General features: G+C 38.7%; 426 protein-coding genes, 21 tRNA genes, 3 rRNA genes, 8 pseudogenes and 4 riboswitches (1 of these 462 cut by a window edge). Of the genes and pseudogenes, 55 read left to right on the plus strand and 403 right to left on the minus strand.

Translation table 11 applies throughout. From position 1 onward, the window contains the following. The 3 genes from BIV20_RS10785 to BIV20_RS10795 all read left to right on the plus strand — a co-directional run. On the plus strand, positions 1–710 hold the 3' portion of the coding sequence (locus BIV20_RS10785; protein WP_075720741.1) for an AraC family transcriptional regulator. It extends 175 nt beyond the left edge of the window; only the last 710 of its 885 coding nucleotides appear in the window; its start codon lies beyond the left edge, outside the window; the stop codon is at positions 708–710. A 166-nt stretch (positions 711–876) separates the two neighbouring features. Continuing rightward, positions 877–1,104, plus strand: coding sequence for an alpha/beta-type small acid-soluble spore protein (locus BIV20_RS10790; protein ID WP_075720742.1), 228 nt, complete (start codon positions 877–879; stop codon positions 1,102–1,104). Positions 1,105–1,281: 177 nt separating this feature from the next. Further along, positions 1,282–1,731, plus strand: coding sequence for a CYTH domain-containing protein (locus tag BIV20_RS10795; protein WP_075720743.1), 450 nt, complete (start codon positions 1,282–1,284; stop codon positions 1,729–1,731). Between the two features lie 66 nt (positions 1,732–1,797). Here the strand turns inward: BIV20_RS10795 and BIV20_RS10800 are convergent, their stop codons facing one another. The 16 genes from BIV20_RS10800 to BIV20_RS10875 all read right to left on the minus strand — a co-directional run bounded on the left by BIV20_RS10800 (position 1,798) and on the right by BIV20_RS10875 (position 15,665). Beyond that, positions 1,798–3,138: a glycine--tRNA ligase gene (locus tag BIV20_RS10800; RefSeq protein ID WP_442971700.1), complete on the minus strand. Its 1,341-nt coding sequence runs from the start codon at positions 3,136–3,138 to the stop codon at positions 1,798–1,800. Between the two features lie 227 nt (positions 3,139–3,365). After that, complete coding sequence (locus BIV20_RS10805; RefSeq protein ID WP_143524536.1) at positions 3,366–3,704, minus strand: hypothetical protein; 339 nt, start codon at positions 3,702–3,704, stop codon at positions 3,366–3,368. Between the two features lie 188 nt (positions 3,705–3,892). After that, entirely contained in the window at positions 3,893–5,266 is a 1,374-nt protein-coding gene (locus BIV20_RS10810) for an IS1380 family transposase (protein WP_242939811.1), read from the minus strand. A 234-nt stretch (positions 5,267–5,500) separates the two neighbouring features. Then, positions 5,501–6,289 (minus strand): Uma2 family endonuclease, encoded by a 789-nt coding sequence (locus tag BIV20_RS10815; protein WP_075720745.1) that lies wholly within the window; start codon positions 6,287–6,289, stop codon positions 5,501–5,503. Positions 6,290–6,407: 118 nt separating this feature from the next. Next, entirely contained in the window at positions 6,408–6,854 is a 447-nt protein-coding gene (locus BIV20_RS10820) for a GNAT family N-acetyltransferase (protein ID WP_075720746.1), read from the minus strand. A gap of 18 nt (positions 6,855–6,872) precedes the next feature. Continuing rightward, the gene (locus BIV20_RS10825; protein ID WP_075720747.1) at positions 6,873–7,076 is read right to left on the minus strand and encodes a PTS ascorbate transporter subunit IIC; all 204 of its coding nucleotides are present in this window, start codon (positions 7,074–7,076) and stop codon (positions 6,873–6,875) included. A gap of 8 nt (positions 7,077–7,084) precedes the next feature. Further along, complete coding sequence (locus BIV20_RS10830; protein ID WP_075720748.1) at positions 7,085–8,080, minus strand: SPFH domain-containing protein; 996 nt, start codon at positions 8,078–8,080, stop codon at positions 7,085–7,087. A gap of 90 nt (positions 8,081–8,170) precedes the next feature. Continuing rightward, on the minus strand, positions 8,171–8,806 hold the full coding sequence (locus BIV20_RS10835) for a class I SAM-dependent methyltransferase (RefSeq protein WP_075720749.1): 636 nt from the start codon (positions 8,804–8,806) through the stop codon (positions 8,171–8,173). Then, positions 8,788–9,963 carry a CD3324 family protein gene (locus BIV20_RS10840; protein ID WP_075720750.1) on the minus strand — a complete coding sequence of 392 codons (1,176 nt, stop codon included), beginning with the start codon at positions 9,961–9,963 and terminating at the stop codon, positions 8,788–8,790. Before BIV20_RS10840 ends, BIV20_RS10835 begins: the two co-directional genes overlap by 19 nt. Before the next feature lie 158 nt (positions 9,964–10,121). Continuing rightward, the gene (locus tag BIV20_RS10845) at positions 10,122–10,835 is read right to left on the minus strand and encodes a DUF5131 family protein (RefSeq protein ID WP_075720751.1); all 714 of its coding nucleotides are present in this window, start codon (positions 10,833–10,835) and stop codon (positions 10,122–10,124) included. A gap of 22 nt (positions 10,836–10,857) precedes the next feature. Next, positions 10,858–11,706: an AraC family transcriptional regulator gene (locus BIV20_RS10850; protein WP_075720752.1), complete on the minus strand. Its 849-nt coding sequence runs from the start codon at positions 11,704–11,706 to the stop codon at positions 10,858–10,860. Between the two features lie 87 nt (positions 11,707–11,793). Then, on the minus strand, positions 11,794–12,420 hold the full coding sequence (locus tag BIV20_RS10855) for an HD domain-containing protein (protein WP_075720753.1): 627 nt from the start codon (positions 12,418–12,420) through the stop codon (positions 11,794–11,796). A gap of 50 nt (positions 12,421–12,470) precedes the next feature. Next, positions 12,471–12,917: an 8-oxo-dGTP diphosphatase gene (locus BIV20_RS10860; RefSeq protein ID WP_075720754.1), complete on the minus strand. Its 447-nt coding sequence runs from the start codon at positions 12,915–12,917 to the stop codon at positions 12,471–12,473. A 47-nt stretch (positions 12,918–12,964) separates the two neighbouring features. Then, entirely contained in the window at positions 12,965–13,327 is a 363-nt protein-coding gene (locus BIV20_RS10865) for a hypothetical protein (protein WP_075720755.1), read from the minus strand. A 33-nt stretch (positions 13,328–13,360) separates the two neighbouring features. Further along, positions 13,361–14,629, minus strand: a complete 1,269-nt coding sequence (locus BIV20_RS10870) for a NosD domain-containing protein (RefSeq protein WP_075720756.1) — start codon at positions 14,627–14,629, stop codon at positions 13,361–13,363. A 10-nt stretch (positions 14,630–14,639) separates the two neighbouring features. Beyond that, entirely contained in the window at positions 14,640–15,665 is a 1,026-nt protein-coding gene (locus BIV20_RS10875; RefSeq protein WP_075720757.1) for a YdcF family protein, read from the minus strand. A 195-nt stretch (positions 15,666–15,860) separates the two neighbouring features. Here BIV20_RS10875 and BIV20_RS10880 point away from each other — a divergent pair, with 195 nt between their 5' ends. Beyond that, complete coding sequence (locus tag BIV20_RS10880; protein WP_083655193.1) at positions 15,861–16,325, plus strand: MarR family winged helix-turn-helix transcriptional regulator; 465 nt, start codon at positions 15,861–15,863, stop codon at positions 16,323–16,325. 4 nt (positions 16,326–16,329) lie between these two features. Then, positions 16,330–17,292 carry an alpha/beta fold hydrolase gene (locus BIV20_RS10885; RefSeq protein WP_075720759.1) on the plus strand — a complete coding sequence of 321 codons (963 nt, stop codon included), beginning with the start codon at positions 16,330–16,332 and terminating at the stop codon, positions 17,290–17,292. Between the two features lie 42 nt (positions 17,293–17,334). On the opposite strand, the gene BIV20_RS10890 is transcribed toward BIV20_RS10885, so the two are convergent. The 27 genes and pseudogenes from BIV20_RS10890 to BIV20_RS11020 all read right to left on the minus strand — a co-directional run bounded on the left by BIV20_RS10890 (position 17,335) and on the right by BIV20_RS11020 (position 43,060). Further along, positions 17,335–17,976: a GNAT family N-acetyltransferase gene (locus BIV20_RS10890; RefSeq protein WP_075720760.1), complete on the minus strand. Its 642-nt coding sequence runs from the start codon at positions 17,974–17,976 to the stop codon at positions 17,335–17,337. Then, on the minus strand, positions 17,951–18,334 hold the full coding sequence (locus tag BIV20_RS10895; RefSeq protein ID WP_075720761.1) for a GNAT family N-acetyltransferase: 384 nt from the start codon (positions 18,332–18,334) through the stop codon (positions 17,951–17,953). Before BIV20_RS10895 ends, BIV20_RS10890 begins: the two co-directional genes overlap by 26 nt. A 73-nt stretch (positions 18,335–18,407) precedes the next feature. Next, positions 18,408–18,869 carry a GNAT family N-acetyltransferase gene (locus BIV20_RS10900; protein ID WP_242939823.1) on the minus strand — a complete coding sequence of 154 codons (462 nt, stop codon included), beginning with the start codon at positions 18,867–18,869 and terminating at the stop codon, positions 18,408–18,410. A gap of 40 nt (positions 18,870–18,909) precedes the next feature. After that, positions 18,910–19,659 carry a nucleoside phosphorylase gene (locus BIV20_RS10905; protein WP_075720763.1) on the minus strand — a complete coding sequence of 250 codons (750 nt, stop codon included), beginning with the start codon at positions 19,657–19,659 and terminating at the stop codon, positions 18,910–18,912. Positions 19,660–19,689: 30 nt separating this feature from the next. Next, positions 19,690–20,130 carry an aminoglycoside 6'-N-acetyltransferase gene (gene aac(6') / locus BIV20_RS10910; protein ID WP_075720764.1) on the minus strand — a complete coding sequence of 147 codons (441 nt, stop codon included), beginning with the start codon at positions 20,128–20,130 and terminating at the stop codon, positions 19,690–19,692. Positions 20,131–20,242: 112 nt separating this feature from the next. Then, on the minus strand, positions 20,243–20,827 hold the full coding sequence (locus BIV20_RS10915; protein ID WP_075720765.1) for a GNAT family N-acetyltransferase: 585 nt from the start codon (positions 20,825–20,827) through the stop codon (positions 20,243–20,245). A 31-nt stretch (positions 20,828–20,858) separates the two neighbouring features. After that, complete coding sequence (locus tag BIV20_RS10920) at positions 20,859–21,341, minus strand: GNAT family N-acetyltransferase (protein WP_075720766.1); 483 nt, start codon at positions 21,339–21,341, stop codon at positions 20,859–20,861. A gap of 25 nt (positions 21,342–21,366) precedes the next feature. Beyond that, positions 21,367–21,714, minus strand: a complete 348-nt coding sequence (locus BIV20_RS10925; protein ID WP_075720767.1) for an inorganic pyrophosphatase — start codon at positions 21,712–21,714, stop codon at positions 21,367–21,369. A gap of 14 nt (positions 21,715–21,728) precedes the next feature. Continuing rightward, positions 21,729–22,481 carry a class I SAM-dependent methyltransferase gene (locus BIV20_RS10930; protein ID WP_075720768.1) on the minus strand — a complete coding sequence of 251 codons (753 nt, stop codon included), beginning with the start codon at positions 22,479–22,481 and terminating at the stop codon, positions 21,729–21,731. A gap of 212 nt (positions 22,482–22,693) precedes the next feature. Next, positions 22,694–23,314 carry a DUF3267 domain-containing protein gene (locus BIV20_RS10935; RefSeq protein ID WP_075720769.1) on the minus strand — a complete coding sequence of 207 codons (621 nt, stop codon included), beginning with the start codon at positions 23,312–23,314 and terminating at the stop codon, positions 22,694–22,696. A gap of 132 nt (positions 23,315–23,446) precedes the next feature. Further along, on the minus strand, positions 23,447–23,914 hold the full coding sequence (locus tag BIV20_RS10940; RefSeq protein WP_143524538.1) for a GNAT family N-acetyltransferase: 468 nt from the start codon (positions 23,912–23,914) through the stop codon (positions 23,447–23,449). Positions 23,915–24,362: 448 nt separating this feature from the next. Beyond that, positions 24,363–27,572, minus strand: a complete 3,210-nt coding sequence (carB, locus tag BIV20_RS10945) for a carbamoyl-phosphate synthase large subunit (protein WP_075720770.1) — start codon at positions 27,570–27,572, stop codon at positions 24,363–24,365. Continuing rightward, entirely contained in the window at positions 27,572–28,642 is a 1,071-nt protein-coding gene (locus BIV20_RS10950; RefSeq protein ID WP_075720771.1) for a carbamoyl phosphate synthase small subunit, read from the minus strand. The genes carB and BIV20_RS10950 overlap by 1 nt, the downstream gene beginning before the upstream one ends. A gap of 214 nt (positions 28,643–28,856) precedes the next feature. Continuing rightward, positions 28,857–29,306, minus strand: a complete 450-nt coding sequence (locus tag BIV20_RS10955) for a hypothetical protein (protein ID WP_075720772.1) — start codon at positions 29,304–29,306, stop codon at positions 28,857–28,859. 59 nt (positions 29,307–29,365) lie between these two features. Continuing rightward, complete coding sequence (locus BIV20_RS10960) at positions 29,366–30,550, minus strand: hypothetical protein (protein WP_075720773.1); 1,185 nt, start codon at positions 30,548–30,550, stop codon at positions 29,366–29,368. Between the two features lie 144 nt (positions 30,551–30,694). Beyond that, a pseudogene (locus BIV20_RS10965) lies at positions 30,695–31,231 on the minus strand (flavoprotein); the annotation flags it as partial. 16 nt (positions 31,232–31,247) lie between these two features. Then, positions 31,248–31,634: an aspartate 1-decarboxylase gene (panD, locus tag BIV20_RS10970; protein ID WP_075720774.1), complete on the minus strand. Its 387-nt coding sequence runs from the start codon at positions 31,632–31,634 to the stop codon at positions 31,248–31,250. Between the two features lie 13 nt (positions 31,635–31,647). Then, positions 31,648–32,487 carry a pantoate--beta-alanine ligase gene (gene panC, locus BIV20_RS10975; RefSeq protein WP_075720775.1) on the minus strand — a complete coding sequence of 280 codons (840 nt, stop codon included), beginning with the start codon at positions 32,485–32,487 and terminating at the stop codon, positions 31,648–31,650. Between the two features lie 10 nt (positions 32,488–32,497). Next, the gene (gene panB, locus BIV20_RS10980; RefSeq protein WP_075720776.1) at positions 32,498–33,325 is read right to left on the minus strand and encodes a 3-methyl-2-oxobutanoate hydroxymethyltransferase; all 828 of its coding nucleotides are present in this window, start codon (positions 33,323–33,325) and stop codon (positions 32,498–32,500) included. Between the two features lie 15 nt (positions 33,326–33,340). Beyond that, the gene (locus BIV20_RS10985) at positions 33,341–34,213 is read right to left on the minus strand and encodes a Rossmann-like and DUF2520 domain-containing protein (protein WP_083655195.1); all 873 of its coding nucleotides are present in this window, start codon (positions 34,211–34,213) and stop codon (positions 33,341–33,343) included. Positions 34,214–34,556: 343 nt separating this feature from the next. Further along, positions 34,557–35,243, minus strand: a complete 687-nt coding sequence (locus BIV20_RS10990) for a P-II family nitrogen regulator (protein ID WP_075720777.1) — start codon at positions 35,241–35,243, stop codon at positions 34,557–34,559. A gap of 17 nt (positions 35,244–35,260) precedes the next feature. Then, a complete protein-coding gene (locus BIV20_RS10995) occupies positions 35,261–36,757 on the minus strand; it encodes a DUF1538 domain-containing protein (protein ID WP_075720778.1) in 1,497 nt (498 codons plus the stop codon). 183 nt (positions 36,758–36,940) lie between these two features. Beyond that, complete coding sequence (serS, locus tag BIV20_RS11000; RefSeq protein WP_075720779.1) at positions 36,941–38,230, minus strand: serine--tRNA ligase; 1,290 nt, start codon at positions 38,228–38,230, stop codon at positions 36,941–36,943. 320 nt (positions 38,231–38,550) lie between these two features. Next, positions 38,551–39,645, minus strand: coding sequence for a DUF6709 family protein (locus BIV20_RS11005; protein WP_075720780.1), 1,095 nt, complete (start codon positions 39,643–39,645; stop codon positions 38,551–38,553). A gap of 14 nt (positions 39,646–39,659) precedes the next feature. Then, on the minus strand, positions 39,660–40,301 hold the full coding sequence (locus BIV20_RS11010; protein ID WP_075720781.1) for a DUF5104 domain-containing protein: 642 nt from the start codon (positions 40,299–40,301) through the stop codon (positions 39,660–39,662). A gap of 19 nt (positions 40,302–40,320) precedes the next feature. Further along, entirely contained in the window at positions 40,321–40,890 is a 570-nt protein-coding gene (locus tag BIV20_RS11015) for a DUF5104 domain-containing protein (protein ID WP_075720782.1), read from the minus strand. Continuing rightward, positions 40,856–43,060, minus strand: coding sequence for an RHS repeat-associated core domain-containing protein (locus BIV20_RS11020; RefSeq protein ID WP_075720783.1), 2,205 nt, complete (start codon positions 43,058–43,060; stop codon positions 40,856–40,858). The genes BIV20_RS11015 and BIV20_RS11020 overlap by 35 nt, the downstream gene beginning before the upstream one ends. A 205-nt stretch (positions 43,061–43,265) precedes the next feature. Between BIV20_RS11020 and BIV20_RS11025 the strand changes: the two genes are divergently transcribed. Beyond that, positions 43,266–44,756 carry a hypothetical protein gene (locus BIV20_RS11025; RefSeq protein ID WP_075718328.1) on the plus strand — a complete coding sequence of 497 codons (1,491 nt, stop codon included), beginning with the start codon at positions 43,266–43,268 and terminating at the stop codon, positions 44,754–44,756. Positions 44,757–44,999: 243 nt separating this feature from the next. On the opposite strand, the gene BIV20_RS11030 is transcribed toward BIV20_RS11025, so the two are convergent. From BIV20_RS11030 to BIV20_RS11110, 17 genes are all read right to left on the minus strand, one after another. Continuing rightward, the gene (locus BIV20_RS11030; RefSeq protein ID WP_075719895.1) at positions 45,000–46,322 is read right to left on the minus strand and encodes a transposase family protein; all 1,323 of its coding nucleotides are present in this window, start codon (positions 46,320–46,322) and stop codon (positions 45,000–45,002) included. A gap of 204 nt (positions 46,323–46,526) precedes the next feature. After that, positions 46,527–49,736 carry a DUF6531 domain-containing protein gene (locus tag BIV20_RS11035; protein ID WP_075720785.1) on the minus strand — a complete coding sequence of 1,070 codons (3,210 nt, stop codon included), beginning with the start codon at positions 49,734–49,736 and terminating at the stop codon, positions 46,527–46,529. Between the two features lie 25 nt (positions 49,737–49,761). Continuing rightward, entirely contained in the window at positions 49,762–50,100 is a 339-nt protein-coding gene (locus tag BIV20_RS11040; protein ID WP_075720786.1) for a hypothetical protein, read from the minus strand. 13 nt (positions 50,101–50,113) lie between these two features. After that, positions 50,114–50,407, minus strand: a complete 294-nt coding sequence (locus BIV20_RS11045; protein WP_075720787.1) for a hypothetical protein — start codon at positions 50,405–50,407, stop codon at positions 50,114–50,116. Positions 50,408–50,485: 78 nt separating this feature from the next. After that, the gene (locus tag BIV20_RS11050; RefSeq protein ID WP_075720788.1) at positions 50,486–51,286 is read right to left on the minus strand and encodes an ABC transporter permease subunit; all 801 of its coding nucleotides are present in this window, start codon (positions 51,284–51,286) and stop codon (positions 50,486–50,488) included. Further along, on the minus strand, positions 51,283–52,179 hold the full coding sequence (locus tag BIV20_RS11055) for an ABC transporter ATP-binding protein (RefSeq protein ID WP_075720789.1): 897 nt from the start codon (positions 52,177–52,179) through the stop codon (positions 51,283–51,285). The genes BIV20_RS11050 and BIV20_RS11055 overlap by 4 nt, the downstream gene beginning before the upstream one ends. Further along, positions 52,176–52,628 carry a hypothetical protein gene (locus BIV20_RS11060; protein WP_075720790.1) on the minus strand — a complete coding sequence of 151 codons (453 nt, stop codon included), beginning with the start codon at positions 52,626–52,628 and terminating at the stop codon, positions 52,176–52,178. Before BIV20_RS11060 ends, BIV20_RS11055 begins: the two co-directional genes overlap by 4 nt. Next, complete coding sequence (locus BIV20_RS11065) at positions 52,621–53,070, minus strand: LytTR family DNA-binding domain-containing protein (protein WP_075720791.1); 450 nt, start codon at positions 53,068–53,070, stop codon at positions 52,621–52,623. The genes BIV20_RS11060 and BIV20_RS11065 overlap by 8 nt, the downstream gene beginning before the upstream one ends. A gap of 149 nt (positions 53,071–53,219) precedes the next feature. After that, entirely contained in the window at positions 53,220–54,473 is a 1,254-nt protein-coding gene (locus BIV20_RS11070) for an ABC transporter permease (RefSeq protein WP_075720792.1), read from the minus strand. A 15-nt stretch (positions 54,474–54,488) separates the two neighbouring features. Then, positions 54,489–56,084 (minus strand): efflux RND transporter periplasmic adaptor subunit, encoded by a 1,596-nt coding sequence (locus BIV20_RS11075; RefSeq protein ID WP_075720793.1) that lies wholly within the window; start codon positions 56,082–56,084, stop codon positions 54,489–54,491. Further along, positions 56,077–56,769, minus strand: coding sequence for an ABC transporter ATP-binding protein (locus BIV20_RS11080; protein WP_075720794.1), 693 nt, complete (start codon positions 56,767–56,769; stop codon positions 56,077–56,079). The genes BIV20_RS11075 and BIV20_RS11080 overlap by 8 nt, the downstream gene beginning before the upstream one ends. A 5-nt stretch (positions 56,770–56,774) precedes the next feature. After that, entirely contained in the window at positions 56,775–58,133 is a 1,359-nt protein-coding gene (locus BIV20_RS11085; RefSeq protein WP_075720795.1) for an efflux RND transporter periplasmic adaptor subunit, read from the minus strand. A 129-nt stretch (positions 58,134–58,262) separates the two neighbouring features. Then, positions 58,263–59,501: a serine hydroxymethyltransferase gene (gene glyA, locus BIV20_RS11090; protein WP_075720796.1), complete on the minus strand. Its 1,239-nt coding sequence runs from the start codon at positions 59,499–59,501 to the stop codon at positions 58,263–58,265. Between the two features lie 81 nt (positions 59,502–59,582). After that, complete coding sequence (locus BIV20_RS11095; protein ID WP_075720797.1) at positions 59,583–59,855, minus strand: DUF1294 domain-containing protein; 273 nt, start codon at positions 59,853–59,855, stop codon at positions 59,583–59,585. A 4-nt stretch (positions 59,856–59,859) separates the two neighbouring features. Then, positions 59,860–60,708 (minus strand): DUF368 domain-containing protein, encoded by an 849-nt coding sequence (locus tag BIV20_RS11100; protein ID WP_075720798.1) that lies wholly within the window; start codon positions 60,706–60,708, stop codon positions 59,860–59,862. Between the two features lie 27 nt (positions 60,709–60,735). Next, complete coding sequence (gene hisC / locus BIV20_RS11105) at positions 60,736–61,791, minus strand: histidinol-phosphate transaminase (protein WP_075720799.1); 1,056 nt, start codon at positions 61,789–61,791, stop codon at positions 60,736–60,738. 60 nt (positions 61,792–61,851) lie between these two features. Beyond that, positions 61,852–62,499 carry an HAD family hydrolase gene (locus BIV20_RS11110; RefSeq protein ID WP_075720800.1) on the minus strand — a complete coding sequence of 216 codons (648 nt, stop codon included), beginning with the start codon at positions 62,497–62,499 and terminating at the stop codon, positions 61,852–61,854. A 182-nt stretch (positions 62,500–62,681) separates the two neighbouring features. Between BIV20_RS11110 and BIV20_RS11115 the strand changes: the two genes are divergently transcribed. Next, positions 62,682–63,176 carry a hypothetical protein gene (locus tag BIV20_RS11115; protein WP_075720801.1) on the plus strand — a complete coding sequence of 165 codons (495 nt, stop codon included), beginning with the start codon at positions 62,682–62,684 and terminating at the stop codon, positions 63,174–63,176. Positions 63,177–63,232: 56 nt separating this feature from the next. Here the strand turns inward: BIV20_RS11115 and BIV20_RS11120 are convergent, their stop codons facing one another. The 6 genes from BIV20_RS11120 to BIV20_RS11145 all read right to left on the minus strand — a co-directional run bounded on the left by BIV20_RS11120 (position 63,233) and on the right by BIV20_RS11145 (position 72,738). Beyond that, the gene (locus tag BIV20_RS11120; RefSeq protein WP_075720802.1) at positions 63,233–66,253 is read right to left on the minus strand and encodes a glycoside hydrolase family 2 TIM barrel-domain containing protein; all 3,021 of its coding nucleotides are present in this window, start codon (positions 66,251–66,253) and stop codon (positions 63,233–63,235) included. A 97-nt stretch (positions 66,254–66,350) separates the two neighbouring features. Next, positions 66,351–67,133 carry a carbohydrate ABC transporter permease gene (locus BIV20_RS11125; RefSeq protein WP_075720803.1) on the minus strand — a complete coding sequence of 261 codons (783 nt, stop codon included), beginning with the start codon at positions 67,131–67,133 and terminating at the stop codon, positions 66,351–66,353. Positions 67,134–67,155: 22 nt separating this feature from the next. Further along, positions 67,156–68,028, minus strand: coding sequence for a carbohydrate ABC transporter permease (locus BIV20_RS11130; protein WP_075721062.1), 873 nt, complete (start codon positions 68,026–68,028; stop codon positions 67,156–67,158). 99 nt (positions 68,029–68,127) lie between these two features. Next, entirely contained in the window at positions 68,128–69,456 is a 1,329-nt protein-coding gene (locus BIV20_RS11135) for an ABC transporter substrate-binding protein (RefSeq protein WP_075720804.1), read from the minus strand. Positions 69,457–69,854: 398 nt separating this feature from the next. Beyond that, on the minus strand, positions 69,855–70,868 hold the full coding sequence (locus BIV20_RS11140) for a LacI family DNA-binding transcriptional regulator (protein WP_075720805.1): 1,014 nt from the start codon (positions 70,866–70,868) through the stop codon (positions 69,855–69,857). A gap of 25 nt (positions 70,869–70,893) precedes the next feature. Beyond that, a complete protein-coding gene (locus BIV20_RS11145) occupies positions 70,894–72,738 on the minus strand; it encodes a L,D-transpeptidase family protein (RefSeq protein ID WP_075720806.1) in 1,845 nt (614 codons plus the stop codon). 205 nt (positions 72,739–72,943) lie between these two features. Here BIV20_RS11145 and BIV20_RS11150 point away from each other — a divergent pair, with 205 nt between their 5' ends. Together BIV20_RS11150 and BIV20_RS11155 are read left to right on the plus strand one after the other, a co-directional pair. Continuing rightward, entirely contained in the window at positions 72,944–74,266 is a 1,323-nt protein-coding gene (locus tag BIV20_RS11150) for a transposase family protein (protein ID WP_075719895.1), read from the plus strand. A 242-nt stretch (positions 74,267–74,508) separates the two neighbouring features. After that, a tRNA-Pro gene (locus tag BIV20_RS11155) sits at positions 74,509–74,583 on the plus strand. A gap of 23 nt (positions 74,584–74,606) precedes the next feature. Here the strand turns inward: BIV20_RS11155 and BIV20_RS11160 are convergent. The 3 genes from BIV20_RS11160 to BIV20_RS11170 all read right to left on the minus strand — a co-directional run bounded on the left by BIV20_RS11160 (position 74,607) and on the right by BIV20_RS11170 (position 77,348). Further along, positions 74,607–75,053, minus strand: a complete 447-nt coding sequence (locus BIV20_RS11160; RefSeq protein ID WP_075720807.1) for a hypothetical protein — start codon at positions 75,051–75,053, stop codon at positions 74,607–74,609. Then, positions 75,050–76,573: a Y-family DNA polymerase gene (locus tag BIV20_RS11165; protein ID WP_075720808.1), complete on the minus strand. Its 1,524-nt coding sequence runs from the start codon at positions 76,571–76,573 to the stop codon at positions 75,050–75,052. Before BIV20_RS11165 ends, BIV20_RS11160 begins: the two co-directional genes overlap by 4 nt. A 100-nt stretch (positions 76,574–76,673) precedes the next feature. Beyond that, positions 76,674–77,348: a phosphatase PAP2 family protein gene (locus BIV20_RS11170; protein ID WP_075720809.1), complete on the minus strand. Its 675-nt coding sequence runs from the start codon at positions 77,346–77,348 to the stop codon at positions 76,674–76,676. Between the two features lie 242 nt (positions 77,349–77,590). Between BIV20_RS11170 and BIV20_RS11175 the strand changes: the two genes are divergently transcribed. Next, entirely contained in the window at positions 77,591–78,781 is a 1,191-nt protein-coding gene (locus BIV20_RS11175; RefSeq protein WP_075720810.1) for an iron-containing alcohol dehydrogenase, read from the plus strand. A 67-nt stretch (positions 78,782–78,848) separates the two neighbouring features. Here BIV20_RS11175 and BIV20_RS11180 read toward each other — a convergent pair whose 3' ends face one another. The 23 genes from BIV20_RS11180 to BIV20_RS11290 form a co-directional block, all read right to left on the minus strand. After that, positions 78,849–79,904: an iron-containing alcohol dehydrogenase family protein gene (locus BIV20_RS11180; protein ID WP_075720811.1), complete on the minus strand. Its 1,056-nt coding sequence runs from the start codon at positions 79,902–79,904 to the stop codon at positions 78,849–78,851. A gap of 29 nt (positions 79,905–79,933) precedes the next feature. Continuing rightward, entirely contained in the window at positions 79,934–80,632 is a 699-nt protein-coding gene (locus BIV20_RS11185) for a 5'-methylthioadenosine/adenosylhomocysteine nucleosidase (protein WP_075720812.1), read from the minus strand. 29 nt (positions 80,633–80,661) lie between these two features. Further along, positions 80,662–81,141, minus strand: coding sequence for an S-ribosylhomocysteine lyase (locus tag BIV20_RS11190; RefSeq protein ID WP_075720813.1), 480 nt, complete (start codon positions 81,139–81,141; stop codon positions 80,662–80,664). Positions 81,142–81,152: 11 nt separating this feature from the next. Next, positions 81,153–81,794 (minus strand): HAD family hydrolase, encoded by a 642-nt coding sequence (locus BIV20_RS11195; protein ID WP_075720814.1) that lies wholly within the window; start codon positions 81,792–81,794, stop codon positions 81,153–81,155. 82 nt (positions 81,795–81,876) lie between these two features. Continuing rightward, positions 81,877–82,854: an L-lactate dehydrogenase gene (locus tag BIV20_RS11200; protein WP_075720815.1), complete on the minus strand. Its 978-nt coding sequence runs from the start codon at positions 82,852–82,854 to the stop codon at positions 81,877–81,879. 350 nt (positions 82,855–83,204) lie between these two features. Then, a complete protein-coding gene (locus BIV20_RS11205; RefSeq protein ID WP_075720816.1) occupies positions 83,205–85,694 on the minus strand; it encodes a helix-turn-helix transcriptional regulator in 2,490 nt (829 codons plus the stop codon). Positions 85,695–85,753: 59 nt separating this feature from the next. After that, the gene (locus tag BIV20_RS11210) at positions 85,754–86,185 is read right to left on the minus strand and encodes a M67 family metallopeptidase (protein WP_075720817.1); all 432 of its coding nucleotides are present in this window, start codon (positions 86,183–86,185) and stop codon (positions 85,754–85,756) included. A 20-nt stretch (positions 86,186–86,205) separates the two neighbouring features. After that, complete coding sequence (gene thiF, locus BIV20_RS11215; RefSeq protein ID WP_075720818.1) at positions 86,206–87,012, minus strand: thiazole biosynthesis adenylyltransferase ThiF; 807 nt, start codon at positions 87,010–87,012, stop codon at positions 86,206–86,208. Continuing rightward, positions 87,012–87,221 (minus strand): sulfur carrier protein ThiS, encoded by a 210-nt coding sequence (gene thiS, locus BIV20_RS11220; protein ID WP_075720819.1) that lies wholly within the window; start codon positions 87,219–87,221, stop codon positions 87,012–87,014. The genes thiF (BIV20_RS11215) and thiS (BIV20_RS11220) overlap by 1 nt, the downstream gene beginning before the upstream one ends. A gap of 38 nt (positions 87,222–87,259) precedes the next feature. Then, entirely contained in the window at positions 87,260–87,577 is a 318-nt protein-coding gene (locus BIV20_RS11225) for a thioredoxin family protein (RefSeq protein ID WP_075720820.1), read from the minus strand. Between the two features lie 10 nt (positions 87,578–87,587). Then, positions 87,588–87,833 (minus strand): sulfurtransferase TusA family protein, encoded by a 246-nt coding sequence (locus tag BIV20_RS11230; RefSeq protein ID WP_075720821.1) that lies wholly within the window; start codon positions 87,831–87,833, stop codon positions 87,588–87,590. After that, the gene (locus BIV20_RS11235; RefSeq protein WP_075720822.1) at positions 87,826–88,686 is read right to left on the minus strand and encodes a 4Fe-4S binding protein; all 861 of its coding nucleotides are present in this window, start codon (positions 88,684–88,686) and stop codon (positions 87,826–87,828) included. Before BIV20_RS11235 ends, BIV20_RS11230 begins: the two co-directional genes overlap by 8 nt. Before the next feature lie 25 nt (positions 88,687–88,711). Further along, positions 88,712–89,956, minus strand: a complete 1,245-nt coding sequence (locus BIV20_RS11240; protein ID WP_075720823.1) for an O-acetylhomoserine aminocarboxypropyltransferase/cysteine synthase family protein — start codon at positions 89,954–89,956, stop codon at positions 88,712–88,714. A 15-nt stretch (positions 89,957–89,971) separates the two neighbouring features. Continuing rightward, positions 89,972–91,669, minus strand: a complete 1,698-nt coding sequence (locus tag BIV20_RS11245) for a sulfate adenylyltransferase subunit 1 (protein ID WP_075720824.1) — start codon at positions 91,667–91,669, stop codon at positions 89,972–89,974. Between the two features lies 1 nt (position 91,670). After that, positions 91,671–92,570, minus strand: coding sequence for a sulfate adenylyltransferase subunit CysD (gene cysD, locus BIV20_RS11250; RefSeq protein WP_075720825.1), 900 nt, complete (start codon positions 92,568–92,570; stop codon positions 91,671–91,673). A gap of 15 nt (positions 92,571–92,585) precedes the next feature. Next, positions 92,586–92,900, minus strand: a complete 315-nt coding sequence (locus BIV20_RS11255; RefSeq protein ID WP_075720826.1) for a 4Fe-4S dicluster domain-containing protein — start codon at positions 92,898–92,900, stop codon at positions 92,586–92,588. After that, a complete protein-coding gene (locus BIV20_RS11260; protein ID WP_075720827.1) occupies positions 92,881–94,578 on the minus strand; it encodes an adenylyl-sulfate reductase subunit alpha in 1,698 nt (565 codons plus the stop codon). The genes BIV20_RS11255 and BIV20_RS11260 overlap by 20 nt, the downstream gene beginning before the upstream one ends. 27 nt (positions 94,579–94,605) lie before the next feature. Next, positions 94,606–95,667, minus strand: a complete 1,062-nt coding sequence (locus BIV20_RS11265; RefSeq protein ID WP_075720828.1) for an ABC transporter ATP-binding protein — start codon at positions 95,665–95,667, stop codon at positions 94,606–94,608. A gap of 11 nt (positions 95,668–95,678) precedes the next feature. After that, entirely contained in the window at positions 95,679–96,533 is an 855-nt protein-coding gene (locus BIV20_RS11270) for a sulfate ABC transporter permease (protein WP_075720829.1), read from the minus strand. 10 nt (positions 96,534–96,543) lie between these two features. Next, entirely contained in the window at positions 96,544–97,392 is an 849-nt protein-coding gene (cysT, locus tag BIV20_RS11275) for a sulfate ABC transporter permease subunit CysT (RefSeq protein ID WP_075720830.1), read from the minus strand. A gap of 21 nt (positions 97,393–97,413) precedes the next feature. Beyond that, positions 97,414–98,436 carry a sulfate ABC transporter substrate-binding protein gene (locus tag BIV20_RS11280; RefSeq protein WP_075720831.1) on the minus strand — a complete coding sequence of 341 codons (1,023 nt, stop codon included), beginning with the start codon at positions 98,434–98,436 and terminating at the stop codon, positions 97,414–97,416. Between the two features lie 17 nt (positions 98,437–98,453). Next, positions 98,454–99,383, minus strand: a complete 930-nt coding sequence (gene cysK / locus BIV20_RS11285; RefSeq protein ID WP_075720832.1) for a cysteine synthase A — start codon at positions 99,381–99,383, stop codon at positions 98,454–98,456. A 26-nt stretch (positions 99,384–99,409) separates the two neighbouring features. After that, positions 99,410–99,814: an RrF2 family transcriptional regulator gene (locus BIV20_RS11290; protein WP_075720833.1), complete on the minus strand. Its 405-nt coding sequence runs from the start codon at positions 99,812–99,814 to the stop codon at positions 99,410–99,412. Between the two features lie 176 nt (positions 99,815–99,990). Here BIV20_RS11290 and BIV20_RS11295 point away from each other — a divergent pair, with 176 nt between their 5' ends. After that, positions 99,991–100,863 carry a DMT family transporter gene (locus tag BIV20_RS11295; protein ID WP_075720834.1) on the plus strand — a complete coding sequence of 291 codons (873 nt, stop codon included), beginning with the start codon at positions 99,991–99,993 and terminating at the stop codon, positions 100,861–100,863. 12 nt (positions 100,864–100,875) lie between these two features. On the opposite strand, the gene BIV20_RS11300 is transcribed toward BIV20_RS11295, so the two are convergent. The 9 genes from BIV20_RS11300 to BIV20_RS11340 all read right to left on the minus strand — a co-directional run bounded on the left by BIV20_RS11300 (position 100,876) and on the right by BIV20_RS11340 (position 111,102). Then, positions 100,876–102,198, minus strand: coding sequence for an MATE family efflux transporter (locus BIV20_RS11300; protein ID WP_075720835.1), 1,323 nt, complete (start codon positions 102,196–102,198; stop codon positions 100,876–100,878). Positions 102,199–102,349: 151 nt separating this feature from the next. Beyond that, positions 102,350–103,435, minus strand: a complete 1,086-nt coding sequence (locus BIV20_RS11305; protein WP_075720836.1) for an ABC transporter ATP-binding protein — start codon at positions 103,433–103,435, stop codon at positions 102,350–102,352. A 17-nt stretch (positions 103,436–103,452) separates the two neighbouring features. After that, positions 103,453–104,181 (minus strand): HAD family hydrolase, encoded by a 729-nt coding sequence (locus BIV20_RS11310; protein ID WP_075720837.1) that lies wholly within the window; start codon positions 104,179–104,181, stop codon positions 103,453–103,455. Position 104,182: 1 nt separating this feature from the next. After that, entirely contained in the window at positions 104,183–105,682 is a 1,500-nt protein-coding gene (locus tag BIV20_RS11315; RefSeq protein WP_075720838.1) for a CehA/McbA family metallohydrolase, read from the minus strand. A 14-nt stretch (positions 105,683–105,696) separates the two neighbouring features. Further along, positions 105,697–107,001 (minus strand): ABC transporter substrate-binding protein, encoded by a 1,305-nt coding sequence (locus tag BIV20_RS11320; RefSeq protein ID WP_075720839.1) that lies wholly within the window; start codon positions 106,999–107,001, stop codon positions 105,697–105,699. Positions 107,002–107,052: 51 nt separating this feature from the next. Beyond that, positions 107,053–107,889 (minus strand): carbohydrate ABC transporter permease, encoded by an 837-nt coding sequence (locus tag BIV20_RS11325; protein WP_143524539.1) that lies wholly within the window; start codon positions 107,887–107,889, stop codon positions 107,053–107,055. An 18-nt stretch (positions 107,890–107,907) separates the two neighbouring features. Next, positions 107,908–108,789: a carbohydrate ABC transporter permease gene (locus tag BIV20_RS11330; protein ID WP_143524540.1), complete on the minus strand. Its 882-nt coding sequence runs from the start codon at positions 108,787–108,789 to the stop codon at positions 107,908–107,910. Continuing rightward, the gene (locus BIV20_RS11335) at positions 108,755–110,071 is read right to left on the minus strand and encodes an MATE family efflux transporter (protein WP_075720840.1); all 1,317 of its coding nucleotides are present in this window, start codon (positions 110,069–110,071) and stop codon (positions 108,755–108,757) included. The genes BIV20_RS11330 and BIV20_RS11335 overlap by 35 nt, the downstream gene beginning before the upstream one ends. Before the next feature lie 155 nt (positions 110,072–110,226). Further along, positions 110,227–111,102: a MurR/RpiR family transcriptional regulator gene (locus tag BIV20_RS11340; protein WP_075720841.1), complete on the minus strand. Its 876-nt coding sequence runs from the start codon at positions 111,100–111,102 to the stop codon at positions 110,227–110,229. Positions 111,103–111,304: 202 nt separating this feature from the next. Here BIV20_RS11340 and BIV20_RS11345 point away from each other — a divergent pair, with 202 nt between their 5' ends. Further along, positions 111,305–111,469 carry a hypothetical protein gene (locus BIV20_RS11345; RefSeq protein ID WP_192848880.1) on the plus strand — a complete coding sequence of 55 codons (165 nt, stop codon included), beginning with the start codon at positions 111,305–111,307 and terminating at the stop codon, positions 111,467–111,469. Positions 111,470–111,831: 362 nt separating this feature from the next. Here the strand turns inward: BIV20_RS11345 and BIV20_RS11350 are convergent, their stop codons facing one another. Further along, positions 111,832–112,923 carry a hypothetical protein gene (locus BIV20_RS11350; protein WP_075720842.1) on the minus strand — a complete coding sequence of 364 codons (1,092 nt, stop codon included), beginning with the start codon at positions 112,921–112,923 and terminating at the stop codon, positions 111,832–111,834. Positions 112,924–113,021: 98 nt separating this feature from the next. Further along, positions 113,022–113,570, minus strand: coding sequence for a hypothetical protein (locus BIV20_RS11355; protein ID WP_075720843.1), 549 nt, complete (start codon positions 113,568–113,570; stop codon positions 113,022–113,024). Positions 113,571–113,644: 74 nt separating this feature from the next. Between BIV20_RS11355 and BIV20_RS11360 the strand changes: the two genes are divergently transcribed. Then, on the plus strand, positions 113,645–114,031 hold the full coding sequence (locus tag BIV20_RS11360) for a hypothetical protein (protein WP_242939825.1): 387 nt from the start codon (positions 113,645–113,647) through the stop codon (positions 114,029–114,031). 133 nt (positions 114,032–114,164) lie between these two features. Here BIV20_RS11360 and BIV20_RS11365 read toward each other — a convergent pair whose 3' ends face one another. Continuing rightward, complete coding sequence (locus BIV20_RS11365) at positions 114,165–114,722, minus strand: hypothetical protein (protein ID WP_075720844.1); 558 nt, start codon at positions 114,720–114,722, stop codon at positions 114,165–114,167. A gap of 22 nt (positions 114,723–114,744) precedes the next feature. Then, positions 114,745–115,650 (minus strand): DUF6731 family protein, encoded by a 906-nt coding sequence (locus BIV20_RS11370; protein WP_075720845.1) that lies wholly within the window; start codon positions 115,648–115,650, stop codon positions 114,745–114,747. Positions 115,651–116,008: 358 nt separating this feature from the next. Here BIV20_RS11370 and BIV20_RS11375 point away from each other — a divergent pair, with 358 nt between their 5' ends. Next, the gene (locus tag BIV20_RS11375) at positions 116,009–117,088 is read left to right on the plus strand and encodes a hypothetical protein (protein WP_075720846.1); all 1,080 of its coding nucleotides are present in this window, start codon (positions 116,009–116,011) and stop codon (positions 117,086–117,088) included. Positions 117,089–117,712: 624 nt separating this feature from the next. Here the strand turns inward: BIV20_RS11375 and BIV20_RS11380 are convergent. Next, positions 117,713–117,785 (minus strand) — tRNA-Gly (locus BIV20_RS11380). A gap of 116 nt (positions 117,786–117,901) precedes the next feature. Here BIV20_RS11380 and BIV20_RS11385 point away from each other — a divergent pair. Next, complete coding sequence (locus tag BIV20_RS11385) at positions 117,902–118,348, plus strand: FMN-binding protein (protein WP_075720847.1); 447 nt, start codon at positions 117,902–117,904, stop codon at positions 118,346–118,348. Between the two features lie 80 nt (positions 118,349–118,428). Here BIV20_RS11385 and BIV20_RS11390 read toward each other — a convergent pair whose 3' ends face one another. The 4 genes from BIV20_RS11390 to BIV20_RS11405 all read right to left on the minus strand — a co-directional run bounded on the left by BIV20_RS11390 (position 118,429) and on the right by BIV20_RS11405 (position 123,000). Continuing rightward, positions 118,429–119,268, minus strand: a complete 840-nt coding sequence (locus tag BIV20_RS11390) for a DegV family protein (RefSeq protein WP_075720848.1) — start codon at positions 119,266–119,268, stop codon at positions 118,429–118,431. Between the two features lie 151 nt (positions 119,269–119,419). Beyond that, positions 119,420–120,565 carry a transglutaminase domain-containing protein gene (locus BIV20_RS11395; protein ID WP_075720849.1) on the minus strand — a complete coding sequence of 382 codons (1,146 nt, stop codon included), beginning with the start codon at positions 120,563–120,565 and terminating at the stop codon, positions 119,420–119,422. A gap of 22 nt (positions 120,566–120,587) precedes the next feature. Then, entirely contained in the window at positions 120,588–121,883 is a 1,296-nt protein-coding gene (locus BIV20_RS11400; RefSeq protein WP_075720850.1) for a M18 family aminopeptidase, read from the minus strand. Between the two features lie 817 nt (positions 121,884–122,700). Then, a complete protein-coding gene (locus BIV20_RS11405; protein WP_075720851.1) occupies positions 122,701–123,000 on the minus strand; it encodes a hypothetical protein in 300 nt (99 codons plus the stop codon). Between the two features lie 287 nt (positions 123,001–123,287). On the opposite strand from BIV20_RS11405, the gene BIV20_RS11410 reads away from it, so the two are divergent. Together BIV20_RS11410 and BIV20_RS11415 are read left to right on the plus strand one after the other, a co-directional pair. Beyond that, positions 123,288–123,794 (plus strand): DUF5721 family protein, encoded by a 507-nt coding sequence (locus BIV20_RS11410; RefSeq protein WP_075720852.1) that lies wholly within the window; start codon positions 123,288–123,290, stop codon positions 123,792–123,794. Between the two features lie 115 nt (positions 123,795–123,909). Beyond that, complete coding sequence (locus tag BIV20_RS11415; protein ID WP_075720853.1) at positions 123,910–124,110, plus strand: cold-shock protein; 201 nt, start codon at positions 123,910–123,912, stop codon at positions 124,108–124,110. Between the two features lie 136 nt (positions 124,111–124,246). On the opposite strand, the gene BIV20_RS11420 is transcribed toward BIV20_RS11415, so the two are convergent. From BIV20_RS11420 to BIV20_RS11510, 19 genes are all read right to left on the minus strand, one after another. Beyond that, entirely contained in the window at positions 124,247–124,699 is a 453-nt protein-coding gene (locus BIV20_RS11420; RefSeq protein WP_075720854.1) for a signal peptidase II, read from the minus strand. Between the two features lie 35 nt (positions 124,700–124,734). Then, entirely contained in the window at positions 124,735–126,420 is a 1,686-nt protein-coding gene (locus BIV20_RS11425; protein ID WP_075720855.1) for a S8 family peptidase, read from the minus strand. Positions 126,421–126,475: 55 nt separating this feature from the next. After that, complete coding sequence (gene clpX / locus BIV20_RS11430; RefSeq protein WP_075720856.1) at positions 126,476–127,951, minus strand: ATP-dependent Clp protease ATP-binding subunit ClpX; 1,476 nt, start codon at positions 127,949–127,951, stop codon at positions 126,476–126,478. A 124-nt stretch (positions 127,952–128,075) separates the two neighbouring features. Continuing rightward, positions 128,076–129,029 carry a hypothetical protein gene (locus BIV20_RS11435; protein WP_075720857.1) on the minus strand — a complete coding sequence of 318 codons (954 nt, stop codon included), beginning with the start codon at positions 129,027–129,029 and terminating at the stop codon, positions 128,076–128,078. Next, positions 129,019–130,434: a HAMP domain-containing sensor histidine kinase gene (locus BIV20_RS11440; protein WP_075720858.1), complete on the minus strand. Its 1,416-nt coding sequence runs from the start codon at positions 130,432–130,434 to the stop codon at positions 129,019–129,021. Before BIV20_RS11440 ends, BIV20_RS11435 begins: the two co-directional genes overlap by 11 nt. A 3-nt stretch (positions 130,435–130,437) precedes the next feature. Beyond that, complete coding sequence (locus BIV20_RS11445) at positions 130,438–131,100, minus strand: response regulator transcription factor (protein WP_075720859.1); 663 nt, start codon at positions 131,098–131,100, stop codon at positions 130,438–130,440. Positions 131,101–131,193: 93 nt separating this feature from the next. Next, a complete protein-coding gene (locus tag BIV20_RS11450; RefSeq protein ID WP_075720860.1) occupies positions 131,194–131,667 on the minus strand; it encodes a VanZ family protein in 474 nt (157 codons plus the stop codon). A 16-nt stretch (positions 131,668–131,683) separates the two neighbouring features. Further along, the gene (locus BIV20_RS11455) at positions 131,684–132,181 is read right to left on the minus strand and encodes a hypothetical protein (RefSeq protein ID WP_075720861.1); all 498 of its coding nucleotides are present in this window, start codon (positions 132,179–132,181) and stop codon (positions 131,684–131,686) included. Continuing rightward, a complete protein-coding gene (locus BIV20_RS11460; protein ID WP_075720862.1) occupies positions 132,181–132,828 on the minus strand; it encodes an ATP-binding cassette domain-containing protein in 648 nt (215 codons plus the stop codon). The genes BIV20_RS11455 and BIV20_RS11460 overlap by 1 nt, the downstream gene beginning before the upstream one ends. Before the next feature lie 11 nt (positions 132,829–132,839). Continuing rightward, entirely contained in the window at positions 132,840–133,217 is a 378-nt protein-coding gene (locus BIV20_RS11465) for a GntR family transcriptional regulator (protein WP_075720863.1), read from the minus strand. Beyond that, positions 133,214–133,975, minus strand: a complete 762-nt coding sequence (locus tag BIV20_RS11470) for a hypothetical protein (protein WP_075720864.1) — start codon at positions 133,973–133,975, stop codon at positions 133,214–133,216. Before BIV20_RS11470 ends, BIV20_RS11465 begins: the two co-directional genes overlap by 4 nt. Further along, positions 133,972–134,820, minus strand: a complete 849-nt coding sequence (locus BIV20_RS11475) for an ABC transporter ATP-binding protein (protein WP_075720865.1) — start codon at positions 134,818–134,820, stop codon at positions 133,972–133,974. The genes BIV20_RS11470 and BIV20_RS11475 overlap by 4 nt, the downstream gene beginning before the upstream one ends. A 109-nt stretch (positions 134,821–134,929) precedes the next feature. Then, a complete protein-coding gene (gatB, locus tag BIV20_RS11480) occupies positions 134,930–136,360 on the minus strand; it encodes an Asp-tRNA(Asn)/Glu-tRNA(Gln) amidotransferase subunit GatB (protein WP_075720866.1) in 1,431 nt (476 codons plus the stop codon). A 15-nt stretch (positions 136,361–136,375) separates the two neighbouring features. Then, positions 136,376–137,839, minus strand: a complete 1,464-nt coding sequence (gene gatA, locus BIV20_RS11485; RefSeq protein ID WP_075720867.1) for an Asp-tRNA(Asn)/Glu-tRNA(Gln) amidotransferase subunit GatA — start codon at positions 137,837–137,839, stop codon at positions 136,376–136,378. Positions 137,840–137,855: 16 nt separating this feature from the next. Next, positions 137,856–138,152 (minus strand): Asp-tRNA(Asn)/Glu-tRNA(Gln) amidotransferase subunit GatC, encoded by a 297-nt coding sequence (gene gatC / locus BIV20_RS11490; RefSeq protein ID WP_075720868.1) that lies wholly within the window; start codon positions 138,150–138,152, stop codon positions 137,856–137,858. 29 nt (positions 138,153–138,181) lie between these two features. Beyond that, a complete protein-coding gene (gene aspS / locus BIV20_RS11495) occupies positions 138,182–139,927 on the minus strand; it encodes an aspartate--tRNA ligase (protein WP_075720869.1) in 1,746 nt (581 codons plus the stop codon). Between the two features lie 357 nt (positions 139,928–140,284). After that, complete coding sequence (gene clpP / locus BIV20_RS11500; protein ID WP_075720870.1) at positions 140,285–140,875, minus strand: ATP-dependent Clp endopeptidase proteolytic subunit ClpP; 591 nt, start codon at positions 140,873–140,875, stop codon at positions 140,285–140,287. Continuing rightward, entirely contained in the window at positions 140,872–141,288 is a 417-nt protein-coding gene (locus BIV20_RS11505; protein ID WP_075720871.1) for a helix-turn-helix domain-containing protein, read from the minus strand. Before BIV20_RS11505 ends, clpP begins: the two co-directional genes overlap by 4 nt. Positions 141,289–141,450: 162 nt before the next feature. Continuing rightward, positions 141,451–142,338, minus strand: coding sequence for an Rpn family recombination-promoting nuclease/putative transposase (locus tag BIV20_RS11510; protein ID WP_075720872.1), 888 nt, complete (start codon positions 142,336–142,338; stop codon positions 141,451–141,453). Between the two features lie 212 nt (positions 142,339–142,550). Here BIV20_RS11510 and BIV20_RS11515 point away from each other — a divergent pair, with 212 nt between their 5' ends. After that, positions 142,551–144,041 (plus strand): hypothetical protein, encoded by a 1,491-nt coding sequence (locus tag BIV20_RS11515; RefSeq protein ID WP_075718328.1) that lies wholly within the window; start codon positions 142,551–142,553, stop codon positions 144,039–144,041. Positions 144,042–144,411: 370 nt separating this feature from the next. On the opposite strand, the gene BIV20_RS11520 is transcribed toward BIV20_RS11515, so the two are convergent. Both BIV20_RS11520 and BIV20_RS11525 read right to left on the minus strand, forming a co-directional pair. Then, on the minus strand, positions 144,412–145,170 hold the full coding sequence (locus BIV20_RS11520; protein WP_075721063.1) for an ABC transporter permease: 759 nt from the start codon (positions 145,168–145,170) through the stop codon (positions 144,412–144,414). 16 nt (positions 145,171–145,186) lie between these two features. Continuing rightward, entirely contained in the window at positions 145,187–146,248 is a 1,062-nt protein-coding gene (locus BIV20_RS11525) for a sulfate/molybdate ABC transporter ATP-binding protein (protein WP_075720873.1), read from the minus strand. Positions 146,249–146,419: 171 nt separating this feature from the next. On the opposite strand from BIV20_RS11525, the pseudogene BIV20_RS11530 reads away from it, so the two are divergent. After that, positions 146,420–147,815 (plus strand): annotated as a pseudogene (locus BIV20_RS11530) (transposase). Between the two features lie 219 nt (positions 147,816–148,034). On the opposite strand, the gene BIV20_RS11535 reads toward BIV20_RS11530, so the two are convergent. From BIV20_RS11535 to BIV20_RS11560, 6 genes are all read right to left on the minus strand, one after another. Then, positions 148,035–149,339 carry a DUF1254 domain-containing protein gene (locus BIV20_RS11535; RefSeq protein WP_075720874.1) on the minus strand — a complete coding sequence of 435 codons (1,305 nt, stop codon included), beginning with the start codon at positions 149,337–149,339 and terminating at the stop codon, positions 148,035–148,037. 34 nt (positions 149,340–149,373) lie between these two features. Then, complete coding sequence (locus tag BIV20_RS11540; RefSeq protein WP_075720875.1) at positions 149,374–150,405, minus strand: ABC transporter substrate-binding protein; 1,032 nt, start codon at positions 150,403–150,405, stop codon at positions 149,374–149,376. A 370-nt stretch (positions 150,406–150,775) separates the two neighbouring features. Further along, positions 150,776–151,852: a LacI family DNA-binding transcriptional regulator gene (locus BIV20_RS11545; RefSeq protein WP_075721064.1), complete on the minus strand. Its 1,077-nt coding sequence runs from the start codon at positions 151,850–151,852 to the stop codon at positions 150,776–150,778. 82 nt (positions 151,853–151,934) lie between these two features. Next, a complete protein-coding gene (locus BIV20_RS11550; RefSeq protein WP_075720876.1) occupies positions 151,935–152,636 on the minus strand; it encodes a DUF6709 family protein in 702 nt (233 codons plus the stop codon). A 78-nt stretch (positions 152,637–152,714) separates the two neighbouring features. Beyond that, positions 152,715–152,843 carry a hypothetical protein gene (locus tag BIV20_RS11555; protein WP_278335673.1) on the minus strand — a complete coding sequence of 43 codons (129 nt, stop codon included), beginning with the start codon at positions 152,841–152,843 and terminating at the stop codon, positions 152,715–152,717. An 11-nt stretch (positions 152,844–152,854) separates the two neighbouring features. Then, positions 152,855–153,088: a hypothetical protein gene (locus BIV20_RS11560; protein ID WP_075720877.1), complete on the minus strand. Its 234-nt coding sequence runs from the start codon at positions 153,086–153,088 to the stop codon at positions 152,855–152,857. A gap of 146 nt (positions 153,089–153,234) precedes the next feature. Here BIV20_RS11560 and BIV20_RS11565 point away from each other — a divergent pair, with 146 nt between their 5' ends. Next, on the plus strand, positions 153,235–153,738 hold the full coding sequence (locus BIV20_RS11565; protein ID WP_075720878.1) for a gamma carbonic anhydrase family protein: 504 nt from the start codon (positions 153,235–153,237) through the stop codon (positions 153,736–153,738). A gap of 58 nt (positions 153,739–153,796) precedes the next feature. Here the strand turns inward: BIV20_RS11565 and BIV20_RS11570 are convergent, their stop codons facing one another. From BIV20_RS11570 to dinB, 13 genes are all read right to left on the minus strand, one after another. After that, positions 153,797–154,831 (minus strand): TIGR00341 family protein, encoded by a 1,035-nt coding sequence (locus BIV20_RS11570; protein WP_143524542.1) that lies wholly within the window; start codon positions 154,829–154,831, stop codon positions 153,797–153,799. Between the two features lie 92 nt (positions 154,832–154,923). Then, positions 154,924–155,340, minus strand: a complete 417-nt coding sequence (locus BIV20_RS11575) for a low molecular weight protein-tyrosine-phosphatase (protein WP_242939827.1) — start codon at positions 155,338–155,340, stop codon at positions 154,924–154,926. 286 nt (positions 155,341–155,626) lie between these two features. Continuing rightward, positions 155,627–156,826: a site-specific integrase gene (locus tag BIV20_RS11580; protein WP_075720881.1), complete on the minus strand. Its 1,200-nt coding sequence runs from the start codon at positions 156,824–156,826 to the stop codon at positions 155,627–155,629. Between the two features lie 81 nt (positions 156,827–156,907). Continuing rightward, positions 156,908–157,135 (minus strand): excisionase, encoded by a 228-nt coding sequence (locus BIV20_RS11585; RefSeq protein ID WP_242939828.1) that lies wholly within the window; start codon positions 157,133–157,135, stop codon positions 156,908–156,910. Further along, positions 157,128–157,493, minus strand: a complete 366-nt coding sequence (locus tag BIV20_RS11590) for a type II toxin-antitoxin system PemK/MazF family toxin (RefSeq protein WP_075720883.1) — start codon at positions 157,491–157,493, stop codon at positions 157,128–157,130. The genes BIV20_RS11585 and BIV20_RS11590 overlap by 8 nt, the downstream gene beginning before the upstream one ends. After that, the gene (locus BIV20_RS11595) at positions 157,490–157,909 is read right to left on the minus strand and encodes a recombinase family protein (RefSeq protein WP_075720884.1); all 420 of its coding nucleotides are present in this window, start codon (positions 157,907–157,909) and stop codon (positions 157,490–157,492) included. Before BIV20_RS11595 ends, BIV20_RS11590 begins: the two co-directional genes overlap by 4 nt. A gap of 1 nt (position 157,910) precedes the next feature. Further along, positions 157,911–158,261 carry a helix-turn-helix transcriptional regulator gene (locus tag BIV20_RS11600; protein ID WP_075720885.1) on the minus strand — a complete coding sequence of 117 codons (351 nt, stop codon included), beginning with the start codon at positions 158,259–158,261 and terminating at the stop codon, positions 157,911–157,913. 143 nt (positions 158,262–158,404) lie between these two features. After that, positions 158,405–158,773, minus strand: coding sequence for a recombinase family protein (locus BIV20_RS11605; RefSeq protein ID WP_075720886.1), 369 nt, complete (start codon positions 158,771–158,773; stop codon positions 158,405–158,407). 154 nt (positions 158,774–158,927) lie between these two features. Then, on the minus strand, positions 158,928–159,275 hold the full coding sequence (locus tag BIV20_RS11610) for a helix-turn-helix domain-containing protein (protein ID WP_075720887.1): 348 nt from the start codon (positions 159,273–159,275) through the stop codon (positions 158,928–158,930). A gap of 170 nt (positions 159,276–159,445) precedes the next feature. Next, the gene (locus BIV20_RS11615) at positions 159,446–159,649 is read right to left on the minus strand and encodes a hypothetical protein (RefSeq protein ID WP_242939829.1); all 204 of its coding nucleotides are present in this window, start codon (positions 159,647–159,649) and stop codon (positions 159,446–159,448) included. A 176-nt stretch (positions 159,650–159,825) separates the two neighbouring features. Beyond that, complete coding sequence (locus BIV20_RS11620) at positions 159,826–160,113, minus strand: hypothetical protein (protein WP_075720889.1); 288 nt, start codon at positions 160,111–160,113, stop codon at positions 159,826–159,828. Continuing rightward, on the minus strand, positions 160,086–160,328 hold the full coding sequence (locus BIV20_RS11625; protein ID WP_075720890.1) for a LexA family protein: 243 nt from the start codon (positions 160,326–160,328) through the stop codon (positions 160,086–160,088). Before BIV20_RS11625 ends, BIV20_RS11620 begins: the two co-directional genes overlap by 28 nt. 15 nt (positions 160,329–160,343) lie before the next feature. Further along, on the minus strand, positions 160,344–161,591 hold the full coding sequence (dinB, locus tag BIV20_RS11630) for a DNA polymerase IV (protein ID WP_075720891.1): 1,248 nt from the start codon (positions 161,589–161,591) through the stop codon (positions 160,344–160,346). A 235-nt stretch (positions 161,592–161,826) separates the two neighbouring features. Between dinB and BIV20_RS11635 the strand changes: the two genes are divergently transcribed. After that, a complete protein-coding gene (locus BIV20_RS11635) occupies positions 161,827–162,561 on the plus strand; it encodes a helix-turn-helix domain-containing protein (protein WP_075720892.1) in 735 nt (244 codons plus the stop codon). An 84-nt stretch (positions 162,562–162,645) separates the two neighbouring features. Then, a complete protein-coding gene (locus BIV20_RS11640) occupies positions 162,646–162,846 on the plus strand; it encodes a helix-turn-helix transcriptional regulator (protein ID WP_004611564.1) in 201 nt (66 codons plus the stop codon). 187 nt (positions 162,847–163,033) lie between these two features. Here the strand turns inward: BIV20_RS11640 and BIV20_RS11645 are convergent, their stop codons facing one another. The 70 genes and pseudogenes from BIV20_RS11645 to BIV20_RS11990 form a co-directional block, all read right to left on the minus strand. Then, positions 163,034–164,050 (minus strand): ADP-ribosylglycohydrolase family protein, encoded by a 1,017-nt coding sequence (locus tag BIV20_RS11645; protein ID WP_075720893.1) that lies wholly within the window; start codon positions 164,048–164,050, stop codon positions 163,034–163,036. A gap of 81 nt (positions 164,051–164,131) precedes the next feature. Beyond that, on the minus strand, positions 164,132–164,914 hold the full coding sequence (locus tag BIV20_RS11650) for a metallophosphoesterase (RefSeq protein WP_075720894.1): 783 nt from the start codon (positions 164,912–164,914) through the stop codon (positions 164,132–164,134). A gap of 27 nt (positions 164,915–164,941) precedes the next feature. After that, entirely contained in the window at positions 164,942–165,136 is a 195-nt protein-coding gene (locus tag BIV20_RS11655) for a hypothetical protein (RefSeq protein WP_075720895.1), read from the minus strand. Between the two features lie 28 nt (positions 165,137–165,164). Continuing rightward, complete coding sequence (locus BIV20_RS16690; protein WP_075721066.1) at positions 165,165–165,692, minus strand: O-acetyl-ADP-ribose deacetylase; 528 nt, start codon at positions 165,690–165,692, stop codon at positions 165,165–165,167. 1,266 nt (positions 165,693–166,958) lie between these two features. After that, complete coding sequence (locus BIV20_RS11665) at positions 166,959–167,195, minus strand: hypothetical protein (RefSeq protein WP_075720896.1); 237 nt, start codon at positions 167,193–167,195, stop codon at positions 166,959–166,961. 17 nt (positions 167,196–167,212) lie between these two features. Further along, positions 167,213–170,746 carry an AAA domain-containing protein gene (locus BIV20_RS11670; RefSeq protein WP_075720897.1) on the minus strand — a complete coding sequence of 1,178 codons (3,534 nt, stop codon included), beginning with the start codon at positions 170,744–170,746 and terminating at the stop codon, positions 167,213–167,215. Positions 170,747–170,765: 19 nt separating this feature from the next. Further along, the gene (locus BIV20_RS11675; RefSeq protein ID WP_075720898.1) at positions 170,766–171,773 is read right to left on the minus strand and encodes a transglutaminase domain-containing protein; all 1,008 of its coding nucleotides are present in this window, start codon (positions 171,771–171,773) and stop codon (positions 170,766–170,768) included. Between the two features lie 14 nt (positions 171,774–171,787). After that, positions 171,788–172,618, minus strand: a complete 831-nt coding sequence (locus BIV20_RS11680; protein WP_075720899.1) for a PP2C family serine/threonine-protein phosphatase — start codon at positions 172,616–172,618, stop codon at positions 171,788–171,790. Between the two features lie 14 nt (positions 172,619–172,632). Further along, positions 172,633–173,385 carry a vWA domain-containing protein gene (locus BIV20_RS11685; RefSeq protein WP_075720900.1) on the minus strand — a complete coding sequence of 251 codons (753 nt, stop codon included), beginning with the start codon at positions 173,383–173,385 and terminating at the stop codon, positions 172,633–172,635. 15 nt (positions 173,386–173,400) lie between these two features. Next, on the minus strand, positions 173,401–174,699 hold the full coding sequence (locus BIV20_RS11690; protein ID WP_075720901.1) for a protein kinase domain-containing protein: 1,299 nt from the start codon (positions 174,697–174,699) through the stop codon (positions 173,401–173,403). Then, positions 174,699–175,205, minus strand: a complete 507-nt coding sequence (locus BIV20_RS11695) for a hypothetical protein (protein WP_075720902.1) — start codon at positions 175,203–175,205, stop codon at positions 174,699–174,701. Before BIV20_RS11695 ends, BIV20_RS11690 begins: the two co-directional genes overlap by 1 nt. 65 nt (positions 175,206–175,270) lie before the next feature. Beyond that, a complete protein-coding gene (locus BIV20_RS11700) occupies positions 175,271–176,338 on the minus strand; it encodes a leucine-rich repeat domain-containing protein (RefSeq protein WP_075720903.1) in 1,068 nt (355 codons plus the stop codon). A gap of 30 nt (positions 176,339–176,368) precedes the next feature. After that, positions 176,369–176,668, minus strand: coding sequence for a hypothetical protein (locus BIV20_RS11705; protein ID WP_075720904.1), 300 nt, complete (start codon positions 176,666–176,668; stop codon positions 176,369–176,371). Between the two features lie 2 nt (positions 176,669–176,670). Further along, positions 176,671–178,752 carry a protease Lon-related BREX system protein BrxL gene (brxL, locus tag BIV20_RS11710; RefSeq protein WP_075720905.1) on the minus strand — a complete coding sequence of 694 codons (2,082 nt, stop codon included), beginning with the start codon at positions 178,750–178,752 and terminating at the stop codon, positions 176,671–176,673. Positions 178,753–178,772: 20 nt separating this feature from the next. Further along, positions 178,773–178,913 carry a hypothetical protein gene (locus BIV20_RS11715; protein WP_158024929.1) on the minus strand — a complete coding sequence of 47 codons (141 nt, stop codon included), beginning with the start codon at positions 178,911–178,913 and terminating at the stop codon, positions 178,773–178,775. Between the two features lie 16 nt (positions 178,914–178,929). Further along, on the minus strand, positions 178,930–179,451 hold the full coding sequence (locus BIV20_RS11720; protein ID WP_075720906.1) for a hypothetical protein: 522 nt from the start codon (positions 179,449–179,451) through the stop codon (positions 178,930–178,932). A 13-nt stretch (positions 179,452–179,464) separates the two neighbouring features. Beyond that, positions 179,465–182,008 (minus strand): BREX-1 system phosphatase PglZ type A, encoded by a 2,544-nt coding sequence (gene pglZ / locus BIV20_RS11725; RefSeq protein WP_075720907.1) that lies wholly within the window; start codon positions 182,006–182,008, stop codon positions 179,465–179,467. A gap of 184 nt (positions 182,009–182,192) precedes the next feature. Further along, positions 182,193–183,668: an RNA-binding domain-containing protein gene (locus BIV20_RS11730; protein WP_075720908.1), complete on the minus strand. Its 1,476-nt coding sequence runs from the start codon at positions 183,666–183,668 to the stop codon at positions 182,193–182,195. 65 nt (positions 183,669–183,733) lie between these two features. After that, entirely contained in the window at positions 183,734–185,134 is a 1,401-nt protein-coding gene (locus tag BIV20_RS11735; RefSeq protein ID WP_242939830.1) for a hypothetical protein, read from the minus strand. A gap of 45 nt (positions 185,135–185,179) precedes the next feature. Beyond that, on the minus strand, positions 185,180–188,830 hold the full coding sequence (pglX, locus tag BIV20_RS11740; protein WP_075720909.1) for a BREX-1 system adenine-specific DNA-methyltransferase PglX: 3,651 nt from the start codon (positions 188,828–188,830) through the stop codon (positions 185,180–185,182). 25 nt (positions 188,831–188,855) lie between these two features. Further along, positions 188,856–192,446, minus strand: a complete 3,591-nt coding sequence (gene brxC / locus BIV20_RS11745) for a BREX system P-loop protein BrxC (RefSeq protein ID WP_075720910.1) — start codon at positions 192,444–192,446, stop codon at positions 188,856–188,858. 13 nt (positions 192,447–192,459) lie between these two features. Beyond that, positions 192,460–193,047 (minus strand): DUF1788 domain-containing protein, encoded by a 588-nt coding sequence (locus BIV20_RS11750; RefSeq protein ID WP_075720911.1) that lies wholly within the window; start codon positions 193,045–193,047, stop codon positions 192,460–192,462. Between the two features lie 2 nt (positions 193,048–193,049). Then, positions 193,050–193,649 carry a DUF1819 family protein gene (locus BIV20_RS11755; RefSeq protein ID WP_075720912.1) on the minus strand — a complete coding sequence of 200 codons (600 nt, stop codon included), beginning with the start codon at positions 193,647–193,649 and terminating at the stop codon, positions 193,050–193,052. Positions 193,650–193,669: 20 nt separating this feature from the next. Further along, positions 193,670–193,879, minus strand: coding sequence for a helix-turn-helix domain-containing protein (locus BIV20_RS11760; RefSeq protein WP_022262498.1), 210 nt, complete (start codon positions 193,877–193,879; stop codon positions 193,670–193,672). 288 nt (positions 193,880–194,167) lie between these two features. After that, entirely contained in the window at positions 194,168–194,989 is an 822-nt protein-coding gene (locus BIV20_RS11765) for a zinc ribbon domain-containing protein (RefSeq protein WP_075720913.1), read from the minus strand. A gap of 17 nt (positions 194,990–195,006) precedes the next feature. Beyond that, positions 195,007–195,189 (minus strand): type II toxin-antitoxin system HicA family toxin, encoded by a 183-nt coding sequence (locus BIV20_RS11770; protein WP_015521614.1) that lies wholly within the window; start codon positions 195,187–195,189, stop codon positions 195,007–195,009. 9 nt (positions 195,190–195,198) lie between these two features. Beyond that, positions 195,199–195,858, minus strand: coding sequence for a vWA domain-containing protein (locus tag BIV20_RS11775; protein ID WP_075720914.1), 660 nt, complete (start codon positions 195,856–195,858; stop codon positions 195,199–195,201). Between the two features lie 96 nt (positions 195,859–195,954). After that, positions 195,955–196,155, minus strand: coding sequence for a hypothetical protein (locus tag BIV20_RS11780; protein ID WP_075720915.1), 201 nt, complete (start codon positions 196,153–196,155; stop codon positions 195,955–195,957). 9 nt (positions 196,156–196,164) lie between these two features. Continuing rightward, positions 196,165–196,797, minus strand: coding sequence for a helix-turn-helix domain-containing protein (locus tag BIV20_RS11785; RefSeq protein WP_075720916.1), 633 nt, complete (start codon positions 196,795–196,797; stop codon positions 196,165–196,167). 15 nt (positions 196,798–196,812) lie between these two features. After that, positions 196,813–197,973 (minus strand): hypothetical protein, encoded by a 1,161-nt coding sequence (locus BIV20_RS11790; RefSeq protein WP_075720917.1) that lies wholly within the window; start codon positions 197,971–197,973, stop codon positions 196,813–196,815. Between the two features lie 2 nt (positions 197,974–197,975). Next, complete coding sequence (locus BIV20_RS11795; RefSeq protein WP_242939831.1) at positions 197,976–198,446, minus strand: hypothetical protein; 471 nt, start codon at positions 198,444–198,446, stop codon at positions 197,976–197,978. Positions 198,447–198,461: 15 nt separating this feature from the next. After that, positions 198,462–198,635, minus strand: coding sequence for a hypothetical protein (locus BIV20_RS11800; protein ID WP_158024930.1), 174 nt, complete (start codon positions 198,633–198,635; stop codon positions 198,462–198,464). A gap of 11 nt (positions 198,636–198,646) precedes the next feature. Beyond that, on the minus strand, positions 198,647–198,907 hold the full coding sequence (locus tag BIV20_RS11805; RefSeq protein ID WP_075720918.1) for a uroporphyrin-III methyltransferase: 261 nt from the start codon (positions 198,905–198,907) through the stop codon (positions 198,647–198,649). 12 nt (positions 198,908–198,919) lie between these two features. After that, positions 198,920–199,234, minus strand: coding sequence for a hypothetical protein (locus tag BIV20_RS11810; protein WP_242939832.1), 315 nt, complete (start codon positions 199,232–199,234; stop codon positions 198,920–198,922). A 210-nt stretch (positions 199,235–199,444) separates the two neighbouring features. Further along, complete coding sequence (locus tag BIV20_RS11815; RefSeq protein ID WP_083655200.1) at positions 199,445–200,359, minus strand: DUF6674 family protein; 915 nt, start codon at positions 200,357–200,359, stop codon at positions 199,445–199,447. 60 nt (positions 200,360–200,419) lie between these two features. After that, entirely contained in the window at positions 200,420–201,109 is a 690-nt protein-coding gene (locus tag BIV20_RS11820; protein ID WP_075720919.1) for a SpoVG family protein, read from the minus strand. 3 nt (positions 201,110–201,112) lie between these two features. Further along, a complete protein-coding gene (locus BIV20_RS11825) occupies positions 201,113–201,511 on the minus strand; it encodes a hypothetical protein (protein WP_075720920.1) in 399 nt (132 codons plus the stop codon). After that, positions 201,504–202,121: a class D sortase gene (locus tag BIV20_RS11830; protein ID WP_075720921.1), complete on the minus strand. Its 618-nt coding sequence runs from the start codon at positions 202,119–202,121 to the stop codon at positions 201,504–201,506. The genes BIV20_RS11825 and BIV20_RS11830 overlap by 8 nt, the downstream gene beginning before the upstream one ends. A 13-nt stretch (positions 202,122–202,134) precedes the next feature. Then, on the minus strand, positions 202,135–209,838 hold the full coding sequence (locus BIV20_RS11835) for a helicase-related protein (protein ID WP_075720922.1): 7,704 nt from the start codon (positions 209,836–209,838) through the stop codon (positions 202,135–202,137). 14 nt (positions 209,839–209,852) lie between these two features. After that, a complete protein-coding gene (locus BIV20_RS11840) occupies positions 209,853–210,221 on the minus strand; it encodes a hypothetical protein (RefSeq protein ID WP_005340528.1) in 369 nt (122 codons plus the stop codon). Next, positions 210,218–210,436, minus strand: a complete 219-nt coding sequence (locus BIV20_RS11845; protein WP_075720923.1) for a DpnD/PcfM family protein — start codon at positions 210,434–210,436, stop codon at positions 210,218–210,220. Before BIV20_RS11845 ends, BIV20_RS11840 begins: the two co-directional genes overlap by 4 nt. Before the next feature lie 27 nt (positions 210,437–210,463). Beyond that, positions 210,464–211,360 (minus strand): hypothetical protein, encoded by an 897-nt coding sequence (locus BIV20_RS11850; RefSeq protein ID WP_075720924.1) that lies wholly within the window; start codon positions 211,358–211,360, stop codon positions 210,464–210,466. 50 nt (positions 211,361–211,410) lie between these two features. Further along, positions 211,411–213,330 carry a C40 family peptidase gene (locus BIV20_RS11855; protein ID WP_075721071.1) on the minus strand — a complete coding sequence of 640 codons (1,920 nt, stop codon included), beginning with the start codon at positions 213,328–213,330 and terminating at the stop codon, positions 211,411–211,413. Between the two features lie 153 nt (positions 213,331–213,483). Continuing rightward, positions 213,484–213,978, minus strand: coding sequence for a lincosamide nucleotidyltransferase Lnu(C) (lnu(C), locus tag BIV20_RS11860; protein ID WP_075720925.1), 495 nt, complete (start codon positions 213,976–213,978; stop codon positions 213,484–213,486). A gap of 340 nt (positions 213,979–214,318) precedes the next feature. After that, positions 214,319–215,260 (minus strand): annotated as a pseudogene (locus BIV20_RS11865) (VirB4-like conjugal transfer ATPase, CD1110 family); the annotation flags it as partial. Between the two features lie 95 nt (positions 215,261–215,355). Further along, the gene (ltrA, locus tag BIV20_RS11870) at positions 215,356–217,179 is read right to left on the minus strand and encodes a group II intron reverse transcriptase/maturase (RefSeq protein ID WP_075678574.1); all 1,824 of its coding nucleotides are present in this window, start codon (positions 217,177–217,179) and stop codon (positions 215,356–215,358) included. A gap of 746 nt (positions 217,180–217,925) precedes the next feature. Continuing rightward, positions 217,926–219,356 (minus strand): annotated as a pseudogene (locus BIV20_RS11875) (VirB4-like conjugal transfer ATPase, CD1110 family); the annotation flags it as partial. A gap of 92 nt (positions 219,357–219,448) precedes the next feature. After that, positions 219,449–219,961 carry a PrgI family protein gene (locus BIV20_RS11880; protein WP_075720926.1) on the minus strand — a complete coding sequence of 171 codons (513 nt, stop codon included), beginning with the start codon at positions 219,959–219,961 and terminating at the stop codon, positions 219,449–219,451. 12 nt (positions 219,962–219,973) lie between these two features. Continuing rightward, on the minus strand, positions 219,974–220,384 hold the full coding sequence (locus tag BIV20_RS11885) for a DUF4313 domain-containing protein (protein WP_075720927.1): 411 nt from the start codon (positions 220,382–220,384) through the stop codon (positions 219,974–219,976). Between the two features lie 12 nt (positions 220,385–220,396). After that, positions 220,397–221,239: a hypothetical protein gene (locus tag BIV20_RS11890; protein WP_004611540.1), complete on the minus strand. Its 843-nt coding sequence runs from the start codon at positions 221,237–221,239 to the stop codon at positions 220,397–220,399. Positions 221,240–221,294: 55 nt separating this feature from the next. Further along, positions 221,295–221,672 carry an electron transporter RnfA gene (locus tag BIV20_RS11895; RefSeq protein ID WP_075720928.1) on the minus strand — a complete coding sequence of 126 codons (378 nt, stop codon included), beginning with the start codon at positions 221,670–221,672 and terminating at the stop codon, positions 221,295–221,297. Positions 221,673–221,875: 203 nt separating this feature from the next. Continuing rightward, positions 221,876–222,850 (minus strand): hypothetical protein, encoded by a 975-nt coding sequence (locus tag BIV20_RS11900; RefSeq protein WP_075720929.1) that lies wholly within the window; start codon positions 222,848–222,850, stop codon positions 221,876–221,878. 122 nt (positions 222,851–222,972) lie between these two features. Beyond that, a complete protein-coding gene (locus BIV20_RS11905) occupies positions 222,973–225,168 on the minus strand; it encodes a VirD4-like conjugal transfer protein, CD1115 family (RefSeq protein WP_075720930.1) in 2,196 nt (731 codons plus the stop codon). 6 nt (positions 225,169–225,174) lie between these two features. Next, positions 225,175–226,293, minus strand: coding sequence for a PcfB family protein (locus BIV20_RS11910; RefSeq protein WP_075720931.1), 1,119 nt, complete (start codon positions 226,291–226,293; stop codon positions 225,175–225,177). Then, a complete protein-coding gene (locus BIV20_RS11915; RefSeq protein ID WP_015521662.1) occupies positions 226,293–226,697 on the minus strand; it encodes a hypothetical protein in 405 nt (134 codons plus the stop codon). Before BIV20_RS11915 ends, BIV20_RS11910 begins: the two co-directional genes overlap by 1 nt. Positions 226,698–226,706: 9 nt before the next feature. After that, the gene (locus BIV20_RS11920) at positions 226,707–227,906 is read right to left on the minus strand and encodes a hypothetical protein (protein ID WP_075720932.1); all 1,200 of its coding nucleotides are present in this window, start codon (positions 227,904–227,906) and stop codon (positions 226,707–226,709) included. Between the two features lie 29 nt (positions 227,907–227,935). Further along, positions 227,936–229,378: a relaxase/mobilization nuclease domain-containing protein gene (locus tag BIV20_RS11925; RefSeq protein WP_330554300.1), complete on the minus strand. Its 1,443-nt coding sequence runs from the start codon at positions 229,376–229,378 to the stop codon at positions 227,936–227,938. Next, positions 229,365–229,697, minus strand: a complete 333-nt coding sequence (locus BIV20_RS11930) for a plasmid mobilization protein (protein WP_006858891.1) — start codon at positions 229,695–229,697, stop codon at positions 229,365–229,367. Before BIV20_RS11930 ends, BIV20_RS11925 begins: the two co-directional genes overlap by 14 nt. A gap of 4 nt (positions 229,698–229,701) precedes the next feature. Next, positions 229,702–230,223 (minus strand): multidrug transporter, encoded by a 522-nt coding sequence (locus BIV20_RS11935; RefSeq protein ID WP_075720933.1) that lies wholly within the window; start codon positions 230,221–230,223, stop codon positions 229,702–229,704. Positions 230,224–230,616: 393 nt separating this feature from the next. Further along, the gene (locus BIV20_RS11940) at positions 230,617–231,594 is read right to left on the minus strand and encodes a DUF3991 and TOPRIM domain-containing protein (RefSeq protein ID WP_021894483.1); all 978 of its coding nucleotides are present in this window, start codon (positions 231,592–231,594) and stop codon (positions 230,617–230,619) included. 4 nt (positions 231,595–231,598) lie between these two features. Next, complete coding sequence (locus BIV20_RS11945; protein WP_004611525.1) at positions 231,599–232,138, minus strand: JAB domain-containing protein; 540 nt, start codon at positions 232,136–232,138, stop codon at positions 231,599–231,601. A 109-nt stretch (positions 232,139–232,247) separates the two neighbouring features. Beyond that, complete coding sequence (locus BIV20_RS11950) at positions 232,248–233,243, minus strand: DUF5688 family protein (RefSeq protein ID WP_075720935.1); 996 nt, start codon at positions 233,241–233,243, stop codon at positions 232,248–232,250. 14 nt (positions 233,244–233,257) lie between these two features. Next, positions 233,258–233,605 carry a helix-turn-helix domain-containing protein gene (locus BIV20_RS11955; protein ID WP_021894481.1) on the minus strand — a complete coding sequence of 116 codons (348 nt, stop codon included), beginning with the start codon at positions 233,603–233,605 and terminating at the stop codon, positions 233,258–233,260. A gap of 69 nt (positions 233,606–233,674) precedes the next feature. Then, positions 233,675–239,053, minus strand: a complete 5,379-nt coding sequence (locus tag BIV20_RS11960) for a SpaA isopeptide-forming pilin-related protein (protein WP_192848881.1) — start codon at positions 239,051–239,053, stop codon at positions 233,675–233,677. Positions 239,054–239,144: 91 nt separating this feature from the next. Further along, positions 239,145–239,987, minus strand: coding sequence for a hypothetical protein (locus BIV20_RS11965; protein ID WP_075721073.1), 843 nt, complete (start codon positions 239,985–239,987; stop codon positions 239,145–239,147). A gap of 181 nt (positions 239,988–240,168) precedes the next feature. Continuing rightward, complete coding sequence (locus BIV20_RS11970; protein WP_015516967.1) at positions 240,169–240,342, minus strand: hypothetical protein; 174 nt, start codon at positions 240,340–240,342, stop codon at positions 240,169–240,171. A gap of 5 nt (positions 240,343–240,347) precedes the next feature. After that, on the minus strand, positions 240,348–240,794 hold the full coding sequence (locus BIV20_RS11975) for a hypothetical protein (protein ID WP_199412716.1): 447 nt from the start codon (positions 240,792–240,794) through the stop codon (positions 240,348–240,350). Positions 240,795–240,805: 11 nt separating this feature from the next. Beyond that, positions 240,806–241,726, minus strand: a complete 921-nt coding sequence (locus BIV20_RS11980; RefSeq protein ID WP_044912152.1) for a ParM/StbA family protein — start codon at positions 241,724–241,726, stop codon at positions 240,806–240,808. After that, complete coding sequence (locus tag BIV20_RS11985) at positions 241,719–241,913, minus strand: hypothetical protein (RefSeq protein WP_075721074.1); 195 nt, start codon at positions 241,911–241,913, stop codon at positions 241,719–241,721. Before BIV20_RS11985 ends, BIV20_RS11980 begins: the two co-directional genes overlap by 8 nt. A gap of 11 nt (positions 241,914–241,924) precedes the next feature. Beyond that, a complete protein-coding gene (locus tag BIV20_RS11990) occupies positions 241,925–242,209 on the minus strand; it encodes a hypothetical protein (protein WP_075720938.1) in 285 nt (94 codons plus the stop codon). Between the two features lie 571 nt (positions 242,210–242,780). On the opposite strand from BIV20_RS11990, the gene BIV20_RS11995 reads away from it, so the two are divergent. From BIV20_RS11995 to BIV20_RS12005, 3 genes are all read left to right on the plus strand, one after another. Beyond that, entirely contained in the window at positions 242,781–243,284 is a 504-nt protein-coding gene (locus BIV20_RS11995) for a helix-turn-helix domain-containing protein (RefSeq protein WP_075720939.1), read from the plus strand. 481 nt (positions 243,285–243,765) lie between these two features. Continuing rightward, positions 243,766–244,059 carry a transposase gene (locus BIV20_RS12000; protein ID WP_075720726.1) on the plus strand — a complete coding sequence of 98 codons (294 nt, stop codon included), beginning with the start codon at positions 243,766–243,768 and terminating at the stop codon, positions 244,057–244,059. 8 nt (positions 244,060–244,067) lie between these two features. Continuing rightward, positions 244,068–244,961 carry an IS3 family transposase gene (locus BIV20_RS12005; RefSeq protein WP_192848870.1) on the plus strand — a complete coding sequence of 298 codons (894 nt, stop codon included), beginning with the start codon at positions 244,068–244,070 and terminating at the stop codon, positions 244,959–244,961. An 18-nt stretch (positions 244,962–244,979) separates the two neighbouring features. On the opposite strand, the gene BIV20_RS12010 is transcribed toward BIV20_RS12005, so the two are convergent. The 5 genes and pseudogenes from BIV20_RS12010 to BIV20_RS12030 form a co-directional block, all read right to left on the minus strand. Then, positions 244,980–245,291, minus strand: a complete 312-nt coding sequence (locus BIV20_RS12010) for a hypothetical protein (RefSeq protein WP_075720941.1) — start codon at positions 245,289–245,291, stop codon at positions 244,980–244,982. Beyond that, the gene (locus BIV20_RS12015) at positions 245,272–245,556 is read right to left on the minus strand and encodes a helix-turn-helix domain-containing protein (RefSeq protein ID WP_075720942.1); all 285 of its coding nucleotides are present in this window, start codon (positions 245,554–245,556) and stop codon (positions 245,272–245,274) included. Before BIV20_RS12015 ends, BIV20_RS12010 begins: the two co-directional genes overlap by 20 nt. A 45-nt stretch (positions 245,557–245,601) precedes the next feature. Continuing rightward, positions 245,602–245,925 carry a hypothetical protein gene (locus BIV20_RS12020; protein ID WP_075720943.1) on the minus strand — a complete coding sequence of 108 codons (324 nt, stop codon included), beginning with the start codon at positions 245,923–245,925 and terminating at the stop codon, positions 245,602–245,604. A 117-nt stretch (positions 245,926–246,042) separates the two neighbouring features. Then, positions 246,043–246,675: pseudogene (locus tag BIV20_RS12025) on the minus strand (site-specific integrase); the annotation flags it as partial. After that, complete coding sequence (locus BIV20_RS12030) at positions 246,579–246,791, minus strand: 5'/3'-nucleotidase SurE (RefSeq protein WP_192848885.1); 213 nt, start codon at positions 246,789–246,791, stop codon at positions 246,579–246,581. The pseudogene BIV20_RS12025 and the gene BIV20_RS12030, both read right to left, overlap by 97 nt. Before the next feature lie 199 nt (positions 246,792–246,990). On the opposite strand from BIV20_RS12030, the gene BIV20_RS12035 reads away from it, so the two are divergent. Continuing rightward, complete coding sequence (locus BIV20_RS12035; protein WP_075720945.1) at positions 246,991–247,869, plus strand: AraC family transcriptional regulator; 879 nt, start codon at positions 246,991–246,993, stop codon at positions 247,867–247,869. A 27-nt stretch (positions 247,870–247,896) separates the two neighbouring features. On the opposite strand, the gene BIV20_RS12040 is transcribed toward BIV20_RS12035, so the two are convergent. After that, complete coding sequence (locus BIV20_RS12040; protein ID WP_075720946.1) at positions 247,897–249,594, minus strand: methyl-accepting chemotaxis protein; 1,698 nt, start codon at positions 249,592–249,594, stop codon at positions 247,897–247,899. A gap of 188 nt (positions 249,595–249,782) precedes the next feature. On the opposite strand from BIV20_RS12040, the gene BIV20_RS12045 reads away from it, so the two are divergent. Further along, a complete protein-coding gene (locus BIV20_RS12045; RefSeq protein WP_083655201.1) occupies positions 249,783–250,526 on the plus strand; it encodes a Bax inhibitor-1/YccA family protein in 744 nt (247 codons plus the stop codon). Positions 250,527–250,590: 64 nt separating this feature from the next. On the opposite strand, the gene BIV20_RS12050 is transcribed toward BIV20_RS12045, so the two are convergent. Together BIV20_RS12050 and BIV20_RS12055 are read right to left on the minus strand one after the other, a co-directional pair. Then, positions 250,591–251,823, minus strand: coding sequence for a hypothetical protein (locus tag BIV20_RS12050; RefSeq protein ID WP_075720947.1), 1,233 nt, complete (start codon positions 251,821–251,823; stop codon positions 250,591–250,593). 13 nt (positions 251,824–251,836) lie between these two features. Further along, entirely contained in the window at positions 251,837–253,390 is a 1,554-nt protein-coding gene (locus BIV20_RS12055; protein WP_075720948.1) for an ABC-F family ATP-binding cassette domain-containing protein, read from the minus strand. 276 nt (positions 253,391–253,666) lie between these two features. On the opposite strand from BIV20_RS12055, the gene asnA reads away from it, so the two are divergent. Further along, positions 253,667–254,677 carry an aspartate--ammonia ligase gene (gene asnA, locus BIV20_RS12060; RefSeq protein WP_075720949.1) on the plus strand — a complete coding sequence of 337 codons (1,011 nt, stop codon included), beginning with the start codon at positions 253,667–253,669 and terminating at the stop codon, positions 254,675–254,677. A 79-nt stretch (positions 254,678–254,756) separates the two neighbouring features. On the opposite strand, the gene BIV20_RS12065 is transcribed toward asnA, so the two are convergent. The 4 genes from BIV20_RS12065 to BIV20_RS12080 form a co-directional block, all read right to left on the minus strand. Further along, positions 254,757–255,548: an ABC transporter permease gene (locus tag BIV20_RS12065; RefSeq protein WP_075720950.1), complete on the minus strand. Its 792-nt coding sequence runs from the start codon at positions 255,546–255,548 to the stop codon at positions 254,757–254,759. A gap of 193 nt (positions 255,549–255,741) precedes the next feature. Beyond that, positions 255,742–257,349, minus strand: coding sequence for a transposase (locus BIV20_RS12070; RefSeq protein WP_075720716.1), 1,608 nt, complete (start codon positions 257,347–257,349; stop codon positions 255,742–255,744). 90 nt (positions 257,350–257,439) lie between these two features. Beyond that, a complete protein-coding gene (locus BIV20_RS12075) occupies positions 257,440–258,975 on the minus strand; it encodes an FtsX-like permease family protein (RefSeq protein ID WP_075720951.1) in 1,536 nt (511 codons plus the stop codon). Between the two features lie 11 nt (positions 258,976–258,986). After that, positions 258,987–259,748, minus strand: a complete 762-nt coding sequence (locus BIV20_RS12080; protein ID WP_075720952.1) for an ABC transporter ATP-binding protein — start codon at positions 259,746–259,748, stop codon at positions 258,987–258,989. 152 nt (positions 259,749–259,900) lie between these two features. Between BIV20_RS12080 and BIV20_RS12085 the strand changes: the two genes are divergently transcribed. After that, positions 259,901–260,449, plus strand: a complete 549-nt coding sequence (locus BIV20_RS12085) for a Uma2 family endonuclease (RefSeq protein WP_075720953.1) — start codon at positions 259,901–259,903, stop codon at positions 260,447–260,449. On the opposite strand, the gene BIV20_RS12090 is transcribed toward BIV20_RS12085, so the two are convergent. The 6 genes from BIV20_RS12090 to BIV20_RS12115 form a co-directional block, all read right to left on the minus strand. After that, positions 260,435–261,616: a HAMP domain-containing sensor histidine kinase gene (locus BIV20_RS12090; RefSeq protein WP_075720954.1), complete on the minus strand. Its 1,182-nt coding sequence runs from the start codon at positions 261,614–261,616 to the stop codon at positions 260,435–260,437. The genes BIV20_RS12085 and BIV20_RS12090 overlap by 15 nt on opposite strands. Next, positions 261,613–262,314: a response regulator transcription factor gene (locus BIV20_RS12095; RefSeq protein ID WP_075720955.1), complete on the minus strand. Its 702-nt coding sequence runs from the start codon at positions 262,312–262,314 to the stop codon at positions 261,613–261,615. The genes BIV20_RS12090 and BIV20_RS12095 overlap by 4 nt, the downstream gene beginning before the upstream one ends. 12 nt (positions 262,315–262,326) lie before the next feature. Further along, positions 262,327–263,088, minus strand: a complete 762-nt coding sequence (gene dapB, locus BIV20_RS12100; protein ID WP_075720956.1) for a 4-hydroxy-tetrahydrodipicolinate reductase — start codon at positions 263,086–263,088, stop codon at positions 262,327–262,329. Positions 263,089–263,171: 83 nt separating this feature from the next. Further along, the gene (gene dapA / locus BIV20_RS12105; protein ID WP_075720957.1) at positions 263,172–264,053 is read right to left on the minus strand and encodes a 4-hydroxy-tetrahydrodipicolinate synthase; all 882 of its coding nucleotides are present in this window, start codon (positions 264,051–264,053) and stop codon (positions 263,172–263,174) included. A gap of 102 nt (positions 264,054–264,155) precedes the next feature. Beyond that, positions 264,156–264,337, minus strand: a riboswitch (Lysine riboswitch). 54 nt (positions 264,338–264,391) lie between these two features. Further along, positions 264,392–264,877 carry a cob(I)yrinic acid a,c-diamide adenosyltransferase gene (locus tag BIV20_RS12110; protein WP_075721076.1) on the minus strand — a complete coding sequence of 162 codons (486 nt, stop codon included), beginning with the start codon at positions 264,875–264,877 and terminating at the stop codon, positions 264,392–264,394. A 132-nt stretch (positions 264,878–265,009) separates the two neighbouring features. Next, complete coding sequence (locus BIV20_RS12115) at positions 265,010–265,636, minus strand: single-stranded DNA-binding protein (RefSeq protein ID WP_075720959.1); 627 nt, start codon at positions 265,634–265,636, stop codon at positions 265,010–265,012. Positions 265,637–265,818: 182 nt separating this feature from the next. Here BIV20_RS12115 and BIV20_RS12120 point away from each other — a divergent pair, with 182 nt between their 5' ends. Further along, positions 265,819–266,340, plus strand: coding sequence for a peptidylprolyl isomerase (locus tag BIV20_RS12120; protein ID WP_075720960.1), 522 nt, complete (start codon positions 265,819–265,821; stop codon positions 266,338–266,340). On the opposite strand, the gene BIV20_RS12125 is transcribed toward BIV20_RS12120, so the two are convergent. After that, positions 266,337–267,167, minus strand: coding sequence for a MinD/ParA family ATP-binding protein (locus BIV20_RS12125; protein WP_075720961.1), 831 nt, complete (start codon positions 267,165–267,167; stop codon positions 266,337–266,339). The two genes, BIV20_RS12120 and BIV20_RS12125, sit on opposite strands and share 4 nt — an antisense overlap. Before the next feature lie 211 nt (positions 267,168–267,378). Beyond that, positions 267,379–268,137, minus strand: coding sequence for an N-acetylmuramoyl-L-alanine amidase (locus BIV20_RS12130; RefSeq protein ID WP_075720962.1), 759 nt, complete (start codon positions 268,135–268,137; stop codon positions 267,379–267,381). A 757-nt stretch (positions 268,138–268,894) separates the two neighbouring features. Between BIV20_RS12130 and BIV20_RS12135 the strand changes: the two genes are divergently transcribed. Next, positions 268,895–269,863, plus strand: a complete 969-nt coding sequence (locus BIV20_RS12135) for a beta-ketoacyl-ACP synthase III (protein WP_075720963.1) — start codon at positions 268,895–268,897, stop codon at positions 269,861–269,863. Positions 269,864–269,924: 61 nt separating this feature from the next. After that, on the plus strand, positions 269,925–270,797 hold the full coding sequence (locus tag BIV20_RS12140) for a DegV family protein (protein ID WP_075720964.1): 873 nt from the start codon (positions 269,925–269,927) through the stop codon (positions 270,795–270,797). A 55-nt stretch (positions 270,798–270,852) separates the two neighbouring features. Here the strand turns inward: BIV20_RS12140 and BIV20_RS12145 are convergent, their stop codons facing one another. The 6 genes from BIV20_RS12145 to abc-f all read right to left on the minus strand — a co-directional run bounded on the left by BIV20_RS12145 (position 270,853) and on the right by abc-f (position 279,187). After that, positions 270,853–272,772, minus strand: a complete 1,920-nt coding sequence (locus tag BIV20_RS12145) for a hypothetical protein (protein WP_075720965.1) — start codon at positions 272,770–272,772, stop codon at positions 270,853–270,855. Further along, positions 272,747–273,646, minus strand: coding sequence for an ABC transporter ATP-binding protein (locus BIV20_RS12150; RefSeq protein WP_075720966.1), 900 nt, complete (start codon positions 273,644–273,646; stop codon positions 272,747–272,749). The genes BIV20_RS12145 and BIV20_RS12150 overlap by 26 nt, the downstream gene beginning before the upstream one ends. A 17-nt stretch (positions 273,647–273,663) precedes the next feature. Then, positions 273,664–273,825 carry a hypothetical protein gene (locus tag BIV20_RS12155; protein WP_158024931.1) on the minus strand — a complete coding sequence of 54 codons (162 nt, stop codon included), beginning with the start codon at positions 273,823–273,825 and terminating at the stop codon, positions 273,664–273,666. A gap of 5 nt (positions 273,826–273,830) precedes the next feature. Next, positions 273,831–276,194 (minus strand): ribonucleoside triphosphate reductase, encoded by a 2,364-nt coding sequence (locus tag BIV20_RS12160; protein WP_075720967.1) that lies wholly within the window; start codon positions 276,192–276,194, stop codon positions 273,831–273,833. A gap of 145 nt (positions 276,195–276,339) precedes the next feature. Beyond that, positions 276,340–277,632, minus strand: a complete 1,293-nt coding sequence (gene hflX / locus BIV20_RS12165; RefSeq protein ID WP_075720968.1) for a GTPase HflX — start codon at positions 277,630–277,632, stop codon at positions 276,340–276,342. Between the two features lie 25 nt (positions 277,633–277,657). Further along, positions 277,658–279,187 carry a ribosomal protection-like ABC-F family protein gene (gene abc-f / locus BIV20_RS12170; RefSeq protein WP_075720969.1) on the minus strand — a complete coding sequence of 510 codons (1,530 nt, stop codon included), beginning with the start codon at positions 279,185–279,187 and terminating at the stop codon, positions 277,658–277,660. 521 nt (positions 279,188–279,708) lie between these two features. Here abc-f and BIV20_RS12175 point away from each other — a divergent pair. Next, positions 279,709–280,464, plus strand: coding sequence for a DUF134 domain-containing protein (locus tag BIV20_RS12175; protein WP_075720970.1), 756 nt, complete (start codon positions 279,709–279,711; stop codon positions 280,462–280,464). A gap of 49 nt (positions 280,465–280,513) precedes the next feature. Here the strand turns inward: BIV20_RS12175 and BIV20_RS12180 are convergent, their stop codons facing one another. From BIV20_RS12180 to BIV20_RS12215, 8 genes are read right to left on the minus strand one after another with little or no spacing between them, the layout of a single operon-like run. Beyond that, positions 280,514–281,161: an Hpt domain-containing protein gene (locus tag BIV20_RS12180; protein ID WP_075720971.1), complete on the minus strand. Its 648-nt coding sequence runs from the start codon at positions 281,159–281,161 to the stop codon at positions 280,514–280,516. A 1-nt stretch (position 281,162) separates the two neighbouring features. After that, complete coding sequence (locus BIV20_RS12185; RefSeq protein ID WP_075720972.1) at positions 281,163–282,473, minus strand: methyl-accepting chemotaxis protein; 1,311 nt, start codon at positions 282,471–282,473, stop codon at positions 281,163–281,165. Positions 282,474–282,478: 5 nt separating this feature from the next. After that, a complete protein-coding gene (locus BIV20_RS12190) occupies positions 282,479–282,976 on the minus strand; it encodes a chemotaxis protein CheW (protein WP_075720973.1) in 498 nt (165 codons plus the stop codon). 20 nt (positions 282,977–282,996) lie between these two features. Beyond that, on the minus strand, positions 282,997–285,144 hold the full coding sequence (locus BIV20_RS12195; RefSeq protein ID WP_075720974.1) for a chemotaxis protein CheA: 2,148 nt from the start codon (positions 285,142–285,144) through the stop codon (positions 282,997–282,999). 13 nt (positions 285,145–285,157) lie between these two features. Beyond that, positions 285,158–285,550, minus strand: a complete 393-nt coding sequence (locus BIV20_RS12200; RefSeq protein WP_075720975.1) for a response regulator — start codon at positions 285,548–285,550, stop codon at positions 285,158–285,160. Positions 285,551–285,560: 10 nt separating this feature from the next. After that, a complete protein-coding gene (locus tag BIV20_RS12205; protein WP_075720976.1) occupies positions 285,561–286,592 on the minus strand; it encodes a protein-glutamate methylesterase/protein-glutamine glutaminase in 1,032 nt (343 codons plus the stop codon). A 32-nt stretch (positions 286,593–286,624) separates the two neighbouring features. Next, positions 286,625–287,698, minus strand: a complete 1,074-nt coding sequence (locus tag BIV20_RS12210; RefSeq protein WP_242939836.1) for a response regulator — start codon at positions 287,696–287,698, stop codon at positions 286,625–286,627. An 18-nt stretch (positions 287,699–287,716) separates the two neighbouring features. Then, the gene (locus tag BIV20_RS12215) at positions 287,717–289,150 is read right to left on the minus strand and encodes an ATP-binding protein (RefSeq protein ID WP_242939837.1); all 1,434 of its coding nucleotides are present in this window, start codon (positions 289,148–289,150) and stop codon (positions 287,717–287,719) included. Between the two features lie 262 nt (positions 289,151–289,412). Here BIV20_RS12215 and BIV20_RS12220 point away from each other — a divergent pair, with 262 nt between their 5' ends. Next, positions 289,413–291,347 carry a [Fe-Fe] hydrogenase large subunit C-terminal domain-containing protein gene (locus BIV20_RS12220; protein WP_075720979.1) on the plus strand — a complete coding sequence of 645 codons (1,935 nt, stop codon included), beginning with the start codon at positions 289,413–289,415 and terminating at the stop codon, positions 291,345–291,347. 50 nt (positions 291,348–291,397) lie between these two features. On the opposite strand, the gene galT is transcribed toward BIV20_RS12220, so the two are convergent. Both galT and BIV20_RS12230 read right to left on the minus strand, forming a co-directional pair. After that, on the minus strand, positions 291,398–292,900 hold the full coding sequence (gene galT, locus BIV20_RS12225) for a UDP-glucose--hexose-1-phosphate uridylyltransferase (RefSeq protein ID WP_075720980.1): 1,503 nt from the start codon (positions 292,898–292,900) through the stop codon (positions 291,398–291,400). Between the two features lie 18 nt (positions 292,901–292,918). Next, a complete protein-coding gene (locus BIV20_RS12230; protein ID WP_075720981.1) occupies positions 292,919–294,199 on the minus strand; it encodes a galactokinase in 1,281 nt (426 codons plus the stop codon). A gap of 207 nt (positions 294,200–294,406) precedes the next feature. Between BIV20_RS12230 and BIV20_RS12235 the strand changes: the two genes are divergently transcribed. Further along, positions 294,407–295,408, plus strand: coding sequence for a LacI family DNA-binding transcriptional regulator (locus tag BIV20_RS12235; RefSeq protein ID WP_075720982.1), 1,002 nt, complete (start codon positions 294,407–294,409; stop codon positions 295,406–295,408). 35 nt (positions 295,409–295,443) lie between these two features. Here the strand turns inward: BIV20_RS12235 and BIV20_RS12240 are convergent, their stop codons facing one another. The 6 genes from BIV20_RS12240 to BIV20_RS12265 all read right to left on the minus strand — a co-directional run bounded on the left by BIV20_RS12240 (position 295,444) and on the right by BIV20_RS12265 (position 305,261). Next, positions 295,444–296,793 carry an MATE family efflux transporter gene (locus BIV20_RS12240; RefSeq protein ID WP_075720983.1) on the minus strand — a complete coding sequence of 450 codons (1,350 nt, stop codon included), beginning with the start codon at positions 296,791–296,793 and terminating at the stop codon, positions 295,444–295,446. 19 nt (positions 296,794–296,812) lie between these two features. Continuing rightward, complete coding sequence (locus BIV20_RS12245; RefSeq protein ID WP_083655206.1) at positions 296,813–297,796, minus strand: tetratricopeptide repeat protein; 984 nt, start codon at positions 297,794–297,796, stop codon at positions 296,813–296,815. Further along, positions 297,793–298,704: a DMT family transporter gene (locus tag BIV20_RS12250; RefSeq protein ID WP_075720984.1), complete on the minus strand. Its 912-nt coding sequence runs from the start codon at positions 298,702–298,704 to the stop codon at positions 297,793–297,795. The genes BIV20_RS12245 and BIV20_RS12250 overlap by 4 nt, the downstream gene beginning before the upstream one ends. A 20-nt stretch (positions 298,705–298,724) precedes the next feature. Next, positions 298,725–301,187: a glycogen/starch/alpha-glucan phosphorylase gene (locus tag BIV20_RS12255; RefSeq protein WP_075720985.1), complete on the minus strand. Its 2,463-nt coding sequence runs from the start codon at positions 301,185–301,187 to the stop codon at positions 298,725–298,727. A 94-nt stretch (positions 301,188–301,281) separates the two neighbouring features. Then, positions 301,282–304,449: an isoleucine--tRNA ligase gene (ileS, locus tag BIV20_RS12260; protein ID WP_075720986.1), complete on the minus strand. Its 3,168-nt coding sequence runs from the start codon at positions 304,447–304,449 to the stop codon at positions 301,282–301,284. A 392-nt stretch (positions 304,450–304,841) separates the two neighbouring features. Continuing rightward, a complete protein-coding gene (locus tag BIV20_RS12265; protein ID WP_075720987.1) occupies positions 304,842–305,261 on the minus strand; it encodes a DUF4190 domain-containing protein in 420 nt (139 codons plus the stop codon). A 545-nt stretch (positions 305,262–305,806) separates the two neighbouring features. On the opposite strand from BIV20_RS12265, the gene typA reads away from it, so the two are divergent. Continuing rightward, positions 305,807–307,636 carry a translational GTPase TypA gene (gene typA / locus BIV20_RS12270; RefSeq protein WP_075721078.1) on the plus strand — a complete coding sequence of 610 codons (1,830 nt, stop codon included), beginning with the start codon at positions 305,807–305,809 and terminating at the stop codon, positions 307,634–307,636. A 59-nt stretch (positions 307,637–307,695) separates the two neighbouring features. Here the strand turns inward: typA and BIV20_RS12275 are convergent, their stop codons facing one another. From BIV20_RS12275 to BIV20_RS12285, 3 genes are read right to left on the minus strand one after another with little or no spacing between them, the layout of a single operon-like run. Beyond that, positions 307,696–308,847, minus strand: a complete 1,152-nt coding sequence (locus tag BIV20_RS12275; RefSeq protein ID WP_075720988.1) for an ABC transporter permease — start codon at positions 308,845–308,847, stop codon at positions 307,696–307,698. Then, the gene (locus tag BIV20_RS12280; RefSeq protein ID WP_075720989.1) at positions 308,834–309,967 is read right to left on the minus strand and encodes an ABC transporter permease; all 1,134 of its coding nucleotides are present in this window, start codon (positions 309,965–309,967) and stop codon (positions 308,834–308,836) included. The genes BIV20_RS12275 and BIV20_RS12280 overlap by 14 nt, the downstream gene beginning before the upstream one ends. Before the next feature lie 11 nt (positions 309,968–309,978). Then, entirely contained in the window at positions 309,979–310,926 is a 948-nt protein-coding gene (locus BIV20_RS12285) for an ABC transporter ATP-binding protein (protein WP_075720990.1), read from the minus strand. Positions 310,927–311,099: 173 nt separating this feature from the next. Here BIV20_RS12285 and BIV20_RS12290 point away from each other — a divergent pair, with 173 nt between their 5' ends. From BIV20_RS12290 to BIV20_RS12305, 4 genes are all read left to right on the plus strand, one after another. Continuing rightward, a complete protein-coding gene (locus tag BIV20_RS12290) occupies positions 311,100–312,200 on the plus strand; it encodes a sensor histidine kinase (protein WP_075720991.1) in 1,101 nt (366 codons plus the stop codon). Between the two features lie 18 nt (positions 312,201–312,218). Further along, a complete protein-coding gene (locus BIV20_RS12295) occupies positions 312,219–312,842 on the plus strand; it encodes a response regulator transcription factor (RefSeq protein ID WP_075720992.1) in 624 nt (207 codons plus the stop codon). 34 nt (positions 312,843–312,876) lie between these two features. After that, positions 312,877–314,910 carry a TaqI-like C-terminal specificity domain-containing protein gene (locus tag BIV20_RS12300; protein WP_075720993.1) on the plus strand — a complete coding sequence of 678 codons (2,034 nt, stop codon included), beginning with the start codon at positions 312,877–312,879 and terminating at the stop codon, positions 314,908–314,910. 121 nt (positions 314,911–315,031) lie between these two features. Continuing rightward, on the plus strand, positions 315,032–316,342 hold the full coding sequence (locus BIV20_RS12305; RefSeq protein WP_075720994.1) for an MFS transporter: 1,311 nt from the start codon (positions 315,032–315,034) through the stop codon (positions 316,340–316,342). 47 nt (positions 316,343–316,389) lie between these two features. On the opposite strand, the gene BIV20_RS12310 is transcribed toward BIV20_RS12305, so the two are convergent. The 32 genes from BIV20_RS12310 to BIV20_RS12465 form a co-directional block, all read right to left on the minus strand. Beyond that, on the minus strand, positions 316,390–317,427 hold the full coding sequence (locus tag BIV20_RS12310) for a lysylphosphatidylglycerol synthase transmembrane domain-containing protein (RefSeq protein WP_075720995.1): 1,038 nt from the start codon (positions 317,425–317,427) through the stop codon (positions 316,390–316,392). Position 317,428: 1 nt separating this feature from the next. Then, the gene (locus BIV20_RS12315) at positions 317,429–317,968 is read right to left on the minus strand and encodes a hypothetical protein (RefSeq protein WP_075720996.1); all 540 of its coding nucleotides are present in this window, start codon (positions 317,966–317,968) and stop codon (positions 317,429–317,431) included. Positions 317,969–317,994: 26 nt separating this feature from the next. Beyond that, positions 317,995–319,017 (minus strand): glycosyltransferase family 2 protein, encoded by a 1,023-nt coding sequence (locus tag BIV20_RS12320; protein ID WP_075720997.1) that lies wholly within the window; start codon positions 319,015–319,017, stop codon positions 317,995–317,997. A gap of 225 nt (positions 319,018–319,242) precedes the next feature. Next, positions 319,243–319,836, minus strand: a complete 594-nt coding sequence (locus tag BIV20_RS12325; RefSeq protein WP_242939838.1) for a thiamine phosphate synthase — start codon at positions 319,834–319,836, stop codon at positions 319,243–319,245. After that, the gene (thiH, locus tag BIV20_RS12330) at positions 319,823–320,992 is read right to left on the minus strand and encodes a 2-iminoacetate synthase ThiH (RefSeq protein ID WP_075720999.1); all 1,170 of its coding nucleotides are present in this window, start codon (positions 320,990–320,992) and stop codon (positions 319,823–319,825) included. Before thiH ends, BIV20_RS12325 begins: the two co-directional genes overlap by 14 nt. A 21-nt stretch (positions 320,993–321,013) precedes the next feature. Beyond that, positions 321,014–321,784, minus strand: a complete 771-nt coding sequence (locus tag BIV20_RS12335) for a thiazole synthase (protein ID WP_075721000.1) — start codon at positions 321,782–321,784, stop codon at positions 321,014–321,016. An 11-nt stretch (positions 321,785–321,795) separates the two neighbouring features. Beyond that, positions 321,796–322,434, minus strand: a complete 639-nt coding sequence (gene thiF / locus BIV20_RS12340) for a sulfur carrier protein ThiS adenylyltransferase ThiF (RefSeq protein ID WP_075721001.1) — start codon at positions 322,432–322,434, stop codon at positions 321,796–321,798. Next, entirely contained in the window at positions 322,434–322,628 is a 195-nt protein-coding gene (thiS, locus tag BIV20_RS12345) for a sulfur carrier protein ThiS (RefSeq protein WP_075721002.1), read from the minus strand. Before thiS (BIV20_RS12345) ends, thiF (BIV20_RS12340) begins: the two co-directional genes overlap by 1 nt. A gap of 177 nt (positions 322,629–322,805) precedes the next feature. Then, positions 322,806–324,218 (minus strand): methyl-accepting chemotaxis protein, encoded by a 1,413-nt coding sequence (locus BIV20_RS12350; RefSeq protein ID WP_075721079.1) that lies wholly within the window; start codon positions 324,216–324,218, stop codon positions 322,806–322,808. Between the two features lie 173 nt (positions 324,219–324,391). Beyond that, complete coding sequence (locus tag BIV20_RS12355; RefSeq protein ID WP_075721003.1) at positions 324,392–325,408, minus strand: glycosyltransferase family 2 protein; 1,017 nt, start codon at positions 325,406–325,408, stop codon at positions 324,392–324,394. A 346-nt stretch (positions 325,409–325,754) separates the two neighbouring features. Continuing rightward, positions 325,755–326,837: an A/G-specific adenine glycosylase gene (mutY, locus tag BIV20_RS12360; RefSeq protein ID WP_075721004.1), complete on the minus strand. Its 1,083-nt coding sequence runs from the start codon at positions 326,835–326,837 to the stop codon at positions 325,755–325,757. Between the two features lie 128 nt (positions 326,838–326,965). After that, a complete protein-coding gene (locus BIV20_RS12365) occupies positions 326,966–327,952 on the minus strand; it encodes an aldolase catalytic domain-containing protein (RefSeq protein WP_075721005.1) in 987 nt (328 codons plus the stop codon). Positions 327,953–328,103: 151 nt separating this feature from the next. Next, entirely contained in the window at positions 328,104–330,656 is a 2,553-nt protein-coding gene (locus BIV20_RS12370) for a starch-binding protein (protein WP_143524545.1), read from the minus strand. Between the two features lie 231 nt (positions 330,657–330,887). Beyond that, positions 330,888–332,159, minus strand: coding sequence for a phosphoribosylamine--glycine ligase (gene purD / locus BIV20_RS12375; protein ID WP_075721007.1), 1,272 nt, complete (start codon positions 332,157–332,159; stop codon positions 330,888–330,890). Positions 332,160–332,168: 9 nt separating this feature from the next. Next, positions 332,169–332,795 (minus strand): phosphoribosylglycinamide formyltransferase, encoded by a 627-nt coding sequence (purN, locus tag BIV20_RS12380; RefSeq protein ID WP_075721008.1) that lies wholly within the window; start codon positions 332,793–332,795, stop codon positions 332,169–332,171. Beyond that, the gene (gene purM / locus BIV20_RS12385) at positions 332,789–333,814 is read right to left on the minus strand and encodes a phosphoribosylformylglycinamidine cyclo-ligase (protein WP_075721009.1); all 1,026 of its coding nucleotides are present in this window, start codon (positions 333,812–333,814) and stop codon (positions 332,789–332,791) included. The genes purN and purM overlap by 7 nt, the downstream gene beginning before the upstream one ends. Before the next feature lie 235 nt (positions 333,815–334,049). After that, positions 334,050–334,556: a 5-(carboxyamino)imidazole ribonucleotide mutase gene (purE, locus tag BIV20_RS12390; protein ID WP_075721010.1), complete on the minus strand. Its 507-nt coding sequence runs from the start codon at positions 334,554–334,556 to the stop codon at positions 334,050–334,052. A 19-nt stretch (positions 334,557–334,575) separates the two neighbouring features. After that, positions 334,576–336,087: a methyl-accepting chemotaxis protein gene (locus BIV20_RS12395; RefSeq protein WP_075721011.1), complete on the minus strand. Its 1,512-nt coding sequence runs from the start codon at positions 336,085–336,087 to the stop codon at positions 334,576–334,578. 100 nt (positions 336,088–336,187) lie between these two features. After that, on the minus strand, positions 336,188–338,263 hold the full coding sequence (locus BIV20_RS12400; protein WP_075721012.1) for an aminopeptidase: 2,076 nt from the start codon (positions 338,261–338,263) through the stop codon (positions 336,188–336,190). A 17-nt stretch (positions 338,264–338,280) separates the two neighbouring features. Further along, on the minus strand, positions 338,281–338,607 hold the full coding sequence (locus BIV20_RS12405; protein ID WP_075721013.1) for a DUF6142 family protein: 327 nt from the start codon (positions 338,605–338,607) through the stop codon (positions 338,281–338,283). After that, a complete protein-coding gene (locus tag BIV20_RS12410) occupies positions 338,579–339,016 on the minus strand; it encodes a VanZ family protein (RefSeq protein ID WP_075721014.1) in 438 nt (145 codons plus the stop codon). The genes BIV20_RS12405 and BIV20_RS12410 overlap by 29 nt, the downstream gene beginning before the upstream one ends. A 56-nt stretch (positions 339,017–339,072) precedes the next feature. Further along, positions 339,073–339,225 carry a hypothetical protein gene (locus BIV20_RS12415; protein WP_192848882.1) on the minus strand — a complete coding sequence of 51 codons (153 nt, stop codon included), beginning with the start codon at positions 339,223–339,225 and terminating at the stop codon, positions 339,073–339,075. A gap of 10 nt (positions 339,226–339,235) precedes the next feature. After that, the gene (pyrE, locus tag BIV20_RS12420; RefSeq protein WP_075721015.1) at positions 339,236–339,913 is read right to left on the minus strand and encodes an orotate phosphoribosyltransferase; all 678 of its coding nucleotides are present in this window, start codon (positions 339,911–339,913) and stop codon (positions 339,236–339,238) included. 19 nt (positions 339,914–339,932) lie between these two features. Further along, entirely contained in the window at positions 339,933–340,835 is a 903-nt protein-coding gene (locus tag BIV20_RS12425) for a dihydroorotate dehydrogenase (RefSeq protein ID WP_075721016.1), read from the minus strand. After that, positions 340,835–341,602, minus strand: coding sequence for a dihydroorotate dehydrogenase electron transfer subunit (locus BIV20_RS12430; protein ID WP_075721017.1), 768 nt, complete (start codon positions 341,600–341,602; stop codon positions 340,835–340,837). The genes BIV20_RS12425 and BIV20_RS12430 overlap by 1 nt, the downstream gene beginning before the upstream one ends. A gap of 9 nt (positions 341,603–341,611) precedes the next feature. Then, positions 341,612–342,547 (minus strand): orotidine-5'-phosphate decarboxylase, encoded by a 936-nt coding sequence (gene pyrF / locus BIV20_RS12435; RefSeq protein ID WP_075721018.1) that lies wholly within the window; start codon positions 342,545–342,547, stop codon positions 341,612–341,614. Positions 342,548–342,571: 24 nt separating this feature from the next. Further along, positions 342,572–343,849, minus strand: coding sequence for a dihydroorotase (locus BIV20_RS12440; RefSeq protein ID WP_075721019.1), 1,278 nt, complete (start codon positions 343,847–343,849; stop codon positions 342,572–342,574). Between the two features lie 97 nt (positions 343,850–343,946). Then, positions 343,947–344,495 carry a DUF1653 domain-containing protein gene (locus BIV20_RS12445; protein ID WP_075721020.1) on the minus strand — a complete coding sequence of 183 codons (549 nt, stop codon included), beginning with the start codon at positions 344,493–344,495 and terminating at the stop codon, positions 343,947–343,949. 24 nt (positions 344,496–344,519) lie between these two features. Further along, positions 344,520–345,050: a hypothetical protein gene (locus tag BIV20_RS12450; RefSeq protein ID WP_075721021.1), complete on the minus strand. Its 531-nt coding sequence runs from the start codon at positions 345,048–345,050 to the stop codon at positions 344,520–344,522. Between the two features lie 24 nt (positions 345,051–345,074). After that, entirely contained in the window at positions 345,075–345,602 is a 528-nt protein-coding gene (locus tag BIV20_RS12455) for a phosphatase PAP2 family protein (RefSeq protein ID WP_075721022.1), read from the minus strand. A 35-nt stretch (positions 345,603–345,637) separates the two neighbouring features. After that, positions 345,638–346,285 carry a potassium channel family protein gene (locus BIV20_RS12460; protein ID WP_075721023.1) on the minus strand — a complete coding sequence of 216 codons (648 nt, stop codon included), beginning with the start codon at positions 346,283–346,285 and terminating at the stop codon, positions 345,638–345,640. A gap of 20 nt (positions 346,286–346,305) precedes the next feature. Then, entirely contained in the window at positions 346,306–347,637 is a 1,332-nt protein-coding gene (locus tag BIV20_RS12465) for a TrkH family potassium uptake protein (protein ID WP_192848883.1), read from the minus strand. Between the two features lie 100 nt (positions 347,638–347,737). Between BIV20_RS12465 and BIV20_RS16700 the strand changes: the two genes are divergently transcribed. Next, positions 347,738–347,875 carry a YmaF family protein gene (locus BIV20_RS16700; protein ID WP_143524550.1) on the plus strand — a complete coding sequence of 46 codons (138 nt, stop codon included), beginning with the start codon at positions 347,738–347,740 and terminating at the stop codon, positions 347,873–347,875. A 99-nt stretch (positions 347,876–347,974) separates the two neighbouring features. On the opposite strand, the gene BIV20_RS12470 is transcribed toward BIV20_RS16700, so the two are convergent. The 15 genes from BIV20_RS12470 to BIV20_RS12540 all read right to left on the minus strand — a co-directional run bounded on the left by BIV20_RS12470 (position 347,975) and on the right by BIV20_RS12540 (position 361,534). Then, entirely contained in the window at positions 347,975–349,966 is a 1,992-nt protein-coding gene (locus BIV20_RS12470) for an ABC transporter permease (protein ID WP_075721024.1), read from the minus strand. Beyond that, on the minus strand, positions 349,966–350,646 hold the full coding sequence (locus BIV20_RS12475; protein ID WP_075721025.1) for an ABC transporter ATP-binding protein: 681 nt from the start codon (positions 350,644–350,646) through the stop codon (positions 349,966–349,968). Before BIV20_RS12475 ends, BIV20_RS12470 begins: the two co-directional genes overlap by 1 nt. 88 nt (positions 350,647–350,734) lie before the next feature. Next, complete coding sequence (locus BIV20_RS12480; protein WP_075721026.1) at positions 350,735–351,559, minus strand: sensor histidine kinase; 825 nt, start codon at positions 351,557–351,559, stop codon at positions 350,735–350,737. Further along, positions 351,549–352,205, minus strand: coding sequence for a response regulator transcription factor (locus BIV20_RS12485; RefSeq protein WP_278335675.1), 657 nt, complete (start codon positions 352,203–352,205; stop codon positions 351,549–351,551). The genes BIV20_RS12480 and BIV20_RS12485 overlap by 11 nt, the downstream gene beginning before the upstream one ends. Before the next feature lie 174 nt (positions 352,206–352,379). Next, on the minus strand, positions 352,380–352,679 hold the full coding sequence (locus BIV20_RS12490) for a hypothetical protein (RefSeq protein ID WP_075721027.1): 300 nt from the start codon (positions 352,677–352,679) through the stop codon (positions 352,380–352,382). A 492-nt stretch (positions 352,680–353,171) separates the two neighbouring features. Then, positions 353,172–353,483, minus strand: a complete 312-nt coding sequence (locus BIV20_RS12495; RefSeq protein ID WP_075721028.1) for a type II toxin-antitoxin system RelE/ParE family toxin — start codon at positions 353,481–353,483, stop codon at positions 353,172–353,174. Next, entirely contained in the window at positions 353,476–353,640 is a 165-nt protein-coding gene (locus BIV20_RS12500) for a hypothetical protein (protein WP_192848884.1), read from the minus strand. The genes BIV20_RS12495 and BIV20_RS12500 overlap by 8 nt, the downstream gene beginning before the upstream one ends. A 267-nt stretch (positions 353,641–353,907) precedes the next feature. Then, the gene (locus BIV20_RS16705) at positions 353,908–354,042 is read right to left on the minus strand and encodes a hypothetical protein (RefSeq protein WP_242939840.1); all 135 of its coding nucleotides are present in this window, start codon (positions 354,040–354,042) and stop codon (positions 353,908–353,910) included. 170 nt (positions 354,043–354,212) lie between these two features. Further along, positions 354,213–354,551 carry a nucleotidyltransferase domain-containing protein gene (locus BIV20_RS12510; protein WP_075721029.1) on the minus strand — a complete coding sequence of 113 codons (339 nt, stop codon included), beginning with the start codon at positions 354,549–354,551 and terminating at the stop codon, positions 354,213–354,215. A 370-nt stretch (positions 354,552–354,921) separates the two neighbouring features. Beyond that, positions 354,922–355,002, minus strand: a tRNA-Leu gene (locus BIV20_RS12515). A 140-nt stretch (positions 355,003–355,142) separates the two neighbouring features. Continuing rightward, complete coding sequence (locus tag BIV20_RS12520) at positions 355,143–356,192, minus strand: ABC transporter permease (RefSeq protein WP_075721030.1); 1,050 nt, start codon at positions 356,190–356,192, stop codon at positions 355,143–355,145. Beyond that, the gene (locus BIV20_RS12525) at positions 356,189–357,541 is read right to left on the minus strand and encodes a hypothetical protein (protein WP_075721031.1); all 1,353 of its coding nucleotides are present in this window, start codon (positions 357,539–357,541) and stop codon (positions 356,189–356,191) included. Before BIV20_RS12525 ends, BIV20_RS12520 begins: the two co-directional genes overlap by 4 nt. Before the next feature lie 16 nt (positions 357,542–357,557). Beyond that, entirely contained in the window at positions 357,558–358,433 is an 876-nt protein-coding gene (locus BIV20_RS12530) for a carbohydrate ABC transporter permease (protein ID WP_242939841.1), read from the minus strand. A gap of 4 nt (positions 358,434–358,437) precedes the next feature. Continuing rightward, on the minus strand, positions 358,438–359,355 hold the full coding sequence (locus BIV20_RS12535; protein ID WP_242939842.1) for a carbohydrate ABC transporter permease: 918 nt from the start codon (positions 359,353–359,355) through the stop codon (positions 358,438–358,440). Continuing rightward, positions 359,282–361,534 (minus strand): ABC transporter substrate-binding protein, encoded by a 2,253-nt coding sequence (locus tag BIV20_RS12540; protein WP_075721033.1) that lies wholly within the window; start codon positions 361,532–361,534, stop codon positions 359,282–359,284. The genes BIV20_RS12535 and BIV20_RS12540 overlap by 74 nt, the downstream gene beginning before the upstream one ends. A 149-nt stretch (positions 361,535–361,683) precedes the next feature. On the opposite strand from BIV20_RS12540, the gene BIV20_RS12545 reads away from it, so the two are divergent. Both BIV20_RS12545 and BIV20_RS12550 read left to right on the plus strand, forming a co-directional pair. After that, positions 361,684–362,358, plus strand: coding sequence for a response regulator transcription factor (locus BIV20_RS12545; RefSeq protein WP_075721034.1), 675 nt, complete (start codon positions 361,684–361,686; stop codon positions 362,356–362,358). 9 nt (positions 362,359–362,367) lie between these two features. Continuing rightward, a complete protein-coding gene (locus BIV20_RS12550; protein WP_075721035.1) occupies positions 362,368–363,657 on the plus strand; it encodes a sensor histidine kinase in 1,290 nt (429 codons plus the stop codon). A gap of 13 nt (positions 363,658–363,670) precedes the next feature. On the opposite strand, the gene BIV20_RS12555 is transcribed toward BIV20_RS12550, so the two are convergent. The 24 genes and pseudogenes from BIV20_RS12555 to BIV20_RS12670 form a co-directional block, all read right to left on the minus strand. Next, a complete protein-coding gene (locus BIV20_RS12555) occupies positions 363,671–364,966 on the minus strand; it encodes an alpha-amylase family glycosyl hydrolase (RefSeq protein ID WP_075721036.1) in 1,296 nt (431 codons plus the stop codon). Positions 364,967–364,989: 23 nt separating this feature from the next. Beyond that, complete coding sequence (locus tag BIV20_RS12560; protein WP_242939843.1) at positions 364,990–367,371, minus strand: HAD-IC family P-type ATPase; 2,382 nt, start codon at positions 367,369–367,371, stop codon at positions 364,990–364,992. A 48-nt stretch (positions 367,372–367,419) separates the two neighbouring features. Next, positions 367,420–368,871, minus strand: a complete 1,452-nt coding sequence (locus tag BIV20_RS12565) for an RNA polymerase sigma factor (protein WP_075721037.1) — start codon at positions 368,869–368,871, stop codon at positions 367,420–367,422. Position 368,872: 1 nt separating this feature from the next. After that, positions 368,873–369,007 carry a hypothetical protein gene (locus BIV20_RS12570; protein ID WP_278335676.1) on the minus strand — a complete coding sequence of 45 codons (135 nt, stop codon included), beginning with the start codon at positions 369,005–369,007 and terminating at the stop codon, positions 368,873–368,875. A 639-nt stretch (positions 369,008–369,646) separates the two neighbouring features. Beyond that, a complete protein-coding gene (locus BIV20_RS12575) occupies positions 369,647–370,219 on the minus strand; it encodes a class I SAM-dependent methyltransferase (RefSeq protein ID WP_075721038.1) in 573 nt (190 codons plus the stop codon). Positions 370,220–370,388: 169 nt separating this feature from the next. Next, positions 370,389–370,461, minus strand: a tRNA-Lys gene (locus tag BIV20_RS12580). A gap of 8 nt (positions 370,462–370,469) precedes the next feature. Next, positions 370,470–370,541 (minus strand) — tRNA-Gln (locus BIV20_RS12585). A gap of 49 nt (positions 370,542–370,590) precedes the next feature. Next, positions 370,591–370,664 (minus strand) — tRNA-His (locus BIV20_RS12590). Positions 370,665–370,750: 86 nt separating this feature from the next. Then, positions 370,751–370,824: transfer RNA gene (locus tag BIV20_RS12595), tRNA-Arg, on the minus strand. Between the two features lie 23 nt (positions 370,825–370,847). Continuing rightward, a tRNA-Gly gene (locus tag BIV20_RS12600) sits at positions 370,848–370,918 on the minus strand. A gap of 7 nt (positions 370,919–370,925) precedes the next feature. Further along, positions 370,926–371,000, minus strand: a tRNA-Pro gene (locus tag BIV20_RS12605). Between the two features lie 97 nt (positions 371,001–371,097). Beyond that, positions 371,098–371,580 (minus strand): metallophosphoesterase family protein, encoded by a 483-nt coding sequence (locus BIV20_RS12610; protein WP_075721039.1) that lies wholly within the window; start codon positions 371,578–371,580, stop codon positions 371,098–371,100. A gap of 9 nt (positions 371,581–371,589) precedes the next feature. Then, positions 371,590–372,189, minus strand: coding sequence for an XTP/dITP diphosphatase (locus BIV20_RS12615; RefSeq protein ID WP_075721040.1), 600 nt, complete (start codon positions 372,187–372,189; stop codon positions 371,590–371,592). A gap of 29 nt (positions 372,190–372,218) precedes the next feature. Beyond that, positions 372,219–373,241 (minus strand): N-acetylmuramoyl-L-alanine amidase, encoded by a 1,023-nt coding sequence (locus tag BIV20_RS12620; protein ID WP_075721041.1) that lies wholly within the window; start codon positions 373,239–373,241, stop codon positions 372,219–372,221. A 31-nt stretch (positions 373,242–373,272) separates the two neighbouring features. Continuing rightward, positions 373,273–374,979, minus strand: coding sequence for a lectin like domain-containing protein (locus BIV20_RS12625; protein WP_075721042.1), 1,707 nt, complete (start codon positions 374,977–374,979; stop codon positions 373,273–373,275). Positions 374,980–374,990: 11 nt separating this feature from the next. Continuing rightward, the gene (locus BIV20_RS12630; protein ID WP_075721043.1) at positions 374,991–376,148 is read right to left on the minus strand and encodes a THUMP domain-containing class I SAM-dependent RNA methyltransferase; all 1,158 of its coding nucleotides are present in this window, start codon (positions 376,146–376,148) and stop codon (positions 374,991–374,993) included. Between the two features lie 64 nt (positions 376,149–376,212). Further along, a complete protein-coding gene (locus BIV20_RS12635) occupies positions 376,213–376,518 on the minus strand; it encodes a rhodanese-like domain-containing protein (protein ID WP_075721044.1) in 306 nt (101 codons plus the stop codon). Between the two features lie 131 nt (positions 376,519–376,649). Further along, a complete protein-coding gene (locus BIV20_RS12640) occupies positions 376,650–376,823 on the minus strand; it encodes a hypothetical protein (protein WP_158024932.1) in 174 nt (57 codons plus the stop codon). Between the two features lie 334 nt (positions 376,824–377,157). Then, on the minus strand, positions 377,158–379,437 hold the full coding sequence (locus BIV20_RS12645; RefSeq protein ID WP_075721045.1) for a cyclic nucleotide-binding domain-containing protein: 2,280 nt from the start codon (positions 379,435–379,437) through the stop codon (positions 377,158–377,160). Positions 379,438–379,457: 20 nt separating this feature from the next. Beyond that, a complete protein-coding gene (locus tag BIV20_RS12650; RefSeq protein ID WP_075721046.1) occupies positions 379,458–379,940 on the minus strand; it encodes a DUF1700 domain-containing protein in 483 nt (160 codons plus the stop codon). Between the two features lie 180 nt (positions 379,941–380,120). Continuing rightward, positions 380,121–382,007, minus strand: coding sequence for a hypothetical protein (locus BIV20_RS12655; RefSeq protein ID WP_075721047.1), 1,887 nt, complete (start codon positions 382,005–382,007; stop codon positions 380,121–380,123). An 18-nt stretch (positions 382,008–382,025) separates the two neighbouring features. Continuing rightward, positions 382,026–383,150: pseudogene (locus tag BIV20_RS12660) on the minus strand (leucine-rich repeat protein); the annotation flags it as partial. Positions 383,151–383,162: 12 nt separating this feature from the next. Then, positions 383,163–384,035 (minus strand): leucine-rich repeat domain-containing protein, encoded by an 873-nt coding sequence (locus BIV20_RS12665; RefSeq protein ID WP_330554303.1) that lies wholly within the window; start codon positions 384,033–384,035, stop codon positions 383,163–383,165. Between the two features lie 239 nt (positions 384,036–384,274). Continuing rightward, a tRNA-Arg gene (locus tag BIV20_RS12670) sits at positions 384,275–384,348 on the minus strand. A gap of 178 nt (positions 384,349–384,526) precedes the next feature. Continuing rightward, a riboswitch (ZMP/ZTP riboswitch) is annotated at positions 384,527–384,608 on the plus strand. Between the two features lie 71 nt (positions 384,609–384,679). On the opposite strand from BIV20_RS12670, the gene pflB reads away from it, so the two are divergent. Together pflB and pflA are read left to right on the plus strand one after the other, a co-directional pair. Continuing rightward, positions 384,680–386,932, plus strand: coding sequence for a formate C-acetyltransferase (gene pflB / locus BIV20_RS12675; protein ID WP_075721049.1), 2,253 nt, complete (start codon positions 384,680–384,682; stop codon positions 386,930–386,932). Positions 386,933–386,934: 2 nt separating this feature from the next. Beyond that, positions 386,935–387,690, plus strand: a complete 756-nt coding sequence (pflA, locus tag BIV20_RS12680; RefSeq protein ID WP_075721050.1) for a pyruvate formate-lyase-activating protein — start codon at positions 386,935–386,937, stop codon at positions 387,688–387,690. A 55-nt stretch (positions 387,691–387,745) separates the two neighbouring features. On the opposite strand, the gene BIV20_RS12685 is transcribed toward pflA, so the two are convergent. Continuing rightward, positions 387,746–387,868 carry a hypothetical protein gene (locus BIV20_RS12685; protein ID WP_278335677.1) on the minus strand — a complete coding sequence of 41 codons (123 nt, stop codon included), beginning with the start codon at positions 387,866–387,868 and terminating at the stop codon, positions 387,746–387,748. An 810-nt stretch (positions 387,869–388,678) separates the two neighbouring features. On the opposite strand from BIV20_RS12685, the gene BIV20_RS12690 reads away from it, so the two are divergent. From BIV20_RS12690 to BIV20_RS16710, 7 genes and pseudogenes are all read left to right on the plus strand, one after another. Continuing rightward, positions 388,679–389,752 (plus strand): hypothetical protein, encoded by a 1,074-nt coding sequence (locus tag BIV20_RS12690; protein ID WP_330554304.1) that lies wholly within the window; start codon positions 388,679–388,681, stop codon positions 389,750–389,752. A 537-nt stretch (positions 389,753–390,289) separates the two neighbouring features. Then, on the plus strand, positions 390,290–390,763 hold the full coding sequence (locus BIV20_RS12695; protein ID WP_075721084.1) for a hypothetical protein: 474 nt from the start codon (positions 390,290–390,292) through the stop codon (positions 390,761–390,763). A gap of 91 nt (positions 390,764–390,854) precedes the next feature. Next, the gene (locus BIV20_RS12700) at positions 390,855–391,103 is read left to right on the plus strand and encodes a hypothetical protein (protein WP_075721085.1); all 249 of its coding nucleotides are present in this window, start codon (positions 390,855–390,857) and stop codon (positions 391,101–391,103) included. Positions 391,104–391,135: 32 nt separating this feature from the next. Further along, positions 391,136–391,747 (plus strand): hypothetical protein, encoded by a 612-nt coding sequence (locus BIV20_RS12705; protein ID WP_075721086.1) that lies wholly within the window; start codon positions 391,136–391,138, stop codon positions 391,745–391,747. Further along, positions 391,744–392,484 carry a hypothetical protein gene (locus tag BIV20_RS12710; RefSeq protein ID WP_075721087.1) on the plus strand — a complete coding sequence of 247 codons (741 nt, stop codon included), beginning with the start codon at positions 391,744–391,746 and terminating at the stop codon, positions 392,482–392,484. Before BIV20_RS12705 ends, BIV20_RS12710 begins: the two co-directional genes overlap by 4 nt. Before the next feature lie 185 nt (positions 392,485–392,669). Then, positions 392,670–393,797 carry a hypothetical protein gene (locus BIV20_RS12715; RefSeq protein WP_330554305.1) on the plus strand — a complete coding sequence of 376 codons (1,128 nt, stop codon included), beginning with the start codon at positions 392,670–392,672 and terminating at the stop codon, positions 393,795–393,797. Positions 393,798–394,414: 617 nt separating this feature from the next. After that, positions 394,415–395,062: pseudogene (locus BIV20_RS16710) on the plus strand (tyrosine-type recombinase/integrase); the annotation flags it as partial. A gap of 152 nt (positions 395,063–395,214) precedes the next feature. Here BIV20_RS16710 and BIV20_RS12720 read toward each other — a convergent pair. The 29 genes from BIV20_RS12720 to BIV20_RS12860 all read right to left on the minus strand — a co-directional run bounded on the left by BIV20_RS12720 (position 395,215) and on the right by BIV20_RS12860 (position 414,565). Continuing rightward, positions 395,215–395,298: transfer RNA gene (locus BIV20_RS12720), tRNA-Leu, on the minus strand. Positions 395,299–395,303: 5 nt separating this feature from the next. Continuing rightward, positions 395,304–395,376: transfer RNA gene (locus tag BIV20_RS12725), tRNA-Val, on the minus strand. A gap of 26 nt (positions 395,377–395,402) precedes the next feature. Then, positions 395,403–395,476: transfer RNA gene (locus BIV20_RS12730), tRNA-Asp, on the minus strand. Positions 395,477–395,498: 22 nt separating this feature from the next. After that, positions 395,499–395,572, minus strand: a tRNA-Ile gene (locus BIV20_RS12735). A 20-nt stretch (positions 395,573–395,592) separates the two neighbouring features. Then, positions 395,593–395,665 (minus strand) — tRNA-Thr (locus tag BIV20_RS12740). 20 nt (positions 395,666–395,685) lie between these two features. Next, positions 395,686–395,757: transfer RNA gene (locus BIV20_RS12745), tRNA-Glu, on the minus strand. 119 nt (positions 395,758–395,876) lie between these two features. Beyond that, a tRNA-Asn gene (locus tag BIV20_RS12750) sits at positions 395,877–395,949 on the minus strand. Positions 395,950–395,998: 49 nt separating this feature from the next. Beyond that, positions 395,999–398,888, minus strand: a 23S ribosomal RNA gene (locus tag BIV20_RS12755). Positions 398,889–399,071: 183 nt separating this feature from the next. Further along, positions 399,072–399,144, minus strand: a tRNA-Ala gene (locus BIV20_RS12760). A 56-nt stretch (positions 399,145–399,200) separates the two neighbouring features. Next, positions 399,201–399,274: transfer RNA gene (locus BIV20_RS12765), tRNA-Ile, on the minus strand. A gap of 7 nt (positions 399,275–399,281) precedes the next feature. Next, positions 399,282–399,399, minus strand: a 5S ribosomal RNA gene (gene rrf / locus BIV20_RS12770). Positions 399,400–399,586: 187 nt separating this feature from the next. Further along, positions 399,587–401,119 (minus strand): 16S ribosomal RNA (locus tag BIV20_RS12775). The 16S, 23S and 5S rRNA genes sit together here with 11 tRNA genes alongside, the layout of an rRNA operon. Positions 401,120–401,496: 377 nt before the next feature. Then, a tRNA-Ser gene (locus tag BIV20_RS12780) sits at positions 401,497–401,586 on the minus strand. 60 nt (positions 401,587–401,646) lie between these two features. Next, positions 401,647–401,732, minus strand: a tRNA-Ser gene (locus tag BIV20_RS12785). A gap of 125 nt (positions 401,733–401,857) precedes the next feature. Then, entirely contained in the window at positions 401,858–402,583 is a 726-nt protein-coding gene (ispD, locus tag BIV20_RS12790) for a 2-C-methyl-D-erythritol 4-phosphate cytidylyltransferase (protein ID WP_330554306.1), read from the minus strand. A gap of 9 nt (positions 402,584–402,592) precedes the next feature. Then, the gene (gene tsaD, locus BIV20_RS12795) at positions 402,593–403,624 is read right to left on the minus strand and encodes a tRNA (adenosine(37)-N6)-threonylcarbamoyltransferase complex transferase subunit TsaD (RefSeq protein WP_075721275.1); all 1,032 of its coding nucleotides are present in this window, start codon (positions 403,622–403,624) and stop codon (positions 402,593–402,595) included. 20 nt (positions 403,625–403,644) lie between these two features. Beyond that, positions 403,645–404,190, minus strand: a complete 546-nt coding sequence (locus BIV20_RS12800) for a DUF6715 family protein (protein ID WP_075721274.1) — start codon at positions 404,188–404,190, stop codon at positions 403,645–403,647. Positions 404,191–404,218: 28 nt separating this feature from the next. Continuing rightward, positions 404,219–405,124: a ribonuclease Z gene (locus BIV20_RS12805; protein ID WP_075721291.1), complete on the minus strand. Its 906-nt coding sequence runs from the start codon at positions 405,122–405,124 to the stop codon at positions 404,219–404,221. Positions 405,125–405,135: 11 nt separating this feature from the next. Next, positions 405,136–405,363, minus strand: a complete 228-nt coding sequence (locus BIV20_RS12810; protein WP_075721273.1) for a hypothetical protein — start codon at positions 405,361–405,363, stop codon at positions 405,136–405,138. Positions 405,364–405,407: 44 nt separating this feature from the next. Then, positions 405,408–405,869: a ribosomal protein S18-alanine N-acetyltransferase gene (gene rimI / locus BIV20_RS12815; protein ID WP_075721272.1), complete on the minus strand. Its 462-nt coding sequence runs from the start codon at positions 405,867–405,869 to the stop codon at positions 405,408–405,410. After that, positions 405,856–406,566, minus strand: a complete 711-nt coding sequence (tsaB, locus tag BIV20_RS12820) for a tRNA (adenosine(37)-N6)-threonylcarbamoyltransferase complex dimerization subunit type 1 TsaB (RefSeq protein WP_075721271.1) — start codon at positions 406,564–406,566, stop codon at positions 405,856–405,858. The genes rimI and tsaB overlap by 14 nt, the downstream gene beginning before the upstream one ends. Positions 406,567–406,568: 2 nt before the next feature. Further along, entirely contained in the window at positions 406,569–406,994 is a 426-nt protein-coding gene (tsaE, locus tag BIV20_RS12825; protein ID WP_075721270.1) for a tRNA (adenosine(37)-N6)-threonylcarbamoyltransferase complex ATPase subunit type 1 TsaE, read from the minus strand. A gap of 15 nt (positions 406,995–407,009) precedes the next feature. After that, positions 407,010–407,507 (minus strand): YcxB family protein, encoded by a 498-nt coding sequence (locus BIV20_RS12830; RefSeq protein WP_075721269.1) that lies wholly within the window; start codon positions 407,505–407,507, stop codon positions 407,010–407,012. A 97-nt stretch (positions 407,508–407,604) separates the two neighbouring features. Then, a complete protein-coding gene (ribH, locus tag BIV20_RS12835; protein ID WP_075721268.1) occupies positions 407,605–408,066 on the minus strand; it encodes a 6,7-dimethyl-8-ribityllumazine synthase in 462 nt (153 codons plus the stop codon). 38 nt (positions 408,067–408,104) lie between these two features. Further along, a complete protein-coding gene (locus BIV20_RS12840) occupies positions 408,105–409,307 on the minus strand; it encodes a bifunctional 3,4-dihydroxy-2-butanone-4-phosphate synthase/GTP cyclohydrolase II (RefSeq protein ID WP_075721267.1) in 1,203 nt (400 codons plus the stop codon). 11 nt (positions 409,308–409,318) lie between these two features. Next, positions 409,319–409,966: a riboflavin synthase gene (gene ribE / locus BIV20_RS12845; RefSeq protein WP_075721266.1), complete on the minus strand. Its 648-nt coding sequence runs from the start codon at positions 409,964–409,966 to the stop codon at positions 409,319–409,321. Then, positions 409,948–411,063, minus strand: coding sequence for a bifunctional diaminohydroxyphosphoribosylaminopyrimidine deaminase/5-amino-6-(5-phosphoribosylamino)uracil reductase RibD (gene ribD, locus BIV20_RS12850; RefSeq protein ID WP_278335682.1), 1,116 nt, complete (start codon positions 411,061–411,063; stop codon positions 409,948–409,950). Before ribD ends, ribE begins: the two co-directional genes overlap by 19 nt. 114 nt (positions 411,064–411,177) lie before the next feature. Further along, a riboswitch (FMN riboswitch) is annotated at positions 411,178–411,302 on the minus strand. Positions 411,303–411,334: 32 nt separating this feature from the next. Further along, positions 411,335–411,949, minus strand: coding sequence for an ECF transporter S component (locus tag BIV20_RS12855; protein ID WP_075721265.1), 615 nt, complete (start codon positions 411,947–411,949; stop codon positions 411,335–411,337). A gap of 137 nt (positions 411,950–412,086) precedes the next feature. Next, positions 412,087–412,229: riboswitch (FMN riboswitch) on the minus strand. 53 nt (positions 412,230–412,282) lie between these two features. Then, a complete protein-coding gene (locus tag BIV20_RS12860; protein ID WP_083655236.1) occupies positions 412,283–414,565 on the minus strand; it encodes a Tex family protein in 2,283 nt (760 codons plus the stop codon). 148 nt (positions 414,566–414,713) lie between these two features. On the opposite strand from BIV20_RS12860, the gene BIV20_RS12865 reads away from it, so the two are divergent. Further along, positions 414,714–415,154 carry a DUF2752 domain-containing protein gene (locus BIV20_RS12865; protein ID WP_075721264.1) on the plus strand — a complete coding sequence of 147 codons (441 nt, stop codon included), beginning with the start codon at positions 414,714–414,716 and terminating at the stop codon, positions 415,152–415,154. A gap of 70 nt (positions 415,155–415,224) precedes the next feature. Here the strand turns inward: BIV20_RS12865 and BIV20_RS12870 are convergent, their stop codons facing one another. The 24 genes and pseudogenes from BIV20_RS12870 to BIV20_RS12985 all read right to left on the minus strand — a co-directional run bounded on the left by BIV20_RS12870 (position 415,225) and on the right by BIV20_RS12985 (position 442,341). After that, the gene (locus tag BIV20_RS12870; protein ID WP_075721263.1) at positions 415,225–416,430 is read right to left on the minus strand and encodes an aspartate kinase; all 1,206 of its coding nucleotides are present in this window, start codon (positions 416,428–416,430) and stop codon (positions 415,225–415,227) included. Between the two features lie 22 nt (positions 416,431–416,452). Next, positions 416,453–417,655: a cofactor-independent phosphoglycerate mutase gene (locus BIV20_RS12875; protein WP_192848888.1), complete on the minus strand. Its 1,203-nt coding sequence runs from the start codon at positions 417,653–417,655 to the stop codon at positions 416,453–416,455. A 10-nt stretch (positions 417,656–417,665) separates the two neighbouring features. Then, positions 417,666–418,868, minus strand: coding sequence for a homoserine dehydrogenase (locus BIV20_RS12880; RefSeq protein WP_075721261.1), 1,203 nt, complete (start codon positions 418,866–418,868; stop codon positions 417,666–417,668). A 4-nt stretch (positions 418,869–418,872) separates the two neighbouring features. Next, positions 418,873–419,316 carry an ACT domain-containing protein gene (locus BIV20_RS12885; RefSeq protein WP_075721260.1) on the minus strand — a complete coding sequence of 148 codons (444 nt, stop codon included), beginning with the start codon at positions 419,314–419,316 and terminating at the stop codon, positions 418,873–418,875. A 101-nt stretch (positions 419,317–419,417) separates the two neighbouring features. Next, positions 419,418–420,185 carry a TPM domain-containing protein gene (locus BIV20_RS12890; RefSeq protein WP_075721259.1) on the minus strand — a complete coding sequence of 256 codons (768 nt, stop codon included), beginning with the start codon at positions 420,183–420,185 and terminating at the stop codon, positions 419,418–419,420. Further along, the gene (locus BIV20_RS12895) at positions 420,182–421,249 is read right to left on the minus strand and encodes an ATP-binding protein (protein WP_075721258.1); all 1,068 of its coding nucleotides are present in this window, start codon (positions 421,247–421,249) and stop codon (positions 420,182–420,184) included. Before BIV20_RS12895 ends, BIV20_RS12890 begins: the two co-directional genes overlap by 4 nt. A 23-nt stretch (positions 421,250–421,272) precedes the next feature. Then, a complete protein-coding gene (locus tag BIV20_RS12900; RefSeq protein WP_075721257.1) occupies positions 421,273–422,583 on the minus strand; it encodes an SPFH domain-containing protein in 1,311 nt (436 codons plus the stop codon). 33 nt (positions 422,584–422,616) lie between these two features. Next, positions 422,617–423,393, minus strand: coding sequence for a zinc ribbon domain-containing protein (locus tag BIV20_RS12905; RefSeq protein WP_075721256.1), 777 nt, complete (start codon positions 423,391–423,393; stop codon positions 422,617–422,619). A gap of 1 nt (position 423,394) precedes the next feature. Continuing rightward, a protein-coding gene (prfB, locus tag BIV20_RS12910; protein ID WP_143524552.1) for a peptide chain release factor 2 occupies positions 423,395–424,523 on the minus strand; the annotation gives its coding sequence in 2 pieces (ribosomal slippage) (positions 423,395–424,447 and positions 424,449–424,523; 1,128 coding nt in all). A gap of 79 nt (positions 424,524–424,602) precedes the next feature. Further along, positions 424,603–425,304 (minus strand): DNA alkylation repair protein, encoded by a 702-nt coding sequence (locus BIV20_RS12915; protein WP_075721254.1) that lies wholly within the window; start codon positions 425,302–425,304, stop codon positions 424,603–424,605. A gap of 68 nt (positions 425,305–425,372) precedes the next feature. Continuing rightward, positions 425,373–426,443, minus strand: coding sequence for an N-acetylmuramoyl-L-alanine amidase (locus tag BIV20_RS12920; RefSeq protein WP_075721253.1), 1,071 nt, complete (start codon positions 426,441–426,443; stop codon positions 425,373–425,375). 12 nt (positions 426,444–426,455) lie between these two features. Then, entirely contained in the window at positions 426,456–427,847 is a 1,392-nt protein-coding gene (locus BIV20_RS12925; protein ID WP_083655234.1) for a DUF6056 family protein, read from the minus strand. A 41-nt stretch (positions 427,848–427,888) separates the two neighbouring features. After that, a pseudogene (gene pyk / locus BIV20_RS12930) lies at positions 427,889–429,316 on the minus strand (pyruvate kinase); the annotation flags it as partial. Between the two features lie 362 nt (positions 429,317–429,678). Next, complete coding sequence (gene arcC, locus BIV20_RS12935) at positions 429,679–430,602, minus strand: carbamate kinase (protein ID WP_075721251.1); 924 nt, start codon at positions 430,600–430,602, stop codon at positions 429,679–429,681. Between the two features lie 690 nt (positions 430,603–431,292). Further along, positions 431,293–432,696, minus strand: a complete 1,404-nt coding sequence (locus tag BIV20_RS12940) for a S1C family serine protease (RefSeq protein ID WP_075721250.1) — start codon at positions 432,694–432,696, stop codon at positions 431,293–431,295. Positions 432,697–433,367: 671 nt separating this feature from the next. Then, entirely contained in the window at positions 433,368–433,802 is a 435-nt protein-coding gene (locus BIV20_RS12945) for a GtrA family protein (RefSeq protein ID WP_075721289.1), read from the minus strand. A gap of 102 nt (positions 433,803–433,904) precedes the next feature. Next, on the minus strand, positions 433,905–435,731 hold the full coding sequence (gene glmS, locus BIV20_RS12950) for a glutamine--fructose-6-phosphate transaminase (isomerizing) (RefSeq protein ID WP_075721247.1): 1,827 nt from the start codon (positions 435,729–435,731) through the stop codon (positions 433,905–433,907). A 38-nt stretch (positions 435,732–435,769) separates the two neighbouring features. Next, positions 435,770–436,933, minus strand: a complete 1,164-nt coding sequence (locus tag BIV20_RS12955) for an LCP family protein (protein ID WP_242939851.1) — start codon at positions 436,931–436,933, stop codon at positions 435,770–435,772. 135 nt (positions 436,934–437,068) lie between these two features. Then, entirely contained in the window at positions 437,069–437,797 is a 729-nt protein-coding gene (locus BIV20_RS12960) for a glycosyltransferase family 2 protein (RefSeq protein WP_242939850.1), read from the minus strand. Continuing rightward, positions 437,791–438,555, minus strand: coding sequence for a glycosyltransferase family 2 protein (locus BIV20_RS12965; RefSeq protein ID WP_075721246.1), 765 nt, complete (start codon positions 438,553–438,555; stop codon positions 437,791–437,793). The genes BIV20_RS12960 and BIV20_RS12965 overlap by 7 nt, the downstream gene beginning before the upstream one ends. Continuing rightward, on the minus strand, positions 438,552–439,970 hold the full coding sequence (locus BIV20_RS12970) for a sugar transferase (RefSeq protein WP_075721245.1): 1,419 nt from the start codon (positions 439,968–439,970) through the stop codon (positions 438,552–438,554). The genes BIV20_RS12965 and BIV20_RS12970 overlap by 4 nt, the downstream gene beginning before the upstream one ends. A gap of 67 nt (positions 439,971–440,037) precedes the next feature. Next, complete coding sequence (locus BIV20_RS12975) at positions 440,038–440,991, minus strand: glycosyltransferase family 2 protein (RefSeq protein ID WP_075721244.1); 954 nt, start codon at positions 440,989–440,991, stop codon at positions 440,038–440,040. A 2-nt stretch (positions 440,992–440,993) separates the two neighbouring features. After that, positions 440,994–442,127, minus strand: a complete 1,134-nt coding sequence (gene rffA, locus BIV20_RS12980; RefSeq protein WP_075721243.1) for a dTDP-4-amino-4,6-dideoxygalactose transaminase — start codon at positions 442,125–442,127, stop codon at positions 440,994–440,996. 16 nt (positions 442,128–442,143) lie between these two features. Continuing rightward, complete coding sequence (locus BIV20_RS12985; RefSeq protein ID WP_330554310.1) at positions 442,144–442,341, minus strand: hypothetical protein; 198 nt, start codon at positions 442,339–442,341, stop codon at positions 442,144–442,146. A gap of 257 nt (positions 442,342–442,598) precedes the next feature. On the opposite strand from BIV20_RS12985, the gene BIV20_RS12990 reads away from it, so the two are divergent. Further along, entirely contained in the window at positions 442,599–442,757 is a 159-nt protein-coding gene (locus BIV20_RS12990) for a hypothetical protein (RefSeq protein ID WP_158024942.1), read from the plus strand. Between the two features lie 2 nt (positions 442,758–442,759). Here the strand turns inward: BIV20_RS12990 and BIV20_RS12995 are convergent, their stop codons facing one another. The 11 genes from BIV20_RS12995 to BIV20_RS13045 all read right to left on the minus strand — a co-directional run bounded on the left by BIV20_RS12995 (position 442,760) and on the right by BIV20_RS13045 (position 457,684). After that, entirely contained in the window at positions 442,760–444,646 is a 1,887-nt protein-coding gene (locus BIV20_RS12995) for a helix-turn-helix domain-containing protein (RefSeq protein ID WP_075721241.1), read from the minus strand. Between the two features lie 120 nt (positions 444,647–444,766). Further along, complete coding sequence (locus BIV20_RS13000; protein WP_075721240.1) at positions 444,767–445,801, minus strand: LCP family glycopolymer transferase; 1,035 nt, start codon at positions 445,799–445,801, stop codon at positions 444,767–444,769. Positions 445,802–445,913: 112 nt separating this feature from the next. Continuing rightward, positions 445,914–447,014, minus strand: coding sequence for an LCP family protein (locus BIV20_RS13005; protein WP_075721239.1), 1,101 nt, complete (start codon positions 447,012–447,014; stop codon positions 445,914–445,916). After that, positions 447,001–447,783: a class B sortase gene (gene srtB, locus BIV20_RS13010; RefSeq protein ID WP_075721238.1), complete on the minus strand. Its 783-nt coding sequence runs from the start codon at positions 447,781–447,783 to the stop codon at positions 447,001–447,003. Before srtB ends, BIV20_RS13005 begins: the two co-directional genes overlap by 14 nt. Positions 447,784–447,871: 88 nt before the next feature. Beyond that, a complete protein-coding gene (locus tag BIV20_RS13015; RefSeq protein ID WP_075721237.1) occupies positions 447,872–448,618 on the minus strand; it encodes an LPXTG cell wall anchor domain-containing protein in 747 nt (248 codons plus the stop codon). A 172-nt stretch (positions 448,619–448,790) separates the two neighbouring features. After that, a complete protein-coding gene (locus BIV20_RS13020; protein WP_075721236.1) occupies positions 448,791–449,114 on the minus strand; it encodes an EamA family transporter in 324 nt (107 codons plus the stop codon). Further along, a complete protein-coding gene (locus BIV20_RS13025) occupies positions 449,111–449,452 on the minus strand; it encodes an EamA family transporter (RefSeq protein WP_075721235.1) in 342 nt (113 codons plus the stop codon). Before BIV20_RS13025 ends, BIV20_RS13020 begins: the two co-directional genes overlap by 4 nt. Positions 449,453–449,465: 13 nt before the next feature. Continuing rightward, entirely contained in the window at positions 449,466–451,325 is a 1,860-nt protein-coding gene (locus BIV20_RS13030; protein ID WP_075721234.1) for a glycosyltransferase family 2 protein, read from the minus strand. Between the two features lie 264 nt (positions 451,326–451,589). Beyond that, the gene (locus tag BIV20_RS13035; protein ID WP_075721233.1) at positions 451,590–453,425 is read right to left on the minus strand and encodes a helix-turn-helix domain-containing protein; all 1,836 of its coding nucleotides are present in this window, start codon (positions 453,423–453,425) and stop codon (positions 451,590–451,592) included. A gap of 38 nt (positions 453,426–453,463) precedes the next feature. Beyond that, complete coding sequence (locus BIV20_RS13040) at positions 453,464–455,164, minus strand: AAA family ATPase (protein WP_075721232.1); 1,701 nt, start codon at positions 455,162–455,164, stop codon at positions 453,464–453,466. A gap of 72 nt (positions 455,165–455,236) precedes the next feature. Continuing rightward, positions 455,237–457,684: a glycosyltransferase family 2 protein gene (locus BIV20_RS13045; RefSeq protein WP_075721231.1), complete on the minus strand. Its 2,448-nt coding sequence runs from the start codon at positions 457,682–457,684 to the stop codon at positions 455,237–455,239. A gap of 223 nt (positions 457,685–457,907) precedes the next feature. Between BIV20_RS13045 and BIV20_RS13050 the strand changes: the two genes are divergently transcribed. Further along, on the plus strand, positions 457,908–458,828 hold the full coding sequence (locus tag BIV20_RS13050; RefSeq protein ID WP_075721230.1) for a tyrosine-type recombinase/integrase: 921 nt from the start codon (positions 457,908–457,910) through the stop codon (positions 458,826–458,828). Positions 458,829–459,194: 366 nt separating this feature from the next. Here the strand turns inward: BIV20_RS13050 and BIV20_RS13055 are convergent, their stop codons facing one another. After that, on the minus strand, positions 459,195–459,854 hold the full coding sequence (locus tag BIV20_RS13055; RefSeq protein ID WP_075721229.1) for an HNH endonuclease: 660 nt from the start codon (positions 459,852–459,854) through the stop codon (positions 459,195–459,197). After that, the gene (locus BIV20_RS13060) at positions 459,841–461,190 is read right to left on the minus strand and encodes an AAA family ATPase (RefSeq protein ID WP_075721228.1); all 1,350 of its coding nucleotides are present in this window, start codon (positions 461,188–461,190) and stop codon (positions 459,841–459,843) included. The genes BIV20_RS13055 and BIV20_RS13060 overlap by 14 nt, the downstream gene beginning before the upstream one ends. Positions 461,191–461,373 lie beyond the last annotated feature (183 nt).

Here is a 461,373-nt window from a genome sequence, read left to right on the forward strand (position 1 = left end):
AGATTGATTTGATTGATTATGAGGTGAATGAAGGCGATATTTTATTTATTCCACCGTTGCTCCTTCACTCCATTTCCCTTAACACTAGTGAAGAAATTTTTTCTGAAACATATGTATTTCATATAAATTTTCTAGGTGGAAATTCCACAGATATTTGCTCCACTCGCTATCTGACTCCACTAATAAATCAGGAATTTTCCATGCCCTGCCTGATAACACCAGAGCATCCCGTTTATGCTTCTTTACGAAGAATATTCGGACAGATTAATTCTTTGTATAGTGAAACAGTTCCCGGATATGAACTTGCCTTAAAATCCCTGTTGTTACAGGTCATTTTTCTGCTGCTACAGTATAGTGAAAGAAACTCTTCTTCTGATACCGGAACTTCCTCTGATAAGTTAAAACAGGTCCTTGACTACATTGAGCTTCATTATGCCGAAACGCTTACTGTTTCAGACTTAGCAAAGCTGTGTTACTTCAGCGACTATCATTTTATGCGCTTTTTTAAAAAGCATATGAACATGACATGTGTAGAATACATCAATAATCTACGTCTGGAAAAGTCTGTGGAACTGTTCGAGCAGGGAAATTCCTCTATTTTGGATGTTTCTTTGTCCGTTGGATTTCACAACCTTTCTTACTTTCATAAGGTTTTTAAGCGCAAATATCATATGACACCCAAAGCCTTCTTAAAACAGTTGGAACAATAAATTTTAAAATAGTTACCGAAAATTGCCATTATATTTTTCTTTTCTTTGCAAATAATAACACCATGATAAGCGACAACGTTTTGAAAAGGACATCATTCCTCAGAATGAGCCGATTCAGAATGATGTCCTTATCAAAAATAAAAGATAAAATTTGGAGGTGAATCACATGAGTGGATCTAATAACTCTGGTTCTAACACAAGTAAAATGGCAGTACCTCAGGCAAAGGAAGCTATGAATCGTTTTAAACAGGAAGTTGCATCTGAAATCGGTGTACCTTTAAAGGAAGGTTACAATGGTGACTTAACTTCTGCACAGGCTGGTTCTATCGGTGGTGAAATGGTCAAAAAAATGATCATGAAACAGGAACAGCAGATGTCTGGCGGACAGCAGTAGGCATAACCGCAGCAGGCATAGCCATAGAATATATGGTGCATAAAAACAGCAGACTCCTTTATGGGGCTGCTGTTTTTCTTTACTTTTCTTTCTTTTTTTTCTATAATAATTCCAGAATATCATCCGCATACATACGGCTAGCTGATACAACTTTTTTCAATCCTCAGGAGGTCATTTATGGAAATTGAACGTAAATTTTTAATTGATACTTTACCGGAAACTCTCTCCCAGTATCCTTTTCGTCAGTTGGAACAGGGGTATTTATGTACCGAACCGGTTGTACGAATCCGAAGAGAAGATGACGATTACTATCTCACCTATAAGTCAAAAGGTCTGATGGTTCGAGAAGAATATAACCTTCCATTAACAAAAGATGCTTATGAGCATCTCTTACCGAAGGTTGATGGCATCGTAATTTCCAAGAAACGTTATCTGATACCGCTTACAGAAAAACTAACCATTGAATTGGATGTTTTTGAGGGAGAACTGGCACCACTGCTTCTTGCAGAAGTGGAATTTGAAACGGAAGAGGAAGCCAATGCTTTCGTTCCTCCTGAATGGTTCGGAGAAGATGTTACTTATTCCAGTAAATATCATAACAGCACCCTGAGCCGGAAGAACCTTTAGTTCTTCCGCTCAGGGTACTGTTTTCATTTTCTTAACTATCTTGAAACCCAAGCACCACAACTTAATTTACTTTAATTTCGTCAAAAGATAAGGAACAACCCCTTCCATCGGTATCACTTCCTGTTCCATACTATCTCTATCACGAATGGTAATTGTTCCATTCTCTAATGTGTTATCATCAATGGTAACTGCAAATGGTATTCCAATTGCATCTCCACGACGATATCGTTTTCCAATGCTTCCTGTTTCATCATAATTCACCATCATATACGGCATCAATTGATGATATACCTGCTTTGCCATTTCAGAATGCTTCTTTTTAATCAACGGCAAAACATTTACTTTTATTGGTGCTAATTTAGGCGCAATATTTAAAACAATTCTTTTATCTGACTCTCCTACCATCTCTTCGTGCAGATTTTCAAATAGCAATGCTAATATAATCCGGTCTAATCCATATGTGGATTCAATTACATATGGCACGAATTTTTCTCCTGTCTCTTCCTCTAAATAATCCATTGATTTTTTTGAAAATTCCTGATGTCTTGTCAAATCAAAATCAGTACGGTTATGGGTTCCATTGATTTCCCCCCATCCCAAAGGAAAAGCATACTCAATATCGCATGCCTCTTTGGCATAATGTGCTAATTTCTCATGGTCATGAAATCTCAATTTTTCCTTAGGTAATCCTAGGTATTGAAAAAATTCCATTCCATATTCCTTAAAATATTCATAAGTTTCACTATCTGTTCCCTTCTTGCAAAATGTCTGGTATTCCATTTGTTCAAATTCAATGGTTCGAAAGGTGAAATTTCCCGGTGTTATTTCGTTACGAAAAGCCTTTCCAATCTGACCGATGCTAAAAGGAAGCTTCGCTCGCATAGTTCTTTGTACGTTAAGAAAATTTACATATTCACCCTGGGCATTTTCCGGTCTTAGATAAATCATAGCCCCACTTTCTTCTGTGACACCCCTTTTCGTACCAAACATCAAGTTGAACTGACGTATTTCTGTAAAGTTGGACTTTCCACACACCGGACAGATTACCTTATGTTCTTTGATATATGCATTCATTTCTTCTTGTGTCATCGCATCAGCATTGGCTTCTGGCGCAAAATCATCAATTAAATTATCTGCTCTGTGCCTTGTTTTACACTCCTTACAATCCACCAACGGGTCGGAAAATCCTGAAACGTGTCCACTTGCTTCCCACACTTTTGAATTCATTAAAATATCTGCATCCACTTCATTGCTTCGCTCTCTCTTTTGTATAAAATAATACCGCCATGCGTCCCTATCTCCCATACTTCCATAGTAGATATCCTGTGCACCTTCTATAGAATCGCACACACCTATGATTCCTTCCATGAATCCTAATGTAAAATCCCGCTTGGAGAATTTTTTTATAAAAGAAACGCACCCTTTTTCAACATTATATTACTAAGAATACGTTACCATCAATATATTTTATTTTGTAATATTCGTGTACCCAACTCGGCAAAATTTCGCTATCGTCTATTAATTAGCATCATGGATTTCTTGATTGCTTCACAACAGCCATGATGGTTAATTAATAGACGGGCATGGGGTTAAGTTTTTGGGAGTCCCAAAGTATAACCTCTAATTAAATACATTTAATATTTAAACACGTCATTCAATGCTCCATCTAAGTTATGCTCAGATAAAAAGAAAAATATCATATCACAAAACAATTTTAAATCACTTTCCTTTACCACATAACTTAAAGTTTTAAAATTTCCCTTTTCACCTTCAACCTCATACTTTATCTTTCTATCTTGAATTTCTTCTTCAAATCCCCACATCCCCATTGGCATAATAACATTATGTCCCTTATAATCAACATAGACTCTGCATTTGTCTTCAAAATATTCAATTTTTAAAGTGCATACATTACTTGTCCAAATATCAAAAGTTTCTTTTTTTTGTACTTGCCACATTCTATTTTCCTCCATGATAAATATCACCTGAATCCGTGAAACTTAGTTGTTTTTTTACAGGAACTGCCCAGAATCAATGTTATTCATTGCTTTACACCGAATTTTAGTACACAATTCCTGTTTGTTGCGAGATTTATATCTATTTGCAGCTTATAAGGTGCAAAAATGACGCACCTTAACAAGCCTTTTTCTGTTTTGTATTCTTAGGCCAGAGCAAAACGCTTATAAACATCCATAAATGCATGACGCCATACATTACTGCAACCAATTGCCAAGACAATCCGTCGTCCATGAGTTGTTACATGTCCGGCGATTTGAATCAGATTCCCTATCACGGTTCTGATACGTCTTCTTTTAACAGGGTGTTTTGTTTTAGGAGCTCGCCTGCTTTTTAACGACTCCTGACCTATTAATCGCAAAATATTATACGCAAGCACAGTTAATTCAAGGACCAGCTCATTTGTATCAAATTTGCCGGATGGAAGTCTTTCAACATCCATATCCGTCTTGATTTCACTGTGAAACTGTTCGCATTCGCCGTGAGCATGATAGCCATTTATGATATCATCATCGCTCCAGCCGAGATTGGTCCATATCGTATTGCACTCGATATCCGGAACCAGAAGGAACTGTCCGTTTTTATCGGTTGTTCGTTCAATCACCTCATATACAATGCGCATGGTAATGGTTTTTGATTCTCCTTCGGAATCTGTATACGCTACATCTTTCCACGAAGAACCTATGTAAACAGTTTTTCCATCACGAGGATTACGGATGTCCTTACAGCATTCCTTTACTTTGGCAATCCAATCTTCTTTGGATTCACCTCTTCGAAGATTTCTTTTTACAATAAACCAGGAACCGTCTTCGATTAGAATGCCTAAGTTTTCAGCAGCATCATTCCCTGCGTCCATACGAACCAACAGTTGCTTGTCTGTCAGTTGATGTCCAAGCCGAAGTGTCTGCTTTAAAAATGCGGGTGTATTGCACTGGCAATGCTGACTTCCTTCCCGTAGCTCCGTATTTGCAAGAAAGCCTTCTGTGCCAATGTATGCCATCATTGGTGCATAACCATCAAATCCTTTGTATGTGTGTGCAACTCCTTCCTTATGTGTTTTTGAATTATCCATAGGAGTGACGTCAAGATCCAAAGGAACTAACCCGGATTCTAATGCGGAAGGCTGAACATGGAAGGTATGAAACATGGCAACATTTGCATTTAGGATTTCTTCCCTCAATGAAGACCCTATATCATCCATACGCTGACGTAAGGTCTCAGCAGATGGAATCGCCCTTGTGATACCAAGAGCAAGCTTGTAATACTCAGGATCATCAGACATCTCATTGATAGCATCATAAGAAGTCTTGCCCTGACAAAGAAGTCCGATATAAGAAAGAAGAATATCTCCGTTTTTGATTTGGCTCTGGGAACGTTTGCCATCAACCTTCATGTTATTGCACTTTTTAATGAAGCTGCTTTTGCCAAGCATCTGTCCCACAAGAGATAATCCGCTGGGAGTAATTAGTCTTTCATTGGAAAATTCGATTACGAGTTTTTTCATAAATATCCACCTCATATATTGATACTTATATTTTACTATATGAGGTGCTAAAAACACAGAGGAAATATGAGAAAGTCATATGTTTTTATCTTCACCCATTGGGTGAAAACAAAAACTAGAAATGAAACCGTGTTACACCCAGTATTTATCGGGTATACGCCCGAAATAAGGTTATCAAGTTTCACGGATTAAGGTATATGACAAATCTGCCCTAATTCTCCGTTCATTGCTTTCTCCTCCCATTACTTTTTAAGAATGACTTTCATCCAGCACCTCATTCTCAATCCACTTCGCAATATTTGAAAACTCAATTTCAAGCTCCCCATTATAAATTCCTATAGGCACAGAATGATCCAATCCGTAAATCACAGGACACACTTCGCTTTCAAAAAAATATACCAGAAGTTTTCTCTGATAAGGGTCTAAAATCCAATATTCTCTTACTCCGGCTTCCATATACTTTGACAACTTCTTTGTGTAATCTTTTCGTTTCGTGGATGGAGAAATCACCTCTAACACAAAATCCGGTGCGCCATATACGCCCCATCTCTTCACTTTATCGTCATGACACAAAATTGCCACATCCGGTTGAACCATAGTCTTCTCGTCACAATCCAGTTGAATGTCTACCGGCGCAATAAGGGGCAAGCAACCTCCACCGTTATCCATAATAAAATTGGCAATTTGCCGATGTATCTCTCCTCCAATCCGCTGATGTAAAAAGTTCGGAGACGCCATATCATAAAAATATCCGTCAATCAGCTCCACTCGCTGTTCTTCCGGTAATGCACGGTAGTCATCAACAGTATAACTACCCTGTGTATGCTGCTTATTTACCCGATAGCCACTCTCTTCACACACCATGGATATATCTGCAAACAAACGCTCCAATGCCTGCAAGGTATCATAACGCGGACTTGTTGTTTCCCCCGAAAAAATCTTCTGAACCGTTCCTAACGGCACACCCGATAATTCCGCTATCTGCGCATATGTATAACCCTTTTCCTGTTTTTTCTTCTTCATTTCCTGGACTGTCATATAAAAACCTCCTGCATATTAGGCTCTCATAAGCTATCTATAACTTGCTACTTTGAGTATATGCAGGAGGTTTCCATTTGTCAACCGAATTTTATTATATTTTTAACCGTTTTAATTTTTAAATCTCTTTTGTCATTTGTACATAAGATAATTCCTGATACCCGCACTTCTTATATACACCAATTGCCCGCGCATTATCTTTCTCTACTTCAAGTCTTAACCGAACTGCGTTTTCTCCATACTGTTCTTCCAGGTAGGAAAAGAACTGTGTACCAATACCACTTCCGCGATATTCCGGCTTGATATAAAGGTCTTCTATCCAAATACAAATTCCACCGTATTCCGTAGAATAACTCTTTGCAATCATTGAATAGCCTGCAATCTTGTTCTCCTTCTCAAACACAAAACCTTCCACAAAAGGAACATCTCTTACGCAATCTCTAATGTCTCGTCTTAATACTTCTTCGGAAGCCTTGTGCAAAATTGCAGGCGAATCATAAAATACCTTCATCATAGCCAGCACTTCTTCCGTGTCTCTATTTTCCATCGGTCTTATTGTAAACATTTTTTATCATACCTTCCTTTAATGAATATCTAATTTAGGTGGTACATCAATTTCGTCTGATACATATTTTCCATTCTTTTTGCGCTGTCTGACACATTCGGTCAGAAGATATTCTATCTGACCATTTACAGAACGAAAATCATCTTCTGCCCAGGCTGCAATTGCGTCATAAAGCTTTGGTGAAAGCCGAAGTGGTACCTGTTTTTTTGTATTATCTGCCATATATTATACTAATAAAGGCTTCCTGAATTTACAACCGGCTGCGCATCATGATTTCCACAAAGTACAACCAGAAGATTAGATACCATTGCAGCCTTTCTTTCTTCATCTAATGTTACAACCTGATTTTCGTTCAAACGCTCTAATGCCATTTCCACCATACCAACAGCTCCATCAACAATCATTTTTCTTGCATCAATGATAGCAGATGCCTGCTGACGCTGAAGCATAACTGCTGCAATCTCAGGTGCATATGCAAGGTATGTGATACGAGCCTCCACCACTTCAATGCCTGCCTCATTTACTCTTGCCTGAATTTCATCACGAATCCTTGCGGCTACTGTTTCACTGGAACCGCGAAGGCTGCCCTCGTCTGCAACACCATCTCCTGTAGTATCTACATTTGGTGCGACGTCATATGGATAAAGACGTACAATATTTCTCAAAGCACTATCACACTGAAGGGACAAAAATTCTTTGTAATTGTCTACATTAAATACTGCTTTTGCTGTATCTGTAATACGCCATGTAACTGCGATACCGATTTCTACCGGATTTCCAAGACAATCATTGATTTTCTGCCGATTATTATTTAAAGTCATAATCTTCAATGAGATTTTCTTTGTAGGTACTTCTGTGGTTGTAGCATTTTTACCGGAACCATCATGCACATCACCACTCTGATTTAAAACGGTCTTCGCTGCCGGATTTACTGCTGTACAAAACGGATTTACAAAATAAAAACCCGGCTCTTTTAATGTGCCGATATATTTTCCAAACAAAGTAAGCACTAATGCTTCTTGAGGTCTTAACACCTTAAGTCCAGGCCAAAGCAACCATGTAGTACTAAGAAAAATAATACTAACAATTAAAAGTACCGGATTTCCACCGTCCTCAACCATAAGACCACCCACAACTGTTCCGGCAATTGCTGCCGCATAGATAAGAAGTGAAAGCAACAGAATCAACATACCATTTTTCTTTCTTTTTAAAATTTTTTCTTCCATAGTGAAATACCTTCTTTCTTTTTGATATCACTATGATATCACAACAATTTCACTTATGCAACTACAATTTAAAAAAGTGTCCCATATTGGTTATTGAAACCAATATGGGACACTTTTTCTATATTTTCTCTGCAATTTTTTTGATATATTTCTTTTAAACTGATCATTTCTTTTATATTTGCGTTTCTCTGCCATAAATATGTAATATCCCTCACTATTTATGTATTTTACTCCGCCAAAGACAGATTGTATTTTATTTTTATACCAATCAAACCTTTTTGTAACCATCACAAGCCATCCACCTGTCTGCAGATGCTTATAACTTCCTTCGATAAATTCTTTCGCAACAGAAAAATTCGTATGATATGGGGGATTGGAAATAATAAGCGTGAAGTCAGATTCATATATTTTCTCAAAACCATTGCTATGGATTATTTTAATTTCATTCTGATTATTCTGATTTGCATTTTCTCTAGCCATTTCCAATGCATCCATATTAACATCTGCCATTACAACATTTTTAGCTCCAATCTTTTTCGCTGCCCAAATTCCAACAACTCCATATCCACATCCCAAATCCAAAACCTTATTGTTTTGCATCATTTCTATATGTTCTATCATTTGAATTGTTCCCTTATCCACTTGCTTATACGAAAACAGCGAATCTAAGGTGTGAAATATGTATTCCACACCTTCATATTCCCATTTTATGGTATGCTTTTCCATATCTTTTCTTCCTGCTTCCATACAAACTCGAATATTTTATAAGCATCTTCCGCACAACGTACATCCTTCTGGTCTTCAAAATAGGAAACAAACAGTAATTCAATACATTCCATTACATAAGGAACTGCTTTCTTCTCCTCTTCGGACAACTGCAGTTTCTTTTCATATCCCGTAAAAACATCCCTTACCAGTTCAAACCATATATCCGCTGTTATCTCTAATTTTTCTTTCTCTGACAGCATTCCAAGCAAAAAGTAACAAATATCGAAAATACGTATATTTCTCTGACTCAAATCAAAGTCTATGTAACCGGAAAATTTTCCTTTTTCAAATAGAAAATTGCCGAAATGTACATCTCTGTGAATGAGCTGTACCGGTAACTTATGGTATATGGCTGTTAATTCTGATAGGATTTTCTCATAATTTTCTTTACTTATATACTTCCAGTTATTTTTTTGGAAATTTTCTTTGACCCAGCCATTCATTTCATCCAATAGACTGTTATTCCAAAATACTTCCCCGTCTTCGCACTTTTTAAAAGCAATATGAAGATCGGCAATGATTTCTCCCATCAACAAGGCAATATTCTTGTCATTACCAATCTGTACTATATTACTACCCGGAAGCTTTTTCGAAAGAAAATAAAAAGCATCCTCCTCGGATACATATTGTTTCTTCTCATTGGTAGGTACAATTTGCCCCACAGGAATATTCATTGCATCTAATGTCTGCAATATTTTTATGTTTCTCTCCATCATATCCAAATCTGAATATACCTTCAGCACATAATGTTCCCCTACCTGCCAAGTCGTATCGTATATTTGTTTTACTTCGTCGTCCTGCAATCCCCATTCAGTAAGTATCTTGTGAATTTTTTCTCTCATCATTCTATAACCCTTCCGTTGTTTAATAATGATTCTTCTAATACTGGATTCCGACAGATGATATATCTCCGCAAGCCGCTTATTCCCAAGACCTTCTAAATACCTTGTATAAATATGTGCATCACGCTTTTCCAATTCCATTTTATAGTCAGTGAGCGACTCTGATTGGAATTTCTCTTTTATAGGTATGTAAATATATTCTCCCTGCACATATTCCTGTATCATTTCAATTAATTCTTCTGGCAATACATGGTTGGCATTTCGATATTTCATACTATCAGCTCCTAAAAACATCATTTTAAACATTGTACCATGGATAACAGGACTTTTCTTGTTTATCCTTCTTTCTGTAAAACATATAGACATAATACAAGATTGCAGAATTTGTTCCATTCTGCAATCTCATGATAATTCTGCCCCTTCCTACTAGGTTATATCGTATAATTGATATTGGCCTTCCTTGCCTGAGCCATTAGTTGCTTTGTAGGTATTGTGTATTGTTTCCCTTCTTTCATAAAATAGGTTCCACACTGCCGAAATTCAAAATTCACTTGCTTTTTCATACACTGATTCCTTATATCTAATACCCAGTCATAATCCAGCGGACGTGCATTTCGATCTGATTCTCCACCTACCACAACTAATTCAACACCATCAAGATATTTTTCAATGTTGATGGCCTCAATGAGGGGCTGACAAATAATATTCTTATGCTTTATTGGTAATTTTGAAAAAATATTCAAACGAAAATCTGCTCTATCCTGATTTTCAATGGTGCATCCTACCGTCACATTTTCATAACCGTCACCCCAATCATCAGGAATACAATCCATAAACCGTTCAATACGTTTTGTCAGAAACAGAAAATGCAAATCAGAACGTTCTTTCATTACCTGCCAACATTCCTCTCTCCATAAATCTGCATCCTCTAATAAAAAATCTGTAGAAAAACAAACATATACCGTTTGCCCAGATTTCATCTTGTAATTTCCACTTTTATCCTTTGCCAATGGTGCATAGAAATTCGTAGCTTTTACAATGATATTCGTATTAACGCCTCTTTTCGAATCCCCCTTGTGGATATAACAGTATTTACAACCTTCACTACATTTATGGCAACCACGCCACGGATTCCACATACTCATACTGTACTCTTCCCATTCTTTCCTATTTTTTTACAACAGGAATCCATACTTCAAACACCGCATTCTCCGGATCTGGATTCAGGTATACCTCAATATCCGGTGCATTACCATATTCATATCCGGATGTTGGCAACCATTCCTTTACGATTCTTACCTCTAATTCCTGAACGGAAGTACCTGTTCCTTCTCCAGTAAAAATTGCCCATGTTGCTGCCGGAATTTCATATTCTTCAAACTGTTCCGGCGTATCTAATGTACTTGCAACTGCAATATAATATCTCCATTCCTCTAAATCATTACAAGCACTTACTCCAAGCACTCCTTTTACTTCGCTATTCATCATGGTTGTAAGTGTTGGAATAGTTCCATCCGTACTTGCTTTTTCCCACATCTTTGGAACAATTTCAAAGTTCTTTTCAAGTTCTTTTTCCAATGGCATGGATACACCAATAATCTTAAACGCTTCTTTCTTAACAATTCGATAATCCATTTCTCTCTCTCCTTTGATTGTAATGTGGAAATGAATTGGTGGATAGGCTTTCAGCACAACTCCTTCTTCACTGATTTTTGAAGGTGCTACGCCGTGAACATTCTTAAATGCACGATTAAAAGCGGTTGGCGATTCATATCCATATTTTAACGCAACATCAATGACTTTGTTTTCTCCGCTTAATAATTCTGTAGCAGCTAATGACATTCTCCTTCTGCGAATATACTCAGACAGAGGCACCTCCGCCATGTATGCAAACATTCTCTGAAAATGATAAGAGGAACATCCTGCAATACTCGCAACTTTTTCCATATCAATTTCATTTTCAATCTGTTCTTCTATGTAGTTAATTGCACTATTTAATCTACAAATCCAATCCATAAATTCATCTCCTATACATCAAGTATATGGCATATCCAACCAATACACCTCTCATTTTCTGTTCAAAAAAAGAGAGATAAAATTATCTTACACATTAACAGGCGGTTTCCACGGTGGTGGCGATAAAAGTGTTGTTTTCTCTATATCCGGTAAAACATCATAGATAGAACATCCCATTTTTGCCTCAAAATATTCTTTGATTTCAAATGTCTTATTCCATCCCTCTATATATTTTTCCAAAATTCCGTATCTGCGTGTTACATCTACAAATCTTTTCTCAATTATAACAAATCCATAATCGGTTGCTAACGAATCACACAACTGAATAAGCAAATCATAATCATCTGTCTGACAATTTAATATGTATTTTTTTATTTCAATCTCTTCTTTTGTTATGGGTTCGTAATCAAATTCCTCTTGCATCAACACATACGAATGTGTCATACATATTTTTGCAACCTCATCCCAACCTTTTTCCATACAAAAAGAATATCCTTCATACACATGTTTCGGTATATTGACGATACCTGCACGCCTACCTATGTCATGTAATATTCCGACTATATATGCTTTATCCTCATCTAAATCCGGAATCTTTTCTGCTATATTTCGTGCAGCTATTCCAACATTTAAAGAGTGTTTTTCCCATGGTCCGGGATTTAATTCTCCTGCAATTTTCAATTCCTTTTCCGCTTCTATTATTGACGGTAACATCATTGCTCTCCTCTGTTAACTTATATTTTATTCTACATCTTGGGAGTTATCTATTTCTTTACAATCTTCCAATCCTCTCCCTCAATAACATATTGAAATTCATTTAATGTATCATCAAGCATTACATCAATTAAATCATTAAAGTCATTTACCAAATTCACTTTTGTTAATTCTTCTTTGCTTATCCAATACATTTTACCCTCTTTAGAGTGTCTGAGTTCCCCTTCAAATTGACTTGTTTCAAAAAGAAAAACTAAATATCTACCGTTATCAATCGGAAATTGCTTAACTCCACACAGTTTAGGATTGATAATTGTTAATCCTGTTTCCTCTTTCATTTCCCTTATAACAGCATCAACAATGGATTCTCCTTTTTCAATATGTCCTCCTGGAAGAGTAAATCCTTTCCAATCATTATTTACTCTATCCTGCAACAAATATTGTCCATCTTTATGAACCAAACACAAAACTGTAAGTTCAACATTTTCTGTTCGCATTTATTTACCTCCATTCCCCTTATATTACAGAGCTACAAGTTCTAATTTTACTGCCTATTGGCAGTATTAATTAATAATAATCCAAGTATCCAACACATAAATGACAAAACATATGCTATAAACTCAACTGCCCCTGCCACATATGTGCCAACTGACTGTGGCATAAGCGCGATACCAATAAATACTCCAATGACGCCTATCACCTTGAGGCTTCTTTTACTGAATTTTTCAAGCAACCATTTAACCACTTGCTCATCCGCAAGAAACTTAAGGAAAATCATTACATGGACAATAAGAAATACTAATATTATCCAATCTTTCTTAGTTACACAAGAAAAAAATGCTACTAAAATTGCTGCAATAAATAAAGAAATAATTCCGATTATAATTTTCGCTTTGCTTTCTTTCATATCTATTCACCCTCCAAAAATTCTTTCTATTCATTATTCCGACTTTTTCTCTATATTATCATGAAAATTGTTTTCCATTTCCTCTTCGGGCAACTCCGTACTATACTCAATTATTGTGTCACCTCCGATAATCGTATTGTGGTCAATCTCGTTATTTCTGCTACGCTGCACCGCAATCTGAACCGGATTATCAATCAATGTATTTTGATAAAAATGACACTCTACAGTAAAACCACGCTCCGAATCATACCCTCCGAAAGCCAATCCCGCAAATCCTGTGCACTCAGTAATTTTATTTTCATACACCTTTATACCTGTAACCTGAAATAACGGGTTATCCCTCGGATTATGCTCTGTTGCAACTTCAATGCCGATATCACAGTTTGAAATTTCATTATCATATATCGCGATATTTTGACCACCATCCACATAAATCCCAGCTGCACAAAGGCTATACTCACCCTCCTCTAAATATGCATTATTTCCAGATGCAGAAATGTTAAAAACCGTATTTCCATAACATTTTCCATTCCGAACAAAATCAACATCATAGATGTTACCATCATAGGAATCATCATGTAATGCTGTTCCCTCAAATCCTATCATATCAATCCCAATATTGTTATTGTGATGAACAACATTTTGCCTAATCTCAAATCCATCAATATTTCCATTTATGACCACTGACTCACTGTCACCACACCGGCAATCATATACTTCACATTCTTCTATCACAAGCCCCATTACCGGAACTCGGTCATTCGTAGCATAAACAGCGATACCATGTACTCCTTTCACATCATGAACCCGGCAATTACGAATCGTAATACCACTCAACACTGTACTCTCAGCATCTGTATTGCTTTCGTAATAAATACCATGTGTTCCTCCGGAAATTTCTAACCCATCAAGACAAATATTCGAAACATTCTCCATATCAATTCCAATAGAATTCTCCGCAACGCTTCCATCGGGCACTCGAATAACAGGATGTGTTCCATCTGCGGCTCTAATAATAGTCCTCTTTTCTTCTTTTCCTGAAGAATCTTCTAAAATTGTAAAGGGCTCATATTCTCCTTCTCCAATAATGATTTCCGAACCTGCCACTGAATTATTTACAGCTTCCTGAATCGTCGAGAACGGATACTCTAAACTCCCATCTGCCCTATCGCAGTCTGCTGATGCTGAAACATATATAACATCTACATTGCATTCCGCGGTTACACCATTTTCTGAATCATGTCTACAACCACTTAATAAAGCAATACTTACTATTGTTATTACCAACCATCCGCGTTTCATTCTTTCCCCCTTACAAATTAACTCCTATAAATAATATCATTAAAACTGCCATAAAGGCAATTAGCGAAATATGTTTCTTCCTTGTCAAACTCAAATAACCGATAAATTCTCGGATAAGGGCATTTAATGTGAAATACCACTTAGTTTTTGAGCCAAATCCTACACATTTTATGCCTTGTTTTCTTGCCAAAATTAATGCTCTGAAAACATGATAAGATGTTGTAACAATAGCAATTCTAGACCTTTCCCCACTCATAAGTTCCCTTGAAAATTTAAGGTTTTCTTCTGTTGATACAGATTTTCGTTCAATTATTATTCTTTCTGCATCCACACCCTTGTCAATCGCATATGCTGCCATTGCTTCGCCTTCCGGAATATCTTCTCCACGCCCCTGACCACCTGACATGATTAACATTGCATTAGAATTGTAATTCAATAATTCTATACCTCTTTCGATTCTACCTGCAAGTAATGGTGTTATCTTTGTACCCTTTATTCCGGAACCAAGCACAACGATATAATCCAATTTCCTACTTTTTTTCAAATGAATAAGATTAAGAATAGCAGAAAGTGAATACATTGCCATTAAAGATAATATGTATACCACTGAAAAACTAATAAGCACATAAATAGCAACACCTACGATATTCTTACTTAAATTACCAAGCATCGGCCATACACACAAATAGGCGAATAACAAAATCGAAAACAATATAGATAACAAATTGGCTGGTTTTAATCCTTCATGCTTTATAACCTTTAATCCCTCTATAAAAAACATAATTAGCAATATTGCTGGAAAGAGTAGAACACAAACAAACACTATTCCCAATAAAATCCATAATATTCCAACCAGAAATTCATTCTTCCCTAATGCCTGTGAATATTCTAGAAAAATAAGTAAAAGTACAACTCCTAGGTTTAACATCATTATAAAGAATGAAAAACCAGTCCATAATGTTCTGGAATCATATATCATAATCCCACAAAATATACAAAATAATATTAAAAAAGTAATAAATGTAAATTGTAACATAAAATCCTCCTAAATCTCACAGCACATTATAACACAAAATTTTGCATAATAAACATATAAATTCTTCAGCACAACCATGAGCGCTTCTTTTACAATTATAATTATGTGATTATAAAAAATAATTTAGTCTTGACATTTCTCCTCCGTTTAGTTACTATACTGTATAGTTACTAAACAGAGGAGAAATGGATAGAAATGAATGATTTTAAAAAAATTTCCAGATTAACCGAAAAAGTGCTACATAAGTACTACCAATTGGAAAAACAACCACGTGAATATAGCCCTGGCGTTGTTCTAAAACAAGCCGAAATTCATACAATTTCACTTATTGGTGATTATCCGGATATTAATGTATCGACTCTTGCCAAAATGCGCGGAATAACAAGAGGTGGCGCCTCGCAGATGGTTTATAAGCTTGAAGAAAAAGGGTTGATTCGTAAACGTATTTCGCCTACTACAGACAATGAAGTATGCTTATCTCTTACAGATATTGGACAAAAAGCCTATCAAGCACATATACAATATCACAAAGAAACCAATTCCGATTTTTTCAAAGAACTAGAAAATATGCCTGAAGAATACGCCACTTATTTGATAAAATTGCTTGAACACTTTGATAAATCCATCGATGAACGCTTACAAGCTAAAACAAAGGAGTAACATAATGAAAAACAAAAATAACAGACCAATATATTTTGAAGAATACAAAAAAATCAATGGCATTGAACAATATCTGTTTCATGCAGGCACATCCTACGAAAATCCTGTAATTCTTTTTCTTCATGCTTTCGCAAGTGCCGAGTCATTAATGACAAATATTTTCCAAAAAAACTGGGAAGAAATTTTCACAGTAGTACATTTAGATCAACGAGGTGCCGGCAAAACCTTTACGAAAAATCCAACAGCAGCACCAACAATGGAATTACAATTAGAAGATATTCATGAAACCATTTTGTACTTAAAGGAACGATATCAAAAGGAAAAAATAATTTTAGTAGGTCATTCATGGGGCTCTGTATTGGGAAGTATCTATGCAAAACGTCATCCTGAAAATGTTGCATATTATGTTGGAACTGGCCAGGTAATTAGTGTTTTAAAAGGAGAAAGAGCAGGATACGAAAAAGCGATGGAAATCGCAATGCAAAGAAAAGATATGAAATCCCAAAAGAAACTTGAAAGTATTGCGCGCTATCCCTATGGTGAACCAGAAGATTTCATAAAAGAATGCACCTTACTTCGCACTGTCCAGCAAAAGTATCATCTCGCCCCAAGCAAACTATCATATATCCCCCTGCTAAAAGCCATGGTGACCAGTCCAATTTTTCAATTTTCAGATATCCATGCATTTTTAGGTGCTGAAAAAATAAACAGTAGCCTGAACGATGAAATGATGAACTTTGATTTAGACGAAGAATCCTATGAGTATAAAGTACCCATTTACTATATACTTGGTGCAGATGACTGGCAGGTTCCCTATACCTTGTCAAAGGACTATTTCCAAAAAATCGAAGCACCTCGTAAAAAATTGTATATGCTGAAAGGAGCAGGTCATTTTACAATGGATGACAAACCCAAAGAATTTTTTGAAGCATTGGCAGATATTAATGCAAATGAGGAAAAATGCTGATAAACAAGGAGGAGAGTATGTTTCTTTCGAAACATACTCTCTCTACTTGATAGAAGAATGACTATAAATATAAAACTCTTCCTGACTTACTCTGTATTCTTTTTCTTTTGGCTCAAATGTTTGATCAAATTTTTCTGCTTCTTTTTCATCAGTCTCGTAAACCGGGCTTTCATAATAAGTCCATTTTCTTCCATCCAGAACTCCTGTTTTAAGTTCTTTCACAAGCATTGCCGTAGGGTAATAATCATTTTCAATGCATACATTATATTTCTTACAACTTTTGAATCCGGAAGATACATAATTCCCCGGATGTCCGAAAATAACAATGCAGTCATATCCTAATTCCATTGCTTTCTTAAAAGAATGATTTAATAATAATTTCCCAATGCCTTTTCTTTGATATTCCGGCAAAATACTGAAAGGTCCAAATGTCAAAACTATCTTTTCGCACCCGTTTTCATCTACTAACTTTGCTTTTGTATAAACAATATTTCCAACAATTTTTCCTTCTGTCTCTGCCACAAAATCAAGTTCCGGTATGAAATCATTATGTTCACGCATGACATGGACCAGATAATGCTCATTGCACCCTGGAACATGCAGATTCCAAAATGCTTCTCTTGTTAAATTTTCAACAATCCGATAATCATTTCTGGACTCATTTCTTACATTTATTTTCTCCATTCTCGTTCTCCCATACAAATCTGTTTCCTTTTTCTGTTTTTTCATAAACTTTGAACCCTAAGCTTTCAAAACACTTTCTTGAAGCAATATTGAATTCATAGATTTCATTTACAAATAACTTATCATATCCCAATAATTTTCCACGTTCCATCAAGGTACATATCACTTTTTTCCCAATACCTTTTCCACGATATGACTTATCGCCGATTACAATCGGCATGTCCTCTTTCCAGAACGTAACATCTCCTATAGGAACATAGGTATCCTGGTTCTTAACTTCTATAAAATACAGTTCGCCCTTTTTATTAAGATATTCATACATACACTTTAATGTCTCCTGACTGTATAGTTTTTTCATCCACCTGTAGAAATTCAGGTTGTTCCACTCCTTCTATTGCCATTATGCATACCTCCGAATTGAATCGAATAATTTATTTATTTTCCAAATCCTTTGCCATACACAATGATTCCGGTATATCCACATATGGACCATAATTGGGAATCACCTGAAATCCAATCTTTTTATATACGGCACAAGCTTCCGATAATATTTTTCCCGTCTCAAGAATTATTCTTTTATATCCTAATTCCGCAGCCCATTCTACTAACAAGGAAACGAGCTTTGTTCCTACGCCGTGTCCCTGATATTCCGAATGTACAAACACTCTTTTTAATTCTATATCTTCCTCATCATATTTTCTTATAGCACCACCACCAATTGGCTTATTATCTTCATAAACGACAATCGCTTCTTGTATTTCATCTAACTGATTATACTTATTGTATTTATCCCTTTGTATTTCGTTTCCAACACGTCTATCCAAATCCATATCAAGAAGTATACAATTTTCTATAAAGTCCTTATTTTTTCCATTTGTTCTTTTAAATTCCATTAAAATTTTCTCCATAAACTTCTGTTTTTTCTAATAATATTTATAAGCGCAAAGCTACTTCTAAAGCAATATATAATTTTTCAAAATCATGGTTTGCATCACGAAGACCTTCTACTTCATATCCACTGGATTCTAAGACATCTCCCGCTTCAAGAAAATCATACAGTTCTAAATCATAAAAATCACATGCAGCCTGTACCCCTGCCAATTCCATTTCAACAGCAATACAACCTTCGTTTTTTCTCTTGGAAACCAGTCCCCTTGTTTCTCTGACCATTGACTCTGTCGTCCATACTTTTCCTTGAACATATGGCACACCTAAATCACTAAATATTGAAGCAAGTTTATTGCTATTTTTTATCTCAATGTAATCGGATGGTTCGGCAAAATAATAAGAACACCCTTCCCCACGATAACTCTCTGTTGGAACAATGAATTTACCATCCGTTTTTTCTCTATCCAGGCTTCCACAAGAACCAAACATAATAAATTTCTTTGCTCCTGTTAGCCAGCTTGCTTCATAGCAGTACGCTGATGCAACTGCAGAACCGATTGCTGTTAAATAAAATGCGATTTCTGTTCCTTTATAATTCATCTTGTAAATGGAATTATTTCCGTTACAAGCGCTTATTTTAGCTATTTCAACGCAATCAAACGTATCCAATAAATTTCTATGTATTTCTTTCGAGAAAATAATGAGACATATATCCACAATATGCTTGGGTTCTCCATAGAAATCCCGCAAGCTAATAATAGGCTCTGTTTCAATATCATAAGAATCTGTAATCATCGTTATCTCTCCTTCCGTCAATCATATCTATTATTTTTTCAATGTCTTTTTAAAACAAACAATACGATTTGCTTCTTCAAATCCCATCTTCCTGTGAAATGCTAAACTGTCCTCATTTTCAAGTTCACAATCGCTGGCAAACTCTACACAGCCTTGTTCTTTTGCCCATTCTTCACACTTTGATAATAACATTTTAGCATACCCCTGTTTTCTATATTCCTGCCCGATAAATATACCCTCCAAGTACCCCACAGGACTGGTTTTCGTACCCTCAACATAATCATGGCGTAATTGACATTGTGCAAAACCTATTTTTTTATCATCAATAGAAACTATAAAAATTGCACTTTCTTTATCTTGTATTACAGCTTCGAATTCTTCTATAAGTTCTTCCACTGTATGATTTTCCCACATCAGGATAGCTAATTTGGCAATATCCATACAATCACTTTTTGTTGCCTTATCTATCATCTCATCAGACCTCCCAAAAAATTTCATTCCTAACTTTGCAGCTAATTCTAATTCGAAACTACCTTCCGCAACAACATATACGCAATTTCTCTACTTTGATATAAGCAATGATTCACTGTATGCCATACTTACTTGAAAATTCCCCTCGGATTTCATCAAAGTTCATGACCTGTAGCGGACAATCCAGGTGCTTAGAAATACATTTTTCCATCCACACCATGTTATACCATTTACCGAATTTATACCCACATTTATGAAATTCACCTACAAATTTGTATCCCAAATGTTCATGATATTGAACACTATTCTTTGTAAGGTATTCATCCTCAATAATTGGATAACCGATACAAGCATTCAAATTTATAATATTCTGTAATGCCAAAGCATTTTCTAATGCCATATACAATTCCTTGCCAAATCCCCTCTTTCTCGCATCTTTGGCAATGTAAATCGTTGTTTCTACCGCCCAGTCATATGCCCTACGTTCTTTAAAAGCACTAGCATATGCATAACCAACAATCCTCCCTTCACATTCTGCTACAAGATAAGGATACTTGCTAAGTGTCCGGCGAATTCTTCCTCTAAATTCATCAACAGATGGCACTTCATATTCAAAAGTAATTGCTGTATTCTCAACATAATAAGAATATATCTCAAGTAATTTCTCTGCATCATTTTCTGTTGCTATTCTAATCATCTTATCACCCTATTTTATATTAATTGAGTATTTACATAACTAATTCCATACAAATATACTCGTCTTCGTCTATAGGTATAAATCCGTTTTTTCTCCAAAAAGCATTGCTCTGTGGATTTCCCTTGTCTACACCAAGACGAATTTTCTTATAACCTAACGTTTGTAGATAATTTCTGCATTCAGAGATGATTTTCGAACCAATACCATTTTTCTGATATTCTACATTCATCATAAACAATCCTATAAAGGATATTTTTTCTGCCGGAAAATCAAGAATTAAGTCCATGATTGCTACCAAACTTTCACCTTCAAAAAATCCAATATAGAACTTATCATTATATCCCTTGCCAGGTGGCAATGCCTTCATATCATCCATAATACTTTCTTTTGTAACAACAGGTGGATGATATTGATAGAAAATCTTGTTTTTACAACTCATTTCATAAATTATCTCAACATCTTCAGCCGTTAATTTACGAACCTCAAATATGTTTGATAAGTTTTTTATCTCCATACAATTTGTCTCCATAACTTCTTATTTATCGTCTTATCAAAATGCCTTTCATATATTGTGTTTCATTATGTGTCTGATACACAATCTGTTTTTCTTCTTCTGTGCATCCTATCAATATCTTTATTTCCGAATCCCGTTTCATTAAATCAACAGTACACATTATGGCATCTATTTGTTTATCTCCAGAACCAACCCAAACATCAATACCTGCCCCATCCATTGACGAAGTATTCTTCAAATATCCATAATCAACCTTGTATATAAAATCAGGATATCTTGGATGTGCAGTTCCTTTTGGTCTATCTATAACTATTTCTGAATTATTTACTAATGAATCCAATGCTTTCCAAAAATCATTATTAAAAGTATTCATATATCCTCCACAAATTATTTTATTGCTATTGCGGTAAACTCTCCTGGTATCTTCTCATTCGTCCACGCAGGATGTTCATCAAATTTTTTCAAACATAATCCATTACTAATTATAGAATTTATAATTTCACTGATTGTATATTTTCTATAACTGCATTTAGGCATTTTCTGTCGCACATCTTCGTCAAAAAATCGCGCATGTGCCATCTCACCTTCAAAAACATCCGTAGAAAAATAACTCATCGTTGGTTGTTGCAAATTCAAGATATCAGATATCTTTGTAAATGGATGAAAGTCACTACAAATCAACTTTCCTCCCTTTTTGAGAATGGAATATATAACGCTCATGAATTCATCAATGTCGTGAAAATAATGTAAAATTCCACCTTCCATAAACACTACATCAAAATAATTTTCATATTGAGACAGATCTATTTCTAATATATCACAAACTTCAAAATTCAAATTGACATTGGCTGCTTTAGCCACTTCAAGAGCATATTTTTTGTTATCCTCTGAAATATCAAAGATAGTAACTTCTGAGCCAAGTAATGCTAATGGAATTGCCTTTTTTCCACATGAACCACATATATTTGCAACTTTTATTCCATCATATGAATCAAAATATTCAGTATATCGTTTCAACATTCCCATTGGATTTTCAACATCTTTTTTTGCCCTTTCAGTCGGTATTCCTAATGTTCTAACCCAAAACTCATAGGCATTATATTCCCACGCTTTTTTATTTTGTACACTGTAATCCTTCACTACTTCAACACCTCTACAAATTCTGATATGTCCAATTCTATAAATTTGGATTTGTGCGTTTCTACGAGCGGTGCGAAGATGCACCGAATTGGCTGACGGGAGCTTGCTCACAGGCAGACATATTCGAGTGCAGCTGCATAGCGCGACAGCGCGACATAAGCATGAAGCGCAGCGAAATGCGAATGGCACCGCTCGATAACTTGGGCTTTGTATTACTCTATCCAATAAGAATGCATGCCATGATTAAAAACTTTCGCATTCTTTGGTACTTGCCTTATAGCATTATAAACATTTGCAAAATCTCCCATTGACATAAATGTCATCATCCAAGTTAATACCATTATGCAAATAATCCATTCCGCTTCCAAAATTGGAGCAACAATATACCAAATAAAGAACGGTATAATTCCCAAAATAATGGATGGTGCGAGACAAAGAACTATAAATCTGATTTTAGTTACCTCAGCATCACAATATACAAAATAAGCCCCTTGTTTTAAGTCTTTCCAAACAGTCTTTTCTGCTTCTTTCGGATAGAAAATGGCATGAATAAACTCATGTAGATAGATTAGCACCTGTCTTAATAATACTGTTATTACTATAGCAACAATAAGACTGCCATCAAACTCCAAATGTTTATCAAGCTCTGAACACCTAATTACAGACAAAATGACCATTGGTAACATTATCGGTAAGCTAAGCACAAATCCAAGTCGAAAGGCCTCTAAAAGAGTTCTGCCTTCTTTAAATTGAACTGCTTTTTGAGAAAGTTCTTTCCCCTGAAGCAGTTGTGCCTCATTTTCAAATTTTCCTTTAATATGTATATTGAACATTACGCACCTCAACAAATTCTTATTTTTCTGAATCTTTCTCCCATCTTCTTGCCCTTCGGACAAGAAGCATCCCTCGCTCTAAAGAGCTCGGTCAATTCTTATTTATCCAATTCTATAAATTGGGATTTCTGTCTATGAATTAGACAAGCCTTTAAGAGACTTCTTATAAATAGTTACTTCTCCACCCATGTATTCATATCCCTTATCAAAAGCAATCCATCCAGTTTTTTCATAGTAATTAACTAAATCAGTATATAAGTATATTTCTTCGTAGTTTTTATTTCTACAATATTCTTCAATAAATAGTTGTAGCCTTTGGCCAATCTTTTGATTTCTATAATCCTGATTAACAACTAATGCAGATAACCATGGAAATAAATCTTGCCGTGAAAGTAAATCTCCTCTCCAAAGGCCAACCGTACCTACTAAGACATCATTATCAATTGCTACAAATGTTATTGGAAGTTTATCTTCTTCCATGCTATGTTCTATTAACTCTTTATAAAATCCATAACTTGTTTTACATCCAAATTCTTGATTTAACCATTCTATCACCTGCTCTTTATACTTAGGGCAATATTTTAATGGCATAATATTCATATAAATCATCCTTTCAGAAAAAAACTACCAATATTACTATAACTATTGAGAAATCTTCCATTTAAAGAGGCGGTTTCTTACGAAACCGCCCTACTTCATAGTATACCTCATATGAATTGTAAGTGCAAGCAAATGATTAACTCTGCAGGACTCCCTGCTTTCACGCAGTGTAACTTCGATTCCACTTCGTTCCATCTCAGTTCGGGCTGGTACACGCCTCCAACCTCGATTCCACTTTGTTCCATCTCGGTTTGGGCTGGCGCACTATGAAAATCATTTACTCCGCAGGACTCCCCGCTTACGCTGGGAGTGGGCTATCGCCCTTTCAGAATAGAAAAAGACAGTTTTAAGAAAATAAATTTTCCAAAACTGTCTTTTCCTATCCTTTCCTGCTCACTGTCTCCGGTGAGACCCTGTGAGTAATGGACTTTCCATACTGCTTGTAGCTTTAAATGTTTTTGACTTTCGCAATATCTACAAGATTCAGTTCACTATTTTCACTTGCATGTTCAAGGCTTCGTGCCAGTGCATTTGCAGTATCCATTGCTGTGATACAGTAAACACCTGTCTCAATAGCATTTCTACGGATTAAGAAACCATCTCTTGTCTTATCACGTCCCTGAGTAGGTGTATCAATAACAAGGTCTATCTTATGTCCGAGAATCAAGTCCATAACGTTTGGAGATTCCTGAGAAATCTTGTTGATTCTCAGTGCATCTACACCATGCTCCTGCAAGTATTTCGCAGTACTTCTGGTTGCATAAATCTTATATCCCAGTTTTTCAAAACGCTTTGCCACACCTACGGCTTCCGGCTTATCTGCGTCTTTTACAGTCATAATCATCTGTTTATGCTTTGGAAGCTCTACTCCGGCACCTAGGAATGCCTTATACAATGCTTCATCAAAGCTCTTACCGATACCCAGACACTCTCCGGTGGACTTCATTTCCGGTCCAAGGCTGATTTCTGCACCACGCAGTTTCTCAAAAGAGAATACCGGCATCTTGATTGCAATATAATCTGCTTCCGGTGCAAGTCCGGTCGGATAACCCATACCTTTTAAGGTGTTTCCAATGATTACCTTGGTTGCAAGGTCTACGATTGGAATTCCGGTTACCTTACTGATATATGGTACGGTTCTGGAAGAACGTGGATTTACTTCGATAACATACACTTCTTCACCCATTGCAATAAACTGAATGTTAATCAAACCAATAACGTGAAGTGCTCTTGCCAATCTTCCAGTGTAATCTACAATTTTATCTTTTACTTCCTGGCTGATAGTTGGTGCCGGGTATACAGAGATACTGTCTCCGGAATGAACTCCGGTACGCTCGATGTGCTCCATAATACCAGGAATCAAAATATCCTCACCGTCGCATACCGCATCTACTTCGATTTCTTTTCCCTGTAAATATTTATCTACCAGAATTGGATGATCCTGTGCAATTCTGTTGATGATTTCCATAAATTCTTCGATTTCCTGGTCTGAATATGCAATCTGCATTCCCTGTCCACCTAATACATAGGAAGGACGAACCAGTACCGGATAACCTAAACGGTTTGCAACTTCTTTTGCTTCTTCTGCAGTAAATACAGTTCCTCCGGCAGCTCTTGGAATCTCGGTCTGCTCTAATATCTTATCAAATAACTCACGGTCTTCTGCTGCATCTACATCTTCTGCCTTTGTTCCTAAAATCGGAACTCCCATCTTCATAAGGCTTTCTGTCAACTTAATTGCTGTCTGTCCACCGAACTGAACAACTGCCCCGTCTGGTTTTTCCAGACGTACAATACTTTCTACATCTTCCGGTGTTAATGGCTCAAAGTACAGTTTATCTGCAATATCAAAGTCGGTAGATACGGTTTCCGGGTTATTATTTACAATAATTGTTTCATAACCTTCCTTGGCAAATGCCCAAGTACAATGTACGGAACAATAGTCAAATTCGATACCCTGTCCGATACGGATTGGTCCTGAACCAAGTACCAGAACTTTCTTTCTGTCGTTGGTTTCAACAGCTTCGTTTTCACTACCAAAGCAAGAATAATAATATGGTGTTTCTGCTGCAAATTCTGCCGCACAGGTATCAACCATTTTATACGCTGCTGTAATACCATTTGCATAACGCATATCGCGAATCTCTGTTTCTTCTTTTCCAGTCAGACGCGCAATCACGTTATCCGGGAACTCAATACGTTTTGCTTCTTTTAGCAGTTCTACAGTAAGTTCTTCTTTCTTCAGACGCTCTTCCATTTCTACTAAAATAGCAATCTTATCAATGAACCAGTGGTCAATCATGGTAATGGCATGAATCTCATCATAAGTAACACCCTTACGAAGTGCTTCTGCAATTACCCAGATTCTACGATCATCTACTACTTCTAACTGTTTCAACACTTCTTCTTTAGAAAGCTCACTGAAGTCATAAGACATCATGCAGTCTACATGCTGCTCTAAAGAACGAATTGCCTTCATCAAAGCACCTTCAAAGTTAGTACAGATACTCATAACTTCTCCGGTCGCCTTCATCTGAGTTGTCAAAGTTCTCTTTGCTGTAATGAACTTATCAAATGGAAGTCTTGGAATCTTAACAACACAGTAGTCAAGCATTGGCTCAAAACTTGCATATGTTTTTCCTGTAATTGCATTCTTAATTTCATCCAATGTGTAGCCCAATGCAATCTTTGCTGCAACTTTTGCAATCGGATATCCGGTTGCCTTACTTGCCAATGCAGAAGAACGGCTTACACGAGGATTTACTTCGATAACGCAATATTCAAAACTGTTTGGATTTAACGCATACTGTACGTTACATCCACCGGTAATATTCAGTTCAGAAATAATGTTCAATGCAGAAGTACGTAACATCTGATACTCTTTATCACTTAAGGTCTGAGAAGGTGCTACTACGATACTATCTCCCGTATGCACACCAACCGGGTCAATATTTTCCATATTACATACTGTGATACAGTTACCTGCTGCATCACGCATTACTTCGTACTCAACTTCCTTCCAGCCTGCGATACAACGCTCTACTAAAACCTCACCGACACGGCTTAAACGCAATCCGTTGGTCAGAATATCGATTAACTCTGTTTCGTTGTGAGCGATACCACCGCCACTTCCACCTAAGGTGTATGCCGGTCTTAAAACTACCGGATAACCGATAGTATTAGTAAATGCAATACCATCTTCTACATTATGCACAACAAGGGATGGGGCACATGGTTCACCAATCTTTTCCATGGTATCCTTAAATGCCTGACGGTCTTCTGCCTTGAAAATGGTTTCTGCTGTGGTACCAATGAGCTTTACTCCGTTTTTCTCTAAAAATCCGGATTCTGCTAACTCCATTCCAAGATTCAATCCAGCCTGTCCTCCTAAGGTAGGAAGTACACTATCCGGCTTTTCTTTTAAAATAATCTGCTCTAATACCGGTGCAGTTAATGGCTCAATATATACCTTATCTGCTATCTCTTTATCTGTCATGATTGTTGCAGGATTAGAGTTTACCAAAATTACTTCAACGCCTTCTTCCTTCAAAGAACGGCATGCCTGAGTTCCTGCATAATCAAATTCTGCTGCCTGTCCGATAACGATAGGACCGGAACCGATTACTAATACTTTCTTGATATTTGGATTCTTTGGCATTACTGGTTCCCTCCCATCATATTGATAAATCTGTCAAATAAGTATCCGCTGTCCTGTGGTCCCGGACATGCTTCCGGATGAAACTGTACCGTAAAAATATTCTTTCCGGTGTATTTCAATCCTTCGTTTGTTCCGTCATTTACATTTACAAATGCCGGAACTGCCACCTTAGGATCAAGGTTATCCGTATCAACTACATATCCATGATTCTGTGAAGAAATATATACTCTTCCGGTCTCTAAATCCTTTACAGGATGGTTACCACCACGATGTCCGTATTTCATCTTATGAGTATCTGCTCCATTCGCTAATGCCATCAGCTGATGTCCCAAACAAATTGCAAAAATTGGCACCTCTGAATCATACAGTTTCTTGATTTCTTTGATAATCTCTGTACATTCCTTTGGATCTCCAGGTCCATTACTTAACATAATTCCGTCCGGCTTAGAAGCTAAAATCTCTTCCGCACTGGTATGTGCCGGATAAATAGTTACTTCGCATCCACGTTCATTCAAAGAACGGGCAATATTCTTCTTTGCACCAAAGTCCATCAATGCAACCTTCTTTCCCTTACCACTCAGAGTAGAAGGTGTTTCGCATGTTACTTTATCAACTACATTTCCTGTAGTATATTCCCTTAATCTTGGAATAATTTCATCTATATTATAATTTTCATTCGTGGTAATCATACCATTCATGGTTCCCTTTTCACGGAGAATCTTTGTCAATGCTCTGGTATCGACTCCTGCAATTCCAGGAATATCATGTTTCTTCAAGAAATCCTGAATGGTTCCTTCACAACGGAAGTTACTCGGCATTCTGGATAATTCTCTTACAATATATCCATCCGGCCATGGCTTTGTTGACTCCATATCCGGTGTAATACCATAATTTCCAATTAATGGATATGTCATGACTACTGCCTGTCCAGCGTAAGACGGGTCTGTTAAGACCTCAAGATAACCTGTCATTGACGTGTTAAAAACGATTTCACTGATGATTTCCTTGGTAGAACCAATGCTTGTACCTTCAAACACAGTTCCATCTTCCAATATTAGAAATGCTTTCATTTATTTACCTTGCCCTTTCTATATGAATCTCTTATGTCACCTAATTTTTTACAAAAAAAAAGAGGGATTCTTTTTTTTCATAAGGGTTTCCAAGACATATGTGCTTCTTCCTATTATAAATGTAGACGCATTCGCACTGTATGCCTAAATTGTAAAAATTCTATCATAATCAGCGCTTTTTTTCAACTGTTTTTTTACACAAATTTTTCCCAATTTAAACCTTCTTATTGAACTTTGATTCTTCCTGCTCTTTTTCCATCTCAAAATATCTGTCTCTGTCATTATGTGGAAATAACATTTCCATATACAAATTTCCTAATAAATTTTTCACTTTTTCTGATTTTACTTTCTGCACCGGAAGTTCCTTTGCCTCTAGTTTCTGCAAGTTTTCAAGCAACATCTCCATACTTTCTCTTTTAGGTGCAATTGGCTCTCCAACAATTTCTTCCTTCTTCTCTTCCATTATTTCTTCCGTTCTGTGTTCTGCTTTTTCGTCTGCTTTCATCAATTCTTTTGTCTCCGGAATGTTATAGACAAGATTCTGACAAGTCTTGGCAAAACATTCCGGGTCATACTTTGATAAAAACTTTAAATCATCCATGGTCAATTGGCGCTTATTATATATTTTGACGTAAATATCTGCAAGACGTACCTTCTTTTCCATAAACCTCATCCTCCTACTATATTACATCATAACATATTGAAACGCTTTTTCCCATATATTTATACATACATCCTCCAATAATGTCTGGGATCCTGATACGTTGCATCTTCTATTCCCATAATCTGAACCAAAGGTAAACTATCCTTAACCTGCACATATGCAAGACCATTGTTATTCCAAAACAGTTCTGTTGTGGATAATGCACATATCCGATCTACCGGATAACTGCATCTTGTGTATTTATCTGTACTATAACAAGTTGCAGAAGACTCAAACAGGAAATACGTATTTTCTCCATCACACACAAGTTCTTCTGCCATTGGCGGAAACTTACAAGAACCGTAATTGTAATACAGATTTCCATCACTGCATATATCTTTCGCTATCTGGTAAAAATATATCTCAGAATGGAAATAACGACCTTGTGATGTAGATACTGCCATATAAGTCTTTCCTTCATTTTCCATAAAAGAAACACCATTCGCAAATCCCGGAATTGTTATTTCTTCTCGTTTTACAAGTTTCAACTGCTCTTCCTCTACAATATCATAGCTTCGCAGTGTTCCCATACCACTGTTACGGTTAGAGTAAGTTCCCACCCAAATACGATTATCATAATAAGTAATAAAGGATGCTACTGCTCCACAACTCACATTCTGTGTATACTCCTCCAGAAAATAACTGCTCTTTCCGGAAGCCACTGCTGCTTCAATCATATCATAATCAATCACACTGCATTTACGGGTAGTACTTTTTGCAATCCAGACACGTGTTCCATCATAAGCAATTCCGCCTACATGATTGGCATCCGGAAGTACTATGGTAGTCAATAACTGCCGTTCTCTTGGATTCTGATTTGCCAAAACATAAATGACAGAATTAGCTCCGGAGCTATCATACGCTGTAACCAACATATAATCTTCGGCAATACAAATCCCCTGTGGCACCATCTGTGTACTGATACTTCCCATTACATCGGTTGCTGTCAATCCCGGAATTGCAGAGGAATATTCTTCTTGATATAAATTCTGGAATGTTCTATAGCGATTTAAAGTTTTTTCAAACTCTTCGCTATAACGATAATCCGTGCTGGTAACATTCTGGGCAGCAACTGTTTTTTCCAAATTATGAAAAAATGAAACGACCGCACTAGCTCCACCTCCTGCTACCAGGAGCCACCATGCAGTCGTTATCATTACAAAAATCACACTATATTTAAATAATCTTATTCTATCTTTTCTCATATGCTGTCGCCACCTTTGCTGTTATACTACATTTTGTACAACTACTTTTCTTGTAATTATAGTATACCCAACTTTTATTTAGACAGCATTAACAAAAAATGTACATTTTGTTAACATTTTTTATTTATTTATGCTAATTTATTCCATTTTTTCGGAGATGCATTTTACCAATATTTCCTCAGATGGCAATTTTCCAATTTCAACGTCTCCATTTACCTGCATTCCTTCTTCCGGCAAAATAATTTCATAGCCAAACCGTTCCAATTTTTGCAAATTTTCCTGCACAATTGGATTTTGATACATATTATGATTCATGGAAGGCGAAATTAAAATCGGACAGTTACACCCCATCACGGTGGTTGTCAGCATATCGTCAGCGATTCCATTTGCAATTTTTCCAATCACATTTGCCGTAGCCGGCGCTATCAGCACTGCGTCTGCCTGCTTTGCCAAAGATACATGTTCTACGGAAAATTCAAAATTCCGGTCAAAGGTGTCAATCAGACACTTATTTCCTGTTACTGTTTCAAACGTTTCTGCTGTAGCAAAGTTTGTGGCATTTTCTGTCATAAGTACATGAACATTGCACTGAAGCTTCTTTAGCATATGTGCCACATTTGGCATCTTATAAGCGGCAGCACCACCGGATACTGCCAATAATACCGTTTTTCCCTGCAACATATTTTTCCTTTCCACTTTACATGGAAATCTGTCCATGTTTCTCGTATGTCGTTACTTTTTTGATTTTGTTTTCTTCGTCTACGAATACTACCTGTGGATGGAATTCTGCTGCTTCCTCCGGTGTCATCTGAGCATATGCCATAATAATGACATGGTCTCCGGTAAGAACCTGTCTTGCAGCTGCACCATTCAGGCAAATCATTCCACTTCCCGGCTCTCCTGCTATGGTATAAGTTTCAAAACGATTTCCATTCTCTACATCTACAATCTGTACATTTTCGTATTCCAAAATTCCTGCTGCCGCCATAAGCTCCGGATCAACAGTAATACTTCCTACATAGTTCAATTCTGCCTGCTTTACAACTGCACGGTGAATTTTTCCTTTTAACATTTTTAAATACATTTTCTTTTCCTTTCTATAACATAACGTTGTCAATAAGTCTGGTTTTTCCAATATAAACTGCAATTGCTACTAATACTGAAGAGTTAATCTGCTCCATTGGCTCCATATTTTCGCTGTTTACAATTTCTACATAATCAATTTTTGCCAATGGCTCTGTCTGAAGGCTCTTGGTAATTGCTTCGCGAACTTTTTCTACATCTTTTTCGCCTGCTTCAATCATCTCTTTTCCAATGGTCAGGGATTTATTTAAAATAAGTGCTGCCTTACGTTCTTCTGCATTCAAATATGTATTTCTGGAACTTAAAGCCAGTCCATCTGCTTCTCTCACAATTGGACATCCTACAATCGTAATATCAAAGTTCAAATCACGCACCATACGTTTGATAACAGCAAGCTGTTGTGCATCTTTCTGGCCAAAATAAGCACGATCCGGTGTTACGATATTAAAAAGCTTGGATACTACAGTACAGACTCCGGAAAAATGTACCGGTCTTGTTTTTCCACAAAGTCCCTTTGTCAACTTATCCATATCCACAAAAGTACATTTATCCGGGAAGTACATTTCTTCCGGTTCCGGATGGAAAATGATATCTGCTCCTGCAGCTTCACAAAGTGCCGCATCTCTTTCAATATCTCTTGGATAGCTGGATAAGTCCTCATTTGCTCCAAACTGAGTTGGATTAACAAAATCACTAACTACGACCTTGTCATTTTCTGATACTGCCTTTACAATCAAGCTTTTGTGTCCGTCATGAAGATATCCCATAGTAGGTACCAAACCTACGGTAAGCCCTTCTCTTTTCCATCCCTTAATAATAGGACGGAGTTCTTCGATTGTTTTTATAATTTTCATTGTCTTCCTCCTAGTATAACTTTTCTATTACTTCATCATCTATTTTAAAAGTATGTTCCTGTGCCGGGAACACGCCACTTTTGACTTCTTCACTATATGCCGCAAAAGCCGCCTTCATCGCTTCGCCAATCTGTGCAAAATGCTTTACAAACTTCGGTTTGAAATCACTGAACATTGCCAACATATCTTGATATACCAACACCTGTCCATCGCAACCTGCTCCGGCTCCAATACCGATGGTTGGAATTGTAAGTCTTTTACTAATCAATTCTGCTAATTTTGCAGGTACACACTCTAAAACAACGGCTACTGCACCTGCTTCTTCTACTGCAATAGCGTCCTCTAATAATTTTTTCGCTGCTGCTTCGGATTTACCCTGTACCTTAAATCCACCAAATGCGTTTAAGGACTGTGGTGTTAATCCAAGATGTGCTACTACCGGAATGGAAGCATTGGTAATTGCTCTAATGTGCTCTGTTACTTCTCTTCCACCCTCAAGCTTTACTGCTTGTGCACGTCCTTCTTTCATCAGTCTTCCTGCATTTACTACTGCATCATATACCGAAGTCTGGTAAGACATAAATGGCATATCTGCCACAATTAACGCATTTTTTGCTCCTCGCGCTACTGCTGCAGTATGATGAATCATGTCTTCCATAGTAACAGACAGGGTATCTTCATATCCTAACATTACCATACCAAGAGAATCTCCTACCAGAATCATATTGATTCCTGCTTCATCTATTAATTTTGCCATGGAATAATCGTAGGCAGTAAGCATCGTAACTTTTTCCCCGTTTTCTTTTGCCTGCTGAATTGTAACTACTGTGTTCTTCATTTTTTCCTCCAATTTTCACTTACTTTCTCTTAACAACTGCTCTATTTCACCATAATCTTTGTCTGGATTTTTTTCCTTTGCCAGTTCTGTCACAAGACTTCCTGCTGCTCGATATGCCTGATTCCACAACGGCTTTTCCAAAGCTTTCAAGTGCTTTTCCACCGTTCCCAAGTCGCCTCTTTCAATCGGTCCGGTCAGTGCTTCTTTGCATCCATTGAAAAAAATCGTATCGATACTGTTTTTTACCAATGGTTCTAACATATCGTAGGCAATTTCTTCCGTGATACCTGATTCCTTTAGTAGTTCTATTGCCATCCACAAAAGTCCTGTCACCTGATTGCTGGCTATACTGGCAGCCGCATGATACTTTGCCTTTGCATTCGTCGGAATCTCTACTATCCGGTTCGGTAAAAGTGCAAACACTTCCTGCATACGCTTTAACGCCTCGGCATCTCCTTCTACCGTAAATAGTGCTTCTGTTAAGTTCTGATAAGCTGTGAATTTATTACTGAACGCGTAAATTGGATGGACAGAACAGACAATTGCGCCTGAACTCTCCTTATTTGAAAAAATATCACTTGATAATGAGCCACTAAAGTGGCAGATGACTTTTCCCTTCACATTCTTTTTCGCAATGCAATCCCATATCTCTTTTATCGCTCCATCATTTGTAGTAATAAAAAGGGTATCGCTTACTTCAATCAGTGAATCTAAATCCTTAAAATAATTTGTGTTACAAAACTGTGCCGCTTCTCTTGCACTGTCAGGTGTTCTACTGTAGAATCCCTGCACGTTTCCGCCATGAACCATAATGTACTTTCCCATAGTGGTCCCTACTCTGCCGGCACCTATAATTCCTATTTCTATATGTATTCGCCTCCATTTCATTCTTCTGCATTACGCATGAATCCAAAAAGGGATGGCATTATCAAAATGATACAGTTTCTTTCCAGAATACCGTTCGTTAATAAATTAACACATATGGGAATTTTTTACAACCTGTTTTTGAGCCTTTCTTTTTTCAATACCTAGAAAAGTACTTATGAGAAGTTCCAAACATTTTGTATTCAGGTTCCGTTGCATGAAGGGAAAAACCGAGTTTCGAATTAGGGAAATTAATAGCATTCCTGCAAATACAATATCTAGCCATGCTAAAAAGTGCGTCCGGCTTTGCACGTTCAAATCTGAATAAAATCAGAAAGAAAAAAGCTTCAACTTCTCATAAGTACTTTTATATATCTTCTTCCTCCATCAGTCTCATTCCCGCTGTTGCAGACACCGGAAGTGAAAATACAATAGCCTTTGCCTTACTTTCTAATCCCGCCTTATCCATAATGGCTCTCATAATCTCGTTCTTCTGCTCTTTTTTCACTACAATGAATACCATTTCCTTTTCCGCAACCAACGTAACTCCCAGGAATTTTTCTGCCTTTTCTACACCTGTCCCTTTGGCATGAATCACGGTACCTCCTGCTGCATGCACCTCTCTTGCGGCATCCATGACAAGTTCTGTATATCCTTGATTTGCAATGGCAACTAAAAGTTCATATTTTGTTTCCTTCAATGTGGATTCCTCCTCTTTTACGAATTCCTGTCCGCTTGTAAGATAATTCAATGCTTTTTTTCCACCAATACTGCTTAAGGGCACCAAAAATGCAATTCCCATTCCGGGCAAATCAATTTTCATTTTCTGCTGCAGTTCTCTTTTTACCTCCCGCCATTTATCGTTGGTAACAATATGAAACAGCACACTTTTTTCAGTGCCTTCTAAACCAAAATAATCCAGAATCTCACTGGCAGCCGTCCCCATACCTACCGTTATTGCCGAAATATCCAATCCCTTTTCTTTATAAAAATGTACAAATTTTTTTGTAAGATTACGATTGGTTATCGTAACCATCATATGCAGCTGGCTCATATCTCATATCCTTTCTGCTACAGTTCAATAATCGCATCTTCATCCAGTTCCGCAAAGTTAAGTTCCACAGGTGACATTTCGCTTCTGCTTTCTTTTACCTTATAAATCATTCCAAGTATCTGAATGGAAATAAGCGGTGTCATAGCAACCATTGCTACCACACCAAAGGCATCTGACACGTCCCCGCCCATTGCAATACAAACTCCCTGGGCAAGTGGCAGTAAAAAGGTGGCTGTCATAGGTCCTGATGCAACTCCACCGGAGTCAAAAGCAATAGCAGTAAATATTTTCGGTACGAAAAAAGATAATCCAATAGCAATGGCATATCCCGGTATCAAAAAGTACATCAATGGAATATCACATAGAATCCGCACTATGGATAACCCAATAGAAAAAGCCACACCAATAGAAAGACTGATACCCATGGCACTTGCCGCTATGGCACCATCCGTTATCTCCTCTACCTGATGATTCAACACATAGACCGCCGGTTCCGCTTTTACAATAAAATATCCCATCAAGGCCCCAATTGGAATAATAATCCAACGATAATCCAACGACGCAAGCGTCCGTCCAAGATAATTTCCAGATGGAATAAACCCTACATTGGCTCCCGTCAAAAATAATACTAGTCCAATATATGTATAAACCAGCCCAATTATAATTTTTGCAAGAGTCTTACCAGAAAGTTTTAAAGAAAATATCTGAAATAGGCCAAAAAATACTACAATCGGTAATAACGAAATAGCAATCTCTTTCATATACGCCGGCAATTCTACCCCAAATAACTTCCATAATTCCACTGAATCGTTAATTTCCGGAATTGCTACGAGACTATAATCACTTTCTCCCGGACGATAAATCATACCCAGAATCAATACCGCCAAAATAGGTCCAATAGAACAAAGTGCTACCAGACCGAAACTGTCGTTTGCCGCATGATGGTCATTACGAATGGAAGAAATACCAATTCCCAATGCCATAATAAATGGAACCGTCATAGGCCCAGTGGTCACTCCTCCCGAATCAAAGGCAACTCCCTGAAAACTTTCCGGTACCAGAAATACCAGTCCAAACACAATCAAATAGGAAAATACCAGAAGCGGCGGAAGGGCAACTCCAAGAAACATACGAAGAAATGCTATTACCAGGAAAAATCCTACCCCTGCAGCCACTGCTAAAATCAAAGTAGCATTCGGTACAGACGGAACCTGCTGTGCTAAGACCTGAAGGTCAGGTTCTGAAATCGTAATAATAACTCCAAGAATAAAAGATAGAACGACAATCACAAAAATATTTTTACTCTTTGTCATACCGGTTCCCAGTCGTTCTCCCATAGGTGTCATTGACATTTCTGCACCCAGAGTAAAAAACATCATTCCAATAATCAAAAATACTGCTCCTATCAAGAAACTTAGGAGAGTGCTCGGTATAATGGGCGCAATGGAAAAACTCAAAACAAGTACAATTCCTACTATAGGCAATACTGCCCGCAATGCTTCCTCCATCTTCATTTTCAATTTCCCTGTGTATTTTTCCAAACGACCGCCTCTTTTCTGTTTACATAATATTTGATTTCTATTGTATCATAGTCTTCCATGAAATCTCAAAAGTTTTTTTCAATCTTAGCATTTTATTAACAAAAGACCCTTTATACCGGCATCTATGCCAATATAAAGGGTCTGATATCAAATGTTTTATTTTGCGGATGGTACAATCTTTTCTGTTCCACCCATGTATGGTCGTAATGCTTCCGGAATTCTTACACTTCCATCTGCCTGCAAATTGTTTTCTAAGAAAGCAATCAGCATTCGTGGCGGTGCCACAACTGTATTGTTCAGAGTATGTGCAAAATATTTGCCATCTTTTCCATTTACACGAATCTTCAAACGACGTGCCTGAGCATCTCCTAAGTTTGAACAACTTCCTACTTCAAAGTATTTCTTCTGTCTTGGAGACCATGCTTCTACGTCAATAGATTTTACCTTAAGGTCTGCAAGGTCACCGGAACAACATTCCAATGTACGCACAGGAATATCCAAAGAGCGGAATAAATCTACTGTATTCTGCCACAACTTGTCAAACCATTCTTTCGAATCTTCCGGTTTACAAACTACAATCATTTCCTGCTTTTCGAACTGATGGATGCGATAAACACCACGTTCCTCGATACCGTGAGCTCCCTTTTCCTTACGGAAACACGGAGAATAACTTGTCAATGTCTGTGGCAACTGCTCTTCATTTAAGATGGTATCAATGAACTTACCAATCATAGAATGTTCACTGGTTCCGATTAAGTACAAATCTTCTCCTTCAATCTTGTACATCATTTCATCCATTTCCTTGAAGCTCATAACACCGCTTACCACGTTGCTTCGAATCATGAAAGGAGGTACACAGTAAGTAAATCCACGGTTAATCATAAAGTCTCTTGCATAAGAAATCACTGCTGAATGAATTCTTGCAATATCTCCCATGAGATAATAGAATCCGTTTCCGGCTACCTTTCTTGCACTATCCAAGTCTAATCCGTTGAAGCTTTCCATAATTTCTGCATGATATGGAATTTCAAAATCAGGAACTACCGGTTCACCAAATTTCTGAACTTCTACATTCTCACTATCATCTTTTCCAATTGGAACTGATGGGTCAATAATGTTTGGAATGGTCATCATAATCTTAGTAACTTTTTCCTGTAACTCTGCTTCCTGCTTTTCCAATTCAGCCAGACGGTCTGCACTTGCATTTACCTGAGCCTTTACTGCTTCTGCTTCCTCTTTCTTGCCCTGTCCCATCAAAGCACCAATCTGCTTGGACAGTTTCTTACGCTCTGCACGAAGCGCATCTGCCTCCTGCTGTGTCTTTCTTGCCTGAGCATCCAACTCAATTACTTCATCTACCAATGGAAGCTTTGTATCCTGAAACTTGTTGCGAATGTTCTGTTTTACTACTTCCGGATTTTCTCTTAAAAATTTTAAGTCTATCATTTTCTTCCTCCTAAAAATAAATTCCTATAAAGTATAAAAAAATGCCTTCATCCCCTGCACATTCATGCATGGGACGAAGGCTTATGCTCCGCGTTGCCACCCAAATTGCCACATTTCTGCGACCACTCGACAGTATGTTAAGGAATACCACCCCGTGGTTCTTCACCACTGACTCTGAAAGTGGAAAGATTGTATTCTGTACCGATTCACACCCCCATCGGCTCTCTGTTACAGCATTTCAATCGTAGCTTTCATCAAACGTCACTTTTTATTCTTCGCTTATTATAACGCGATTATTCTTGAGGTGCAAGCACTTTTTCTTAATTATATGTCGGATTATCTAATGTCTGTTCCTGATAAATCCCATTTCTTCTTTCTGCAACCGTCTCTATCATTGCCTGTCGATTCTGATTAAATGCATTATTTAACTGATCATCATACCCTACAAACAGATAAGGCAATACATTAGCAATATGTTCCAAAGCAGCTTCCGACTTTTTCTTATTCTTCATCATCACTTCAGTTCTGCTACCATCAGCATTTGCCAGTATGATAGAATATGTCTTACATACCGGAATCAAATTAACAGAATGTCTTACCACATGCTGATATGCCCAGATAATACTTTTTGTTTCACCAAAAATTGCCCTATTCCCTTTTGCAGAAAGATAAAATTCCGGTGAAATGCGAATTCCACAAACCTCAGGTGTCATTTCATAAAAACGCTCTAATCTTTCTTTCATTACTTCCGGATTACCAGATGCTTCGCAGTACTTTCTGATATTTTTCATATAATTCCCTTTAATTCCCCATATCAGCCAAATAATACCAATAACAAAGCATACTGCAGCAATTACCAGCATAATCACAAATTCACCCTTATTAGACTCACCAATATACCCAACCTTCAAGACATATGGCAAAAATAATTCCTTTTCTTCTTCTGTCCATTCCAATTCATCAACATATTGGTTATAATACATTGCTTCTTCTCCTGTTAAGGGTAGAATTGTACCGGTTACGTGAATGGTCTCAATCTGGTCTAATGCTCCTATATCGCCTTCCATATAATCCCATGTAGCATTCATATTATCGTCCGCTGTTGAAATATCAGACCCGTTCATAGCAACGCCCATATACTCTTCTTCCCCTATCGGGATAAAATATTCCTTTTCATCAACCTTACTATTTTTCGTAGAGTAAGTATAATAATCATAAAGGACTTCAATATCTGCATCCACCCGCATAGGAGTTGTAATCTCATCCACCTTTAATTCATCCAAATTTTTCTTAGGTGCTAACAAGACCTTAATGTCACCAATTTTTATTGCAAGAAACACCATACCTATAACAAACATAAAAATTGAAACCACTAAGTGCTTAACCAAATATTTTTTCTTTAGTTCTTGAAACATTTTTATCCTCCCTATCATTTCCAAATTCCATAACATGATAACAATTGTTTCTCTTGCTTGTCAATCACATAATGCTTTTCCTGGGGCTCTAGTACATAAATTCCCGGTTCATCATCCTCATTTCTCCACTTAAATCCTTCTGGTTTTGCTTCTTCTGTCATGACTTCTATCAGATATAATCCTACTTTATCCGGTTCTTCATCATACTTCGGAATAGTTATAACTCTTACCTGATACTCTTGCCCATCATTTTCTAATGTATAACCACTATCTAATATCCAAATCCCATAATTTTTCCCACCTTCTGCACTATAAAGTTCTCCTTCTCTTTTACTATCACTCCCTTGATAAAATTCCAATAGTTTCTCACTTTTTTCATCCAAATTCTCCGCATGTTCCAAAGCATATGGCGAAAATAACTCTTTCAAAGCTTCCTTATCCTGCTTTTCTAATGCATCCACAATAGATTGCATCATTTTCTCTCCCATATCTTCGTCTTCTCTTATGACCTTTGCTCTATATTCTTCAGCACTTTTAGAATTACAACCTAAAAGATTGAAAATCAACACACTGCCTATCAGTAGCAATGTTATCCCCTTTTTTTCTCTATGCAATTTCTTACCACTGATAATTTGCAACCATATTTTCTTCTTCAAAACTTTCTCCGCTCCTCGCTTACCAGTGCTTCTCCTGTGGTTCTAGCACATATATTCCCGGTTCATCATCCTCATTTCTCCACTTAAATCCTTCTGGTTCTGCTTCTTCTGTCATAACTTCTATCAGATATAGCCCCTCTTTTTCTGGCTCTTCATCATTTTGTGGTATTACTATGAATCTCACTTCATAGTTCTTTTCCTCACCCGTCACATCATAAGTTCCTCGCAATATTACTGTTATATCCCCGTAATTTCTCGCGCCTCCCATACTACAATTTCCTTCATATCCGCTTTCATTTCCCGGATAAAAATCCATCAATTCAGCTATCTTTTCATCTATGTTTTCCATATGTTCTAATGCATATGGAGAAAATAAATCTTTCAGTTTTTCTGCATCTTTTGCTTTAAGCGCATTCATAATAGACTGCATGGTCTCATCCGACTGTTCTTGATATGTTTCCTCCTCCTTTCCCATACGCTCCAATCGGTTACTAGGTGCGCAACCTGATATGTTTATCAATATCATACACGCTAACAATACTACTACCATTTTCTTACCACTGATAATTTGCAACCATATTTTCTTCATCAAAACACCATCCTTCTTCATTTTCATATTCTGCAAAAAATGCTTCCCATAATTCCGGTTCCTTTGAAAAATCAATGCTTCCATATACAGCCAGTTCACTTGCATTTCTATCCTGATATTTGGGGGCTGGATTGAATCCGGTAATCCACCATTGTGGGGCATCCGGATTATATTCAAATATCATCTGTCCGGTTCTTTTATCATAAAGAGACAGTGTCATGTGCAGATTAGTATCTGTAGCACAGTTTTTGTGGAATCCATCTCCATAATAGATTCCTGTCTCGCATCCTGCTCCCAGATTCAAATAATCTCCCTTCCACATCCAAATAGTATAGGTTGTTCCATCTTTAACAGTAAACGGATACATTTGCGGTTCCATTGACGTAGCTGCATCAAAGACATAATCATAAAAACTATTATATCCAAAATACTGCTGCCAACAATCCCTGTCAGAATGATATACTCCATCATCCGTTCTGGTAAAGGAAAAAACATCCAAAAATGCTTCTCCAATAGGAGTCATTGAACCAATTGCCATAAAATCACTTATATCCAGTCCAAAAAATATATCTTTCTCTATTCCTTCACGCACTGTTCCGACAATCTCTCTGCCGCTCTCTGCAATTTTCCCTTGTATTTCACCGGAAATATAATTCTCCCACACAAACTCAGCACCATTAAAGAAACTGGTTGTAGCTGTAATAGCCACCTCACCTGCTGCCGTAGCTGCATCTTCTAACCAATCACCAACTACCTCTCTTCCGGTTTCCACTGCTTCTGTAATCTCTTCCCAGCTTGGGAAAGCACCATCGCGGTCTGCAAAGTTTAATGGACGGTTCCAGCAATAGCTATATTCATTCAGTGTGTAAGGTGCTTTCTGTACCCCTTTCACAATATCCCTTGCCGTAAATCTTCCTGTTTGTGGCATATATTCTCGTGCTTGCGCAAAGTATGTGTCCGCTACCGTATCCCGATAAAATCCCACATATCCAAAAGGCTGAACCTGTTCTTTTTTCTTTTGCAAATCATTTCCAAATTCATCAAAAACATAGCTTTCCTTAATGTTTCCTTCTGCTTCCAGATAACGCAGTGGACTGCCTTGCTCATCCAACATATAATAATGCACGCCTTCCTTATTGGTTTCTCCTATTACACTGCCATCCCATAGAAACTGACGCATATTGTCTTTTTCTACCTGCTGCAACAGATTATGATAGCGTCTGGTCTGATCTAAGACAAATTCAATGCTTCTGACTGGATTTTCCACTTCTAAAATCCCCGGTAGTCCTTCATTTGTAAATGATATTCCTTCAAACATCTGTTGCCCTACTCTTTTTCCAAGTCCATTGTAGTTATAAACAGACATTCTTCCTGCATCATCTGCTGCCCGGTACATATGATTTCTGCAATCGTACTCATAGATATGTTTACATGCATTATTTTCCAATATCTGAACTAAATTTCCTCGCTTATCATAAGAATAATCTGTAACCTGTTCTTCATTTACAGAACGCATCAGCTGATTTGCTTCATTATAGAAATAATCTGTTCTAGTCTGCTCATCTTCCATAAAGCTACGATTTCCAAAGGTATCATAACCATAACTACGTAACATTGCACCATCTTTTTGCACACCAACTAAGCGATTCAATGCATCATAGTCATAACGATACACACCACTTTCTGTCTGAAGCCCTCTTCGCTGCCGTTTTATTTCTATTTTATTGCCTACTGAATCATACTGATACTCAATGCCTTCCAGAAGTCCTTCTTTATCCCAGTGGGTAAGACTTTCCAGTGCACCCGTTATACCATAGGTATAATTTGTCCGCATAGCATTCGGGAACAATTTCTCACTTAATCTGCCATTTTCATCATAAGCATAGCTAAATTCGCCACTTTCATCCCGTAGAGAAATTAATCGTCTCCACTGGTCATAGCCATACTCCACTTTTTTTCCTCCCGGATACTGCATGGCAACACACTGTCCCAACTCGTTACGGGAGTAAACAACTTCTCTGCCTTTCTGGTCTGTGACCTTCTCAGCCCTTCCCAGCTCATCAACCTCTATGGTGGTGATTCCAAGCCAGTCACTAATCTCTACCAACTGCTTTAACGGATTATAGCTTAGTTTCACTGAATTTCCATCAGCATATTGAATTCCGGACAACTGACCTCCTTTTGTATAGCATAATCTCTCGGAATCTTTAAGCCAGTAAATATAAGGCTTAAAGATTCCTTTTTTTATAAAATCCCCCACTTTTTTGTCAAAAACACTTGACAATCGCATCAAAAAATGCGGCGCTTCGCGCCTATTGATTAATAAGAACCGTCGTTTGCGGCGGCAATCATTTTTCGATATGGAGGCGATTTTTATGTTACCTGTTAACTGTGGCAGTCATACTGACTACCAAAACTTTGTTGTTACTAATCTTCGTAAATATTATCCTAACCCTGATGTTCTTGCTCGTTCAACTTGGGATATCATTGAACGTTTCTGGAACCTTGATTTATCTGAAACCGATGTTATTCTGGCTGATAAATATTCCAAATTCGGACCTGCTCCAAGAACTCCATCCTGCATGCAGCGTTCCTATCTTTTATCCATCGATTTTAAAGTTACTTCCTTAACAGAATGGGCTGCTCAGCTTAAAATCAATCCTCTTTATGCCATTCTTAGCGGATTTGAAGTAAGCAACACTCCTGGTGTTGGAACTTTTTATGATTTCATTAACCGTTGTCTGTGGGACTCCGATGATAGTCATATGTCTTCTCATATCCATCCCCTTAAGACAAAGGTTAAAAAACCTAAATCTAAAGGAACAAAAGCGGATTCTGTAGAAAAAGTTACCGTTGCTGAACTCCTTCCCGAGTTAGAAAACACGGAGTTTCATCTGGATGATCAGCCTTATGCTTCTCTGTTTAAAATCTATAAAAAAGAATTCCTTGATAGTTCTGTCGATAAAGGACTTATTCATAAAAATGCTTTAGCACTTGCCGGAGATGGAACTCCTGTTGTCACTTCACACAGAGAACGTAAGCATCGTGTCTGCAAATGCAAAGAAAACGGTATTACTGACTGCAAATGTGACCGTTACTTTTCCCAGCCCGACTGCGATATCGGATGGGATTCATCTCGTGATTGTTTTTATCATGGGTATGACTTATACATGCTTGTCGACGCTGAAAGCGACTTGCCTGTATTTCCTCACTATTCCTGTGCCTCCAAGCATGATTCACATGGATTTTTACATGCTTTTTTCAGAATGAAATCATTCCTGCCAGACTATAAAATCTCAAAGGTACTATTAGATTCTGCCCATGATGCCATGCCTTATTATCAATACTTTCAGCGTGAAAATATCACGCCTTTTATCGATCTTAACGGCAAAGGTGGCAGACCACCTGTCTATAAAAACGACTTTACCATTGATAAGGATGGTGTACCAATCTGTCCATGTGGTTTTCGTATGCGCCGTGATGGTATTGAAATTTCAAAAGGCAGAATGAAATTCAAGTGTCCAAAAATCAGCAGGAAAAATGGTTGTATTTCCTGCACCTGCGATAATCCGTGCTCTGATGCCAAATATGGGCGTACCGTTCATTTGGTAATGAATGATAACCCAAGATTATTTAATAATCCACCAAGAAGCAGCAATGAATGGAAGCTGGAGTATAACGCAAGAACATCTGCGGAACGTTCAAATAAACGTGAGAAATTAGACTTTAAATTAGAAGACGGCAGACACCGCTCAACAAAGATGTGGTACTGCCGACTCTATCACATCCTGATGCTACAACATCTGGATGCATGGGATTTGCCATTTGAATCTACCCTCAGAAAGTTGATTTTGAATGCAGCATAATCCTATTGTCTATAATACCACTTTTTGAAACATAGTGAAAGCTATGTTTATTTCTCGTCAGCATTGAAAGGTAAATTTGTTTTATAGCCTACCATTTCCGTAAAATGCTTATCTTCGACATTTCGTGTGAAAATGTCTTAAGTTATCCACATTGCATACTTACACAAATTCCTGTCAAAAAAAATTGTGAATAAATTTTGCATTTTCCTCTTGGCAGGCATCACCTTCTTTGCTACAATTAATTCAGTTTTGAACTGAGTTATTCAGTTGAACTGGTATATCTTCTGTTTCTGTTAGTTGCCGTCCAAAGCTGGCTAACAATTCAGGAGATATATTTTTTTGCAGCTTTTTTATTCCATTTTTTTCAAGATAGAAATACTCATATAGCTGCTTCACAAAATCCGCTATCTGTTCCATCAGATAGTGATTCTTCTGTGCCCGCTCATTCCAACTACATGCGTGCTCTATATCTCCCTGCCAATGCTTCTGGCGGTTAAATCCCTGATTTTCTATTTTCCATCTGTTACGTCCGGCACGTACGATTTTTTTTGCATTACTTTTCGTAATCTCGATGCTTGTAATCCAGGCAAACTCTCTTTCTTTCTCTTCACCTTTTACAATCCACCTTTCCCGATAATAGATTAGATTCACGTCAAAGTCATTGAACATGATTTTATTCTGATACTCTATATCAGTTCCAATTGTTTCTTTTTCCGGAAGTGCACGGTATTCTTTAGCTATTGATGAAGCGCAGCCTTCTTTATATCGGATAATGTAATCCCAATGATAATCTTTACATATCTGTAAAACTGTTTTTGTAACATACAGTCCATCTGCCGTAATGATAATTGGCAGCCTCGGGAATTTCTGTTTGATTTTGGCAGCAAGTCTTACAAAAGCTTTACTTTCGCAATCCTGTTTTACTGCTTCATCACTTTGATTTATATATTTCTCCGAATTTTCTATTGTTTCTGATGCAATACTGCATACAAGATTTTCTCCAAAGTATATTTTTGCCTCAAGTATGCTTCTGTGATACTTAATGTACTCTTTATCTGAGCCTCTGTTGTAACACCGGCTCAGATAATGCTCATTCTTCTTTTGGTATCCTTCGTCCAATTCGGTTGCATCTACAATAATCTGCCATTTCTTTAACACCTTGGCATTATCAAAGGTCTTTCGACGAATCATGGAATATACGATATTCTGCTGAACATTCTCTAACTCCCTTGGATCTAATCTTTCCAGAAATTCATTTTCTGTCACACCATGGGGCATATAATCTTTTACTTCTTCTCCCATGAATCTGTATAAATTTCTGCAGATTTTCTCATCATTAAAGGTTCTTGTCATTTCCTGCATGCTCGAAATCCCTGCAATACTTTTATAGTACATAGTTCCAAGCATGACTCTTGAAGAATAATCAATGTAACTCTGATTACGGGGATCTTTTACTCTGCCGAACATCGAAAATAGTTCCGGACAAAATCTGTTCTGAATCTTATTACATTCAGCAATGGGATTGTTTTCAAGTTTCTTTCTGATTCTTTCCTGCTCTCGGCTCATTTTGCACCTCTGCGATAAAGTTTTTCTTCTATTTTACCTTATTACAGAGAAAACCACAGTAATTTCATATGATTTAGTGCGAATTATTTTTACCTTTCAATGCTGATTTCTCGTGCGATTTTTTCGTTCCACATATAATATTTACTTTTCAAAGTACAATGCCGGGTTTCCGCCGGCATGAACACTCAGGATTCCGAGAGTTCATTAGCTATACTTTGTGACGAAGCCTTCTTTATCCTGTTTTTCAATCATACGTCCTTTGTTGTCATATTCATAATGTTCTTCTCTTCCCAGAGCATCTACAGTTGTTTCTACCTGACCCAAAACATCACGTTTGTATTGCATAAAATACAGGTTTTTATTATCTTCATTCAGTTTACATGCCTCTGACAGTTCTTTTTCCTCACCATATTGTGAAATTTCTGACAAACTGCCCATTTCATCATAATTATATTCCGTACAGTTTCCCAAGGCATCTATCACGCGTATCAAACGTCCTGCCGGCGAATAAAAATATTGTGTCGTATTTCCATTGGCATCTGTCGCAGAACTTACATGTCCGGTTAAATCATAGGTATAATTCTTTTTCTGCCCCTCGCTACTTTCAATCTGTATGATTCTATTCATGGAATCATAGGTATAATAAAAAGTATATCCTTTCTGATTCCTGCTACTCTTTACATTACGATTTGTATCATAAGTGTAACTTACATAGGTTCCGTCAGCATAAGTAATCTTTTCCAACAATCCACCGGGCAGATAATCGTAAATCGTCTCCCTATCTGCCGGGTCAATAATCTTGCTGATTTTTCCCATGGAATTATATTGATATGTAGTTTTATTTCCTCTGGCATCTATCACACCGATTCGCTGCCCTGCTTTGTCATACACGTTTCTCCGCACATTTCCCATGGCATCAATAGTCTTTATCTTCTGTCCAAACTGATTGTACGCCATATGACTAACTGCTCCATCAGCATCTGTTAAGGCAATCAGGCGATTCAGGGCATCATATTCCATCTTTACAACTCCGCCATCTGAGTCCTTGACTTTTGTACGGTTCCCATTCTGGTCATATTCATATTGTACTTCTGCACCTTTTGCATTGATGACACGTTCCAGATGATTCAGCTTGTCATAAACAAATCTTGTTTTTCCACCATTTGCTGCTGTCCGGCAAGTCATATTCCACATTTTATCATATTCATATAAAGTAACATTGCCTTCCTGGTCAATTACCTTACATGGTTTATTGATTTCATTATATTCACATTGCAGCCGACTTCCGTCAAAATCTTCAACACAAGTTATTTTTCCACTCTCGTTATAATAAATGTGCTTTGTATTTCCTTCTGCATTTGTTACCGCAATAATATTTCCCCGGCGATTATAGGCATATTCCGTACGATTGCCGTTTCCGTCAATAGTCGCAGTTACCTGTCCTAACATATCATACTCATACTGAGTCTCACCACCCAGGGGTCCACGAATAGAACTGATATTACCATGTTCATCATATCTTAATGCTATGATACTTCCATCCGGCTGCTTCAGTTCTATTGGTTTTCCATTCTTATTGTAAGATACTACAATTTCCCTTCCAAGAGCGTCTTTTCTACGAACCAGATTTCCTCTTAAATCATACTGGTTGCGTAAGAATTCTTCTCCACATATCTTGATTCCGGTCATCAGTTTCATGGCATTATATGTCATTTCCATTTTTTCTCCCATAGGATTTTCCACCATGGTTAGATTTCCGGCATCATCATAATCGTAAGTCGTCTTATTTCCTTTTTTATCTATAATCTGCGTCTTTTGATTCTGGTCATTATAAGCATATTGTATTCGCCCATCTGAAAATACTGTCTCTACACTTCGGAAACGTTCATCATGAATATAATCAATTTCATTTCCATTCTGCTCCGTTACATGTATCTTTCTGGAATTATCATCATACTCCAGCCGCATCTGCCCACCATCCGGATAGAACTGTTTTGTTACACGCCCCTCGGCATCATATTCATTCCGAATACTCTCAATATTTCTGGCATTGGTAACTCCACATATATTTCCGGCGCTGTCATATTTATATTGAAATGTATGATTTTCTTCATCTCTTACTTGTGTCAGACATCCATCTTTATAAGAAAGGCTCACAGCGCGTCCTGTTCCATCTGATACTTCTGACATAAGCCCTTCCTCACCATATCGATAAAACAACGCTTCTCCCGATATACTTTTTGCCTCTTTCAGTCTTCCCTCTGCGTCATAAGAAAACTTCAGCCAGTTATCATTACGGTCTTCTACTCTGGTATTTTTTCCTTGAGAATCAAAAACATATTTTATCCCAAGATCTGTCTTATAAACCATGCCCTCAGATGTTTCCATTAGAATTTCCCGTTTTCCAAGCAAATGAGAATACTGTCCATTTTCTTCTTTCAGGAAGGTCTCTTCCCTGCCATCTGACCAATGTAGCACAACTCTCTGTTGTTCTTTTCTCAGATAAATTTGATAATTATGTACCCATCCTTTTCCCAACACACTGCTTTGCTGTTCCATAGAATTATAAAACATTACAAACTCTAATGGATAGAGCCCTTTTTGTCTCAAATATTCCCGATGAAAAATAAAATTTCCGGTAGCAAGATTAATTGGGTCACCACCATACTCACAACTATTCAGATTCAGTCCCTTTAACATTCTAATTAACTCTTTTAGAATGTTGTTCATGTTAAAGTCGCCACATGCAATAGAAAGTCGATTCAGTAAGGAACTAACACTGTTAGACCAACCTTCCGGCATCTGTAGCTGTTCCATCTGCGCCACCATTACGTTCTCTAATTCTTCCACATTATTCTGATAGGAATCCATCGCCCTTTGTAGTTCCTGAAGCATCTGCTGCACTTCATGAATCTTACCAATCGCACTACTGATTTGTGTTCCTATAGAAAATCCGGAATAACATAACTGTCCATCTAAATTACTTAATGCCGTTAATTGTTCTGCGTAGCCCTCATATTTTCCGACCAAGTTTTGACATAACCGGCACATTTCCGTCTTGCCACTCCAATCCAGACTGACTGTGGCAGTTCCGCTACTGTTCCCTGCACTACCACCCACATAACTTGCCATAGAGCTTGCCTGGCTGTCTAACGACTCCACTCTCGGCATAATCTGTCCTTGCAACGTACTATGCATCTTATTTAAATTTTCAAGATACTTTTGAAAATTATCTCGCCATTCGAATGTATTTTCCTGGAATTTTCTTGCAGACTTTCCTGACCAGTGATAACCTGTCAATTCTGTATTCGTTCGCAAAATTTTTATCTTCAGTGCATTAATTTGTTGTATCGACTGCTCCAATTTGTTGATTGTCTCCTGGAGCACAGACATGTCAATAGAAAATTTCTTCATTTTTCTCCCCCTTATTTCTTATTTCTTATTTCTTATTTCTTCTCTCTTCTTGCTTTCTGTGATAATCCCTATCTTCACTTTTCATACATCTATAGGTATTTTCCAAACGACTTTTTTCACCTATACAATCACTCAACATCTGACTTCGTAAATTACTGATAGGATGATTCAATTTCTGTTCACTTGATGTAAGTTCGCCAATGTTTTGCGGTGTAATAGATACACCGCTCACATCGGCAAGATTATTTAATTCGGTATTTATACTGGTATCTTCCTGTTCCAACTGTGTCAATCGACTAATCATTTGACCCAAAGTTGAAATATCTCGACTACATCTACTCATTTCAGAGCAACGACAACTCATTTTTTACCCCTCCTTATTTTTCTTCAATGGCTTGTTTTAAAGTCTTATCGGCATCTTTAAATGTTCTTTCTGCAAATGACGTTTCTCGTTTCAAGTTATCTAATGTCAACTGTGCCATTAACATCTCGCATAAGAGTTCATTGCTTCCTTGCCGGAAAGCATCTCCACTCTTTCCCTTCCAGCTACTTTTCATTGCTCCAAACACACTCTTCTGTGTACCGTAAATCTCTTGCAATTCTGCAACTGCTGACTTTTGAAGTGCCTTTGCCTTCTGAACTCCAATGTCCTTTAGCTTAATTTCACTCATTGCTTTCCTCCCCTCCTCATAAAGATAAAAGTCAATTCGTTTTTTATTCTAACCTATTTGTAATTCCACGTCAATCCTTTACAGTGATAAATCCCTCCTGCCAAACCACCATATTCCACTACTAAACAAAATAATTGCTACAACAGCCATAACAACATTTTGTCCCCATATTCCACTTTCTCCTTTTACGATTTCTGCTGTCGGAAGCAAGGTGTAAATTGTTAAATATTTTAACTTTTCCAACTTATCTCCCATATTAGAAATCATCTGTATAAGAAAAAATAGAATTGGAAGTCCTGCTCCTAACGCATAATAATTCTTTGACTCACTACATACGCAGGCTGCCAAAAATGCTATTCCGCATACCAGAAGTTGCATCAGCAGAGTACTTCCATTCAACATAATATAGCGCTTCACATCCAGTTCTCCCGGAAACATAATCTGACTTCCCGCAATCCCCATAACAGTAACCGCTACCATTAGAATTCCCATCCATAAAATAATGGATAATGCCTGTGTACAAATAATCTTTCTTCTGGAATTAGGAGTTGACAGTAAGTTCGCCATAGAACCATTATCAATATAACTCATAACCAATTTCTGTACCATAATAATGACAAAAATCAATGGAAACAAAATCATCAGAAAACCATACAAATATATCTGCATCCATTCTAATAAATTAGACGCAACTCCTGTCATTCCTGCGGCGGCCATCATTCCCGAAAATGCCTCCTGATACTGATTCAACATATCTGCCAGTTCCGGATTATACATATAAACAATCACCAGTGTATACATACACAACACTGCATAAATAATCAAAAATGGTTTCACACAAGATGCCATGTTTCTTTTTAATAATGGAATTGAAATCATTTCTTTTCCTCCTCTCCATAAAAATGCATAAATAATTCTTCTAAACTCTGCGTCTTAATATCCAGGTCTATCGGCTGATATTTTGCAATCAGTTGCAGTGTTTCCGGAATCTGATTCTTTACCGTAAGCTGTACCCGATTCCCTGTTATTCCCTGCACTTCCACCCCGGATTCTTTTACAAATCGTTCGGCTGTCTGCGCATCCGGCAATGTAACCGTATATATTTTTTTACGTTTCTCAGAAAGTGACTGCATATCCTCGATTGCCACAATCCTTCCTGCCCGGATAATTGCAGTACGGTCACAAGTTTTCTCTACTTCTTCAAAAATATGGGAAGACATCAGAATGGTTGTGCCCTTTCTTTTTTCTTCCAAAATCAACTCTACAAACCGATTCTGCATCAACGGATCTAACCCACTGGTCGGTTCATCTAAAATGACTGCCTTGGGATTCCCCATAAATGCACACACCAGTCCAACCTTTTGTTTCATTCCCTTAGACATCTTTCGCATTTTTCCCTGAGGATTTAATTCAAACCGCTCTATCAACTCTTCCATTCTGGACAAATCCTTTATTCCCTTCATCCGTGCCATAAACTCCAAAAATTTTCTTCCGGTCATATCTTCCATAAAAGCAAGTTCCCCGGCAAGATAACCTATTTCACTTTGAATTTCGCTTGCCTGTGCAAAACAGTCCTTCCCAAAAATCTGACACGTTCCTGCCTGTGGATGAATAAATCCCATCAACTGGCGAATCGTGGTACTTTTCCCTGCTCCGTTTGGTCCCAGATAACCGAATACTTCCCCTTCCTTTACGGAAAAAGATACGTCAAACACTCCCTTTCCGCTTCCGTAATCCTTCGTTACATTTTGTAATTCGATTACATTCTTCATTTCACATCCTCCTTTTTCCGTTTTTTCAACAAATCATTCATTTCTCTGGTATCTTCCAGATAAAAATATTTCAAAAACAACCATATCATCACAAAAAAACATATCATGCATACATAAAAAGCTACTGCAATTCCAACTGACACTTCAGAAAACCAATGAAATCCATTTCCTGTAAGAATAATAAGAAAAACAGGAATGACGCACCAAAGAACCTCTCGCAAGAGATATTCTCGTTTTGTATATGCCTTTTCTTTAAAAAACAATCCCTTTTGCGCCCATGCTATCACATATCCCAATAAAAGTTGTTGAAAAATAATAGCAAATGGCACGTCATCTACACCACCAAGCCATTGTAAAAAGCCATACATAAACGTCATAGATGCCCCATGTACGCAAGCAAAGAATTCCACATCTGCTTCTGTCTTTAAATATTTTTTCAACTTATTCATGATTCTTCCCTCCTCGCAGTAGTTCTCGAAAGACCTTCGCATACCTTCTGGATATAATCACATGCTCCTGATTATCCAAAAGTGCATCAATACGATTTCCCATTTCACTTCGCACGGATGCAATGTGATTGATATTCACAACAAAGGATTTATTACACCGGAAAAATCCGTAGGAATTTAACTTTTCTTCTGCCTCTGCCAGTGTGAGTGCCACCTGATATTCGTTTTCACTGGTATAAGCAAACAATTTTTCATCTACACTTTCAAAATAATATATTTCTCTAGGCTGAATACGATACTGTCTCTCTCCGCTTTTTCCCACGACAAAAACCGATTCTCTCTTTAATGACTCTATGATTCTTTTAATTTCAGGTGTCATTTCTTTATATTTAACAAGAATCTCATCCTCACCGGATGCAATTTGTTCTGTACGTACTTTCATAATCTCCTCCTTGCAAGATTTACTATACCTTTTTCCAATTGTTTCTGCAATAAAATTTCGGGGAGATGCATGTTTTCTCCGTTAAGATGCATTTTATTGAGGTAGAAAAAAAGAACTTCCATTATTTGAAAGTTCTTTTTCTCTTAATTTTATTCGTGCCGCAACGAATCAATCGGATTCAAATTAGCAGCCTTATAGGATGGTAGCAATCCAAAAATAATTCCAATTACCATGGAGAAAATCACGGCTATCACCGCTGCCGGTGCACTAATGGCAACCTTTGTCTCCATTACCTTGGATATTACCTCTGCTAACACAATTCCAACCACAACACCAAGTAGACCACCAAGGCTGGTCAAAACCGCCGCTTCTGTTAAAAACTGGCCTAAAATCTTCCCTTTTCTGGCTCCGATTGCTTTTTTCAGACCAATTTCCTGCGTACGTTCCGTTACTGATACCAGCATGATATTCATAACACCAATACCACCTACCAGAAGTGAAATTCCTGCAATCCAGATTAACATAGTATTTGTAGATTGACTCAATTCCTGAATCTCCTTTGCCTGTTCCAGAAGATTTGCCGCCTTATATTTCAAGGTGTCATCTTCTACCTCAAGATTGGCATTCAAAATCTCCTCCACCTGTTTTCCTGCCGCTGTCATGTTATCCGTATTATCCAACTTCAACACCAACGCCTGCGGTTCGTCATAGGAATAAATAACCGGCCAAGTGGTATCAGGCACATATACAGAGCCACTACTGTCATCCGCATACATATAATAATCCTCTATGGAATTAATTACAGGCTCGAATTTAGATGATTTCTCCACTACTCCAATTACCACATACGGCTCTTGTTTAATCTCAATGGTTTTTCCTACCGGATCTTCCCCTTCGAAAAGCGTTTCTGCTGAATCTACATCCAAAATTGCCACCTTACGATACTTACTATAATCTGACTCTGCGAAATTTCTTCCACTTCTTATTTTATAATTACAGGTTGCAAAGTAATTCTGGTCTATTCCGTATATTTTTCCTCCGGATAAACCGGTATTTTGATGATATACCGTATTATATCCTTCTCGGTAAGTATACAAAGCAACATTTTCTACATGATCAAGTTCCAATATTTCCTGTCTGACATCTTCCGAAATAACCGGTACACCATCCGGTATTCCATTGTATTCCATCTCGTATGCCCAATCTCCCTGATTCAACTGTACTGTTACTGTATTATCTCCCGAACCTACTAAATTCTCTTTAATCTGTTCGTTCGTTCCTTTAATTGTAGAAACAATTGCAATAATTGCTGCAATACCAATAATAATTCCCAACATGGTAAGAAAGGAACGCATTTTATGTGACCAAATTCCTTGAAAGGACAGTCTTATATTTTCTAGCATAATGTTTCCTCCTTATCAATAATAAAACATTCCGCCACCGGAAGCATCTTCTACCTTGGCACCTTCTTTGGCTGACTTACCATATGGAAATGCAATTCTATCCTCCAGAGTAAGTCCTGATACAATTTCTACAGCCTCTCCCCAGAGGGTCTTTCCAGTAACAACATATTGTTTTACAAGTCGATCATTTTCATCTGCTTTTAATACATAGGACTTTCCATCTTCTTCTCTCACATACGCTTTTTGAATATAGATGCTGTCGGAATTCTCCATATTATTTGTCATGGTAAGCTCTACAGACTCACCGTTTTTCAACCCCTGTGTGTCCTCGATATATGCAGTGTATGGATAGTAAGAAACATTTGGATTACCGTCTCCGCTCAACACATCTCTGTTTTCCGTCGGATAAGTGGATATTTCAGTAATTGTAGCCTCAAAGCTCATTCCACTCTCCCATGAATTGGCATATACAGACTGTCCTACTTCCATCTCTCCCAACATCAATTCACTTACAGCTCCCTTTACATATAGCCCTTCTGAACCGCTGACTGTCAAAAATGGTGTTCCGTCTGTAGGTGGATTGTCCTTATTTCCTACTTTTTTAACAACTCCGTTTACTGTAGCAGAAACCACACCATTTTCTGAGATTTTTTTCATCTGTTCCAGTTCTAATTCTGCTTTACGTTTACTCAAATCAAGGTCTCTGATTTCTCCTTCCTTATCAGAAATCAGCTTCGCCAATTCCTTGGCTGTATAGCCCTGTGGTTCTTCTACCGTCGGTTCTGTTACCGGAATGTCCTCTATTGGTTCTTGTATCTCTCCCATCAGCTCATCTTCGATTTGTGACTTCGTACTAACTGCCCATTTGGAGTCTTCTGCCATCTGCGGTAATCCACTATTTCCACTCACACTCCATGAAGTCAGCAATGTGCCTTCCAATGTGTTATTCTCATGAATCTCAAATACTGCAAACTTTGGATTAGATACGTCTTCTGACAAACTATTCAAGTATTCTCCCAACACATAGCACTCCGGTGTGCACAAGAACACATATGGATCATCCACCGTTCCAGTTCCCTTATTTGGTATAGAATTCAATGTGATGTAATTGTATGCTTCTCCTGTTTTCTCCGGTAACTGAGGTTCTTCCGGCACGGTTGGCGTTTCAGGTACAGTTGGCGTTTCAGGTACCGTCGGCGTTTCTGAAATTGGAGTTGTATTCTTCAACTTTTCCAATTCCTTTTTCGCTGCTGTAAGCTTATTATTATAGGTATCCACATCCAATTCCTTCATTTCCATCTGAAGATTTGCCATAGTCATATCATAAGAAACTAATGGGTCACCAATCGAAACCGTCTGTCCTTCCGTTACAAATACTTCTTCTATGGTCTGACTTTCCAATAAATATACATCCTGAGACGTATCGTTTGTTACCATTCCATAGCTACTCATTCCACTGCCACCATATCCCCAATTCAGGTTAGAAACAGATTGCACCTCTACCGTAGTATTTTTTGATTTATACCAACGGTATGTAAAAATCCCCCCCACTGCTAACGCAACTACTACAACGATAGAAACTATTATTACAATTATTTTTTTCTTACTCATGGACTACCTCCTCACTGCCCTCTTCTGTAATCACACCATCTATGATGTGTACAATACGTTTTGCATTCGAGGCTATATTTCTATCATGGGTAATCATTACAATCGTAACGCCTTCTTCATTCAGCTTCTCAAATAGTTCCATGATCTGCTGTCCAGACTTAGAGTCCAGTGCACCGGTAGGTTCATCCGCCAAAAGAATCTTAGGGTTATTTACCATCGCTCTTGCAATAGCAACACGTTGCTTTTGTCCACCTGAAAGCTGTGTAGGTTTGAAATCCACACGTTCTCCCAGTCCTACGCGTTCCAGTGCTGCTGCTGCCCTCTGTCTTCTTTCCTTTTTCTTCACACCTGCATAGCTTAACGGAAGCGCTACATTATCTAACGCTGACTGTCTTGGCAACAAATGAAAGCTCTGAAAAACAAACCCAATTCTTCTCAATCGCAAGTCAGACATTTCTTTGTCTTTATACTTTAATACATTCTCACCAGCCAATTCATAAGTTCCTGAAGTTGGTCTGTCCAGACATCCGATAATATTCATTAATGTAGTTTTCCCGGAACCGGATGGTCCCATAATTGCTACATATTCTCCCTCTTCCACTTGAAGAGAAACATCCTTCAATACCGGAACCACGAGCTTATCCTGCTGATAATCTTTAAAAATATTCTGTAAATTTAATATCATTCTACTCATCCCTCCGGTTGCTCTTCTACTGGTTCTTCTATTGATTCCTCTGCACCGTCTTCCAGACTACCTCCCTCTGGTAACATTTCATCCTCCGGCACTTCATCTTCCGGTAACATTGTATCATCTATCACTTCATCTTCCATCATTTCGTCTTCCATACCGCCTTCCTGATTATAAAGCGGAGAAGAATAGTCTACCTCTGCTGCATCCGTTACCGTAGTAACACCTTCATAAAGGCCAAACATTGGATATGCGATATAATCTTCCTCAGATAGTCCTGATTTAATCTCATACTCTCCTAATTCTTCGTCATATTCTCCCAATTCTACTCTTCGTTTTTCCAGTTTATCCTTATCATTGGCAGCCCACACATATGGTTCTTCTTCATCCATGCCTATATAACCCTCAAACAACCAGATACCTTCTTTTGCTTCATTCTGGCCTTCATCCAGTTCTATATATACATGCTGTCCTAGTATCAATCCATCAGCAGCATTCAACGTTACATAAAATGGATACTTGGCAGAAGTCATTCCAGATTCAGATTCCATATAATTATTTGTATTTGTTTCCTGATTCTCCATATCTACCTTACTGATAGTTCCATTCCATACCTGTTCTTCATCAATTCTGGAACGAATAATTACACTCTGTCCCTGACTTAAGGAGGCAATATTTTGCTCACTTACCGTTCCTTTGATACGATAATCTCCGGTAGCAAGAATTGTCATATATGCTGAAGCGTTTCCCGATGCATCCACACCATTTTCATTGATAGACTTTACTACTCCTGCAATTTCACTGTTTACCGTGGAATTATCAATAGCTTCCTGCTTCTTCTGCATTTCTATTTTTTTACTCTGGATATTGTACTCTGACTGTTTAATACTATTCTGTAAACTCTGAATCTGCGTAGTATAATTAAACTTTTCATCCTCAGGCGCTGTACTTTTTTCCTCATTTAACTGTTTAATCTGCGCTTGATAGTTCGTAATATCATTCTGCATCCCCTCCAAATCAAGCTTCGCCTGTGCTAATTCAGATTCCAATGCCTCCGTATCATATTCAAACAACGGAGTTCCTACCTCTACCGCATCTCCCTCTGCTACAAAAACCTCTTTTACCGTCTTTTCGCCGTTTTTATTTACCTCCCATGTTTCCTGTGGTTCTACAACTCCGGAATACCGGTTCTGTACTCCGGAATCTGCCGAAACTAATGATGCTACTGATTCTACATACACTTTATCCGCACTTTTTCCTCCGGAACCCTTTCCACTCAAGAAATACCACAACCCACCCCCAGCTACTGCCACAACCACTACAGCTACTGCAATGATAATTCCCACTTTCTTTTTACTCATTGTTCTCCTCCTATTATTAATAATTATGTATGATATAAAAAATGGCTATAATGCATAATGCCTCATAGCCATCTTATCACGAAATACTTATAAACTTCTACGAAGTTTATTAATATTTCCTTAATGTTCTTAAACTAATGGATATTTTTCTGTCAGTTCTTTTACCATTGCTCTTACTTCATCAGATGCAGCCTCGCCTTCCTTAATCATCCGTGCGATACACTCTGCCACCCTATCCATATCCTCCGTATTGAATCCTCTGGAAGTAACAGCCGGTGTTCCAAGACGAATACCACTTGTCACAAATGGAGACTTCGGATCATTCGGAATTGTATTCTTATTTGAAGTAATGTTAACAGAATCCAGTAACTTTTCTACTGCCTTTCCGGTTAAATCATACGGTGTCAAATCCACCAACATCAAATGATTATCTGTTCCACCGGAAACAATTTTAATATCACGCTTCATAAGTCCCTTACACAACGCCTGTGCATTATCAATAATATTCTTCTGGTATACCTTAAAGCTATCATCTAACGCTTCTTTAAAACATACTGCCTTTGCTGCAATTACATGCATTAATGGGCCACCCTGAATTCCCGGGAAAATAGCCTTGTTAAAATTAAACTTATCTGCCATTTCCTGACTTGCAAGAATCATTCCACCTCTTGGTCCACGCAAAGTTTTATGGGTAGTAGTAGTTACTACATGTGCATATGGAATTGGGCTTGGATGAAGTCCAGCAGCTACTAAACCTGCAATATGTGCCATATCTACCATCAGATATGCACCTACTTCATCTGCAATTTCTCGAAATCTCTTGAAATCAATAGTTCTTGCATACGCACTTGCACCAGCAATAATAAGCTTCGGCTTGCACTCTAATGCAATCTCTCTTACCTTATCATAATCAATAAATCCTTCATCATTTACACCATAAGGCACAATCTTAAAATATGTTCCGGAGAAGTTAACAGGACTTCCATGTGTCAGATGTCCGCCATGGTCTAAGTTCATTCCCATTACGGTATCTCCCGGCTCTAACATAGCAAACTGCACTGCCATATTTGCCTGCGCTCCGGAATGTGGCTGCACATTAGCGTATTCACAACCAAACAACTCTTTGGCACGTTCAATTGCAAGATTCTCTACTACGTCCACACAGTCACATCCGCCATAATATCTCTTTCCCGGATAACCTTCTGCATATTTGTTTGTCATTGGGCTTCCCATAGCAGCCATAACTGCCTTGCTTACCCAGTTTTCTGATGCAATCAATTCGATATGGCTATTCTGTCTTGCCATTTCATCTGTGATTGCCTGTGCCACCTGTGAATCAACTGCTTTTACTTCATCAAATGAATACATATCTTCTTATCCTTCCTATTTTTTATTCCCAGCCGGCATAACCCGCCAGCTTAATATCACTGCTACATCTATGATATTATTTTACATTTTGAATGTCAATAATAATATCACTTGTACCACTAGAATAAGTGGCATACCTATTACAAAGTACCAGTGCTTTGTCTTATGGTGAAACACATACATTCCTGTCCATGTTCCAATACTTCCCAAAAGGAGCGCCACAAAAAATAACGTTTTTTCCGGTATTCGCCACTGATGTTTTCTAGCTCTTTGCTTATCTATTCCCATAAGCGCAAAACCAATGATATTTATTATCACACCATATAAAAGAGCTATTTTTTCTAAGGTACTCATGTTTCTATTCTTCTCCCAGTTTCATAGCAGCTACAACACCTACCACAAGCGCCACAATTCCAGTAAGTACCGTTACTACTGTAATCTTTCCAAACTGATTCATCATCATAATTGCAAAAGGTGATGCTACAATCAATCCAATAATTGCCCAATATGCCACATATGGAAACTTTTTAAAAATCAACTCAATAATTTTAGCAATCGCAACAATTCCAACTACTACACCGATTCCAAAAGGCACTAACACTGCGCACCCATCCAGTAATCCCGGTACATTAAAACTTACCAGATTGTCGATGAATCGATTCACTTCGTTTAAAACCGGGTTATAATATCCTATCAGCATCAGAATCATAGAACCGCTAACACCAGGAATTACCATAGTTGCAGAAGCAATAATTCCCACACCGAATAGTTTCATTATATTTACCGCATTAATACTTAGGTCTGCCGCAGCACCTTCTGTTTCACCGATTGCTGCAAGCCCTACCACAAAGGCAAAAAACAAAACACAGGCAATAATATGTGACAATCGGATACTCTGTCCCTTTACCTTCTTTGTCATCGCCGGAAGTCCACCTACAATCAAACCAACAAACAATAAATTCGTCTGGAATGGTGCCTTATCAAACATCATCTGAATGAGTCTTGCTACCACCACTAACCCAAGACCTGCACCGATTAAGATAGGAATTAGTATCTTCATGCTCTTCTTAAACTCAGACAGAAAATGGGTTGCCGCATGAATTATTTTATCGTAAATCCCCATGGAAACAGCCATAGTTCCGCCACTAACACCGGGAATGATATTGGCAACACCAATTACCACACCCTTTAAAATCATTTTTAACATAAGTTCTCTCCAATTCTTTTATTGTATTTATTTCATATATTTTTTTAAAAATGCAATCAATTCATCCATTTCTGCATCCGTTCCGATGGAAATACGCAGATAATTATCAATTCTTGGTTTATTAAAATAGCGTACATAGATGCCGGCCTTTTTTAGCTCTTCAAACAACTCTTTCGCTGAATATTTCGGATGACTGGCGAAAATAAAGTTACTCTTAGAATCCTGGAAAACAAATCCCAGTTCTTTCAGTTCACCTTTCACACGCTCTCTGGTATTTATTACCTTCTGCAATGTTTCTCTGAAATACGCTTCATCCTTTACTGCCTCTACTCCAAGGGTGAGTGCCGGCATATTCATGGTATAGGAATTAAAGGAATATTTCACATCATTGAGATACTTAATGAGCTTTGGAGCTCCTATTGCATAACCAATTCGCATTCCTGCCATACTTCTGGACTTAGAAAAAGTCTGAACTACCAAAAGGTTCTCATACTTTGGTAGTAGCGCTAATGCGGAATCCGCCCCAAAATCAACATATGCTTCATCAATAATAACGATTACATCCGGATTTCTCTGCAAAATTTCTTCCACTCGTGACAGTTCCATCGCTACTCCGGTAGGCGCATTTGGATTCGGGATTACAATTCCCCCACATTCCTTTTTATAGTCCTCCACACGAATCTGAAAATTTTCATCTAAAGGCTGACATTCATAGGGAATCCGAAATACATCTGCCCAAACATCATAAAAGGAATAGGTGATGTCCGGAAACAAAATAGGTTTCTTCGAATTAAAAAATGTCATAAAACTCATAGCAAGTACATCATCTGAACCAACTCCTACAAATACCTGCTCCGGTTTTACCTGATAATATTCTGCAAGTACATCCACAAGTGGTTTTGTTTCCGCATCCGGATACTTTCTAAATTCATTTACATCTATTTCACGCAATGCCTTTTCCACCCCCGGTGCCGGTGGATAGGGATTCTCATTTGTATTCAACTTAATTATGTTTTTCGATTTTGGCTGTTCTCCCGGTGTATAGGGAACTACCTTACGCACATTTTCTTCCCATGCTGCCATATTCGTTCCTCCTCTATTTTTTATTCGCACCTTATCATCTTATCACAGCAAAGTGAAAAATCATACATTTTTTTCCATCCATTTTTTTACTTCTATAAGATTTGGCAATATTATAATACTTTTTTCCTTCATTTCTTCATCAGGCTCCATTATATCCGGCACCATAATAGCGCTCATTCCTGCACTGTACGCAGCACGAATGCCATTATAAGAGTCCTCTATGGCATAACTTTCCTCAGGCAGAACCTGTAATTGTTCACATGCCATTAGATAAATATCCGGCTCTGGTTTGCTTTTCTCCAACATGTCACCACAAACCACTTCGTCAAAGTAAGACAGAACGTCAAGATTTCCCAGAGACTTTTTTGCAACGCTTTCTCTTGTCGACGTCGCGAGCCCAATCCGGTAATTCTGTTCTTTCAGCCATTGCAACAGTTCTTTTACTCCCGGCTTTAGCATTAGTTCTTCTGCTTCTCTCTCATGGAATAGGTCCGCCATTTCCTTTTTGTATCTTTCATAAGGAAAATCATTTCCATAATATTTCAAAAAAATTTCTTTGGCGGCTTCTTTATTTAACCCCAGACACTTTTTACACAATATTTCCACATCATGAATGCCATACTTTTCTGCAATTTGTTTCCAACAATCTGCTACCAGCCATTCAGAATCAATCACGACACCATCCATATCAAAAACTACTGCTTTCATTTCTGCCTCCTATTCTGTCATGTACGCTGTTCTCTATTATTGTGGACATTCTACCACGAAAAAACGTAAATGAAAAGAAATTTAGCAAGAACAACTTGATTATATTGTCAATCTGCATTGCATTATGCTAATATATTTCTATTGAATTCATTTCGCACATCATAGTTGGAGGATACAAAAGTATGAATGACACCACCCCTACTTTAAAAGACAAATTCGGAAACGAAATCTACTCAGATGAATGGTACGAAATCAGCAGAAAACGTGAAGGTACCGTTGCACTAATCATGATAACTATTCTGATGGGACTATTAGGTTTCATTCTTTTCCATAACATTTCTGCAATTGATGACAAAAAAATAAGCGGGATTGTCCTGCTTCTATTTTTTGTACTAGCATGGGCTCTATATCGTAAGCCACTTTGTAGAGTTTTCGGAAAAAGAATCTGGGTCAAAGTAATCAGCGACAGGCCTAATGTACATTTTTATCCTGACGACGAAAAAACAAGAATCTGTATAAAATTATCTGATGGAAATAGAAGTTGGCGAAAAACACGGGAATTTGATGATGAAGCTTCCTTTTATAGATTTTTTAACAATACGGATAATCCCATTGCAATGTACAAATTAGGAACCATACACGTTATTAATTGGTCTCATAGAATGACTCAAAAATAAATTTTCATATGAATATTCTAAAAGGGAACTGCTTTCACCCAGCAGTTCCCTTTTCTTTATACAATTCCTTTAAAACTAAACTTCAACTCCAGTGGCTTTGTTACATCCAACAAATATTCCTCATGGGTTTTTGCTCCCCAACTATTGTCACCGCCAACTCCCATCTGTTGCTTTGCAACTCTTACTACTGTATAGTGTATCTGCGGCAACTCATATGGATGCATTGCATTTTCCATTTCATGTGGAGTATAAGGCAATGCAGAAAAACTTAAGTGTTCCCCGCTGAACATGATTCCCTTTCCGGTATTGTCAGTAATCTTTGCCCAGCGTACCTCCGTCTTATTGCCACATTCCTGCGGAACCAAATACTTTGCCACATTGTCTATCACTTTATTTTTATAGATTCCTAGTTTAGAACCATGCTGTCTGTCACAGTAGGTTTCTGACGGTCCATTTCCATACCACTCTACATTTTCATAATCTGCATTGAATTTAAACATCATACCAAATTCCGGCATATCTGCCAATTCTTTTACCGGGTCATAGAATAGTGTAGTAGTAATGGTTCCATCTCCGAACACCTCATAACTTACCCTGCATTTGCTTACAGGTGTAGTAGGCATTGCATAATAGAACGTAATCACTGCACTGTGTTCTTTTTCCTGAAGGTTCGGATTTTCTTTTACTTCAGGGTCCATCCAGCAGTACATGCTGGCAATTTTCCACTGAGCATATCGTGCCATCATCTTATTTCCACAATCATTGTCGATTGGTGCACGCCAAAAGTTTGGCATTGGTATCTTCTCTATCATCTCCTTACCGCCATAACGATAAGATGCAAGTCCTCCATTCAAGAAACTAAACATACACTCAAAATGTTCTCCACGAACACCTATATTGAGTTTTCCACGAATTACAGTCAACGGCTCTGTAATTGGTTTCTTTTCCTCTTCTATTCTAAATACACCTTGTCCAAAAGCCACCTCATGTCCAATCGGTGCCCAATCTTCTGCTTCTTTCAAACGGAAGGATACAGTAATCACATATTCTCCGGGATAAGCCGGTATCTGCAATGGAAGCGGATATTCTTTTTCACTCAAAGGCTCTACCGCTGTTATAAGCTGTGCCTGTTCCACTAACTTTCCATTTTTCTCTAGCAATACCACACAGTCATATTTATCTGTATTCACAAACAGATTTTTATTTTTCACCAACACCTTATCCTTAGAAACTTCGGCACTGATATTCTGATAATTGAATTTTACCTCCTGCATCTTTGGCGATTCATCTCGTTCTCCACCGTATACAATTCCATTTCCGCTAAAATTATAATCGCATGGATGGTCGCCAAAATCACCACCATATGCCTGGAATTTGTTTCCGTAACGGTCTTTTTTCTCGATGGATTGGTCAATGTAATCCCAGATAAATCCACCCTGATAAGACGGCTCCATATCCGTCAAATCAGTATACTTATGCATTGCACCACAGGAATTTCCCATTGCATGAGCATATTCACAGCAGATAAAGGGTTTACTCCTATCCTTTGCTAAAAATGCTTTGATATCCTCTACACTTGGATACATCTGACTTTCCATATCACTGGTCTCATTGCAACGTCGGTCATTAAACACACCTTCGTAATGTACCAATCTTGTGTTATCCAATTTACGGAACAAGTCTGCCATATCCCGAATCACCGTACCGCCAAATGATTCATTTCCACAAGACCAGATTACAATTGCCGGATGGTTCTTATCACGCTGATAACAAGAATTTACTCTATCAAGCATCATAGGCTCCCAATCTTTGTTATTTCCAGGAATAGCAGTCTCAATATCTGCCTCTCCACGTATAATCGGATCCCACGATCCATGACTCTCCATATTGTTTTCTGCAATCATGTAAAGTCCATACTTATCACAAAGTGCATAAATTCTGGAATCATTCGGATAATGGCTGGTACGAATGGCATTGATATTATTCCGTTTCATAGTCATAATATCCTTAATAATTTCTTCATCCGCTACTGCGCGTCCCGTCTTAGAACTGAATTCGTGCCGGTTAACTCCCTTGAACACAATTCGTTTTCCATTAATATGCATGATATTGTTTTTCATTTCAAAACGACGGAAACCTACCATCTGTGAAATTACTTCCACAATGTTTCCGCTCTCATCCATCACTTCGAAAAGCAATTCATACAGATTCGGTTCTTCTGCACTCCAAAGTGCCGGCTCTTTTACATTTTCAAGAATTGTCAGCTCCTTTTTCAGCATCTCTTCTGCCTGAAGAACTGTTTCTTCTCCATCCTTCAAAGTTACTTTTACTTTGCCACTTCCTATTATCTTACAGGTAATCTGAAGGTCTGCATCCTGATAGGAATCATCCAGTAATGTTCTAATTTGAATATCTTCTATATGGGCTTCCGGTATAGTATACAGATATACACTTCGATAGATACCGGAAAAACGAAAGAAGTCCTGGTCCTCACACCAACTGCTTGCTGTCCACTTGAACACCTGCACTGCCAGTTTGTTTTCTCCTTCTTTCAGATATGGAGTCAATTCAAATTCTGACGGTGTAAAACTGTCCTCGCTATATCCAACATATTTCCCATTGATCCACAATGCCATTCCACTTTCTACCCCCTGAAAGGAAATATAAATGGGTTTTCCCTGCATATGCTCCGGTACTGTAAAATATTTTACATAGCTTGCTACCGGATTAAAATATTCGGGTACTTCTCCCGGTTCAATCTGTTCTCTGCCATCCCATGGATACTGTACATTGGCATACTGTGGCACATCATATCCTTCCATCTGGATGTGTGCCGGAACACGAATATCGCCCCATGACTTGCAGTCATAATCTTCTGCCTCGAACCCTTTTATTGCAGAATTGTAATTTTTCGCATAAGAAAACTTCCAAAGTCCATTTAAGGAATACCGAAAGCTCGTCTTCTTCCGGCTCAGTTCTTCCATAGATGCATAGCAAACATGATCTGAATGAGCCTCCTTACGATTTTCTGCAAATATCAACGGATTTTTTACTTTTTCATAGTTGAAACAAGACATAACAATTCCTCCATTATGACATATTTTTCTTTATACTGGTTCGGCAGCACCGAAAAACAGTGCTGCCGAACTTGTTCTTATGCATTCAAATATGAGATTATTTCACTGCTCCAGTAATACCTTCTGCAAAACTCTTCTGTAAGAGGAAGAAGATAATTACAGTCGGTAAGGTACATAACAGAACGGCTACCATCAGCATACCGTAATCAGTCACATATCCCTGTGTCAGGTTTGCCACCAACATCGGCATTGTAATACTAGTATCATCCAGCATGATTACCTTTGGCCATAAGTAATTGTTCCACGCATTCATGAATGTAATCGTCATTGCTGCTGCATAGGTAGAACGCATGGTAGGAATGAACATACGGAAGAAAATCTGTATTTCACTCAAACCATCGATTCTTGCTGCTTCTATGATATCATGAGGAAAGCTTCTTGCACTCTGTCGAAACATCATAATCAAAAACGGTGTTGAAATCGTCGGAAGGATAAATCCTAACGTTGAATTCAACAATCCGGCGGAAGAAAACATCCGGAATAATGGAATCATAGTTGCAACAAACGGTACCATCATTGCCAACAATAAAATTGACATTACTGCATCTTTTCCCCTGTCATGATAAATTTCAAATCCATAACCGGCAAGAGAACAGATAATCAGGGAACAAATCGTAAGTATTACTGCATATTTAAAAGAATTAACCATTGCTGCCCCTACATTCTGCGATGCCAGCAGATTCTTGATATTATCCATCAAATGAGTCCCCGGTAACAAGGTTCCACTTAAGACATCTGCACTCTTATTAGTTGCAGATACTGCCATCCAATAAATCGGAAATACCGAAATAATAGATACAATCGTTAAAAAGATATACATGAAAACATTGTTTCTCTTAGTCTTAGTCACGTTTGTCACCTACTTTCATCTGTATGAATGCCAAAACAGCTACCAGAATAAAGATCAAGAAGGACATTGCTGCTGCATAACCAAAGTTTGGCACATACTTAAAGGATACATTATAAATGTAATGAGACATCGTAATTGTGGAGTTTGCAGGACCTCCAGCAGTCAGGTTTACTGATTCATCAAACAGCTGCAATGTTCCGTTGGTGGACATAATTGCTGTTAAAAGAATGGTCGGTTTCAATAATGGAACCGTTATCTTAAAAAATGTCTGCATCGGATTTGCTCCATCGATTTTGGCTGCTTCATACACAGAATATTCTATATTTTGTAATCCGGAAAGGTAAAATACCATGTTGTATCCGGTCCATCTCCAAACTAATGCAATAATGATAATAATTTTTGCGCTTGTGGCATGTCCCAGGAAATTATATCCTGTATTTAAAATTCCTAACTTTATTAAAATTGTGTTTACAAATCCGTCTACTGCAAACAGAGAACGGAAAATAATTGCATAAGAAACAAGTGAGGTTGCACAAGGAAGGAAAATTGCTGTACGGAATATTCCTTTTCCCCGAAGGTTCTTATTGTTCAACATAGATGCCAGAATCAGTGCTAATATTAACATAATCGGCACCTGAATAATCAGATATACAAATGTATTTATAATAGACTGTCTAAACACACTGTCTTGAAACATTCGTACATAGTTACCAAATCCGGTAAATGTCAGGTCTGTTCCTTTTCCTTTCTGTAAGGACAAAATAAATGCCTGAATCATAGGCAGGAAGCTCATTACCGCAATCATAATGGTTGCCGGTGTCAGAAATGCCCAACCTGTAAGATTGTGTTTTTTGTTTAATGTCATTTTTTTGCTTTTGGGTTTTGTTGACTGGCTCACGTTTATGCCCCCTTTATGTAATGGGGAACAGCTTAGCTGTTCCCCATATATTTATTTCTTAATTCCTTACTGCTCCATTGCAAAGTTTACAGTATCCTGTGCTTTCTGTAATTCACTATCAATGTCTGCACCATTTACAATATTGGTGATTGCAGTTCCGACAGCGTCACGAGCTTCATAGTAGTAAACACCAGTATTATTGGATGGAACTTTTCCTGCAAATTCAGTAATCTTAGCAAATACAGCGTCGCCACCGAAGAATTCAGAAGGTTTTGCGTATGCATCAGAATCACCTGCCGGCAAGTATGTTGCCAATGCTCCAGAGCTCGGAAGAATTGTTTCATAGAAGGAAACGCTTCCTGCAAATGTACTTGCCATAAAGTCTTCTGCTAATTCAACATTCTTGCAGTTAGAAGTAATTGCCCATGAAGAACCTCCGTTGTTAGAGTAGTTAGTTGCTCCATCAACGCCTTCCATTTTTGGCATATTAGTAATTGCCCATTTTCCACTCTGATCTTCTGCTGTCTGGATAGATCCCATAATCCAACATCCGTTGATAGTTCCTGCTACAGTACTGTTGGTCATAGTTCCTACATACTGATCCCAGTCATTAACTTCAACCATAACACCAGTCTCAATTAATTCCTGATATGTTTCCATAACTTTCTTTAAAGCTTCATTATCTACCATATCCGGATTTCCTTCATCATCAAACAGAGAAGAACCAGTGGACTGAAGCATCATGGTAATAACATCAGATTCACCAGCCACACAAGAAAGTAATGGTTTTCCTGTCTTAGCCAGAATATCTTTTCCCTTTTCGATGTATTCTGACCATGTAATGTCTGTAAAGTCATCTACAGTATATCCTGCCTCTTCTAAAATATCAGTTCTGTAACATGCGATAACAGCACCGTTATCAAATGGTACACCATAGTTCTTTCCATCTACTACAGAGTAAGCTGTTTTTCCTTCTGCAAACTGTGAAAAATCAATCTTACTGTCTGTTAGATCTGTAAATGCATCCGGATAAGAAATAACATTTTTCTGGAATGCATTGTCCTGCATCAAGAAGATATCAGGTAAGGTATCATATTTTCCACTAGTTGCCGCTGTAGTCAGCTTGGTCTGAACATCATCCCAAGGAGTTTCTACTACATTAACAGTAACATCCGGATGATCTTTCTGGTATTCTTTTGCTGCTTCTTCCATTGCATAGATGTTAAATGCCGGATCCCAACACCATACGGTCAATGTGTTCTCATCCCCAGATGCAGCACCACCATTTGAGCTGTCTCCACCGCTCTTGCTGTTATTTGAGTCCCCGCAACCTACCAGCACAGTTGTTGCTGCCATTGCTACACAAAGTAACACGCTTAAAAGTTTTTTCTTCATATCTTTTCCCTCCCATGAAAAAATTGTTCAATCGGTTGTTCTATAATCAAAGTTTACCAAATAATTATCTTGTTGTAAATGTATGTTTTTTCTATTTTTATCATTTTGTTTTTGTGTATTTTTTCTAAGATTTTTTCGTCATTTTCACTAGTTCTTTTCATTGCGCAATCGGTTGTCCCCTTAAAAACATGGTATTATTTCCATTTTTTCAAACAGTGGTTTGTTCTGGTAACGTTACCATTGCCACAAACACGTTATTCTTTTTTGTTTATTATTCTATTTTTTTACCTTTAGTAAATTTTTACTCATTTTCACCCATGCTTTTTACTAAACTTTCACACTTGCAAGGTGCGCATAAAAAAAGACCACTGTACCTCTACAGTGATCTTTTACTTTTACTATTTGGTGGATTCCTTTAATATTACTTCATACCCTAGTAACGTTCGTCTCGCTACCTTTTTTCCTTCTATCATATCCAGCACTGTCCGGCAAGCTGTCATTCCAAGTTCCCTTACATTAAAGGAAAGAGATGTAATGGAAGGCATATGATTCTCCAATACCGAGCTATCATAAAAAGAGGCTACCTTCATATCTTCCGGTACTCTGATATTTTCCTTTCGTAGTTTATTCAATACTTGCATGCATACAGCATCGTCCAGACACACAATACAATCCACATCCGCACCCAGAAGTTTTTCAACAGCCCGCTCTATCATAGCCTCTCTGTCTGCATTTACATGTATAATACTCTTATCTACTGTAAGCCCGGCATTCTCATACGCTTCTATGTATCCCTGCAAACGACTTTGAGTTACTACATGAGATTCAATTCCGCCTACAATCCCAATTCGTTGCATTTTTTTCATCAAAAGAATAGAAATCAACTCTCGGCAAGCATTCTTATGATCGTTGTCTACCTGAATCACTTCAGGATAATTTGTACTTCCTATTGTTACAAAAGGAATTCCTGTTTTCTTCAAATATTCTACACTTTGATCTTTGGTAAAGGTACGCATAAGAATGATACCATCAACTTTATGATTTTCCACCATACGCATCAATTGTGTATTTTCGTTTTCTCTTCCCATGGTCAGTAAAATATCATAGTCCATACTTACCGCAACTTCACTAATTCCCATAAGACATGTTTGAAAAAATGGCAAATCCACCAGTGTATAATCCTCCGGCAATACGACACCAATATTATACGTCTTTAACTGTGCCAATCCCTTTGCCAAAGCATTTGGTTTATAATTATGCTCTTTTATATAAGTCAAAACCCTTTCCCTTGTCTCAGCTCCGATTCTTCCTTTTCCTGAAATAGCTCTGGAAACCGTAGTTTTCGACACCCCTAACGCTTCTGCCACATCAGAAATCGTAATTTTTTTCTCATTTTCCTTTTGATGCTCCATACCTACTCTCTACTCCTTCGATATTCTATAACCCACTTTCCAATGTTGCTATAATTTTCTCCGCCTCTGTAAGTACTGTATAATTTGTTACTTTTGCTTTTGCTGCATCTGATAATGCATCATACTGTCTTCGTATTTCCTGCACAATTCCCTTCTTGTCCAAAGTGATTGCCTGATTTACCAAATTATTATTAATCGCATCAATAACCGGCTGCGCCTGACTTTGTGCTTGTTGGTCAGCTGCTGCCGCTGCAGCTTGAGCATCCAGTGCTGCAAGCTGCGCTTCTGCCGCAGTCAAAACATCATAATTTGTTACATAACCTTTTGCCGTTTCGTCTAACGCATCATATTGCGCTCTTGCACTACTAATTGCGCCTCGGCTATCCTGAGATACACTACCGATAGCATTGATAGCACTTATCACTGCGGCTGCTGCATCCTGTGCCTTTGCCTTGGCACTCTCTGTTCCCGCAAGTGTATATACAAATACGGGACAACCGGAGTCAATATTTTCATATAACTTCTTTGCCGCACTATAAGGCAGATTTATACATCCATGAGATCCACTCTTCCGATAGTAATTTCCGCCAAAATCACTACGCCATGTAGCATCATGGAAACCTACTCCTCCATTAAAAGGCATCCAGAAAGATACCGGGGTTGCATATCCTTCGCCGCGTAACGTCTTATCCTTTTGTTTATAATACAGGCCATATACTCCTGTAGGAGTATTCCATCCCTTAGCTTCATTTCCGGATACGAAATCAGCTTCCATAATCAATGTTCCATTTTCGTAATAATACATATGCTGCGCTGTCAAGTTTACTTCTGCATAAGTATTTCCATAATCATTTTCATCATGGCTATTGGCTGTCTTAGCATATGTAGGCTCTTTTGAAATCTTGTCTCCCGCCTTAATGTTTTCAATTAAATTTTCTGTTTCTGCCCCTTTATCAATCTTCCAACCATAATCTCCACCACTTACCGTAATCGTAGTCCCATAAGAAGTTTTAAATGACTTTGCCTTTCCGGCTGTATTATAGTTATCTGCAAGAGAAGCTACATATTCACTTACCTTCTCCTGAGAAATCTCTACTTCCATATTATCATTTACTGTAATCCATTGGCTAATCGTCTTTCCATCCAATGTTTCACTTTTACTTCCAAATTCATAGGTAACTTCTGTTCCAACATATTGATTCATGGTATCTACTAATGTTTTCAGTTCCTGTGAATCCTTTGTAATCTCTGGTTCGGTATAACATCCTTCCTCGTCCAAAGACACCTTCTTTTGGAGATTTTTAACAGCGCCATCTACCACTTCTAAAAACTTAGTATATTCAATCTCTGTGCCATCCTTCTCCGGAACAATTTCATATCCGTTCGCTTCTGAATATTCTGAAACAAATGCATTCTCTGCCTTTACCATCTTTCCTTCATCCATACATGCAAGATTTTGAAGTTCTACTTCCAGACTTGCCTTATCATAGGTTATCATTGCCTCTACTTCTATTTCTGATGGTTTAAATAAATATATCGGCCATGCAAATCCATTCTGTTTCTTCAGTTCTTTTTCTAAACTCCCGTCAAATTCTGTCCTTAATCCAATTTGACTTCCTTTTAAAACCTCTGACTTATTTTCCCTTTCTTCTAAAGTCAGTTCATATCCGTCTATCTCTTTTTTTATCTGCTGTTCTATCTGCTTCAGCGTTTTGCCGGTTGCACTGACTCCATTCACTGTGGTACGAAATCCAAAACGACTGTAAAAAAAGATTGCGATTCCCACATAACTAATCAGAAGCACCAGAAATGTAACCCCCACGATTCCCAGTACCCTCTGCTTCTTGGTTAAATTCTTCATTATGCTCATATCACTTACCTTCCCTTATTTTCTATCCTTTCTTTTATTATATAATCATTTCTTGTGAAGTCAAATGATTTCGGTCAAATGATTTCAAAGGATTTCAAGGCAGCATTGAAAGGTAAAAATAATTCGCACTAAATCATATGAAATTACTGTGGTTTTCTCTGTAATAAGGTAAAATAGAAGAAAAACTTTATCGCAGAGGTGCAAAATGAGCCGAGAGCAGGAAAGAATCAGAAAGAAACTTGAAAACAATCCCATTGCTGAATGTAATAAGATTCAGAACAGATTTTGTCCGGAACTATTTTCGATGTTCGGCAGAGTAAAAGATCCCCGTAATCAGAGTTACATTGATTATTCTTCAAGAGTCATGCTTGGAACTATGTACTATAAAAGTATTGCAGGGATTTCGAGCATGCAGGAAATGACAAGAACCTTTAATGATGAGAAAATCTGCAGAAATTTATACAGATTCATGGGAGAAGAAGTAAAAGATTATATGCCCCATGGTGTGACAGAAAATGAATTTCTGGAAAGATTAGATCCAAGGGAGTTAGAGAATGTTCAGCAGAATATCGTATATTCCATGATTCGTCGAAAGACCTTTGATAATGCCAAGGTGTTAAAGAAATGGCAGATTATTGTAGATGCAACCGAATTGGACGAAGGATACCAAAAGAAGAATGAGCATTATCTGAGCCGGTGTTACAACAGAGGCTCAGATAAAGAGTACATTAAGTATCACAGAAGCATACTTGAGGCAAAAATATACTTTGGAGAAAATCTTGTATGCAGTATTGCATCAGAAACAATAGAAAATTCGGAGAAATATATAAATCAAAGTGATGAAGCAGTAAAACAGGATTGCGAAAGTAAAGCTTTTGTAAGACTTGCTGCCAAAATCAAACAGAAATTCCCGAGGCTGCCAATTATCATTACGGCAGATGGACTGTATGTTACAAAAACAGTTTTACAGATATGTAAAGATTATCATTGGGATTACATTATCCGATATAAAGAAGGCTGCGCTTCATCAATAGCTAAAGAATACCGTGCACTTCCGGAAAAAGAAACAATTGGAACTGATATAGAGTATCAGAATAAAATCATGTTCAATGACTTTGACGTGAATCTAATCTATTATCGGGAAAGGTGGATTGTAAAAGGTGAAGAGAAAGAAAGAGAGTTTGCCTGGATTACAAGCATCGAGATTACGAAAAGTAATGCAAAAAAAATCGTACGTGCCGGACGTAACAGATGGAAAATAGAAAATCAGGGATTTAACCGCCAGAAGCATTGGCAGGGAGATATAGAGCACGCATGTAGTTGGAATGAGCGGGCACAGAAGAATCACTATCTGATGGAACAGATAGCGGATTTTGTGAAGCAGCTATATGAGTATTTCTATCTTGAAAAAAATGGAATAAAAAAGCTGCAAAAAAATATATCTCCTGAATTGTTAGCCAGCTTTGGACGGCAACTAACAGAAACAGAAGATATACCAGTTCAACTGAATAACTCAGTTCAAAACTGAATTAATTGTAGCAAAGAAGGTGATGCCTGCCAAGAGGAAAATGCAAAATTTATTCACAATTTTTTTTGACAGGAATTTGTGTAAGTATGCAATGTGGATAACTTAAGACATTTTCACACGAAATGTCGAAGATAAGCATTTTACGGAAATGGTAGGCTATAAAACAAATTTACCTTTCAATGCTGATTTCAAGGATTTTTCGGTTGCCTTATTGTATAATTTGTGATACAATACTTTGGTTACGGGGTATGGCTCAGCTTGGCTAGAGCGCACGGCTGGGGGCCGTGAGGTCGCAGGTTCGAATCCTGTTACCCCGATTTTTTCTTGAAAAATCAATGTTCTATATAAATTCAACGCTTTCATTAAAAATATGTCCTTCAACTGCAACTAAATCACTAATCAAAACGCTTGTCCCGTCGTCCATGATTATCCTATGTTCGTACTCATCTATTTTCTTTACTGTTCCTGTAACTGTTAAATAAGAACCTCCCTCTTTCTTTTCATCCGGCTTAAAGTAAGAAAGAGTAACAATTGGTTTCTCTAACAATCGTTCTTTTAGTAATTGTAATTTTATATCTAGTACTTCTACACTATTCTCATCCAAATCCAAGCGTTCCTCTGTAAGTCTGGCTGCTTCTGTTATAGCAGCTCCATGCCCTGTTAGTGCTGCAAATGGTGCAAACTGTGCTGCTCTATCCAATGGAGGCATCTGTGGATGCTTTTTTGACACATGATGGGGCATATTTATAATATCGTCATATTTGTTGTGTTCATCATTATAATTCATGCCTTATGCCCTCCTATCTGCTTATTTCGCTCTATCGTCATTGCACCTTCCTGAAGATTCATACCTTTTAGCATAGCATTTTTCCCATATTTCTTCTTTACTTCAAGCATTGCTTCTTGTAGCTTACGTTCTTTGGATAAAGCTTCTTTTTCCTTTTCTTGTTCTTTCTGTAATGCTGCATAGTCTGTAAAAAGGTCTAATTGCTCATAATTAGCATTATCTGCAACAGACTTTTCATCTACCAAACGATTTGCAGTTACAGTTATTCGTCTAACCAACAGATTAGAATCAACGATTCTATCATATAAATCCATCATTGCATCTATAATAATCCTTGTTGATGAAGTCTGACTGCTTAAATTAGCTGTTCCATGTGCGTGTTTTGGTGTCTTTCTCCCATAACGGTCAACTGTAACCTCTCCTTTATAATTTTTCATTCTATCCGCATCTGATAAATTATCAATATCATATCCTACAGTTAATACTATTTGGTCTGTTACCAGTCTTTTTTCTACCAAATCTAAAACAAGTAAATCCATCATTTCACGGACAATAAGTTTCCCTTTTTCAAAATCATAAGGACATTGTAGTACCTGTCCGGAACTTAAACTATTTGCACTTGGCTTATAAGCCTTTATCAATTCGATAGTTGTTGGTTCCCATCCCCATGCATGGTCAATCAACAATTCCGCATTTACACCAAATAATTTATACAATAAATCTTCATTATAGTAATCATTGGATTCTCCTATAGAACATCTGGCAATATCACCCATAGTATAAAGTCCTGCTGATTCTAATTTCTTTCGATACCCTTGACCAACCCGCCAAAAATCTGTAAGTGGTCTATGATTCCATAACAACTTTCGATAACTCATTTCATCAAGTTCGGCTATACGAACTCCATTCTCCGGTGCAACATGTTTCGCCATAATATCCATTGCAACCTTACATAAATATAGGTTCGTTCCTATTCCTGCTGTTGCTGTTATCCCAGTTTCCTCATATACATTTTGTATTATTTTTGTTGTTAATTCCCTTGCAGTCATCCGATAAGTATTAAGATAGTGAGTTACATCCATAAATACCTCATCAATGGAATAAACATGTATATCTTCCGATGCAATATATTTTAGATAAATATTATAAATTCGGGTACTGTACTCCATATAAAGTGCCATTCTTGGCGTTGCCGTAATATAAGAAACTTCCATTTCCGGACATCTATTTAACTCTTCTTCCAAATATGATTTTCCTGTAAATTTCTGCCCTGGTGCTTTCCTTTTACGCTCTATATTGACTTCTTTTACTTTCTGAACTACTTCAAAAAGCCTTGCTCTTCCAGGAATACCGTACTTTTTTAGTGATGGTGACACAGCAAGACAAATAGTTTTCTCTGTTCTACTAGAATCAGCCACTACTAAATTTGTATTAAGAGGATTTAACTGCCTCTCGATACACTCTACAGAGGCATAGAATGATTTTAAATCTATTGCAATATAAGTATGTTTTTCTTCCATTACGTTATACCTCCGTCTTTTTAATCATGTAGACATTCAAAATCCCTGAAAAAAACAAGAGAGCAGTCACATCACGCCGTGGCTGCTCTCTTGTCCTTTTCTATATCTGCCGATACTGTCGTTCGTACACACGCTTTCTGTTTTCCTGCCAATTGCTTCCATATACAAAGGAATACATCACTACAGCTGTAACTCCTGCCGTAATTACATCAAAGACAGAATGCTGTTTTAAGAACATCGTAGATGCAATTATGGATACCATCAAAATGAAGGACCCTCTTTGAATCCACTTCTTATTCCTCAACTGTTCACTATGGCTGATTGCAATATGTACCCCAAGAGAATTGTACACATGAATACTCGGAAACAAATTCGTTGGTGTATCAGTAGCATACAGCCATTGTACAATACTTACAAAAATATTTTCCCGTTCAAACACCCTCGGTCTCAAATAGTGTCCATTGGGATATATTGTAGATGCCACAAGGAATATTGTCATTCCTACAAACAAAAAACAACACAGTTTATAATAATCCTGAACATTCTTAAAAAAGAAATAGATAATAGCCGCTGCAACATAAGCAAACCACAGTAAATATGGAACAACAAACACTTCCATAAAAGGAATATAGTCATCCACTGCCATATGAATTACATGAAAACGTCTCGTTACTGTATTCTCCAAATATGCAAACCACAGTAAATATATCAATAGATAAGATAAAATCCACCCATGCCGATATCGGTACAAAAAGTCTTTTAACTTTTCTTTCATAGAAATCACCCTTTTTAATTATAATCTATCAAAAGGATTATAGCACAGGCTTTCTTTAGAAACAATGAATTTTTCCGATATTTAAGAAATTCTTAGGAAATCATTTATGACACTTTTGCAGTTTATATTTTTTGTGCATTTCGTCCAATTATTTACACATTCAAGTTTGACTTTTATTTATTTTAATGGTAGGATTCTAATAAGAGGTAACTATTTTATGTTTTTCAACAGGAGGGTTTTATATGGCAAGATTTACATTACCAAGAGATTTATATCACGGAAAAGGTTCTTTAGAAGAACTGAAAAACTTAACCGGTAAAAAAGCAATTGTAGTTGTAGGCGGCGGTTCCATGCGTCGTTTTGGTTTCCTTGACAGGGCAGTTGACTATTTGAAAGAAGCTGGTATGGAGGTTGCTCTTTTTGAAAACGTGGAACCAGACCCAAGTGTAGATACCGTTATGAAAGGTGCAGCAAAAATGCAAGAATTCCAGCCGGACTGGATTGTTGCCATGGGCGGTGGTTCTCCTATTGATGCAGCAAAGGCAATGTGGGCTTTCTATGAATACCCAGACACAACATTCGAGGACTTGATTACTCCATTCAACTTCCCTACATTAAGAACGAAAGCAAAATTCTGTGCTATTCCTTCTACTTCAGGAACTGCTACAGAAGTAACTGCTTTTTCTGTTATTACTGATTATGAAAAAGGAATCAAATATCCACTGGCAGATTTCAATATCACACCAGATGTTGCTATTGTTGATCCTGAATTAGCAGAAAAAATGCCAAAAAAATTGACAGCACACACCGGAATGGATGCTATGACTCATGCAATTGAAGCATATGTTTCCACTCTTCACTGTGATTATACCGATCCATTGGCATTGCATGCCATTAAAATGATTCACAATGATTTAAAAGCTTCCTTTGATGGCAATATGGAAGCTCGTGATCGTATGCACAACGCACAATGCCTTGCAGGAATGGCATTCTCCAATGCATTACTTGGCATCGTTCACTCCATGGCTCATAAGACCGGAGCTGCTTACAGCGGTGGACATATCGTACATGGATGCGCCAATGCTATGTATTTGCCAAAGGTCATAAAATATAACGCTAAGAATCCGGAAGCCGCAAAACGTTATGCTGAAATTGCACGTTTTATTGACCTGAAGGGTTCCTCCGATGCTGAATTGGTAGATGCGCTGATTGCAGAATTAAAGTCCATGAATGTTTCTCTTGAAATTCCATCCTGTATCAAAGAGTATGAAGGTGGTATTATCGACGAGAAAGAATTTATGGATAAATTACCTGAAGTTGCAAAACTGGCTATTTCCGATGCATGTACCGGTTCCAATCCAAGAATTCCTACTCCGGAAGAAATGGAAAAGCTGTTAAAAGCTTGTTACTATGATGAGGAGATTGATTTCTAAATAAATTCAATGTACAAAAGAGTTGCCATTTTTATTGGCAACTCTTTTTATATGTTATCTTCTAATCCTATTTCAAGATTCGTTTGAGCACTTCATCTTCACGCAATAACTGTTTTGCCTGTTCACGATACTTATCTTCATGAAGATAAGTATGACGATAAGGTTTTATAGAGGGCGCAAGGTCAATAGCTCTCTCATAATCTTCCCGTTTCAATTCCAAAGTCTCCACATAATCCCAGAATCCCGTATCAGTAAATATAGTATTTACTCTCTTATAACGATGATTCTGTACCAGACTCATGATATAAGTGGCAACCCCCACCTGTATTCCATGGAGTTGCGGTGTTTCCAACATCTTATCCAATGCATGCGAAATCAGATGTTCACTTCCACTGGTAGGAGCACTGCTTCCTGCAATTTCATTTGCAATACCACTCATGGCAAGGGAATCCAAAAGTTCTCTCAAAAACAAATCATCCTGAATACTCTCAAAAGGTGTTCGCACAAAGCTGTTTACTGCCTTCTTGGCAATCATCATAGCAAAATCATTCAACACCGTATATCCATTTTCATCCTCATATACCCAGTCATAAAGCGCGGTTATTTTTGATACCAAATCACCGATTCCGGAATAAAGAAACTTTTCCGGTGCACTTTTAATAATATCCGTATCTGCAATGATACCATATGCCATTCTTGCAGGTACAGAATTTCTTCTGCCATCTACTAAAAGAGATGCACTGGCACTAGAAAATCCATCGCTGGAAGCCGAAGTCGGAACACTGATAAACGGAATCTTACGCAAATATGCCGCATATTTTGCAGCATCAATCACTTTCCCGCCACCGATTCCTACAATGACCTGTGTCTTTACATCAATGGAAAATGCCAATTCAATAATATCTTCAATTTGGATAGAATCCAACTCGCGATATTCCAGCACCTTTATTCCTTCTTCTTTCAAGGACTGCATTACCATGGTTCCAAACATATCAATCAAACCATTTCCAAAATAGATTACTGCATTTTTCATACCATTGGTTCGAAGATACATTCCCAGATTTCCTAATGTTCCCTTTCCTACTTTTAATATCGTAGGAATTGCAATATGGCTTCCTGCCATTCTAACATCCCCTATCTTTCTTCCTACTCTTAAATCATTGGAAGCATATGTTCTACTAATGCTGCTGAATGAGCTGCTGCTGCTTTTTCAAAAGTTGGATAATCCATTTCTGCACTATCATCCGCCTTATCCGAAATAGCACGGATAATTACAAATGGTACATGATTCAAATAAGCTGCATGGGCGATAGAAGCTCCTTCCATCTCCACACAGAATCCGTCAAAATTAGAAATAATGTTGTCCTTCACCTGCTTGTCACTAATGAATTGGTCTCCACTGACAATTCTTCCGCTATATACGGAAATATCCTTGTTCACTTCCTTGCAACATTCCACTGCAAGTGCATTCAACTTCTCATCTGCCGGAAACGCAAGACATCCCATCTGAGGAACTTCTCCCAACGGATAACCAAATACTCTTACATCTACATCATGATGAAGTGCATCTGTAGATACTACAATATCTCCAATATTGATTTCATTTTTCAACGAACCTGCCACTCCGGTATTAATAATATGGGTTACGTCAAACATATCACATAAAATCTGAGTACAAAGTGCTGCATTTACTTTTCCGATCCCACTTTGTACAATTACCACATCTGTTCCGTTTAACATTCCCTCTAAAAATTCCATAGAGGCTCTCTCTTCCTTACGAGTAATTTCCATCTTACTCTTCAGTTCCTCTACTTCCAGCGCCATAGCACCAATAATTCCAACTCTTTTCATGTGTTCTCTCCTTCTATTATGCCAAACTTCTACTCCGGATATACCAGATGTTTCTCATCAATTCCATATAATGTATTTTCCAAATAGCGTTTTGCAAGATAATTTGCCATACCCAGATTCATATCCAGATAGTTTCCACAGTCTTTTGCACTGGCTCCCGGAACTTCTCCCTTAAAATCTCTCATAAATTCATACATATTTGTTACCAGTTTCACGATGTCCTTGGACTCATAATCTCCTGCCAATAGCAAATAGAATCCGGTACGACATCCCATAGGACCAAAGTAAATAACCTTGTCTTTATATTCCGGATCATTTCGTAAAAACGTTGCCCCAAGATGCTCTAAGGTATGTACCTCCGCTGTATTCATCACTGGCTCATCATTTGGACTAGTCATACGAAGGTCAAAGGTAGTAATCACCTCTGCCCCTACATGGTCCTTTCTGGAAACATAAATTCCCGGTTCCAATTTTATATGGTCAATGGTAAAACTTGCAATTTTTTCCATAATAGCGCTCCTTATTCTCCTAAAAGTTCTTTTACTGTTTTTGGTAGTTCTGAAAGTTTCTGGATAAACGGAACATCTGCATTTACTGTTCCATACCCTGTTCTTGCATGGATAAAAGGAAGTCCTGCCTGCATAGTAGCATCGTAATCGCCCTGAATATCTCCTACATAAACCGCCTTGTCCAGATGATTCCGGTCTGCCACTAATCGAATATTCTCGCCCTTTGGCCGACCGGTTCCACCATAACTCTCAAAATCATCAAAATATTTTCCCAGCTTATGATATTCTAAAAATGCCTCAATATATCCCACCTGACAATTACTTACAATATAAAGATGATATCCCTCTTCCTTCAATTCCTTCAAGGTTTCTTCCAATCCTTCAAACAACTTACCACCATGAGTTCGAATATATTCTCTCTCTACCTCACAGCAATGTTCCAACAATTCCTGCCGTTTTTCAGAATCATACTCCTCGAAGAGAATATCAGCAATGTCTTTCATGGTCTTTCCCATAACGTTCTGGATATCTTCCATGGTAATCTCTTTTTCCACATCTGAACGCTGTTCCAATGCTTTCATCCACGAAAAAGCCACTTCCTCAGAAGAATCCCATAATGTTCCATCTAAATCAAACAAAATTCCTTTTTTCATATTCTGCTCCTTTGTCCGACATTTCTCATTATTTTATCACGTTTTCATGGGAAAGTCCATGTTTTCCCCCTTCTATTTCTTTTTACAAATCATTCTGACGTAAAATATCTTTTAATATATCTGCAGATTCTTTCAACCTTCTTATTTCATCCTGGTCCAGGGAAATCGGCACTCTATTTTCTATTCCGTGCTTTCCTACGATTGCAGGCATAGAAAGTACGATATCTTCAATCCCATATTCTCCGTGCATCATACTAGAGATAGGAAGAATGGATTTTTCGTCACGCAAAATGGCCTCACAGATTCTTCGAACAGCCATGGCAATTCCATAATAGGTTGCATGCTTTTTCGAAATAATGTCATAAGCACTGTTCTTTACTTTTTCAGCAATCATTTCTGTTGCCTCATCATGCTGATAATGTCCGCGCATTTCGCAAAAATCATCTACTGCAATTCCGGACACATTAGCACTGCTCCATGCTGCTATTTCACTGTCACCATGCTCTCCAATAATAAATGCATGTACACTTCGGCTATCTACCTGTAAATGCTCTCCTAACATATATTTCAGTCGTGCAGTATCCAATACTGTACCGGAACCGATAACTCTGTTTTCTTCAAATCCACTCAACTTCAATGCCGTATAAGTGAGTATGTCTACCGGATTAGATACCACTAGCAAAATTCCTTTGCAGTCACGCTTGGCAATTTCCGGAATAATAGACTTAAAAATTCCAATATTTTTATGAACCAAGTCCAGGCGAGTCTCGTCCGGCTTCTGATTTGCTCCGGCAGTAATGATAATAATAGCTGCATCTACAATATCATCATAATCTCCTGCATAAATTTTCATTGGTCTTGCAAACGGTACTCCATGACTAATATCCAGAGCTTCTCCCTCTGCTTTTTTCTTATCGGCATCAATCAACACCATTTCAGAAAATAATCCACTCTGCATCAAACTAAATGCAGAAGCTGAACCTACAAAACCACAACCAATCATTGCCACTTTTCTTAAATTTACACATCCACAATCTTTTTCCACTTGAAATTTTTCCATATAAATTCCTTCTTTCTATGTTGAATTTGTTATTTGGTACCGTATTTGTAGTGTTTCTAAAATCTTGCTGTTTCATTCCTCGTTTTCTTGTATACAGTATACTACATACAATATACTTTGTGTGTTTTTTCTTTCATACATGATAATTATATACCAAAAAGGAGCATTACATTCTGTAACGCTCCTAACTCTATGCTTGAAATACTCGCCCTAATTTTCATTTCCTGATATCCCCCTCATAGATATCAGGAAACCCCTCTTTCACAAAATTCTTCTTTATTATACATGAAACTTCCATATTTTTCTATTATGGGACTCCATATAAAGCAAAGAGGGTTTAGGTATGGAGATTACAATATTTTTTCTAGTTTCTTTACTGCTTCTGCTCTCCCTTTCACGTTTAACTTTCGATATATATTAGATAATGCCTTTTCCACTGTTACAGTCGCTATGTTCAAAGTTTTTCCAATTTCTCCGTTCTTATACCCGGTCTTTACAAGCTGAAGTATCTCAAGTTCTCGTTCCGTCAGCAATCCTGCTTCTTTTGGACCTTCTCCCTTATTCTGAATCCGACTCAATCCGGTCTGATACTGCTGACAATGGAATATTACTTTTTTCAGGTATTCCTTATCAATTTCTTTTTCCTGTACCAGCTTCAAAATAGGCAAAAGTTCTCCTGCATTTTCCATAAATAGTCCAATCAGTTCATCCTTCTGAGCTATCTTAAGAACCTTTTCCAATTCTTCCCCTGCAGCTTCTTCCCCAAAAAGATGGTACTTTGCGATTGTCAGATAAATTCCACCTTTAATTCTCAGATAACAACTGGAACTCCACTCCCGATACTCCATCATATCCTCTGCAATCGCGGTCAAATGAGCATACTTTCCCTCTTCTATCAGGATTCTGCCATAGGTAATCGTTCCTGCGCAAGTGATTTTTAAATAGTTATTATACGGAATAAGTTCATAATTTTTAAGCCATTCCGGGATTCCCGGTTCTCCCATGCATTGCTTAATATATCCTTTTACCAAATCATAAAGAACTGTAATCGTCTCTTTTTTATCTATTCCCCTTACCGTTTCTTCTAACACTTCTAAGCATTCTACCAGTTCTGTATACTTACCAAGATAAATGTAACACTTCATTTTTAAGAAAGCTGTACTTATGATTGCTGCTGCTTCCTTTCGAAAGCATGCCTTTTGAAAAGCAATCTCGCTAATCTCAACAGCTTGCTGAATATTCCCCATCAAGTAGTGATATTCACCCTCTGCCATCCATTCCCAACCGGAATCTTTTGCATTCACCAATACTAAGTAATATCTACTGAATTTCTTTATTTTCTCGATAGAAAACAGCAATTTACCAGCTTCACTATAATGAATCCCATAAAGTTCCGGAACCATGTACATAGCAATAAAACGCTTATCAAATATCTCAGATGGTTTTCCCTCTAATACCTCATAAGCTTTTTGAATCGTCTCCGCCATCTCTCCGATATGGTCAATGCTCATAATGCTACGCATAATCAACATCTCACCATATATTCGTTTATTCTGCGGCTGTTTATCCATCCCCTGTTCCAAAAACCAATATTCTGTCTGTTCAAAATCCTTACGGGCATTTTCTTTATTTCCATATACTTCCCAATAATAGATGTATATTAAGTACGCCTTTAAATGTTCTATCTTCTGGGATACCTCTATCTCTTTAAAAAAGTTTTCAAAAACCTTAGGTGCGGATTTATAAATTTCTAACGTATTATCTTTTTCTAATACCCTAAAAACTTGTTCTACCGCTCCAATCCTCATATAAATATTAATGGCTTCTGTTCCATTGCCTTGCTGCTCATGCCACATAGCAGAACGTCTCCAAACTTCCTCTACCGAATTTCCTCTGTCAGTATACTCTTTTTCCGCAATGAGACGCAGTAAATGATGAAGACGAAATGTTCGTGGAACCATATCGTACTCCATAAAATTCGTCTCCAACGCACAATTCTGGAGTTCTATCTGACACTCCGGCATCTGTGTTACATAAATAGCTTCTTGCAACGTAAAGTTCTCCAATGGTGACAATTTCATGATAATATCACGCTCTGTTTCTGATAATGTATCAAAAACAAGCTCTTTCATAAAATTCCACGCACTAAAGTAACTGTTTAACCTTCCGGTCCGCACATAATCCAACAAAATCAAGCAGATTACAGAAGTCCATCCTTCTGTATATTGATAGATTGCTTTTCTTTCCTTAAAGGACAAATCAATTCCATTAATTCTGAAATATGCACCAATTTCCTCTTCTGTAAAACTCAATACGTTTTTACGAATTACATTGCATTTTCTATTCAAAATCAATTTACCACAACGAAAACCTGACATTTTCTGGCAAATTAATATGATATGCAAATGCTCCAATTCTGCCTCTGCAATATCCTCCAGTAAAAGGTCAAATTCTTCACTGTGGTTACTCTGATATTTATCTTCAATTACTACAACTAAATCTTCTTGTATATTCTGACTTAGTTGATTGATAAATTCCTGTCTCTCCTCTGATGTCTGTGGAAAACGAATTTCCAAAAATTCCCTCCTATCTTTCTCCCCTTCGGGATCCAGAACCTCTGCAATTCGCTTTCCTAACCATTCATCATCGTATTCGTTCTCTTTTAACAAATACCAAAAATATCTTACTCCTGTTTCCTCAAAAAAATCTCGTACAGCAGTTTTCTTTCCCATTCCTGCGGATGCCTGTACAACACACAAAGGCACCTTGACAGCCTCTGTAAGGCAGTCAGTAATCCGCTGTCTTTTCAATTCTTTCGGCTGGAATAGTTCTTCTTTCACTGTCCTCTTCTCCCAAAACTTAAGTCTCCTAACTTAAGTATAATATTTCTTAAATATTATCATTTATTTGGAAGTTCGTCAAATATTTCAATAGGCTCTATTGTTACATTTTTCTCTTCATCAATTCGAAATGCTTTAAGAATTGGATTTCCCTCTTCCATTAGCGAAAGGATAAGGTAGTTTGCTTTAGAATCATATGCAAGGCGCTTATCCTCTTCGGAAGGTCTAGAAGGAGATTCCGGATGAGAATGGAAGTTTCCAAGAGGCTCATAGCCATTGGTACGCATATCCTTTACTGCGGCAAACTGTTCCTTGGGATCCATAGAAAAATGCTCCCTGCTCTCATCCACATTTGTCAGCAGATATACCTTTTCTACATATTGATTTTCTCCCTCTTTTCTGCCGCCTATAAGACCGCATGCTTCATTTGGAAGTCCTTTTTCGCAATGCTCTAGTATTTTTTTATAATCCTGCTGTTTCAAAAATAACATAGTTCTCCTCCTTGATGATTTTATTTTCCGTCACATTCTACCTGTTCGTAGTCGATTAACTCTGTTATAGTAGGATGATCTCCGCAAATACCGCAATCCGGCACATGTTTTGGCAACTTTACGGTACGAAATTCCATTTTTAACGCATCATAGGTCAACAATTTTCCTGTCAACAATTCGCCTACACCTACGATATATTTAATTGCTTCCATAGCCTGAAGGCTTCCGATAACACCACCCATAGCGCCTATAACGCCGGCCTGCTTACAGGTCGGAACCGCATCCTTTGGCGGTGGATTCTTGAATACACAACGATAGCATGGTCCTTCTCCCGGAACATAAGTCATAAGCTGTCCCTGGAAACGGATGATTCCTGCATGGGAAAATGGTTTTTTCGCCATAACACATGCATCGTTAATCAAGAACTTTGCCGGGAAATTGTCTGTTCCATCAATAATAAAGTCATAGTCTTTTATCAAATCCATGATATTTTCTGATGTAACAAAAGTACGATATGTATTTACAGTTACATCCGGATTCATCTCATTAATCGTTTCTTTTGCGGATTTTACCTTTGCTTTTCCTACATCCTTTGTAGCATGGATAATCTGTCTCTGAAGGTTAGACAAATCTACCTCATCCGCATCGGCAATTCCGATTGTTCCAACTCCTGCTGCCGCAAGATACATTGCTGCCGGAGCTCCAAGTCCACCGGCACCGATAATAAGAACCTTACTGTTTAACAGCTTCTTCTGCCCTTTTACGCCTACCTCCTGCAAAATAATATGTCTGGAGTAACGCTCCATTTGTTCATTTGTAAATGCCATTAAAAAGCCCCTCCTCCCATGAAATACAAGAATTCAATATTATCTCCTTCTTTGATTACTGTGGTTTCAAAAGCTGCTCTATCCAGAAACTCCTCATTCAGAGTAACTGTAACATATTCTGCATTTTCTACCTTTTCGTCCACGATTAACTTTGCAATTGTTGTTCCTTCTGCGATTTCTTTGTTTACTCCTGCGATTATTGCTTTCATTTCTTTCCTCCACTTTTTCTAAATAGTTATAATTTTTCTTATATCAATGATTTGATAATTGTTTCCAATTCTTCTTTTTTTACCAAGCCTCGGGTTCGATTCACCTCAGCGCCATCCTTGAAAAATAAAACAGTAGGCGATGCCATTACCTCATATTCCGCTGCCAGGTCTGCATCAAAGTTTACATTGATTTTTACAACCTTAAGCTTATCTTCGTAATCATCCTCAATATCCCCTAAAATGGGAGATAACTGCTTACATGGAATACAGGAATCAGAATAAAATTCTGCCAGTACCGGAATCGCACTTTTCAGTACTTCCTGTTCAAACTGCTCTTGATTTACTCTCGCTGCCATGATTTCCTCCTTAGTCTTCTAACTTCTTTACAATAAGGTCATAAGTTCCGTTCCCGTTATCAATCAATTTAAGAATCTGCTGACCTTCTTCCTTAAAGCTTCTTGGTACATTCTGCACCGGTTCACCATCATTCATAGTAACAGCAAGAACCTGTCCAATTTCTAATTCCTCCATTGCTACCTTTGCCTTTACAAAAGTCATTGGGCAAACCACATCGGTAATATCTACTCTTTCATCAATTTCAAACTCAGCCATTGTACGCCTCCTCTAACACTTTCTGTAATTTATCAACACCTACTCTGTCAATCGTGAACTTAAAACGTTCTCCCGGATTGGCATTATCATCAAAGAACTGAATTGCCGCATCTGTTACGCGAAGCAACTGCTCTTCTGATGTAATCACCGGAAGTAAGGATTCTCCCTTGTTAATCTGATTGCCGAAAAGTCCTCCGAAAGATACAATGTATCCCTGCTGTCCTTCCCATGCATCTGTTGGACATGATTTTACACATCTGCCACAGTAATTACATTTTTCCCTATCCAGCTTGATTTCACCATCCTGAATAGAAATGGCTCCCTCACGGCATGCCTTTTCACAAACACCGCACATAATGCAGTCTTCTTTCTTCCAGTTTACAATTTGGGCACCCTTAATTCCCACATCATTTTCCTCTGCCTTTAAACAGTTGTTCTGACATCCGGTAACGCCAAACTTGAACTTATGAGGCAACTCTCTTGCAAAATACTTCTCATCCAGTATCTGGGCAATATGATATGTATCAATATTTCCACTTGGACAAATTTCAGATCCCTGACAGGCAGTTACAGTACGAACACGTGGACCACAGATTCCCGGTCTGCATCCGCCTTTTGCCAATTCTGCCTTCACTGCTTCCACGTCATCTACTTTAATGAATGGAATCTCTACACTCTGTCTAGAGGTGAGATGTACATGACCATCTCCATATTTTTCTGCAACCTCTGCAATGATTCTTAAGTTTTCCGTAGTTAAGTTACCACCGACTACCTTTACTCTCAAAGAAAAATTATTTTTCTGTTTCTGACGCATGAATCCGCCTTTTTTTAATGCTGCATAATCAACTGCCATTCCTTTTCTCCTTTCGTATCCCTTTTTATAATGGACTCTTTTCAATTGCTTGCTTAAAATCAGCAATTAAATCTTCAATATCTTCAATTCCTACACTAATCCGAATCAAATCATCAAATACACCGGCATTTGTCTTTTCTTCCTCTGTACTATGTACATTCAGGGTAGATTCCGGATGAATCACCAGCGACTTGGTGTCACCGATATTTGAAACAATCATCGGTATTTTCAAGTTATCTATAATGGAAAATGCCCGTTCTTTGCTTCCTACCCGTATGGTCAAAATTGCACCAAATCCACGGGAAAGTTGTTTCTTTGCCAATTGATGCCACGGACTTTTTTCCAGTCCCGGATAATTGACTTCAATTCCATCAATCCCATCCAGATATTCTGCAAGTTTAAAAGCATTTTCACATTCCCGCTCCATCCGAAGTCCCAGTGTTTCCATTCCTAACAGATTATAATAAGCTGTCTGTGGTGCCATACAGGCTCCTGTATTTCGGAACAACCCATTCCTCAGTTTTGCTGTGTAAGCAAATTTTCCAAACTTTTTGTATTCCTTCATTCCCGGATACTTTTCCGCATCCCAAGTAAAATTTCCGCTATCGTTAATGACACCACTGATGGCATCGCTATGGCCATTGATATACTTGGATGTAGAATTGATTACAACATCTGCTCCAAGTTCCAGAGGTTTTACCAGATACGCCGTTGCCACTGTGTTATCCATGATAAGGGGCAATCCATGTTTATGTGCCAGTTCACTCAATGTCCGAATATCTGTTACATCCAGCCTTGGATTACCAATGGTTTCTGCAAAAAAAACTCTGGTCTTTTCTGTAATACTCTGTTCTATCTGTTCCCAGTCATTATTTTTCACATAAATCGTATGTATCCCAAAGGCTTCCAAATCCCGGAACAAATCAATGCTGCCACCATACAGGCTGGCACTGGAGATAATTTCATCTCCGGCCTGTAAAATATTTAACAGGGCATTGGTCAATGCCGCCATCCCCGAAGCACAGGCGATAGATGCAACGCCGCCCTCCAATTTTGTCATCCGCTCTTCAAAAGCGGTAATGGTAGGATTTCCAATTCTTGTATAGGAATATCCCGGTGCCTGATTGTGAAATAATTTTTCATGTTGGCTGGCAGAAGGCTGATAAAAGGCACTGGACTGATAAATAGGAGTCAGTGTTGCCCCGGTACTCTTATCGCCTTCGATACAGCTATGTAAAAGCGAGGTATTAAATCCCGTCGATTCTGTCATCTATCTGCTACCTCCTTAAATAATCCAGAAGTTATCATGGAATGTAATGCTCCTGTAGATTTCAAATTTCATCCACTTATCCAAAAGCTCTGCATCCGGATTCTCTCCGGTTTTTCCAAAGTCTGCAATGAATTCCTGATACTGCTCTCTGGATTCTACTCTGATTGCAAATCCTCTTCCATTTACTAATGGATATCCGCTGTAATCATATTCTGAAAGTGATTTAATTGCAGCTACTTTTTCTTCACGAATTTCTACTGCCACTTTGTCACGAAGCACTAAAATATCGAAATTATCCGGATAGTGATAACTCTCACCCTTTACCGGGATAGTATCTCCTACTGTATAAACATCCTTTACCGGTTTCGCCTTAGCAATGTTCAGACTCTCCATGTTATAATAGAATTCTTCAAAAACATCGCCTCTTGCCTTAATGTCACCTGATATGAATGAATAGATTCCATCTTCCTGTCCCTGCTTCACTTCTTCTACTACACCGCAGGCTGAAGTCATATTGGTAATACGGTCAATTAAAATCAACTCGCCTAATGTTTTATGATGTTTAAAAGTATCTACAACGATATTTTCCTGTAAGGAAATCTCACACAATGCAATTTCATTTTTCACCAAACGGTCTGCATCTAAAAATTCTCCGGTATTTACATCTACTTTATGCTTGATTCCGGTCAGCACACCCGGTATCTGTCTTGTTCCAAGCTTTACCAGATAATCCTTTCCAATTACCAGTTCTTCATCGTCCATCCACAAAAGTGTTACTGCAATCTGGTTGCTTACCGGAAGATTACTTCCATTTACCAATACACAACCTCTGGAAACATCCACTTCTTTATCCAGCTGAATCGTAACCGGTTTTCCTTTCTCAGCACTCTGACTTTCCTTATCGCCTACCAGAATACTTTTTACCTTTGCTTCTTCTCGGCTTGGCAAGGTAGTAACCACATCTCCTACCCGGATACTTCCTGATTCTACCTGTCCCTGGAATCCACGGAAGGTATGGTTTGGACGGCACACACGCTGTACCGGCAAATAAAATCCTTCTTCCTTCGATTTTTCCGATACGTCTACCTGCTCTAAGTAACTCAGTAATGCTTCTCCTGTATACCATGGCGTGTGTTCGGATTTCTTTGTTACATTGTCACCCTCCGTTGCAGATACCGGAATAATCTCTACACTGGCAAGTTCCAGTTCTTTGGTAAGTTCATCAATCTGTGCTTTAATTTCCTTAAAACGATTTTCATCATATCCTACCAAGTCCATTTTATTTACTGCAAATACAAAGTAACGAATTCCCATCAAAGAGCAGATTCTTGCATGTCTTCTGGTCTGTACCAGAACTCCCTGTTTTGCATCTACAAGAATAACTGCTAAATCTGCGAAGGATGCTCCTACTGCCATGTTTCTGGTGTATTCTTCATGTCCCGGTGTATCTGCTACAATAAAGCTTCGGTTATCTGTGGTAAAGTAACGATATGCTACATCTATGGTAATTCCCTGTTCTCTTTCTGCCATCAAACCATCTAACAATAGAGAATAGTCAATAGCTCCGCCTCGACTTCCTACCTTACTGTCTAATTCCAACGCCTTTTCCTGATCTGCATATAGCAGCTTGGCGTCATACAAAATATGTCCGATTAAGGTGGACTTTCCATCATCTACGCTTCCGCAGGTAATAAATTTTAATAATCCGCTCATCTTAGAAATATCCCTCCCTTTTTCTTCTTTCCATGCTGCCGACTTCTTCACTATCAATTACTCTGGTAGTTCTTTCAGAGGACACTGCACTTAACGTCTCTTCAATGATTTCATCTAAGGTGGTTGCTGTAGATTCACATCCTCCGGTCAATGGATAGCAGCCAAGTGTACGGAATCTTACACTCTTATGCTCAATCTTCTCTCCAGGCAATAACTTCATTCTGTCATCATCCACCATGATGATATTTCCATCCCGATATACTACCGGACGTTCCTTAGCGAAGTACAATGGTACAATATCAATATTTTCTCGTTTGATGTACTGCCAGATATCCTTTTCTGTCCAGTTGGAAATAGGGAATACTCGAATGCTTTCACCCTTGTGAATCTTGGTATTATACAACTTCCACATTTCCGGTCTCTGGTTCTTCGGGTCCCATGCATGTGCTTCATTTCGGAAAGAAAAAATTCGTTCCTTGGCTCTGGACTTTTCTTCATCACGTCTACCGCCTCCAAATGCTGCGGTAAATCCATATTTATTTAATGCCTGCTTCAATGCCTGTGTTTTCATAATATCTGTATAGGCAGAACCGTGGTCAAAAGGATTGATACCCTGCTTTACACCTTCTTCGTTAATGTACTCCAGCATCTCAATTCCCTTTTCCTTTGCGACTCTGTCACGAAATTCTATCATTTCCTTAAATTTCCATGTGGTATTTACATGAAGGAATGGAAAAGGTGGTTTTTCCGGGTAAAAGGCTTTCATCGCCAAATGAAGCATAACGGAGCTGTCCTTTCCAATCGAATATAACATTACAGGTTTCTCGCATTCTGCCGCCACCTCACGAATGATATAAATAGCTTCTGCTTCTAATTCATCAAGATGTGATAATTCACTCATATCTGCTCTCCTTTTCTAATATTGGTTGGACTTTGTCCTGTCAATTTCTATGGTTTCTATTTCACCGTCAGGTCTTTCAATATTCCAGTAAATCATATCTCCCTGACTCTTTACTCTCATTTTACTTCCTCTGCCGCCGATATCTGCTCCCAGATAAAAATCAATGGCATCTTTCTTACATTCCTTTACGCAAGAGACACATCCCCAACAATCTTTTGGGTATTTGATATATGCCTTTCCTTCCTGGTCAAGTTTAATGAGACTTCCCGGACATACCTGGGTACACATTCGGCATCCCACACATTTTTCCTTATTGATTACTATGCTCATAGGTCTCTCCTCCCTTCACCAGTTCACGGAAAATCATTTTTACTTTTCCATTTTCCATTTTGGAATTGACGTATTTTAACCATTCCTCGCTTTTTTCCGGGTAATCCAGATTTTCAGCAAAACTGTGCCATCTGGTTTCCTTTCTTGCTCTCAAGTGTGCAATCAATACTTTACATACCGTAAGCCGTTCTTTTAACTCATAGACAAACATCAACTCATGCATGTCTTCTGCTGCAAGGCCTTCTGCTAACTGCTCAATCTGATTGATTTTTTCCTCTGCCAGAGAAAGTTGTTTTTCATTGAACTGATAGTGACTGCCAATTCCACCTGCGTAAGTGTCCATTACTTTCTGCATGGCTTCCTCTAGCTGCTCCACCGTGAAAACAGGATTTTCAAAACTTAAGATACGATTGTATTCTTCTGTTTTTTCCTTCAAGAGCTGTTCTTCTTCCTGCTCTGTCAAGCTTTCTGTCGGCTCTTTACTTTTATGGATAATGGATTCTGCTGCAATCTCACCCTCTACCAAAGCACCTGTTACATACTTCTGCGGACATCCACCTGCCACATCTCCTGCTGCATATAATCCTCGAATGGTAGTCTCACGATTGGTATCTACCCAATAACCACTGGCAGTATGACCGCCTACTACATATGGCTCTGTTCCCTCGATTTCAACATTCTGCTGACTTGGATTCTTTCCCGCCTCTATCCACTTCAATGTCTGGCTAGGTGCCATGTTAAGGTATGCCTTTAATAACTCTTCATCCTGTTTTTCGGTAATACCTTCTGTTCGAAGATAACAAGGTCCTCGTCCTTCCAGATTCTCTTTTACGGTTCCATAGACACGTTGGGAAGTAGTAAGTCCGTATTTATTCTCATACACTTCACCCAATGCATTGATCTGCTTGGCTCCTACTCCCTGAGCAATGGTTCCTGTCGGAGCAATGGTATCTTTACATCTTAAAGCAATAAACCGCATCTCGAAGGTAGTCATTTCTGCTCCGGCACGAATTCCCATAGCATATCCGGCTCCAGTGTTAAACGGCGGATACCACATCTTATGTCTGGAAAATCCCGGATTGTTTGGCTTGTATAATCCAGAGGCTCCTCCGGTGGCACAAATCACTGCCTTTGCTCGTATCTCATAAGCGATTCCATTTTCGATATCGAATCCAAATGCTCCTAAAATCTGATTATTTTTCACAATATAATCTGTAATATTTAAGTGATTGATGACCGTTACATCTTCCAACTGCTTTACTGCATCTGCTAAAATCGGTTTAATATTTTCACCGTTAATTTTGATGTTTCGGTTTCCTCTCGCCACATACTCTCCATTTTCATCTTTCAAAATCACAAGTCCCAGCTGCTCCAGCTTTGCTGTTACCCGATTCAGTCCTTCCGACATGGTAAGAAGCAAATCTTCTCTCACAATACCGTCTGCATCCTTTTTCGCATAATCGACATAATCTTGTGGTTTACGCCCCTTCACGATATATGCATTGATGGCATTTACTCCTGCTGCTAGACAGCCACTTCGTTTGATATTCGCTTTTTCTGCAATCACCACAGACAGTTTAGACTGTTCTCTTATGGTAAGAGCTGCATAACATCCGGCAGTTCCGCCTCCTATGATTAAAACATCTGTATGAATGATTTTTCTGTCCTGAATCTTCATAACTGCCTCCTCGGTTAATTAGAATAATTAGATATAGAACACGTCGTTTTCTTGCATTGCACTGTTTTCCATCAGATATGTTCTGTTCTCATCAAATATGTATAATCGGTAAATCAATACCTGTACCTTTTCTCCTACACTGACCGGATCCTTTTCTAACGAACGCTCTGCCTTGATGGATATTCCCTTGAAATTAATCGTAAGCTCCAGATGATTGCCTCGGAACACTACCTCTTCTACCGTTCCTTCCTCTGCTGCACTCATGTACTGCTCTAGTTTTCCACTCTTAGAAACGCGAACAAACTCTGGTCGAATAACTGCCTGCGATGCTCCAGCTACTGCTTCAAACCCATTTAGCTGTTCATAGTGATTTACCACTGTGGAACGACCAATAAACTGTGCCACAAATGGTGTTTCCGGTGTCTTGTAAATCTCCATTGGCGTCCCCGCCTGCTCTATTTTTCCATGGTTTGTAATGATAATCTCATCTGCCACTTCTACTGCTTCGTCCTGGTCGTGTGTCACAAAAATACTGGTAATTCCTACCTTGTGAATCATGTCTTTTAGCCAGTTGCGAAGCTCCGTTCTTACCTTAGCATCAATCGCCGCAAAGGGTTCATCTAACAAAAGTACTTGCGGATTAGGAGCAAGTGCTCTGGCAAATGCCACTCTCTGACGCTGTCCACCGGACAACTGACTGGGATAACGCTTTTCCATACCGGAAAGCCCGGTCAATTCGATAAGCTCCATTACTCTTTCCTTAATCTGTGCTTTCGGCACCTTTTGCACCTCCAGACCGAAGGCAATGTTGTCAAATACCGTCATATAACGAAATAACGCATAATTCTGAAATACAAATCCAATTCCTCGCTTTGCTGCCGGAATATCATTGATTCGCTTTCCGTCAATAAGGATATCTCCTGAATCCGGATTTTCCAATCCTGCCAGCATACGGAGTATGGTGGTCTTGCCACTTCCACTTGGGCCAAGCAATGCTACCAGCTTTCCTTTTTCTATTCCAAAATTTACATTATCAGAAGCCTTAAAATCTCCATAATGTTTTTCAATATTTTTCATTTCCACGTACATGCCTTCACCTCCTATGCCTTTCCTTTCTTTGATGCCTTATATTCTACAAAATTCCGAAGTATCAACACGAACACTGCAATGATAACTAACAGGGAAGATACTGCAAATGCAGATGTAATGGAATCCGCAGAACCTGCCAGATAAAGAGCATCGATTTCAAGTGGTAACGTAAAAGTCTCACCTCTGGTCTTTGACAATGCATTGACTGCTCCGAATTCGCCTAAAGCTCTTGCTGTACAGAGAATAATGCCATAAAGCAATGCCCATTTTATGTGTGGAAGTGTAATTTTGCGAAAAATCTGAAATCCGCCTGCCCCCATAAGTGTGGCTGCTTCTTCTTCCTCTTTTCCCTGTGCATTCAACACCGGAATGATTTCTCTTGATACAAAAGGGAAGGTAACAAATATCGTAGCAAGCACTACGCCCGGAACTGCAAATACAATCTTAATATCTGTTCCAAGTGCTTCATTGATGGCATCGATATATTTTCCTGCCCATCCCAGTCTTCCGAAGGTCATTAAAAAAGCAAGTCCTGCAATGACCGGTGAAATGGAAAATGGAATATCAATCAACGTTGCAAGTATATGCTTTCCTCGGAAGGAGAACTTTGTCAGAAGCCATGCAGCCATAATTCCAAAAAAAGTATTTACTACCACAGCAATTACTGTTGCAAGTAATGTAACCCCCAATGCGGATATCACATACTCAGAAGCCAATGACTTAAAATAAAATCCTATTCCCTCTTTCAGAGAATTTGTCAACACAGATATCAATGGCAGTACTAACATACAAACAATAAAGAGTACACCTATGGTAATCAGTATAATTTCTGTTTTACTTCGCTTTTTCTGTTTCTTTTTCTCCATAACTGCCTCCTTATGCTGTCCGTTTTGCCTGATGTACCTGCACCATGTTTACCAGAAACAAAATCAGAAAGGAAAGTATCAGCATTACCAGCGCAATGGCTGTAGCACCGGCATAATCTACATAATTTAACTTTTGCATAATAACATAGGATACTACCTGTGTATGCTTTCTGGCACTATTACCTGATATGTAAATGACACTTCCATATTCTCCTACCCCTCTTGCAAATGCCAATCCAAAGCCTGTTAATAAAGCCGGACGAAGTTCAGGTAAAATTATTTTTAGAAATATTCGCGCACTCCCTGCGCCTAGCATATTTCCTGCTTCTTCATAAGATGAATCTAACTTTTCCAACACCGGCTGTATGGCTCTTACTACAAAAGGAATTCCTACAAATATCAGTGCAATGGTAAGACCTATTTTCGTATAAGATACATGAATTCCAAGCTTTGCCAGATACTTTCCCGGAAAACCGGTATCGGCATACATTTTAGATAAAGTAATACCTGCCACTGCGGTAGGCAATGCAAATGGAAGTTCAATCAATCCATCTAGCAATCGCTTTCCCGGAAATTCATACCGTACCAAAATCCAGGCCAGAATCACTCCAAAGATACAATTTATCACTGCCGCAATAAAGGAACACAGAATACTGGTGGAGAATGCATTTACTACTTCTTTTCTTCCAATCAGTTGAAAGAATTCACTAGGTGATAATTTCAACGAATAAATCATTACGGATGCCAATGGAATCAATACCAACAGTGACAACATAGTTACCGTCACTCCCATGGTAAGTCCAAATCCCGGTATTACCCTACAGGTTTTTCCTTGCTTTTTCTTTCTCAACCCTTTCATGGTTCCTCCTCTTGTCATTCTCTAGTTATCATATATCTCATCAAAAATTCCGCCATCTACGAAAAAGGTCTCATATGCGGCATCCCATCCGCCAAAATCATCTATAGTGCATAAATTAATATTTAAATTAAATTTATCGGAAAACTCTTGTAAAATATCCGGATTAAATGGTCTATAACCCTTTTCTCCAATAATTCTCTGAGCCTCGTCAGAATAAAGATATTCCAGATAATCTTTGGCTGCTTCCTGGGTACCATCCTTATCTGCATTCTCATCTACAATAGCAACACTTGGCTCTGCCAAAATACTTACACTTGGAGTAATGATTTCATATTTGTCTGGATATTCTTCCACCGTAGATAATGCTTCATTTTCCCAGGCAATCAACACATCACCCTGCCCGTTTTCCACAAAAGTAGTTGTTGCACCTCTGGCTCCGGAATCCATTACCGACACATTCTTGTATAAAGCAGTTACAAACTCCTTTACTTCCTCTTCAGAGCCATATGTTTCACTGGCATATTCCCATGCTGCCAAAAAGTTCCAGCAAGCTCCACCACTACTTTTGGGGTCTGGTGTAATTACATCTACACCTTCTTTTACTAAGTCATCCCAGTCCTTAATTTCCTTTTCATTTCCCTTTCGTACCAGAAATACAATAGTAGAGGTATAAGGAGAAGAATTTCCTTCAAACTCCTTCAGCCAACCACTCTCAATCAATCCTGCCTTTTCAATTAAGGTAATGTCGTGAGCAAGTGCTAGTGTTACCACATCTGCATCGCTTCCTTCAATTACAGATCTTGCCTGGCTTCCGGAACCTCCGTGAGACTGAACAATTTCAATTTTCTTCCCCGTTTCCTCTTGATAGTGTTTTTGAAATGCCTTGTTATATTCCTCATATAGTTCACGGGTAGGGTCATAGGAAACATTGGTAAGTGTCAGTGTTCCATCTTCCTTTTTTTCTTTTCCACATGCCGGTAAAAATGTCATGGCCAATACTGCTGCAAGAGTAAACGCCGTTATCCTTGTTCCATTCTTTTTCATAAATACTCCTCCTGTTTTTATTCAAATAATGCAGTAGATAAATAGCGCTCTCCTGTATCAGGCAATAGAACTACAATATTTTTTCCCTTATTTTCCGGACGTCTTGCCAGTACATCTGCTGCATAAAGAGCTGCACCTGCTGAAATTCCCACTAGCAATCCGTCTGTCTTTGCCACCTTTCTGGCTGTTTCAAATGCTGCATCGCTTTCTACCGGAATAATCTCATCAATTAATCCCGTATCCAGAACCTTTGGCACAAATCCTGCTCCAATTCCCTGAATCTTATGAGGTCCCGGCTGTCCACCGGAAAGTACTGCAGAATCTTTTGGCTCTACTGCAACAATCTTTACATTCGGATTCTTTTCTTTTAATCCTGCTCCGGTTCCGGTTAAAGTTCCTCCGGTTCCTACAGCTGATACAAAGATATCTACCTTTCCGTCGGTATCTTCCCAAATCTCTTTTGCTGTTGTTTCTTTATGAATTGCCGGATTGGCTGCATTCTCAAACTGCTGTGGAATAATTGCATTTCCATACTCTTCTTTTAACTGCTCTGCCTTTGCAATGGCACCTTTCATACCTTCCTTGCCCGGTGTAAGAACAATTTCTGCTCCCAATGCAGAAACAATTTTTCTTCGCTCCACACTCATGGTATCCGGCATGGTCAAAATCAAGTGAAGCCCTTTGGAAGCCGCTACAAAAGCAAGACCGATTCCGGTGTTTCCACTTGTTGGCTCAATGATTACTGTCTCACTGTTAATCGTTCCTTTTTTTATTCCATCCTCTATCATGGAATATGCAACGCGATCCTTTACACTTCCAAGCGGATTGAAATATTCCAATTTTCCAATAATCTTAGCTTCCAATCCGTTTTCCTTTTCATAATTTGTAAGCTCCAATAAAGGAGTATTTCCTATCAGTTCTGTTAAATGTTCTGCTATTTTACTCATCGTTCTCTTCCTTTCCTCTCCAAATCTTATATAGAATAGTTATATGCATTTTCATTTTTCCAGGTAAGCATATCTTCCAAAGTTACCGTGTCAATTACACTGCTGACCGCATCATCAATCTGATTCCATAGAATCTTGCTGGCATCTTCCTCTGTTTCTGCATCCTTTGCGAAACAGCTTTCCGTCATTCGTAAAATTTCGCCTACCTTGTAATCATATGGTTTTCGTACCAGACGATATCCTCCCTGAGGTCCTCGTATGCTACGTACCAATCCTGCCTTATTCAACAAGGACACAACTTGTTCCAGGTATTTCTCGGAAATCTCCTGCCTTACTGCAATGTCCTTCAGGCTTACCGGCTCACCAAAATCATGCTCTGCTAAATCCAGCATCAATCTTACCGCATACTTTCCTTTCATTGATATTTTCATTTGTGTCCTATCACCTCCTGGTCTCTTTTTCTTTGATACTATCTGTTATATCATTTATTTCCTACTTTGTCAATAGGTTTTATATGTTATGTAGGAAATTTTTTCGTCTATAGAAAAATTTACCAGAATAGTATAGAATATACAAGAATAAATTAAATATGAAATGAGGTTTTACTATGTCTGAAAAGAATAAAGGAATTTTTTACATTATATTGGCAGCATTGTGTTTTTCTCTGATGAGTCTGTTTGTCCGCCTTTCCGGGGACATCCCTTCCATGCAGAAAAGCTTTTTCCGCAACCTTGTTGCATTGATTTTTTCTCTCTTTATATTATGGAAAGAAAAAATCCCCTTCCACGCCGGAAAGGGAAATACCATTTATCTTATCTTACGGGCAGCTTTTGGCACATTAGGTCTTTTCTGCAACTTCTATGCCATTGACCATCTGGCACTATCCGATGCAAACATGCTGAACAAACTGTCACCATTTTTTGCTATTATTTTTTCTTACTTTTTATTAAAAGAGAAAGTGGCACCATATCAGCTCATCTGTGTTATTACCGCATTTATTGGGACACTTTTTATTTTGCGTCCCGGATTTGGCAATCTTGTGACCTTCCCGGCTCTTATTGGACTCTTAGGTGGATTAGGTGCCGGTATTGCCTACACTATGGTGCGTGTTTTAAGTGGCCAAGGTGTAAAAGGACCTTTTATCGTTTTCTTCTTTTCCGCCTTTTCCTGCATTGTAACACTGCCCTTTTTCATTTTCAATTACACCCCTATGAAACCCTGGCAACTTGGATTTCTACTGTTAGCAGGACTTGCAGCTTCCGGAGGCCAATTCTCCATTACTGCCGCCTACTCCCATGCTCCTGCAAAGGAAATCTCTGTCTATGACTACACACAAATTATCTTTTCTTCCCTTTGGGGCATCTTGTTCTTAGGCGAACTGCCTAACTGGATGAGCGTCACCGGATACGTAATTATCTTTGGTGCTTCTCTTACTATGTTTCTGAAAAGACAAAAAGAAGCACAAAAGAGGGAGAACTAGCTGTTCTCCCCATCATCTGGTAATTAATTCTTTCTCTCTCCATTTTCCACTCTTCCAACGGAAAAACATACAGATTGCACGAATACATTCATCCATTGCCAAACCAATATAGGCACCTACTACCATCATTTCCATCCGGATTCCAAATAGGTAAGTACCACCTACCGCACACAAATACATAAATATCGACGCAATTACTGTAGTAAACACAGCATCTCCACTGGTCTTTAAAGCATTTCCAAACACCAGATTGCTGACACGCCCGATTTCCAGAACAATATCAATTGCCAGAAGTTTTCCCACCAATTCAAGCATTACAGAATCATCTGTAAATAAAAGCAGTAACTTTCCGGAAGAAAGAGCAATTAAAGTTTCCATTATAGTTGCTACGCAAATCCCTACAATAGCAGCTTTTCTGGTTCCCCGATCACATTCCTCATATTCCTGCGCTCCAATCCGCCAACCTGTCATAATTGCATTTGCCTGCGCCAACGCTGCTCCCACACAATAAGAAAAATTAGTAATCTGAACTGCATAGGAACGTGCTGTCACATTGATTCCATCTGAATCCATCTGATTAAGAAAACGTATCACTAGTGTCATTGCCACATTGTAAAGAGCTGTCTCCAATGCAGACGGCAATCCAATATGTACAATCTGCCCTAAAACCTCACGATTAGGTAAACGTTCCGGTTCTTCTCCTGCATGTACAAGCCGGTGAGAGAAATATACTACAATCAACAGGTTCAGAATTCTCGATATTACTGTGGCAATAGCCACTCCCATAACTCCCAAATCAAATATGAATAGAAAAACCGCATTCAATATCAGATTTAGTATATTTCCCACAATCGTAGCTGCAAGAGGCTCTCTGGTATGTCCAAACGCCCTTAGATAACTGGAGAAAATAGGAATAAGTGCATTCAAAATGCAACTTCCTCCCACAATCTTAAGATATGTCTTAGCATAATCCATAAGAAGCTCTGCCACACCTACTGTTTCCAGCACTGTACCTGCACCAAAAAACAAGAATAAAGACAATAACATTCCCAAGATAGCATTAAATATTAGCCCAATCTGCCTTGCTTGATACGCTACTCCCACTCTCCCTGCACCAATGTACTGCGTCATTACTGCAATCATTCCTGAAGATATTACAGAAAACATAATAATAAAAATTCCAATGTATGTATTTGCTGTTCCCACAGCCCCAACTGCTTTATCCCCCGCAGAAGACAGCATCAATGTATCTATCATTCCCGCCAACATATAACATAGCGTTTCCAGACAAATAGGAATGAATAATTGTGTCAGGCTCTTTCTTTCTACCTCCATACTCCTTCTCCTTTTTGCTCTCTTTTTTCTACAATTTTACCTCTAATTTCTATGAAATGCTTGCACTTTTTCAGTGAAAAAATTGCACTATTCTACTTTTTTGATAAAATCGATGTAGAAAATGATTTGCAAGACAGCAAAAAGCAACTAATTAAATTCGCTTCTCCCGCAGTTTATCGAAAAGATGAATTTTTTCCATATCAAATGTCATACGGATCGTATCTCCTCTTTGAACCGCAGTATCTGCCGGCACTCTTACAGATACCTTCTGTCCGGCATAATTAAAATACAAGTATGCATAATCTCCCAACATTTCGTATACTTCTACTGTACCTTCCAATTCTCCATCTGCCGCCAGTTTAATATCTTCCGCACGTATTCCTACTATGATATCCTGGTTAATATAATTCTTTCTTCTAATATTTTCCGCTATCTGCTCCGGTAATGGAAATAACGCATCTCCTACCTGTATATGTAACACCCCATTTACCGGAACGCAAGCTCCTTCCCAAAGATTCATAGGAGGTGTACCTATAAATCCTGCTACAAACACATTTGCAGGATAATTATAAAGTTCCTGCGGTGTAGCGACCTGTTGAATCTCACCATCCTTTAACACGACGATTTTGGTACCAAGTGTCATTGCTTCTACCTGATCGTGCGTTACATAAATAAAGGTACTATCTAACTCCTGATAAAGTTTGGAAATCTCACCACGCATCTGATTTCTGAGTTTTGCATCCAGGTTTGACAAAGGCTCATCCATTAAAAATACTTTTGGCTTACGCACAATGGCACGTCCCATTGCCACACGCTGTTTCTGACCACCGGAAAGTTCCTTAGGTTTGCGATTCAGTACCTCGGAAAGACCCAGTTTCTCCGCCACCTCTTCTACCTTTTTCTTTATCTCAGCCTTAGGCACCTTTTTCAGTTTCATACTGTAGGCAATATTGTCGTAAACAGACATATGAGGATACAATGCATAATTCTGAAATACCATTGCCATATCCCGGTCACAGGAAGGCACATCATTCATACGTTTTCCATCTATAAGAAGTTCACCGTCTGAAATCTTCTCTAATCCTGCAATCATTCGAAGTGTCGTAGACTTACCACATCCGGAAGGTCCTACAAAAATCACAAATTCCTTATCTTTAATGCATAGGTCGAAATCCTTTACCGCCGTTACTCCACCTTCAAAATTCTTATACATATGTTTTAACTGAATCTCTGCCACAGTATTTCCTCCTTATCTTAAATCCTGTCTAATAATTCCGGCAATTCACGGATAGACGCAATGACATAATCCGCTTCATTTCCAAAATCGGCTGCCTCGCTGACACCACTTAGCACTCCAATTGCAATTCCACCATTTTTTCTTGCAAAAATCATATCATTATAAGTATCCCCTACTACTGCAATTTCCTCCGGTCTTAAAGAAAACTGTTCTGCAAATTCCAAAAACATTTCTTTGTCCGGTTTCGGTTTTCGTCGTCCATCATCTGCACCAATATAGTCAAAAAATTCCTTTACTCCAATAGAATCCAAACAGTTTTTTGCCGAAATCTCCGTATCTGCTGTAGCCAGCCCGATTACAATATTCCGGGATTTTAAATTTTCCATTAGTACATTCATGTCCGTGAACAACTGAAATTTTGCATCCCGTCTGGTCACATTCTCATTAAAAAGTTCTTCTAACTGCTTCCTTGCTTCTGTTACCGAAACCGTCTTTCCTTTTTCTGAAAGCGCTACACAGACATCTTCTGCAATTTCTCCATAAGACTTATAGGCAAGCGCTCCCCTAGGGTCTACTTCCCCTTTGTCCACTCCAATGGTTCGAAGCAGATGTTGCACTAACTCTTTTGAATCCTCTATTCCATTTCTCCTTAAAAACACCGGTATTACTGCCGTCGCCGCCTGAAGCCAGAGCGAAAAGAAATCCACCAGAGTTCCATCCTTATCAAACAATATTCCTTTTATCATGTTAGTTTTCTCCCATTTTCTCCCATATTTCTTCTATGGTACTGCAAACAGAATCCATTGCTCCACAATAAACAGGATTTACATATCCCAAGAATGCTCCCTGTCGTTGTCTTACCTCAAGTCTGACCCAATTCCATGTCTGGTCATTCAGTTCTATTTCTTCTTTGATATAAAAATCTCCCGATGTCTTCTCATATACCTTTACCGGCAGTTTTTCTCCATTTTTCACTAAAAATACTTTTGGTCTTTCCTTAATTCCTTTGATTTGTGCTTCATAAATAAGAACTATATTTTCTCCGTTTTCTGTAATCTTATCGCCCGGAAGATATTCCTTCCCTTCTACTGTAATTTGGGGAATAATTTTGCAGAATCTTGTAACACACATGTGTCCCTTTCTCACCTGTTCCATCAAGTTCTTTGGTGACAATCCTTCGCAAAATACATAAGTACCCGGATCGCCTGCAATAGACGGAAGGTCTGCCCCTTCATAACGCTCTTCTATCAGATTATGGGAGTCACTTCCCCCCACTCCCCAAATCTTGTGCCCGTCCTTCCAAAGTTCATCCAGAAAACAAATTGCCTGGTCATTAGATGATGGAGCATCCTGATAAGTAGGGTCATTGACAATCTCCACACATTGAAAATCCTCAAGACTTGTTTTTCCATACTTCCATTTCCAAACGGTAAGAAATGGATGATTCAAACTAACAATCCATCCCTTCTTGTTTGCTTCTTTTATAGTCTCTTCCACATACTTTTCCATCTGTGGCGTTCCATTGTACATTACAATTTCCAGTAATTTTTCCGGCATTTCCGTAATACCAAACAAATTAAAATGTCCATCCTCGGTAGTAATCTCAATTCCCGGCAAAATGCAAAGATCTGTATCACACCACCCAGTGTGCATCAGATTGTGCTCAGTAGGCACATAAAAGTCCATTTCCATGTCCTTTGCTTTTTTCATGGCATTTCTTATGGTTTCCTTCCCATCAGATAATCTGGTATGGGTATGAAAATCGCCTTTATACCATCTTGTTTCCGCCTGATATATCTGATTCCAATCATATTTTTCCGGTGATATATGAAAACTACCTTCCTCTACCCAAATCCATTTTCCAATTGGCTCTGTTATCTCAGAGATTTCATCTGTCACTACCGTTTCCAATACTATAGTCTTATCCCCCAATTGCTGTTTTACAGTCTCTGTAAAAATACCAAAATAAATTTTCCATTCTCCCGGTAAAATTCTTCCCGGTACCCCACCAATTGCAGTATGAGTGCCTTCTGTTCCAACTGCCAGTTTCTGCGCTCCGTAGCCTAACAGCTTTTGAAGCCGGATAGCACCAGTCTCATCCCGTAAAACAACAAATCCTATATAGCTGCATCCTTCCGGCACTTTAATATCTAAATATAATGTTTTTAATTCATGAGGAATCACAAAGGATTCCTCATGAAGATTTTCTGCCTCCCGGCTGATTGTAAAGTTAATTATTTCTCTCATGTTCTATATCTTCTCTATTTATTAATACTGTCCAATGCTTCCTGAGCAGTCTTTTGTGCCTCATCTAATGCTTCTTTTGCAGGAACATTTTCCAATTCTACTTTATCTGCTGCAATACTTAATGCATCAAAAATCTTTCCTCCGGTTGGATCAGTTAAAGCAGGAGTTCCATGGGATGCCTGTGAAATCGGAACCAGTGCCTGTGGATTTTCTTCTGTATATGCCTTAAATTCCTCTACTTCCAGCGTAGACTGACGTACTGCTACATATCCTGTTGCCATGGACCATTTTGCCTGATTTTCCGGTGAAGTAAAGTATTTCATAAATTCATATACTCCCTGTTTTGTCTCATCATCGGAATCTTCCAGCATAACCAACTGTAATGCATCTGCGGTCGGTGCAGAAGGATTGTCATTAAATCCCGGCTGTTCCATTGCTGCTACAATGCTAAAATCAAGGTCTGCCTGGTCTCCGGAAGAACCTGTGTATCCACCAGCTTTGTTCTGAAGCACGTCATCAATGGTAGTATACCAGTACTCCCAGCCCTGTCCGCCGGAATTTACCTTCATAATCTTGTCATCATGAATCCACTGACGGAAGGACTCCCATACTTCTACCCATTCTTCAGAATTAATCATAACAGTCTTTCCATCTTCGCTTAACAGAGATGCGCCATTACTTAATGCTGCATCTACCAGGTTTGGACTTCCCCACATTGGCTCCCATCCTACAAAAGAACCATCTGCACTTGTCATAGCCGCTGCTGCTTCTGCTAAATCCTGCCATGTCTGAATGGACTCTGGATCAATACCTGCCTTTTCAAAAGCTGCTATATTGTAATAAAAAATCTGTGTTGTTCCATATGCAGGCAGTGCAAAAGTTTTTCCATCTTCATTGACACCCTGATCAAAAAATACACTTAAGTAATCATCTTTCTGGAAATCAGAATCTTCGTCGATAAATTTGCTTAAATCTGCTACCAGATTTTTTTCAGAAAGGTTTCTAGACTTATCTACATCTAAAAGTGCCATATCCGGCGCATTGTTTCCTGCAATTCCTGCCTGAAGTTTTTCGTAGGTTTCCGTATAATCTGCCTGCGTAGTTGTTACAATTTCATATTTGTCCTGAGATGCATTAAAATCATCCACAATATCCTGAAATACGTTTACTGCTGTTTTTCCACCTGAATACCAGAAATCAATCTGAATCTTTCCATCTGCTGTTTTTGTTGCTTCTTTTGAACCATTGCTTCCACATCCGGTAAGCAATCCCGCAACCATTGTCATTCCTAACAATGCTGCTAATAATCTTTTTTTCATGTTTTTCTCTCCTTGTTTTTGCTGTTTATTATTTCTATATATAAAAGGGATTTACCCCTTCATACCGGTATCTCCACCAATTCCATTGATAAACCATTTCTGGGTAAATGCAAACAGAATCAACAGTGGTAATACAATCAAGGCACTTCCCGCCATAACAAGAGGCCATTCTGTTCCATATGCGCCTCCTTCAATAAAGAACTTTCGAAGTCCCTGAGAAACCATCATTTTTTCATTAGAATCTGTAATCAGAGAAGGCCACATATAACTGTTGTAACAGGTAATAAAATTCATCAGTCCAAAGGTAATAAAAGAGGACTTTGTCATAGGGCATACCACCTGCCACAAAATTTTCCATTGGGATGCCCCGTCAATCCTTGCCGCCTCTATTACTCCCACAGGCACCTGCATAAATGCCTGCCGAAGCAGAAAGATTCCGAAAATACTGACACAGTTAGATAAAATCAAACCGGTAAAAGTATTAAGCAAACTGAGTTTAGAAAGAATAATGTAACTCGGAATATAAGTGGCTGCCGTTGGCAGCATATAAGTTCCCATGATAATGGCAAACAGTATTTTTCTTCCCTTAAACTTCATAAACACAATGGCATAAGCAATCATAGCTGCTGTTACAATCTGAATTGCTAATGTAAGAACTGATACAAATAAACTGTTCCATACATATTTCAGTAATGGCGAATTGAAAATAACCTCATAAAAATTATTCCATTGAAACTCTGCCGGAAAAAACTTTGACACATCCATAATCTCCGCTTTTGTCTTCAACGCACTCAGCATCATCCATAGAAAAGGAAATGCCGTAAATACACTGAATACAAAAAGCAATAACACTTTTCCCGTCTTTTGCAATCCTATTTTTATCTTCATCTTGTTTCCGCCTCCTCTTTAGTAATGTACCCATTTCTTAGAACCGGTGAATTGAACCACAGACAGCAGCACGGTAATCAGAATCAACACAATGGCTACCGCAGTTGCCTGTCCCATGTTAAATTCCTCAAATCCTAACTGGTAATACATATAGAGTAACGTTCTGGTGCTACCGGAAGGTCCTCCCTGGGTCAAAATCTGAATCTGGTCATATGCCTGAAGAGAATTGACCATGGTAATAATCATTAGGAAAAAAGTGGTAGGTGAGATACACGGAATGGTCACATCCCGAAATCTCTGCCAGCTCTTTGCTCCGTCCATTCCACTTGCTTCATAGAGTTCCTTGGGCACCTTTTCCAACGCTGATAAATAAAATATCATAGCATATCCAAGACTCTTCCAGACCGTTACAATAATTACGGCAATCATCGCCGTTTGCGAACTCTTAATCCACTGAAGTCCCGGCAGCCCCAAAAAGTCCAGTATGGCATTGGCGATACCGGAACTTGGATCATAAATCCATGTCCATACAATGGAAACTGCAACGGTCGGTGTAACCCATGGCGAAAAAAGAATGAATTTAATAATTCCACTTCCTTTAAAAGACTTTTGCATCAACAATGCCAATAACAATCCCAGCACAATTGTTGGAATCAAGGTTCCAATAGTAAATACTACCGTATTCCACAAAACATCATAAAAACGCTGGTCTTTGAACAATGCTATAAAATTATCAAAAAATACAAAATTATAGTTTGGAGACATATAGTCCCAATCGGTAAAACTAATGTATATGGATCTCAAAATAGGATAAATCCAAAATACAATCAAAGGTATCAGTGCCGGAATTACAAACAACCACGCACTACTTATTTTCTTTACTGTCAATTTCCTTTTCATTTCTTATCCTTCCTCGTTTTTCTATCACTAAAATCAGTTTATAAATAAGAAGCATACATCCCGCCGTTACCGGAAAGGCAATCCATACTCCATTGATTTCTGCAAATACCGGAAAAAGATACAATAACACCGGCGCAATCAGAAAGCTCTCTACATAAGTATGAAAAACCGCCTTTTTTGTCTGCATGGTAGCATTCAAATATGCCGTATTAAACTTTACAAATCCAAGCAAAAGAAAAGCTGATGCACTGATTCTCATTCCTGTCCAAAAATACCCCAAAGCTCCACCGGACAAGCCGAACCATCTTCCTATGTACGAAGATAATCCTACTGTTAATACTGTAGCTGTTACTCCAATGATACACGCAAGCATATAAGCAATTTTTCGAATCTGTTTTACTTCTTCCTGTTTTCCTGCTCCATAATAATAGCTCATTAATGGCTGAGTCCCATCTCCAATTCCGGATAACATATACTGCACCGGAAAGGTAATATAAGATATGACTGCATAACACGCTACTGCTTCTTCTCCTCCGTAAACAAGACACTGCCAATTCGTAAAAATCAGTGTAACAGACGGCGCTATGGACATTCCAAATGCTGTAATTCCTGTCTTTATGATGTTACTGCATAACTGCCTTTCCAGATAAGGCTTCACCTTCTGCTTTCTCCACAAAAGAATCATACTAATACAAACTACAATTCCTTGCGCAATCACAGTTCCATAGGCCGCTCCCTGAATCCCAAGTCCCTGTTCAAACATCAGATAGTAATTCACACTAATATTGGCAATCAACCCTGTAATCATACTTACCATAGCAGCCACTGACATATTCATATTTCTAAGAATGGGAAGCATACCGGTTCCCAATATCTGAAGAATACTGCCCTTTACTATAATCTCACTATATTTCTCCGCTTCCTCATATACTACATTTTGTGCACCCAATATTTTTAAAATCTCTTGGTAGCACACCAAAAGCAAAATTGTAATAGCTACACCTGCCACTGTCAGCAGTGTAACTGTATTATTTCCTGCCCGTTGACTTTCTTCTTGTTCTCCCTGTCCTCTGGAATGAGAAATCAGAACACTTCCTCCGACTCCAATTCCAATGCCAATTGCTGTAATCACTGCTGTAATAGGCCATGCAATATTTATTGCTGCCAATCCGATATCTCCGGTGGCCTTTCCAATAAACAGACCATCCACCACACTATACATTCCAGATAAAGTCAGAGAAACAATCGTAGGCAAAGAGTCTTTCAAGATTTTCTTCAGCATGACTGTTCCTTTCTGTCATTTTCCTTTCACGTCCTGCATAATAACACATCTTTTTTAGAGCAATCATCAAATCTATGTAAAATCTTGGTAAACGAATTTTGCCTAAAACCAAGAAAAAATCGGAGCAATGCTCCGACTTTTCCTCTTACTGTTCTTTATTCCATTTGCTTTGCACGCTCCGAAATATCCTCTTCAAATTCCCTGGTAGATTTACTAAGCTGCTCACTAAAACGTTCCATATCACTTTCCATAATGGCTGCACAAAGTGTATCCACAAATGCAATCTGTGAAATCCGGGATGCTATCCATCTGCTGACCTCATGTGCATAAATGGTGGGAGTTACAAATACATAATCTGCACATTCTGCCAATGTTGATTCTGCATCTCCTGTTACCGCTACTGTAACTGCTCCACACTGCTTCGCTGCCTTTAACGCCTCGATAACAGCTATGGTTTCTCCCGAAATGGAAAAACTCACTGCCACATCTTTCTCTCCCAAATGTCCTGCACTAATTTTTTGAAAAAATAAATCTGAATAATTCCTACTGGTAAGTCCCAGATGTAAAAGTCTTCCTGAAAGTTCTGCTGCTGCATTTGCTGAATTATCTGTTCCATAGACATCAATAATTTTTGCCCTTTTCATAATTTTTACCACTTGATTCAACTGATTCATATCCAAATGACCTGCCATATCCGCTATCATCTGAATATCATCTCGAATAATCTGAAGAACACCATTTTCCTTTCGTCCTTCCCCTCTTTTCCGAAATCCCTCCGCAATCTCAAGAACCGTTCCTTCTTCTTTCTGTCCCATGTTTTTCCAAACCTCATGCTGAAAAGCAGACCAGCTCTCATACCCACATACTTTCAGCATCCGTAATACAGTGGGCTGCCCGACTTCTGCTCCCTTGGCACATTCCCGAATCGTCATGGTTCCAGCTCGTTCCTCCTGCTGCAATAAATAATCCGCTACTTGTTGCTGCTGTTTACTAAGTTTGGGATAGTGTACCTTCAATTCAATCTTCCACATAATTCTCCTCCGTCTTTTGCGTAGCATTGCTCCGTTTTTTTCTTTTTTCATTATAGCACAGAGGATTTTACAAAGTCTGGGATTTTACGAAGATTTTACACAAGAAATGCTAAAACCAATCTACTACTCTCGATACTAATTCACTGTCACACCCTTATTTCTTTGTCATATTCTAAAAGAAAAAGAAGATTTCCTATGCCGAATGATTTTGACCGCTGGCGTGGCTGTCCTCCATGCCGTTGCGACCGTGACCGCAGAGATGATAGACGTGATGGCCGTAGAGATGACAGACGTGACGACCGCAGAGACGATAGACGTGACGACCGCCGTGATAGACGCGACTAGTATTAATACGGTATTAATATAATAAAGAGCCCAGTATTTACTGGGCTCTTGGAGAGCGATAGACGGGGCTCGAACCCGATTAGCAAAAAAGTACCAATCTTAGGAAAGAAAGGAGCTTCGTACATCTTCGTTCTCTGATTTTAACCAATTTTTAACCACATTAAGTTTTAACCAGATTTTCAATGTTTGCCATAGGAGCCTGTCAATCCCTTTACCGTAGGCACTCGCAGAGTGGGGATTTACTGGCGGTAGTAAATTTCATCAATCCCCCATCATGGGAAAAGGGACATTCCAATGCACTTTATTGGAATATCCCTTGATTACTACTTTACAACTACAAAAAAGAGAATCCCCTAATAAGAGATTCCCTATATATATTCATGGTTATTTTGTTGCACCACATTCACTACACTGATAGCCGATTGTTACTACTTCGTCCCATGCTTCCTTTACGGTCACTGTTACGATGTTGGATACCCATTCTTGGTGAGTCACAGCTTCGTGGTGGATTGTTTCTGTACCTATTTGTGGATAATCTACTGTTTGAACTGAATATTCACCCATATTATAATGCCAACTAATATGGTCATGTAATCTCTGAACCCCATCAGACCCTTCGAAATAAACTACTTCCCCTCTATTTCTATAGCATGTCATACAGACATTTCTATGCTTAATAGATTTAGGAACTTCCTCATCCCACGCTGGTTCATCTACTACTGTCTCATAATGACCCATATCAGACTGATACATTTCTGGCGCATGCCATATTCTTTGAGTTATTCCCACAAAATTATGATTATGAATAGGCATTTCAACTGCTGATTTTACTGGAAATGTACCTAATAAATGTCCGTCTGTCATATCCATGCTATAGTAAGTAATCCCATCTGTGATAAGTCCCCTCGCAACCATTCCATTCCAATGACAGAAAATAATTCGTCCCCATGGGTCAAAGAAAAATTTTCCTGCATTTAGCGTTCCGTCTCCATTTGCATATCCATAGTCTCGTCCATTGGCAAACTGAAACCAACCACTTTGTTCCATTGCTCCGTTTGCATTCAGATAATACACCTTATCTCCTACAAATGTAATCTGGTCTTTATAGAGATACCCCTGTGAATCAAAATAACAAGTATATCCTACACTTTGGCAATACTGAAATGCACCAAATACTTCATGTCCATAGGCATCCAGATAAATGACATGTTCTCCATCAGGATGATAAGTAAGTTTGTTTCTCATCGGAGTTCCATCTGCCTGTAAGTAATAGGTATATGTTCCATCGAAGAAAAATGCATCTGTTACCAGTGTTCCGTCTGGGAGCGTGTAATGGATGCCATCCCAGTTTCCTCCTACTTCTGTAATATTGTAATGTGGAACTGTTCGACCACTTCCCTCTGCATGTACTGAAGTGGCAGTTCCTTGAAACAATAATGCAGTCGCTAATAAAATTGCTAAAATTTTCCTTTTCATCTCATTTTCTCCTTGTATTCTAGATATAGACACAAATCTTTTTATACCTTAATTGGTACATTATTCCTAGTTATACACTGATATATTTCATACTTCAATTATAAAATATTAACTACAAATGGATATTTTAGCTTCATTATTACACCTATTTTCTTTTTACATGTTTCCTCTATAGAACAATTTATTTTTCCAAAAGTATTTTGAAATTGCAAACATCTAAACCTTTCACTAAAAGATTGTGTGTTATTATCTGCTCTCAAAGTTTCATAGGGTCCAAAATCAAAATCGATTTCCTCGTCTAAAATCTCATAAGATTCAACCACATATGCTTGATAATTCTTTCCTTCAGTATACGTTGTCTTAATTCCATCAGGAATATTCATTTCACCATTTGGGCCAAACATTTTCTTCGCAGTGGTGATTTTATCAGTTTTAACCGGATCCTTAGCCTTTTTATTTACTTTACATAACACAAACACTTCATCATTTTCATTTAACTGCCATACCTGTTCTACTGATTTCTTATCAATTTTTGCAGACCATAAACCAAATCCACATTTTTGAATCTCTTCTGCTTTTCGTTCAATTATCTCATCAACGGTCTCATCAGCATGTTTACCAATTACGCTATAAAATAAATAATCCATAGTACATCATCCTTTCTCATAAAAACAAGCGTTTTTTATTTAATATACTATCACAAAAAAGAGAGAATGTATAGATGAACCTCCTTGAGTTTCCGTACTTTTATCCACAAAGCCCCGTTTTCACAGTCATCGTCATAAGTCTGTTAACAGAAGTTGCAGATCAGCTCCACGAACCTTCCAAAAAGATCAACATTGTTGACCGTTTATCCAGACACCTTGAAAAAGCTACTCCTGCGGTTGCAGCTGCTTCTTATCTTCAGTTAATTAAAAAGTGGATTCCATCAGATCCAGTCATTCATATCTATGACAGTGATGTTGTAAAACCTGATGGATATCAGTTTGAGTCTCTCGGCATAGTCCGGGATGGTTCAGAAAGCACATCAACAAAAAGTGTTTACAAAAAGGGCTATCATGTTAATGACATTGCTTATTTACTAGATTTTCTTGTATCAGTAAAATAATTTTATTACCATTAAATTAAGTAGAAAAACAGTAATTTGCAACACAATGCAACACGGAATATTAGTTTTTTCCGGCTCGCTACCGTAGGAATGGAAAAGCCCCGGGGAACCAGGGCGTAGATTACTTTTTCTTTTACTTGGATATATTTTTTTCTTTCTTCATCTTCTCGTACTTCTCCTCATCTATTTCTTCGTCATCCTCTTTTATTACTGGGTTATCTCTAAATGCAATCTTCATTATAACTGATATAACCCTATATGATGATAAAGAGAAATATACAAGAAAAAATAACCACCCATATTTAAGAATGAAATGTATCAGATTAATTACATTTTCAAACATAGCATCTATTGTAACACGAAAAAAAATAATAATTGTAAATAATATCAGTATAAATCCTGATATTATCGCACTAAAGAAGTATCTTTTTAGCAACTTTTTATATCTGCTATCACCCATAACCAATACAACAATACTATTTACCGGTGAACCAAATAGAATTGATATTACTACACCTAAAAAACCTATAATAATTGCTGTAAAATTCAGAACAGCGCTAAGAATAGAATTTACATCATCCTCTATTTTTATATTACGAAATACTACACTACAGGCAACAGATATAATTATCGAAATAACAAGTGGATAAAAATTTTCTATTATCCAAGACCTTTTATCATCTTTTTCCATTATCTGCTACCTCCACTCTATTTTATTCATTTATGGCTCTTAAAATATCTTCCTTGCTTCTATTATACTTCATGTGTATTTGTTCAACCAAATCACTGAACTCTATAGATTCTCGTTTTTCAACTTTATAAAATATAAAATCATGGTATTTCATAGTAAATAAATCTATTACATCTACTGGATCTGTTTCAGAATATTTTACGCTAACCTCTGCTCCAGTTACAATTCCGTCTGTATTGTTGATATCATCTATTGCTTCATATATTGTAGTTTCATCTAACGTACCTTTTCTAGTCCTTCCAAGCGAAATTGTTAAGGTGGCTGTTTTTGATTCAAATTTATCTAGATATTGAAACAACCTTGAAAATGATGTATTCTTCACATCCGTTTTTTTCAACTCAGTTGCTGTTGCAAATTTCATTGTAAATTTCCTAAATACTTTTGCACGATTTATTTTTTCATTAATCCCTCTTATCGGTACAGGTAGTAAAAAAATACCATTATCTTTTTCTCCACACAATTCTGTTAAATACTGCTCAATTCCATTGGCACTCAAACTATCACGATTCCTTTGTAATGCTAAAATATGATTTTTGCAATCATATACTGCGCTTACATCTTCACCTATATATTCATCTTCTGCTAAATGCATTGATGTAGCCTCTTCTGTCTTTTTTGCTCTAACCGGAAGCTTTGTTTGTCTTAATCTTACAAAGTTTAAATACCAATAGTCATCCACTTTATTATACAAAAATTTATCCAAACGTGCCTCTTCTTGGTAATACTGAAATATTCTTTCTTCTGGAGGTAATTCATTAGCTTTCAATATCAATTTTTCTAATTTGTACAACCTTCCTGAATCATTTCCTCCTATCGGTGCTTTTACAACTTGAAAATACTCAATTCTTATCTTTCTTGTCTGTGCCATAAGCTCTCTCCTAACTTTTTTCTTACATATTACAACTTTCAACATAATTTTCAATAAGTTCGAGAGATTTATCTTTATTTTCAGCAATTTTCATTTAACATCATGTTCAAATTCATTACTATATGTTATTATATAATTTTATGATACTTTTTGTATAGAACTTATGTTCTTATTCTATCACTATGTTTGCATTTTTTCAATGATACATTTTACCATTTTATTACTGAAAATTACGGAAACTCAAGTCGATTATAGATTGAAGTATGTTATATATCGATATATAATAAAGAGAAATAGGAAAAATATACCAAGTTAGCAATGGAAAAGAGTTATATATCTAAGATATGGAGGAAATGACATGAAAAAAAAGATTTTAGCAACCTTATTAGCGATTACATTACTGTTTCAGGGAACTGCTACTTCGGTACATGCAGAGGGAAGTGGACGTACGGTTCCGCATTATAATATTATGCAAGTAGGAGGAAACTGGGATGGCATCCATTACACGCTCCCAGACGGAACACTGGTAACAGATGCATTTTTCTTCGACGGAACATATACCTATTACTTACAGGCGGATGGAACTCCAATGAGAAACAAACTTACTTATCATCCCGATGGAGAACATATTATTTATCTGGATGCCTATGGACATGAAGTATTTGGTGCATTTCAGTATTGCCAAAGTGTAGGATATACTTGTTATTTTGATTCACAGGGGTATCTCTATAAAGACCAGATTACATTTGTAGGAGATAAGGTGTATTATCTGAATGCAAACGGAGCAATGGAACAAAGTGGTTGGTTTCAGTTTGCCAATGGACGAGACTATGGATATGCAAATGGAGACGGAACGCTAAATGCAGGAAAATTTTTCTTTGACCCATGGGGACGAATTATTTTCTGTCATTGGAATGGAATGGTTGCGAGGGGACTTATCACAGATGGGATTACTTACTATAGCATGGATATGACAGACGGACATTTATTAGGTACATTTCCAGTAAAATCAGCAGTTGAAATGCCTATTCATAATCATAATTTTGTGGGAATAACTCAAAGAATATGGCATGCGCCAGAAATGTATCAGTCTGATATGGGACATTATGAGACAGTTGTAGACCAAGCAGCATATGATGAAGAAGTACCTATTATGGAACGTGGTTGTTTTTGCTTAACTTGTTATAACAGGGGTACAGTAATTAAGTTTAATAACCAGGCTGAATTAGATGCTCATATTGATTATCATTACAATACATATTCAGAAGGTTGTCAATATGTAACTAAAACTCTACAGACTGGTACAGAAAAAATTCACCACGACGCCATCACACACCAAGAATGGGTATCTAACATCGTAACAGTGACCGTAAAGGAAGCATGGGACGAAGTAGTAACAATCGGCTACCAGTGTTCTGAATGTGGTGCAACAAAATAACCAGCGTGGTATTCGAAGAGAATCTCTTTATAGAGGTTCTCTTTTTATGTGCTAGAGTGCTTAATACAAATAATTGCAGTCTAGCATTTAATAACCTCTATTTCATCCATAATAATGCATAAAATAGAGGTCATTCCATATCTACAAAAGACAATTCTTAAGTTCTTCTTCCAGTTCTTCTCGCAATTCTATATAATCACAAAAATACATATTTTCTAACGCAATAAAATAATTTCCTATCACAAATGATTTGAGAGACTATCTGACCCGATTAAAAGACATACACGACAGATTCTATCCAAAATCAGAATTTCTATTTCCTGCTGATACGGAAAATGGTGTCATCACGAATAATGTTGTTTATGAATTCTATCGTCGGATGTGCAAGAAGCTCAACATTGTACAAGTGGAAGGTGTGATAAAAGGAACACACTCCTTCCGTAGAAACAATATTACAGATGTGGCAGAGAAAAATTATTACACAGGTGCAAATTTAGCAGTCGCAAAACAGGCTCTGGAATCACGAAATTTTTTAACCAACTTTTAACCAGTTTCAGCAATTCCAGAGAATATAAAAAATGCTGAAACCCAGTAAATTCAAGGATTTCAGCACCTAGCTATTAGAGCGATAGACGGGGCTCGAACCCGCGGTCTCGACCTTGGCAAGGTCGCGCGTTACCAACTACGCCACTATCGCATATTTTATTTGTGAGACACATTTAGCATATTACTATAAAATTTTCCCATTGTCAATAGTATATTTTATCCTCTTTTTTCATATAGTAAATCAAACAGATTCTTAGGAGGACTCCTGTGAGTTCAAAAACCAAAATTGTTGTTCTGCATATGAAAGAGTTGGTTTATACAGCCATTTTTGCCGTACTTGGAATTCTACTGATTCTACTGCTGATTTTTATGTTCCTGCCGGATGACAAAACAAATGGACAGACAGAAGAAACCATGCGGTATGTAGCGGGGGTATACACCTCCTCCATACAATTAAACGACAACGCTATTGACGTGGAAGTGGCGGTAGATGCCAATCATATCAATTCCATCTCACTGATAAATCTGGATGAAACAACTGCTGCCATGTATCCCCTCATGCAGCCGGCACTGGATAACCTGACACAACAGATTTATGAAAAACAGTCTCTGGATGACATTTCTTATGGGGAAGACACCCAGTATACTTCTACCGTGCTGTTAAATGCCATCCGCTCTGCTCTTGAAAAAGCCGCTTATGTTCCAGAAGACTAAAAACTACATACATTAATACAAAACAGGAGCATATCACAACTAAATATAAGCTGTAATATGCTCCTGTTTCCTACTTTTCTCTATACCACCATAATAACTCCGCCATCATTTGCATACATACTGCTGATTCCTGCCGTATCAAGCACTAGCACATCTTTGAACTTCCCAAGACTCTTCACCTTTTCCACTACACTCAGTGCACGTTGCGGACAATTACAATGAGAAATTGCTAATACCTTCTGCTCCGGATTCCTTACTTTGGACATCATGGTAGTAACCATTTTATCCAAAGCTTTTCCCATTCCTCTTGCCTGACTGAGCTGACAAATAGTTCCCTCTGGTGTGGAACCCATAATCGGTTTAATATTAAGAGCACTTGCTACAAATGCCTTTATATTACTTAATCTTCCATTTTTACGAAGTGTTTCCAATGTTTCTAATACAAAGTAAGTATTCTGCTCTGCTATATAAGCATCCACTTTTGCAACTACTTCTTCAAAACTTAAGCCTGCCTCCTCACACTCCTGAATCTTCATTGCAATCAATGTTTCCCCTACAGAAGCTGACTTAGAATCAAATACATGTATTTTCTTTTCACCTTTTTCCTCCAGATACAGTTTTCTTCCAAGTTCTGCACTGTTATAAGAACCACTAAGCTGTGCAGACAAGGTTACTGCATACACATGCTCTGCCTCACAGTCATAAGCCTCCTCATATGCTTCCGGAGAAGGACATGCGGACTTGGGACAATTCGGGCTTTCCTTTACCTTTCTTAAAAACTCCTTCTGATTAAAATTCTCATCATCTACTACATGATAATCATCTACAAAAAGTTCTAAGGATACGGTCTGAAAGTGTCCATCTTCCTTTAACTTTACCGGCAGCTCACCACAACTATCTACCACAATTTTATATTTCATTGTATTCCTCCTGAATATTTCTGCTTTATATAGTATTCTTTCTCATCCAATTTGATATTCAAAATAACATTATAAAATATTCAAATTTCTTTATGTAGTTTTAAATACTACTTAATACTAGCATAAATATTCAGCTTTGAAAAGCCCTTTTTTATTCCAAAAAGCAAAAACTTATTTCCAGCCATTCTTCTTCTGTCATATAATTGATTTCTTCCAAATTCGGGCAATATTCCGCTATATTTCCCGCCTCTATAAAATAGCTTACCGCATGGTCATACAATTGTCGATTTGCAAACCGAAGTGTAACCATTCCTTTTTCTTCATATGCCTTTGAAAAAAATGTCCCTATTACATCCGGTTTCCACTCTTGTATATACTTTCCTTCCTGCCTGTAATAATTATCTTCTACCGCTGTACACTCCGGCAGATTCAACTGGGCATCCGGGACATGGCTACGCATCATTTCCTCTGTAGTCATTGCCATATATTTGTAATCTACAAAATATTTTTCTATCTCATCCTCAATATACCTTCCTCTTCCCCAGGTCACATCCATGTAATAATATTCTCCATTCATCTGAAAAAGATTCCAGGCATGAGCATCTCCCAGCGCCGTTCCTGACACAATAACACAAGGAATTCCCAGTTGTTTCATCAGATACTGTACTGCACAGGCATATCCCTGACATACCGTCTGTCCATTCAAAAATACACTGATGATATTCTGACTGTTTTCTGCTCCTTCTACATATTCTGTATTGGTACTGAGCAAGTCATAAATATACTTTACCTTATCATAATCTGTGTCTGTTATAGAAATGCCACCCAGCCACTGGTCTACTACGCTGTCTATCTGCTGCTGGATTTGCTGACGTTCTTCTTCTGTCATGGTATAACTTGGAGCGAATTCCAATCCTACCGTTTCTTCACCCTGAGTATATTTGGTAAATACATAGCCATTTACCCAAAATAATCCACCGTAGTCTGCACAAACTGCTGCATACGCTTTACGCATCATTTCTGTATCAGTACAGGACAGGGTTATTTTCTCTCGATGATTTAAAATCACAGACAGTATCTCATCATATACCTGCCGTTCCTCCTGCGTAAGTCCTTCATAGGCATAATTTCCATCAGAAATCTTCGATACCTCTACTGCCTCGTCGTTGGCCCCGGTCTGATAGCTTTCCGGCTCTACTTGTCCAGTCTGCTGCTTTGTCATCTCTGTACATGCTACTATCTGACTGCTTAAAATCCCCAAAGTCAAAAAGAGCAACAAACACTTTTTTCCCTTCACTTTATTCTCTCCCTTTCTTCATTTAGATGCTAAAATATTCTCGCACCAATCCTGTTAATGACTCCATATCCTCTTTTCCCATCGTTTCTACTGCAGAATGCATTGCCAAAAGCGGAACTCCAACATCCACCGTAGGTATTGGCAAAATGCTGGATGCAATGGAACCCAATGTGCCTCCGCCCTGCATATCCGAACGATTTACAAACTTCTGATATGCAATTCCAGCCTTGCAACAAATCTGCTCCACAATAGCAATTGCCTCACAATCCGTTGCATATGACTGTGAACATGATTCTTTAATGCAAAGACCTTTGCCAAGTACAGGCTTATTGGTAATATCCATTTTTCCTGTTTTATTCGGATGAAGTCCATGCGCCACATCCACAGACAATAAAAAGGACTCATAAATACTCTCTTTTGTCTGTGCCATAGTCCTCCCAAAGCTATCACAAATTTTTTCTAACACATTCAATAACAACAAGGAACCTGCCCCCTGTTTGGTATGACTTCCAATTTCTTCATGGTCAAACAGTGCAATCACATTAATTCCGCAGCTCTGTCTGCCTTCAATCAAACCTGTAAGCAACGCCTGCACTGAAGTAAGATTATCCAGACGCGGAGACAACATAAATTCCTCCTGCATCCCAAAGGTTACCGGCTCCTGCATACAATATACCCACAATTCGTAGTCTAGGATATCTTCTACCTTTACGCCTTCTTCTTTTGCTAAAAATTCTAAAAATGCATGTTTCTCATTTAACTCTTCTTCCAAAAGTCCCACAATTGGAAGCATATCTGTCTGACGATTCAGTTCGACTCCCTTATTTACCTCTCGATTCATATGAATTGCCAGATTTGGAATCGACATCAATGGCTTTTCCATGTTGATATACCGCATATCCGGATGCATCACATCATCACTTTTTACTGCCATGCGTCCCGATATACTTAAGGGACGATCCAGCCATGTGTTCAGAATAGCTCCTCCGTATACTTCCACATTTACCTGCGCATATCCATTGGTAACTACATCAGGATTAGGCTTAATTCTAAGACATGGAAAGTCTGTATGTGCTGCCGCAATCCGAAAACCATCTTTAAATTCTACCTGCAGAGGCACTGTAAAAGCAAACAATGTGGTATCATGATGCTTCATATAATATTTGCCACCTTCTGTAAGGCCCCAGGTATTAGAAAAATGCAGTTCCTCAAACCCTGCTTCCACAAGTTGCTGTTCTGCTTCCTTTACCACCATAACAGCACTGGTACCTTTTTTTAATAACTGTAATAATTTCTCTGCCATAATTTCCTCCTGCATTACTTCCGTTTCTTATCATTCTTTTCTTACTATACTATAAATGTCTGTTTTTTTCTAGTATTATAGTAGTTTCATACATTAACGTATTGCTATTCGACCTTTGTTTTATAGGTATCCAGATAAAAATACTTATGGGAAGTTAAATCTTTTCTATTTCTGATTTTATTCAGATTTGATAAGAACAAAGCCAGACACACTTTTTAGCATGTCTAAATATTGCATTTGCAGGAATGATATTAATTTCCCTAATTCGAAACTCGGTTTTTCCCTTCATGCAACGGAACCTGAATACAAAAAATTGGATTTTCATATGTTGAACACTTTGTGTTCTTCTTACAGCAGCATAAAAGAATGAATGGGTATGCCAGAAAGATGTTTGAGGACAGAGAAACATGGTATTGAATGTGTATCTGTCCGAGTTCTTTTGGCATACCCTTATCGAACATTCTTGTTGCTGCTGTATAGAAGACTAGAAGTGTGACTCCATATGAAAATCCAATTTTTTGTATCAGGTTCTTTGCAGAAGAAGGAAAAACCTCAGACAACGAACTTAGGAAAATACATTTTCTCCAAATGCAATATAAGACATGCACAAAAGTGCTTTAGGTTTGCCCTTATCAAATCTGAAAGAAAATCAGAATATAAAATATCTGGAACTTCCCATAAGTATTTTTATATTCATATTTATAAACAAAGGCAGAACAGTGACGTTAAGGTATGAACTCTTCATAATATAAAAAAGAAGCCCGACACTTTTCTGTGTTCAGACTCCTTCTTGCATGTTGAATATATTAAGGTAATACTTCACTTTCGATATTTATCCTGCTTTTCTTCCGCAGTTTACATAATTTGATTTTACTCTTTTATTCTGTAACAACTCCAAAATCTTTCTTTTATACTCTTCGTCCTCTGTAATCCTTGCCAGACTAATCAAACGATATCGATCCAGATGATAAGGAATACTTTTATGAATTGCTAAATCTACCAAATATTTTGCTGATTTAAAACTATTTAGATGGGTGTGACCGTCCTTAAACTCCTTTGCGGTATTATGAATAATAAAACCTCCGGAAGCTTTGTAAATATTGTAGTTCTGCTTGCTGCAAATCTGATTCATCTCTCCACATCCTGTCCTATATTATAGTAATATTATCTGATACCATATGAAGTTGTCTTAATACCATATATAGCAATTGTATTCTCCGGAACCTCTATATATGCTATCTATACTTCAAATGTACACATTCTTTCTTTTATTGTCAAGTGTTTTCGGAAAATTTTACATTCTATTCTATTTTTTTACTTATTTTGTGTTATTTTACAAAGAAATCTTTCATTATATTTGCATAGATTTTTAAGAATTGTCATGGTATAGTAAATATAAACACGAAAAGGAGACGTTTTATGATTGTACTGAAAATCAGCAATGTAAAAGAATTTATGAATATACTTCTGCTTTCTGAGACTTTTGATCATTTCCTACTCTCAGAAGCTTCTATTACTACCTTTGCCACTATGATTTTAGATGGTAAAGCATGTGCAGACTTTTTCAGTCCGGAAGATGACGGTTATGCTTTAGTAGCTAATGAAGCATACGTACCCTTCTCCCTTTTACGTTCTTCCTGTCTGGATTTTATTAAGGGAAAACGTACCCCCGTTTCTTTTAAATTTGTTTTTTTATTATCTAAAGAAAATCAGAAGAAAACGCTTGCTTCCCTTCACAGTTCCTTCGCGCCGGAGGATATCTCCGGAATGTATCTGAACTTAAGATATCAGGCAGGCGAAATCATATGCACTACAGGCATCTCTTATCGCAATTTTTCCATGGATAAATCTTTAGACCAAGCATGGGATGACATGATTATGCGTTTTTTCAGGAATCATAAAATTTTATTTGAATCTTTGACATAATTTTATAAAAATTTTACAATATTTCTCACAATATTCCTTTACTTTTACACTGCAATGTGCTATCCTAATGCTATGTTGCAAGGCAGCATATATTATTTTTTTGGAGGTACTTGACATGCAGGGTACAGTAAAATGGTTTAACAACCAAAAAGGATATGGTTTCATTTCTGATGAAGCTGGAAACGACGTATTTGTTCATTATTCCGGATTGAACATGGAGGGTTTCAAATCCTTAGAAGAAGGCGCTACTGTTGATTTCGAAGTTACCGAAGGTTCTAAAGGACCTCAGGCAGTAAACGTAACTGTAGTACGCTAATTAATCAGGGTTTTCGCAATGTACCTTTGTCTCTAATATAGAAATTTCGGTTTTTTATTAAGATATAAGATATTGATGAAACGCAAGTGATTAGAAAAAAGAGGATGTATATGCATCCTCTTTTTTTGCTGTCTCACTATTTTCTACTTCCAAATATTACAATCAAAATACTTCCCAGAAAAATAAACATATCTGATATATTAAAAACAATTCGATTTAACCGTTCCCAAGGTGTCCGAAAACTGAAATAATCTACCACATGCCCTTTGGTAATTCTATCATACAGATTACTGGCTCCACCGCCTAAGATTAGGCTGATTCCCAGAAGAATTCCTGGATTTTTCTTCTCTCGTAAAAGCAGGTACCAGACAATTCCCAGAATCAATATTATCGCACCACAAATAATTCTTAAAAGCTTTGGACTCTTTTCCATGAGATTCAATGCAGCCCCTCGATTGTAATACTTTCGGATAACAATCTTCCCTTTACAGATTTCTTTTCGTTCTTCCTTGGTTATATGCCTCTCTACCTGTTTTTTTAGAAAAAAATCTCCGGCAAACAATACTGCTACAATGCTTGCGTACACCATCCTTTTTTCCTCCTGTATTTCAACCTTACCTTCCACTACCTAACGCGAAAATTCTCGAATGCCTGATACAAATCAAGTCTTCCATACCCCCACTCTCGATTGGGATATGTTCTTCCCGGGTCCTGCTTTGTTCCCCGTATGAAAATATTTTTAATATCAATGTTACTAATAAGGGTGTAGTTTCCACGAACTACTGCCCATTCCAACATCAATGCCACCGCCCCACTGGTAACTGCCGCTGCAACGCTTGTTCCACTTCGGGTAGTAAATTGATTTCTCTTTCCGGCACCATATACATTAACCCCCGGAGCTGCAAAGTCCGGTTTTACCATTCCTGTCACTGTATATCCTCTGCTTGCATCAATAAAAATACTATTATCCCTTACATCATAAGCAGTCACTGTTATGGCACTATATGCATTTCCCGGTGTAGTAATCGTGGTATCCGGATTGGAACGAATAAAATAAACCTCTCCTGTAAGCATTTCTTCCATTGGCAGCCACATATGATATCGTTCCGCATAGACCGACTGCCTATAAACTCGAATATTCCATATTCCTTGTACCGGCCTTGCAAAACGCATAAAAATCAGCTGATCGCCACCGGAAAGTGTTGTAATCCGATAATCTATGGAAACTGTAGTATTTTCAAGTAAAAAGGTGTACTCTTTCCCTCCGGACAAAATAAATTCCTTGGGAATTCGTTCTCCGGTAGGTGACACAATTTCCACTACAAATAGTTGCGGAGCACTTGCCCACATTTCTAAAATGAAACCAGACACTCCTTCTCCCACACTAATTTCTACATTTTGGTATTCTTGCCCTTCTGAAAGTTCTCCTGCAAAATGATGTCTCTGGTTTCCTTCATTTCCCGCAGCAACCACCACACCTCTCCTTCTTCTTAATGCAGTTGCCTCTAATACGGCCCTCAGCGGATTGTTCCCACTGCCGCGACTTCCTGTATTCGTTCCAACAGAAATACACACAACAAGAGGCATATTCAAATCACTTGCCAACTTCTCCAGATAGGATACCCCTGCCATAATATCATTTTCCTGATAAACCGTTGCATCCTCCGGGATAAAATAAAATTCCCGCAAATTTTCTTTTGCTTCTTTCAATTTTACCATAGCAATCTGTGCATAAGGTGCCGCCCCTGAAAAATCTTCCTGTGGCATTTCACTTCCAGCTGCCACACTGGCAAGAAAAGTTCCATGACCATTAACGTCATTAGAAGGAACTATGTTCTCCGGTCTCTGACTTGCTAATGCTTCATCTATTACTTCCTTCCGGTATTCACTTCCATATAAAAATCCCTCGGGAGGCGTTCCACTTCTCTCTGTCTGATCCCAGATTGCTGCAATTCTACTGCTTCCATCCGGATTTTGGAATACCGGATTACGGTAATCAATTCCGGTATCCACAAATCCAATCAAAACGCCCTGCCCCTTTAAACCTAACGTGGGATAATTATGAAGCCGCAATATTCCACTTGCCTCCAATGCACTTTCATCCATCAGGGCAAAACACTGTGGAATAGCTGAATAGGAATAATTTGCAATGCTTAAGGGAAGTAACCCTTCTCTTGAAGCATAAATAACATCATATACATTGTTGATGTTCTGCATACAATATCCCGAAATTTCTCCAATGATTCCGCTAAATCTTTCTGTTATAAAATCATAATAATCATTGGAATATACTGCCTCTTCACAGTCCATATGTTTCTATCTTTCTTTTTTACTAACATATGATGTATTCCGGTTTTGGTGTCTTTTATACTCCTGCTGTACTTGCTGTACTATTATCTTCCAACTCCGGGCAACCTCTCATAGCAATTACCGGACCTCCCTTATTCTCTATGTAGTCCTCAGTAATTGTAACCGTCCCTATATTATCATCCTTCGGAATTTCATACATAATATCCAGCATGAACTCCTCAATAATAGCACGCAAAGCTCTTGCTCCCACGTCCTTTTTCTTTGCCTTTCTTGCAATAGCACGTAATGCCTCCGGTTCAAACTCCAGCTTCACCTCATCCATTGCCAACAGTTTTTTGTACTGCTTGATAATGGCATTCTTCGGCTCTTCTAAAATTCTTACCAACATATCTTCTGATAACGCATCCAATGCAAAGATAATCGGAAGACGTCCTAAAAATTCCGGAATCATACCATACTTACGAATATCCTCTACTGCAACCTGATGAAGCAGATTCTCTTCTTTATCGTATTTATCCTTTAAATCAGCCTGGAATCCCATAGACGAATGCTTATTTAAACGCTCTTTAATAATCCCTTCTAAATCCGGGAACGCTCCACCACAAATAAAGAGAATATCCTTGGTATTCACTGTCACCATAGGTACCATAGCGTTCTTGCTGTTAGCGCCCACCGGAACTTCAATTTCTGCTCCCTCTAAGAGCTTTAACATCCCCTGCTGCACACTTTCCCCACTGACATCTCTCTGATTGGTATTTTTCTTTTTGGCAATCTTATCAATCTCATCAATGAATATAATTCCATGCTCTGCCCGTTCTACGTCATTATCTGCTGCTGCCAAGAGCTTAGATACTACACTTTCAATATCATCACCGATATATCCGGCCTCTGTAAGAGAGGTTGCATCTGCAATGGCAAGAGGCACATCCAAAAGCTTTGCCAAAGTCTTTACCATGTAAGTCTTACCGCTTCCGGTAGGTCCTACCATCAGCATATTAGACTTCTCAATCTCAATTCCATCCAGATTGTCACAAGCAATTCTCTTATAGTGATTGTATACGGCAACAGACATTACTTTTTTGGCTTTTTCCTGTCCTACCACATATTCATCTAAACTTGCCTTAATCTTGTGTGGTGCCGGAATAGACTTAATATCCAATACCGGCGCTGCTTTCTTATCTTCCTTTGGCTTCTTTTTCTTTAACTTCTGACTCTTTGGCACCATATTCATATTCTGTAAATCAGAAAGATTTACCAGACTGATATTAGGCATGCCATTCATATTTCCGAAATCTCCCATAGGAAATCCTGTATGATTCATACTGTCAAAGGTCTTCTGCATGCAGTCAGAACAAATACAAATATTACTTGGTATTTTTATCATCTTCCCTGCTTTACTCTCAGGTCTTCGACAAATATAGCAAATATCCTCATAATCGTTATCGTCATCTTTTTGTACCTCTGCTTCTTGCTCCGAAACCGAAGTATCTAACTCTGTATCATCAAACTTTTCTTTATCGTCCATTTTCATTCTCCTCTTTTCTTCTGATTCTTATATACAGAATCTGTTTTTATTATAATTCAAGGAGAATTATTGTACAACCGCTTTTTCAAAGGCTTTCGAAAAATTTTAGATTCTATTCATATTTTGTTTATCATTGCATAAAAATATTGTAACCACAAAACTCTTGGTTGACCGGATCATAATATACTCCCCCATAACAATACTCTTTTTGCATAAGCAACAGAATCACATCATTTAGTTCAATAATCTGATAAGAACACTCTTCTTCCTGTGTGTACGCCTCATTTTCTTTCTCCCCCCACTGGAACGAAACTTTCTCATCTGTACTGGAAGACACCTCTAGTACCTTCTGCATTTTCGCAAACGCACTGGCATAGCAATCTTCGTAAAAAGAATTATCTCCATCTGCCATCTCCATTATTTCATCTGTTTCTTCCGTGTCATAAAAACCATCCAAATAGTAATATTCCATATCGTAAACGCACATATTAATCTCATCTTGATACAAATCAAGTATCTTTCTAAGTTTCTCTTTTCCTTCTTCCCAGGCTTCCGTATTTCTTATTCCATCTCCATGATACTTCATGCAACTAAAACTCCATAACATATACTCTGAAAATGCTATCTTTACCTGATATTGTTCGCCTCTCAACTCCAGAATATCCTGATAGAAAAAAATCGGACCATACTCTGTATTAGAAATGGAAACGTTATCCATAATTCCACTTCCTTTTTTTTCATAAAACATTTCTATTGTATCCAGGTCCACACCACAATGTAGTGCCTCCATACAATAAAGCTTCTCTTCTATTCCACTCAGGTTCTCCGGTTCATCCACAAAATTCTCTACATAATTTGACATTTCATTGCGGCCATAATAATTCCATGGAAACAGCTGAATATCATCTTCTATTTTTCCATAAAAAATATTTGAACTGGTGTTTTCAAAGGTAACCTTCTGTGGTTTTTCCTCATTGCAGAGCAGCATTTTTCCACTCTTTACAATTCCTATGTAGCCTACGCTAAGAATCAATATGGCACATAATAACGTTACAAAAAAAGAGCTTGCCTTTTTATTTTTCATCTGACTGCCCTCCCTTCATTTTGACAATCACGCGGGTACCCTGATGAATTTCACTTTCAAACTTCATGGTTCCCTGATGACTTTCTACAATTTCCGCGCACAGTGCAAGTCCAAGTCCTGCACCGCCCTTTTTTCTGCTTCGCGCCTTATCCACCATATAAAATGCTTGTGTTATCTTCTCTAATTCCTCTGTTGGAATTCCAATTCCTTCATCCTCCACAATAATTACAAATTCTTCTCCAATGAAATACCCGTCTACTCGGATTCTTCCACCTTCATTCGAAGCTTTGATAGAATTATCCACAAGATTATAGATAAGAGACTTGAATAATTCCCGATCAATTATCAGTTCTCCTGGTTCCGATTCACAGCTTAATATCATGTTCTGTTTTTCTGCAACTACTTTCAGAGAGGCCCCTATTTCGTCGAACAAGGCCTGCATCTCTTCCTTCTCCCACTCTACATTTGCCTCTCCTACTGTAATAAGCTCCATTAGCTTTCCGGAAAGAGTCCGCATTCTGGATGCCTCTTCCTTAATAATACCGGCATATTCAATCCTTCCCTCTTCGGAAATATCTTTTTTTATCTGAAGCAAGTCTGCAAACCCTAAAATAGAAGTAAGCGGTGTCTTCATTTCATGGGCCAGGTTATCAATAAATTGCTTACGATTTTCTGCTACATCCTCTAATGCCTTTACATTCTTCTCCACAGCCTCTGCCATAGAATTCATATTATGTGCCAGTTCCGATAATTCATCACTGCCCGCTTCCGGAATGCGCTTTTCATATTCTCCCTGAGCAATCGCCTTAGTTCCCGCATTCATTTTCTGCAACGGCAACAACAACAGCTTTACTACAATCAAGAGAATTACCGCTATTCCTATTGCACATCCCATACTGATAATCCGAATTCGCTGAAGCATATCCTCATGAATCTCAATTACATCAGAAATGTCCTGTACTGTAACAAAATAATAATCAACACTCTCAATTCGTTCCTGAGATGCCGTATACATTTTTTTCCCTTTTCCCTGCATACAGGTAACGGTTTCTTTTTCTACCAATGCAAGCAGTTCCTCCGGGATTTCTTCTTTTTTATTTGCACATATTTGCTCACGATTTCCATCTAAAAAAATCGTACTACTGCCGGCATCTTCCTCCATGATTTCCTTCATGAGCCTTTCCACTTTTGCTTCATCCAGCACCACGGAATTTTCCTTTAACCGCTCTGTAATTACCATACTTTTAAAGTTGGAAATAAAAAATTCATGTTCACTATACGCACTCTGTTTTCTCTGGTTCATCGCCAATGAATAGCTGTTTTCCAATAATAAAATACTGGTCACACCTACTGCCAGCATCACCAGTATTAACGTATAGAGAAAAATCTTTTGCCAAAGTTTCATCTCCTACTCCTTTATACTTTCCAAACGATATCCAAGCTTTGGAATCGTTATCAGTTTATCCTTTAGATTCAGTTTCTTTCTCAACTGCTGAATATGAATGTCGATGGTTCTCGTCTCTCCTTCGTATTCATATCCCCATACTGCTGTCAACAGTCGTTCTCTGGAAATTGCCACATCTCTGTGCTGAATAAAAAATACTAACACCTCAAATTCTTTCGGTGTAAGATACACTTCTTCTCCACTGCACTTACAAGTATGTTCCTCTACATTTACAGAAATGTTTCCATAATTATAGGTATTCTCGGTTTTTTTCACTCTCCGTAATATAACCTCAATTCGCGCCAACAGTTCCATTGCCTCGAAAGGCTTTACAATATAGTCCTCAGCACCAAGTCGAAGCCCTCTCACCTTATCTGTCAATTCCTGTTTTGCCGTAATAAAAATAACCGGTGTTTCCGTGTTCGTCCGATTACGCATAATCTCAAAACCGCTCATATCCGGTAGCATTACATCTAAGAGTACCAGATCGTAACTTTGGTTCTCCATTTTTTCAAATGCTTCCTTCCCATTATTACACACCGTTCCCTGATATCCGCCAATGGCAACTGTAGCCTCTATCAACTTTGCTATATTTGGATCGTCTTCCACGATTAATATCTGTATCATTTTTGCCCCGCCTTTTTTATTGTCTATTCTGTGAAAATTATATCAAAGTTTTCTTATGAAATATGCAAAAAGTTGTAAGAGAAATGTAAAAACTTACCTGGTTTCCTTCCTCTTTAAACACTTTGCATATACTAACATAAATAGTAGTATTCCAATCAGACTTCCTATGGAATCAATACAAACATCCAGAAATCTTCCTTCCCTGCCCGGCACAAATAGCTGATGTATCTCATCTGTTGCTGCATACAAAATGCAAAATCCCCAACTCCACCACCAGAATTTTTTGGGCTTTCCCCGATAACAGCATATATGCAATAACGTAAAAATTGCCAATATGGCATATTCCGTCATATGTGCTCCTTTTCTTATTACTAGTTGCATCTGCTCTGCCTGTTGTGACAACTCTTCTGTTGTTTTGTCCAGATGAAAACAATTGCTTATACTCTCTGCAATGCGATATCCTACTGACTGACTTATGTCCGAAGATTTTCCACCCGTCTGGGCAGAAAAATAAAATATCACTGCCATCCAAAAAATTAAAACAAAAAATGTTATTCCTTTTTTCATTGTTATTCGCTCTTTTCTATGTTCTTATTAAAATTTGAATCATCCCCACAACCACTGGTAATACCCCCGCTACCAAAACTGCATATAATAGATTCTGCCATACAAACTGTGGGCAGACAATCAATGTCATCCCTACCTGCTGCACTACTGCAAATCCCATACTTATTCCAATATAACGAAACAACTTTTGCATCAAGCCCTTTCTTATTTGTCTTTTTTCCACCGGAACATAACTAAGTTTTTTATAGATACTGATGCCTTCTCCTTCTTCCCGCTGTACCACATAAGGAGATATTTCACAAAACACAGCTACCGATGAAAGTACCCCCATCATGAGTGGAAAAAACATTGATTCCTTATTTTTTTCAATCACAATATCTATCGGAAAAAACATTCCCATCTCCATAATACCTGCAAATATACAGGTAAGTATCCGATACCCCAAATGCCCAAATCCATTTGTTCCCTTTCCATAATCCGCAAAATGTTCTTCAAACTTTTTTATGCTTTCCATTAAACTTCCCCACTTTCTTTAAAAGATAACAACTTGCCCTTTTCCATAATCCCTATGTAATCCATTCTCTTTTCCATCTCTTCACTACTATGGGTTGTCATCAAAATGGATGCTTCCTCCGTCTGTATCAGTTCTGATAGAATCTGGAAAAACTCTCTTCGAAACATAGGGTCCATACCTGCAGTTGCCTCATCTAAAATATAGAGTGCCGGTTTGTGTGCCATGGCAAACGCCATTTGAAACTTGATAAATTCTCCTCTGGAAAGTGTTCGCAGAATCTTATACCGGGATATCTGCATCCGTTCCGCAGCCTCTTGAAATCTTTCAATCGACCAATTTGTATAAAAGCTACCATAAAGTGTTGCATTATCCCAGACATTATCATTCATAAGAAAATAATTTTCATCTGACACAAATCCTATCCTGTCTAAGGTTTTATTATGATCCTTGTGAATGTCTTCGTCCAACAGGCGAATAGTTCCATGATACTTCTTCTTTTTATCTAAAATATGATGTAACAATGTTGTCTTTCCTGCTCCGTTTTTCCCTGCCAGCCCCATAATGTATCCCGGTTCCAGTGAAAAACTGATATCCTCTACATGAAAATGACGGTTCGTTCCTGTTACATGTTCCAACTCCAATATCATCCTTCTCCCCCCTACTCTACTTCCTCGCACAAGGTCTGTGCCATTTGTGCAATTTCTTCTTTGGTCAATCCTGCTCTTCTGGCATCTGCTATTACTTCTGAAAATCTTTTTTCTAACAGCACCAACTGTTTTTCCCGCAAATAATCCGTATTAAATTCACATACATAGAAGCCCTTACCTGCTACGGAACGTATGAGTCCTTCCTTTTCCAGTTCTTCATAGGCGCGCTTGGTGGTGATAACACTGACCTGAAGTTCCGATGCCAGTGCACGAATGGAGGGAAGCGCTTCTCCTGCCACCAGCTCTTTACTGGAAATTGCCTGCTTCAACTGATTTACAATCTGCTCATAGATTGCCATGGTTCCCTGAGATTGTATGATAATTTTCATGCTGTCACCTTCCTTGCTTCCTCTGTTTCGTAGACTGTTTCATAATTCATCAGCACGGCAAGTGTTCCTTTAAAAAACGTCAACAACTTTAAAGTTAAAAACAAATTTATGACAGTTGAAATCATATAAAACACAAGTGCAGCCCATGGTATGTTTTTCTCGCTGGTCATCTCCTGCCCTACAAACATTACAATAAAATAGAAAACTGCATAAATCTGCTGTCCAATCAGCCAACCCGTATAACCGGAACATCTTTTTTTCAAAGCCCTGTCCTTTGTATCAGAAGGCTGAAAGGCTCTGTCTCCGCCTGCCATATTTATACTTATGGACAACATGGCAATAGAAAAAACAGCCATAAAAGCCGAATACCAAGTTACATATCCCAATGCATAGGGTACTGCCTCTAGAATGCAACTTAACAATATGGAAAGCAAAACCTTTGTTACATAAGAAGTCAACAGATACTTCCTACGTTCTTCTGCTTCCATGGGACACAGGTACATAATTTTAGGCAAACGCATGGGACAAATCGTCCCCAACAGCATACTAAAAACAAACGCTATGGCAAATGCAAAATAAAGAACTGCTGTTTTTATATTCTCAAATGCATCCCATATTAATGGCATAATACATAAAAAATATATCACCCAAAAAAAAGTTATCGAACCATTGTCCTTATTGGATTTGAACCACTTATAATTCCTTATCTGCGTCAGCATATCACGACACACCACGACACACATATTCTTTTTTCTCATATTCTGCCTCCCTTGGTCATAAAATACATCATTTCTTCTATTGTAGCATCCTCTACTACAAGCGTAGCATCAAAAGGATGAAGGCGACTGTTCACAACCAGTGCTTTTGCTCCATATTCGCCCTCTTCCATGTAAATAATGCGTTCCTTTGGCAAAAGTTTTATCTTGTAGCTCTCTCCTCGTATCATTTTGTAGCGACTATGCAATGTTTCAATATTTTCAGAAAAAAGCAATTCTCCTTTCTGTAGAAAGGTAACATAATCTACCACTCGTTCCAACCCTTCTGTCTGGTGTGTGGATAACAATACACTGTGTTCTCCGTCCGATACAAAATCGGTTAACATCCGATAAAAAATCTTCGCAAAATCCGGATCAAAATTTCCTGCGGGCTCATCCATAATCAAATACTTTGGTTTATGTGCTAATGCAAATGCTAATTGAAGTTTCAACTTTTCTCCCTTGGAAAGTACCTTGTACTTCCTAGAACTACCCAATTCAAATTCTTCCATATACTTTCGACAAAGTTCCTTATCATATCTGCTATAGTAATGCCCATAATAATCTACATTTTCCTCGGCACTTAAGCCCGGATCAAATAACTCCTCCTGAAGTACATAACCAATATCCTCACGGATGCCATGTTCTTCGCTTCCATATTCTCTTCCATCAACACGGATACTTCCACTATCCGGTGTAAAAATCCCAAGCAACATTTTAATCAACGTAGTCTTACCAGAGCCGTTTGCTCCTACCAGTCCCATAATGTATCCATCCGGAAGCTGAATACTGATATTCTTCATGGAAAAGTTTCCTTTTCTCTTACTGACATCTACTATCTCTAGCATAAAAATCCTCCTGACCTGATTTTTTCTGTAAACTGCGCAAGGCGTGTATATACTGTATATGTTTATATATACAGTATATACACGCCTTTGTCAATAGGCTTTTGCAAATTTACAATAATTCTTTCAAAATTTGATTTACCATTCCAGGATTTGCTTTTCCCTTCATAGCCTTCATTGTCTGACCTACTAAGAATCCGATTGCTTTTTCCTTACCATTGCGGTAGTCTTCTACAGACTGTGGATTATCCTTGATAATCTGTTCAATAGTCTCTCTTAAAGCACCTTCGTCATTAACGGTCTTTAATCCTTTTTCCTCTACATATTTATCCGGGTCAATGTCCTCAGTAAATACTTTTTCAAAAACTTCCTTAGCTACAGAACCATTAATAGTTCCTGCTTCTGTCAGTTCGATGATTTTTGCCAGATTGATTGGAGAGAACTTGATGTCTTCTGCATCCATATCATGCTCTTTTAAAAGACGCATGGTCTCTCCCATAAGCCAGTTAGACACTTTCTTTGGCTTTTTACATAATTCAGTGGTAGCCTCAAACAAATCTGCCAACTTCTTGGTTGAAGTTAAAATCTTTGCATCGTATTCCGGTAAACCGAATTCTGCTTCGTAACGCGCCAATTTTTCGTCCTGAAGCTCCGGCTGATTGTCCTTTACCTGCTGTAACCATTCATCGCTGATTACAATTGGTACTAAGTCCGGTTCCGGGAAATAACGATAATCCTGTGCATCCTCTTTCGAACGCATTGCATAGGAATATCCCTGGTCATCATTCCAACGTCTGGTCTCCTGTACCACTTTTTCCCCAGACTCGATTAAATCAATCTGACGTGCAGTTTCCGCTTCAATAGCTCTTGCAATGGCTTTTAAAGAACCAATATTCTTCATTTCAGTACGGGTTCCAAATTCCTTGGCACCTACTTCACGAACAGACAAGTTTACATCTGCACGCATAGAGCCTTCCTGCATCTTACAGTCAGAAGCACCAAGGTATTGAATAATCATTCTCAGTTTTTCCAGATAAGCGATAACTTCCTCTGCGGAACGCATATCCGGCTCGGAAACAATTTCTATCAATGGTACACCGGAACGGTTATAGTCTACTAAGGATACCTCATCCCAATCATCATGCACCAATTTTCCTGCATCCTCTTCCATATGAATCTCATGAATACCGATGGTCTTTTTTCCTGCTTCTGTCTCAATCTCAATACCACCATCATGGCAAATCGGAAGATACAACTGGGAAATCTGATAGTTCTGAGGATTATCAGGATAAAAATAATTCTTTCTGTCAAACTTGCTGTACTGGTTAATCTGACAGTTGGTTGCAACACCTACTGCCATGGCATATTCTACCACCTGCTTATTTAACACCGGAAGAGACCCCGGCATACCGGTACATACCGGACAGGTATGGGTATTTGGTGCACTTCCGAAAGCTGTGGAACAGGAGCAGAAGATTTTTGTTTTTGTTGCTAATTCTACATGGACTTCCAGTCCAATGACGGTTTCGTATTCTTTACTCATAATCTTCTCTCCTTTCTAGTCCTGTGCCACCGGACTGTGTTGATATGTTCTGGTCTGTTCATAAGCGTAAGCTGCACGAATAATATTTTTCTCTTTAAAGCAGTCACCAATCATCTGAAGTCCGATTGGCAATCCCTTGGAATCCAGTCCGCATGGTAAGCTAATTCCCGGAAGTCCTGCTAAATTTACAGAAACAGTGTACACGTCTCCCAAATACATCTTCAACGGATCACTTAAGGATTCTCCCAATTTTGGGGCAGTGGTTGGTGCTGCCGGTCCTAAGATAACGTCATATTTTTCAAATGCCTTATCAAATGCCTGCTTAATCAATGCTTTCGTACGCAGTGCTTTCAGATAATATGCATCATAGTATCCGGAACTTAATACAAAGGATCCTAACATAATACGACGTTTCACCTCCGGTCCAAAGCCTTCGGAACGGGATTTCTTATACATATTGTGAAGTCCTTCGTACTCCTTGGTACGATAGCCGTATTTTACACCATCAAAACGTGCTAAGTTAGAACTTGCTTCTGCTGCTGCAATAACATAATAAGCCGGAATCGCATATTCCACCAGACTTAAGTCGAACTCTTCTACAACAGCACCTTTTTCTTCTAAGGTCTTTGCTGCTGCAAGAATAGCTTCCTTTACCTCCGGGTCTAATCCTTCGCCCAGATAATCTCTTGGAATACCGATTTTCATACCTTTTACATCATCTACTAATGCAGAAGTAAAATCAGTATCTTCTCGCTGTACAGAAGTGGAATCTTTTTTGTCATAAGAAGTAATTGCTTCTAAAATGGTTGCGCAGTCAGTTACATCTTTTGCCACCGGTCCAATCTGGTCTAAAGAAGAACCGTAAGCAATCAGTCCATAACGTGAAACGGTTCCGTAAGTAGGCTTAATTCCTGTCACACCACAGAAAGAACTAGGCTGACGAATCGATCCGCCTGTATCAGAGCCTAATGCATAAAAGCACTCCTCTGCGGCTACTGCTGCACAGCTTCCACCGGATGAACCACCCGGAACGTGTTCTGTATTCCATGGGTTCTTGGTTACGCCATAGGCAGAAGTCTCTGTAGTACTTCCCATAGCAAATTCGTCCATATTAGTTTTTCCAATAATAACTGCTCCTGCCTTTTCCAGATTGATAACTGCCTCTGCGGTATAGGTTGGAACAAAGTTTTCCAATATCTTAGAACTACAGGTCGTAAGCATTCCCTTGGTACAAAGATTGTCTTTGATTGCCACCGGAACACCTGCTAATGGTCCTGTCAAAGTTCCATCATCAATTAATTTCTGTACTTCCTTGGCGCGCTTCATAGCACCTTCTTCATCTATTGTCACAAAGCTGTGAACCTTTTCTTCTTTCGCCTTAATGGCATCCAGTGCGGCTTTGGTGGCTTCCTCTACCGTCACTTCACCGGCTTTGATTTTCTTTCCCAGTTCTACAGCCGTTAATTCTAAAAGTTTCATATTCTGCCACCTCTCTTTACTGGTCTACGGTCTTAGGTACCACAAACGCCCGGTCTCTGCGCTCCGGAGCATTCGCAAGGGTATCCTCACCGCCGTCGCCATTTTCTACTACGTCTTCCCGGAATACATTTTTTACCGGGAAAACATGAGACATTGGTTCTACATTTGAAGTATCTAATTCGTTTAATTTATCAATATAATCAAGCATACTTTCCATGTCTTTTTTTGCTGCTTCCTTTTCTTCCTCAGACAGCTCTAACTTGGCAAGGATGCCTACATATTCCATGGTTTCGTCTGAAATTATATTTGCCATCTTTCTTCCTCCTTTTATAAGGATAATTCTTAATCTCTTACTTTAATATGCACTTCACGAAGCTGCTGCTCAGTTACTTCATTTGGTGCCCCACACATCAAATCCTGTGCATTTCCGTTCATTGGGAATGCAATGACTTCACGTATATTTTCTTCACCTCGCAGAAGCATAATCATACGGTCTACACCCGGTGCCATTCCTGCATGTGGCGGTGCTCCGAACTGGAATGCATTGTATAATGCTCCAAACTTGTTCTTCAGCACTTCCTTATCATAACCTGCAATCTCAAATGCTTTTTCCATAATCTGCATATCGTGGTTACGAACTGCACCTGAGGATAATTCGATACCATTACATACAATATCGTACTGGTAAGCTAAAATATCCAATGGGTCTTTATTTTCTAATGCTTCCAATCCGCCCTGTGGCATGGAGAATGGGTTATGGGTAAATCCAATCTTCTTTGTTTCCGGGTCACGCTCAAACATTGGGAAGTCATTTACATAGCAGAAACGGAATGCATTTTTCTCAATTAAATCTAACTTTTCTCCTAACTCGGTACGAATCATACCTGCATAGTATGCGGCACGTTCTTCCTTGTCAGCCATGAAGAAAATAGTATCTCCTACTTCTAATCCGGCAAGGCTGCGGAACTCTTCCTTTAATTCTGCCGGAATAAACTTATCGATTGGTCCTTTGTAGCTTCCATCTTCTAATACTTCCAGATAACCAAGACCACCCATACCGATTCCGGTAGCGAATTTCAACAATTTCTCATGGAATCCCTTGGACATATCTGCATGTACTTTAATAGCTCTTACTGTTTTTCCGATAAATGGCTTAAAGGTACATTTCTGGAAGAAATCTGTTACATCGATGATACGAAGTGGATTTCTTAAATCCGGCTTATCTGTACCAAATTCCAACATCGCCTGCTTGTAGCTAATGATTGGATAAGGAGCCTGTGTTACAATGCTTCCTTCCGGTGCGAATTTTTCAAAGGTTGCAGATAATACTTCTTCTCCTACTGCAAATACATCTTCCTGTGTAGCAAAGCTCATTTCAAAGTCTAACTGATAGAACTCTCCCGGAGAACGGTCTGCTCTTGCATCTTCATCACGGAAACATGGCGCAATCTGGAAATACTTATCAAAACCAGATACCATCAACAACTGCTTATACTGCTGTGGTGCCTGTGGCAATGCATAAAACTTACCTTTATATTTTCTGGACGGCACAATATAGTCTCTTGCACCTTCCGGAGAGGATGCACAAAGGATTGGTGTCTGAACCTCTAAAAATCCCATCTCTGTCATTTTTTCTCTTAAATAGGAAATCACCTTGGAACGGAAAATAATATTATCCTTAACCTTTTGATTTCTAAGGTCTAAGTAACGATATTTTAAACGAACATCTTCTCTTACTTCCTTACTTGTCATGATTTCAAAAGGAAGTGTGGTGTATACCTCTCCTAAGACCTGAATATCCTTTGCATCTAATTCAATAGTTCCGGTAGGAATCTTAGGATTGTATGTTTCTTCATCTCTCTTTTCAATAATTCCTTCAATAGAAAGTGCCTGCTCTTTGCGGATACCCTCTAATAACTTACTATCACGGATAACAATCTGCATCACAGCATACATATCTCTTAAATCAATAAAAGATACTCCACCATGGTCACGGATGTTCTCTACCCATCCTGCTACTCGGATTGTCTTTCCAATATCATTTTCGCTTACCTGATTCAATGTTACATCTCTGTAAATGTTGCTCATGTTCTTCTACTCCTTTTCTTCATTCCGGAGCATATAAAGAACCCCGGAATACTGATTTGTATTCCGGGGCGAATAATTCATATATTATCCGCGGTACCACCCGCATTGAAAAATGACTGACGTCATCTTCCCTCTCTATGTGCGTAACGTGCACTGACGTACTGACCTACTTAAGTTCAACCAGTCTGCTCCAGAGTGTTCCCTTTGCTTTCTCTTCCAAGCGGCGCTCTCAGTCGGTGACGCCCCATTCCTGTCGGCTTCTGAAAGTAAGAGTCTCCTTCAACGCTTTACTTTGCTAATGTCTTTTCGATGTTGATTATGATAGCACAGTTTTTTTTATTTGGCAAGAAAAAAATATTATCTTTTATCAATAATTTTATCAATCAATCCATATTTGAGTGCTTCTTCCGCAGACATATAATTATCACGTTCTGTATCAACGCTGATTTCTTCTATCGTTTTTCCTGTATTTTCTGATAAAATGCGGTTTAATCGTTGTTTGCTTTTTTGTATATGATCTGACACAATTTTTATATCTGTCGCCTGCCCCTGTACACCATTCCCATGAATTGCCGGTTGATGTATCATAATCTCTGCATTTGGAAGCGCGATACGTTTTCCTTTCGCTCCTCCAGCTAAGAGAAATGCCCCAAAGCTAGCTGCAAGTCCTATACATATTGTAGAAACATCACATTTGATATATTGCATTGTATCATAAATAGCAAATCCTGCTGTAATAGAACCACCCGGACTATTGATATATAGTTGAATATCTTTTTCCGGATCTTGTGCTTCTAAAAATAACATCTGTGCAATGACTAAGCTTGCCGAAGCATCATTTACTTCCTCTCCCAAAAATATTATTCTATCTGATAAAAGCCTCGAAAAAATGTCATAACTTCTTTCTCCATGACTTGTTTGCTCAATAACATAAGGAATTGTACTCATGCTGCAATCTTACCTCCTTTGATATGATTTGTATATGACAAATGGAACAACGCACTTCTCATGCCAATGCTCAATTGCTTTGGAGAAAAAATCCCTTTTTTTCTATATATTTGTGGTGTACATAAATACAATTGACTAAATGCTAAAGTGAATGCCTGTTGTGAATTGTAATGTGCTTCATAGGCGATTTCTATAATAGGCTTTTGGGTTTCAACCAGCTTCTGAGCTGCTAATGTTAATCTGCGTCCCTGTATATACTTGTAAATTGTACCTCCTGTTTTTTCTGAAAACGTTCTTGCAATATAAAACTTTGAATAATTCAAATCTTTTGCTATTTTATCCAATGATAAATCTTCATTCAAATGCTTCTCTATATAATTCACTATTTTTTCTACAACAGTAATTTCGTCCATTTATTTTCACTCCTTTCTTTGGTTAGTATAGCACAAACTTTTTCATTCGTCTTAATAGAAATTGCCCAATTAGCTTTTTATATAAAAAGAAGTTATCTCAAAACATTTTGTTCTAAGACAACCTCAATAATAAATGCAATAGTATTATAATATATCATTCTTCTAACTTCGAAGTGACCGAACCACTTCTATATCTAACTCTACCTTTTCCGCAATTACTTCATCTGAAAGAATATCCAGAAGGTTTCTGGCAACATTGATTTTATTCTGTGCGATTCCACGGGCTTCCCCTATTTCAATTCCGCGCGCTTCTCCTATTGCAATTCCCTTATTGGTCATTTCTTCTGCAAATGTACACATTGTTATCACCTCTCCTGTCTTTGCTCTTTCAATTATTCCTGCTTCTATTTTGTCATAGGTCGTATCATTTGTAAATACCTGAATCATATTTAATACTGCTTCCACATGCTTTATCTTTTCCTTATGTTTTTCCGGATTATAGATTCCCAGACGCTTTTCCGCAAAGAAATCTGCCACTATCTTAAAATCACTTTTGAACTTATCTCTGGTCTCTTTGGTTAAAAATGCGATGTTAAAAACATGAATCTTATAATCATTCACATAAGGTTGCAATTTTTTCGGTATATCCAGTATGTCATACAAGGACATTGGACTCTTCCACTCCGTATCACTAAAATTAAGAACTGTTGTGATAACAGGATATCTTCTGTTATCCTCACTGTCTATCTGGGAACGGTATGCCGTATAATCATATCCCATAATACGGATAGGTATATCCTTCTCTATTTTGCTTTCATTTTCGATTCCCAGAAGCGCCAGCTTATACACGCTGTTCCGGTAATACTTTGAGGTATCACGAAACTGGTTACGAACATTTCCCTCTTCTGCTTTATATGTACTCTCCGTCGGACCATCTTCCAGTTCTTCTTCCCGAATCAACTCCTCCTGAAACAATAATACATTATGAATGTCGGCAAAAACATCAGAAAATGATTCTAAATATTTCTCCGTCAGATCTTTCTCTGCCAAGCTTTCTTTTTCCTCCAGTTTATCTAAATAATCTCTCGGAATCTTTAAGCCAGTAAATATAAGGCTTAAAGATTCCTTTTTTTATAAAATCCCCCACTTTTTTGTCAAAAACACTTGACAATCGCATCAAAAAATGCGGCGCTTCGCGCCTATTGATTAATAAGAACCGTCGTTTGCGGCGGCAATCATTTTTCGATATGGAGGCGATTTTTATGTTACCTGTTAACTGTGGCAGTCATACTGACTACCAAAACTTTGTTGTTACTAATCTTCGTAAATATTATCCTAACCCTGATGTTCTTGCTCGTTCAACTTGGGATATCATTGAACGTTTCTGGAACCTTGATTTATCTGAAACCGATGTTATTCTGGCTGATAAATATTCCAAATTCGGACCTGCTCCAAGAACTCCATCCTGCATGCAGCGTTCCTATCTTTTATCCATCGATTTTAAAGTTACTTCCTTAACAGAATGGGCTGCTCAGCTTAAAATCAATCCTCTTTATGCCATTCTTAGCGGATTTGAAGTAAGCAACACTCCTGGTGTTGGAACTTTTTATGATTTCATTAACCGTTGTCTGTGGGACTCCGATGATAGTCATATGTCTTCTCATATCCATCCCCTTAAGACAAAGGTTAAAAAACCTAAATCTAAAGGAACAAAAGCGGATTCTGTAGAAAAAGTTACCGTTGCTGAACTCCTTCCCGAGTTAGAAAACACGGAGTTTCATCTGGATGATCAGCCTTATGCTTCTCTGTTTAAAATCTATAAAAAAGAATTCCTTGATAGTTCTGTCGATAAAGGACTTATTCATAAAAATGCTTTAGCACTTGCCGGAGATGGAACTCCTGTTGTCACTTCACACAGAGAACGTAAGCATCGTGTCTGCAAATGCAAAGAAAACGGTATTACTGACTGCAAATGTGACCGTTACTTTTCCCAGCCCGACTGCGATATCGGATGGGATTCATCTCGTGATTGTTTTTATCATGGGTATGACTTATACATGCTTGTCGACGCTGAAAGCGACTTGCCTGTATTTCCTCACTATTCCTGTGCCTCCAAGCATGATTCACATGGATTTTTACATGCTTTTTTCAGAATGAAATCATTCCTGCCAGACTATAAAATCTCAAAGGTACTATTAGATTCTGCCCATGATGCCATGCCTTATTATCAATACTTTCAGCGTGAAAATATCACGCCTTTTATCGATCTTAACGGCAAAGGTGGCAGACCACCTGTCTATAAAAACGACTTTACCATTGATAAGGATGGTGTACCAATCTGTCCATGTGGTTTTCGTATGCGCCGTGATGGTATTGAAATTTCAAAAGGCAGAATGAAATTCAAGTGTCCAAAAATCAGCAGGAAAAATGGTTGTATTTCCTGCACCTGCGATAATCCGTGCTCTGATGCCAAATATGGGCGTACCGTTCATTTGGTAATGAATGATAACCCAAGATTATTTAATAATCCACCAAGAAGCAGCAATGAATGGAAGCTGGAGTATAACGCAAGAACATCTGCGGAACGTTCAAATAAACGTGAGAAATTAGACTTTAAATTAGAAGACGGCAGACACCGCTCAACAAAGATGTGGTACTGCCGACTCTATCACATCCTGATGCTACAACATCTGGATGCATGGGATTTGCCATTTGAATCTACCCTCAGAAAGTTGATTTTGAATGCAGCATAATCCTATTGTCTATAATACCACTTTTTGAAACATAGTGAAAGCTATGTTTATTTCTCGTGCGATTTTTTCGTTCCACATATAATATTTACTTTTCAAAGTACAATGCCGGGTTTCCGCCGGCATGAACACTCAGGATTCCGAGAGTTCATCTAATTTTCTTATTTTTCAATGCTTGCTTTCTGACTCCTGAAATGGAATCTTAGAAATTTTTATTTAAGAACTTCCCAGATATGTATTTCTAACATATATCACTATATAGAAATATCCCAGAAAGCACAAGTGCCTTCCGGGATATTTTAGAATACTTTCAGAACTTTCATAAAAACTTTATACTAATTGAAAAAATACTACCAACTTACCCAATGTCCAGTTATCTTACTCCAAACCTTCTCAAAAACTTCTTTCCAACAAACTGTAATAACTTATCAGCCAGAAATCCAATGATTCCAAGTGTAAAGATACCGATAAATATCCAATCCGTCTTATAGTAAAGTCTTGAGGTATAAATCAGATATCCGATTCCTTCAGATGCCGCTAACATTTCAGCTGCTACAATACAAATAATGGCTCCGCTCAATCCCAATCGTACTCCGGTAAAAATGTGAGGAACTGCAGAAGGTACAATCACACTGAAAAAAGTTTTCACTCCTGTGGCTCCCAAAGATTGAGATGCCTCTACCAACGCACCATCTACCGTTCTTACCCCTGCAATCGTATTAATCATGACCGGGAATATTACCGCATAAAAGATAAGTGCTACCTTGGATTTTTCTCCTACACCAAACCACATTAAAAATAATGTAATAAAACCAATGGCCGGTACAAACCGGAAAAAGTTCAAGAATGGTTCAAAAACAAGACCTATTTTCTTAAAATGTCCAATGCAAAGTCCTGCCGGAATTGCAAACGCAATGCCCAAAAGCCATCCCTTTAACACACGTTGCATACTAATCAAGATATCTCTTCCAAGGTCACCGCTCGCCACCAGTTTTCCCGCTCCTGAAAAGGTAGTAATTGGTCCGGGTAAGAAATCATCACTATAAAACAAAGAGCCAAACTGCCATATCAGCAGTAACAGAACCCATGTAATAATTCCGCACTTCAAAATGATATTTATTACTTTCTTCATCTCCACACTTCCCTTCCTAAATATAGAACATTTCATGTTCTTGCAATCCTTCATTCTGTAAAAGATGGGCTTCATTTTCATCTACTACATAGAGACGATATACAATTACTTCTACCTTTTCTCCTTTTTCAAAAGGTTCTTCCTCAAAGGACTGAATTGCCTTTAATTGAATTCCATTTACATTTACGATAAGTTCCAGGCAGTTTCCACGAAACGAAGTCTGCTCCACAATACCTTCCGCATACAAGCTCTGATATTGCTTCGCTCCTCCATACTTTACTACTTTTACAAATTCCGGACGGACAATGGCATTTCGCTTTCCGTTATAAAGTTCAAATCCCTTTAACCTATCATAGTCTGTCAACACTGTGGATTCCCCTATAAACTGTGCCACAAATGGAGTTTTCGGATTCTTATAGATTTCTGTAGGTGTTCCCATCTGTTCCACTCGTCCTAAATTTGTTACGATAATTTCATCTGCCACTTCTACGGCTTCGTCCTGGTCATGTGTTACAAAGATACTGGTAATACCGATTTTTTCAATCATTTCTTTTAACCAGCTTCGCAGCTCTTTTCTGACTTTGGCATCAATTGCTGCAAAAGGTTCATCTAGCAGTAAAACCTGTGGATTCGGTGCCAATGCTCTTGCAAACGCTACACGCTGTCTCTGGCCTCCGGAAAGTTGTGCCGGATAACGTTTCTCCAACCCCGGAAGTCCTACCAGTTCCAACAGTTCTGTCACTCTCTTTTTAATGACTTCCTTATCTTCCTTACGCACCTTTAATCCATATGCAATATTGTCGAATACTGTCATATATGGAAACAATGCATAATTTTGAAAAACAAATCCAATGCCACGTTCTCTTACCGGAACTTCATTGACGCACTTTCCATCAATATAGATATCTCCGGTGTCTTGGTGCTCCAGACCGGCTATCATACGAAGAATTGTTGTTTTTCCACTTCCACTCGGTCCTAAAAGTGCAATCAGTTTTCCCTTTTCAATCCCAAAATTTACATTATCGGATGCTTTATAATCTCCAAACGTTTTATTAATATTTTTTAATTCTATGTACATCGCCGGTCTCCTTTTCTTATTCTTTTACTTATTAGGCGTTTGCGAAACGCCAAAAGCCGCATAAATACAGCATTTTTTTGTTGCCAAAATAAAATATCTCCTCAAGGTTTATGGTAAAATAGAATTGTCGAGAAACTAATCAACCATCCACCTGAAAGGAGATATACTCATATGATAACACATAAGCAGCTCACTTTGGCAGAAGTTTTTGAAGATTGTCAAAATAAATTTGACAATGACAAATATCAGTTTCTAATACTTCTTGATGAAGCCATTAACCTTGATGAAATTGTTCCTGTTTCTTTTGTGTCTCATTTTCACGCTCGTACCGGAAGACCTCGCAAACATCAGCTTTATCCTATGCTCAAAGCTCTTCTGATCCAGCGTATCTTCTCAATCCCGACTGATATGCTTCTGATTGTCTTTCTCAAATACTCTCAGGAATTGCGTGATTTCTGTGGATTTGATGTTGTTCCCGATGCCTCAAAATTCACTCGTTTTAAACAGGATTTCTTACTGGACTTACAATCTATGTTCGACCACTTGGTTGATCTGACCGAACCGATCTGCCAAAAGATTGATTCTGCTCTTGCATCCATGACCATCTTCGATACCTCCGGTATAGAAGCCTGGGTCGCTGAAAATAATCCCAAATATGCTAACCGTATTATCAAACAGCTGAAAGCCTTTAAAAAATCCCATAACCTTGATGATTCTTACGACCCTTATAAGGCTGCCTATGGTTCCATGCCTTCCCATGCTGCTTCTAATCAGGCTATCCAACAAATGTACATTAATGGACATTTCTGTTACGCTTACAAGTTTGGCATTATTACAAATGGGCTTGGCATTGTTCGTGATATCACTTTCTATAACAAAGACTTTCTGAATGCTCATCCTGATATCGTTGTGGAGAAAAAATCGGATTCTCCGGACGAAGATAAGTCACTCGCCGACTCAAAAGCATTACTTCCTGTTTTGATTGATTTCTTCCAGAAACATCCGCTTATTGAGCCAAAGACTTTTCTGGGCGATGCAGCCTTTGATACGATTGAAATCTACAAATCTCTTTTTGAAGAAATCGGATTTCAAAAAGCTTTCATTCCCCTTAGAGTAAAACTCTCCATGGAAGAAAACGGCTGCACATTCAACGAGAACGGCATTCCCTGTTGCCCTCACGATCCTTCACTCCCAATGAAAAGAGAAGGAAGTAAATCTCATTTAAAAAGCAAGATTCCAACCATGAAGTTTGTATGCCCCAAAATGAAATGGGAATACAATCCGGCAGATAAATCCAAACGTCGCGTCTGCCACTGCGATAACCCCTGTACAACTTCTTCCTGCGGACGAATGATCTACATCTATCCGGAGAAAAACCTCCGCGCGTATCCGGGTGTCGAACGCGGTTCCGCCGAATGGGATGAAACTTACAAAATCCGAGTCAATGTAGAGAAATCTATCAATCACTTTAAAGATAGTTTCTGTATTGCCGGACGTAAAACTCAAAATGAGAAAACGCTCCATGCAGATCTTCTTCTCGCCGGTATTACCCAGCTTGTTACTGTGATGGTTGCTGATAAAATACATAAACACCAGTATCTTAGAAGTTTGAAACCTCTCATCGCATAGGGCTTACCAATTCCATAAATCCATGGGATTTATTTCGTGTGCCAAAAAATACCTGGTATCCACTTTTCATACCAAGAATCCTGCATTGCAGGATTCTATCCTTGTATTCAATCAGGATTGCGAACTTGTTTCGCAATTACCTATTCTTTTACTTATCCTATAAAATCTGCCGTATTACCGGTGGTTTCCATTCTCCTGAAATTACCGTTTCTTTTGTCAAATAAATACGCAAAATCAAATTAAATGCTTCATTTCCAGATGGTAGCCAATTAGAAACCCATTTTTCTTCCGGTCTTTCCTGCTGTACCAAAATATCAATGCTGCCATCCTCATTTTCCTTAAGTTTATCCCTGTCGTTGATTCCATAACGATGAATTTCATTTTCTACTAAATAGCGCTCCTTACTATCATATAAGGTAATAGACCAAAAACCATGCTCTTTTACAGGTGGAAGCTGCCCTTTTTCAAAATGAATCTGATAACGTTTTCTTCCATCTAATGGATTTCCCTCTGAATCTACATATGTGGCTGGGTAAACGCACATTGTCACCGGGTTTGCTCCCAAACCATTTCGCGCGACATTGGCACGAAGCAGATAATCTGTCTTATAAATTCCAATGGTATCATCCGGATAACTCCAGTAATTAACTGTTCCTCCTTCTGTTAATCCTCTGCTTGTTTCCTCTAAAAATTTTTGTTTTACCTCATTTTCTATTTTTCTTATCTCTTCATCACTAGTGAAAGTTTCTCCAGCTCCTATGCCATAGTCTTTCCACTGTTTCAATTCACCTTGTGGCGCATATTTATCCGGATTTCCGATTAACAATTCATTGAAAATTGTAAAAAATTCTTCCAATGAGAGATTTGTGATTTTTTCAATCGGTTTAAATACAAAATCAGAACGATATGCCGGATTAATTACCTCCTGCTTTGCATTTCCATAAGTTTTGAACTGTAGCTTACTCTGAATCTCTTTTACTGCTTCAACATCATCTTTTCCATAAATAATGGTACGAACGATTACCCAATTCTTATTTGTTGGAAGCGCAAGCTGTTTATATCCCTCCGGCACTTCACCTGTAAAATTCGGACCGGTAATCAGATAATTTTCCTTTTGATTTCCATCTCCCCCTGTACCAATAATATTTTCGCAGTTCGTGTAGGCATCCAAAAATGCAATGGATACATATCGATCTAATTCCGGTTTTTCAAAAATCAATGCACCTTCGCTCAAATCCAACCACGCTTGTGAATAAACAGTATCAATATTCGGTGCAACCACATTTTTAAAAGAAGCATCTGCCAATGCAGTGGTATGATATAAGGTATTTGTCTTTAAGCTTTGCTTCCCATCCTTGGATGGATTCAACGAAACTCTTCTTGTCAACTCAAGAATTACTGCCGGGTAAGCATATACATATGCGTTATAAAGATCTTGAAATACTTTTTTATTATTAGCCATTGTTATCTCTCCTTTTCTTTTTCATTATTACTTTTTAATATGCTACATCATCTGGGAACAATTTTTCTAAAGCGGTTGTGTCCACAAAGTCTTTGATTTCATAATCCTTTTCAAAAAGCCCTGCTTTTACAGCCCATTCTTTAATTTCATTTAAATGTTCAATGGAATCCTGTTTAAAATCGAGAACTAACTGGCTTGCTTCCAAGTTCTCAACTACCTGTTCTTGAGGAACTCCTATTTTTTCTTCTACAATTTTTGCCGCTTCTGTTTGATTTTCTTCTACCCACTCTTCTGTCTCTTTAATAGCAGAAAGGAAGTTTTCCACGGTTTCTTCATGATCCGCAAGAAATGCATCTGAAGAAACAAAATAAGCATCTACGGAAAGTCCTAAATCCTCCATAGTCAAAAACTCTTTCAGTCCTAGCTCTTCAAGTTTTTTTGCTGTTGTACCGGTTGTCCAGTATGCTACAGCATCTCCACTGTCAAGAACTCCCAACAATGTCTGACCACTGTCAATGTTTACAAGCTTTTGGTCTTCTTCTTTAATATTCGCTTTTTCATAAGTAAGTGCATTGTAATAATCAAGAATCGTGCCCGGACTTGTTGCAAATCCTTTTCCAGCCAAATCTTCCAATTTCGTCACTTCATCCGGATTTACATATAGACTGTAGCTCTTTGCTGTTGTATATCGTCCAATGATACGAACATTGAAATCCTCCTGGGTATTTCCAATTCGATTCACTCCTGCAAAATCTGCAATCATTCCAAGGTCTGACTGCCCTGTTACAATAGCATCTATTGTATTAATTCCTGCTGCATACTCGGTAACTTGAAGATCGATTCCATATTTTTCAAAAATTCCTTGTTCTTTTCCAACTACTGCCAGATAATGGTCTATACCTCCTGTCCACACTCCCAACCGAACTGTTTCTAATGAGCCTTCCTCTGATGTTTGTTTTTCCTCTCCATTCGCTCCGGTATTTTTGGTAGCATTACTATTTCCGCATCCTGTTGCACCAACCGTAAGTCCTAATACTAATAACAGTGATAATAATTTCTTTTTCATAATAATTCCTCCTCTTTTTACTTTTAATTTTGTTTTCGTTTTCGCTTTGACGTCTTGCTTGATGTATTTATACCCTATATTCCTATAGGTTTTCTAGTCTTATTTTTGTAATCGTTTTCATGCAAATGCAAATTTTTCTGTTTTTCAAACATTTTTCCCTTGTTTTTTTACATTTTCTTATTATTTTCATGTAAAAAAATCGTTTTTCTTGTAAACGTTTACTCCCCTATTTTCTTCTACTTATTTCGTTTTTTAAAGTGTTTTTTTATCTGTTTTTCTCTATTTTTTCGCTTTTTCATGTAAGCGTTTACATTTTTACTGTCATAAGAGTGCAAAAAAAGAAGCAGTTCCAAAGAACTACTCCTTTTTCCTAAATATAATACTCCAATCTGTTTGTATTTTCCACCGGTGTACAGCTTTCTCGAATTATCAGCTTTCCTTCCAACTCTGTCCGGACAATTCCCTTATGACCGCCATTTAGACGATCTAACAATAGGTAAAGTGCAAACTTTCCCATCTCCTCCTTGGGTAACCGAACCGTTGTAAGCATCGGCCTGGTATACTGTGCTTCTTCTATGTCATCACTGGAAATAATAGAAGGTACATAGTAACGATTCTTATACCGATTCAGGCACTTTAACATACCGATTGCAATCATATCATTGGCACAGTAAATAGCTGTGGGAACATCACTACGCTGAATAAGGCTCTCCATGACAGCATACCCTTCTGCCTCCGTGTGCTCTGTTTCTATTACATAATTGATATCCATATCGATATTATACATAAACAAGGTATCCTGATATCCTTTATATCTTGACTCATTATGGCAATCTCCCACATATCCGATTTTCCGGTGTCCTAATTGAATCAAATATTCCACAGCTGTTGCAGCTATCCGCATTCCGTCACAAATAACCTCATCCACTAAGTAATTTGTGGAATTCCGATTCACGGATACGATACCTCGATATTTGGCTGAAAGTTTTTTGAGAACATTATCATTACATTTTCCAATAATAATCAGTCCATCGCTTTTTTGCTCGTTTCCCTGTTCCATTTCCTCCAGAATCTTATCAATATTTTCTATCTGACACTTTCTGTCATTGGAAAATATCGGTTGATGCCAGACTCTCGTCAAAATACACCTTTGCTTATGAATTTCACTTTCGATAATTCGAAGCAATTCACTAAAAAAGGGATCTGCCTCCATACTTCCGGTACGCGTCATCAAAATATCGATATACCATATTTTTTGTCCTGTATCGATAATTCCCTTTTTCAGATTACGCGCAGCTTCATTTGGCAGATAGTTTAGTTCACGAGCAATCTGCCATATCTTTTCCCGAAGTTCTTCGGAAGAACACTTATATTCCGGATTATTCAACACCCGCGATACCGTTGCTGTGGAAACTCCGGCTTTTTCTGCAATCTTTTTAATAGACAAAAATTCCGCCCCATTTCTTTTCCTAGTATCTCTATATGATATCAGGATAATAAAATGGTTTGGAATTTTTGTCAAGTCCCTTTTATAAATTTTCTGATTCTTCTGTTTCTAATTCCTCTGTTTCTGGAACCTCTGCCTGAACTGTTTCCATTTCCGTAACAGGTTTGTTCTTTTTAAAACGGATAATAAATATCACAATCGCAATTACTACTAAAAGAATACCACCTGCAAACATCAGTCGTTCTGTCTGCATAGAAGCCGGCTGTTCAATATAATAGAACTCTCCCATACCTGAGATTTCCTCATTCGTGTATCCGATTTCCTGAAGATACTCTTTAAATAAACCTGACATTTCCTCATCCATTTTAGTCATTCGGCCCTCTGCCATAATCTTTGTAGAAGGCTCTTCTCCACCTGACAAATACTCATAAGTCTCATCTGCCAGAGTTTCCATATCAACCTTATCATCTACCGCTACTTCCAGTCCGATAAAATTATCTCCCTCGCCCGGAATTGCATAGTAATAATGAGAGGTTTTTGCCGGTGTTCTGGAACCATCTTTGTTTTCTTTCCATGTTTCCTCATATGCATAACAGTCAAAGGCATACTGCACTTCTCCCTTAATATGCATTCCTTCCTTTGCTTCCTTTTCCATCAAATCCTCAAAGTCATTTTCAGGCATCAAGGAAGTAATCGTCATTTTTCCGCTTACTACCATCAGCATGATACCAAATACTAGCAGCACAAAAATTCCCCTTGATAAACTATTCGATATTCTTTCCATACTCTTTCTCTCCTTCTTCTGTTTAAGTCAATCTTTACTATTTTACCATACAAAAAAATTTTTTCCACTACTTTTTTGTCAATGCACCAGATTCACCACAACGTATTCACAATGCCCTCCGGTTCTTATAGGATACCCCCACCCTGCAATTCCCCCCAGAATTCGAAACGCCTCCTGAATCTCTTCAAAGGAAGATGCTTCATCCACAATATCTCCTCCTAAAACCACAATATCCGGTTTCTTTTTTGACTGACCCGCACAATTATCATTCGAATCACATCAATTACCAGTGCAGTTCCTAAAATGTATAAAACAACAACTGCCCAAAGCCTGAAAATATTTATCACCGGTATTGTCAAGATAGCAACAACACAACCCAAAAAGCATTTCTGCTTCTTTGTATTCTTCCATCCTTTCAACAGACTGACTACTCTCTTTAAAAAGCAATACATGTAAATAGCCACCGAAATCAGCAGAACTATCAAAAATATTATGTATGAAATCAAATAAGCCTTACTTAAAGTATTGTTTTACTTTTAAGAAAGCATCCTATATAATGATGTTACTCACATATCACTTGACGGAAAGGAGCATTCTTATGACAACCACTTTCAAAACTCCGCAACTAGGAAAAAATGTTTTCGTTGCACAAGGCGCCATTCTTTGTGGAGACATAACGATTGGTGACAATTCCAGTATCTGGTTCAACGCTGTTGTTCGTGCCGATATGGCTTCGATTCAAATCGGTAAAGACACAAATGTACAGGATAATTGTGTCCTCCATGTAGACGACGGAGCACCTCTCTGTATTGGAAATCAGGTTACCATCGGACATGGAGCCATCGTTCATGGATGCACGGTAGGAGACAATACGCTAATCGGAATGGGCGCCATTATTCTCAATCACGCTGTAATAGGAAAAAACTGCATCATTGGTGCCGGTGCGTTGATTACTCAAAATACAATAATTCCGGATAATTCATTAGTAGTCGGAAGTCCCGGAAAAGTAAAACGTACTTTAACTTCTGAAGAAATTGAAGATATCAGTAGCAATGCAGCACACTATGTAAAAGAAGCTGCAATCTATCGGAGCCAATTTTAAGGTCTCCGATTGTATTGCAGCCTCTTTTATAATATTATATGTATTTTTAACTTTTTCATTATTCTTTTATTTTCTGACATATTTCGCAGGGTTCGCTGTACAGTTCTCTAATCCACTCTTCCATTATTTTTTCTTTTTCCTTGGACAACTCTTCTGAAACAGTAAGATTGAATACCCGTTTCTTTTCTACTTTTTTCTGTTCATTTACGAATTCTACTGTACTGATTTCCACCTTTTCCACTTCCGGAAATAAAATCCGGATTTGTTTTGTTATGGATTCGATACTTACATTTTCCTTTTCAAATCCGGTTAAGGATTCCTTATCTGCATTCGTATTCTGTACCATAATGTATGCTACAACTATACTTGGCAATATCATGATAATGGTATTTCGTATAATCGCCTTTTTCAACCTTTTCCATTGTTCCGGCGTAATCTCTCTAATCTCTTTTTTCTTGGGTACTTTCAACACCAATAAGATTGCCGCGGAAGAGAAAAAAATGAAATAGGAATTCACAAGAAACAGATACCCTGCTCCTAAAAGGAATCTCCACTGTCCGGTTGCAATTCCATACCCGCAGGTGCAAAGCGGCGGCATCAGCGCTGTTGCAATAGCCACACCCGGAATCACATTAGACTTTTCCTTTCTGGTAATTCCTATAATTCCGGCAAGCCCTCCAAACAATGCTATCAAAACATCCCAAATCGTTGGCTGGGTTCTTGCAAGTAATTCGGATGTCGTGGTAGAAATAGGTGAAATCAAAAAATATAATGTAGATGTAATTAAACACACTGCCACTTGGAACATTAGTCCTATCATAGATTTTCGAAACAGTCTCAAATCAGCTGTGGCCGTTCCATAGGCCGCCGCCTGAATACTTCCCATCAATGGCGAAATCAACATGGCACCGATAATCACCGCGGTAGAGTTCATATTTAACCCAATGGATGCAATAAAAATCGCCAGCATCAGAACACACATATTGGTTCCGGTAACCTGACCTCCCTCTACCAGTCTGTTCCTGATTTCTTCGTGATCTGCCGTGTCACTTTTTAAGGAAAATGCATCCTTCAGTATTTCTTTTACTGTCATTTTCATAGTCTTCTTTTGCGCCTCTTTCTCTTCTTTTCCTATCCTCTTTCATTTATTTTACTATTGCATAACTTTCCATACCAGTCAATCTTTTATTTTTCTACGTTACTTAAAATGTGTGCCAGCAAACCTTCACATCCCGCTACCACATCTTCGTATGTCTTGTCAAAATCTCCAGTGTACCATGGGTCCGCCACATCCCTGGGATGGTCTGTATAATCCAGTAGCAGGCTTATTTTCTGCTCCGGGTCTTCGCCTACAATGCGAAGCATGTTTTTGTAATTCCAACTGTCCATGCCCACAATGTAATCATATTTTTTGTAATCACTGCGTTCCATGCGTACTGCATATTTTCCGGCTGTGGAAATACCATATTGCGCCAGTTTGTTTCTGGTGCCGTGGTGTACCGGATTGCCGATTTCTTCCATACTGGTAGCAGCAGAGGCGATGTAAAAATCATCGGCGATGCCGCGCTTGGCTACCATGTCTTTTAATACGAATTCTGCCATGGGGGAACGGCAAATGTTGCCGTGGCAAACAAATAAAATCTTGATTTTTCTCATATTTCCAGTATTTTCGGGCTTTTCAAGCCTTTTTACCTTTCTTCATTTTTCACTTATTCTGGCATATTTGGGCATATCTTTGCATATTTTTGTCATCAATTTTGGTAAAAACTTTGGTAAATTTCAAGTCTGTACCAAAGGCAAATCTGCCATTGGGAATCGACAGGTAAGAAATTGGGGATTAAGATAAATACTGGCATTCAGCCATTTTTCTCTCATTTTCATCAGGTCATTATGAATTGATTGCTTTTTGAAAATCTTCCTGTGCATCCTGAAATTTAACATGAGTATAGGTATTCATCGTAACACTGATATCCGAGTGTCCCATAATATACTGAAGCATCTTCGGATTCATTCCCGACTTAGCCATATTAGAACAAAATGTATGACGACACACATGCGGTGTGATTGGCGGCATCTGAACCTTATATATACTATTATACTTTTCCCGAATATGCTGAAAATACTTTTCCCAATGTAATGCCACCATAGGCATATCATTCTTATCAAGGAATAAAAATCCTGTCATTCCATCAACCATCGGTTCAACTTTGGGATTGACCCTGTCCTTAAGTATTCTCTTGAAACAAGCCACCACCTCATCAGACATTGGAACATATCTCTCGCCGCTTTCTGTCTTAGGCTTTTCAATGATATACTGCATCTGACTTGTTCTCTGTAATTGATGATTTACCCGTATTCTTTTGTTTTTAAAATCCAAATCTGATTTTGTAAGCCCACAGAACTCTGATATACGAAGTCCTGTGTTAAAAAGGATAAATATTGCATCATAGTACTTGCAAAAATGCGTATCTTCTTTTATGAATCTTAGAAATTCACGCTCCTGCTTTCTTGTGACAGCTTCTCTTCTCACACTATCATTCACAATCACATTGACTAATTCAAAGCTAAATGGATTCTTGCGAATCAAGTCATCTTCTTCCGCCATCTGGAATGCCGGTCTTAATACACCACGGATAGTATGAATTGAACTATAACCTTTTCCATCTACCCTCTGAAGCTTGATCAACCAGGCTTTCGCATCTGATAATTTCACTTTGTCGATTCTTTTTTTGCCAAAATCATCTTTTTTCAGCAGATTAATTACCGTCTTATAACCAGCATAAGTACTCTGTCTGACCCCTATTTTAAGACTTACATATTTCTCCACTAATTCAAGAACTGTAAGCCCTCCACCTCCTGGAACAAGTCCGTTAAACATATCCTGTTCCAGCTGTTTTTCCTTTTCTCTTAAAGAAAGCTCCATTTTCTTTCCTTTAGGTATAGGATCATTATGGTCCAAACGCCAACTATATAAATTCCCTTCATTTCCATGAATATCTACATATCTAAAACGATAACGTCCATCTGCTCTCTGGTACTCTCCTTCGTGAAGAATTCTATTGCGATTATCTCGTCTTTTCTCACTCATAGCTTTGTCTCCTTTCAAAAAAGAGAGCCCTAGCATGGTTATTGTACCACATTTGTGCCCCCTTTTCTACTACTTTACATATTAAATTGCAGTTGACTCTGCCAGAAATTGCTCAAATTGCTCTTTCTTAAATAAAACTTTGTTTCCTACTAACAGATAAAACTCCCCATTGGGATGGATATCTACAATTTGTCTAAGTCTCTTTTCACCAATGTGATAAAATTGTGCCGCTTCAGTTACAGAAAGCAAATATCGCCTCCATATAGGAATATCTATACTCTGATTCTCTAATTCATTTTCATCATCCATCATATTCTCCAATCTGCAGCTGTCTGACTAACATCGCATCAATCTTTTTTATTGCATCTGTGCTGACAATCATCCCGGCAGTCTGTATTATCTGTTCCTCATTTATTGTGACCAGCTGCTCCGGTAAAAACATTGTTGTATGTCTTAAAAATCCTCTAATTTCTGAAGGCTCAATATTAAAATGTACTGGAATATAATCCTTTCTCATCTTAGTTGTCCCCGGAACAACTGTGTATACAGGTGATTTTCCGTTTGCTTTGTCGCAGCTTATTACAATACATGGTCTCCTTCCAGCTTGTATATGCCTGAGTCCACTTTTTAATTCAGCCCACACAATCATATTTCTCTTTATCTTCACTGCAGATCACCTCTCTTTGGTGGAATATACAAGTCAACCTTTGGTTCCTTCTCATCTACACTGAATAATCTAAACCCAGCTTCCCTTACTGCTCCAATTTTTAAATAAGAATCTGCTATTCCGTCTGAAATAGCATCGAGATTTGTTACGATAAGCGCATCTGCCTTTCCTGCTCTCATATATCTTATTGCCTTATAAAACACTTCATCCCTTAATCGTCGTCCAAAAATTCCTCTTCGGAATACTTTCATAGGAATAAGATTGTTATTGTCAGCAAATTCCATGATTCGTTTCAACTGCTTATCTTCCTTTTTCTCTGCTACAATACAGTCATGCTCCTCATCAGAAGACAACATCACAACACACTTTATTGGCTGTATGGTCAGTGGCTTTTTCTTTCTTCCTGCTCTTCTCATTTCAAACCACTTCCTTTCTTGCCTCTAAGCCTTCAATAAAAATCAAACATGTAGACATTGCATATTCTCTATCACTTGGTTTAAGCATCTGCAATTTATCTTCCAATACAGACAAATCTTTATTCGCATGTTTTTCCCTGCTTTCAATTCCAAACAATGTATTAGGATCTACTCCATACTTTGTTACAATCTTCAGCATAAGATCCAGACTCATCCTATGTCTTCCCTGCTCAATTTGCGAATAATGAATATAACTTACATCAAGGCTCTCCGCCATATCGTTCTGTGTATATCCATATTTATTTCTAATACTTCTCAAAGTATTACCAACTGCATAAATATCATATATCATCCTGAATAACCTCACTATCTAACCGATTCCTGATGTATTCCACAGCCTCAGCCTCTGTTGGGCATTTGATGACTGGCTTCCCATAGTCATCAAATACCACTGTTTCAGAAGCAAATACAATGTAGGAATACCTGCCTAAATTCCTAACACTCAATCGCATAATTGTTGTACCTCGCACTCATAGTACCAAGGTCAAATATTGTCACCCCCAAACCATTTATGCGATCCATCATTGACTTTAAATCTTCAGGATTTCTTGTAATCTCATAAATATCTTCTACGACAAGCACCTTGTAATCTGAAGCCTCAAGAATTTCCACCAGCTGACGCATCTGAGGTCTGTCAACCGATGTAGATGCTCCATCATCTACCACAGTCTGCTCACACTCAATTCCCACACTTAATGCATATGTCTGATCAAGTTCTTTCTGTCTGTTCACATTATTCATACTCATCATGGACTTTATAAACAAAAGTCCTTTGTAAAGTTCTTTTCCGTTATACTTTTTCATGGCTATTACCTTCCTTAATTAAAATATTAAAGAAAGCATTGTGCACGCCGCTTTCAAATTCTGTGCTGTATCTCAAGCACAAGTATATTGTAATCTGCCACACCTTAATTGCCGACCGTGTACAAGCGACACTTATGTCGTGTAAACACGACAATTACTTTTCTGCTGTCACACTTTTCATCGCTTTCATCATTGCAAGCCACTGTCTAATCTGCAATTCATCCATATCTGAAAGAACATCCATTGCCTCAGATAACAGTTCTGATTTTTCTTCATTCTCCCCATACATAATGAAATCAACAGATACACCTAGTACGATTGCCAGATTATCTAATGTCTGTGTCTTAAAATCCCCACCGTTTTCAATCGCAGATAATGCTTGTCTACCTATACCTACTCTATGAGCTAACTCATCCTGTGATAATCCCATCGCCTTTCTCCTATCAGCAATTCGTAATCCTCTCTCATAATCCTTTTCTCTTGTCTGTGCTTTACTGCTCATAAATCCTCCTTGCCGCCCTTGGAAACGAACAAGTCGGATTACCTTTACAGCACAAAAAAAGACGCACGAGGAAACCAGTATCATAAATACTGTTCGTTTCCCCTGCGTCTCTGGTGCTTCCATCTTTCGATGTGCCCTTATCAGGTGGGCTGTAATTTAATTGTCAATCGTTATATTCTGAAAGTCCCATTCTCAGAATGTTCCTTCATCATTCCCTCGGAATACTTCTTGAGTATCATCACTCGCTTGCATCTGTCACACTTAATTCCAATATTCTGAAGTGCCACAGCAGAATCATCTCCGCATACAAAGTATTCCATCATTAATTTGTTGCATTTTTTACATCTAATTTCTAAAACATTTCCTTTATTCAATTCAGTTCGCTCCTTATTCATACAAAATCATCAATCTACAATTCTGTACTCGTAAAGGAAAGGGAAATCACCTTTGCAAGCCTTTTGCCGGGAGTTCCGATGAATGTCTGCACATTCCCCGGCTTTGCTGATCTAAAGCCAACTGATATGAATTGTGCTTTCAGCACACAATCACATCAGGCTCCGGCTCTTTCCATAAACCACATATTGTTATCTTCATAGAAAAGGAATATTTCCTTTCCATCTACCACACAAGTATATCTCTCTCCGACACCACCAGCCTTTGTACTGGCTGCTCTGCGCTTGTCTTTTACTCGGGTAATTTCATACTTTCTGCCATCTTCCCATGTTATCTCTTTTGGAATAAGCAGTCCGTCCTTTGAAAACTCTGCAAGTACATCAACATATACCTTATTGCTCAATATAATCACCTTCCTTACAAGATTGCTATTGCTCTCGGACATTCCATCTTCCTTGCAATATAGCCTTTTTCTTCTAATATTTTCAGATGTGCATAAACACTTGAAGTCGATGCCACCCCTACCATCTTGCATATCTCCCTGATAGTAGGAGCATAACCATTCACACGCTGATATTGCATAATACTTTCATACACATTCTGCTGCTTCTCCGTCAATGGTGCTCTGTCTACCAGCTCAATTCTTGCTGCTTCGCTCATGTTCCGCCTCCCTCTTTATCCAAAGTATCCATGTGGATGTACTGTGTGTTCTTCTTTTGCATTGACTGACGACAAAATCCTATCCCGGTACATGAGTCCCCTCTGGATACTGTAAAATCCAAATCTTCTGCGTATCTCATCCACCGCCAAATCCATCTTCATCTGCTTTTCACGCTTCTCCACACTTGAGAACAAATCAATCTGTTCCCAATAATTATCTGTTACTAGGTCTGCACCTCGGACACCAACACTGCGGATTGGTTTGCTCCAGTTATAGTTTTCCTTAAATATCTGATAAGCATATGCAGCTATCTCTCCGGTGATGTTTGTTGCATGGTCAATCTTTTTCTGACGGGTAAAAGAGAATAGCTCATTATCCCTGACACTTATCTCAACCACTCTGCACCTGAATCCATTCTCACGAAGTCTTGCTGCAACACTCTCAGCCAGAATATAAAGAACAATCTTTACATCCTCATCGCATACTAAATCCTTTGGTGTTGTTGTGCTGTTTCCCACTGATTTAATTGGAGCGTGGGTATTCTCCAGCTTGACAGGTGAATCATCATAGCCATTAGCAAACGACCATAAGATACTGCCCATCTTTCCAAGGTGACTGTTAAGCACATCTTCATCTGCTCTTGCAAGATCACCTATGGTTTTGATACCAAATAATGCAAGCTTTCTGTTCGTACTTTTGCCAACGTATAGAAGATCTGCCACCGGAAGTGACCATGCCTTCTGCTTAAACTCACTCTTATACATAGTTGTGATTGCATCAGGTTTCTTATAGTCTGAACCAAGCTTTGCAAATATCTTATTGAAAGAAACACCAACACTCACTGTGATGCCAAGCTCTGACTTCATTCTCCTGCTGATTTCCTGTGCGATAAGCAATCCATCTCCTTTAAGGGAACTGCTCCCTGTCACATCAAGCCAGCACTCATCAATCCCATATGGCTCCTGCCTGTCCGTATATTCTGCATATATCTCATGTGCCATTCTTGAGAACCGAAGATATAAGTCCATTCTTGGTGAAACAAATGTTATGTCAGGGCAGACCTGCTTTGCCTGCCAGAGTGCCATTCCTGTTTTCACACCGTACTTCTTAGCAATATAGTCGGCTGTTAAGACAATCCCATGTCTTGCCTCCGGGTCACCGCCTACTGCCAGTGGCTTTCCTGCAAGCTCCGGATGATGCAGATGCTCAATCGAGGCATAACAACAGTTGATATCTGAATGAAGTATTACCCTGTCTCCCATCTTCATCACCTCCTGCATTTAATCTGTCACTACCATAACCTTTAGTCCAAGTATATGAGTAATGTTTCTTACAGGGCATAGTATAACCCCAAGAATAATCGACTGTCAACGGACACATGTGTCCTTTTTCTCATTATATTGGATTTTTAACTTGAATAACTGGCACTATTGCTATATACTATGGAGTGAAAAGAGACATTTGAAATCAACAAAATGAAAGAAAAGAGGCGTATGTATGTACTCAATCGGAGAAATCATTTCAACATATAGAAAAAAGAAAGGCTTGCTCCAACAGGATCTCGCTGATGAACTGGCAAAGGAAGGCATTACCATTTCCTATAAAGCCATATCCAACTGGGAGAGAAATCTTGCTGAACCAAGCGTTACCATATTTTACAAAGTGTGTAGAATCCTTGGTATTACTAACATGTATGAAGCATATTTTGGAGTAAATCCTGCCGATCCTTTCTCTTCACTTACTGATGAAGGCAGGGAAAAAGCTACGGATTATATCAATCTGCTCCACGCATCCGGAATGTATGAAAAGCAGACTGCTAAGATAATTCCATTCCGAAGCATTGATATTTTTGAAAATGCCGTATCAGCCGGAACCGGTAACTTCCTTGTAGACGGACCGAAAGAGACTGTACGCATAGATGAATCTATCCTGCCGGAAGATACTACTTTCGGTGTACGCATTAGTGGTGACAGTATGGAACCTGAATTCCACGATGGTCAGATTGCATGGGTATTACAACAGGAATCTGTTGCTAATGGAGAAATCGGCATCTTCGCTCTTAACGGAGAAGCCTATATTAAGAAATTACAAAACGATAAAGACGGAATTTTCCTTATCTCGCTTAACGAAAAGTATGCACCTATCAAGGTTGGAGAAAATGACCGCTTAGACATATTTGGAAAAGTTCTTGGAAAATCTGATGCTTCTGCTATTACAGGACATTGCCGATAAAATTGCAAGTCCTTTTTATCGGACACATTATTTTGCATAATTGACAATAAGAAAATATCTATAGAACTGAAAGAAGGGATTTTTATGGCGGTTACCAATAATATCAGAGAAATCCGGGAGCAGCGTGGCATTTACCAAGATGACCTTGCCGCTGCTATCGGATACAGCACCAAAACTGTCGGCAGGATAGAACGTGGGGACAGTACCCCATCTGCCGAATTTATGCTGCGGATATCAAAATACTTTAATATGCTGGTGGAAGATGTATTCCATGTGGAAGATTGAGCTGGGCACATGACACTAATTATATAAATCTCTTTTCAATATCATCTTCTATCAACAATTTATCTCGTAAACACCATTTGAAATAATCTATTATCAAACACGCGAGCATCTTCTATGCGGTCAACATATTGAATATATCTTTTTGAATATATCTTTCTCCTGTAAAACAATACCGTTTAATGACTGCTTATTTTTTGTCCGTTTTCCTTTGTAAATAAAATATCGCTTTACTTCCACATAACAAACTTGCTTTTTCACACAGTTCTTCAACATACTCTTTCTTCGTTATCTCATCTAACCAGTCTTTCGGTATTGCATCTGCGCCATAATACAGTCCAGCAAGTCCACCTGCAACTGCTGCCACAGTATCTGTATCATGTCCCATATTTACTACTTTTAATAAACACTCTTTCAAGGAATCTGTGGTAATCAGGCACCATACCGCTGCTTCAATGGTTTCAATCACGTAACCTCCGCTTCTCATATCCCTTTCCTCTGTCTGTTGCAGTTCATCCAGATGAAACAACCTTGTGAAATGTGTCATTTCATAGTAATTTTCCCTGTCCTTGCCGTAAAACTTTAGTCCATTATCAATACCCGTTTGCAAAACTTCCTTCAATGATGATTTGTCTCTGTGATGAAGCAGTGCATCAACCATTGCATAATATAATCCGCATGCCATTTTACTTCTGAGATGATTATGTGTTAATCCGGACACTTTATGAATAAGAGCCATCTTATCCTCTTCCGCAGTCTCCTGAGCTAATGCCAGAAATATACACGCCGGGAGAATCCTCATTAAAGAACCATTACCATTAGAGTTTTCGCCTGTGCATCCGCAGGTATCAATTTTCTTGTCCTTTATATAACGATAAATGGCTTCTGTACAGGTATTTCCCTGATCAAAGGCTTCTCCATACTGAGTATATTTTCCTTCTAATTCCCACTTACAGAAGCATTCCATAATGTCCGTCAGATCAATTCTCTTATTATTTACAATACTGTCAAGAGTAGCAAGTACCATACTTCCATCGTCCGACCATGTACCTGCCGGCATATTATAAACACCACCAGATTCCATCCCCCTCACCGGTCCGACTTCTCTTGTAGTAATTTCCTCTTTCTCCATAAACTGTACCGGAACACCTAGTGCGTCCCCTACAATCAGTCCCATCATACCGTCAAGCCATATATTCCTGTCCATATCAAGACCTCCTTCACATTCATCAAGAAGAAAATACCATAGCCATTACCAGAAATGGTCGCCTGTTGTGCGACAAAGCTTCTACACATAGAATATCTTCTCATCATCCAATCTTAAGCATGCCAGTTTCGCATTTGACCTTCTATTTCTGGATGCACATCCGCAATCGATATCGTAGAAAGTACAATCCATTTCTTCGTCATATGATTTATAAACATTTCCATCATTGTATGGCAATTCCTCTTCCAATGTTGTCGGCGTATGCCCGGCTACAACGATACCATGCTCCAAACCACCATATATGTAAGCATCGTCTCTTGCATATAAATAAAAATCTTCTAATGTATCAAAAGTATCATCGGTATCCACACCAGCCAAACTTTCAATATACCCAGCATGAACTACAACAATTTGTTTTCCGCTTACCTCCAGACGATAGAAAAAAGCCATATTCCTAATTCTATCCGCCCATCTCTTTAACACTTCCAAGGTTACGCCTTGTTTTTCAATCAATTCCCGGATTGTCCCATAATGATCAAAGAAATTCACTCCATTACCCTGCTTTAAAGATAATTGCCTAAGCAGTTCATAGATAAGCTTTGTATCATCCAGCGAGGATTCTGAACATTCATTTTGTGACAAAATTCCATACATCAAATCAATACTGTATGCAAATTCTTCATCATGATTTCCTCTAAGAAATATCACATTTTTCGGATTCGACTCAATCCATTTTAACATTTCAAAGCTTTGAGAACCTCTGTCAATATAATCGCCGGCAAAAATCAATGTATCCTCATCAGCAAACGCAATCTGTTCATGCATTTTTATCATATCATCATAGAAGCCATGAATGTCGGACATTACATAATAACTCGTAGAAATCGCCTCCTAGAACATTTTGTTACCTGTTTTCGCTAATATAAGTGCATCATCATAGCTACAATTATTCTCTCTTGCATATTGCATAATTGCACGAGCCAAATATGGATACTTACGAGGATCAACAAATCCATAATTTGCCTCAACCAACGCTCTATGGTAAAGTGCCTGAAGTTTTTCATCGTTAATATCAAATAATCCCATAATGTTTTCTTCCTTTATTTATTATTTCTTACATATCTGTATATAGCTTATCTACTTCACCTTCATAAATTCTATCTGTCTCATTGTCAAATAAAACCCATTCAACAAGGTCAAAGCTATCAGGATTTTCATTCATGAATCTGCTTACTGTTTTTACTGCAATCTTTGCTGCCAGCTCAACCGGAAAACTATACACTCCGGTTGATATGGATGGAAAAGCAATCGTTCTTATTCCATGTTCAAGTGCCAATTTCATAGTATTAAAATAACAGCTTGCAAGTAGTTCCTCTTCCTTACTTCTGCCGCCATTCCAAATCGGACCCACAGTATGTATCACATAATCGCATGGCAGATTATATGCTTTTGTAATCTTTGCCTGACCTGTCTCACAGCCATGAAGAGTTCTACACTCAGCTAAAAGTTCCGGTCCTGCTGCCCTGTGAATAGCACCATCAACTCCACCGCCTCCTAAAAGAGAGTTATTTGCAGCATTTACGATTGCCTGAACATCTGTAATTTTCGTAATATCACCTTTTACCGTTTTGATTAAATACATCTTTTGCCTCTTATCCTTATTTTTCAATGCCTCATACCACATATCAATGACTTCATTTGCAACCATGTGATTACACCCGTATGCCTTTACCAGCTTATCTTCCAATCTATGCATATGCTGACTGGACATATTCTGAATTTTGTTTATCTCCTGTGGTATTCCTTCTTCCAAACATCCAAATAACATATTTCTCTTTAATTTATCATCCGGAATATAATCTAATAACAGTGCCTTAAATAATCTCATATCCGTTAATATGTCTGGATATTTGCTTAATATAGTATTCAAGACATTGTTCTTCATAATGCTATCGTTCTGATTTGAAACCACTTCATAAATCAGTCTAACATGATTTCGATATATATGTTCCCCTGATGCTTTTAGTCGTTTTTCAAACTCTGGTTCAAGCTTTTCTTTGAGATAAAGGTAGTTTCCCATCCCCATACTTACACACTTCATCCCTTTAGGTTCCTTTGTTATAGTGTTGGGAAATCTACTTTTCAATTCATCCTCTAATCTCTCATTTTGTATATAATTAAATCTATACAGCCACATGGTATTTCCATGAATTGTGATAATCGTAATCTCACCAGGGCACCCCATTGCTCCAGGATGAGCAAATGTCCAAGCTATAATATCAGATTCAGCAATCTCATTAATATTCTGCATTGTCAAATAAATGGGGTTATTTGCTCTGTTCTGTATCAATTTCTTTATTTGCTCCTTACTGTCATTTTTTCTCTGAATATTCATAACAAATATCGGATCAGCCTTCACTATATCCATAATCTCATCTCTTGTAGAATCCCCAATATTCACATAAAACATCCCACAGTACCGGCATTTTTTCAGTGAATACTTTTCCTTAAATAAATGTTCATTACATACCAAGCAATGATTCAAATCCTCACTTTTTCTGTACTTATACGGATTGTCGCTTCTCTCAAGCTTCTCTTTTTTCGGTTCAAGACTCCTCTTGTATTTTTCAATATTTTCTCTTTCAATCTGTTCAGCATTTTTTCTGCTCTCCTGTAGTTTCTTAAAATCCTCATACGACTCAGAATAGTCCATACAATGACTCGAACCTACACATTTTCCAGAATAATTTGCTCTCCATCCACATTGACCATCTCTATAGTGAATGCATCTTGCCTTGTGTCTTCGTGGATCATCTTCTTGCTTCTTCGCATATCCTATATGCCAGGGTGTGTCTGGCAATTTGTTGTTATCTACCATGCTTTCACCAACTTTCTCTGTATGCAATTTCTATTGCCAACCTGCCTGCTTACCTACTTCATCGCCTATGATAAAGCCAAGTATTGCAACAAAATAATTGATATTTTTAGTCATCAATCCAATTACACAAATTACAATAATTGCACCTGTTCCAACCCATATTGCTGAACTCCCTTGATTGTGATTCTTTCTAACCTTATGTAACAACCATTGAAGAAAAATAGTACATATAAAAAATCCTACTGCATATAGTATTATCTCCAGCATAAAATCCCCCCTCTTTACTATATCTCTTCCGGCTTTAAAAAGTGCCCACAATTACATCTGATATATGGACCATACTTACCTAATCCACCTCTCAATTCACCGCCGTCCTTCTTCGGGCATTTTACATTATGTGAATTGATGTACCAATTCATCAAGTCAACTGTAAGATATTTCGTCTCTTTGCAAGCTTTATTGGAACATTTTAGATATGCTGTTCCCCGAGCATTTTTAGCAAGCACCATATGACTTTTACATGCCGGACAAAATTCTTTTTTCTCAATAAATGCTCCAAGTCCGTAATTTGATATTGCTCCACTATCAGCAGTATTTCCACTAATTGCAGCCATTGTACCTTTTTTCTTTACTAATTTTCTTGTATTTTGACCAACGACAATGGTTTCTAATTCCGTTAAAGCCTTAATCATGTCGACTGTATTTTTCCCTTTAATTCTTATCATCGTATGTACGACAGTAATCATGGAAGTGGTCTTGTCAACTTGAAATTTCCACTTTGCTGTAGGCAATCCATACCATGCAACCTCATCATCAATAACAATAAGCGGAAATGTTGCATTTTCCGTTCCAAAACAGTATTCCTTCCATTGTCCTGGAAGATTGGCATAATCATTGGATTTCATTTTAATATCAATGCCTCTACTATCTGCATCATCCAGTATTTCAAATACTTGATTTTCAGTTTCCCTTAATTCACCACTTGGAAGAGAAACTACTGTCTGCCACTTTGCCTTTCTCATATCTTGCTCGAACATTGCAATTGCATCTTGTTCATTCATAAAGATATTAATCATCCTACCAGGATTTACCGCCTCGATGTATGGCTGAAGTGTTTTATCATGGTTCTCTATTACATGATGCTTTCCATTCTTAATATGCTGTAATAACTTATAGAACACATGATTTGTACCCTTAAAGACATTCTCCCAGAATCTGGCATTTGCAACTGTAATTACTTTTCCCTTACCTCGTGTAATTGCTACATTTATCAATCGTGCTACCTGGTTACGATCTTTTCCCATCAGATACCCTACAGCACTCTTTGGATAACTCTCTACTGCATCAAAAACTATCACATCGGATTCTGAACCTTGGAACTGATGTACTGTTGCACAACTTACAGTAGTCGTCCCTTTTGCATAATAATCCTTTATCATTGCACGGATTAATCTTGTCTGGGCAGCATATGGGGTGATAATTCCAATGGTATCAATATTATTCTGCTCTGCCTTAACCGCAGTCGAAAATGAAATAACAGCACTAAGTATATTGAATCTGGAACCATCTGTGTTCTTATCTGCTGCACAATATGTTCCGGCAAGGTCTATTAAGTTTAATGCATCCCCCGGCAATGGCTCACTCTTAATAACAGCATCTCCTTTATGTAACACAGAAGGATGATCCTTTAAGAGTCGGTTATAAATGAATTTATTTGGAAATTCTGATATTGCCGGTGTCATTCGCCTTTGCTCATTCAGCATGACAAGCCAAGGATGCCAATACATATTTCCCTTACCATCTACTATCTGTAAATAAGAGAATATGTCCACCTGCAGCACATGTGCATCCGGATTCTGAGAAATAGGTGCCAGCTGTCTAAAGTCACCTACACACATAAACTTTTCTTTCGCCAATGCTGCTGCCGCTATTACCTGCGGTACATATGCCATCGAAACCTCATCAAACATTACGAGGTCAAATTGTCTCTCTTCAAACATTGGATCAACCGTTGCTCTTGAAATAGTTGTACCAATCACCTGTGCTCTCTGCACATATCTTCTTTCTTCTTTTCTTATCTCACTGCGAAGTTCTTTGATTTTATGCTCGACTTCATCATACTCTTTAGACTTCATGCTATTTTTGGCACGCAATTCGTCTCGTTTTGCAGTCAAATGATCCAGCTGCCTTGCATAACTGTCGCACTTGCTAAGTGTATAATTAAAGGATGTTGCATATGGATTCTGAGCAAGCTCATCATCTCTTACATATCCGAAACGCAAAATCTTTCCATCCTCAAGATAAGACTGCATATCCGTATCCAACATCTCAACAACTTTCTTGATTACACCATCCACTGATACATTACTGTGAGATACAATAAGAACAGATTTGTTCTGAGCAATATACTTCTTAGCAATCTTTGCCATTGTATATGTCTTACCGGTTCCGGGAGGTCCCCATACCGTTACAATATCATCTGTTTCCAACTTTCTTTCTACAGCCGGTTGTCCTTTCGGTACACTGGCAATATCAGTATCTGTAGATAAGTCCGGACCTTCTTCCATGATTTTAATTGCAAGCTTATTGATATTCGGATTAAGAGAGTTCATTCTCTTATCCAAGGCTTCAAGAAGCTTCCATGGTTCTACCATCAAATGAGCTGAACTTACCTTATCAGTGAGATCCCTGTCTAATAACAAAATCATCTGAAAATCTTCACATGATAAAACCGTACCAACTGCTCTAAGACCTCCTACCGTTTCTACCACCACCGGAGCATCATCCGGAAGATGTAGTTCTGTTTCCATCTCGAATGAATATGTATAGATTCCCTTATCACTTTTATTTAATTTGATTCCGTTGACAATCTTGTATTTCTTACCTTTTCCTAATTTAAGGAAATGAATTTCTCTTCTTAATGCATCGGAATATTCCTTTATATCAGAGGAAGTATATGCAGGTTGTTCATTCGTTGCTGAAACATTACTACCCTCCACCGCTATAGGATTGATATTCTTAACTACGTTATCCATCGTCTTGATAAGTAATCCAACAATATCAATTGTTCTGTTATATTCTTCGTCTGTCATCTGACATACTGCTACCTGCATCAACATAGTTGTCTTAGATATGTTAATCTTATATGATGTCGTAATCCTCTTATGATTACTGCACAGGAAAACAAATTCAATAGTTGCTCCGCTGACATAAATTTTTTTATCCTCTACAGGAATACTGATTGTTACACTCTTTGACTTATCATGTGTCAACAATTCATAGTCCATTCTTGAAGAATGCATTGTCCCAAATTTATCAGTAATAATGCATTTTTCAAGCACGGTATCAACTTCCTCGCCTTTATTGATATACATAAACTTAAATGATGCGTCTACCCGATCTACAAACTCTTTGATTACAGGTAAAGTCATCTTGAAATGTGAGTCATTGAAGTTTTTGGATATAACAGGCTGGTATGGACTCTTTACCTCTGTGTTGACTCCTTTATCTACAAATGCTAATCGCATAACTTCAAGAACATTTTCCCTGACACTACTCTCTATCGCCTGTGCCATCAAAAACTTATCAATATTAGAAAGTCCCATTTTAAGCTCTCTTTCACTCTTAAATGGGACTCCCTTCATAGCCTCTCCAAGCCCAGCCTGAAAAAGCATCTGCATAATATTCTTTTCGACTGAATAATCAGCTAATAAATCATTGCACAATGCGGCACACAATTTTCTGTTCTGATATATTTCATATCCATATTCATCTGTTATCTTCTCAAATATCTTTACAAGTTCTGTTGTATGCCACATAATGCTCACTCTCCAATACTTAGTATATTCTGATCCAGTAAGTTCCAACCTTCTCATTTGGAATCTGCTGGACTTTAACTGCTCTGCTCTGTCCTCCTGCTGCAATCTTTGCAACCATACCTGCAAGCTCTGACTGTCTTAGTTTCGGAAATAAACCATCTATCCGAAAATATAATTTATTCCGACCTTGCTCTATCTCTTGTGTTATATATGCTATCAGCTGACTTCTACTTCTAAATGTCAGCCTGTTTCTTTCAAAATAATTATCTTTTAATGAAATGCATTTCGGCATCTCATCTTCAAAACTATGTGTCTTGCTTATAATTTCATCTGTAACATTGAAATAATCATATGCAATTCTTCCCTTGGAAGCTCCGATATCCCATGTCACATCCACCTGATAGGGACTACCATCAATATCAATAACATTCCAAGCATGGTGTTCTTTCTTACCACTTGCCTCTGCTTCCCCGGTAGCCACAATACACTTGATATCTACTGCATTCAGCAATACTTTTACAGCTTTGGCAATTCCCTCACACTGGGCTTTCTGTTTTGCAAAAACTCCTACAATATTATGTGAGAGAACTACTCTAGCTGGTTCGTCCATGTCTGCGCCTTTAAAATCATATTTCACATTTTTACAGAACCAGTCATGGACTCTTACTTCTTTCTCATAATCTGTGCCTTCTGTCAGTCTTAACTGTGCAGCCAGATTATTCACTGCATTTTCTATGTTACGGTTGTACTTTCGGACAGTTTCCCTGCTGTAAAAATACTGTGGACAGATTGCTGTATGACCAAATGCATCCGTCGCCCAGTTACACGCAGATTGATTGACATAGTATATCAACGGATTATCCCTTGTCATTGCCCGAAATATTTTGTTGAATACTTCTTTTGATATCTGTCCCTTGATTGGAATTGGAATGACATCCTCATGAGCCATCAGTCCATTATAGAAAGCCTTGTAAACCGCCTGTTCCTGCTTATTCAGTTGTGCATAATAGTAGCGGTCTACAATCACATCCGCTTCCTCCTTTATTTGTCTACATAAGCCATAACCACAGTGACATCATCACCGCATCCAAGCTCACTTGTCTCCTTGAGCCACTTTTCAAGATTATCTCTTACTGCCTCGTATCCATGCTCGCCAATCATTTTATAATACTCTCTACAGGTTTTATGGAACTCCTCTTCGTTCACAAAACTGTTGGAAAATCCATCTGTCGAAAGCATATATAAATATGGCACATCATCTGCTGCATTCTTTCTCCTTACGGCTGCTACCGCTTTTCTCCATGCATCCAGTTTGGATAAAGAATGTGTCTCTGTGCCAAGAAATTTCTCTGGCTCTACCAATGGAGAAATCTCATCACCTGTAATATAGTTAATATCTCCATCACCAATCTGAAATGAGAATACAAAGGTATCTGTAATCAGCATACCCAAAAGTGTAGTTCCATACAGAGAGTAAACCTTTTTCCAGTCGGTATTACCTTCTTTGTCTAATACGCTGTCATCTTTGTTCTTATAAAATGATTGTTTTACTCTTGCCTGCCATTCTTCACATATATCCTGTGCGAAGCGCATATCGCCTTCTCTGTTCAGAAATGTTACCAGATTCGTAAGACCATCCTTTTCTTTTCCATAATTGAGCAGATAATTTTTCATTACTGTGCAGAAAGTATTTACCGCAATTAAAGAACCTCTGTCGCTTCTGGGGCACTTTGAGCTGCCATGTCCATCTGCTACAGCTATAATCGTGATCTTATCTGAAATTTCTTCTATCTTGCAGTTATCCTGAAGAGGTAATCCATTTTTTTCGTGAGTAGCGCCTTTTACACTTTTGCCAAATACATAACGCTTCATGAAATCCCTCCTTTTTACCAAACTGCTCCATCGTCAAAGTCATCCGGACTAGGAATATTACTCATATCTATAACAAGCGGCGCTCCTCCATTTGCAGGTGCAAAAGGCTCTCCACTGCCTGCAGGTGTAGATACTGCGTCAGCATTCATAGGTTTGCTTGCTGGAGCGGATACCATAGATGCAGTTGTGGACGCCCATTTAATCATCTTTGCAAGTGCAGCTGCATTATTTGCCTGTAATATCAGTTCTTTGTTACCTGTGAAGTCTTCAAGTACATCATCATCTGCATCGGAACCGATAGAAATCGCAATCTTAACTGCTTTCTTGAACCAAGGAAGTGCTTTTAACTTATTCAATCCATCCTTGTAAGAATCTGTTGGCTGTCCATCAGACAATAAAACAATTACCGGCGGCAATGCTCGTGTTGGCATTGGTGGAATAGAAAGCTGTGCTGCCAGTAATTCAAATGCTTTTCCCATCTCTGTTACACCATTTGCTTCCAAAGGATTCCATGAATATTCCTCAACCGGTACAGGCTTTGCAGTAAGCCAGCTTGCCCCGGATGAAAATTGAAGTGCCCTAATAAGCAGCTGTGCATTTGGGTTATTATCCGCAGCTGATGCCATCTCCGGGATACACTCCTCAATAGCTGTATTTACCACTTCCATCTTTCCGTCATAAGACATTGAACCCGAACAATCCACTACCCAAAAGAAATGAATCGGTCTGCTTGCCAGTTCTCCACCTGGTCTTTGTAAATCTGCCATAACAATTTCCTCCTTTTACTTGAACTCTCCGACTGACTCGGAGAAATGTATTTTCACGCCTGCTGCAATACCTGCTGTTTTTCCTACTTCAACAGGAATTTGTGTTCCATCCGCTTTTTCATAAGTCCAGTTTAATTTATCTTCATTGCGGATTCCCCATAATGCCGGATTCTTTGGATTCTGAACTACTTCTCCAACTACTGTTTCCATATCAAAATCACTATAAATGTGATGATGTAACAGCTTACTGTTCTGATTTAGTACCACAGTATTCTTTCCAATCACAATCCTTGTTGGTACTTTCACTGTCTGCTGACAATTCCAACATGTATGTGCCACACCATTTGCTTCCAGACTTTCATCATAGAAAACACTTGCACCACAAGTGCATTTCATCAACCCACTCATCATATTTGCAAACAGGTTCATCCATTCAGGCTCTGTTACTCGCTTGCTTGGATTATTAAGTCCGACTGTAAAAGATTTGATAAACAGCTGACGTAACTGTTCCGGATATAACGGCCAATAAATATTGGCGTTATCATGGATTCCCGGTACTGGTCTATTTGTCTTATTATCCGGATCAAATATAAAAATAGGATCAGTTCCATAGAGCTTTACTCTGGCTGCCATATCCATACACTTGATACTGGCTTCCTGCTTGCCTTCCAATGGGTGATTTACCATAAAGAGGTAAAACAGCAATACCGCTAATGAATATCTGTCTGTATCCCTTGATGGTCTCGCTTCACCTCTTACGATCTCAGGTGCCATAAATCCCGGTGTACCAAGAACTCCTCCCGGCTTGCTGTTGCCATATGATACATTATCATTGTCGCAAATCAAGACATCTCCGTTATCCGGATTAAAGAAAAGATTTCCAAATGAAATATCCTGATACTTTGCCCCGGCAATATGTAGATTTCGATATCCTTTTGTAAGGTTAAATGCTGTCCTGCATATAACATAAAATGATGGATTTACACGATTCTTCATCAAATCCACTATGCTCTTATAATTCTTTGGACGAAGCGGCATGATATATCCAAACAAGTTTCCCTGCGACGGAACAATTAGTTCCATCGGCCAGAGAAACGAACTATCCGGTGCTCCCTTTGCAATAATCTCTTCCAATAATTTCTTCTGCCGTGCTGTAGCACTTCCCTTGAAATACCATTTCAACGCATAATGCTTTCCATCACATTCCACATCATAGACTTCGCCTTGTCCACCGGCACCCAGAAGATTCACTACAGTATACTTATTTCCGCTTTCCGAAGTAAGTATTGTTCCGTTTTTTAACTGTCCCTCCATTATGGAATCTGCCTCCTTTGCTTCACAAGCTGTAATACTTCATATAATAGATTTCCATCATCAACATACATATTGTATGTTTTACTGCCAAACTGCAGTTCACAGGCATCTACATACGGAGTTACCGCTGTTAGATATCTATATGTTTTATCAAACCCCTTTTCAGAAGCTTGAAATACGATTCTCTGATTAGTCACATACAGGATTCCCCGATGCTGTACAAGCTCACCATGCTCAATAGGCTTCGCCACACCCACATTCCAACGATTGCCTTTTAACAATCCAGGTGTACTGTGTCCCACATGCCGGTATTGCTTTACTACCTTGATTTCAAGGTTGATTGCTTTATCAATATAATGGATCTTCTCACCACGCTTGAGAAATAAGCTGTCTGTATTCAATATCGGTAATCTTCCTGCACGAATCTCATTCTTAGCCGCTGTAGGAAGTATGGAATTTATCTTAGGTGGCTGATTATTGCCAAATATTGCATCCAATAAGCCCATACATATCACCTCTTTCCTGTATTCTATCGTAATTTCATACTTTATGTGTCGCATCGCTGGCGACATTACACCAGCTGGTACTTAATCTTATTCTTCCTGCAATACTGCTCAGCAAATGAGCCAAATGAACATTGCACGATAAACATCTCATCCGTTCCCGTAAAAGCATCCTGTCCGATTTGCTGTACACTGTCCGGAATCACAATAAAGTCAAGACTGGAGCAGCCGAAAAATGCTCGTTCACCAATCGCATTTAGACTTTCATGCAGCTCCACCTTCTTCAATCCACTACAATTCATAAACATCCGATCAGTTATCCTTGCAATATTATCCGGTATCTTAATATGCTCCAGCGATTGGCACTCTGCCAATAAATCATCACCTATCCAAAATACACTCTTTGGAATATCCAGTGTCCGTAAACCTGTTCCTTTAAAGGCTGCATCTCCGATTGTCTTAAGCAGTATCGGCAAGGAGATTGATTTTAAGCTGTTACAATTCTCAAATGCTGAGTTTTCAATCTCTTCTACGCTGACTGGCAATACCACCTGATGTAATTTCTCACAATCAGAAAAAGCATTTAAACCTATGTATTTAAAGCCTTCCGTCAGAATTGCCTCTTCTATGGAAGATTTGCTAAAACTGTTATCCGCAATCTCTATAACATTTTCATTGCCAGACCTATTTTGAAATATAATCGTCTGGTTCTTATCTCCACGGAATCCGGTTACAGCCAGTCCGTTGCCTCTGCGACTTTTTTCATATACAAATAAATCTCCATATGATTTTCCCGAAGATGACTTATTATCTTTTATCGCCGGACCACCACCCTGCTTCTGCACTGATATGTCACAGGCTTTTCCCAATACTTTATTACCATAACAAGAACACCATACTGACACAATCCAATCTGCATTCACTCTGCTGATGCCATAGTCATCCATCAACTGCTTCACATACCGGAAAGCAAATGTATTATTGAGCAGATTCGCCTTCTGAATATCCTGTGCAATTCCCATGTTGTATGCCATAAGAATCAGATTGATATTCTTTGCCTCTTCCGGAAATATATCTTTTACCAATGCAGTAAACTGTCGCTTATCATCTATTGAATTTTCATACTGTCGAAGCATTGCTTCAAAATCCTGCTCAAAAATACCTCATCACCTTCTTTTTTTTCCATATGCATGTTTATTATCACTCCAAAACGAATGATACTTCATTTCTTCAATCTTAGACTCCAATGCTATTGCATCATTTATTCTCTTTTCTTTCAGCACATTTTGACAATTTGGATCATCCTTAATAAGTACATCCCATACTTTCCTACCATCAATCTGATACGCACCATATAACTTTTTTTGAGTAATAAGACACTGCTCCTTTATTATCTTTGAAATAAGATATTTGCTCTTCTTACTTCCCGCAATTTTCACAGCGCAAGTCCATTCTTCAAGGTTCATAATTATTCAACTCCCAGTGCCTTATATACTGCTTCTTCCGGAGAAGAATAAAATATCAGACTGAACGCTCCAACTAAGTCAGATGGTACAGTTCCAAGATCTGCTGCCGATGTGATTGGAAGCAGAACTTTTTTTGCTCCACTATCAAGGCATACCTGTAATGTACTTGCTAAATCTTCTACCTTAATAAGTGTTCCACCAATACTAATCTCACCAAGTACTGCAAGACTGCTAATTGGAGGCTTACTAAGTGCTGCCGATGAAATAGCAATCAGTGTAGGAAGTGCGAGATTTCCTGTCATTCCAAGTCCCTGCATATCCTGATAATTGATGATGTAATCCTTAGTTGTTGTACTGATATTTCCAGATATTGCATTGCCGTTTGCCTTCAGATAATTAAATGCTGTATTGGTTGCTTCCTTCGGCTCTTTTCCGGAACCAATACCTGTGCAAGTCAGCTTTCCATTTCCCGGCATCATCTGTGTTTCCAGACGATAGCAGCCTATCATTCCAGTCTTTGACTTTGATACTGTATATAAGCATCCCGGCTTGCCCATACCTTCAGGAATCATCTTTCCGCCGCCCTGCTCCGGTACGGATACAAAATGCTCATCAAAACTATCATTGTCTATGTATGAGAAGTTCACATCATAGAACTCCATTCCACCAATCTTCTTAAGCTGTTCTTTTACTCGTCTACGAAGTTCAAGTGAAATATCCATGATCTCTGCAACTTCTTCCTTGCTGACTTCTCCATCCGGATAAATCAATTTGATAAATCCGGAAATCAGCTTACGAACCGCAATTGCATCTCTCTGATTTAAATTATTTCCTAATTTGAAATACTTCTCTGCTATATTGCTGTAATTATCCTTACGAAGTTCACGCATGAACTCTGATAGATAATCTGTGATAAATCCATAATCATTTGTAAATGAATCCGGTCTATACTTAGGAATCTCCCATCCCGGTATATATGCATGGAAACGGTCAAGGAAAGCAGTATCCGTACCCATTTCAGGAGGAAATGGATCAAACAGGCTTGATGTCTTCTGCAAAGTCTCCACACTCTGATTGATATTACCTACAAAGACCATAGATGCCTTTGCCTGTATCTCAGCCTTGCCACGGGAAAATGCACCTGATGCCATGTATCCCTTCATAATCTGGATACCATCTTTATCCTTAAACTTGATACCAGCAACCTCGTCAAATGCTACAACATCCCACATTCCGACAAGACCTACTGTATTGTTAGACATGTTATAAAACAGATTTGCAACTGTAGTCTGTCCTCCGGCAACAAGGATACTGTTTGGAGAAATCTGCTCATATATGTATGATTTACCTGTAGAACGAGGTCCTAATTCACACATATTAAAGTTGTTCTCAACAAGTGGAATCATACGGGCAATCAATAACCATTTAGCTCTGTCAGAAAGCTTGTCCGGTTCCATACCAGTAGAACGAAGTAGAATATCCATCCACTCTTCCTTTGTAAATGCCTTACGACCATTCTTTACCTCATCCATATCCACATGTGGCATCTGAATCGGTGTCAGCTTTCTGATGCGGATAGGCTGTGTATTCTTCTTATCTTCTTCAATAAACTCATAGTCAAGCTGAAGAATACACCAGATACCTCCACAAAGCAGGCGGTCATAATCCTTCACATAGTCAGCACTGATAGGAATATTCTTAATGCCGAGGTTAGAGAAGGTTGCCTCGTACCGGTCTTCCTTTGTATTAAGAACTACTGTAATCCTGTCAATAACTGTATAGCTTCCTCTCTCTCGAAGAAGTGACAATATCTTCTGTGCTTCATCCGGGCGAACATAGTTATCACGCAGAATACGCTTAACATTGTCTACTCCCTCATCAATAATCTCTGGATCATCAGAATTACAATACTGACCGAGAAGATATTCCAGTACATATACCGGAACATTTGCCCCTTCACGGATTGACTTTGTTAAATCCTTACGAACAATACGACCATCATAATATTGGCGGAGCTTTTGCTTTATGATTTCTCGTCTATCGTCTGTTTCTGATACACTATTGTATTCATTTATCTCATTCATGCTAATTTTCTCCATAACGTTTAATTTGTACCTTGAGATTTCTTCTTATTATTGTCATTACCATGATACTCATAGGTTCTTCTTACAGTTGGAATCTCTTTTGGCTTAATATCCTTTATCGGGTTTTGTTTCACTTCATTATTTTTCTTTTCTTCTCCCATAAAATAAATCTCTCCTTTACATTTTAACTATTGCTACCAAAAACCAAATTAACATTAACGCCAATGCTATATAAAACCATCTCATTGACCATCTAATTAACACAACCTTATTATCATTGACTCTTGATAAATCTTTTTCTACTTTTCCAACCATATCTATCCACTGAATATTTCTTTGAGCCTCGCTTAACGAATCCTCATAATTTTCAACAACAAATTCCTTTAAAACTTCTATGTGTGGAAAATCTTGCCTCTCATATCTTTTTTGAGCCAAGGTTGCCAATACTAAACTAACCACCAATGCAATTGTTATGGTTGAAAAAACAATCAACAAAAAAGCATATGACCAGGGTTCTCTATATTCTACAGCAATAGCTGCAACCATAAACAGTGCCGCTGATGTAAACGAAAAGGCTGTTTGCATTTGCGAGGCTTGATTAATTAACGAATCTTCTCTTCGCAATTCATCTTCATATTTTAATAATGCAAGTTCCTTAATATGTGCTGTTATATCCCTCTGTATTTTATTTTCTTTCATATACTGCATCACCTTAAAATCCAAAATCATCAACAAATGCAATATCAATCATAAACCCATACTGCTGCAAGATATTCTTCTCATCATTTGCATCCGCCAACACAAGATAATACTTGTCTCCATACTTATATTCTCTTGACTTCAAAGTAAACTTCTCATGGAATGTTCTCTTCTCCGGTGCATCTTCCCTACTATTGGCAATCATAGGCACATCAAATGAGATTTTTTCGCCATCTTCCGTAGTAAAGTAAGCCACAATACTTCTTGCTTTCATTGTGTCTGTGACTTTCTCTGTCTGAATGAAATCAAAATATGTGATAAGGTTTGTCACCTTACGGGTAACAGATGTAAGGACAACATCCACATAATCGTATGCCACACCTCTGGTATTCGTTGTAAGTTCAATGACTGGAATCATCATCTCCTGCAGGGATGTACCACCATGTACATAGTTCTGTCCACCTCCGGCAACCCTGAAAATATCTGCTCCTACTGGAGTATCTATATAAAGTTTATTGAAATATGCCATTGTTCTTGCCATGATTCCCTGCTCATTTACTGCATCTTCTGTAATAAGGAATCTCTTGTTTGTGTAAAGGCATTTGTCCTTTGGATATGTAACTTTATCAAACTCCTGTAATCTGTCTCTCTTATACAAAAAGCCATGATCCGCAGTAATGAAAAACTTTGCCGCTGATACATCGCCAATTAACTGTTTTATTAAATCATAAATCTCTGAAATTGCTTCTCTGCATGCATTAAACACTTCATTTTCACTAGCTGGCTTGTCCCCTCTAGCATCAACTTGATTATGATACACATATACAATATTTTTATTTTGAAGCAATTCTTTGGCTCTGTCTCTTTTTCTAAATATCTCATCGAATGAAACCGCAATATTTCTTTCATTATAAGATTTCAGAATCTTATCCTTTTGCTCCATACTTGCACATGCTTGTCCATCAACAGTCACATTCAAGTTGCCATCCACCTGCATCTCTTTATGTGGAAGCAGACTTGCCATTCCAACCGAGGTCACAGAAGGCAGACAGCTAAGCATACACTCCATCTTTGGTGTACACTTCTCGTCTAATTCCAATCTGCTGAAAAGTTCCTTTGCACACTCATATCGGAAAGCATCAGAAATAATCACAATAACCCTCTGCTTTCCATCGTAGCCTCTAAGATAATGCTTATAGAAATCTTCCTGCTTAGGCAGATCTGTAGCATTCATTACCTCATTTGTAAAATTTTCATTCCACTTCGGTGTTATCTTCTGCAAATATGTATTCGCATAGATATTCTCTACTCTCTGTCTTACATCAGAGAATTTACTGTTATCTTCAATCTGGTCATATGCATAATAAAACCATCTATAATATGAATCTATCAAATAAGACTCTTTCTGATAATTTGTAACCAATGTCTTAATATCACATGAAAATTCCATAAGTGATACAGACTTCATCATCAAATACGCATACTTGATAGTCGTATATTCATTCTTGTATCTTTCGCTATAATGATATGCCTTGGACATTCTCTGGTCAGCTACCTGAGCAATATTAAGTCCATCAATCTGTGCATCTAAAATCTCATCATTTAACTGCTCCAATGCCCAATCAATAATAATGTCATCTAACCCTGCAAAAGCATCACATGCAAAAATATCAGACATCTGGAGAGAACTGTCTTTTTTCTTCTCCACGTCTTTCTTTAATCCATCCTGTATTCTTGTTACAAAACGTAATGACTTATCTATTCTTTCTACCAGTTTGTCATAGGCATCCTGATAATTTACATTGTCCATGATATTACGGATAAAGACTACAACATCATTGCGTTTCTTAAGAATATAGGACCTCATTGCTTCCGGTACAGTAGCTTTTAATGTAGATGATGCATATGTTAATATCATACAAGCAGACAAATCATCTATATTCGGCTTTTCAGATTTATATCCAAAGAATTTTTCGCAAAGTTCCCAGAACTTGTCGGTCAATCCATTATCATCCAATGCCTTAAAATACTTCTCATTGTCACCGAGCATCATCTTCTTAACTACTTCCTCAAAATTTGGAGTCTTTACATCCGTGAGTACAGCAATCAAACCAATATCAATTGTCTGAGCATTGTAATGATCAATTCCAAGTTCCTTGAACTTCTCAATACGATGTTTATTTTTCCAGAAATTAGCATACTGTGATAAATGCTCCTTAAAACGATTATCAATGCCAATCTCCTGAGACATCTGCGATACCCTGTCTGTATAATAAGGTGTTGAATAATAATACATATCTGCAAGCGGATTCTCTGCATCACTTGGCTTTGCAAAGGCTGCATAGACAAGATATTTGCTCTCTTTGTTCTCTTCGTTTAATAAATACTTTGAATAGAGCCAGTTTGTACCATCAAGAATATGCAGCTTTACATCACCAAGCTGCAGTTCCGATACCTCATCCTCGTATTCACCTTTATCATCAAACCAGAATATGATTCTTGTCTCTGACTTGGCAAATTCTGTATTTAATTGATCCTGTATGTTCTGTAAATCCATATTTCACCTTCTAATCCATTTGTGCAGTTAGTCTTTGCATAAATATTTTTATTCAGCCTATGCTAATAAGTGTCCGATAAATGGCCACTATCGGTCACTTATCGAACACTTTGTATCCGATAGTCCAAAAAGTGTCCGATAGTGTTCAATAAAGTGTTCAATAAATCGTAAGGCAACCTCTAAATCACATATATTTAGTTGCCGGTCCATTTCCAATCTTCGTAATCAATCCTTTTTCTATCATCTTATCAAGCAATTTTCTTGCTCCTGTCTTTGACTTATAACCACCTATATCAGCAGCTTTTTGAGAAGAAATACTTCCATTCTGCCTAATATACTCAAGTATTTTATCTTCTTTTGACACAGCAGTTGCTTTTTCCTGATTTGTATTCTCATTTCTGATATCAGCAGCTCCCGGAATATATACCACTTGTCCAACTTCAAGCTTTAATGTTACCCTGTCATTGCGCTCTGAGAAATCAAATTCCGGTTTCTTCCAATTTTGTTCTGCCCATGCTGTCATAATCTTATCGACACCACTTCCGGCACGCTCACCGACATTTACAAAACCAAACATTTTTAAGATATTCGGATTTCGTGGATCACTATTACCACCTGCATAAAACTCTTCTTTTGTTACTCTGATAGTACCAGGATTGGAAATACTAAGTTCCTTACCCTTCTTTAAAACAAGGATTCCTCGTCTACCATAATAATTTGCATGTGCCAGCGCATTTGCCAATGCTTCTTCCAATGCATCATGCACATCCACTCTATCTACACGATATCCATCTCGTCTATTTGCAAACGGAACTGCTACATCATCGTCCATTCTGGTACGCACCTTGCAGAAAAAGTCATATATATTACCGCTCCAATCACCTTCGTTAGAATGTGTCCGGAATAACCAGCGCACGGCTTTATCATCACATTCCTCACGATAATCCAGAAAATAATTTGGAAAAACCTCAGTAATATGATAAGCCTCTCCAAAGAATAAAAGTCCTGCTATCGTTGGAGATAATGTACCATTCTTATTCTTTGCTGCTGCCCTTAATTTCATAAGGAACTCGTCATTTTCCAAAGCATTCCAAGGATGTCCACTATGGAGCTGCTCAAAAATGATTCTATAACCTTTTATCGTATCCTGATTCAGCACATCTAATCCGAACTCATCCAGCACTTCCACATCCCCAGATACATCTCTCTGATCTGCAAACATCGCACGGACTGCCTCTTCGGTACAAAGAAAGTCACCTTCATAATCTCTTTTATAAGTGCCTTTCATTGGATCTGTCCCAATATAAACCGGCTTATCGTGTCTGTCTGCCGCTGGAACATCAATTCTTAATATTTTCTTTTCTTCAACAACTACAGGTCTGACATGATGATTCAGTAAGATGTTCTTTGATACCTTATTTCTGTCATTCAATGTACTCCAGAAATCCTTTTGATATTTAACAATCTGCTTATCTGTCAGTCCTTCAACTGTAAAAGAATCTCTGTGTTCCCTAATTCCAAGCAGAATCGTGCCACCATTTGTATTCGCAAAAGAAGAGTAAGTCTCCCATATGCTCTCAGGAAGTCCACCTATTGCCAATTTACATTCTCGCTCATGGTCTTCTTCAAGATTCAATTTATTCAATATTTCATGATTCATCTATAATAAAAACCTCCTGCTTATGATTTATTCACAACTTCAGTCCTTGTAAAAACTATCAATTTTTACTTTTTGCTTGCTGATGTTTGTTTTTGAGAATCTATGATAAATAATTTAGGCGGATTCTCCCCATTTTCCAGCCTAGACTTATGAAGGCTCTCAATCTTATCATCCCGTACAGGATTTCCAACTTTAACATATACAAATACTCTCTGTGTAGTACCCTCAGCTTTTGCATACTCTTCAATTTGATCTTCGTATCCATGAATATAATCAGCATTTGATGAAAGCTTTATCTCAATAACAGTCTTATCATTTCCTCTGCTCATTTTTAGATCCACTGGACCAGGACCTTCATTTGCTTCGAATGCCATATCTATATTATTTTGTGTACAATAATACTTTCCTGAAAGATGTAAAAGTCTTTGTAATGATTTTTCCCTTTTGCTTGTTGATGCTGACAGTATTTCATCCCAGCCTCGATTGTTTTCGATCCAATCTCTAAATATTGAAAGAACTTCTATGGTTGCTTCCAAACTACTCAGTTCTCTTTTCGCAGAATGTGAAAGTATATCAAATATTCCCTCTCTTTTTATCTGCTTAAATGTACTTGCCACCAAATATTCAGCATTACTTTCAATTTCATATGGTGCTATCGTCTGTGTACGATAGTTTTCTATCATCCTACCACATCGCTGAGAATCTTTGAAAATATGTTCTTTCAAATATTCCTTCTTATCTGCCGAACACATTTTTCTCCATTCTTTTCCAACCGCCTCATTTACCTCATCACGAATTGCTTGGTTTTCTTGAATCACTCTATCAATATCGCTCCAAGATTCTGCTATTGGAATCTCATGTAGAACTTCTTCCGGTAAGTAAAGAAGTTCACATTTTTTATATGGGTTAATTGCAATTTCCCCTTGAAATTCAATATTGGGATATTTCTCATTATTTATGTTCAACTTTCTATTTATCTCTATCGTATAATTTCTTATATCCGGCAATATAATAGTTGCTATCATGTCACTCAGGCGATCTGCTGAAACATTCTTTTCAAAAAGCCCTACAAGTTGGAATATTTCCGGCTGTTCTGAACCAGATTTAACTATATCAAAAGCATCATTTATTACTTGTTTCGACAAAATCGGACCAAACCCTGCATCAATTCCAGTTTCTGATACGCCAAGATTAATTCCACTTACTCCAGGGAAATGAAAAAGTTCCAGTGCAGCCCTATATAGCTTATCACCCTTACTTTTGGAAGAATCAAGCAAAACCATTATTTTACGATAGAAGTTATTAATTCTTTCATAAGAACCTTGAAACTCTGGCGTTTTATTTACTTTAAGTCTAAGTAAATTAATAAAAAATGGACTATCTCTATTAATTATAGAATCAAATACACCAAGTTCTTTAAATTCGTTATTCAAGTTCAAAAACTCTGTAATAAAAATATCTTCCATATATAATCCTTTCCAAATATAATTTTGCTTAATTTTAACAACACATTATATCTTTGCCAGCAAATCCACTTTCAATGCTTTCTTACCTTCCTGTGCAACTTCCACGCCTTGGAACTTCGCATAATTTACCTTTACACCATCATCCAGGTCAATCTCAATTCTCTGATTGGCTACATGGGCAATGGCTTCATCATATATCCTCATCTCTGCAAGCTGTTTAGTGTACTTTGTTACCGCCTTTGTGGCTTTCGATTTCTCTGATGACGATGTCGCATTGTCAATCGTATACTGTGCACTCTGCATTGCAGTTTCTACGTACTTCTGCGCCTTATGGAGATAATCTGTTCTAACTCTACCGACTGTATCAGCATCATATCTGTGTATATAAATTAAACATTTAAATGCATTATTCTTTCCAGAACTAAACAACCAATATATTGGTCTTTTCCCCGAAGTAGATACAGAATTTGTGTTACAATGATAAGTGTAAAACTCGTTTATAAAATAATAACGAATTTTTTCCCTTGCTGTATTTCCTTTCGTTTCCAAGACTTCAGATATATAATAGAGATTATCATCTAATACATTATATCCGTATACAGATATAAGCCATTCACATAATCTACTCACAATATCATCAGCAAAACATTCTTCATCTGTTATTGGTATAATTCCATATTCAGCAGCCGAAAAACGAGATGATTTATTTTCAATCCATTCTCCTCCAGCAAAATAAATGCCTTCCTTTTCAACTGTATATCTACCCAACATACATCCAACTGCAAATGACAACAAATTCTGTATGCATTTCCTTTTTTCAGCCAAATGAATTGTTACTTCTTTTTCATCAACACTTGCTGAAACGGAATTGCTCAAATTAAAAGCATTAATGAATATATCGTTTATTCTTTCTTCATTTTCCTTTACTTTATTGAACCTATCATTGCATTCCTTTTCCCATTTTCCATACATATCAGAAATAAGAATATTACAACCCAATTCATTTTTACATGGTACTAAAGGGTCTCCACGATAATCCCATGAATTTTCAAATGAATCCCAATCTTCTTTTGACAATCGTATACATTCATCTACAAGTTGCTCTACTTCTGTTTCATTAATTCTATCTATTACATCAATAGGCAAAGCTGCTATAGTTCCTGGTGGAAAATTAATAGTGGGATTTAAGATTTCCAAATAATTCCTACACACTATACTGTTCAAATAACCTAACAAAACTTTATATCTATCACTATATAAAGCTAGCCCTGCCATATTAGGAATGTATCCTTGAGGCATATACCTAAATGATGTTTTTGCAATGGTAATACGTGACCATGTAACACCTTCCTGAAAGTATTTATCTTTGCCCGTCAATGAAGCTTTCTTAAATGCTTTTAATTCTCTACCATCTTGCTCATAATTTAGCACCTCAAAATTATTGCCATACCACTTTCTGAATTCACCACCTTTTGTATGCTTAATCCATTTAGCTCCACTTTCATCTTTTATGTTTGTTTTATTTATATCTACTTCCGTCCAATACCGTATAAATCTTTCGTTATCACCTGTTTTAAGTCCTTCCTTCACATATGCTATATCTGATATTTTTAATCCGCCAAATGCCGATATCATTTCTTCATTTGCCCAATATGCCAAATTCATTTCTGGAACATACTTAAATATATTTTGCTTTTGTAAAAATGTGGTTTTATTATCTGCTAATAATTGCAATTTTCTTTCTACATCTTCAACGGCACTACTAGAAGAAAATAACCTTTTATAGAATCCCTCATATTTTTCCACTAACTGCCCTTTTATTACAAAACTTGTTGTTCCAAAATCTGCCCCAAAAACGCCTCTTCCAAGATGTAGCATATTAATAATAGTATAATTTTCCAAAATTAATTTTCTAAGTTGTGCATAACTTTTTATGAACATCCAAACTGGTATATTAATCATAGCTAAATAGCCTTCTGGCTTAATTGAATGCAAGTAGGATTCCATAAATACTGTGCTCATATCATTTTTTGAGCTAGGATAATTCATTTTCAACATTTCGCTTAATTTATCATTCATCCCACCATTTCCCATATACGGCGGATTTGTCACAGCAACATCATATTTTCTATTAAGAAGCAATGAAACTTTGTAAAATTCAAACAATTGTTCTTGTGTTTTAGTAAGATGTAATGTTTCAAACGACACTTGTTGTATTTCTTGCATATCATTTATAAAATCATATAGTAACGTGTAATCTAAATTTTCTATTCTGATTATCGAACCATACTCTTTAGCATCAACAAAAGCCATTAGTAATTTTCTTATTTGAGATAATGCCTTGTCTCTCTTTTCTGCTAACATGGTGACTCCAAAAAACTGCAATTGTTCCTTCTTAAACTCATTACTTTCACTTATTGGAAAAACATTTAGTTCAAACTTTTCCTCCTTAAGCAATGTCAGAAATCTCCTATTTACCCCTCTTCCTTTCATCATTATCGCAAAATATGCCAACTGATATGCTCTCTTATCTATATCTATTCCATGAATATTATATTTTACAATCTTTAAAGCAGCATCTCTCTTATCATATCCGGCACTTTCATAGATATCCATTAGCACATCAAACATCGCAATCAAGATATGTCCACTACCCATACAAGGATCAATGCAGCTAATTTCTGTTGGCTTTAGATCTTTGTATGTAGTTCTGATTTCTGCCAATTTTATATTCACTTCGTCTTCTTGCTTTGCTTCTGGAAGATAATATTTCCAGCCAAATTTCTCCGCTGTTGTCTTTTCATCTGTACTTGGATCAACTGCTCGCAAATGTTCAATCCAGATTCTACCTACAGAGTTTTCAACCATGTAACGAACAATCCAGTCAGGAGTAAAAAGCTGTGTTGCTGCAGGTATTCTCTCTTTTGTGATTTTTACATTCTTTTTCAATTTAGCAAAAGTATCATCTTTTAATTCTGTATTGTAATACTGATATAGCCATCCTATAATCTCCACCTGTCCGGTAGGCTGTCCATCTTCTCCAATTGTATTTACATTAAAATCTTCTTCTGGAATTCCTCTCTTTTCATCTACAAGCATACGAATTACATCATCTTCATTCGTAAATGAGATGTTAAGAAGCATTTCTGTATAGTCTTCTGTCTCTTCAAAAAGTCCCGGCAACACTTCATGAAGCAGGTTACACTGTTTGATAAAAAGCATTCTGAATAAATCATCAAGCCTGTTGTTCATCTTTGCATCAATGATTTCTTCTCTCTCTTTATCTGTGAAATCCCAGTCAATTTCTGGAGCCATAGTTACCACATCTGGCTCATTCTTTCCCTCTTTTTCAGAAGAAAGCACACGAACTCTTACAGGATACATATAGTCGTTTACTTCCATAAAACGGATAGCACAGATTCTGTTAAACCATGTATATGCCACTTCTTCCACTACCGCTTCAAAGCCTCTTGCATGAATCTGGTCTACCAGTTTTCTTCTCTGCTCACACTGTTTTTTGTTAAGTGTTACCTCTGTTCCTGCCGCTGTCTTGTATACCTCAAAATCTGCACCTTTTGTAATTGCTTCACTGCAATTATCCGGTGTAATTCCAAGCATACCAGCTTTATCCGTAACGGATGCTATCAGCTTATTTCTTGCATCTATTGCAAATTTCTTAATTGCATTTTTGTTCATGTGCTATATCCTCCAATCAAGCTTATCAGCTCAATGTAATTATTGTGTCTTCTTCCAGTTCATTCATCAATTTCTGCTTCATCTCGGAAAGGAACTTATCAATATCCTGCTCGGTCTCAATCGAATATGTTCTAGCCCCTGCCACATTGCTGATAGAGACATTCTTACGTCTCTTTGTCTTTACTTTAGTCGGTACCGGAGTAGGTTCAATCGGTTCTTTACCAGGTACTATCGGTGCAACAGGTGGTTCCGGTGCAGGCTGATGTGCCCTCTCATATTCATCTATCTCATCCAGACACTTGATTTTTAAAGTGTCACTTTCCAGCTTGATATTCTTAATTGCAGCGATATCACTAGATGTTCTGAGTTTCTCCCAGATTTCATCAAATCTCTGATTGATACGAGGACGGAGTACTTCCGCAAATGGCTTAGTATCCAATACTTCTTTCACTTTAAGGAAGTCGTCATGTACTAATGGATCCATGATAGCTGCTTCCTTTTCAAGCAGTCCCATATGAAGTTCTTCAAATTTCTTATTTAATTCCGGTAATCTCTGAATCTTACCGAAAGGCTTGCTGTCCTTCACGATAGTCTCTATCTCTTCGACTACTTTTAACAGCTCCTGGTCACTTACATAAGTCTTACTGTTGCCAAAATATGCAAGATTCTTCACTGCCTCTTCAAAAATTTTTCTCTGGTCTCCCTTAAAGAAATCAAATACAGGTGCAGTATCTTCTGCATCATCAAGTAGGTCATCTCTCTTCATATCTACTGTCTTGAAGAACTCTGTAGGCTCATTGATATCAAGGATTTCTGCAAGTCTCTTTCTTGCCTCTTCCATCAGTCGCTTACAAGGATATTTCGGATTGATTCTGTATTCTACAAGGATGTCATCGTATACTTCAACTTTATCCTTCGCTCTGTTCTTGAAGTTGCTCATGATTTTGTCATCATCATCACTGGATACAGTAAATCCAAAGTAATCCTTCATAATTTCTTTTGCAGAACGAATCTGTCCGTCCGTTGCTCTTTCTCTGATGTCTATCAAGAGTTTCTCTACATATTCACGCTTTGTAATATATCTGACCAGTTCATCCTGATTCGTTGAAAGTAATGACAGGCTCTGACTGTTAAGAGTAAGGGACACTCTTCCCAGCTTGAACAACATTGCAACAAGCCACTGCACATCCTTTGGATCAAATCCATAAGGTGCTGCACCAAACTTATCCTGTAATGACTTAAGGGATGTCTTCATATGTCTGGCATTATTTAATCCGATTACCTGTACCACTTCCTCTAAAGCAAGCTTATTCGGTGTGGTATCACTTGTGCCAAGGAAACTCATCTGACCATCGTTATGTTTAAAAATGGCACTAATATCTGAAAGCTCAGGTGCTGTCTCCATATAGGTGAGCTTATTGTATTTCATTGCTACGAGCTTACCGAGTGCTTCATTGATTCTTGTTGCCGGCTCCTTAGCTGAAATGGTAGCCTTATCGCCATTTACATAGATGTCGGCATTCTTTAATGCATCCTCAATAAAGATTCGGATTCTGTCCTTCTTCTCAATACGCTCATCCTCTTTTGCCCTACGGATGCTGTCAAAGCTGCCTCTGGCTCCGGACGCATTTTTGTTAAGGAATTTATATATCTTGATGGATTCTGTAATCTCATCAAGAAATGTACTGTCATTTGGCAACTTCACAATCACACTGCTTTCCTGTGCAGAAAGCAGACGAAGTGCAGAGTCTGCATAATCTCCGCCATAAGGTGTAATAACTGTCACTCCGATATCGTTAGACTGATTGCCCTTGAAGAATCGGTCATCCACCTTCTGGTTGAATGGGAATAAGTAACGACTGCTATAACGGTATTTCTTCTCCGTATAGATTTCCTCGAAGATAACTGTAGACGCTTCTCCGATGATTTCTCCCATCTCTACTGACTCATTATTGATAGCATTATTGATTTCCTGCTCCTCATTTGTCAGGAAAATGTATATTTCACCATTCTTCTGTACAAGTGTCTCTTTAATCAGTTTCTTTAATGACTCCTCTATCTTAGAACGGACTTCAATTCTGTCATCATCAATATTTGAAATCATAAGTGTAGTAAGATTATCTACATTTGCCTTAATTTCCTTGACATATTTAATCATAAAGAGAACTTTCAAAAGCTCTACATCGAACTCATCAAGCTTACTATTATTCTCTGCATCTGAGATTACCTGACTGTGCTGGTGGTCAATAAACTTATGCAACGGATCATAGAAGAAGCTAAACGGAATCAATACCCCATCCTCTTTATCCATTACTCTGATTGCCGACTCCTGAAACAGTGCAAGCATAGAACGTGACTGATCCGACAAATGCTTTCCACTTGCGCCATGTGTTCTGACCGCAGTAAGTACCTGTCCTAAAAGATTGAACTGATATGGTATAAACGGATAGCAGTCTGCAAAATCTGCCTTATCTGCATACAGCTTCTTGTCTGCTGTATCCGCTGTAAATGTAATAAGATTCTTGATAATTGATTCTTTCTGCTCATAGAGCAGTCTGAGTGTCTGTGTTGCTGTATCATTCTTTGCAAGCACACGCTTACGGATTACTTCGTCAACATTGGATGCTGAAAGAGAAAGTCTCGTATCAAAACGTCCTTGAATCTTAGAGAAGTCATTTCCCTTTGTCTTTGTAATAGAATCAATATCCTCCTGACTTGTTACGATAACCCATGCCTTACCTTTGCAGGCTGTTCCAAGGTCTTCTACAATTGTCTGGAGGTTGAGCATAAGCTGTGTGTCATCTGCAATATATTGACCGATTTCATCCACCAAGAAGATAACATGATGATTCGGTCCTTTCTTTGCACAATATTCCTGCACAAGTGATACGAACTTCTCGATACTGAGGTCATAGCTGCCCTTTGCATTCTTGCACCAGTTGCGGGCTGCTTCCTCACTCATGAAATCCATCTCGACTAATGTCTTTACTACTTTATCCTGAATAACTGCAAATGCCTGTCTCTTTTTATCCCAAGGTGCTCCTGCATTCGCCTCGAACTTCTCTTTGAACTCTTCAAATCTGCCCTCGTTATCCAACTGGCGTTCAAATTCTGCAAGATAAGGTATTGAACCACAATAACCCTGCATCTCATTGAACACTTTCATAAATACTTCAACGATAGCCTCCTTACCGGAGCCTACCTTTGCAGAACCCTTTGAATCAATATTAAAAAGCATGACGTCTGACTCAATTGTTCCAGCCTTTGTCATCTCTGCAATAAGCATCGGATCTTCTATCTTCTTACCATCTGTAAAATACTCAATGGCTCTTTTACCTTCTACTGTGCTGTTTTTTAATAAATAAGACAGTATTTTTAGGAAGTGAGATTTACCACTTCCAAAGAATCCGGAAATCCAGACACCCATCTTATCTGTATATCCATCTACACCCTTTTCATAATTGTTGAAGAAATCTCTGAAATGCTTCAGAAGTTCCTTTGTCACTACATATTCATCTAATTCCTGATATACATTTTCTTCATCCGACTGACCTACTTTAATAACACCCTTGATGTCACGATCAATCTGCTTTTCAAACATATTTTTAATCTGCATTGTATTTCCTCCTCTACACCAGACGGAATGCCCTGTAATAGTTGTGTGAATCCATCGTTCCAAATAATTTCAAATCCTGTCCGCTATACTCTCCCGGATAGAAAAGCACTACCGGCACACTGTCAAGCACCTGATGCAGGTTATTTAAGATGTTGTGGCTTGCGATTATCGGATGGCACTTGCCTACTCCGGTAAGAAATACCACACTGTCCGTCAAATCTTCCTGCAATATTCTTGATATGATGAGATTCAGTTCATTTGTTTCATCCAGTCCCAATGTCTCTACAAGGCTGTCTGCCATCTCAAAAAATCCATTCTCTTTTTCCAAATCAAAGAATGCTTCCAGATAACCTTCCTCCTGCAATATCTCAATCATAAGATGAAACAGGTCAAACTCAACTATTCTGAAATCTTTGTTTCCGTTGTTTATTCTATCCTTAAGGTATGCTATATGATTTCTCACATACAGCTCCTCTCTTGGATCATAATCGAATATATAATATCCGACTTCATTTCCAAGTCCTTTATTCTCTCTAAACGACTTCTCTGATATTTTGTCTTCTATCTGATTCAGTCTATCATCCAAACTTAACTTTGCCATGCTCAGACTCCTTTCACAGCTTTCAAGTATTCTCCCAGTCCATTTGCAGTCAGCAATTCCTCTGTACGATAGTCAATGTGAATTGGCTTGATTGTTCTTGGTTTTGCACTACTTTCAAGTAATCCCGCCTCAAACATCATTCTAGTAAAGCACTGTTTCAGTTTCCGTATTGCTGTATCCGTCCATCCAGCCACCACATCACTCTGCAACGCTTTATCCGAAAAGAATACATTCAAATCCCTGTCTGTGATTTCCTTTTCTCCCAGTCTGAGCTTTTCATCATACACTTCATGAAGAAATTCAAAAAATAGTCGGCTATCCATAAGGATTGCAATTAAGTTTAAAATCTTTGCTGTCTCCACATCACAAGTGGTAAAAGCCCGAAGCACTGCTTCCGGTAAAGCAGATACTCTACGATAAGTACCATTCAATACCTCATATGCACGATATTCTGCTTTTACTTGATAGATATTCTCTTCCCAGGCTATCTTTCGAATATCCGCCTTACTATATCCATCCAATATGTATCCAGCGGTCTTTCTGGACTCCTGTAGCCAAAACAATTTTGATGTAAGTCCTGCACTATATACTAACTCTGCCATTTTGCACTCTCCAACAAGGTTTATTCTTCATCTTTCACAAACTCACAGATATCGCTAATATCGCAATCCAGATATGTAGCAATCTTGAGTAATACACTCATAGACACTTCTCCATCCTTACGCATCTTTGTAAGGGTATTCGGAGCAATATCTACAGCCTTTCTCAAATCGGCTTTACTCATCTTTTTGTCTACCAATAACTTCCATAATTTATTGTAACTTACTCTCATTCTCACACCTCGTGGCTTCTTCTATAGACATGTTATATTTGTCACAATTGAGTAAAAACTCGCTTTTTAAATTATAGTACAAAACGCTTATTCTTGCAATCAATATAATCGCATTTTCTTGCGAGCTTTAATTATTTTCATTTAAAAGTCATTAGTTTTTGTGAGAAAGAAATTCATAACCTTGCTTTTGAGTATTTCTGTCAATATTTTTGCATTAAGCTAGGCATTGCATAATGCCAAAACGTATAGTTAAAAGGCAGAGTGCCTATCCTGCGCCCTGCCCATTCTTTAATCGTCCAGATACAGTTCCATTGCCTTATATGCATTTAACGTATTTGTATCAGCATCATTGAAAGTACTTGAATATGTCTGCAAACTGCCCGAAGGATCTGTTGCACAGTTGGTAAGTGATATATATGCATCATATAGATCTGATACGGCATCGTATGCATCCTTGTATTCATCTGGTGGATTTTTCAATTTCTTCATCAATGCATTGACTGTATCCTGATTCTCTTCAATACTGCTTATCTTGCTGCTGAAACTCGTATCTGCATACAGATTACCTAACGCATCGTTAAAATCAGATACGAAATATCCTTTGGGACGCGTATACTTATCTGTATTATCATCCCTTTTCTCGTAGATAGCGTTATACCACACCTGCTTAATCAGATTTGCACTTGACTCTGCATCACTTGCACCTGTCAGCATTGTGACAGTAGCTAATTTCAGATTATCAGAATACTCTTCCACCCGTTGTGCATATTCCTCTGCTGCCTTTTTCTTCTGATATTGTGTCACCCCAAATACTGTTGCTCCTCCGACCACCAATAATGCAACCACAATCCCAATAATAACCTTTATCTTCTTAGTCACCTTTACCCCTGTTACCTCTACCTTTTGTGGCTTTTCATCTGTCTCCTGCCCTAGTGTATCATCAACCGGGCAACCACAATTCGGACACTCTGTCATCCCCTCTTCAAGTTCAGCACCGCATTCTGTACAATGCTTCTTCTCTTCTGGTATCAATATTGCACCGCAATGCACACACTTCTTTGCTTTTTCTGATACCTGTTCTCCACAATGTGGACATACAATCATTGCCATAAAATTGTTCTCCCTTCTTACACACCTGCCACCTGCAGGTGGTACTGCTTAATAATTCTTTTTGCCACCATTGCATTTAGATCTTTATTAACTGCAACCGTATAAATACCGTTTGAATACATAAAATGTGAGCCTTTGCATCTTTGATATTCATATCCGTTATTACGAAGTATCTTTTTCATTTCTCTTGCATCTACCATAAATATTACCTACCTTTTTCCTGCCTTCTCATGATATTCTGCAATATCGTCTGCCCAGGCATCATCAAGTTCTATACTACATGTTCTGCTTTTTGTAACGCCTCTCACTGCTCTGCCAACAGCTTCGTAATTGAGTGCAACTCCATCATGATCATTCTCATATGTTACTGACCTGTTTCTTTCAATACCAATTTTTTCAGCTTCTTTGCCTGCATCAATATTTGCTCCAAGAAATAAGAACTCCCAGCCACATTCTTTCTTTGCTTCAATCATTAGCTTAATGTCATTGTAATTAAACTCTGTACTGGAATTTTCTAATCCATCTGTAGTGATTACAAACAATACTTTTCCGGCACGGTGTTCCTCCGGCAAATGTTTCTGCACATTGTCAATTTTGTTAATTGCCTGTCCTACTGCATCAAGCAATGCTGTACATCCCCGGACATAATACTCTTTATCCGTCAACGGCTGAACTGCATCAATCGGGAAACGATCATGAATGATTTCCACTTCATCATCAAAGAGAATTGTAGTCACATTAACTTTTTCTCCTTCTTTTTTCTGTCTCTCTATCATCCCGTTAAATCCACCGATTGTGTCGCTCTCCAGTCCACCCATTGAACCACTTCTGTCCAAAATAAAAACCAGCTCTGTTAATTCCGCATTCATATGATTTACCTCCTTCGGTTTATTGTAATCACATTATATCTACGAAACTAACAGAGCTGGTCGCATGATAGGCGACAATTTCATATCTCCAAGCCTCTATTTTCTTTTTTCATAACTAGGACAGTTTGCAGAACTGCACCATTTATCATATTTGGTACATATTCCTCTCCCCGAAAAATGCACGCAGTTCTTTCCAAGTCTTCCTGTTTTCTTAACTTTGTAAAAACCGCCTGCACTATTTTTTACATGAAGTACGCTTTTTCCTCCGTCGTACATCCGCTTCTTCTTTTTCTGCATATACTTCACCTACTCAAAAATTGGCTGTCCATAAGCATCTAATATCTCATTAATTTCAAACATATCGTATATCTTATTCTGTAAGAAATAAGCCACGATAATATCCGTTTTTGAACTTCTTGAAAACGCAAAACCTGCTGAATTTAGAAGATCCTTCGCTTCGTCAATAGATAGTTCTAATGCTATTGCAAACGCAAGCACAGTCTTCTTATTTGGCGTATAATTCACATCTTTTCTGATTTTTGAGAAATGTCTCCGATCCACATAAGCTTTATTATATGCTTCAGAATCCGTCATCCCTCTCTCATCAATTAAACGCAATAGTCTTTGGGAAAATGTCTCATCCATCTGCCCCATAAGGCTTTCTATATTACGGTTTGTTGCCAATGTCGAAGACATAGAGTCAGTTGCTTTCGTTTTCTGCATACTTTCAACATCAAACGATTCTACGGCACTTTCATCTATCTCAATTTCTGCATCTTCTTCGGCATCACATTTTTTTGTTGCTTTTTTCTTTCTAAATTCCGAGATTCTATCAAATATAGACTTCATTTCTTTATCTAGTTTAATATCATCCGGCTTATCTATGTAATATTTATCTATGTATTTTCCAACTAATTCATATAATTTTTGGTCTCTCATTTCAGACTCCTTTATCTATGCCATATTTTCTGCATCTTGCTCTCTTATCCTGTCTAATATTATATCAATACGGCTCCTTTTATCACCAAGTCTCTTCAACATTCCCTCGTCATGATACTTAATATAGCTTACCACATCATAGAACCTACTGGAAGGCAGTTTCTGTTTGTGATAACCTTCAAAGCACTTTTTATGTATTTTTAAAGCCTCATCCCTTCTTTGTCTGTAGTTTTCATGACGGAGTTTTGTAACCCTGTCATTCTGAATATGTACAATCCACCCGCTGAATGGTGTGCGGATAAACACCATATCTGAGGCAATATTATAATCTAATCGGAATTTGTTGCAAATCATACTCATATTTTCATCTGTAAGCGGCAATTCTCTAAGATATTCTGCACGGTTATTCTGCTTTACACCAGAGCTTACACCCCATTGCAATCTGTTCCATTCATCCTCACAGCCACATATTTTACATACTCTGTTTCCCTGAAAAATCACATGTTTGGCTGCTTGGTTTGTAGCAAGCAAATGATTTTTATTAGAATATCGGCAGCTGCCAGTATGTATTATATGAGTTCTTGGACTCAGATAACATATCTCCTGATTAGTCCACCTCGTGTATTCCTTATAGCATTTGCCAAATAATTGATACATATAATTTGCATCATGCTTTGAATAGTGAAGAAAGTTTTTCTGAAATTCAATGCCCGCCTGTTTCAATGCACGCTCAAAACCAATTTGATTTACTCCATCACTTGCAATATGCATGAGAACTTCTTGAAATACAATAACTCTATGTCTCGGCATTGAATATCCATAAGTGTCCATACCTCTTTTAAACAATTCATAAGTATCCTTTGTCCAAACTACTACATACTTATATTTTGGAAATGACATCTTAATTTTCTGCAATACTATTTCTTCACTATTTGCCTGCATGACAGATTTTAATGTAGAATGTGATAGTACTAATGTATCTGGATTATATTTTTCTTCTGAACTCAGTCGCATCGCTCTGGAAAATGATTTTTTCAAATTCATACTTTCATCAGTCGCTACCACACCAATCTGAATTGGCTCCCTGTCTTCTATCCCATTTGTTCCCGGTGTCTGATTCCATTCGATATCTACAAACAGATATTCAAATTTTTCCAGCTCATGTTTACCTGCCATATTTACCAATCCTCGTCAAATTCATCCATTGCGTCATCCACACCATCGGCATAATCACTATCCCTGTCATACCGATCATAATCATAATCGCCATCCATGTATATATCATCATAGCCATCATCATATGAGTCATATATATTGCTTTTCTTTGAGCTACTTGTCCCAGTAGAGCTTTTCTTTGTACTGCTATTGTACGATGATGCATTGCTTCCAGCTGTCGATTTATTGTTATTACTACTTGAAGAACTGCTACTTGATGATTTATTGGAATATGATGAATTGCTATGTGAAGAACTACTTCCACTATAAGGCTTATGCAGATAACAATAACTGCTATTTGTTGCCTGCTTATTGTCACAGCCTGACTTAATGCACTTAGGCTCACTAGCTTCACTAATAGCACCAATAATGTAAAAAATACCTATTACCACCAAAAATACTGCCAATCCTTGTCCAAACGAATTCTTTTTCATATAAGGCACCTGCTTTCATTTACCTGCATCTTCATTTATCAATCTTTCACAATCATCAATTAATATCCTAATTGCATCCAACTCCATCAGCTTAAATTTCGCTTCAATATCCGCAAAAATAACTGTATTGAAATCATTATTGATTGCTTTCAAATTAGCCTGTAATTTCTTTTCAGTTTGTTGTTTCATCTTGCACTCCTTTAGTCAAAATCATAATCATCCGGATCTAAGCCGGCATCCTCCAATGCCTCTCTTCTTTCATCTGCATCCATATATTCAAGCTCTGTTGCATCTAGTCCTGCCAAGGATAACTCATCTTCTAGTTCATCTACCTCACTTGTATCCGTATCTTCATGACCGAAAACTACATCATCCATTACAGAATACTCATAAGCATTAAGTTTTCCATCTCCATCAAAGTCAAAATCCGAATCATATAATCTTCCATCTGTTCCTAACATATCCCTGTCCTCCTAATTATCGTAATGATTGAATCCACCAAACAAACCTCTGTCACTATGGCTTGTCTTATGTCCATTTTTATCATATGTGTTGACACTTCCAAATAATCCAGGGCGGCTGTATCCTACTTTGTGACCACTATTATCGTAATAATTCATTGTACCAAACAATCCGGGACTGCTATGTCCAACTTTATGTCCATTAGCATCATAGTTGTTCATACTACCAAAGAATCCCGGTCTGCTCTCTCCAATTTTATTGCCATTTGCATCATAATGATTCATTGTGCCAAATAATCCTGGGCGACTATATCCTTCTTTTCTCATATCAATCAGCTCCTTTCAAACAATTTTTACATGTTTTAAAGTTCTTTATACTTACATTATACGCACACCATGTGTCCAATAAAAAGGACAACTATGAATTCAAACGATTCTTATGTCATGTGCTATCATAATTATAACAAGAACCATTTCTTATGTGTCGCATTTCAGGCGACAAAAAAAGGACGCAGAATTTCTCCCACGTCCTCAAAACTATCTGGCTTTATCTTCCCTTACCTTCGATACTTCCTTATGTGCCGCTTCCTGCTTCACCACATCCACACCTCTAGCCTCAAATGCATCTGCATTATACTGATACTCCTGTGGTTCAGCGACCATCGGTGAATATACAATCTCTGCTTCCACTCTCTCTGCTTCTGCCCTCTCCGGCTCTGTCTGTTTCTGCTCCTTCTCCATATGCTTTTCCTTATCAAGCTGGACATTCATAGCCAGATTATCCAGCTTATCAATCGAAGCGTCCAGATGAAGTTCCATTGATACAAGTATCTTTTTCACTGCTTTCATAGGTGCAAGCACCGCCTTTGTAATTGAATGTTTCTGCTCTTTCTGTGAATAATCTACCTCCGGCTTGTCAGCAAAAGTGCGGAATGCATTGGCTACTGTCTGCCCTGCTTCACGAAATCCTTTTGCAAGAAGTGCTGTCTTTGCTATATCCTTATCCGTAGTCTTGATTGCACCTCTTACATTTTCTCGGATATTAAGAAGTCTTTTCTTAATTCCTAAGAACTCAGATACCCTGTATAATGCAGCTCTTCCCTTTGCCTTTGCTTCATCAACTATGCTCTTTGCTGTAGATTTGACCTGTGCTTTCACTTCTGATACCTGCGACTTTATCTGCTCACATCTGGTATTAAGTCGCTCGCGTGCTTCCGACAATGCCTTTTTAGCATTATTGACAAGTGTATCCTCCTGCATTTCTTTGATCTGGTTCTGCATGTTTGTGAGTTCTTCCGTCATGGAATCAATCTTTTTCTCCAGTCCGTCCACATAGCTGCATATCTCAAATACATCGTTTGCCTGCTCTTTCATGGCATTTTTCTTTAATAATTCGAGAAGTTCTCTTATGACCTCCTCATTGGTAAGTGTTTTTCCTGCTTCCATATCCATTCTGTTTCCTCCATTCTATAAGTGGGGCAGCCTTGGCCGCCCCAGTAACATGATTACTGATTATCGAAAGGGCGTTGCCTCTTTGTCCTTCTCTTTATCGGGATTGCCATGATGTTTCTCGGCACTCTCCCTCGCCTTTTCGTTGTTCTTATCCTTTGCTTTCTCATATTCCGAGATAATCTCATTATAGAGTTTTTCCCTGAAATCCTTTGTGACCGGATAGCAGACATCCTGATAGATTGGCTTGCCCTGCTCGTCCACCTGCTTTGTCTTATAAGAAGGCATTGATACAAAGATTTTCTCTTTTCCCTGCACGATATTGATATTATTTACGATGAAACTGTTTTCAAAATAAATGCGGGCAAGTCCCTTGATGTTACTGCCTTCCCTCTCATAAGGTGTCACAGTTACGGAAAACTCCGGCATTTCCTGTGTACGCTCCTGCTTCTGTGTCTCCTCTTTCTCCGGTTCTTTGATTCTTGCATAGGCATCAAGAATATTGGTATAGAGTTCCTCACGAAACTCTGCTGTGATAGGATTGCACACATCCTTATAGATCACACCATTGCTTTCATCACGCTCATTGGAGCGGTATCTTGGCATTGATACGAAAAGCTCTCCCTTATCCTTATTCTCAAGGATTGCAATATTGGTGATCTTAAATGAATCACCGAATACCACTGTTGCAAATCCTTTGATATTGCTGCCCTCTTTTGCCCTTACTTCGTTTACTTTAATTGAATACTTCATATGCTATTCCTCGCTTTCTTTTTGTTCTTTGTTTTGCTCCGGTATGATAAGCTCACACCAAAGCTGTTCTATCTGTTCACAAGACAATCTGCCATTTAACCAGTTGCCAAGTGTAACTACCATTCCGTCCTGCTCGTAGTAGAGCCACTCCTGTGTTTCAATGTTCCCCTCATACACGATAGTCACATCAAAATCAGGCATGAATAATCCTTCCTCCGCATCACATACACAGGCTATTCCCTGTCTGAGTGTCAGATTTAGGCTTTCGACACACACAGACCAGCCGCTTACGACTATCTGAAAGTCATCATCAATCTCTGCAATATCATCCTCGATGTCAATTAGCTCTTCCATTTCTGCTACTGCCTCTTCTATCTCACCTAATCGGTATCTCCTATTCATCCATCACCGCCTCCTTATAAATGCACCTGACCACAAAACGCATGGTTCCTTTCTGGGAACAGGTAAAAAGAGTTAATTCTTTTTCTGTACCCTGTGTCTTGATGCTGTTATCATACGGATTTACTACCTCTGTCTCTGTTACCTCATAGATATGCTTCAGCCCATTTTTGTCGGTTATCATTACTTCATCACCTATGGATATCTGACTTAGTGGTGTAAAAAATGTGCCATATCTGCTGCCATTATGACCGCACAATACACAGTTGCCACTTTCTCCGATTCCTGCAGTCTCTTCTATATGACCAATCCCTGCATTAAGCACTTTACTTGTGGTTCCTTCCATTACCGGATACCTGATATCTAAGCCCGGTATCTCAATGATGCCGATAACACCGCCTTCTTTAAGAATGGCTTCATCCTCTTTACTAATGGAGGTTTGCTCTTCCTCCACATCTGTTTCTTCATCGTAATCATCCTCCAATGTCTGCTCAAATTCACTTATGAGCTGTTCTGTCTGTTTTTCTCCTGTTGCCCGCCAGAAAAAAGGGACTGCCATAATGGCAATCCCTGCTGTAATCAGTAGTCCTGCGACCACTTTTCTTATGCTCATATTATTCACTCTCCTATCGTGTTCTGCCCTCTCTGTCGGCTGGATAAGCACCTTTATCCTCTGCTACAATCGCTGCAGATTCCATCCTGTCATCTGCTTCTCTTTCTTCCTCCGGTCCGCTCAGGTCTGCATCCACAGCCTTTGCGTTCTCAAGATCTAGCTGGGCATTCAGTTCACACTGTCTTGCCAGCTTTTCTTCCAGTTCCTTGCTGTACGTAAATGGCTTGTCATACTCAGTCTTTGATGCTTCAAGGTCATTCTGGTACTGCTCAATCTTCTTTTCTAAAAAATCAATGTTCTCATGAAGTCCATTGAACAGGTTTTCCAACTTCACCATGCTGCCGACAGGACTTGTGGAAAGCTCTGCTTTGTACTCTGTCTTTCCTCGAAGCACCATATAATTGATGCCAAGGAAGTTCTTTTCCACAAGCAGCTCAAATCCGTGAAATTTGCCGATTGCAGTTGTCTCTCCGGTCTTGCACTTGCTGATTGCTTCAAGCATCATCGTTCCACCATCCACACGCTCAGTATAGGTTGCTTTGCCTATGGTAATGGCAAATTCCGGATTATCAATCAGTTCTTTATCCCTTGCCTTTACATCCTCTCTTACATTGGCCAGCTTTTCTGTTGCTGTCTTAATGAGCTTCGGATACTTGATCATAAAGTTATCCTGCAAGCCATATCTCTGATTGTCATAAGATGCCTTTAAAAGCTTAAGTCTCTGGACATCATTATCAATCTCCATCTTTTCTTTGATTAACGGATTGCCAGTTGCAACCGCCTTAATCTCTGCATAAGAAAGAGTTGCCTCGTCGATATCCTCACAGCTTCGGCTTACTGCCTTGCTGGTCATAACCTGACTGATAAAACGCTGCTTATTCTCCACAAGCGACCAGTTGTATGCATCAAAGGTTCCTTTGGTAACATATCTGTATATTGCAACTTCCTTGTTTTCATTACCCTGTCTGATGCCTCGACCTTCTCTTTGCTCGATAGATGAAGGTTTCCAAGGACAATCTACATGATGCATAGCAACAAGGTGTGTCTGTACATTAACTCCAGTTCCACACTTGTCAGTCGAACCGATAAGAACTTTTTTCTTACCTGTCCTCATCTCCTTAAAAAGTGCGTCTCTTTGTGCATCCGTCTTGGCATCATGGATAAATGCTATCTCATCTGCGGGAATACCATACTGGATAAGTGTCTCCTTCAGATAATCATAAATAGTAAAATCCTTATCAGGTCCCGGTGTGCCGATATCCGAAAAAATAAGCTGGCAGCCTATATGACCGTCAGCATTTCCTTTCTCGTATTCTTTCCACACATTCTCCGCAACCTTGTTTAGCTTTCCATCTGGATTGTTTGGAGCATCCTTATCAATCAGCCTTGCATCTGTTCCTAATAATCTTGCCTCATGGGTAATCTTTAAAAAGTTGTCCTCACTCGGATCAACTCCACCACCTCTGATACGCTCTGCTCTTGCAACAAAGTTTTCCATGACCTGCTTTACATACCAGTCCGGCTCTGACTCCACAATGATAGGCTTACCACCACGAAGAGCCGGTACATCAAGAGCAAGCATGTCTGCTGTCTGCACATCGGCTACCTCACGAAAGATATTCATAAGCTCAGGCAGATTCGTAAATTTATTGAACCTGCTCTTAATTCGGAAACCACTTCCCTCAACTGTAAGCTCCAATGCAGTAGTCACCTCACCAAAGTTTGCAGCCCATGAATCAAAGTGATAAATTCCCATCTCTTCAAGAGCCGCCTTCTGCAGGTAAAGCTGCATAACATACATCTCACACATTGTATTGGATATTGGTGTCCCGGTTGCAAATACAATGCCTCTGCCATCATTTATCTCTGACAGATACTGACACTTAAGCTGCATATCCGTTGACTTCTTTGCCCCTGAACTACTGATTCCCGACACATTGTTCATCTTTGAAAATATGGCAAGGTTCTTAAAATTATGTGCTTCGTCCACCATTATGGAATCTACACCAAGCTCCTCAAAGGTAATCAGGTCATCTTTTCTACTCTCATCAGTTAAGGATTTCAGCTGTTCCTCCAGCTTTTTCTTCTGACTCTCCATCTGCTTTACAGTCCAACGCTCTCCGTTACGCTCCTTCATCTCATCAATCGCATAGCTGATTTCTTCAATCTGCTCATTAAGCATCCTCTCCTTTCTCTCTGCCGAGATAGGAATTTTCTCAAACTGCGAATGCGACATGATAATACAGTCATAATCTCCAGTCGCAATCCTTGATACAAACTGCTTTCTGCGACTCTTTTCAAAGTCACGTTCCGTAGCAACCAGGATATTGGCTGACGGATAAAGCCTTAAAAATTCACTTGCAGTCTGCCCGATAAGCGGCTTTGGAACTACCATGATTGTCTTATTGGCAAGTCCAAGTCTTTTCTGTTCCATACAAGCTGCCATCATCTCAAAGGACTTTCCTGCACCAACACAGTGTGCCAATAAGGTATTTCCTCCAAGAAGGATTCTAGCCACAGCATTTTTCTGATGAGGCTTTAACTCAATCGCAGGATTCATTCCTGGAAACTGCAGATGGCTTCCATCATACTCACGCAGGCGGATGTTATTGAATGTTTCATTGTAATACTCCACATACTTCTGTCTGCGTTCCGGCTCTGAAAACAGCCATTCCTTGAACTTTTCCTTGATCATGTTCTGCTTTTCCCTTGCAAGCATTGTCTCATTCTTATTGACTTCGTAATGATACTTGCCATCCCCATCATCAATCCTGTCCCTGACTGTTACAGTTTTCAGATTCAGTGTATCCTCAAAAATAGAATAAGCATCCATGCGGCTTGTACCATAAGTCTTAGTAGCTGCCACTGAATGCTTATCCATGCTTTTATTCTCAATGAACCATTCCATGCTCATTTTATTTAAGTGTACCTGAATACCCGAATTATAATACTGGCTTCTGACTGCCCTTGCTCTCCTTGGTGTATTAAGAAGCTCATAGATAAACTGCTCATAATCAAGCGGCTCAATCCATGTCGTACCAATCTTCACATCAATATCCGAGGCTTCAATCCACTCCGGCTGCACTTTTTCAAGGGCTGCCACATTGCCTGTAAACCTCTCAGCCTGTGGATTATCGGTATCTGCTGCCATAGCCTTAGCTACACGAAGCTTATCCCTTACATTGCCCGACAGATATTCGTCCGCTGTCTCCCAGCCAATATCCGGGTTATTCTCGTTGTAACGGTCGGGATTAAGAAAAATCAGTCCTTCCAGCTCATTAACCAAAGCTGACCTCTTTAATTCCATTGCAGCATCATCACTTAATGAAATCTCTTCCACCGGGTTACCGCTTTCCTTTGCCAGATTCTCCAATGCTCCAGATATATCTGGCTGATAGATAGAAAGCATATATGCAAGATTCACATACCCAAATTCATTGACTGACACATTTAAAGCCTCCACCGCAGTTTCCACTCTGTCTATGACAGTCTTTGCTTTAATCGTCTGCTTATAGAACATATCCGCCTTCTTCACCTCCCCGTCTTCGTTTACTTCCTCAAGACTGCAAAGAAGCGGGTAATCGCTGTCATCTCTGAAGGCAATCCTATTTGCTTTTGAAGTAATGGCTCCATACTGCTTTACAAATGCATCATACTTTACATTAAGAAGTCTCTGTTTATCTGCAAGCTCTTCCTCGCTGCAGCCTTCCATCTGAATATCAATCAATTCTCTTGTTATCTGTCTGATTTCATCTAATTTTAAGATTCTCTCCTCAGCAGTCTGAGATACTTCTTTTCTTACCATCTCGGAATTTTCCCTGTAGTAGAGCTTTCCTTCAAAGAATGTGTAAGTATAATTTCTCACATCGGGATCTGCAGGAATAACTTCCTCAGCCTTTTCTTCACTATCTGCTGCCCTTTCAAAATCTGTCATCTGTGCTTTGATATTGCTGATTGCCTTATTGAGTGCTTCATACATATTAAAGTTCTCATCATCATTCACACAGACTGTGTATCTGCTATCTTGTCCGTAAATTCTTGTATCATATTCCATATGACCAAGAATCATCTCCGGGTGTTCTGCAAAGTATGAATTGACTGCAATACCATCCTCAGTCACACCAAGGTGTACCCAGTCCGGCTCGATATCAATCTTTCTCTCCCTCTTCTGTAAGAACAGAATATCCGCAGTTACTTCGGTTCCTGCATTATCCTTAAATGCAGTATTCGGAAGTCTGATTGCTCCAACAAGCTCTGCCCTCTCTGCCAGATACTTTCTGATGGTAGGATTTGTTTTATCAAGTGTTCCCTTTGTGGTAATTACTGCTACCATCCCTCCCGGTCTTACCTGGTCGAGTGCTTTTGCAAGGAAATAATCATGAATACGGAAGTTATACTTGTTGTACTTTGGATCAAACACCTTGTAATCACCAAATGGCACATTTCCCACAACCACATCAAAAAAGTTATCCGGATATGTGGTATTCTCAAAACCTGTGATACTGATATTCGCATTCTGATAAAGCTGCTTTGCTATTCTTCCTGAAATACTGTCAAGCTCAACTCCATACAACTTACTTCGCTGCATAGGTGCCGGCATACTTCCAAAGAAGTTACCGATACCCATTGATGGCTCTAATATATTGCCACCTCTGAAACCAAACTGGACAAGTGCCGAATTCATGCACATGGCAATTTCCGGAGAAGTATAAAAAGCATTATTTACAGTTGCCCTTGCTGCACTGTATTCATCATCAGATAAAATTTCTTTGAGTTCCTTATACTCTTTATTCCAGCTTGCATTGTTCTCATCAAACGCCTGTGACAGTCCACCCCAGCCGACAAACTTTGACAAAATCTTCTGTTCCTCCGGTGTGGCAAGACGGCTCTCTGATTCTATCTGCTTTAAGGTACGGATTGCATCCATATTCCACTGGTATCTGGTCTTGGCTCCGCCCTTTTCCACCTCCCATAGGTTATAATGAAAGTTATGTTTTTCCTGCCCGGTAATATTCTTCTCAGTATCAAGGCTTTCTACTTGCTGTAATGACTCCTGCTTTGATGTAAAATCTACAGTTTCCTGTAATTCTGTATCAGCCTGAATATCATCCACAGATACTGATACCACATCATCTGAAACCACATATCCATTCTCATCAATCTTGGTTTCCCAGCCATTCGCTATTGCTCTTTCCCTGGTTTCAAGACGATTGGCTTTTACACTATCCTCGATATCAAAGAATCTCTTATAGACCGGATTCATCTTATCCCTGTCAGCCTTCTGCTTTGTCTCCTGATAATACTTCTTCTGGTCTTCTCCACAGTAAAATGGCTGTTTTACCATATAGGATAAAATCTCGTATAACTCACGCCAGTCGAGAGCACCTTCCTTACGCACACCGTTCCTGTTCTTATAGCTGATCTTCACATACCCGCTTCTGATTGAGTACTCCACAAGACCATACTTATTGTTGGAATATGCCTTCCTTTCTGCATTATCTGTCCCTAATGCAATATCCCTGATAAGGTCAAGTTTATTGGGCATAAATGCAAAATCAGACTGCACCACATCCATAAGGAATGCCCTAAACGGAGTGTAGCAGCTGCAATCTGTTACAAGAATCTCCGCCGCATCACGCAGGTCTTCATCAAGCTCCTCAATACGCTTGGCATAATCAATCGGTGTAATATACTTAAGCTCTGATGGATCTTTTTCAGATGTTTCAGCATCTATCTCGGCGTCATATTCTGCCTTTGTTATCATGCGGTCTTCATCGGCAGCTTCCTGTGGTGTCATGCCATATGCAGATACATATGCTTCATTACTTTCCTCATGTGCATCTTCATGCAAATTTGCCACTTTTACAGTTCGGTTAGAAGCATAGCTCTCCGGCTCATCCGGTATTGCATAATCATCAACCTCTGATTCTGCCTCTTCCGGTTCCACTTCCTGATATTCGGCATCAATAACCTCATCATCCTCACGGAGTCCGTCCATCGCAAGCTCATCAATACGAGGTGTCTCAGGCTGGTATTCCCCTGTAAGAATAAGGACACCAAGCTCTTTTTCGATATCTTTCCACGAAACATATCCTTCAACCTCTCCATCCTCATCTCGCCACTGAAAACGCAGTCCATTCCCATGAAATGTGTCATATCCGTGCAGTCCTAGTCCGTCAACCGGCCAGCCTGCACCTCCCTGACCATACTCTGCTTTGATACGCTTTGCTCTGGTTCCTGCGTCAATCTCTGTTTCAAAAATCTTGCATATCCTGCCCTTGCCACCGATAAAACCTGTACCTCTCATAAGCACCTGTTTGATATACTCACTTGGTACTGTGGATGACTTCTTTGGATTCAGGTAATTGTATTTACCTGCTAATGCAGCTTTTCTGTCCTGCTCGAACCGACGCATAAACTGATTATTGTTTTCATCCTCAGTATGAATGGTGCCAATGCTTACCTGCCCGTTCTGGTCGAAAAAAAAGGAAGCCTGTGTATAATCGGCTTCCTTACTAACACCCAATGAATTGATTTCATCAAGTTCCCTATTCAGTTCTGTATCATCTGATTCTAGTGGAATCGCATCACTATCTGATGGAGTACCACTTCCTCTGCCTGCATCTTCGCCTGCTCTCTTATCTTCCACATCTCCATTGTCGATGACGGATTCTGTGGCTTGTGCTTCGCCAGATACTGCATCTCCAGCTGGTCGTACAGCTGATTCGCTTCCTCCTCTACCGCTGACATCTTCTCGTACATCTTCCCGAATCTCATCAGCGTCTTGTATCTTGCCGGCTCGTTCTCCTTTAGATAGTTCATCGCCATCCTTCCGTATTTGCCCAGCTTCGTGAGGTCCTCCGTCTCGTCCGGCATCTCTATCTGCGGATAAAGCAGTCCGTCCACTTCCTTGTAAGTCATTTCTTCTAACATATCCAATTCTCCTTTCGCTCTCGATTGCCTTTAAGTTACGACTAAATTTTCTAAGAACACTACAGGAGACATCGCATACAATGGAACCAAGACGGTAAATGATCTCTTCGTCTTTGATATTTACGATCTGACTAAAATCCTGTTCTTGCACAGATAAGTCAAATCCGCATCTCGTCCCTACAGCATACATGACACTTGCATATACAAGCTGCTCCATGTCCATTTCCTGCTGTAAGCCATTGCGTTTCTTACTTTCTTCCTTTATCACACTACCTGATAGCTGCATAAGCTCGGTCATTCGGTCTCCGAACTCTTCTTTTATTATAAGCCAAACATCTGTTCCTGTAAACTGTTTTAATATATTTTTTAGAGACTCCCTGTCGCTGTTATCGTACTGCTCAATCTGACCTTCTGACACAAGAAAATCCACATAATCTTTAAGATTTTCTCCCTCAAGGTCCCATGTCAGCTTAACATTCTTCCCTCCGGTATCACTGATATCAAAGATATACCTCATGCGTGGATTCAGTGCCCTTGACGGGAAGATGGCGCAGCCTTTCGCACCACGCTTTACATATCTTCCCACCTTTTTCCAGGTATCATAATCTGCCATGAGTGTGCTTTTTTCCGGAGGTCTCTGAGCTGTTACCATAACGATATTGTCAAATTCATAGCGGTATAACTGACCTGCGACCTTTAACACATCCTTCCAGTTCTTTTCTGATCTGGTGATGTTACCAATTTCAGAATCGTATATCGCTTTGACCTTCATATCAACGCCCATACCTTTGTCCTCCTCTACTTAAACATCTCTGCAAACAATCCCTTAAATAGCTTTAACTCATCCTTATCCAGCTCGATTGCAAATTCATTGTCGATTGCCTGTTTTTCGCATTTATCCTTTTTCTTTGCAATCTTACGCACCACACGAAGAATCACATAGCACTCCTTGGACTTTGCAATGCTCTGTTTAAAGGTCAGCTCATCCTCATCGACTGACTTCTGTGTCTGATAGATAATCTCTTTTAACTTATCATTGATACCATCTACTTCCTCAAGGGAAATAATAACGGATGCCTTAGAAGCACCCGATCTGTCCCACTCCTTATGAAGTTCCTTTACTAAAAACTCCATGTTCTTAATTACTGTTGTTGAATCACTTTTCATCTTGCTTTTCCTCCGTTTTCTTTTAATGAAGAAGGGAGCTGACCTTCGCTGAATGGCGCAAAATCAACTCCCTTCATGTCCTCTGCTCCAAGGACTATCTGCTCTGCATAATACATATCCATTGCCTTATTGATGGCATCGTCAAGCGACTCTGCCTTTACTTTCTGTACTCGTGAAAGCACTTCCTTTATCTCAACATCAAATTCCTGTTCCATATGATAGCGCCTCCCGTAAAAATCTCATCACCGGCTCTTTTCTTCCTTTACCTTTCTTTCTTTAAAGCTCTCATCGTACTTTCCATCTTCCAGTCTGTCGTAAAAACAATCCTCTTCAATCGTTCCGAAATCCTCATACATCTGGTGAAGGAAGTCATTCTGCAGCTTCTTTGGTACATCATCATCCTTTGACATATCCTGATAAAAATAGAACTTCTGCTTTAGCTTTGCCCTGTAATCATAGATATCCTCTATCTTTTCCGGTGTGCCATACTCCCTCTTGTATGCCTTGAAATTCGTGGTTGAGAGTGTGGAACCGAGATAAATTCCATGCTCCCACGATACCCCGATTGTGGTATTGTCCTTTGTAGGCTTCTCATCCTTCGGATAACGCTTATACTCTGTCGCACCAAGAGCGATTGTAAGAGAACCTGACTTCATATCCATCACCACAAGATTTCTTGGTGATAATGCTTCAAGCACCATGTAATCATGGTCATTGAAGTTATGAAATGTCTGTCCCCTTTCAAATGAGCGGTTCTCCATTTCATAATGCAGGTTAAAATCATCCACCCAGCCCTTATCGGTCATTCCAATCTCCTTAAGCTTTGCAACACATTCAGAAGAACTGGCTTCTTTATCAAACCGAAATTCTTTGGAATCGTTATAAAGTCCCTGAAGAAAGTGCCCCAGCTGAATATCATCCAGACAGAATCTCGCAGATACCGTTACATTTGCTGCCCTGTAATACTCTGCGAAGTTATCTGCTTCACCAAGTGTTCTTCCAAGCTGCATCAAATTGTCTGCAAGCTCTGACATGTCATCAACTGCTATAAAACTCTTATAATCATCCAGAGTCATCAGCATATTTGTCTCTGTTCCCCTGTCGTTTTCTGTTACCAGTATCATATCTTTTAAATCCATTCTTACCTCCAGTCTCAGAGAGGGACTATGCCCTCTCTGCAAATTTCCTGTTATGGTCTTCCTATCACAACAATCTTTCCTGTGCTTGCCACATCACGGTAAACCACACCAAGACTTTCATTAAGTGCCTCTACCACTTTGCCATTTCCGACGTATACTGCCACATGGCTGATGTTCTTATATCTTCCATTGCTTGTATAACTGTAGAAGATAAGGTCTCCCGGCTGTAACTCATCAAAGGAGACTGTCTTTCCGGCTTCATCCAGTCCCTGTGCCTCCGCTGCCGCTGTGGTTGCCCCACCGTAACTAATATCCACACCTGCATCCTTCCATGAATAATAGGCTAAGGAGCTGCAGTCATAATAGTTACCGCTGTCTCTTAAATCCTGACTATAAGGAAAGCCAACTCTGTGAAGTGCATAGGAGCAGACTGTTTTCTGCCTGCTGTCTGTAATTTCGTTTAGGATGGCATTGATTTCATCCTCAGTCATGGAGCTTACTCCTGGACTTCCGCCTCCGCCGCCACTTCCGCTTCCGGCATATCCAAGCTGTCCCATAAACCCTGGACTCATGATCTGCTCAAGCATTTCCACCTGATCAGAGTTAAACCCATAGACCGAAATCATATCCCGATAAGATTTCAGTGTGACATTCACATACAGAACAGACTTCGTGACAGTAGTCACATTGCCGTCTGCATCTGTTTCTTCCACATCCTTTGTTCCGGTGCTTGTGGTGTATGAACACATATCATTTACAACTGCCTGCAGCCAGCCTTTAGAAGTACCATTCATGACTGTTGCAGTATCTCCGACACCATGCTTGACCATATAGACTGCCATGATGTCATAGTAATTGCTTGGATTTTCTTCCATACCTTCATAATCCACATAGACAAGCTCTCCAAGGTCATATCCGGTATGCTCATTCACTTTCGTGTTCACATCCCGGTTAAACTCCTGCACATAGGCACTCGTTACTGTCTGCACGGTATCTCCTGATTCAAGTGGTGGCAGGAATAAAGCAAATGGAGAATTATAAAGGATTGCTATCACCGCTATAACCGGAACCGCAATCATGGCAACTACAAGAACAAGTAACAACAGCACCAGTCCGATAATCGGTGCAGCTGCCTTTACCCATGTAATCGCTTTTCGCACAATCAGATCCTTTACCAGCTTTGCCACGCTGTCTGTCTGATTCTCCTGTGCTTTCATCTTATCCAGAAAGAACTTTATCTTCCTGCTCCGGTTGGTCATCTTTTCATCCTTGACCTCTATGGACACACCTGCAGCATATCCGGCTGCCATGCCGATTGCAGTACCAACTCCCGGTGCAACCGCTGTTCCTGCCGCCGTAGCAGCTGCCTTTGTCGCAGTTTTCGTTGCAACCTTGGCAGTAGTCTTGGCTGTTTCTTTTGCCGTCTCTTTAGCTACTGCCTTGGCTGTATCTTTGGCAGCTTTCTTTGCTGTCTTTTTTGCCAGCTTCTTTCCTGCCTCTACCTTCCTGATACGCTTCTTTGCCTCGGCTGCCGCCTTTTTTCTAAAAAGTGCTGCCCCCTTAGAAGCAGTTCCGGTAACAGGGTGGCTTGCTTCATATGCAAGATATGCTGCCTGCGATACCTCCTGCCCGCCTTCCACCTGCTCCGTTACTGCCCCGGCTGCAAGTGCTCCAGTTCTTCCTGCAATGTGAAGATTCGTGGTTCTTCCTGCAATGTGAAGATTCGTGTTCTTGGTCTTGATGGAAGTGTTGGATTCTTTAAGGTTTCGCTTAAATCTTGATAGTCCCTTATTCTTCGGCTCCGACTGATGAATGGTACTCTTGCGATAGGACTTCTTTTTATCATCAGATACCTTTGCACCGATAGTCTTAGGACCTCTCTCTACTGTATAGATGTTGCTGCCTTTAATCTTGGCTCCCTTTGGTTCGTGGGCATGAATCTTGGCTTTCTCCTTGGTGTGAATGACCATCGGTTTGTCATCAACCTTTCTAATTTTCAATTTTCTCACCTCCTACTTTGAAAAATAAAATAAGCCGCTAGGGAGCAAAAATTACTCCTTAACGGCTATGTAAAATCATTCAATATTCAATTATTAAAAGCAACATGAAACTGAAATTTACAGTTATCTATACTCATTTGGAATTTCGATATGAAATGTCTCACACAATAGCTTCACATCATGTACATCATTCTCATCAAATTCATATCCCAAATGGAACATTACTTGACTATATGGTTCAATACAAGAAACCTCTATCTCCTCAATTTTTCCTTTACCAGAAAAAGTTTCTACCGGAAAGTTATCCCCCTCATAAAGAATTTCACCTTCGCCCGTATATTCAAAACAATGCAAATCAACAATCCTGTTTTTCGCATCTTTCCATACAGTATGGTTCAATGTTGTATATTCCATCTTAATCTCATAAAAGTCATTAGCTTTCATTATCTCTATAAAGTTCTGATAATCTTTCTTTTCTACAAAAATATCAATATCGTTATGGACTCTTGACTGATGTCCAAGCAACGCATCTACCCCCCAGCCACCATCAAGAAAGACTTTAATCTCGGCATCTATCGCAAGTTGAAGAATCTGTTTTACATCTGTAATATTGACCATCTTATCATCTCCACAAATTCAAATTTTCTTTTCCCTAATAATTACAAATATTCCTTGGAAATTGCTTCCACACCATACATTTCCATAAATGCATCCAGGTCCGCTGCATCCCCAATCAACATATTCTCGTCAAAGTGTACGATAAGCATATCTTAAAATCCAGCCACATGTTCTCCGGTACAAATGATACATTTTAGAACTGCTTCCTTATTTATTTTTCATATCGAATCTTATATGCTTTCTTCTTAAAAATAGGGAATATCTAATTTATTATCATCAAGGTCGGACATTCATCCGACCTCTTGATTATACTATAGATTCTATAAAAATTCATCTGTTATCACTGCAGCATTGCTTCTTTTTTCTTCTGTTCCGCAATCTTCTCATGAATGTTGGTATTATACAGCCTGTACAAATCCGTATCCTTGCTGATCTGATTATCAAAGGGAATTACTACCGAACCACACTTAATAAGTCCCATTCCAGAGGCGGTATTAGTTACGAACCGAAGCTGTGCCTCTGATACCCCGATAACCTCCGCCATCTTTGAACTGTCTGTATTTGCCTGCTTCAAGAGTGCCACAAACTCAGAGTTTGCAAGCATTGTGGTTGCTGTGTAATTCTGCAACAGATCGACAACATTCTGCGTGATACCGGTACAAAGACCTCCCTGCTTTCTTACCTTCTTCCAGAGCTGCTGCAGATATTTTGCAGAATACTCCGAATTAAGCAGGACATGGAACTCATCAATATAGAGCCATGTTGCCTTGCCTCTCTTACCATTCTCAACAATTCTGTTCTGAATGGACTCCATCATTACAAGCATTGTGATAGGACTAAGCTCGGTGCCTAAGTCCCTGATACCATAGACTGTAAATCTGTTATCTACATCCACATTTGTCTGGTGGTTGAAGATATTAAGTGAGCCATTTACGAAAAGCTCCAAAGATAATGCAATGTCCTTTGCTTCGTCCTCCGGCTGTGCCATAAGAATATCGTAAAAATCACTCATTACAGGGATATACTTCTCTTTACTCCTTGCAATGTCGATATACAGTTTTCTCACACAGCGGTCGATGATTGACTTCTGTCTTGAATTTAAGCTGTCACCGATGCACTGCTCACAAAGACCAAGCATGAACTCGCCCTTTTCTCTTACCATTCCCTTGGAATCATTCGGATCAAGGCTCCATACATCCATCTCCAGCGGATTCACATAGTTATCCGTGTAGGTGGACATATTTACCACTGTTCCACCATAAGTCTCAGCAATATCAAAGTATTATGTCGATAGGTAAGCCTTTGAAATTATCTCCAACTTTTCCCCCGACTCACACCGTACGTGCGACTTTCACCGCATACGGCGTTCCCTCGTGTTCAAGCAAGTTTACAAGTTCCTTTGACAGGTTTAAGTTTTCTAGCTCGTCTTAGTCGATTCAGCTTCACTTTCTGCTTTTCCGAAAGGTTACTACAGTAATCAGCATTTTTATCTTCAATAAGTGGAATAACAGCTTTGCTAACAATAACGATATTGCTATAATCGTCAGTACCATTTCTTTCTTTTGGTTTTATTCTGATACCGACTGCATTTTCTGGCTCTAATTCATTTCCAGTAATGTAACATTTCCCATACTGTGCCACGAACTTTGAAACCACATTATTTCTAAATTCAATCGTATCATCTTCATTAAGAAACATCTGAAATGCTTTCAGTTTACTGCTTTCCACTGCTCTCTGATTATTATGAATTTTCTTTCTGCCCTTTTCAGTATAATTGCATATCTCCTGTGAAAAATTCATTGGAGATTTATGATGCACTCCTGTAATCGGCAACATATGAATATCCATAATTCTGTAAATCTTTTTACAGTCTCTGATTCCTGTTGTTTTCTTTTTGAAATCACTTGGAGTTTCTCCGAATCTGACTATTTTTGCTTTCTTCCTCAACCTGTTGTTACGGGTTCGTAATAAAGCATAATCAACCTCTGTAAGGTTGTTATAAACATTCGTTGCAATCCGATAATAATTCTGTATCCCAGTGACTGCACTGTTATACTTCTTTACTTCCTCTGCGTTTGTATGATTCTGTATTTCAAGAATCTTTTGTCTCAAATTAGCTTTTGATTTCTTCAAGGCTTTTTCACACATATCTGTTTTTGCAACATAACCATACTTTGATTTTCCCTGTGGCACTGCTTTGATTTTGAATCCAAGAAAATCTGATGAATTCTTTTTCAAATTTGTTACCTTAGACTTCTCTGGACTGATTTCCAATCCCAGCCTGTTATTCAGAAAATCTACTACAGCATGGTAATATCTTTGTGCTTCTGGATATGTTCTGCACATTATTTTAAAGTCATCTGCATAACGCACAATATATCCGTCTTTCAGATTTGTGTATTGTCTGGCATATTGTGCAAAACCTTTGCTATTTCCCTTTCGTGGCATATAAGTTTCCCATTGGTCACTTATCCACCAGTCAAGTTCATTTAACACAATATTAGATAATAACGGAGAAAGTATTCCCCCTTGTGGAGTTCCTTTAGTCGGTATTCCCTCTCCCTCGATTTCACACTTTAAAAGTTTGCTTATAATACACAACAGCCTTTTATCCCTGATTCCAAGATTCCAGATTTGCTTCATTAGTTTTCCATGATTGACATTATCGAAAAATCCTTTAATATCAATATCCACACAATAATAATGTTTGCCTAAATTGATAAGGCTTACCATTCTGCTGACTGCGTGGTGGGTACTTCTGTTTGGTCTGAATCCATAGGAATGATTATGAAATTTCGGCTCGCATATGGGTTCTAGCACCTGCAAAATACATTGTTGAATCAGTCTGTCCCATATAGTCGGTATGCCAAGAGGTCTCTTTTTATCACTGCCAGGCTTTGGAATATATACTCTCCGCACTGGTAATGGATTATAGTCCTCTAATCTGGCTCTCACTTCCTTTATCAGCATTTCATCATTAAGTTTGGAAATATCCTCTATTGTCTTTCCGTCAGTACCTTTGGTTTTACTACCAGTATTACCTTTCAGATTTCTGTATGCTAATCTGATATTCTGCTTTGAACCTATTACCTCCATTAACTTGTAAAAATTATTGTTGTTTCTGCTTTGTTGATACAACTCATCAAATATGCTCTGCATATCAAAATATTCGTTGTATCTCAGCTTGTCTTTCTTCAACATGGTCTGTACCCTCCTTTCAGAGTAATACATCTCTTAGTCTTACACGAACCCATGCTGAACTCTCTACTTGCTCTAGCACACGACTAGTGGCTATCCCTCCACCACTTATTATCATGGTTTCATCGGTACTGTGCCACCACTCTCACTGGCATAAATACAGGTTATAACTATGCTAATCTCACACAGCTTTTCCCTGTAAACACTTCACAGATGGTAAAATCTCCATGTTGCCAGCTTTCCACGTTCCAAATATGCTATCTTTACATATACCCTTAGGTTTCCTCTATAAGCCTGTTACTTTACCAATGCCTGTAACATTGTATGGACTTTCATATGAACGATTTTTACTCATCCACAAGTAACGACACTAATTGTGTCACATGGCCTTTCGACCACATCCCGATATAGACCTGTACATTCGAGGATTCGTCAGTTTTTAGCTGTACTCGTCAGCTTTTATTCCATTCTAACCATAGGTATTTTATAGACCTCCGGCATATCACATACAACTCCCACCTCTGGGAATCTTTCGACAACCTAATGTTTCGGTATGCTTCTGCCGACTTCACCGAGCTTCTGACACTTCATATTTACCTAATCCGTGCCAGTCGGAGTATCAAGGAAGCCCTTCGAGGCGTTACCCTCTCATTTGACTTTTCGCATATTTAGTTCTCCTTATGCTAATTGTTTTTATATAAACGCGACGCATAAGTGGACAACCTTTTCAGTTGCCAACGTGTCGCACCGTTCATTGGATCTATAACGATTATTTCATCATCTCCCGACAAGAATACGCTGCCCATTTCCATCTTGCAGAAGAAGGATTTACCGGAACCCGGCACACCAAATACAAAGCCATTTCCATTGATGAGCTTCTTTCTGTTACCGATATTCACATTCTTGCTGATCTGGTTGATGCCATAATAGTTTCCTGTGCTGTCATTTAATTCCTGCACATTAAATGGCATAAGCACCGCAAGTGACTGGGTAAGAAGTGTACGCATTGTCTCCACCTGTCTTACACCAATCGGAAGTGCTGTGTTGAGTGCCTCCCTCTGCTTTAAGTAGTGTGTGTCAATCGTGCAGCTGTTACGCTTTCCGATAGTCTCCACTGTCTCACAGACGCTATCAAGCTCTTTTTTGCTCTCTGCCATAAGAATAATAGTAACTCCCACGAAGAAAAGGCACTGGTCATTCTCACGAACATCATCCATAATTTCTTCAATCTCCTTTTTCTCCGTTCTCTTTGCATACGAGATTTCCGTAGAAAAATCATTGTTCTTATTACGGATTCTCTGCTGTTTGATGATATCCGACTCGATACCAAGGTACTTTTTCTGAAGCACCTTAGTAGTTAAATCCTTTGGCACAGGCACTACATCAATGCTTGTAATAGAATGGACTGGAAGAGAAGTAATCTCATTGATGAATCTGTCTGATAAACTGCTCGGATACTTCTTGATAAAAAGTGCCTTGCAGAATTTACTCTCATCCTCAAAATGATCTGGAAAATATTTCACCATTCCATTACACAGATCATTCTTAAAATCTGCTCCGACCTTCTTTGCCTTCTTAATATCAAAATCAAAGCTGCCCTCATCTCCAAGATGATAATAGTCATAGAGCACTTTCAGTCTCTCATTGCCATTAAGTGGTACAATCTCTGCACCAAGCTCAATGAAAGCCTTGTGTATCGTTGCCTCAAGGGTTGCAAACTGTGCCTTCGCCTCCTCAAAGTTCTTTCTCTCAATCGTGATTGTCAGGTATCTCTCCTGCTCAATCCCCTGTCTGCCCTCAATAATCTTCTCCTCAATGATGTCATTGTAGATACTTCTATAATTATTGAAGCCATCGTTTTTCTCAGCAATCAGAACCTTATCACGGAGGTCATCCATGTTTTTGTTCTTATTGTTGATCGTAATCTTATAATTACAGTCCAGCGAATTTAAGAACTTACAGTATCTCTCGAAAATACCGATCTGCTCATCCTCGGTTGCTGTCGTGTAATTGATGTCGCAAAAGCGGTAGCATTTGGAATACTTATTTTTGCTTACTTCAAAAATGCCGTTTTCAGCCACCGCCATAATCTCTATGGTTTCCTGAATGGATTTAGGTGTCTTATACAAAGGCTCACTCGCCTTCTTTAATAACTTAAATCCGTCTGTAAATAAACCCATGTCTCTAACCTCGCTTTCTTATAATGAAAGCCCGCCGGGAACTTCACCCTGCGGGCTATGTTCCCGACCTTGCGGTCAGATACTATTCGTTTCTAATGCATTGCCTTATATGCTGCAATACCAGCTGCTATCGCAACAATGACTGCGACAAGTCCAAGCAGCATGTTTCTCGTCTTTTTCTTCATCGCTTCAAACTCCTCCTGCTTCTTTACTGCCGAATCAGCTGTTGCAGTCTCCGGTTCAGCCTTTCTGCCTTTCTTCTTTACTTGTTCATTCTGTTCTGCTTCTAACTGCTTTATTGCAGGCTCTCCCTCTGTTGATACATAGGTAAGTGCCCTGTTTCCAAACATAAAATGCAGTTTCTTTCCCATATACTCGTAGAAATTCATCCCATTAAAGGAATAGAAACCACCAAGTGCAATCGGTGCCACACAGGGAATTGCCACATAAGCAGAACCCGTAAGACCGATATACTTGTAAAGAAGAAGAACGATACCGCCACCAACCACTACGCTTGCAATGGAAAATATAAGCTGCCTTGCAGTAAGTCCCATTGCAACCGATTCCTGATAGCGGTCAATATCCTTGTTTACTTCGATTACCATTGTCCCTGCCTCCTATCTTGATAAATCCTTTGTCTCTGGCTTTCTTGTCATTCCGATATTTGCCTCATACTTATCCATTCCATCCGGACACAGTTCTCTAAGCTTATCTACATTGAACAGATAAAGAGGATATTCACAGAACCCGCTCCTTTGCGTGAATCCTGTAAACTCTCCAATGTCATTGTCTGTAATAAACTTTTCAATATCCGGCATGTCATTCACATTCAGATATCCGCAGTAATTTGGTGCTGCAACCGACAAATTCACAGTCACATCCCCAAAAGGCTCCTCATATCCATCTTCATTACACATAAGACCAATAAACATTGCACTGTTATTCATATACTGCTGGATATCAAATGTCACCTGCGTTTCTCCGGTTATGCTTGAATTATAAGTAACCTGTTTCTTTTCATTATCCATTTCTGCCTCCTTCTATAATCCAAATGCCTTGCTTGTAAGTGTCTGTGCACCCTTCACACTTCCGACAGTCATTGCTATCGTAAATGTCATTTCACACAGATATATAAGTGTCTGTGCCCAGTCAGCATAACTTCCTGTAAATGCCGGAAGTCCTGCATTGATAAATGCATTACATACCACAATCGCAAGTGCCATCGTTACTGCCTCAAACACACATGACAGGAAATATTTGCAGTAGGTAGCCATTGTATGGCTGACCATTCTGTTTCCTGCCATCGTGGAACAGGCAATCGCACCGAGCGGCACAATGATCAGTATCTTTAAGAACCTGAAATACACTGTGTAGATGATAAAGAATCCACAGATAATAATGATGATTGCAAGCAAAGCTGTAAGTATCAGCATTACTAAACTTTCACCAAATCCAAGTCCTTTAATGATGTCTGCCTGTGTGCTGTCAATGGCAAGCTGCGTCGTTGTTCCGGCAGATATAAGTCCCACCAGATTTCCTATGGAAGTAAAAAATGCTTTCATGATCGTGACATTATTTGCAACAAACCATTCTGCAAGTCCCAGTCGGATAAGCATACGGAATATGGATTCAAACCTCATTTCGTCTTTTACATCTATACTTTCCGAGCAGAAACCGATAACAAAGAACAGCACAACAAGGGATGAGCCGACCGCTACAAAGACCGGCTCAATACCCTCAATGACTGCCCAGGGACCTCCGCCCTTGAAACTGACCGGTGACTGTCCAAGCATTGCAAAGACCAGGGATATCTGATTGTTCCAAAATCCAAACACCGCTTCAAGAAGTGCCAGGATCTTGTCACCAAGCTTAAAAATATCCATACTTGTAAATTCACCTCTTTCCTTTTACTAAAAGGGGAAATGCATTTCCCCAATCTTAGAAGCCTAAGAATGTCAGAACTGTTGAAATACCAGCCATCATGACACCTGCCACAATTCCTTTCAGAGCGGAGTTCATGGTAGATGAATCCTGCTGCTGATAGGCTTGTGCGAACTCCATAACATTCTTTGCAAGAATGATGACACCGACAGCACCAATGACTGCAATGATAAGTGTCTTTAAGTTCTCAAGTGGCTGTGTTACTGCGGAAGTACCTGTACCTGCTGCAAAACAAGTAGTGCTCATAAGCATCACTCCCATAAGTGCTCCGGATACTGCCGGAACGAATCTCTTCTTAAAATGAATGAATCTGCTCTTCATGCCTTTCTCCTCCATCTTATTGTTGTTTGCTGTAATAATCTGTTCTTTTCTCATGTTGTTTGTCTCCTTTTAAATAAAAAATAAGCCAGCAGGGACATTCCCTAACTGGCTGTTAAAAGTTACTCTATATGATCAGGCAATGCCTGTTGTAATGATTAAATCGGGCTTTCCCCGATGTGGTGTGCTTCAACCCCCTCCTTTCAAGGCGCAAAAAAGCACCTTAACCTTATTGTGGCTAAAGTGCTTATATTGTTATATTATATAATTTCAATTTTTGTTTTTTCTATAACTGTGTCTGGTTCAACGACATCCAAATATTTTGCTTCCATTGATTCCAAATAATCAAAATCATTCATCCATTTATGGATTGCATCATTCATTTTATAAGATGTCTTATTCAAATTTAGCAAGAACGTCAAATGATTCTTTATATCTTCATATGAACATATTTTACTTGTTAATAAGAATTGTAATACTCGATGTCTTTGCTCATCTGATAAATTCGCTTGTTTGGAAACATTATAACCAAACTGATGTATCAATGATTCTATATTTAACTTTCCATATTCAGCTTGTTCATCATAAGAGTTTTTTGCAGATAATAATCTACATAATATGATTCCCTTTTCTTTTAATTGCCTTATACGCTCCGAATATGCATAATATTGTCCTGTATACCACGAATAGTATACAACTGTTGGCTCTTTAATTATCGTACCATCTATTTTGCATATAGGAATTAATGCTTTTTTCTTTTGAATGCCAGGGATAACTTTTATGTGTGATTGCTGTATAGAATATAATCCTGACTCACCATTTCCGAGATCTGACCTATTTTCTTTATCAATTGACTTTTCAGTCAAATTACTTACTAGAATACCATCAAATGCAAAGTTTGCAAATGGGTATGTATTAGCTATCAAGGAGTCAAAATATTTCTTTTCTATAAAGAACTTTCTACAGTATTTACAACCATATGCTTTTACTTCATATGGTTGTACTAGATTTTTCTTTTTAGAAAATGCAAGTATTGAACGTCTTATTCTTTTTAAAGGTAACGATGGATGCTTTTCACACTTTTCATTTTCAATAATATGAAAAACCGGTCTATTCTTTATACAGTACTCTCTATCTCTTTTTATACTATCTATCCATTCATCGCCTTGCTTATCAAGATCGTGTGCAATCAGTAACAATTCGTTTTCATTAATATTATGATAAAAATGGTTCATTCAGAAACTCCATCTCAAATTGATATTTTTTATTATGTGCCCTCTATATCCCTATATCAAAATAATATTTTCATTTCACATAGGCACAGTATACCACATTTTCTGTGCCTATGCGATATCATTTAATGCTTATTCCGATATGAACTCATCTTCTCCACAGTGACCTCCGGATAGAAATAAGTCAAAATCGTTGCTTTCGGAACTCCTGCGGCAAGTGCTTTTTTCACCTCTTCTTTCTGCTCCGGTGTATACGACCAGTGCAGCATTCTGTTTGTGATGGTATCTTCCCACTTAGGCTTTTCCCTCTCAGGATTCCTTACAGGCTTAGCACCAGTACTTCCACTAGAAGAGTTGGCACTTTCTTCAGCATCAGACTTCTGTGATTCATCGACATACTCAAGCTCATTTGCCTGCTCCCTGTCAATCTTTGCCTTCTGCTCTGCTTCATCCTGCATGGAGAATCTTCTGCTTAATTCCGCATCACCAAGCATCATAAACTGCTCATAGGTAAGAGAGTCTATATACACATTCTCGCCCTTATCCTTCAGTTTTTCATAATACTTAACTGCCTTGTCTGAAAGAATCTCAAATGGCGGACCGATAAGATTATCTGCTCCCCTTATCTGATGAACATAAGGCTCTCCCTTGCCATCTGCTGTCTGGTTAAACATCGGATGATTGAATGGTATGAACTTATTATCCATGATAGGATCAAATCCACGGATAAAGATAATACACTTTTTGTTATCCAGCTTTCTGACCTCATCGGGTGTAAACAGTTCTCTACCTAATACATCATAGTTTCTTGAAGAGCTTCCCTGTCTGCCCTTTGTCTCTCCACTTGACTTCTTATCAATCGTCCCTTTGCCCAAAAGCTCCGAGACATACTTGTGTGTACTCTGCTCATTGCCTCCAAGATAAATGAAAGTATCGCAGTTGCCGGGAATTGTCTCCCAGGTATCCTTGAAAAGTGCCTTTAGCTGTGCAAAGTTCTGAATGATGATAATACTTGAAATTTCACGGCTTCGCATTGTCGATAACAGGGAACAGAAGTCATCGGGCAATGCGACATTCGCAAATTCATCTAACATAAATGTCACATGGATTGGCAGTCTGCCTCCGCAGTTAAAGTCTGCCTGATAGTACAGTTCCTGAAATATCTGCGTGTATAACATACCGATAATAAAGTTATAGGATTTGTCACTATCAGGGATTACACAAAAGAGTGCTGTCTTTGTCTCACCATCTCCATTGACTCCAATGCCGATATCAGAAAGATTCAGCTCATCTTTTGAGAGCAATCTTAATACCTGCTTATTCTCAAGAAATGCAAGTCTTGAGTTGGCACTGATTATGATGGAACGGACTGTGTCTCCTGCACCTCTCATACATTTGTTGTACTGCTTTACTGCCGGATGATTGGCTCCAAGCGGAGAACTCTCCTCTAAAAACTTCATACGCACATCCAGCTTTGATGCCTTTCCCTTCTCTGTAACCTCTGCCTCTCCAAGAAGCTTCAGTACTGTCTCAAAGTTTCTCTTTGCCGGCTGTACCTCCAGCCACACATAATAAAAGATAGCCTGTAAGAATAATCCTTCCGCTTTTTCCCAGAACGGATCACTTGGTGTTGCTCCCTTTGGTGTCGTATTGCTGATAAGGTTTGTAATCAGCTTGACCACATCTGTTTCCTCTCTGATATAGGAAAACGGATTGTAACAGTCTGATTTATCCATCTCTAACAGATTTATGACTTTCACATTGTATCCGTTATTCTTTAGCATCTGACCGCAGCTTCTAAGGATTTCTCCCTTTGGATCGGTACAGATAAAGGAACAGTTATGCGGCATCTGCATAAGATTCGGCTTTACTTCATAAAATGTCTTTCCTGCTCCGGAACCACCACAGATAAGGATATTTCCATTAAGCTTCAGCCTTCTGAAATCCAGCGACATCTTCACATTCTGGCTGAGTATCCGGTTGAAATTCTCATCCTTATCTGCAAGTATCTTGTTGACCTGCTTGGGATTTTCAAATCTTGCTGTACCAAATTCCTTACCCGGCATATAGTTTCTCTGACTGGTGTAATACATGACAATAGCCATCGCATAGATACCTAATGCAATGGCTACTGCTTTTACTGTATTGGAATTGTAATAGTTGGCAAAGGGAACAGCACATACTTCATTGAATCTGTCCATAAATTCATTAAAGGCTATTCCCTCTACCCACGCACCATTTATCAGATAACCAAGATACCCTGCTAACACTGCACCCACCAAAATAAATATCAGTGACGGTTTTTTCTTCGTTGTCTGCATAGGCTGCTACCTCGCTTTCTTTGTGGTAACAGTTTTCTTCTGTGTGGTCTTTTTCTGCTGCTTCTGCACTTTCTCGTAACGCTCCCTGACAGATGACTCCACCTTGTCGTAGTGAGTATAAAGTTCGGTTCCTTTCTGGGTTGTCACAACACGATTCTGCTCATCGTAAAGCTTATAATCCTTGGTGGAATCAAGGAAGGTAAGCATTGTCTTTCCACCATGAATCTCCATGATGTTTTCCTTACGGAGCCATACATATCTTGCCTCTTCTCCCCATGTGCCGGGAACTCTGGTCTTAACAGCATGGTCATTCTCTTCGATAATCAGCTTCTTGCTGATAGTCACATCTGACAGGTTCGCATTCTTTGATGCTGCAACTGCCCTCATTCTCTCAGCAAGGTCCTGATAACCTCTGACACGATTGATAAATGCATCCTTGTCCATCATGACTGTATGGGTGCCATCCTCATTCTTACTGCCAAGTACACCGATTGTCTCAAGCTGTCTGATAACACTTTCAGCCTGCTCACCATTGATACTGAAATTCTCCTTGACCTGATCCACACTGATAGCTTTCTTTTCCATTGCAAACATTCCGACCTTTTCGATCAGTCCTTCAATAGTGGAATTAACCCTATCCCCTTCTATCGTGTGGCTTTTCTCGTTTCCCTGCTGTTTCTTCAAAAAATCCATCAGCTTGCCAAGGGATTTTTCATCTCCATTCTTCAGATAATCGTCAAATGTGGCAATCTTGCCAAACTTGAGCTTCTGTATCATCATATTCACACGTGGAACTGCCTCCGTATGAAAGATTACCTCACTCAGTCCGTCTTTCCTGTTGCAGTCCGGAAGTACTGAATAGAGTATTCCATACTTCTTTGCCATCTTTTCAACCTTTTTCATATCTTCGGTATTAAACTGCAACACCTGTAAATCACCGCCCTTTAGGAGCAGCTTTCTCATGGATGTCTTGCCAAGGGATTTCTCATAATCAAGCATACCCTTCAAAAAATCAATTGCCTTTTGCATCGCAGCTATACCACCGCTTCCTACTTTCATTGCAATTTCTATTCCGTCATATGCGACACGGATAATCTGTACCGCTTCCTGAATCTCTTCTGCCATTATCGCACCTCTACTTTCTCTCTGACTGTTGTTTTAAGTGTTTCTGTCTCTGTAGTACGGATTTCTTCTGCTGATACATCAATACCATAAGCAGTTAAGATATCTGCCAGATGATTGATTGCTTTTTCCTCCTCGATCCGGTACATTTCAAGAGCCACAAGCAGGTTTTCCACCTGCTCCACCCATGCAGGCTTCATATCATATTTAGACCTGTATGTGACCATAATCTCGTCCGAATCAGCCTTATCCGCTGAATGTGCCAATGCTTCAATAAGAGAAATCGTATCTTCCTTGCTGCCGCTTCTGAATGCGAACTGGACAACAAAGTTTTTCTCTTCCTCTGTAAACTGATGCTCCACACCATTCATCTCTGTTACTGCTTCATTTACTACTGCTAAATTCATAAGTTCCTCCTAATCTGCCATGCTGTTTTCAAGCACAGCAATCTCAATGATCTCCTTCATCTTTTCCGCTGAAATGTTGTTGTTTATAAGCTCTACAAGCTGTGACTCAGTAAGTCCCTTTTCTATTGCACTCTTAATCTGCACAAGCTGTGCCGGAACAAGGTCTCCCGATGCTACCAGCTTTACAATGTCAGCTCTTGACTTTTTCTTAAATGACAGTCTTGCAAAAAGGCTTGCCACTCCGCTGTTGCTGCTCTTTCTCACACTTCGCTCAATCGGAAGTCTCTGCACCACATGACCTGACGCATCCACAACCGGAAGCTGGTAATATACTGGTATTCCATTCTGAATAACTGGTGCTGCTTGTGGTACTGCTATGGTATCCACCATTTCCTTACCTGCTGTTGTCTCGGCTACATTATCTTTAGGCTTTGTCTCCTCCTGTTTTGGTTTTTCCTCAGCTGCTTTCTTATTATCTACAGCTACTCCCATAATCTTATCTTCCAGCGATTCAATACGTTCACTCATACGCTTCATCTCCTTATCTTTTTTCTCAATATCATCCCTGAGTCTGGCAATCGTGCCATTAGCCTTGTTAAGTTCATTCTGCTGGTCATTAATCAGCTCATCCTTCTCCTGATTATCTTTAACCAGCCGCTTCCTTACTTCCTCATCATCTTTGGAAGTCTCTATTTCAGAAAGCTTCTTATTCAGGGCATCATACCTTTCATTCTGGTGATTGATCTTTGCGACCACTTCATCCATCTGTGCGACAAGAGCTTTCACATATTCCGAATCCTCCGGTTTCTGTTCTTTCGCTTTACTAAGATTTTCTAATACCACATCAAACATCCTGCGCATGTTTACTGCTGTATCATCTTTTTGGATTACCTCTCTGATTGCATCAATCGGCACACCTTTTTCATAGTAATCCAATGCTGTCTGCATCTTAGGTGCTGCCATCCTGTTTTCTTTCAACAGCGTTAACAACTCTTCTGATACACCTTTATGCAGACATTTTGATAACACCTTCATCTGCTCAATGTCATAACTTTTGTTAAGATACAGACCAATTTCATCATCAGTCAGCCCATATTCATAATCGCTTTTGACAAGAGCAATGACCTCACTGTCCATATGCTTATTACGAAGAATCTGTATCTTTCTCTCAATCGCCATTTCACTTAATGGCTCTCTTTTTTCTTCCATATATGCCTCCTAACCACTAAAAAAACAGCCTAACGTACCGGCTGTTCTTTTCTGTCTCTTATTGTTTCTTTGTCATACTGCTTCTCTTCTGCCGAAGCTGATACTGTAAGTTCTTTCCAGATTGATCTTCCCAGACTGAGTTCCTTTGACACCGCCCGTTCTGCCTTACAGTCCTGTGCATACTTACTCTCATATTTTTTTCTAAGACTCTCGACCTCTTCCACACTGTATCCCTGTGCTAAAAGCTCTGTGTTAAGCCTTTTCCATGCATTATGCTCATCTTCAAAGAAGGTATCCCCACTCTGATAACACGATTCCGCATCATCAAGCTCCCGGATCTGTTCAGCCTTCTCAAAAATATCTTTGAATCTTTCCTTAGCCTTATAAGTCTTACTCTTTTCCTTTGATGCTTCTTTCTTCTTATCCGTCAGATTATCAAGTACCGACACAAGTTCTTCTGCACTCTCAATCTTATGCCTTACCAGAAAAAGATACTGCTCCTGCAGCTTATGCATCTTTCGGATATCATCCTTATACTTCCATGCCTGACTGTATGGCTTCTTTTTCAGCTTTCCAATCTGGTAAAGCTTTGCATAGTATCTTTTCTGCAAGCCTGACATCTTCGCCCGGCGGTATCTTTTGACATAGCACTTTACTATCGCTGCATGTTTTTCCTCATTCTGTGACTGGTAAAAAGATAAATCTTCCTTAGCAATACGCTCCACAATAGCTTCCTGTGAATAATTATCGCCAAGAGTCTTACATCTTCTGAATCTTGTCATCCCCTGTGGTCTGACTGCCAGATACTTTCCCTGCTTGACCTCATATCCTTTTTCCGACAGCAGCTCCAGAAATCCACTAAAATCATTTGCCTGTAAAATGCAGGCATCAAGATCTCTTTTTATCATATCTGCCCACACAAAGCTACCTTCACGATATTCGCTCCAATCCTTATAATTCGCGTGCTGTTTCTCTTTGCTACCATCCTCCACATCTATAATGGAAAGACCATACTCCTGACACAGCTTATTGGTAATCGGCTGTATATACTTTGCCCAGTCACCTTTCTCATAGCGATACTTTTTCCCATCCACAAAGCTTACACTGTTAAATACAATGTGTGAATGAACATGGTCTGTATTATCATGAACCACAAATACCGCTTCATAGGCATCACCAAGATATTCTGCTACAAACTTCTGTGTTATCTCAAAAGCCCTGTCCGGTTCCACCTCATCCTCTTTGAAGGAAAGAATGATGTGATACCCCTGTCGCTTGTCTGTTTTTCCAAACTGCCTCTTTGTATCCATCATCTGTTCAAAAGCCATATCTGCCTGGCAGTTAACAGCTCCCACAAGTCTTCCTCCCTGCGTTTTCTCAGGATTCATTACATAATCCAGTGCCCGCTTTAAATGCCTTGCATGAAAAGAATTCCCGCTGTCCTTCATGTGAAGTATCTTACTGATTGCCAATCTTTACCACCGCCTCGCTGACAGACTGATTCAGCTTTTTCATATATGCCACAAGCTGTTCCTTATCTTTCTTGGAATACAGCTGTGCATTGCTGTTAAATACAATCTGATTGATGTTAATGCCGATGCGGTTTACCTCATTGATAAGCTCTTTAAGAAGTTTCCTTACTTCCGGATAATCATTCGGTTTCTGACTGATTAGAAGCCTGATATATTCGGCTTCATTCATTCCATTTGCCTTTGCCTTATCAGAAAGAACCTTCGCTTCCTGTGGCATAAGTCTTAGTGTTTTCCTTATACAATGAACTTTATCCGCCATAGAATCACCTTCCTCTCTTACCCGTACTGTATTCTCTTACTCCTTCTGCTACTGTTACAGCAGCTTTTTCCAGTTCTTTATTACCCAGCTGGGCAATAACCCTGTCTGCAAGCTCTGTGGCAACTGCTATAAGCTCCTTACCATAACTGGTTTTATCAAACAATCTGTCCAGTCTCTTTTCATCTGCTTTCAGACTTTCATACCTGCTCTGATACTCGTTATAGTCGTTAAAATCCTTTGGATCACTCCTGTGTGCTTCCGCATCAAGTATCAGTTCATAGTTCCATTCACAGACAATATCTATAACATCATCAATCGGGTATGGCTCTATTTCACCATTCTCCTCAGCTATATCCTGCCTGTACATCTTCCCATCGGAATCTATGCCAATAGCATAATCATGTCCTTCCATATAGTTAAGCAGAATTGCAGCATCTTCTATCGAAGGGTTTAGTAAGATATCAAATGTGTCTGCCCAGGCAATAAGTTCCTCCGGTTCTGCGATTATTGTAAGTTCTTTATCCATTGCTTTCCTGCACCTCCCTTATCCGTGTTTTGTATATCTCTTCCACCCACACGCCTGTCTGAATCTCTTAGGTTTACGGCTAGATACGCATTAGAGACATCTCTGTCCTAATGCCATCTAGTTAGGGAGAAAATCTCCCTAAAACCCTCTGTTTATGAAAGTGGGGGCGCTTTTTGCCCCCACTTTGCTACTTTGGGGGCGCTTTCTGCCCCCATTTTGTTATTTTGGGGGCGCTTTCTGCCCCCACTTTTATTTTTACTTCAGTCCGGATTTTGTCGTGTCCAAATTTTGGGGGCACTTTTTGCCCCCACTTTGACATTTTGGGGGCGCTTTCTGCCCCCACTTTGCTGTTTTGGGGGCGCTTTCTGCCCCCACACATCAAAATCCGGTTTCTCATGCCCTGACTGGTTCATCTGCTCGCTTATTCATCCTGTTCAGATTAAGCTTTGCCGCTACAAGCCACTCGTTGTAATCCTTATATCCGGCAGGTGGCGGACAGTCTTCTACCTCATATCCAAGCTCATAATACTTTCTCATAAGTTCAGCTGCTGCTTTTCTCCCCGGCTCATCTCCATCAAGGCAGAACCGGATGGAAGTAATCTGCGGATATTCCCGAAGAAAAGTCTCAAGTGGTGCATCTGCAAGCATCCCAAGTGCCAGCTTATTTGATTCATAATCCGCGAAGATATCGGCATAACTCATAAGGTCGATTGCAGCCTCAAATACTACAAGCTCTGTACTGTTTTCATTCACCACATTAAATCCATAGTTCTTATCATTTCCTGTGACATCACACTTGAATGACTTACCCTGCTTATCAAACACTCCCCGCATACTTGCAAATCTTGTCACTCCATTTTTATCATTTCCTTTGAAAACAACATTGTGATAATGCCTGCTCTCATAAATCAGTCCTTCTTTTAAAAACAAATCTATGACTGCTCTGCTGATTCCTCTCTCCTGATTCAGATAGGAAATAAGATAGGAATTATCTCCTGCCGGTTCCGGTAGGACAAATGGCTTTCTCTCTTCTGCCTGCTTCTGCGATACCTGATGAACAAGTGGCTGCTTTACAGGATTCTCGATTCTTCTGTATCCTGCAAAATCTAAAAGCCAGAATACAGCCTCTTTTACACTCATTCCACAGAATACCCGTAAGAAATCTATCTGTGAGCCGCCATTGTTGCCTTTGTCAAACTGCCTTGACCATCTGTACCAATGGCTTCTGTTATAGATACGGATGGAATCCATCTCCTTTAAAGTGTGGTATTTGCCAATCCTCTTTACTGTATACCCAAGGCTTTCTGCAACTGCACACAGATCAACACGCTTTGCTATGGCAAGCTCTTCATCCGTAAATCTTCCATCCATGTTTTCACCTTGCCTTTCCCTGCTCTGCTACAAGCGGTGACTTGATATCAAGTGTCCGGTAATCTGTGCTCAGGGTAATCTTAGGATTATCAATCATGCCTTTTTCCCTGAAACTGAAAAATTCACGATTGTCTCCACCGACTATGATATGGTCAATAAGCGGTATTCCCATCAGTTCACACAGCTTGTTCATACGGTCTGTCATCATCGTGTCTGCCTTGCTTGGGAATACATTCCCGGATGGATGACAATGGATTAACATCATGCTTGCCGCATTGCTTAGGATACTTGATTTAAACAGCTCTCTCGGATGTGCCATTGCCTCATTTAAAGAACCAACACTTGCAAAATGCACATTGATAGGTTTTAAATCTGACCTTAGATTGACCACACACACTACTTCCCTGTCAAACTGGCACATACAGTCTCCCATGACAGCAGCTATATCCGCCGGATTATTAAAGGTGTGCTCCGAATAAATCGGAGCATCCTTTACAAGTCTTACCGAAACCACATCAAGCTTGAAGTCATTCTTCTTTGGCATCAGACACCGCCTCCTCTCCAAACTCGACACGGATAACAAAGTCACCTTTCTGGCTGTTTATGAGAGCAATGAGTTCTTCCATTGTAAGTTCCTGCTCCATAGCTGCCTCCTATCTGGACTTTTCCTTCGCGTCATATACAAGGAGAGGTTCTGCAACGATACCATCAAGTCTCTTGTTTGGTGTATCAGTTGCAAGGGTGAGTTTTCTTAAATCCTTATCATAGTGATATACCTGATTGGAAAGTCTCTCGTCCAAAGACACCTCCTGCATATTTACCTCGACTACCATCTGTGCAAGCATCTCAGGGCTTCCCATATCTGAAGATACTGCAATAACCTCATGCACGCTCGAAGGGAGAATATAAAGGTCACTCTCTAAACTCTCTGCCAGCTCATGAAGCTCATTCTCATAAAGCATGGATGCTGCACCATTGATACCCTTTTCATTGGAAATCACCCACATCGTCTGCTCCGGTGGAATCTCGGCTATCATCATATCTGCAATCTCTTGTGGCATCCCATCCCTTGCGAACATTTCTCTCATAATGTCATTCATGCTACGAACGACAGGTGGGAAGAGTCTTCTTGTGTTTTCCGCTGCACACTTAAAGAGCTGTTCCTCACTCATTCCAAGTCTTTTTGCAAATTCATTTGTAATTTTTGAACTCTGCACCGCATCCTTATCGGCACTGATTATTACCTTATACACAATAGAGAGATCCTGAAACTCCCTGTGAGGCACCTGTTCCAAAAATGTCTTATTCTGCTCTGTATTGATGAGCTGGAATACAATCTTCTCGTTAGCATCCCTCATAATGCTGTCCACATCAACAACCGGAGCCTGCTCATATGCCCTTTCCATAAAGTCACATGCAGCCATAAGTGTTTCCTCAAGATCGCCACAGTCCTGATACTTCTTATACATGTCATTGATATAAATCGTAGGCGAAATATTCCTGCCTTCTTCTCTTAAGATGATGCCATCAAGAGTCACATTCACCTTTTCCACTGGCTCTGCCACAAGCTCCATTCCTTTGAACTTCTCAGGCATATAATCCATAAACTTTTCTTTTACTACTTCCTTAAAAATCTCATAATTCATCATATTACGGTTCCTCCTTAATCTAAATTGTCATATAAAATTCCTTCATCATCGGGATTATTGTGTTCTCTGTAACTGTTGTCTTCTTCGATTCCCATATCAAAAGTGGTATGAGATTTTCTTTTCTTTCTGTAATAATTCTTGAGAAACATGCACTTTCTACAGTTCTCACAGAATAATTCTTCTGGCGGAATACCAAGTGCCTTTGCAATCCTGTTCAACGTTCCCGTCTTTGGAACTCTTGAACCATTTTCGTATTGGGCAATTCTTACATCACCTCTATTTTCAAAACCACTTTTCTCGCCCAGTTCCCTGAGTGTCATTTTTTGTCGTTTTCTGTAATATCTGATTCTTTCTCCTACCACTGTTTGTCCTCCAAATCAAAAAAGCGGAGAACATAAGTCACTGGCTTACATTCCCCGCAAGGTTAATTGTTACTGTTTATTCTTTTTCTTTCTTCCACGAAGTCCTACTCCAACACCTGTAATAAGTGCAAGTGCACCGATTCCAAGATAAAGAAGCGGATTTGCATTGTCGCCTGTCTGTGGAAGCTTAGGCTCTGTCGGTACATTGGCAAGCTTAAGAGTTGCTACAACAACATCCGGTGCATTGTCATCATATCGAAGAGTTACATCGTGAGCTGTTTCATCAAGGATATATCCGTCAGCTGCTTTTGTCTCAACTACTGTATAATGGATATCTTCCTTAAATGAACCATCCTCATTGTAAGTACAGATAGGAAGCTCCTTGCTCTCTGCATGACCATTCTTGTCAGTAGTGAGTGTATCAAGCACCTTTCCATCCTTATCCCTTACTTCAAATACAACACCCTCGATCGGCTTTCCGGTTACTTTGTCAGTTTTCTCAATGACAATCTTACCGACTGCCTGCTCATCCTTCATGGATACCTTCTGGATTTCTGCTGTCTCCTTTACTTCAAAGGTTACATCACTTGCCACCTTATATCCATATGGTGCAGATTCCTCTCTGAGTGTGTACTTTCCGACAGGAAGTCTCTCAATCATATGAGTCTTTCCTGCCTCTGATGTCCAGCTCTCAACAAGCTTTCCATCAGCATCAATAACTGAAAGCTTTGCTCCAGGCAACTCTTTCTCTCCTGTGATATCAGTCTTTGAAATTTCTACCTTAATAGGTGCATTTTCAAATGCTGCCTCAAACTCGATAACCTTTACCTTATCTCCCTGATATGAAGCATCCACATCAAATGTCTTATCTGACTTCACATAGCCCTTTGGTGCCTCAAGTTCTTTGACATAATACTGTCCAAGTGGAAGGTCAGAAGTAAATGTTACTTTGCCATCCTTTCCAGTAACACCTCTCTCAATCTGTGTATCTGCTTTGACAATAACCTTTCCATCCTTATTTACTATATCTTCTTTCGCAAATAAACCGAATACTGCTCCTTCAAGTGCTTCCTTAGTCTCTGAATCCGTCTTGGTTACAGTAATCTGCACTTTCTGACGATCATTTGTCACATCCATTCCTGCAAATACAACCTTTGTATTCTGGTCGATATAGGAAAGGTCTGCCTCAATCGGTGTATCATCTAATACAAATCCATCAATGGTCTTTGTCTCAACAAGATAATACTTGCCAATCGGAAGGTCATCAATTCTTGCGATACCCTTATCATTTGTCACGATGGTTGCCACCTTGTCTCCTTCCTTGTGATATACAGTGTCAAGTCCGTCAGCACTTACGATATCCTCTTTTGCATATACATCAAAAGTTACTCCTGCAAGGCTGTCCTTGAAGAAATTGAAGATAAAGTCATACCAGTAACCCTTCATAAGAGTAGTGTCTGTTACAAATTCGCCGTCCTTATTGATGACAATGGAACCTGTAGGTACTTCATCCTTCATCTCTACATGCTGCACTTTGCCTGTGTCCTCTACTGTAAACTGGATATCAGTTGCCTTGAGGTATCCGTAAGGAGCAAATTCCTCACGAAGAGTGTAAGTCTCTCCAACTACAAGTCTCTTGATCACATGTGCTTCCTTAGCATCAGATGTCCATGTGTCTACCACATTTCCATCCTTATCAAGTACAGTAAGTGTTGCACCTGTAAGCTCTGCACCGCTTGTGATATCTGTCTTTGTAAACTCAAAGGTTGTAGGTGTGTTTTTATACTCGCTGTTATATACAGCAGTCTTAACATCCTGTCCCTGATATTTTGTATCAAAGTTTACTGCTTCCTCATTTGTCACATATCCGGCAGGCTTTACAAGCTCCCTTGCAACATATTTTGCAAATGGATAATCCTTAACAAAAGCAATCTTTCCATTCTCATCAGATGTTGTCTTCTCAAGAAGTGTGCCTTTCTCGATAATTACCTTGCCATCTACATTCTTGATATCCTCGTCTGCATAAAGACCAAATACTGCACCTGCAATCGGTGTATTATCTTCTGAATCAAGCTTAGTCACTGACATATCAAGCTTCTGTCTGTCATCTGAGAAAGTAAGGCTTTCCTTGATAACAGGTGTCTTATCATCCACATATGTGAATGTCACTTTCTGCTCATTCGGATTTAATACATATCCGTATGGAGCTTCCACTTCCACAACCCTGTACTGTCCAAGAGGAAGATTCTTAGCTGTTGCCTTTCCATCCTTACCAGTTGTAAGAGTTGTCACAAGGTCTCCCTTGCTGTAATACTTAATGCGGTTTCCGTCTGCATCCTTCTGGTTGTCTGCTGTGTAAATATCCTCGGCAGCATAAACTTTGAATTTTGCTCCGCCAAGTGAGCCTTCCTTATAAACAAACTCTTTCTCATATGAGCTTGCAAGAAGTCCACCCTTGAATCCGTCAAGTACCTCTCCCTTCTTTTCTACAGTCAGCTCTCCGACTGCAGGGGCATCTGAATATTCCACGGTGATGAACGCATCATTTGTATCACCATCTGTTTCAAATGCTGTGTCAGTATCAACAGAGATGTTGACATACTTATCATTTACAACATATCCAAATGGTGCAGACACTTCCTCAATGCGGTAGTTACCGATTTTAAGTGCCTCCGGTAAGATTAAATCTCCGTCCTCATCAGTAAAGAATGAAGTATGCTCTACCTTTGACGGATAAGTTGTGTACTGCTTCACATATTCGTTCTTATCAATATTAAAGATCTTAAACTCTGCATTTGGTACAAGCACTGTCTGCTTTGTATCGGAATCCTTCTTAATTACACGAAGCTTTGCAGTAAACTCCCTGTCAAGGAATACTCTCCATGTCTGAGGCTTGTCAGGATGATTCTCGCTGATTTTTACCTCAAATGGCTTGATTGTCTTCATGTTATGCGGAGTCTTTGACTCTACTACCACATAGGTTCCATAAGGAATTGCAATGGAAACTGCATGTCCCTTGTCATCGGATGTGATTGTTGTTGCTCCGTTTTCCCCGATTACTACCGGAGTTGCCTTGTCATAGTCATAACTTCCATCTGCCTTTACAGGTAAAGATGATTTCAAATAAGCTGTGAACTCTGCACCTGCCAATAAGCCTGCTTCAGTATCATCGCCATTGTCAGATACCTTGATAAGTTGGAATGGCTGCTTGATGACCTGCTCTGCTGATGTTGTGCTTCTTGATACCTCTGCTACAAGGTCTCCCTCATAGTCGCACACTACATCGTGCTCCTCTTCGTCTAAGAGATACCCCTCTGATGGAGTGATTTCTTTCACATAATAGTTTCCAAGGTAAAGGTTATTGACCTCTGCTTCGCCATTCTTATCTGTTGTAAGTGTTGCTACAAGGTCTCCTGCTTTGAATACGACTCCTGTTGCTCCGTCCGGATGCACGATATCGTTTCTTGCATAAAGACCATAAACTGCACCTTCAAGGCTTGCATCACCCTGGGCAACTGCCTTGCCCGATTCCTTGTCTACCTTGTAGATATGAATCTTTGCTGTCGTTCTGTCATTCACAAATGTGTGGCTGAATGATGTCTTTGCCTGTGTTTCAGGTAATACATTGAAATTGAAGCTATATACATCAGACTGGTTTCTAATATATGCATATGGTGCCTGTGTCTCTTGGATATAATATCCGTTAGAGATTGGCAGATCCACGCTGTAGCTTGCCTTTCCGTCCTCACCTGTAGTTACTGTCTCAAGAGCTGTACCCTTTGTAACAATAACCTGTCCGGCATAGTTTTTGATGTCATTTCCGGCATAAAGTGTGTACTTGCCGCCATCAAGAGGGTTCTCTGTGTCAGAGTCCTTCTTTACGACAGATACATCCGCTTTCTGTCTTGTATTCTCAATCGTAGTTGATTCATACTGTACTGTCACAGTCTGGTCCTTATATTCAACTGCTACTGTCTGAGGTGTGGTATTGATTGTATACCCGTCAATGCTCTCAATCTCAGTTACCACATAAGTTCCAAGATGAAGGTCAGATAATACCACCTGTCCGTCAGTTCCTGTTGTAAGGCTTTCTGCCACTACATCGCCAGCACTATACACCTTTGTACCATCTGCCTTGTAGATATCTGCTCCTGCAGTTACCTTAAAAGTTGCTCCAGAAAGCTTCTTTTTCTCATAAGTGAAGTTGCTTCCATTCCATGAGCTAAGCACCTCACCCTCTTTATAGATTGTGATTGCTCCAAGCTGCTCTTTATCTGTTGCAGAGATTCCCGTTGTCTGTCCTGCTTTTACAGTAAGTGTATGAACTTTACCGGAAAGGACATATCCCTTTGGTGCGGTAATCTCTTTTACATAATAAGTGCCTGCGACAAGTGCATCTGACTTTGCATATCCGTTTCCATCTGTTGTCATGGTCTGTACTCTGTTTGTGCATCCGCTGTCAGAATAGATTCCATAGACTGCACCGGAAAGCTTCACTCCGCTTGACTCATCTGTCTTTGTAAGCTCACCATATCCGATGTTCTCTGTCTTGACCTTGATATAGGCTTTGATAGGATCTGCTGTCGGTCTTTCAGAAATAAACTCCTGATATCCGCTCTTTCCTGTAAGCCAGAATACACAGCTTGATGTTGTCTCAACCTTTCCTGCATTGGAAGTGAATGTTCCTGTTGTAGCTGTAGTATTCACGCTCGTTGAAGAGATTGTAATACTGTTGCCATTCTTATCAACAGAATATCCGCTGATGCCAAAATCAAAATCCGATAAAACACCATTGCTGTCAGATAATGTTGTTTCAAATCTCTGACTTCCCTCATTCCACTTCAACTCATAAGTTGGTGCCTCACTGGTTCTGCGTGATGCAAAACTTGGAAGCGTTGCATTGTAGGAGCTGCTGATATTGTCTCTGAGCCTCTCATAATAGTTGTATGAAGAATCAGGACTTGGTGCTGTGTTACAGAGCTTTCTTGCTGCTGAATCACCGCTTCCGGTTCCAAAGATATCTGCTACAATAACCCATACCATTGCCTGAGTTGCGATATACTCATCACACTGGCTGTTGCTTGGTGCCGCCTTTTGTGTACTGTTAAACCCATAATAAAGGCAGTAACTTAAAAGCTTTCTCTGCTGTGCTGACATTGATGTGCTCGCATCATCGTAGCTGTTCATAAGCTGACCGCCATCTGCTCTTAATCCGAAATTCATACAATATGCTGAATTTCCGTCAAGAATTGAATACAGAATCTTGCCATGATTAAATCCGGGCTTTAGCTCACTTACTTCTCCGGAATTTTTGACTGATGCATTCCAGAACGCAATATTTGCCTGCGGACTGGCTGCAAATGCTGTTGTACCATTCGTAAAGAGTGTTCCAACCAGTGTGAGCATAGCCATAAATCCTGCCATAAAACGCTTTAGTTTCTGTTTCATGTGCTCTTTCCTCCTTAATTTTCGCATAAAAAAAGAAAGACATAAGTTTATGGCTTACATCTTTCTTCCTTCTGCTTCTATTCGTTTTTATTTATCTGTGACATCGAAACTCGTAATAGTCTGTGCCGCCTGTCGTGTAAACTCCATCATAACTGATGTAGAATACCGGATCTGTTTCCAAAAGTAACATACTTGCAATATATTCTGCGATTGCATCCTCAGATGATAACCGCTGTCCATCAATGGTACTTGCTTTGTTGAGGTCTGTCTCTACAAACACACTATAATAAGAGCCTTCCATACCATCGTAAGGATAATACTCATTGTACTCTTCCTGCGTGATACTGCCATCATTCAAATGGTTCTGTAAATTCTGCTGTGTGGTAATCATCCCTCCTGCCTGACACTTTGCTGTTGCAAGTGACACAACATTCTGTGGACTGTATGCCACGGATGCAGGCTGTGGATTGCTCACATTGTCTTTCGGACTGTCTGTAGTCTGACCACCATTACCTACATTACTCTGATTTCCGCCAGCTTCCTCATTATCATTTACAGGAGCTTTCTGTTCCGGCTCGTCATTCTGCTTTGGCTTTTCTTCCTGCTTTGAAGCAGTTTCATTATCTGCGGATCGGTTATCTTCTTTATCAGTCTTCTCTTCTGAATCTTTAGCCTCGGCAATATCTTTCTCTGTCTCTTCACTTCCAGCTTCGGTTGTGACCTCTGTGACAGCTTCCGTTGCCATTTCTGCTTCTTCAGTTGGCTTTACACTTTCCGTCTGTTTCTCTGTCTGATTATCAGCCTTTTCCTTACCACCATTACAGGCAGCCATTGAAAAGACCAGTACTGCGGATAATAAGATAATACTTATCTTCTTCATAGTAATCACCCATCCCTTCTCCGCAAGAGGGACGGGCTTTGTGTTCCGTGCCATCCACCCTTGCGGTGAACTATTTATCTGTAATGCACGGGACACATAGGACTGTCCCGTATTCTGTGCATCTTAAACTCCTTTCATTATACCAGCTCTCTTATTTTAAAGAAATACTGCATAAGTCTTCTGTTTTTCTTATAATTTAAGAATAAACCCTTTACCTGCATACGCTCACCTCCTCTCAGAATGTGCCCATTCTTACGAATGAAAGAAATATCCTTGCCACCATAGCGAATAGAAGAAGAATTATTCTGGCAAGTCCTAAGACCAGCTTCAACGCTCCAAGAATTATCCTTAATATCCACTTGAGTATCTCTAAAATTACTGTTCCTACGGCTCCCATAACTCTTCTCATAATAATCAGTCTCCTTTCGACATCCATCCCATTGCAAGTCCTGCAACATCTGCATCGTCCATAACATCTTCTGTAGGTTCTTGTGCTTCACTATTGGCTACCTGCATTATTACCGGCTGACCAACATTCATTCCGGATATCACTCCGCCTAACAGCCTTATGACCTCTTTCCTAGCCTCATTGGTTGCTGCTTCAATAACTTCTTCCTTAATGTCATCAATATCTTCTGACCGGATATATTCAGCCCTCTCTTTTTCCTTCTTCTTGATAACAAAAGTTTCTTTTCCATAATTATCAATGTAGAACTGAATCGCATCTATAATGAACTGGTTCTTAGATTTGAAAATCTTCGGATCAAGGTTCTGAATCACATCATTGATTTTCACATGCTGAGGATTGCTCATGTTGAGGCGGACAGAAGTTTTTACTTCATATTCAAGTCTTCTTCCCATCATCTGCCTCCTTATGATAATCGCTTAGTGCTTTTAAGTCCCATTGTGGCAAGCTGCTCATATCCTCTTGCATTTGCCTTTACATCAAGGTTATAGGAAATGTTCTTAGCATCATGACTACCAAAATTCTTCATCACAACTGCCCCGCCACCGACAAATACAATCGGTGTAGTCTTTAAGTTATACCCAAACTCACGGATTGAGTTATATACCTTATCAACAAAATCCTCTATCTCTGCCTTGATAATGGCAAAGTATTCATCATCAATATCTGACCTGCCATATCGCATGATGTTCTGTATCTCTGACTCGTCTACCTCTCCGTTAAGTTGTCTTACACACTGCTCATTGATAGAACGCATACAGGTAATAAGACCTTTTGGTATCGTCACACACTTTGATTCATCCGGTGACTTGTTGATTACCGGCATAATGTCGATTGTCCAGCTACCGATATCTACTATCAGCGTTTTCTTTGCCATTGTAGGAATCTTGTCCACTACTGCTGCATAACACTGAGGGAATACTGCCACATCATCAATTTCAATATAATACGGCTCATTCTCATATTTGAAGCTTACACGCTTATTCTTTGTCAGGTACTTGATAAAATCATTCTTCTCTGCTCCAAACCTTGTAAGTGGTAGTCCTACGGCAAGGAATACCTTTGCCTCTGCAAGACCTCTTCTTTTAAGTTCCTTAGCAACTGCTGCAAGAGTGAGAAGATAAAAGCTGTCATCTTCGACCTTTGTATCCTTTACTTCCTGCCTCACAGTTCCAACCTTATAGAACTTTCCTTCATACTCAAGTACATCGCCGAAAAGTGCCGGAGTTGTTGTAATCTCCTTAACTCCTGTGACAAATACCTGAGAGATTGTTTTCATCATTGACCAGCCATGATCAATGCCGATTACTTCTAACTTGTTATTCATATTCCTGTCTCTCCTTCCATTCCGTAATATTTGCTTCCATGTCCTGCACATCTGTATCTTTTCTCCTTTCCTCTTCCATAAGCTGCCCAATAAACCGCTCTGTTCTAGACGACATTGCAACTAATGAATATAGAAAAATCAGGATGATACTTATTCCGACCAACACTACAATCCAACATAGCTTCATGTAAATACGCCTCATTCCGTAGATTCTTCTAAGAGGCACTTACAATTTGCCTGACATTTTCGTGCCAGTCTTTGGAAATAAACACATTTCAAACACTCGTGTTCTGCCATAAATAGTGCTTTCTCATTTTTGGCTACAATCTTTCGGTAACGCTTTTTCAAATAAGAAACATCATATAAATCCTGCTTGATTTCATTCATGGCATTTTGCTTCATTATCGCTGTGTTCAGTGAATTAATGTAGCTGACGAACTTTTCCTCAGTGCTTATATCCACACCTTTAAAAGTTAATTCCATTCACTACTTACCTGCTTTCTACACGGCTCATGCCATGTAGGTGTGCTTTTTTCCCATTTGCCTGCACACATAGGAATTACAGATAAGCCGCATCTGCGTTTACGACGCATTAAGTTAAATTAAATAATGCTATCCTCTCTACCGCCTTTTCGAGAGCCAGGAAGTTCCCTTTGAACACCTTCATAGTTTATTATCCTTCCGCAACAGTATTGACTACCCTTACTCGCTCCACTTTCATTTCTCAATCCTTCAGCACTCTTCGCAAGTATATTTGATTTCCATCAGGTATCTGAACCGGAATTATCACTATATCTGTAATTGTTATTCAATTGTATGAGCTGTTTTGCAACTCGCAGGATTATGATATAGCAAAATTTTGAATCCTTGAACTTCGCCAAAAGAAGTATTTTCAACATATCTATTCTTTTTATGTTAGTCCTCATTTGTGGTCTGTTCGTATTTTCATTATATAGTCCACATTTGTGGTTGTCAATATATTTTCAAAATAATGTACCACTTTTGTGAACTCTGTGTTAAAATATTCATATCAATTTGTTTGAGGTGATTATTAATGGATAATAGACATTCAATTGGAAGTAAAATTCAAAAATATAGAAAATTAAAAGATATGACACAGGACGAATTATCAAAACAGTCCGGTATTTATTTATCTACCATAAAGAAATATGAAAGCGGTGAACGAAATCCAAAACCAGATCAGCTTCAAAAAATAGCAGAAGCTCTTGGCATTAGCGTAACTGTATTTCTTGATTACGATATTAATACTGTTAGTGATGTTCTTTCTTTAGTTATGAAGCTTAACGAACAATCCCCATTGAAAATATCTGCTGATAAGGATAAAGATGGCAACTACATCCCCAGCAGCATACACATGACATTTGAAGATTCACAAATAAATGAAGCTATTTGTTCTTATCTAAATTGTAAACAACAGATGGATTTAATTGCCTATGAGGATAATGATAAAGCTGTGATTGAACAGCAAAAAGAAATTTATGATGATAAGATTAACAGATTGCTCTTATTTAACGAATATATTAAAAAAATCCGCTAAATTGCGGATTTTTTCATTGCTAGGACTCTATATAATACTTCTCTTTACATATCCTGAGTAGTTTATTCCCTACTCAAATAGCTTTGGTAAATCGTTGGTAAAAATCTACTGTAACATCCCCAAAACACTGTAAAATCAAGTATTTTTAATCAAGGTTAGTATATTGCCGTGGCAGATAAAAAGTACGCGTATACTCATAAAAACTCCTTTCAAAATGCGCTGTCCTGCTGCCATTTGCAGCGATTTGCGCGGTGTAAATTCTTCTTTATGTATCGGTCATTTCTGTACATAAAATGCAAAACTTAGCAAAATATTTCAAGATGTGTACAGCAATCGTAGTAGAAACGGAGTAAAAAGTGGGTGGGATTACTACTCCTTCATACCAGTATACTTCTATACTAGTGTTAGCATCTAATTAGTACAAAATAAAATGAGATATTCCCTTGAAAATATTATATAATACCAAGAGGAGGTACTCATTATGCCAAGAAAACAACACACTAAGCAGTTCAAGTTGGATGCTGTCAACTATCGTAAGGAACACCCTGATCTCACTCAGGCTGAATGTGCCAAGAATCTCGGAATAGGTGTTAGCACCTTAGCCAGGTGGGAAGCTCAATATAGAGACTCTGATGGCGACATCCCAGTTAGAGGATCCGGAAACTATGCCTCTGACGAAGAAAAGGAAATCGCTCGTCTGAAACGGGAGCTTCGTGATGCTCAGGATGCGCTCGATGTGTTAAAAAAAGCCATCAGCATTCTGGGCAAAGACTGACAGAAGCTATCTATACAGAAGTTTCTGCAAAGGTAGAGGCATCTAAAGTTACTAAACGCCGCGTCTCTACTTCTGGAATGCTGAAATTTTTAGGCGTGTCTCGTTCTGGATACAGAGCCTTTCTAAACCGTAAGCTCTCTCCTACTCGACAGCGAAAAGAATCTGTCAAAAAGGAAATCCAGAAAATCTATGATGATTCTAAACAGAATTACGGCGCTCCTAAAATAACACAGGAACTTCGCAAATCTGGCGAAACCATTGCAGAGCGTACTGTAGGTAAATATATGCGCGAAATGGGTATAAAAGCTCAATGGGTCAAGCCTTGGACCACTACTACCAGAGACTCTGATTTTAGCAGTGAACTCCATAACATCCTGAATGAGCAGTTCAACCCTGAACGTCCTAACGCTGTCTGGTGCACCGATATCACTTATATCTGGACACAGGATGGATTTGTCTATCTTAATTGCGTTATGGACTTATTTGCCAGAAAGATTATTGCATGGACGCTCTCTGACACTATGGAAGTATCTTCCGTAATTGAAACAATCAATAAAGCAAAGGCTGTTCGAAATACCGATTTGCCTTTGATTATACATTCAGACCGTGGCAGCCAGTATGTTTCTAACGCATGGCGTGAAGCCACAGAAAATATGCAGCGTAGTTATTCTCACAAGGGCTACCCTTATGACAATGCCTGCATTGAATCCTTCCATTCCCTGATTAAAAGAGAATGGCTTAACAGATTTCATATTCGAAACTACAAGCATGCTTATTCGCTTGTCTTTGAATACATTGAAACCTTTTATAACACCGTCAGAATACATAGTCACTGTGACTATGTGTCTCCTGATGAATTTGAAAAACTGTATGAGAGGGCGAAATTACTGCCGGCAGCTTAGCTGGCAGAACTTCTCATTTTAATTTGTGCTAAATCTTGACATAGGACCATCCCATTCTTCATGACAAGTATCATTACATAGAATTCCATCTGCATTAACATAATCAGATCCCAAAACACCCGGACTTCCATTTCGATTTTCTTTAAATTGTTGTAACATATTTGGCATTATAGCCATAAACCAACCATCTATATTCCACAAATCCTTATCGCAATATCCTTTTGTTATTCTCTGCCAACTATATTTTATATTTTCAAAAACAAAACGTGGTAATTTCCAAGGTTGTCTAATCCGCCATCGAAACTCCTTACTATCCCATACATTTTTCATATGCGTATCTCCTTCTTATAAAAACAACAATATCCCCGTCAACGACGAGGATATCTTCAATACTTGTATGTAATACTTTGCTAAGAATTAGAAAATTATCTATACTTGGAAGCGACCGTCCTGAAATCCACTTATATACAGCTTGTGGATTTTCAAATCCCATAGCCTCTTGGATATCTTTTACAGTATACCCATTTTCTTTTAATAATTCTCGAATCCTATTCCCGGTTGCCTGTTGCTGGATAGATAAATATATAGGTTTCAAAATCGTCCCTCCTTTATTCATCGTCCATCCCGATACACGTCGATATTATATCATATTTTCTCTTTCTTCACCAGAAAAATTCTCGTAAAATTCTTTACAAAAATTTTGATAACCAGAATGCCCTAACAATATCATTTTCTTTTTTAATTCCCCTAATGTTTCCAAGAACTTCTTTGCATCACATTTTTTTACTTTACAGAAAACAACTATAAAATCTGTATTGGATTTATGTGCTTCCTTTTGGAACCATACCCTGACTCTATTTTTTATGAATAATGCGTCTGCAAGGTATTCTTTTGTATCAATAAAGCAAAAGTATTTGTATCTTACTGACATTTTCTCTAGCGGAATATAATTGTTGTATTCCATTTCGTAGCCTCCATTTCCATAGTATATAACTAATTCTATGTTTCCATACACTATCTGTCATTAAACTTCTAGTTTAAAACGCCCCAGCCTATGCCAGAGCGTCATCGTTCTTCTATATTAAATTGCTTTAAATATCTTCTGCGACACCGTTTTCTCTCCCTGTGTCCGTTCTAGTTCCTTTCTGGCATTCTGCAGGTCCTCCAGCCGCTTCAATTCATCCTCCGCATCCTCAAGGCCCAGATGCGTATAGGTGTTAAGCGTAACCCCTATATCACTATGCCCCATAAGGTACTGCAGCGTCTTCGGGTTCATTCCGGATTTCGCCATATTGCTACAATACGTATGCCGGCAAATATGTGGCGTGATATTGGGCATCTGCACCCGATAAATATCGTTGTACCGCTTCACCATATGATTAAACCGATGTTCCCAGTGCATTGCCACCAGTGGCAGACCTTTGTCATCCACGAACAGGAAACCGGTATACCCATCCACCACCTTTTCTATCTTTGGTTTCTCCCGATCTTCAAGGATGGCCTGAAAGCATTTTACAACATCCTCTGTTATAGGAAGTTTTCTCGTTCCGGCAGAAGTCTTTGTCGGCTCAATCACTAAGGTCATATCGGATAACCTCTGAAGCTGATGATCTATATTCACAATCCTGTTTTCCAAATCAATATCCTTAATCGTAAGTCCGCAAAATTCTGAAATTCGCATACCAGTGTGAAAAAGTATGTATACCACTTCATAACATCCGGTCGCTCCGGCAACAACTGCATGAGTGCCACCTTTACGCAATCTGCCGGAGTCCCACTGACACTATTTCTGCTACCTACAGATTCCCTCTGCTTTAATTCCGTCATCATTTGTCACTAATATTCTCATTTGCTTTCTCAACCACCTTAATCTAAATCACTAGACTATATTATAACATACGCCTGTATCTAGTAATTTTGGAAATACTCCAAACAAAAATTGCATTATATTCTTCCCCATGTTATACTTCTATCATTATTTCCCTTACTTTTTAACACAATCCCACTATTACAGAAAGGTTACACAAACATGAACAATACGCTACTACATGAAACCAAAATTCACGGAACAATCGATTTTCCTTATATCGTATATCATGGGAAAATCCCAGATTTCATACATTCTTATCCTCTCCACTGGCATGATGAAGCAGAAATAATATATGTTACCAAAGGATGTGCCAAAATTACAGTTTGGTCCAATACATACCATGTGCAGGAAGGCGACATTGTAATTCTAATGCCCCATGCAATTCACTCCATAGAACAGCTGGATTCCCATCATGCTGAATATTTCAATATTGTGTTTCATTTTTCCATTTTAGAAAAACCGGAAGAAAACAGCCGCTACGATAAATACCTGAAACCTTTCCTTACTCACGAAAAAAGCGTAAACTGTTATGAACCAAAGGGCACCAAACTGAATACCTGTTTAACACCATTGCTTCTTTCCTTAATTGAAAACAGAAGAAACAGTTATACAACCTGCGAATATCTTGTCAAATCCAACCTTTTTATGATTATGCATTATCTCAACCAAGCTTGCATAAACACAGATAAAAACGAGGTTCTTTTACAAGAAAATTACCACAAACTAAAAACTGTTTTGTACCATGTACAAAACAGTTATGCTCAAAACATCACCATAAAACAGGCAGCTGCCTTATGTGGTTTTTCAGAGAGCCATTTTATGAAATTGTTCAAAGAACTAACCGGTATGAGTTTTACCGCATATCTGGTTAATTACCGGCTAGAGCTTTCTGCAAAGCAATTAATTGAAACGGATCAGAAAATCATTGATATTGCCACCAATTGTGGTTTTAATAACCACTCCTATTTTACAAGAGCTTTTCTAAGGAAATATAATCTTACACCTGCAAAATATAGACGTACATTTACATTATCTTAAGAAAAGCTCCAGCCTCTTTTTCAAATATTATACCGTATACTGATCCACCAGATTACGCAAGGTTTCTGTTCCCTTGGAAAGTTCCGCAGACAAATCTGCTATTTCATCAAAATATCCCATCAGTCTGGTTACATTATTGCTAATTTCTGTGGTGTCTTCTGCTGACTGTCCACTTGCCTTTGACATCATATTCATGGTGTCTGCCATCATATTCATGGATGCAAGAATATCATTTGACGTATTGGCAATTCCGGTTGTCACCGTTTGGAATTTCTCAGCATCATTACTATATTGTTCCCCTGTTTTTACCGTCTCCTCATAGTCTTTTACGACTTCTTCTCTAATGAATGTATAAATTTCACTTAATGTCTGAACCAGCTCTTCCACAACTTTTAGAACATTTTCATTTACGGCACGAATTTCTACTACCGCCTTTGCAGAATCAGATGCAAGGCTCGTAATTTCCGAAGCAACAACAGCAAATCCCTTTCCTGCTTCACCGGCTCTTGCAGCTTCAATAGAAGCGTTGAGAGCCAAAAGATTGGTCTGATCTGCAATGTCCATAATGGTATCAGTCAGTGTGTTTACCTTCTCAACATCCTTGGCCTTTTCAATAGCCTGATCCAATTTTTGTCTGGTGCTCTCGTTGATTTCTTTTGCTCGCTCTTGTGACTCTAAGGCAGAATTTCTTAACTGTTCCGCACGCGTTCTGATTTCATTCGAGCGTTTTGCCTCTGTATTGGCATGTTCTGTCATCTGCTTGAGTCCTTCATTGATTTCAACATTCACAGCAGTCGTTTCTTCGACAGATGCCGCATTTTCTTCCATATTACCGGAAATATTAGAAGCTCTCGTATTCATTTCACGAACAAGCGTAAGTCCCGTATCTATATTGTTTTTCGTCTGCTGCATACCCTCGAAAGTATTCTCTGAAATATCAATCACTTGGCGAATCAATACACGAAAAGATTCCTGCATTTTGTTAAAGTTCTCGGCTAAGGCTCCAATCTCATCTTTTCCGGTATAATCAATTTTCTGAGTCAAATCACCACTATTTTCTGCCATCAATTTTAACTTAGCAAGAATAAGACGGATTGGTCGAACCACAGTTTTCTTGAAAGTAGTCAATGTTACCAGGTACACAATTACTATAATAATGGTTGCAATTATTGTAAAACGCTGAATCTGCTGGCAACGCTCGGCCAGACTAATGGCACTGGCATCAGCATCGGCAAGTGCCTGTTCCTTTAATGCATCTACAGCTTCATTAATATCTTGAGCCACTGTGTCAAACTCTCCCATCATGGCATTGCCACCTTCAGGGCCATCATCAATATAAGCCTGTGCCATTTTCTGACCTGTTTCATAATAGGGTTCAAACTTACTCTTGATATCATCAACCTCATCGGAATAATCCGGATCGAGTGCTACGAGTTTGTCTAAAATATCATATATCTCCTGAGCATGCGCAGCTGCTTCATCGAAACCATCATCAAACCCCTCCGCTGCTCTTGTTGCACTGATATCCGTCAACCATTGTTGTACCTGCACAACAGAAAGCTTTAGATTATCCGCCAGCATAACTGTCTCATATGAAACATCTTTCATATTATCAACCCGATTAATGTTTTCATTCATAAAAAAGTACGATGAAACCATATACACACCAAACAGTAACCCCAATACCGATAGTGGCAGTACAATTTTTGCCTCGACACTCTTCATATCCCTTACCTCCTAGTAAAATGATACCTTTTCCTTCGTTCCCAAACAAAATAGTTATATATACATTATAATCTCCCTATAGTACAGGGTCAATATGAACAACATTTTTATTATTTGCCATTTTTTTCATAATGTGTTAAAATTTTTCTCGTAGTTTTATATTATTTTTTTTACTGAAAGGAGTTATTATGGAGTATAACAACCAAAACAATTACAACACAAACCCGTCATACAATTATGACAATGAGACTATTGCACCACAGCAGGCGCAGAATTTGAAAACACTCTTATGTGAAGAGGTCATTCTCAAATCTTTTTTATTTATGATAGGTGCATTATTAATTACAGCCTGTGCTGCACTGACGATTTCACCTTATATTGCAATTGAATTGCTTAGCGGCAACAATTTCTATATTCTCTTAATCGCAGAGTTTGGTATTGTACTGGCTTCTAACTGGGCATTGCGTAAGAACAATGCAATTTTAGCTGGTATCCTTTTCACTGCTTATTCCTATTTGACCGGTGTTACACTTTCCATTATATTTATGGTCTACACTACTGCTTCTATTGTTGCAATTTTCTTAACAACAGCTGCAGTATTTGGTATCATGGCAGTATATGGACTTGTTACCAAAACAGATTTATCCAGCATTGGAAACATCTGCCTTATGGGATTGATCGGAATTATTATTATCAGTTTTGTAAATCTCTTTATTTTACAGAGCACTATGCTTGATACCGCGATCAGCGCTATCGGCGTTTTAGTCTTCGTAGGCTTAACTGCTTATGATACACAGAAAATCAAGAAAAACGTTGCCGCTTCTAATAGCCAGAACGTTACTTCTTTAGCTCTTTATGGTGCTTTTGAATTATATCTTGATTTTATCAATCTTTTCTTGAAACTGTTAAGTCTGTTTGGCAAGAGAAAATAATATATTTTTACACGGAAAAAGAAGCCGGTTTCCTTCCTTTTGCGAAGGTTCCGGCTTCTATCTTTTACAGCAAACACTCAATATATTTATCCATTCTTTGTCTCATCCGTTCATCTATCTTTTCCGGCATCATCTGCTGTTTTTGCATATATTCTACATGTACCGGGAAAAATCGTTCCAATTTTCTTATGTAATCTTTCGAAAAATACTCACTATTCGCAAGCGCTGCTGCCACAACCATAGTATAACAGTGTTGCTCCATAAAAGATTTCAGTCCATCATTTATCGGCGTAAACTCGGCAAAAATCTTATGAGTATAATGAAGCAGATGATTTACCGCTTCCTCCAATGTTTCTTCTTCGGCACGTTTTCCCATCAGCGTCTGTGAACCAGACTTTTTATCCTCTTTCACGTCCTGCAAATCATCGGCAAGTTGTAGTAAAAAACCAAACTTTAAATAAAAGTCTATTTCCTCTTTTTTCATTCTTGGGACTGTAAAGAAATAGTCAATCAATACAGAGATACTTCCCTTATATACAGAGATACGAAGAATCGCTTCTTCCGATAACTTTTCTTTTCCCGACTGCTGGCGGATACTATTGCTTTGCGCTTCTAACATCAACAACAAAAGGTTCTGTATCTCTTTGCGTTTTTCCCCTTCATAACCGCTCAGAAGCTGTTCCAACAAACGACATGTCTTCTCCGGAATTCCTTTTTCCACCATCACCGGTCTATCGCAAAGCACATCCTGTATCATCTCATTATAGGCCTTTTTCTCTTCCTCTGAATACTCCTTCTCATCAATATAATTGTCCGTGTACGGATAAAGAAGGCTATAGGAAAATATGTCTTCTTTGCACTTCTGGGGCTGACCTTGCAAATCTGCAATTACTGCATAAATAAAATAATTCCGTAATGCCTGCCAGATATTTTCCAGAGAAATTTCAGAATCAAACCTGCGGGTCTGTCTTACGAATTCCTTCGTTTCCTCTTCAAAATCCTGAAATAGTTCTTGGCTCATGGATTTCCTTATTCCTAGAATCTGCTCCTTTTCCAAGAACTCTTCCATCAGTACATCCACTTGCTTCTTCCACTCTGCTTGCTCGGACTCGTCTTCCGGGAATGCTTTTCCAATCTTCTTCCACCGTTTCCCCATTCCTTCCAGGAACACTTCGTTTTCTCGTTTCTGTTCCTCTTCTACTTCTGTCAAAAATTCCGGAAACGAAGTTGGAAGACTTTTCCACAGCCCCAATATCTCTTCAAAACATATTTCTTGAATTTCGCCCTTTGTAATCACATTTTCTCCCTTCTTATGCCAGTAGAGAATATTCCTCCATATTCCAGATCTTATCTACCACATCCTGATAAAACTCCGGTTCATGACATACCAACAAAATTGCCCCTTTATACTCCTTCAATGCACGCTTCAATTCTTCTTTTGCATCCACATCCAAATGATTGGTTGGCTCATCCAATAGTAAAACATTGGTTTCTACATTAAGTAGTTTACATAATCTAACCTTTGCCTGTTCTCCACCGCTTAACACTTTTACCTTACTTTCAATGTGCTTGGTAGTAAGTCCGCATTTTGCCAGTGCAGAACGCACCTCATATTGACTATATGACGGAAATGTCTCCCATATTTCTTCAATACAGCTATTTTCACTAGCCGGCATCTCCTGTTCAAAATATCCCGGATACAGATAGTCGCCAAGCTGAGCCTTACCGGACAAGGACGGAATAATCCCAAGCACACTCTTTAAAAAGGTAGACTTTCCAATTCCATTGGTTCCTACAATGGCAATCTTTTCGCCTCGTTCCATCCTAAGATTCATAGGCTTTGACAAAGGTTTATCCTTTTCATAGCCAATAACAAGGTCGTTAGTTTCAAATATCACCTTTCCTGCTGCTCTTGCATTTTTAAAGAAAAATTCCGGCTTTGGACGCTCTGCTGCCAATTCAATGACATCCATTTTATCTAACTTCTTTTGACGGGACATTGCCATATTTCTGGTAGCTACTCTTGCCTTATTGCGTGCTACAAAATCCTTTAAGTCTTCAATTTCCTTCTGCTGTTTCTTGTATGCAGCCTCCATCTGTGCTTTTTTCATCGCATAGACTTCCTGGAACTTATCGTAATCTCCCACATAGCGGGTCAATTCCTGATTTTCCATATGATAGATAATGTTTACCACACTATTCAAAAACGGAATATCATGGGAAATCAGAATAAATGCATTTTCATAATCTAACAAGTAACGTTTCAACCACTCTATATGATTTTCATCTAAGTAGTTGGTCGGCTCGTCTAACAACAAAATATCCGGCTTTTCCAACAGTAATTTTGCCAAAAGCACCTTGGTACGCTGTCCACCGCTCAACTCCGTTACATCCGTATCAAGTCCTAACTCTATAACGCCTAATGCTCTTGCAACTTCCTCCACCTTAGTATCTATAATATAGAAGTCATGCTGCTCTAATAACTCCTGCATGGTTCCGGTCTCTTCCAATAGGCGATTCATCTCCGCTTCATCTGCCTCTCCCATTTTGGCAAACATATTGTTCATTTCCGTTTCCATATCATATAGAAAAGAAAAAGCACTACGAAGTACATCTCCAATGGTCATTCCCTTTTCTAATACGGTATGCTGGTCTAAATAGCCTGCTCGAACATTCTTTGCCCACTCTACCTTGCCTTCATCCGGTTGAAGTTTTCCTGTCACAATGTTCATAAAGGTAGACTTTCCTTCTCCATTGGCACCAATCATTCCAATATGTTCTCCCTTTAAAAGTCGAAAAGATACGTCATTGAAAATTGCTCGGTCACCAAAACCATGGGTTAAATTTTTCACATCTAAAATCATATATTTTCCTCATTTTCACTGTTATTTTGCTTTTTCTATTGTACAGGGTATCCCGTTTCTTTTCAACTATTGATTTTTTTCCTGCATTTATACAAATTTTTGAAATTTTTCTTGCATTTTTAATTATATATACTGTTTCTATTTTTTCTACAATTTACACATTTTTTCTTCCATCAATACAATGTTTGAAAAAATTGGAATTTCCCTTTTTTCATTATTGAAAAACCATTTACAGAAGTATATAATTGGTAAAGAGAAAAAATGAAGGAGTACACTATGGAACGCTTAATCATACCAAAGAATTATCATTCAGAATTAGACTTACATGACACACAGATTGCCATCAAGACAGTAAAGGACTTTTTCCAGAACCTGCTTTCCCTACGTCTGAACCTGCAGCGTGTATCTGCTCCGCTGTTTGTTGACCCGGAATCCGGTTTAAACGACAACTTGAATGGTGTAGAACGCCCTGTTACTTTCGGCATTAAGGAACAGGATGAAAAACAGGCTGAAATCGTTCACTCCCTGGCAAAATGGAAACGCTACGCTTTAAAAAAATACGGTTTTTCCATGGGCGAAGGACTTTATACTGACATGAACGCCATCCGCCGTGATGAAGACACTGACAACATTCATTCTATTTTTGTAGACCAGTGGGATTGGGAAAAAATTATTTCCAAAAAAGACCGCAATCTGGAATACTTAAAAGAAACCGTAAAAACTGTATATAAGGTTCTTCGTAAAACAGAAAAATACATGGCAATTCAGTATGATTACATAGAAGAAATTCTTCCTCATGATATTTTCTTTGTAACCACACAGGAATTAGAGGATATGTTCCCTGACTATACTCCAAAGGAACGGGAATACTACATTACAAAAGCCAAAGGTGCTGTATGTATCCTGCAAATTGGTGATACATTAGAATCCGGAGACCGCCATGACGGACGTGCACCGGATTATGATGATTGGTCTTTGAATGCTGACATTATAGTTTACTACCCGGTTTTAGATATTGCACTTGAGATTTCTTCTATGGGAATCCGCGTAGATAAAAAGGCTCTGTTAAGCCAGTTAGACAAGGCAGGTTGCCCGGAACGTGCTGAACTTCCTTTCCAGAAATCCATTATCAAGGAAGACCTTCCTTATACCATCGGTGGTGGAATCGGACAGTCCCGCATCTGTATGTTTTTCCTGCGTAAAGCCCATATCGGAGAGGTACAGTCTTCTCTGTGGCCGGAAGAAGTAATCAAAGAAGCGGAAGCAAACGGAATTCAATTATTATAAATAATTTAAAAAGGCAGAGAAGATGTGATAAGATTCACATTTCTCTGTCTTTTTTTCTGCCACTCTTTTCGTACAGCAATTATTCTGAAATCAACACTCTTGGCTGCACTCTTTTTATCTTTCCGGCTTTCCAATAAGAGAACAGGAAGAATACCACTGCCATCATTCCAATTGGAATTAACACAGATATCCACGCTATCTCAGTCTCTATCTGACTAATTCCCACATAAGAAAGCAGCAATCCAAAACATTTATTCATTAACAGAATGGTCAAAACCACACCTAAAATGCTTCCAATCATAGACACCAGCATAAAGCGCAATGCGAATTGCAACCGCAGATTTCCCGATGTAAATCCCATTGCCTTATAGATGCCGTAATCCTGCCGCTCCTTTGCAAATATTTTTCCGCAAACCAAGGAAATTACCACCAATGCAAAAATAACTGCAAGCACATACACCAATACAGATACAGCATTTACTGCGGAAACAATACTATCAATTCCACTGAATCCTCTTTCTGCCGTCACCTTTAACTCTGTTCCATAGCGTTCATTCAATTTTTCAGCAATATCCTTTGCCTTTTCCGGATTTTTCAAGCAATATGCCTCTCCTAATCTCTGATTCCCAACTCGTTCATAGCCTGCCTTACTCATGGCAAAGTTACTTCCCATATCGTTAGCACATTGATAAATGCCGGAAACCATATACTCTTCCTTTTTATCATTTTCCGCCACAGTTACTGTGTCTCCGATTTGAAGTCCCAAATCATCCGCCACAAAATCTGTTATCAATATTTCATTGTCATACTGACAAGTTCTACCCTCCAGAACGCTTTCAATTTCTTCCGGTGCTTCGCAAACAAAGCACATTATTTTGCAGCCTTCCATCATAAGATAGACATTTTGTACCTGATATTTTTTTTCTATTTTGATTAGGGTGTCAAAAGACACATTAATTAATATCTGATTTTGTTTGTACCTTGAAAATTTAACACGAATTGAGTTGTAGCTTTGCTTTAGACCTGTTTGCCAGCGATTGTACAGATGACTTTCTTTGTTGTTTTTATGCTGTTTTAGTTTTTGGAGCACAATTATCTAAGTTATTGATATAATCCAATAACTTTTGAAAATTTAATGCTGCTATTTTAAATCCAAAATGAAATCTGGTTCGATTCTTGCCGCGCGTTGGAATCTTATCTACGTTATATCTTCTTCGTAGAAGGGATGGAACTGCCTCCACTCCATTTCGAAAGCGAGAGTACCGGCTGAATTCTTCGGTCTTCATGTATTGCAGCTGTTTTGCTCTTCCTACTGCTTTCCATGAAACTTCCTTACGGACTTTTGTTTTCAGAAAGCGTGGTTGACAACGGTCTTTATACGGGCATGAACTGCATTCCTCTGTTTTGAAGTGGGCAACTGAGCGTTCATTTCCAGAGTCATAGGTACATTCCTCTGGTGTACATCCATTGATACATTCAAGTAAAAAATGTCCATCATCGGAAAATTTAAAGTCAGCATATATTTCATCTGGCTTACGACCGGTAAAATTTGTTGTTACCAGCTTGAGATTATGTGATGCAGCTATCCGCGAATTCGTTTCGCCGCTATAAGCACCATCCGCTACCATGAAGGCTCCTTCATCAAAAGTATCCTGTTGTTCCAGATAATCTTTCATAAACTGATTGTCAGCATATATATTTTTCTCGTACGCGTAGTCAGTTATAAGGCTTCCTTTTTCACCAACGGATTCAACAACATTTCCAACGTAGCCTAAGTTCTTTCCACCGGCTTTGTATCGAAAAGTAGCCTCTGGATCAGATGGGTTTAATAAAACTTCAGATGGATTTTCAACTTCTTCCTTTTTCCGAAGACGTCTGGTTCCGTCATCATCAATGATTGTTCTTTCTTTTAAGAGGCGAATGAGAAGCTGGTATTCACTGGTATCATCAAGATTACCTGTTTTATCGCAAAGCTCAATAAGTTTTTCGGCGTCATGCATCACAACAATTGTTCGCTCTGTAGCATCAAGATTTCTTTGGTGATATATGCAGCGATTATAATCATCTTTTTCGATGTAGTGGTATTGTTCCTCCGGAAGAGTGATTTCACGTTGATTCATTATTTTCGCAAGGTTGGCAACACATGTATAAAACAGTTCTAACAAAGAAAGATTTTTTATATTAGCTGCAATCATTAAGCTGTCCATTCGTTGCATGTTTGGAGATATATTCATAAATTCAGCTATCTCTTTTGCCATCTTCACAATGCATTCATGAATCAGATCAACATCATGCTCTGTCTCATATGCTAATACTCTTGCCCTAAATCTGCTTAATGTACGATCACTGAGAGGCTGTTCTTCAAAGCTTGTTGTATGAAGAGCATACTGATAACGAACATCAAACATAAGTGCTTCCACTAATTCATCATCAGTATCACCAAGAGCTTCTTTCAGAATCAGTGCCCCAACAATTACATTTACAGGTGTATTGGGACGAGAAGCTTTATCGCTATATAGAACAGAAAAAATACTTTCATCAATAGCTGGAAAAACTTTTTCTGCAAAAGTATTTGCCCATGATTTTTCCAAAACCCTTTTTTCTCTTTGCGTGAGATTAAAAGTGCTATCTGTCAGAGTTAGTTGTTGATTATCATTAGTAACAAAAGCCATTTGAATCACCTCGATATTTGATATTTATATTTTATCAGATATCGTTATGATTTGATATATCGTGTTAAGTTTTCAAGGTACAAATATATATCAAAGGTCAGTAACCTTTTGACACCCTAATCCTATTTTAGAATAGCTTTCAATGGTCTCTTCTACTTCTTCCTGTATATCCTCATTATAGCAATGCACCCACAGGTCATACTCTGTTGCATCAAATATTCGTGAGAATTCCGTACCATCTTCTCCCATCCATGCATCCATATGCCCCATCATAATCATGAAAAACACTAGTAGCCCCGTAATTACGCCTACACTGATATATTTTTTTCCATTAGAAGTCAACTGACGAAATGCCAGCCAAAAGGACATCCCTTTTTTTCGAATTGGCAACTCCAAACGACTGGAAAAGTAAATATTTTCTTTTCCACCACAGATTGCCCTTACCGGTGTAATCTCCTTTAGCTTCCGCAATTTCATGGAGATAAACAATACAAGAAACGCCATAATTCCCAATAACGCCATAAAACATGGTATCATCGCCAAATAATTCGGTGTGAGTATTCCAACCACTGGTGTAGTGATTTTGTTTATCATTTTTATCACAGGAATTGCCAGTGGTACTCCAATAACTGCTCCAAGTAAAGCACTAAGCAAATATTGCAGCATCAATATCACTTTTAATTTTCCCTGCGTAACGCCCACTGCCTTCAATATTCCCAAGTTCACATATTCCATTTCAATGCTACTGCCAATACTGTGATTCATGATAATCAGTGTAATAATCAACAACAATGCAATAAATACCAAGAAACTTCCACTAAAAATCCGAATCATAATCAGCATATACCCCATCGCCTGACTGGTTCCCATACTAATCCATGCATAGCCGGCTACTCCGGTATCCTTGTTCAATTCTTGCTGAAATTTCAAATAACTTAGATTGCTGTTTTCCTTCCGAAAGATATTTAACAGCATTCCCTCACTTATAGAATCTGCGGTTCCCTCTCGAATACTTTTCAGCATTATTTCCATATCCGCATCGCTGACAAGCACGGTCTTTATTCCCATCATGCTACTTCCCATAAACGGATCTTCGAAAAAGCCTTTTATGGTATAGTTTTCTGTATGCTTCATTAACTTAACCGGTATCGTATCTCCCACTTTACAGTGATAAGATGTACTGTAACAAATTGGCGCATAGATTTCTCCTGCCTTCAACGCTTCCGGTTCTTCTATGTATCCGGTTCCACTTTCATCAAAAATCCGGAAATCCAATTCTGATGGGTCATACCGCTCCAGCATCACGCTACTTCCATTAGACTCTCCGTTGATTTCTTTGAAGTTGGCGCATATTGCCGGGATTACCTGAACTTTTTCTACCTCATCATGCTCCTCTACCTTCTGTATCAGTTCTTTTCCTTCTTCTTGTCCCTCATTATCCATTAACACCAGCATATCCCCAAAGCCTACATGCTCCAATGCTTCTTCATCACTTTTCTGGGAATTAACGCTTATGGTCAACACAGCGGTCATGGCTAGTGATACAATTAACATTAAAATAAAAATACCAACAAAGCTACTCTTCTGGCGACGGATATTCGCCTTTAAAATCGTAAAGATATCCATATTGCCACCTCCTACCATTCCATAGAAGCAAGCCATGCAGTAATCTGGGTCTCGCGATTTCTAGCTTCCTCCGGGGTATAAGGCGGTAACTTCATTTCTCCACCGATTTTTCCATCTTCCAGATAGAGCAATCGGTCTGCTCGAAGCGCTGCCCGGACATCATGCGTTACCATAAGAATACTCTGTCCATCTCGGTTCATCTCGGTCATTAAATCCAACACATCTTCCGTATTTCGTCGATTCAATGCTCCGGTAGGCTCATCTGCAAACAGCAGTCCCGGCTCTGCAATCACTGCTCTTGCCATGGCAGCTCTCTGTGCTTCTCCTCCGGACACCTGTGCAGGAAGTCTGTCCTTTGCATGCAATACATTTACTTTTTCTAACAAATGCAAAGCCCGTTCCTTTACCTCTGTTGCACTTTTCTTCTTATCCATAAATCCCGGAACGGTTACATTTTCCAGCAAAGTCAGATTACTTACCAGATGAATCTGCTGAAATACAAAACCAAATTCCTCTGCCCGTAAACGTGCCATCTCTTTTTCTCTGCATCCACTAATTTTCTTTCCTTTGTAGAAAACTTCTCCTGCCGTCACACAATCCATTCCACTGATGCTGTATAAAAGAGTTGATTTTCCTGAACCGGAAGCTCCCATGATTACAGTGAAGTCTCCCTGATACAAATCAAATGATACATGATTTAATATGTGATTCTGTTCTCCGTTATTGGCAAAACTCTTACATACATCCTTTGCCGATAATAAAATTTCACTCATTTCTTTTCCTCCTCTTAAAACAATACCTACTTACTAAATTTAGTGTAACAAAATAATTATTAACAAATCTTTAAGAAATGGAATTTACATCAAATATTTATTTTTTTCCCTGCGTATGCTAAAATTGATTTATCTAAAAGGAGGTAATTGCCATGCCATTATTAAGGGATGATAACTATACAACAGACTACATCTACTCTCTGCCCGAAGGTAAACGTGTAGAACTGATTGACGGACAGATTTATGATATGGCTCCACCAGCACGTCTTCATCAGAAAATTCTAATGGAGTTATCTGCAAATATTCGTGACTATATTAAGCAAAAAGGTGGTTCCTGCGAAGTTTATCCTGCTCCCTTTGCTGTCTTTCTGAATCAAAATAACAAGACCTATGTGGAACCGGATATTTCTGTCATCTGCGACAAAAGCAAGCTGGATGATCGTGGTTGCAACGGTGCACCGGACTGGATTATTGAAATTGTATCTCCCGGAAGCACCCGCATGGATTATTCTATTAAACTATTTAAATACCGTACTTCCGGTGTCCGCGAATATTGGATTGTGAATCCAATGAAAAAAACAATCCAGACATATTCTTTTGAAGGTGATGAAGACTCCAACCAGTTCTTCTTTGACGAAAATGTGAAAGTTGGAATATATGAAGATTTTGAAATCAACCTTGCTGATTTACTGAAGGAATAATTTCAATTCCAAAATCACTTCCAACCCGTCACCACTATTTTTTAATTCTACTTTACCATCCATCTGCTTCATAATGTAATCTACAATATAGAGTCCCAGTCCGGCTCCCGACTGGTTCTCTATATTTTTTCCGCGATAAAATTTTTCAAAAATAAATGGCATATCTTCCGGTAAAATCCCTGTACCGCCATCCTTAATATGTATCTGGCACCCTTCCTGCTCCTGTTCTACCCATAAGCGTATTCCGGTTCCCGGAGCATACTTTCTGGCATTAGTAATGATATTTTCCAATGCCTGCTCCAAACGTTTTCGGTCTGCCTGCACACTTATTTGCGGAACTTTCCCAATCATCTGTATTTCCTGATACACGGATGCGTTTCCTGTCTGCTGCCCCATTCCTTCTATCACTTCTGCCAGAACCTCTTTTAGGTCTACTGCCTCTAAAGTAATCTGCAATTTCTCTAAATCCGAAAGAGAATGCAGGAACAAATCATTGGTAAGTTTCGTCACTTCATCACATTTTCTCATAATGACCGATAAATAACGGCTTCTTCGTTCCGGTGAGGTATCCATATTTGCTTCCAAACCTTCTGCATAGGCACGAATGGATGCAATAGGCGTTTTTATATCATGGGACAATGTTGCTATCACTGTCTTATTATTTTCAATGGCTTCCTTTTCACAAGCACGCGCCTTGATAATCTCTCGCCGCATATGGTCGAAGGCCCAGGTAAATGCACCAAAAAGATTGGTTCTGCGATAAGGCAGTTCCACTTCCAGATTCCCCTTTGCTATCTCCGCTGCGTATTCTTCCAATTCTTCAAATGGACGTAGTATTACCCAATAGAGGTAAAAAAATACAACAACTATAAAAAGCGCACAAATTCCTGCTATTTCCAGAATTATTTTCTGCTCTTCTACTTTTCGTCCCTCTCCATCCATCTGCCGCAACTTCTCCTGCATATTTGCAATCTGCTCTTTTGCAGGACTTTCTCCGCCTATTTCTGTCAGTTTTTCAAGTTCGTTTAGAGCCAATATCTGTTCCCGATAAAATTGGTCTTTGCTTCTATTTTCCTCTTTTATTAAAAACAGCACTGTCACTATTGCCAATATAGCAAGAAAAACAGCCATGACACACGCTGTTTTTCTCTTCACACTCTTTTTCATTCTTCCATACCTCCCACCAGCATATAGCCGATTCCCCATACCGTTTTTATCATCTTAGGATTAGACGGGTCTTCTTCCAGTTTCTCCCGCAGCCAGCGAATATGCACCGCTACCGTGGATAATTCCACCTCACTAAAGGCTCCCCACACTTCCTGTAGCAATGTTTCTTTTGCCATGCTTTCATTCATGTGTTCTGCGAGGCATACTAATAAATCAAACTCTTTTAAGGAAAGTGATACCTGCTTTCCCTTCTTAGTAACACTTCTGCTCCCTGTGGAAATACAGATTTCCTTATGTTCTCCCAGATAATAAGTCTGTCCTTCCTCTTGAAATCCATAAGTACGTCGCATAAGTGAGTTAATTCTGGACAACAGTTCTTTCAAAGAATAAGGCTTTGCCAGATAATCATCTGCTCCCATATCAAGCCCTGTTACCTTATCATCTTCACTAGTTCTGGCACTTGCAAAAATAACTGGAACGGTAGAGATTCTACGAAGTTCCTGACACACTTCAAACCCACTGCTTTCCGGCAGATTAATGTCTAGCAAAACAAGATGGTAGCTATTCGCCGCCATCTTTTCATATGCTTCTTCTGCTGATAGTGCAAGAGTCGTCTGATACCCATAGTCCTCTAGCATGTCCTGCACAATCATAGATAAATCCTTATCATCATCCACGATTAATATTTTTCTTTTCATTTGTTCTCCACACTAACGAGCTGCAATAACATCGCTCATTTCATATCTTCCTGCCGGCTTTCCTGCTAAAAACTTTGCTGCCTCTACTGCTCCCTTTGCAAATACAGCCTTAGAATATGCTGTATGCTTGAATTCAATCACTTCATCTGTTCCGGCAAAAATCACCTCATGTTCTCCTACAATGTTTCCGCCTCTGACTGCCTGAATACCAATTTCATATTTCTCGCGTTTTTTTCTTTCCTGACTTCTATCATATTTATAATCATATGCATTGTCCAAAGCTTCATTGATAGAATCGGCAAGTGCAAGGGCTGTTCCACTTGGTGCATCCAACTTCTGATTATGATGCTTTTCTACGATTTCCATATCGAATCCTGCCGGTGCCAGTACCTTCGCAGCCTTCTGAAGTAAGTCCATAAGCATATTAATTCCCAAAGACATATTTGCAGATTTTAAAACTGCTACCTTTTTACTTGTCTCTTCTACTTTTGCTAACTGCTCCTCTGTCATTCCAGTCGTACATAATACTACAGGAATCTGTTTTTCCACACTGTATGCCAACAAATCATCTACTGCCGGTGCTGCTGCAAAATCAACAATTACATCCGCCTCTACATCGCATTCTGTGATTTTTGCAAATACAGGATAGGTGTTCTCAAGTCCGGTATATGGATCAATTCCAGCTACTATTTCAATATTCTCATCTTCTTTACAGATTCCTGTAATAACCTGTCCCATTTTTCCGTTACATCCGTGCATTATCATTCTTACCATCATGTTTCCTCCTAAATCTCCTATGTACAACTTGAGCTGTCCGGACTCCGGGCAGCTCTGTAAGTAATCACTTTTTATGCCAATTAAATACCAAAATCCTGCATTGCTTTTTTCAATCTCTCTACATTTTCCGGCTCCATATCACCCAATGGAGAACGTAAGGAACCTACTTCCCATCCCATCAGATTCATAGCTGCTTTTACCGGAATTGGGTTTACCTCGCAGAACAATGCCTCTACTAATGGAATTGCCTTAAGCTGCATCTTCAATGCTTCTTCACGATTTCCATTTAAGTAATTCATGACCATATCATGGGTAAACTTTGGTGCAACATTGGACAATACAGAAATAACACCAATACCTCCGCATGCAAGCAAAGGAATTACCTGTCCATCTTCACCGGAATAGAGGTCAATATCTCCCTGTGTCAGTTCCATTACTTTTAAACTATAAGAAATGTCACCAACCGCATCCTTCATTCCCACAATATTTTCTACATCCTTTACCAAAGTTGCTGCCGTTTCCGGTGCAATCTTACATCCGGTTCTGCTTGGAACATTATATAAAATAATTGGAATATCCACATTACCGGCAATCTGGGTATAATGATTGATAAGTCCCTTCTGCGTTGCTTTATTATAATAAGGTGTTACTACCAAAAGTCCGTCTGCTCCAGCCTTCTGAGCCTCCTTTGACAAGTCAATTGCTGTCCGAGTACAGTTAGAACCTGTTCCTGCAATAACCGGAATCCGCTTCTTTACAAAGGATACCGCTGCCCGGATAGTCTCTAGATGCTCTTCCTCAGTAAGGGTTGATGCCTCTCCGGTTGTTCCGGTAATAATAATACTGTCAGTGCCATTCTGAATCTGGTCTTCGATAATTGCTCCCAGCTTTTCATAATCTACTTCCAGATTTTTCTTCATTGGTGTAATAATTGCAACACCGGCTCCCTTAAAAAGTGCCATTTTCCTTCCTCCTTTATGAATAGGCTACGCATAAAAAAGCCGACTGTTGAGTCGGCTTAAAGATTCTAATACACTACGGAATAACTTCCGCTTTCTGTAACAAATCTTGATAGCGCCCCATCTGTTTAATAACAAGATGACAGTCATATGATTCTTCATCATATGCCCAAGAACCAATCTAACAGGAAACCAGTCCTTTCGGCGTTCTTCCCTTTCCATTATCTTCTTCTGTGCCTGCCACATCCGATAACCTACTTATGAATCACGCAACCTCTATCTCACAATATTTTACTTAAAGTTAATATAGCATTTTCACTCTGCAAAGTCAATAGATTTCCCTATTCTTCGCTTTGAATCTCATATATCTTACCAGAATACTTACGAAGCACATCACTCATAACTCTTCCGGTAAACATAATCTCTGTGTCTTCCGACTTAGCATTCATCAGACTTTCTAATTCTTCTTCAGAAACCATCTGATTATCTAACAAGCCCAAAAACTCATCTAAAATCAAGAGATTACATTCTCCTGTCACCAAAACTTTCTTGGCAAAATTAAATCCATTTCGGATATTCATACTCTCTTCTTGTTTTTCTTCTTCGGAAAGTTCTGCAAAATTCTTTTCGGAACGTGCAAAGCTAAATAATTTTATCTCTGGCTCCAACCTTCTTAAGAATTCCAGTTCCTCCTCTTTTTTTCCCTTTAAAAATTGAATAATAATTACACTCTTTCCCTGACTTGCACACTGTATTGCATATCCAAGAGCTGCTGTTGTCTTACCTTTTCCATTACCGCAATAAACAGTAACCTTTTCCTCATACATGCCTTTTTCCTCTTTCTTTTCGAAACTCATGATTTCTAAAAGCCATCCAGATTTTTCTAAGATACCACACTCCTTCATAAAATGCAACTTTTATTAATAAGTGCAAAGGAAATTCGAGTATTATTAATCTATTTATTCCAAATATTCCACTTTACTTACAGATATTTCATAAGCAATACGGTGTTCTGCCTCCGTTTCCGAGAGTTTTTTCACATATTCTCTGCTCTGAATCCTTCCATAGATCTGTACATGCCCGCCCACCTCAAAGGCCGAGGCAAAACGTGCATTTCTTCCCCAACAGATACAAGGTATGTAATCAGATTTTCCATAAGATCGGTTTACCGCAATCAATAAATCTGCAATTTCTCTTCCCAATGGGGTCTTTCGATAAATCGGCGGTTTGCAGATATACCCATCCAAAAAAATCTGATTGCTTTTCTCTCCCTCCGGAATCTCTGATACAAATTCCAACTCGCGGGCAAAGACAGACAGTACCAAACGGTTTTTCTTTTCTTCGTGACGATTGTAAGAACGAAACTGTCCGTCCACCCGAATACACTGTCCAATATAGGATTGCTGTGTATCAATCAATCGTTCCGAAATCATCACCGGTATGGTATCTGCATAATTACTAAGACGATTTACAGATACCTCTATCATATAGAACCCTTCCCCATACACTTGATGGCTGTACTGAAAGTCTGAAATGATTTCTCCTATTACTGTTACCTGATTGTTTTCAAAAATTTTATCTGCCATGAATGATTAATCCCCTTTCGTATATCGATGGCATATCGATGAAGTATAAGTTTTTCTAAAGGATACCATCCGGGTTTTAAAAATATTCGCAGTTCGTGTCGATAGTATTTGCACTTTACGAAATACAGTTTTTAGGCTAAAATAAGGTACGATATAAAATTATAGAAAAGAGGTCCCTACTTATGGCACAAAATCCAATTGTTACATTTGAAATGGAAAATGGCGATATTATGAAAGCCGAACTATATCCGCAGATTGCGCCGAACACTGTAAATAATTTTATCAGTCTGATTAATAAAGGTTATTACGACGGCCTTATCTTTCATCGTGTCATCCGCGGATTTATGATTCAAGGCGGATGCCCGGATGGTACCGGCATGGGTGGTCCCGGCTATAGTATCAAAGGTGAATTTTCTCAGAATGGATTTACAAACGAATTAAAACATACTCCCGGCGTTCTTTCCATGGCAAGAACTATGGCACCGGATTCTGCCGGTTCCCAGTTCTTCATCATGCATCAGAACTCTCCTCATCTGGACGGCGCATATGCTGCCTTCGGTCAAATCACAGAAGGTATGGATGTAGTAAACAAAATTGCTGAAACCGCTACTGATTATTCTGACCGCCCTATGGAGCCACAGGTTATGAAAAAGGTTACTGTTGAGACTTTTGGTGAGACTTATCCGGAACCTGAAACCTGCTAAGAATCTTTTATAGATTCTATTCCTGCCAGCTGCATAATTAGCCGGGTAGTTCTTGTGAGTTCTTGTTCAAACTCCAGACCACATCTGTGCTGCAGCTGGCTTTTTACATATCCTTGTGCCTTCCCGTTCAGCCCTGCTGCCTGAAGATGTACATCATACGGAATAGCTCCCAGACTTTTTTCATCAATCCGGTATATTTTTTCTAAATTCTCCCTATTATAGACGGATTCTTCAAAATAATTTCCTACCAGAAAAAATATTTTTCCTCGCAGCCTCACACGATTTCGATAATAATTTCCGATAGTTTCTCGTTCCTGAGGCATATTTAGCACACAAACATCTGCCTGCTCCAACATCCTTCTGGCAAAATCATCTCTTCGGCATCCGCAGTCAACAAATACCACATCAAAACAATTTTCCAGTTGTTGCTCAATCTGCTCCATTTTTTGAAACAAATCTTCTTTATCCCACCATTTGGCATATTGCTTTTTTCCACAAGGAAGACAATATAATTTTTCTGTCACTACTTGTTTCATATTTTGTTTCAATATGTCTTCCGTCAGTTTCACCGTTCCACTTTTGCGAAGCAAAAGGTCTAGCCCCGTTGCCACAAAATACTCATTTTCTTCTGCTACAAATTTCTGTTTTCTCCAGTTGTCCTCTTCTTTTTGCGCAAAACGAAACTGATTCTCCAAATCCCGGTCCTCGTATCCACCGGCTAATACAGCCACAGATATGGGATAGAGCATAACTGTTGCACAGGCAACCGCAGCCATATTAAAGGTGGTTCCTGCATTTTCATGTTCACTCCAAAAAGCTATTTTCATGTTCTTTCGCTCCTCTCGTTTCCTTCCAAAACAGATTTTTTCTGTCGTTACGGTATCTGAGAGGGGTTCTCTTATTCTCTTGTTCTTGATTCTTATAGTGATTTATCACAGATTTCGTGAAGATAGGTACAAAAAAGATGTTCTTATTATACTTAACTTCTTCATAAATGTAAATATTATTCTTACATTTTATAAAAATTTTAGAGTTCTACTACATACTTACCACTAATGTGTCATATCCCTGCTGCCGCAATTGATTTTGAAGATTTGTGGCATCCTCCAGGGTCGTTTCTCGCCCAACAACAACTGCGTAATAAGGTTCTTCTCGCCGCACAACTACAGTATATCCAATATTCTCCAGTTCTTCTTTGAGATACTCTGCATTGGACTGATACCGGAATAATCCGACTTGAACCCCATACTGTTTTTTTACAGGTGCTAACGGTATAGATTGTTCAATTCCCCGCACAATCGCATCTGCCATTTGGTCAAACTGCTCGTCAAAAATCCGATTATCCTCATCATTATTAATAAAACCAAGTTCCAAAAGTACTGCCGGCATATTAGTCCTACGAAGTACCACCAACCCCGGTCGTTCCTCCACTCCTAAATCCTTAAATCCCAACTGAATCAGCTGTTCCATAATATTCTCCCCTATTTGATATGCTCTGGTATTATCTGCATATACCAAAGCTTGTGCTCCACTATAAGTATTAGGAATCTCGCCGGAATTTCGATGAAAAGAGAAAAAATAATCTGCCCCTGCATTATTGGCTTTCTGGGCCTTTTGCAATGGAGTATCATATACATCTGTATTTCTCGTATACAGCACATGATATCCTGCCTTTTCCAATCGTTCCCCTACAGCAAGCCCAATCCTTAGATTATCATCCTTTTCCTTTCTTCCCATATAAACAGCCCCATTATCCATTCCACCATGTCCACTATCTATCATAATTGTAGGTTCCATAATTCCTCCGTGTTTTTTCTTTTATCATATGCCTTCTTCCAAATAAATGTTCCTACCGTTCAGACCTTATTTATACATATACCGAAAAATTATTTATGGGAAGTTTCAAACTTTTGAATTCTGATTTTCTTTCAGATTTGACAAGGGCAAACCTAAAGCACTTTTGTGCATGTCCTATATTGCATTTGGAAGAAATGTATTTTCCTAAGTTCGTTGTCTGAGGTTTTTCCTTCTTCTGCAAAGAACCTGATACAAAAAATCCAATTTTAATATGAATTCACACTTTTAGTTCTTCTAGACAGCAGCAACAAGAATGTTCGATAAGGGTATGCCAAAAGAACTCGGACAGATACACATTCAAGACAATGTTCCTCTGTCCTCAAACATCTTTCTGGCATACCCATTCATTCTTTTATGCTGCTGTAAGAAGAACACAAAGTGTTCCACATATGAAAATCGGATTTTTTGTATTCAGGTTCCGTTGCATGAAAGGAAAAACCAAGTTTCGAATTAGGAAAATTAATATCATTCTTCCAAATGCAATATTTAGACATGCTAGAAAGTGTGTCCGGCTTTGCACGTTCAAATCTGAATAAAATCAGAAACCAAAAGCATTTAACTTCCCATAAATATTTTTATCGATATCTAAAATAAATAAAGGCTGAACTGTAAGTTTCCATTGACAAATTTTGTCTGCTAATTTATAGTAGGAATATAATTATTTTGATTATCAAACTATTTTAGGATGGGATTACATATGAGATTGAAAATTATTGGTACAGGAAGATATCTTCCAGAAAAAACAGCAACAAATGATGATATGGCAAAACTGGTAGAAACCAGCGATGAATGGATTTCTACACGTACAGGAATAAAACAACGCCATCTGGTGTCCTCTCCGGAGGAAAATACTACCTATATGGCTACTGAAGCCGCGAAACGGGCACTGAAGAATTCCGGCTTAAAACCAGAAGATATTGACGTGATTCTGGTTGCTACTGTTTCCAGCGATTACATTACCCCAAGTACCGCTTGCATGGTACAAAGAGAACTTGGCGCATTCAATGCCGTCTCTTTCGATATCAATGCCGCCTGCGCCGGATTTCTTTATGGTTTAAACACCGTAGATGCCTACTTCCGCAGTGGCATTTATAAAACTGCTATTATCATCGGCGTTGAGACCCTTTCTAAGATTGTCGACTGGTCTGACCGTTCTACTTGTGTACTTTTCGGTGACGGTGCCGGTGCAGTGGTCGCAAAGGCAGACGAAACCGGTATGCTGGCATGCCTTCAAGGTTCTGACGGAACCCATGCAGACGTACTGGAATGCAAAGCCAGAAGTAACAATAATCCATATGTTTCTACTTCCAAAGACTTTGATTATGTTTTTATGAATGGTCAAGAAGTTTTCAAATTTGCCGTAAGAAAAGTACCGGAGTGCTTGAATCAACTTCTTGAAAAAGCAAACTTAACCGTAAATGATGTAGATTATTTTCTTCTTCATCAGGCAAATTACCGTATTCTTACCTCTATTGCCAAAAAACTGAATCTTCCTATGGACAAATTTCCATCCAATGTAGATCAGTGCGGCAATACCTCTGCTGCCAGCATTCCAATTCTTATGGATGAACTGAATCAGCAAGGTGTTTTAAAGGAAGGCGATCTCCTCTTCCTATCCGGATTTGGTGCCGGCCTTACCTGGGGTGCTGCCTTACTAAAATGGTAATTGCTATTTTTCTCCTCAGCGTGTATACTGTTTTTAGCAAACACGATTCAGGAGGAATAACATGAGTAACTATATCATTTCAACAGATAATACCACAGACCTTCCCAAGGAATATATTGAAGAACACAAGCTACCTTTATTGTATATGCCATATATTCTAAACGGAGAAACCTATGACGGAGACCATGAGCTTCCGGTTAAGGACTTTTACCGTGCTATGCAAGAAGGCGCTCTGCCTACTACAACTCAGGTAAATCCTGACACTGCCAAGAATTTATTTCAGCGGCTTATGGACGAGCACGACTGTGATATTTTGCATCTTGCCTTTTCCTCTGGCTTAAGCGGTACATACAACAGTTGCCGTCTGGCTGCTCAGGAGTTGGAAGAAGAAAATGCACCACATAAGGTAATTGTCATCGATACCCTGTGTGCTTCTATGGGTGAAGGACTTTTGGTTCACAAGGCTTTAGAAAATCAGAAAAACGGAATGTCTTTAGAAGAAAATGCAAAATGGATTGAAGAACATAAATTAAATTTAGTACATGTTTTCACTGTGGATGATTTAAATCATCTTTACAGAGGTGGACGAGTATCTAAGACCGCTGCTGTAGTCGGAACTATGATAAGCCTAAAACCAATTCTCCATGTAGACGATGAAGGACATCTGATTCCGGTTTCTAAATGTCGTGGCCGCAAGAAGTCCTTAATGGCGCTATTGGACTATATGGATGAGCATATGGGCAGCTACCGAGATAAAAATGACATTGTTTTCATCAGTCACAGTGATGCTCTGGAAGATGCTCAATTCTTAGCTTCCGAAGTGGAGAAACGTTTTGGCATTTCTAAATCCTTAATTAATTACATTGGACCTACCATCGGTGCCCATACCGGTGTGGGAACTGTGACGCTGTTCTTTATGGGTGACGAAAGATAACTTATTTTATAAAAAGAGAAGAGATACGTACAACTTCGTATCTCTTCTCTTTTTACTATTGATAAAACTCCATCTCTTCATAAAAAGCTTCAAACTCTTCTTCTGTTATCAACCTATGGTCTTCATCGATGTATCCCATCTCTTCTAACAACGCTATGGTATTTTCACATTCTTTTGTCAAAATAATTCCACTATACTCTGTATACTTCCCGTCTGAAATATTTTCCGAAAAATCCATACCGTATTGCAGGAGATGCGCTCCCTTTGGCGGAATATAACAAATAGTCAATGTATTAACATATGTATTCTTGCTTCGTTCCTTTGCCCCATAAGGATAAATACGGTAATTACCGGACGCAATATCCTGCTTAACTGCTTCTATCAGCTTCTGTGCATTCTCTCTGGAAATATCTATACTTTGAAAATTATAATTCGCATCTACCCAATCGATACAACTTCCATTTTGGAGTTCAATATTACTGTACTGCTCCGTGAAATAATAGGTCATATAGTCTTCCGGATTAGACTCCTGTTCCAACAATTCTTTTACTGCTGCCCCTTCTTCCTTCAGATAATATTCATCCAATGGAAGATTATAACTCCACTCCTGCTTTTTCCCGTTTTTCATCACATATGTCATAGTAAGAATTAAATAATTACATTCTTCTTTTCCATAGTATTTCTTAAAATACTGTTGGTACTCATCCCGCGAAGCTATAATCTGCTTCTGAAGCTCAATATTTTCCTGAATTCGCTCCTGACCCGTGAGATAACGCTCATAACTTCCTTGTACATAGACTTCGGCCACATTCTCTGCCTTGGGTACTTTCTCTTCCAGATGAAACAGATTCATTTCCATACTTCCAAGAAACAGAATGATTAATCCCAGAAAAATTCCACCCTGCACCAGAAGTCCCTTACGAAACATCATAAACTGTTTTTCCATAATCATTTCAATTCCGAAGAAGGAGATGATACCTACTACCATCCAACATACCAACAGTACCGGAAATGCTTCGCCCATAAGTACCTTTTCCGCAAAAAATGTAGTCTGTACCAATTCACCTGCCAGACCGGCACATAACACAGCACCCAACCACCGAGCCACCGGCTTTACCCATGGAATAGCCACCATGTCACTTGCACATTCCAGCTGTCGTTGACCATATACCACCATTGCCACCACTGAAAACACGATTCCTGCCAGAATATACCATTTGAGACATCCCATCCCTTCTATTACAGGCAATGTAAGTTCTGTCCCTTCCGGGTAAACCACTTTTACATTTTTTAGAAAATAATCCACCGGAACCATTCCTGCGCCATACACAATTTCCGCATTTCCTGAGAATCCATAAACCAATGCCTGACGCACGATATTCCAAACACTCCAGATTCCCTTATATAGAAAATTAAATATCACAAAATATGCTGGCGCTGCTACAATATTTCCGGTAAGCATTATACAAAAAACACCAAGACTGTATGCGAAAAATGTCTCTCCCGTTACAATCCCAAGCCACTGCAGCAGATATTCCAAATGCGTAATCCCATTACCAAACCATACAAATACCGTCAGTAAAAACGAAATAAGTTGGGGAACAATCATAAATAAAATTCCGGATAAATAGTTTGTCACAAATAACTCTTCCCGTCGCACAGGTAACGCATGAATCATATTTACACTTTTACTAGTATACAGATAAGAAAACACAGCCACTGCACTGACAATAGCAAAAATAAATATTACCCATGCATTCATAGAAAAATTTATTCCCTCTAATGCCTGTAACACCTTTACATATGTTTGCTCCGATTCTGTCAACCCTTGGATATCATAGCCATTCAGATTAAAATAGGAATATACCGGCATACTCCAGATACACAATATACTGTACACTACCCAAATTGGCCAAAAATGGGTTATATTTTTCCGAAATATGGTCCGATTAAAAAAGGATATCTTTGACCGCATAATCAGCACCTCCCATTTCATATATAAAAATTTCCTCCAATGTCAATGGAAGTACATCCATAAATAGCGGATTGAATTTTTCCAATTCTGCTCTCGCCTGTTCCGGATTTCCTTTTACAATCAAGGTATACACTCTTCCCGTATTACTCATGTGCATCACTTCAAACTTCTCCGGCAATACAGGCATTCCCTGTTCAAATGCCAACTGAATCTTCGACACATTTCCTTGCAACTCACAAAGAGAACGTTCCAGCATAACCTTACCCTGATTCATAATTCCTACATGGTCACATACATCTTCCAATTCCCTAAGATTATGTGAAGAAATAAGTACCGTGGTTTCTCTTGAAGATACCTCTGATAAAATCAGACTCCACATCTGTCGGCGCATCACCGGATCTAATCCGTCTACCGGCTCATCTAATACCAACAAATCCGGACTTGTACATAACGCTAACCAAAACGCCACCTGCTTTTGCATTCCTTTTGACAATTTCCGTATATGCCGTTTTACATCAATGTTCGGAAAAAAATCCCGCAATTTTTCAAATAACTTTTCGTTAAAACTCGGATATATCCCTGCATAAAATCGCTTCATTTCTAAGGTGTCAGCCTGTAAAAAGTAAAACAATTCGTCCGGTATATAGGCCATCCTGCTCTTCACTCCGGGATTTTCAAATACAGGTTCTCCTGCAATCTCTACTGTCCCTGCATCCGGTCTATAAACTCCGGTGATATGACGTATCAATGTAGATTTTCCTGCTCCGTTCGGTCCTACCAAACCATATATCGCGCCTTTTGGAACATGCATGTTTGCATTATTCAATGCGCAACAATCATCAAATTTTTTACATAACCCATTTACTTTTATCATCTATTTTCGTTCCCTTTTCATTTACCCTCTTTTTTGTCTAGTACAATTTTATATAAACTGGTCACACAGAGGAAAATTCCTCCCATTACTACACCTGTTGTCTCACCTGTCACCATATATAAAATAGTTCCGGCAATTGCCGCTCCATAGCCTGCCACTACCACATATCTTTTCTTCATTCTCTTCATCCCATATTCACATATTTTTGTATATTAGAGGCATTGACATATTTTTGTGTCTTATCCCCGGATATTACTACAAGAGTAGGTGCCTGCATTACCCCATACTTCTGTGCAAGTTCTGCATTTTCCTCTGCATCTATCAATACATACTGCTCCTTAGATAACATTTCCTTTGCAATCGCACAGTTCGGACAGGTTTTGGTAGTAAATAAGTATTTTATACTTTCCTGTTGTTCTACCTTTACCTCATCCTTGGAAATAGTAACTATATTTGCCGGAACTCTCTTTAAACTGGAACGTTCCATATCGTAATTTCTTCGGTTCTTGTATTCCTGCAACTTTCCGTCATTCCAATTCTGCACCGGACGATAATATCCGGTAATACGACTGTATACCTCCGCCTTTTCTCCGCAAGTCGGACAGGTAAAATGCTCTCCTACAATGTAACCATGCTTTTTACAAATGGAATAAGTCGGTGACAACGTGTAATAGGGCAACTTGTAGTTCTCCGCGATTTTACGCACCAAGTTTGCCGCAGATTTCCAATTTGGAAGCTTTTCTCCTAAAAACGCATGAAATACCGTACCGGACGTATACAGTGTCTGAAGTTCATCTTGAATATCCAACGCATCAAAAATATCTTCCGTATAATCTACCGGTAAATGAGAACTATTGGTGTAATATGGTGTATCTTTCTCTTTGCCTGCAGTGATAATATCCGGATATTTTTCCTTATCATGCTTTGCCAAACGGTAAGTTGTAGATTCCGCCGGAGTTGCTTCCAGATTATACAAATCTCCATACTCTTCCTGATAGTCTGACAAACGTTCCCTCATATGATTCAGCACATCTTTTGTAAATTGCTGTGTTTTCTCACTTGTTAAATCTGCTTTTAACCATTTTGCATTCAATCCAACCTCGTTCATTCCAATGAGACCAATAGTAGAAAAATGATTATCAAAGGTTCCTAAGTATCTCTTAGTATATGGATACAAACCTTCGTCCAATAGTTTCGTAATCACTCCACGCTTCGTCTTCAAAGAACGGGCGGAAATATCCATCATTCGGTCAAGGCGCTTATAAAAATCTTCCTCATCCTTTGCCAGGTATGCAATTCTTGGCATATTGATGGTAACAACTCCCACAGAACCGGTGCTTTCGCCTGAACCGAAGAACCCACCGGATTTCTTCCTTAGTTCCCTCAAATCCAAACGCAAACGACAACACATGGAACGTACATCACTCGGCTCCATATCACTGTTAATATAATTAGAAAAATATGGTGTTCCGTACTTTGATGTCATTTCAAATAGCAGACAATTATTCTCTGTATCAGACCAATCAAAATCACGGGTAATAGAATAAGTCGGAATAGGGTACTGAAATCCTCTTCCATTGGCGTCTCCTTCAATCATAACTTCCAGAAATGCCTTATTCACCATATCCATTTCTTTCTTGCAGTCTTTATATTTAAAGTCCATTTCTTTTCCGCCAACAATTGCCGGAAGTTCTGCCAAATCATTCGGAACCGTCCAATCTAAGGTAATATTGGAAAATGGTGCCTGCGTTCCCCAACGGCTTGGTGTATTTACACCATAAATAAAAGATTCAATACACTTTTTCACCTGTGCATACTCTAGATTATCCGCCTTGACAAAGGGTGACAAATAAGTATCAAAAGAAGAAAATGCCTGTGCTCCGGCCCATTCATTTTGCATGATTCCTAAGAAATTTACCATTTGATTGCACAATACCGACAAATGCTTTGCCGGAGCAGAAGTAATCTTACCGGAAATACCACCTAATCCTTCCTGTATCAACTGTTTCAAAGACCATCCGGCACAATATCCGGTCAACATGGATAAATCATGAATATGAATATCCGCATTCCTGTGCGCTTCCGCAATCTCCTCATCATATATCTCTGACAGCCAGTAATTAGCTGTCACTGCACCGGAATTACTTAAAATCAACCCTCCCACCGAATAAGTCACGGTAGAATTCTCCTTTACGCGCCAGTCTTCTACCTTAACATAACTGTTTACGATATCTTTATAATCCAGAATTGTCGATTTGATATTACGCATCTTTTCCCGCTGCTTCCGATACAAAATATAAGCCTTGGCAACCTCCGTATAGCCTGCCTGCTCCAAAACCGCCTCCACACTATCCTGAATATCTTCTACATGAATTTCTCTCTTTTCAATCTTATCCTGAAATTTTGCAGTAACTCGCAGAGACAACAGATTCAGAATATCCTCTGTATATTCTTTCTGCGTTGCCTCAAATGCCTTTCCGATTGCAGCTGTAATTTTTTTCAAATCAAAATCTGCAATCTGTCCATCACGCTTTACCACATAAATCATGCTTCTCCACCCTTTCTTTCTCCTTAAAAACCGCACGCCACTAATGTTTTTATTGTAGCAGATATCATATACCCCGTCAACCAAACGACACTATATATGCCTTTGTACTTTTATTAATACAACTATATATAGTGTCGTTACAATTTTAACTATTTTCTGTACTGTGAATATTTTCCGAATAATTCATACTATTCTCTAAATTCGAATAAATTTCTATCGGAACAAAAGCTTTCACATAAATTCCATTCTCTCGATACTCTTCTTCCAAAAGTTCCCCATATTTTCGAATAACTGTAAGCTGACCTCCCTGATTATAAGGGAAAATTCCTTCCAGAAGCTTTTTATCCTCTCGAAGAATCTCCTCCAAAACCTCTTTAAACTGTGTAAGTCCTTCTCCACTTTTTGCAGAAATCTTCAGTGTCTTATCTGCTTTAAAATCATGAAGAATCTCATTCTCCTCTACCTTATCCAACTTATTGAACAATGTAACAATCTTCTTGTCCTTTACTCCCAGCATATCCAGGGTCTCGTATACAATATGCATCTGTTTTTCCTTTTGCGGATTCGATGCATCTACCACATGAATAATCATGTCTGCATACTTTGCTTCCTCCAAGGTACTTCGAAAGGCTTCTACCAAATGGTGTGGCAGCTTTCGTATAAATCCAACGGTATCTGTCAGTAATATTTCCTGACCACTATCCAGCTTTAAATTTCTTGTAGTAGGATCCAAAGTTGCAAACAACTTATCCTCTTCTAACACCTGAGCATTTGTCATGGTATTTAAAAGCGTAGACTTCCCTGCATTGGTATATCCTACAATAGCAGCTACCTTTGTCTGATTGCGGCTACGCTGCCCTCTCGTAACCTCTCTGTGCTTTCGTACTTCTTCCAGTTCCCGATTCAACTGTGCAATCCGGTTCTTTATCAAACGTCGGTCCATCTCCAGCTTCTTTTCTCCCGGTCCTCTTGTTCCAATTCCGCCACCCAGTCGGGACAGGGAAATTCCCAATCCCGTCAATCTGCTGAGTCGATATTTTAATTGTGCCAATTCTACCTGAATTTTACCCTCACTAGTGGATGCACGGGCTGCAAAAATATCCAAAATAATCAAGGTACGGTCCATAACCTTGGTGTCTAATTCATCTTCCATATTTCTTATCTGTGCCGGGGATAATTCATCATCACATACGATTCCGGTAGCTCCGAATTCTATTATCATCTGCCGAATTTCCTGAAGTTTTCCTTTCCCCACATAAGTTCCCGGATGGATGGAATCTCTGCTTTGGATGGCGGTTCCTACCACCTCTGCTCCTGCCGTTTTTACTAACTCTGCAAGTTCCAATAAGGAATCCTCCGCATCATCACCATCACTCAGGCTGACTCCTACCAATATAACTTTTTCCTCTACCTCTTCTATTTTAAATGGTTCTTTCATTACATTCCGCCTTTCTGCAACATCTTTACATTTTTATTATCTTTGTTCCTACCCGTTCCACAAATGTCCTATCATGTTCTACCAGAATCATCGTTGGGCGATATTTCAAAATCAGTTCTTCTAACTGCATTCTGGAAAAAATATCAATAAAATTAAGCGGCTCGTCCCAGATATACACATGTGCCTGGTCGCAAAGACTTCTTGCCAGAAGTACCTTCTTCTTCTGCCCTTCGGAAAATTCCTCCATCCGCTTTTCAAAATGACTTCTTGCAAAATCCATTTTTCGCAAAAACTGTTTAAACAATGTCTCGTCTATTTTTTCCTGAATAATATAATCCTGCAATTTTCCCTGTAAATACGAAGTATCCTGAGAAACGTAAGAAATCTTTAACCCACTTGCCAATTCTAATTTTCCATCCATTTGCAGTCTTTCCAAACTCTCTGACGTTTGTTTTTCCTGTGCGGTTTCCGTTACCTTAAGGATAGCACGAATTACAGATGATTTTCCACACCCATTATGCCCTTCTAATACCAGGCAGTCTCCCTGATGCAGTTCAAAGGATATTCCACTGCAGACCTCTTTTTCGCCATAACGTAATGTCAAATCCTTTGCTTCTACCAATAATTCCTTGTGATGCTTTGCCTGCACCAAGCGAATCTCTTCCTGAGATTCGATATTTTTCAATAGCTTCGACTTTTCTTCAATCTCTGCTTCCCTACGTCGCTCCAGATTCTTACGGCGGCTCTGCATTCTTCTGGACTTTTCTCCTACATAGGCTCTGGTATCAATACATTTTTCATACTTAAAAGACTTCTTTCCAATCTTGGTGGATTCTACATTATCTGCCCAGTTTTCCGCCTGACGTGCCGCTGCTGTAAGACGTCTGATATCTTTTTTCAGTTTTTCGTTTTCTGCCAGTTCAAATGCATCCTGTCGCTGTTTATTTTCCCACCAGCTGGAAAAATTACCGGCTACTACCTCAATATTATTTTTGTTAATGGAAAGCACATGGTCGATGCATCCATCCAAAAATGTTCGGTCATGAGACACCAGAATAAATCCTTTTTTTCTTTTCAGGTAATCGCAAACCACCTGACGTGTCTCCATATCCAAATGATTGGTGGATTCATCAATCAGCAGAAAATGATTTTCTTTTAAAAACAATACTACCAAAAGTACCTTTGTCTGCTCTCCATGACTCAACGTGTCAAAAGGGCGAAACCACACATCATCTGTTCCTTTCAAATAAGACCATTCCCGACATAACTCCCAAAATTCATATTGGGGATAAATCTCCTCCACAATTTCAATGGTCTGCCTTGTCTTATCTTTTACTTCGTAAGGAAAATAATCAAATTCTACACTCTTTGAAATTGTTCCCGTATACTCATATTTTCCCAAAAGTAAATTTAAAAATGTAGTCTTTCCTCTTCCGTTTCTCCCGATAAATCCCAGTTTCCAATCTGTATCAATCTGGAAAGACGCATTTTCAAAAATATTTTCATAACTTCCTTCATAATAAAACGTTAAATTACTTACATCTATTCTGGACATATCCATCACTCCTTCTCGTAGATGGCTGCCCCATAAACAGGTATTTTTCGCTTGCGAAATTCGTCGCACCCGAGCGGTGTCGTTTACGACTATCTTCATCTCCGCGAGGTGCGCATCTTTTGCGGAGCACTTTTTAGTTTATAGGGATTGCAACGCAATTTCCTATAAACTAAAAAGAGATGTAAGAACTCCTTACATCTCTTCCGGTATCGTGATAAAAGATATTAGAATTTCCTGCTAACGGGGCATACCAACGTGTACCAAAAACAACAGAAACACGCTATCGCATTTCCATTCATTGATATGCTTCTTCAATTCATTGAATTAACAGGAAATAATAATCATCCTTTAACCACCTTTCTATCTCAACTGCTCTTATCATAGCGTGTTATGAAATCTATGTCAAGACGAAAACAATGTTTTTATTATTGACATATGTCAATAATGGTTCTATAATATCCAAGAATACTATTAAAATACAATTTACAGAATGCAGTTTTTGAAACAGAAAGGACGCGCTTATGCCAAGACCAAATAAACCCAGACGTGTCTGCCGCCTTCCGGCATGCACCCATTTTTATTCACAGGAACAAGTTTCACACACACACCAAGGATTGCTCATAAGTGTAGAAGAATATGAAACAATCCGCCTGTTGGATTATATGGGAATGACGCAACAGGAAGCAGCAGCACAAATGGGTACAGGAAGAACCACAATTCAGGCTCTCTATACTCAGGCAAGACGTAAACTGGCACGTTTTTTGGTAGAAGGCACACCTCTCACCATTGAGGGTGGCTCTTATCAACTCTGTTCCCGACAACGCTGCTCCTATCCGCAAAATTGTCAAACCGGAAAAACTGCATCCAGAAAGGACACACATACTATGAAAATTGCAGTTACATATGAAGATGGACAAGTATTCCAACACTTTGGGCATACGCAACAATTTAAGGTTTATAATGTAGAAGATGGTAAAATTATCTCTTCTGAAATTGTAGATACCAACGGACAAGGACATGGTGCCTTAGCAGGATTTCTGTTCGGTGGCGGTGTAGATGTCTTAATCTGCGGCGGCATTGGTGGCGGTGCCAGAAACGCATTGGCAGAAGCAGGTATTCAGTTATATCCGGGAGCTACCGGAGATGCTGATGCTCAGGTTGAATCCTTTTTAAAAGGACAATTAGTCTATGATCCAAATACCATGTGTAGTCACCATTCTCATGAAGAAGGCCATAGTTGTGGCGACCATGAATGTGGTTCTCACAGCTGTCACTAAAATATCATAGAACCCATCAAACCATACGATTGGTCTGATGGGTTCTTCTTTACTCATTTTTTCTTCTGTCCAATTCTATTTTAAGCTTGGTCATATAATCCAATGCAGACATATAATCTTGTTGTTCCACTTTACGAACAATGACAGACAACGGCTTTGCTAACATAACTCCCGCATATTGATATTTCTGTAACTCCTTCAGGATTTCAAGCATTTCATTACTATCCAGACTGTATACAGCAGTTTCAAAGTTCTCTATCCTCTGAATAAACAGCTGTTCTTCCAACAGCGGACCATCTTCGCCTGTCACCGAACATGTCTTTCTCTCCGGCTTTTCAACAAAGGGACTTTCCTGTATCATTTTCATGACTCTTCTATATTCCTGCATCATATTTCTATGATTCTCCTGAATATACTTGATATCCCCTTCTCTTCCTGCCATTTCCAGACTCTTTGCGCAATCGGAAAGTTCTTTTGCACCAATACTTTTCATAGAACTTTTGAGTCCATGAACAGCAATGATATATTCTTTCCAATTTTCTTTTTCAAACGACGCTTCTATCTGTCTTTCGTTATCCTCTGCTGTATCACAACATACCTGCAAAATATTTATATACCTGTCTTTTCCACCGCAGTATATTATTCCATTTTGCACATCTAAATCTCCAAGGACAAATTCTTGTTTCGTATTTTCCAACTTAGCCCTCCAAAGAAATAATCTGTTCATTTCGTTCATCGAAGTCAGGTGTAGCGTTCACATTTGTCTGGTTTCCTAAGGTATATGCAGAAAGCAAACTGCGCATTCTATTTGCCTGATTTGACAACTCCATACTAGCTGCCGCACACTCTTGACTGGTAGCTGAATTATTCTGTACTACTTGGGATACCTGCTCAATTGCCTGATCAATTTGCTCAATTGCCTGTGCCTGATAATTGGAGGCATCCGAAATTCCATTGATAATAACCTCACTTTTATGTACCACTTCTGTAATTGCCTCTAAGGCTTTTGCCGTTTCATCTGCAATTTTGGAACCTGCTCCTACTTTTTGAATAGAATCTTCGATAAGTTCCGCTGTTTCTGCTGCTGCCTGTGCACTTTTTGCTGCCAGATTTCTTACTTCCTCTGCAACTACTGCAAATCCTTTTCCTGCCTCTCCGGCTCTTGCGGCTTCCACTGCTGCATTCAAAGCAAGAATATTGGTCTGAAATGCAATATCATCAATTACCTTTATAATTTTGGAAATACTTTCAGAAGAATTATTAATATCCTTCATAGCAACCATCATATCCTGCATTTGTTTATTTCCCTGCTTTACTTCAACAATGGTCTGTCCTATTAAATTAGCTGCTTCATTTGCTTCTGAAGCATTTGTTCTGGTCTTTTCTGCAATATCATCCATGGAAGCAGTAATCTGTTCTATCGCACTTGCCTGTTCTGTAGAGCCCTGCGCCAGTGCCTCGCTGGCACTTGCCACCTCCGAAGAACTTGTCATAACCTGGTAGGCTGCATCACTAATATTTGATAATGCACTCTGATTACGACTTACTAATTTCTTCATGGCATTTCCCAATACATCATTCTCAGATTTTGAAATAACATCCACTGTCAGATTTCCATTAGCCACCTCTTCCGCAATATTTGATTGATATCGGATATTATCTACTACTTTCTGATAATCATCCAGTAATTTACCAAATTCATTATTTCCATGTTTTTCAATTTCCACATTTACTTTTCCTACTGCAATCTGGTGCGCCACTTGTGAAAGTTGTTTCACAGAGCGATCAATCATTCTGGTCAAAGATATGGAAATGTATCCAGCAAAGGCTAATGACACTACCAATGCACCTAAACAAAATATCTTATAATTCTGTAAATAATGCTGTGGGTCATCTACCGTTATAATATTCGATGCTGTGGAATACCCTAAAAGCAGACTAATAATTATCACCACATCAATAACGACAAATCCACCGATTAACCTTGTTTTAACCTTCACATTCTTCATTTTGGTCACTCTCCCTTTTCTGTTGTTTCTTCATTCATTCGTTCCACTACGGATAAATCTTCATCATTTAGTAACTTTTCCGGATCTAGTAAAAGCTTTACATCATCACCAACTTTTCCTACCGCATACACAAATGCATTCTGTCTTTTTTCTGTATTCCCAATGGATGGCGCCGGAAGAATATTTTCTTCCGGAATCTCCACCACTTCAGCTATTTTTTCTACAATCAGTCCCACTACCATACTATTTACATTTAGCACAATGATACACGTTCTGTCATTGTATTCAATTGGTTCTTGCTTAAACCTAAGCCTTACATCCACCACAGGAATAATTTTTCCACGCAGATTAATCAACCCTTTTATATAATCTTCGCATTCCGGCATTTCTGTGATTTTCTGAAACACAATGATTTCATTTACATACTGAATCTTAATGCCATAATACTCACTTCCAGATTTGAAGGTTATATACTTTCCTTTCTGTGTATCAAATTCACCCATTGCATTCACCCCTTTCACCTTTATTCCAATAAGCCTGCAGGGTCTAAAATAAGAGCTATACTGCCATCACCTAATTGCGTACATCCGGACAATCCCTTTACTTTCTTTATATACTCCGGAATTGGCTTTACTACAATTTCCTGCTTTCCTATGAGTCGGTCAACCAACAGACACATCACTTGATTTTCCACTTCTGTGATAATCAACATTCCATCTTCCGCATCCGCCTTGTAATCCTTAAGGTTATACCACTCTCCGACTCGAAGCACCGGAAAACACTCTCCACGAATCATAACAAATTCTTCTCCATTCGGCTTCTGTACCAAATGATTTTCACGAATTCCTACAAATTCTTTCACTGCTCCGGTTTCTATTACAAAGGAAGAATTTCCAACCTCCATAACAATCCCATCAATAATAGCAAGGGTAAGTGGTATTTTAAGATTCATAAGACTGCCTTCCCCCGGCACACTATCAATTTCCAATGTTCCTCCGATTGCCTGTAAGTTGGAAACAACTACATCCATACCAACGCCTCGTCCGGAATACTCTGTTACCTTCTCATTGGTAGAAAATCCCGGAAGTGTAATAAACTGATATACCTCCTTATCTGTATAGGAACTATCGTCCCTTGTATAATCCAAGAGTCCCTGTTTTCTTGCCTTTGCCATGATTTTATTTCGGTCAAGTCCCCCACCGTTATCTTTGACTCCTATCCAGACTTTTCCGGACTCTGTTTTTGCAGAAAGAGTTACTTTTCCCTTTTCTGTCTTTCCTTTCTCCGCTCGTTCTTCATTAGATTCAATTCCATGATCGAGAGCATTTCTCACAAGATGCATAAGAGGGTCTGAAATATGTTCAATAATATTCTTATCCACCTCTGTATGTTCTCCAATCATTTCAAACTCCACATCTTTTCCAAGCTTTCTGGATACATCAAATACAATACGATTCATCTTTTGGAATGTATTGGTTAGAGGAACCATTCGCATACTCATAATTACATTCTGCAAATCTGTTGAAATCTTCGACATCTGCCCGGCTGCTTTATTGAAATTATCCAATTTAAGTCCAGGAACCTTCAAATCCGGATTCTGCAACACCACAGATTCTGCAATTACCAATTCTCCAATCAGATCCATCAGCATATCCATTTTACTTACATCTACACTGATAAAACTTGTCTTTTCAGCTTTCTTCGGTTTATCCTTTGCCAGCTTTGTTGCTTTCCCCGGTCCTTTCGATTCAATTACAAAGTCTCCGGGGGCTATGGGCTTTTCTTCCTTTGGCTTTGCAGTACCCTTCTCTTTTTGCTCTGCCCTGGCTTCTATTTCTTCTAAGCTGGACTCAAGGTCGATGCGGATTTCTGTACCAACACTATCAAATCCCTGTTTAAATTCCTTTTCATTACATTCATAAATCTCTACCTTTTGCAAATCATACCCTTCTTGCACAATAGCTCTGATGTCCGTTTCACTACTCTGGGTCTGCAAAAGCACCTTAAATCCGTTCTCTAAGATTTCGTCTGCGCTCTTTTCATTGGATATAATGTCCGCCGGAAAATACATCAAATCTTCCGCCATTTCCTTTAATGCATATACTATTTTATAGGCATGCACATTAGCGAGCTGAATTCCCGGATTATAGGTCAAATATATTTTATAAAAATGACTGGCACTAGTTGTCATAGGTGCCAAATAAAACTGTTTTGGCTCCTCATGAACATTTTCTTTAATATCTTTTCCCTTTTCTCCTGCTCCACCTTTGATGCGGTTTAGGAACTCGTCAAGAGATGCGATAATTTCACTGGCATCTCCGTCTGCTGTTCCACCGTTTTGAATTTTATCCATTTCATCTGTAATAAAATCTGCTACCGAAAGTACATGTTCTACCAACTCCAGATGCGGAACATTATCCGGATGGGATTCTCTCAAATAATAAAATACATCTTCTAGTTTGTGCGACACGGCTGTAATATCTTCGAACATCATGACACCTGAGGAGCCTTTTATCGTATGCATGGTACGAAAAATTTCATTTATGCTTTCCTCGTCAAAACACTCGGCATCTTTTTGTTCAAGCACTGTTTCCTGAAGCTGCTCTAAGAGTTGCCCATTTTCAAACAGATACATATCCAGCATGCCTTCTGTATTAAACTCTTCTGCCATGTTGTACTCCTTTCTAGATTAGACCAAGTTTTTTTAACGCCTGCTCGAATCTTGCTTGATCAATTGGCTTACCGGAATAAATGGTACAACCAAGGTCAAATGCCATTTTTACGTTTTTTTCATCATTTAAGGCCGTTGTCATAATTACCTTTACCGCCTTATCCTCCGGAATATTCCTCTCTTTTTCCAAATTCCGAATCCCCACCAAAGCCTGGTATCCATCCATGACAGGCATCATAATATCTAAGCATACCAGGTCATAGGGTTCATCCTCTTCCAATGCCATTAAAAATGCATCTACTGCTTCCATACCATCCACAGTCACGTCGCATTCTCCATACTTCGATAAAAAACTATCCATAAATTTTCTAGTTACAAAATCATCTTCCGCTAATAAAATTCTCATCTTGCTCACCTCACATATTCCGCAATATTTGATATGTTCTTCTTGCTATATTTGGCAACTGTTCCTGATATTCAACAGCACCTAATTGATAGGCAACTTTTGGCATACCATATACCACACAAGTAGATTCATCCTGCCCGATGGTTTTTGCTCCGGCATTTTTCATTTCCAAAAGTCCCTTTGCTCCATCTCCTCCCATACCGGTTAAAATAATACCTATGGCATTTTCTCTTGCCACTTTTGCAACGGACTGAAAAAGTACATCTACTGACGGACAGTGTCCATTCACTTTTGCTCCTCTTTTGCAAATAACCTGATATGTATCATTTACCCTCACAATTTCCATATGCGCATCTCCCCCCGGTGCTATCAATACCTGTCCGGGCAATACAACATCTCCCGTTTTTGCCTCCTTCACTTTTACATTGCATTTATCATTTAGCCGCCCGGCAAACATTTCCGTAAACCCTGCGGGCATATGCTGTACCACTACCACTCCCGGAATATCCGTACCAAATTCCTGCAACACCGCTGCGATTGCCTCCGTTCCTCCTGTAGATGCTCCTATGGCTATGATGAGATTCTTTTTGGTTGCATTATTCTGCACCGGTTGCCTTGGAACAACATTTTTATGCTTTACCCTACTCACATGTGCCTTGACGGCAATCTTAATCTTATCCGGTAATTCCTTCGAAACAAATTCTTCTATCTGTTGTTTGTCAGAAACAACCGGCTTAGCCACAAAATCAACTGCTCCTGCCCCAAGTGCATCAAACACCTTATCACTTAATGCACTAATTACAATTACCGGCATTGGATATTGAGGCATTAATTTTCTCAAAAATTCAATACCACTCATTCGCGGAAGTTCTATATCTAGAGTCATAACATCCGGTTTGTATGTTACAATTGCATCCCTTGCTTCGTAAGGATCTCCCGCTGTGGCCACCACCTGAATTGCAGGATCTTTATTGAGATTTTGCACAAGAAGCTCTCGAAATACATAAGAGTCTTCCACAACTAATACTTTAATCTTTTGCATGTCACATCAATCCTCTAAACTGTCATATTTTCCTAGCGTAACTGCTTGTATATTTTTTTCAAAACATAAAACATATCGGGACTAAACTTTATCCCAACCTCTTGTTGCATAATTTGAAAAGCACTCTCTTTATCGTACATTCCCCGATAGGTTCTCTCTTCCATCAAAGCACAATACTCACTTACTAACGCCACAATCTGAGCAGATAACGGTATTTCTTCCCCTTTCATTCCTTCCGGATATCCTGTCCCATCCCAATTCTCATGGTGATAATTTGCAATATCAACTGACATTTGAATAAAGTCATTATATTCTCCTGCCTGATTAATATCCCGAAGTATCTTTGCTCCAATTGTAGTATGCTTTCGCATAACCTTTTCTTCTTCCACGGTTAATGCTGATTTCTTATGAAAAATCTCACATGGAACAGCCACATTTCCTATATCACACAACGGTGCAGCAAGCTCCAATGTATCTATAAACCCATCAGATATCACTTCCCCATACCGTGTCGATAACTGCATAGCTTCTGCTAAAATTCTACTGTTATAGCAAAGACGCTCCATATGATTTTCATCATAGTTTGCTGTTTCCCTTGCCACACGAAGAAGTGCATAGAGAACATTTCTTTTCTCCGCTTCCATCTGCTTAATCTGCTCACTTACCAAAACCTGAAGTTTCCGATTCATTTCTACCAGACTGGCTTTTGCCTCCGACAACTTTAAATGAACTTTTATTCTTGCTCTTATCACTTCCGGGATAAAAGGTTTGGTAATATAATCCTCGCCCTCCAATGCAAATCCTCTTATCATATCATCCGGATTGTCAAATGCAGAGATAAAAATAATTGGTATTTCCCTTGTATCCGGATTATCTTTTACCTTCCTACAGAATTCAAATCCATCCATTCCAGGCATTGCAATGTCCGAAATAATCAGTTGTATCGAAAAATGCTGTATCAGTTTTAGCGCCTGTTCACCACTTTCTGCCAATATCGGTCGATGCCCCATATCCGCAATAATATCTCTTAAGGTAAACCGATTCACTTCTAAATCATCCACGATAAGAATGTTTGTCACATCTTTTTCTCTGTTTTCGCTCACCATAGAAATTCCTCCCAGCATTTATATCAGTGACTGAAGTGCTTCAAAGGTAGCAGTTGCCTTTTCATAATCCGCTTTTTGCACTGCCATCTTTAGTCTGAGAGCCGCCGTCTTAACTTCTTTTGGTGCTTCCTCTGTCAATTTTCTGACCGTATCCGCAAATCCTTCTGCCTTCTCCCAGTTCTCCATTTCTATACTAAGAATCAACTTTGACATTTTCTTCTGTAATTCTTGTAAATTCTCCTCTTCTCCGTATCTCCAAATCTTTTCACTTGTATTTTTCTCTGTAAGGCCTCTCAATTTCTGTAATATCTCATCCTTATTTTGACTATCCTGTATCTGACCGTTTTCCTCTTTCGGAACTTCTACCCATATATGAAAAAGAAAGGTACTTCCTACATTTTCCTTACTTTCCACAGAAATATCGCCATCCATCATTTCCACAAGTTGCTTACAAATATTCAGTCCCAACCCTGTTCCGCCATACTTTCTGGTAATAGACGCATCCACCTGTGAAAAACTTTTAAATAACTTATCCTGATTTGCCTTACTAATTCCGATTCCCGAATCAATCACCATAAAAAATAGTTCTACCCGATTGTCATACTGTGCTGTCTTAATAACCTCTAGAACTATTTTTCCTACAGATGTAAATTTACAAGCATTTGATAACAAATTATTTAAGATTTGTATAATTCTCAGTTCATCCCCTACAATATACTCCGGTACCTCCGGTGAAATTGTTACTAAAAACTCCACCCCTTTTTCTGTAATTTTATTTCGATGGTTACGTTTTACATAATCTATCATATGGTATAGATTAAATTTTCTGGATTCTAGCGTAAACTTTCCCGACTCTAACTTAGCAAAGTCCAAAATATTATTAATAAGGGCATTCATATTTTTACAGCTATATTCTATCAGTTTCAGCAGGCCTAACTTTTTCTCTTCCTTCTCCATACTTATTAATTCTTTTGTATTTCCCAATATCCCATTTACCGGTGTTCGAAGTTCATGGGTAATATTGGCCACAAATTCCGATTTTGTTTTGTACGCTGCCTCTATCTCCTGTTGCGCCTGTTGAAGTTTTTTACCAAGCATTACTTTTTCCGAAATATTATATGCCATACAAAGGTAGATAGCAGGCTCTGCTTCTTGCTTCATCAACCGAACATAGACCGGAAAACAAGTATTGTTTTTGCGATATGCCATCAGTTCCTGCTTTTCCCCTCCGAAGATACAATCTGTCTCAAACCCCTCTCCTACTTCTTTGAAATTTTGAGGAAATATATCAGTAATCCGCTGATTACATAGTTCTGTGCCCCACTCAAGCTGTTCCTTTGCTATTTTATTGGCATAGATAATCTCTCCATTTCCCCTGAACGCAAACACCATTTCAAGCGCATGATCTAAAAAAAATTGTAACTGCTCCTCTTCTATGATTTGCATCTTCATTTTCATCCCCTTTACGCGTTCACCCAGTATTGTGCACTTTACCTAATAAATATGTAATTATTGTACTGCCAAAACTCTTTTTTGTCAAATTTGTACGTTTTTACTTTTGCATTACACCATTTTTACAACTAATTTTCTTTTACTTTAATTTATTTTTTTGTGATTTATTGCCATATTCTTTAAAATGCGTTACAATTTCTCTATATGACAAAAATATTGGCGCTCTGTGAACAGTCACAGAATTACAAGGGGGAATCATACCATGAATGAAACAACAAAAAAATCCTTGGTCTATACTAACGAAAAGTGCCAGGGCTGCAATCGTTGCATTTCCATTTGTCCGGTTCTTACAGCAAACTATTCTATAACCGCTTCTGACGGAACCCAAAGAGTGGAGGTCCATGGAGAAAATTGTATTAAATGCGGCGCATGTTTCGATGAATGCGAACATCATGCAAGAAGCTTTTTAGACGATACGGAACGTTTTTTTTCAGACTTAAAACAAGGCGAACAAATTTCTGTCCTGATTGCACCCGCTTTTCTGGCTAATTATCCGGATGAATATGCCAGTATTCTTGGTGGATTAAAAAAACTTGGGGTAAATCACTTTATTAATGTAAGCTTTGGTGCAGATATTACTACCTGGGGATACATTAATTACATTGCAAAAAATCAATTCAAAGGCGGGATTTCCCAACCTTGCCCAGCTATCGTAAATTATATTGAACACTATGTTCCGGAACTTATTCCGTACCTAGTTCCTGTACAAAGTCCACTTATGTGTGCTGCCATCTATGCAAAAAAATATATGAAACTCTCAGATAAGCTGGCATTTATCAGTCCTTGTATTGCCAAGAAAACAGAAATCAATGATCCAAATACGCATGGATATGTATCCTATAATCTGACCTTTGACCACTTCATGGAATATGTAAGGAAACATCAGATTCAAGGAGAACCTATCAAAGATGAGATAAAATATGGACTAGGCTCTATTTATCCTATGCCCGGGGGATTAAAAGAGAATGTATACTGGTTTTGTGGAGAAGAGGTCTTTATCCGTCAGGTAGAAGGCGAAAGACACGCTTATCATTTCCTAGAGGATTATAAAAAGCGTATGGAACAAAATGCCCCTCTCCCATTTATGGTAGATATTTTAAATTGCGACAAAGGTTGCCTCTATGGTACCGGTATCGAAGCAGACAAGTCCCTTTCAGAAGACACCTATTATTCCTTGCAAAAAATCAAGAACACAAGCAAGAAAAAATCTTTCTTTACACCTTTTTCCAGACACTTATCGCCTAAAAACAGGCTAAGACTGTTGAATATGAAGTTTTCCAGGCTTGACCTAAAAGATTTCATGCGAAACTATACGAATAAATCAAATGAAGTTTCCCTTCACACACCTTTGCCATCCGACTTAGAAATTGTGTTCCGTAAAATGAATAAAATAGAACCGGCAAGCCGTATGATTAACTGTGGTGCTTGTGGTTATAATAATTGTAAAGAAATGGCAACTGCCATTTACAATGGAACTAACATACCGGGAAACTGTATTCATTTCATCAAAGATGAGATGGAAAACTTTGCAGAAGAGATAGAAACCCAGAACCAGAAAATTCTACAAAAAAATGAGGAAATTTCTCGCTTTATTGAAGAAGATTTTGAAACACTGAATCATTCCATTGATGAAATGCTAAAAGGCAATAATATCAATGCAGAAGAAAGTACCGAAATCAGCGGTGCCATGATGAAAATCTCTGAATTTTGCGATACATTGAACACCTCCTTTGAAAGCATCGGAACTCTACTTCACAGCTTAGAAACCAATAATCTCGGCATAGAAAAAATTGCAAATCAAACGAATCTGTTAGCACTAAATGCCGCAGTAGAAGCTTCCAGAAGCGGTGAAGCAGGCAGAGGCTTTTCCGTCGTAGCAGACGAAATCAAGGCCTTATCCGAATCCAGTCGCGCCATGGCAAATGAAAGTGATTTAAATCGTATGGAAATCATGAAAGCGGTTAAAATGCTTATGAAAGAAGCCGATGAACTTACACATGCTATCAAAGATATCAACGACCGTCTATCTAATCTTGCAGCATGCACAGAGGAAATCGTGGCTGAAGCCGACGTAGTAAAAAATATTTCTGAGGGTGTCAAAGGTAAATTGGCTGAGTTAAACCAAAACATGAATTGATGAAAAGGCAGCATACCAAATTTTTAAGTATGCTGCCTCTTTTTTCATTCTTATTCGTTCAAAGACTGAATGAATCTGTCAAATGCTTTCTGACCTTCTTCTGTTCTTTTATACACGCCAGCATGCTCCAGTACCTTGCTGAACACAAGCCCAATTTCTTTATGCAGGATTTCCGTCACATTTTCCCTTGTAATCCCATCATATTTTGGCAAGAACTCTTCTACCCAGTCTGCATGTTTTTCAATACTCTCATCTGCCCGAATATCCTTACCGGTTACAATAGCATCGGCAAGCGTTTCCATCTCACCTTTTAACCTTGCCGGAAGCACTGCAAGTCCCATCACCTCAATTAGTCCGATGTTTTCCTTCTTAATATGATGCAACTCTGCGTGAGGGTGATATACCCCAAGTGGATGTTCCTCTGTGGTAATGTTGTTACGCAATACCAAATCCAGTTCATACTTTTCTCCACGCTTTCTGGCAATCGGAGTAATGGTATTGTGTGGTTCTCCCTCTGTCTCCGCAAAAATAAATACTACTTCATCCGTATATCCACGCCATGCATTCAAAATCACATCTGCAAGCGTAATAATGCGTTCTGTGTCCTCACCGGAAAGACGAATCACAGACATGGGCCATTTTACAATTCCGGCCTTTACATCTTCAAATCCTTTTACGGCAAATTCACGTTCTACCGGTGCCTTTGCCATAGCAAATTCATAACTTCCACCCTGAAAGTGGTCATGGCTTAAAATTGACCCACCAACAATAGGCAAATCAGCATTAGAACCTACAATATAATGTGGAAACTGTTTTACAAAGTCAAACAGCTTACAGAAAGTCCCATGCTCTATCTTCATTGGAATATGCTTGGAATTAAACACAATACAGTGTTCATTGTAATACACATATGGTGAATATTGAAATCCCCACTTACTATCCTGAATCGTCACCGGAATAATACGATGATTTTGGCGTGCCGGATGATTGATTCTTCCTGCATATCCTTCATTTTCCATACACAACAGACATTTCGGATAACCACTCTGCTTTGCATTCTTCGCCGCCGCAATGGCTTTTGGGTCCTTTTCCGGCTTAGAAAGGTTAATGGTAATATCCATCTCTCCATATTCCGTTTCCGCCTTCCACTTTACATCCTTTGCAATACGGTAACGACGGATATAATCACTGTCCTGACTCAACTTATAATATAAATCGGTAGCTGCCTTTGGTCCCTCCGATTCATAAACGTTCCAAAACTTTGCAATTACCTCACTTGGTCTTGGCATCAGCTGTGCCATCAGCTTCGTATCCAACAGGTCACGATACACCACGCCATTTTCCACTAACACACCTGTTTCATAAGCATAATCCAATAATTCCTTTAAGACAGGTTCTAGTTCTACGTTATGATACTCTGTCTCCGGTTCCTCATACTCTTCTATTTTTAACACTTCCAATAACCGGTTGGTAGTAAAAATTACATCTTCCTCTGAAATTAGATTATTTTCCAATCCATAACATACCAGTTTTTTAATTGCCTCATTTACCATAGTAATCCCCATCCCTTCTTACATCACTTTGATTCCACCAAAAGGTCTGACTTTCAATACGTGGCAGGCACCCTCGCCAAACACACTATCTAACACTTCGCGATAAGTTTCCACAAAACTATCCTCTACAAATGCTTGAATCGTTCCGGCAAATCCTCCTCCATGAACACGACTTACTCCATGTTCTTTTAAAATGCTCTCACTAACAGCCAGACCAATGGAGACTCCCTGATTCTGCACATCCTTATTCGTATACACATTCTGCAAATAGTTAAAAGAAGAATTACCTGAAGCCTTCACTGTCTGTAAAAATCCCTTAAAATCACCGTTCTTTAATGCGCTCACTTCCTGCTCTACTCTCTTATCCTCTTCAAAGAAATGCAAAGAACGCAAAACCGCACGATCTCCGCACTCCTTCTGAAGCTTTGCAATATTTTTATAAAACTCTTTTTCATCCACTTCACGTAAAAACTCTTTTCCAAAGAAAGAAGCAACCTTCTTCATTTCCTGTGGAATCAGAGCATAATCATCTGTCAAATCTGCATGAGATCCCTTGGTATCGGTAATACACAAGCTATGATGATAAACGTCAAAATCTACTTCTACCTTTTCTACCATAGGATTCTTAAGATCTGCAAAATCAATATGAATTAGTCCACCAACGGAACAAGCCATCTGATCCATCAATCCACATGGTTTTCCAAAAAATACATTTTCTGCATATTGCGCCACCTGTGCAATCTCTACCGGACTAATCTCCATACCATTATAGAGTCCTGAAATAATTGTTCCTACCAACGTCTCAAAGGCTGCGGAACTTGACATTCCTGCACCATTTAACACGTCACTGGTAACATAAGCTTGAAATCCCCCAATCTTATGACCATTCTTTTTCAAACCGTAAATCATTCCACGAATAATTCCAATAGAGGTCCCCTCTTCTTCCTCTTTTTTCTCCAAATCAGACAAATCTACACAAATCTTTTCATAACCCTCGGACAACAACTCAATCACATTATTCTGCATTTTTCTTACCACAGCAATTGCATCTAAATTGATGGATGCAGCTAACACTTCACCATGCTGATGGTCTGTATGGTTTCCTCCAACCTCACTTCTGCCCGGTGCACTGTAAACCTCTACCTCACCTGCTCCATACAGTTCTTCGAACTTACAAATTCCCTTTTGAAAACGTTCTTTTTGATAAGGCACCATCGTCTCATCTACATAGATTGCTTTCAATCTTTCATCATACTGTCCTGTTTCAATTTCACCCAATAATACCTTCGTCTCTTCCATCCTATTCCCCCGCCCTTTCACTTTATTGTTATTCGTTATCCTTATTATATCCTCCTTTTAGTAAACAGTCAATATATTTACTAAAATTATATATTGAAATTTACTATATTTTTGTTTTTTATTTTAGTAAATTTAGTAAATTTCCCTTTTCTTTTTCTTACTTTTTTGCTATACTTTATTTAGATTTAACGTTATGGAGGATATCAAATGGCTACCATTAAAGATATTGCAGAAGCCGCAGGAGTATCTTCAGCTACCGTCTCAAGAATTCTGAACAATGACAGTACACTGAATGTAGCTCCTGAAACACGACAAAAAGTATTGGACACGGCAAATACCTTGAAATATAAGAAAAAATCAAGAGCTTCCAATCGTTCTGCCTATACACTCGGCATCGTACAATGGTTCTCCCCACAGCAGGAATTAGAAGATAATTACTATTTACTGATTCGTCAAGGCATTGAGGACTTTTGCATGCAGAACTGTATTCATGTAGTCCGCACCTATAAAGCAGATGTCAACTACATGGATGCTCTCAAATCCGTAGATGCATTGGTCTGCGTGGGTAAATTCAGTACTTCTGAGGTAAAACATTTTCGTGAACTAACAAATAATATCATCTTTTTAGATATGCCGGTAAACGATACTACTGTTTCTACCATCACGTTGGACTTTGACCAGGCAATATCCACCGGTATGGATTATTTAACTTCGCTTGGTCATACAAAAATTGGATTTCTGGGTGGAAAAGAATATCTGGCTGACCGCCAACTTTTTCCGGATACGCGAAAAAAACTCTTTACTGCATATTGTCAAGAGCACAATATCACTTATGAACCATATCTGCTAGAAGAGTCATTTACAACAGAATCCGGATATCAGATGATGACCGAATTGATAAAAAAAGGCGACCTGCCTACCGCAATCATTGCTTCTAGTGATCCTATTGCAATTGGTGCCTTAAGGGCCCTCAACGACAACGGAATAAAAGTACCGGAAGACATCTCCCTAATGGGATTTGATGATACCAGTCTTTCTTCCTTTACTTCTCCACCATTGACCACCATTCATGCTCCGGCATACGACATGGGAAGCTTTGGTGCCAATATCGTATTTAACATCTTAAAGCTGCATCCGGCAACTGCCATGAAGATTCAGTTGCCTTGTAAACTAGTGAAGCGTCAATCCTGTAAGGAACTGGAATCATAACAAAAAATCCTTATGAGAATTTTTAATCTACTTTCTCATAAGGATTTTTCTTTTTTTCGAATATAAGGGTCTGTATAAAAAGCAAAAGCTAACTGAGCACACATCAAACACCAAATTACCGGTTCACAAATGATAACCCCAAAATATTTCAATGTCGGTATTAATAAAACAACAAATACAATCTTTCCCAACAATTCAATCACACTCGACACCAATGGAACAATCTTTTTTCCCAATCCTTGCAATGAATTTCGCAATACCAACAAAATTCCTAAAACGGAATACAACGGTGCATTAATTCTTAAATAATTTGCTCCGTTCTCAATTACCACCGCTTCTGTTGAACCTGATAGCAGCTTCACCAATGCTGGCGCTGTAAAAAACAATACCACTGTAATAAATCCTGACCAAATGAGTGAGAGCCAGTTGGCATACCGTACTGCCTTGACAATTCTCTCTTTCTGATCTGCACCACGATTCTGCGATACAAAAGTAGCCGTTGCCAACGCAAGTGTAATAAGCGGCATTGTACAAAAACTACTTAATTTTCTTGCTGCTGTATGACCGGCAATAATCAGATATCCCAGCTTATTAATAGCAAATTGCAATATCACCGTTCCCGTAGACACAATCGCCAACATAAAGCCCATAGACAATCCTTGACCTACCAATTCTCCGTACAATCTGCTCTCTATTTTAAAATGTTCTCTATCCGGTATCAGTAATTTCGTTTTTCGGAAAATATAAAGCAGACACAGCAATGCCGAAATTCCTTGTGCTAATACGGTTGCTACTGCCGCTCCTTTTACTCCCATGGAAAACTGTGTAATAAATACCACATCCAACACAACATTAATGACAGAAGATGTTACCAAAAACACCAAGGGCATCACGCTATTTCCAATTGCCCGCAGTAAGCCTGCCAAAAGATTATAGGCAAACATAACCCCCACACATATTGTTAACAAAGAAATGTAAGAGTAAGACTCATCTATAATTTCCTGAGGAGTCTGCAATATTTCCATAAGCGGATACAGGAAAAGCTTTGAAACTATCATAACCACTACTGTTACTCCGGCACCGATTACGATAGAACCAGCTACTGCACGTTTCAAACGCGCCTCATCTCCCGCACCATAGCTTCTTGCCACTACCATACTCATTCCATTTCCAATTCCAAGCGCAAATCCTACCAGTAACTCATAAACTGCTGTACATGCCCCGATAGCCGCCAAGAAGGAATCACCCAGAAAGTGTCCCACAATCATAGTATCCGCTGTATTGTACAACTGTTGAAATAAGTTGGATATGAATAAAGGTATGGCAAAAATAATTAATGATTTTAGTATATTTCCTTTTAAAAGGTCTAACTTCGTATCTGACATTTATTTCTATTTCCCAACTTTATCTTGTTTGTAAAAAAATAAATTCTCGTTGTGCCTGTTCATCTTCCGGATAATCTTCTACATACGCCGCCATTTTTTCTTTTGCCGATGCAAAATCTCTCAACTGCTCATATGCAATAATTTCGTTTTTACGGATTGCCTGCTCGTTCGTAACACTCTCTGCTGCAAGTGCCTTTTGAAAGAATTCTAATGCCTGCTGATAATTCCCCTGCTCCATCTGCATTTCCCCTAAGGTACGCAATGCTTCGGAATCAGAACCGTTTCGTGCAGAATAGCTTTCATATAACGCCTGTGCCTGTGCAGAATTTCCCTGCGCCTCATACACCTGTGCCATATAAAGCAATGCTTTGGTATCTTCTTTATTTATTGCCTTATCCAGCTCTTTTCTGGCACTTTCATAGTCACCCTTTAACAGATAAATATGTCCCCGTTCCCGATAATCTTCCGCTTCCTCGCCCTTCACTTCCAGAGCATTATCTAATATTTTTCCTGCCTCGTCTGTTTCTCCGATTCCAATCAGATTCTCATAAATGGAAACATACAGTTCATAATCATTCGGCTTCAACTCTAGTGCCTTATTAAAATCCTCTTTTGCTTTTTCAACATCTCCCTGCTTCAGGTAGATACATCCCCGCAGGTAATAAGGTTCTCCATTTTTCTTATCATAATTCATCAGGGCCTCATATGTTTCCAATGCACCTTCGACATCTCCACTTTTATACTGAGCTGCTGCTTTATAATAACAAATGTCAATTTCCAAATCTCCTACTACAGCAAGTGACTGATCCAATGCCTTTTGAAAGGATTCTACCGCACCTGCATAATCTCCTTCTTCCATTTTGGAGATTCCTGCCTTGCGATACTCCTTTTCCTTTTTTAGTGATTCCTCGCCCTGACATCCCGTTATGACAGACACTCCCAGTGTCATCACCAGAATCCACAATATAACCCCGGATTTTTTTCTTGTTTTCCTGTTATTCATATTACTTGCTCTTCTTTCTCTCTTTTCTGCGGCAACTGTGCCAGAATAATCGCACAAAACATCAAAACACACCCTGCCACTTCTCTTTTACTTAAATGTTGTTGCAGCACGACCATTCCTGCTAATACAGAAATCACTGACTCTAAACTAAGTATTAAGGATGCCACCGTAGGGTTAATCCCTTTCTGTCCTACAATCTGCAACGTATATGCCACTCCACAGGACAGTATGCCTGCATACAACAGTGGTTGCCATGCCTCTATTATATCGGAAATCTTGGGGTTCTCAGATAAAAACATAGGAATTCCTGATAAAAAACCGCAGACAAAGAACTGTATACATGACATCTTTACACCATCTACAAGTTCTGTAAAATGATCTATTACCAAAATATGAATTGCAAACAAAAGTGCGCAGACAAATACCAGCGCATCTCCCTTTCCAACCGAAAATTCTTCCGTAATACACAAAAAATACAGCCCTACCAGTGCCAGTACTACTCCTATCCACACAGAAGGTGCACATTTCTTCTTTATAAACAATCCCAGAATTGGCACAATAATAATATAAAATGCTGTAATAAACCCTGCTTTTCCTACCGTAGTATAAGCAATCCCCATCTGCTGAAAATTACTTGCAAGACATAAAAGCAATCCACAAAGAGCTCCTCCAACTATTAAAAGTCGCTTGTCTTCCACCTTAGATTCTTCCCTTTTTTCCGACGGTGCAATCTTTCTCAGCAACCAGATACATGGAATCAATACAACTCCGCCAATCAGACTTCTAACACAGTTAAAGGTGAACGGACCTAAATAGTCCGTTCCCACACTCTGTGCCACAAAAGCCGTTCCCCAGATAAATGCTGTTAAAAACAACAATATTGTATTTCTTATCTGTAACTTACTCATAAACTACTCTTGTGCTCCTACTATTCCATCTCTACTTTTACTTTATCCAGATGCCAGATATCATCTACATATTCCTGAATCGTACGGTCAGAGGTAAACTTACCGGAATGGGCTACATTTAATATAGCCATCTTCGCCCAACGCTTCTCATCACGATATGCTTCTTCTACCTTTTCCTGCGCCTGTGCGTAAGAACGGAAATCCTTCAAAATGAAATATGTATCTGCATATTGCGTATCCTGTGTATTCAGCAAAGAATTGTATAATGGACGGAACAATTCTGAATCATTTCCGGAATAAAATCCATTAATTAACTGCATCAGTACCTGACGAATCTCCTGGTCATTATTAAATATCTGCATTGGATCATAATCCCGCTTTGCCTCATGGTCAATGACTTCCTGCGCACTCATACCGAAGATAAATTCGTTCTCTTCTCCTGCCTCTTCTACAATCTCTACATTCGCTCCATCCATAGTTCCAATCGTTACAGCTCCATTCAGCATAAACTTCATATTTCCGGTTCCGGAAGCTTCCTTACTTGCAGTAGAAATCTGTTCAGATACATCTGCTGCTGCAAAAATCCACTCTGCATTAGAAACTTTGTAATCTTCAATAAATACAACTTTTATCTTGCCATCGATACTCTTATCATTATTAATTACATTTGCCACATTATTAATCAGTTTAATGGTAAGTTTAGCATTCCGGTATCCTGCTGCAGCTTTCGCACCGAAAATAAAGGTTCTTGGATAGAAATCCATTTCCGGATGCTCCTTTATCTTATTATACAGATACATCACATGAAGAATATTTAAAAGCTGACGCTTATACTCATGAAGTCTCTTTACCTGTACATCAAAAATAGAACGTGGATTTACCTCTATACCATTATGTTTCAGAATATAATCTGCCAGACGAAGCTTATTCTGGTATTTAATATTCATAAATTCCTGCTGTGCCTTTTCATCATCTGCATAGATTGCCAGTTTTTCAATGTGAGGCAGATTTGTAACCCAATCCTTTCCAATATATCGACTAACCCATTCTGCCAACAGCGGATTTCCATGGTACAAAAATCTTCTCTGTGTAATACCATTTGTTTTGTTGTTAAACTTCTCCGGGAACATTTCATAAAATTCATGTAACTCCCGTTCCTTCAAAATATCTGTATGAAGTCTTGCTACACCATTGACAGAATATCCTGCTGCAATAGCAAGATTTGCCATACGAACCTGACCATCATAGATAATGGCCATTTTCTGTATTTTTCTCTGGTCTCCCGGAAACTTCTTCTGAATATCTAATATAAATCTACGATTTATCTCTTCTACAATCTGGTAGATTCTTGGAAGCAGTCTGGAGAAAATCTCAATCGGCCATTTTTCCAATGCTTCTGACATAATCGTATGGTTGGTATAGGCACAAGTCTTTCCGGTAATCTCCCATGCCTCATCCCAATTCATTCCTTCCTCATCCACTAAAATACGCATTAATTCTGCAACAGCTACCGTCGGATGCGTATCATTCATTTGAATTACTACCTTCTCCGGTAACTTTCGTAAATCCGGATGGGACTTTTTATACCGTGCTACCGCACGCTGAACACTTGCTGAAACAAAGAAATACTGCTGTTTCAGGCGTAATTCCTTTCCTGCAATATGATTATCATTCGGATAAAGCACTTCAACCAGGTTCTTTGCAAGATTCTCCTGCTCCACGGCCTTTTTATAGTCTCCTTTATCGAAGGAATTCAATTCAAAACACTGAATTGGTTCCGCATCCCAAATCATCAGCGTATTTACCATATTATTGTTATATCCAATCACCGGCATATCATAAGGTACTGCTCTTACAGACTGATATCCATCATGAACAAACTTTACATTTCCCTTTTCGTCCATTTCAGAACGAACATATCCGCCAAACTTTACTTCATAAGTACGTTGTGGACGACGCAATTCAAATGGATAACCATCCTTCAACCAGTTATCCGGCTCCTCCACCTGATAGCCATCCCGGATTTTTTGCTTGAACATACCATAACGATAACGAATACCACATCCATACGCCGGATACCCCAATGTAGACAAGGATTCCATAAAACAAGCCGCCAGTCTTCCTAATCCGCCATTTCCAAGAGCCGGATCCGGTTCCTGGTCCTCAATGGCATTAATATCAAATCCGATTTCCTTTAATGCTTCACTGACTTCCTTATAAGCAGTCAGATTAATCAGATTATTCCCCAATGCTCTTCCCATCAAAAATTCCATGGACATATAGTAAAGAATCTTTGGATCTTCCTTTTCAAATGTTTTTTGTGTTGCAAGCCATTGATCGATAATAACATCCTTTACCGTATAGGCCACTGCCTGATACGCTTCCTGCTCTGTCGCTTCTTCCAATGTCTTGCGATACAAGTTCTTTACATTTCCCTTAACTTCCTGTATAAACTGTTCCTTTTCAAATATTTTGTTCTCCATATCCTCACTCCTGTCTTGTGTATAAATACCTTCTTAATGTATATTTAGAAAAAGGAGAGTAGTCACCAAGCAAAAGTGTTACTCTCCTTTTAAGTTACTGTATTTTCTCTACCCCAAGTGTTACTTTCTCACCGTTAATGTTCCATTCTTTTTCATATCCGGTTACTGCACCTGAGGCGATTTTCTCTGCCAAGACTTCTGACTGAATCTGTGTTCCAAACTTTTCAAAAATTCTATTAATCTTATCTTCTGCCTGATAGGAAACAACAATCTTATCCATTACTTCAAATCCTGCTTCCTTACGCATCGTCTGGATCTTACTAATCAATTCACGTACAAATCCTTCTTCCAACAGTTCTTCTGTCAGATTCGTATCCAATACAACAGTGACTTCATTATCACCCTCAGTTACATAGCCTTCCTGCTGGGTCATAGTAATTAATAAGTCCTCTTCACATAATACAACTTCTGAGCTTACACTGTCAAGTGTCAGGCTTCCCTTTGCCTTTAATTCTGCCATAGCCTTATTTCCATCAAGCTCTGCTAACGCCTTCTGAATCTGTCCTAAGAATTTACCGTATTTTGGTCCTACTGTACGAAGCTGTGGCTTAAAGGTATAATCGGTAAAGTTGCTAACATCCTCTGTGAAAGTCACCTTCTTTACATTCAGCTCTTCTTCAATGATTTCGCAGAAGAACTCAGACAACTCATATGGTGCCTTTACAAACATATTTCCAATTGGCTGACGATTTTTAATGTTAGCTGTATTTCTGCATGCACGTCCCATTACTACGATTTTCAGAACTGCATCCATATTTTTCTCTAATTCCTTATCTACAAATGCTGCATCGGCAACTGGGAAGTCACACAGATGAATACTCTCTGGCGCATCCTTATCAATGCTGCGTACCAGATTCTGATAAATCTCTTCTGTCAAGAACGGAACCATAGGTGCTGCAGTTTTACATACTGTTACCAGTGCAGTATACAGTGTCATATATGCATTTATCTTATCCTGTTCCATTCCCTTTGCCCAGAAACGCTCACGACATCTTCTGACATACCAGTTACTCATATCATCTACAAAATCCTGCAATGCTCTTGCTGCTTCCGGAATCTTATAGCTGCCCAGATTGTTATCAACTTCAGTAATCAGTGTATTCAACTTAGATAATAACCACTTATCCATAACTGATAACTTGTCGTATTCTAAGCTGTACTTTGTAGCATCGAATTCATCAATATTAGCATACAATACAAAGAATGCATAAGTATTCCATAAGGTACCCATGAACTTACGCTGTCCTTCCTGAACTGCCTTTCCATGGAAACGGTTTGGTAACCATGGTGCAGAATTGATGTAGAAGTACCAACGGATAGCATCTGCACCGTATGTCTGTAATGCATCAAAAGGATCTACTGCATTTCCTTTAGACTTACTCATCTTCTGTCCATTTTCATCCTGCACATGTCCCAAAACAATAACATTTTCGTAAGGTGCTTTATTAAACAACAAGGTAGACTCTGCTAACAGAGAATAGAACCATCCACGGGTCTGGTCTACTGCCTCGGAAATAAACTGTGCCGGGAACTGCTTTTCAAATACCTCTTTATTTTCAAATGGATAATGATGCTGTGCAAAAGGCATTGCTCCTGAATCAAACCAACAGTCAATTACTTCCGGTACACGATGCATCTCTTTTCCACACTCCGGACACTTGATGGTAACTGCATCAATATATGGACGATGAAGTTCAATATCCTCCGGACAGTTATCAGACATTTCTTTTAACTCCGCAATACTTCCAATAGAATGCATATGACCACATTCACATTCCCAGATATTCAGTGGAGTTCCCCAATAACGGTTACGGGAAATTCCCCAGTCCTGTACGTTTTCCAACCAGTCACCGAAGCGTCCTTTTCCGATACTTTCCGGTATCCAGTTGATGGTGTTGTTATTGCGAATCAAGTCATCTTTTACTTCTGTCATCTTGATAAACCAAGATTCTCTTGCATAGTAAATTAACGGAGTATCACATCTCCAGCAGTGTGGATACTCATGTTCAAACTTCGGAGCATCAAATAACAGTTTCTGATCCTCTAAATCCTGCAATACCATTGGGTCTGCTTTCTTACAGAATACACCTGCATATGGAGTCTCTTCTGTTAATTCTCCTTTACCATTTACAAACTGAACAAATGGCAAATCATATTTTCTGCCGACCTTAGAGTCGTCTTCACCAAATGCCGGTGCAATGTGAACGATACCGGTACCATCTGTCATGGTTACATAGCTGTCACATGTTACAAAATGTGCCTTTTTGTGCTGCTTTGCTGCTGCATCACCCGCACACTGGAATAAAGGTTCATATTCCTTGTACTCTAAATCTGTTCCCTTATAGGTTTCTAATACTTCATAAGCCTTTTCTCCGGCTTCCTGCTGTTCCTTACTTAACAGAGAGCCTAATACCTTATCCAATAATGCTTCTGCCATATAATAGGTATATCCGTCTACTGCCTTTACTTTACAATAAGTCTCATCCGGATTTACACAAAGTGCCAGGTTAGATGGCAATGTCCAAGGAGTTGTGGTCCATGCCAAAAAGTAAGCATCTTCTCCCGTCACCTTAAAACGCACAATTGCAGAACGTTCTTTTACTGTCTTATATCCCTGTGCTACTTCCTGTGCAGACAATGGAGTTCCGCAGCGAGGACAGTAAGGAACAATCTTAAATCCCTTGTATAACAACTTTTTGTTCCAGATTTCCTTTAATGCCCACCATTCAGATTCAATAAAGTTATTGTCATAAGTAACATACGGATTCTCCATATCTGCCCAGAATCCAACGGTGCCTGAGAAATCCTCCCACATTCCTTTGTACTTCCAGACACTTTCTTTACATTTTTTGATAAATGGCTCTAAACCATATTCTTCAATCTGTTCTTTTCCGTCCAGACCTAACATTTTTTCAACTTCCAGTTCTACCGGAAGACCATGGGTATCCCATCCGGCTTTACGAGGTACCATTTTTCCCTTCATGGTCTGATATCTCGGAATCATATCCTTAATAACACGAGTCAAAACGTGTCCGATATGAGGCTTTCCATTTGCAGTTGGCGGTCCGTCGTAAAAAGTATAAGTTTCTCCCTCTTTACGGTTCTCCATACTTTTCTTAAAAATATCGTTTTCTTTCCAAAATTCTTCTACTTGTTTTTCTCTTTCTACAAAGTTTAAGTTAGTGTCGACTTTGTTGTACATATGTTATATGTGCTCCTTTCTTAGCTATAAAAAAGAGCCCTGCCCTGTAAAAGGACAAAGCTCATAAATGCATTGTTACCACCTATTACATTGTACTTAGAAAATCTTCCCTTACTATTCACATCCCTCAATATGAATAGTAACGTATTTCCTGCATACACGATTCCCATAACGGAGGAATTCCCGTCCGCACCTACTTATGCCTTCTGGCATGTTCAGCCGGCAACTTAGAAGTGATGTTCCGATATTTTCTACTAGCACCGGTTTCCACCCTCCCGGCTCTCTGAAACGTTCAAGAAATATCGTACTGTCTTCGTCATCGTCTTTTTCACAAATCTTTTTTATTATAAAACCTGCAATATCTCTTGTCAAGATGTTGCAGGTTCTTTTCTTTAATAATAATAGTACTGACTACTCATAATCTTGTCATATAAACCTGAGCTAATAGCCCACAAACCAATACAAATCAATCCAATAAAGATAAGCAATCCTACTGCTCCACAAACAATACCTGCGATTGCCATTCCCTTACTTTCATTCTTCACAAGCTGTACAATTCCAAGAACAATCGCTACAATTCCCAAAACAGGTGCCAGATACATCATCATTGCCAATACCGGATTGATATATACCGTTACAAAACTTCCGCATAAGGTCAATATGGAAAAAATTCCACATATCATAGATGCTGTACCAAGTCCGGTTCCCTGACCTTTGCCTGAGCCATTTCCTGTATACTGATTTTGATAAGAATATTCTGTTTCATTTAACTGCTGATTATCATTTTCAAAAGTGTTATTTTCCTCACCCATGAAATAAACCTCCTTATTTTTAGTATAGTAGAAATTATAGCAAACACACTTTTACTTTACAAGACAAAACTTTTCTTTTTCCTAATTCGTAACTCGGTTTCCCCTTCATGCAGCCGAACCTGAATACAAAAAATTGGATTTTCAGATGTTGAACACTTTGTGTTCTTCTTACAGCAGCATAAAAGAATGAATGGGTATGCCAGAAAGATGTTTGAGGACAGAGGAACATGGTCTTGAATGTGTATCTGTCCGAGTTCTTTTGGCATATCCTTATCGAACATTCTTGTTGCTGCTGTCTAGAAGAACCAGAAGTGTGGGTTCATATGAAAATCCAATTTTTTGTATCAGGTTCTTTGCAGAAGGTAGAATCATAAGATTTTTACCTGTTTTATACAGAAATACCTTGTCAAATCGCTATTTTGTGGTAAAATACAAAAGTCGGTCACTTCCCTATTATATAAGGTGACTGTAACGAAACATTTATGGATACTATTTATTTTCCCGGAATACTATACGGGATAGATGCAAGAAAGAAGGATTATTTTATGAAAATGAAACGCGAGGACATTCGTAATATCGCCATTATTGCTCACGTTGACCACGGTAAAACCACTCTGGTAGACGAATTACTGAAGCAGAGCGGTGTGTTCCGTGCAAATCAGGAAGTACAGGAACGTGTCATGGACTCTAATGACATTGAACGTGAAAGAGGAATTACTATTCTTTCCAAAAATACCGCCATTACTTACAATGATGTTAAAATCAACATCATTGACACTCCGGGCCACGCTGACTTCGGTGGTGAAGTAGAACGTGTCTTAAAAATGGTAAACGGTGTTGTTCTGGTAGTAGATGCCTTTGAAGGTGTTATGCCTCAGACCAAGTTCGTACTGATGAAGGCTCTTTCCTTAGATTTGCCGGTTATCGTATGTATCAATAAAATTGACCGTCCGGAAGCCCGTCCGGATGAAGTTATCGATGAAGTTCTGGAATTATTTATGGACTTAGATGCATCTGACGAACAGTTAGACTGCCCATTTATCTATGCTTCTGCAAGAGATGGATATGCCATGAGAAGCTTAGATGACGAACCAGACAACATGATTCCACTGTTTGAGACTATTCTTGACTACATCCCAGCTCCGGAAGGTGACCCGGATGCCAACACCCAGGTTTTAATCAGTACCATAGACTACAATGAATATGTCGGACGTATCGGTGTAGGTAAGGTAGACAACGGTGTACTTAGGGTAAATCAGGAAGCTGTTGTAGTCAACCACCATGAACCGGACAAATTACAAAAGGTTCGTATCAGCAAGCTGTATGAATATGATGGCTTAAATAAAGTAGATGTAGCTGAAGCAAAAATCGGATCTATCGTGGCAATTTCCGGTATCGCAGATATTCACATTGGTGACACCATCTGTTCCCCTGAGAATCCGGTAGCCATCCCATTCCAGAAAATTTCGGAGCCTACCATTTCCATGAACTTCATTGTAAATGATAGCCCACTTGCCGGACAGGAAGGAAAGTTCATTACCTCCCGTCACTTAAGAGACAGATTATTCCGTGAGCTTAACACAGACGTTTCCCTTCGTGTAGAAGAAACAGATAGCCCGGACAGCTACAAGGTTTCCGGACGTGGAGAACTTCACTTGTCTGTATTAATCGAAAATATGCGTCGTGAAGGCTATGAATTTGCCGTAAGTAAAGCTGAAGTACTTTACCATACAGATGAAAACGGCAAAAAATTAGAACCTATGGAAATTGCTTACGTGGATGTTCCGGATGAATTTACAGGAAGCGTTATTGAAAAGTTAAGTCAGAGAAAGGGAAGCCTTTTGAACATGGGACCAATTGCCGGTGGATATACCAGACTGGAATTCAACATTCCATCCCGTGGACTCATCGGTTACCGTAATGAATTCATGACAGATACTAAGGGAAATGGTATTATCAACACTATCTTCAATGATTATGAACCATATAAGGGCGAAATTGCTTACCGTAAGACCGGTTCCCTGATTGCTTTTGAAACCGGTGAATCTGTAACCTACGGTCTGTTCAGCGCTCAGGAACGTGGAACCTTATTTATCGGACCTGGTGAAAAAGTATACGCAGGTATGGTCATCGGACAAAGTGCTAGAGCAGAAGATATTGAGCTTAACGTATGTAAGAAAAAACATCTGACCAATACACGTTCCTCCAGTGCAGACGAAGCACTGACCCTGACTCCTCCTAAGATCTTAAGTCTGGAGCAGGCACTGGAATTCATTGAAACAGATGAACTTTTGGAGGTTACACCAGAAAGCCTTCGTATCAGAAAGAGAATCTTAGATCCGACTTTGAGAAAAAGAGCAGGATTTAAAAAATAAAATGACAGTAAAAGAGAGGCGATGAATTAATTCCATCGCCTCTTTTCTGTATACACTTTCTACGCTGTTCTTGCCTTCATTCGATTTACTACAAGTGCTGCCGCCAGTACTGCTATAGCAAAAGCTAGAATTACCAGACAGTTCCGGAAGATTTCCCCCGCCCCTGTCAGACTTTCCATTTTATAAATCATACCATTTGACTGAGCATACCAATACGCCGGAATAAACTTTGCCACATTTCTTACGCCTTCGCTCATCACTTCCAATGGAACAAAGATACCTCCCAAGAAACTGAATCCCAATCCGATTACATTTGCCATCATGTTCAGTTCCCCCTCATTCTTTGCCAACCTTCCCGCAAAAAAGGCAATACTTAGGCTTACCAGTAAATAAACCAATGCATTTAACGCGCTCAATACTCCACGAATACTCCACATAAAGTCCGGATACATAATAAATGCAACCACCATAAACACAAAATACTCTACCAATGCCAAACCAATGCTTCCTAATATCATCTGCATGTTTCGCTGGGTAAATGTCATGGAAGAACACTTATTTCTTGCTTCCATATCTTTTTTATTGAATGCCATTAAGATTTCTCCTAAACTGATTAAAAGAATGCAAAGGAAAATATATGGCAAATACTGAAAGTAGTAGTAAGCAGCCGGCTTTTCCTGTGCATCTGACGCATCCAAAAATTCTACTTTACTTTCCTCTTCCATATCGGAAAGGGTCTGTTCTACTGCTTCTTCCGGAGCAAATCCACCATCTACATACATCCCCAATGTTCCTAAGAATTTATTAATTTCTGTTTCGGTTAAATAATTTGCATTGCTTCCCGGTACTACCGTTCCCTGTAAGGCACCATCCCTCTCACCTTTTAGAAACTTTTCTGTAAAATCCTCTGGAATTACCAGTACATACTCCACTTCCTGGTAATACATGGCATCCAAAAGTTTTTTATGGTCACTTGGCACATCCTTAATTTCATTGTTGCGTGAAATATATTCCACCAATGCTGCTCCAAGTTCCCCTTTGTCCTGATTATCCACTCCGATTTGCAAAGACACCTTAGAAAAATTAGCCTTTTCATTTTCCGCTCCATTACTGCTTAAAATCAAAGTCAGCCCGAAAAAGATTGCCATATATACTATAATCGAAAGCTTATGCCTCTTTACAATTTTAAATACTGCCTTAAATACTTGCATAGCGTTCCCTCCTTACCACCAGATATGAAGCAACCCCCAGTACCACTGTAATAATCAAAAGATTAATGATACATTGATTATATCTGGTGTAATCTTCATAAATATTCAAACTGTAAAATGCATTTACAATCAACGCTGCCGGATTAATTCTATTTATAATCGGAGCATTCTGTTCTACCACACGGTACATATTGCCGATCATAAGCCCCGCCAAAAAGCTGCACAACATACTAACGCCAACACATAACCCATCCTTTACGCCGTCTTCCAGCCTTCCAATGGAACCCACGAATAATCCCAACATTACACCGATAGAACTTCCCAAAAGTATCACCAGAAGCATCCGTGCCGTCTGGTCTCCCAAATCAATCTTCAAGGCATATTTCAAATAACACGCTCCCAATGTACAGCAGACAAACTGTGCTGTAATCTGAGCTGTAACTTCTCCCAACAAGATTATAAAACGATTGGTACTTGCTGCCACTCTTCTTGCTGCCAAATCTGATAAATTCGCTTTAAATTCCTTGGCACATCCCACTCCAAGAAAACAACCGTATAAGCAGTTCATAGCAATCAGTGCATAGAAATAATTTGTCATATTATCCATTTTTCGATTGGAAATATTGCTGTCTTCCAGATAATCCCATTGTTTTTCCAAACTTTCATGCGCAGCCTGAATTCCTTGCGGATTCTTCATTCCAACATTTGTCATTGTTCTCAAGGCCTGTTCATACTGCTCCTGAATACTCTCCAAAATACTCTGGGCAACTTCTTCTTCCTTTACTGTAAGAACTATCTCTTCACCATTTTCATAGATTCCCTCTACTTCTCCATCCTCCAGAAGTTGTTTTGCCTTATCCATATCCTTTACCGGTACAACTTCCACCAGTTCGTTCTCTTCCTCCAGCTGCTCTAACAGTGCCTCAAATTCCTGTTGTGCCCCTTCCTGTTCTATGTATGCCACCGTAATCTGATGAAAGGTCATCTCTGTTTCATTCACATCTCCAAAACTGACTTTAAACAAGGTTCCAAGAATAATCGGGAACAACAAACACCAGAAAATCTGGTATTTTTGTCTGATACTTCGCTTTAGACTATAGCCATAAGCTCTAAAAAACATACTGTCACCTCCTATTCTGAATCTCTAAGTTCTTTTCCGGTAATTTCCAAGAATACGTCATTCAAAGTTGGAAGTTCTGTATATACTCTTCCAAAACTGATTTCTTTCTTCTGGAAATAATCCAAAACACGCACCAGATTATGTTTTCCTCCGCTGCAACGGATTTCCAACATTCCCTTGTCATATTCAGCCTGATATACATGCTCTAACTGCTTAATTTCCTCTAACTGCTCCGGCTCTAAATTCATTACTTCCATATGAATCTTTTCCCCAGTCTTAATCATCGCCTTTAATTCTTCTTTCGTTCCGGAAGCCACACAACGTCCTTTATCAATAATGGCGATTCTGCTACAAATCTGCTCTACTTCCTCCATATAGTGAGAGGTATAAATAATAGTAGCTCCTTCCTTATTCAGCTGCTGAATTCCTTCCAGAATACGATTTCTGCTCTGTGGGTCTACTGCTACCGTCGGTTCATCTAAAATAATCAATTTTGGCTTATGCGCAATTCCGCAGGCAATATTCAGTCTTCGAAGCAGACCTCCCGAAAGCTTCTTCGGAAGGAACTTACGAAAGTCTTCCAATCCAGCAAACTCAATTGCTTCTTCCACATACTTTTTTCGGGTTGCCTTGTCCTTGATATAAAGTCCACAGAAATAATCAATATTTTCCTGTACTGTCAATTCCTCAAATACTGCCACATTCTGAAGAACCACACCAATCTTTTTTTTGATGTCATAACTGTCCGGCTGAATCTCCTCACCAAATACCTTTACACTTCCTTTATCAAATGCCAGAAGTGCCAGTATACAGCTAATTGTCGTAGTTTTACCACTTCCGTTTGGTCCCAATAATCCGAATACCTCTCCCTTTTCGATAGAAAGATTCAAATGATCCAATGCTACCAATTCTTTATAGCGTTTTACCAGATTTTCTATTTCTACAACTTTCTCTGCCATAATGTTCCTCCTCGTTTTTTCTTTATAATTGATTTGTTGTACTTATCTTAACAAATCCCCTTTTTCTGTAACAGTGAGCGCTGTCATTTTCTGAGATGACAAATGTCACATTTCTTGTGAAATCTGTTACAGTGTGTTATACTGTGGTTACCAAATTCAACGGGGGATGTTCTATGAATATACTGACCGATAAGCTATTTCTGATGGTTGGCAGTTTTCTTTTTTTACTGTTTTGCTATCCACAACCTGACTTACCGCATGTACTGACTCTGCTTTGTGCAATTACATTCATGTGTCTGTGCACTTATTTGAATCCAGACATGCTTCCTATAAAATTGCAAAAAAAGTCTATACAATATCCGGAATTATCACTGATTGCCCTTTTTATAATAGGAGCTTTTTTACAACCTCTTTTGGTTCCATTCTTACCACTTCTTTTTTATGAACTGGTACTGAATAATGATTGGTACATGTGGAGTATTATACTAATGTGTGCCGTTGCTCTTATTCCATCCCAGTCCTTTGCATTCCTGTTTCTTTATCTCCTGCTGTTTCTGCTTGCATTTGCATTAAAAGCAAAAACACTGCGACTATTACACTTAGAAAAGGATTTCAAACAGCTTCAGGATACTTCAACAGAATACAATCTTCTGTTACAACAAAAGAATCAGGAGCTTATTAAACAACAGAACTATGAAATTCGCGTGGCAACATTGAAAGAACGAAATCGAATTGCAAGAGAAATTCATGACAACGTAGGCCATATGCTCTCTCGCTCGATTCTTCAGGCAGGTGCATTAATTGCCATTAATAAAGACAAACAATTAGATGAGCCCTTGACCTCTTTAAAAGATACACTTTCGTCTGCGATGAACTCTATCCGCGACTCTGTCCATGACCTCCATGACGATTCTATAGATTTGAAGTCCTCGCTTTACACGCTTCTTCAGAATTTTACTGAATATGAGGTACATATGGAATATGATATGGGAACGGTTCTTCCGAAAAATGTGAAATACTGTTTTATTGCCATTGCAAAAGAAGCTCTTTCCAATATTTCAAAACACAGCAATGCCACACGCATTAAAATTATTGCCAGAGAGCATCCCAGTTTATATCAACTAATTATAGAAGATAATGGTACTGATATTTCCGTGCAAAATACAGGTATTGGATTAGAGAACATGCAAGAACGGGTAGAACAGCTTCATGGACATTTCTCCATTTCTGCCGAACAGGGGTTTAGAATTTTTATCTCTATTCCCAAAGCTTAAATCAACAGGGAGGTACTTATGAAAATTGTAATTGTAGATGACGACAATCTGGTCTCTTTATCCTTAAAAACTATCTTAGAGGCATCTGGAGAAGTCACCGTTGCTGAAATGGGCAAAGACGGGAAAGATGCCATTGCATTATACGAAAAACACCAGCCGGATGTACTCCTAACTGACATCCGCATGGATACTATGACAGGTTTAGAGGCTGCTGAAACTATATTAAAAAAATATCCGGATGCCAAAATCTTGTTTCTCACCACCTTTTCTGATGATGAGTATATTGTTCGCGCCCTGCACCTTGGTGCTAAAGGATATATATTAAAACAGGACTTCGAAAGTTTGCTTCCTGCGCTAAAAGCTGTTTCCAATGGGCAAAGTGTATTTGGAAGCGAAGTAGTGGGGAAACTTCCCGGATTTCTAAACCAACAAGAAAAGTTTGATGGAAGCGCCTTTGGCATTACTGCGAAAGAAATGGAACTGATAGAATTAGTAGCAGACGGATTAAGTAATAAAGAAATCGCAGAGCAGCTTTTCTTAAGTGAAGGAACTGTCCGTAACTATTTAAGCTCTGTTTTAGAGAAACTGGAATTGAGGGACAGAACCCAACTTGCAGTATTCTACTATAAAAACTTAAACTAAAAATCCATCGTAAATATTCTACAGGAGGTAACCCATGGAATACGCTTCCGACTTACTGACATTGAACGAATTATGCAATACACTTTCCATATCGATTGCCACCGGCAGAAACTGGTTAAGACTGAATAAACTTATTCCAACCAAAACCATAAATAGTAAACCATATTTTTCCCATTCGTATGTAAATCAGATTAAAACAGAAATTGCTTCGGGAAAAAATACTGCATTAAAAAGCCGACGTAACAAAAAATTTGTATCCGGAAATGGAATCTATCATTCTTATATTTCCCCGACATCCCCAAACAATACAGCGGTTCGCACTGTTCTTGATATACTTATGCAACATAACACTATCCTGACCGAGCAACAGATTAGCTTAGTAGTTGCAGAATGTGCTCTCCAGCTCATCTGCCAGAAGGAACAGATTGCAAGTGATACCCCCTGCAATCTTCTACACAAATATTTTTCCACCCAACTGGATATCGGAATCTATCATACTCTAATAGATGATTTTGTTACGGCTTCTAAGGAAGCCCTTTCCTTCATGGAAAAACTGAAATCCCTCTTTGCCGTTTCCTACACTTATGAATCCCAAGAAGACATTCTGGGATTACTATATATTTCTCTGAAAAACATCGGTTCCCGGAAAGCTACCGGTTCCTATTACACTCCAACCCAAACGGTGCAACAGCTGATAGCAAACCTTACACAAGACCATACCGACGTTAATGGAAAAACGATTTTAGACCCCTGTTGCGGAACAGGAAATTTTCTTTTACAACTGCCGGATACCTTTGATATCTCTCAGATATATGGAAATGATATTGATAAGACAAGTGTTATGATTACACGACTTAATCTGGCCCTTAAATTCCATATACAAAACATGGAACTGCTCTATAAAAACATTACCGTTTCTAATTTTTTAACTACTAAAAATATCCATACTTATGACTTTATCATTGGAAATCCACCTTGGGGATATTCTTTTTCCAATGCAGAAAAAAAGCAGTTTCAGACTACTTATCAGTGTGCTCACGGAAAAAGTATAGAATCCTATGACTTATTCATAGAACGTGCCTTATCCCTCTTAAAAGAAAACGGCACGCTTTCTTTTGTATTGCCAAAAGCCATTTTAAATGTGAAAAGCCATACTCCTATCCGTGAAATTATTTTAAAAGAAAATTCCATTACCAGATTGGAATTCTTAGGAGATACCTTCGACAAAGTCCAATGCCCCAGCATTATTTTGCAGATTGTTCATACAAAAAAACCGCTCTCTTGTATGGGAATGACTGTAACCGACGAAACACGCTCCTTCGTGATACAAAAAGAGCGCGCCTTGACTTCTGACTACTTCAGTTTTCTGATGGATGACAGAGAATATAAGATTATGGAAAAAATAAGAAATCTGAGCAATCAGACCACTTTAAAAAATCAGGCTGATTTTGCCCTTGGTATTGTTACAGGAAATAATAAAAAATATATTTCTAACACTAAAACAGTTTCCACCGAAATCATCCTACGGGGTTCTGATATCAACAGATACCAAATAAAGGAGCCGGAAAACTTTATCACCTTTACTCCCGAAGAATTTCAGCAGGTCGCTTCGGAAAAGTATTACCGTGCACCTGAAAAATTATTTTACCGTTTCATATGCAATGAACCGGTTTTTGCCTATGACGATAAGCAAACCTTATCCCTGAATAGCTGTAATATTGTGATTCCCCATGTGAAAGGCTTAGATATGAAGTATATTCTGGCTATTCTCAACTCCAGAATTACACAATTTATTTTCAAGAAACAATTTGATTCCGTAAAGATATTGCGTTCTCATATAGAACAACTTCCAATTCCCATTGTAGATTTTGCTGTTCAGGAAAAAATTATTGCGATGGTAAATACTCTTCTGCAAGAAACAGATGATACCTCTTTCCTTGCACACTATAATAAACTAGAGCAAACCATTATTCCTCTCTTTGGACTGAATTCAAATGAATACGAAATTATTTGTAATTCCTTAACTCAATGTGATGACTTAATTGTAAGTACAGACTTAACCGATTAACCGCGAAATTTATTCTCTGAAAAGCAATTTTTCTTTACAATACATAGTACTTCTGATATAATCTGATGATGTTTGTTCCCATTAAAAGGGGACAAAATAATAATTGGGAGATGACAAAAAAATGAATAAGAATTTAGTAATGCGCCAACGATTTGGATTTGGTGCAGGAGACATGGCAAGTAATTTTGTCTGGCCTATGATTACAACCTATTTGGCTGTATTCTATACAGATGTTGCCGGAATTGATGCAATAGCAGTTGGAATGATTATGCTGTTGTCTAAGTTTGTGGATGCATGCACAGACATTTTAATGGGAATAATTGTTGACCGTACAAGAACAAAATGGGGAAAATGCAGACCATACTTTCTCTTTGGTGCAATACCTTTAGGTTTGTTTGCGGTCCTGACTTTTTTAGTGCCAGACTTTAATGATGATACCAAGTCTATTGTTTATGCCTTTATAACTTTTAACCTCGTCAGCACAGGCTATACTATTGTAAACACACCACTTTCAGCTATTTTGCCAAGCTTGACGGATGATAAGAACGAACGCAATATCCTCGTTACTTTCCGCATGATTATGGCTGCAATAGGAAGCTTTTGTGTTACAACCTTTGCAACACCTTTGATTAACTCTTTTGGTGGAAACAGTAATAAATATAGTTATGCAATTACAATGGGTATTTTCTCAATAATTTCCATAATTCTTTTCTTCTTTGCTTTTTCAAACACCAGAGAATCTGTTAAATCTGTAAACTCACCAAAGGTCACATTTCTCCAAGGTATAAAAGCGGTTAATGGACAATATATTTTATTTATCTTTATTATGTTTGTGTTTATGCTTGGTTTTGCAATTAAACAGGCCGGTGTTGTATATTATTATACCTATGTTGCCGAAAAGGTGGACATTATCCCAATACAGGCTGCTGTCACATCTATTTCTATGATTGCCAGCCAGTCATGCCTACCTTTATTCGCCAAAAAACTTGGTAAGAAAAACTCTATGTATATAATGTGTGCAATTGCCTTTATTGGTAACCTATTATTCATATGCTCAAACAATAATACAACTCTACTAATTATTGGTACTGCTGTTGTTTGGTATGCTTTGGGATTTTTAATGGGAATGAGATTCTCCTTATTGGCAGATGTGGTTGATTATTGCGAAATGAAATCAGGTATTCAAGCGGCTGGTATTCTTTCGTCCCTTGACAGCTTTGTAGCAAAACTTACTTTTGGTTTAAATGTTACTCTTTTTACCTTTTTAATGAAATTGGGTGGTTACATTCCAAACCAGCCTCAAACAAAGTTGGCAAAAATGTATATAAATATCGGTTTTATCGGTATCCCTGTTCTATGTCTTATAGTAACTGTGATTCTTCTACGTTTTTTCAAAGTTGAGAAAATGCTCAATTCAGAAAAAGTACAATAACGGAAACATTCATATAAGAAACTTAAAAGGGAGAAAAATTCTCGCTTTTAAGTTTCTTTCTGGATACCTCTTTTGCTTTTTCCAGACTGTACATGGCACCACAACGCAACCACCGCACTAACAATCAGTAAAAAGTAAAAATTTAGTCCTCGTGTCACACACATAGACGCTGCCAGATATGCTCCGGAGAAAGTTTGCGCAAATACCGTCTTATACATCATTTCCGTAATTCCCTGGGCTCCCGGCAAAGGAAGCATATCTACCGCAATATAAACAGAAGCCTGTAATATCATCACGGTCAGCATACTTTGGCCGCTCATGCCCATCCCACGATACACCAACCATGTCATAAAAAATACACTGCATCGTTGCAATAGCGTTCCTACAATTACTACTACAATTTTCCCCTTATTTTTTCCAAAAAACAAAATTGCCTCGTGATATTGGTCTGCCATTTTAATCAATTTCTCTGTCCGTTCTTCCGAATGCTTTAACAATTTTATCTTTTTCAGTAACTTTTCTCCACCTGTCACAATCCCCTTAAAACAGTTTGGACTTATCATAACAAAGAGTAGAATTGCTACCAATACCACGTTTAGCAATAATCCCAGATAATAAAGATACATATAGTTCTTTAAATATTCCTTCAATGGCACATGATAGAACAACAGAATTCCTGCACCTAACACTACTAGTACAAACTTGTAAATGACTGCTACTGTCATAAGAACTACTGTACTATTTGATACCTTATGCCCATCCTTCTGCATATAATACAACTGCATCGGCTGTCCGCCTGTGGCAGACGGCGTAATTCCGGAGTAAAAGAAACCCACAAAGGAATATCCAATACACCTCCTCCATACAACCGGCTCCTGCAATCCTCGCATCAAATACCAAATCATCGTTCCTTCCATTGCTACAAAAAATATAGCTGAAACGATTGCCTCTATTAGATACCCTTTTTGAAGTTCTTGTACTGCCACGGCAACCTCGCCCATATCATTTCCTTTTAAAATAGCATAAAAGGTCAGCGCCACCAATACTAAAAATATCATGGCACTTACTATATTCTTTCGCTTCATATCATGCTCCTGTCAATGCCCCGGTAAACTCTCGCAACGCACCTTCGTATACCACTTCTGTCTGGGACAATTCATAAAAGTCTTTTGGCGTTACCAGGGAAAAATGTTTTTCAAATAATTTGATTCCGTTCTCTTCTAATAATTTTGCCGAAAAAGACGAACAGGTATAATGATTTTTCTGATAAAACGGTTTTTTAAATAGAATAAAAGGTAATCCTAAGATACAGTAATGATAACGAAATCTTCGCTGATAACAATTTTCTAACTGCTGTGCAATTTGTTCCTTCTGCTCTTTGGTACACTCTAAACTCACAATCCGATACCGCGCCGTTGGAAACGCCTGTTCAATCTGATAAATATTTTCCTTTTCAAATCCTGCAATTAATGGAACGAAAGGATTTCTTCTTCCCACACTGTATGCTTCCTGTAATTCACTGTCCAGTGCCAAAACTACATGTATGTAATCACTTTTTGTTACCTTTCGTATAATAGATGCAAACAGCCCCGGTGTATCTACCAACGCCAAATATATTTTCTCCATATTATGTCCCTTCTCTTCAGTATCTTTTAATTAAACTGATATATTTTCTGAGCCGCCTTATACCCTGTCAACGTAATGCCTGCTCCTACTTTTCCCGGTAAATAAGTAAACCCACTTAACGTTCTTCTCTTTAACTTAAAATACAACTTATGATTGTGATTTTTTATATAATTCCACAACATTTCTCTTTTTTTCATTGCTTCCGGCGTTCCAATCAAAAGCAAATGAATAGAAGAAATTGCCATCATAATAGAAATGTTTCTGGTGAGATAATTTGCAAGTCTTGGATACCTTCTCGCTACTTTGTCTAAATCCGCACAATTGGAAACCAACTTTGTTACTCGTATCTGTTGGTCAATACGCTCCATTAATACCTTCTCATTCACCGACTGATCTTCTCTTCCAAGAAAATAGTGATACATGTCCAGATTTAGATAACATATACTTTTCACATAAGGAAGAGGCTGATTTGCAAAAATGTTATCCACATAGAAAGTGTGTTTTGGAAGCTTTACCCCCGACTTTCGTAATACATCGGTTCTGTAAAATAAGGAATGCATGACTAAATACTGGGACGGACGAAATCTACCAATATCGTTCCAACTACATATGACACCTTCTTTAAACACATTTCCATAAGCCATCCGTTTTGTTTTTCCTTCATACAGATGATCATAAATATAGTTACAAACAATCAAATCTACTCTGGTATCTTCCCTATCCCACTGTTCTATTTTTTTCAACAATTTATGAAGTTCTGCTTCATCCAACCAGTCATCCGAATCCACCACTTTAAAATATCTTCCGCTGGCATGTGCAAGCCCGGCATTCACACCTGCTCCATGACCACCATTCTCCTGGTGAATGACCTTTATGATTTCCGGATAATTTCTTGCATAATTATCTGCAATCTCTCCTGTTCTATCAGTAGAACCATCATCTACAATAATAATCTCTACCCGTTCATCTCCACTCAATAAACTATCAATACAACGTTCCATATAGCTTTCTGAATTATAGCAAGGTACGGTAAATGTAATTTCTCTCATATTTTCCTCCTCATTTGTCGCTTCTGTAATATGTAAACGAAAGAACTTCCTCTTTGTCTTCAACATTTTTTATGAGTTCTTTATTATTGTACCGTATCAATGTAAAATCTGCCCTCATTCTACCTTACAGTTTTCTTACATTTATGTAAGGTTTTCTTTCTGTTTCCTTAAAAATAAAAAAATTCTCAGCATAAACCTATTTTTTGGCTTTGCTGAGAATTCTTTTTATTTCATATATTCCGACATCATGCAAGCTCCTGCTGCACTGCTTTTCTCTATTTTTTCTATATTATTAGGATGAATTCCGCCTATGGCATACACCGGAATCTTAACATTTTCACAAACCTGTTCTAAAAATTCCAAACCTCTTGGCTCTAATCCAGGTTTACAATCTGTAGTAAAAATATGTCCTGCCGTGACATAAGTTGCTCCCAGTTGTTCCGCCTCTTTGGCTTCCTCCACAGAATGAATCGATGTTCCAATCACTTCCATACTTTGTAATTGGTTTTCTACTGCATGCTTTTTCAGCAAAGAAAATGGAAGATGTATTTTTCCGATTCCCATCTTCTGAACAACCGCAAGATAAGTATGTGGAATCAGCTCAATCTCACTATTCCTAAACTTTTCCCAGACCATTTCCAGCAATTGTTCATACTCTGCTTCTAACAGTTTCTTTTCTCTTAAAATCAATCTATCCGGTCTATCTGCGGCTTCCTCTAGTCCCGCAAGATGATTTACATAATCTTCTATCCTATCATTCTCATGATATTTTCGATACAATTCCCAATTAGAAACTGCAATTTTCCTACACATAGACATAATCGTTCATCACAGGCTGTAATCCCTGTTCCTTAATAGCTGCAAATACCTCATCTACATTTCGGTTATCCGCTATTTCAAACTGGTCGTCTCCCTTATCCTCCACCTCATCAGAGTGGCTTCCAATTCCGGTACTTACTCCTGCTGAAATTTTAGTTGCCGTCATACCGATTACATGATTACGGAACTCTGCCCGCTCTCTGGTGGAAATCGTCATTCCTGCAAATGGCATAAATAAACGGTATGCACACATAATTTGGAGCAGCTGTTTTTCATGCACGTCTTTCGGATTAATGGTTGCATCATTTACAATAGGACGCAATCTTGGACAAGAAAATGATATTTCAGCATAAGGATATTTTCGCTGTATGTAGTAGGCATGAAGTCCTGTTGCAAAAGCATCTTTTCTGAAATCAGCAAGTCCTAAGAGTGCTGCAAATGCAACTCCACGCATACCGCCCTTCAATGCACGTTCCTGCGCGTTAAAACGATATGGGAAAATTCGCTTATGACCTGCCAGATGCAATGTCTCATATTTATCAGAATCATAAGTCTCCTGAAATACAGTCACATAATCTGCACCACATTTTTGCAAATACGCATATTCATCAGAATTCATTGGGTATACTTCAATTCCTACCATTTTAAAATATTTTCGGGCAATTTTGCAGGCTTCTCCAATATAGGAAACATCTGACTTTGCTCTACTCTCTCCCGTCAAAATCAGAATTTCTTCCAATCCGGTCTTAGCAATGGCTGCCATTTCTTTTTCAATTTCTTCTGCATCCAACTTCATTCTGTGAATTCGGTTATGGCAGTTAAATCCACAATACACGCAATAATTTTCACAATAATTCGAAATGTAAATCGGTGTAAACATATAGACGGAATTACCGAAATGCTTCGCCGTTTCTTTCTTTGCTTTCTGTGCCATTTCTTCAATATATGGCTCTGCTGCCGGAGACAATAAAGCTGCAAAATCCTCAATTTCAAGACTGTCTTTCATTAAGGCTCTTTTCACATCTGCTTCCGTATAGCGGTTTGCCTCATATGCATTTCTGGCAGAAATTACTTTATCCATAATATCAGATTCTATTTGTTCCATTCCCTCCATATATTGCATATGGTCTACCTTAGGTCTTTTATCCTGTTCCATGTTCTTCCTTCTTTCTCTGAATTAATCCCGTAAAAATCCTGTCATTGGAGAAGATGCTGTTGCACCTTTATCCAAAACTCTTCCCAATTTTGCAAGATATGCTTCTCTTCCAGCTTCTATTGCCTTCTTAAATGCAGATGCCATAGCCGTAATATCTCCTGCTGTTGCAATCGCTGTATTTGCCATAACTGCTGCGGCTCCCATTTCCATAGCTTCACATGCCTGTGACGGGCGTCCGATACCTGCATCTACAATAATTGGAAGGTCTATCTCATCAATTAAAATCTGGATAAATTCTCTGGTTGCCAATCCCTTGTTGGAACCAATCGGTGCTGCCAACGGCATAACTGCTGCGGCTCCTGCATTCATCAAATCTCTTGCCACATTTAAATCCGGATACATATATGGAAGCACTACAAAACCTTCCTTTGCCAGAATCTCTGTTGCCTTTATCGTCTCCTGATTATCCGGAAGCAAATATTTAGAGTCTCGCATGATTTCTACCTTAACAAAATCTCCACAACCTAATTCACGAGAAAGTCTTGCAATTCTTACTGCTTCCTGTGCCTCTCTTGCCCCGGATGTATTTGGAAGCAATGTCACTCCCTTTGGAATAAAATCCAAAATATTTTCTGCACTCTCAGAATTTGCCCGGCGTACTGCCAACGTAATAATCTCTGCTCCTGCCTGTTCTACTGCTGCCTTTATAAGTTCTACATTGTACTTTCCTGAGCCCAATATGAATCGGGAACTGAATTCATGTCCTCCCAATACCAATTTATCATTTTCCATTTTTCTTCCTCCTACACTTCTGTAATTCCAAGTATTAATCTTATTATCATATTTGCCTGATGCGCTGCACAGACCGTTACACGCGATGACATGAGACAAACATCATCCTCAAGCTCCGTTTCTCTATCACCACACACATACAAACGCTTCATTACTTTTTCTGTATGTATTTTATTGCTGCTTCCATATCCTGCCATTCCAGACCCAGACACCACTGTAGTATGTCTACATTTCTCCAAAACAGTATTCACCAGCATCGCCTTATTTTCTGCCTTATCAAAAGCTTCACACACAATGTTATAATCTCTAAATAACTCAGTTACATTTTCTTGATTTACATAACAATCTCGTGTTTCCAACGTTATGTAAGGATTGATTTTCCGTAAAATCTCTGCAAGAGCTTCGGTCTTTTTTCTTTCCAAATGTTCATAGGTATACACCTGTCGATTAAGATTTGTTATATCTACCCGGTCAAAGTCCACTAACATAAGCTTTCCTATCCCCGCCCTTGTCAGCATGACTGCCACATGAGAGCCAAGTCCTCCAAGCCCTGCAATAGCCACAGACGCATTGGAAATCTTATCATACATTTCCGGCGTATAGCGCTGCAACAATGCCGCTTTTATCTCTTCCTGCGTTACTACCATCATCAGCCTCCTCCTACGAACCTTACTATCTCCAAATGGTCTGTATTTTCCAAGGAAACTTTATCATACTCTGCCTTTGGCACAATTTCTTCATTCCGTTCTACCGCAATTCGTTCCTCTTGATATCCTTCCTGTTTTAACAATTCTTTCAAAGAAATTCCTTCCGGATAATCTTTCTCCACTCCATTTATAGTCATTCTATGTCCTCCTTTCCATGTACTGCGCATCCCTCAGCGGAGCGTTTTTTATATTTTAGAACATAAAAAAAGCCACCACGAAGAAATTACACCCGCGGTGGTGTACCCCTTCGTGTGGCTTATGCTTCACACTCTGTAATGCATTATAAATTATTTTTTTACAAAAGTCAATTCTTACTACACTCTTTCGAATCGTTTTACTTCCCCTTGCAACTCATCCGAAATACTCTGGCTTTTCTCAGTTTCTCTCTGAATTAAGGTAATAGCATCTACAAGACTTACTGCACTTTCTGCCACATCCGCAACGCCTTTTGCCCCTTCATCTACATTCGTAGAAATATCATTAATACCGATATCCATTTTCTGCATAGTTTCCTCGATTATCGATGCTTTTTCTGAAAATTCCTGAAGAATCTCATTCATATTTTCTGCATCTGCCTGATACTGTTTTACAATCTCCACAAATCCATCATAGTCTTTAATTATCTTATCATCCAGAAACTTAAGCATATTTTCAGCATTACTAGCCAGTTTCTCTACTGCCGCAGTTACGATTTCACTAATATTTTGAATATTATTTGCAGTGTCACGGCTATTATCCGCAAGACCTCTGATTTCATCAGCTACTACAGCAAATCCTTTCCCCGCTTCACCGGCTCTTGCAGCCTCAATAGATGCATTTAATGCCAACAAATTTGTTTGGCTGGCAATATCCAAAATATCCCCCGTAAGTTCATTGATTTTCTCTACACTTCTACTTTCCTTTACGGAACTTTCCAACACTTCTCTGATATCACTGATTACAGAATTCGTATTTTCTTTACTCTCTACCGTATCATGATACATTTCTCGCGAGCGAACTTTTATGTCATTTACCATCTGAGCACCTTCATCCGCTTTCCCATTCATCTCTCTTACTCGTTCTAAAATCTCATTACTTCCTGTTGCAATTTTCTCTAAGGTAGAGGCCACTTCCTGCATATTTGCCGAGAGTTCTTCCATGGCAGAAGATACACTCATTGCACTTTGATTTGATGCATCTACCTGACAAGTCACTTGTGTCGTAGATGTTGACATCAACTCTGTCTCTGACTGCACCTTTTGCATCAGCCTCTGCAACTGCTCCAAAAATCCATTAATACCGGAAACAAGCTGTCCTACCTCATCCTTTGTCTTTATATCAATTCTTTCTGTAAGATCTCCTCTGTCATTTTCAATCTTTTCTACGATTCCTGCAAGATGTACACTAGCATTCTTAGCTGGCTTTGCGATGGTTTTATTTACAATTAATACTATGATAACAACAATAACAATTGCCAATGCTATTAAAATAAAATCAAATACATAGGTTCCATTAATTCTCTTATCAACATGTCCTAATGTACTTTCTAAACTTTTCTGCACTTTCTCCATATTAACAGCATCTGCATTCTGTGCCGCTGCCTCATACTCTGCAACTTCATTTATAACCTCTTTATTTAATCCGGTTATAATACTGAATGCTGACATATTTGCGACACAAATTCCAACCATCAAAAGCCCTAGTAACATTATCATTCCAACTACTTTTTTCCCAATACTGTTCCTCATGCCACTTCCTCCCATCGTCAAAATACCCATTTTTTTGTGTTTTTCTCTTTTCATTATACTATTTTTCACAATTTTTTCAACATTTTCTTTCACTTCCTAAGAATTATTAGAAAAGAAGAGCCAATCTAATTGTAATTCTTCTACAAAAAGATTGACTCTTGCATTTTCTTAACTTAATTGAATCCAACAACCTTCTGAGAAATCTTATAAGCAGCAACAGAAATCTTTCTGCCACCCTTTCCCGGAAGATTCATGGTCGTTCCCATAATTCCATTACGGAGACGATGGAATAAACGGATATCGTACTCTTTTATGTATTTCCACAGTTCTCGCTTTTTCTCCAGATTCTCTTCTGTTCCGGAACGAATACACATAATTGTAGAAATGATGGTAATAATCTCCAGATAATTAAACATATATTTGCGCAATTTACGATTCGGAAGCTTCCACAAATCTACTGCTTCCACCATAATCTTATTTACCTTTATCTGCTGATCAATACGCTTAATCATAACCTTCTCATTTACGGACTGATCTTCTCTTCCTATAAAATAGCGATAAAAATCCACATTCAGATAATATATATTCTTCACATATGGCAATGGTACATATACAAAAATGTTATCCACATAAAAAGTATGCTTTGGCAACTCTAATCCACAATCACGCAATAATTGTGTACGATATATTACAGAATGCATCAGGATATATCTTCCTTTACGAAAATGCTTTGCATCTGACCAGCTAAACATCTTATTTTCCGGAAGAATTCCGTTATACTTCATTACTTTTTTATGTTTTGCACCTTCTTTTTCATATACGAAGTTGCTGACAAGCATATCCAGTACCTCACTGCCACCAGACAATTCACGCAGTGTTTCCAGAATCTTCATATATGCCTCCTGGTCTACCCAGTCATCACTATCTACTACCTTAAAATACAATCCTGTTGCATTTCTTATTCCGGTGTTTACTGCCTCGCCGTGTCCACCATTTTCCTGATGAATCGCCTTTACTATAGTTGGATATTTTTCCGCATAGCTATCTGCGATTTCCGCCGTACGATCCTTGGAACCGTCATCTACAATAATAATTTCTACATCTTCTCCTCCCGGAAGCAATGATTCTATACAATGTTCCATATAATCCTGCGAATTATAGCATGGAATTGCAATTGATAATAATTTCATCTATAGGTCTCCTTTTTCGTTTACTGTCACTAACTGCTATTATACACAATTTCCCTTAAGAAGCCAAATGATTTCTCCTTAATATTATCTTAAGAGTTCTATTTTTAAATTTGTTCATATATTGTTTACACATTTCTCATAATCTCAACACAAGGTGGTCACAAATTGCCGATATACTGTATATCATAAGAAATGAATTGATTCCCCTCAATAGTTTCTTAATAAAAATCTTTTTCATAGCCTTGCTTAACCGCAAGGTCCTCCCGTAGATACAGTGATAACTTCACTTTTACTCATAATCTTTTTCATAAAAACCCTCTGTAGAAAATCTACAGAGGGTTGTACTTTATTCAAACTTTTCATTTCCAAGTCTAATGTTCATATATTTTGTATACGCACTGAAAGCTGCCGGAATCGGATATTTTTCTTCCGAATCCTTTACCTCTACAAACAGCATACCACTTTTGTCCTTGGTCAATTCGTCTACTCGTATCATATAGCCTTCCATATGCCATTCCACATGGGAAAAAATATGCTTTGCAGGCTCTAACTTTTGAATATGAAGCGGAGATAATTTCTGCTTTTTCACCCATTGTAACGCTTCTTCTTCTGATAAATGTCCTGATGTATTTGGAAATTCATATAAACCTGCCAGCAATCCTTTTGCCGGACGTTTATGCAATACAATCTTTTCTCCGTCCCGAATAATAAATACTGTCTTTTCTTCGATACGCCTTGCCTTTGCCTTACTTTTTACCGGTATTTCCTGCCAACAGTCTTTCAACCTTGCTTCACAAAATTCCTGCCATGGACATTTTTCACATAAAGGGGCTCCATTGGGCAGACATACAGTAGCACCAAGTTCCATCAATGCCTGATTGAAGGCGCTCGCTTCTTCCTTAGGCATAATCTCTTTTAAAGCATGCTCCATTTCCGTTCGCACCGACTGCTTCATAATATCAGAACGGTCCCCGGTCACTCTGGAGATTACACGAAGTACATTTCCATCTACGGCAGGAACGGGAATCTTATAGGCAATGGACGCAATGGCTCCTGCCGTATAGTTTCCGATTCCTTTTAACTTCAAAAGCTGTTCATAATCAGCCGGAAGCTGTCCCCCATATTCTTCCATGACCGTTTGGGCTGCAATCTGCATATTCCGCACCCGATTATAGTACCCCAACCCCTCCCAGAGTTTTAAAAGCTTTTCTTCCTCACATTCTGCCAATGCTTTTACATCCGGCAGTTCCTTGGTAAACCGTTCAAAATATGGCTTAACCGCTTCCACTCTGGTCTGCTGCAGCATAATTTCAGACACCCATACCCGATATGGTTCAGGCTCCGTTCTCCAAGGCAACACTCTGGCATTGGTCCGAAACCATTCTAAAAGCGGTTTTACTATTTTTTTTAAATCAAAATCCTGTAACATATTTTTCCTTGCTCTATACTTCTTATTTTTAATTACCTATCTTACGATTATAAAAGAATTCCTATAGAAAAACAACTCGCAATATTTTACAATACTGCGAGTCGTTTTGTATACGCTAAAATAAATTTTTATTCCATATCCATCAGTTCCTGACGCAACTTTCCATAATCCGTCCGTTTGTCTTTGATAAAATTAATTGCAGTGGATGGATGACTATTTAAAATACCGGTCAAAAGGTATGGAATATCATATCCCCATACAGCCCCTTCTTCCTTTATTTTCAACATATGCTTTTCTACAAAATCAATAATTGGTGTTTCATTATACTTCGGATTCTTTAAAAAGCTGAGTAAAGATTCCATGAAACAATTGCCTGCACCACGTCCCATACCGCTTACCGTTGCATCTAAAAGACTTACTCCGTTACGACATGCCTCAATGGTATTAGCAAATGCCAACTGCTGGTTGTTATGTGCATGAATTCCCACTACTTTTCCGGAAGCCTCCGCAATGTCCACATATTTCTTTGCCAACTTGGTAATCTGTTCCGGATAAAAATATCCAAAGCTGTCAACTAAATAAATAGCATCTACGGAACTTCTTGCCAGAAGCTTAAGTCCTGCATCTAAATCATCCGTGTTTACCTTTGACACAGCCATAATATTTACGGTTACCTCATATCCCTTTTTCTTGAAATCCTCTATCATTTCAATGGCTGCCGGTATCTGATGAATATAAGTTGCAACACGCACCATATCAATTACGCTATCTTTTTTCGGCAAAATGTCCTTTTTATAATCACAACGTCCTACATCTGCCATAACGGAAATTTTCAACGGAGAATCGTTTTCTCCCACAATCGCTCTGATATCTTCTTCGTTACAGAACTTCCACTTTCCGAACTCTTTTGGATCAAACTGCTCTTTTGATGCCTTATAACCAAATTCCATATAATCAACGCCAGCCTTAATATTCGCCTGGTATAAATCTTTTACAAATTCATCTGTAAATGCAAAGTTATTTACAAGTCCCCCATCTCTCATTGTACAGTCAAGGACTTTAATATCCGGACAGTAATCCATTAAAGTTCGTTCATTACAATTTTTCGTACTCATTTCACATGCCTCCATATTTCGTACTTTAAATTTCTAAACTTTAAACCGATAAAGTATTTTTATAATACACAAAAAAATAGCATTTGTCAATACAAAAATATCTGCTACCAAAAGAGATATTTCTTGGTAGCAGATACTTATAAATTATTTTTTAATATGCACTCCAATTTCCATTTACATACATCATGGAACCACTTAGGGAAAGTCCATGCTGCATTGAACCCGGATACTGGTTATTTTTATCCGTAAAAATTACTAATGGATTGCTGATACTGTCAGGTACTTCATATTTATAAACATCTCCGGATACCTTTGTCATCTTTACTCCAGGCCATGCTCCATTTGTCACAGACTCATTATCAGCAGAATATACATAACAATATATTTCACTTCCCCAACCGGATGGTTTTGTGATATATGCAACGTTACTGCTCACCTGCTGCACATAGTTTTTCCATTCTCCATTCTGATAAATCATGGAACCGCTTAAGGATAGTCCTTTCTGCATTGAACCCGGATACTGGTTGTTCTTATCAGTAAAAATAACCAATGGATTCTTAATATTCTCCGGCACTTCATATTTGTAAATGTTTCCGGATACCTTTGTCATTTTTACTCCAGGCCATACTCCGTTTGTTACTGATTCATTCTCTTCTGAATATGCATAACAATATACTTCACTTCCCCAGCCAGATGGCAGTTCCAGATATGCCGTATTTCCTGTTGTTACCCCACTCCTCTCATAAACATATGTGACTGTAATAGTTCCTTTTACATAAAGTCCTGATGCATTATCCGGTGTAGTCTTTAAGGTATATCCACTAATTGGTTTTGCTGTTGTTACATAGCTGCTTCCAACCAAGCCAGTCTGTGTTTTACTATCTGCCAGCTGATTTCCATCTGCATCTACATACTCAATCACTATCGTTCCATTTTCCACTGAAGTATAATTCTCCCAGCTTCCATCTTTATAAATCATAGAACCATTTAACAGCAGGCCTTTTTCCATATCTGCCGGATAGCGGTTGGTATCACTACTATAGAAGATAACTCTTGGTGCTTCAATATTTTCAGGAACCTCATAGCTATAGATTCCATCTCCCTCATTCGTCATCTTCACTCCCGGCCATACTCCATTATTTATAGTTTCTGTAGCAGAATCGTAAGCATAGCAATATATCGGTGTAGACCATCCAGATGGCAATTTAATGTATGCAATGTTTTCCGATGGTTGTTCATCCAAGTTATATACAACTGCAATTCCGGTACTTCCAATCTGTCCTTTGATTCTTCCGTTTTCTACAGTAAAGGTATTTCCGGTAATCTGATCCTTATAAGTACCGGATGCCATTATATTGGCTTTTACATCTGCCCACTGTGAGGTTCCGGAGCAATTTACTAAAACAACACCGGAAGTTCCTCTTTCACAATATGCAATGTTTCCATTAGAATCCAAGTATTCCTTCTGTCCTGTAAAAGCATTGTGAAATTTGTTTACAGCTGCTACTTCTACATTCGCCCAACCGGTTTTATCTGCTGCGCCAATCATAGAAGAATTACTATATGGTCTTGCAAAATAAAGATCCATTGCTCCATTTCTTGCTGCTACCAGAGCCCAGGTCTTATTGATATTTTCTGTAGATACGCCAGAGGATTTGTTGCCGGCATATGTATCATGAGACTCTGCCCATAATACCAGCTTGTCTGCTCCTGCTGCACCATTATAATAATAAGAAGATGCTGCCGCGGAAGCATTTCTATTATTTACATTATCACGGACATCATTTCCAGTGCGATTATCCGTTACACTCATATATTTTGTATACGCAGTAATTGGCAATTTTCCTGAACTATCCGGAGCATCTAATACTTCTCCATAGCAATATAAATCTATGTTTCTTGTAGATTTAGCATAAGATTTCGCTCCATTTATTACGGTTGGCCAGAAGTTGCTACCACATCCTGAAGCAGAATCATCCGGAGTTTCTATATGTTTTGCTCCATCAAAACGGAACCCATCTGCCCCTGCATCAATACATTCTTTCAAATAATTCAATACATAATTCTGAATTTTACTATTTGCCGTATTTAAATCCGGTACTCCATCCATACAATACTGAGTAATATCATATCTATTACTATAATCAGTTGTATTTTTCGTTATATCATGCCAACAACTGGAGTCGTTTCGAATGTCAGACACAATAGCTGATGACAAATTATTTCTTGTCTGATTACCCATATGGTTTGCTACTACGTCTACAATTACCTTTATTCCTTTTTCATGTGCCTTTTTACACATATTTTCAAATTCAGTTTTTGTTCCAAGAGCACTTCTTCCGGAATTATTTTCAATAAAAAATCCTGCCGGTTGATAATATACCCACCAATTGTCTCCTACCTTTTTCCCACTTGTAGGTTCCTTGGCAAACTGAATCGGTGATGTCTGGATTGCCGTGTACCCCTGCGCAGCAATTGTATCCAGATTTGCTGTAATGTTGTTGAAAGACCAGTTCCAACAATGTAACGTAACCCCGTCCTGTATATCATCCTTTGCCTCTGTGCTGGATGATGATACAACTGCCACGGATGTCTCCGCAGCCACAGTCTGAAGTGCTGTTCCCGGAACAATACCTAGAACTGCAGAACACAACATAAGCCATGTCAATATCAGACTAAAAAACCTTCTCCTTTTTTGTTTCATTTTTTCTCTTTCCTCCTTAAATAATTTGATACCTCCCTTGTCTGCCTTTCTATTTTTAATTATTTTTCTTTCTTCTGTCAATATTACTTTTCTGTGATTTGTGTCACTTTTTTGCGGTTGTTTGAAAAAATATTTATTTTTAGTACTTTATCACTATATTCTGACAATAATTTTGACAAAAAAAAGAACTGTTTTCCTATAACAGTTCTTTTTCATGTATTAATTTATTTTTTATGCTTCATCAATTGCCTTTCCAATGTCATGACGCATATATTTATTATCAAATTTCACCCATTCTGTTGCTGCATAAGCATTAGCGCGAGCTTTCTTTAAATCTTCTCCCTTTGCAGTAACTCCTAGGACACGACCACCATTTGTTACGATTTTGCCATCCTTCAATGCAGTTCCGGCATGGAAACAATAATAACCGTCTTTTCCTTCAAATTCTTCCAGTCCGCTGATTGGAAGTCCCTTGTCATAGGCTACCGGATAACCGTCGGAAGCCAATACCACACAAACTGCTGCATTATCCTCAAACTGCAAATCAATCTGGTCTAAAGTTCCATCTACACATGCTTCCATTACATCAATAATATCATTTTTCATTCTTGGTAAAACAACCTGTGCCTCCGGGTCACCAAAACGTGCATTGTATTCCAATACTTTTGGTCCTTCTTCCGTCAACATCAGTCCGAAGAAAATAACTCCCTTGAAAGGACGTCCTTCTGCTGCCATAGCATCTACAGTTGCCTGATATACATATTTCTTACAGAATTCATCTACCTCAGCAGTATAGAATGGACTTGGGGAGAATGTTCCCATTCCACCTGTATTTAATCCTTGATCTCCGTCCTTTGCACGCTTGTGGTCCTGTGCAGAAGACATAATCTTGATAGTCTTTCCATCTACAAAGGAAAGTACGGAAACTTCACGTCCGGTCATGAACTCTTCAATTACCATGTTGTTTCCTGCTGTACCAAACTTCTTGTCCAGCATGATTTCTTTTACACCGGCTTTTGCTTCTTCTAACGTATTACAAATCAAAACGCCCTTACCTAAAGCAAGTCCGTCTGCTTTTAATACGATTGGCATTTTTGCAGTTTCTAAGTAAGCTAATGCCTTGTCTGCATCATCAAAGTTCTCATATGCAGCAGTAGGAATATTGTATTTCTTCATTAAGTCCTTAGAAAATGCCTTACTTCCTTCCAGAATAGCTGCATTTTTTCTCGGTCCAAATACTTTTAATCCTTCTGCTTCGAATGCATCTACTACTCCACCAACCAAAGGATCATCCATTCCGATGATAGTAAAGTCAATTGCTTTTTCCTTCGCAAATGCCACTAATTTATCAAATTCCATAGCTCCAATTGGAACACATTCTGCAATCTGTCCAATTCCGGCATTTCCCGGTGCACAATATATTTTATCTACTCTAGGACTCTTTGCTACGCTGGTTGCAATAGCATGTTCACGTCCGCCGCTTCCTACGATTAATACTTTCATTGCTGCCTCCTATTTTTTGATTACTGCTTTTCCATCTACGACTTCTACTTTCCCATTAGCAATCAAGTCAATTGCTTCCGGTAAAATTTTCCACTCTGCCTGCTCCATAACGCGGCGCTGTAGTACCTCCGGAGTATCTCCCTGTTCTATCATTACCGGCTTTTGTAAAATGATAGGACCGGTATCTGTTCCCTCATCTACAAAATGAACGGTAGCTCCGGTTACCTTCACACCTCTTGCCAATGCACCTTCATGTACCTTTAATCCGTAATAACCGGTTCCACAGAAAGAAGGAATCAAAGATGGATGGATATTGATAATACGATTGCGATACTGCTTTATCATCATTTCCGGTATTACTACTAAAAATCCTGCCAGTACCACCAAATCAACACCATAGCTATTCAACTTTTCTAAAAATGCCTGATTAAATTCTGCTCTTTCTTCATAATCCTTTGGAGAAATGCATAGTGCTTCAATCCCATGCTGCTTCGCACGTTCCAAAGCATAGGCATTCTTGTTGTTGCTGATTACCACTTCTATTTTAGCATTTGTAATACTTCCATTATCTATGGCATCTATAATTGCCTGTAAATTCGTACCACCGCCGGATACGAGAACTGCCAATTTTAGCATAAGGTTACTCCTTTTTCTCCATCCTCAATCTTACCGATTACATATGGAGTGTCTCCTGCTGCTTTGATTGCTTCCATAGTCTTATCAACATCTGCCGGGTCTACTGCCACAATCATACCGATTCCCATGTTGTATGTATTGTACATCATCTGCTCTTCTACATTACCTTCTCTTGCCATCATTTTGAAAATAGGTGGAACTTCATAGCTGTTCTTTTCAATAACCGCATGTTTTCCTTCCGGTAACATTCTTGGTACATTTTCATAGAAACCACCACCGGTAATATGGCTACATGCCTTTACACGAACGCCTGCTTCTTTAATAGAACGCAGTGCTTTTACATAAATTCTGGTAGGAGCAAGAAGTGCTTCTCCAAGAGTTGTTCCTAATTCATCAAAATGTGTATTTAAAGTTTCAACATCCATACGGAAAATCTGACGTACTAAAGAAAATCCATTGGAATGAACACCAGAGGATGCCATACCAATCAATACATCATTTGCCTTTAAGTCTTTTCCTGTAATGATGTCTTTCTCATCTACAACACCTACTGCAAATCCGGCTAAATCATATTCCTCTTCCGGCATAAGTCCCGGATGCTCTGCTGTTTCACCACCAACTAAAGCGCATCCTGACTGCTTACATCCCTCTGCCACACCACTTACGATTGTAGCAATTTTTTCCGGATAGTTCTTTCCACATGCAATATAATCAAGGAAGAATAATGGTTCTCCACCTGCACAAGCAACATCATTGACACACATTGCCACACAGTCAATTCCGATTGTATCGTGTTTATCTAAAAGAAATGCAAGTTTTACCTTGGTTCCACATCCGTCTGTACCGGATAAAAGAACCGGGTTTTCCATATCTTTGATTGCTTTTAAAGAAAAAGCACCGGAAAATCCGCCAAGTCCGCCTAATACTTCAGGGCGCATTGTTTCTTTTACATATTTTTTCATCAGCTCCACTGACTTGTATCCTGCTTCAATATCTACACCTGATTTCTTGTAATCCATTGTTTTTCCTCCTAAAATAGAAAATCTTCGTTATACTTCTTCTTACATTGTACCTTGAATCCTATAGAAATGCCAATTATATATTGTAATAGTTTTTATTAGTTTTGCTAATCTATCTTGTGTTTTGGTTCTTGATTTCTTATAACTGTAGTTCATTTCTAATTACTCACAACTTCAAACAGGCAGTGACCATATAAGTGGTATCACTGCCTGTTCTTTTCATCATTTCCTCAATTTACTTCATATATTCCTTATATCCAACTTCCTGTAACTTAGCATCCTTTGCTTCTACCTGCTCTTTTAATTTCTTGGAATAATCCTTTAATCTTCCAAGCAGTGCTTCATCAGAGGTTGCTAAAATCTTTGCTGCTAATAATCCTGCATTTGCACCACCATTAATAGCAACAGTTGCTACCGGAATACCGGACGGCATCTGTACGATAGAATACAGAGAATCTCTTCCTCCTAAAGATGTTGTATGCATTGGAATACCGATAACAGGCATTGGGAAAATTGCTGCACACATTCCCGGAAGATGCGCTGCCATTCCCGCTCCTGCAATAATTACCTTGAATCCCTTTGCTTCTGCGGACTTCGCATATTCAAAAAATACATCCGGTTCTCTGTGGGCTGAAATGATTGTCATTTCATATTCTATTCCTAATTCCTCTAAAATGTCGGCTGCCTTTGCCATAACCGGCATATCTGAGTCGCTGCCCATTACAATTCCTACTTTTGCCATGATAAATTCTCCTTTTGTCTTAACTATGATATTTTGCAAATTCCTGTACTCTTTTCAGTACTTCATTTAACAAATCCTGTGCCTTTTCTGTCTCAGTCTGATTCTGCTTACTTCGTTCTTCTGCTTCCTGAGCGCTTGCTGATACTTCTTCGCTGGTTGCAGACAACTGACTGATATTTTCAATAATTACATCATTCGATTCTACCAGATTTTCAATCTTCTTATCAATATCTGCTACTCTCTGTGTTAATGTATCTACATTATCACGAATCATATTAAATCCATCTGATGCATTCTCAATCATACTATTCTGCTCATTCATAGCATCGATTGAACTCTGAACTACATCTGTTGCATTCTGCGCATCTACATTCAACTCATCAATAATACCTGATATCTTCTCTGTAGACTGTCTTGTCTGTTCTGCCAATTCTCGAATCTGATCTGCTACTACTGCGAAACCTTTTCCTGCTTCTCCTGCTCTCGCACTTTCAATTGAAGCATTTAATGCTAACAAATTGGTCTGACTGGATATAGAAAAGATAACTTCTGTAATCTGTTGAACTTCCTTTGCCTTTTCCTGAAGCTGTGCCATAGATTCTGCCACATGAGAGTTTGTCTCTCCAATTTTCTCAGCACTTTCACGCATATTGCGCATCACTTCCATACTTTCTTCTATCATCTTAGCAGAACTTGCAGCTGCTTCTACCATTACCTTAGCATTTTCTGCTGTCTCTCCTATTGCTTCACGAATCTGAGCAGTCATATTTGTCTGTTCCTGTACACTTTCTGCTGTTACCTGCGTACTTACAGAGATTTCCTGTATGGAACTATGTACAACATCAGAAGAAGTCCTTACATTTTCTACCAACTGGTCTGTCTCTTCTACTTCATCCTTTACTGTTTTTGAAATACGAAGGATATCCTCTAACATCAACTCCTGACGTTTCTTTTCATCCTGCATGGTATACATAGCATCATGGTCAAACTTCTTTGCTGTGGCAGAAGTAATATAAATAACGCCTAAAACAATAATTGCTACTACAATACTAGTAATTGCATTGGCGTCTCCTAGCAAATAGCCCGTAATTCCCCATATCACAGCACGCACCAAGGTAACTACTCCAGTAGTTCCATACATAAAATTATTAAACTTTTTGTCATAATACAGAATACTGGTCATAAACAATGGATACACATAACTTGTCACCAAAATATTGGTTCCTGTCACCATAAGATAAGTCCAGCCAATCAAATAAGTTGCCAATACGATATAACGCAACTTCTCATTGCTCCGGTTCATTTTGTACAATACCCAATTGATAATAATACCAATAATTAAAATAACCATTGGCACTATGCCCATCTTTCCATAAGCTGTAGCAGAAACAAAAGTCTGGATAAATAACGCAAATATCAATAATGCTTCTACTATGGTCGCCACAAGAAGCAGTATCCTATTTGCCCTTGCTACTCGATTACTCTTGTCACTATACTTACGAACTTTTACATGAAATTCTTCCTTTTCCATATAACTGCCTCCTTCGTTATTATCACTACTTATCTCTCATTCTAGCACATTATTCTGAAAAATAAAATATATTTCAATAATATTTGAATAATAACTTTTCCTATTTTTCTAATGGTATATTCAGTTCTTCTGTTCCCGGAACTACAAATCTTCCATCCTGAATAATGTCTACTGTAGTACCATCCTTGCGAATTACCGTAATATTGTCAAGCTCGTCATATGGAATTGTAATATCTGTATGGCAGTTAAAATATGCCTTTTCTACATCCTCCTTACGTTTTGCTGAAACCTCATTCTCTCGTGCGATAATTTCTTTTCCATCCGGATTAAATACAGCAGTATCTTCTGCCCAGCTGTAACAGGTATCTCCTACTGCAAAATGCGGTCCTGTTTTTTCAGCAATCAGAATTGGCAGTTTGTCCTGAATCTGATATTCAATTCCCATCTTATATGCTGTCGTGTTTGTTCCGATTGCAAACTCTCCCATTGGAAGACTATCATGGTGCATCAATAGATTTTCTTTCAAAAATTTCTGATTTTCTTCTTCCGTTGCAAAATTCTTACAAGTATAAGAAGTAATCATTCCGTCCTTAAAATCCAGCGCCAGATCTAAATACTTCAATCCATTCAAATATACCTGTGTTACATGAAGGTGTCCATTGGTTCCTTTCAGTACCGGAGATGTAAACACTTCACCTACCGGGATATTTACATCTGCCACACAGTTTTCAAAAGCAGTTTCCTTTTCCGGATTCTTCAATGGATGAATTGCAACTGTCAAGTCCGTCTTATTTTCACCTTTTCCTGTAATATGCACATATTCTGCTTCATCCAATACGTCAATTATTTTCTGCTGCATGTTCTGATACAGCTTATAATCCAATGTATTAATTTCCACTGTTTTTGCAAATATCTCTTCAAACTCCGTTCCAATCTCCGGTATTGGATAAGCAATGATAGTGAAACTTCGTTCTTCCCCATGAATATATTCATTTGTAATCTGACTTCCCATATTCGCAGCATACACATTCAATTTCTGCTGTTTCTCATTGTACTGGTAAGCCGCAGGATTAGTCTTTGGTTCAAATCCCGCTTCTCCAAACACCTCTACTACCGCCGGACCGGCATACCATGCTGCATCTTCCTTCCGGCTCTCATAAGCATTTCTCATGATTTCTAAACGCCGTTCTACCAATGCCTTATCTAAATACATGGCTTTGTCTGCCTTATGATCATATAAATATTGACGGTTCGGCTGTGTACTTGCTACTGAAAAAGTTCCATTATCCCTTCCGGTATAAGAAAACTCTTCTATTCTTGGTACCACTGGTTTTAATCCCATCTTTGCAAAATTCTGAACTGCTGCACGCATCATCCGTTCAAATCCAATATTATACCGCAAATCTACATACTTTTTCTTTGACAAATCCTTTCCTGTTACCTCAAATCCAATGCGATATCCTTCTGTATAAGTGTCTGCCATGGACTGAATCTTTTCTTCCGAAAGCGAATTCAAAAACTCTGCTGTTTTTATCTCATTTTCTGTAATGTAAGAACCATAACGATAGAGATAAGTCAAGTCGTTCAAATCACTGTTCATAATAATTCCGGTAGCAAAATCTAACTCTGAACAGGTCATTGCTAATATATTCATCTCCAAAAACAACTCGCCGTAATCATGATAGAACCAATATATAATCTGCTGTATCTCTTTTTCTTCCGGAAGTTCTTCTGTCTCAAAGCAATTGTAAATTTCTACCAGAAGTTCACTGAAAATTGTAATTTCATATATTCTGCCCTGATATGCACAGCTGATTAGGGAACGAATATCAGCATAAAGAGCACTAAACATCTTTCCAAAAGTCTCTCCCAACATCTTCTCTGCAAATGCCGGATTAGCATAACTCTTTTCATAATTTTCCGGTAAAATTTCTTGATATAACTCCCTATTTATCTTCTGCCACTCTTCCAGGGTTCTGTTCTCTGCCCGACCACCGGTAAGTTCTTCCTCTTCTTTTCTTATTGTCTGTAAAAACAATGCCACTTGTCGGAAATAATCTCGAAATGGCTGTGCCACCGTTTCCTCTGTTTCTATCTGTTCTACCCGTTCCATCACCAACGGGTAACGTTCTTCTACTTCTTCCCGATATGGTTTAAAAACTTCCTGATAACTCATGATAAATCCTCACTTCTCTAAATTAAAAATCCTGTTATATACACTGCAAGCCACCCTAAAAAGGCCACTGCGGAAAAAAAGGTTCCCACCCCTGGGAAAATCTTGTAACTATCTTCTTCTCTTAAACTTCTGATTCCTTCCACCAATGCAACCAACGACAACATGAAGGAAAAAATTCCTCCACTTCCTATATAGACACTGGCATTTCCACCGTTCCGAAAGGAAATAACTATCATAAAAATACCCACAACAATGGAAATCAATGCGATTCCAAGAGACCGCATTCCCCGCTTGGAATGAGTTTTTTCGGTAAATTTATAGCTGGTTCTCTTTTTTCTTCTCATGATGTTTTCTCCTAATATAGTTTAATCCTGTAAAAATCAAATATCCTAAAATTCCGCCAATTGTATTCAATAATAAATCATCTACATCAAAGCTTCCTACCTTCGATACCAGCTGAAGTGTTTCTACAATCAGGCTGAATTCAAAGCTGAAAAATACCGTATACAAAAAAGACCGACACTTACGATGCATCACCGGAAGAAAAAAACCAAAAGGAACAAATGCTACTACATTTCCTACCAGATTCAGCATTACCGGCAAAATCCCAAGTGTTGTTCGATAATGCCAAAAGCGCCCGATCTCCTTAAACAGAACCAGATTATAATGATAGGTACGTCCTTCAAAAGTACGTCCTGTACTTTCTGCAAAAAATAAAAAATAAATTAAACAAATAATATAGACTCCGAACATGACTTTACTGCATGTCCGGAGTATCTTTCTGTAATCCTGCTTCAATTTTCCAACCCTTAAAATATAATTTCAGATTTCTTTCTTAACAGTCTTCCACCATTGATAATAGATAACACTCCACATACTACTCCACTGATTAATATTACAATCCCGATTGCAATACTTCCTACACCGGTTGCATTCATTGTTTTATATGTCTTTTCATTCATGGTCTGCCTCCTATTTCGCACCATATTGTGCGTAATACTGATCAATTGCTTCCTTCATGTTATCATCAATATATATGTTTCCCTTGTATGGCTTATTATATAAATATTCTACTACATCCTGCATAGTCACAATAGCATTTGTTTCAAAACCATACAATTCCTTAATTTCCTCTAACGCAGACTTTTCGCCCTTTCCACGTTCCAGACGGTTTAAAGATACCATCAGTCCCTTAATCTCAATATTTGCCTGAGCACGAATAATCGGTACCGTCTCATCCATAGACTTTCCGGAGGTAGTAACATCTTCGATAATCACTACACGGTCTCCATCCTTAAGTTCACTTCCTAAGAGGATTCCCTTATCTGCCCCGTGATCCTTCACTTCTTTACGATTAGAACAGTAGCGGATTTCTTTTCCATACAAGTTACTATATGCAATAGCAGTAGCTACTCCTATCGGAATTCCCTTATATGCCGGTCCAAACAATACATCAAAATCATCTCCGTAATGTTCATGAATTGCTTTCGCATAATATTCACCCAATTTACGAAGCTGTGTTCCTGTTACATAAGCTCCTGCATTCATAAAAAACGGGGATTTTCTTCCACTTTTCAAAACAAATTCTCCGAATTTTAATACTTCACTGTCTACCATAAATTCGATAAATTCCTGTTTGTATGCTTCCATTTTCATTCCTCTTTTCTCTTTATCTTACTGCTCCAATCAGCTCGTTAATATCTGCTATTCCATTCTGTTCCATGTAGTTTTGAATTCCTTCCACAATTTCCATTGTTGCCATAGGATTATGGAAGTTGGCAGTTCCTACAGACACTGCTGTTGCTCCTGCAAGAATCATCTCGAGTGCATCCTCTGCTGTTGCAATACCTCCCATTCCAATAATCGGAATCTTCACTGCCTGCGCGGTCTGATACACCATTCGCACAGCCACCGGATGAATTGCAGGACCGGATAACCCTCCGGTCTTATTTGCTACTGCAAAGGTTCTTCTATTTACATCAATCTTCATTCCTGTAATTGTATTGATTAAGGACAACACATCTGCGCCGCCTGCTTCTGCTGCCTTTGCCATTTCTGTAATATCTGTTACATTCGGACTCAATTTCATAATGACTGGCTGCTTTGCATACTTTTTCACTTCTTTTGTAATCGCTTCTATTGCCTTTGGATTCTGTCCAAAAGCAATTCCGCCTTCCTTTACATTCGGACATGAAATATTAATTTCTAACATATCTACCGGCTGGTCCGCCAAACGTTCTACCACTTCGCAATAATCCTCTGTTGTTCTACCGCATACATTTACAATAATCTTTGTATCATATTTTTTCAGGAAAGGAATATCTCTCTGCACAAATACATCGATTCCCGGATTTTGAAGTCCTACTGCATTTATCATTCCACCATAGGTCTCAGCAATTCTTGGAGTAGGATTTCCCTCCCACGGAACATTTGCAACTCCTTTTGTCACTACGGCTCCTAATTTATTCAAATCTACAAATTCTGAAAATTCTTCTCCTGAACCAAAGGTTCCAGATGCTGTCATAACGGGATTTTTTAATGTAACACCCGCAAGATTTACTTTTGTGTTCATTAAAGTTCCACCTCCTCAGCACGAAATACCGGTCCCTCTTTGCAGACACGTTTATTGTTTACATGGGAATGGCTATCTTTTTCTTTGGACTTACATACACATGCAAGACAAGCTCCGATTCCACATGCCATTTTCTCTTCTAAAGACAACCAACATTCAATTCCATTTTCCATGGCATATTCTTTAATTGCCTTAAGCATTGGTGTCGGACCACAAGCATAAATAATCTCCGCATCCAAACCGTTTTCCCGAATAGCATCTAAGACATTTCCTTCTGTACCATAGCTTCCGTCCTCCGTTGCTACATACATATCACCCAGTCCTTTAAATTCTTCCTGTAAAAACAAGGTGTCACGATATCCCAGCACCATCTGCTTTTCACAGTTTAACTGTTTTGCCAATTCTACCATAGGAGGAATTCCGATTCCGCCACCAATTAAAAATGCCTTCTTTTCCTTTAATGGGAATCCGTTTCCTAGTGGTCCTACAATTTCAATAATATCTCCGGTAGACAAATTAGAAAATTCTTCTGTTCCTTTTCCCGCTACCCTGTATACGATACGCAATGCATTATCCTTTTTATCTATCTCACAGATACTAATAGGACGTGGCAGCATACGGCTTCCATCATGACAATACAAAGAGATGAACTGTCCCGGCTTTGCTTTTCCCGCAATCTGCTCTGTTTTCAGCCACATACTATAAATTCCATAAGAAATCTCTTCTTGGCGAATAATGACCGCCTGTTCTTTAAACTTCTCTGCCATATCTTTCTCCTATCTTATACCTGCTTTTTTCAAAGCACCATCAATATCTGCCACCATTGCCTCTACCGCTGCTCTGGAAGCCTCTCCAAAATGCTCTGCGCCAAACTTCGCATAAGCTTCCTGCTTATAGGCTGCAATAATTCCTCTGGAAGAATTTACGATTGCACCCAATCCATCTTCATTGAAAAATGGTACTAAATCTTCTGCCGTTCCACCCTGTGCTCCATATCCCGGCACCAGAATAAAGCTCTTTGGCATAATTTTACGAACAACACGTCCCATTTCCGGATAGGTGGCACCAACGACAGCTCCAATATAACTGTAAGAATCACCCATACACTCAGCGCCCCATTCAGCTACCTTTTCACCTACATGCTCATATAACGGTCTTCCATCAATAAGTCTGTCCTGAAACTCTCCACTAGACGGATTAGAAGTCTTTACTAAGATAAACATGCCCTTCTTCTCTTCCTTACAAACATCTAAAAAAGGCTTAATTCCATCTGTTCCAAGGTATGGATTTACTGTAACAAAATCTTCTTGAAACGGACTATATGTCTTAGTTCCTACGGTTACTTTTCCAATATGACCGGTTGCATATGCTGCAGAAGTAGAACCAATATCTCCTCGCTTAATATCTCCAATTACTACTAAATCCTTTTCATGACAATACTCTACTGTTTTTAAAAAGGCATTCATTCCCGGTACACCAAACTGCTCATACATGGCAATCTGTGGTTTGACTGCAGGTATCAGGTCATAAATATTATCAATAATTTCTTTATTATACTGCCAGATTGCTTCTGCTGCACCTTCCAAGGTCTCTCCATACTCCGTAAAAGCCTTCTTCTGAATATGCTCCGGAATATAATTCATCATTGGGTCTAGCCCAACTACGATTGGCGCATTGGTCGCCTGAATTTTTTTTACTAATTTGTTAATCATTTTCTATTTCCTCCATGACCTTGTTTATTTATTCTCGTATACAACCTGTCCCGCTACAATCGTCGCCTGAACTTCTCCCTTTACCTTCTTTCCTGCAAACGGAGTGTTTTTACTCTTAGACCAGAAGTTTTCCGGGTCAATCTTATATTCCTTTTTCGCATCAAACACTACTAAGTCTGCCACTTTTCCTTCTTCTACGACACCCTTATCCAATCCTAAAATCTTTGCCGGATTATAACTCATTTTCTCAGCCATCTGCATCATGGTAAGATAACCCTTATCCACAAGTTCTGTCATAGTAAGCGCTGCAGCAGTCTCTAATCCTACTATTCCAAATGGTGCATGTTTAATTCCTACTCCCTTCTCAATTGCAGTATGTGGAGCATGATCTGTGGAAATGACATCCATAATGTCTTCCTTCAATCCTTCTTTTAATGCTTCCACATCTTCTTTTGTTCTAAGAGGAGGATTCATTTTATAGTTTGCATCATCTTCCTTAATATCACTACTTGTCAACGTAAAGTGATGCGGACACACCTCCGCTGTCACTCGCACACCCTCTTGCTTTGCAAGTTTTACCATTTTCACACTAGACTTAGTAGAGCAATGACATAAATGCAATGCTGCTCCGGTTTCCTTTGACAGCATAATATCTCTTGCAATAATAATATCTTCTACCGAATTGGCGATTCCCGGAAAATTCATCTTTTCCATTGCTTCATCTGCATTTACTACTCCACCATTCACCAAATTAATGTCTTCACAATGTGCCAACACCGGAATATCATACTTCACGGCAAGTGTCATAGCTTCGCGATAAAGCTGTGCATTCATAACAGACTTTCCGTCTTCACTAATTGCCGGAATTCCTGCTTCTACCATTCCCTCAATATCAGCAAGTTCTGTTCCACGCTGTCCTACAGTAACAGCTCCTGACTGAAGTACATTTACAATTGCCACATCCTCTGCCTTGTGATGTACATAGTTCACCACATCCGCATTGTCTACCGCCGGTTTCGTGTTAGGCATTGCCACAATTGTGGTAAATCCACCATGTGCCGCTGCTCTTGCTCCGGTCTCTACCGTTTCCTTCTCTTCCTGTCCCGGATCTCTTAAATGTACATGCATATCAATAAAACCAGGCATAACAAAACAACCGGTAGCATCTATTACCTTATCTGCCTTTACACTCTGTTTCTCAGCTATCTTCTTGATGATTCCATCTTCTACCAGAACATCTGCCTTTTGCTGTGTTTTATCTCCTGGATTAATCACTGTTCCATTTTTTATTAAAAGTAACATATAACAAACCCTTTCTATCCCAAAATTCCCCACCTGCCATTTGGCACAGTAAGCTAATCATATTTTAGCACAGAAAAAAAGGAGGGGCAACCTCCTTTTATCTTAATCTTGTGGTTTCATATCGCTGCATCGTCCGCAGACAATTTTTCAACTCATCAAAACGCTTTTCTATTGGTCCGTCTTCTATTACAAGGTCTAGTACAACTGCCATATTGTTAATCATATGGTCTGTAATACAGTCTGACATATCCAACAATATCTTGTATTTTGCTTCTATAGTATCTGCATCAAAAAACGCCATCATCTTTTCTTCCGGCGTCTTTGGCTCTTTCGCGTTCTGCTCTACCTGAAGCACTTTTTCTTGCTGTCCGTCACTTCGTTCTATTACTGCCGGAGACTTTTCTGCATCTTGTTGCTCCACCAACTTAAACCGATACTTTTGCTCAACTTCCGGATACTTTTCTTTATCAACCAGACTTGTAAACATCTTTAATGGTCTTGCATAGGTCCGAAACTGCCCATACAACGCTTGATAAATCACCAGTTCTTCACCTGTTTCCGAATGCTCTGCAACAGTTACAATTTGGTACATCTTGTTCTTAAAATGAAGATATAACTCTCCCGATTTTGGATTTCCCTGTGGCATAAAACTTTTCCTCTTTTCTGTTCTTTATAATGTCATACTATTTATCATATCTAATCCTTCTGCGACAAAATCACGTTGAAAAGGAAGTTCTGTATCCACACCCTTTGCCATAAGGTCACTTACCGTTTTCATCACTTCGGACTCCTGCAGTACTTTGGGATTCTCAAATATCTTATTCATATCAACCTTAGCCAGCGCATCTGCTTGCTGCACAATCTGTGATTCGGTCTGACCTTTCCTTTCAGATGGCTGATATGCAGGCTTCGACTCTTCCATTTTCTTTGACGGCTGAGATACACGCTTTTCCTCAAAATCTTCCGCTACATTTGCAGAGGCTTTCGCCAAAATATCCGGCTGTTGCTTCGTTCCTGCATACTTGTTCTGAAGACGGCGTTTCAACTCCTCCTGATTTGCACTAGAAGAAGCAGGGTTCTGTGTTTTTTTCGGTGGTATATTGGGCTGATTCGGAACACCTGTCCGCCCCTTTTTCTGTCCCTTCTTTACACTTGATAAAATAAACACAAGAACGACAATCCATACTATAAATCCTGCCATACTTTCTCCCCTTTCCTTCTTTTGCTATTTTCCATTTCCCACAATTCTCAGGGAACACATTGCCGCAAACAATCCAATCAAAGCTCCGCAGATAACATCTGTCGGGTAATGAACACCCACATACAATCTGGACAGACAGATAATAACTGCCAGCACAATTGCCGGAATGCCCATATATTTTGGAAGTTTTTTATACATTACATATCCTGCTGCAATAGAACAAGTCGAATGTCCGGATGGAAAAGACCAGCTGCCTTCGGTAACCAAAGGTTGAAGCGCCGCTAGCACCTCATAGGGTCTTGGACGCATTACCAAATTCTTCAATAATAAATTGGTAATAACATAGCCAATTAGTAACGCTACTGCCATCGCTGTTCCCGTTTTTCTGTATCTCTTAAAGCAAAGTAACAATACCGCCAATAGAATCCAAACCATTCCGTTATTTGCAAGACCTGTAATAAAAACTACGATGGGACTCAACCACTCAAAGCGTAAAAACTCCTGAATAAACAGTAGAATCCTGCCGTCTGCATTTAAAATGTATTGTAACACCGCTATTATCTCCTTTGTCTTTTATTCCTTTCATTTTACAACTGCTTCAGAATTCGGTCAATATCTTCTTTTTTCCCTACTACCATCAAATGTTCTTCTTTGGAAAAAATATGCTCCGGCGTAAACATAAGGCTTGTTTCATCTCCACGCTTGGTTCCAATAATGTTTACATTGTATTTTGCACGAAAATCTACCTCTCGAATAGACTTTCCAATCCATTCCTGTAAAGGCTGTATCTCATAAATGGAATACTGTCCCAATTCCACATAATCATACACATGATTCATGCTGACTCTGGTTGCCATTCTTTTTGCAATATCGCGGTCTGGATATACTACTTCGTCAGCTCCATTCTTCAGCAAAAATTTTGCTTGAATATCACGAGTTGCCTTACTGATAACATATTTTGCTCCCATTTCTTTTAAAAGATTGGTTATCTCTAAACTGCTCTGGAAATTTGTTCCAATGCACACGAAACAAATATCAAAATTGCTGACCCCAAAGCTTCTTAATACTTCTTCCTTGGTACAATCTCCTATCTTAGCACTGGTGACAATCGGGAGAATCTCTTCTAAATTCTCCTCCTTTTCATCCACCGCCATAACATCATTTCCGTTTTCTACAAGATCCTGGCATAAATGCTTTCCAAATCTTCCAATACCAATAACTAAAATTGATTTCATTTTTCTACTCCTTCTCTATTCTATCCAATTGTAATCTGTTCCACCGGAAGCCCTACCGGGTCAGTTTTCTTTCTTTCCGTAAATGCCAATGCAAATGACATACTTCCAATTCTTCCACAGTACATTAACAGTATCAGCATGTATTTTGATGCTATTGTAATATCTCTAGTAATTCCCGTACTAATTCCTACCGTGCCGATAGCCGAAAAGACTTCCATCATGACATCCGACAACGGAATTGTTTCTAATGCACTCATAACAGTAACACATATCGTTGCCAGCATGAGATTAATACAAAATACGGTACTTGCCTTTTTTATCGCATCTTCATCTAATCTTCTTCCAAAAATATTTAATCCTCGTTTATTTCTTAAATTAGACCAAATATACAATAAAATCACCAGCATTGTGGTAGTTTTTATTCCACCGGCTGTAGAGCCGGGACTTCCACCTATAAACATCAGAACTATGGTCAACATTCTGGTTGCTTCTGTATAAGCTCCGGTGTCTGTCGTATTAAAGCCTGCTGTTCTCGGTGTTACTGAACCGAAGATTGAGGAAAGCACCTGTCCCTTCGCATCCATACCAAGAAGCAGATTATTGCGTTCAAAAAGATAAAAGCACAATGCTCCACCTAAAATTAGTATTGCCGTCATAGATAATACAATTTTGGTGTGCAGCATATATTTTTTTACATGCCACTTATGCTTAGAAATATCATCCCAGACAATAAATCCGATACCACCTATAATAATCAATGCCATAATCACTAAGTTTATGAGGATATCATCATAATACATGGTAAGGGACGCATATGGTTCAAACTGTCCCATCAAATCAAACCCTGCATTACAAAAAGCGGAAATGGAATGGAAAATCCCATACCAGATTCCCTTCAGCCACCCAAATCTTGGAATAAACCGAATCATCAAAAGCAGTGCACCGACTCCTTCGAATATAGCAGTATAACCAACAATTTTCTTTACCAGACGTACCGTACCGCTAATCTGAAGTGTATTGACACTTTCCTGAATCAAATTTCGTTCCTTTAGTCCAATCTTACGCTTTAGAAAGACAGAAAAGAACATACCGATGGTAATAAATCCAAGTCCACCAATCTGAATTAATCCTAAAATCACTACCTGTCCGAACAGTGTCCAATTTGTATATGTATCTACCACCACTAAACCAGTCACGCATGTACTACTAGTTGCTGTAAAAAATGCATTTAAAAACCCTGTAGAATGCCCATCTCTGGATGCTATGGGCAACATCAGCAACAGGGTTCCCACTGCTATAATCAAGAAAAATCCTAGCGCAATGGTCTGCACTTTACTTAGACGTTTCATCATTTCCCTTATCTCCTTATTTTCTTTACGCATTCTTTGGCTATTATACTAAACTACTTCAAAAGTGTAAAGGAAATATGACGTTAAAAACCTCACAGCTCCCATTTCTTTGTCATATATTAAAAGAAAAAAGGATCATTTCCATGAGGTTAAGTTCCACACCGACTTTTCTGATAAACACTTTCATGAATCTCAATCTACAACATTGATTGACAGTCCTATTGACTTTAAATACAAATAATTTTGAGTTTTTCTCGAAAATAGAATAGAGTTTAGAGTAAAATCAAGGGGTGTTGCATCAAACATACTTAATGCAACACCCCTTGATATATAAGATTACTTACACCATCTCCATACGAATCGTCTCTATCAGATTCTGTTTTTTTAATTTTCTGAGAGAACAAAAAGTTATCAATGTAATAAGTCCAAATATTGCTACGACACTAAGTAGCACAATTCCCCAAGGTACGCTATAGAGCACCGGAAACATTTTACGTAAGGACAGATTAATCAGCCATGGAATAAGTATTCCCAATGGTACGCCTCTTAATGTTGCCTTCAAAGTACAAATAACACTCTCTGAAAAAAGCATTCTCCATAATCCACCAGATGTCATTCCTACCGTTTTAAGCACTGCAAATTCTCTTGCTCTTGTTAATACATTTGTCGAAAGAGTAGTTATAACACTAACAATTCCAATCAAAAGCAATAAAGCAACAAAACAATATAGAATAACTTCTGCAATAACAATGGCTATGTTCAAAATCTTTGTCATTATATCCATTCTACAGATTCGAACTGAAAATCCTTCCTCTGCGTAAGAATCATCTGATGTGGTTGGAAAGAACTCATCTGAAACCTTTCTGGCATACTCCATATAATCTGCCTCATCCTCCGGGTCACAAAACCAATCATAATACCTTGCCTCCATGTTCGGCACAAGGATTCGTAATGGGTCATTGTTTATCCCAATCATTCCCGGCAACATTTCTTCTTTTGTAAGAACTCCTTGGATTTTCATTTCAGATGCTTTGCTATTTGCCTTTCTTAACTCCACTGAACTCAAATCTTCAAACGGCTCTAATTCTTTCATCCGACCATTATCATTATATTTATAGTAGTTTAGAAGAATGTTACTTCCCACCGGTACCCCAGCTGTTTTGCATAACTTTTCATAATGATATTGATCCACGCATACCAATTCAATTTTTATGGTATATTGATTGTTCTCATCTGGTTCAATCGCCTTTTTCATTTCATCAGAAAGTTTGCTTTCATCTAAAATAGCATAACTCGTTCCATTATCTACTCCTACTCCTGTAATCTCTAGATTTTCATCATATTCCCTTAATTTTTCTGCAACCTTCTCTGCCAAAACATTATCAATTGGTTTATTGTAAACATCCAATTCCATTCCAGATGCATCATCAGTTACTTTCTCATGACTAGAACAATAATCTACCATGACATCTTCCGTTCCGGGATCCATAAAACTTTCTATTCCTTTTGCCTGGATAGCCAGACTGCTCGTGCTTAGTATCAGCATAATTCCAATTGAAAGTGCACGAATCGTTGGCAAGTAGCTCTGACTACTTCTCTTCAAATTCCTATTTGCAAGTAATCCTTCAAATCCAAAGATTTTTTTAACAAGTTTACCTTCCCTTACCTTTTTTTCTTGTACTTTAATCTCGCCTAATCCCTTTATGCAGGCTAAAGCAGTTATTTTCCCTGCCTTTTTTGCAGGTCTGTATGCTGAGTAAATCACTGTAATAAACGAAAAGACAGATGCAAAAACAAATGTAAATGGCGTTACAACAAATTTTAATGAAATGCTGACAGGGCGCATAATAATACTTTGCTGCAACTGATTCATATCCTCGATATATTGCCCTGCTATAAAAACACCGATATATCCCACTGCTACTCCAAGTATGAGCCCCAACGGAATACCAATGATACTCAACCAGATACTCTCATAAACTACCGTTCCCCTTATCTGTTTTGTTGTTCCTCCTACACACTTTAAAACACCGAACTCCTTCATTCTTTGGTTGGCACTGATTCTGAAAACATTGGAAATCACAGTTACAGACATAAAAAAAATCAGCAATCCAAAAATTAATACCGGAATCATAAGCATTGCTTTATACGCGCCACCATAAGTACCATAGTTTTCACCCAGAAAATCTTTTAACATACCATTTCCACTTGAAACAAAGCATGATATTGCAGTCATTAATGCTGTTGAAATTGAAATTGCAACTATCGCTCCCAATGTTCTGCGACGATTTTCTTTCACCTGACTTAATGCTAATTTTGCTGTAATCTTCATTACTTCATCACCTCGTCACTAATAATACTTCCATCCCCGATGGTGATAATACGATCCGCCTGCAACGCAACTTTTTCATCATGCGTGATAAGCAATATAGTCTGATTATATTTCTGGTTTGATAATTTGAATAATTCCATTATCTCCTGACTTGTTTTACTGTCAAGATTTCCTGTTGGTTCATCTGCTAAAATGAAAGCCGGATCATTAATGAGCGCCCTTCCAATGGACACCCTCTGCTGCTGACCTCCTGACATTTGTCCGGGCAAATGCTTTGCTCTTTTCTCAAGCTTTAGCATCGTAAGAATTTCCTTAAGCTTTTGTTTGTTTTCCTTTCGATTATCAAGAAACCATGGAAGCATAATATTTTCCTCTGCAGTAAGAGTTGGAATCAAGTTATAAAACTGATATACCATTCCAATATTTCTTCTTCGAAAAATTGAAAGATTATCCTCGTCCATTTTTGAAATTTCTTTTCCATCAATAATAACAGAGCCGGAGGTCGGATGATCTATACCTCCAATCATGTTCATTAAAGTTGATTTTCCTGAGCCGGAGGCGCCTATAATCGCAACAAATTCTCCCTTTTCAACTGAAAAAGAGACATGGTTCACCGCGACTACTTCAGATTCGCCTTCTCCATATCTCTTTGTTAAATCACATACTTCTAATACAGCCATTTTTGTTCTCCTTTCTTTTTCTACTTTAAGAATACTATATCAAAATGACTGTTCAGTGACTTTTGAGGATTTAATTGTGACAATTTATTCACTTATAAAATTTCATAGTAAAGGTTGCACCTTTTCCATTCCCTCCAAAATCCACATCAATATCACCACCCTGTCCTCTCATGATTGATAACGCAAGTGGCATTCCTATCCCAAAGCCATTTTCATTTGTTGAATATTCAAATCGTTTAAACAATGCAGCATACTGTTCCATTTTCATTCCCGTTCCACTGTCTGTAACAGAAATCCATTCATAGATAGGATTATCACCACAATCAATCATAATTTTGCCGTCACTTGGAGAATGCTCTACTGCATTTTTCAAAATGTTGGTAAAAGCTTCTTCTGTCCATTTTCTGTCACAAAAAATTTCAAAATCATTTGCTATTTCCAAGGACTGATGATTAATGTCTAGCAATATTTCAACGGAAGGAAGAATAGACTGTATCATATCAGATACTTTCACTTTCTTTTTACAAAACTCAACCGCCTTAGCATCAAGCTTTGCCATTTTCAGTAATGTTGAAACCAGCCACTCCATTTTTGAAAGCGAAAATTTAATATTATGAATAAATTCTGCTTGTTTTTCCGGCTCAGCATCCTCCAAAAGATCTGCCATAATCATCATAGATGTAACAGGCGTCTTTAGTTGATGAGAAATATCTGCCATATATTCAGCAAGTGTATCACGTTCCGCTTCACTTTTCGCCAACTGCTCATCCTTCTTATCCGCCAATGCATATATATCATTCTTTAAAATGCTGAAAGGTCCTTCTTTATTATCTCTTATATCTTTTTTCTCACCATTTGAATATCCTCTGACCGCATCAGACAGAATTTCTATATCCTTCCTGCTAATCCACACGATATCCTATCCCCCTGACTGTCTCGATATTTACTGCGTCACCAAGTTTTTCTCTGAGACGTTTAATATATACGGTAAGAGTATTATCTTCCACAAAATTTCCATCTATATCCCAAATGTGCTCAAGAATTTGCGACCGGGTTAGCAGTTTTGATTTATTCTTAGCAAAAATAAGTAGCAATCTATATTCAAGTGCTGTTAATTCCAGCAACTTTTCTCCTATAAACACTTTTCCTGAAGTAATATTGATATTTACATTACCAAGCTCAATTATTTCTTGATTTACCCCGTTTTGTTTATTAATGGTTCTCTTGACACGAGCCAATAATTCTCGAATTCGAAATGGCTTAACTACATAATCATCTACTCCTTCATCAAAGGCTCGAACAATTTTTGACTCATCATCTACTATTGTAAGAAAAATGACCGGCGTATTCTTTTCCTTTAGGCATGCACATACATCAAACCCTGTCCCATCCGGTAATTGCATATCCAAAATACCCAAATCAAATTTTGTATTCTTAACCGTAGTTATTGCATCCTTCACAGTACTTAAATGCACTACTTCATATCCTTCATTATCCAATGCATATACAAGACCCGATGCAATCATAACATCATCTTCCAGCAGCATTATTTTCTTCACGTCTTGTCCTCCTCATTTTCCTTCGTATATTTCATGATATATATCCTCCACCAAATTCAAGTTTATTATTTGGATTATACCATGACTATAGAAATAAAAAAAGAATAAGAGCCTTTTGAAAAACTTCAAAAGACTCTCAATTTTGCAAACTAAAGTTTGTATTCCATCTGAACATCACAAGGTTCTGCTTCCAAAAAGGGAAGTTCCGATTGTTATGTATCCAACCAGAATTCCATCTTCTAATGCACCGTACCCCACAATATTCTTATCCAGATTTTCAAAAATATTTTTGGCTATGCTTCTACATTCTTCCAAATCCCATTCCTCAACAAATTTAATTGGAAGAAGTTTCCACTCTCCATCAACATTTCGCCAACACTCCGTTACATCCTGATGACGCACGAAGTCATCTAAAGAATATTCACTAAAATTCTGTTTCGTTAATTTTTCAAATTTAATTGTATCATTATTCATTTTTTAACTCCATAATTGTCAGTCCTTCCAAACCTCTATTTATCTTATTTTGTCCATATATCTCACCACAGATTTTTCTTCCCGTCTCTGACATTGCGGTAATATGACAAATTATCTACTCATGATTTCTTATATCATTTTCTTATTTCAATTCGAATCATCACCTCTGTTACATTTTTTCCAAAGTCAATATAACACGATTATGTACTTCTTACAACAAATATTTTGGATTCCTCCACTTCCCCCCGTTGATGTCAAACACAAAGAAAAAGAGCCCTTTGAATAATTCAAAAGACTCTCAATCCCGCATTCTCAGCGCTTTCATGCGGGCAACAGGACTTGAACCTGCACAGTCTCCCACCAGAACCTAATCTGAAGAACCGTATCCGTACCGTAATTTTCATTCCTTACAAGCCGGTATTTTATGGTATTTCGTCCATATATTCCATTACATAATTTTATTTTTTCTTCCCGTTGATGTCAAACTCTCTATCACCGTAAAATATTTTTCCAGTCTGCCCTGTTATACAAAATACGGATAATATGAACCACATCTTCTAAATCATCATAATAGTAAAAAATATTGTAATTATCAAATCGTGTCATCCTAAGTCCAACACCGCTTAACAATTCATCATTCACCAAAGGATGTTCTTCTGGAAATCTCTCCAATCTTCGAATCGTATCAATGATTCCATCAACAATTCGGTCTGCTGCCTGTGGATTGCATAAATGAATGTGGATATAATATTCTACATCCAACAAATCATATTCAGCAGGCTCTGTAAATAAAATATCAGCCACGCTGTGCTCTCCTTTTTTCTATTTTCTGTACCACTTCATCCAAAGTAGTTTCTCTTTTTTCCTGCATCGCATTATATCCCTCGCCAATTAAACGATATAATTCCAGCTTTGCTTTATCTTCATTTGTTTTTTCCATTATCTGTGCTCTATCAATCATGGCTATCACACCTTTCTACCGTTAATATAATACGATTATGTGCTTTTTACAACGAATATTTTGGAATCCTCCACTGGGATTCCCAACCATTCTTATTATTGGAAAATGGATTTTTCTACTTCCTACCTGTGCACTAATATGAATTGTGTCATCTGGCTCATAGTCGATATACTCCGTTCCTATCTCATCCACTCTAAGGACTTTTTTAATTTCCAAATTGAAATAAGCCTTAACCCAACATATATTCCACCCGTTGATGTCAAAATATCATTCTAATACATCTCGTTCCTTTAGATATATCTCTACTGAATCTACTATATACTCTGCTGTTTCATACTGCTTTTGTGCATCTTCTAATGATGCCACAAAGAAATCACTATAATCGCTTTCCTCACGTACCATCTTTATTCTGCCAAGCCTTTTCCCTAACTCCCGTGGAAAAATATCTGTTGCTACATAATTCTTATTAACGATTGATACAGTCCCTGAAAAAACGGTTATCTAAACACATCTTTGCATTTGCCAACGTCTCTTTTGCCAGTGAGAAACGATACTTTGAAAGTTCTCTATCCTTATCCTGCATTGACAACTACCCCCTCGTCCCTGACATTACGGTAATATGGCAAATTATCTACCCAATAATTGAAATGGTCTTCATTCTTAATTACAGGTGAAATATCAACACCATACTTCATCAAATAATCAAATGCACAATCTGATACCTGTTCTACATAATTCCTTATATCATCTTCTGGTGTTTTTACAAGTATCATCACATCCACATCGGAGTTTTCCGTATAGTCACCTCTTGCATAAGAACCATATACAATAATCTGACTCAAATCATTTCCAAACTGCCGCTTCATATCTTCTGCAAATTCACTCATTAAATTACTAATAGAAATAGGCATTTCATCACCTCCATCCAATCATAACCATCACAACCTTTTCTACCGTTAATATATCACGATTATGTGCTTTTTACAATGAATATTTGGGAACCCTCCACTGGGATTCCCAACCATTCTTATTCATTGGAAAATGACAATTGTATTATATAGGATTTTCCATTTTCCAATACATTTTTTACTTATTCTTTATCATACCACATTTTCTATATTACAGAAATCTAAAGCTCTAATTTTCCTCCAAACGTTCTCTTATTATTACATATTTTTTCTTTCTATTTCTTCGTTTTCACCCCGTTGATGTCAAACGCAAAGAAAAAGAGCCCTTTGAAAACTTCAAAAGACTCTCACTCCCGCATTATCAGCGCTTTCGTGCGGATAACAGGACTTGAACCTGCACGTCGGGGACACCAGAACCTAAATCTGGCGCGTCTGCCAATTCCGCCATATCCGCATATTTCTATTTTCTTATGCTCTCTAACAGAACAACATGGACATTGTACCAAACCCTCGGAAATTTTGCAAGTTTTTCCGAGGGTTTTTTACAACTTTTTTTCTACTCAAACTCTACCTTTTTCCCATACACTAAAAGCATCATGAACTCTTTTTCATAGAATGAGTAAAAACTACACCTCCTGTCAAAATCCATACAACTCCCCCTACAATTCTCCCAACTATCCCAAGCACTTCCTGTTCCCAGTATATCCCCGGAAATTCCTTTCTCCCCTTAATTCCATCCACAATCTCCCTCCATTTTCCACTCCAGAAGCTAAAGTCTGACCACTGCGCCGGAACAAAATCGCGGGTGAAAGAGATACTGTAACGAATTCCAATGGCAATTCCAAGCACCATAAGAATCTTTCCCACTATTCCATACCATTTTGCATATTTTCCCTCTGCGCTTTTACACCATTTAAAAAAACACCGGAATAAGAAGAAAAATATGACCCAAAACGGCAAGGCAACCAAAATTCTGGCAATGGAACAATAAAAGCTTCCATGAAACATATACCCTTCTTGAAAGAGTCCCAGACTGCTTTTTATTTCTTCCATCCTGGTTGCCGGTGGTACTTCCGAAGACCATACCTCCACATACGGCATCATTTCTTCTTTCTTTGTCTGATACAGCGCAAATATTGACTCCTCAGAATCTAGTACCCCTCGCACTTGATACTCTTTCTCCTCATACTGTATCACATTTCCCACAACATCTTCTGCCCCGAACAGTTTCCACGCAAGTCCACTACTTATAACACATCCGTTTCCATCCTCCTGAAAAGTAAATCCTCCGTATTTCATGGAAAATGGAAACACGCGTGCCATATTTCCATACACCTTAATTACATTTCCTTCTACCCGCTGCTGCATTTGGGGCTGATAGATTTCTTGTCCCCGCTCCATTTTCCATGCCGTAATCTCCATTTGCCCAACACTTTTTACATTCTCTGAACTCTCCTGTTTCTCTGCGCTTTCTCGTTGTTTTTTGTTGTACTCTTCTATCTGCGCTCCTGATAACATTCCTGTTTCATAACGAAGTCCCGACTGATGCGAAAAGCAATTCAGTTCTTTCCATTGATATATTATATAGAAAAATCCCAAACACACTGCCAAAAGTAATATGCCATATGCTATCTTTTTTCTCATTCTTCTACCCTCACCCGGTCTCCTGCCAACACGCTTTTTTCGCTAGAAACAATTATCTTTGAATCCAGTTGGATTGCTCCTTCTATTGCTGCTTGCGTATCATCCTTATCTAATATCTTTATAGGAATTCTTTCTGCCTTTGTTTCCTCTCCCAAAATAGAATTTTGATTTCGTATTCCTAAACAGTAATACCCATTATTATCCTGATGAATGGCTGTAAGAGGTAAGACTGTTTGATATTTTTCCTCTGATTCCTTTACTATGGAAAAAGAAGCATAACCGGTTGTAACCTCCATATTTTCCGGAAGTACTGCGCTAAGCCAAACAACATCTTCCGAACTATTCTCTTCCTTAGATTTTTTAAGAGCAATCTGTGTAATCTCCGCTTTAATTTCCTCTTGTCCGGGTATTTTTATTGAGATACTGTCACCTTGCGCCAACTTTTCTCTGGCTTCTTTCGGTACCTCTGCCGAAAAAACCATTCCACCTGTTCCAATGCTGATAAATTCACTTCCACTTGTGAGTGTTCCTGCAGTCACAGATTTGTTCTGGAAAATCCCTTTTTCTGCTGCACAAATTTTTCCTTCTTGTGCAATTAAATCTTCCACCACTTTCAAATTTCTTTCTGCTTCTTCCACACTTAATTGTGCTCCATCTACCGTATAGTCTGCCGTTTTTTTTGCTTTGGCATTATTCTGTCTGGTTACCTCATCATTTTTCTTCGCTCCCTCTAAGGACTGCTGTGCTTGGGATAAACTTTGCGTTGCTGTACTAAGACGACTTTCGCTTTCTGTAAGAACCCCTTCTAGTTCTTCCTGTTTCTCTTTGTAACCTTCCTCCTCGGGATTCATGGTCGCCAATACCTGATTATAGTTATCCTGTGCCTGTTGTTTTGCTGCTAACGCTTGATTGTATTCCGCTTGTGCCTGGTTCAACGTTTTCTGTGCATTCTCTTCTTCCGGTACCCATGCATCTTCCTGCTGACTCAGTTTCGCCTGTTCCAACTGAATCTGCGCCTGTTCCAGAACCCCTTGCAATTCTTCGCGCTTTTTTTCCAATTGTTCCTTCTGAAACTGTATCAAAACATCGCCTTCATTCACACTAGTTCCATTTTCCAGACAAGATTCTACCAAAAATCCATTTGGCATCAAATAGGTACTCTTCGTTGTAGTCTCAACCTCTCCTTTTCCTTTCATTTGATAAGTAATTTTTCCCGCTTTTGCCTTCTGCACTTTCACCCTTGGTATTGTCATAGAATCTGCAATTCTGGATATTATGGTACAGATTGCCACCACTGCAAAAAATATTATTAATGCTTTTCCGTATAATTTTCTTCTACTTTTTTCCATTTCTGTTTCCTCACTATTACTCTTTTAACCCGGATGCCGCAATTCCCTGTTCCAAATAACTCTGTCCCCACAAAAACAGTAACACTGCCGGAAGCATCATAATTACTGATGCACAAAAGGACACACCCATTTTATCCACTGTAATATTGGGCAAATATAAAGATAATGGCCACTTAGACTTTGTCTCTAAAAATGTCATTGGTTGTTCTATCGCATTCCAATACTCCAAAAAACTCAAGATTATCGCTGACAAAATCCCCGGTCTCGCCATCGGAACTGCCACATATCTGAAAATGCGAAACTCTCCTGCCCCGTCTATTGCTGCTGCTTCCAAAAGCGGCTTGGGAATTTCTCGAAAAGTCTTTGTAATAATAAACACAGAAAAAGTAGCAAAAATTCCAGGCAATATAATCGCTCCGTGGGTATCTAATAAGTTCATTTTGTTTAATACCAAATAACTAGATACCATGGTAACCTGAAAGGGAAGAATCATAAGTAACATATATAAATGAAATAATATTTTTTTCCCAGGAAAGACAAAATGTGCAAATGCCCATGCTGCCGGGACACCAATCAATACTTGCCCTATCAGTATAGGAAAAACCTGCTTACAAGAATTCCAGAACATCACAAAGAACCCAAGAGAATCCAACAATAATTCTACATACCCTTTTAATGTCGGATAAGAAGGTAACGCATGGAGTTTTGCCGTATTTCCATTCGAAAGAAGTACTCCACCAAAACAATCTATGATTTCCTGCTCTCCATAAAAAGAACAGATAAGCAGTATCAGTACAGGAAGCCATACCAATAGTGCCAATATCACTAGTAATACTCTTCCACACTTCCCTTTCAGCCATCTGATGATTCTTGCATTTTTTATTCTAGCCATCTTCTCATTCCTGACTCCTTTCATTTCGATACCACACCAGGGACATAATCACTAGCATCACAATTGCCATCACTACCGATGCTGCTGTCATTTTTTGTATATCCAGACTAACAAACCAGTTATTAAACAAGTGCTGCATCATATAGATACTTTCATGCGGATAGTCACCGGCAATCAAATACGCTTCCCGGAAAACCTTAAAGCAGTTTACCAGCGATAAAATTCCAATAACGAATACTGAGGAACGAAGCCCCGGCAATGTCACATAACGAAAGGTCTGCCATCTTCCTGCTCCATCTACACTTGCCGCTTCATATCTTTCTTTTGGAATGGCTGCAAGTCCCGCAAGCCACAGAATCATATCATATCCTACATTTTTCCACAGATAGGTAAATACCAGAACGCCAAATGCCTTTTCACTGTTCATCCAATCCACCGGTGACAAGCCAAATAGCCTTACTCCTTCGTTAAAGAAACCATTCCGGTCCAGAAACAACCGCCACAACAACACCACGGATGCCACCGGAATTGCCATCGGAAATAAAAACGTAGTCTTAAAAAACTCCTGATACCCTTTCAACCCATTAATCAACAATGCGCATACAAGAGAAACCAATAACAACAATGGAATACAAATTAAAATAAATTTTATCGTGTTTCCTGCTGCCAGTTGAAATGCCTCATTTTGGAAAACACTTTCATAATTACTGATTCCTGCAAATTCCTTTCCCATAGCATCCAGAAAAGAACGTCTTACCACATCCGCAAATGGAACCAAAACAAAGACGGCTACTCCCAGAAGGCTGGGTGCCAGGAACAATAGTCCCAGCACCCACTTTGGTACTTTTTTATTCCGAACGGTAGGTATCCACTTTTGCTTTGATTGCCTGAACGGTTGCATCCAATTCCTGATTGCCTTCATAGTATGCTTTCGCCTCTTCCATTATCATATCCTGTAACACACTGTCTGCCTGTGCCGGTTGTATTAATTCGTTCGTTTTCTTCACAAAATCTTCAATCTCTGATACTAATGGCATTGCGAAACTATATGTCGCTCCATCCTCACTTGCATCACCCACCATGATATGTGAATATGTTCCATCCGCACTCTTCTCCGCTTCTAAACTCTCTCTTCCTTTTTCTTTCAACTTTTCTGCTGCATTCTGATTTATAGGGAATCCATCTGTCAAATCACACTTTTGCACCTCATCAGAAAACAATACCTTTAAAAATTCTTCTGCCAGTTCTGTATTCTCAGATGCACTATTAATTCCTACGACACCATGAGGTACAAAGGTCCCCTTATGTAAGTTTAACGGATAACCCTTTTCTCGTATTACTGCATTTGGCATCATCATGTCAAAAACAGAACGCATTTCCACAGTAGCTAACTGTGATTCTTCTAACACTGCCATCAAATTTCCCACATCCCAGTCAGAAATATAGAATCCCGATAAGTCTTCCAGATTTTCTCCTGTTTCTTCATCTATATAACTTGTCTCAATTTCAGCATTATCCAATTCTCCGATTCTTTTCGCACAAGAAATACACTGTTCCAGTTTCTCTTCATTTACCTTTCCATCTTTATCAAACAACTCATCGTAATACATATTTACAAAAAATCTGGTCAAAGATCCATAACTGGAAAATGATACAATTTTTTGTCCTTCATGGGTATCTAGCCAATTTTCCAGCGTATCCAGACTTTCCAACGTATCTATTACTTCCTGATTTCCCATAAGAACCGGAACACCATATTTTACCGGCATACCATAGATTTTATCGCCTTTCTCACGATAACACTCTGCTACATTCTTTTGCAATGTTCCGTCGTCAATCAACGGATTAATTACATTAGAAATATCTTTCAATACCCCTTTTTCGATAAACGATGCTACCGGAAGGTCATCTAAAACTAATACGTCTGCACCACTCTTATTAAGCAATTCTGTATTTAGCACGCGAATCTTATCTGCTCTGGTCGTAGATGCATCTGCTTCACCTGTCTTATAAGATACTTCAACCTCCGGATGCTGCTGCTGGAACACACTGATTGCCTGCCGTATGGTATCATTTTCATCCAAACTATAGATACTCAATTTTTTCTCTTGCTTTGTCTTTGCATTTTCATCGTAATAGTAATGTTTTAACTCCATGGACTGGCCTGCGGAATACAATGCATAAAAATCATCCTCTTCTCCTTTTACAAATCCCCATACCCTGGCGTTTGGCATTCCCATGGTCATATTTTCGCCTTCTACTAAAGTCTCCACCAACGTTCCTTCCGGATTCATATGATGAATGCCAGCTGCATTCAGGTAATAAATTTCATTATTCTCCGCTAAAACAATTTTACCATTTCGCACATCAGCCCCATACTCGGTAGATGCCAGTTCTTTCTGCTTATCTACATCCCACACTGTAAAGCCTTTATTATCCAAACTTGGAATTGCAATTTTATTTCCCGAAACACTAACCGGATTTTCTGCATCCGTAGCATTTTTTTCATACTCAAAAGTATGTAACGCTTCTCCATCATTCGGATTATATACTGTTGCCCCTTCTGTCCCTGTCAAAACAATATTTCCATTTTCCATAACATATAATCCGGTTCCAAACGTATAATATTCTGCATTCAAATCGTCACCCTTTGATTCATTCAATACCGGTATGTTTATTTCTTCTGCCGTTCCCTCTCCTGTTTGTTTTAACAGATGCATTTTTTCTTCTCCATCTGCTACAACAGCATAGTTATTTCCATCTGCTCCTGCTGCAAGGCTAACCACATATCCATCAGAAATCTGATTCAACCATGAAGCATCTTCTTTCTTCCACTCTTTGGCATCAGATGAAACATATTTAACATTTTCTCCGCTTTCATTGACGGCATATACCTCCAACTCACCTTTCTCATTTTTAACTAAGTCAGAAAGTTCATCTCCTGGTTCTGTTGGAAGTTTCACCTCTTCCTCTACATATTTTCCGGTAGCACCATTTCCATTATAATCGCTACCTCCTTTGTCTTTATCACCGCACCCACTAAGAAGCCCTGTTACCATGCCCAGACTTAACATAAGTGCTGTTATCCGTTTTAATCTCATGTTTTTCCTCCATTTCATTTTCTTTTCTGAATACTATCCTACCAAAATAATCTCTAAAAAACTTTTAAGGAATTTAGAATTTTATAGAGATTTTTTAGAGATTTTTCTGTTATACTTATACAAATAAGAAAGTTTAGAAAGGATTACCTATGCGAATATTAATAATAGAAGATGACCCGGCTCTTTGCGATGCACTCAAAAGTCAATTGGAAAATGCCGGATATGATGTTGATTTATGTAGTAGTGGTACAGATGCCCCTTTTTACATCATGCAGAAAAATGCTGATTTGATTTTACTAGACCGCATGCTTCCCGGCATCGATGGTCTTACCATTCTCAAAATGATGCGCCAAAATCAAATTCATACTCCAGTCATACTGGCTACCGCCATGGATCAGATTGAAGACCGGATTGAGGGATTAGACTGTGGGGCAGATGACTATATCGTGAAGCCCTATGATGTAAAGGAACTGATGGCAAGAATTCGTGCTCTAACCAGACGCCCGATGCAAATGACGAGCACCACAACCCTAACTTATCTGGACTTATCTCTGGATTGCGAACAATATACCATAAACTGTGGCGAAACAGAATTGACTCTCTCAAAGAAGGAAGCAGCTCTCTTTGAGTACTTTTTAAAAAATCCCGAAAAAACCCTTTCTCGCGAATTATTGTTATCCCATGTGTGGGGTGCGGATTGTACCGTAGAGGATGGTAATTTGGACAACTATATTCACTTTGCCCGAAAACGGCTAAAAACATTGAAAAGTAACGCTGTTTTAAAAACAGTCCACGGTGTAGGTTATCGTCTGGAACATATATAGGAGGTTCTTATGCTGCTGCAATTAAGGAAAAAACTAACATTGCTTTATACTTTTATCACCGGACTGATTCTAACTATGGTAGTCGTTACCCTTGCCATCATTACCAGTCAATCCAATAATCGTCAGCAAGAAACTTTGTTCACGAACCAGCTCATGACAATTACTAACAAACTGCAATATGACTCCAAAATTAGCCAAGACTGGCTTTCCTCCATGGAATGCGACAATGGATTAATGATACATATTGAAGAAAATCAACGACCGCTGCAATATATCGGTTTCTCCCCTAATGCCACTGACCGTTCTATCCTTCTGGAACGTGCACGTCAAAAGGCTTTGGAAGAATCTGTAGATTCCCGCATCCCCCCAGTTTCCACTTCTTTGGTAAAAAGTGAACTTTTTACCATTCAGGGAGATTATCATGATTCCTATCAGGGGATGGTCGTCGTCTTTTCTGTCAAAAACAGTTACTTTTCTCTCATACTGCTTCGGGATATTACGTCTACTCAGCAGCGTATATTTTATCAGATGCTTCTATTTGCACTGGCCGACATTGTTGGTATTCTCTGCCTTCTGTTCGCCAATTGGAAATTTGTAGGGAAGTCCTTAGAACCTATCCGCATTAATGAAGAAAAGCAACATGCCTTTATTGCTGCTGCTTCCCATGAACTTCGTTCTCCTCTTGCGGTCATCAATGCATCTACAGATGCCATTAGCTCTTCTAAAGATGATACGGAACATTTTATCACTAATATTAAGTCAGAATGCCGCCGAATGTCACGACTGATTCAAGACCTTCTGCTACTTGCCTCATCTAAAAGCAATGCGTGGTCCTTGGCAAAGGAAAAACTGGATATGGATACCTTACTTTTAAATATTTTTGAAAAATATCAGCCCCTCTGTAGTTCAAAAAATATCCCATTAAAGTTGGAATTACCGGACGACAGTCTGCCTGTTATCCAGGGAGATGGCGAACGTATTGCCCATGTTATCTCCATCTTCTTAGACAACGGAATTGCCTATGCCCCTTCCGGGACTGTCCTTACTTTACGGGCATTCGTACAAAAACATACACTCACTTGTTCTGTAATAGACCATGGCCCCGGTATTTCTGATGAACAAAAGGAACATGTTTTTGAATATTTTTATCGTTCTGATGCTTCCCGCAAAGATAAGCAGCACTTTGGTCTGGGATTGTGTGTTGCTAGGGAACTTACAAGACTTTCCGGCGGACGCATCGAACTTACCGATACACCGGGTGGAGGTTGTACTTTTTCCCTTGTACTTCCTCTCCTTTAAAAAGGGAGTCACATTACTGTGACTCCTCTTGTGTAAGTACAACTGGTTTTCCAGTGCACAACAACTTTCCATCCTTTACCTGTACCGGCTGCCCATCAATCTGATTGATATATTCTCCATCGGAAATCGGAACCTTCACTTCTGCCTGTTTTCCTCTCATGCTAAAAATACCCACTTTCTTTCGACAGGCATTTTCTCGCACCAGACACGCAATATCATTCTCATCATCTGCAACAGCCTGAAATGAATCATCACTGTCTAGTTTCTGTTTTTTAATATCAGCAAGTGTACGCAAGTAACTGCTGATATCTTTTCCTGTATGAAAATCCACCATATCCTTTTCAAACAAACTTGGCGTATGTGTATTTTCGAATTCCTGCCCTGCATAAATTAATGTCGTTCCCTTTAAGAAATAAAGGAACGCCGTATAATTAAGCAGTATGTTCTCATCTTTAATGTAAGAACAGATTCTTGCTGTATCATGATTTTCCAAATAACGCATCTTATTATAATTTACAGGATACATTCCCTCTTGAAAATTCAACATATCCAGATAATGTGATAATTGAATTTCTCCCTTTATATAGCGTTCAAAGACTTCCCGCACATCATACTCATATTCCATATCAAAGGCTTCATACATCTCATAATCCAATGCAGAATAAAAACCCGACTTACGCGCAACAATTCCAAAGCCCGGATGCACCGTCTCTGCCAACCATATGCAATTGGGATTCACTTTACTTACTGCCTCTCTTGCACTTTTCCAAAATTCCAACGGTACAAAAGAAGCTACATCACATCGAAAACCATCTACAATCTGTGCCCACTGAACCAAAGATGCAATCTGATATTCCCACAACTGCTTATTAGAGTAGTCCAAGTCAATTACATCTGCCCAATCACCTATCTTATTTCCAACACTTCCATCTTCACGGCGATAGAAAAATTCCGGATGTTCCTTTAACAAAGTGGAATCCGGTGAGGTATGATTGTATACCACGTCAATGATGCACTTCATTCCCTTTGCATGAATTGCTTCTACTAAATGTTTAAATTCCTCCATGGTTCCATATTCTGGATTCGTTGTCCGATAATCCTTATTTGCATAAGGACATCCCAGACTTCCTTTCTTTCCCTCTACACCAATTGGATGAATTGGCATAAACCAGATGATATCCACTCCCAAATCCCGAATTCGGTCAAGATCCGGCTCAATAGCGGCAAATGTCCCCTCTTCTGTGTGGTTTCGAACATACACCGAATAAATCACCTGTTTTTGAAGATTCTTATCTGTTTTCTGTGCCATTTTTTCCTTCTCCTTTTTTAACTTTATTTTTTTCTTCTTATCTTTAAATAGATTTTAGCTGCCATCTCTCGCATCTGATTAAAGAACATAATAAACGTTGGTATCAACAGTAACATACACCCTAATATGAGCGTACTCCCCAGATTTAACTTCGTAATAGAAAACATCTCCGGTACATAACATATAGCCCCTATCAGCAACACTACCATTACCCCAAACAGTGCATAATGCCATTTTCGGAAGGGTACACATACCTTATATACCATATAGAATCCCACTGCCGTAACCAAGAGTGCTGTAATCGTAGACGTCTGCGTACTATCAATCTCAAATGCATATTGAAACATAACGATAATAATGATAATACACAGGTCTGTTAATGCCGCCGGCAATGCACGATAGATGACTTTTCGCAAAAACTTTCCACTAACCTTCGATTCATTTGGTTCCAATGCCAACACGAAGGAAGGCATTCCTATGGTCAAAAAACTCATCAAAGTTAATTGTGATGGAACTAACGGATATTCAAACACCGCTATAATGGATATGATAGCAAGAAAAATGGAAAAAATATTTTTTACTAAATACAGTGATGCAGTACGTTCAATATTATTGATAACACGCCGTCCTTCTGCCACTACTAGAGGCATATCCGAAAAGTCTGAATTTAAAAGCACCAGTTCTGCCACTCCTGCTGCCGCCTCACTACCACCAGCCATAGCAATTCCACAATCTGCAGATTTTAATGCAAGCACATCATTGACACCATCACCGGTCATTGCCACTGTATGCCCCTGTTTCTGTAATGCCTGTACCAACTGACGCTTCTGTTCCGGCTTTACTCTTCCAAATACGGTATATTTCTCTGCCGCCACTTCAACTTCCTTCTTATTTTTCACCGTTGTCATATCGATATAACTTTCTGCACCTTCAATTCCAGCTTCTAATGCAACGGCTGAAACTGTTGTCGGACTATCTCCGGAAATCACCTTTACTGTTACCTGATTTTCCCTAAAATACTCAAACGTTTCCTTTGCAGAAGGACGAATTGGATTCTTCAAGGTAACCAACGCCAACGGCGTTTTTTCCTGTAAAAAGAGTAGCACTCGTGCCCCCGTAGATGCATATTTCTCTGCCTGTTTTATAACATCCGACTCCGGTTCCTTCCATAATATGTCCGGCGCTCCCAGGTAATACGTATCATTTTCCCCATAAGTAACGGAACTGTATTTATTTTTTGAAGAAAATGCTTCTATTTTTACTGCTTTTCGACCACCGGAAGTTCTTTCCTTAAAATATTCCTTTAATGCCTTCATGGTTTCGTTATCATCTGCCATATTCCCTGCAAACTCCGCAATTCGGCTTCTTAGTTCTTCCTCTGTCATATCTTCTTTTAATTTTACAATTTCAGACACTTCCATCTTTGACTCTGTAATCGTTCCGGTCTTATCCACACAAAGCATATCCACTCGTGCCAGAGTCTCTGTGCTCTTTAAATCCTGTACCAGAATCTTTTTCTGGGCAAGTCGTCCTACACTGACTGCTAAAGCCACACTAACCAGAAGATATAGCCCCTCCGGTATCATTCCGATAATGGCGGCAGCAGTATTTTCCACACTTTCTTTTACATCTAGTCCCAACACGTCATACTGGCGTAAAAACAGCAGGACTCCAATAGGTACAATAAACACACCTATAATATAAAGCAAGTGCGTCAAAGACTTCATCATTCCCGGTTTTTTCTGTCGTGTAGTCTTCTGGGCTTCTGCGGTAAGTCTTGCACCATAAGATTCTTCGCCTACCTTTGTCAGTCTGGCATAACACTCACCTGAAATCACATAACTTCCGGAAAACAATTCCTTCCCCGGAGTTTTTGTAATTTCATCCGATTCTCCCGTCAGCAAACCTTCATTTACCTGTATTTCGCCATTTACAACTTCTCCATCTGCATGAATCTGGCTTCCGGCTCCATAATAAACAATATCATCCTCTACCAGTTCATCCGTATCAACCTCACAGACTTTCCCTTCTCGTACTACCTTTGCCTTTGTCTTTGCCAATAAACTTAAATCATCCAACTTTTTCTTTGACATAAGCTCCTGCACAATTCCAATTGCTGTATTCAACACAATAATAACAATAAAGGTCAGTTCCTTAAAAGAACCTACCACAATCAGAATAACCGCAAGAAACACAAAAATCATGTTGAAAAATGTAAATACATTTTCCAACACGATTTTTCCTACTGATTTCGTGGCAGAGGTATCAAGTATATTTACCCGTCCCTCTTCTATTCTTTCTTCTACTTCTTCTCTGGTCAATCCTTTTTCTATAATATCAAGCACTTCTTCCACCGCCAATCTTTTGTCTCTATTACATCCTTCTTTATAAATAAGTATTTCCATTTTCTTACAATCTATTATAATTATAGTGCTTGATAGGACGATTTTCAATTAATATTGTATTAATAATTTCTTTTCTATTGCCTGTTGTATGGAACGATAGTAGATAACATCCTTCCGATCTACGGTATCTACACTTTCGTCTACATAAGTATCGACGGCTTTTAACTTCCCTGTTGCCACATCAAAGGAATATGTTTCTATCACAGGACTACTTCCGACCAAATCTCCCACTAGTAATTTTTCATTTGGAAGATAGGTCAAATAAAATCCTGTTTCCATATAAAAATCTAGCAATGCACCGTTTTCACTATCACTTTCCGCATTCGTAATCTGCTTTACCTCATCATTCTGTGCATCATAGTAGTAAAGTTCTAGGAAATAAGGACTTGTATAAGTACAGCTTTCTTCTGAGACTTCCATCATTTGAAATACCTCTGGCATTACAACCATTATCGGTGTTTCGCTTCCTTCTACATCCAACAAGGCATATCCATTTCCCTCTGTCTGCAAACTCTCGGCAAAAGCAATATACGCTTCCTTCCACTCATCATTTACCTGCTCTTCTTCCTCAACTGTTTCTACTTCCGGTGTTTCTACAACTTCCTGCTGTTCTTCTGGTTGTTCTTCCTGTATCTCATCCTGCTGCATCTCTTCTGCCACTTCCTGCACCTCTGCATCATTATCTTTTGCAGAAAAAATCACCGCAGCCGCGCCACCACAAACAGCTAATCCAATGGCAGCTCCTATCACCACTTTTTTCGCTGTAAGTGTGCCTATTGTTTTACCTGCTTTGGCAGCTACCGCTTTACCTCCACCGACAGCTTGTGATTCCAGTAGCGTACTTAATGGTAACTGTATAGCCTGTGCTGACAAGGAATCCTGACGTAACAGATATAAGAAGAATGGAATTGGAGCAAGTGTATACAGCTTGGTACCTTTCTTTTCCAATTCTAATACCTGTTCCTTGATATTCTTTCTTCCATAATTCAAACGACTTTTTACCGTATTTTCTGATACCCCGAGTGTTTCTGCTATTTCCTTCACACTCATTTCTTCCACGTAAAACATCATAATACACATACGCTGTTCATCTGACAGAGTACTAATCATCTCCTGTACCAGTCGTGATGTTTCTGCCTGGTCATAAGACAATTCCGGTTGATTGTCAATTCTGTCATCTTCGAATGAGGCCTCAATATCTGAATCCTCTTCCGTTTCCATTTGCGAAAACAGAATTACCTTCCGTTTCTTTAATTCATCCAAAGCTGTAGTTGCAACCACTCTTGCAAACCATGCATTGAATTTTTCCGCTTCCTGCAACTGTTCCAGATTCTTGAATGCTTTTACATAAGCGTCCTGCAATACATCAAGCGCTGCATCTTCCTGCTTCATATATTTCATGGCTACATAATAACTTTTCTGATAAGTTTCTTCATATAAATATTGAAACCCTGCTTCATTTCCTTCTTTCGCTAATCTTACAGCTTCTCTTATGTCCATACTATTCTCCTTCATTGGTCTGTTTTCTTATTTTCATCATAATACTATTCCAGAGCCACCTTACTTTTTCAGATGGCAATTTCGCATATTTCATTTCGTTTTTTAATGCTATCTGGAAAAATTTTATTTCTTTCATTTCACATTCCCCTTCTTCTCCTATTATAGCAATACCAATTTTTATATGGCAATATTTTTATTTGCAATATCTCATATATTCCTCCGCGGCTTCTATATCCTTCTCCGCCTGCTTTTTCAAATGTCTTGCAACAAAATACGGTAAGAAGAAAAGGACATAAAGCCCTGCAAAGAAACACATAGCTCCAATACCTAAATCAATTGGAAAGTAAGGAACCACAAACCATCCAAACTTAGCAAAGTTCCAAGACCATTTTGCAGCTACTGAAAATCCTCCGATTTTATGATAGCAGATGCACGCTAACTACCAATCTCAACTTTTCTTCTGCATTTGCCTTTGCCTCCAGTGCATATGCATAATTATCAAATACTAATTCCTCATATAAATTTTTCTTTTCCATAACTTATCCTTCTTTCTCCGATATGAAATCGGTTTTTATTTTTTGTTTCTACTTTTATGACGACTGAATTTTTTGTTGGGTTTTAAATTTCTAAAAATTTTTCAAAAATTTCATTTACCATTATGCTCCTCGAATACTCATGCAAGCATGGAATTCTCATCACCACTCGCGAAAAAAAGTGGAAGTACCGATTTTTCAGTACTTCCACTCTTGGTAACAATATTCAATTATACTTATCATCAATCAACCAATTTTTGCCATATATATCGGATAAATTTCCTGTTATCAATTTCATAACTTTTTTTGTCATATAGTGTGCAATTACATAAAGATAAAAAATCCTTATCAGATAATATATCTAATTTAGTGATATTAGGATTATCATTAGGAACTTCCCTGAATCCATTAATCCACAAAAATCCGCCAGTATTAAGACAATCTATCAGCTTAATATATAGCTTAGGTTCTAACCGGTAATGATTAATAATTATTACATCATATTTGTTTGAATCAATAAATACATCATCACCTGATAAGTCTACTAAGTCAGTTTTTACTTTAAGATTCTGTTTTTTACAAAAGTAGTCTAGCCTGTTTAATGCCTCTTCACTAAAGTCAATAGCATGGACGTGATATCCTAATCCTGCTAAATAAATTGCATTTCTTCCATCTCCACAGGCGATATCTAAAGCATTACCTGTTGGAGAAAAGTACTTCATATCTTCTTCTAAACATTTTTCATGCTGCATAATCGTTAATTTTCTCATTTTAAATCGCTCATTCCACCAATGAGAGTCACCCATATATTCCATTGCTTAGTCCTCTAATAATATATTTAGATAAATTCTAATTCGTTTATCATTCTTCTACAACTTCTCCATGTATACTCACCCTGCACTCATCTGGACATTTTGCATCAAACTTTTAAACACAAAAAAAATCGGAAGTGTTGAAAATCAACACTTCCAATCTTCTTACTAATGAGCGTGCCGGGGTTCGAACCCGGGACAACTTGATTAAAAGTCAAGTGCTCTACCAACTGAGCTACACACCCGTATTTAACTGGGCTAGCTGGATTCGAACCAGCGTCTGCAGCAGTCAAAGTGCTGTGCCTTACCGCTTGGCGATAGCCCAATAAATTATAAGCAGCGATGCTTATAAAAAATAAGACTCATCGCTAAAGGGTGGATACAGGGATTCGAACCCTGGGCCTCCAGAGCCACAATCTGGCGCGCTAACCAACTGCGCTATACCCACCATAGAAAAATTGCTGGAAAACTCCAGCATCTTAACTCTCAACCATGAGTTTCTCATATGCTACGCTATCGACGCAAATGAGATAATGTGCTCGAAGGGATTCGAACCCCCGACCCACGGCTTAGAAGGCCGTTGCTCTATCCAGCTGAGCTACGAACACATAGCCTTGAATTTCATAGGCAAAGCGGGTGATGGGAATCGAACCCACGTATCCAGCTTGGAAGGCTGGTGTTCTACCATTGAACTACACCCGCATATCAGTCGGGGTGACAGGATTCGAACCTGCGACCTCCTGGTCCCAAACCAGGCGCTCTAGCCAAGCTGAGCCACACCCCGAAGGTTATTTATTTTCCGGTATTATCCGTGACGCAAGATATATTATATGCGATAGAAATGTAAATGTCAACAACTTTTTTTATTTTTTTTAATTTTTTTATTCCAGGTATTCGATTGAAAAATGTGCTTCACCATTCTTATCAAACTCCATAATTGCATAAGACGGTTTTCGCCCCTCCTGACGCGGATAAGAAAGGCTTCCCGGATTCAATGCTATAATTCCTTTTCCCCGTTCCAGAAGCGGTCTATGGGTATGTCCAAACATAACAATATCCATATCTCTACCTGCTGCCTCTTTCTTAATGTCTTCTACTCCGGCAGACACATAATAATAATGTCCATGTGTAATCAATACCTTATACTTTCCTATTTGAAGTTCCTTTTCCTTTGGCAACGTAGAAAAAAAGTCATTATTTCCTGCCACAATTTCCAATGGGCAACCTGCCATATCGGCAATATCATCTTCATAACCTTCTGCATCTCCCAGATGAATCATGAGATCTATCCTTCCTTCCCGTTCCAGAACTCGAATAAGGTTCTCATGATGCTTATGGGTATCACTGACAATCAATACCTTCATAATAATATTCTACCTCTCTGCAAGCCTTTCCTTCATAGCCCGAAGTGCTTTTCCTCTATGACTCAACTCATTTTTTACTTCTGCTGATAATTCTGCTGTAGAACAGTTATATTGATCTACATAAAATATTGGATCATAACCAAATCCATTGGTTCCTGCTTCCTTCCAACCAATATATCCTTCTATGGTTCCTTCTGTTGTAATCACTTCTTTATTTGGAAGAACTGCTGCAATCGCGCATACAAATCTTGCAGTACGTTTTTCTTTTGGTACACCTTCCAGACGGTCTATAATATTCTGATTCTTTCTTTTATAAGATGTATCTTCTCCCATATACCGTGCCGAATAGATTCCCGGCTCCTTATTTAAATAATCTACCTCTAATCCTGAATCATCCGCTAATACGATTGCCTGCTGTGCTTGCGGAGCTGCTGCAACTGCCTTTGCTTTGATAATAGCATTTTCAGCAAAGGTTGTCCCATCCTCGATAATATCCAACGTAATCCCCGCTTCTTTCATAGATAGAATTTCTACATCCTCTCCTGCAAGAATTTCTCGTATCTCTCTCATCTTTCCCTGATTTCCTGTTGCAAATATAATCTTTTTCATACAATCCTCCAACCCTTTTGAGATTTCTTTTAATATCCCTCTTGTAACGCCCTTACAATGGCATTATAAATTCCCTGCGCAGCCTGTTGCTGGTATTCGTCTGTTCGTAACTTATCAAGTTCTGTCTGATTTGTCATAAACCCTACCTCTATCAACGCCACTGGTACCTGACTATTGCGTATAATATAAATGCTGTTTCCGGCTGTTAATCCGTTATTTTTACTTCCTATCGCAGCCGTAGTCTCTTCTAAACAAATCTCAGCTAAGTGCTTACTGCTAAGACCTTCTTCACTTTTCAGTTCATCATACATAACTTCTGTTCCATTATACTCTGACATAACGCCATCTGTTGTTGAGTTATTATGTATACTAATAAAAAGGTCTGCTCCTGCTTTATTCGCAAGCTGCGCCCGTTGTTCAAAGGTTGGATTATTATCTTCTGTACGGGTATAGTATACCCCTATATTTTGATTATTTTGGTCCAAAATTGCCTTCAGCTTTAATAAAATTCCTAGATTCAAATCCTTTTCCTGTATGCCCTGTTTAATGGCTCCCGGCGCTCTTCCACCATGACCTGCATCAATTACTACTACTTTATCATATATCTCCTGTGGCGTACGGAAATCCACATATAAAAAGCCATCCTCTACCGTACTTTCCACTTCATATACGGCATCCATGGTAATATCAATTACACCATTTTCCATATAAAGCTCATCAATATGATTACTTTTTCCCAGCAATGGATGAGAATCAAAATAATCCTTTCCCGCCCCCGGTATGGTAATGGTAATCAACTGTTTCACATAATTATTTTCAATCTCAATCTCTTCCTGACGAGTTCCTTCGGGAAGTTCCAAACGAAGCTGTTGTGTAAAAGCAACTTCCTCTTCTTCTGCCTTCGCTGTATCATAATCCAGTTTTTCCACACCGGACATCTGCATCTTCTCTTGTTCTGCCTTCACCTTCGGAAACTGTCCCAGCACAAAAATAGCTGCTACTGTAGTCAGTGTGAGTACTACTATTGAAATTTTTAATATTTTTTCTTGCATATCACACTGCCTCCTCCAGGTCTCTTATCTGTTACCTATTATCTGTATATGCCTTCAGACATAAATTGCACTTTTGACTTTCTTCTGTATTTTCCCACTGATTTCCTCTCAGACTAATATATCCTTCCCCATCACTTAAGTCTACATCTGCAGTAAACTCATCTGCTGCATATTCTATTGCCATTGGCCGCTCAGACCCTGGTGTAGTAATATGGAGAACAATTGCATACTTTTCTCCCGGTTCTACGCTAAATCCTTTTTCAAAATCAATGGTATAGTATCCTGCATTGGAAACCTTTCCACTCGCTGCTAATACTCGATTCGCAAGAGAATCCACATTTTGAAAATCCTTTACCACATATATTTCATAAGAAGTTTCTTTTCCTGTTGCATAAAAACCTGCTGCTTTTATCGTTTCCTGCCCTGCTGCAGTATATACATTTGCAGCATAAAGGCTGTCCTGACTATACCCAAGCTGTCCTACCCAGCCACACAGATCCGACTGATAAATACTGTCATAATTATCCGTTTCTTCAATTCCGGTGTAAACTACGTTGTGATTTCCTATATTTACATCATAATAGGAAACATAAAAAACTCCATTGTCACCAAATCCGTCTCCCCAGCTATTCTGACAAATGAAAGCTCCGTCACCTTCCACTTCCATTTTAAAATTGTCCTTGGAATAATTATCATCCCAGCCAATAATAAGAATCTCATGATTTGGTTTTTCCGCCCCCATATAACAATATGCATAAGCATCACTGTTATAATATGGTGAATTACTCTGCGAACTTCTAAGGGCGCTATAAATAGCAGTCTGTACACCACCATATTTAAATACAGCTTCTTTTATTTTTTCAAAATCTTTTCCGTCAATCATCTGTATCTCCTGTACATGCTTCACAGGAGTCAAATCATCCGGGGATTCCCCGTCTCCATAAGGATCATCTTCTTCATACACAGGTCCCTGCCATGCGGTAAGATATGCCATTCCCATAGTGTACTCTCCCCCATCTGCTTGTTTCAGTACAAAACTATTTTGCAAAGACATATGATCCGGTGCAAAAACATCTTCTTCCTCTGGCATTAAAGCAGATTCCATCGCAGATAGTGCCGCAAATGCCCAACAAGTTCCATATCTCCCCTGATTTTTAATCTGAGGAGTTCTATTCTTCTCGCGCAAATCATAACGTGGCGGTAAAATACTTGTCTCTTCTGCATTATTTACTGCTACCGCCTGATTCTCACTTATATTCCAATGATAGTTAAAATTAAGCTTGTCCGCTACCGTCTCTATCGGAACATAATACTCTCCATCCTTGTAAGTCATCGAAGAGGAAATTGCCTCTTTTTCATTATTAATAGAAACTTCCGGATTATCTAACTGAAATGTAATCTCGTCAGAACGCTTTTCTATCAAAAGCTCTGCATCATCGTATACATGGGCACTACAATTAAAACTGTCTCTTAACGTTGAGGCAGGTACCATGATGTTGAGATTCTGATCCATATAGATTCCACTATCTTTGTTTGTCATTTCCTTATTATCTACTAAAACAGAAAGAAGCTGTTCATTGACGCTTTCTGCTATCAACGGATTCCATATGGTACTTTCCAACTGAGCCCCCCGAAACGTCTCTACTTCTTCACTCTTGCTTCCTATTCCATTAAATTTAATTACTACTGCCAAAAACAGTATGATTGTCATTACAACATATCTTTTTGAATAACGCACTTTTTCCCTCTTTATCCCTGCTGTTTATTTCTTTTTGGTGGTTTCGGACCTAAAAACTGATAAAAGTAAGTCTTTAGCATCCCATTATAAATCTTACGATTCTTGTCTGCCCTTCTTCCTATATAACGCTCCGTGTCCGAATAACTAGTAATCATATAAGCAGACCAACTGTCCAGTCTACGAAATGCCTCTCCAATCTCGGTATAAAGCTCCGGTAATGCTTCTTTTTCTTCCAAACGCTCTCCATAAGGAGGATTGGTTATAATAAAGCCATACTTTTTGGGATGACTTAATGCACTGACCGGACGCTGCTGAAAGTGAATCAGATGATCCACTCCCGCTCGCTTTGCATTTTCCCTTGCTGCCTTCACTACTTCTCCATCGATATCATATCCCTGAATGTCTACTTCAATATCCGTATTCACCTGCTCCGCTGCCTCTTCTACGGTATCGTACCAAAGCTGTCTGTCAATCAGGTTTGTCCAATTCTCCGCTGTAAAGTTACGATTCATTCCCGGTGCAATACCTGCTGCCATCATGGCTGCTTCGATTGGAAAAGTTCCACTTCCGCAAAACGGGTCAATCAGAATTCTATCTTTTTTCCATGGTGTCAACATAATCAATGCTGCTGCCAATGTCTCTGTAATAGGAGCCTTGCTGGTCATGGTACGATATCCACGCTTATGAAGTGATTCTCCTGACGTATCAATTGCAACCGTTACTTCATCCTTCATAAGAAAAAGACGCAATGGATAAGATGCCCCCGTTTCCTCGAACCAATTAATATGATACTTCTGCTTTAACCGCTCCACCATTGCTTTTTTTACAATGGACTGTATATCCGATGGACTGAATAACTTACTCTTAATAGAAGAAGCCTTCGCCACCCAAAATTTGCCGTCCTCCGGTATGTAATTCTCCCATGGAATTGCCTTAATCCCTTCAAAAAGCTCATCAAAGGTCTCTGCATGAAACTGCCCCGCCTTCAATAATACTCTTTCTGCCGTGCGCAGAAAAATATTGGCACGGCAGATTGCTTCTTCATCTCCTAGGAAAGTGACCCTTCCATCTTCCACCTTTGTAATATCATATCCCAAGTCATATATTTCTTTTTTCAATACTGCTTCCAATCCAAAATGACAGGGAGCAATCAATTCGTATGTTTTCATTCTATTCTCCATTACTTGCCCTTTTTCGCTTATAGTTCTATATTATCTTCTCTAATCTGCACTGTCAATCATTTTGTATATTTTGAAGTATTGCCTGAATCCCTCCTACTACGGTTACAGTGCGATATCCTTCCCGACTCAATTCCCTTGCTGCTTTGAGGCTGCTTGCCCCTCTATCACAGTATAAAATATACGTTTTATCCTTTGGCAAATATTTCTTGTACATTTCCAACTGGGCATAGGGAATATTTCTTGCACCTTCTACATGCATTTCTTCAAATTCTTCTACACTTCTCAGATCAATGACCCAAGTATCCGGTCTCTTTCTGTATTCCTCAAATTCCCTTATACTAATTGTCTGAAATTCCATATTACCACCTCGTAAAGAATTCCGCTTGCAACTCTGTTTTTCCTACTATATAAAAACAGATTACCGGTTTCTTTTGTTCCCGGTAATCCGTTTCTACATTATATTATGCAATTTTTTTTATTTTGTACCACTTATCTCTCATAAGAGTTTTGACAACTAGAACCATTTGCATTTGATGCTTTGTTCTGAGATGCTTTGTTCTGGGACGCTCTGTTCTGAGATTCCTTATCCTGAGAATAAGCATTTCTCACGTTCTCAGACCCACTATTAGTACCTCTGTTTTGCATATCACTATTTTTTGCCATGAATTAATCCCTCCTAATTTCTTACTGCATCTATAGTATCTGAAACATCTTTTTATTTTATTCAAAATTTTTTTATTTTTTTTTAATTTACCATTGCTTTTTTTGAAATTATATATTATAATCTTTTTTGTAAGAAGGATTTCTCCTTCAGAAATTCTTTTTACAAGTTATACCCCTTATTAATTATTTATACTCCCCTCATAGAAAAGACCAGTGGCTCCCCCTCTGGTCTTTTCTCCATTAATTTAAAAACAACACTACCTCATATACATTTAAAAAGCCATATGAAAGAATTACACACTTAGCGTTTTCTCTTTCATATGGCTTTTCTTTTTTATAGTTCGTAAAACTCACGATTAATCTGCAACTCTGGTGTAATCTCGCCGCCCTTCTTCTGATAACGGTCATACCACAATTCCACATGACGAATCTTTCTGCCTTTTAGTATCTCATACTTTTCAAAAATATCACGATACATTGGATTTGCCACTAATGCCTTACGTACTTCCTTACTAAACGGACAATAACGGAAAATAATATCCCTGGATACCTTGTTCAGACGGAAACTTCCTCGTGATTCATACTTAATCCAATTCTGATAATCTTTTACAAAGACTTCTCTAAAATTATTCTTTGCTTTGTAAAGTGCATTTTTCACCTTTTCTCTTGCCTCTGCACTCAGTTCATGATTCTTACGATAATATTGAATATAATCATTGTATTCTGAAGTAAGCGAAGGCTCCGTAATATCGTTCCAACGCACTCCCTGTATTTTACGACACATCTCCCAACGGAAACGTCCTGATACTTCTATCATCATTTCGCCAACATCTGCAACGGTCATAATCGGGAATACAAATCGTGCCGGTGTATCTTTTTTGATTCCTGCTGTCTCCTGCCACATCATTGCCTTACTTCCGGCATTTGGCATCAAAATAACATTCGGCAGCACTTCTTTTTGAATCATCTCACGATTAATATCTTTTTCCGGAGCAGAGAAAGCAACTTCCCGATAAAACAACGAAAAATCTATTCGACGAATAGCATCAATTGCTTCATTTATTTTCTCTGCTGTTACCAGCATATTCTCCACTGAATTGATGATATCATGTTCACATAAAATCGGACAAAATGTAGATATCTTACCATAAGTAGCGCGATTTGTAGATACAAACATGTTGTGCATCTCGTATTGTACCTTTTCCCGCAAATCTCCAGCCATACGTTTCTGTTCTTCTACACTAATTTTACCTGTCTTCTTCAATTCATTTAAATATGCCGTATAGTCCAAATCGAATTCATTTCGGCATGGTTCATTCTCACCACTTAAAATGCTTTTAAGCCACTCATACATAGTAAACACATTGTCCGCCTTACAGCGATACAACTCGTCCGTCAAATCATGAAGACTGCTTGCATTGTCTTCTCCTGCCAATCTTTCATCCACAAGACCAAAGTTTAAAAACATCTTTATAGCAACCGGCACTTTTTCCTCTTCTACAGAACGCCAAAATGCCAGTTCATATATTTCATAAAATGCCTGCGACATCTGACGACGCAACTTTCTTACGTCATCTGAAGTAGACAAAATATCCGGAAGATTCTTGTATTCCTCTAACTGTCCTCGGAAAATTCTTCCCTTTTCTTCATCATATCTACTGTAAGCCAAAATTTGTGTCAGATAATCGCCTCTTTCTTCTTCCGGCTCATCCTCGGCCTCTTCTTCTGACCAAATCTCCGTTTCTTCAAATTCTGCCTGATAGAAATCATAACTCCGATAAGAAGTAAAACGAATATCCATTAATGACTCATCATAGAGATTACTACTCTTTATGTATTCCATAATTTCCGAAATCTTCACAAATACCGGCTCTAAATCCATCCCAGTCGGTGCCGCTTTTTTCGCCAAATCAAAGTAAAGTTGAAACAAATCCTCCTCCGTTGAAGAAAGCAACAGTTCTTTCTGAAGTTGCAAATACTGCTTTATCGTCTCAATTAGGGAGAGTGCCTTTGACATCCAGCAAGCTGCATTCAGTATTTCTCCGATTCCTACTGAAAAATCCCGCATTAAAAACTGGTCTATTGTCTTTAACGACAACGTTGACATTTTTTCATAATATTCAATAGTCCAATTCTCAATTTTATCATTTATTTGTACCGGCATTGCCAGATTCATCCGCTGAAAACTCTTTTCCGGCATTTCATAATCATTACAAAGTCTTTTATATTCCTCACTCATATTCATCAAAAAACGATAATATTCCTGAGCCATTCTATAAAAGGCAGTATACCTTCTCAACAAAATAGAAGTCTGACGCATTGCCGACATGGTAAAAACAGAAACATATTTTTCTTCATTTTCAAAAATCTGCTTATAATCCTCTGGCACTTTATAACTATAGCAATAGCATATGCACTCTGTATTAGCAATATAGTCGCATATATAAATGCCGGAACCGCTTTCCATCAATCCAATAATGCTTCCTGCCTCCATGTCAAACTCATCATTTTTGGAAACAGCACGTACGCTTCCTTGCAAAATTACATATAACCCCTTAACTCTTTCCCCCCTTCTCAGAAATTTTTTTCCCTTACTTACTTTTACCGTTTCCATATTTCCCTCCTAATTCTTCTTTATCTGCGACTTCCTAAAATTACTGAAATAATCAACAACACCATTACAATAACTGCAATTACCGGTAGTAAAAAAGCAACTACATGTGCTACAACCACAATAATAATAATCGCTAATAAAATCATAATTAACTTTCCATACCAACTATTCAGCTTTAATTTTCCAAAACGCACGTCCCATCCATTGTTGTCTGAATAATTGGCATGAAATCCCTTTTCATTGCCCCTGTTTTCCTGACTATAACTCTCCGAATCGTATTCCTCACTTCTTGCCGAGCCAAACTGTTCTGTCGTATCAATCAAAGTCTTCGCTATCAATCGGGGATTTCCCAACTGTGCAATAACTTCTTGCTCACTTTTCCCTTTTCGAGACTCCTCTATAATATAATTCTCATAATATCTGATATGCTCATCCACAGCTCTTTGACTTACCTCACCCTGCAAGGCAATTCTTAACTCATGCAAAAAATCCTGTCTTGTCATATTATGCTCCTATTAACTCCTATACAATACTATACTCCTAGCTTTCCAATTAATAATTATTTTATCACACAATAAATTATTTTTCATCCCTTTTCCCTAATAATTTTACACTAATAATTTACAAAGAAAAATAAGGTTGAAAATCTCAACCTTATTTTTCTCAAACTCTTTCTTCTAATCTTAATTTACCGGAAAACTTCCCAGATAATGACCATCTGTTGTATCCATGCTATAATACCACACACCATCCGTAATAAGTCCACGAGCTACCATTCCATTCCAGTGATAAAATACAATTCTTCCCCATGGGTCATAAGAAAATCCGTTTGATTTCAATGTTCCGTCCCAATTGGCAAATCCATAATCCACACCATTGGCAAATCGGAACCAGCCATTCTGCTCCATTGCTCCGTTCCCATTCAGATAATATACTTTATCTCCCACAAAAGTAATCTGGTCTTTATAGAGATATCCTTGGGAATCAAAATAGCAGGTATAACCTACGCTTGGACAATACTGGAAATCAGTAAATACTTCATGTCCTTTGCTATCCAGATAAATAATATGTTCTCCATCCGGATGATAGGTCAGTCTATCCCGCATTGCCGTTCCATCTGCCTGAAAATAATAAGTATACCTTCCATCAAATACAAATTGGTTTACAATACTATTTCCATCTGCATAATAACCATGTATTGTGCCATCCATATCCGTTTTATAGGTCTCTCCATTATAATCACATCCTGTAACTGCCATATTTGTGCCCTGTATCCTTGCCACCTGGCCGGATGAAGTTCTGGCATTCTCATCTACATATCCTTTGTTCTTACAATTTTCTACAAAAATATATGCATTGTTAATCCCTGCTTCGCTTGCAGCATTCCACAAAAATCCTCCAATACCACCCAAATCATTATATCCGGCTCCTTTTGAAGATCCCACATACAGACTTCCCACATTGTTGCTGTCCTTTACATAAATGGTACCACTATTTTCGCTTCCCATCTCTGCCCATCCAAAAATTCCACCTACATCTGATCCATCTATTTCCCCACTTGCTTGCACAATTATAGTTCCTGTATTCCAACAATTTTCTATAATAATATTTCCATTATATGGAATCAGCTCACCACCAAATGCTCCACCTCCGCTCACTGATATTGTTCCTACGACTCCTCCTATTCTCCCAGTTCCGGATATTGTTCCTACATTTGTACAGTTTGTAATCTTAGAATCCGTATTATTTCCTTTTGTCCATGCATCTCCAAGAATTCCTCCTATTACCCCATGATTAGCTGTAATCTGAATTGTACCTGAATTCTTACAATTCATAATCTGATACTCACTACTGTTTACACCAAAGTCTGATTCACATCCTATAATTCCACCTGCAAAACAACTAACGTTTTCCTCACAATAAACGGTAAGGTTTCCTATGTTCTCACAATCTGAAACCAAAGTTCCACCACTTATCGCCGTAATTCCTCCTACCTCACGCATACTACCTGACAGATTCCCCTCATTTTTACACCCTGTAATGATTCCTCCATTTTGAGCTACAATTCCTCCCACTCTTACCGAAGTTCCGCTAATACTAATATCTACACTACTTACACAGTTTTCAATCCTTCCCGAATTATGTTTACAGATTCCGCCTACATCTTGAAAAGAACTACTATTTACGTTTAATGTCCCGTCAACGGTAAGGTTTTTGATTACTGCAGCACCTCTAACAAAGCCAAACATTGTTTTTTCTCCCTGCAATCCATAAATGGTATGTCCATTTCCATCAAAGGTTCCATTCAAATTCTTTCCTGCAATTTCCCCAACATAGGAACTGATATCAATATCATTCAATAGTACATAATTTCCATCTAATTCCCCACTTTGAGCACACATCAGAAAATCCTCTGCAGTTGAAATCGTAGTTGTTCCCACTGCATATGTCTGGGACTCCATCACCAGATTATCCGTTTCTTTTGCGAATACAACCTGATTTCCAACTGAAGTAAGTACTACTCCCATACAAGTTCCTGCTGCTAATATTCTCCTTATTCTTTTGTTCATATCCATGCTCCTTCCACTTTAGTTAACCGGAAAACTTCCAAGATAATGACCATCTGTTGTATCCATACTATAATACCACACACCATCTGTGATAAGTCCGCGGGCTACCATTCCATTCCAATGATAGAATACGATTCTTCCCCATGGGTCATAGGAGAATCCACTTGTATTTAAAGTGCCATCCCAGTTTGCAAATCCATAGTCCATACCGTTAGCAAACTGAAACCATCCACTATTTTCCATAGCACCGTTGGCATTCAGATAATATACTTTATCTCCTACAAACGTAATCTGATCTTTATAGAGATATCCTTGGGAGTCAAAATAGCAGGTATATCCTACACTTGGACAATACTGGAATGCATTAAATACTTCGTGTCCATTACTATCTAAGTAGATAATATGCTCTCCATCCGGATGATAGGTTAATCTGTCCTTCATAGGGCTTCCATCTGCCTGTAGATAGTAGGTATAACTTCCGTCAAATGCAAACTGGTTAATTACCATATTTCCATTTTCATCATAAAGACGCAATTCCCCATCAGCTCCTGTAAACCATCCTGAAGCATGTCCAATAGAAACAAACGAAATTCCATTCTCATTCGCATAAGCTTCTGTTGTAGAACCGGTTAATCCGTATATGGTCAATGCAGAAGCACCTTCAAAAATGCTATATCCAAACTCTGTATTAGAAGAGTTCACGGTTGCTTTTCTCAGAGCACTACATCCATAAAATGCTCGTGCTCCTATTGTCTGCATATTTTTCGGTATCACTACCTGCTGTAATGCACTACACCCATAAAAACTCTCATATCCTATACTTGTTAACTTCGTTGGAAATGTTATACTTGTCATAGATGTACATTTATAGAATGCATCTTTTCCTATGCTTGTTACATTAGATGGAATCACAATACTCTTCAGTGATGTACACTCGCGAAATGCATTTTCACCTATACTGGTTACTGTCTCCGGTATTGTAATACTGGTAATATAATTTGCTCCCTGAAACATCTGGTTTGGTATTGTACTCAGTTTTCCACTTATGGTCACTGTCTTTAGACTACTACAATCTTTAAAGATGTCCCATCCTATATCATTCAATATACTGCTTTTTATTTCTACATTATTAAGATTGCTACATCCATAAAATGCTCATGCTCCTATTGTCTGCACATTTTCCGGTATCACTACTTGTTGCAATGTACTACACCCATAAAAACTCTCATATCCTATACTTGTTAACTTCGTTGGAAATGTTATACTTGTCATAGATGTACATTTATAGAATGCATCTTTTCCTATGCTTGTTACATTAGATGGAATCACAATACTCTTCAGTGATGTACACTCGCGAAATGCATTTTCACCTATACTGGTTACTGTCTCCGGTATTGTAATACTGGTAATATAATTTGCTCCCTGAAACATCTGGTTTGGTATTGTACTCAGTTTTCCGCTTATGGTCACTGTCTTTAGACTACTACAATCTTTAAAGATGTCCCATCCTGTATCATTCAATATACTGCTTTTTATTTCTACATTATTAAGATTGCTACATCCATAAAATGCTCGTGCTCCTATTGTCTGCACATTTTCCGGTATCACTACTTGTTGCAATGTACTACACCTATAAAAACTCTCATATCCTATACTTTTTAGCCCTGTTGGGAATGTTACGCTTGTCAAAGAAGTACAATTACAGAATGCATCTCTTCCTATAGTTAATAAATCATTTCCTTCAAAACTAAGACTCGTAATGTTTGTTCCTCTAAATGCTCCATCTGCAATTTCCGTTGCCTTACTCGGAATCACCACTGTTGTTGATGTTCCTGTATAACCAGTAATAATTGTACCATTCCATGTAAAATCACTTTCTGCTGAAGCTGCCAAAGTTGTCTCAACTATTTCTAAGTCACTTATTTCTACCGGATTCTCTGCTTGACTCTCGCTTGCATGCACGGGTAGCTGCATAATTCCTATTCCAAACCCAATACCTAACATCAACATTCCTTTTTTTACTCTCATAAACTTCTCTCCTTTTGTAAGTAATAGTTTTTAATATCAAATACCTTTAAATATCTTGTTACACTCTATAGACGAACTATCAACTCGTAAGGTTTTAAAAATTTTATAAAAATTTATTTTTTTCTATTCCTTACTAATAACCTTATTATAATTATAACGCCATTTTTTTTCTTTTACAATTATCTTTTCTAACCTAACACAAAAACCCCGAAAGCTTACGCTTTCGAGGTCTTCTATGACGTGCGTGAGAAGATTCGAACTCCCGACACCTTGGTCCGTAGCCAAGTGCTCTATCCAGCTGAGCTACACACACATATATTGTATTCCGCTAAAAACTTCATTCATACGGAACGTTTTATATCATACTATATGTTTTTATCTTTGTCAATACTTTTTCATTTTTTTCTAGATTTTCTTTAATAAAAAAATTTATCAATGATAAAATTTCCCGTCTTCTTCCATTGACTTTTCTAGGAATTATGATATATTAAACGTAGTTATACGACTGACGGAAGTGGAATTGACCACAGGAAGTATAACCTTGACTATTAGCCGACCGTCTGGGCAGAAAAGCTACCTGGAATGGGCGGCTTTTCATTTATACTATATTAATTTATGTTTCATTAATATAAGGAGGATTTTTTATGATTCAAAAAGACGCATGGAATGGATTCAAAGGTAGAATCTGGAAAGAAGAAGTAAATACTCGTGATTTCATCCAGAACAATTACACTCCATACGATGGAGACGAATCCTTTTTAGAGGAACCGACTGAGGCAACTAACAAGCTTTGGGGCAAACTACAGGAATTACAAAAAGAAGAACGTGCTAAAGGTGGTGTTCTTGATATGGATACCCATATCGTATCTTCTTTAACATCACATAAACCAGGTTATATCAGCGAAGAATTAAAAGACTTAGAGCAGGTGGTAGGTCTTCAGACTGACAAACCATTAAAAAGAGCTTTCATGCCTTATGGTGGTATCAAGATGGCGGAACAGTCTTGTGAAACCTATGGATACACACCTGATCCTGAACTCCACAAGATTTTTACCGAATACCACAGAACACACAATCAGGCAGTTTTTGATGCCTATACACCAGAAATGAAAAAAGCACGTCATGCGAAGATTATTACCGGACTTCCAGATACTTATGGACGTGGACGTATTGTAGGCGATTATCGTCGTGTTGCTTTATATGGTATTGATTTCTTAGTTGAGCAGAAAGAACACGACCTCGCTTATTGTGGACACGGTGAAATGACTGATGATGTTATCCGCCTTCGTGAAGAAATTGCCATTCAGATTCAATCTTTAAAAGATATGAAAAAAATGGCTGAAAGCTATGGATATGACATTTCTCAGCCTGCAAAAAATGCAAAAGAAGCTGTTCAATGGCTCTACTTCGGTTATCTTGCAGCTATTAAAACACAAAACGGTGCTGCCATGAGTGTTGGACGTATTTCAACATTCTTGGATATTTACATTCAGAGAGATTTAGATAACGGCACTTTAACCGAAAAAGAAGCTCAGGAATTAGTTGATCACATGGTTATGAAATTCCGTATGGTAAAATTTGCACGTATTCCTTCTTATAATGAATTATTCTCCGGTGACCCGGTATGGGCAACTCTGGACATTGCCGGTTTAGGACAGGACGGACGTTCTATGGTTACTAAGACATGTTTCCGTTTCTTGCATACATTAGAAAATATGGGCCCATCCCCTGAACCAAACCTGACCGTATTATATTCCTCCAGATTACCGGAAAACTTCAAGAAATATGCTGCACATATTTCTATTGAAACAAGTTCCATCCAATATGAAAACGATGATGTAATGCGTCCAGTATGGGGCGACGACTATGCTGTTTGCTGTTGTGTATCTGCAACTCAGACTGGTAAAGAAATGCAGTTTTTCGGAGCTCGTGCAAACCTTGCAAAGTGTCTTCTCTACGCAATCAACGGTGGTGTAGATGAGCGTTACAAAACTCAGGTAGGACCTGCATACGCTCCAATCACTTCCGAATATCTTGATTACGATGAAGTAATGGAAAAATATGATGCCATGATGGACTGGTTAGCAGGACTTTATGTTAATACCTTGAATTTAATTCAATATATGCATGACAAATACTACTATGAAGCTGCAGAAATGGCATTAATCGATACTGATGTAAGACGTACTTTCGCAACCGGTATTGCAGGTTTCTCTCATGTAGTAGATTCCCTGTCTGCTATCAAATACGCAAAAGTAAAAACAATCCGTGACGAAAACGGACTTGCAATTGATTATGAAATCGAAGGAGACTTCCCGCGTTACGGAAATGATGATGACCGTGCAGATGACATTGCAGTATGGCTGTTAAAAACTTTCATGAAAAAATTAGAGAAGTTCCACACTTATCGTGACTCTGAACCTACTACTTCTATTCTTACCATTACTTCTAATGTTGTTTATGGTAAGGCAACCGGAGCACTTCCAGACGGAAGACCTGCAGGCGAACCATTATCCCCAGGTGCAAACCCAAGCTATGGTGCAGAAAAGAACGGTCTTCTTGCTTCTCTAAACTCTGTAACTAAGCTTCCTTATGAATATGCGTTAGATGGAATTTCCAATACGCAGACCATTCATCCGGATGCAATTGGCCATAATCCAGAAGAACGTATTACAAACCTTGTAAACGTTCTAGACGGATACTTTGACCAGGGAGCTCATCACCTGAATGTAAACGTATTCGGAATTGACAAATTAAAGGATGCTATGGAACATCCTGAGAAACCGGAGTATGCAAACTTTACTATTCGTGTTTCCGGTTATGCTGTAAAATTCATTGACTTGACACGTGAACAGCAGTTAGACGTAATTGCACGTTCCTGCCACGAAAGGATGTAGTCATGACAAAAGGGATAATTCATTCCACGGAAAGCTTCGGCTCCGTGGATGGTCCCGGTGTCCGATTCATTGTGTTTTTGCAGGGCTGTCACATGCGTTGTCAGTTCTGCCACAATCCGGATACTTGGGAATCCATTTCTGCTTCTTCCTTCGAAGCAACACCGGAAGATATCCTTGCTCAAGCTATGCGTTACCGTAGTTATTGGAAAAATAATGGTGGAATTACTGTCAGTGGTGGAGAACCTTTATTGCAGATTGACTTTTTAACTGAATTCTTCCGCCTTGCCAAAAAAGAAGGAATTCATACTACACTAGATACCTCTGGTAATCCTTTTACCAGAAAACAACCTTTCTTCGATAAATTTGAAAAACTAATGGAATACACGGATTTGATCTTGCTAGATATTAAACATATTGATGCGGCAGAACATAAAAAACTGACCGGATGTGAAAATGAAAATATTTTGGACCTTGCCCGTTATCTCTCGGAAATAGGAAAACCCGTCTGGATTCGACATGTACTTGTTCCAGGACGAAATGATTCAGATGAATATTTAACTAGGCTGGATGAATTTCTTAAAGGCCTCAGCAATATAAAACGTGTAGAAATTCTACCCTACCACACCTTTGGCGTTCCAAAATGGAAAATGCTCGGCATTCCATATTCATTGTCTGCCGTAGCTCCCCCCTCCAAAGAACTGGTAGTTCATGCCAATGAATTATTACACACTACAGAATACACAGGTTATTTACAATAGCAAAGAAGGAGTTGTTCGCTAAGTTCAACTCCTTCTTTTCATATTAATATCTCTTTTATTTATCATAACGTATAATAATATAATCACCTAATGCATGACTCACATCCGTACAAATTGCCCATCTTCCATCTGTAAGACGAACAGAGTAAGCAAAGACCATATCTTCTGTACGGGTCATTTTACCATCTTTCTCCTGACTGATATGTCACCTGGAAAGTTTCTTCCACTTTTCGTTGGCTGCCGCTAAATCTCCTTCTTCAACATCCCCTGTATAAACATCAATGCTACTCTTAAATTGTTCATTATACCAATCTCTAGTTTCTCTAGAGTTTCTTTCCTGTTAACATACGTGTACTTACATTTTTTAGAACAAAGAGTGCTTTGCACTCTTTGCGCGCTGATGCGTGCAAGCGTTAGCTTGCAATTTTCATCTGCGCATCAGTCGCATCCTTAGCGGAGCGTTTTTTACTTTATAGGAAAATTGCGTTGCAATCCCTATAAAGTAAAAAAAGTGCTAGAAACCCATGATTTCAAAGGATTTCCAGCACTTAATGTTAATGCCGCAGACCGGAATCGAACAAATAGCAATTTCTAAAACGCTGAAAGAAAGGGGATTTGAGAACTTCATCTATGTAAAGTGTTCAAAAAAGTGTTCAAACATTTATATTCATTTTCAAAAGAATTATATACTTACCAAAAGAGCCTGTCAATCCCTTTACCGTAGGCACTCGCAGAGTGGGGATTTACTGGCGGTAGTAAATTTTATCAATCCCCCATCATGGGAAAAGGGATGTTCCAAATGCACTTTATTGGAATATCCCTTGATTACTATTTTACTTAAAAATTAAAAACCATTAAAAACTCTACTCATGTTTCAGCTTGAAGTATGAAATATATCAGTGTATAATTAGGAAGAAATAGGAAGAATATACCAATTAAGTTATAAAAAGGACTTGTGTCCATATCTAAAATACTAGGAGGAAATGACATGAAAAGAAAAATTTTAGCAACCTTATTAGCGACTGTATTACTTTTTCAGGGAACTGCTACTTCAGTACATGCAGAGGGAAGTGGTCGAACAGTTCCACATTACAATATTACAGAAGTAGGAGGAAACTGGGATGGCATCCACTACACACTCCCAGACGGAACACTTGTAACAGATGCATTTTTCTTCGATGGAACATATACCTATTACTTACAGGCAGATGGAACTCCAATGAGAAACAAACTTACTTATCATCCCGATGGAGAACATATCATTTATCTGGATGCCTATGGACATGAAGTATTTGGTGCATTTCAATATTGCCAAAGTGTAGGATATACTTGTTATTTTGATTCACAGGGGTATCTCTATAAAGACCAGATTACATTTGTAGGAGATAAGGTGTATTATCTGAATGCAAACGGAGCAATGGAACAAAGTGGTTGGTTTCAGTTTGCCAATGGACGAGACTATGGATATGCAAATGGAGACGGAACGCTAAATGCAGGAAAATTTTTCTTTGACCCATGGGGACGAATTATTTTCTGTCATTGGAATGGAATGGTTGCGAGGGGACTTATCACAGATGGGATTACTTACTATAGCATGGATATGACAGACGGACATTTATTAGGTACATTTCCAGTAAAATCAGCAGTTGAAATGCCTATTCATAATCATAATTTTGTGGGAATAACTCAAAGAATATGGCATGCGCCAGAAATGTATCAGTCTGATATGGGACATTATGAGACAATTGTCGATGAACCAGCGTGGGATGAGGAAGTTACTGATTTTGATCAAATCTGCTTGACCTGTTATTATAGAGATGGCAGTATTATTAGATTACATGGTCAAGCAGAAGTTGATCAACACTGCATATATCATTATAATACATTTGGTAATGGTTGCCAATACGGTGATAAGGAATTCCCTACTGGTGAATATATCCACCACGACGCAGTAACCCACCAAGAATGGGTATCCAACATCGTAACAGTGACCGTAAAGGAGGCATGGGACGAAGTAGTAACAATCGGCTACCAGTGTTCTGAATGTGGTGCAACAAAATAAAACATAAGCATTTTACGAAAAGTAAGAAAACAAAACCTCTATTTTATCCATGATGATAGAATAGAGGTTATTTTATATTAATAAGGTAAATATTTTCTTTTTGGTTCTAAATTTAAATTTTCTAATAATTTCCTTTCTCCGTATACAATTTCAAAACACCACACACTAATTTTCAGATACATAAAAATTTTAAAATACAATTCACTACAATTTATTTTTCCCCTAAAACATTAAAACACACTGAAATTATTCCAGAAGATATTCTTCTATTTCTTTAACATACAAATCACGTCTTGAAAACACATCCTATTCTATTTATCTAGTATACTCAAAAATCTTCCCAGAGATTACTTAACAGTTGTAATAAATAGTTCTTCCATTCAAAACTCTTTTTTTCTGGATATAATAAACAACTTTTCTTTCCCAGAGCCTTTTTCAATTTTCCCAGAGATATGTTCAAAATCAAAACTCATCTTGGGATTCTTCCTTAGAAAGTAGCAGCACAAATTGCTGACTATTTTTTTAGGAGGAACATGGATGAGAAAATTTGAGTATCCATACAAGAAAATTATGAATGAAGGAAAAGAGCGATATCTGGTAAAACTCCCAGATGGTTCCTCTTGGATTGAAGTGTCCCCTGACGTGTTTCATACGCTTTGCACTTCTAGCTGGAAGGATGATAAAAAGACCCAGCGTTATCACAAAAAGATTGTCCCTTTCGAATACGATTCATCTGATAACTCTCACATTGTACAATCCGAAAACAGGTTCCTTGCATTACAGTGTAAGAGCGCAGAAGATACTTTCATTGAAAATGAACTGCGTCAGGAATTTTGGAGAATTTTGCGTGAAAACTGCACGGATTCAGAACTCCAAATGATACATGCCCTTTTTTTTGAGAATGTTACAGAGCAGGCGTATGCCGACCGTTTAGACATTCCCCGTTCTACGTTACATAGTCAAAAAATCTCTCTTTTTAAAAGATTGAAAAAAATTTTTAAAAATTTTTAAAAAATGTCGTCAATTTCACTTCTTTCCGTCCTTATTAAGTGAGGGGGAGAAATTCAACTTCCCCATTTTAATAGGAAAGGAGGAATAGCGAATGATAGTAACTGGAGAAGCGCTATATACCTCGCGCACTAGCGGAACATCCAAAAGAACAGGAAAACCCTATTTTTCCATCAAATTTTTGGATGAAAATGCGGAAGAATTTTTCCAATGTTTCGTTGAACAGGAACTCTTCGACGCATTTGATGGCATCGAGAAAAAAACGCCAGTTCTTCTGACGTTAAATTACGTTCCCGGCTCCAAATTTTTTTCTCTGGAATCGCTGGAAATCTTAGAAAAGTAGAGGGGCAAACGCCCCTCTGAGAGGAGAAAATCATGAAAATATTTGGTTTTACTGCTACTATGACAATATTACTTCTTATTGCGATTGCATGTATTATGTTCTGCAAAAATTGTTCTGCAAAAGATGCTACACGCATTTTACGGAAATTTTTCAAAGACGTTGCAAGTGCAATATGCACCGCTTCACAACCCAATCAATTTTATCCTACATGTGTAGGATTTGATGGAAACAGAGTTCTGCCACAGTTAGTAGACGATGCCTTTACAACTGTAAGAGAAAACTTCGCAGTATGTTATTGTGACGCAAATAACTTTCACGTTGATAGCAATGTGATGCAATATCGTTTTAGCATCCAGCGAAAACCTGATTCGATGGATGATGAAACCTTACTTCCCCTGATTCAAAAACAGTGTGAAGAAGTTCTGGCTAAAACTATGCGACTTTATGACTGTTACCTTCCCCCAGAACCATTGACTGTAGTGGAACTCTTTCCAAATTTTCTGTGTGTCGCTTTTGCACGCAACGAAGAGGGAATTAAGGAAATCGACAAATACAAATGCAAAATACGTCGCAGAAAAATACTGGAAAAGCAAACCGCACATACTCAAATGTCAGAAAACTGGCATGACACCGAGCACTTATGATTTGGGGATATTTGAAAGAACCTTTTTCAAAGTATGGACTAGCAATTCCAATCAAACTTGGAATTGCTAGCTATCCTCATGCCCTAATTACAGGTGCAAGCGGTTCTGGTAAAACACAGGCACTACTTTTTTTATTAGGAAAATTACTACAAAATATTCCTGATATTGTAGTGTACTTATGCGATTTTAAAAATTCAGAAGATTTTTCTTTTCTAAAAGGCTATACGCATTATTATACTGGAAAAGACTGCTATCAGGGCATCATGGAATACTATCAGTGTTTTTCTGATACTCGTGAAAATGGTTCCATCAAAAATCGTTCTATTCTAATATGTGACGAATACCCTGCATTTGTAAATTACTTGCAGATGCAGGACAAACAAAATAAAACGAAATATGCAACAATTGTCTTAAACAGTGTGGCGGAAATTCTAATGCTTGGAAGAGGTATCAATTTCGGCATCTGGATAGTAACCCAGAGGGCAGACAGCACCTTATTTTCTAATGGTGCTAGAGATAATTTTATGGTAATCGTCGGACTAGGAAACTTAAGTAAGGAACAAAAAGGCATGGTCTTTTCAGGTCAGGAAATACCTGACACAAGATTTTCCGCTGGTGAGGGAATGTTGCTTGCAGATAGTAAAGAAATCATGGAAGTAAAATATCCCATGATTGCCAATGTCAACGACTGGAAAAGTCATATATTACGAATATTACAAAAACAATCTGGCGGATAATACGTCAAAAATACCTGTAGTACCGACTGCCGAAGGCAGTCAGGTACGAAGGGCGGAGGGCTGTCAGTATTACCAGCCCTCCTCTGTAACTGTGAATCCATTCTATTCTACTAGTAATTTCAATGATTTCAAGCATTATCTTTTTCACAAACACTACTGTGAATTCGAAAGGAGCTGTGAAAATTATGGGTAACTTTTCACCCACTACAAAAGCCAGAGCATGGATTGCTGTTGTTCATATTGGAAATATGGAATCCATTGGTTTAAGTCTGGAGGAATACAGGAATCCAGAATATCTCGCACAAGTGCTGTCTGCCCTCTGGAATGAGAGCGGAAAAGGTCGTTCCTGTGCTGTTGCTGTCTGCGAAAGTGCTGACGGTTGTTACCATGCACACATGGCTTTATATGGTAATTCTACAACATTAAAAAATGTGTCAGACATACTATATCAGAGCCACATAGAACCACAATTAGGCGGTAAAAAGGAACTGACCAGTTATATTCTTAAGCAAGGAAAACATGCAGAAAAAGGGGAAAAAATCCTTTATGTAAAGGACATTGAAGCAATACAGGATGTAAGGGGAAAAAGAAGTGACCTCGAAGTAATTGAAGAAATGCTAATAAAGGGGTTTACTCCCCAGCAGATACTTGAAAGTAATTTCATGTTCTATAAGTACGAAACAAAGATACTTCATGCATACATAGACCAGAAACTCAAGGATGCTCCTGTAAAACGTGATATATACTGCGAATACCATGTCGGTGAAAGCGGAACTGGAAAGACTTACTTTTATGAACAACTTTGTAAGGAACATGGTGTCGACAATATCTATGTTATTACCGATTATGACAATAATGCTTCTGCTGGTCTGGATGACTATATGAAAGTTGGTGCTCCTCCTATTTTATTCATGGATGAATTCAAAGGCTTTGGAATCAGTTATGGAAAATTACTTGTTATGCTGAATGGCTATACAAGGATGCAGACCCATAGCCGATATTCCAATACATATAATCTATGGGAAACAGTATATATTACGTCTGTTTACCCCCCTGAGGTTATATATCAAATCATGGTTCCCGAAAGTCTGCGTGACATAGATTCTTATACGCAGTTGATACGCCGAATCTCAAAGATTGTGTATCACTACAAGGAAAATGATGAATACAAGACCTATACTATCGACAGTAAGGACTATATTGACTATGAGGATTTAAAAACCCGAGCACATAAAGATAGCACTCAAGATAATTTTTACAAATTATCAGAAACAGAACAGTTAGTTCTTCCTTTTAAGCAAGAAAAGAATTAGTTGGCAACATTTACCACTATTGATTAGGAAACAAATAATATCAGAAAGGAGATAGCACAGTACATATGGCGGACAATTTCGTTTTAGCACGATTGACCCTGTTGGCTGACTGTGCTAAAATCCCCTTAGATGAAGTTCTCAATGAAGATAAATCTATGAAAGAAATAACAAAAGACTTAGAAAACATCATCTTAGAGAACCACAAATATGATATTTATTACTCTGACAGTGAGAAAAGTTGGCGAACCTATTTACCAGATGATACAAAACCTCATCACCGCCGCCCTCTCAAACGCAAGAGCAAAGAGAACCTTGAAAAAGAAATTATTCAATTTTATATTGAAAATCAACAAGATAATGACCGTAGAAATATCACCTTGGAAAAAATTTATGAAGAATGGCTGATTTATAGACGTGATTATACTGCCGCCAAACCAAAGACCATTTATGAGAATACAATGGAATGGAAGAAATTTTTCAAAGATACTGATTTAGCAAAAATGCCTTTGAAAGATATTCAACCGATAACCCTTATCAAATTTTTTCGTAAGGTCACAAAAGACAGAACCGTAACTTATAAACGTTTAAGTAATGCCCGTTCTGTACTGAATGGAATCATGTCATATGCTATTGAAGAAGAGATTATCACTCACAATCCTGTATCGGATGTTGATTTTAGACAGTTTGTATACAAGCCTGTTGAAAATCAAACTGATAACGTATTTACACAGGAAGAGACAGAAACACTCTTAAAATACCTTGCAGGAATCCATGAGCCTTATTCATTGGCTATACAGTTATCATTCTACCTGTTTATCCGTGTTGGAGAAACAAAGGCTATCCGTTGGGAAGATATAGACTATACAAACAGAAAAGTTTATCTTCATGAACAGGTATTGACTGAACGTATCCTAAATGATGATTTAACCTTTTCACCCAGAACAGTAACTATTTCTAGCCAGATGAAAGGAAATACTTCACACGGATACCGTGAACAGTATCTTACGGATGAAGCAATCTGCATTTTGGAAAAAGCGAGGAAACTCAATCCAAATGGAAGATATGTATTTGAACCAAACGGTTCACTTATGACAACCGACAGTTTCAATCGCAGATTAAGGAAATACTGTACTGAATGTGGAATACCTTATCATTCCAGTCATAAAATCAGATTTTACAATGCAAGTACAGCATATGACGGTGAAAATCTTGTTACCATATCAAAACTCATGGGACACAGTAGAGTTGAAACCACTTTACACTATCTTAGAAATGTCGATAAATCCGAAGATAATATGCAGGCTTTCCAGAACTTAGGATTGAAAATAATAAAAGTGTTCAAAGGTGTTCAAACCTTTAAGAATAAAAAAATAGCGGAAACACTGATAAACTCAATGTTTCCGTTTAAAAAAGTTAATGCCGCAGACCGGAATCGAACCGGTACGATGTCACCACCACAGGATTTTAAGTCCTGCGCGTCTGCCAGTTCCGCCACTGCGGCACAAATGGGACCTACAGGGCTCGAACCTGTGACCCTCTGCTTGTAAGGCAGATGCTCTCCCAGCTGAGCTAAGATCCCATTCACAATTACACTATGTAATTGAACGACCCAGAAGGGACTCGAACCCTCGACCTCCGCCGTGACAGGGCGGCGCTCTAACCAACTGAGCCACTAGGCCATATCTGATATAGTTAATATAATGGACCTTCGGGGACTCGAACCCAGGACCGACCGGTTATGAGCCGGTTGCTCTAACCAACTGAGCTAAAGGTCCAAGTTGATTGAATCAACATAAGCCGATGATCGGACTCGAACCGATAACCTGCTGATTACAAATCAGCTGCTCTGCCAATTGAGCCACATCGGCACGTATATATTAACTACAAATGACTCCTACGGGAATCGAACCCGTGTTACCGCCGTGAAAGGGCGATGTCTTAACCGCTTGACCAAGGAGCCTTATTATGAGCACTTAGCGACCGTATTCTGGTCGATTACGTGCGATACATGTCGGCGCCCTTAGTGAGGTTCTTTCGAACTTAGTAGCCGACGTTTCCCATTATTAGATAATAAAAAAACTCCCCGAGTAGGACTCGAACCTACGACAGCGCGGTTAACAGCCGCGTGCTCTACCGACTGAGCTATCGAGGAATAATAGTTATATACCTTAAAAAGTTCACACAGAAATCTTCATCCGTTCTTGGTCAAGCCCTCGACCGATTAGTAACAGTCAGCTACATGCATTACTGCACTTCCACCTCTGCCCTATCTACCTTGTACTCTTCAAGGGGTCTTACTTCCTAAGAATGGGATATCTCATCTTGAGGGGGGCTTCACGCTTAGATGCCTTCAGCGTTTATCCCTTCCGGACTTGGCTACTCTGCCATGGCATTGGTATGCCAACAGATACACCAGTGGTCCGTCCATCCCGGTCCTCTCGTACTAAGGACAGCTCCTCTCAAATATCCTACGCCCGCGCCGGATAGGGACCGAACTGTCTCACGACGTTCTGAACCCAGCTCGCGTACCGCTTTAATGGGCGAACAGCCCAACCCTTGGGACCTGCTACAGCCCCAGGATGCGATGAGCCGACATCGAGGTGCCAAACCACTCCGTCGATGTGAACTCTTGGGAGTGATAAGCCTGTTATCCCCAGGGTAGCTTTTATCCGTTGAGCGATGGCAATCCCACTTTATACCACCGGATCACTAAGTCCTAGTTTCCTACCTGCTCCACCCGTCGGTGTCGCAGTCAAGCTCCCTTCTGCCTTTGCACTCTACAAATGGTTTCCGACCATTCTGAGGGAACCTTTGAGCGCCTCCGATACCCTTTCGGAGGCGACCGCCCCAGTCAAACTCCCCGCCTGGCATTGTCCCACCGCCGGATCACGGCGGCTGGTTAGAAATCCAATACTGCAAGGGTGGTATCCCAACAGTGGCTCCATTGAAACTGGCGTTCCAACTTCTAAGCCTCCCACCTATCCTGTACATGCAGTACCGAATCCCAGTACCAAACTGGAGTAAAGCTCCATGGGGTCTTTCCGTCCTGGCGCGGGTAACCAGCATCTTCACTGGTACTTCAATTTCACCGGGTGCATTGTCGAGACAGTGCTCAAATCATTACGCCTTTCGTGCGGGTCGGAACTTACCCGACAAGGAATTTCGCTACCTTAGGACCGTTATAGTTACGGCCGCCGTTTACTGGGGCTTAAATTCAAAGCTTCGCTTGCGCTAACCTCTCCTCTTAACCTTCCAGCACCGGGCAGGCGTCAGCCCATATACCTCACCTTTCGGTTTTGCATAGACCTGTGTTTTTGCTAAACAGTTGCTTGAGCCTATTCTCTGCGGCCCATCAAAGATGGGCACCCCTTCTCCCGAAGTTACGGGGTCATTTTGCCGAGTTCCTTAACAATGCTTCTCCCGTCGGCCTTAGGATTCTCTCCTCATCCACCTGTGTCGGTTTACGGTACGGGTACAGTATAAACAATAGCGGCTTTTCTTGGTACATGGCTCACATGCTTCGCTACTTTAGTTCGCTCCACATCACGTCTTCGGATTGCTAAGCGGATTTGCCAACTTAACTCCTACCTCGCTTGTACCGGTCTTTCCATTCCCGGCTCATGCTTTCCACATACGTCCCCACAGTTCTGTTATACTGCAGTACAGGAATATCAACCTGTTGTCCATCGACTACGTCTTTCGACCTCGCCTTAGGTCCCGACTTCCCCAGAGCAGATCAGCTTTACTCTGGAAACCTTGGATATTCGGCCGGAAGGATTCTCACCTTCCTCTCGCTACTCATTCCGGCATTCTCTCTTCCTGACACTCCACAGCTCCTTTCGGTACTGCTTCGTCGCGTCAGCAATGCTCCTCTACCGATGTATAAATACATCCCACGGCTTCGGTGTCATGTTTTAGCCCCGGACATTTTCGGCGCAGGACCTCTCGACTAGTGAGCTGTTACGCACTCTTTGAATGAATGGCTGCTTCTGAGCCAACATCCTAGTTGTCTTCGAAATCCCACATCCTTTTCCACTTAACATGCACTTTGGGACCTTAGCCGGTGGTCTGGGCTCTTTCCCTTTTGACTATCCAACTTATCTCGTATAGTCTGACTCCCATGAATCATCTGACTGGCATTCGGAGTTTGATATTCTTCGGTAAGCTTTGACGCCCCCTAGGAAATTCAGTGCTCTACCTCCAGCAGACTCTCATGAGGCTAGCCCTAAAGCTATTTCGAGGAGAACCAGCTATCTCCGGGTTCGATTGGAATTTCTCCCCTACCCACACCTCATCGCCACCCTTTTCAACGGATGTGCGTTCGGTCCTCCATTGCCTTTTACGGCAACTTCAACCTGGACATGGGTAGATCACCCGGTTTCGGGTCTACTCCATCTGACTTAATCGCCCTATTAAGACTTGGTTTCCCTTCGGCTCCAGACCTTCAGTCCTTAACCTTGCCAGATGACGTAACTCGCCGGACCGTTCTACAAAAAGTACGCGGTTCACCACATAAGGATGTTCCACAGCTTGTAAACACAGGGTTTCAGGTTCTCTTTCACTCCCCTCCCGGGGTTCTTTTCACCTTTCCTTCACAGTACTATGCGCTATCGGTCACTAAGGAGTATTTAGCCTTACGGGGTGGTCCCCGCTCATTCCATCAAGGTTTCTCGTGTCTCGATGTACTCTGGATACCGCCATGTCAACTTATTTTTCGCTTACGGGGCTTTCACCCTCTCTGGCTGGCTTTCCCAAAACCATTCTGCTAAACTCGTTGAATCAATTATGCGGTCCGAACCCCGGAATGCACGCATTCCGGTTTGGGCTCTTTCGCGTTCGCTCGCCGCTACTTACGAAATCGATGTTTCTTTCTCTTCCTCCGGCTACTTAGATGTTTCAGTTCACCGGGTTCCCTTCCATACGTTATGGATTGGCGTATGGATGACTGGAGTCTCTCCAGCCGGGTTTCCCCATTCAGATATCTCCGGGTCATAGGATATTTGCTCCTCTCCGAAGCTTTTCGCAGCTTATCACGTCTTTCATCGGCTCTTAGTGCCAAGGCATCCACCCTGCGCTCTTATTTGCTTGACCTCTTTTACGCGCTGACATAGCGTTGTCATCGCGGGTCCGCATCTTTCGATGCTCGTATCTTTGATACTTGTTATTCTCGGATGTTTGATGTCTTGAATCTTATCATCAATCTTTCTATGTGAACTTTTCAAGGTACATTTCTGTTAGAAGTCTTTCCCGGAATCGCCAGGCACCTCTAACGAATGGAGACGGAGAGATTCGAACTCTTGACCCCCTGCTTGCAAGGCAGGTGCTCTCCCAACTGAGCTACGCCCCCATTGGGTTGAAATATTCAATTTCATTCCCATTGAAGAAAATTATCTTCAAGAGAAATGGGCTTAAGTGGACTCGAACCACCGACCTCACGCTTATCAGGCGTGCGCTCTAACCGGCTGAGCTATAAGCCCATTTTCAATCTGGCAGCCACCTACTCTCCCATGCCGTCTCCAGCATAGTACCATCGGCCGCTTAGGTCTTAACCATCGTGTTCGGGATGGGAACGGGTGTGTCCCCTAAGCGCATCACCACCAGAAATTCCTGTCATTAAGTTTTTATAAGGAAGTTCGATTCACTAAATTCGACCTTCGCCTTAGGCTCGTTCTCATTAAGTTCCTTCGAACTAAGTTCGCACTAACTTCATCCTTCGCTTCTGCTCGGATTCACCAAGTGCTCTACTTAATAACTCAACAGTGAAACAACTTCTACTCGATTTTCCTTAGAAAGGAGGTGATCCAGCCGCACCTTCCGATACGGCTACCTTGTTACGACTTCACCCCAGTTATCGAACCTGCCTTCGGCAGCTCCCTCCTTGCGGTTGGGTCACTGACTTCGGGCATTTCCAACTCCCATGGTGTGACGGGCGGTGTGTACAAGACCCGGGAACGTATTCACCGCGACATTCTGATTCGCGATTACTAGCGATTCCAGCTTCATGTAGTCGAGTTGCAGACTACAATCCGAACTGAGACGTTATTTTTGGGATTTGCTCCACCTCACGGCTTCGCTTCCCTTTGTTTACGCCATTGTAGCACGTGTGTAGCCCAAGTCATAAGGGGCATGATGATTTGACGTCATCCCCACCTTCCTCCAGGTTATCCCTGGCAGTCTCTCTAGAGTGCCCGGCCGAACCGCTGGCTACTAAAGATAAGGGTTGCGCTCGTTGCGGGACTTAACCCAACATCTCACGACACGAGCTGACGACAACCATGCACCACCTGTCACCAATGCTCCGAAGAGATAGTACATTACATACTAGGTCATTGGGATGTCAAGACTTGGTAAGGTTCTTCGCGTTGCTTCGAATTAAACCACATGCTCCACCGCTTGTGCGGGTCCCCGTCAATTCCTTTGAGTTTCATTCTTGCGAACGTACTCCCCAGGTGGAATACTTACTGCGTTTGCTGCGGCACCGAAGAGCTTTGCTCCCCGACACCTAGTATTCATCGTTTACGGCGTGGACTACCAGGGTATCTAATCCTGTTTGCTCCCCACGCTTTCGAGCCTCAGCGTCAGTAATCGTCCAGCAAGCCGCCTTCGCCACTGGTGTTCCTCCTAATATCTACGCATTTCACCGCTACACTAGGAATTCCGCTTGCCTCTCCGACACTCCAGCCGAACAGTTTCCAATGCAGTCCCAAGGTTGAGCCCTGGGTTTTCACATCAGACTTGCCCTGCCGCCTACGCTCCCTTTACACCCAGTAAATCCGGATAACGCTTGCTCCATACGTATTACCGCGGCTGCTGGCACGTATTTAGCCGGAGCTTCTTAGTCAGGTACCGTCATTTTCTTCCCTGCTGATAGAGCTTTACATACCGAAATACTTCTTCGCTCACGCGGCGTCGCTGCATCAGGCTTTCGCCCATTGTGCAATATTCCCCACTGCTGCCTCCCGTAGGAGTTTGGGCCGTGTCTCAGTCCCAATGTGGCCGGTCACCCTCTCAGGTCGGCTACTGATCGTCGCCTTGGTGGGCCGTTACCTCACCAACTAGCTAATCAGACGCGGGTCCATCTCACACCACCGGAGTTTTTCACACTGCTTCATGCGAAGCTGTGCGCTTATGCGGTATTAGCAGCCGTTTCCAGCTGTTGTCCCCCTGTGTGAGGCAGGTTACCCACGCGTTACTCACCCGTCCGCCACTCAGTCACAGAACAATCAATTCCGAAGAAAATCAAGTTAAGCGCTTCGTTCGACTTGCATGTGTTAAGCACGCCGCCAGCGTTCATCCTGAGCCAGGATCAAACTCTCTAAAAAAGTTTTTTTCCTAACCAGAATTGTTTCTGGCTTTTACTGTTTTAAGGTCGCATCTTTTGGATGCTGTCCTACAAAAAATTCTGTCAGTCTTTGCTGACTCTTTCGCCTTCTAAAAGGCGAAAACTCTTAGAATCTTTCAAGGTTGTTTCACTGTTCAGTTATCAATGTTGTTTGTTTTGCTGTCTCAAGCGACAACTTCTATATCTTATCACAGTTATTCGCTTTTGTCAATAACTTTTTTATTTTTTGTCGAACTTAGTCGTTTCAAACTTCTTTCGCTCGACCAGCTTGATTATTCTATCATTTTTTCTTTTCTTTGTCAACACTTTTTTTATATCTTTTTTAAATCATTAAGTGCCGATAGAATATCAAAAAAACGGAGAAGGAGGGATTTGAACCCTCGCGCCGCTATTAACGACCTGCACCCTTTCCAGGGGTGTCCCTTCGGCCAGCTTGGGTACTTCTCCATAATTGGCTGAATACTTATTTCACATTCTATTTGCGCTCGGGAAATGATTCCTTTTAAACGGAGAAGGTGGGATTCGAACCCACGGTCCCTTTCGGAATCACTGGTTTTCAAGACCAGCTCCTTAAACCACTCGGACACCTCTCCAGATTGTCCCGCTCTCAACAGCGCAGATATGATTCTATCAAAATAATCTCCAACTGTCAATAGAGTTTTCGAATTTTTTTATACTTTTTCTACACTTTTTTTCATCGGTTCAAAAATAAGATGATTTAGAGCCTTTTTCTCTCGCAAAACACTTGTGCAATCTCCAAATCCTCCGGAGTGGTTATTTTAATATTTTCATAAGAGCCCATCACCATTTTCACTTTACATGTTGTAACAGTTTCTACTACCATTGCGTCATCTGTTACAGGAATTAGGTTCCCTGACTGTTCTCTTGCCATAATCTTTCGATACGCTTGGTATATCAAGTCTCTTTCAAACACTTGCGGAGTCTGCACCATCCACACATCACTACGTTTTGGCGTCTGTGCTGCAAATAAATCTTCGTCCGCAATTTTTATGGTATCTTTTACAGGCATCCCTGCCACGCATGCTTTATATATTTCTACACTTTCTGCACATCGTTCTATCATAGCATTATCTACAAAAGGGCGAGCCCCATCATGAATCATGACATATTCTGCCCCACTTTTTCGCCTCTCCAACTCCTGTAGTCCGCAAAACACAGAATGATACCGTTCTTTTCCACCTGCTACTATTGATTTTACTTTTCTAATATCATATCTTTCGATAATTTCCTTCTGGCAATAGGTGATATCTTCCTCTCCTGTCACCAGAATAATTTCATCTACCATACTGTTCTCAAATGCCAAGAGAGAATAATACAGCACCGGTTTTCCATTCAGCAATAAATACTGCTTTGGAACGGTGCTGTTCATACGTTTTCCTCTTCCGGCAGAAAGAACTATGGCTGCATACTTTCCCTTCGCCATCTTTTTCTCCTAACGTTCTCCCAATTTTAAATTTGGAATTGCATTTAAATCCCATCCATGTCTGGTTCCTGCCATATATTCATAATAAGCTGCTGCACCAATCATGGCTGCATTATCTGTACAAAAAATAGGAGATGGATGATAAAACTCCACACCTTTTTTCTCACAAGCTTCCTTCATTCCATTACGCAGCGTTCCATTGGATGCTACACCACCTGCGATGGCAAATTTCTTTATGCCAAATTCATCCACTGCCATCATTGCATGTTCAATCAGTACATCTGTCACTGCTTTCTGGAAAGATGCTGCAATATCTGCTTCTACTATGGGTATATTTTTCATTTTGCATCCATTGATATAGTTTAATACTGCTGATTTCACACCACTAAAACTAAAGTCATATGGATCGTCTGCTACCTTTGCTCTCGGAAATACAATAGCCTCCGGATTTCCTTCCTTTGATACTTTTTCAATCTTTGGTCCTCCCGGATACCCTAGACCAATAGCACGTGCTACTTTATCAAAAGCTTCTCCTGCTGCATCATCTCTGGTTCTTCCCAAAATCTCATATTTTCCGTAATCAGCTACTTTTACCAAGTGTGTATGACCTCCGGATACTACAAGACAAAGAAATGGCGGCTCCAATTCCTTATTTTCAATATAATTGGCACTGATATGTCCTTCAATATGATGTACACCAATAAGAGGCTTTTTAGCTGCGTATGCAATAGCTTTTGCCTCTGCTACTCCTACTAAAAGTGCCCCTACCAGTCCTGGTCCATAGGTAACTGCAATGGCATCCATTTCTTCTAATGTCATATCAGCTTCCTTTAATGCCTCTTCAATCACCTGATTTATTTTTTCAATATGCTTTCTGGATGCAATTTCCGGCACTACACCACCATATAAAGTATGCAATGCAATCTGAGAAGATATCACATTCGATAATACTTCTCTACCATTACGTACTACGGCTGCCGCTGTCTCATCACAAGAGCTTTCAATTGCCAGTATTACTACATCCTCGTTACTGCTCGTCATATTTGTTTCCTTTCTCTTACTTATTGGTAAAATCCTAGCATCTTCCATTTTCCATCTGCGTCTTTTCTAAGAATATAAGTCTGTTGCGCTCTATTATTACCGTCTTTTTCCATAATAAAATAGGATACGTCTACATAGGCACACTCTTCCCCATTTACATTCTTATACTCTACTTCATTTGTACTATCCATGGTAATACTAGTAATCTTTTTTTCTTTTTCCTTATAAGTCTCAACATCTAACTTTACTGCTGCAAGATACTCTTTTTCAGGATTCTTTTCCTGCAATTCCTTATCCATCAATACCCTTGCCTGTTCTGTTAACTGTTCTAACTGTTCTTCTGTATATTCTTCGTTATAATAGCACTGCAAAATACGGTTATAAAACTTTACAACCTCTCTGGCAGTCTTAGGATAGGACTTATCTAAGTCCTTTGTAATTACCTGCTCCACCTCTGTCAGATTCTCTTCCTTTCCCGTATCACGGTTGGACAAATAATGAAAATACCAAATACACAACCCAGCACAAACCAATACAACTATAATTGTACGCAGATTCTTTTTCATAGAATCCCCCTCCTTTATCTTTTGCTCTCTACTCAAAATCCAGTTCTACGGTTTTTCCGTCCTTGCCCAGTTTTGCATTTGAATATATTTTTCGCACCTCATCCATATATTCCTCTGCCCGCACCAGAGAAGGACTAAAATGTGTCAACCACATCTCCGACACTTTCGCATCTTTTGCAATCTTAGCTGCCTCATAAAAAGTCATATGCTTGTACTGTTTCGCCTTTGCCAGTTTTTCCTTTTCCGCATACATTCCTTCTATGATTAATAAATCGGCATTTTTTGCCTGTTCCGTAATAGTAGGTGTCGGTCTGGTATCGGTACAATAAGTCAATTTGATTCCCTTTCTGGGTTCTCCCAACACCATATCAGGCGTATAAATTGTCCCTTCCAGCTCTATCGTAGCACCTTTTTGCAATTTGCTCCAGAAATTTCTTGGAATTCCGAGTTCCTGTGCCTTTTCTACCTGAAACTGTCCTGCTCTCGGAATCTCAATGGTATACCCATAACAGGTAATGTTATGATTCACTTTAAAGGCTGTAATATGATATCCCTTCACCTCTAGCTTCTGTACCGGTTCTGTCAGTTCTATGAATTCCAATGGAAATGGCAGTTCCGGCGCAATGGTACGGAGTGCATTTACCACTCGCTCTAATCCCTTAGGACCTATCATGGTAAGGGGTTCTGTCCGCTCTGCATTTCCCATGGTAAGCAAAAGTCCCGGCAACCCACTAATATGATCTGCATGGTAATGAGTGAAGCACATAACATCAATAGGCTTTGTACTCCACCCCTTTTCCTTTACGGCAATCTGTGTGCCTTCTCCACAGTCAATCATCAGACTGCTTCCGTTATATCTTGTCATCAGTGACGTAAGCCACCGATAGGGAAGTGGCATCATTCCACCTGTTCCCAGCAAACATACATCTAACATAATATTTCCTTTCAAACAAATTCTGTCATTTCCTGTTTCTGCACCGGAAGTTGAAAAGAAGCCGTCCACTTATCGTAACACGCTTCGCAAATATCGAATTCCTGTTTTTCTCCATCTTTCCCAGAAAAATATCCCCATTCCTTTTCCACATGAAGAAATTCAACTACCGACACTTTTCCTTCTTCCTGTATGAGCTTTTTGCAACAATTACATATAATTGAGCCATTTTCCGTTTTCATCTGCCATCCTCCTAATCTGTTTCTATTATAGGTGGTACGGTGTCTTAATTGGAAGAGGGAATTTGTTCCAATACCATAATTGCAGCATCCTCTCGAGGTCTTTCATAAAATCCCTTTCGAATGCCGACCTTTTGAAACCCAAAATCTTTATATAATTTTATTGCATAATCGTTGGACACACGAACTTCCAGCACAATACGGTTTATATTTTTTTCAGAAGCTATTTCCAGCAGACCGGAAATTATTTTTTTCCCAATTCCCTGATTCTGTACGTCCGGAGAAACTGCAACATTTGTAATCTCTCCTTCTCCAAAGGAACAATACATACCACAGTATCCCACTACATGATGTTCACGTCTTGCCACAACAAATATGGTATCCTGTCTTAACGCATCCTGAAATCCCTGTTCTGACCAAGGCATGGAAAATACACTTGCTTCTATGCACACAACTTCCGGTATGTCCTTATCCTGCATCTTTTCAACAACAATTTCAGGCTTTTCCATTGTTCTGCTCCATACGTTCCCGCTCTGCCTGTGAAAGTCTCAGATAGTCCGGCTTGTGTTCTTCTGCTGTTTGTACTTTTCCATCTCTGTAGTATACCTCACCTAAAGCTGCAACTGCCCCAGCACGTTGCTTATTCATATGTGCCGGTGCAAAAGAAAATGGTACCTTACAATTTTCTTCTATAAAACTTTTGAATACTGAAACTCCATCTCCTAAAAAAACAACAGGTCGCCCCAATTCATTAATTTTTGCAATAATCTCATCAATTCCCACTGCACATTGTTCTTTCACCGTATGCATTCCTTCTGCATCAAATTCATAAAGTCCGGTGTAGGTCTGATTTCTTCTTGCATCCATCAAAGGACATACCATATCCTTACATCCATACAAATTATATGCCAGTCCATCTACCGTCGGAACTTGAATTAATGGTTTTTTTAAAGCAAGTCCTAATCCCTTAGCAGTTGCGGAACCGATACGTAGTCCGGTAAAAGAACCGGGACCTCCCGCAATCGCAATGGCATCTATCGTCTTCAAATCCAACTCTATCATTTTTGCTATTTCATCCAGCATAGGCAATAATGTCTGGGAATGTGTCTTTTTATAATTGACAGTATATTCTGCCAACATATTATCATCTTCAACCAATGCAACACTTGCTACCAGTCCAGAGCTGTCTAATCCTAATATTCTCATTTCTATACCTCATTTATTGTAATCCTGCGATAATCAAATCCTTTTTCCAGGTCTTTTTCAATCTTAATTTCCTTATAATGTTCCGGCAAAATCTCTTCGATAAGATTTGCCCATTCAATCATGGTAAGTCCCTGACCATAAAAATAATCTTCGTAACCTATTTCATCCATCTCTTCAATGTCACCAATACGATACACATCAAAATGATAGAAGGGCATTCTGCCCTCCTCATATACCTGAACGATAGTAAAAGTCGGACTACTGATTGGTTCTTCAATTCCAAGTCCTTTGGCTATTCCTTGGGTAAGTACTGTTTTTCCTACGCCAAGATCTCCTATCAATGTGTAAACCTCACCCGGTTTTGCGTTTTCTCCTAATTCTTTTCCAAATAAGAGTGTTTCTTCTGAGGAATACGTTTCCTTTATCATATATTTCTCCTGTTTCTATCTTAACTTAAGGCGATACTTTTCCAGATGTTTTTCTGCAAGCTTTGCTACCGTCTCATAATCTGCACCAATCGTCGCTCTTGGAATTACATAGGCATTAACTCTGCTACTGTAAATCAAAAGATTACTCTTCGTGGAAACCACCTTATAAATCTGGTTCCACAAAAGATCTGCTGTCTGGTCATTTTGTGATACATGAACGCCTTCTTCATCTACTTTATAATGTAATGCCTGTCTCAATACTTCGGAAGACAATATCTGCTGTTTGGAACGCATGTATAAACTAACCGGCACATAAACCAAAAATACCATTCCAAACACCGCATACAAAACAGTATACATAGTATCTATTTTTCCAAAGGTTGCTCCTGCTACTACCAATACAAGAATACCGATTACCGTTGCAAAAATGCCCTGAAATCCATGATATGCATGATACATATTAAATCGGTACATGTCTTTTGAAGTAATTGATACGTCAAATTCTGCTGTCATTGATACATCTCCATTTCCCTTTTTCTTATGTCCTATAGTATAACCTTTTTACAAAAATAGGTCAACGGGGGAAAATTTCTACCCGTTGACCTACTTATTACATATTTTTCATTAAATTTACCATTTCAATGGCTGTACATGCAGCATCATATCCCTTATTTCCTGCCTTTGTACCGGCACGTTCGATTGCCTGCTCAATATTATCGGTAGTTAATACGCCAAAGGTTACCGGAATCTCAATCTTTAATCCAACTGTTGCGATTCCTTTGCTCACTTCTGCACATACATAGTCATAATGGCTGGTGGAACCTTTGATAACTGCTCCAACACATACAATAGCATCATAATTTCCGCTTTCTGCCATCTTCTGTGCAATGACCGGAATCTCAAATGCACCCGGTACCCATGCCAAAGTAATATCATCATCTGATACACCATGACGGATAAGAGCATCCTGTGCTCCTCCGATTAATTTGGATACGATAAATTCATTAAATCTTGCTGCTACAATTCCTACTTTGATTCCCTGTGCTACTACATTTCCTTCTAATACTTTCATTTTTTCTTCCTCTTTTCTTTTTATTGTTATAATAATCTTTAATAATCCGTCATGTGTTGCATTTTATCCTGCTTGGTCTTTAAATAAAATAAATCTGTTTTTTTTGCCGGCATCTGGATAGGCACCCGCTCTTCTATGGTGATACCATATCCGGACAATCCACTGATTTTCTTAGGGTTATTGGTTAAAAGACGCAGTTTATGTGCTCCTAAGTCATTTAATATCTGAGCTCCAATTCCATAATCACGGAGATCCGGCGCAAATCCTAAACGAATATTTGCTTCTACGGTATCTAATCCCTGCTCCTGCAATTCATACGCTTTTAACTTATTGATTAAACCGATTCCTCTTCCCTCCTGACGCATATAGAGAAGCACTCCTCTTCCTTCCTCTGCGATTGCTTTCATTGCTGCATCCAGTTGTTCTCCACAATCACATCTGCCGGAACCAAAGACGTCTCCAGTCAGACACTCTGAATGCACTCGGCAAAGTACCGGTTTTCCATCAGAAATATCGCCCATCACCAATGCTACATGATGTTCTCCATTTAACTTATTTTCATATCCATAAATTTCAAAATCACCATACTTTGTAGGCATTTTTGCATGCGCTTCCTGTTGAACCAGGCTGTCTCTGTCCATACGATACCGTACTAAATCTGCAATGGTAATTACGGTCAACCCAAACTTTTCTGCTAATTGTAACAACTCTGTAGTACGCATCATGGTTCCGTCTTCCCGCATAATTTCACAACAAAGTCCACAAGGCTTTAAGCCTGCCAATACTGCAAGGTCAACCGTTGCTTCGGTATGTCCTGTACGTTTTAACACACCACCTTCTCTTGCTTCCAACGGAAACATATGGCCAGGTCTTCGGAAGTCCTCCGGCTTTGCCCCATCCTTTACCGTGGCAAGTGCTGTTTCGGAACGCTCAAAAGCAGAAATTCCTGTATCTGTATTAATTCCATCAATGGAAACTGTGAAAGCAGTCTGATGATTGTCTGTATTCTGCTCTACCATCTGCTTTAAACCAAGCTGCTGACACAGTTCTTTGCTCATAGGCATACAGATTAAGCCTTTTCCATACGTTGCCATGAAGTTCACATTTTCCGGTGTGGCAAATTCTGCTGCACAGATAAAATCTCCTTCGTTCTCTCTGTCCGGGTCATCAATGACCATAACGATTTTCCCACTGCGTATATCTTCCAATGCCTGCTCAATGGTATCCGTGGTTTTCTTCATTTCTCTTCCTCCTAACAAAATCCATATTTCTGTAAAAATTCTTCTGTAATTTTACTTTCCTTCTGCGTGGGTGCTCCACATACAAAACGCTCCACATATTTTCCAATAATGTCACATTCCAGATTCACAATGCTTCCAATTCCTTTCACTGATAAAGTGGTTTCCTGTCTGGTATGTGGAATAATGGACACCTGAAAATTTCTTTCGGATACTGCTGCCACTGTAAGACTGATACCGTCGATTGCAATAGAGCCTTTCTCCACAATATAGCGCAACAATTCCTGCTCTGCCTCTATGGTATACCAAACCGCATTTTCCTCTGGTCGAATCTCTGTAATTTTCCCAGTACCATCAATATGACCGGACACAATGTGTCCTCCGAATCTTCCATCTGCCGCCATGGCACGCTCCAAATTTACTTTATCCTTTACCTGTACCTGTGACAGGCTACTTCGATGCATAGTTTCTGTCATAACATCTGCACAAAAACCATCCTTTTCCAGTTTTACCACAGTAAGACATACGCCATTCACCGCGATACTATCTCCAATTTTCGTTCCTTCCAGCACCTTGCTACATCCAATCCGAAGCACTGCTGAAATCCCCTGCTTTTGAATTGTTTCTATTGTTCCGATTTCTTCTACAATTCCGGTAAACATCTTTCCTCACCTACCCTTCCTGTAATACAAATATCTTTTCCATAAAAAGTGGTATCTACATTATGTAAACCTATTGCATCCTGCATTTTCAAGATGCCATGCCCCTCTACGGGGGACTTAGCCTCTGCACCTGCCACAAGCTTCGGTGCAATAAATGCATACACACGCTGCACCAAATGTTCCTCTAACATAGAGGCATTTAAAGTTCCTCCGCCTTCTAACAAAATACTGTCTATTTTTTGCTCTGCTAACTTCTGCATCAGTTCCGAAAGACAAATACTTCCATTGGCATTTTGTGATATCTGCAACAGTTGAATCCCTTTTTGTTTCAACCTCTCTATTTTTTCTAAATCGCCCTGGCAATAAGCAACGATTGTTTCCTGTTCCTTGGCTGTTTTTACAATCTGGCTTTCCTCCGGTATTCTCACATTAGAATCACAAATGATACGAACCGGATTCCGTCCTCCTGCCATACGACAGTTCAGCATTGGATTATCCGCCAATACAGTGCCAATGCCAACCATGATCCCACGATATTGATTTCTCAGATACTGAACCTGGCTTCTGGATGCTTCTCCGGTAACCCACTTAGAATTTCCTGTTTCACAAGCAATTTTGCCATCTAATGTCATGGCGTATTTCATTGCCACAAATGGAAGTCCTGTTTCTATGTAATGAAAAAATACTTCGTTCAACGCCCGACATTCCGGTTCTAAAATACCGGTTTCCACTTCAATTCCGTGTTCTTCCAGAATACGAATTCCTTTTCCCGCTACTAACGGGTTGGAATCCAGACAGCCTACAAAAACACGCTTTATCTTTTTTTCAATAATAATGTCCGTACAAGGTGGGGTTTTCCCCTGGTGACAACAAGGCTCCAGATTCACATAAAGATCTGCACCTTCTGCTTCCTCTCCACACTTTGATAAAGCATTGCGCTCTGCATGAAAACCGCCATACTGTTCATGAAATCCTTCGGATATGATTTCACCATCTTTTACTACCACACAGCCTACCATAGGATTGGGCGAGGTTTTTCCAATTCCCTGTCTGGCAAGCTCCAATACCCGTTTCATGTACTTTTCTTTTTCATTCAATTTTCTCCACCTCCTGCTATTACTCAAATCTTCCTATTACAGTAAAAAACCCCAAGATTGGTTCAAAAACCTAATCTCAGGGTAAGTAAAATGTACATGAATTCTCTCATGCTTCTATCTCTTCTTTTATCCAGACTGTACTGTCGGCTTCGGAGTTGCTTGTAGCTCACCGAATCTGCACCATAGTGCTCGCGGGCTTTACCGCCGGTAGGGACTTTCACCCTGCCCTGAAGATTTTCTATATGATGTTTTTATATTTTCTTTATTTGAATTACTTTCTGTAATTTCCTTTTAAAAACGGAGACAGTGGTTTATAAATTACCAAGGTTATCAAAACACTGCATAATCCCTTAAAAAAGGTGAATGGCGCGTTAAATACAATCAAGCACTGTGGGATACTCTTCACCCATGGAAGAATCAACTGATATGCATTTAAAACAGCTTCCTTTGGCATAAAATTGTAATATACCGGATATACAATAAAATAATTTGATATAACACTGACAATCGCCATCAGTAATGCTCCCAAAAGCGCTCCAATGATTGCACTCTTCTTGCTCTTCCATTTCTTATAAATCAATCCTGCCGGAAGAACAAAAATTGCTCCCAGAATAAAGTTGGAAAGTTCTCCTACTCCACCAGTATTGGTCATAAGAAGATGAAGCAAATTCTTAATCAAACAAATTATCACACCGCTAACCGGTCCCATAGCAAATGTTCCAACTACTGCCGGAAGGTCTGAAAAATCCATCTTGATAAATTCAGGCATCACCGGTATCGAAAATTCTAAAAACATTAAGATAAATGCAATCGCCGATAACATCGCTGTCATTGTCATCTTCCATACATTTACTCTTTTTACCGTTGTTGTGTTTACGTTATCCATACTTACTCGCTCCTTTTCTTACTGTTCTTGCGGAGAATAGCAACATATCGCTTACGTTATACTGAATCCTTACAGATTCAAAAAGCCCTGAGAATTAATATTCTCAGGGCCACTACACGCATTCTATTTTAAAACGTTGTTATCTTCTCTCATCCAGACTATACTGTCGGTTTTGGATTCTCACCAATATCCTGCCATATGGCTCACGGACTTGCCCACATCGTGGTATCACCGTCGGTCGGGAATTCTTTAAAAAAGTCACCCTGCCCTGAAGAACATCTTTATTTTATTTTTTACAAACTGTATTGTACTCGCATATTCTTATTCTGTCAACTATTCGATAATAATTCCATCAAAGAAATTATTTCCTTTGCGTCCTCTATCGTTATTTCTTCGGTTACGCTTTCCCTGATTCTGGCGTTGCGCTTGTTTTTCTTTGCGTTCCTCTTTCTTCTGTGCTTCCGGCTTTCCTCCGCCAATTTTCATGGTAAGCTGAATGCGCTGTTTTTTCTCATCCACAGAAAGCACCTGAACGTCCACAATATCGCCTACGCTAACTGCTTCCAACGGATGCTTGATAAAACGGTCACAAATTTCAGAAAGATGCACTAATCCATCCTGATGAACTCCAATATCTACAAAGGCACCGAAGTCAATTACATTACGAACTGTCCCTTTTAAGACCATACCCGGCTTCAAGTCTTTGATTTCTAAGACGTCACTTCGCAAAATTGGCTTTGGCATATCTTCACGCGGGTCACGTGCCGGCTTTTCCAATTCTTTTACGATATCTTGTAAAGTCATTTCACCAATTTCCAGCTCTTCTGCCAGTTCTTTATAGTCTCCGATTTTCTTAGAAATACCATCCAGCTTTCCACCACGAATATCTTCCGGCGTATAACCCAGTTTTTCCAATAACTTCTTCGTTGCTTCATAGCTTTCCGGATGCACACTGGTTCCATCCAATGGATTCTTTCCATCTGTAATACGCATAAAACCAGCACACTGCTCGTATGCCTTTGGTCCCAGTTTTGCTACCTTTAACAACTGGGCACGTGTCAAAAATCTTCCATTTTCTTCACGATATGCCACAATATTTTTCGCAATCACTTTACTGATTCCTGAAATGTATTCCAACAAAGATGCAGAAGCAGTATTTAAGTCTACACCAACCTTGTTTACACAATCTTCTACGACTCCACCCAAGGCATCACTTAACTTCTTCTGATTCATATCATGCTGATACTGACCTACTCCAATGGACTTCGGATCTATTTTTACCAACTCTGCCAGCGGGTCCTGCAAACGTCTTGCAATAGAAGCAGCACTTCTCTGTCCCACATCAAAATTCGGAAATTCTTCTGTAGCCAGCTTACTTGCAGAATATACCGAAGCTCCTGCTTCATTTACAATGACATACTGCACCGGCTTTGGAATCTCTTTTAATAAATCTACGATAACCATTTCTGACTCTCTGGAAGCCGTTCCGTTTCCTACTGAAATCAAAGAAATGTCATACTTTTGAATCAACTGCTTTAAAATCTTTTTGGATTCTTCTACCTTATTCTGTGGCGCAGTAGGATAAATCACTACAGTATCTAATACTTTTCCAGTAGAATCTACTACCGCAAGCTTGCAACCGGTACGAAATGCCGGGTCCCAGCCAAGTACTACTTTTCCGGCAATTGGTGGTTGCATTAAAAGTTGCTCCAGATTCTTGCCAAATACCTTAATAGCGCCATCCTCTGCTGTTTCGGTCAAGTCATTACGAATTTCACGCTCAATGGCAGGAGCAATTAAACGCTTATAACTATCTTCTACTACTGCTTTCAGTGTAGGAGTCGTATTCGGATTGTCTTTTTCAATGATTTTCTTTTCTAAGTATCTTAAAATATCATCTACCGGAGCTTCTATTTTTACGGTCAGAACCTTTTCTGCTTCTCCTCGATTCAATGCCAGAATTCGATGACCTGCCAGTTTTGCAAGAGCTTCCTCAAATTCATAATACATCTCGTATACAGACTCTGCTTCCGGGTCCTTGGCTACGGAAGTGATTTTTCCCTTTTTCATAGTAATGTCACGAATATATTTACGATAATCCGCTTCATCAGAAATGCTCTCTGCAATAATATCCATGGCGCCTGCAATGGCATCTTCTACACTATTTACATCTTTCTCAGCATCTAAAAAGGCTTCTGCCTCTTCATGCAAGGACTTTCCGGTCTCCTGAAGCAGAATAATATTTGCCAGTGGTTCCAATCCCTTTTCCTTTGCAATCGTTGCTCTTGTCCGACGCTTTGGACGGTATGGACGATATAGGTCTTCTACCACTACCAGCGTTTCCGCTGCAAGAATCTGATTCTTTAACTCTTCAGTTAGTTTGCCCTGTTCCTCTATACTTGATAATACCTGTTCCTTCTTTTCTTCCAGATTACGCAAATAATTCAGTCTCTCATAGAGATTACGAAGCACCTCGTCGTTTAATGCTCCGGTAGCCTCTTTACGATATCTCGAAATAAAGGGAATGGTGTTTCCTTCATCAATTAATTTTACGGCAGCTTCCGCCTGATTCTTACGGATATTCAATTCTTCTGCCAACTTTGCGATTATATCCATTGCAATTCTCCTTGTTCTTCAATTCTATGCATCTATGCAAACGCACTCTTTTCTTATTATAACGGATTTGTATTCCTTTGACAAATAAAAAAAGAACCGTTATACTGCATAAAGAACTAATATTTATAGTAGTAAGGATATTTTTATTATGCGTGAAAGAAAAAAAGAAGAAAATGCTCTGTTCTTCATTGGCTGGGCCTTTATCGGAATTGTATTGTTTATATATATTTTCTGCCGGATATTTTCTATTCCACCTTTAAAAATTAATGGTCCCTGTGTACTGCATATGCTTTTTGGCATATACTGTCCGGGTTGTGGTGGGACCCGTTCCATTTCTGCCCTTTTGCATGGGCACCTATGGGACTCTTTTGTTTGTCATCCACTGGTTCCCTATACAGCAATCGTTGGCGGCTGGTTTCTTATTAGTCAAACCATTGAACGTATTTCAAAGCACAAAATAAAAATTGCTCTGCGCTACCGTGATATTTATCTCTGGATTGCTCTTGGAATCGTAGTTGTAAACTTTATCCTAAAAAATGTATTACTGTTTGTGTGGAATATTGATCTTTTGGCAGATTATACCTTATAAATCCCTATGATATAAAAAATCCTTATGATTACTAAGAGACCTCTCTTAACTCATCATAAGGATTCTATTTTTATTCTTCCATGAACTTATCATGTACTGCCCGCATGGCTTTTTCTACATCTTCTTCGTTAATCAATACAGTGATACGAATTTCAGAAGTCGCAATCATTCGAATGTTAATCCCCACATTATAAAGTGCTTCAAACATCTGTGATGCCACTCCCGGATTGGACTGCATTCCGGCACCTACAATAGATACCTTGGCAACTGTATCGTCAAATTTGATTTCTTTTGCTGTAATACGATTCTTATTTTCTTCTAAAATAGTAACTGCTTCCTGCAAATCATCTCTTGCCACGGTAAAGGAGATATCCTTTGTGCCCTCCCGCCCGATGGACTGGAGGATTACATCTACATTGATGTTATGCTTTGCCAGCAAATCAAAAATCTTAAATGCAATTCCCGGTATATCTTCTACTCCAATCACCGCGATTCTAGCTGCATTTTTATCCACTGCCACGCCACTAATAAGCATACTTTCCACGTCTGTTTCCTCCTTCACAATGGTTCCTTCCGCATTATTAAGACTGGAACGAACCACTAACTGTACCCCGTACTTTTTCGCCATTTCCACGGAACGATTATGCAATACTTTTGCTCCAAGTGTCGCTAGTTCCAACATCTCATCGTATGTAATTTCTTTTAATTTTCTGGCATTTGGTACAATTCTCGGGTCCGCAGTGTATACACCTTCTACATCCGTATATATCTCGCAGGCATCTGCGTGTAACGCCGCTGCAAGAGCAACCGCCGTAGTATCAGAACCGCCACGCCCCAAGGTAGTAACATCATCGTATTTATTTACACCTTGAAAACCTGTGATAATTACAATTTTTCGTGACTCTAGCTCGTGACGAATCCGCTTTGTATCAATTTTCTTAAATCGGGCATTTCCATAAGCGGAAGACGTATGCATCACTACTTGAAATGCATTCAAGGATACAGAAGGAACTCCCATGGCTGACATTGCCATAGACATTAAAGCCACTGATGTCTGCTCTCCTGTCGCCAGAAGCATATCCAATTCACGTTTTGGCGGATTAGGATTGATATCCTTCGCCATCTCGATTAAATGATCTGTGGTTTTGCCCATTGCAGACAAAACCACAACCACATCATTTCCCTTTTGATACTCTTCTATACATCTTTTGGCAACATTAAAAATTCTTTCTTTATCAGCTACTGAACTTCCACCGAATTTTTTTACTATCAGCATATTTCTCTCCTAAATTGCCTGCTTATTTTCCTACAAAATATTCTATCATTTTATGACCTTCAGCAATATGGAAATTACTTTCTGCTGCTTCTTTTTCATTATATTTCCAATCATGATTCTGCTTATTTGTACTATCATAAATCAAATATGGTACATCATCCGAGGTATGGGTACGAAGACAAATTGGTGTAGGATGATCCGGCATAACTAACATTTTAAAAGCTACACCTGCTGCCTCTAATCCAGCCTTAATTGGTGCAATAACTTTTTGATCCAAACTTTCGATTGCCTGAACTTTCTTTTCTACGCTTCCCTGATGTCCCATTTCATCCGGTGCTTCCACATGAACATAAACAAAATCGTAATCTTCCTTAGCCAATGCATCTACTGCGGCCTGTGCTTTTCCTTCGTAGTTTGTATGAAGTCCACCATTAGCACCCTCCACGGTAATATTTTTCATGGATGCCCCTACTGCAATTCCTTTTAACAAGTCTACAGCAGAGATCATGGCACCACGCAAATGCATTTTTTCTTCAAAAGAGGATAATGCAGGTCTTGTACCTGCTCCCCAAAACCAACAGGAATTTGCTGGCTTTAACCCCTTTTTCTTACGTTCTACATTAATTGGATGATTTACCAGAATATCATAACTTTTCTTCATCATTTCTCTTAATGCAGCGTCTTTGGGAAGATACTGTCCGATTTTCTGTCCCAACACGTCATGAGGAGGAGTCATTTCTACCACTTCTCCCTTATCCCAAATGAGCAAATGACGATAGCTGGTACCAACATAAAATTTATAGATATCTGTTTCCAGTTCTTTTCTTACTGCTTCAATTAAAACTGCTGCATCTTCTGTGCTGATTTCATCTGAACTATGATCAATAATTGTCTTATCCTCATAGTTTTCTTCTTCCTCAGACACTGTTACAATATTGCAACGCAATGATACATCAGTTGGTTTCATATCTACACCAATGCTCAACGCCTCCAACGGAGAGCGTCCGGAATAATATTTTCTTGGTGCATATCCTAACACAGAAAGATTCGCCGTATCACTTCCCGGTGACATTCCATCCGGAATTGTGTGTACAGTTCCAATCTCTCCCATAGAAGCCAGCTCATCCATTGCCGGTGTTTTGGCATATTCCAGAGGAGTTTTCCCCTGTAATTCTTCAATTGGGCGGTCTGCCATACCGTCTCCTAATACAACTACATATTTCATTTTCAAACCTCTATTCTACGCGAATTCTCTGAAGCATATTCTTAAGTCCTGCTGACTTATTCTCAAATTCTTCCTCTGACATTGCTCCTGTCAAAAATCCTACTTCACCTGTAATTTCCGGAACCTTAATGATTTCCACATCACCAAATACAGATGTTACATCTGCCTCGCTATCAGTTGCTCTTACAAAGAAGCGACTCTCTGCCTTTTTACAATCAATCAGGTTTAATTTCTTGGAACTCCAGGAAATCATAATATTTCTATGTAAATGTTTTGCAATGTCTACAATATCAGCAACTACTGCACTTGCAGTTGGAAGCTTTCCTGCTCCACTTCCGTAGAACATAGCATCTCCTAATACGTTTCCATGTACAAAAATCGCATTAAATACATCATTAACGCTAAATAATGGATGCTGCTGTGACAACATAAATGGTGCTACCATAGCATAATAACTGTCTCCTACCTTCTTGCTGGTAGCAAGCAACTTAATTACTCTGCCCATTGCTTTTGCATACTTAATATCTGTTGCTGTAATCTTGGTGATTCCTTCTGTATAAATTTCTTCAAAATCTACCTGCTGACCACATACCAAAGAAGTTAAAATTGCAATCTTACGGCATGCATCATAACCTTCAATATCTGCAGTTGGATCTGCCTCTGCATATCCTCTGGACTGTGCATCCTTTAATACGTCATCAAATTCCAGTCCTTCAAAGGTCATCTTGCTTAACATATAGTTAGTAGTACCATTTAAGATACCTGTAATTTCTTCAATTTCATCTGCAGTAAGAGAAGAATTCAACGGACGAATAATTGGAATGCCTCCTCCTACACTTGCTTCAAATAGGAAGTTAATCTCTTTTTCCTTTGCAATAGCAAGAAGCTCTGCTCCGTGCTTTGCCACTAATGCCTTGTTAGATGTTGTTACATTCTTTCCGGCTAATAAAGCTCTTTTTACAAAGGTATATGCCGGTTCTACACCGCCCATAGCCTCTACAACTACCTGAATCTCATCGTCATTGGCAATGATATCGTAGTCATGCACTACTTTATCTTCCATTGGGTCCCCCGGGAAATCCCGTAAATCCAGAATATATTTTACTTCAATTTCATCGCCTGCACGTTTTGCAATGCTTTCCTTGTTAGTTTGTAATACTTCTACTACACCGGAACCGATTGTTCCGTATCCTAAAATTGCTATCTTGATCATGTTGTCACTCCCTAGCTAAAATTTTTAAATAATGTATGCCTTCCTGTTGCTCAATGTTTTCCACCATCTGGGATACATTCTTCGTATCCGGCAGCACATCAACGCTTAAGGTCAGCGAAGCAATTCCATTAACTGGTATACTCTGGTGAATCGTAAGAATATTGGCATGAAAATCTGCCACAATCCGAAGAACTACTGAGAGTAGTCCCGGTTCATCGTCCATCTGAATCACCATGGTAATGGTCTTTCCCTTGGCATTGTCATGAAATGGAAAGATGTCATCCTTATACTTATAAAAAGAGCTTCTGCTGATTCCGACCATATCTGTTGCTTCCTGGACGGATTCAGCCCGCTCTGATTCTAAAAGCCTCTTCGCTTCAACCACTTTTAACAATACCTCAGGAACGGCTTTTTTCTTAAGAACAAAATATTTTGTCTTTTCTTCCATTTTGCCCTCCTGGCGTGTTTGTCTGTGAAATACATTTGTGCTCATAGGAAAGATGTTAGCATATTTAGGATTGCAATGCAACACCTTTTTCTATTTTACTGTTAAAATTTTCTTCCTCCGCCACCAGAAGTTCTTCCTCCGGCGCCGACATGTGTGGTTGTTCCACCACTACCACCATTTCCATCTGATTTTGGAATATGTCTATGTGTTACAAATTGATTTACAAATGTATCCTCTTTTTTTCTTAACTTCACACTTCCATTTTTTTCAATCGGATACTTATATCCGCCAAACTTCAAACGATACGAACCGATAATTCCACCGACGGTAATTCCACCTGCAACAAGAGCTATCACCAATGCAATTATTGCTTCCATCACTGTTATCTGTTTATATGCATACTTTGCTGTTGTTTCCAGCATGACCTCAAAAGTTTCTGCATACTCTCCATCGCTGACTTTTTCAAAGCCTTTATCTAAAATATGATCAATTTTATTATCATTCAAACAATCAATTGCTTCACCAAAAGTTCTTATCTGAATCTCACGATTGTCCATATCAATCAGACAGATAATACCGTCATCACAAGTGGTATAATCATCAAACCACTTTTCTGCATAATACTGGGCACTCATTCCCTCTGCATCATCTGTGGTAACTGCCATGACATCCCAGCCGGTCTTATCCTCAAACTCTTCAATCATCTCTTCCACTTCTTCTGCTTCTGATGCTGTCAGCAAGTCCGCCTGATCTATAAGTTGGATGTTACTTGTGCTTTCTTCCGCATTTACAGAAAATCCGCTTCCTACTACTATCACAGAAGTTAATAAAAATGTAAACAGTACACTTTGGTATTTTCTCTTTCTCATAGCAGATACCCTCCAATCAATCCAAGAATCAGCACTATGGCTGAAATAATTCCGCCCAGTGTCCATACTTTTTTATAATCAATCGGAAGTTCTCCATATACTTTTCCATCCTGACCGTTCATGGAATAATAGTACATTTTCCCATTTCTTCCTTTATAGGTGACAGTCCAGACAGGAAGCATGATATAATCCCAGTTTTCCTGCTTTTGATTTAAATGACAGTTTTTTACAGATACAGAGGAATAACCCTTTACGGTTCCTCGTAAAATCTTTTCTCCGTATTCATGTGCTTCCTGCTGCACCTGGGCACTCAATTCTTCCCGATTTATGTCACGTTTCTCTGCTAAAAATCCGGATAAGAATCCCATATGGAACTTCTGCACCTTGCTGACATCATAAGGCAATACTCCTTCTGCCAACTGTGCATTGGATTTCTTTAAAGCATTTTTGGTGATATCCTCCAGATGAACGTCTCCTTCGCGCTCTACACGATACACTTTTGTCTCAGTATACTCCGTATCTCCACTTCTCCATACTCGAAGGTTCCTTCCTTCTGCCTGCATAGAACCTTCCATATCCATATCTACCATCCAGTATGGAAAATATACGCCTGAAATCTTCTCTATCTGCTGTTTATTAAAAAATGCCTTTGGAACAAACTTTTTACTATGTACATATTCTAAAAACTTTTCCGTTGCCTGCTTCTTATCAATGGAAAACGGAATAATTTTATCCGGCAAAAATTCCCCAGATACTCGCCCGGACAATACTACCGGGTTATGGCAATAATAGCAGAAGGTGGCCGCTGTAGTCTCATCTGTTACTATCTCTGCGCCACAACTTGGGCAGTGGTAAACCACTGCCTCTTCTGCTTCACCATTTTCTTTTTCACTATTCTCTTTGTAGCTTTCAACCTTTTCTTCACTGCCCTCTTCCGGCTTTAATGCTTCCAATTCCTCCTGGGAAAAATCAGAGAAGCAATACTCACACTTATATTTCTGAATCTTTGGGTCGAACATCAGTTCTCCGCCACAGTTTGGGCACTTGTAACTTACAACAGCCATTGGTACTCTCCCTTACCTTTCTCTTAAGCTCTTGGTTTTCCACACTCAGAACAGAACTTTCCGGTGTTTACTGCTCCACACTCACAGGTCCACTCACCATTATCAACCGGCTTTGGTTTTCCACATTCAGAACAGAACTTTCCAGTGTTTACATTTCCACATTCACATGTCCACTCATTGCTGTCTACAGGCTTCGGTTTTCCACATTCGGAACAGAACTTTCCAACATTTGTTGCTCCACACTCACAGGTCCATTCGCCTGCCATATTTTGAGCCGGTGCAGCCGCTGTTGCACCTCCCACATGAAAATCCTGTGTATTCTGTGGCTGCGGTTGATTTGGCATCTGTCCCTGCCCATTTTGATTTATCTGTGAAAATCCATTCATCATACCACCCATAGCCGATGCTCCCATGCCTACTCCCATAAATCCTGTCATGGCACCGGCACTATTAGAACCAGCATCTTTCACTCCTTGTGAAAGATTTTTTACCATATATCCTTGCGCAATCGAAGGGTCACTTAACATAGCACCTTCATTTCTGGTATTAATTAATTCTTGAGACTTCTCGTCATATGAAATGCTTGCAATACCAACAGACTGAATCTCCATACCACGCATCTGGTTCCAATCTTCATCCAATGTCTGGGCCATGTATTTACTCAATTCACGCCCCTTAGATGGCACGAAAGAAATACGCATACCATCTGCCGATAACTGGTTGATAGATGTCTGCAATGCCTCTAAAAATTCAGACATATACTGCTCATTGACATCTGTAATTTCTACACGATCCTCGTTTCTCGGAATTACTTCTGCATAAAAACGAATTGGATCTACAATCTTAATAGAATATGTTCCGTGAGCACGTAAAAATAATTCTGCATTGTAAAAACTATCAAAGTAATTAATAGGATTTCGTGTTCCAAACTTGATTCCCTTTATTTCCTGTAAATTAATGTAAAACACTTTCTGCTTCGTAGGTGTCTCACTTCCAAACTTAATTCGAGAAAAAGAATCTTTCAAAGTATCCATAAACTGACCGTTAAACAATGATGGCAAAGACGAATTGTCTACCTTATAATATCCCGGTTCAGCTGTGTAATCTACAACTTTTCCACCATCTACCAGCATCATAAACTGATTATCATATACATGTATCACCGAACCATTTGTTACGGTATCATCTGTTCCCTTTGTATTCTGACCCTTTCGAATCATTACACCTCGCGTAAATACAGTCTGATCTCCCATATCATCCGGCTCGATAACCTCAAGCCACTGATCTGCCAATGTTCCACCGATTGCCTGTGCTACTGCTTTTATTAATCCCATAAATAACCTCCTATTTCTTTTGTCTTATATTTATTACACCCTTTGGTACGTAACTTCATAAAAATGCTGCAAGGACCAAACCTGCATATTGATTGGTACCACTTCACTGCCACAATATTCACAACGTTTAACACCAAGTGCTTTTATCGGAGCACCACAATTAGGACAATTCAGTCCCACGCCATGATTACTATTTGCTACACTTTCATCCTGAATATACATCAATTCTATATTATACTTTGTCTGTTCTAATAAATCTTTCTTTCCGGATAAAAGTTCACTATCCTTTTGCTGATAATGAATGTGCTCTACCGCACTCTGTAACGTAATGACACATCTTCCATTTTTCTTTTCATACTTTGCAATCTCTGTTTGATGGATACGAATTCTGTCATAAACTTCTCTTATTCCCGATGTTTGATTTCCCAGAATTCTTCCTTTTAACTGTTCTTTCAATGCCTCTGACATCTCTGCCTCTTTTGCCATTCTTTCCATATTTTCTATGGAATTTTGCGAGATTGCAAGCAATGACAATCGCAATATTTCTTCTGCTTTATTTTTGAACTGAACCCAGTTAAATTCCGGAAAGTCTTTCTGTATCTGTGGTTCCAGTACTCTGGTCATTCCAGATACTGAAGCCGGTGTCATGGAGAGTTCTTTTTCTTGTCGTTTCCAACCTTCCATTAAGGAATCTGTTCCGAATATATCTCTGGAAAAATTACGCATTTTTCTCTTAACATACCCTACTAACACTGCTATCGCCAATGCAATGCATAGCACAACAATTAAAAACGTAATCAACCCTTTCATGTTAATCTCCCATCTTATCCGGACAGCCTAAGCTCTTCCATTTCAGATATGCATTAATAAACAGGTCTATTTTTCCATCCATAACGCTGTCCACATTTCCGGTTTCTGCATTGGTTCTATGGTCTTTTACCATAGTATATGGTTGCATAACATAGGAACGAATCTGATTGCCCCAGCCAATTTCAGTTACCTCACCACGAATATCTGCTGCTTTTTTCTCATTCTCTTCCTGTTTTAACAGATACAGCTTTGCCTTTAACATCTGCATTGCCTTATCCTTATTCATATGCTGAGAACGCTCATTCTGGCACTGCACCACAATACCGGTAGGAAGGTGCGTGATACGGATAGCAGAAGATGTCTTGTTAATATGCTGTCCACCGGCTCCACTGGAACGATAAGTATCAATTCTCAACTCATCGTCCTTAATCTCAATATCCAAATCCTTTTCAATATCCGGCATCACATCACAAGATGCGAAAGAAGTTTGCCGCTTGCCTGCCGCATTAAAAGGAGAAATACGCACCAGACGATGGACTCCCTTTTCTGACTTCAGATAACCATAAGCATTCTCACCGCGTACTTCAAAAGTAATGGACTTGATTCCTGCTTCATCTCCATCAAGAGAATCCAACACTTCTACCACAAACCCTTTATCCTCTGCCCAGCGTTTATACATACGATACAGCATTGCATTCCAGTCACAGGACTCTGTACCACCTGCTCCGGCATGCAACGATACAATTGCATTTTCTGTATCGTACTCACCGGATAATAATGTCTTAATCCTGATATTTTCAAACGTTTGCTGAAATTCCTCCAACATCTCTTCTATTTCGGGAATAAGTGAAGCATCCTCTTCCTCATATCCCATTTCCAGCAATGTTTCAATATCTTCATACTGCTCTGCCAGATGTGCATATGTTTCTACATCATCTTTTAAGCTCTTTAGTTCCTTCATTTTTTCTTGAGAGACTTCCGCATTATCCCAAAAATCAGGAGCTTCCATCTCACGTTCTAATTCCTGGATTCTCTTTTCTTTATTCGCCAGGTCAAAGTGAATCCCTCACTTCAACTAACGGTTCTTTGTATGTGTTCAATGTTGTTTTGAACTGGTCTAATTCAACCATTATGTCACCTCTTTCTTACGGGCTTAAATACCCAATATTAGTTTCATTATAAAGTTTTCTCTTCTGCCCGTCAATGAAATTACTTACTTTTCCGTTTAAGTGAACGAATATACTCTTTCTCCTCTTTGGATACTTTTAAAGACTCTACTATTTTTTGCAATGCCTTGTTATGCGTAAAATCATCCAAATGATTCTGTTTCAAAAACGGTTCTGTTTCCTTGGGAAAATCACGGTAACAAATAGATACGGCCCAAGCCTGTGCCATCTGAACATAATAGGCTTTGTTCTGTATCCTATCTATTTGTTGCAATACCTTTCCTATGTATGTTGAATTTACATAATAATCCAGCAACTGCACCAATGCGAACCTCACTTCAAATTCCTGTTCTGATTGAAGATATTCCTGCAAAAAATTCCACATTTCTTCCGGTTCTTCCTTTGCCAGCTTAATAGTTGCACAGCAGCTGTCGCAGACAGACCAGTTATCAATTTTCGGAATAAACTTTCTTAAAAACAACTCTTTTTCCTGCACCTCTCCCCTCGCATATCCAAGGGTCATTCCTTGAAGCATGATTTCTTCCATACTGTCATCACTTGCTTCTTCCAGATACTCTTTCCAATTGTCTTTTGCAAGTTTCTTTGCCAGCTTACGAAGTTCAGGTAACCTTACTCCCAGAATATGTTCCACTCCCGGCAAAAGTTTAGAAGTAAAGGCTTGATATTCCGGTTCCCGTAACTGTTCCAATTGCTGTTTTATCCACTCATTATCGTATTCTCTCATCTATTTTCTCCTGCTGCATGAAACATGGCAGTCTCTGAATAAGACTGCCATAACTTTTTCAACATTATTTAATTCCCAAAATATGCATCAATTCCGTCAGCAATTCCCTGTGCAAGTTTCTGCTGATAACTGTCTGTTGCCATATTCTGATCTTCCGTAGGATTTGTCATAAATCCCATCTCTACAATAGTAACCGGTACAGTACACCAGTTAATGCCGCTCATGGTATCCGTCTCCCAGACATATTTTTTATTAGCACCGGTAGCATTTACTGCACCATTTAACACACAATCTGAAAGAGAACGACTTTGTGTATAAATATTTCCCGCATACGGATTAGATGCCGTAGGGCATATGGTCATAATCCCATTATCACTGCTATTTTCTGACCCATTAGCATGAATTCTTATAAACGCATCTGCTCCTGCATTATTGGCAACCGCAGCACGTTCACTGTTGCTCATATTCACATCATTCGTGGTTCGCACCATAATCACTTCATAGCCCCTGGCTTCCAATTCTGCCTGCAACTTTAATGACACCTGAAGATTCAATTCATATTCCTTCAATCCGGTAGTTGTTCCGGTTGTTCCTCCGGTTACTTTTGCCTTGGTCTCTGCTGCTCCCGGGCCGATAGGTTCCTGCTCACTATTTCCCCGAGACTGATGTCCTGCATCAATAACAATCAAATATCCTCCCGTTGTCATCTCTGATTCCAGCTTCAAATATTCAGACGCAATGTAATATTCCTGACCCTCAATCTGCACTGCACTCCATGTTCCATCATCTGCTGTTCGCAGAAATTTCGTTCTTCTACCAACAGTCTCATATATCTCACTATCTGTAGAAGGATACTTACGAACATTTACTCTATCTGTTGTCAAGACTTCTTCCTCTACATACACCACTGTATCCGAATTCAAAGTAGGCAACGGTGCCACATTCTCCTGCTGCTGATTTTGCACAAATGTACCAGAAGTCTCTTTCTCTTCTTCCGACTCCAGCTGTTCCTCTGCTTTCTGCTGTTCCTGAACTTCCGGTTCTTCCGAATCGTTTTCTACTACTTCCTTTTCTTTTCCACAAGCAGTTGCCAATAACATCATTATCAGCACTATTGCCACAAAACCTCTTTTTTTCATCTGTATTCCCCTTTATTTTCCTAAAAAATATGGTGTTACATTTCCTACTGCAACAACCAATACATAAGCCACTAATGCACACTGTATCTTCCAATTCTTAATTCGAGAAAACAACACTCCGACTAAAAACCACTGCATAACTGCTGTCACAAACATAACTCGTGGTCCAGATGCATACATAGTCGGTGAAAGATACATTACCGCAGCACTCGCTAATGATGCCAGAAAAATAAGAGTCCAAAAACTTTTCTCTCTTAAGTTGCCTCCTGTTTTCCACAACAAATACAGCACCAACACAATTAACAATATCTGCCAGAAGCAAGCAAATATTTCTTGCCCTGTCAGTTCCTGCAAAGTAGCTGTTTTCGTTACCGGAATCATCTCATCCTCAAGACCTATTCCCAATTCTGTGAACACCTTACATCCTACCATACTTATCCAAGCACTAACCGTTCCTGCCGTTGCCGCAACAACTGCGACTATTGGAGCAATCTTATTCTTTTTGCCCTGTTCTTCTCTTTTCTTCTGCACTTGAATTATCATAAGTAGAATCAAAATAATACCAACATAATTTTTATGATAATTTGCAAATCCGCTTAATATCCATTGTACCGTAATAAATATATGATGCGGTATGCTCATATTTTCAAATTCCGGCATCCAACGTAATTCTTCACTCATTCGCATCTCTGTACCCGGAGATAGATACAATAACGCAAAACCTACAATCATAATCACTATTTGAACAACTGCCGGAATACATATTTTCTTTTTTGTTACAACACACCATATCAGAGCAATTACCCCAAAGGTGATTACTACTGCTGTAATCTGTTCTAATCCCATGGATGCAATGAATCCACACGGAATCGAATATAAAAAGCTCTTCCATGATAACTCTTGCGGTGAAAAAACCATTGCTGCCAACGGTATTGCTGACCAAACTCCAGCCACAACAGACCAGAGATAAAAAGTAGAGCCGGTAATCCAAAAGGACGCATATCCCACGACTCCAAGTCCCATCAAAAGTATTCCAGCACAAAAAAATATAGAAACAAAGGTCTTTTGTTCCTGTTTCATATCCGGATATACCCTTTTTACAATTTGTGTCATTCCTAATGGCAAAAGCGTTAACATAACTGCATTCGCCACATTCCAGAACTCTTTTCCTAAATACATGGAAATATATGTCATGGCCTCTGAAGTCATTCTTCCTTCCCACGTAATATAGCGCATCTTCAGGTATTCAAAGAATCCCATACTATGCGCCATCTGGTAAAAATAGACATCATCGCCATCACTATATTCTATTAATCTACATATAAAAAATGCTACTAGAAAGAACATGCAAAAGCATGTCCTTTCCAGCCACTTACATTTTTTTTCCTTATTAACTGGTTGCAACTGACTACTCCTTTTCCGCTATATTAGAGATATTATTAATCTGCCACACGTACTTTAATCATGTTAGTTGTTCCGGATACACCAAGTGGAACACCAGCTGTCAGAACTGTGATATCTCCTTTTTCAATTAAACCTGCCTTCTCAGCAGTCTCTACTGCATGGTCAAATAATTCGTGTGCCTCTTCCATTTCCTCTACCAACATTGGTACAACACCCCATGCAAGATTTAACTGACGGCAAACCTTTTCAGAAGTACTTCCTCCAATAATTGGGCAAGCCGGACGGTATTTAGAAACATCCTGTACAGTTCTACCAGACTTAGTTACTGTAATAATTGCTGCTGCATTTAAGTCATGTGCAGTTGTACAAGTTGCATGAGAGATTGCATTTGTAATATCCGGATTATCTAAGCTTTCTCTCTGCTTAAATCTTGCTCTGTAGTTAATATCCTGTTCTGTACGAACTGCAATACGAACCATTGTCTTAACAGCTTCTACCGGATAATCACCAGCAGCTGTTTCTCCGGAAAGCATGATTGCGCTAGTTCCGTCATAAATTGCGTTTGCAACGTCAGTTGCTTCTGCTCTGGTAGGTCTTGGATTCTTCATCATAGAATCTAACATCTGTGTTGCAGTAATAACCTGCTTTCCTGCCTTTGTTGCTTTCTTAATAATCATTTTCTGAATTACAGGAACATCTTCTAATGGGATTTCAACACCCATGTCTCCACGAGCTACCATGATTCCATCAGATACTTCGATAATTTCATCGATATTCTTTACACCCTGCATATTTTCAATCTTAGAAATAATCTTAATAGTATCATTACCATTTTCTTTTAAAATTTTACGAATCTGAAGTACGTCATCTGCTGTACGAACAAAAGATGCTGCGATAAAGTCATAATCCTGCTCTACTGCAAATACAATATCAGAATGGTCTTTCTCACTAATGAAAGGCATTGTAAGGTCTACGTTTGGTACGTTAACACCCTTCTTATTAGAAACTTTTCCGCCATTTTCAACTTCACAAACAATATCTGTGTTTGTCAGAGATTTTACTTTTAATTCGATTAAACCATCATCGATTAAGATAGTATCTCCTACTTTTACGTCATTTACTAATTCTTTATAGCTAATAGAAACTCTTGTTTCATCACCCTGAATTTCTTCGGATGTTAAGGTAAAGGTCTGTCCCTTTACTAAATCTACTTTTCCTTCTTTGAACTCTCTTAAACGAATTTCTGGTCCTTTTGTATCCAGAAGTGCTGCAACAGGAAGTCCTAATTCCTTACGAAGTCTTCTTAACTCAGTCAAACGTCCCATCTGTTCATCATGGTCACCATGGGAAAAGTTAAATCTTGCAACGTTCATACCAGCAAGCATCAGCTGCTTTAATACGTCACCCTTCTCTGTAGAAGGTCCCATTGTGCAGACAATTTTTGTTTTTCTCAGATTTTCTTTTTTCATTTTTCTACCTCTCTTTGCTTTTGCATAATTGCATCTATCTATCAAAATTTGATATCTGATTTAGAATACCCGTTGAATTTTTGTATATTCAGTGTCAAAAGCGCACATCACAAAAGTGATGTGTGATTATTGCACAATAATTGCACTTGAAAAACATGTTTTTCCGATGCAATTATGTGCAATATGGCAATACTGCTTTGCAGTATGCCCTTTTGACACTTTCATTCTAATCTGCCAAAAAGCCCGAAAATTCAAGGAATATCCATATATTCGAAGTGTCCACAGACACTCCAATCTATATTATAACAAATAAATCCAAAAAAAGAAACCGTATTTTTATTTTTCTACGGTTTCTTTACTTTTTATTTATGGATTATAGTTCCATGGCACTCTCCTGATGTTGCATCCAACTTAGTAATCAACACCTTTCTAACCGCAGAATTACCAATAAATTCTATTGCAGTCTCAATCTTCGGAAGCATAGTTCCTTCCTCAAACTGTCCTTCCGCCATGTATTTCTTTGCCTCATCCACTGTCATTTCATCCAACCGCTGTTCTTCACTTGTACCAAAATTCAGACACACCTTATCTACTCCGGTTAAAATAACTAGCATCTCGGCATCTATCAACTCGGCTAACTTTCCTGCTGCAGAATCTTTTTCAATAACAGCACTAGCTCCCTTCAGGTTATTATCCTGAGCAAGTACCGGAATTCCACCGCCACCACAAGCAATGACAATCTGATCTGCATCTAACAATGCCTTAATGGCATCTATCTCTACGATATCCATTGGCTTCGGTGCTGCAACAATTCTACGATAGCCATCCTCTGTCTTAACTACATGATTTCCCTTCTTCTCTTCTGCCTCAGCTTCAGCCTCATTCATAACACGACCTATTACCTTGGTTGGATGATAAAAAGCTTCATCATATGGATCTACACATACCTGTGTTAAAATTGTAGAAACAGGCTTGTAAACTCCTCTATTCAAAAGTTCGGTACGAATTGCATTCTGCAAGTCATAACCAATATATCCCTGACTCATAGCAGAACACACGGACATTGGAGTTGCCGTATATTCCGGATAGATTCTACAAAATTCTGCCATTGCTGTATGAATCATTCCGACCTGCGGTCCATTACTATGAGAAATTACTACTTGATAATCATCTTTTATGAAATCCACTACCGCTTTTGCCGTTTTCTTCGTAGCGCTCTTCTGTTCCGGCAAGGTAGTTCCTAACGCATCATGTCCCAATGCAATTACAATTTTTTTCTTTCTCATGAAAATCCCTCCTGCATATATTCCTATCCTACCACACTTTCAGGGATTTTAAAAGAAAAATTTGTCTATTCAGTCGTAACTTTTATACAAAGGCATAAAAATGCTTATGGAAAGTTTGGAACTTTTTGAATTCTGATTTTCTTTCAAATTTGATAAGGGCAAACCTAAAACACTTTTGTGCATGTCTTATATTGCATTTGGAGGAAATGTATTTTCCTAAGTTCGTTGTCTGAGGTTTTTCCCTTCATGCAACAGAAACTGATACAAAAAATCCAATTTTAATATGAATCCACACTTTTAGTTCTTCTAGACAGCAGCAACAAGAATGTTCGATAAGGGTATGCCAAAAGAACTCGGACAGATACACATTCAAGACAATGTTCCTCTGTCCTCAAACATCTTTCTGGCATACCCATTCATTCTTTTATGCTGCTGTAAGAAGAACACAAAGTGTTCCACATATTAAAATCGGATTTTTGTATTCAGCTTCTGTTGCATGAAGGGAAAAACCGAGTTTCGAATTAGGGAAATTAATATCATTCCGCCCAATGCAATATTTAGCCATGCTAAAAAGTGTGTCCGGCTTTGCCTTTATTAAATTTGAATAAAATCAGAAAACAAAAGTCTTGAACTTCCCATAAGCATTTTTATTGACATATATAAAAGTTACGACTGAATAACAACATATTCCTAGTCATTTTTTTGCCCTAATGTTACAGATATAGTCTGTTCCTGCCATTCTCCGTTCTGATTCTTTTGAACCACTACGTCTACTGTGGTTCCTGCAGCATAATACTGCATATTATCTCTAAGACCTTCCATAGAGCTTACTTTTTTTCCATCAAATTCTATAATAATATCGCCCTTTTGGATACCAGCTTTCTCGGCTGCTGTTCCTTCCTTAACCTGTGTTACATAAACACCTTCCGGCATTCCATATGCTTCCGAAATCTGAGAAGTAACATCTTGACCTGCAATTCCTAGATATGCACTATCTGCTTCATCCACTACCTCACGGTTAATCAAATCATTGATAATTGGCTCTGCCTGAGAAATCGGAATTGCAAATCCCATTCCTTCCACATCCTCGTCAGAATATTTTACAGAATTAATTCCAATTACCTCACCGTTCATATTCAGTAAAGCTCCGCCACTGTTTCCTGGATTGATTGCAGCACTGGTCTGAATCAGATCATTGGTAACAGAAGTTCCGGTACTTTCATCCTGTACTGTCACTTCACGATTTAAAGCACTGACAACACCTGTCGTTACTGACTGTCCATAACCTAATGCATTTCCAATTGCCACAGTACCTTCACCTACTCGAATATCATCAGATTCTCCAAGTGTTGCTACTTTTATCTGTTTTAAGGTGTCCTTTGGAATATCACTGACTTTAACTGCAATAACAGCTAAGTCTGTGCTGGCATCTGTTCCCTTAATCTCCGCTGCAACGCTCTGATCATCAATAAAAGTTACGGTCAACTGAGTGGAATTTGCTACCACATGATTATTTGTAGCAATATATATAGTATCTTCTGTTTGGGCAATAATAATACCACTTCCGGCACCTTCCGTATCCTGTGTTACCCTCTGTCCGAAAAAGTTCACGGTCTGTTGTCCGACATTCGTAATAGAAACAATGGATGGCATTACATTTTCTACAATATCAGAAACATCATTTATGGTTGTAGCTGTGCTGACATTCGTCGCCGAGAGACTTCCTCCATTATTTGAACCACTGGTTACCTGCGTCACTGTATTATTCTCTTTATCCTCAATCTTTCCGTTCGCATAATCAAGCGTATAACCTGTTCCATAAAATACTGAACCCGATACTAGTCCAAATACTAAAGCCACAGCTGCTGTCTTCCCTAATGTTGCACCAAAGCCATGTTTCTTTTTCACTTTTTCTTTCTTTGACTTCTTTTCCTGCTGTGGTTCTGTATAAGAACTTGCGTTGGTATAATAATTTTCAGACTCCTTTCTTTCATAATAGTTCGGATTCCTTTCCTGATTGTCCTCATTTATATAGCTATATGAATATAAAGAATCTGAAGTATTGTTATTGTTGCTATTGTTATTCTCTTCCATAAAGCAACTCTCCTTTCCTCTTTTGCTCTTTGTTTATACTAAAGAGTTTACGGTAGATTTGTGATAAAATTGTGATGACTATTTAAAAAATATATGTATTTATATAAAATGACTGGGAAGATATATGTTTTTTATTTCTCATTTTATTCGGATTTGACCATGCAAAGCCGGGCACACTTTCTAGTATGTCTAGATATTGCATTTGCAGGAATGAAATTAATTTTCCTAATTCGAAACTCGGTTTTTCCTGCGATGCACGAAAAAACTGAATATCAAAATTCCGCTTTTTATGTGTTTGAACACTTTGTGTTCTTCTTACAGCAGCACAAAAGAATGAATGGGTATGCCAGAAAGCTGTTTGAGGACAGAGGAACATGGGTTTAAATGTGTATCTGTCCGAGTTCTTTTGGCATACCCTTATCGAACATTCTTGTTGCTGCTGTTTAGAAGAACTAGAAGTGTGGTTTCACATAAAAAGCGGAGTTTTGGATATCAGTTTCTCTGCAGAGGCGGGAAAAACCTCAAACAACGAACTTAGAAAAATACATTTCCTGCAAATGCAATATAAGACATACACAAAAGTGCTTTAGGTTTGCACTTGTCAAATCCGAATAAAATCAGAACTCAAAATCTCTAATCTTCCCCAGTCATTTTATATAAAAACTCCGGGACTAACGATCCCGGAGCAATTCCTGTCTTCTGGTAAAAAGTTTTTCCATAACTCTTTCTTCCAAAAATATTTTTCTTGAAGCAAAATTCCAAATAGATACGACTACTGCTGAAAATAACTTTGCAAACATATAATGTAACTCCATATTTTCTACCAGTGTCTTCATTAATATGGAATTTAATAACAACCCACATGCACTTAACAGCAAAAAAACAGTAAACTGTCCTGCCTTGTTCTGCTCTTCTTTGCATTCAAATACATACTTGGTACTATATACATAGTTAAATACGGTTGCCACAGAAAACGACAACATAGAAGATAACAGGTAATGCATATGTAATGTGTCTGTAAACGTAAACAGCAAACCATAATCAATCAGGAATGCCACAACGCCTACTACGCTGAATCTGCAAAACTGCTTTAAAATCTTTTTCATAATATCCTCTCTCATTCATCCTCACTGTAACTTAGGAAAGCCGGTGTTTCCCCACACCGACTTTCCGATTTTACCACAAGTATTTCTATTTTGCAAATATTTTTATTCTACAGTTACGGATTTCGCCAAATTTCTCGGCTTATCTACATCACATCCCTTGCCTACCGCTACATAATAACCAAACAATTGTAATGGGATAATTGCCAACGAATTGGTAAAATATTTATTCGTCTGTGGGATGTAGATTACATAATCCGCAGACTTCTCTATCTCGGTATGACCTGTGTTGGTAACTGCCAGCACAAAGGCTCCTCTAGACTTTAATTCCACAATATTGCTAATGGTCTTCTTATACAAATCTTCCTGTGTCACCACCGCTGCGACCAGAGTTCCATCCTCAATCAAAGAAATAGTACCATGCTTCAATTCACCTGCTGCATAAGCCTCAGAATGAATATAAGAAATCTCTTTCAATTTCAGAGAACCTTCCATAGAAATTGCATAATCAATTCCTCTTCCTACAAAGAATACGTCCTTTGCAGCAATATATCTATTGGCAAAACGTTGAATTTTCTCTTTGTTGTTAAGCAACATCTCTATCTGCTCCGGAAGTCTCTGAAGATCACGCAACATACCTTCTATTTCTTCCTCCGTTACCATACCACGCACCTGCGCAAACTTCATCGCCAACAGATACTCTGCTACCAACTGCGCGCTGTATGCCTTAGTAGTTGCCACAGCAATCTCCGGCCCTGCCCAAGTATACATAACACTGTCAGCTTCTCTTGCAATGGAACTACCTACTACATTAACAATACCAAGTGTCTTAACACCTCGTTCCTTTGCTTCACGCAACGCTGCCAACGAATCTGCGGTTTCTCCCGACTGACTAATAATAATTACCAGTGCCCCTTCTTCCAGAATCGGGTTACGATACCGAAATTCTGAAGCAACATCTACTTCTACCGGGATTCTTGCCATATCTTCCATGACATATTTTGCTGTAACGCCGGTATGATATGCCGAACCACATGCCACAATGTGAATCCGCTTGATAGCGCGAATTTCCTCATCACTCATTCCCAACTCTTCAATGACAATCTTTCCATCCTTAATTCTCGGAGCAATGGTATCACGAACGGTTTTCGGCTGTTCATACATTTCCTTTAACATGAAATGCTCATATCCACCTTTTTCTGCCGCATTGATATCCCATTCAATCATAGAAGATTCCTTCTGAATCTCTTCTCCGTCAATATTAAAAAATGTTATTGTCTCTTCTGTAAGAGCCGCAATTTCCTCATTCTGAATAAAGAACACTTCTCGGGTATATTTCAGCACCGCCGGTACATCAGAAGCAATAAAATTGCCATCCTTTCCCTTCCCAACAATCAACGGACTATCTTTACGAACTGCATACACAGTCCCCGGATGTTCTTTAAAAATAATTCCTAAAGCATAAGAACCTTCTACCCTGTGCATTACTTTTGTAATTGTTTCAATCGGATCGCCCGTATAATAGTAATCCAAAAGATGCGCCAAAACTTCTGTATCCGTTTCAGACACAAATGTATAACCCTTTTCCTGAAGACGCGTTCTCAATTTTACATAATTTTCAATAATACCATTGTGTACAACTGCAATGGTTCTCTCTTTATTATAATGAGGATGTGCATTTACATCAGAAGGTGCTCCATGCGTAGCCCATCTAGTGTGACCAATTCCAATTGTTCCCGGCATAGTCGTTCCATCATGGGTCAACTCACTTAGTACTTTAAGTCTTCCGGTTGCTTTTTTTACTTGAATATCCTCTCCATCAAACACAGCAATTCCTGCTGAATCATAACCTCTGTACTCTAGCTTCGCTAGACCATCCAGCAAAATCGGAGCTGCCTGAGACTTACCAATATATCCTACAATTCCACACATATCAATTCCTCCTGCTATTTGACGTTATGTCTCTGTTCTTAGTCATCTCCATCCGTATCCTTCTTAGGAGCCGTAACTCCTGTTCGGTTTACAATTTCATCACTAATGTTCTGTACACTTTCTGTTACTTCATAATCGGTTGTTCCATATAAAAATTCATGCAACTGCTTTACATTACTTGCAAGATCTGCTGGTATGACACAGCTTGCCTTTTTGCTCTGATAACTTACTTTATAGCTTCCAGTCTCCTGGTCAAACGGGAATCCTGTATTTTCTCCCATAGAATAGCCAAAAGCATCTTTTGCAAGGCTCAATATTTCTGTTTTTGTAAGACTGGTCTTAACCTCCGGGAATATCGTATCAATCAACTCATTTATTGTTCCCAAATCAGATGCCAATGCCTTTTCTACCATTTTATTTACAATCAACCGTTGACGTTCTGTTCTCTGGAAATCACCATTTCCTACATAACGCAGTCTTGCATAAGATACTGCCTGTACTCCGTCTAAATTATAAGTTCCTCCTACATTCAGTTCCTTAGACTTCTTACCGGTCATTTCCGCTACTTCTTCTTGATATCCCTGCATAGCAACTGCTTCTTCCGTGCTGATTTCCACTTCAACACCGCCTAACAAGTCAACAGCCTCTGCTACGGCGTTAAAATCAAAGGACACATATTCCTTAATATCCAAATCCAGATTTACATTCAGCATTCTAACTGCCTGATCCGGCCCACCCATATTATAGGCTGCATTCGCCTTACTGTATGCATCTTCATCATCTTTATCCATCATATTCAACATAGTGTCACGATATACGGACACCAATTTTACTTCCTTGGTTTCATTATCAATTCGTGCAATCATGATAACATCACTATTACCAGACTTATAATTACCATTTGCACGATTATCTAATCCAAACAACGCAATCGTAGTGTATTCTCCTAATATTGCCTTGGTATCTGCTGTCAAATCTTCATTCGCAACATCTTTACCAAAATCTTCGTCTGTGTCAATCTTATCCAGTTTCTGCCAAACCCACAAACCAGCCAATACAACAGCTAGCAGAATCAGTTCTACTACCAGAAGAATAATTTTTCTCTTTCTTCTTTTTTTTCTCATTGCCTTTTTACTCATTTTCGGTTGTTGTCGTCTTGGATCTACGTTTCCACTTCGTGTATTTCTTCTATTATCTGACATATCTTCACCTTTCTTATCCTATACTCATCCTTAAAATTCCCTTTTTTTTACCATATACATGACCTATCTTATAATATTTTTTCTCTTTTCACAACTGTAATTTTTCTTAAAATTTTATTAAATGTTCCCTCTTTTCTAGCAAATATGGAGAATTCTTCCTAGAAAACGCAGTATAAAAACAACTCTATTTCGAATCATTTTCCCAACCCCATAATGCTTCATGGCAGAACTATTTTCTCCATGCCGCCGATAACTCAGCAGTGGTTCTTTCAAAAATACAGACTTTCCAAAATAAAAATCACTTAATATTCCAATCCATTGATCATGCATCTCGATGTTAGCAGGAATTGGAATCACCCGTTCCAATACTTCTCTTCGAAATGCCATGCAACATCCAATGTAACTATTTTTTATGATATTTTTCCAGACACCGGCTCCTGCATTTCGAAATGCAAAAAAAGACTCCATATCCGCCTTATCCGGATTCTCATAAAATACTTCTGCATCATGAATTACTAATGCACATTTTTCCTGATCCATAACCTCCAGAACCCGATTTACTTTATTTGTTTTCCAAATATCATCCTGGTCCGACAGAAAAATAATTTCCCCTCTACATTGTTTTAATGCATGTTCCACATTTTTCTTAATTCCCGCCTTAGGACCTTCTAATATTCTTATGGAATATCCTTTCCTCTGGTACTCCTTTAAAATCTCCATTGTTCCATCCGTGGAACCGTCATCAGACACCACTACTTCGTCCTGTTCTGTCAGCTGCTGAAAAATGGAATCCAACTGGGCTTTTATGTACTTTTCTCCATTATAAGTAACCATTGCAACAGACAACCGTACTTTATCTACCACAGTTTCCACCCCCATTTGCAAAAATATCGAAACATAGATGCTATATGAATGCGGCGTAGCTTTCCATTTTTCTTGGACGCTCTCTCCCACTTATGAATCACTGTAGTATCCGGGCAATAATACAGGCTACTGCACTGATTTACCTGCTTACACAAATCGGCATCCTCCATGTACATAAAATATCTGGTATCAAACCCTCCCAGCTTTTGAAACAATTCCGTCTGAATTACCAGAAAGCTTCCCTGCGCAAAAGGCACTTGAAATGTTTTGGAATAATCCATATCTTGCATCGTATGATACGCCTGACGTTTCTTAAAGTGAGATGACAAAAACATTCTTATTCCCATATCCAGAACCGTAAGTTCTCTGCGGTATACTGCTTGAAATTCTCCCTTTTCATCCGTCATTCTCGGAACCGCCATCCCGACCTGATTCTGCTCCATAAATTTCATAAGCGTCTGCAAACTGTCTTCCTTCAAAATAATATCCGGATTCACAATCGCATGATATTTAGAATCTAATTCAGACAGCACATAGTTGTGTCCTGCACCAAAACCCAGATTCTGCTCTGGCTTTCGATAACCCACTTCTTCCCACTGTGTTGCAAAAGAATCCAACGCATTTTTTTCTGTACTATTATCTACAATATATATTTTTTTCTTAATAGTTGCAGCGGTATGTTCCATTATGGAACATACCGCATTTCTCACATCTTCTTCATCATTATAAGCAACAATTGTAATTGAAATATCTATCATGATGATCCTTTCCCGGTCACTACTACCCAAAGGGTACGGAATAAAATACGAATATCTACTCCCAAAGACCAGTTCGATATATATTGAGTATCCAATGCCACAATTTCTTCGAAGTTCTTAATATCACTTCTACCACTCACCTGCCACATTCCTGTTAACCCAGGCTTGATACCAAGTCGCGCCTTGTGATGCAATTCATACTGCTCAAATTCTTCCTCTGTAGGGGGTCTTGTCCCAACCAGACTCATCTCTCCCTTTAATACATTCCAGAACTGCGGCAATTCATCAATAGAAAACTTCCGCATAAACTTTCCAATTCCAAAAATCCTTGGATCATTTTCCATTTTAAACATAAGACCTTCCATTTCATTTTGCTCCATCAGGTCTTTCTTCATAGCATCTGCCCCTACTATCATCGTTCGAAACTTATAAAACTTAAACCTACGCCCATTTTTCCCGATTCTAATCTGCGAATAAAAAATAGGACCTGGGGACTGAATTTTAATAATTGGAGCGAAAATAATAAAAGCAACTCCAGTCAATAGCAAGCCTACTAAACTTCCTACAATATCAATGGTACGCTTTACAAATAACTGTCTATTAGAAGCAATCTTCATACTGGAAGTCAATACCAGATACTTTCCACATCGCTCTACCATTTTATTTGGCATGAGCTGTGATTCATGCACCAGACTGAAATGTACGGTACAACCTAATTCCAGCAATTCATTTGCCAATGCTTCACTACTCTCTCTGGTATTTCCATTAATGAACACTTCGTCCACTACATTGGTTCTGACATATTCAAGACACGTATCTGCATCAGCCACAACCGGAACCCCGTAAATTTCTTCGCCTTTGCGATTCTTGTCCACCACAATGACACCAGTTACCTCAAATTCCTTATAACGGTCTCGCTGGAATTCCCGTACACACTCCTCGGCATACCGGTCCTCAGTAATTACAACCAATTTTGAAAAACGTTTTCCACGTATCATCTTCTGGCGAATATAAATTTTCCATGCACACCTTGTGAAATATTCTATGAAAATAGCAATTCCCCAGAATACCATGATAACCTGTCTGGAATAAATCTCCGACTGCTTGGTTCCCCATAAATACACAGTCACTGCTGCAAAAACTGCACTACAATGAATGATAACCGCACGTAACTCTTGAACTTTGTTTCTTCTCAAGATTCCGGTATAGGCTTCAAATAAGAATGCAACACAAAGATCCATCATCAACAGTACAATTGCCAATCTGATATAATATTCATTTATAATAGATGATACAAGCGCTCTTTCTCCAAACTTTATCCAGAAGGAAGCAAAAAATGCTATTTCCAAACAAATAATATCTATCAGGAGAAAATCTAAATGCTTTACCCATCCTGTCTTCTGTTTTTTATACATAGTATAGCCCTCAACAATATTTAATCCTATTTTATACCAAGAAGCTTTTTAAAATATTTAAAACATCTTAATTTTTTCTTAACTCCCCATCTTCCTGTCGATATATGTCACGAATAATATACTGTGGTGTATTATTCACACTCAGATTCATTCGTCCTACATATTCTCCCAACAATCCCAACATCATCAATATGATTCCTCCTATTAGTAACACTGCCACCATAAGAGAACTCCATCCTATCACCGGCTCTGAAAAGCAAATTGCCTTAACCACTACATAAATTCCATACAAAAATCCCAATAAGGCAACCAACATTCCTATCAAAGCTGAGAAACGAAGTGGCTTTACAGAAAATGCCACAAAACCATTAAACCAGACTTTCAAACACTTCATCAATGTAAAGTTTGACTTTCCTTCTTCTCTCACTCTATGTTCAATATAAACATTGGTCATCTTATTTGTGGAACGCAAGATTAATCCCCAAATATAAGGGAAGGAATTGCGGTCCACAAGCATCTGTTCTACCACAAAACGATCCATGGCAAAATAACTACACAATCTCAAATCCTTTGGCTTATCCAAGAGCGCTGCTGCCATAATATCGTTCACTTTACTTCCAAAGTTCTTAAACTTACTATGTTTCTTCACCTTATACTTTCCAAAAACGACATCCCATCCCTCTTCTAACTTATCCAGAAGTTTCCATGCTTCCTTTGCCGGGTTCTGTCCGTCATCATCCAATGATACAATATAATCTCCCTTTGCAATAGAATATCCTGCCATAAGTGCACTGTCCTGTCCAAAATTTTTAGACAGATTTACTGCTACTACCCTTGGATTTTCTTTTGCAATTTTACGGATAGCTCCTATGGTATCATCCTTTGGAGATGCATCATTTACCAAAATAATTTCATACTCGTATCTATCGTTTCCATAAAATTCTTCTTCTATCTCGTTTACTACATGTCCTACTGTGTGTTCCGAGTTATAACACGGAATCACAAATGAAAGTTTCTTCATGACTATCCTCTTTTATAAAACTCCTTTATCTTTTCACATACATAATGTACATCTGATTCACTTACGTTGTAATGAAGCGGTAACCTTAATAACCGCTCACTTTCACGAGTAGTATGTCGATCCTCACCATGGAACACGCCATACTTCTTACCTGCTGCCACCGTATGAAGTGGAATATAGTGAAATACTGCTCCTACTCCCTGTTCCTTTAAATATGCAATCAACTCACTGCGCTGTTCTATATCATCTGTCTTAATATAAAACATATGAGCATTATGTGTACATCCTTCCGGAATTGTTGGAAGTTCTATCTTTCCTTCTTCCGCTAATTCTGTCAACTCTTTATAGTAAGTATCCCACAAATGCAATCTTTTATCGTTAATTTCATCTGCAAGTTCTAGCTGTGCCCACAAATAAGCGGCATTCATATCACTTGGAAGATAGGAAGAACCAAAATCTACCCAAGTATACTTGTCCACTTCTCCACGCCAAAACTTACTACGATCCGTTCCCTTTTCACGAATAATTTCCGCCTTGTCGCGATTCGCAATATCACGAATTAGAATCGCACCGCCTTCTCCCATAGAATAGTTCTTGGTCTCATGAAAAGAATAACATCCATAATCTCCGATACTACCCAACGGTCTTCCCTTATAGCTACTCATAACCGCCTGCGCCGCATCCTCCACTACTGCAAGATGATGCCTGTTGGCAATATCCATAATAGTATCCATCTCACATGCAACTCCGGCATAATGCATAACACAAATTGCTTTGGTTTTATCTGTAATCGCATCCTCAATCAATGTTTCATCTACATTCATAGTATCCGGTCTAATATCTACAAATACAATCTTAGCCCCGCGCATAACAAAAGCATCCGCTGTAGATGCAAAGGTATAAGAAGGCATAATGACCTCATCTCCCGGCTGAATTCCAACCAAGAGTGCTGCCATCTCCAACGCGTGAGTACAAGAAGTTGTCAACAATGCCTTCGGACTTTGCATCCGTTCTTCTAACCACGCATGGCACTTCTTGGTAAACACGCCATCTCCACAGATGTGTGCATTTTCCACCGTCTGCCTCATATATTCAAATTCCTTCCCTGTAAAGGGAGGCTCATTAAAGTGTATCATTTTTTTACTCCTTCGCTCATTTCTTATTACGATTCCGTATATATAGCCAGCTTTCTGCATAATCTTTCCGCTGTTGTTCATCCATCTCGCTATATTTGGAAAAACTTAATTTAGAAGGAACCATTTGTATTCCCTCACATTTATAACACATTACTTCTTTTCTTCTGGATACTGTTGTCATACTGCCGCATCCTGGGCAGATAAATACTTTCATCATCCGTCCTTCTCACATCCTGATTCACATATTATAATCCGCCTCCCTATTGTAGCATTGAATCTCAAAAAGGGCAAGTTTTGGAAAAAATCCCGTTTATTCATTTATCCCTAAACTTTTTATTATTACAAAATTCTCTAAAAAAAGCCATGACATCTGGTTACAAATTTCACCCAAAATCCTTGCACCGGATGTCATGGGGTTTCGACATTTTTTTTCACATAATGGCTTTACAACAAACCAAGGAGGTAAATCTTATGAAAAAAAATGTTTTAAAATCTACAAAATCTATTATTTTTGCTATTGCAGTATGTGCAGTTGCAGCACTGGGTGTCTTTAGTGCAGTTTCTGCTTCTGATACTCAAGAGGTAACGATTGTAGCTACGCATCCCGATTTTATCGGTGGTACATATTAACTCTAATATAGAATTTTATCGTTCCATTCCTCTTCGTAATAATTATATATTTTATTGCAAAGATTAGGTAATCTCAACATATCAGCAAGAAAAAAAGCCTGTTCTAAGATATAGCGGGCTTCTTTTTCATTTTCTAACTTCCCCTCTTCTCGTATTACCCACCCAAGGCAATACAAAAAACTTGGTAACATCTCATCTCTTCCTGCCATCATACAACTTCTAATTCCATAATTTAAAATTTCCTTTGCCTTGCAATAATTATGTTCCATTCCCTCCATCAATCCAATATTATAAGACAACAAACGGTACTCGGTAATACAATATATTTTATCTATATTGCTTTCTTCCACATAATTCCATAACGCATAATAAATTTCCCTTGCCTTCCTCTTTTCTCCTATCGTATAATATCCGCTTGCAATATTAACTAACAAAAAAATCTCGTTACGTGATAATGGCCAATTTTTAATATCTACATTTTCAAATTCCGGCATAGTAATCCGCACTGCTTCTTCCAATTGTTGTATATGTTCTTCAAAACCTATTGTTTTGTTATGACCATTCAAAAAGGCATCATATCTTGCAATATATTGCTGATTATTTAAAGTATCATTCGATATTTCTTTTCTTATCTTTTTCCACTCAACTAATGCTTTTTTCAGTTCTTGTCCACTAATTAATTTCTCTACGGTACGTATCTTCTCATGCATACTGTATTCTTGGGCATTAATAAAAAAGCGATTTCGTTCCTGCGCCTGATTCATCTTCTCCATCAACGCACGATAACTTTTCTCCTTAGGAGAACATTTCCCGGTTTCTATTCTGGAGTACTGTTCCACCGTACAGACATCCTCGCTCACTTTTTCCTGTGACAATTTGCAAAGTTTTCGACATTTCGCTATGATTTCATTACTAACACTTACATCCTTTTGCACATTTGTGCAATACAACATAGCTTCTTCCGATAAGTCGCCATATTCTTCCCACAATTCCTTCAAAACCATTACTTGCTTTTTATATTGTGCATAATCCATCTCTTCCCGAATGGTAAAACGTCTTCCTTCTACACGTCTTCGTTCTTCCATCCCCCACATAATCTGCTCTAACAGTTCCTTTAGCAAAAATATGATTCCATTCTCAACTAACATATCTGCTGCTTTCTGCGAAAGAGTAATGACATCCTCATATCGGTCTTCCTTTTTCAAAAAATCATCGTAAATCCTCACCACTTTAGGGTAAATCTTTACCAGCTCCTCCTCATCCCATTCTTTTTTCCGTATATTCTTCAAAAGATTTTCCGTCATCTCTATGGCAATCTCTTCTTCTCCTAAATGACTATAAGACTCTACTATCAGTAAAACAATCTGCATCTCATCTCTGCCCATCAGAGAATCCTTCACTTTTTCTATACAAAATTTTGGCACTGTAGCTTTCAATGCGTCGTTAAAAAGCTGCAGTGCCCCTTCCCAATCATTATCTCTCTTCCCTTTTATCATACCCTGACATTTTTTCACAAACTGCTCATGCAGTTTCTCTATTCCTACATTGGCCTCATACCTCTGTATCTCCTCTTCTGCCTTATCGTAATCGCCATACAAAATACAATTCCAGATTTTTCTACGCAATTCCATTATTTCATAATCGCCAATATGAACAATGGTCCAGAACTTATCCTGTGATTTTCCTAACCGTTGTAGAAATACATCTATATTCCACTTTCCTATATTCTGCTCTGTCCATTCCAATCTTGATAATGTAGCTACTGAGCATATTCCTTCACATAACTCATTCTGTGAAATTCCTGCTTTTTCTCGTTCTTCAAAGATAATTTTTCCGATTCCGTCCACACTTTCACCTTCGCTTTTCTTATTCTTTCCATATTCTACCATTCTTTTAAGGCATTTTCTCTTTTATTCGAAAATTGCGAATTTTATTTGTATTTTATCGACGAAATCCGTCAAGATAATCCAAAAATCGCCCATACTGCAAGAGTACGGGCAATCTTTTCCTTAATACCCTGTATTACTATGAACCGTTTCACTTAACTTCTTCACTGTCTGAGACGGAGTATATGACTCATTGGTATATAAAAACTCATGAAGCTGAATAACATTGTTTTCCAAATCTACTGGCACTACTACGCTTCCAAGTTTTCCAAGACTTGTTGATTCCTTATCAAATGGGAAACCGGTGTTTTCTCCCATATGATACTTTGTCATATCAGTTGCAAGACCTAAAATCTCTGTAGCACTTAAACTAGTAGAAACCTCCGGAAGTATTTCATCTAACATACTGTTCAAGGTAAGTAAATCTGTTTCTTTTGCCTTTTCGAACATCTTCGTAATAACTGTTCTTTGACGTTCTGTTCGTTTATAATCCCAACCTGTAGTATACCGGATTCTTGCATATGCAGTAGCCTGAACACCATCACACATTTGTTTTCCGGCACTTACATGCTTACTTTTCTTTCCTGTTACCTCACTTACACCATCGATATAATCATTCATATATCCTACTTCTTCAGATGTAATCTCCAATTCGATTCCACCTAAAAGATTTACCGCATCTACTACCGCGTTAAAATCTACCGCAACATAATCACTGATTGTCAAATCTAAGTTCTTATTAAGCATATTAACCGCCTGCTCCGGTCCACCACTACTGTATGCCGCATTGGCTTTTCTGAACTTATCCTCATCTATATCCAGATAAGTATCACGATATACGGATGCCATCTTTATTTCACCAGTATCGCCATTAATGCTTACTACAATAATTGTATCACTATTTCCGCTTTCAAAATTTCCATTGGAACGATTATCCAGTCCAAACAATGCAATTGTAGTATATCCCTGCATTGCCTCCTCTGTCTCTTGCGGCAATTCATTTACCTTGATGTTCTTCATCTCAATTTTATCCATCTTACTGAACTTGCTCCAGATGAATGCTACAACTGCAAGAATCAATGCAAAAATTACCGCTAATACCACTAATACTATCTTCCGTTTTTGTCTTTGCTTTTTGCTACGCCTTTTCTTTTCCATTTATCCATCCTCACTGTCCTTACTTTTAAATCAACTTTATACAATGTAGGATTATAGCACATCCCTTTTCACAATAACATATCTTTTGTCCAGATTAAGAGATTCTTAAAATTTACTTTACCTCTTCATAAAAAATATCAATAATCATCTGATAAAGTTCTTCTTCCTTTACATAATATTCTTCATACTTCTCCCCCATCTGCACATCAACATCCACAATATGAAGACAATCTTCCGAAATATTACACTGTATTGCCTCTGATGCCAAATAGGTCACTTCATCTACGCTAATATCCGTAACCATATATTCACTCAGCGTTCGATATAGTTCCACAGGCAATGTGATGTCACTTCCAATGGCGGACTTCGCTGCCTGTGCAAAAGACATCAAATATTCCTTCTGCCTTCCGATACGTGCTAAACTACTTTGTGCCACCGTAATATCTCTTCCCCCAACAAAGTCTAGTGCTGCATCACCCTGTAAAAGGACATCGTTCCCCGCAATAAATTCCTTGTTCAGTAATGTTAAATCTTCATCAATATGTACCTGAACTCCACCTACCGCATCATTGATAATAGGTAATGCCAACATATTAATAGAGCAATAACCATTGATTGGCAATTGATAAAACAGATTGGATACTGCTTCTTCCATTAATTCGCAGCTCCATTCTTTTCCATCACCATACGCATGTTGAAGGGTTATCTGCAAGTTTTCTGTACCTGCATATTCCCCGGCTATAGAATACTTCTTTACCGGAACCATAATATCTCTTGGAACTGCTATTACATCCAACGTATGGTTCTTGGTATCCAACGACAGAATAAATATTGCATCTGCCTGACCAGCCCGTCTGCTCTTTTCTATTTCTTCTCCCTCAGAAATTCTTTCGTCTTCGTCCGCCCACTCATCTAAGTTATCCTGACGAATATCGATTCCGAGACAGAGAATATTTATCATATCCTCTTTGTATTGATATTTCTTCCCCTTATAGGTAATATAGTCATTTTCTTTATCCGCTTGCACATTCTGCGTTTTTTCCTTCAGACTTTTTTCTCCACTGTAGCGCAGAATCATAAAAGTTGCCACAATTCCAACAAGTAATACAGCAACAATGCTACAAACCGTGATAAGAATTATTTTTCTTTTCTTTCTTTTTGCCTTACGTCTTTTGACTTCTGCAAGAGTCAATCCCTCTCTATTCTGCTCCATCTTCTATTAATACCGCCTCTACCAGCCATCTATTATCCGGCTGTCCTCCAATACAAGTTGCAAGTGTAATAATATTACTATCCGTTCCAACTTCTACGTTTTCGTCAAAACCAGATTCCATAGTACGCACGCCCTTGATTTCATCAAGAAATCTTTGACAACCTTCCGGTGTACTATAATCAAAACTATGCATAATATGACGGTCATCAAATACTACTGCCGCAAATATCTGATATTTTAAAGTCCTGTCTGGCAAATAAATATAAACATACGGATTTTCTTCCAAAAATTCTTTATCTTCATACTTATGAAGCCCGGCAAACATAGTGCCATTTTTCATATTATGCCCATAGATTACTGTATTAAAATCTGTAAAGTCTTTGCTATTCACTGCTTCTGTATAAATAGATCCCGGAAGTCCCTCTGTTCCCTCGATAGTATGATTTAAATAATAAGCATCATCATCTGCCCGTTGCGCGATTGGATAATCAATCTCCGTTCCCGGTATCTGAATCCATGCATATATCTCTTCATTTGTTTTCCATAATTCTTCAAAATCAATAGGACTTACATAAGGTTCATCTGACTCTTCTTCTGAATCTTTTACTTCCTTCTCTACAGAGACCTTTGCCTTTTCCTTTATCTCTTCATATTCATCTTTCGCATTATTTTGTTTTACAAAATATGCTATGATAAATCCTACGCTTAGCACAAATACTAATATTAATACACTTAAAATAATGATATTCCTTTTTTTCTTCTTATCCATAATCTCCTCCTATAAAAAGCTGTATACTTATATAAGTATACAGCTTTCTTATTTACCACACAACTACTTTTTATTTGTACCTTATTAACTAGCGAACTGTTTTCCGTCTTTTTGTATATACCAAAATACCTGCTGCACTAATCAATGCAAACATTCCTGCTACATAGATACCAGCGAACTCACCGGTCTTTGGTGCAGTAGTAGTTGTTGCTGTCTTTGTTGCTGTTGTTGCTGCTGTTCCTGTTGTTCCTGCAGCTGCTGGTGCCTTAGCATCCTGTGCGCAGATTACATATACAGGAGAAAGAGAAGTAAATCTTCCTGTAAGTGTTCCGTTTCCTGCTGTAGTCTTAATGAATTCCCATGTTCCGTCATCTTTTAAATGTAATAAAAACCATACACTATCTCCAGCACTTGCATAAGGAGCCTCGATTGTAATGTCAATTCCCTCTGCCGGCATTGTAGTACCTGCTGGTAATTCTAAGCTAAAAAAGTCCTTTACAAAAGGTGCCTTATTAGCATCTGTACTAGATGTGTAACCTGTTACAGTTTCAAACAATGTCTTTACATATGCATCCTGTGCTGCTTTACTTTCCGCATCAAAAAATTTCAATAACTCAGCCTGCTGTGCTGCTGTAGATTGCGCTATTATATTTATCTCATTATATGTGAAATCTAACGCTACAGCTACTCCTCCTACAGTTGTTGTTGCTGAAGTTGCATATCCTTCCTGATATGGCGTATCATCTACAACTGGACTCTCTGCTGCAAAAGCTGTCATTCCCATGGATAATGTCAATACCATAGCTGCTACTAATGTAACTAATCTTTTCTTCATAAATTTTTTCCTCCATCCTCTTGTGTGGTATTTTATATTCTATAAATCCAGTTCAAAAACCCTTCTGGCATTTATATACACATCTATAAAGAGATTATACGTCTCTTACTTTTTTGTTTCAATAGTTTTTCCACATTTTCGTCACATTTTACTATTTTTCGCACATTATAGTTTACATAACTAATATTGCACCCAATATAATCATGCCTACTCCCATAATCTTCTTCTTCGATATTTTTTCCTTCAATACAAAGTATGCTAACAACAATGTCCATATATAGGTGATTGCTGTAAATGGAAGCGCCGCAGAATAATCCAGATATCTTAACACATAAATATCTACTAGCGCAGATGCTAAATATAGAAAACCACCAATGTATAATCTCGGGTCAAATAATACCTTTATTATTTCTTCCTTTTCTGATGCCTGTTTAAAAAACATTGAAGCAACAGCGCCAAGTATCGTTCCACCGATTAAAATTGCATAATAAATCATTCCTCATCCCCTCCCCCTATCAAAATAACTCCTGCCATAATGACTAAAACGCCAATAACTTTCTTTATCGTCACTACTTCCTGTAAAACCAATGCTCCTAAAACAATGCTTAAAACATAATTCATACTCAGCATAGGCTGTAAAACGGAAAGGCTACCAAATCGATACGCTATCAACATAATCAGTGCTCCCGCACCATAAAAGACAAATCCCGCTAACGCCATAAAGATTCCCTGTTCTGCAGACAGCTTCCAAAACAACTGTCCCAGACAGGCACAAATCGATGAAAACAACATCAGTAAAATTCCGGTTCTATTTTTCACAAATGACTCTTTCATAAAGTCTGACTCCTTACTTATATGGTTTCAAAGCATAATTACACTTCTTTAAAGAAAAATTAGAATTGTAATAGGGATCGCCTTCTTTTAAGAGTGTAATCCAACGAGTGCGAATAAATTCTATTTCGTCACCAAATCTCCGTACTTTTTCCTTTGTATCTTCCTTTCCACGACTTTTCGATTCATAGTGATATGCCTCTACCCATGGATTGTAAACGACCAGATAGCCAGCCTTTCCCACACGCAAACACAAGTCCAAATCGTTAAATGCTACGGTAAGCACCTCATCTAATCCACCTACTTCATCAAAAATACGCTTTTCTATCATCATACACGCTGCAGTCACCGCACTATAATTTAACTGTGTTGCTGCCCGATGCATATAACCCTCTCTTTCACGTTTCATTCCCGGAAACATATTTGCAGCAATTCCATCTATTCCAACCACAATACCTGCATGTTGAATCGTATTATCCGGATAATAGAGACGCGCTCCCACAATTCCCACTTCCGGACGCTGGCAGTTACCAAGCATTTCCTCTATCCAATCCTTTGTAATCAGTTCAATATCATTATTAAGTAAGATGAAATATTCACCAGCCGCAAAAGAAGCCCCAAAGTTATTGATTGCAGAATAATTAAATCCTTTTTTCCATGTCACAACTTGGATTTTCTGACCACCTGGCAATTTTCCTTCACAAGACACTCCGTCTGTTTTTTCCTCATACTTCGTACCACAAAGGGATTCATAATACCGGAAAGTTTCTTCCTCCACACTATTATTTTCTATAATAATTACTTCATAATTCTGATAACTTGACTTCTCTATGGAATCTATGCATCTCTTTAAAGTCTTCGCCTGATCTTTATTGGGAATCAGAATCGATACAAGTGGATTACCTTGAACCTGATACCTTACCTGATAAAATCCGAAAAACTTTCTCTGAGTTACCGTTCCCTGCTGCCCCATTCGTTTCAAATGTTCCTCAATTGCTCTCTGTCCTGCATCATAAGCATACTTTTTGCTCATCGGATTGTCTGAGGTGGAGCTACTGTGCACTCTCCAATGATATAACACCTTGGATACATGTCCCACTTTTTTTGCTACTTCTGTACAGCGCAGAATAAAATCATAATCCTGTGCCCCATCGAACTCTCGCCGGAACCCATCTATCTGCTCTAATACATTTCGTTTCACACACAAAAAATGAGTAATATAATTATTAGAACGCAACAAATCAATACTAAAATCCGGTTTAAAGTGAGGCTGAGAATGGACCCATTCTCCCTTTTTCTCTTCCGTAATCTTATCTTCATCCGAATAAATCACTTCAAACTCTGAATCCTGATTCATCTTAGACACCATTTCAAACAGTGCTTCCGGTGCCAACAAATCATCATGGTCTAACAGTCCAATCCATTCTCCGGTTGCCATTTCAAGACCCGCATTCGTATTCTCTGCAATACCAAGATTTTCTTCCAGATGCTTATAGATAATTCGTGACTCCTGTTTTTCCTGAATAAACTTTTCTACAAAACTCTTTACTTCCTCTGAAAGACTAGCATCTGCAATACATAATTGCCAGTTTGAATATGACTGATGATATACTGATTCTAACATTTCCGTCAGGTATTGTTCCGGTGTCTGAAAGGTCGGCACGACAATACTAATAAGGGGTCTGTAGGAAAATTTCTTTTCTTGCTTTTTTTGCTTTTGTAATTCTTCTTCACTTGCTTTAAAATGTTCAAACCATGGGTCATAAGGTACTTCCTCCGGTTCCATGCGGTCAAGCAGACGTGCCCAAAAAGCCTTCGGTCCATAATGCTTTAAATATTTGAATCCCTTTTTAATTCGATATGGTGTAATCTTCATATATCTTCCTTCTTACTACTAAATTTTGTAATTCTTACCTATTCTAGCACACCTAAGTATGCACAGCAATAACCTTTTTATTATGACAAAAAATCGAAAAAAGTCCAGAGGTTTAACAGAAAAATTTTTGATAAAAGTTTTTCTGTTAATGCTCTGGGCTTTTCTGTTCCTCTTTTTCATAATGGATACATTCATTTTACAAAGGAGGAAAATTTTTATGTGCGTTTTTAACTTTACGGACCCGGAATGGGATTTGGATAATTTTTAGTTGAGGATGCTATCCTTCCAATTTTTCTGCCAATAGTTATATATATCGTTATTCATATTTGGCAGATTTGTAATATCACTCAGATGAAAAGCCTGCTTTATTCGTTTACGGGCTTTTTCATCCTCTCTCTTTTCTTGCATCACCCAACCAAGACTATACAAGAGTTTTGCCACCTTGGTAAGCCTTCCTGCCTGAAGTTGCAGGCGCACCCCTTCTTCAAATAATTCTTTCGCCTTTTGCATATTTCCTTCCATTTTTTCTACCATTGCCAGGTTATATAGCAACACCACATACTCTGTTATCCGACATGAAACAGATACCGCACTGCTGTCAAAGGCTTGCTTAAGGCTATCCAAAATTTGCTTTGCTTCCTGCCTTTTTCCCATGCTATAGTAGCCACTTGCAATATTGTTCAAAAGAAATATCTCTGTCCTCGTTAATGGCCACTCCGCAATATCTATCTGTTTAAATCTTGGCATAGTTTCTCTTAGGGCTGACTCATATCGTCTTGTTGCTTCCTTCCAGCCAATTTCCTTTTTTCCATAACTTATCAGCGTATCGTATCTTAAAATGCACTGACGGTTTTCCTTAGAATTTCTGGGAATTTTTCCGCTTAATTTTCTCCATATCTTCTGTGCCTTATCATATTCCATTTGACTGGCATATTTGGAAACCATTCTTAATTCTTCACGCAATCTATAGTCAGGTACATTGATGATTCCACGATTACGTTCTACTGCTTGATGCATTTTTTCCATAAGACTACGATAATTCTTTTCCTCCGGAGATATCCCCCCATTTTCGATTCGAGATAAATTTTCCGTGGTACAAATGGCATCACTCAATGCCTCCTGGGAAAATCCACAGTTCTTTCTAGCCTTTCGAATCAACTCATTACTAGCACTGATATCTTTCTGGATATTTGTACAATAAATCACATTTTCTCTAGGAATTGTACCATATTCTTCCCATACTTCTTCTAAGACCTCTACCTGCCTCTTTAGCCTTTCATATTCATACCTTTCCTTTCGAGTAAGCTCTCGCTCCTCTTTCTCTCCTCTTCGCTTAATCCCCCACATGATACTGGACATCAAATCTGACATCAAAAAAACAACTTCATTTTCCTTCAACAATTCTACAGCTCTTCCAGCTACGAAAATGACCATCTCATGTTTGTCTTCTTCCTTTAGAAATCTCACCCAATACCATACTACTTTTGGATAAATTTTAACTAGTTCTTCGCTATCCCAGTTCTTGTTCTCAATATTCTTAAGTAACCCATATACCAGTTGCCTTGCTTCCCTTTTCTTCCCCACTTGCTCATAGCCTTCTACCAATAATAAAATTAGCAACATCTCATCTCTTCCAAGGAAAAGATGTTCCACATTTCCAACTTCAAATTCACAGACTGTTGTCTGTATCGCCTGCGTTATTACTGCTATACTTCGCCTCCAGTTTCCTGCCTTTCCAAGCAGTATTCCCTGACACTTTAAAACAAACTGATGCTGTAACGGTTCCTGCATATTTACACGTTTGCGGTAACTCTCAAGTCCACGTTCAGCTTCTGCATACTTTTTGTTTAAAATATCTTCCCAGATTCTATTACGTTCTTCCAACATGTAATAATCTTTTACATTTATAATGGTCCAGAACTTATCTGATGATTTTCCCAGACGCTGTAAAATTGCTTCTATTATCCACTGCTCTACATATCGTTCCTCCCATTCTAACTTAGATAACGTGGAACGAGAGCATAATCCTCTTGTCAGTTTTTCCTGTGATACTCCCTCCTCCTCGCGTATACGCTTGATTTCTTTTCCTATTCCGCTCATAAAATCTATTCCTCTGTTAAAAATCTGGAAATTTTTTCCTATTGCCCCCCAATCAGCACTTTCTTTCCCTGAAAAGCAAATCCATACGCACGAATGTGTTCCTCCTCAACTCCTTTTTCAATCAAAGAGGACGCATATTTCTTTTCCTCAATCTGCCGCAACGCTTTTTGTACAGTATCTTTAAGAGAACTTTCTTCCTCTGGATCCTGTACCTTAAATTCTAATATGATAGCATCATCTTCCTTAGGATTCTTAGGTTCTAACATTACATCATATCTTCCAAAACCGCTTTCCCGGTTGGAGGATATAACATATCTAGGTTGAAGTTCCACCATAAGTCCCAATACAAATCCATGATAAAACCGTTCCGGCTCTTGCCCAAATGGTCTCTTTCCAGTATCAAAGTAACTAAAGGTACTCAGCGCAACACGGTTCATATAGACATTCATTGCCTTTGTATCTCCCAATAACAATGCCTTTACAAAATCATTATAATCTGTTTCAGCATCTGCAAACCAGGTTCTTATCATATTCTGAAACATCAGTTTCACTTCCAGATTGGTAAGTGCAAGTTCATATTTCGGCTGCATTCCTTCTGGAATCTTATCATATTCTTCATAAGAAAGTACCTTAAGATAGCCGCTAGCAAGAAGCAAGCTCCAAACTGCCTGCTCGTTACCGTTCAACTGATTATACACAATTTGCTCATCAATAGGAGTCCTTATAACCTCATCCCGTAGTAGTCCCTCAAATTTTTCTTTTATGTTGCGATTTCCTTCCCGAATTAATTTGCCTATCAAGCTGTTAGAGCTTGTATTCGCCCAATAAGTGGTGTATTTTCCTTTGTCTATAAAATTCAAAATAGACCATGGATTATAAATATCCTTATTGCTTCCAAAAATAAAACCATCATACCATCTCTTGACCTTTTCCTTTTCTCCACCGAGTCCCCTTTCCTCCATGGCAGAAAATACTTCTTCCTCTGTAAATCCGAAAGAAACGGCATATTTATCAGATGTCGTTGTTACCACTTCCAGATTATTCAGGTCTGAAAATATGGATTCCTTACTGACACGTGTGATACCGGTCATAATGGCGCGTTCCAGCCATGGATTCGTCTTAAATGCAGCATTGAATATACTCCTAGTAAAAACTACCAATTCATTCCAATATCCATCCAAATAGGCTTCTTGCATAGGAGTATCGTACTCATCTAGGAGGATGATGACCTTTTTCCCATAATAACGATATAAGAAATCCGAAAGTTGATAAAGCGCAAGAGTTGCATCACTGTCACGCATATCTACAGATATACGGTCAAAATATTCTTTGTCCTTATCTGTCAAAACATCACTATCTCTTAAAAAAGAAAACTTTACATACAAATTTGTGATAAGCTGGCAGATTTTTTCTCTGGTAGAAATGTAGCTATCCTCCTTGATATTCGCAAAAGAAAGATTTATAACCGGATAGGTTCCCTGAATACTCCGGTATTCTTCTTCCTGCCAGATGGACAGTCCTTCAAATAAATCGCTTCTTCCTGCATAATCTACAGAGAAGAACTGTTCCACCATACTCATGGTAAGCGTTTTCCCAAAACGACGTGGGCGGGTAATCAGTGTCACACTGTCCCCGCCTTCCCACCATTCCTTAATGAAGTTTGTTTTATCCACATAAAAGTAATTTTTTTCTCTTATTTCGTTAAACTGTTGTATTCCAATTGCTACTGTTCTTGCCATGACAACCTCCATACAGTTACGTTGTTTCCTTTACTATAGCAAACTTATATTTGAAATGCAATTATTGGCTTTCTATACTCTCAATGAAAAATCTGCTTTATCCAAAGTAAGATTTGGATTATAGTAAGGATCCCCTTCCCTCAGTATATCCTCCCAACGTTCACAAAACTTTGCAACTTCACTATTAAACCGTTCTACCTTTTCCGGGGTATCTTCCATTCCTCTGGACTTTGACTCATAATGATATAACTCAGCATACGGATTGTATACTACGAGTTTTCCAAGTTCACGCACTTTCAGACAGTAATCAATATCATTAAATGCCACTTCTAATTCCTCTGTCAATCCGCCTACTGCCTCAAATACACTCTTTTTCGTCATCATACATGCTGCCGTTACTGCGGAATAATCTTGAGCACACATGATACGTCCCATATATCCTGTATCAAATCTTGAGGATTCAATAAAGGCATGTCCTGCCATTCCGCCAAATCCAATGACTACTCCTGCATGTTGGATGGTATCATCTTCATAACAAAGCTTTGCTCCCACAATTCCAACATCCTCACGCATACAATAACCTAACAATTCTTCCAGACATTCCGGATTGATAATCTCCGTATCATTATTTAACAATAACAGATACTCACCCTTTGCATATGTCGCACCGAAGTTATTGATTTTAGAAAAATTGAAACCGCCCTTATAATATACGACTTGGACATTGTTCCGCTGTTCCAATTCTTTGTAATATTGAAAAGTCTCTTCTTCTGTACTATTATTCTCCACAACAATAAACTCAAAATTCCGGTAGTTAGATTTCTGTTCAATGGAATCCATGCATTTTTTCAAATCTTCTATGTGGTCTTTATTCGGAATAATAATGGAAATCAATGGTTGCTCTTTCCAACAATACTTTGTACGAAACATCCCATAGAAGCTGCTATGCTCTACTTTTGCAGGAATGCCTATTCTCTTATAATGCTCTTCTACAGACTTTCTTCCTGCTTCAAAAGCATAAAGCTTACTTTCCGGATTGGCTGCCGTAGAATCAATATGACATCTCCAGTGATATAATACCTTTGGAATATGATACACCTTCCAGGCAGCCTCTACACAACGCAAAATAAAGTCATGGTCCTGTGCACCGTCAAACTCGCTGCGCAGCATCCCAACTTTATCAATTACCGTCTTCTTCACTACAAACAAATGACAAATATAATTCATACTACAAAGCAAGTCTATATTCAAATCAGGTTTAAAATTAGGATCAAAATATTTCTTGCCCGCCATATCAATCTTATCTTCGTCGGAATACAATACATCAATATCCTTATCTGAATTCACTGCCTTTACACATTCATACAATGCATTTTCCGTCAGAATATCATCATGGTCTGCTAATACGATATACTCTCCTGTTGCCATCTGAATCGCTGCATTGGTATTCTCAGAAATCCCTTTATTCTCTTGCAATATCTCATACCGGATATTACATCCCTTTTTCTGATACTCTGCCACTATTTTCTCCAACGGGCTGTTTGCTCCGGTTCCATCTGCCAAACATAATTCCCAATTTCCATATGTCTGATTCTCGATAGACTCAATTAAGGCCCTCAAATATATCTCTTTCGTATTAAATAATGGAACTACAATGCTAAACATCGGCGTATAAGAAAACGCTTCTTTTCTCTGTTCTTCCAATTCTTCTCTGGTAATCTGATTATCCTTCAACCATCGTTCATAAGTAAACGTATCTTTCTTGTGAAATAACTTTACCCGAATTCTATTGATTGTTGCTGAAAAACCTTCTTTCTTCAAATAAATAAAAAACTTTTGAAACGCATTTATTGCAGTAGCACTTCCCTTTCCTCTTGCAGCAGCTGCTACTGATGTTTTATAAACACTCTTTTTATCATCTGATTCTAATACAACCTCTATTTTTTTTGCCTTTTTTACCGGAACGGATATTTGAAATCCAGCTTCAAACTTATCCGGAGCTTCTTCAAATACCTCCATTACATCTCGGCGATAGTTCTTCTTTAACATCGCATCTTTCACCGGTTTTCCATCTATTTGCATACTAATTGACACTTCTTTTGCTCCAATTGCCCAACCACTAAGGGTAAGAACACCTTCAGAGACACTTGCTGTTTCAATAAAGTATTCCAGACCTAAATGTTTCTTTTTTAACTGTCGAACACTTACTTTCTCAATTAGCCATTTTGCTGCCTTTCTGGTATCCAAAATAGACAACTGTTTCTTCGTCTGCCAATTTTCCGGTAATATAACCTCTATCGTCAACTCTTCGCTGATATTTTCCTGATAACGCAAATAACGCTGGCGCACTTTGACACCGGAATTTATTTTTACATCACAAGGCAATTCCTGTTCATCCAGATATACTTTTACCTCGCGTTCCTGTGGATTGTTCTGAGGATACCAGCCTCTTATTACTAATGTGTTTTCTTTTGTAAGATGAAATCTTATTTTCTCTATATAAAATCTATTTCTATCCATTTTGGTTCTCCATTTCAGCCTATAAGTCATTGCCATTTTAGCATAAAATCATATTATTATCTACCCAAAATATTTAATAAAATGAGCGGAGTCCACCATATATCATTGTTTTGGTAAATAAATGGATTTGCAACATCACAATATTTTCTCCCTAATCATAAACATCAATGTATCATATGTGCGATAATACCTTTAACAATCATAAGACAAAGGAGATTTCATCATGAGTAACTTACAGCTACCAATAAACAACTATTTAGACTATTGTCAATACCAAAAAAGACTGGACAATAAAACACTCAAAGCATACCGTATTGATTTAAAACAATTTTATACTCAAATTCCATCTACTAACATTACAGAAATCACCTCTGATTTATTAGAAAACTACATTGCAAAGCTTCATCAGAGATATAAGCCCAAAACAGTAAAAAGAAAGATTGCCTCTCTAAAAGCATTCTTCCACTATCTTGAATATAAGGAACTGATTGACTCAAATCCTTTTCACAAAATACAAGTAAAATTTCGTGAACCTGTCATTTTACCCAAAACAATCCCACTTCACACAATTGAAATTTTTTTATCTACCATATACAGACAACGTACAAATGCTAAAACAGTTTTTCAACAAAGAAATGCTCTCAGGGATGCTGCAGTAATTGAACTACTCTTTTCCACAGGAATGAGAATTTCAGAACTCTGCTCCTTGAAAATGAACGATGTGAACTTATATGATAGAACTATTTTAATTTATGGAAAGGGCTCCAAAGAACGACGAATCCAAATTGGAAATGATGATGTTGCCAATATTTTAGAAGAATATCGAAAAAATTTTCAGACTGAAATCCAAAGTTGTCAACATTTCTTCGCAAACCAGGATGGCAGAGCATTATCAGACCAGTCCGTCCGCAGAATGATTAACAAATACACTTCCCTTGCTGCAATAGATTTACATATCACTCCACACATGTTCCGCCATACTTTTGCAACAAGTCTTTTAGAGGCAGATGTTGATATTCGTTACATTCAGGAAATGTTGGGGCATAGTTCAATCAACATTACGGAAATATATACCCATGTAGCTATGTCTAAACAAAGGGATATTCTTACAACGAAACATCCGAGGAAGGATTTTCATATATAATTTTCAGCCCCCTTTAAATAGATTTGTCTTTCGTTTAGAGAGGGCTGAATTTTCTTTATATTTATTGTTTGATGGATAATTCTGTATTATCCATCTAAAAGAGCAACAAACAAGCAAATGTTATTCATCTGTAAGGACTCATATTGAGAAATTGAATCTGAACAACAATTATTTTGCGGAAACAGTACAATATTTTTACGGAGGGATTCAAGTGGAAAAGACAAATTACTTCTCAAACACATTTCAGGAAGATACACTAAGCTACAAATGCATTAACGAGGAATATATAGACAAATCAGTTTTGAAGAGCACCAATCACCAAATTTATTTTTGCTTATAATACCATTTAGTAATCCATAAACTCTATTATAAGCAATACTCTTTCTTCGTTCCTTTAAAGGCCTCTACCAAAAGTTCTTTCACTTCCTGATCCTCTTTAAATACATTCATCCATGTTGAGAAAAAACCAGTCTCCCTTGCCAGCATTACTATTAAATTCAGATACGTTTCTCTTTCCGATAATCTGCTTACCTTCTCCCACCCTATCTTACTTTCGATTGCACAATTTCTTGCTTCGTTTCTTTTCATATAACGCCTGTCTTTATTTTTAGGAGAGGTTGGAACATTATCTAGCTTTATAAGTTGAAACAAATTATCTGCTCTTTCTCTAACATTTTCTCCCTGCCTTTTTAAGTATCCTTCACTTAACATCGGAATATCGGTATCATAGGAAAAAGCATGAAAAGTATCATCCTCATCTGGCCATAAATATTTTCCTTTTTCTCCGCGTCCCACAATTGTTCCCTTTCGTGTATTACAATATTTGCACGACAATAATAAATTTTCCCATTCTAATTCAGCTCCTCCTCTTTTTTTCGCTTCTATATGTTCTACTTCAGGTACATGCTTAATCGGAAATTCACAAAAAGAACAATATTCTCCTATTCGATTTTCTAAGTAAGCCTCCGCATCCTGATATTTCTTAAATTCTTTTTCTGGTGCTTCACCTTTATTAATTGGTCGCATCCTTTCCCTCTACCTCCACCTTTTTTTCTAAATACTTTTGCTTTAGAAGGGCACAATACGCCGGATTACTACTATATTCTGAAGCAAGCAAATCCATTCTATCCTTCAGTTCTTGTAATTCTTCTTTTGAAATCTTTTGCTTAAGAGCGTTCAAGTATTCCTCAGCCGCCTCATACATTTTCTGTTTCATCTCGCTATATCTAGGCACCGGAACATCCATAATTTCTTCTGCAATATCTTCAATACTCTGTCCTGAATACTCCTCCTCAATCTCTGTGTCTAAAGCTATAAGTTCGCCTGGCTCCAATGATTGAATAATAAAAGGGGAATGTGTCGCACAAATAAATTGGATTTTCGGAAATAGTTCTTTTAAAATTCTAACAATTCTTTTTTGCCACGTAGGATGTAAGCTTAAATCCAATTCATCAATTACTACTACTCCCGGTGTTCTTTTTAACGTTTCCTCACCTAAATAAGGATTTAAAATACACATTTTCGTAGCTATATCCGTTACAATTTTAATCACATTTCTATATCCATCACTAAGCGCAGAAAAATCAATAACTGTACCATCCGGATTCTTCACAGCAACTTCCCCATACCTTGATGAATATAGTACTTGCTGACCAGGTTGCAATTCATCCCGAACACTATACTTTACTGCATTCATAATAACTTCATATGCCGGCAATGGAATCCCATCATTTTCCTCAGTTGCAATATTTCCTAATAATTTAATATACTCAAAGGCAGACTGGCTACTTCTCTTTTTATCCAAAGATCTTTGATACGCATCTGTCCTACTAGGAATTTTTTCTATCTCCCCCGTTCTATTTTCATTCCATAACCGCGCAGAACTTAAATACAATACCAATGGATATATCTGTTGTTCATCCGAACCATCAGCCATTTTTATTGTCTTTTCCCATTCTAAAACCTTTTCTCTCATGGGATTCCTTCCGATGAATTTAGTTCTTCCCCCCTCTTTTTCCAAACCTCGCTTACATTTCATCTCTTCTTTATCCCATACTATTTTACCACTTACAATGCAAGGAAATTGTTTTACCGTTGCTGTCATGGCTATACTTTTAATCGGTTTAAGCGATTTTCTCAAAACATCATTATCAGAAATATTATGAACAAACCTACTCGGCACATACTCTTTATATGCTGCCAAATACGCCCCAAGTATTACAGTAACAGCTTCCAAAACTGAAGTCTTTCCAGATGCATTTTTCCCAATAAATACATTCATTTGTGGATTAAACTCAAATTTAGAATCATCAAATTTTCTGTAATTTAATAATTCTATATCCTTTAAGTAAAATTTCTCCATTCTGCGCCTCCATTTATTCATGCTGTTATTTTTTCTCATTCTTTCATTTATATTATAATAAAATAATTATTTCTTCAACCATTTCATTATAGCATAGCAGGATACTAATCCGCAATGTTCTTCTCCCCTTGAGTTTCCGTACTTTTATCCACCAAGCCCCGTTTTCACAGTCATCGTCATAAA

The sequence above is a fragment of the Roseburia sp. 499 genome (genome assembly GCF_001940225.2).
In the GTDB taxonomy this organism is placed as follows: domain Bacteria; phylum Bacillota; class Clostridia; order Lachnospirales; family Lachnospiraceae; genus Petralouisia.

Coding starts and splice junctions, on each gene's coding strand:
- BIV20_RS12810 (WP_075721273.1), bottom strand. CDS start 405,363: ATGAAAACGGAAAATGGCTCAATTATATGTAATTGTTGCAAAAAGCTC.
- BIV20_RS12715 (WP_330554305.1), top strand. CDS start 392,670: ATGGGTAACTTTTCACCCACTACAAAAGCCAGAGCATGGATTGCTGTT.
- BIV20_RS12475 (WP_075721025.1), bottom strand. CDS start 350,646: ATGGCTGTATTAGAAGTATGTGATTTAACAAAGAGATATGGAGAAGGC.
- BIV20_RS12250 (WP_075720984.1), bottom strand. CDS start 298,704: ATGAGTAAGTTACAGATAAGAAATACAATATTGTTGTTTTTAACAGCA.
- BIV20_RS11595 (WP_075720884.1), bottom strand. CDS start 157,909: ATGAGAAGAGCAGGAAGAAAGAAAAAGCCACTGACCATACAGCCAATA.
- BIV20_RS11030 (WP_075719895.1), bottom strand. CDS start 46,322: ATGAGCCGAGAGCAGGAAAGAATCAGAAAGAAACTTGAAAACAATCCC.
- BIV20_RS12570 (WP_278335676.1), bottom strand. CDS start 369,007: ATGAAAGAAATAAAATTTTTCCAGATAGCATTAAAAAACGAAATGAAA.
- BIV20_RS11240 (WP_075720823.1), bottom strand. CDS start 89,956: ATGACAGAATCGACGGGATTTAATACCTCGCTTTTACATAGCTGTATC.
- BIV20_RS10835 (WP_075720749.1), bottom strand. CDS start 8,806: ATGGAAAAGCATACCATAAAATGGGAATATGAAGGTGTGGAATACATA.
- BIV20_RS12915 (WP_075721254.1), bottom strand. CDS start 425,304: ATGAGAGAATACGATAATGAGTGGATAAAACAGCAATTGGAACAGTTA.
- BIV20_RS12280 (WP_075720989.1), bottom strand. CDS start 309,967: ATGTTTTTTAGAGCTTATGGCTATAGTCTAAAGCGAAGTATCAGACAA.
- BIV20_RS11295 (WP_075720834.1), top strand. CDS start 99,991: ATGTCTGAAAAGAATAAAGGAATTTTTTACATTATATTGGCAGCATTG.
- BIV20_RS12875 (WP_192848888.1), bottom strand. CDS start 417,655: ATGAAATATGTAGTTGTATTAGGAGACGGTATGGCAGACCGCCCAATT.
- BIV20_RS12140 (WP_075720964.1), top strand. CDS start 269,925: ATGAGTAACTATATCATTTCAACAGATAATACCACAGACCTTCCCAAG.
- BIV20_RS11315 (WP_075720838.1), bottom strand. CDS start 105,682: ATGAGAGAAATAATTAACTTTACAATCAGCCGGGAGGCAGAAAATCTT.
- BIV20_RS12900 (WP_075721257.1), bottom strand. CDS start 422,583: ATGGGATTAATAAAAGCAGTAGCACAGGCAATCGGTGGAACATTGGCA.
- BIV20_RS12990 (WP_158024942.1), top strand. CDS start 442,599: ATGAAAAAAAATGTTTTAAAATCTACAAAATCTATTATTTTTGCTATT.
- BIV20_RS10870 (WP_075720756.1), bottom strand. CDS start 14,629: ATGAAACGCGGATGGTTGGTAATAACAATAGTAAGTATTGCTTTATTA.
- pglX (WP_075720909.1), bottom strand. CDS start 188,830: ATGAACAAAAATGCAATTAAGAAATTTGCAATAGATGCAAGAAATAAG.
- BIV20_RS11325 (WP_143524539.1), bottom strand. CDS start 107,889: ATGAAGATAAAAATAGGATTGCAAAAGACGGGAAAAGTGTTATTGCTT.
- BIV20_RS10960 (WP_075720773.1), bottom strand. CDS start 30,550: ATGAGAAAAGATAGAATAAGATTATTTAAATATAGTGTGATTTTTGTA.
- BIV20_RS11365 (WP_075720844.1), bottom strand. CDS start 114,722: ATGGAAAAAGATGATAAAAGGTCTTGGATAATAGAAAATTTTTATCCA.
- BIV20_RS13005 (WP_075721239.1), bottom strand. CDS start 447,014: ATGGAGCAGAATAGAGAGGGATTGACTCTTGCAGAAGTCAAAAGACGT.
- BIV20_RS11505 (WP_075720871.1), bottom strand. CDS start 141,288: ATGGACGAAATTACTGTTGTAGAAAAAATAGTGAATTATATAGAGAAG.
- BIV20_RS11625 (WP_075720890.1), bottom strand. CDS start 160,328: ATGAGCGAAGCAGCAAGAATTGAGCTGGTAGACAGAGCACCATTGACG.
- BIV20_RS12030 (WP_192848885.1), bottom strand. CDS start 246,791: ATGATGACGGAATTAAAGCAGAGGGAATCTGTAGGTAGCAGAAATAGT.
- BIV20_RS12440 (WP_075721019.1), bottom strand. CDS start 343,849: ATGTTACTTTTAATAAAAAATGGAACAGTGATTAATCCAGGAGATAAA.
- BIV20_RS11770 (WP_015521614.1), bottom strand. CDS start 195,189: ATGGTAGATGCAAGAGAAATGAAAAAGATACTTCGTAATAACGGATAT.
- BIV20_RS11140 (WP_075720805.1), bottom strand. CDS start 70,868: ATGGAGCATCAAAAGGAAAATGAGAAAAAAATTACGATTTCTGATGTG.
- tsaD (WP_075721275.1), bottom strand. CDS start 403,624: ATGACGAGCAGTAACGAGGATGTAGTAATACTGGCAATTGAAAGCTCT.
- BIV20_RS11165 (WP_075720808.1), bottom strand. CDS start 76,573: ATGGAAGAAAAACATACTTATATTGCAATAGATTTAAAATCATTCTAT.
- BIV20_RS12045 (WP_083655201.1), top strand. CDS start 249,783: ATGGAGTATAACAACCAAAACAATTACAACACAAACCCGTCATACAAT.
- BIV20_RS12975 (WP_075721244.1), bottom strand. CDS start 440,991: ATGAAGAAACTTTCATTTGTGATTCCGTGTTATAACTCGGAACACACA.
- BIV20_RS12870 (WP_075721263.1), bottom strand. CDS start 416,430: ATGCTGATAGTAAAAAAATTCGGTGGAAGTTCAGTAGCTGATAAAGAA.
- BIV20_RS11655 (WP_075720895.1), bottom strand. CDS start 165,136: ATGGGATTATTTGATATTAACGATGAAAAACTTCAGGCACTTTACCAT.
- BIV20_RS11040 (WP_075720786.1), bottom strand. CDS start 50,100: ATGAGTTGTCGTTGCTCTGAAATGAGTAGATGTAGTCGAGATATTTCA.
- BIV20_RS12150 (WP_075720966.1), bottom strand. CDS start 273,646: ATGATAAAAGTAAATGGGTTATGTAAAAAATTTGATGATTGTTGCGCA.
- BIV20_RS12240 (WP_075720983.1), bottom strand. CDS start 296,793: ATGTCAGATACGAAGTTAGACCTTTTAAAAGGAAATATACTAAAATCA.
- cysD (WP_075720825.1), bottom strand. CDS start 92,570: ATGAGTGAATTATCACATCTTGATGAATTAGAAGCAGAAGCTATTTAT.
- BIV20_RS11985 (WP_075721074.1), bottom strand. CDS start 241,913: ATGAAGCTATGTTGGATTGTAGTGTTGGTCGGAATAAGTATCATCCTG.
- BIV20_RS10990 (WP_075720777.1), bottom strand. CDS start 35,243: ATGAGCCAGCTGCATATGATGGTTACGATAACCAATCGTAATCTTACA.
- tsaB (WP_075721271.1), bottom strand. CDS start 406,566: ATGAGAATATTAGGATTAGACAGCTCTGGACTGGTAGCAAGTGTTGCA.
- BIV20_RS12805 (WP_075721291.1), bottom strand. CDS start 405,124: ATGTTAGATGTATGTTTGCTGGGAACAGGTGGAATGATGCCACTTCCC.
- BIV20_RS11085 (WP_075720795.1), bottom strand. CDS start 58,133: ATGAGTAAAAAGAAAGTGGGAATTATCATTGCAGTAGCTGTAGTGGTT.
- mutY (WP_075721004.1), bottom strand. CDS start 326,837: ATGTTACAGGATTTTGATTTAAAAAAAATAGTAAAACCGCTTTTAGAA.
- BIV20_RS11600 (WP_075720885.1), bottom strand. CDS start 158,261: ATGATATATGATATTTATGCAGTTGGTAATACTTTGAGAAGTATTAGA.
- BIV20_RS11840 (WP_005340528.1), bottom strand. CDS start 210,221: ATGAAAAGTGATTCAACAACAGTAATTAAGAACATGGAGTTTTTAGTA.
- BIV20_RS10810 (WP_242939811.1), bottom strand. CDS start 5,266: ATGAGGTGGATATTTATGAAAAAACTCGTAATCGAATTTTCCAATGAA.
- BIV20_RS10995 (WP_075720778.1), bottom strand. CDS start 36,757: ATGAAGATGGAGGAAGCATTGCGGGCAGTATTGCCTATAGTAGGAATT.
- BIV20_RS12355 (WP_075721003.1), bottom strand. CDS start 325,408: ATGAAATTATTATCAATTGCAATTCCATGCTATAATTCGCAGGATTAT.
- BIV20_RS11685 (WP_075720900.1), bottom strand. CDS start 173,385: ATGGCAGATTTACAAAGACCAGGTGGAGAACTGGCAAGCAGACCGATT.
- BIV20_RS10820 (WP_075720746.1), bottom strand. CDS start 6,854: ATGTTTACAATAAGACCGATGGAAAATAGAGACACGGAAGAAGTGCTG.
- BIV20_RS11360 (WP_242939825.1), top strand. CDS start 113,645: ATGAACCTCCTTGAGTTTCCGTACTTTTATCCACAAAGCCCCGTTTTC.
- thiH (WP_075720999.1), bottom strand. CDS start 320,992: ATGGAACAGGATAAAAGACCTAAGGTAGACCATATGCAATATATGGAG.
- BIV20_RS11795 (WP_242939831.1), bottom strand. CDS start 198,446: ATGAAAAAGAATTCGTTTGGACAAGGATTGGCAGTATTTTTGGTGGTA.
- BIV20_RS13015 (WP_075721237.1), bottom strand. CDS start 448,618: ATGAAGAAAAGATTAGTTACATTAGTAGCAGCTATGGTATTGACATTA.
- BIV20_RS12305 (WP_075720994.1), top strand. CDS start 315,032: ATGAATAAGAATTTAGTAATGCGCCAACGATTTGGATTTGGTGCAGGA.
- glyA (WP_075720796.1), bottom strand. CDS start 59,501: ATGTATTCATTTGATGAAGTAAAAGCAGTTGATTCACAGGTGGCACAG.
- BIV20_RS11290 (WP_075720833.1), bottom strand. CDS start 99,814: ATGAAAATATCAATGAAAGGAAAGTATGCGGTAAGATTGATGCTGGAT.
- thiF (WP_075720818.1), bottom strand. CDS start 87,012: ATGGCATTTACAAATGAACAAATGGAGCGTTACTCCAGACATATTATT.
- purN (WP_075721008.1), bottom strand. CDS start 332,795: ATGCTAAAATTGGCAGTTCTCGTATCCGGCGGTGGTACGAATTTACAG.
- BIV20_RS13055 (WP_075721229.1), bottom strand. CDS start 459,854: ATGCGACCAATTAATAAAGGTGAAGCACCAGAAAAAGAATTTAAGAAA.
- BIV20_RS11665 (WP_075720896.1), bottom strand. CDS start 167,195: ATGCTGGAGATAATACTATATGCAGTAGGATTTTTTATATGTACTATT.
- BIV20_RS11450 (WP_075720860.1), bottom strand. CDS start 131,667: ATGAAAAAAGGAATAACATTTTTTGTTTTAATTTTTTGGATGGCAGTG.
- BIV20_RS11895 (WP_075720928.1), bottom strand. CDS start 221,672: ATGAGAAAAGAACAGATTATTACAGCAAACAACAATAAGATGGAGGAG.
- BIV20_RS12650 (WP_075721046.1), bottom strand. CDS start 379,940: ATGACAAGACAGGATTTTTTGCATGAGTTAAGAATTGCCTTGCAGGGT.
- BIV20_RS12565 (WP_075721037.1), bottom strand. CDS start 368,871: ATGGACATAAGAGAAGCTGTAAGATTAGCGAAAGAAGGAAATGAAGCA.
- BIV20_RS11355 (WP_075720843.1), bottom strand. CDS start 113,570: ATGGATTATTTATTTTATAGCGTAATTGGTAAACATGCTGATGAGACC.
- BIV20_RS12555 (WP_075721036.1), bottom strand. CDS start 364,966: ATGGCACAGAAAACAGATAAGAATCTTCAAAAACAGGTGATTTATTCG.
- BIV20_RS13020 (WP_075721236.1), bottom strand. CDS start 449,114: ATGATTTATTATGCAATTTTAATCGGTGGAACGATACTTGGCGCTGTT.
- BIV20_RS10880 (WP_083655193.1), top strand. CDS start 15,861: ATGAATGATTTTAAAAAAATTTCCAGATTAACCGAAAAAGTGCTACAT.
- BIV20_RS11780 (WP_075720915.1), bottom strand. CDS start 196,155: ATGCAGAAAAAGAAGAAGCGGATGTACGACGGAGGAAAAAGCGTACTT.
- BIV20_RS11585 (WP_242939828.1), bottom strand. CDS start 157,135: ATGGATGATGAAAATGAATTAGAGAATCAGAGTATAGATATTCCTATA.
- panD (WP_075720774.1), bottom strand. CDS start 31,634: ATGTATTTAAAAATGTTAAAAGGAAAAATTCACCGTGCAGTTGTAAAG.
- BIV20_RS10815 (WP_075720745.1), bottom strand. CDS start 6,289: ATGACAGTCCAGGAAATGAAGAAGAAAAAACAGGAAAAGGGTTATACA.
- BIV20_RS12620 (WP_075721041.1), bottom strand. CDS start 373,241: ATGCAAGAAAAAATATTAAAAATTTCAATAGTAGTACTCACACTGACT.
- BIV20_RS11525 (WP_075720873.1), bottom strand. CDS start 146,248: ATGTACATAGAATTAAAAAATATTAATAAAACGTTTGGAGATTATAAA.
- BIV20_RS12070 (WP_075720716.1), bottom strand. CDS start 257,349: ATGGCTTTTGTTACTAATGATAATCAACAACTAACTCTGACAGATAGC.
- BIV20_RS11135 (WP_075720804.1), bottom strand. CDS start 69,456: ATGAAGAAAAAACTTTTAAGCGTGTTACTTTGTGTAGCAATGGCAGCA.
- BIV20_RS11515 (WP_075718328.1), top strand. CDS start 142,551: ATGTTACCTGTTAACTGTGGCAGTCATACTGACTACCAAAACTTTGTT.
- BIV20_RS12175 (WP_075720970.1), top strand. CDS start 279,709: ATGCCAAGACCAAATAAACCCAGACGTGTCTGCCGCCTTCCGGCATGC.
- BIV20_RS11415 (WP_075720853.1), top strand. CDS start 123,910: ATGCAGGGTACAGTAAAATGGTTTAACAACCAAAAAGGATATGGTTTC.
- BIV20_RS11785 (WP_075720916.1), bottom strand. CDS start 196,797: ATGAGAGACCAAAAATTATATGAATTAGTTGGAAAATACATAGATAAA.
- BIV20_RS11055 (WP_075720789.1), bottom strand. CDS start 52,179: ATGAAGAATGTAATCGAATTACAAAATGTAACGAAGGATTACGGAAGC.
- BIV20_RS11750 (WP_075720911.1), bottom strand. CDS start 193,047: ATGGCAAAGTTAAGTTTGGATGATAGACTGAATCAGATAGAAGACAAA.
- BIV20_RS12695 (WP_075721084.1), top strand. CDS start 390,290: ATGAGAAAATTTGAGTATCCATACAAGAAAATTATGAATGAAGGAAAA.
- BIV20_RS12200 (WP_075720975.1), bottom strand. CDS start 285,550: ATGAGAATTTTATTAGCGGAAGATGATTTTGTAACTAGAAAATTTATG.
- BIV20_RS11640 (WP_004611564.1), top strand. CDS start 162,646: ATGGCGGTTACCAATAATATCAGAGAAATCCGGGAGCAGCGTGGCATT.
- gatC (WP_075720868.1), bottom strand. CDS start 138,152: ATGGCAAATATAATTTCAGACGAAACCATGGAATATGTAGGCATCCTT.
- BIV20_RS11465 (WP_075720863.1), bottom strand. CDS start 133,217: ATGAAAATTATCATACAATCTCAGGGAACCATGGCAATCTATGAGCAG.
- BIV20_RS11935 (WP_075720933.1), bottom strand. CDS start 230,223: ATGGATAAAGAACTTACAATAATCGCAGAACCGGAGGAACTTATTGCC.
- BIV20_RS11645 (WP_075720893.1), bottom strand. CDS start 164,050: ATGGACAGGAATATATGGCTTGACGGTATGATGGGACTGATTGTAGGG.
- ileS (WP_075720986.1), bottom strand. CDS start 304,449: ATGTACAACAAAGTCGACACTAACTTAAACTTTGTAGAAAGAGAAAAA.
- BIV20_RS12640 (WP_158024932.1), bottom strand. CDS start 376,823: ATGGCAAAAAATAGTGATATGCAAAACAGAGGTACTAATAGTGGGTCT.
- BIV20_RS11470 (WP_075720864.1), bottom strand. CDS start 133,975: ATGAGAAAAAAGAATATGTGTGTCGTGGTGTGTCGTGATATGCTGACG.
- BIV20_RS12395 (WP_075721011.1), bottom strand. CDS start 336,087: ATGGAAAAGGAAGAATTTCATGTAAAAGTTCGTAAGTATAGTGACAAG.
- BIV20_RS12880 (WP_075721261.1), bottom strand. CDS start 418,868: ATGATCAAGATAGCAATTTTAGGATACGGAACAATCGGTTCCGGTGTA.
- BIV20_RS11375 (WP_075720846.1), top strand. CDS start 116,009: ATGAAAAAAAAGATTTTAGCAACCTTATTAGCGATTACATTACTGTTT.
- BIV20_RS11390 (WP_075720848.1), bottom strand. CDS start 119,268: ATGAAATATAAAATTGTGGTAGATAGTTGTGGTGAGCTGCCGGTAAAG.
- BIV20_RS11700 (WP_075720903.1), bottom strand. CDS start 176,338: ATGCTTCGACAGTATGAAAATTCAATAGATGATAAGCGACAGTTTACT.
- BIV20_RS11300 (WP_075720835.1), bottom strand. CDS start 102,198: ATGGAGGTAGAAAGAAAGAGCCTGACACAATTATTCATTCCTATTTGT.
- BIV20_RS12065 (WP_075720950.1), bottom strand. CDS start 255,548: ATGTGCTTTGTTTGCGAAGCACCGGAAGAAATTGAAAGCGTTCTGGAG.
- BIV20_RS12300 (WP_075720993.1), top strand. CDS start 312,877: ATGGAATACGCTTCCGACTTACTGACATTGAACGAATTATGCAATACA.
- BIV20_RS11445 (WP_075720859.1), bottom strand. CDS start 131,100: ATGATACAGATATTAATCGTGGAAGACGATCCAAATATAGCAAAGTTG.
- BIV20_RS12265 (WP_075720987.1), bottom strand. CDS start 305,261: ATGGGTGAGGAAAATAACACTTTTGAAAATGATAATCAGCAGTTAAAT.
- hisC (WP_075720799.1), bottom strand. CDS start 61,791: ATGGCAGCATGGGAAGAAAATGTGCGTAAGGTAGTTCCCTATACACCG.
- BIV20_RS11765 (WP_075720913.1), bottom strand. CDS start 194,989: ATGGCAATGATTGTATGTCCACATTGTGGAGAACAGGTATCAGAAAAA.
- BIV20_RS11950 (WP_075720935.1), bottom strand. CDS start 233,243: ATGATGAATTATGAGATTTTTAAGGAAGTAGTAAAAGAAAAGTTTATG.
- thiF (WP_075721001.1), bottom strand. CDS start 322,434: ATGATGGTAGTAACGCAGGAAGAGATAAAAGCGGCATTGTTGCAGCGC.
- BIV20_RS12520 (WP_075721030.1), bottom strand. CDS start 356,192: ATGAGAAAAAAGATAGCATATGGCATATTACTTTTGGCAGTGTGTTTG.
- BIV20_RS12130 (WP_075720962.1), bottom strand. CDS start 268,137: ATGGAACCTACAATTATGATAGATAGTGGACATGGTGGAATGGATAAT.
- brxL (WP_075720905.1), bottom strand. CDS start 178,752: ATGAATGAGATAAATGAATACAATAGTGTATCAGAAACAGACGATAGA.
- BIV20_RS12010 (WP_075720941.1), bottom strand. CDS start 245,291: ATGAAAAATGTATGGGATAGTAAGGAGTTTCGATGGCGGATTAGACAA.
- BIV20_RS12460 (WP_075721023.1), bottom strand. CDS start 346,285: ATGAAATCAATTTTAGTTATTGGTATTGGAAGATTTGGAAAGCATTTA.
- BIV20_RS13050 (WP_075721230.1), top strand. CDS start 457,908: ATGAGTAACTTACAGCTACCAATAAACAACTATTTAGACTATTGTCAA.
- BIV20_RS11930 (WP_006858891.1), bottom strand. CDS start 229,697: ATGGCGGATAAAGTTCATTGTATAAGGAAAACACTAAGACTTATGCCA.
- BIV20_RS12610 (WP_075721039.1), bottom strand. CDS start 371,580: ATGAAGGTATTGATTGTCAGTGATACCCATAAGCATCATGAGAACCTT.
- BIV20_RS12000 (WP_075720726.1), top strand. CDS start 243,766: ATGCCAAGAAAACAACACACTAAGCAGTTCAAGTTGGATGCTGTCAAC.
- BIV20_RS11045 (WP_075720787.1), bottom strand. CDS start 50,407: ATGAGTGAAATTAAGCTAAAGGACATTGGAGTTCAGAAGGCAAAGGCA.
- BIV20_RS11125 (WP_075720803.1), bottom strand. CDS start 67,133: ATGTATATCTTTTTAACGATTGTATCTATTATTTCGGTATTTCCGATT.
- BIV20_RS12445 (WP_075721020.1), bottom strand. CDS start 344,495: ATGCCACAGGGAAATCCAAAATCGGGAGAGTTATATCTTCATTTTAAG.
- BIV20_RS11565 (WP_075720878.1), top strand. CDS start 153,235: ATGACAACCACTTTCAAAACTCCGCAACTAGGAAAAAATGTTTTCGTT.
- BIV20_RS11535 (WP_075720874.1), bottom strand. CDS start 149,339: ATGGCTAATAATAAAAAAGTATTTCAAGATCTTTATAACGCATATGTA.
- BIV20_RS12320 (WP_075720997.1), bottom strand. CDS start 319,017: ATGAGAGAAATTACATTTACCGTACCTTGCTATAATTCAGAAAGCTAT.
- BIV20_RS11405 (WP_075720851.1), bottom strand. CDS start 123,000: ATGAATCAGATTTGCAGCAAGCAGAACTACAATATTTACAAAGCTTCC.
- BIV20_RS11255 (WP_075720826.1), bottom strand. CDS start 92,900: ATGAGCATAGTAATCAATAAGGAAAAATGTGTGGGATGCCGAATGTGT.
- BIV20_RS12400 (WP_075721012.1), bottom strand. CDS start 338,263: ATGAGTTATCAGGAAGTTTTTAAACCATATCGGGAAGAAGTAGAAGAA.
- BIV20_RS12315 (WP_075720996.1), bottom strand. CDS start 317,968: ATGGAGAAAATATATTTGGCGTTGGTAGATACACCGGGGCTGTTTGCA.
- BIV20_RS12310 (WP_075720995.1), bottom strand. CDS start 317,427: ATGAAGCGAAAGAATATAGTAAGTGCCATGATATTTTTAGTATTGGTG.
- BIV20_RS12470 (WP_075721024.1), bottom strand. CDS start 349,966: ATGAAGATTACAGCAAAATTAGCATTAAGTCAGGTGAAAGAAAATCGT.
- BIV20_RS12120 (WP_075720960.1), top strand. CDS start 265,819: ATGGCACAAAATCCAATTGTTACATTTGAAATGGAAAATGGCGATATT.
- BIV20_RS11735 (WP_242939830.1), bottom strand. CDS start 185,134: ATGGAAGATATTTTTATTACAGAGTTTTTGAACTTGAATAACGAATTT.
- BIV20_RS11880 (WP_075720926.1), bottom strand. CDS start 219,961: ATGGTAATCGAAGTAAACAAGGATATTGACCGCTATCAGGAATCGGTT.
- BIV20_RS11945 (WP_004611525.1), bottom strand. CDS start 232,138: ATGCCAAAGAAGAATGACTTCAAGCTTGATGTGGTTTCGGTAAGACTT.
- BIV20_RS13045 (WP_075721231.1), bottom strand. CDS start 457,684: ATGGATAGAAATAGATTTTATATAGAGAAAATAAGATTTCATCTTACA.
- BIV20_RS12500 (WP_192848884.1), bottom strand. CDS start 353,640: ATGATTGATAGAGCACAGATAATGGAAAAAACAAATGAAGATAAAGCA.
- BIV20_RS11580 (WP_075720881.1), bottom strand. CDS start 156,826: ATGAGTGAGAAAAGACGAGATAATCGCAATAGAATTCTTCACGAAGGA.
- BIV20_RS10950 (WP_075720771.1), bottom strand. CDS start 28,642: ATGAAAGCATTTCTAATATTGGAAGATGGAACTGTGTTTGAAGGTACA.
- BIV20_RS11410 (WP_075720852.1), top strand. CDS start 123,288: ATGATTGTACTGAAAATCAGCAATGTAAAAGAATTTATGAATATACTT.
- BIV20_RS12290 (WP_075720991.1), top strand. CDS start 311,100: ATGAATATACTGACCGATAAGCTATTTCTGATGGTTGGCAGTTTTCTT.
- BIV20_RS11070 (WP_075720792.1), bottom strand. CDS start 54,473: ATGCTAGAAAATATAAGACTGTCCTTTCAAGGAATTTGGTCACATAAA.
- BIV20_RS12325 (WP_242939838.1), bottom strand. CDS start 319,836: ATGTCTATGTGTAGGAAAATTGCAGTTTCTAATTGGGAATTGTATCGA.
- ispD (WP_330554306.1), bottom strand. CDS start 402,583: ATGGCGAAGGGAAAGTATGCAGCCATAGTTCTTTCTGCCGGAAGAGGA.
- gatA (WP_075720867.1), bottom strand. CDS start 137,839: ATGAAACTTTTAGAATTAACGGCTGTAGAACTGGGAAAGAAAATCAAA.
- BIV20_RS11455 (WP_075720861.1), bottom strand. CDS start 132,181: ATGGAAAGCATAAAAAAGTTTGAAGAACATTTTGCGGATTATGGAAAG.
- BIV20_RS11190 (WP_075720813.1), bottom strand. CDS start 81,141: ATGGAAAAAATTGCAAGTTTTACCATTGACCATATAAAATTGGAACCG.
- arcC (WP_075721251.1), bottom strand. CDS start 430,602: ATGAGAAAGAAAAAAATTGTAATTGCATTGGGACATGATGCGTTAGGA.
- BIV20_RS11225 (WP_075720820.1), bottom strand. CDS start 87,577: ATGGCAGCGAGAGTAAATCAAGAGCAGTTTGAACAGGAAGTACTGAAA.
- BIV20_RS11980 (WP_044912152.1), bottom strand. CDS start 241,726: ATGAATAACAAGTTAGAAGTAATCGGCATTGATCATGGCTGGTCAATG.
- BIV20_RS11110 (WP_075720800.1), bottom strand. CDS start 62,499: ATGAAAGCAGTAGTTTTTGATATGGATGGTGTCGTGATTGATTCTGAA.
- BIV20_RS11335 (WP_075720840.1), bottom strand. CDS start 110,071: ATGCTGAAGAAAATCTTGAAAGACTCTTTGCCTACGATTGTTTCTCTG.
- BIV20_RS11905 (WP_075720930.1), bottom strand. CDS start 225,168: ATGCAGACAACGAAGAAAAAACCGTCACTGATATTTATTTTGGTGGGT.
- BIV20_RS12350 (WP_075721079.1), bottom strand. CDS start 324,218: ATGAGGAACAGTATTGGGAAAAAAGTAGTTGGAATGATAATGTTACTA.
- BIV20_RS11350 (WP_075720842.1), bottom strand. CDS start 112,923: ATGAAAAGGAAAATTTTAGCAATTTTATTAGCGACTGCATTATTGTTT.
- BIV20_RS12215 (WP_242939837.1), bottom strand. CDS start 289,150: ATGAAGATGCAAATCATAGAAGAGGAGCAGTTACAATTTTTTTTAGAT.
- BIV20_RS12885 (WP_075721260.1), bottom strand. CDS start 419,316: ATGGAAGAAAAGACAAAATATTTTGTTCTTAAGAAAAAAGCCGTTCCT.
- BIV20_RS11730 (WP_075720908.1), bottom strand. CDS start 183,668: ATGAATCATGAAATATTGAATAAATTGAATCTTGAAGAAGACCATGAG.
- BIV20_RS13040 (WP_075721232.1), bottom strand. CDS start 455,164: ATGGCAAGAACAGTAGCAATTGGAATACAACAGTTTAACGAAATAAGA.
- BIV20_RS12255 (WP_075720985.1), bottom strand. CDS start 301,187: ATGGAGAACAAAATATTTGAAAAGGAACAGTTTATACAGGAAGTTAAG.
- BIV20_RS10940 (WP_143524538.1), bottom strand. CDS start 23,914: ATGAATATTATGCCATTAAAATATTGCCCTAAGTATAAAGAGCAGGTG.
- dapB (WP_075720956.1), bottom strand. CDS start 263,088: ATGGTAAGAATGATAATGCACGGATGTAACGGAAAAATGGGACAGGTT.
- BIV20_RS12035 (WP_075720945.1), top strand. CDS start 246,991: ATGAACAATACGCTACTACATGAAACCAAAATTCACGGAACAATCGAT.
- pyrF (WP_075721018.1), bottom strand. CDS start 342,547: ATGATTAACAAATTAGTAAAAAAAATTCAGGCGACCAATGCGCCAATC.
- cysT (WP_075720830.1), bottom strand. CDS start 97,392: ATGAAAGGGTTGAGAAAGAAAAAGCAAGGAAAAACCTGTAGGGTAATA.
- BIV20_RS11720 (WP_075720906.1), bottom strand. CDS start 179,451: ATGAAAGAAAATAAAATACAGAGGGATATAACAGCACATATTAAGGAA.
- BIV20_RS12415 (WP_192848882.1), bottom strand. CDS start 339,225: ATGAATGAAAAGACATATAAAACAATGAATGCAACCGGTGTAGGAAGT.
- BIV20_RS11520 (WP_075721063.1), bottom strand. CDS start 145,170: ATGAAGAAAGTAATAAATATCATTTTGAAGTGCGGAATTATTACATGG.
- BIV20_RS12210 (WP_242939836.1), bottom strand. CDS start 287,698: ATGGTGAGCGAAAACAGAGAAAAAGATGTGACAAACATTCTTATCGTG.
- BIV20_RS12705 (WP_075721086.1), top strand. CDS start 391,136: ATGAAAATATTTGGTTTTACTGCTACTATGACAATATTACTTCTTATT.
- BIV20_RS11705 (WP_075720904.1), bottom strand. CDS start 176,668: ATGAACCTTGAAGAATGGACTTGCGCTGTGAAAATTGCGGGAAGTAAG.
- ribH (WP_075721268.1), bottom strand. CDS start 408,066: ATGAAAGTATTAGAAGGAAATGTAGTAGCACAGGGAATCAAAGTAGGA.
- BIV20_RS13035 (WP_075721233.1), bottom strand. CDS start 453,425: ATGAGCGGAATAGGAAAAGAAATCAAGCGTATACGCGAGGAGGAGGGA.
- BIV20_RS11680 (WP_075720899.1), bottom strand. CDS start 172,618: ATGAAGCGTTATGTATTTGGCAAAAGTGTAAAAGGCGCTACTCACGAA.
- BIV20_RS10895 (WP_075720761.1), bottom strand. CDS start 18,334: ATGAAAAAACTATACAGTCAGGAGACATTAAAGTGTATGTATGAATAT.
- BIV20_RS11805 (WP_075720918.1), bottom strand. CDS start 198,907: ATGTTAGGAACAGATGGAAGATTATATGATTCGGATTTTGACTTTGAT.
- BIV20_RS11650 (WP_075720894.1), bottom strand. CDS start 164,914: ATGTCCGACATTCATGGCTTCTATGATGATATGATAAAAATGCATGAA.
- BIV20_RS10845 (WP_075720751.1), bottom strand. CDS start 10,835: ATGAGTATGTGGAATCCGTGGCGTGGTTGCCATAAATGTAGTGAAGGT.
- BIV20_RS11180 (WP_075720811.1), bottom strand. CDS start 79,904: ATGGCAGGAAGCCATATTGCAATTCCTACGATATTAAAAGTAGGAAAG.
- BIV20_RS11160 (WP_075720807.1), bottom strand. CDS start 75,053: ATGAATTATAATGATGAACACAACAAATATGACGATATTATAAATATG.
- BIV20_RS11370 (WP_075720845.1), bottom strand. CDS start 115,650: ATGGCACAGACAAGAAAGATAAGAATTGAGTATTTTCAAGTTGTAAAA.
- BIV20_RS11060 (WP_075720790.1), bottom strand. CDS start 52,628: ATGAATAAGTTGAAAAAATATTTAAAGACAGAAGCAGATGTGGAATTC.
- BIV20_RS12430 (WP_075721017.1), bottom strand. CDS start 341,602: ATGGCAGAGAAGTTTAAAGAACAGGCGGTCATTATTCGCCAAGAAGAG.
- BIV20_RS12545 (WP_075721034.1), top strand. CDS start 361,684: ATGCGAATATTAATAATAGAAGATGACCCGGCTCTTTGCGATGCACTC.
- BIV20_RS12425 (WP_075721016.1), bottom strand. CDS start 340,835: ATGAACACAAAAGTAAATCTTGCGGGTGTTACATTAAAAAATCCCGTT.
- BIV20_RS12370 (WP_143524545.1), bottom strand. CDS start 330,656: ATGAAACAAAAAAGGAGAAGGTTTTTTAGTCTGATATTGACATGGCTT.
- BIV20_RS12635 (WP_075721044.1), bottom strand. CDS start 376,518: ATGGAATTTCAGACAATTAGTATAAGGGAATTTGAGGAATACAGAAAG.
- BIV20_RS11175 (WP_075720810.1), top strand. CDS start 77,591: ATGGCAAGATTTACATTACCAAGAGATTTATATCACGGAAAAGGTTCT.
- clpP (WP_075720870.1), bottom strand. CDS start 140,875: ATGAGTACAATTCCTTATGTTATTGAGCAAACAAGTCATGGAGAAAGA.
- BIV20_RS11755 (WP_075720912.1), bottom strand. CDS start 193,649: ATGGCAGAGTTAGTATATAGTGCAGGACTTACATCAAAATTGTTTTGG.
- BIV20_RS12855 (WP_075721265.1), bottom strand. CDS start 411,949: ATGGATAACGTAAACACAACAACGGTAAAAAGAGTAAATGTATGGAAG.
- serS (WP_075720779.1), bottom strand. CDS start 38,230: ATGATAGACTTAAAATTTTTAAGAGAAAATCCGGAAGTAGTAAAACAG.
- purE (WP_075721010.1), bottom strand. CDS start 334,556: ATGGCAAAAGTAGGAATTGTAATGGGCAGCGACTCAGATATGCCGGTT.
- BIV20_RS12125 (WP_075720961.1), bottom strand. CDS start 267,167: ATGAAAATAGCTTTTTGGAGTGAACATGAAAATGCAGGAACCACCTTT.
- BIV20_RS12145 (WP_075720965.1), bottom strand. CDS start 272,772: ATGCGGTCAAAGATATCCTTTTTTAATCGGACCATATTTCGGAAAAAT.
- BIV20_RS11695 (WP_075720902.1), bottom strand. CDS start 175,205: ATGGGCTTATTGGATGCAATATTTGGCAATAATCAGCCACCTAAGATA.
- BIV20_RS11050 (WP_075720788.1), bottom strand. CDS start 51,286: ATGATTTCAATTCCATTATTAAAAAGAAACATGGCATCTTGTGTGAAA.
- BIV20_RS11920 (WP_075720932.1), bottom strand. CDS start 227,906: ATGGAAGAAAAAAGAGAGCCATTAAGTGAAATGGCGATTGAGAGAAAG.
- BIV20_RS12155 (WP_158024931.1), bottom strand. CDS start 273,825: ATGAAGAAAAGATATGTGGTAGTGGCAGGCTATGGAGCGGCAATTGCC.
- BIV20_RS10875 (WP_075720757.1), bottom strand. CDS start 15,665: ATGTTACAATTTACATTTATTACTTTTTTAATATTATTTTGTATATTT.
- BIV20_RS11620 (WP_075720889.1), bottom strand. CDS start 160,113: ATGTCCGAGAGCAATAGCAATCTTGTAAGGAAGGTGATTATATTGAGC.
- thiS (WP_075721002.1), bottom strand. CDS start 322,628: ATGACTATAAATGGAGTGGAGAAAGATTATCCGGAAGGAATTTCTTTG.
- BIV20_RS10795 (WP_075720743.1), top strand. CDS start 1,282: ATGGAAATTGAACGTAAATTTTTAATTGATACTTTACCGGAAACTCTC.
- BIV20_RS11960 (WP_192848881.1), bottom strand. CDS start 239,053: ATGAAACAGAAACTAAAGCGTTTTATGGCAGGATTTATGGCTATGCTC.
- BIV20_RS12490 (WP_075721027.1), bottom strand. CDS start 352,679: ATGAATAATGATACAATTAAATTTGAAAAATTAACGAAACAGAATTTT.
- ltrA (WP_075678574.1), bottom strand. CDS start 217,179: ATGTTGAAGAAAGACAAGCTGAGATACAACGAATATTTTGATATGCAG.
- BIV20_RS12685 (WP_278335677.1), bottom strand. CDS start 387,868: ATGACCCGTACAGAAGATATGGTCTTTGCTTACTCTGTTCGTCTTACA.
- BIV20_RS12080 (WP_075720952.1), bottom strand. CDS start 259,748: ATGAGTGAAATTTTATTATCGGCAAAGGATGTATGTAAGAGTTTTGCC.
- BIV20_RS11145 (WP_075720806.1), bottom strand. CDS start 72,738: ATGAGCATAATGAAGAATTTAACCAAGAAGCAGAGGGTACTGGGAATC.
- BIV20_RS13000 (WP_075721240.1), bottom strand. CDS start 445,801: ATGGAAAAGAAAAGGCGTAGCAAAAAGCAAAGACAAAAACGGAAGATA.
- BIV20_RS12535 (WP_242939842.1), bottom strand. CDS start 359,355: ATGAAGGCAATCAGGAATTGGATGCAACCGTTCAGGCAATCAAAGCAA.
- dinB (WP_075720891.1), bottom strand. CDS start 161,591: ATGGGAGACAGGGTAATACTTCATTCAGATATCAACTGTTGTTATGCC.
- BIV20_RS11550 (WP_075720876.1), bottom strand. CDS start 152,636: ATGGAAAGAATATCGAATAGTTTATCAAGGGGAATTTTTGTGCTGCTA.
- BIV20_RS11440 (WP_075720858.1), bottom strand. CDS start 130,434: ATGAAACTTTGGCAAAAGATTTTTCTCTATACGTTAATACTGGTGATG.
- BIV20_RS12135 (WP_075720963.1), top strand. CDS start 268,895: ATGAGATTGAAAATTATTGGTACAGGAAGATATCTTCCAGAAAAAACA.
- BIV20_RS11970 (WP_015516967.1), bottom strand. CDS start 240,342: ATGAGAAGAGTTATGGGAGCCGTAGGAACAGTAATTTTAGAGATACTC.
- BIV20_RS11965 (WP_075721073.1), bottom strand. CDS start 239,987: ATGGCACGGAACACAAAGCCCGTCCCTCTTGCGGAGAAGGGATGGGTG.
- tsaE (WP_075721270.1), bottom strand. CDS start 406,994: ATGATAAAGGAAACGTATTCCTCAGAAGAAACACTCTTATTTGGAAAA.
- BIV20_RS10840 (WP_075720750.1), bottom strand. CDS start 9,963: ATGAAATATCGAAATGCCAACCATGTATTGCCAGAAGAATTAATTGAA.
- panB (WP_075720776.1), bottom strand. CDS start 33,325: ATGAAGAACACAGTAGTTACAATTCAGCAGGCAAAAGAAAACGGGGAA.
- BIV20_RS11475 (WP_075720865.1), bottom strand. CDS start 134,820: ATGCTAGAGATAGTAGATGTCAGTAAGAGAAAAGGAAACTTTTCCATG.
- BIV20_RS11790 (WP_075720917.1), bottom strand. CDS start 197,973: ATGGCAGGTAAACATGAGCTGGAAAAATTTGAATATCTGTTTGTAGAT.
- cysK (WP_075720832.1), bottom strand. CDS start 99,383: ATGAGTAAAATAGCAGAACATTTAACAGAACTGATAGGAAATACTCCT.
- BIV20_RS11095 (WP_075720797.1), bottom strand. CDS start 59,855: ATGAGTACCTTAGAAAAAATAGCTCTTTTATATGGTGTGATAATAAAT.
- BIV20_RS12920 (WP_075721253.1), bottom strand. CDS start 426,443: ATGAAAAAAAGAGGTTTTGTGGCAATAGTGCTGATAATGATGTTATTG.
- BIV20_RS12840 (WP_075721267.1), bottom strand. CDS start 409,307: ATGAAGAAAACCACGGATACCATTGAGCAGGCATTGGAAGATATACGC.
- BIV20_RS10855 (WP_075720753.1), bottom strand. CDS start 12,420: ATGTTACCGTCAATAATAGAAGCGGAAAAGGAATTGAAAATTGCAGGA.
- gatB (WP_075720866.1), bottom strand. CDS start 136,360: ATGAGTAAAGAATACGAAACCGTCATTGGACTGGAAGTCCATGTAGAA.
- BIV20_RS12540 (WP_075721033.1), bottom strand. CDS start 361,534: ATGAGATTAAAACGGATAACAGCACTTATGTTAAGTCTGGGCATGGTA.
- BIV20_RS12220 (WP_075720979.1), top strand. CDS start 289,413: ATGAATGAAACAACAAAAAAATCCTTGGTCTATACTAACGAAAAGTGC.
- ribE (WP_075721266.1), bottom strand. CDS start 409,966: ATGTTTACCGGAATTGTAGAAGAAATCGGAACAATAGAAACAATTCAA.
- BIV20_RS11830 (WP_075720921.1), bottom strand. CDS start 202,121: ATGAGCATAAGAAAAGTGGTCGCAGGACTACTGATTACAGCAGGGATT.
- BIV20_RS11075 (WP_075720793.1), bottom strand. CDS start 56,084: ATGAGTAAGAAAAAAATAATTGTAATAATAGTTTCTATCGTTGTAGTA.
- BIV20_RS11170 (WP_075720809.1), bottom strand. CDS start 77,348: ATGAAAGAAAAGTTAAAAGACTTTTTGTACCGATATCGGCATGGGTGG.
- BIV20_RS11435 (WP_075720857.1), bottom strand. CDS start 129,029: ATGAAAAATAAAAAGGCAAGCTCTTTTTTTGTAACGTTATTATGTGCC.
- BIV20_RS11210 (WP_075720817.1), bottom strand. CDS start 86,185: ATGTTATTTTTGAAACAGCAGGATTATAAAAAAATACTAGAGCATTGC.
- srtB (WP_075721238.1), bottom strand. CDS start 447,783: ATGGATAAGAAGAAAAAAAGGAATATCATTATTTTAAGTGTATTAATA.
- abc-f (WP_075720969.1), bottom strand. CDS start 279,187: ATGTCCAGAATAGATGTAAGTAATTTAACGTTTTATTATGAAGGAAGT.
- dapA (WP_075720957.1), bottom strand. CDS start 264,053: ATGGCACTTTTTAAGGGAGCCGGTGTTGCAATTATTACACCAATGAAG.
- BIV20_RS11560 (WP_075720877.1), bottom strand. CDS start 153,088: ATGTATTGCTTTTTAAAGAGAGTAGTCAGTCTGTTGAAAGGATGGAAG.
- BIV20_RS12560 (WP_242939843.1), bottom strand. CDS start 367,371: ATGGAAATACTTATTTATAAAGAAGGATGTAATAGAGACAAAAGATTG.
- BIV20_RS12230 (WP_075720981.1), bottom strand. CDS start 294,199: ATGGAAGAGACGAAGGTATTATTGGGTGAAATTGAAACAGGACAGTAT.
- thiS (WP_075720819.1), bottom strand. CDS start 87,221: ATGAAAGCAATAATCGCAGGAGTAAACAAAGAAATCGCAGAAGGAACA.
- pflB (WP_075721049.1), top strand. CDS start 384,680: ATGATTCAAAAAGACGCATGGAATGGATTCAAAGGTAGAATCTGGAAA.
- BIV20_RS12205 (WP_075720976.1), bottom strand. CDS start 286,592: ATGCAAAAGATTAAAGTATTAGTTGTGGAAGACTCTTATGTATTTCGA.
- brxC (WP_075720910.1), bottom strand. CDS start 192,446: ATGCAGATTAAAAATATGTTTGAAAAGCAGATTGATCGTGACATCAAG.
- BIV20_RS12630 (WP_075721043.1), bottom strand. CDS start 376,148: ATGAAAACATACGAATTGATTGCTCCCTGTCATTTTGGATTGGAAGCA.
- BIV20_RS12160 (WP_075720967.1), bottom strand. CDS start 276,194: ATGATTTATGTGGTAAAGCGTGATGGACAGATTGCAGATTTTGATTTG.
- panC (WP_075720775.1), bottom strand. CDS start 32,487: ATGAAAATTATAAAAACAATCGAAGAACTCCGTCCTATTATTAAGGGA.
- carB (WP_075720770.1), bottom strand. CDS start 27,572: ATGCCAAAGAATCCAAATATCAAGAAAGTATTAGTAATCGGTTCCGGT.
- BIV20_RS11825 (WP_075720920.1), bottom strand. CDS start 201,511: ATGAATAGGAGATACCGATTAGGTGAGATAGAAGAGGCAGTAGCAGAA.
- BIV20_RS11850 (WP_075720924.1), bottom strand. CDS start 211,360: ATGGATTTAAAAGATATGATACTGGTAACAGAAAACGACAGGGGAACA.
- BIV20_RS11605 (WP_075720886.1), bottom strand. CDS start 158,773: ATGAAAAAGTATAACGGAAAAGAACTTTACAAAGGACTTTTGTTTATA.
- BIV20_RS11990 (WP_075720938.1), bottom strand. CDS start 242,209: ATGGAATTAACTTTTAAAGGTGTGGATATAAGCACTGAGGAAAAGTTC.
- BIV20_RS12110 (WP_075721076.1), bottom strand. CDS start 264,877: ATGTATGAGGAAAAGGTTACTGTTTATTGCGGTAATGGAAAAGGTAAG.
- BIV20_RS12405 (WP_075721013.1), bottom strand. CDS start 338,607: ATGAGAAGAAAAAAGAGAACCAGCTATAAATTTACCGAAAAAACTCAT.
- BIV20_RS10830 (WP_075720748.1), bottom strand. CDS start 8,080: ATGGAAGAAAAAATTTTAAAAAGAAAGAAAAATGGTATGTTGATTCTG.
- BIV20_RS11890 (WP_004611540.1), bottom strand. CDS start 221,239: ATGGATATTTTTAAGCTTGGTGACAAGATCCTGGCACTTCTTGAAGCG.
- BIV20_RS11915 (WP_015521662.1), bottom strand. CDS start 226,697: ATGAATTTAGCAGTAGTAAATGAAGCAGTAACAGAGATGAATGGTGTG.
- BIV20_RS10825 (WP_075720747.1), bottom strand. CDS start 7,076: ATGGCAGATAATACAAAAAAACAGGTACCACTTCGGCTTTCACCAAAG.
- BIV20_RS11460 (WP_075720862.1), bottom strand. CDS start 132,828: ATGATATTGGAGTTGGAACATGTAACAGGAACGAACCGTCATTTTCAT.
- BIV20_RS12615 (WP_075721040.1), bottom strand. CDS start 372,189: ATGAAAAAGATTATATTTGCAACAGGAAATCAGGGAAAGATGAGAGAG.
- BIV20_RS12710 (WP_075721087.1), top strand. CDS start 391,744: ATGATTTGGGGATATTTGAAAGAACCTTTTTCAAAGTATGGACTAGCA.
- BIV20_RS11635 (WP_075720892.1), top strand. CDS start 161,827: ATGTACTCAATCGGAGAAATCATTTCAACATATAGAAAAAAGAAAGGC.
- BIV20_RS10790 (WP_075720742.1), top strand. CDS start 877: ATGAGTGGATCTAATAACTCTGGTTCTAACACAAGTAAAATGGCAGTA.
- BIV20_RS11130 (WP_075721062.1), bottom strand. CDS start 68,028: ATGACATTAAACAAAAAACACAATCTTACAGGTTGGGCATTTCTGACA.
- BIV20_RS11025 (WP_075718328.1), top strand. CDS start 43,266: ATGTTACCTGTTAACTGTGGCAGTCATACTGACTACCAAAACTTTGTT.
- BIV20_RS12700 (WP_075721085.1), top strand. CDS start 390,855: ATGATAGTAACTGGAGAAGCGCTATATACCTCGCGCACTAGCGGAACA.
- BIV20_RS10905 (WP_075720763.1), bottom strand. CDS start 19,659: ATGATTACAGATTCTTATGATATTGAAACAGAGCCTATTATTAGCTTG.
- pyrE (WP_075721015.1), bottom strand. CDS start 339,913: ATGGAAGCATACAAACAGGAATTTATCGAATTTATGGTAGACAGTGAA.
- BIV20_RS11080 (WP_075720794.1), bottom strand. CDS start 56,769: ATGATATTAAATTTACAGAATATTTTTAAAGATTATCAGCAGGATAAG.
- BIV20_RS13025 (WP_075721235.1), bottom strand. CDS start 449,452: ATGAAAGAGTCATTTGTGAAAAATAGAACCGGAATTTTACTGATGTTG.
- BIV20_RS11340 (WP_075720841.1), bottom strand. CDS start 111,102: ATGTGGAAGATTGAATTGAAGGTACACTATCCCAAACTTAGTAAACAG.
- BIV20_RS11330 (WP_143524540.1), bottom strand. CDS start 108,789: ATGAAAAGGAAATTGACAGTAAAGAAAATAAGTAGTGCGTGGTTGTTT.
- BIV20_RS10915 (WP_075720765.1), bottom strand. CDS start 20,827: ATGATTAGAATAGCAACAGAAAATGATGCAGAGAAATTACTTGAGATA.
- BIV20_RS11230 (WP_075720821.1), bottom strand. CDS start 87,833: ATGGCTGAGTTTGAAATTGATGAAAGAGTAGATATTACCGATGTGGTT.
- BIV20_RS12020 (WP_075720943.1), bottom strand. CDS start 245,925: ATGGAATACAACAATTATATTCCGCTAGAGAAAATGTCAGTAAGATAC.
- BIV20_RS12895 (WP_075721258.1), bottom strand. CDS start 421,249: ATGGCTGTTGTAAGTTACAAGTGCCCAAACTGTGGCGGAGAACTGATG.
- BIV20_RS11420 (WP_075720854.1), bottom strand. CDS start 124,699: ATGGTGTACGCAAGCATTGTAGCAGTATTGTTTGCCGGAGATTTTTTT.
- BIV20_RS11820 (WP_075720919.1), bottom strand. CDS start 201,109: ATGAAGTATTCAATTAAAGTAAACGAAGTAAGGGCAAAAGAGGGCAGC.
- BIV20_RS12235 (WP_075720982.1), top strand. CDS start 294,407: ATGGCTACCATTAAAGATATTGCAGAAGCCGCAGGAGTATCTTCAGCT.
- BIV20_RS12195 (WP_075720974.1), bottom strand. CDS start 285,144: ATGGCAGAAGAGTTTAATACAGAAGGCATGCTGGATATGTATCTGTTT.
- BIV20_RS11120 (WP_075720802.1), bottom strand. CDS start 66,253: ATGTCTTGTTTCAACTATGAAAAAGTAAAAAATCCGTTGATATTTGCA.
- purD (WP_075721007.1), bottom strand. CDS start 332,159: ATGAAAGTATTAATCGTAGGAAGCGGCGGACGTGAACATGCTATTGCA.
- BIV20_RS12530 (WP_242939841.1), bottom strand. CDS start 358,433: ATGGCTAGAATAAAAAATGCAAGAATCATCAGATGGCTGAAAGGGAAG.
- BIV20_RS12335 (WP_075721000.1), bottom strand. CDS start 321,784: ATGGAAAATGATAAATTGGTATTGGGAGGACATGAATTCAGTTCCCGA.
- BIV20_RS12955 (WP_242939851.1), bottom strand. CDS start 436,933: ATGTCAGATAATAGAAGAAATACACGAAGTGGAAACGTAGATCCAAGA.
- BIV20_RS12965 (WP_075721246.1), bottom strand. CDS start 438,555: ATGATAGATATTTCAATTACAATTGTTGCTTATAATGATGAAGAAGAT.
- BIV20_RS11810 (WP_242939832.1), bottom strand. CDS start 199,234: ATGAGAAAAGAAGGATATAGTCGCCCAGGATTATTTGGCACAATGAAT.
- BIV20_RS12970 (WP_075721245.1), bottom strand. CDS start 439,970: ATGTATAAAAAACAGAAGACAGGATGGGTAAAGCATTTAGATTTTCTC.
- BIV20_RS11345 (WP_192848880.1), top strand. CDS start 111,305: ATGATTTTGACCGCTGGCGTGGCTGTCCTCCATGCCGTTGCGACCGTG.
- BIV20_RS11200 (WP_075720815.1), bottom strand. CDS start 82,854: ATGGAAAAATTTCAAGTGGAAAAAGATTGTGGATGTGTAAATTTAAGA.
- typA (WP_075721078.1), top strand. CDS start 305,807: ATGAAAATGAAACGCGAGGACATTCGTAATATCGCCATTATTGCTCAC.
- BIV20_RS12085 (WP_075720953.1), top strand. CDS start 259,901: ATGCCATTATTAAGGGATGATAACTATACAACAGACTACATCTACTCT.
- BIV20_RS12665 (WP_330554303.1), bottom strand. CDS start 384,035: ATGAGAGTAAAAAAAGGAATGTTGATGTTAGGTATTGGGTTTGGAATA.
- BIV20_RS12690 (WP_330554304.1), top strand. CDS start 388,679: ATGAAAAGAAAAATTTTAGCAACCTTATTAGCGACTGTATTACTTTTT.
- BIV20_RS12985 (WP_330554310.1), bottom strand. CDS start 442,341: ATGAAAGTATTTATCTGCCCAGGATGCGGCAGTATGACAACAGTATCC.
- pglZ (WP_075720907.1), bottom strand. CDS start 182,008: ATGGATTTACAGAACATACAGGATCAATTAAATACAGAATTTGCCAAG.
- BIV20_RS10860 (WP_075720754.1), bottom strand. CDS start 12,917: ATGCGAACAGAAAATGTTGAACTTACAGTTTTGTGTTTGGTTCATAAA.
- BIV20_RS11975 (WP_199412716.1), bottom strand. CDS start 240,794: ATGGGAAGAAGACTTGAATATGAAGTAAAAACTTCTGTCCGCCTCAAC.
- BIV20_RS12905 (WP_075721256.1), bottom strand. CDS start 423,393: ATGAAAGGGTTGATTACGTTTTTAATTGTTGTGCTATGCATTGCATTG.
- BIV20_RS16705 (WP_242939840.1), bottom strand. CDS start 354,042: ATGGTACGTGAGGAAAGCGATTATAGTGATTTCTTTGTGGCATCATTA.
- BIV20_RS12865 (WP_075721264.1), top strand. CDS start 414,714: ATGCGTGAAAGAAAAAAAGAAGAAAATGCTCTGTTCTTCATTGGCTGG.
- purM (WP_075721009.1), bottom strand. CDS start 333,814: ATGGATTACAAGAAATCAGGTGTAGATATTGAAGCAGGATACAAGTCA.
- BIV20_RS11995 (WP_075720939.1), top strand. CDS start 242,781: ATGGATAATAGACATTCAATTGGAAGTAAAATTCAAAAATATAGAAAA.
- BIV20_RS11845 (WP_075720923.1), bottom strand. CDS start 210,436: ATGGAACAGGAATTTGATGTTGAGATAAAGGAAGTGCTTTCACGAGTA.
- BIV20_RS12115 (WP_075720959.1), bottom strand. CDS start 265,636: ATGGCAGATAAAATTTTTGAAAACAATCAGGTAACAGTAATAGGAGAA.
- BIV20_RS12830 (WP_075721269.1), bottom strand. CDS start 407,507: ATGACAGCAGAATTTGACGTATCAATTACTTCAAAAGACATGTACCGA.
- BIV20_RS12285 (WP_075720990.1), bottom strand. CDS start 310,926: ATGGCAGAGAAAGTTGTAGAAATAGAAAATCTGGTAAAACGCTATAAA.
- pflA (WP_075721050.1), top strand. CDS start 386,935: ATGACAAAAGGGATAATTCATTCCACGGAAAGCTTCGGCTCCGTGGAT.
- BIV20_RS11270 (WP_075720829.1), bottom strand. CDS start 96,533: ATGGAGAAAAAGAAACAGAAAAAGCGAAGTAAAACAGAAATTATACTG.
- BIV20_RS11100 (WP_075720798.1), bottom strand. CDS start 60,708: ATGTTAAAAATGATTTTAAAGGGTGTGGTAATTGGTGTTGCCAATATC.
- BIV20_RS11400 (WP_075720850.1), bottom strand. CDS start 121,883: ATGCAGGAGGAAATTATGGCAGAGAAATTATTACAGTTATTAAAAAAA.
- BIV20_RS11815 (WP_083655200.1), bottom strand. CDS start 200,359: ATGGATATGGAAGCAGGAAAAACACTTACCAATGAGGAGGTCATAAGA.
- BIV20_RS12185 (WP_075720972.1), bottom strand. CDS start 282,473: ATGAAGAATGTGAAGGTTAAAACAAGGTTAATCGGTGGATTTGTCGTT.
- BIV20_RS12075 (WP_075720951.1), bottom strand. CDS start 258,975: ATGGATATCTTTACGATTTTAAAGGCGAATATCCGTCGCCAGAAGAGT.
- BIV20_RS12365 (WP_075721005.1), bottom strand. CDS start 327,952: ATGAGTACGAAAAATTGTAATGAACGAACTTTAATGGATTACTGTCCG.
- BIV20_RS11185 (WP_075720812.1), bottom strand. CDS start 80,632: ATGAAAAGAGTTGGAATTATTGGTGCTATGGCGCTGGAAGTAGAGGAA.
- BIV20_RS12655 (WP_075721047.1), bottom strand. CDS start 382,007: ATGAACAAAAGAATAAGGAGAATATTAGCAGCAGGAACTTGTATGGGA.
- BIV20_RS11575 (WP_242939827.1), bottom strand. CDS start 155,340: ATGGCAGAATTCGTATTAAAAGACATGGTAGCCAAGCGCGGCATCGCC.
- BIV20_RS12410 (WP_075721014.1), bottom strand. CDS start 339,016: ATGTTCGGAGTCTATATTATTTGTTTAATTTATTTTTTATTTTTTGCA.
- BIV20_RS11065 (WP_075720791.1), bottom strand. CDS start 53,070: ATGAAAGTACGTACAGAACAAATTGCATCCGGTGAGGATGAGATTCTT.
- BIV20_RS10920 (WP_075720766.1), bottom strand. CDS start 21,341: ATGGAGATAAAAAACTTATCAAACATATTTGAGGTTCGTAAATTAACG.
- BIV20_RS13030 (WP_075721234.1), bottom strand. CDS start 451,325: ATGAAGATTACACCATATCGAATTAAAAAGGGATTCAAATATTTAAAG.
- BIV20_RS12525 (WP_075721031.1), bottom strand. CDS start 357,541: ATGGAAAAAAGTAGAAGAAAATTATACGGAAAAGCATTAATAATATTT.
- BIV20_RS11320 (WP_075720839.1), bottom strand. CDS start 107,001: ATGAAAAAAAGATTATTAGCAGCATTGTTAGGAATGACAATGGTTGCG.
- BIV20_RS12890 (WP_075721259.1), bottom strand. CDS start 420,185: ATGAGAAAGAGAAAATACCAAAGTGTACTGTTTACATTTTTATTAACT.
- BIV20_RS10935 (WP_075720769.1), bottom strand. CDS start 23,314: ATGTTCAATATACATATTAAAGGAAAATTTGAAAATGAGGCACAACTG.
- BIV20_RS12575 (WP_075721038.1), bottom strand. CDS start 370,219: ATGGAATATATGGGTGACTCTCATTGGTGGAATGAGCGATTTAAAATG.
- BIV20_RS11195 (WP_075720814.1), bottom strand. CDS start 81,794: ATGAAAAAAGGAATTTTGTTTGATTTAGATGGAACATTATGGGATTCT.
- clpX (WP_075720856.1), bottom strand. CDS start 127,951: ATGAAAATGGACGATAAAGAAAAGTTTGATGATACAGAGTTAGATACT.
- BIV20_RS11005 (WP_075720780.1), bottom strand. CDS start 39,645: ATGTTTCAAGAACTAAAGAAAAAATATTTGGTTAAGCACTTAGTGGTT.
- BIV20_RS11800 (WP_158024930.1), bottom strand. CDS start 198,635: ATGAAACAACAAACTGAAAAGAAATTACAGGCTAATTTGAAAGCAATC.
- BIV20_RS16690 (WP_075721066.1), bottom strand. CDS start 165,692: ATGTATTTAATCAAAACGGTAAAAGGTGATATTACGAAAATTACAGAT.
- glmS (WP_075721247.1), bottom strand. CDS start 435,731: ATGTGTGGAATTGTAGGATATATTGGTAAGTCTCAGGCAGCTCCGATT.
- BIV20_RS10890 (WP_075720760.1), bottom strand. CDS start 17,976: ATGGAGAAAATAAATGTAAGAAATGAGTCCAGAAATGATTATCGGATT.
- BIV20_RS10805 (WP_143524536.1), bottom strand. CDS start 3,704: ATGGAGGAAAATAGAATGTGGCAAGTACAAAAAAAAGAAACTTTTGAT.
- BIV20_RS12800 (WP_075721274.1), bottom strand. CDS start 404,190: ATGAAAAAGAATCTGCGTACAATTATAGTTGTATTGGTTTGTGCTGGG.
- BIV20_RS11690 (WP_075720901.1), bottom strand. CDS start 174,699: ATGGAGGGACAGTTAAAAAACGGAACAATACTTACTTCGGAAAGCGGA.
- BIV20_RS12245 (WP_083655206.1), bottom strand. CDS start 297,796: ATGAATAACAGGAAAACAAGAAAAAAATCCGGGGTTATATTGTGGATT.
- BIV20_RS11265 (WP_075720828.1), bottom strand. CDS start 95,667: ATGTACGTGGAAATGAAAAATATTGAAAAACATTATGGAGATTTTAAG.
- BIV20_RS12055 (WP_075720948.1), bottom strand. CDS start 253,390: ATGATTTTAGATGTGAAAAATTTAACCCATGGTTTTGGTGACCGAGCA.
- BIV20_RS12860 (WP_083655236.1), bottom strand. CDS start 414,565: ATGGATATAATCGCAAAGTTGGCAGAAGAATTGAATATCCGTAAGAAT.
- BIV20_RS11670 (WP_075720897.1), bottom strand. CDS start 170,746: ATGTGGCATACAACAGAACTTGTAAAGATATTTGAGAAGATAACAGAT.
- rimI (WP_075721272.1), bottom strand. CDS start 405,869: ATGGAAAAGCCTGAAATTGTTGTTGAAAAGATGCAGGATAAGGACATA.
- aspS (WP_075720869.1), bottom strand. CDS start 139,927: ATGAGCAACATTTACAGAGATGTAACATTGAATCAGGTAAGCGAAAAT.
- BIV20_RS12095 (WP_075720955.1), bottom strand. CDS start 262,314: ATGAAAAGAAAAATATTAATCGTGGATGATGATAAGGATTTATCTATG.
- BIV20_RS12995 (WP_075721241.1), bottom strand. CDS start 444,646: ATGGTAGAATATGGAAAGAATAAGAAAAGCGAAGGTGAAAGTGTGGAC.
- asnA (WP_075720949.1), top strand. CDS start 253,667: ATGGAACGCTTAATCATACCAAAGAATTATCATTCAGAATTAGACTTA.
- BIV20_RS10955 (WP_075720772.1), bottom strand. CDS start 29,306: ATGGAAAAGAAGGTACGTCTTGCAGATATTTACGTCAAAATATATAAT.
- BIV20_RS12090 (WP_075720954.1), bottom strand. CDS start 261,616: ATGAAAAAGAGTGTGAAGAGAAAAACAGCGTGTGTCATGGCTGTTTTT.
- BIV20_RS11900 (WP_075720929.1), bottom strand. CDS start 222,850: ATGAACCATTTTTATCATAATATTAATGAAAACGAATTGTTACTGATT.
- BIV20_RS11115 (WP_075720801.1), top strand. CDS start 62,682: ATGAATGACACCACCCCTACTTTAAAAGACAAATTCGGAAACGAAATC.
- BIV20_RS11035 (WP_075720785.1), bottom strand. CDS start 49,736: ATGAAGAAATTTTCTATTGACATGTCTGTGCTCCAGGAGACAATCAAC.
- BIV20_RS11910 (WP_075720931.1), bottom strand. CDS start 226,293: ATGGCAGAAGAGATTCAGGAAGCGGTACAGATTATCCGTGTCGCATAT.
- BIV20_RS13060 (WP_075721228.1), bottom strand. CDS start 461,190: ATGGAGAAATTTTACTTAAAGGATATAGAATTATTAAATTACAGAAAA.
- BIV20_RS10900 (WP_242939823.1), bottom strand. CDS start 18,869: ATGGAATTTAAAAGAACAAATGGAAAAAATAAGGACTTTATAGAAAAT.
- BIV20_RS12510 (WP_075721029.1), bottom strand. CDS start 354,551: ATGCCTATTTCTATTAGTAATTTAATGAGTGAATTTGCAGAAGATATG.
- BIV20_RS12190 (WP_075720973.1), bottom strand. CDS start 282,976: ATGGGTGAATTTGATACACAGAAAGGAAAGTATATAACCTTCAAATCT.
- BIV20_RS12450 (WP_075721021.1), bottom strand. CDS start 345,050: ATGGCAGGATTTATAGTATGGATTGTCGTTCTTGTGTTTATTTTATCA.
- BIV20_RS11260 (WP_075720827.1), bottom strand. CDS start 94,578: ATGAAGATTCAGGACAGAAAAATCATTCATACAGATGTTTTAATCATA.
- BIV20_RS12275 (WP_075720988.1), bottom strand. CDS start 308,847: ATGCAAGTATTTAAGGCAGTATTTAAAATTGTAAAGAGGCATAAGCTT.
- BIV20_RS12465 (WP_192848883.1), bottom strand. CDS start 347,637: ATGATGAAACGTCTAAGTAAAGTGCAGACCATTGCGCTAGGATTTTTC.
- BIV20_RS11715 (WP_158024929.1), bottom strand. CDS start 178,913: ATGGGAGAAGAAAAGAAAAATAATGAAGTGAAACAAAACCCGATAAAG.
- BIV20_RS10885 (WP_075720759.1), top strand. CDS start 16,330: ATGAAAAACAAAAATAACAGACCAATATATTTTGAAGAATACAAAAAA.
- BIV20_RS11775 (WP_075720914.1), bottom strand. CDS start 195,858: ATGAATGCGGAATTAACAGAGCTGGTTTTTATTTTGGACAGAAGTGGT.
- BIV20_RS11310 (WP_075720837.1), bottom strand. CDS start 104,181: ATGATAAAAGGAATATTGTTTGATAAGGATGGAACTCTGGTGGATTTC.
- BIV20_RS12645 (WP_075721045.1), bottom strand. CDS start 379,437: ATGGAAACGGTAAAAGTAAGTAAGGGAAAAAAATTTCTGAGAAGGGGG.
- BIV20_RS12040 (WP_075720946.1), bottom strand. CDS start 249,594: ATGAAGAGTGTCGAGGCAAAAATTGTACTGCCACTATCGGTATTGGGG.
- BIV20_RS11610 (WP_075720887.1), bottom strand. CDS start 159,275: ATGAGCAGTAAAGCACAGACAAGAGAAAAGGATTATGAGAGAGGATTA.
- BIV20_RS11280 (WP_075720831.1), bottom strand. CDS start 98,436: ATGAAAAAGAATGGAACAAGGATAACGGCGTTTACTCTTGCAGCAGTA.
- BIV20_RS11540 (WP_075720875.1), bottom strand. CDS start 150,405: ATGAAAAAGAAATTATTATCACTGTTATTAGTATTAGGACTTACGGTT.
- BIV20_RS11940 (WP_021894483.1), bottom strand. CDS start 231,594: ATGGATGGAAGATTTACGGATGAAGAGCTTGCCATAGCAAAGCGTGTT.
- BIV20_RS12550 (WP_075721035.1), top strand. CDS start 362,368: ATGCTGCTGCAATTAAGGAAAAAACTAACATTGCTTTATACTTTTATC.
- BIV20_RS12295 (WP_075720992.1), top strand. CDS start 312,219: ATGAAAATTGTAATTGTAGATGACGACAATCTGGTCTCTTTATCCTTA.
- BIV20_RS11760 (WP_022262498.1), bottom strand. CDS start 193,879: ATGAGAGTAAGTTACAATAAATTATGGAAGTTATTGGTAGACAAAAAG.
- BIV20_RS11855 (WP_075721071.1), bottom strand. CDS start 213,330: ATGGTCATTCACACCAAGGAGAAAGCCAAGATTCATGCCCACGAACCA.
- BIV20_RS11835 (WP_075720922.1), bottom strand. CDS start 209,838: ATGGGCGTTGATATGAAGGTCAAAGCGATATACGATTCTGAAATTGGT.
- BIV20_RS11570 (WP_143524542.1), bottom strand. CDS start 154,831: ATGACAGTAAAAGAAATACTGAAGGATGCATTTTCCTTAAAAAGTGAC.
- BIV20_RS10925 (WP_075720767.1), bottom strand. CDS start 21,714: ATGAATACTTTTAATAATGATTTTTGGAAAGCATTGGATTCATTAGTA.
- BIV20_RS11425 (WP_075720855.1), bottom strand. CDS start 126,420: ATGGACTGTGAAGAGGCAGTATATTCCAATGATTATTATGATTTTATA.
- BIV20_RS11015 (WP_075720782.1), bottom strand. CDS start 40,890: ATGAAGAAAATATGGTTGCAAATTATCAGTGGTAAGAAAATGGTAGTA.
- BIV20_RS12940 (WP_075721250.1), bottom strand. CDS start 432,696: ATGGAAGAGAATAACAATAGCAACAATAACAATACTTCAGATTCTTTA.
- BIV20_RS12945 (WP_075721289.1), bottom strand. CDS start 433,802: ATGAAAAAGATTTTAAAGCAGTTTTGCAGATTCAGCGTAGTAGGCGTT.
- BIV20_RS10850 (WP_075720752.1), bottom strand. CDS start 11,706: ATGGATTGGATTTGTAGATTAAATAGTGCAATTAACTACATAGAAGAA.
- BIV20_RS11150 (WP_075719895.1), top strand. CDS start 72,944: ATGAGCCGAGAGCAGGAAAGAATCAGAAAGAAACTTGAAAACAATCCC.
- BIV20_RS11235 (WP_075720822.1), bottom strand. CDS start 88,686: ATGGCAGTTGATTATGCAGCATTAAAAAAAGGCGGATTCATGCGTCAG.
- hflX (WP_075720968.1), bottom strand. CDS start 277,632: ATGAAAGAACCATTTAAAATAGAAGAGGTAGAGGAAAAAGTTATATTG.
- BIV20_RS11885 (WP_075720927.1), bottom strand. CDS start 220,384: ATGGATAATGAAAAGAAACAGGTTACTTATAATTCAAGCATAACCGGA.
- BIV20_RS10865 (WP_075720755.1), bottom strand. CDS start 13,327: ATGAAAGAAAGCAAAGCGAAAATTATAATCGGAATTATTTCTTTATTT.
- rffA (WP_075721243.1), bottom strand. CDS start 442,127: ATGATACACTTTAATGAGCCTCCCTTTACAGGGAAGGAATTTGAATAT.
- BIV20_RS10985 (WP_083655195.1), bottom strand. CDS start 34,213: ATGAAATGGAGGCGAATACATATAGAAATAGGAATTATAGGTGCCGGC.
- BIV20_RS11245 (WP_075720824.1), bottom strand. CDS start 91,669: ATGAGCGGATTATTAAAATTTATTACCTGCGGAAGCGTAGATGATGGA.
- galT (WP_075720980.1), bottom strand. CDS start 292,900: ATGGTAAATGAGGCAATTAAAAAACTGGTATGTTATGGATTGGAAAAT.